This window comes from Nocardia elegans NBRC 108235 (genome assembly GCF_001612845.1).
Lineage (GTDB): Bacteria > Actinomycetota > Actinomycetes > Mycobacteriales > Mycobacteriaceae > Nocardia > Nocardia nova.
The window spans coordinates 56,830-423,806 of record NZ_BDBF01000001.1 but is presented as its reverse complement, the minus strand read 5'-3'; the positions used below and the strand labels follow the sequence as shown (position 1 = coordinate 423,806).

354 protein-coding genes, 2 tRNA genes, 6 pseudogenes and 1 riboswitch (1 of these 363 running past the window's edge) are annotated in these 366,977 nt (G+C 67.5%); of the genes and pseudogenes, 195 read left to right on the top strand and 167 right to left on the bottom strand.

What is annotated here, in order from left to right; translation table 11 throughout:
- On the top strand, positions 1-766 hold a 766-nt coding region (locus NE2_RS02045), incomplete at its 5' end, for a DUF7257 domain-containing protein (RefSeq protein ID WP_218018543.1).
- Between the two features lie 151 nt (positions 767-917).
- Here NE2_RS02045 and NE2_RS02040 read toward each other — a convergent pair.
- Positions 918-1,202: a hypothetical protein gene (locus NE2_RS02040; RefSeq protein WP_233429614.1), complete on the bottom strand. Its 285-nt coding sequence runs from the start codon at positions 1,200-1,202 to the stop codon at positions 918-920.
- A gap of 247 nt (positions 1,203-1,449) precedes the next feature.
- On the opposite strand from NE2_RS02040, the gene NE2_RS02035 reads away from it, so the two are divergent.
- Both NE2_RS02035 and NE2_RS02030 read left to right on the top strand, forming a co-directional pair.
- On the top strand, positions 1,450-2,700 hold the full coding sequence (locus tag NE2_RS02035) for an NsdA family TPR-like regulatory protein (RefSeq protein WP_146165194.1): 1,251 nt from the start codon (positions 1,450-1,452) through the stop codon (positions 2,698-2,700).
- Positions 2,697-3,035 carry a hypothetical protein gene (locus NE2_RS02030; protein ID WP_063023231.1) on the top strand — a complete coding sequence of 113 codons (339 nt, stop codon included), beginning with the start codon at positions 2,697-2,699 and terminating at the stop codon, positions 3,033-3,035. The genes NE2_RS02035 and NE2_RS02030 overlap by 4 nt, the downstream gene beginning before the upstream one ends.
- A 75-nt stretch (positions 3,036-3,110) precedes the next feature.
- On the opposite strand, the gene NE2_RS02025 is transcribed toward NE2_RS02030, so the two are convergent.
- The 6 genes from NE2_RS02025 to NE2_RS02000 form a co-directional block, all read right to left on the bottom strand.
- Positions 3,111-3,533: a hypothetical protein gene (locus NE2_RS02025; RefSeq protein ID WP_146165195.1), complete on the bottom strand. Its 423-nt coding sequence runs from the start codon at positions 3,531-3,533 to the stop codon at positions 3,111-3,113.
- Positions 3,534-3,578: 45 nt separating this feature from the next.
- Complete coding sequence (locus NE2_RS02020; protein WP_063023228.1) at positions 3,579-4,643, bottom strand: alpha/beta hydrolase family protein; 1,065 nt, start codon at positions 4,641-4,643, stop codon at positions 3,579-3,581.
- Entirely contained in the window at positions 4,637-4,888 is a 252-nt protein-coding gene (locus tag NE2_RS02015) for a hypothetical protein (protein ID WP_063023225.1), read from the bottom strand. The genes NE2_RS02020 and NE2_RS02015 overlap by 7 nt, the downstream gene beginning before the upstream one ends.
- 525 nt (positions 4,889-5,413) lie before the next feature.
- The gene (locus NE2_RS02010) at positions 5,414-5,941 is read right to left on the bottom strand and encodes a DUF5994 family protein (protein ID WP_063023223.1); all 528 of its coding nucleotides are present in this window, start codon (positions 5,939-5,941) and stop codon (positions 5,414-5,416) included.
- A 44-nt stretch (positions 5,942-5,985) separates the two neighbouring features.
- Complete coding sequence (locus NE2_RS02005) at positions 5,986-6,348, bottom strand: DUF5994 family protein (RefSeq protein WP_210749025.1); 363 nt, start codon at positions 6,346-6,348, stop codon at positions 5,986-5,988.
- A 111-nt stretch (positions 6,349-6,459) separates the two neighbouring features.
- Positions 6,460-6,963, bottom strand: a complete 504-nt coding sequence (locus tag NE2_RS02000) for a DUF5994 family protein (RefSeq protein ID WP_146165196.1) — start codon at positions 6,961-6,963, stop codon at positions 6,460-6,462.
- Positions 6,964-7,243: 280 nt separating this feature from the next.
- On the opposite strand from NE2_RS02000, the gene NE2_RS01995 reads away from it, so the two are divergent.
- Positions 7,244-7,972, top strand: coding sequence for a TetR/AcrR family transcriptional regulator C-terminal domain-containing protein (locus NE2_RS01995; protein WP_063023217.1), 729 nt, complete (start codon positions 7,244-7,246; stop codon positions 7,970-7,972).
- A 7-nt stretch (positions 7,973-7,979) separates the two neighbouring features.
- Here the strand turns inward: NE2_RS01995 and NE2_RS01990 are convergent, their stop codons facing one another.
- Complete coding sequence (locus NE2_RS01990) at positions 7,980-8,528, bottom strand: sigma-70 family RNA polymerase sigma factor (protein WP_167356689.1); 549 nt, start codon at positions 8,526-8,528, stop codon at positions 7,980-7,982.
- Positions 8,529-9,196: 668 nt separating this feature from the next.
- On the opposite strand from NE2_RS01990, the pseudogene NE2_RS36845 reads away from it, so the two are divergent.
- Positions 9,197-9,553, top strand: a pseudogene (locus NE2_RS36845) (DUF5994 family protein); the annotation flags it as partial.
- A gap of 181 nt (positions 9,554-9,734) precedes the next feature.
- Here the strand turns inward: NE2_RS36845 and NE2_RS01985 are convergent.
- Together NE2_RS01985 and NE2_RS37580 are read right to left on the bottom strand one after the other, a co-directional pair.
- Complete coding sequence (locus tag NE2_RS01985) at positions 9,735-10,214, bottom strand: DUF5994 family protein (protein ID WP_063023213.1); 480 nt, start codon at positions 10,212-10,214, stop codon at positions 9,735-9,737.
- Positions 10,211-10,618 carry a DUF5994 family protein gene (locus tag NE2_RS37580; protein ID WP_373862205.1) on the bottom strand — a complete coding sequence of 136 codons (408 nt, stop codon included), beginning with the start codon at positions 10,616-10,618 and terminating at the stop codon, positions 10,211-10,213. Before NE2_RS37580 ends, NE2_RS01985 begins: the two co-directional genes overlap by 4 nt.
- Positions 10,619-10,975: 357 nt before the next feature.
- Between NE2_RS37580 and NE2_RS01975 the strand changes: the two genes are divergently transcribed.
- Together NE2_RS01975 and NE2_RS01970 are read left to right on the top strand one after the other, a co-directional pair.
- Positions 10,976-11,866, top strand: coding sequence for a phosphatidylinositol mannoside acyltransferase (locus NE2_RS01975; RefSeq protein ID WP_036509911.1), 891 nt, complete (start codon positions 10,976-10,978; stop codon positions 11,864-11,866).
- A 466-nt stretch (positions 11,867-12,332) separates the two neighbouring features.
- Positions 12,333-12,764: a DUF5994 family protein gene (locus NE2_RS01970; protein WP_063820489.1), complete on the top strand. Its 432-nt coding sequence runs from the start codon at positions 12,333-12,335 to the stop codon at positions 12,762-12,764.
- A 572-nt stretch (positions 12,765-13,336) separates the two neighbouring features.
- On the opposite strand, the gene NE2_RS01965 is transcribed toward NE2_RS01970, so the two are convergent.
- Positions 13,337-14,041: a TetR/AcrR family transcriptional regulator gene (locus NE2_RS01965; protein ID WP_063023209.1), complete on the bottom strand. Its 705-nt coding sequence runs from the start codon at positions 14,039-14,041 to the stop codon at positions 13,337-13,339.
- 135 nt (positions 14,042-14,176) lie between these two features.
- On the opposite strand from NE2_RS01965, the gene NE2_RS01960 reads away from it, so the two are divergent.
- Genes NE2_RS01960 through NE2_RS01935 form a run of 6 tightly spaced genes read left to right on the top strand, consistent with a single transcriptional unit; the run spans position 14,177 to position 18,617 of the window.
- Positions 14,177-15,400 (top strand): oxygenase MpaB family protein, encoded by a 1,224-nt coding sequence (locus tag NE2_RS01960; RefSeq protein ID WP_063023207.1) that lies wholly within the window; start codon positions 14,177-14,179, stop codon positions 15,398-15,400.
- 52 nt (positions 15,401-15,452) lie between these two features.
- The gene (locus NE2_RS01955) at positions 15,453-15,755 is read left to right on the top strand and encodes a hypothetical protein (protein ID WP_063023205.1); all 303 of its coding nucleotides are present in this window, start codon (positions 15,453-15,455) and stop codon (positions 15,753-15,755) included.
- Positions 15,752-16,732, top strand: coding sequence for an FAD:protein FMN transferase (locus tag NE2_RS01950; RefSeq protein WP_063023203.1), 981 nt, complete (start codon positions 15,752-15,754; stop codon positions 16,730-16,732). Before NE2_RS01955 ends, NE2_RS01950 begins: the two co-directional genes overlap by 4 nt.
- On the top strand, positions 16,729-17,295 hold the full coding sequence (locus tag NE2_RS01945) for a ferric reductase-like transmembrane domain-containing protein (protein WP_063023398.1): 567 nt from the start codon (positions 16,729-16,731) through the stop codon (positions 17,293-17,295). Before NE2_RS01950 ends, NE2_RS01945 begins: the two co-directional genes overlap by 4 nt.
- Positions 17,292-18,374, top strand: coding sequence for an NADH-ubiquinone oxidoreductase-F iron-sulfur binding region domain-containing protein (locus NE2_RS01940; protein ID WP_063023201.1), 1,083 nt, complete (start codon positions 17,292-17,294; stop codon positions 18,372-18,374). The genes NE2_RS01945 and NE2_RS01940 overlap by 4 nt, the downstream gene beginning before the upstream one ends.
- A gap of 3 nt (positions 18,375-18,377) precedes the next feature.
- Positions 18,378-18,617: a ferredoxin gene (locus tag NE2_RS01935; protein ID WP_063023199.1), complete on the top strand. Its 240-nt coding sequence runs from the start codon at positions 18,378-18,380 to the stop codon at positions 18,615-18,617.
- 35 nt (positions 18,618-18,652) lie between these two features.
- Here NE2_RS01935 and NE2_RS01930 read toward each other — a convergent pair whose 3' ends face one another.
- Positions 18,653-18,901, bottom strand: coding sequence for a hypothetical protein (locus NE2_RS01930; RefSeq protein ID WP_063023197.1), 249 nt, complete (start codon positions 18,899-18,901; stop codon positions 18,653-18,655).
- Between the two features lie 469 nt (positions 18,902-19,370).
- Between NE2_RS01930 and NE2_RS01925 the strand changes: the two genes are divergently transcribed.
- The 17 genes from NE2_RS01925 to NE2_RS01850 all read left to right on the top strand — a co-directional run bounded on the left by NE2_RS01925 (position 19,371) and on the right by NE2_RS01850 (position 35,731).
- Positions 19,371-19,595 carry a hypothetical protein gene (locus tag NE2_RS01925; RefSeq protein WP_062963301.1) on the top strand — a complete coding sequence of 75 codons (225 nt, stop codon included), beginning with the start codon at positions 19,371-19,373 and terminating at the stop codon, positions 19,593-19,595.
- Positions 19,596-19,597: 2 nt separating this feature from the next.
- On the top strand, positions 19,598-19,789 hold the full coding sequence (locus NE2_RS01920; RefSeq protein ID WP_063023195.1) for a hypothetical protein: 192 nt from the start codon (positions 19,598-19,600) through the stop codon (positions 19,787-19,789).
- Positions 19,790-20,091: 302 nt separating this feature from the next.
- The gene (locus NE2_RS01915) at positions 20,092-20,910 is read left to right on the top strand and encodes an MlaE family ABC transporter permease (protein ID WP_063023396.1); all 819 of its coding nucleotides are present in this window, start codon (positions 20,092-20,094) and stop codon (positions 20,908-20,910) included.
- Between the two features lies 1 nt (position 20,911).
- Complete coding sequence (locus NE2_RS01910) at positions 20,912-21,775, top strand: ABC transporter permease (protein WP_030515596.1); 864 nt, start codon at positions 20,912-20,914, stop codon at positions 21,773-21,775.
- 9 nt (positions 21,776-21,784) lie between these two features.
- A complete protein-coding gene (locus NE2_RS01905; protein WP_063023394.1) occupies positions 21,785-23,236 on the top strand; it encodes an MlaD family protein in 1,452 nt (483 codons plus the stop codon).
- Positions 23,233-24,255 carry an MlaD family protein gene (locus tag NE2_RS01900; RefSeq protein WP_030515598.1) on the top strand — a complete coding sequence of 341 codons (1,023 nt, stop codon included), beginning with the start codon at positions 23,233-23,235 and terminating at the stop codon, positions 24,253-24,255. Before NE2_RS01905 ends, NE2_RS01900 begins: the two co-directional genes overlap by 4 nt.
- Entirely contained in the window at positions 24,252-25,286 is a 1,035-nt protein-coding gene (locus tag NE2_RS01895) for an MCE family protein (RefSeq protein ID WP_063023392.1), read from the top strand. Before NE2_RS01900 ends, NE2_RS01895 begins: the two co-directional genes overlap by 4 nt.
- Complete coding sequence (locus tag NE2_RS01890; protein ID WP_030515600.1) at positions 25,286-26,389, top strand: MCE family protein; 1,104 nt, start codon at positions 25,286-25,288, stop codon at positions 26,387-26,389. The genes NE2_RS01895 and NE2_RS01890 overlap by 1 nt, the downstream gene beginning before the upstream one ends.
- Positions 26,386-27,564, top strand: a complete 1,179-nt coding sequence (locus NE2_RS01885; RefSeq protein ID WP_084493680.1) for an MCE family protein — start codon at positions 26,386-26,388, stop codon at positions 27,562-27,564. The genes NE2_RS01890 and NE2_RS01885 overlap by 4 nt, the downstream gene beginning before the upstream one ends.
- Positions 27,561-28,754: an MCE family protein gene (locus tag NE2_RS01880; RefSeq protein WP_063023193.1), complete on the top strand. Its 1,194-nt coding sequence runs from the start codon at positions 27,561-27,563 to the stop codon at positions 28,752-28,754. The genes NE2_RS01885 and NE2_RS01880 overlap by 4 nt, the downstream gene beginning before the upstream one ends.
- Before the next feature lie 12 nt (positions 28,755-28,766).
- Positions 28,767-29,480, top strand: a complete 714-nt coding sequence (locus NE2_RS01875) for an Rv1363c family protein (RefSeq protein WP_063023191.1) — start codon at positions 28,767-28,769, stop codon at positions 29,478-29,480.
- Between the two features lie 32 nt (positions 29,481-29,512).
- Positions 29,513-30,772 (top strand): TetR/AcrR family transcriptional regulator, encoded by a 1,260-nt coding sequence (locus NE2_RS01870; protein ID WP_063023387.1) that lies wholly within the window; start codon positions 29,513-29,515, stop codon positions 30,770-30,772.
- Positions 30,773-31,127: 355 nt separating this feature from the next.
- The gene (locus NE2_RS01865; RefSeq protein WP_084493679.1) at positions 31,128-32,135 is read left to right on the top strand and encodes an oxygenase MpaB family protein; all 1,008 of its coding nucleotides are present in this window, start codon (positions 31,128-31,130) and stop codon (positions 32,133-32,135) included.
- Between the two features lie 624 nt (positions 32,136-32,759).
- Positions 32,760-33,236 (top strand): MarR family winged helix-turn-helix transcriptional regulator, encoded by a 477-nt coding sequence (locus NE2_RS01860; protein ID WP_063023187.1) that lies wholly within the window; start codon positions 32,760-32,762, stop codon positions 33,234-33,236.
- On the top strand, positions 33,229-33,606 hold the full coding sequence (locus NE2_RS01855) for a DUF5313 family protein (protein ID WP_063023185.1): 378 nt from the start codon (positions 33,229-33,231) through the stop codon (positions 33,604-33,606). Before NE2_RS01860 ends, NE2_RS01855 begins: the two co-directional genes overlap by 8 nt.
- A 210-nt stretch (positions 33,607-33,816) precedes the next feature.
- The gene (locus tag NE2_RS35410; RefSeq protein WP_156055636.1) at positions 33,817-33,972 is read left to right on the top strand and encodes a hypothetical protein; all 156 of its coding nucleotides are present in this window, start codon (positions 33,817-33,819) and stop codon (positions 33,970-33,972) included.
- 316 nt (positions 33,973-34,288) lie between these two features.
- Positions 34,289-35,731 carry a hypothetical protein gene (locus tag NE2_RS01850; RefSeq protein WP_146165198.1) on the top strand — a complete coding sequence of 481 codons (1,443 nt, stop codon included), beginning with the start codon at positions 34,289-34,291 and terminating at the stop codon, positions 35,729-35,731.
- On the opposite strand, the gene NE2_RS01845 is transcribed toward NE2_RS01850, so the two are convergent.
- Positions 35,671-36,753, bottom strand: coding sequence for a substrate-binding domain-containing protein (locus NE2_RS01845; RefSeq protein ID WP_233429613.1), 1,083 nt, complete (start codon positions 36,751-36,753; stop codon positions 35,671-35,673). The genes NE2_RS01850 and NE2_RS01845 overlap by 61 nt on opposite strands.
- Before the next feature lie 187 nt (positions 36,754-36,940).
- Here NE2_RS01845 and NE2_RS01840 point away from each other — a divergent pair, with 187 nt between their 5' ends.
- Positions 36,941-39,289 (top strand): heavy metal translocating P-type ATPase, encoded by a 2,349-nt coding sequence (locus tag NE2_RS01840; protein WP_063023179.1) that lies wholly within the window; start codon positions 36,941-36,943, stop codon positions 39,287-39,289.
- 44 nt (positions 39,290-39,333) lie between these two features.
- On the opposite strand, the gene NE2_RS01835 is transcribed toward NE2_RS01840, so the two are convergent.
- Positions 39,334-40,572, bottom strand: coding sequence for a serine hydrolase (locus tag NE2_RS01835; RefSeq protein ID WP_233429612.1), 1,239 nt, complete (start codon positions 40,570-40,572; stop codon positions 39,334-39,336).
- A gap of 47 nt (positions 40,573-40,619) precedes the next feature.
- Positions 40,620-41,330, bottom strand: a complete 711-nt coding sequence (locus NE2_RS01830) for an MgtC/SapB family protein (protein ID WP_062963286.1) — start codon at positions 41,328-41,330, stop codon at positions 40,620-40,622.
- 282 nt (positions 41,331-41,612) lie between these two features.
- A riboswitch (M-box (ykoK) riboswitch) is annotated at positions 41,613-41,784 on the top strand.
- A gap of 258 nt (positions 41,785-42,042) precedes the next feature.
- Between NE2_RS01830 and NE2_RS35405 the strand changes: the two genes are divergently transcribed.
- From NE2_RS35405 to NE2_RS01810, 5 genes are all read left to right on the top strand, one after another.
- Positions 42,043-42,189 carry a hypothetical protein gene (locus NE2_RS35405; protein WP_156055638.1) on the top strand — a complete coding sequence of 49 codons (147 nt, stop codon included), beginning with the start codon at positions 42,043-42,045 and terminating at the stop codon, positions 42,187-42,189.
- Positions 42,190-42,244: 55 nt separating this feature from the next.
- On the top strand, positions 42,245-43,951 hold the full coding sequence (locus tag NE2_RS01825; RefSeq protein WP_063023172.1) for an NRAMP family divalent metal transporter: 1,707 nt from the start codon (positions 42,245-42,247) through the stop codon (positions 43,949-43,951).
- 111 nt (positions 43,952-44,062) lie between these two features.
- Complete coding sequence (locus NE2_RS01820) at positions 44,063-44,386, top strand: hypothetical protein (RefSeq protein WP_228816339.1); 324 nt, start codon at positions 44,063-44,065, stop codon at positions 44,384-44,386.
- 73 nt (positions 44,387-44,459) lie between these two features.
- Positions 44,460-45,989, top strand: a complete 1,530-nt coding sequence (locus tag NE2_RS01815; protein ID WP_063017579.1) for a catalase — start codon at positions 44,460-44,462, stop codon at positions 45,987-45,989.
- A gap of 101 nt (positions 45,990-46,090) precedes the next feature.
- Entirely contained in the window at positions 46,091-47,893 is a 1,803-nt protein-coding gene (locus NE2_RS01810; RefSeq protein ID WP_063023170.1) for a glycoside hydrolase family 15 protein, read from the top strand.
- A gap of 7 nt (positions 47,894-47,900) precedes the next feature.
- On the opposite strand, the gene NE2_RS01805 is transcribed toward NE2_RS01810, so the two are convergent.
- Together NE2_RS01805 and NE2_RS01800 are read right to left on the bottom strand one after the other, a co-directional pair.
- Positions 47,901-49,601 (bottom strand): FAD-dependent oxidoreductase, encoded by a 1,701-nt coding sequence (locus NE2_RS01805; RefSeq protein WP_063023168.1) that lies wholly within the window; start codon positions 49,599-49,601, stop codon positions 47,901-47,903.
- 84 nt (positions 49,602-49,685) lie between these two features.
- The gene (locus tag NE2_RS01800) at positions 49,686-50,741 is read right to left on the bottom strand and encodes an AraC family transcriptional regulator (RefSeq protein WP_063023166.1); all 1,056 of its coding nucleotides are present in this window, start codon (positions 50,739-50,741) and stop codon (positions 49,686-49,688) included.
- Positions 50,742-50,803: 62 nt separating this feature from the next.
- Between NE2_RS01800 and NE2_RS01795 the strand changes: the two genes are divergently transcribed.
- Both NE2_RS01795 and mbp1 read left to right on the top strand, forming a co-directional pair.
- Complete coding sequence (locus NE2_RS01795) at positions 50,804-51,328, top strand: DUF6328 family protein (RefSeq protein ID WP_063023164.1); 525 nt, start codon at positions 50,804-50,806, stop codon at positions 51,326-51,328.
- Between the two features lie 105 nt (positions 51,329-51,433).
- Positions 51,434-51,688 (top strand): microaggregate-binding protein 1, encoded by a 255-nt coding sequence (gene mbp1 / locus NE2_RS01790; RefSeq protein WP_063023383.1) that lies wholly within the window; start codon positions 51,434-51,436, stop codon positions 51,686-51,688.
- Between the two features lie 126 nt (positions 51,689-51,814).
- On the opposite strand, the gene NE2_RS01785 is transcribed toward mbp1, so the two are convergent.
- The 5 genes from NE2_RS01785 to NE2_RS01765 form a co-directional block, all read right to left on the bottom strand.
- Positions 51,815-52,138 carry a hypothetical protein gene (locus NE2_RS01785; protein WP_030515621.1) on the bottom strand — a complete coding sequence of 108 codons (324 nt, stop codon included), beginning with the start codon at positions 52,136-52,138 and terminating at the stop codon, positions 51,815-51,817.
- 39 nt (positions 52,139-52,177) lie between these two features.
- Positions 52,178-52,990 (bottom strand): RNA polymerase sigma factor SigF, encoded by an 813-nt coding sequence (locus NE2_RS01780; RefSeq protein WP_063023162.1) that lies wholly within the window; start codon positions 52,988-52,990, stop codon positions 52,178-52,180.
- Positions 52,991-53,156: 166 nt separating this feature from the next.
- The gene (locus tag NE2_RS01775) at positions 53,157-53,990 is read right to left on the bottom strand and encodes an SDR family oxidoreductase (protein WP_063023381.1); all 834 of its coding nucleotides are present in this window, start codon (positions 53,988-53,990) and stop codon (positions 53,157-53,159) included.
- Positions 53,987-55,342, bottom strand: a complete 1,356-nt coding sequence (cyp51, locus tag NE2_RS01770; protein WP_063023160.1) for a lanosterol 14-alpha demethylase — start codon at positions 55,340-55,342, stop codon at positions 53,987-53,989. Before cyp51 ends, NE2_RS01775 begins: the two co-directional genes overlap by 4 nt.
- Before the next feature lie 140 nt (positions 55,343-55,482).
- A complete protein-coding gene (locus tag NE2_RS01765; RefSeq protein ID WP_063023158.1) occupies positions 55,483-56,145 on the bottom strand; it encodes a TetR/AcrR family transcriptional regulator in 663 nt (220 codons plus the stop codon).
- 119 nt (positions 56,146-56,264) lie between these two features.
- Here NE2_RS01765 and NE2_RS01760 point away from each other — a divergent pair, with 119 nt between their 5' ends.
- The 7 genes from NE2_RS01760 (at position 56,265) to NE2_RS01730 (ending at position 64,184) form a co-directional block, all read left to right on the top strand.
- The gene (locus NE2_RS01760; protein ID WP_063023156.1) at positions 56,265-57,140 is read left to right on the top strand and encodes a metal-dependent hydrolase; all 876 of its coding nucleotides are present in this window, start codon (positions 56,265-56,267) and stop codon (positions 57,138-57,140) included.
- Positions 57,137-58,228, top strand: coding sequence for a PDR/VanB family oxidoreductase (locus NE2_RS01755; protein WP_373862199.1), 1,092 nt, complete (start codon positions 57,137-57,139; stop codon positions 58,226-58,228). The genes NE2_RS01760 and NE2_RS01755 overlap by 4 nt, the downstream gene beginning before the upstream one ends.
- A 53-nt stretch (positions 58,229-58,281) precedes the next feature.
- Positions 58,282-59,799: a flavin-containing monooxygenase gene (locus tag NE2_RS01750; protein ID WP_063023154.1), complete on the top strand. Its 1,518-nt coding sequence runs from the start codon at positions 58,282-58,284 to the stop codon at positions 59,797-59,799.
- A complete protein-coding gene (locus tag NE2_RS01745) occupies positions 59,796-60,707 on the top strand; it encodes a short-chain dehydrogenase/reductase (RefSeq protein WP_228831509.1) in 912 nt (303 codons plus the stop codon). Before NE2_RS01750 ends, NE2_RS01745 begins: the two co-directional genes overlap by 4 nt.
- A gap of 104 nt (positions 60,708-60,811) precedes the next feature.
- Positions 60,812-61,162 carry a hypothetical protein gene (locus tag NE2_RS01740; protein WP_063015683.1) on the top strand — a complete coding sequence of 117 codons (351 nt, stop codon included), beginning with the start codon at positions 60,812-60,814 and terminating at the stop codon, positions 61,160-61,162.
- Positions 61,163-61,725: 563 nt separating this feature from the next.
- Positions 61,726-62,928, top strand: a complete 1,203-nt coding sequence (locus NE2_RS01735; protein ID WP_063023152.1) for a hypothetical protein — start codon at positions 61,726-61,728, stop codon at positions 62,926-62,928.
- 212 nt (positions 62,929-63,140) lie between these two features.
- Positions 63,141-64,184 (top strand): MCE family protein, encoded by a 1,044-nt coding sequence (locus NE2_RS01730; protein WP_063023374.1) that lies wholly within the window; start codon positions 63,141-63,143, stop codon positions 64,182-64,184.
- 56 nt (positions 64,185-64,240) lie between these two features.
- Here NE2_RS01730 and NE2_RS01725 read toward each other — a convergent pair whose 3' ends face one another.
- Together NE2_RS01725 and NE2_RS01720 are read right to left on the bottom strand one after the other, a co-directional pair.
- Positions 64,241-64,504: a GlsB/YeaQ/YmgE family stress response membrane protein gene (locus NE2_RS01725; protein WP_036505761.1), complete on the bottom strand. Its 264-nt coding sequence runs from the start codon at positions 64,502-64,504 to the stop codon at positions 64,241-64,243.
- A 207-nt stretch (positions 64,505-64,711) separates the two neighbouring features.
- On the bottom strand, positions 64,712-65,302 hold the full coding sequence (locus tag NE2_RS01720; RefSeq protein WP_030515634.1) for an HdeD family acid-resistance protein: 591 nt from the start codon (positions 65,300-65,302) through the stop codon (positions 64,712-64,714).
- Between the two features lie 208 nt (positions 65,303-65,510).
- On the opposite strand from NE2_RS01720, the gene NE2_RS01715 reads away from it, so the two are divergent.
- Positions 65,511-66,374 carry an LLM class F420-dependent oxidoreductase gene (locus NE2_RS01715; RefSeq protein ID WP_063023150.1) on the top strand — a complete coding sequence of 288 codons (864 nt, stop codon included), beginning with the start codon at positions 65,511-65,513 and terminating at the stop codon, positions 66,372-66,374.
- A gap of 5 nt (positions 66,375-66,379) precedes the next feature.
- Here the strand turns inward: NE2_RS01715 and NE2_RS01710 are convergent, their stop codons facing one another.
- On the bottom strand, positions 66,380-67,015 hold the full coding sequence (locus tag NE2_RS01710) for a TetR/AcrR family transcriptional regulator (RefSeq protein ID WP_063023149.1): 636 nt from the start codon (positions 67,013-67,015) through the stop codon (positions 66,380-66,382).
- Positions 67,016-67,191: 176 nt separating this feature from the next.
- Between NE2_RS01710 and NE2_RS01705 the strand changes: the two genes are divergently transcribed.
- The gene (locus tag NE2_RS01705) at positions 67,192-68,124 is read left to right on the top strand and encodes a quinone oxidoreductase family protein (protein WP_063023147.1); all 933 of its coding nucleotides are present in this window, start codon (positions 67,192-67,194) and stop codon (positions 68,122-68,124) included.
- A 12-nt stretch (positions 68,125-68,136) separates the two neighbouring features.
- On the opposite strand, the gene NE2_RS01700 is transcribed toward NE2_RS01705, so the two are convergent.
- From NE2_RS01700 to NE2_RS01645, 12 genes are all read right to left on the bottom strand, one after another.
- Positions 68,137-68,538: a PaaI family thioesterase gene (locus tag NE2_RS01700; RefSeq protein ID WP_030515638.1), complete on the bottom strand. Its 402-nt coding sequence runs from the start codon at positions 68,536-68,538 to the stop codon at positions 68,137-68,139.
- Positions 68,535-70,679, bottom strand: a complete 2,145-nt coding sequence (locus tag NE2_RS01695; protein WP_063909234.1) for an MMPL family transporter — start codon at positions 70,677-70,679, stop codon at positions 68,535-68,537. Before NE2_RS01695 ends, NE2_RS01700 begins: the two co-directional genes overlap by 4 nt.
- Positions 70,676-71,869: a hypothetical protein gene (locus NE2_RS01690; RefSeq protein ID WP_063023145.1), complete on the bottom strand. Its 1,194-nt coding sequence runs from the start codon at positions 71,867-71,869 to the stop codon at positions 70,676-70,678. Before NE2_RS01690 ends, NE2_RS01695 begins: the two co-directional genes overlap by 4 nt.
- A 20-nt stretch (positions 71,870-71,889) precedes the next feature.
- Entirely contained in the window at positions 71,890-72,930 is a 1,041-nt protein-coding gene (locus NE2_RS01685; protein ID WP_063023143.1) for an NAD-dependent epimerase/dehydratase family protein, read from the bottom strand.
- Positions 72,927-73,220, bottom strand: a complete 294-nt coding sequence (locus NE2_RS36540; RefSeq protein ID WP_063023141.1) for a hypothetical protein — start codon at positions 73,218-73,220, stop codon at positions 72,927-72,929. Before NE2_RS36540 ends, NE2_RS01685 begins: the two co-directional genes overlap by 4 nt.
- Positions 73,217-74,887 (bottom strand): fatty acid CoA ligase family protein, encoded by a 1,671-nt coding sequence (locus NE2_RS01675; RefSeq protein WP_063023139.1) that lies wholly within the window; start codon positions 74,885-74,887, stop codon positions 73,217-73,219. The genes NE2_RS36540 and NE2_RS01675 overlap by 4 nt, the downstream gene beginning before the upstream one ends.
- Positions 74,884-75,789 (bottom strand): beta-ketoacyl-[acyl-carrier-protein] synthase family protein, encoded by a 906-nt coding sequence (locus NE2_RS01670; protein WP_063023137.1) that lies wholly within the window; start codon positions 75,787-75,789, stop codon positions 74,884-74,886. Before NE2_RS01670 ends, NE2_RS01675 begins: the two co-directional genes overlap by 4 nt.
- 10 nt (positions 75,790-75,799) lie before the next feature.
- Positions 75,800-76,849 carry a 3-oxoacyl-ACP synthase III family protein gene (locus NE2_RS01665; protein WP_063023135.1) on the bottom strand — a complete coding sequence of 350 codons (1,050 nt, stop codon included), beginning with the start codon at positions 76,847-76,849 and terminating at the stop codon, positions 75,800-75,802.
- A gap of 328 nt (positions 76,850-77,177) precedes the next feature.
- A complete protein-coding gene (locus NE2_RS01660; protein WP_063023133.1) occupies positions 77,178-77,927 on the bottom strand; it encodes an SDR family oxidoreductase in 750 nt (249 codons plus the stop codon).
- A gap of 33 nt (positions 77,928-77,960) precedes the next feature.
- A complete protein-coding gene (gene galK / locus NE2_RS01655; protein ID WP_084493677.1) occupies positions 77,961-79,067 on the bottom strand; it encodes a galactokinase in 1,107 nt (368 codons plus the stop codon).
- On the bottom strand, positions 79,064-80,125 hold the full coding sequence (gene galT / locus NE2_RS01650; protein WP_063023370.1) for a galactose-1-phosphate uridylyltransferase: 1,062 nt from the start codon (positions 80,123-80,125) through the stop codon (positions 79,064-79,066). The genes galK and galT overlap by 4 nt, the downstream gene beginning before the upstream one ends.
- A gap of 149 nt (positions 80,126-80,274) precedes the next feature.
- Entirely contained in the window at positions 80,275-80,679 is a 405-nt protein-coding gene (locus NE2_RS01645) for an Rv1352/Rv1906c domain-containing protein (RefSeq protein WP_063015672.1), read from the bottom strand.
- 726 nt (positions 80,680-81,405) lie between these two features.
- On the opposite strand from NE2_RS01645, the gene NE2_RS01640 reads away from it, so the two are divergent.
- Together NE2_RS01640 and NE2_RS01635 are read left to right on the top strand one after the other, a co-directional pair.
- The gene (locus NE2_RS01640; protein WP_063023131.1) at positions 81,406-82,848 is read left to right on the top strand and encodes an N-acetylmuramoyl-L-alanine amidase; all 1,443 of its coding nucleotides are present in this window, start codon (positions 81,406-81,408) and stop codon (positions 82,846-82,848) included.
- 76 nt (positions 82,849-82,924) lie between these two features.
- Complete coding sequence (locus NE2_RS01635; RefSeq protein ID WP_063023129.1) at positions 82,925-83,974, top strand: CobW family GTP-binding protein; 1,050 nt, start codon at positions 82,925-82,927, stop codon at positions 83,972-83,974.
- Here NE2_RS01635 and NE2_RS01630 read toward each other — a convergent pair.
- A complete protein-coding gene (locus NE2_RS01630; protein ID WP_233429611.1) occupies positions 83,962-84,957 on the bottom strand; it encodes an LLM class F420-dependent oxidoreductase in 996 nt (331 codons plus the stop codon). The two genes, NE2_RS01635 and NE2_RS01630, sit on opposite strands and share 13 nt — an antisense overlap.
- 3 nt (positions 84,958-84,960) lie before the next feature.
- On the opposite strand from NE2_RS01630, the gene NE2_RS01625 reads away from it, so the two are divergent.
- Positions 84,961-85,422, top strand: coding sequence for a MarR family winged helix-turn-helix transcriptional regulator (locus NE2_RS01625; RefSeq protein ID WP_030515653.1), 462 nt, complete (start codon positions 84,961-84,963; stop codon positions 85,420-85,422).
- 9 nt (positions 85,423-85,431) lie between these two features.
- On the opposite strand, the gene NE2_RS01620 is transcribed toward NE2_RS01625, so the two are convergent.
- The 3 genes from NE2_RS01620 to NE2_RS01610 form a co-directional block, all read right to left on the bottom strand.
- Positions 85,432-85,857 (bottom strand): molybdenum cofactor biosynthesis protein MoaE, encoded by a 426-nt coding sequence (locus tag NE2_RS01620; RefSeq protein WP_063023125.1) that lies wholly within the window; start codon positions 85,855-85,857, stop codon positions 85,432-85,434.
- Complete coding sequence (gene moaCB / locus NE2_RS01615; protein WP_063023368.1) at positions 85,850-86,866, bottom strand: bifunctional molybdenum cofactor biosynthesis protein MoaC/MoaB; 1,017 nt, start codon at positions 86,864-86,866, stop codon at positions 85,850-85,852. The genes NE2_RS01620 and moaCB overlap by 8 nt, the downstream gene beginning before the upstream one ends.
- A gap of 86 nt (positions 86,867-86,952) precedes the next feature.
- Positions 86,953-88,155, bottom strand: coding sequence for a molybdopterin molybdotransferase MoeA (locus tag NE2_RS01610; protein WP_063023123.1), 1,203 nt, complete (start codon positions 88,153-88,155; stop codon positions 86,953-86,955).
- Positions 88,156-88,426: 271 nt separating this feature from the next.
- Between NE2_RS01610 and moaA the strand changes: the two genes are divergently transcribed.
- Together moaA and NE2_RS01600 are read left to right on the top strand one after the other, a co-directional pair.
- Positions 88,427-89,485 carry a GTP 3',8-cyclase MoaA gene (gene moaA, locus NE2_RS01605; RefSeq protein WP_063023121.1) on the top strand — a complete coding sequence of 353 codons (1,059 nt, stop codon included), beginning with the start codon at positions 88,427-88,429 and terminating at the stop codon, positions 89,483-89,485.
- Positions 89,478-89,720: a MoaD/ThiS family protein gene (locus tag NE2_RS01600; RefSeq protein WP_063015665.1), complete on the top strand. Its 243-nt coding sequence runs from the start codon at positions 89,478-89,480 to the stop codon at positions 89,718-89,720. The genes moaA and NE2_RS01600 overlap by 8 nt, the downstream gene beginning before the upstream one ends.
- Positions 89,721-89,755: 35 nt before the next feature.
- On the opposite strand, the gene nadE is transcribed toward NE2_RS01600, so the two are convergent.
- Together nadE and NE2_RS01590 are read right to left on the bottom strand one after the other, a co-directional pair.
- Entirely contained in the window at positions 89,756-90,598 is an 843-nt protein-coding gene (gene nadE, locus NE2_RS01595) for an NAD(+) synthase (protein ID WP_063023114.1), read from the bottom strand.
- A 9-nt stretch (positions 90,599-90,607) separates the two neighbouring features.
- Positions 90,608-91,225, bottom strand: a complete 618-nt coding sequence (locus NE2_RS01590) for a TetR/AcrR family transcriptional regulator (protein WP_195050421.1) — start codon at positions 91,223-91,225, stop codon at positions 90,608-90,610.
- Positions 91,226-91,443: 218 nt separating this feature from the next.
- Here NE2_RS01590 and NE2_RS01585 point away from each other — a divergent pair, with 218 nt between their 5' ends.
- From NE2_RS01585 to NE2_RS01555, 7 genes are all read left to right on the top strand, one after another.
- Entirely contained in the window at positions 91,444-92,007 is a 564-nt protein-coding gene (locus NE2_RS01585) for an NAD(P)H-dependent oxidoreductase (protein ID WP_063023364.1), read from the top strand.
- A 171-nt stretch (positions 92,008-92,178) separates the two neighbouring features.
- Positions 92,179-92,301 (top strand): type B 50S ribosomal protein L36, encoded by a 123-nt coding sequence (ykgO, locus tag NE2_RS01580; RefSeq protein ID WP_036504093.1) that lies wholly within the window; start codon positions 92,179-92,181, stop codon positions 92,299-92,301.
- A 478-nt stretch (positions 92,302-92,779) separates the two neighbouring features.
- Positions 92,780-93,013 carry a redoxin NrdH gene (locus NE2_RS01575; RefSeq protein WP_063023112.1) on the top strand — a complete coding sequence of 78 codons (234 nt, stop codon included), beginning with the start codon at positions 92,780-92,782 and terminating at the stop codon, positions 93,011-93,013.
- Between the two features lie 48 nt (positions 93,014-93,061).
- Complete coding sequence (nrdI, locus tag NE2_RS01570) at positions 93,062-93,565, top strand: class Ib ribonucleoside-diphosphate reductase assembly flavoprotein NrdI (RefSeq protein WP_051756104.1); 504 nt, start codon at positions 93,062-93,064, stop codon at positions 93,563-93,565.
- A gap of 59 nt (positions 93,566-93,624) precedes the next feature.
- A complete protein-coding gene (gene nrdE / locus NE2_RS01565) occupies positions 93,625-95,706 on the top strand; it encodes a class 1b ribonucleoside-diphosphate reductase subunit alpha (protein WP_228831517.1) in 2,082 nt (693 codons plus the stop codon).
- 362 nt (positions 95,707-96,068) lie between these two features.
- Positions 96,069-97,622 carry a magnesium transporter gene (mgtE, locus tag NE2_RS01560; RefSeq protein ID WP_233429610.1) on the top strand — a complete coding sequence of 518 codons (1,554 nt, stop codon included), beginning with the start codon at positions 96,069-96,071 and terminating at the stop codon, positions 97,620-97,622.
- Between the two features lie 303 nt (positions 97,623-97,925).
- A complete protein-coding gene (locus NE2_RS01555; RefSeq protein WP_063023108.1) occupies positions 97,926-98,594 on the top strand; it encodes an alpha/beta fold hydrolase in 669 nt (222 codons plus the stop codon).
- Positions 98,595-98,685: 91 nt separating this feature from the next.
- Here the strand turns inward: NE2_RS01555 and NE2_RS01550 are convergent, their stop codons facing one another.
- Positions 98,686-99,084 (bottom strand): GNAT family N-acetyltransferase, encoded by a 399-nt coding sequence (locus tag NE2_RS01550; protein WP_063023106.1) that lies wholly within the window; start codon positions 99,082-99,084, stop codon positions 98,686-98,688.
- Between the two features lie 288 nt (positions 99,085-99,372).
- On the opposite strand from NE2_RS01550, the gene nrdF reads away from it, so the two are divergent.
- Entirely contained in the window at positions 99,373-100,335 is a 963-nt protein-coding gene (nrdF, locus tag NE2_RS01545) for a class 1b ribonucleoside-diphosphate reductase subunit beta (RefSeq protein WP_030515669.1), read from the top strand.
- A gap of 21 nt (positions 100,336-100,356) precedes the next feature.
- Positions 100,357-100,629, top strand: a complete 273-nt coding sequence (locus tag NE2_RS01540) for a MerR family transcriptional regulator (RefSeq protein WP_084493676.1) — start codon at positions 100,357-100,359, stop codon at positions 100,627-100,629.
- On the opposite strand, the gene NE2_RS01535 is transcribed toward NE2_RS01540, so the two are convergent.
- Positions 100,623-101,189, bottom strand: coding sequence for a P-loop nucleotide/nucleoside kinase family protein (locus NE2_RS01535; protein ID WP_167356687.1), 567 nt, complete (start codon positions 101,187-101,189; stop codon positions 100,623-100,625). The two genes, NE2_RS01540 and NE2_RS01535, sit on opposite strands and share 7 nt — an antisense overlap.
- A gap of 89 nt (positions 101,190-101,278) precedes the next feature.
- Between NE2_RS01535 and NE2_RS36535 the strand changes: the two genes are divergently transcribed.
- Positions 101,279-101,785, top strand: coding sequence for a hypothetical protein (locus NE2_RS36535; RefSeq protein WP_174553895.1), 507 nt, complete (start codon positions 101,279-101,281; stop codon positions 101,783-101,785).
- A gap of 17 nt (positions 101,786-101,802) precedes the next feature.
- Here the strand turns inward: NE2_RS36535 and NE2_RS01525 are convergent, their stop codons facing one another.
- Complete coding sequence (locus NE2_RS01525) at positions 101,803-102,879, bottom strand: ABC transporter substrate-binding protein (protein ID WP_063023100.1); 1,077 nt, start codon at positions 102,877-102,879, stop codon at positions 101,803-101,805.
- Positions 102,880-103,078: 199 nt separating this feature from the next.
- Here NE2_RS01525 and ctaD point away from each other — a divergent pair, with 199 nt between their 5' ends.
- The 8 genes from ctaD to NE2_RS01485 all read left to right on the top strand — a co-directional run bounded on the left by ctaD (position 103,079) and on the right by NE2_RS01485 (position 112,363).
- The gene (gene ctaD, locus NE2_RS01520; protein ID WP_062963242.1) at positions 103,079-104,815 is read left to right on the top strand and encodes an aa3-type cytochrome oxidase subunit I; all 1,737 of its coding nucleotides are present in this window, start codon (positions 103,079-103,081) and stop codon (positions 104,813-104,815) included.
- Between the two features lie 220 nt (positions 104,816-105,035).
- The gene (serB, locus tag NE2_RS01515; protein ID WP_036524710.1) at positions 105,036-106,289 is read left to right on the top strand and encodes a phosphoserine phosphatase SerB; all 1,254 of its coding nucleotides are present in this window, start codon (positions 105,036-105,038) and stop codon (positions 106,287-106,289) included.
- The gene (locus NE2_RS01510; RefSeq protein ID WP_063023098.1) at positions 106,289-107,104 is read left to right on the top strand and encodes a peptidyl-tRNA hydrolase; all 816 of its coding nucleotides are present in this window, start codon (positions 106,289-106,291) and stop codon (positions 107,102-107,104) included. The genes serB and NE2_RS01510 overlap by 1 nt, the downstream gene beginning before the upstream one ends.
- Positions 107,105-107,296: 192 nt before the next feature.
- A complete protein-coding gene (locus NE2_RS01505) occupies positions 107,297-108,127 on the top strand; it encodes an ABC transporter ATP-binding protein (protein ID WP_063015655.1) in 831 nt (276 codons plus the stop codon).
- A gap of 94 nt (positions 108,128-108,221) precedes the next feature.
- Entirely contained in the window at positions 108,222-109,055 is an 834-nt protein-coding gene (locus NE2_RS01500) for an NUDIX hydrolase (RefSeq protein ID WP_063023096.1), read from the top strand.
- A 67-nt stretch (positions 109,056-109,122) separates the two neighbouring features.
- Complete coding sequence (locus NE2_RS01495) at positions 109,123-109,887, top strand: enoyl-CoA hydratase-related protein (RefSeq protein ID WP_063023094.1); 765 nt, start codon at positions 109,123-109,125, stop codon at positions 109,885-109,887.
- A gap of 36 nt (positions 109,888-109,923) precedes the next feature.
- Positions 109,924-110,901: a class I SAM-dependent methyltransferase gene (locus NE2_RS01490; RefSeq protein WP_030515679.1), complete on the top strand. Its 978-nt coding sequence runs from the start codon at positions 109,924-109,926 to the stop codon at positions 110,899-110,901.
- Between the two features lie 187 nt (positions 110,902-111,088).
- Positions 111,089-112,363 carry a THUMP-like domain-containing protein gene (locus NE2_RS01485; protein WP_063023092.1) on the top strand — a complete coding sequence of 425 codons (1,275 nt, stop codon included), beginning with the start codon at positions 111,089-111,091 and terminating at the stop codon, positions 112,361-112,363.
- Here NE2_RS01485 and NE2_RS01480 read toward each other — a convergent pair.
- Positions 112,347-113,792: an outer membrane protein assembly factor BamB family protein gene (locus tag NE2_RS01480; RefSeq protein ID WP_233429609.1), complete on the bottom strand. Its 1,446-nt coding sequence runs from the start codon at positions 113,790-113,792 to the stop codon at positions 112,347-112,349. The two genes, NE2_RS01485 and NE2_RS01480, sit on opposite strands and share 17 nt — an antisense overlap.
- Positions 113,793-113,870: 78 nt before the next feature.
- Between NE2_RS01480 and NE2_RS01475 the strand changes: the two genes are divergently transcribed.
- On the top strand, positions 113,871-114,614 hold the full coding sequence (locus NE2_RS01475) for an acyltransferase (protein WP_063023090.1): 744 nt from the start codon (positions 113,871-113,873) through the stop codon (positions 114,612-114,614).
- A gap of 29 nt (positions 114,615-114,643) precedes the next feature.
- On the opposite strand, the gene NE2_RS01470 is transcribed toward NE2_RS01475, so the two are convergent.
- Positions 114,644-115,657: an RNA polymerase subunit sigma-70 gene (locus NE2_RS01470; RefSeq protein WP_063023088.1), complete on the bottom strand. Its 1,014-nt coding sequence runs from the start codon at positions 115,655-115,657 to the stop codon at positions 114,644-114,646.
- Positions 115,658-115,784: 127 nt separating this feature from the next.
- Here NE2_RS01470 and NE2_RS01465 point away from each other — a divergent pair, with 127 nt between their 5' ends.
- Positions 115,785-116,438 (top strand): dihydrofolate reductase family protein, encoded by a 654-nt coding sequence (locus NE2_RS01465; protein WP_063023086.1) that lies wholly within the window; start codon positions 115,785-115,787, stop codon positions 116,436-116,438.
- Positions 116,439-116,448: 10 nt separating this feature from the next.
- A complete protein-coding gene (locus NE2_RS01460) occupies positions 116,449-116,988 on the top strand; it encodes a DUF1697 domain-containing protein (protein WP_063023084.1) in 540 nt (179 codons plus the stop codon).
- A 268-nt stretch (positions 116,989-117,256) separates the two neighbouring features.
- Here NE2_RS01460 and NE2_RS01455 read toward each other — a convergent pair whose 3' ends face one another.
- Entirely contained in the window at positions 117,257-117,922 is a 666-nt protein-coding gene (locus NE2_RS01455; protein WP_063023082.1) for a TetR/AcrR family transcriptional regulator, read from the bottom strand.
- Positions 117,923-118,017: 95 nt separating this feature from the next.
- Here NE2_RS01455 and NE2_RS01450 point away from each other — a divergent pair, with 95 nt between their 5' ends.
- On the top strand, positions 118,018-118,722 hold the full coding sequence (locus NE2_RS01450) for an SDR family NAD(P)-dependent oxidoreductase (RefSeq protein ID WP_063023080.1): 705 nt from the start codon (positions 118,018-118,020) through the stop codon (positions 118,720-118,722).
- Between the two features lie 69 nt (positions 118,723-118,791).
- Here NE2_RS01450 and NE2_RS01445 read toward each other — a convergent pair whose 3' ends face one another.
- Positions 118,792-120,087, bottom strand: coding sequence for an NAD(P)/FAD-dependent oxidoreductase (locus NE2_RS01445; RefSeq protein ID WP_063023078.1), 1,296 nt, complete (start codon positions 120,085-120,087; stop codon positions 118,792-118,794).
- A gap of 111 nt (positions 120,088-120,198) precedes the next feature.
- On the opposite strand from NE2_RS01445, the gene NE2_RS01440 reads away from it, so the two are divergent.
- Positions 120,199-121,056 carry a LysR family transcriptional regulator gene (locus NE2_RS01440; protein ID WP_063023348.1) on the top strand — a complete coding sequence of 286 codons (858 nt, stop codon included), beginning with the start codon at positions 120,199-120,201 and terminating at the stop codon, positions 121,054-121,056.
- A 70-nt stretch (positions 121,057-121,126) separates the two neighbouring features.
- Here NE2_RS01440 and NE2_RS01435 read toward each other — a convergent pair whose 3' ends face one another.
- The 5 genes from NE2_RS01435 to NE2_RS01415 all read right to left on the bottom strand — a co-directional run bounded on the left by NE2_RS01435 (position 121,127) and on the right by NE2_RS01415 (position 125,320).
- Positions 121,127-121,774, bottom strand: coding sequence for a GTP-binding protein (locus NE2_RS01435; RefSeq protein WP_084493675.1), 648 nt, complete (start codon positions 121,772-121,774; stop codon positions 121,127-121,129).
- Positions 121,749-122,099 (bottom strand): DUF742 domain-containing protein, encoded by a 351-nt coding sequence (locus NE2_RS01430; RefSeq protein WP_030515691.1) that lies wholly within the window; start codon positions 122,097-122,099, stop codon positions 121,749-121,751. Before NE2_RS01430 ends, NE2_RS01435 begins: the two co-directional genes overlap by 26 nt.
- Positions 122,096-122,524 (bottom strand): roadblock/LC7 domain-containing protein, encoded by a 429-nt coding sequence (locus NE2_RS01425; protein WP_030515692.1) that lies wholly within the window; start codon positions 122,522-122,524, stop codon positions 122,096-122,098. Before NE2_RS01425 ends, NE2_RS01430 begins: the two co-directional genes overlap by 4 nt.
- Complete coding sequence (locus NE2_RS01420; protein WP_233429608.1) at positions 122,524-123,990, bottom strand: ATP-binding protein; 1,467 nt, start codon at positions 123,988-123,990, stop codon at positions 122,524-122,526. Before NE2_RS01420 ends, NE2_RS01425 begins: the two co-directional genes overlap by 1 nt.
- 343 nt (positions 123,991-124,333) lie before the next feature.
- Complete coding sequence (locus tag NE2_RS01415) at positions 124,334-125,320, bottom strand: aminoglycoside phosphotransferase family protein (protein WP_084493692.1); 987 nt, start codon at positions 125,318-125,320, stop codon at positions 124,334-124,336.
- A 113-nt stretch (positions 125,321-125,433) separates the two neighbouring features.
- On the opposite strand from NE2_RS01415, the gene NE2_RS01410 reads away from it, so the two are divergent.
- Positions 125,434-125,841 carry a DUF1707 domain-containing protein gene (locus tag NE2_RS01410; RefSeq protein WP_063023072.1) on the top strand — a complete coding sequence of 136 codons (408 nt, stop codon included), beginning with the start codon at positions 125,434-125,436 and terminating at the stop codon, positions 125,839-125,841.
- Positions 125,842-125,941: 100 nt separating this feature from the next.
- Here the strand turns inward: NE2_RS01410 and NE2_RS01405 are convergent, their stop codons facing one another.
- Together NE2_RS01405 and NE2_RS01400 are read right to left on the bottom strand one after the other, a co-directional pair.
- Positions 125,942-126,901: an electron transfer flavoprotein subunit alpha/FixB family protein gene (locus NE2_RS01405; RefSeq protein WP_030515696.1), complete on the bottom strand. Its 960-nt coding sequence runs from the start codon at positions 126,899-126,901 to the stop codon at positions 125,942-125,944.
- Positions 126,902-126,942: 41 nt separating this feature from the next.
- Positions 126,943-127,728: an electron transfer flavoprotein subunit beta/FixA family protein gene (locus tag NE2_RS01400; protein WP_030515697.1), complete on the bottom strand. Its 786-nt coding sequence runs from the start codon at positions 127,726-127,728 to the stop codon at positions 126,943-126,945.
- Between the two features lie 210 nt (positions 127,729-127,938).
- Between NE2_RS01400 and NE2_RS01395 the strand changes: the two genes are divergently transcribed.
- From NE2_RS01395 to NE2_RS01360, 8 genes are all read left to right on the top strand, one after another.
- Positions 127,939-128,754 (top strand): class I SAM-dependent methyltransferase, encoded by an 816-nt coding sequence (locus NE2_RS01395; protein ID WP_063023070.1) that lies wholly within the window; start codon positions 127,939-127,941, stop codon positions 128,752-128,754.
- The gene (locus NE2_RS01390; protein WP_063023068.1) at positions 128,751-130,322 is read left to right on the top strand and encodes a 1,4-alpha-glucan branching protein domain-containing protein; all 1,572 of its coding nucleotides are present in this window, start codon (positions 128,751-128,753) and stop codon (positions 130,320-130,322) included. Before NE2_RS01395 ends, NE2_RS01390 begins: the two co-directional genes overlap by 4 nt.
- The gene (locus NE2_RS01385) at positions 130,319-131,581 is read left to right on the top strand and encodes a glycosyltransferase family 4 protein (protein WP_030515700.1); all 1,263 of its coding nucleotides are present in this window, start codon (positions 130,319-130,321) and stop codon (positions 131,579-131,581) included. Before NE2_RS01390 ends, NE2_RS01385 begins: the two co-directional genes overlap by 4 nt.
- A gap of 51 nt (positions 131,582-131,632) precedes the next feature.
- Positions 131,633-132,274, top strand: a complete 642-nt coding sequence (locus tag NE2_RS01380) for a PadR family transcriptional regulator (RefSeq protein WP_063014434.1) — start codon at positions 131,633-131,635, stop codon at positions 132,272-132,274.
- Positions 132,275-132,320: 46 nt separating this feature from the next.
- Positions 132,321-133,310, top strand: coding sequence for an ABC transporter ATP-binding protein (locus NE2_RS01375; protein ID WP_063023066.1), 990 nt, complete (start codon positions 132,321-132,323; stop codon positions 133,308-133,310).
- The gene (locus tag NE2_RS01370; RefSeq protein WP_063023064.1) at positions 133,307-134,068 is read left to right on the top strand and encodes an ABC transporter permease; all 762 of its coding nucleotides are present in this window, start codon (positions 133,307-133,309) and stop codon (positions 134,066-134,068) included. Before NE2_RS01375 ends, NE2_RS01370 begins: the two co-directional genes overlap by 4 nt.
- Positions 134,069-134,246: 178 nt before the next feature.
- Complete coding sequence (locus NE2_RS01365; RefSeq protein WP_084493691.1) at positions 134,247-135,143, top strand: GNAT family N-acetyltransferase; 897 nt, start codon at positions 134,247-134,249, stop codon at positions 135,141-135,143.
- Positions 135,140-136,171 (top strand): lysophospholipid acyltransferase family protein, encoded by a 1,032-nt coding sequence (locus NE2_RS01360; protein WP_233429607.1) that lies wholly within the window; start codon positions 135,140-135,142, stop codon positions 136,169-136,171. Before NE2_RS01365 ends, NE2_RS01360 begins: the two co-directional genes overlap by 4 nt.
- Positions 136,172-136,187: 16 nt before the next feature.
- Here NE2_RS01360 and NE2_RS01355 read toward each other — a convergent pair whose 3' ends face one another.
- Positions 136,188-136,871 carry a PAS and ANTAR domain-containing protein gene (locus NE2_RS01355; protein WP_233429606.1) on the bottom strand — a complete coding sequence of 228 codons (684 nt, stop codon included), beginning with the start codon at positions 136,869-136,871 and terminating at the stop codon, positions 136,188-136,190.
- 730 nt (positions 136,872-137,601) lie between these two features.
- Here NE2_RS01355 and NE2_RS01345 point away from each other — a divergent pair.
- Genes NE2_RS01345 through NE2_RS01335 form a run of 3 tightly spaced genes read left to right on the top strand, consistent with a single transcriptional unit; the run spans position 137,602 to position 140,869 of the window.
- Entirely contained in the window at positions 137,602-138,816 is a 1,215-nt protein-coding gene (locus NE2_RS01345) for a PP2C family protein-serine/threonine phosphatase (RefSeq protein WP_233429605.1), read from the top strand.
- A gap of 47 nt (positions 138,817-138,863) precedes the next feature.
- Entirely contained in the window at positions 138,864-140,426 is a 1,563-nt protein-coding gene (locus tag NE2_RS01340) for a sensor histidine kinase (protein ID WP_063023338.1), read from the top strand.
- On the top strand, positions 140,423-140,869 hold the full coding sequence (locus NE2_RS01335) for a response regulator (protein WP_036504039.1): 447 nt from the start codon (positions 140,423-140,425) through the stop codon (positions 140,867-140,869). Before NE2_RS01340 ends, NE2_RS01335 begins: the two co-directional genes overlap by 4 nt.
- A gap of 36 nt (positions 140,870-140,905) precedes the next feature.
- On the opposite strand, the gene NE2_RS01330 is transcribed toward NE2_RS01335, so the two are convergent.
- The gene (locus NE2_RS01330; RefSeq protein ID WP_062963217.1) at positions 140,906-141,274 is read right to left on the bottom strand and encodes an STAS domain-containing protein; all 369 of its coding nucleotides are present in this window, start codon (positions 141,272-141,274) and stop codon (positions 140,906-140,908) included.
- Between the two features lie 233 nt (positions 141,275-141,507).
- On the opposite strand from NE2_RS01330, the gene NE2_RS01320 reads away from it, so the two are divergent.
- The 12 genes from NE2_RS01320 (at position 141,508) to NE2_RS01265 (ending at position 151,749) form a co-directional block, all read left to right on the top strand.
- Positions 141,508-141,936, top strand: a complete 429-nt coding sequence (locus NE2_RS01320) for an ATP-binding protein (RefSeq protein WP_063909243.1) — start codon at positions 141,508-141,510, stop codon at positions 141,934-141,936.
- The gene (locus NE2_RS01315) at positions 141,926-142,723 is read left to right on the top strand and encodes an RNA polymerase sigma factor SigF (RefSeq protein ID WP_063023336.1); all 798 of its coding nucleotides are present in this window, start codon (positions 141,926-141,928) and stop codon (positions 142,721-142,723) included. Before NE2_RS01320 ends, NE2_RS01315 begins: the two co-directional genes overlap by 11 nt.
- A gap of 99 nt (positions 142,724-142,822) precedes the next feature.
- On the top strand, positions 142,823-143,320 hold the full coding sequence (locus NE2_RS01310; protein ID WP_146165199.1) for an ATP-binding protein: 498 nt from the start codon (positions 142,823-142,825) through the stop codon (positions 143,318-143,320).
- A 187-nt stretch (positions 143,321-143,507) separates the two neighbouring features.
- Positions 143,508-143,975 carry a peptide-methionine (S)-S-oxide reductase MsrA gene (gene msrA / locus NE2_RS01305; protein WP_228794851.1) on the top strand — a complete coding sequence of 156 codons (468 nt, stop codon included), beginning with the start codon at positions 143,508-143,510 and terminating at the stop codon, positions 143,973-143,975.
- 6 nt (positions 143,976-143,981) lie between these two features.
- Positions 143,982-144,485, top strand: coding sequence for a nitroreductase family deazaflavin-dependent oxidoreductase (locus tag NE2_RS01300; protein WP_063909232.1), 504 nt, complete (start codon positions 143,982-143,984; stop codon positions 144,483-144,485).
- Positions 144,486-144,632: 147 nt separating this feature from the next.
- Positions 144,633-145,925 (top strand): sigma-54-dependent transcriptional regulator family protein, encoded by a 1,293-nt coding sequence (locus tag NE2_RS01295; protein ID WP_106958451.1) that lies wholly within the window; start codon positions 144,633-144,635, stop codon positions 145,923-145,925.
- Between the two features lie 157 nt (positions 145,926-146,082).
- Entirely contained in the window at positions 146,083-147,600 is a 1,518-nt protein-coding gene (gene adh, locus NE2_RS01290; RefSeq protein WP_030515719.1) for an aldehyde dehydrogenase, read from the top strand.
- On the top strand, positions 147,600-147,995 hold the full coding sequence (locus NE2_RS01285) for a DUF779 domain-containing protein (RefSeq protein WP_063014446.1): 396 nt from the start codon (positions 147,600-147,602) through the stop codon (positions 147,993-147,995). The genes adh and NE2_RS01285 overlap by 1 nt, the downstream gene beginning before the upstream one ends.
- A 165-nt stretch (positions 147,996-148,160) precedes the next feature.
- Entirely contained in the window at positions 148,161-148,943 is a 783-nt protein-coding gene (locus NE2_RS36840) for a (Fe-S)-binding protein (protein ID WP_063023054.1), read from the top strand.
- Positions 148,940-150,424, top strand: a complete 1,485-nt coding sequence (locus NE2_RS01275) for a lactate utilization protein B (RefSeq protein WP_063023052.1) — start codon at positions 148,940-148,942, stop codon at positions 150,422-150,424. Before NE2_RS36840 ends, NE2_RS01275 begins: the two co-directional genes overlap by 4 nt.
- Complete coding sequence (locus tag NE2_RS01270) at positions 150,421-151,065, top strand: LutC/YkgG family protein (RefSeq protein WP_063023050.1); 645 nt, start codon at positions 150,421-150,423, stop codon at positions 151,063-151,065. Before NE2_RS01275 ends, NE2_RS01270 begins: the two co-directional genes overlap by 4 nt.
- Positions 151,066-151,080: 15 nt before the next feature.
- Positions 151,081-151,749: a nucleoside/nucleotide kinase family protein gene (locus tag NE2_RS01265; RefSeq protein ID WP_063023049.1), complete on the top strand. Its 669-nt coding sequence runs from the start codon at positions 151,081-151,083 to the stop codon at positions 151,747-151,749.
- Between the two features lie 92 nt (positions 151,750-151,841).
- Here NE2_RS01265 and NE2_RS01260 read toward each other — a convergent pair whose 3' ends face one another.
- Positions 151,842-152,708, bottom strand: coding sequence for a PfkB family carbohydrate kinase (locus NE2_RS01260; RefSeq protein ID WP_063023047.1), 867 nt, complete (start codon positions 152,706-152,708; stop codon positions 151,842-151,844).
- 1 nt (position 152,709) lies between these two features.
- Positions 152,710-153,282, bottom strand: a complete 573-nt coding sequence (locus NE2_RS01255; RefSeq protein ID WP_063023330.1) for a TetR/AcrR family transcriptional regulator — start codon at positions 153,280-153,282, stop codon at positions 152,710-152,712.
- 239 nt (positions 153,283-153,521) lie between these two features.
- On the opposite strand from NE2_RS01255, the gene NE2_RS01250 reads away from it, so the two are divergent.
- The 3 genes from NE2_RS01250 (at position 153,522) to NE2_RS01240 (ending at position 156,374) form a co-directional block, all read left to right on the top strand.
- Positions 153,522-154,760, top strand: a complete 1,239-nt coding sequence (locus NE2_RS01250; RefSeq protein ID WP_063023045.1) for a cytochrome P450 — start codon at positions 153,522-153,524, stop codon at positions 154,758-154,760.
- A 57-nt stretch (positions 154,761-154,817) separates the two neighbouring features.
- Positions 154,818-155,237: a pyridoxamine 5'-phosphate oxidase family protein gene (locus NE2_RS01245; RefSeq protein WP_174553894.1), complete on the top strand. Its 420-nt coding sequence runs from the start codon at positions 154,818-154,820 to the stop codon at positions 155,235-155,237.
- 96 nt (positions 155,238-155,333) lie between these two features.
- On the top strand, positions 155,334-156,374 hold the full coding sequence (locus NE2_RS01240; protein ID WP_063023041.1) for an NAD(P)-dependent alcohol dehydrogenase: 1,041 nt from the start codon (positions 155,334-155,336) through the stop codon (positions 156,372-156,374).
- A gap of 11 nt (positions 156,375-156,385) precedes the next feature.
- Here the strand turns inward: NE2_RS01240 and NE2_RS01235 are convergent, their stop codons facing one another.
- Both NE2_RS01235 and NE2_RS01230 read right to left on the bottom strand, forming a co-directional pair.
- The gene (locus NE2_RS01235; RefSeq protein WP_063023039.1) at positions 156,386-157,552 is read right to left on the bottom strand and encodes a phage tail tip lysozyme; all 1,167 of its coding nucleotides are present in this window, start codon (positions 157,550-157,552) and stop codon (positions 156,386-156,388) included.
- Between the two features lie 185 nt (positions 157,553-157,737).
- Positions 157,738-158,745 carry a DUF4189 domain-containing protein gene (locus NE2_RS01230; RefSeq protein WP_063023037.1) on the bottom strand — a complete coding sequence of 336 codons (1,008 nt, stop codon included), beginning with the start codon at positions 158,743-158,745 and terminating at the stop codon, positions 157,738-157,740.
- Positions 158,746-158,967: 222 nt separating this feature from the next.
- Here NE2_RS01230 and NE2_RS01225 point away from each other — a divergent pair, with 222 nt between their 5' ends.
- Positions 158,968-160,320 carry a cytochrome P450 gene (locus tag NE2_RS01225; protein ID WP_063023329.1) on the top strand — a complete coding sequence of 451 codons (1,353 nt, stop codon included), beginning with the start codon at positions 158,968-158,970 and terminating at the stop codon, positions 160,318-160,320.
- A gap of 95 nt (positions 160,321-160,415) precedes the next feature.
- On the opposite strand, the gene NE2_RS01220 is transcribed toward NE2_RS01225, so the two are convergent.
- On the bottom strand, positions 160,416-161,165 hold the full coding sequence (locus NE2_RS01220; protein ID WP_063023035.1) for an SDR family oxidoreductase: 750 nt from the start codon (positions 161,163-161,165) through the stop codon (positions 160,416-160,418).
- A 46-nt stretch (positions 161,166-161,211) separates the two neighbouring features.
- Positions 161,212-162,684: an aldehyde dehydrogenase gene (locus NE2_RS01215; RefSeq protein ID WP_063023033.1), complete on the bottom strand. Its 1,473-nt coding sequence runs from the start codon at positions 162,682-162,684 to the stop codon at positions 161,212-161,214.
- A 112-nt stretch (positions 162,685-162,796) separates the two neighbouring features.
- Between NE2_RS01215 and NE2_RS01210 the strand changes: the two genes are divergently transcribed.
- The 6 genes from NE2_RS01210 (at position 162,797) to NE2_RS01185 (ending at position 168,526) form a co-directional block, all read left to right on the top strand.
- Entirely contained in the window at positions 162,797-163,675 is an 879-nt protein-coding gene (locus NE2_RS01210) for an SDR family NAD(P)-dependent oxidoreductase (RefSeq protein WP_063023031.1), read from the top strand.
- Between the two features lie 144 nt (positions 163,676-163,819).
- Positions 163,820-165,025: a cytochrome P450 gene (locus NE2_RS01205; RefSeq protein WP_063023327.1), complete on the top strand. Its 1,206-nt coding sequence runs from the start codon at positions 163,820-163,822 to the stop codon at positions 165,023-165,025.
- A 1-nt stretch (position 165,026) separates the two neighbouring features.
- On the top strand, positions 165,027-165,833 hold the full coding sequence (locus NE2_RS01200; RefSeq protein WP_063023030.1) for an SDR family oxidoreductase: 807 nt from the start codon (positions 165,027-165,029) through the stop codon (positions 165,831-165,833).
- A complete protein-coding gene (locus NE2_RS01195; RefSeq protein WP_030515738.1) occupies positions 165,833-166,030 on the top strand; it encodes a ferredoxin in 198 nt (65 codons plus the stop codon). The genes NE2_RS01200 and NE2_RS01195 overlap by 1 nt, the downstream gene beginning before the upstream one ends.
- Before the next feature lie 31 nt (positions 166,031-166,061).
- On the top strand, positions 166,062-167,141 hold the full coding sequence (locus tag NE2_RS01190) for an NAD(P)H-dependent amine dehydrogenase family protein (RefSeq protein ID WP_063023028.1): 1,080 nt from the start codon (positions 166,062-166,064) through the stop codon (positions 167,139-167,141).
- A gap of 158 nt (positions 167,142-167,299) precedes the next feature.
- Positions 167,300-168,526, top strand: coding sequence for a cytochrome P450 (locus NE2_RS01185; RefSeq protein WP_063023026.1), 1,227 nt, complete (start codon positions 167,300-167,302; stop codon positions 168,524-168,526).
- Positions 168,527-168,653: 127 nt separating this feature from the next.
- Here NE2_RS01185 and NE2_RS01180 read toward each other — a convergent pair whose 3' ends face one another.
- Positions 168,654-169,253, bottom strand: a complete 600-nt coding sequence (locus NE2_RS01180; RefSeq protein WP_063023024.1) for a TetR/AcrR family transcriptional regulator — start codon at positions 169,251-169,253, stop codon at positions 168,654-168,656.
- A 130-nt stretch (positions 169,254-169,383) separates the two neighbouring features.
- On the opposite strand from NE2_RS01180, the pseudogene NE2_RS36835 reads away from it, so the two are divergent.
- Positions 169,384-170,067 (top strand): annotated as a pseudogene (locus NE2_RS36835) (NmrA/HSCARG family protein); the annotation flags it as partial.
- A gap of 41 nt (positions 170,068-170,108) precedes the next feature.
- Here the strand turns inward: NE2_RS36835 and NE2_RS36650 are convergent.
- From NE2_RS36650 to NE2_RS01145, 7 genes are all read right to left on the bottom strand, one after another.
- Complete coding sequence (locus NE2_RS36650) at positions 170,109-170,753, bottom strand: nuclear transport factor 2 family protein (RefSeq protein WP_218018541.1); 645 nt, start codon at positions 170,751-170,753, stop codon at positions 170,109-170,111.
- Positions 170,754-170,852: 99 nt separating this feature from the next.
- Positions 170,853-171,164, bottom strand: coding sequence for a pyrimidine/purine nucleoside phosphorylase (gene ppnP / locus NE2_RS01170; RefSeq protein ID WP_063023020.1), 312 nt, complete (start codon positions 171,162-171,164; stop codon positions 170,853-170,855).
- 30 nt (positions 171,165-171,194) lie between these two features.
- Complete coding sequence (locus NE2_RS01165; protein WP_063023018.1) at positions 171,195-172,241, bottom strand: alpha/beta hydrolase; 1,047 nt, start codon at positions 172,239-172,241, stop codon at positions 171,195-171,197.
- Positions 172,238-173,122, bottom strand: a complete 885-nt coding sequence (locus tag NE2_RS01160; protein ID WP_063023016.1) for a short-chain dehydrogenase/reductase — start codon at positions 173,120-173,122, stop codon at positions 172,238-172,240. Before NE2_RS01160 ends, NE2_RS01165 begins: the two co-directional genes overlap by 4 nt.
- Positions 173,119-174,582, bottom strand: a complete 1,464-nt coding sequence (locus tag NE2_RS01155; protein ID WP_063023014.1) for a flavin-containing monooxygenase — start codon at positions 174,580-174,582, stop codon at positions 173,119-173,121. The genes NE2_RS01160 and NE2_RS01155 overlap by 4 nt, the downstream gene beginning before the upstream one ends.
- A gap of 89 nt (positions 174,583-174,671) precedes the next feature.
- Positions 174,672-175,715, bottom strand: a complete 1,044-nt coding sequence (locus NE2_RS01150; protein ID WP_063023012.1) for a PDR/VanB family oxidoreductase — start codon at positions 175,713-175,715, stop codon at positions 174,672-174,674.
- Complete coding sequence (locus tag NE2_RS01145; RefSeq protein WP_063023010.1) at positions 175,715-176,605, bottom strand: metal-dependent hydrolase; 891 nt, start codon at positions 176,603-176,605, stop codon at positions 175,715-175,717. The genes NE2_RS01150 and NE2_RS01145 overlap by 1 nt, the downstream gene beginning before the upstream one ends.
- Before the next feature lie 99 nt (positions 176,606-176,704).
- On the opposite strand from NE2_RS01145, the gene NE2_RS01140 reads away from it, so the two are divergent.
- Positions 176,705-177,319: a TetR/AcrR family transcriptional regulator gene (locus NE2_RS01140; protein ID WP_063023325.1), complete on the top strand. Its 615-nt coding sequence runs from the start codon at positions 176,705-176,707 to the stop codon at positions 177,317-177,319.
- Positions 177,320-177,410: 91 nt separating this feature from the next.
- On the opposite strand, the gene NE2_RS01135 is transcribed toward NE2_RS01140, so the two are convergent.
- The 5 genes from NE2_RS01135 to NE2_RS36160 form a co-directional block, all read right to left on the bottom strand.
- Positions 177,411-178,031: an MBL fold metallo-hydrolase gene (locus NE2_RS01135; protein WP_233429603.1), complete on the bottom strand. Its 621-nt coding sequence runs from the start codon at positions 178,029-178,031 to the stop codon at positions 177,411-177,413.
- Positions 178,028-179,110, bottom strand: a complete 1,083-nt coding sequence (locus NE2_RS01130; protein ID WP_030515752.1) for an S-(hydroxymethyl)mycothiol dehydrogenase — start codon at positions 179,108-179,110, stop codon at positions 178,028-178,030. The genes NE2_RS01135 and NE2_RS01130 overlap by 4 nt, the downstream gene beginning before the upstream one ends.
- A gap of 130 nt (positions 179,111-179,240) precedes the next feature.
- Positions 179,241-179,525, bottom strand: coding sequence for a hypothetical protein (locus NE2_RS01125; RefSeq protein WP_063023006.1), 285 nt, complete (start codon positions 179,523-179,525; stop codon positions 179,241-179,243).
- Entirely contained in the window at positions 179,506-179,685 is a 180-nt protein-coding gene (locus NE2_RS01120; RefSeq protein WP_146165200.1) for a hypothetical protein, read from the bottom strand. The genes NE2_RS01125 and NE2_RS01120 overlap by 20 nt, the downstream gene beginning before the upstream one ends.
- A 5-nt stretch (positions 179,686-179,690) precedes the next feature.
- Positions 179,691-179,858 carry a hypothetical protein gene (locus tag NE2_RS36160; RefSeq protein WP_167356686.1) on the bottom strand — a complete coding sequence of 56 codons (168 nt, stop codon included), beginning with the start codon at positions 179,856-179,858 and terminating at the stop codon, positions 179,691-179,693.
- Between the two features lie 194 nt (positions 179,859-180,052).
- On the opposite strand from NE2_RS36160, the gene NE2_RS01115 reads away from it, so the two are divergent.
- Both NE2_RS01115 and NE2_RS01110 read left to right on the top strand, forming a co-directional pair.
- Entirely contained in the window at positions 180,053-180,943 is an 891-nt protein-coding gene (locus NE2_RS01115; RefSeq protein ID WP_063909231.1) for a helix-turn-helix domain-containing protein, read from the top strand.
- On the top strand, positions 180,940-181,146 hold the full coding sequence (locus NE2_RS01110) for a DUF397 domain-containing protein (protein WP_063023000.1): 207 nt from the start codon (positions 180,940-180,942) through the stop codon (positions 181,144-181,146). Before NE2_RS01115 ends, NE2_RS01110 begins: the two co-directional genes overlap by 4 nt.
- Positions 181,147-181,362: 216 nt before the next feature.
- Here NE2_RS01110 and NE2_RS01105 read toward each other — a convergent pair whose 3' ends face one another.
- The 5 genes from NE2_RS01105 to trxA all read right to left on the bottom strand — a co-directional run bounded on the left by NE2_RS01105 (position 181,363) and on the right by trxA (position 184,629).
- A complete protein-coding gene (locus NE2_RS01105; RefSeq protein WP_063022998.1) occupies positions 181,363-181,575 on the bottom strand; it encodes a hypothetical protein in 213 nt (70 codons plus the stop codon).
- Between the two features lie 218 nt (positions 181,576-181,793).
- Positions 181,794-182,231, bottom strand: coding sequence for a VOC family protein (locus tag NE2_RS01100; RefSeq protein WP_030515757.1), 438 nt, complete (start codon positions 182,229-182,231; stop codon positions 181,794-181,796).
- An 87-nt stretch (positions 182,232-182,318) separates the two neighbouring features.
- A complete protein-coding gene (locus NE2_RS01095) occupies positions 182,319-183,254 on the bottom strand; it encodes a universal stress protein (RefSeq protein WP_063022996.1) in 936 nt (311 codons plus the stop codon).
- Positions 183,255-183,284: 30 nt separating this feature from the next.
- Entirely contained in the window at positions 183,285-184,121 is an 837-nt protein-coding gene (locus tag NE2_RS01090; RefSeq protein ID WP_084493669.1) for a ribosome hibernation promotion factor, read from the bottom strand.
- Between the two features lie 139 nt (positions 184,122-184,260).
- Positions 184,261-184,629, bottom strand: coding sequence for a thioredoxin (trxA, locus tag NE2_RS01085; RefSeq protein WP_063022993.1), 369 nt, complete (start codon positions 184,627-184,629; stop codon positions 184,261-184,263).
- A gap of 304 nt (positions 184,630-184,933) precedes the next feature.
- Between trxA and car the strand changes: the two genes are divergently transcribed.
- Positions 184,934-188,416, top strand: a complete 3,483-nt coding sequence (gene car / locus NE2_RS01080; protein WP_063022991.1) for a carboxylic acid reductase — start codon at positions 184,934-184,936, stop codon at positions 188,414-188,416.
- 133 nt (positions 188,417-188,549) lie between these two features.
- Positions 188,550-188,744, top strand: coding sequence for a hypothetical protein (locus NE2_RS35400; RefSeq protein ID WP_146165201.1), 195 nt, complete (start codon positions 188,550-188,552; stop codon positions 188,742-188,744).
- Positions 188,745-188,814: 70 nt separating this feature from the next.
- Here NE2_RS35400 and NE2_RS01075 read toward each other — a convergent pair whose 3' ends face one another.
- A complete protein-coding gene (locus NE2_RS01075; protein WP_233429602.1) occupies positions 188,815-189,567 on the bottom strand; it encodes an SDR family oxidoreductase in 753 nt (250 codons plus the stop codon).
- 50 nt (positions 189,568-189,617) lie between these two features.
- On the opposite strand from NE2_RS01075, the gene NE2_RS01070 reads away from it, so the two are divergent.
- The 5 genes from NE2_RS01070 to NE2_RS01050 all read left to right on the top strand — a co-directional run bounded on the left by NE2_RS01070 (position 189,618) and on the right by NE2_RS01050 (position 194,473).
- Entirely contained in the window at positions 189,618-189,932 is a 315-nt protein-coding gene (locus tag NE2_RS01070; protein ID WP_227462808.1) for a winged helix-turn-helix transcriptional regulator, read from the top strand.
- A 149-nt stretch (positions 189,933-190,081) separates the two neighbouring features.
- Entirely contained in the window at positions 190,082-190,543 is a 462-nt protein-coding gene (locus tag NE2_RS01065; protein ID WP_106958430.1) for a hypothetical protein, read from the top strand.
- A gap of 127 nt (positions 190,544-190,670) precedes the next feature.
- Positions 190,671-191,573, top strand: coding sequence for a metal-dependent hydrolase (locus NE2_RS01060; RefSeq protein ID WP_063022988.1), 903 nt, complete (start codon positions 190,671-190,673; stop codon positions 191,571-191,573).
- Positions 191,570-192,679 (top strand): PDR/VanB family oxidoreductase, encoded by a 1,110-nt coding sequence (locus NE2_RS01055; protein WP_063022986.1) that lies wholly within the window; start codon positions 191,570-191,572, stop codon positions 192,677-192,679. Before NE2_RS01060 ends, NE2_RS01055 begins: the two co-directional genes overlap by 4 nt.
- Positions 192,680-192,703: 24 nt before the next feature.
- Positions 192,704-194,473 (top strand): SDR family oxidoreductase, encoded by a 1,770-nt coding sequence (locus NE2_RS01050; protein ID WP_063022984.1) that lies wholly within the window; start codon positions 192,704-192,706, stop codon positions 194,471-194,473.
- A gap of 102 nt (positions 194,474-194,575) precedes the next feature.
- Here the strand turns inward: NE2_RS01050 and NE2_RS01045 are convergent, their stop codons facing one another.
- The 6 genes from NE2_RS01045 to NE2_RS01020 form a co-directional block, all read right to left on the bottom strand.
- Positions 194,576-195,505 (bottom strand): slipin family protein, encoded by a 930-nt coding sequence (locus tag NE2_RS01045; protein WP_084493668.1) that lies wholly within the window; start codon positions 195,503-195,505, stop codon positions 194,576-194,578.
- 651 nt (positions 195,506-196,156) lie between these two features.
- Positions 196,157-196,675, bottom strand: a complete 519-nt coding sequence (locus tag NE2_RS01040; protein ID WP_063022982.1) for a UCP032817 domain-containing protein — start codon at positions 196,673-196,675, stop codon at positions 196,157-196,159.
- A 61-nt stretch (positions 196,676-196,736) separates the two neighbouring features.
- Positions 196,737-197,756, bottom strand: a complete 1,020-nt coding sequence (locus NE2_RS01035; protein ID WP_063022980.1) for a TerC/Alx family metal homeostasis membrane protein — start codon at positions 197,754-197,756, stop codon at positions 196,737-196,739.
- Between the two features lie 199 nt (positions 197,757-197,955).
- Positions 197,956-198,387, bottom strand: coding sequence for a nitroreductase family deazaflavin-dependent oxidoreductase (locus NE2_RS01030; RefSeq protein ID WP_063022979.1), 432 nt, complete (start codon positions 198,385-198,387; stop codon positions 197,956-197,958).
- Positions 198,388-198,525: 138 nt separating this feature from the next.
- Complete coding sequence (locus tag NE2_RS01025) at positions 198,526-199,611, bottom strand: NAD(P)H-dependent amine dehydrogenase family protein (protein ID WP_063022977.1); 1,086 nt, start codon at positions 199,609-199,611, stop codon at positions 198,526-198,528.
- Between the two features lie 39 nt (positions 199,612-199,650).
- A complete protein-coding gene (locus NE2_RS01020) occupies positions 199,651-200,703 on the bottom strand; it encodes a Rieske 2Fe-2S domain-containing protein (RefSeq protein ID WP_063022975.1) in 1,053 nt (350 codons plus the stop codon).
- A 148-nt stretch (positions 200,704-200,851) separates the two neighbouring features.
- On the opposite strand from NE2_RS01020, the gene NE2_RS01015 reads away from it, so the two are divergent.
- Positions 200,852-201,469 carry a TetR/AcrR family transcriptional regulator gene (locus NE2_RS01015; protein ID WP_063022973.1) on the top strand — a complete coding sequence of 206 codons (618 nt, stop codon included), beginning with the start codon at positions 200,852-200,854 and terminating at the stop codon, positions 201,467-201,469.
- Positions 201,470-201,486: 17 nt separating this feature from the next.
- Here NE2_RS01015 and NE2_RS01010 read toward each other — a convergent pair whose 3' ends face one another.
- Entirely contained in the window at positions 201,487-202,398 is a 912-nt protein-coding gene (locus NE2_RS01010; protein WP_063909230.1) for a MerR family transcriptional regulator, read from the bottom strand.
- Positions 202,399-202,470: 72 nt separating this feature from the next.
- On the opposite strand from NE2_RS01010, the gene NE2_RS01005 reads away from it, so the two are divergent.
- On the top strand, positions 202,471-203,109 hold the full coding sequence (locus NE2_RS01005; RefSeq protein WP_063022971.1) for a maleylpyruvate isomerase family mycothiol-dependent enzyme: 639 nt from the start codon (positions 202,471-202,473) through the stop codon (positions 203,107-203,109).
- A gap of 119 nt (positions 203,110-203,228) precedes the next feature.
- Here the strand turns inward: NE2_RS01005 and NE2_RS01000 are convergent, their stop codons facing one another.
- A complete protein-coding gene (locus NE2_RS01000; RefSeq protein WP_084493666.1) occupies positions 203,229-203,894 on the bottom strand; it encodes a TetR/AcrR family transcriptional regulator in 666 nt (221 codons plus the stop codon).
- A 228-nt stretch (positions 203,895-204,122) separates the two neighbouring features.
- On the opposite strand from NE2_RS01000, the gene NE2_RS00995 reads away from it, so the two are divergent.
- The 3 genes from NE2_RS00995 (at position 204,123) to NE2_RS00985 (ending at position 206,429) form a co-directional block, all read left to right on the top strand.
- Entirely contained in the window at positions 204,123-205,307 is a 1,185-nt protein-coding gene (locus tag NE2_RS00995; protein ID WP_063022967.1) for a cytochrome P450, read from the top strand.
- Positions 205,308-205,318: 11 nt separating this feature from the next.
- On the top strand, positions 205,319-205,513 hold the full coding sequence (locus NE2_RS00990; protein WP_063022965.1) for a ferredoxin: 195 nt from the start codon (positions 205,319-205,321) through the stop codon (positions 205,511-205,513).
- A gap of 112 nt (positions 205,514-205,625) precedes the next feature.
- Complete coding sequence (locus tag NE2_RS00985; RefSeq protein ID WP_063022963.1) at positions 205,626-206,429, top strand: LLM class flavin-dependent oxidoreductase; 804 nt, start codon at positions 205,626-205,628, stop codon at positions 206,427-206,429.
- A gap of 138 nt (positions 206,430-206,567) precedes the next feature.
- On the opposite strand, the gene NE2_RS00980 is transcribed toward NE2_RS00985, so the two are convergent.
- Together NE2_RS00980 and NE2_RS00975 are read right to left on the bottom strand one after the other, a co-directional pair.
- Positions 206,568-206,641 (bottom strand) — tRNA-Ile (locus NE2_RS00980).
- A gap of 123 nt (positions 206,642-206,764) precedes the next feature.
- The gene (locus tag NE2_RS00975; protein ID WP_063022961.1) at positions 206,765-207,532 is read right to left on the bottom strand and encodes a maleylpyruvate isomerase N-terminal domain-containing protein; all 768 of its coding nucleotides are present in this window, start codon (positions 207,530-207,532) and stop codon (positions 206,765-206,767) included.
- A gap of 125 nt (positions 207,533-207,657) precedes the next feature.
- Here NE2_RS00975 and NE2_RS00970 point away from each other — a divergent pair, with 125 nt between their 5' ends.
- The 5 genes and pseudogenes from NE2_RS00970 to NE2_RS34635 form a co-directional block, all read left to right on the top strand.
- Positions 207,658-208,110 (top strand): hypothetical protein, encoded by a 453-nt coding sequence (locus tag NE2_RS00970; protein ID WP_063022959.1) that lies wholly within the window; start codon positions 207,658-207,660, stop codon positions 208,108-208,110.
- A gap of 73 nt (positions 208,111-208,183) precedes the next feature.
- A pseudogene (locus tag NE2_RS00965) lies at positions 208,184-209,242 on the top strand (inorganic phosphate transporter); the annotation flags it as partial.
- Positions 209,243-209,247: 5 nt separating this feature from the next.
- A complete protein-coding gene (locus NE2_RS00960) occupies positions 209,248-209,547 on the top strand; it encodes a hypothetical protein (RefSeq protein WP_063022957.1) in 300 nt (99 codons plus the stop codon).
- A gap of 10 nt (positions 209,548-209,557) precedes the next feature.
- Positions 209,558-209,869 carry a DUF3349 domain-containing protein gene (locus NE2_RS00955; RefSeq protein WP_063909229.1) on the top strand — a complete coding sequence of 104 codons (312 nt, stop codon included), beginning with the start codon at positions 209,558-209,560 and terminating at the stop codon, positions 209,867-209,869.
- Positions 209,870-209,878: 9 nt separating this feature from the next.
- Positions 209,879-210,274: pseudogene (locus tag NE2_RS34635) on the top strand (polyphosphate kinase 2); the annotation flags it as partial.
- A 104-nt stretch (positions 210,275-210,378) separates the two neighbouring features.
- Here NE2_RS34635 and NE2_RS00945 read toward each other — a convergent pair.
- The 3 genes from NE2_RS00945 to NE2_RS34630 form a co-directional block, all read right to left on the bottom strand.
- A complete protein-coding gene (locus tag NE2_RS00945; RefSeq protein ID WP_063022953.1) occupies positions 210,379-211,320 on the bottom strand; it encodes a hypothetical protein in 942 nt (313 codons plus the stop codon).
- A 183-nt stretch (positions 211,321-211,503) separates the two neighbouring features.
- The gene (gene casG / locus NE2_RS00940; protein WP_063022951.1) at positions 211,504-213,159 is read right to left on the bottom strand and encodes a steroid-24-oyl-CoA synthetase; all 1,656 of its coding nucleotides are present in this window, start codon (positions 213,157-213,159) and stop codon (positions 211,504-211,506) included.
- Between the two features lie 97 nt (positions 213,160-213,256).
- The gene (locus NE2_RS34630; protein ID WP_167356683.1) at positions 213,257-214,126 is read right to left on the bottom strand and encodes an IclR family transcriptional regulator; all 870 of its coding nucleotides are present in this window, start codon (positions 214,124-214,126) and stop codon (positions 213,257-213,259) included.
- 202 nt (positions 214,127-214,328) lie between these two features.
- Between NE2_RS34630 and NE2_RS00930 the strand changes: the two genes are divergently transcribed.
- The 6 genes from NE2_RS00930 to NE2_RS00910 all read left to right on the top strand — a co-directional run bounded on the left by NE2_RS00930 (position 214,329) and on the right by NE2_RS00910 (position 217,135).
- On the top strand, positions 214,329-215,072 hold the full coding sequence (locus NE2_RS00930) for an SDR family NAD(P)-dependent oxidoreductase (RefSeq protein WP_063023317.1): 744 nt from the start codon (positions 214,329-214,331) through the stop codon (positions 215,070-215,072).
- A gap of 49 nt (positions 215,073-215,121) precedes the next feature.
- A complete protein-coding gene (locus NE2_RS36155) occupies positions 215,122-215,283 on the top strand; it encodes a hypothetical protein (RefSeq protein ID WP_167356682.1) in 162 nt (53 codons plus the stop codon).
- Between the two features lie 80 nt (positions 215,284-215,363).
- Entirely contained in the window at positions 215,364-215,531 is a 168-nt protein-coding gene (locus NE2_RS00925; RefSeq protein WP_036499828.1) for a ribbon-helix-helix domain-containing protein, read from the top strand.
- A 1-nt stretch (position 215,532) separates the two neighbouring features.
- Positions 215,533-215,874 (top strand): VOC family protein, encoded by a 342-nt coding sequence (locus NE2_RS00920; protein ID WP_063022947.1) that lies wholly within the window; start codon positions 215,533-215,535, stop codon positions 215,872-215,874.
- The gene (locus NE2_RS00915) at positions 215,871-216,743 is read left to right on the top strand and encodes a class I SAM-dependent methyltransferase (RefSeq protein ID WP_063022946.1); all 873 of its coding nucleotides are present in this window, start codon (positions 215,871-215,873) and stop codon (positions 216,741-216,743) included. Before NE2_RS00920 ends, NE2_RS00915 begins: the two co-directional genes overlap by 4 nt.
- Before the next feature lie 20 nt (positions 216,744-216,763).
- Positions 216,764-217,135 carry an ACT domain-containing protein gene (locus NE2_RS00910; protein ID WP_063022945.1) on the top strand — a complete coding sequence of 124 codons (372 nt, stop codon included), beginning with the start codon at positions 216,764-216,766 and terminating at the stop codon, positions 217,133-217,135.
- Between the two features lie 7 nt (positions 217,136-217,142).
- Here NE2_RS00910 and NE2_RS00905 read toward each other — a convergent pair whose 3' ends face one another.
- Positions 217,143-218,780, bottom strand: coding sequence for an HNH endonuclease (locus NE2_RS00905; RefSeq protein WP_233429601.1), 1,638 nt, complete (start codon positions 218,778-218,780; stop codon positions 217,143-217,145).
- Between the two features lie 89 nt (positions 218,781-218,869).
- On the opposite strand from NE2_RS00905, the gene NE2_RS00900 reads away from it, so the two are divergent.
- Complete coding sequence (locus NE2_RS00900) at positions 218,870-219,343, top strand: hypothetical protein (protein WP_063023311.1); 474 nt, start codon at positions 218,870-218,872, stop codon at positions 219,341-219,343.
- On the opposite strand, the gene pabB is transcribed toward NE2_RS00900, so the two are convergent.
- A complete protein-coding gene (pabB, locus tag NE2_RS00895) occupies positions 219,323-221,563 on the bottom strand; it encodes an aminodeoxychorismate synthase component I (RefSeq protein WP_063023313.1) in 2,241 nt (746 codons plus the stop codon). The genes NE2_RS00900 and pabB overlap by 21 nt on opposite strands.
- A gap of 146 nt (positions 221,564-221,709) precedes the next feature.
- On the opposite strand from pabB, the gene NE2_RS00890 reads away from it, so the two are divergent.
- On the top strand, positions 221,710-222,774 hold the full coding sequence (locus NE2_RS00890; RefSeq protein WP_081879880.1) for a phosphotransferase family protein: 1,065 nt from the start codon (positions 221,710-221,712) through the stop codon (positions 222,772-222,774).
- Between the two features lie 13 nt (positions 222,775-222,787).
- Here the strand turns inward: NE2_RS00890 and trpB are convergent, their stop codons facing one another.
- The 3 genes from trpB to NE2_RS00875 all read right to left on the bottom strand — a co-directional run bounded on the left by trpB (position 222,788) and on the right by NE2_RS00875 (position 226,195).
- The gene (gene trpB, locus NE2_RS00885; protein ID WP_063023309.1) at positions 222,788-224,029 is read right to left on the bottom strand and encodes a tryptophan synthase subunit beta; all 1,242 of its coding nucleotides are present in this window, start codon (positions 224,027-224,029) and stop codon (positions 222,788-222,790) included.
- Between the two features lie 136 nt (positions 224,030-224,165).
- Positions 224,166-225,356 carry a serine hydrolase domain-containing protein gene (locus NE2_RS00880; protein ID WP_063022944.1) on the bottom strand — a complete coding sequence of 397 codons (1,191 nt, stop codon included), beginning with the start codon at positions 225,354-225,356 and terminating at the stop codon, positions 224,166-224,168.
- Positions 225,357-225,421: 65 nt separating this feature from the next.
- Complete coding sequence (locus NE2_RS00875) at positions 225,422-226,195, bottom strand: alpha/beta fold hydrolase (RefSeq protein ID WP_063022943.1); 774 nt, start codon at positions 226,193-226,195, stop codon at positions 225,422-225,424.
- Between the two features lie 54 nt (positions 226,196-226,249).
- On the opposite strand from NE2_RS00875, the gene NE2_RS00870 reads away from it, so the two are divergent.
- The 3 genes from NE2_RS00870 (at position 226,250) to NE2_RS00860 (ending at position 228,129) form a co-directional block, all read left to right on the top strand.
- On the top strand, positions 226,250-226,621 hold the full coding sequence (locus NE2_RS00870) for a MerR family transcriptional regulator (RefSeq protein ID WP_063022941.1): 372 nt from the start codon (positions 226,250-226,252) through the stop codon (positions 226,619-226,621).
- 50 nt (positions 226,622-226,671) lie between these two features.
- On the top strand, positions 226,672-227,505 hold the full coding sequence (locus NE2_RS00865; RefSeq protein ID WP_063022939.1) for a serine hydrolase domain-containing protein: 834 nt from the start codon (positions 226,672-226,674) through the stop codon (positions 227,503-227,505).
- 96 nt (positions 227,506-227,601) lie between these two features.
- Complete coding sequence (locus tag NE2_RS00860) at positions 227,602-228,129, top strand: DUF3145 domain-containing protein (protein ID WP_030518482.1); 528 nt, start codon at positions 227,602-227,604, stop codon at positions 228,127-228,129.
- Between the two features lie 79 nt (positions 228,130-228,208).
- Here the strand turns inward: NE2_RS00860 and NE2_RS00855 are convergent, their stop codons facing one another.
- The 6 genes from NE2_RS00855 to aceE form a co-directional block, all read right to left on the bottom strand.
- The gene (locus tag NE2_RS00855; protein WP_063022937.1) at positions 228,209-229,654 is read right to left on the bottom strand and encodes an acyl-CoA carboxylase subunit beta; all 1,446 of its coding nucleotides are present in this window, start codon (positions 229,652-229,654) and stop codon (positions 228,209-228,211) included.
- A gap of 151 nt (positions 229,655-229,805) precedes the next feature.
- Positions 229,806-231,056, bottom strand: coding sequence for a KasA/KasB family beta-ketoacyl-ACP synthase (locus NE2_RS00850; RefSeq protein WP_063022935.1), 1,251 nt, complete (start codon positions 231,054-231,056; stop codon positions 229,806-229,808).
- A gap of 10 nt (positions 231,057-231,066) precedes the next feature.
- Positions 231,067-231,420 carry a meromycolate extension acyl carrier protein AcpM gene (acpM, locus tag NE2_RS00845; protein WP_063022933.1) on the bottom strand — a complete coding sequence of 118 codons (354 nt, stop codon included), beginning with the start codon at positions 231,418-231,420 and terminating at the stop codon, positions 231,067-231,069.
- A 76-nt stretch (positions 231,421-231,496) separates the two neighbouring features.
- The gene (locus NE2_RS00840) at positions 231,497-232,411 is read right to left on the bottom strand and encodes an ACP S-malonyltransferase (protein WP_036499807.1); all 915 of its coding nucleotides are present in this window, start codon (positions 232,409-232,411) and stop codon (positions 231,497-231,499) included.
- 128 nt (positions 232,412-232,539) lie between these two features.
- Positions 232,540-233,805 carry a PucR family transcriptional regulator gene (locus NE2_RS00835; RefSeq protein ID WP_106958455.1) on the bottom strand — a complete coding sequence of 422 codons (1,266 nt, stop codon included), beginning with the start codon at positions 233,803-233,805 and terminating at the stop codon, positions 232,540-232,542.
- Between the two features lie 141 nt (positions 233,806-233,946).
- Positions 233,947-236,871 (bottom strand): pyruvate dehydrogenase (acetyl-transferring), homodimeric type, encoded by a 2,925-nt coding sequence (gene aceE, locus NE2_RS00830; RefSeq protein WP_063022929.1) that lies wholly within the window; start codon positions 236,869-236,871, stop codon positions 233,947-233,949.
- A gap of 237 nt (positions 236,872-237,108) precedes the next feature.
- On the opposite strand from aceE, the gene NE2_RS00825 reads away from it, so the two are divergent.
- The 5 genes from NE2_RS00825 (at position 237,109) to NE2_RS00805 (ending at position 239,584) form a co-directional block, all read left to right on the top strand.
- Entirely contained in the window at positions 237,109-237,666 is a 558-nt protein-coding gene (locus tag NE2_RS00825) for an Rv2240c family protein (protein ID WP_030518489.1), read from the top strand.
- Positions 237,667-237,843: 177 nt separating this feature from the next.
- Positions 237,844-238,266 (top strand): DUF3052 domain-containing protein, encoded by a 423-nt coding sequence (locus NE2_RS00820; protein ID WP_030518770.1) that lies wholly within the window; start codon positions 237,844-237,846, stop codon positions 238,264-238,266.
- Positions 238,267-238,345: 79 nt separating this feature from the next.
- A complete protein-coding gene (locus NE2_RS00815) occupies positions 238,346-238,810 on the top strand; it encodes a peroxiredoxin (protein WP_062999484.1) in 465 nt (154 codons plus the stop codon).
- A 74-nt stretch (positions 238,811-238,884) separates the two neighbouring features.
- Positions 238,885-238,956, top strand: a tRNA-Val gene (locus NE2_RS00810).
- Positions 238,957-239,074: 118 nt separating this feature from the next.
- Positions 239,075-239,584, top strand: coding sequence for a Zn-ribbon domain-containing OB-fold protein (locus tag NE2_RS00805; RefSeq protein ID WP_307616872.1), 510 nt, complete (start codon positions 239,075-239,077; stop codon positions 239,582-239,584).
- A gap of 32 nt (positions 239,585-239,616) precedes the next feature.
- On the opposite strand, the gene NE2_RS00800 is transcribed toward NE2_RS00805, so the two are convergent.
- The 9 genes from NE2_RS00800 to NE2_RS00760 form a co-directional block, all read right to left on the bottom strand.
- Positions 239,617-240,375, bottom strand: a complete 759-nt coding sequence (locus NE2_RS00800; protein ID WP_063022927.1) for a glucose 1-dehydrogenase — start codon at positions 240,373-240,375, stop codon at positions 239,617-239,619.
- A gap of 69 nt (positions 240,376-240,444) precedes the next feature.
- A complete protein-coding gene (locus NE2_RS00795; protein WP_063023307.1) occupies positions 240,445-241,281 on the bottom strand; it encodes a helix-turn-helix transcriptional regulator in 837 nt (278 codons plus the stop codon).
- A 114-nt stretch (positions 241,282-241,395) separates the two neighbouring features.
- Positions 241,396-241,884 carry a PaaI family thioesterase gene (locus tag NE2_RS00790; protein ID WP_063022925.1) on the bottom strand — a complete coding sequence of 163 codons (489 nt, stop codon included), beginning with the start codon at positions 241,882-241,884 and terminating at the stop codon, positions 241,396-241,398.
- A gap of 172 nt (positions 241,885-242,056) precedes the next feature.
- Positions 242,057-243,385 (bottom strand): dihydrolipoamide acetyltransferase family protein, encoded by a 1,329-nt coding sequence (locus NE2_RS00785; RefSeq protein WP_174553893.1) that lies wholly within the window; start codon positions 243,383-243,385, stop codon positions 242,057-242,059.
- A 12-nt stretch (positions 243,386-243,397) separates the two neighbouring features.
- Positions 243,398-244,381: an alpha-ketoacid dehydrogenase subunit beta gene (locus tag NE2_RS00780; protein ID WP_197040003.1), complete on the bottom strand. Its 984-nt coding sequence runs from the start codon at positions 244,379-244,381 to the stop codon at positions 243,398-243,400.
- Positions 244,382-244,400: 19 nt separating this feature from the next.
- A complete protein-coding gene (pdhA, locus tag NE2_RS00775; protein WP_233429600.1) occupies positions 244,401-245,417 on the bottom strand; it encodes a pyruvate dehydrogenase (acetyl-transferring) E1 component subunit alpha in 1,017 nt (338 codons plus the stop codon).
- A 170-nt stretch (positions 245,418-245,587) separates the two neighbouring features.
- Positions 245,588-247,042 carry a dihydrolipoyl dehydrogenase gene (gene lpdA / locus NE2_RS00770; RefSeq protein ID WP_063022921.1) on the bottom strand — a complete coding sequence of 485 codons (1,455 nt, stop codon included), beginning with the start codon at positions 247,040-247,042 and terminating at the stop codon, positions 245,588-245,590.
- A gap of 174 nt (positions 247,043-247,216) precedes the next feature.
- On the bottom strand, positions 247,217-248,416 hold the full coding sequence (locus NE2_RS00765; protein ID WP_063023305.1) for a PucR family transcriptional regulator: 1,200 nt from the start codon (positions 248,414-248,416) through the stop codon (positions 247,217-247,219).
- Between the two features lie 133 nt (positions 248,417-248,549).
- Positions 248,550-249,065, bottom strand: a complete 516-nt coding sequence (locus NE2_RS00760) for a MarR family winged helix-turn-helix transcriptional regulator (protein ID WP_063022920.1) — start codon at positions 249,063-249,065, stop codon at positions 248,550-248,552.
- Positions 249,066-249,163: 98 nt separating this feature from the next.
- Between NE2_RS00760 and NE2_RS00755 the strand changes: the two genes are divergently transcribed.
- Positions 249,164-251,278, top strand: a complete 2,115-nt coding sequence (locus NE2_RS00755; RefSeq protein WP_063022918.1) for an MMPL family transporter — start codon at positions 249,164-249,166, stop codon at positions 251,276-251,278.
- Between the two features lie 51 nt (positions 251,279-251,329).
- Here NE2_RS00755 and NE2_RS00750 read toward each other — a convergent pair whose 3' ends face one another.
- From NE2_RS00750 to NE2_RS00740, 3 genes are all read right to left on the bottom strand, one after another.
- Positions 251,330-252,100: an SDR family NAD(P)-dependent oxidoreductase gene (locus tag NE2_RS00750; protein WP_063022916.1), complete on the bottom strand. Its 771-nt coding sequence runs from the start codon at positions 252,098-252,100 to the stop codon at positions 251,330-251,332.
- A 4-nt stretch (positions 252,101-252,104) separates the two neighbouring features.
- On the bottom strand, positions 252,105-253,136 hold the full coding sequence (locus NE2_RS00745; protein WP_063022914.1) for an NAD(P)H-dependent amine dehydrogenase family protein: 1,032 nt from the start codon (positions 253,134-253,136) through the stop codon (positions 252,105-252,107).
- Positions 253,137-253,315: 179 nt separating this feature from the next.
- The gene (locus NE2_RS00740) at positions 253,316-254,182 is read right to left on the bottom strand and encodes a MerR family transcriptional regulator (protein WP_063023303.1); all 867 of its coding nucleotides are present in this window, start codon (positions 254,180-254,182) and stop codon (positions 253,316-253,318) included.
- Between the two features lie 209 nt (positions 254,183-254,391).
- Here NE2_RS00740 and NE2_RS00735 point away from each other — a divergent pair, with 209 nt between their 5' ends.
- Genes NE2_RS00735 through NE2_RS00725 form a run of 3 tightly spaced genes read left to right on the top strand, consistent with a single transcriptional unit; the run spans position 254,392 to position 257,980 of the window.
- Positions 254,392-255,102 carry a lipocalin family protein gene (locus NE2_RS00735; RefSeq protein WP_373862194.1) on the top strand — a complete coding sequence of 237 codons (711 nt, stop codon included), beginning with the start codon at positions 254,392-254,394 and terminating at the stop codon, positions 255,100-255,102.
- A 58-nt stretch (positions 255,103-255,160) separates the two neighbouring features.
- Positions 255,161-256,483 carry a cryptochrome/photolyase family protein gene (locus NE2_RS00730; protein ID WP_063022912.1) on the top strand — a complete coding sequence of 441 codons (1,323 nt, stop codon included), beginning with the start codon at positions 255,161-255,163 and terminating at the stop codon, positions 256,481-256,483.
- Positions 256,484-256,507: 24 nt separating this feature from the next.
- A complete protein-coding gene (locus NE2_RS00725) occupies positions 256,508-257,980 on the top strand; it encodes an SDR family oxidoreductase (protein WP_063022910.1) in 1,473 nt (490 codons plus the stop codon).
- On the opposite strand, the gene NE2_RS00720 is transcribed toward NE2_RS00725, so the two are convergent.
- Genes NE2_RS00720 through NE2_RS00710 form a run of 3 tightly spaced genes read right to left on the bottom strand, consistent with a single transcriptional unit; the run spans position 257,975 to position 261,601 of the window.
- On the bottom strand, positions 257,975-258,907 hold the full coding sequence (locus tag NE2_RS00720; protein WP_063022908.1) for a phytoene/squalene synthase family protein: 933 nt from the start codon (positions 258,905-258,907) through the stop codon (positions 257,975-257,977). The two genes, NE2_RS00725 and NE2_RS00720, sit on opposite strands and share 6 nt — an antisense overlap.
- A 10-nt stretch (positions 258,908-258,917) precedes the next feature.
- A complete protein-coding gene (gene crtI, locus NE2_RS00715) occupies positions 258,918-260,462 on the bottom strand; it encodes a phytoene desaturase family protein (RefSeq protein ID WP_063022906.1) in 1,545 nt (514 codons plus the stop codon).
- A gap of 11 nt (positions 260,463-260,473) precedes the next feature.
- Positions 260,474-261,601, bottom strand: coding sequence for a polyprenyl synthetase family protein (locus tag NE2_RS00710; RefSeq protein WP_307616862.1), 1,128 nt, complete (start codon positions 261,599-261,601; stop codon positions 260,474-260,476).
- A 342-nt stretch (positions 261,602-261,943) separates the two neighbouring features.
- Here NE2_RS00710 and NE2_RS00705 point away from each other — a divergent pair, with 342 nt between their 5' ends.
- Positions 261,944-262,441 carry a DUF6764 family protein gene (locus tag NE2_RS00705; RefSeq protein ID WP_063022904.1) on the top strand — a complete coding sequence of 166 codons (498 nt, stop codon included), beginning with the start codon at positions 261,944-261,946 and terminating at the stop codon, positions 262,439-262,441.
- A gap of 149 nt (positions 262,442-262,590) precedes the next feature.
- Positions 262,591-264,018, top strand: a complete 1,428-nt coding sequence (locus NE2_RS00700) for a type I glutamate--ammonia ligase (protein WP_233429599.1) — start codon at positions 262,591-262,593, stop codon at positions 264,016-264,018.
- 28 nt (positions 264,019-264,046) lie between these two features.
- Here NE2_RS00700 and NE2_RS00695 read toward each other — a convergent pair whose 3' ends face one another.
- Positions 264,047-264,535 (bottom strand): hypothetical protein, encoded by a 489-nt coding sequence (locus tag NE2_RS00695; RefSeq protein ID WP_146165203.1) that lies wholly within the window; start codon positions 264,533-264,535, stop codon positions 264,047-264,049.
- Positions 264,536-264,645: 110 nt separating this feature from the next.
- Between NE2_RS00695 and NE2_RS00690 the strand changes: the two genes are divergently transcribed.
- Both NE2_RS00690 and NE2_RS00685 read left to right on the top strand, forming a co-directional pair.
- Entirely contained in the window at positions 264,646-265,194 is a 549-nt protein-coding gene (locus NE2_RS00690) for a TetR/AcrR family transcriptional regulator (RefSeq protein WP_063022900.1), read from the top strand.
- A 21-nt stretch (positions 265,195-265,215) separates the two neighbouring features.
- Complete coding sequence (locus tag NE2_RS00685) at positions 265,216-266,022, top strand: methyltransferase domain-containing protein (protein WP_063022898.1); 807 nt, start codon at positions 265,216-265,218, stop codon at positions 266,020-266,022.
- A 7-nt stretch (positions 266,023-266,029) separates the two neighbouring features.
- Here NE2_RS00685 and NE2_RS00680 read toward each other — a convergent pair whose 3' ends face one another.
- The 4 genes from NE2_RS00680 to NE2_RS37575 form a co-directional block, all read right to left on the bottom strand.
- Positions 266,030-267,178, bottom strand: coding sequence for a cation:proton antiporter (locus NE2_RS00680; protein ID WP_063022896.1), 1,149 nt, complete (start codon positions 267,176-267,178; stop codon positions 266,030-266,032).
- 149 nt (positions 267,179-267,327) lie between these two features.
- The gene (locus tag NE2_RS00675; protein ID WP_063022894.1) at positions 267,328-268,050 is read right to left on the bottom strand and encodes a hypothetical protein; all 723 of its coding nucleotides are present in this window, start codon (positions 268,048-268,050) and stop codon (positions 267,328-267,330) included.
- 35 nt (positions 268,051-268,085) lie between these two features.
- A complete protein-coding gene (locus NE2_RS00670) occupies positions 268,086-268,598 on the bottom strand; it encodes a hypothetical protein (RefSeq protein WP_063022892.1) in 513 nt (170 codons plus the stop codon).
- A 203-nt stretch (positions 268,599-268,801) separates the two neighbouring features.
- The gene (locus tag NE2_RS37575; protein WP_228816315.1) at positions 268,802-269,047 is read right to left on the bottom strand and encodes a hypothetical protein; all 246 of its coding nucleotides are present in this window, start codon (positions 269,045-269,047) and stop codon (positions 268,802-268,804) included.
- A 240-nt stretch (positions 269,048-269,287) separates the two neighbouring features.
- Between NE2_RS37575 and NE2_RS36645 the strand changes: the two genes are divergently transcribed.
- Both NE2_RS36645 and NE2_RS36640 read left to right on the top strand, forming a co-directional pair.
- Complete coding sequence (locus tag NE2_RS36645; RefSeq protein WP_063022888.1) at positions 269,288-269,704, top strand: hypothetical protein; 417 nt, start codon at positions 269,288-269,290, stop codon at positions 269,702-269,704.
- 21 nt (positions 269,705-269,725) lie between these two features.
- A complete protein-coding gene (locus NE2_RS36640) occupies positions 269,726-269,995 on the top strand; it encodes a PAS domain-containing protein (protein WP_063022886.1) in 270 nt (89 codons plus the stop codon).
- Between the two features lie 90 nt (positions 269,996-270,085).
- Here the strand turns inward: NE2_RS36640 and NE2_RS00650 are convergent, their stop codons facing one another.
- Both NE2_RS00650 and NE2_RS00645 read right to left on the bottom strand, forming a co-directional pair.
- Positions 270,086-270,862: an ATP-binding protein gene (locus NE2_RS00650; protein WP_146165204.1), complete on the bottom strand. Its 777-nt coding sequence runs from the start codon at positions 270,860-270,862 to the stop codon at positions 270,086-270,088.
- A 92-nt stretch (positions 270,863-270,954) separates the two neighbouring features.
- Entirely contained in the window at positions 270,955-272,229 is a 1,275-nt protein-coding gene (locus NE2_RS00645) for a sigma-54-dependent transcriptional regulator family protein (RefSeq protein WP_063023295.1), read from the bottom strand.
- A 97-nt stretch (positions 272,230-272,326) separates the two neighbouring features.
- On the opposite strand from NE2_RS00645, the gene NE2_RS00640 reads away from it, so the two are divergent.
- The gene (locus NE2_RS00640) at positions 272,327-274,153 is read left to right on the top strand and encodes an NAD(P)/FAD-dependent oxidoreductase (protein ID WP_063022882.1); all 1,827 of its coding nucleotides are present in this window, start codon (positions 272,327-272,329) and stop codon (positions 274,151-274,153) included.
- 160 nt (positions 274,154-274,313) lie between these two features.
- On the opposite strand, the gene acs is transcribed toward NE2_RS00640, so the two are convergent.
- The gene (gene acs, locus NE2_RS00635; protein WP_084493660.1) at positions 274,314-276,242 is read right to left on the bottom strand and encodes an acetate--CoA ligase; all 1,929 of its coding nucleotides are present in this window, start codon (positions 276,240-276,242) and stop codon (positions 274,314-274,316) included.
- 80 nt (positions 276,243-276,322) lie between these two features.
- On the opposite strand from acs, the gene NE2_RS00630 reads away from it, so the two are divergent.
- Positions 276,323-277,549, top strand: coding sequence for a helix-turn-helix domain-containing protein (locus NE2_RS00630; RefSeq protein WP_063022880.1), 1,227 nt, complete (start codon positions 276,323-276,325; stop codon positions 277,547-277,549).
- Between the two features lie 8 nt (positions 277,550-277,557).
- On the opposite strand, the gene NE2_RS00625 is transcribed toward NE2_RS00630, so the two are convergent.
- On the bottom strand, positions 277,558-278,397 hold the full coding sequence (locus tag NE2_RS00625; protein WP_063022878.1) for an SDR family NAD(P)-dependent oxidoreductase: 840 nt from the start codon (positions 278,395-278,397) through the stop codon (positions 277,558-277,560).
- Positions 278,398-278,567: 170 nt separating this feature from the next.
- On the opposite strand from NE2_RS00625, the gene NE2_RS00620 reads away from it, so the two are divergent.
- Complete coding sequence (locus NE2_RS00620) at positions 278,568-279,428, top strand: helix-turn-helix transcriptional regulator (RefSeq protein ID WP_063022876.1); 861 nt, start codon at positions 278,568-278,570, stop codon at positions 279,426-279,428.
- A gap of 39 nt (positions 279,429-279,467) precedes the next feature.
- Here the strand turns inward: NE2_RS00620 and NE2_RS36830 are convergent, their stop codons facing one another.
- Positions 279,468-280,388 (bottom strand): MSCRAMM family protein, encoded by a 921-nt coding sequence (locus NE2_RS36830; RefSeq protein ID WP_267888170.1) that lies wholly within the window; start codon positions 280,386-280,388, stop codon positions 279,468-279,470.
- Between the two features lie 18 nt (positions 280,389-280,406).
- Positions 280,407-281,813: pseudogene (locus NE2_RS36825) on the bottom strand (MFS transporter); the annotation flags it as partial.
- A 240-nt stretch (positions 281,814-282,053) separates the two neighbouring features.
- Between NE2_RS36825 and NE2_RS00610 the strand changes: the two are divergent.
- Both NE2_RS00610 and NE2_RS00605 read left to right on the top strand, forming a co-directional pair.
- Complete coding sequence (locus tag NE2_RS00610; protein WP_146165205.1) at positions 282,054-282,269, top strand: hypothetical protein; 216 nt, start codon at positions 282,054-282,056, stop codon at positions 282,267-282,269.
- A complete protein-coding gene (locus NE2_RS00605; protein ID WP_233429598.1) occupies positions 282,266-283,642 on the top strand; it encodes a lipase family protein in 1,377 nt (458 codons plus the stop codon). Before NE2_RS00610 ends, NE2_RS00605 begins: the two co-directional genes overlap by 4 nt.
- Positions 283,643-283,670: 28 nt before the next feature.
- Here the strand turns inward: NE2_RS00605 and NE2_RS00600 are convergent, their stop codons facing one another.
- On the bottom strand, positions 283,671-284,999 hold the full coding sequence (locus NE2_RS00600; RefSeq protein ID WP_063022870.1) for an LLM class flavin-dependent oxidoreductase: 1,329 nt from the start codon (positions 284,997-284,999) through the stop codon (positions 283,671-283,673).
- A 243-nt stretch (positions 285,000-285,242) separates the two neighbouring features.
- Between NE2_RS00600 and NE2_RS00595 the strand changes: the two genes are divergently transcribed.
- The 3 genes and pseudogenes from NE2_RS00595 to NE2_RS00585 all read left to right on the top strand — a co-directional run bounded on the left by NE2_RS00595 (position 285,243) and on the right by NE2_RS00585 (position 288,646).
- Positions 285,243-286,838 (top strand): FAD-dependent oxidoreductase, encoded by a 1,596-nt coding sequence (locus tag NE2_RS00595; protein WP_063022868.1) that lies wholly within the window; start codon positions 285,243-285,245, stop codon positions 286,836-286,838.
- Entirely contained in the window at positions 286,838-287,176 is a 339-nt protein-coding gene (locus NE2_RS00590; protein WP_063023289.1) for a 4Fe-4S dicluster domain-containing protein, read from the top strand. The genes NE2_RS00595 and NE2_RS00590 overlap by 1 nt, the downstream gene beginning before the upstream one ends.
- A 157-nt stretch (positions 287,177-287,333) precedes the next feature.
- Positions 287,334-288,646, top strand: a pseudogene (locus NE2_RS00585) (NtaA/DmoA family FMN-dependent monooxygenase).
- Positions 288,647-288,654: 8 nt separating this feature from the next.
- On the opposite strand, the gene NE2_RS00580 reads toward NE2_RS00585, so the two are convergent.
- Together NE2_RS00580 and NE2_RS00575 are read right to left on the bottom strand one after the other, a co-directional pair.
- Positions 288,655-289,602: a quinone oxidoreductase family protein gene (locus tag NE2_RS00580; RefSeq protein ID WP_063022866.1), complete on the bottom strand. Its 948-nt coding sequence runs from the start codon at positions 289,600-289,602 to the stop codon at positions 288,655-288,657.
- A 90-nt stretch (positions 289,603-289,692) separates the two neighbouring features.
- Positions 289,693-290,547, bottom strand: coding sequence for a class I SAM-dependent methyltransferase (locus NE2_RS00575; protein ID WP_146165206.1), 855 nt, complete (start codon positions 290,545-290,547; stop codon positions 289,693-289,695).
- 100 nt (positions 290,548-290,647) lie between these two features.
- Between NE2_RS00575 and NE2_RS00570 the strand changes: the two genes are divergently transcribed.
- On the top strand, positions 290,648-291,448 hold the full coding sequence (locus NE2_RS00570; protein ID WP_063022864.1) for a nuclear transport factor 2 family protein: 801 nt from the start codon (positions 290,648-290,650) through the stop codon (positions 291,446-291,448).
- A 133-nt stretch (positions 291,449-291,581) separates the two neighbouring features.
- Here NE2_RS00570 and NE2_RS00565 read toward each other — a convergent pair whose 3' ends face one another.
- Together NE2_RS00565 and NE2_RS00560 are read right to left on the bottom strand one after the other, a co-directional pair.
- The gene (locus NE2_RS00565) at positions 291,582-292,031 is read right to left on the bottom strand and encodes a hypothetical protein (protein ID WP_146165207.1); all 450 of its coding nucleotides are present in this window, start codon (positions 292,029-292,031) and stop codon (positions 291,582-291,584) included.
- A gap of 393 nt (positions 292,032-292,424) precedes the next feature.
- Positions 292,425-293,285 carry a haloalkane dehalogenase gene (locus tag NE2_RS00560; RefSeq protein ID WP_063022859.1) on the bottom strand — a complete coding sequence of 287 codons (861 nt, stop codon included), beginning with the start codon at positions 293,283-293,285 and terminating at the stop codon, positions 292,425-292,427.
- Between the two features lie 176 nt (positions 293,286-293,461).
- Between NE2_RS00560 and NE2_RS00555 the strand changes: the two genes are divergently transcribed.
- From NE2_RS00555 to NE2_RS00535, 5 genes are all read left to right on the top strand, one after another.
- Positions 293,462-293,656 carry a hypothetical protein gene (locus NE2_RS00555; RefSeq protein WP_063022857.1) on the top strand — a complete coding sequence of 65 codons (195 nt, stop codon included), beginning with the start codon at positions 293,462-293,464 and terminating at the stop codon, positions 293,654-293,656.
- 22 nt (positions 293,657-293,678) lie between these two features.
- Positions 293,679-295,139, top strand: coding sequence for a serine hydrolase domain-containing protein (locus tag NE2_RS00550; protein ID WP_233429597.1), 1,461 nt, complete (start codon positions 293,679-293,681; stop codon positions 295,137-295,139).
- Between the two features lie 29 nt (positions 295,140-295,168).
- Positions 295,169-295,903, top strand: a complete 735-nt coding sequence (locus NE2_RS00545; protein ID WP_063022853.1) for a MerR family transcriptional regulator — start codon at positions 295,169-295,171, stop codon at positions 295,901-295,903.
- Positions 295,904-296,074: 171 nt separating this feature from the next.
- On the top strand, positions 296,075-297,328 hold the full coding sequence (locus NE2_RS00540) for a cytochrome P450 family protein (RefSeq protein WP_063022851.1): 1,254 nt from the start codon (positions 296,075-296,077) through the stop codon (positions 297,326-297,328).
- An 11-nt stretch (positions 297,329-297,339) separates the two neighbouring features.
- On the top strand, positions 297,340-298,587 hold the full coding sequence (locus NE2_RS00535) for a cytochrome P450 family protein (protein WP_063023285.1): 1,248 nt from the start codon (positions 297,340-297,342) through the stop codon (positions 298,585-298,587).
- Positions 298,588-298,804: 217 nt separating this feature from the next.
- On the opposite strand, the gene NE2_RS00530 is transcribed toward NE2_RS00535, so the two are convergent.
- Entirely contained in the window at positions 298,805-299,800 is a 996-nt protein-coding gene (locus NE2_RS00530; protein ID WP_063022849.1) for a GlxA family transcriptional regulator, read from the bottom strand.
- A gap of 72 nt (positions 299,801-299,872) precedes the next feature.
- Here NE2_RS00530 and NE2_RS00525 point away from each other — a divergent pair, with 72 nt between their 5' ends.
- The 5 genes from NE2_RS00525 (at position 299,873) to NE2_RS00505 (ending at position 308,421) form a co-directional block, all read left to right on the top strand.
- Positions 299,873-300,208: a cupin domain-containing protein gene (locus NE2_RS00525; RefSeq protein WP_063022847.1), complete on the top strand. Its 336-nt coding sequence runs from the start codon at positions 299,873-299,875 to the stop codon at positions 300,206-300,208.
- Between the two features lie 196 nt (positions 300,209-300,404).
- A complete protein-coding gene (locus NE2_RS00520) occupies positions 300,405-301,616 on the top strand; it encodes a TIGR02679 family protein (RefSeq protein WP_063022845.1) in 1,212 nt (403 codons plus the stop codon).
- Between the two features lie 49 nt (positions 301,617-301,665).
- Positions 301,666-303,396 carry a TIGR02677 family protein gene (locus tag NE2_RS34620; protein WP_174553892.1) on the top strand — a complete coding sequence of 577 codons (1,731 nt, stop codon included), beginning with the start codon at positions 301,666-301,668 and terminating at the stop codon, positions 303,394-303,396.
- A complete protein-coding gene (locus NE2_RS00510; protein ID WP_233429618.1) occupies positions 303,296-304,432 on the top strand; it encodes a TIGR02678 family protein in 1,137 nt (378 codons plus the stop codon). Before NE2_RS34620 ends, NE2_RS00510 begins: the two co-directional genes overlap by 101 nt.
- Complete coding sequence (locus NE2_RS00505; protein WP_063022841.1) at positions 304,429-308,421, top strand: TIGR02680 family protein; 3,993 nt, start codon at positions 304,429-304,431, stop codon at positions 308,419-308,421. The genes NE2_RS00510 and NE2_RS00505 overlap by 4 nt, the downstream gene beginning before the upstream one ends.
- A gap of 274 nt (positions 308,422-308,695) precedes the next feature.
- On the opposite strand, the gene NE2_RS36820 is transcribed toward NE2_RS00505, so the two are convergent.
- From NE2_RS36820 to NE2_RS00490, 4 genes are all read right to left on the bottom strand, one after another.
- Complete coding sequence (locus NE2_RS36820) at positions 308,696-308,821, bottom strand: Fic/DOC family N-terminal domain-containing protein (protein ID WP_228816402.1); 126 nt, start codon at positions 308,819-308,821, stop codon at positions 308,696-308,698.
- Positions 308,822-308,928: 107 nt separating this feature from the next.
- Complete coding sequence (locus NE2_RS00500) at positions 308,929-309,582, bottom strand: Uma2 family endonuclease (RefSeq protein ID WP_063022839.1); 654 nt, start codon at positions 309,580-309,582, stop codon at positions 308,929-308,931.
- Between the two features lie 30 nt (positions 309,583-309,612).
- Positions 309,613-309,807 (bottom strand): hypothetical protein, encoded by a 195-nt coding sequence (locus NE2_RS36815; RefSeq protein WP_063022837.1) that lies wholly within the window; start codon positions 309,805-309,807, stop codon positions 309,613-309,615.
- 52 nt (positions 309,808-309,859) lie between these two features.
- Entirely contained in the window at positions 309,860-310,483 is a 624-nt protein-coding gene (locus NE2_RS00490) for a hypothetical protein (protein WP_146165208.1), read from the bottom strand.
- A 185-nt stretch (positions 310,484-310,668) separates the two neighbouring features.
- Here NE2_RS00490 and NE2_RS00485 point away from each other — a divergent pair, with 185 nt between their 5' ends.
- On the top strand, positions 310,669-311,574 hold the full coding sequence (locus tag NE2_RS00485) for a DNA-processing protein DprA (protein WP_063022833.1): 906 nt from the start codon (positions 310,669-310,671) through the stop codon (positions 311,572-311,574).
- 812 nt (positions 311,575-312,386) lie between these two features.
- On the opposite strand, the gene NE2_RS34610 is transcribed toward NE2_RS00485, so the two are convergent.
- The 12 genes from NE2_RS34610 to NE2_RS00425 all read right to left on the bottom strand — a co-directional run bounded on the left by NE2_RS34610 (position 312,387) and on the right by NE2_RS00425 (position 337,190).
- Complete coding sequence (locus NE2_RS34610; protein WP_084493658.1) at positions 312,387-313,400, bottom strand: GIY-YIG nuclease family protein; 1,014 nt, start codon at positions 313,398-313,400, stop codon at positions 312,387-312,389.
- A gap of 109 nt (positions 313,401-313,509) precedes the next feature.
- A complete protein-coding gene (locus tag NE2_RS00475; protein ID WP_063022829.1) occupies positions 313,510-315,594 on the bottom strand; it encodes a UvrD-helicase domain-containing protein in 2,085 nt (694 codons plus the stop codon).
- Entirely contained in the window at positions 315,594-316,790 is a 1,197-nt protein-coding gene (locus NE2_RS00470) for an McrC family protein (RefSeq protein ID WP_233429596.1), read from the bottom strand. The genes NE2_RS00475 and NE2_RS00470 overlap by 1 nt, the downstream gene beginning before the upstream one ends.
- The gene (locus NE2_RS00465; RefSeq protein ID WP_063022827.1) at positions 316,765-318,993 is read right to left on the bottom strand and encodes an McrB family protein; all 2,229 of its coding nucleotides are present in this window, start codon (positions 318,991-318,993) and stop codon (positions 316,765-316,767) included. The genes NE2_RS00470 and NE2_RS00465 overlap by 26 nt, the downstream gene beginning before the upstream one ends.
- Entirely contained in the window at positions 318,990-322,904 is a 3,915-nt protein-coding gene (locus NE2_RS00460) for an Eco57I restriction-modification methylase domain-containing protein (protein WP_084493657.1), read from the bottom strand. Before NE2_RS00460 ends, NE2_RS00465 begins: the two co-directional genes overlap by 4 nt.
- A 17-nt stretch (positions 322,905-322,921) precedes the next feature.
- Positions 322,922-325,738, bottom strand: coding sequence for a DUF8741 domain-containing protein (locus NE2_RS00455; protein WP_063022823.1), 2,817 nt, complete (start codon positions 325,736-325,738; stop codon positions 322,922-322,924).
- A 4-nt stretch (positions 325,739-325,742) separates the two neighbouring features.
- Positions 325,743-330,899, bottom strand: a complete 5,157-nt coding sequence (locus NE2_RS00450; protein ID WP_233429595.1) for a DEAD/DEAH box helicase family protein — start codon at positions 330,897-330,899, stop codon at positions 325,743-325,745.
- Positions 330,900-331,104: 205 nt separating this feature from the next.
- Positions 331,105-332,871 carry an Hsp70 family protein gene (locus tag NE2_RS00445; protein ID WP_063022821.1) on the bottom strand — a complete coding sequence of 589 codons (1,767 nt, stop codon included), beginning with the start codon at positions 332,869-332,871 and terminating at the stop codon, positions 331,105-331,107.
- The gene (locus NE2_RS00440) at positions 332,868-334,142 is read right to left on the bottom strand and encodes a hypothetical protein (RefSeq protein WP_146165209.1); all 1,275 of its coding nucleotides are present in this window, start codon (positions 334,140-334,142) and stop codon (positions 332,868-332,870) included. The genes NE2_RS00445 and NE2_RS00440 overlap by 4 nt, the downstream gene beginning before the upstream one ends.
- 137 nt (positions 334,143-334,279) lie before the next feature.
- On the bottom strand, positions 334,280-335,110 hold the full coding sequence (locus NE2_RS00435) for a hypothetical protein (protein WP_063022817.1): 831 nt from the start codon (positions 335,108-335,110) through the stop codon (positions 334,280-334,282).
- A gap of 989 nt (positions 335,111-336,099) precedes the next feature.
- Positions 336,100-336,312 carry a DUF397 domain-containing protein gene (locus NE2_RS00430; RefSeq protein ID WP_063022815.1) on the bottom strand — a complete coding sequence of 71 codons (213 nt, stop codon included), beginning with the start codon at positions 336,310-336,312 and terminating at the stop codon, positions 336,100-336,102.
- Positions 336,303-337,190 (bottom strand): helix-turn-helix domain-containing protein, encoded by an 888-nt coding sequence (locus tag NE2_RS00425; protein ID WP_063022813.1) that lies wholly within the window; start codon positions 337,188-337,190, stop codon positions 336,303-336,305. The genes NE2_RS00430 and NE2_RS00425 overlap by 10 nt, the downstream gene beginning before the upstream one ends.
- A 413-nt stretch (positions 337,191-337,603) precedes the next feature.
- Between NE2_RS00425 and NE2_RS00420 the strand changes: the two genes are divergently transcribed.
- The 9 genes from NE2_RS00420 to NE2_RS00380 all read left to right on the top strand — a co-directional run bounded on the left by NE2_RS00420 (position 337,604) and on the right by NE2_RS00380 (position 344,791).
- On the top strand, positions 337,604-338,098 hold the full coding sequence (locus NE2_RS00420; protein WP_063022811.1) for a hypothetical protein: 495 nt from the start codon (positions 337,604-337,606) through the stop codon (positions 338,096-338,098).
- On the top strand, positions 338,088-338,381 hold the full coding sequence (locus tag NE2_RS00415; RefSeq protein WP_063022809.1) for a hypothetical protein: 294 nt from the start codon (positions 338,088-338,090) through the stop codon (positions 338,379-338,381). The genes NE2_RS00420 and NE2_RS00415 overlap by 11 nt, the downstream gene beginning before the upstream one ends.
- On the top strand, positions 338,378-338,899 hold the full coding sequence (locus NE2_RS00410) for a hypothetical protein (protein ID WP_218018540.1): 522 nt from the start codon (positions 338,378-338,380) through the stop codon (positions 338,897-338,899). The genes NE2_RS00415 and NE2_RS00410 overlap by 4 nt, the downstream gene beginning before the upstream one ends.
- Positions 338,900-339,070: 171 nt before the next feature.
- Entirely contained in the window at positions 339,071-339,502 is a 432-nt protein-coding gene (locus NE2_RS00405; RefSeq protein WP_063022805.1) for a hypothetical protein, read from the top strand.
- 12 nt (positions 339,503-339,514) lie between these two features.
- Positions 339,515-341,071 (top strand): hypothetical protein, encoded by a 1,557-nt coding sequence (locus NE2_RS00400; RefSeq protein WP_063022803.1) that lies wholly within the window; start codon positions 339,515-339,517, stop codon positions 341,069-341,071.
- Positions 341,072-341,086: 15 nt separating this feature from the next.
- Entirely contained in the window at positions 341,087-341,494 is a 408-nt protein-coding gene (locus tag NE2_RS00395; RefSeq protein ID WP_063909237.1) for a hypothetical protein, read from the top strand.
- Complete coding sequence (locus tag NE2_RS00390; protein WP_146165211.1) at positions 341,491-342,171, top strand: hypothetical protein; 681 nt, start codon at positions 341,491-341,493, stop codon at positions 342,169-342,171. Before NE2_RS00395 ends, NE2_RS00390 begins: the two co-directional genes overlap by 4 nt.
- A 205-nt stretch (positions 342,172-342,376) precedes the next feature.
- A complete protein-coding gene (locus NE2_RS00385) occupies positions 342,377-343,363 on the top strand; it encodes a phospholipase D family protein (protein WP_146165212.1) in 987 nt (328 codons plus the stop codon).
- Between the two features lie 165 nt (positions 343,364-343,528).
- Positions 343,529-344,791: a cytochrome P450 family protein gene (locus NE2_RS00380; RefSeq protein WP_063023280.1), complete on the top strand. Its 1,263-nt coding sequence runs from the start codon at positions 343,529-343,531 to the stop codon at positions 344,789-344,791.
- A gap of 10 nt (positions 344,792-344,801) precedes the next feature.
- Here NE2_RS00380 and NE2_RS00375 read toward each other — a convergent pair whose 3' ends face one another.
- The 4 genes from NE2_RS00375 to NE2_RS00360 are packed head-to-tail and all read right to left on the bottom strand — an operon-like array spanning position 344,802 to position 348,641.
- Positions 344,802-345,266, bottom strand: coding sequence for a DUF3237 domain-containing protein (locus tag NE2_RS00375; RefSeq protein ID WP_063023278.1), 465 nt, complete (start codon positions 345,264-345,266; stop codon positions 344,802-344,804).
- A complete protein-coding gene (locus tag NE2_RS00370) occupies positions 345,263-346,948 on the bottom strand; it encodes a CocE/NonD family hydrolase (protein ID WP_063022795.1) in 1,686 nt (561 codons plus the stop codon). The genes NE2_RS00375 and NE2_RS00370 overlap by 4 nt, the downstream gene beginning before the upstream one ends.
- Complete coding sequence (locus NE2_RS00365; RefSeq protein ID WP_063022793.1) at positions 346,945-347,406, bottom strand: MarR family winged helix-turn-helix transcriptional regulator; 462 nt, start codon at positions 347,404-347,406, stop codon at positions 346,945-346,947. The genes NE2_RS00370 and NE2_RS00365 overlap by 4 nt, the downstream gene beginning before the upstream one ends.
- Positions 347,403-348,641, bottom strand: coding sequence for a flavin-dependent oxidoreductase (locus tag NE2_RS00360; RefSeq protein WP_063022791.1), 1,239 nt, complete (start codon positions 348,639-348,641; stop codon positions 347,403-347,405). The genes NE2_RS00365 and NE2_RS00360 overlap by 4 nt, the downstream gene beginning before the upstream one ends.
- Before the next feature lie 152 nt (positions 348,642-348,793).
- Between NE2_RS00360 and NE2_RS00355 the strand changes: the two genes are divergently transcribed.
- From NE2_RS00355 to NE2_RS00340, 4 genes are read left to right on the top strand one after another with little or no spacing between them, the layout of a single operon-like run.
- Complete coding sequence (locus tag NE2_RS00355) at positions 348,794-349,363, top strand: DUF3558 domain-containing protein (RefSeq protein ID WP_084493656.1); 570 nt, start codon at positions 348,794-348,796, stop codon at positions 349,361-349,363.
- A 39-nt stretch (positions 349,364-349,402) separates the two neighbouring features.
- Positions 349,403-349,762 (top strand): hypothetical protein, encoded by a 360-nt coding sequence (locus NE2_RS00350; protein ID WP_106958438.1) that lies wholly within the window; start codon positions 349,403-349,405, stop codon positions 349,760-349,762.
- A 12-nt stretch (positions 349,763-349,774) separates the two neighbouring features.
- Positions 349,775-351,097 (top strand): hypothetical protein, encoded by a 1,323-nt coding sequence (locus tag NE2_RS00345; protein WP_063022785.1) that lies wholly within the window; start codon positions 349,775-349,777, stop codon positions 351,095-351,097.
- Positions 351,098-351,100: 3 nt separating this feature from the next.
- Positions 351,101-351,907 carry an ESX secretion-associated protein EspG gene (locus NE2_RS00340; RefSeq protein WP_063022783.1) on the top strand — a complete coding sequence of 269 codons (807 nt, stop codon included), beginning with the start codon at positions 351,101-351,103 and terminating at the stop codon, positions 351,905-351,907.
- Between the two features lie 46 nt (positions 351,908-351,953).
- On the opposite strand, the gene NE2_RS00335 is transcribed toward NE2_RS00340, so the two are convergent.
- Positions 351,954-352,748 (bottom strand): LLM class F420-dependent oxidoreductase, encoded by a 795-nt coding sequence (locus NE2_RS00335; RefSeq protein ID WP_063022781.1) that lies wholly within the window; start codon positions 352,746-352,748, stop codon positions 351,954-351,956.
- A gap of 305 nt (positions 352,749-353,053) precedes the next feature.
- Between NE2_RS00335 and NE2_RS00330 the strand changes: the two genes are divergently transcribed.
- Entirely contained in the window at positions 353,054-354,511 is a 1,458-nt protein-coding gene (locus NE2_RS00330; protein ID WP_063023276.1) for an amidase, read from the top strand.
- A gap of 218 nt (positions 354,512-354,729) precedes the next feature.
- Here NE2_RS00330 and NE2_RS00320 read toward each other — a convergent pair whose 3' ends face one another.
- Positions 354,730-356,178, bottom strand: a complete 1,449-nt coding sequence (locus tag NE2_RS00320) for a nuclease-related domain-containing protein (RefSeq protein WP_063022778.1) — start codon at positions 356,176-356,178, stop codon at positions 354,730-354,732.
- A gap of 535 nt (positions 356,179-356,713) precedes the next feature.
- Here NE2_RS00320 and NE2_RS00315 point away from each other — a divergent pair.
- The 3 genes from NE2_RS00315 to NE2_RS00305 all read left to right on the top strand — a co-directional run bounded on the left by NE2_RS00315 (position 356,714) and on the right by NE2_RS00305 (position 361,826).
- Positions 356,714-357,955, top strand: coding sequence for a cytochrome P450 (locus tag NE2_RS00315; RefSeq protein ID WP_063023274.1), 1,242 nt, complete (start codon positions 356,714-356,716; stop codon positions 357,953-357,955).
- A gap of 101 nt (positions 357,956-358,056) precedes the next feature.
- Entirely contained in the window at positions 358,057-359,736 is a 1,680-nt protein-coding gene (locus NE2_RS00310) for a bifunctional metallophosphatase/5'-nucleotidase (RefSeq protein ID WP_233429594.1), read from the top strand.
- Positions 359,737-359,843: 107 nt separating this feature from the next.
- Positions 359,844-361,826 carry an Eco57I restriction-modification methylase domain-containing protein gene (locus tag NE2_RS00305; protein WP_233429593.1) on the top strand — a complete coding sequence of 661 codons (1,983 nt, stop codon included), beginning with the start codon at positions 359,844-359,846 and terminating at the stop codon, positions 361,824-361,826.
- Positions 361,827-361,869: 43 nt separating this feature from the next.
- Here NE2_RS00305 and NE2_RS00300 read toward each other — a convergent pair whose 3' ends face one another.
- From NE2_RS00300 to NE2_RS00285, 4 genes are all read right to left on the bottom strand, one after another.
- Complete coding sequence (locus NE2_RS00300) at positions 361,870-362,490, bottom strand: TetR/AcrR family transcriptional regulator (protein ID WP_030515379.1); 621 nt, start codon at positions 362,488-362,490, stop codon at positions 361,870-361,872.
- A 113-nt stretch (positions 362,491-362,603) separates the two neighbouring features.
- Entirely contained in the window at positions 362,604-362,783 is a 180-nt protein-coding gene (locus tag NE2_RS00295; RefSeq protein ID WP_030515378.1) for a hypothetical protein, read from the bottom strand.
- Positions 362,784-362,912: 129 nt separating this feature from the next.
- A complete protein-coding gene (locus tag NE2_RS00290) occupies positions 362,913-363,431 on the bottom strand; it encodes a gamma carbonic anhydrase family protein (protein WP_063022774.1) in 519 nt (172 codons plus the stop codon).
- A complete protein-coding gene (locus tag NE2_RS00285; protein WP_063022772.1) occupies positions 363,412-364,392 on the bottom strand; it encodes a GlxA family transcriptional regulator in 981 nt (326 codons plus the stop codon). Before NE2_RS00285 ends, NE2_RS00290 begins: the two co-directional genes overlap by 20 nt.
- A 71-nt stretch (positions 364,393-364,463) precedes the next feature.
- Here NE2_RS00285 and NE2_RS00280 point away from each other — a divergent pair, with 71 nt between their 5' ends.
- Both NE2_RS00280 and ald read left to right on the top strand, forming a co-directional pair.
- Complete coding sequence (locus tag NE2_RS00280) at positions 364,464-365,231, top strand: MBL fold metallo-hydrolase (protein ID WP_063023270.1); 768 nt, start codon at positions 364,464-364,466, stop codon at positions 365,229-365,231.
- Positions 365,232-365,340: 109 nt separating this feature from the next.
- On the top strand, positions 365,341-366,465 hold the full coding sequence (ald, locus tag NE2_RS00275; RefSeq protein WP_063023268.1) for an alanine dehydrogenase: 1,125 nt from the start codon (positions 365,341-365,343) through the stop codon (positions 366,463-366,465).
- Between the two features lie 21 nt (positions 366,466-366,486).
- Here ald and sigJ read toward each other — a convergent pair whose 3' ends face one another.
- On the bottom strand, positions 366,487-366,977 hold the 3' portion of the coding sequence (gene sigJ, locus NE2_RS00270; protein ID WP_373862190.1) for an RNA polymerase sigma factor SigJ. It continues 430 nt past the right edge of the window; only the last 491 of its 921 coding nucleotides appear in the window; the start codon falls outside the window, past its right edge; its stop codon occupies positions 366,487-366,489.

Genomic DNA, 366,977 nt, shown 5'->3' with positions numbered 1-366,977 from the left:
CGCGATCGGCGTCGGCAGTGCGCCGACGCCCGGGGTCGGTGGCGGCGTGACGGTGGCCGCGCCTGCAGCTGTAGGGCGGGGGAGCGTGCCTACGCCGTCGGTGAGCGGCGGCGCGATCATGGCGGCCCCTGCGGCGGTCGGAATCGGATCCGTCCCTGCTCCGGATTTCGCGTCGGGCATAACGGTTACCGACGATTTCAACCGGGCGGACGCGGCGAGTCTCGGCGCGAATTACACGGTGATCGGCGGCAATTCGCCGGTCATCGCGACGAACAGGGCGCAGGCCGGCACCCCGGGATTCAGCCAGACGCTCGCGTATATCGCCCGGCACAACACTGCTCTGACCACCGATACGCAAGAGGTTGTGTTCGTGCCGATCGCCGCCACGGTCGGGCCGACGCCAGCGCAGGGCGCCGGCGCTTTTCTGCGCAGTACGAGTGCGGGCAATTTCGTGTGCGTGAGCGTGACCGATACGCAGGCGTTCATCAACACCTTCATATCCGGGACCTTCACCAACCGGGCGACGAGCGGCACGATCGCGGCGCCGACGAGCGTGCGGTTCACTGCGGTCGGAAACGTGTACTCGGTCTATATCAACGGCAGCGCCGCCGCGGCGGTTACGTGGACCGACTCGGGCGCGCTGCTCGGCATCGGCTCGTCTAACCGCTACTTCGGGCTGTTCTCAAATGCGACATACAGTTTCAGCGGCGGCAACCGCGGCTACGCCATCGACAGCATCACCGCACGCGACGGCGTCTCCGCATAGCACCACCTACCGACAGAAATCGCCCCCACCGTTACCACGGTGGGGGCGATTTTCGGCGTTGGGGTCTATGACTCCCGGTCACGCTGCCGCGGCGGACGCTGCGGCCAACGCATGATCGCGAAATATATGCCTATCGAGGCGAGGGAGCAGATCACCAGAAGCCCGAACATTCGAATCCCTTCCGTTGCTTGGTGTCCGGCCATCGCGCAAACGAGAGCCGCGGCATGACGGTCTCGACGTCGGCCACGGCCATCACGGCATTGAGCGTCAATGCATCGAGGTGCTCGGTCGACGGGGTGAGGACCGCATCGACGTCGGCGTCACGCACGAGATCGGGGAGCGGCACGAGGCTCGCATCCGGCCAGACGAGGGCGTAGCCGAGGTGTCGCGCAAGACGACGCAGTTGCGCCGCATCCCAATCCGGCGAATCGCTCACCTCGTCAGATATCCACGCAAGGGCGGTCGGCTGGGCCCTCATCGCCAACCGCCAATTTCGGTTACGTTCACAGCGCCTCCCATATCGTTTGGTAGGCACCCGCCGCCGAGGTCTGCACGGCGCCCGGCGGCGGGGCTGACCTGATGTTTTCCGTTGTCCGGCGGGCGTTTCCGGACAAAGACCGGACAAAAACCGGCTAATCTGAGCTCGGCCACTTCCGCCGTAGGGGGCGTGCATGGATATCGTCGTGACATGGACAGCGTTCGAGTGCACTGCGCTACGCGACGCGTACCAGATGCAGCAGGCCACATTCGCCGCCGCGCTCGGGGCTGCGGAGCGATCGGTCCGTGGATGGGAAAAAGGACAACGGCCGGTCGGCCGCCACGCGCAGGGGCTCTACACGGGGATGCTCGCCAAAGCGCCAGCGGATGTGGCGGCCCGGTTCGCGATCCTGCGGAAACCGGAGGATGACGACGACGTGAAGCGGCGCGAGCTGTTCAAGGCTGGCGCGGCGGCGGGCGCGGGAGCCCTGGCCACGCTGGGACTCGGCGACGCAACCGAGCGCGCGAATTGGCTATTGTCCGGCGCCGGACGCCCGGACATGGCAGCCGTGCAGTTGATGCGCGGCACGCTGCACCAAGCGATGCGGCTGGACGACCTGTTGGGATCCCCGGCCGCGCAAGGCATGGTGATCGCCCAGCAGCAGGTCACCGAAGCCATGTTGCGCGACGCCCCAGCAGCGGTGCGGCCGACGCTGCTGTCGCTGTATGCGGAGTGGACGGGGCTGGCCGGTTCGCTGGCGTGGGATGTGCGCGACTACGTGACCGCCGGGCGGTTGTACGCTCAGGCCCGCGAGTTCGCGCACGAGGCCGAGGATTCCGACCTCGGCGCCTACATGTTGTGCCACCTCTCGCAGCTGGCGACCTGGCAGAAGCGCCCCCGCGTCGCGGTCGACTACGCGGTCGCGGCCCGGTCGTGGGTGGCGCAATCGTCGGACCGCCACCTGCGCGCATACGTGGCAGTCCGCAACGCCGAGGCCGCTGCCATCGCCGGTCAACCCTCCGCGTGCCTGTCTTCACTCGAGGAGGCAGATGCCGCGCTGGTCGGTCTGGACCCGGTGCATCCGGCGCAGTCGCGTGCGTATTTCATGGGCGGCGCGATCCAGGAGAGTTACCGCGGTAACTGCTTGGCCATCCTCGGGCGAGCCGAGCAGGCCGCGGAGGCATCACGGGCCGCGCTGGCGATGATGCAGCCGGAATATGTGCGCGACCGGGCGGTCACGCTGCTGGAATTGGAGCGTTCGCTGATCCAGATGGATGCGATCGACGAGGCAGCCGGAGCGGTCGCCGAGGCGGCGGAGCTGGCCGAGCAGAATCGTTCCCCGCGGCTGGCGGGCGCGATCGCCGAGGGCCGCGGGCAGCTGTCGCCGTGGTCGGGCGCCCGTGCGGTGCGGGAGCTGGACGAGCAGCTGGCTGCTCGCGATATCGTGACGGTATGAGTACCGACCGCGACCGTGTGGCAGAGGTGTTGTCGCGGATCGATGCCGCGAATGCTCGTATCGAGCGCACGGGAGAGCTGGGGGAGCAGGTCGGCGGCGGCCGTGCACCGTCGCGGTCGGCGACCTTCAAATGCGCATCCGCAGACCTGCACATCGCAACTCAAGCCCGCAACCAGCTGCTCATCGACATGGTGGGCGACGCCGAGTCAGTGCCAGCCGAGCTGGCTGCGCAGCTGAGGATGACCGGCCGTCACGCGGCATCGGTACTGCAGATCGCCCGCACCGGCACCGAACAGCTGCAGCGGCACACGTTCGGGTTCATCACCACGAAGTGACTCTCACCTCTACACGTAACGGCCCGCGCATCCGTGGGAGATGCGCGGGCCGTCTCGCGTGCCGAGGCTATCGGGTCACGGGTGGCAACCGCCTTGCTGCTGCAGAGACCAATTGGCGATTTGCCACGACAGCGCGCCCATGCCCGCGCCGATGATCGCGCCAGGGATCGCGCCGACGATGAAGATCGGCAGACCGGCGAGACCACCGATAATCGCACCGATTCCGGCGCGCAGTTCCATCGTGTCACCAGGCATCAGGCACAGGATCGGTTGCGCGGTGGTGATCGGCTGCACCTCGGGCTCGGTCGCTGCGGCGGCGACTGTGGCGGGCTCGGCCGGTGTCTCGGCGTTCGCGGTGGCGGCGAGGCCGAGGAACGCGACGGCGAGCAGCAGCGCGGCGACGATGCCGGATGCGGCTCGGCGCGCGACGCGACTGGTATTCATACAGAAGTCCTTTCGGCGTGGTTTGTCCCAATCAGAATTGCCCGGCACGTGCATTGCGTTACATCCGTCCCGGCGCGGCGCGGAAAGAATCGGGGCGCATTAGGTGCGCCCCTTGAGCTCTGGCGCTGTGAATTTCGGCGAGTCCATACCGCGCAGCCACCGATCGAGCCACGAACCGACCACGCCCCGGCTGACGATCGCGGCCCGGTCGGAGGGCACCGTGCCGCACAGATCGGCACCGCATCCGAACGCCGGCAGATCGGTCGCGGTGTAGTGCCCGGCATTCCGCATCGAGACGACCTCGAATCGGTTGCCGCGGAATTCGTTCCAGCTCGACGCCCACACGCCGGTCAGATCGAGCGACAGCACCGGCAAATCGAGCGTCGGCGCGTCGGCGACGCCATCCCAGCCAGCCGGGGCGTCAAGGGCGACGACGGCCCGCACTCGCGAATCGGCGGCCGCCAACTGCACCGCGGTGGTTCCGCCGTAGCTGTGGCCGAGCGCGGCGATCCGGCCGAGGTCGAGGTGCGCGCCGACGATCGGCAGCACGGCGAGGCGGTCGAGCATGAGGCGGAGATCGGCGGTGCGCGCGTGCAGCTGGCGGCGCATGTAGTCGGTGTCCGTGGTCGGCGGGGTGCCGAGAATGATTCGCCCATCCGGGAATTGCACAGCGGGGCTCTCGCCAGTGTGGTCGATGACGACGACCACGTAACCGCGGCTCGCGAGATCGGTGGCAAGGCCTGACAGGATCCACCGCGGTGTGCCCATGCCGGGCGAGGCCACGACGACGGGTAGGCGGTCACCGGCGACCGGTGCGCCCTGGGTGGCAGCGGCCTTCGCGCCGACCATGCGCACCGCGGCGGCCGTGGCGTGCATCCACGACGCCGACACGGCGGCAATGCGGGCCTGCGCGGCCGAACCCGCGGCGGGCACGTAGGCGGCGGGCGAGCCCACCTCGAGGGCCGGGTACCAAACGCTGACCACGATCGTGCGGTCGCGGTCCGGGTCGGTGAGCGCGGTGTCGATTCGGCCGACCGGGTGCGCGCCGGCAGGGGCTGCGATGGGCGACGGCCGGAACGCAATCGGGTTGCCGCGCGCCCATCCGGCACCGGTGCCCAGCAGGGCGACCGCCGCAACCGTGGCGGCGATAAGGCGGCTTACCACGGGCGCACCCCAGCCTCTTCGCTGATGCCGAGGCCGCCGAGCAGGGTGCCCCAAGCGGCGGCGAGCGCGAAGGAGGGATTGTCGGGGTAGTCGCGCAGCCCATCCTCGGCAGCCTGTCGGAACGCGACGACCAGTGCGTCACGGGACAGGGTGTGCGTATGGCCGAGGGCGAACTCGCGGCGCTCGCTATCGGCGATATCGAGGGGCGCTGGCGGGGTAGTCGGTACGGGTTCGACAGCAGTCATTTCGGGGCTCCCGATCGGGGCTGATGGCTGTTGATGCCATCAACACTTGGATGGAAACCCGCAGGTCGCGGAGAGCGTCCGAGAAATCGTCAGAATCGCTGAGGAGCAGGTCAGGGGCCAGAAACCAGGGAATTTGAAGGGGTTCGAGTCCCCTTAGCTCCACTTCATAGCGAATCCGCAGGTCACTGACCTGCGGATTCGCTGTTTTGGCATCGCGCGAACTCGTTGCGCTAGTTGATCGCCGAAGATGAGTACGACGAAGCCGGCGATCACTGCGGATGCTTCGCTGGGGTCGATGTGCCTGTGCGCGGGTTGCGGCAGCAGGCCCTCGACGAGCGACAGTCGGTTTGGGTCGCTTCCGTTCGGGTATGGGCTGGGCAGATCACCGCATCTTCCCGGGAATATGCAGCGATCGAGAACGCGTCGGTTCAAACGAGTAGCCGACGCGTTCGACCGGCCCAGTGTGTGTGCCGGTTGACGAGCCCGCGACGAGTCGGCGCGGCGGGCACGCGCCCGCTGCGTTTTTCATCGGTCGCGCGGATTCGGATCGCCGGTTCGCCATCGCCGCACCGCGTCCGCTTGTGCGGTGCGGTTGCGCCGTTCTCGCGGGGTGATCATCAACAGTTCGTCCACGGTTGACGCGTCGCCGGTGGTGGCGGCGGCGTTCATCGCGGCGAGGGCCCGATCGTCGTCGGTGTAGGGCGGGACGACCAGGATGACCAGTCGACGGTCGCGGGTGCCCAGCATTTCGATCGTGTTGACGGTCCCGTTGCGGTGACCTTCGAGGCGGATGGCCAGCCCTTCGACGACCAGATCGCTGGGCGCGTTCGCCCACTCACCGAGGCGATAGGTGATCCGGCGGACGGGTCCGAGCCGGCCCGACACGCTCGCCAGCAGCGCGGGCAACTCGACAGCGAGGTCGTCGCTGCGCGGCCACCACGCTCCGTCGACGTAGCCGATCTTCGCCGAGTCCGGTTTCAGCCGCAGCCGCGGTACCAATTCCCCGACCGAGCCCGAGTTCTCCCTGTTCGGGTGAACATTCTCCGGTGTCATGGTCGACGCTCCTGTCTCGAGCGGGTATCGGTCCGTTGCTGGTGTCACGGTCCGGGTGGTGGGCCGAGATGGCCGGCCGCGGCGAGCCGCATGCGTTCCCGGGCGACCTCGGGCGCCGTGGCGGCGGGGATGACGAGCAGCGCGAGTGCGGTGTTGTGCGCTCCGTAGAGATGCACGACCTCGGGCGGTTGGTCGTCGCTGCGGCCCTTTATGCGAATGTGGTCGTCGGTACCGATGCGTCGTTGGGCGAGACTTGTTGCGTTCCATTCGAATCCGACGCGCATCGTGGTCCCGAGGCGTGGGGCGACGGCGCTGATCAGGTCGTGCAGTTCCGACGTGAGATTCGGGGTCCACGGCCACCAGGCGCCGTCGACGTTTCCAGGGACGGCACCGCGTTCGCGGAGCATCAGACGGGGTGTGCGTGTGGGTGTGCGGAAGGGCTGTCGCTCGTCCGAGGCGGACGTGTCCGTCTCGAAGTGGTTGACGATCGGACGTCGTGTATGGAGGCGGGGCATGATCTATCCCTCCCGTGGAGTGCCGGCGGCCACCAATTGGGAGTGGGCGGCGCGGGCGTCGGTGGATGGAAGGATCACGCGGAGCACCATGACGGCGGTGTCGGCGCCGACGACATACATCGTGTTGCGCAAGTGGAACGGATAGGGCTCGAGGCTGATCGAACGACTTCCGACCGTCATCTGCCGGGGTGGCCGTGACCAGCCGTCCGGGTCGTAGACGATCCGATCGACCGGACCCAGCCGAATCGTCAAGACAGCCAGTAGATCCGGGAGTTCGGTAGCGAGGTCGGCGGACTCGGGCCACCACGCACCGTCGATGTAGTCCGAGTGACGATTTTTCGGCTTCAGGCTCAGTCGCGGTGGGTGGTGGGTCACCGCGGCTTCGGGCGGGCCCGTCGAGAGGGGAGCCGGGGCGGGGGAGGCGCGTTCCGGTAGGGGATCGAGGTAGCGGCGAATTGCTTCCGGAAAAGCCTTGGTCTTCGTTGCGATTGTGTGAGCGATGGTCATGATGGACCGGTCCTTACTCGTCGAGGCGGGATGTGGTGGCAATGATCGGCATGTCGACTGTTGCCTGTGCCCGAATCCGTGGCTGCCGACTCGCCGAAAGAGGGGGACGCGGGTGCCGACGCTCGAATGGGAGTGACTACTCCAGTAGACGCCCATGTCGAGACAATGTCAACGCTGTAGGTATACAGTTTATATCTACGGTTGTCGGCCTCGGAGGAAATGAGCCCGCGTCATGAACGAAACGTCATCGGAGGTCCAAGGTCCGACAGGTGGGGCCCGCATGGGTCGTGCCGCGAATGGTCGTGGCGCCGGTCGGGTCACCCGCGTGGGAGTACTCGCGGCGGCGCTGGCGATCATCGACAGTGACGGCGTCGAGGGATTGTCGATGCGCCGCTTGGCCGAGGCGGTGGGCCGGGACCCGATGGTTATCTACCGGCATGTACCGAACAAGGCGGCGGTGCTCGACGGTGTTGCCGAGATCGTCTTCGCGCAGCTGCGAGTGGACAGCGCCGACCCGGACTGGGCCGGCGGGCTACGGAAGGTCGCTCGCGATTTCCGTGCCCTGGCGCTGGCGCATCCCCGGGTGGTGCCGTTGCTGGTGACGCGGCCGCTGGCGACACCGCTCGGGCAACGTTCCCCAGCGGTGGTACGGCCGCTCGAGGACGTACTGGCATTGCTGACCCGTGCCGGTTTCTCCGGAGCCGATGCTCTGCACATCTATCGTGCATTGTTCGGCTTCCTCTACGGCCATGTGCTCAATGAGCTCCAAGAATTGGTGGAACGCCCGGAAGAGACCGACGACGTGCTGCGTCTCGGTCTGCATCGGTTGCCGGTCACAGAATTCCCGTTGCTACGCCGACTCGCCCCGCTGCTGGCCGATTACGACGGCCGCGCCGAATTGGAACGTGGACTCGACATCCTGCTGGCCGGCCTCACGGCCACACTGTCACATCCCCGCGCGGATCCCGCCACACGCGATGCCGCTGCCCGCGGGGCGGAGGAAGGATGACCGCCTTTCACGGAAGGTCGTGCGAGCTTGATGACAGGCGGCGGCCGAGGGTTTTCAGTCCGGCTCGGATCCGCGCTTTGGCGGTCGGTAGCGGGATGTCGAGGTCGATGGCGACCTGAGCGTAGGTGCGGTCACCGTAGAAGGCCAGCTCGATGGCTTCGCGCTGGCGGCTGCGAAGTTTGCACACTTCCACGGCGACAGCGCGTTCGTCGAGGCGCTGGCCGACCTCGTCGTAGACCACGTCATGGTCGGGAGGGAACTGTCTACGGCCGAAAGCGCGTTCGCGGTCGGCCAGCGCTTGCTCCGAACGCACCTGGTCGACAGCGCGACGATGCGCGAACATCATCAGCCATGCCATCGGACTTCCGCGGTCGGCATCGTAGTCCCCGGCCGCGATCCAGATGTGAAGATATATTTCCTGGCTGACTTCCTCGGCCAGAACCGGACTGTGCAGGATGAAGGTCAGCCTGGCGAGCAACCGAGGTCTGGTCGATCGATAGAACGCGGCGAAGGAATCGGTGTTGCCGTTCGCGGTCTCTTGCAGCAAGGTAGTCAAACTTGCAGCGTTGGTCGTCGAAGTACCGTTACGGGGACGTAGCTCGTCCTTCATCGCACACCGTTCGTCTCGCGAAATAGGTGATGCCGGGCGGCAAAGGTGCGTGCCACCTGGCCGAACCGCCGAGCTGATACTGGCGCCGCGCAGCGCTGAAATTCGCCCCGACGCGTATCGAGGGTCCACGTCCGGGTCGGCAGAAGCGGCCGGACTGCGTCGTCGGATCGGCGACACCTACACCATCGCTCAAGGATGCCGGGTGTTAGCAGGGTGAGGGGCGTCGTTACCGGACCGACACCGGTTCGCCGCTGATTTCGATGTCTGGCTACCGAGATCATGCGAGCGGCCGCCGGAACCGGATCGCCCGCACCATCCGGCGAATTGAGCCGATCCGCAGGCCCGCACTCGCCGAAAGGCGCTCGCTGCCACGCCCGGGGCGGATAACAGGGGGACGGGTCTGCGGGAGCGGACTTGCGCCGAGCGCTGCGTGTAGAGTCGAGGCATTCGGCGGCATCACGTGCGCTGACCAGCAGAGGTAGCGACGTCCCCGAATGCGACATCCGGTCTTCGCCGAGGCCGCGGCAGGAGCGTCCCATGACGCCACAATCGCTGAACATGCCTGTGTCGGTCGGTAGTCGAACGCTCACTGCCCCCCCCCACGATTACGTCCGCGCCCGGATTCTGATGCGAGCGGCTATATCGATGCGACTTGGTGGCCACGATCGAGCAATCTGACAGCCGAGCTGCCCGATCTGATTGCCGCACTTCGGCCGCGAGCAGGACAGATATGGCGCATCGTCTACGATCCGCGCACCTGGTCGACCACCGACCGGCATCTCATCGTCGCGGGACGCGCTATGCGACTGGACCGGTACCCGTTCGAGTTGTTCGGCCTCATGTATCTGTGCGCGACCAACGGCACCGTGATCGTGTTGCGAGCCATCCCGGAGGGCACCGATCCTGCCGTCGCGACATCGGTACTCGCGGCGGCCGGGCGAACCGCTCGGAACGACGCTGCCCGGCAGTGACGGCCGCGAACCCTGAATCGCGACCACGTTCCGTCACGAATATGCCGCGACGAGGCGCGACGACCGAGCCGTCCATGTCGGTGCCGCGGAGATACAGGGGTCCCGATCGAGCACCTCACCATCGGACAGCGGCGGGCAGCGGCATGGCACGGTGGCCGGCTATGTCGCTACCCGGGGTAGTTCATGATTCCGGCTTGTCGGCGCCGGCGCTTACGGCCCTGCGCATCTGCGCGTGTGCCTGGTCTGCGGGGGTGGCGGGATTGATCACCAGCAATCGAAGGTGCCGATCGTGTGGGCCGAAGACATACATCACTTGGGGTGGCTGGTCCGGAAGCGGGCCGGTGACCTCGATCCCGTCGGGCGCGTCGATGCGACGTTGGGACAGGCTCAGCGCATTCCAGTCGAAGCTGATCCGGGCGGTCGCGCCCAGTCGCGCGGTGAGGGCGGTGACCAGGTCGTGCAGTTCGGTGGTGAGGTTGTCGGTTCTGGGCCACCATGCGCCGTCTACGCCGCCGGATTCCTCGTCACCCTCGCGCAGCAGCAGCCGCGGTGTGCGGGTCGGTTTGTCGAATGGTTGCCCACCGTCGGCGCCGGCCCGGAATCGGCCCGGGCCGCGGTCGGCGGCGGCACCGCCGCTGTCCTGCGGTGGGTTCTGTGTCATATCAGGCCTCCCACACGGGACGCGGATCGGGCGCAGGATGGGCTGCGTGTGCCGCGGTCTGCCGGGTCCGTCGGGTCCGGTCTCAGGACACAGAGTGTGTGGGCGGGCAGGTGCCGGTATCCGTCCAGGCGAACCGAACGTCCGCCGATCATCGTGCGCCTCGGTGCCGGCTGCCAGGCGTCCATGCTGTACATGATTCGGTCGATGCTGCCTGCCCGCCGGCCCAGCGCCTCCAGATCGGACAGTTCGGCGACCAAGTCGGTCGTGCGGGGCCACCGGGCCCCATCCACCGCATCCGGGCGCGGTGCTCGCGGTGTCGGTAACCGGCGTGATACCGGCGGTCGGCTGTGGAGGGTAAAGCGTGGCGAGCGGCCCTGCGGGATCGGCTCGTGTTGTCGCGTCATCACGACGCTCCTGACCGGGGCCGCGTGGCGGGCCCTGTTCATTGGCCGGGCGACGACGAGATCACGGGTGGTTTCGTACGAAAAGCCCCCGGCATCTTCCATCCTACCCACGCCCGCGGCGCCCACCGGGCCGATAGCGCGCGTACGCACAAGCCGAGATTCGAAGCATCGCAGGTAACTTCCTCCGCGGGGTGTCGTCCCGTCGGATGGGGTATCTCCGACTCATAAGGCCCGCACCCGACCGGCGTTGGAGGCCGTCATGATCATCACTTTCGGGCTCGGCGTGCTGCCGGCTGCTGCATGCCTCCCGACGGCCGCGGCTACGAGAACTGTGACGTTATCGGCCGGTGGTGGCCGATGACCACGAAGGACCGAGCCTGGGATCTCGGGTATGCGGCCGGCTGGCGGCTGGTGCGGGCCCTGCCGCAGCAGTGGGCGATGCGATCGTTCGAGGTCGCGGCCGATCGCGCTGCTCGCGGTGGTGGTCCGATTCAGCTGCGGCGAAATCTGGCCCGGGTGCTGTCCACCACCGCGGCGCAGGTGCCCGACGATCTCGTGCGCGCGAGCCTACGCTCCTACGCTCGCTACTGGTGTGAAGCGTTCCGGCTGCCGTCGATGGATCCGGTGCGGCTCGCCGCGACCATCGACTCGGCGGCCACCGGGCTCGAACACATCCACCAGGCGGTCGGGCACGGGCGCGGGGCCGTGCTGGCGTTACCGCACAGCGGCAACTGGGACCTGGCGGGAGTGTGGCTGGTCCAGCGGGTCGGCACACCGACCGTCGTCGCCGAGCGGCTGCAACCGGAATCGCTGTTCCACCGCTTCGTCCGATTCCGGGAAAGCCTGGGATTCGAGATCGTCCCTCTCACCGGCGGCGCCGCACCGCCGTTCGCGCAGCTGACCGCGCGGCTGCGGCAGGGGCGGATCGTCGGGCTGCTCGGTGAACGCGACCTGACCGGTGCGGGTGTGCCGGTCACCTTCTTCGGTGAACCGGCCTGCATGCCGGCCGGCCCGGCTCGGCTGGCGATCGACACCGGTGCACCCTTGCTCCCGGTGCACTGCTGGTTCACCCCCGACGGCTGGGGTTTCCACGTCGGCGCGCCGATCGACACCACCGATGGTGTGCAGGCCACGACCCAAGCCCTGGCCGACCGGTTCGCCGCCGGTATCGCCGCGCACCCGGCCGACTGGCACATGCTGCAACCGGTGTGGACCACCGACCATCGTGCCCGTGAGCGCGCGCAGTAATCCGCACCACTGATCCGGCTCCGCAGCCGGGAATGCCGCAATTGATGCAGCGTGTGCCGGCCGTCGTCGAGACACTCGGTGTGGGCCTCGAACTCGCATATCTGCAGATTCGCTCCCGCACGGTATCCGGGTATATATGGCGCGAACCAGTTGTATCGACCCGAGAGGTGAGGAACGCGGTCGGCTGGTGGGTGTCCCCCCAGCGCGGTGCGGCCCGGCGGGCCGGGCGACGATCAGGGCCTTGCCAGCCGAGCCGACCCAGTTCACCGATGATGATCAACATAAGCGCGGAATCCGACAGGCGATGCGGCATGCGCCATCCCTCGATTCCATTCGCGCAGGTCGTCCGGCAGATGTCAGCGAGTAGGCTGGACCGTATCCGGAGGCATCCCGCATGTCGACCAGTCGAGGTCGCGTCGTCTCCGATTCGGATTCCGGCCCTGGCAGGCTGTGACAGGAGCGTCTCATGGCGCAGCCATCGGCAACCTTGCATCCCGCACCGCCTCGTCGCCCACCGCTCTGTACACCACGATTGCGATTGCGTCCGCGCCGCGATGGCACCGGCCACATCGACGGTGTCTGGTGGCCCCGCACACAAGACCTGGCCGCCGAACTCCCAGGACTGCTCACCGCCCTCCGGCCGCGCCTCGGACTGGTGCGACAGGTCGTCTACGACCCGACCGGATGGTCACCCTCTGCTCGGCACCTGCAGCTCGGCAGTCATCGAACCCACTTGGACCCCTATCCTTTCGAGCTTTTCAACACGATGCACGTATGCAGCGCGCACGGCATCGTCGTCATACTGCGGGTTATCCCCTCCACCACCGACGGTACCGCGGCCAACGCGGCGCTGGCAGCGGTACCGGGTGCAGGGAAGCGGGTCGATCACGATCGCTGACAGCGCACCACATCCTCTCACCGTGCCGGCCGACGAGGCGTATGCCCATCGCGCCCTGTTTCAACTTGTCGAACGCCTACTGGCCTCATCCGAATCGCCGGCCCCTCGACAGTCATAGTGTTCGGGTTGTGGAGCGTTAGGCCTACAGTCGTTTCCGAGGCTGGATCCTTCGGGGCATCGGTCGGTTCCGTTCTCGCCCTGCGATGCCCCTCTCTCTATGTGTCGTTGATGTCGCCCCTGATTCCGCGGTCGCGCATCGGTTGCTCGGCCGGTTCGCCGGGCGCGCGATGACGGCCGCTCACCTGCTGTGCCAGACCGGCTCTCGGCTGCCCACCCATGGCTTCCGCACCGCGACTAAGTTGCTCACCATTCTTCGCTGAAACTGTAGACAGTCCTGGGCTTAGTTATGTATGTTAATCAATATTCTGAGCTGCCAAGAGGCGGGCCCGACCGTTGGGTCCGCGCTGCTCGTGGCAGCCGCCCGCTCACCGTGGAGACGGAGGCTTCGACGATGAACCCCTATGTCCTGATTCAGAATCTGCTCAATCAGCTCGATCTCGGGTCCGCGGGGATCAGCGCCCAGTAGCGGGCGCATCCGCGCCGGAGTCGCGCGGCGGCTCGAGCATCGGCACGAGAAAGTGCCGGGCCAGGGCCGCCACCTGCTCGTCGTCGTCGAGATCGATGACCTGGCTGGGAAGCGCCAGATAAGAGGCGGAGATCCGGACCATCAACTCGGCCACCAGATCGACGTCGACCTCCCGCGCCACCTGGCCGGCGCGCTGCTCGCGGCGGAGCTGGTCGGCCACGAACCTGCGCACCATGGCGACGGTGTGGCCCTGATCGCCGATCATGGATCCGAGCAGCATGTCGGGTTCGGCGGCGAGCAGGCCGCCGATGATCGGGTTCTCGCGGATCGCCCGCAATGAACTGACGAAACCGAGGACGACCCGGTCGGCGGCGGTGCGCGCGTGCCGGATGTCGACCAGGAACCGGTCGAACCAGCGCCGATATTCGCGCACGATCACCTGCTCGACCAGGGCGTCCTTCGTCGCGAAACGACGGTAGACGGTGATGCGGGAAACGTTCGCCCGCCGGGCCACGTCATCCATCGTCGAGCGGCGAACGCCGAGGGCGCCGAACTGTTCGACCGCCGCGTCGAGGATGCGCGCGCGGATGTCGTCGCCCTCGTCGACCTGGTCGACCGCATCCGTATAGGCGCGTTCGAGTGGTGACGTGCCGTTTCCTGAACCCTTCGAGGGCGGTGATCCCAACTTCACGGTGTCCTCTCACGCGCTTCGTTTCGAAAATCCTGACAACTTCTTGTGATCGCGGCCACGGTGTGGTCTCATCAAGATACTCAGATACAGAGTTTGTATCTCTGTATCTGCTTCTCAATGAAGAGGGACAATAGCATGGACGGACTGGGTCTCAGCAGGCGCGACGCCCTGCGAGCAGGCGGTGGATTACTCGGTGCGGCGGGGGCGCTCGCACTCGGCGCGCGAACGGCGCGCGCGGATCCGTGGACGTGGTCGCCGAGCGGTTCCGTGGTCGGCAGCGGCGGCGGGGCGGACCCGCTGACGATGTGGGATCCGGAGGCCGATCCGGTGATCGCCGACGTCATGGACCACGAGGACATCCCGCGGATCAACAATCTGCTCCGCACCTGGGTGCGCAACGAGCAGCCCATCCCCGACGGGTTGCCGAAGAATATGCGCGACTTCATGGAGTACGCGCGGCAGCTGCCGTCGTGGGCGGACGAGGCCAAAATGGCGGCCGGCTTCGAATTCAACAAGAAACGGGGAACCTATCTGGGCGTGCTCTACGCCTTCGCCAGCGGCATGATGGCGAACGTCATTCCGCACGAGGCGCGCGCGGTGTACTACTCGCGGGGCGGCTCGCATCTGAAGGACCGGATCGCCAAGACCGCGAAATTCGGCTACGACATCGGCACGGTCAACGCCTACCAGCCGGGCGGCGAAATGATCGTGACCTGCGTCAAGACTCGTATCATTCATGCCGCGGTCCGGCATCTGCTGCCGCAGTCGCCGCATTGGCCGAAGGAACATATCCCGATCAGCCAGGACGACAAGATGGTCACCTGGCACAGCCTCGCAACGACCATCATGCGGACCTTCCGGGCCTGGAATCTGCAGATTCCGCAGGTCGAATCGGAGGGCTACCTGCATACCTGGCAGCTGGCCGGCCACTTTCTCGGCATTCGCGACGAATACATTCCCGCGACGTGGGAGCAGGCCGATGCTCAAGCCAAACAGCAGCTGGACCCGATCATCGAAGCGACGCCGGAGGGGATCGAGCTCGCGCACAACCTCATGGACCTGGGCTTCGACCTCGATCTGACGCTGCTCAGCAAGCCGATTCTGGGCGCGTTCACCCGATTCATCCTGGGCGACAAGATCGCCGACGATCTGCGGATCGCGCGGGAACCGGTGTGGGATCCGTTGCTGAAGTTCAGTTGGGGCCCGTTCGTCGCCGTGCGCGAGGGCGTGATGGGCGTGATCCCGCCGACCGCGGACGCGACCTGGCTGTTCGACGAATTCCTGCGGCAGTTCGTGCTGTGGTACATGGCCGAACTGCGGATGCCGCTCAGCATCGAGATCCCGCAGACCAACAGGTGATTCGCCGACTTCGCGGGCGACAAGCGATACCAGAAGCGAAGGTGGGACAGAGATGACAACGAATCCGAATCTCTCGCGAATCCGGCGCGGCGCAACCGGAATATTCGTCGCCGCGACGGTCGCCGTCGGTGGACTCGCCGTGGAACTGGCGGTGCAGGGCGGCACCATCGGTCATGCGGCGAAACCCTCGGGAACCGTGGAACGGGTGCCCGTGGACCTGCGGACGGCCGATCCGGTCTCGGCACCGACTTCTCCTGCGCCGCAACCGGAAAGCGGCCGGCCGGGGGAGTGGACGCCCACGCCGCCGGTGCAGAATTCCGACAGCGATCCGCACGAGCACACCGCCGGGTCATGAGCACCGGGCGAGGCGCGGTGGCGGCCTCGGAGACGTTTCCGGCGATCGGAACATCGGTCGTGGTGGTTTGCACCGATGCCCGGGAGCTGGCGCGCGCGGTCGGCCTGGTCCGCGCGCGGCTGGAAGAACTCGATCGTGCCGCCTCGCGCTTTCGCGCGGATTCCGAACTCGCCGTGATCAATTCGCGCAGCGCCGACGCGGCTCGCCGGGACCGGTCGGAGCAGCTGCGCATCCCGGTCGGCACGACCCTCGGGTCGTGCCTGCGGGCGGCGATGCGTACCCAGCGCCTGACCTCCGGGTTGGTCTCGGCCTCCCTCGGGGCCGCGCTGATCGCCTGCGGCTACGACGACGATCTGGATGTGGTGCGCGCCCGCGGTGACGTGGGCCCGGCCGCATTCGATCCGAGCTCGATTCCGTTGCGGCACATGATCTTCGACGAGCAGCGGTGGGAGGTCACGTTGCCCGCGGGAACCGCACTGGATCTGGGCGCGAGTGCGAAGGCGTGGGCAGCGGACACGATCGCCGCCGAGCTGGCCGCGACCGGACCGGGTGGATATCTGGTGAATCTGGGCGGCGACATCGCCGTCGCGGGCGCCGTCCCGCCGCACGGGTGGTCCATCGGGGTGAAGGATTGGAACGACGTCGTGGTGCAGGTCGTCACCTCGACCGGGCAGGCGTTCGCGACGTCGTCGACGCGGCTGCGCACGTGGACGCGCGGCGGCGTACGCCGCCATCACATCATCGATCCGCGCACCGGACGCTCCGCCCGGACGCGGTGGGCGCAGGTCACCTGCGCGGGACCCGATGCGGTGCAGGCCAATGCGGCGTCGACGGCCGCGATCGTTCTCGACGATCAGGCGCCGCGCTGGCTGACCGATCGCGGCGTGCCCGCCTGCCTGATGACGGTCGACCACGAGGTGGTGACGACTCCGGGGTGGCCCGCCCCGACCGCGGCGCGGAAGCGGCACGTGTCATGACCAGTCCGTGGCTGTGGTACGTCTCGCGCGCCGCCGGCGTGGTCACTCTCGTACTGCTGACTGTCGTGGCGTTGCTCGGGATGTTCACCGCCGCGCGGGTGCGGCCCCGGCTCGCGGTATCGGCGGTGGCGATGGGACTGCATCGCACCCTCGCCCTGGGCCTGATCGTCTTCCTGGCCGCGCATATCGTCACCGCGACGGTCGATACGTACGTCGATCTCGGATGGCTGTCGACGGTGGTGCCGTTCACGGCCGGTTACGAGCGGCAGTGGGTCGCGCTGGGCACCCTCGCCGTGGACATCGTCCTGGCGGTCGTCGCGACATCGCTGCTGCGCCACCGGTTGCCGACTCGGATATGGCGTGCGTTGCACCTGCTCGCGTACGCGATGGCGCCGCTGGCGGTGGTACACGGAGTGACGATGTCCTCGGCCGCGGATCCGGCGCTGCTCGCCGTCACCGTGGGCTGCGGTGCGGCGCTGGCGGTCGGCGCCGTCTGGCGGTGGGCCGTTCCCGACGCACAGCGGCATCGCCGCTCGGACATCGCTTCTCAGGAGTGGACATGACCGGGCTGCCGGACCTCCTGGCGGCCGCGGGGTTGCGCGGCCGCGGCGGCGCGAACTTTCCCACCGCCGCCAAACTCGAACTCGCGGCCCGCCACCGGGCCGAGTTGATCGTCAATGCTTGTGACGGAGAGATGGATTCGGCCAAGGACGCATGGGTCGTCGCGCACCATCTCCCCGAAGTGCTCGACGGTGCCCGGCGAATTACGGCGCAGCGGGTGCGGGTGGCCGCGCATCGCGGCTCCGAGACGCTCGCGCTCCTGGACGCGGCCGGCGTGGACACGCTCGCGGTACCGCGGCGATACGTATCGTCGGAGGAGTCGGCGCTGGTCCGGCTGGCGCACGGTGGTCCGGCGCGACCGGTGATGCGGTTCGAACCCATCACCGTCGGCGGCCGGGACCCGCGTGGGCGGCGGCTGGCGCCGACCCTGGTGCTCAACGTCGAAACCGTATGGCGGATGCAGCAGATCGCCGAATACGGTCCGGGCTGGTTCCGCTCCTACGGCACGCCCGACGAGCCCGGCCCGCGGCTGGTGACAGTTGCCGATGGCGTCCGCAATCCGGGTGTGCACGGCGCGGAGGCGGGCCTGCCCCTGTCCGAAATCTTCGATCGGGCAGGCGGTCTCACCGCCTGTCCGCAGGCCCTGTGGCTGAACGGTCTGAGCGGTGGGTTCCTGCCCGCCGAGGCGCGTCATACGCTGTGGTCACGAAATGCTCTGTCGCCGTCCGGAATCGGAACCGGCGTCGGCGTATTTCGTGTCGTCGCCGCGGGCAGCGATCCATGGCAGGTGGTGCTGTCCGCGCTGACCTACGCGGCGGGTGAATCGGCCGGCCAGTGCGGCCCGTGCAGGTTCGGATTGCCCGCGCTGCGTGACGATCTGATCGACTTACTGAACCGGCGAGCTCCGGCCGACACCGCCGAGCGGCTCCTCCGCAGGCTCACCCGTGTTCCGGGGCGAGGTGCGTGCCGTTTTCCCGACGGAGTGGCCCGGTTCCTGGCCTCCGCCTTGGACGTCTTCGGTACCTCGCTACTCGTCGAAAGTCTTGGTAGCAAACGTTTCCCGACCGCACGACAAGGATAAATCGTGTCCCTGACAGCTCGGGCCCTCGGCATCGCACGGCCCACGTCCGGCGCGCTGGCGATCGATCGCATCGCGTGCACCGGCCACGGTATCTGCGCCCACATCGTGCCGGAGCAGATCGTTCTGGACGACTGGGGCTATCCCGTGCTCGGGGACGCCGAACCGGACCCCGCGCTCGCTACCGAGGCGATCAAACTCTGCCCGGCCGCGGCCCTGCGCTGGGTGGCATCGCCGGAACACTGACGAGCGGAATAGGCAGGCGCCCACAGCATTCGACGTCATAGTTCGGTGCGCACCGTCATCACCGTGGGCGCTGCCGTGCCGGACCACCCGCATGGCGAGGCGCAGGTCGCGATGACCGCGTCGGTGATGGTGCCGTCGCTGTAGAGCGTTGTCCGCAGGACGGCCTGTGCCGGGTAGCCGCAGGCCTGGCATTTGCCGAAGTAGTTGAGAATTTCGCGCGATCGGACAGCGGCGATGCTGCGCCGTCCGGATACGCCGCCCGGCTGGGGGATTTCGCTGTGCACGGTGATCCTTCGATTTCGGCGGACGCGGCGGTGCCGGTGACCGACAATCGAGCCGGTCGTGTCCCGGTGGATCCGCTGCCGAGACCGGCGATCCCCCTGCGGTACCGCCGGGCTCATGCAACAGTCGTGCCGAGTCCGTCCTGGTCACGCCGCTTGGGGCCGTTCCACGGTCGACGACACCGTTCCATGCTAAGTCGCGAGCGCTGCAGATTGCATGAATTCATCATAACTTCTGGACGCTTTGTGACAAGTCCTAGAGTCAACCATAGTCCATATGAGCACCGAATATCCGTCGCCCGACAGCTCCGGGCTACGACTTCCAAAACTGTGAATTTCGAGTAACATATGCTCTCGCGGGCCCGCGGATGACCGGGCGCCGCGGCCGGCGGGCAAGGGTGCCCGCATCCGGTGCGTGCGGGAGGCGCGGGCACCGGATGTCCGGCCGATGGGTGAAAGGACTTGTGTCGCAATGCTGAAGCGACTCGATCGGCTTCTGAGCTACGAGATGAAGGTGTCCGAATTCCTCGGGACACTCATCATCCTCGCCGTGCCGTACGGCGTCATCGGGGTCATCTGGACCCTGACGCACACCTCGCACCTGAAGCAGATGCACGGCATCGACGTGATCATCTCGTTCCTGGGATCGATCGTGTGCTGGCCCGTGCTCACCTTCTCGAACGTCTGCATGACCTAGTCATGATGGCGCTGGTGTGGCTCATCGACATCGTGGTGATCGGAGTCAAGATCCTCGGTGGGCGAATCAAGGTCAATCCCGTTCTCCGATTCGGCCTGTGGGTCGCGGCGCTGTGTGCCGTGGGCGCCGGGATCGCACTCCTGGGGGCGTTGCTCGTGCTGCTGCAGCACTACTTGGAGAACCTCCCGGGATGATCCGGGCGACGACTGTCCGAGCGCGGAATATTCCATAACTTGCCGCGTCGGGTCCAGGGTCTTGACCGTAATCCGTCGCATCCGACTTGATTCTCCGATGCGAGAACAGTCGATAACTTACTATCTTGTGTCGCACCGAATCGGTGTGTAACACTTCACACGCTCAACGCCCGGTGGCCTGGTTGCCGCTGTCTGCGACAAGCGGTGAGCGTGAGAAAGGAACGACCGCTGTGACGTCGACCCGAGCCTCCGATCGGCCGGACCCGCCGCTTCCGCCTTGGCGGACCGCCGACGAGGGTGAGCTGCAGCGACTTGTCGATGCGGCCGGCGGCCTCTGGCGCCGGCATCCGCAACGCTCGCTGGAGACCCTCGGCCGGCAGGTCGCGCTGGGCCGGGAGGCCTTCGTTCAGCTCTTCGTCGCGATGATCAAGCGCCGGTTCCCGTACCAGGAATTCATCAAACAGTGCGCCTTCATGGCCAACGTCTCGGCCGCGCCGACGGTGTTCGTGGCCATTCCCATCGCCGTCGTGGTGTCCATCGAGGTCGGTGCCCTGGTGAACCAGGTCGGTGCGACGACGTTCATCGGTTCCGTTGCCGCACTGGGAATCATCCGGCAGGGCGCGCCGCTGGTCTCCGCGCTGATGATCGCCGGTGCGGTGGGTTCGGCGATCTGCGCCGATCTCGGCTCCCGGACGATCCGCGAGGAGATCGACGCCATGCGGGTGATGGGTGTCGATCCGGTGCGCCGGCTGGTCGCCCCCCGCCTGGCCGCGGCGGTCCTGGTGAGCATATTGCTGTGCGGCTTCATCGTTTTCGTCGGATTCGCGACGGCGTACATGTTCAATGTGTACGCGCAGTCCGGTACCCCCGGATCGTTCATCGGATCGTTCGCGTCGTTCGCCGTGGCCAGCGACCTGTTGATCGCCTTGACCAAGGCCGCGATCTTCGGCGCGCTGACGGCGATCATCGCCTGCGATGTGGGCCTGCACACCAGCGGCGGCCCGGCCGGAGTCGCGAATTCGGTGAACTCCGCGGTGGTCAGCTCCGCGTTGATGTTGTTCGCCACCAACATCATTCTGACTCAGCTGTCGAATACCTTGCTCCCGACGAAGGTCGCGTGAGATGGCCAGTTCCTACACCCCGCCCGTAGCCCGGCCGCTGCGGGCCGTCGGAAACGCCGCGCTCGCACCGGTGCACGCGAACCAGCGTCTCGGGCATCAGACCATCACCTTCTTCCAGGCGGTGGCCGCGATTCCGTTCGTGGTCAAGCACTATCGGAAGGAACTCGCCCGGCTGACCGCGGATGTGAGCTGGGGTAACGGGTCGCTGATCGTGGGTGGCGGCACCATCGGCGTGGTGTTCATCCTGTGCTCGTTCGGCGGCATCATCGTCGGAATGGAGTCGTTCACGGCGTTGAACCTCCTGACCATGAGTCCGCTGACCGGCGCCATCGCCGGATTCGCGACCACGCGCGAATTGGCGCCCATCCTGGCGACCCTGGCCTTCGCGATCCAATCCGGCTGCCGGTTCACCGCGCAGCTGGGCTCGATGCGGATCTCCGAGGAGATCGACGCGCTGGAATCGTGCGCGATCCGGCCGCTGCCGTACCTGGTCAGCACCCGGATGATCGCCGCGACGGTGACGATCGTGCCGCTCTACAGCGTGGGTCTGGCCGCCGCCTACCTGACCACGAAACTGACGGTGCTGTTCCTCGGCGGCACCACCGCGGGGACCTACGACCACTACTTCTTCCAGTTCCTGATCGGGCCGGACGTTTTCTATTCGCTGCTGAAGGTCGTGATCTTCACGCTGCTCGCGACCTTCATCCAGTGCTACTACGGCTATGTCGCCAGCGGCGGCCCGGAGGGAGTCGGGGTCGCGGCCGGGCGGGCGATCAAGATGGTGATCGTCGTGATGGTCTTCGCGAATCTCTTTCTCACCCTGGCGATTTGGGGCATCGACCCCGGATTCCGGATCTCAGGATAGGTGTCGTTCGTGATTCTCGATCCCAGTGGCCGCGGTGCGACCGCTCGCCAGCTCACGCTGGCCGGTATCGCGATGCTGCTCGTAGTGGCCGCGCTGCTGTATCTGCTGGCGCTGCGCTACACCGGTCGCTTCACCGAGAAGGTGCCCGTCCATGCCGTGCTGACCAGTACCGGAGACGGCCTGCCCAAACATGCCGACGTGAAATTCCGAGGCATGGTCGTCGGCACCGTCGATTCGGTGGAGGTGGTGGCGAAAGGGGAGCGGCAGCGCGCCGATATCGCGTTGAAACCGCATGTCGCCGAGGCGATTCCGGCCAACGTCACCGCCCGCGTCATCCCCAACAATCTGTTCGGCGTGACGGCGATCGAATTGGTCGACAACGGGCCCGACACCGCGAAACTGCATTCCGGCTCGACCATTTCCCAGGACACCGGCACGGCGACCATCCAATTGCAGACCACGCTCAACGTGCTGCGCAATGTGCTGAGCAATATCCAGCCGGAGAAGCTCGGCCGGGTGCTGGCGACGCTGTCCGCGGCGCTGGAACCCTCGGCGCGGGTGCCGGGTTCGACCGTGGAGCGGCTCGACACCTGGCTCACCCAGGTGCACGACATTCCCGATATCGGCGACCTGCTGGGTGATCTGGGCCGTGCCGCCACCGCGCTGAGCCAGTCGGCGCCGGAATTGGTGGGAGTGCTGTCGGATTCGGTGACGACGGCTCGCACCCTCACCGAGCGGCGCTCGAATCTCGTCGCGCTGCTGACGAATGCGGGCGGCGCCGTCGATTCGGTCAACCACCTGTTCGCGCGCAATCCGGATTCGGGCAAATTCCTCGTCGCCGGTCTGGACGATCTGTTCGGCGGTCTGGCCAAGGATCCCGAGGCCATTCCGTTCACCGCCGCCAACCTCAATACGGCGTTGCAGCGTTTGAAGACCACGTTCCACTGGGGCCCCAAACACCAGATGGTGTGGGCGATGGACGCCTCGCTCACGCCGTTCCAGCAGTACACCGCGCAGGACTGCCCGCACTATGGTGACGAGTACGGCCCGCGCTGCGGTGGGGCTACCGTACCGAATGTCGCTCCGCCACAGGAGTATCCACCGCAGCAGCTGCCCCGCTGGCTGGACGCGGCCGGGCCTCGGCCGACCCCGGCGGCCGTGGCACCGACCGCGCCGGCACAGCAGCCGCTGATCCCCGGTCTGCCGGTTCTGCCCGGCGTTCCGGCGCTGCCCGGTCTGCCGAGTCTGCCGCTGATCCCCGGCATCACCGCACCGGCCGCCTACCAGGCCACGCCCGCTGATCCGGCGGCCATCCGTCCCGCCGCACTGCGTGGACCCGCCGCGGTCGCCGCGGTGGTGGGGGGCCTGCCGAATCTGGCGCAGCTCCTGCTGCTGGGGCCGGTGCTCGCCGGTGGCTATCTGACCGTCGGCGAGATGCCGGAAGGCGGTGTGACGCAGTGAAATCGACGAAGGCACTGATCGGTTTCGGAATCTTCGCGGTGATCGCGATCGCGCTGACCTCCACCATCTACGGCACGTTGCAGCGCACGGTGCCGGGCTCGACCACTCGATATTCGGCTGTCTTCTCCGATGTGCTCGGACTGCGCGTCGGGGACGACGTGCGGATGGCCGGGGTGCGGGTCGGCCGGGTGGACAAGATCGACTTCGTCGGCGACTACAAGGCCGGGGTGGAGTTCAGCATCCGGAGCAATCAACATCTGACCACCACGACCAAGGCCATGGTGCGGTACCAGAATCTGATCGGTCAGCGCTACGTCGCGCTGGCGCCGGGTAAGGACGCGGGCCGACAGTTGCCGGCGGGCGGGCGAATTCCGCTCGAGCACACCGAGCCGTCGTTCGATGTGTCGGCCTTGCTGTCCGGCTTCGAACCGCTGTTCTCGGTGCTGCAGCCCGATCAGGTGAATTCGCTGTCCGAGACGCTGATTCAGGCGCTGCAGGGCAACCAGGTCTCGCTGAGCACCTTGATCACGCAGGCCGCGCAGCTGGCCGGAACCTTCGGCCAGCGCGACAAGATCCTCGGCGATGTGGTCTCCAACCTCAGCAGTGTGATGGCGGGCCTCGCGCATCGCAGCAACGAGCTGGAAACCCTGATCACCCAGACCCGTTCGCTGATGGACGGGCTCTACGCCCAGGGTGAGGCGTTGAAGTCGTCGGTCGACCAGGTCGCCACCTCGACCGATGCGCTGGTCGGGCTGGTCGCCCAGGTCAAACCCGGTATCGCGGCCGCGCAGAACAAGGCCACCACCGGCGTGGCGCTGCTGCTGCTCAACGGCGCGGCGCTGGACCGGGCGGCGGTGCAACTGCCGAACGTGCTGAACCGGGTGGCCCAGTTCTCCAGCTACGGCGCCTACGGCAACGCCTACTTCTGCGGTCTCGACGTCTCGCTGTGGGGCGTGCTGCTGCCGCCGGGCCTGTTCTCCCAGATCGGTGGCAACGCGCATTCGGAGGTGTGCCGATGATGGCGAGGTTCTCGCGACCGAGGTTGCCGAAAGTGTTCGGCTTCCTGCGCAACCGGTATCTGCGGCTCGGCCTGATCGCCTCGGCGACCGTGCTGATCCTGCTGCTCGGCTCCAGTGCGCTGACCCAGGCGCGGTTGGGGGACAAGACGATTCGCGCCGAATTCGCGCAGGCCGCGGGGCTGCGCGCCGGTGCGACCGTCGACGTCTCGGGGATCGAGGTGGGCGCGGTGCGGGCGGTGCGGCTCGACGGCGCCAAGGTGGTCGCGGACCTGAAGGTGCGCCGCGATCTGCGACTGGGCCCGGACGCGCACGCGGCGATCAAGATGTCGACCATCCTCGGGCGGTTGCATGTCGATCTCGTTCCGGGCAACGGAAAAGGGCTGCCGGACAACCGGATCAAGCTCGACCACACCAGCGTGCCCTACAACCTGAGCAAGGTGATCCAGGACCCGCAGTACAAGGCGTCGTTCGAACGGATCGAGCGGATCGACCCGCAGAAGTTGCGCCAGGCCCTCGACACCATGAATCAGCAGATGGGCGATTCGCCGCAGCTGGCGGTGCAGGCGCTCGACAGCATCGGCTCGCTGGCCAAGGTGATCAACGACCGCCGCGACGAGGTCGACACCCTGCTGAAGGGGATGGATCAGGTCTCACAGCTGGTCGCCGACAATCAGAACAGCGTGCTGATGCTGCTGACCCGCGGCGAGGCCATCGGCCAGGCGGTGCAGAAGCGCCAGCAGCTGCTGAAGAGCCTGCTCGACAATGTCGCCTCACTGTCGAAGTTGTTGCAGGACATGGGATTGGAGAACAACAACCAGTTCGGCCCGATGATCCGGGATCTGAACACCATGTCCGAGGGGCTGGAGAAGAACAAGGCCAACCTCGACCGGCTCTACGAGATCATGCCGGTGACCTTGCGGCAGTTCAACAACGTATTGGGCAACGGACCGTACGGCGATGTGTATGTGCCGTGGGGGCTGTTCCCCGACAACTGGATCTGTTTCGCACAGGTCGTTCAGGGGTGTAAGTGATGAAACTGCGCGCACTGGCCCAACTGGCCGCGGTGTGCCTGGTCGCCTCCGCCGGCTCGGGCTGTTCGCTGCTGCCGGGTTCGCTCGGCACCGCCGCCAACGAGGCGCTCGGCGACAACATGCGCATCAGCGCCGACTTCGACAATGTGGCCGGGCTCTACGCCGGCAACGAGGTCGATGTGCTGGGTGTGCCGGTCGGCACGGTCGAATCGGTGGAGGCCAAGGGCACCTACGTGCAGGTGGTCATGAAGGTCGACAAGAGCGTGAAGCTGCCCGCCGACGCCATGGCCGCACTGGTGAATCCGCAGCTGATCACCAACCGCCATGTCGAACTGGCGCCGGCCTACGACGGAACCGGGCCCACCATGGCCGACGGCGCGCATATTCCTCTGCCGCGCACCAGGACACCGGTGGAACTCGACCGCATCATGCAGACCTTCGACCAGTTGGGTGCGTCCCTGAAGGGTGACAGCGACACCGGGCCGATGGCCAGCCGGGTGTTGTTCCCGTTGCTCGACGGCAACGGCGATAAGCTGCGCGAGACGCTGGACGCGCTCTCGGGTGCGTTCGAGACGACCTTCGCCAACAAGGACCAGATCTCCAACACGATCGTCAAACTCAACGACATCACTCAGGTCATCGCCCAGAACGATCAGACTGTGCGGGATTTCAGCGGCCGGCTCACCGAACTGCTGAAGTTGATGGGCGATCAGGCGCCCGGCTTGCAGGCGGTGCTCACCCAGCTCAACGATTTCGTCGCCAATACCGCCACGGTGGTGGGGCAGAACAAGGATCAGCTCGCCGGAGCCCTGAGCCGGTTCGTCGCGATCAGCGATCAGATGCGTGCCAATGCCCGCAATCTCACCGAAATCGTGGATGTCGCGCCGCTGATGTTCGAAAACCTCGCCAACGCCACCAGTTACGAACATCAGGCGCTGCGTCTGCACGGCCTGCTCGACAAATCGGTGCTCGACGGTGAAGCGCTCTCGACCTTCTGTGAGCGGGTGATGATGCGCCTCGACGGCTGCCGGACCGGCCGGATCGCCGATATGGGGCCCGATTTCGGACTCACCGCCGCACTTCTGGGGATCAGCGGAAAATGACACGATCACAGCGCAGAACATCCCGCCGCGGCATCGTTTTCACCGCCGTCGCGACCGCCACCACACTCGGTATCAGCGGATGCGGTCCGACCCTCGAGAATGTGCCGATGCCCAAGCCGGGTATCGACGGTCCGGGCTATACCGTTCATGCCGCGTTCACCGATGTGCTGAATCTGCCCGATCACGCCCACGTGCGGATCGGCGGCACCGATATCGGCACCGTCACCGGTATCGAGACCACGAATTTCATCGCCGACGTGCGGATGCAGATCCGCTCCGACATCGTGCTGCCGCGCGGGACCACGGTGGAATTGCGTCAGGCCACGCCGCTGGGCGACATGTCGGTGGCCATGACCCTGCCGTCCGCGCAGGAGGCGGGCCCGCCGCTGCGCGACGGAGACACCATCGGCACCGATCACACCGGCACCGCGGCCTCCGTCGAGCAGTTGATGATGTCGGTGGCCATGCTGGTCAACGGCGGCGGTATCAACCAGGCCGCACAGATCACCACGCAGATGAATTCGATGTTCGCCGGGCGGGGACCGCAATTGGCGCATCTGCTGAGCGAGATGACCAGCGTGATCGCCGCGCTCAATCAGCGCACCGGCGATATCGACGCCACCCTGCAGGGATTGAATACGCTGTCCGGGGAATTGGCCAGGCGCAAAAAGGAACTCGGCGCGGCCGCCGACACCTTCCCGCAACTGCTCGGACTGGTGAACGAGAACAATCAGCGCATCGTGGATCTCACCACCAAGGTGTCGACCACCATGGCGGCGCTGGGCGATTTCACCGACACCACCAGCCCGCAGTTCCTGAGCCTGTTCGACAGCATTCAGAAATTGATGTCGGGCTTCACGGAAATGGGCGGCAATCTCACCGAGGCGCTCGACGGGCTCAACGACATCTATCCGCCGCTGATGGCCAGCCTGCGAGGTTCGGGATTGGCCGTCATGCCGGTGGTGTCGTATCTGAGCATCGGCGCCCTCAGCGATCCGCACGGCAGCCGATGGCCCGAAATCGGTGACGTTCCGGCGTTCGCCGGCAGTTTGGCGCAGGTATTCGAGAAAGTGTTCGGCCGGGTCATCAGTCCGCCGCAACCGGCGCCGGGTGCGGCGCCGCCGGAAGCGCCCGGCACGCCGGCCGAACCTTCCCAGCAGGGTGGTGAGCGATGAATACGCCGCTGTGGAATTGGGTGGTGCGCCGCCGCATCGCCCTGGCCAACCTCAGCCTGATCGTGGTGCTGGTGATCGGCTCCGGATATCTGGCCCGATATGTGCTGCGGTTCAATCCTTTTCCGCACACCTTCACCGTCACCGTGCAGCTGGCCACCTCGGGTGGCATTCTTCCGGGCAACGACGTGACCTTCCGCGGCACCCGGGTCGGCAAGGTCGCCGATGTGCGGGTTTCCGGCGACGGAATCGACGCGATCGCCGAAATCGACGACAGCGCGAAGATTCCCGTCGGGGGCGCGGTGCACGTCGGCCGATTGTCCGCGGCGGGTGAGCAGTATCTGGACTTCCGGCCCGACGCCGACACCGGGCCGTATCTGTCCGACGGCGCCGTCGTGGAGCGCGCACGCACCAGCGTGCCGATCCCGGTGCAGAATCTGCTGACCGACCTCAGCGGATTCATCGGCGGGATGAATCCGGACCGGCTCACCGTGGTCGTCGACGAGCTGGACAAGGCGCTGGGCGGCGGCCCGGATCGATTGCGCAACATGATCTCCGGGATCAGTCGTGCGATGGCGGGGCTGTCCGATCTGCTGCCGCAGACCCAGCAGCTGCTCGAGAACCTGCAGGTGATCGCGGAGACCACCTCGCACGCGCAGCCCGATTTGAGCACGCTGACCGCGGCGGGCAGCGCGCTGTTCCAGCAGGCCACCGCCGCCGACAACGAGATCCGGAAATTCCTCGACCAGGGGCCCGGCGAGCTGGCGACGCTCGGCGACGTGGTGGCGAAGAATCAGGATCCGCTGACCGATCTGGTCACCAATTTCGTCGCCATCACCAAGGCGGCGAAACTGCGGCAGCCGGCGATCGAGGCACTGTTTCCCGCACTGCGCCAAGGTATTCAAGCGCTCGGGGTGCCCGCCCACGACGGCGCCTATCACACGCTCGCCGACTTCTGGCCGCGTCCCACCTGCGACTACGACACGATTCCGGTGTCCCCGGCCAAGGTCATGACCGACACCCGGGTGCGGCTGTACAACTACTGCCTCACCGCCGATCCCGCACTGCAGGTGCGTGGTTCGGCCAACGCGCCGCGGCCGAACATCCCCGACAACGGGTCCGGGCCGCCGCCGGGCGTCACCGGCAACGAACTGTCGGCGCCCATCCCGCCCGGCCCCATACCCGACAACTAGGAAGCGAACGCGATGAGCGACAAGGAAAGCGGAGGCGCCGAGGAGCGCGAACCCACGGTCGACACCGTCGACGAAACGGAGACCGCGGCGGCCCCGGCGTCCGATACGGCCGGATCGGATGCGGCGGGGACATCCGATACCACCGAGTCGAGCCCCACCGAAACGACGGCCGCGGCCAAGATTTCGCTGCTGTCGCGACTGCGTCCGGCCGCCGGGGGACGCGGTGTGCGGATCGGTCTGCGGACGGCGGCGGCTCTGGTCCTGGGCGCCGCGATCGGCAGCAGTATCTACTTCTACCTGCAGAACAAGGATCACGAGGAGGTGCTGGAGGCGCAGGCGCAGGCCCGCCAGGCCGCCTGCGCCTACGGCCCGGTGGTCTCGACCTACGATTCCAAGCACCTCGACCAGTACGTCCGCGATGTGCTGGCCGGCGCCTCCGGTGAATGGAAGAAGCAGTTCGAGTCCAACAGCAAGGACCTCAGCGACGTCCTGGCCAAGGGTGAGGTCGTCGCCAAGTCGACGGATGTGCAGTGCGCCATCCGTTCCGGGGACAAGAATTCCGCGGAGGCGATCGTGGTGATCGGCCAGACCATCACCAGCCTGGGCACCCAGGGCAAACCGGAACCGGGCCAGTTGTCGACGGTCATGCGACTGCAGAAGCAGGGCGATCGCTGGCTGGTCGACAAGATCAGTACGCCGCTGACTCCGCTACCGCCGCAGTCGTAGCGGTTTGCCAGCGAAAAGAATTGGCGGACAATGTGAGTCGCGCACAGGACGGGCGTGCGAAGGCGACGGCGCCGGCCACGCACAATCCCGAACGTGTGATCCGCCGCCGGCCGAAGAACCGCCGCGCGCAGATCGCCTCCGCCTCGGCGGCGGCCTTCGGATCGCTGGGTTATCACGGCGTGAGCATGGAGGACATCGCCGCCCGGCTGGGGATTTCCTCGGCCGCGCTGTACCGGCACTATCCGAGCAAGTACGCGCTGTTCCGTGAGGAGCTGCTGCGCTTGTCCACGGCCGCGGTGACCGCGGTGACGCTGCCCGCGGAGGCGCACAGCCACAGCGCCGAAACGCGACTCGGACTCGTCATCGATGCCATCGTGGCCGACACCATCGCCAATCGCCCCACGGCCGCGCTGGCCCGGTGGGAGGCGCGCTACCTCGATCGCGACGATCGCCGGACCTTCGACGAACGGTTCGAGACCGCGATCTCCGCGCTGCGCGCGCTGATCGGCGAGCTGCGCCCTGAGTTGTCCCGCCGCGCGGGCCTGGTGCGTGCCGTCGCGATCTTCAGTGTGGTGAGCAGTATCGGCGACCACCACGCGCATCTGCCGGCGAAATCGCTCGCGGTGCTGCTGAGCGAGGCCGCGTGGTCGTTGATCCGCGCCGACCTGCCGGTGGCCGCCGACCCGCCGGAACCTGTGCGAGCGAACGAGATTCCGCAATCGTTCAAACATCAGGTGCTGCTCAACAAGGCGGTCGAGCTGTTCCACGAGCGCGGCTACCCCAATGTGAGCGTGGAGGAGATCGCGGCGGCGGCCGAACTGTCGGCGGCCTCGGCGGTGTACCGGTACTACCGCAGTAAGGATGCCTTGCTGGCGGCGGCATTCCGGCGGGTGGCCGACCGGATGGCCGCCGCGATCGCACCCGCGGTGGAGGCGTCACAGACCTCCGAGGAGGCGCTGGCGAGGTTGATCGACCTCTATGTCGAGGGATCGTTCGCCGAGCGCGAGCTGACGTTCGTCTACTACGCCGAATTCGGCAGTGTCGGCGCCTACGAGCGCACGGTGCTGCGCAATATCCAGCGGCTGGTGGTGGCCGAATGGGTGGAACTGCTGGTGGATGCGCGGCCCGAGCTGGCGCGGGCGCAGGCCCGCATCCTGGTCCATGCCGGATTCGGGCTCGTCGTCGGTCTGGGGCGGCTGTTCGGCAACGACCAGCAGATCTGCCCTCGAGCCCAGGTGATCGGATTGATGGAGATGACGTTGTTCGGACGGCTCGCCGCGCGACAGACGTAGCTGCCCTTGAATGTGCGACAACTTAGATAACGGAATACGGCTTCAAGTACGGGATATTTCGTTCTAGGCCCGTTGATCGAGAGAGAATTGCGGGTAACATGGTGGAGGCCGGGCCGACCCTGAGGAGTATACGAGGGGATGTCGCCGGGGCAGAGGGAGAAATCCGCGAGAGCGCCGGTAACCGCGCATCGGTGGTTGTCGCGTCGGCTCCGAGGCGAGCCGGTCTGCCGGGCGGGCCCCTCGGTCTCCCGTGTCGCATGGTGCCGCCGATCCCGGCGGCACCGCCCGCGCCCCGCAGCGCGGGGCCCGGCGCATCTCCGGTCGCGCCGGCGAAACGTTCCGAGAGAGGACTCGCATGACAACGGCAACGCAGCCTTGGGAGCCGAATTACACCGACCCGCACAGTGATTCCTACGTCCCGGAGGAATCACTGCCGGTCGGGCGAGGCCGGGCGGAGGACGAGCGAGCTGTGCAGCCCGACGTCGCGCAGACGCCGCCGCTGACTCTGGAGCAGACGCGCATTCACATCCCGGACTTCTATCGCTCACCGCGTAAGCGCCCCGCGCAACTGCCCGACGCCCTGGATTTCTGGATGTTCGCGGGCGCCGCGGCCAACGTCGCGATGCAGTTCGCGCATCCCGCGGTGGCGGCCGGTGTCATGGAGAGCACCGTGGAATCCGGTGCGCTGATGGTGCATCCGTGGAAGCGACTGCGCACCACGGCCTCGTATCTGGCGGTGGCGATTCTCGGCACGCCCGAGGAGAAGAAGGAATTCCGTGAGGCGGTGAACGTCGCGCACCGGCAGGTGCGGTCGAAACCCGGCTCGAAGGTGAAGTACAACGCCTTCGACCGCAATCTGCAGCTGTATGTCGCGGCCTGCATCTACATCGGCTTCGAGGACTCCCATCAGCTGATCAACGGCAAGATGTCACCGGAGGAACTCGAGGCGTTCTATCAGGGCGCGGACACCTTCGGCACCACGCTGCAGGTACATCCCGACATGTGGCCGAAGACGCGCGCCGAATTCGACGAGTACTGGGTCGAAGCCTGCCGTCAGGTTATCGTCGACGACGCCTTCCGAGCGTATATCGGTGACCTGCTGCATCTTCGGATGATCCACTGGTACATGCGACTGCTTTTCGGTGGGCTGCTGCGCTTCCTGACCGCCGGCTTCCTGCCTCCGCATTTCCGCGAACAGATGGGCGTGGAGTGGAGCGCGGCCGATCAGCGCCGATTCGAGCATCTGTTCCTGTTCGTGGGATTCGTGAACCGCTTCATCCCCAAGTTCATTCGGTTCTCCGGGACGAAGATGATGATGCGGGATGTGCAGCGTCGGATCCGCAAGCAGAAAGTTCTCGTCTGAATCCACCGGTGCGGCACGGTGATTGCCGACCGTGACGCGTGCGGCGGACCGGCCCGATCCGCCGCACAGTCCGGTGTGCGGCCGGGGAGTACCGCCATGCGGATTCGCGTGGCCGCAGCACAGCGGCGCAGGGCGAATCGGTCGCCTCGATGCGGGTCGAGTCCCAGGCAATTCATGCGCCGGAGCGCCGATGAGCGCGCGGACGGCGGGGGTGTCGGCCACTCGGCCGGCCTCCGCTTGCGAAAATCCGGGCTCGCTCCATGCGGACGGGAACTGGGGACCACGACGGAACGAGCCCGGATGGACGGTCCGGTCGATCACACCCACGGGCACCACGAGCTCGGCCGGTCGTCGCGAACAGTACATCACCTCATGTGAATTGACGTCAACATAATCGCGGAAATCGATGCGTCTTGCCGAGCGGCGCCGACAAAGTAACTGCATCTAGATAGCTCAATTGCCAGTGATAAGCGAAAGCGCAGATCGCTCGGCTCTTGTCCTCTGTCGAGGATTCACCGATAACTACTAGGCGTCTCGTTCGCGTCGCCGAGTGTGTGATGGCGCACTAATAGTTTGTGCACTAACTATTAGCACGCTAATCTGGCCTCGACACGAGGAGGTGGCATGACAACCGACGTCGACGATCCGCTGCGGCTGGACCGGCAGGTGTGTTTCGCCCTGGCCGTCGCGAACCGATCGGTGCTGACGGTGTATCGCCCGCTGCTGGAGCCCTTGGGGCTCACCCATCCGCAGTATCTGGTGATGCTGGCGCTGTGGGGCGAGGCTCCGATGTCGGTGAAGGCCATCGCCGAGGCGATCCAACTCGATTCCGCCACGCTGTCTCCGCTGCTCAAGCGGCTCGAGTCGGCGGGCCTCATCACCCGCCACCGTGATCCGCGCGACGAACGCACACTGCTGATCGATCTGACCGAAGCCGGGTGGGCGCTGCGCCGCCAGGCCGAGTCGATCCCCCCGGCGGTCGTGCGGCGGCTGGGCGTCAGCCTGGCCGATCTGGAGGAACTGCGCGAGGTGCTGACCCGCGTCAACGAGGCCGCCCGGCGAGCCGCGCTCGCCGATACCCAGGGAGCTACCCATGAGTGAGCAGAAGCCGAATCCGGTTCAGCGCGTGCGCTATATCTGCGGCGCCACCCTGCCGCCCTCGATGCAGCAGTGGGTCCTTCGCGATCTGACCGGGCCGGGCGCCGCCCGCCGCTACCTGCTGCGATTCCTGGTGCCGATCATCCCCGTACTGTGCCTGTTCCTGCTGGTCCCGGGCCCGCTGTGGATCGGATTGTCGATGGCGGCGCTGCTGTACGTCCCGCTGGTCTACTTCACCATCGCGCTGATGTACGTGTATCGGCGGCACCGCCTGCTCAAGCACGGGCTCGATCCCGAACTGGCCGACATCGCGGAACGGCAGCGCGCGGCGGCCGAACGCGAGCAGTACGAACTGCGCCACGGCCGCGGCTGACGCCCACGCGGTCGCGGAATGTGTGCCCGCCGAACCGATTCCGTGCCACGACGCGAACGACCGGTCTCGGCTCGTCGCGCCCGCGGTCGGTTATCGGGGGTGTACTGTAAGTGCTGTCGGTAATCGCACAGTGCGCTGTGCGCGCGAGCGGTGCGGCCGATTCGCTGGCCGGACGGGCCGTCGATGGTGAGAGTCTGAAGGACATCCGATATGAGTGAGCAGCCGAATCTGTTCAGCCACAGTCCGGTACCCATCGAGACGCCGGCGCCTGCCGGTGGGGTGGCGCATCGTCCGCTGTTTCGCAGTGCGAGTTCCTCGGCCGGACCCGAGGGCGGGGAGGCGCCCGCCGACGATATAGCCAGGTAATCCACGCGGCGCCCGTAGTCGATCAGTCCGGGATTACGGACACGATCCGGCAACGGGCGCGCCCGTACGTACCGGAGGCGATCGCGGTGAACGGGCGCGGAAACGCGGTCGCGGCGGGAATTGATACGAAAGCTATACCCGCCGCGACCGAACCGTTAGCAAATCATCATCGAATTGCCGATTTTCGCTCTTAGACGGTGATCAGATGTCGAAAGAGGGCTTTCGTGCTCCGGTAATGTCGGTCCCGCAATCATTCGGCTAACGAATCGGCGGGGAAGTCACGACCAGGCGTTACCTGCTGGGGACGGAGTCCGGCATGAGTGCTGTGACTTTCGGTTCCCCGGATATCCGGGGGCACGTACATCGGTTGTCGGCCGGAATCACCGACGCGCAATGGCTGCGAGTGGCCGTGGAAACCTCGGCCGCATGCGTCATCGCCGCGATCGCCGGGCTGGCCATGATGATGCCGATCAGCCAATCCTGGCTGTCGCCGGGATCGGCGCTGCAGGTCGACCTGCTGATCTTCAATATGCCGCTGGCCCTCACCGCCGGCGCGCTGATCGCCGTCATCGCGGTCTCGGTGTCGGCGGCGATCGGCAGCAGCCGCCTGGCCTGGTGCACTGTCTTCTGTGCGACCTCGGCGATGCTGGTGAACCACACCTTGCTGGTGAAACTGGAGACTCGGACCCTGTCGACGCTCAACTACGTCGATTCCATGCTCGCCGGAGTGATCCTGGGCTGTCTGGCCACGGCGGTGTGGCATCGGCGAGCCCCTGCCGGGGGGTATCTGTTCGGTGCGCTGGCTTCGATTCTGTTCGCCGACCTCACCCAGGCGCCGGATTTCGCCTCCACCGTCGCGGGGGAGGGCATCATGCGTGGGGCGCCTCCGGTCTGGATGATCGTCGTCGCACTCGTCCTGATGCTTTGCACGGCCGTGCTTTTTCGCCAAGAACAGCGACCGGAACCCGACGACAGTGCGGTGGTGCCGCTGAAACCGGTGGTGTCCGCGGTCGTGATCGTCTCGGCGACGCTCGGGACCTCCGTCTGGATGGCCCGCGGCGGCGCGCTCGTATCGATTCTGGTGGGCGGGGCGCTTCTGCTGCTCGCGACCGCGGTGGCGGCGCTGCTGCTTCCCGGACGCGACGGAATGCTGGTGGTGGTCATGGTGGCCTTCGCTTCGGCGGGGTCGGCCCTGCTCACCGTTCCGCGGCCGGCCTGGTCGACCGTGCTGGTGGTCGCGGCCGCGGGCGCCGGCCTCTACGCCGGATGGCGCATTCGCCTGCCGTTGCAGGCTGTCGCCGGATCCGTCGCGCTGTCCATCGCCGCTGCGGTGAGCTCGTCGGTGGTGGACGCCCCGACCGCGGCGGTAACCGTGCCGAGCTGTATCGCACTGGCGGTGGTCGCCGGATATGCGCTGGGATGTGCCATCGGCCCGCGGGCGACCAGCGCGGTCGTCGGCATCGTCATTCTGTTCGTGCCGTCCGCGGGGGTGGCTCTGCAGGGCCGCGATCTCGGCCGGATCGAATATTCGCACACCTGGTTCCGCAGTGCGGAGGCCGCGGTCACCGCGGTGCCGGGACTCGTCGCGGCCGGAATCGGCATCGGGTGCGGCGCCATCGTGCTACTCATCGGACGGCTGCGGCCGGGCGATCCCTTCGGCCGGCCCGCCGCGGACAGCGCGGAGAAGCCGAATCCGGCTCAGGCGCGGCGCAATTCGCTCACCACCGCGAAGTCGACGCCGTCGGCATCGGCGAGGTAGACCGGCTGGGTGGTGTGCGCGCCGCGCACCTTCACCTCACCGCGCGGGCCGCCGTAGCGAACCCGGGCGGCATGGCGTTCGATGGCGCGCACGTCGAGGCTGCGCGCCGCCTCCGCCAGCGAGGCGAACAGCAGCAGGCCCTCGTAACAGGATTCGCCGATATTGTTCAGCGCGGGTGCGAAGGTGCCGTACCGAGCCGTGTAGCGGCTGCCGAAATCCATCGCCTCGGGCGAAACCACACTCTCGAAATAGCCTGAGGCGGTGAACAATCCGCGGGTGCTGTCCGGGCCGCCCGCGAACAGGACGTCCTCGCCGATCATCATGCTCAGCCGCAACCGGTGCTCGTCGAGACCCGCGCGGGCGAAGGCGCGATTGAACGCCGCGCAGTCGGCGCCGACCAGCAACAGCAGCACCCCCTGCGCCGAGGAGTGGCGAATCAGGTCGAGCGCGGGACCGAAGGCGCGGCTGCCGAGCGGGACGAATGCCTCGCCGACGATGTCGATATCGCCGAACGCCGCCGCCTCGCGGGTGACCCGGGCGGTTTCGCGCGGCCACACGTAATCGTTGCCGACGATGCACCAGCGGCGGATGCCCTGCTCCGCGCGCAGCCAGCGCAGCGCGGGAAAGAGCTGATGATCGGGCGTCTCGCCCACCATGTACACGCCGTCGGAATTCTCGCCGCCCTCGTAGAACGTGGTGTAGACGTACGGGACCCGCCCTGCCGTGCGTGGCGTCAGCACCCGGCGGGCATTGGACAGGTGCCAGCCCACCACGCCGTCGACGGCGCCGGTGCCGATCATGCGATCGATATGTTCGGCCAGCAGTGGCAGCGGCGCGCCCGAATCGACCGTGTGCAATCGCACCGGCCGCTCGAGGATTCCGCCCGCGCGATTGATGTCCTCCACCGCCAGCGCGGCGCACGCCTCACAGGAGGGGCCGAACAGGCCCGCCGGTCCGCTACCGGGCACCACCAGCGCGATATCGACGGTGTCGCGCCCGCCGCGGGAGTTCGAAACCCTCACCGGAACCTCCGCCGCCCGAAACATCCATCGCCGAATAGTCGCCCCCCGAGCCGACCATGTTAACGACGGCCCGTGTGGGTGGCGAGTCGCGACCTTCCAGGGCTGGTGAAGGCGCCCCGTTTGGCATATACCCCCTGTGGGTATATGGTCTTGGTAATCACTCGACCGGTCGAGAGGAGTCGTGCACATGGACGGCAACGGCCATGAAACCGTCGTACTGGATCTGAACGGCCTGCACTGGGCGAGCCGGCGGCAGGTCGCCACCCGGGTCCTGCAACGCCGCCCCGGCGTGCTCGAAGCCACGGTCAATCCCGCCGCCCAGACCGCGACAGTCAGCTTCGACCCGAGCCGGACCTCGGTCCACGACTTGCGGGAGTGGTTGCGCGACTGCGGGATCCACTGCTCCGGCCGATCGGTTCCCCGGCACATCTGCGATCCGCTGGCCGAGCCGTCCGGTCCGTCTCGTCCCGACGGCGCGCACCGGCACGAACCGGAACCCAGGCACGATCACGACGGCACGCACGGTCACCACGGCACCCACGATCACCACGACATGTCGATGGCCGCGATGGCCGCCGACATGCGCAACCGATTCCTGGTCGCGCTGGTGTTCTCGGTGCTGGTCATGGTGTGGTCGCCGATGGCCACGGACATGTTCGGCATCGACCTGCCGGTGCCGTTCGGGCTACGCCAGGATGTGTGGGCGCTGATCCTGAGTCTGCCGGTGGTCGGGTATTCGTCGACGATCTTCTTCACCGGTGCGTGGCAGGCGCTGCGGGCGCGGACCCTCGACATGATGGTGCTGGTCGCGGTCGCCATCGGGGCGGGATGGCTGTATTCGCTCGCGATCACGCTGACCGGCGGCGGGGAGGTCTTCTACGAGGCCTCGACCATGCTCGCCACCTTCGTGCTGCTCGGGCACTGGTTCGAGATGCGCGCCCGGGGCGGCGCCACCGACGCCATCCGCACGCTGCTCGACCTCGCGCCACCGCGCGCGGTGGTGGTGCGTGACGGCGAGGAGGTGGAGATTCCCACCGCCGAGGTCGCCGTCGGTGATCTGCTGCTGGTGCGGCCGGGCGCCAAGATCCCGGTCGACGGCGTCGTGGAAGACGGCGACAGCGAGGTCGACGAGTCGATGGTGACCGGGGAGAGTCTGCCGGTGCACAAACAACCGGGTGCTCCGGTGATCGGCGCGAGCATCAACGTCGACGGCACCCTGCGCGTGCGTGCGGACAAGGTCGGTTCCGACACCGCGCTGGCGCAGATCGTGAATCTGGTTCAGCAGGCGCAGAATTCGAAGGCGCCGGGCCAGAAACTGGCCGACCGCGCGGCGTTCTGGCTGGTACTGGTCGCACTGATCGGCGGTGCGGCCACCCTGGTGGGATGGTTGCTCGCCGGTGCCACCTTCGCCACGGCCATGCTGTTCGCCATCACCGTCGTGGTGATCACCTGCCCCGACGCCCTGGGCTTGGCCACGCCGACGGCCGTCATGGTCGGCACCGGACTGGGCGCTCGTCGGGGCGTGCTGTTCAAGAACGCGCTGGCCCTGGAGACGGCGGCGCGCGTCGACGTGGTGGTGCTGGACAAGACCGGCACGCTGACGAAGGGCGAACCGGCCGTCACCGAATTCGTGACCGCGGCGGCGGAGCCCTCGCCCCGGCTGCTCGCGGCACTGGCCGCGGTCGAACGGGAATCGGAACACCCACTGGCACAGGCGATCGTCCGCTACGCGCAGGAGCGCGGCGCCGCGCCGGCGCGGGCCGAGAAGTTCGAGAACGTGCCGGGGCACGGCGCCGTCGCCACGGTCGACGGGCAGCGTGTCGTGGTCGGCAACCGGCGACTGCTGGATCGGGAGGGGATCGAACTCGGCGAATTGGCCGACGCTCGGGCCCGGATCGCGGACGGCGGCCAGACCGCCGTGCTGGTGGCGGTCGACGACAAGGCGGTCGCGGTGGTCGGGATCGCCGACGCACCCCGTGAGACCGCCGCCGCGGCGGTGCGCGAAATGCACGATCTGGGTGTGGAAGTCGTGATGCTCACCGGCGACAATCGCGCCACGGCCGATCGCATCGCGGCCGAATTGGGCATCGATACGGTCATCGCGGAGGTGCTGCCCGGCGACAAGGCCGACACCATCGCGCAATTGCATTCGGGCGGAAGGAAAGTCGCGATGGTGGGCGACGGCGTGAACGACGCGCCCGCGCTGGCACGGGCCGACCTCGGCATCGCCATCGGGGCCGGCACGGACGTGGCCATCGACACCGCGGATGTCGTGCTGATGCGATCGGACCCGCTCGATGTGCCCACCGCCTTGCGGATCGGCCGCGGCACGCTGCGCAAGATGCATCAGAACCTGGCGTGGGCGGTGGGATACAACGCGGTCGCACTCCCGATCGCCGCCGGCGTGCTCGAACCGGCCTTCGGATTCACCCTCCGCCCGGAGATCGCCGCACTGACCATGTCGGGCTCCAGTATCATCGTCGCGCTGAACGCGGTGTCGCTCAAACGACTTCGGCTTCCCGAGCCGCAGGGCTGAGACCCGGACCGGCCGGACGGCAGGGAGCCGCGAGGATGCCGCCGCTACGGCCGGGCGACGGGCGAGCGGGGAACGACCGCCGAGATCTGTGCGCACAACTGCCAGGGCCGCTCGGTGTCCACGGTCGACTTACCGCTGGTCAGAATCGCGCCGGACAGTCCGCGGTCGAGGTCGGCCCAGCCGTACTGGGTGGTCAATCCGCTACGGCCGAAATGCTTTTCGGTGTGGGCGCCGAATTTCGACCGCCGCCCGCCCAGCTCGAAGCCGGCGCGACTGACCCGGCCGGCGATGCCGGGGATCCGGGGGGCGGGTGCGATCGCGCTGTGCAGAGTGTCGGGAGACAGGATCCGCACACCGTCGAGTTCCCCACCGCGACAAAGGATTTCGTAGAAGCGCGAGAGTTCCGCGGCGGTGGTCACGAGATTGCCGGAGGGAAGCTCCGCGGTGAGGAACGCGCGCACCGAATCCGCCGAGGTCGAGGCGCTCATTCCACCGCCGAGCGCCTTGCCGGCCACCAGCGACCAGGCCCGGGAGGGTCGCGGTCCGGTGCGCACACTCGGCACCACCCGGTCGACGTCCTCCGGGCTCACCCCGAAGGTCGTCCACCGGAAACCGAGCGGATTCAGCACCTGCTCGGCGAGATGGTCGCGCATCCGTTTGCCGGTCGCGCGCTGGACCAGCAGACGCAGGATCAATCCGCTGGTCAGTGCGTGATAGACGCGAAAGCGCCGGGGCGGCCAACTCGGCCGCAACTCGGTCAGCGCCCGCACCGCGACCTCCTCGTCGACGACGGAGTCGAAGCCGCGGTAGCCCGCCGGCATGAACGGCACCCCGGCGGCGTGGGAGAGCACATCGGCGATGGTGATGCGGCCCTTGCCGTGCGCGGCGAATTCCGGGATGTAGTCGCACACCCGGTCTTCCGGCGCGAAGGCGCCCTGTTCGATCAGCATCGCCGTCACCGTCGCGGCGACGCCTTTGGCGGTGGAGAAACCGCAGAACGGGGACTCGACGGTGATCGGTATGCGTTCGACGTCGGGCCCGTCGCCGGGGGCGTTACCCCAGCCGTGGCCGATGGCCCGGTTCAGCACGATCGCGCCGTGGCGGCGCAGGCAAATCTGGATCGCCGGAGTGGTTCCCATCCGGTACCACGCGCGGACCGACTCCCACACCGCCTCGACGTCGCCGCGGCTCAGGCCCACCGCGGTGGGGTCGTCCTCGGGGCCCACCGCGGTCACGGTGTCCGGGTCGGCGGGTACGGGAACCATCGGGGCGACACTGCTCACGGCGTCAGCATAGTGATGGAGGGCATCGGTGCAGGTCAGAGCGGGCACTACAGCCCGGGCGCGACCGGTTCGACCGTGCGCCATCCGACGCTGGTCACCGACGGTTCCAGACTCAGCCGGCTGACCGCCGATTCCATCTGCCGGTCGTCGCGCTGATCGCCGACCAGATCCGCGCGCACCTCCACCCGGCCCGCATCCTCGGCGTTGGCGCTGGCGACCGACACGAGCCGGAAGTCCGTGCGCGTCAACGCCTGGACCAGCAGCGCGCGCACATGCGCTTCGTGCGCGTCGTCGGTGACGGCGGTGAACGCGTAGTGCGCTGGTTGCTCGTTACCCGATTCCGGCTGGCGGTCGACCGCTCGCCCGGCCGCCCGCAACGCGATATTGACGATGACCACCGCGACGGTTCCCGCCGCCGCGGTGCCGTACATTCCGGCGCCGGAGAGCGCGCCGACCGCCGCCGCGCACCAGAGTGTCGCGGCGGTGTTGAGCCCCCGCACGTTCAATCCGTCGCGGATGATCACACCCGCGCCGAGAAAGCCGATACCGGAAACGATTTGGGCCGCGACCCGGGTCGGATCGGCGGCGCCGCCGTGAAAGCCGTGCGCGGACAGCAGCACGAACAACGCCGCGCCCGCGGAGACCAGGGCGTTGGTCCGCAATCCGGCCATCCGGGCCCGGTACTGCCGTTCGAAACCGATCACCGCACCGAGACCGACACCGGTGGCCAGGCGCAGCAGCATCTCCCAAGTCGACATGAGACAACCCTTCGATGGAGGGCGAGAACTCGCACGCGCAGGCTACCGCGACATCGGCACGGTCGCGTCGACACGAGAATGGTCGCCGAGTGAATTCTTGGCAAAACGACGTATATGACTGTCGTCGGGCACAGCGACCACCTCCTTCCGGGACACGACCCGCGTAGAACGGCGCCGGCCGGCGGCGCCGGGAAGGAAGTAAACACCGCCGATCGGATGCTGGCAACCCCGCCGGTGGCCACCGATTTGACAATCGCGAATTCCGGGTTCACTCTTTTGCAGTCAGCACCTCGCTAGGCGAGGCTCCTGTACGAACACAGGCCACTGATCCGACGACGTCGAGAGACGCCCAGGGTTAGGACAGATCTTCCCGGATTAAGGGATGATCCGAAGTGGCTTCTCCCGCAAGGGGATACGTCGTACAGTGCCGAAGCTCTGACGAGAGGGGTGCGTCTCCGCCGTTCGGGCGGGTCTCCCTCTCGCGTGGTGCCGATCACCAGAACAACGACGTGCGCGTGCGTCCCGGCAGCGAGGAGGTGAGGGGCGATGCCATCCGGAGATAGTCCGTATCCGAGTTCGCGAACCGTATCGTCCCCGGCTCGCTGCCTGTCCGCCTGAACTCACCCCCGATCCACCGCATCGGCATCGCCGATGTGGGGTTCCGGGGTGCCGCGGGCTGCCCGCAGCCGGGTTTCACCTCTGAGGAGAACCCATGTACCGCAATGTCTTCCGTCGACTCACCGGCCGCCGCCTGACCGAATTCGAGCGCCGCAACCTGCGTTCCTGCCGTCCCTCGGCGCCCGTGCACACCGCCGCGCTCGGCGCTCACCTCGAGCGCCGCCCGGGCGCACTCCACTAGCCCCGGAACTCGAAAACAACTGGTGAGCACAGAGTTTCAGGAAGCGAGCGCGGCGATGACCACCTACTCCGACGACACCCGCACCCCGGCCGCACCCCCCGGCGCTGTCGCCGATCACGCCCACGTCGGCGATATCGTCGGCGCGCTGGGCGTGATCCGGCAGCACGACGACCTCGCCGGCCGCAGCCGGATGCAGCGATTGCGCATGCTGGCGGCGGTGATCGGGCCCGGCCTGATCGTCATGGTCGGCGACAACGACGCCGGCGGCGTGGCCACTTACGCCCAGGCCGGTCAGAACTACGGCATGGCTCTGCTCTGGACGCTCGTGCTGCTGATTCCGGTGCTGTACGTCAACCAGGAAATGGTGGTGCGGCTTGGTGCGGTGGCCGGTGTCGGCCATGCCCGGCTCATCTTCGCGCGATTCGGGAAGTTCTGGGGCGCGTTCAGCGTCGGCGATCTCTTCGTGGTCAACGCGCTGACCATCGTCACCGAATTCATCGGCGTGGCAATGGCTCTGAGCTATTTCGGATTGCCGAAGGCGGTATCGGTGCCGCTGGCGGCGGTCGCGCTGTTCGCCGTGGTCGCGGGTGGGTCGTTCCGGCGGTGGGAGAGCCTGATGATGACGCTCATCGCGGTGAACATCGTGCTGTTCCCGATGGCGTTGCTGGTCCATCCGAGCGTATCGGGCGCCGGGCACGGGCTGATCCCGTCGCTGCCGGGCGGGCTCTCGTCGACCCTGTTGCTGATCATCGTGGCGATCGTCGGCACCACCGTCGCACCGTGGCAGCTGTTCTTCCAGCAGTCCAACATCGTCGACAAGCGCATCACCCCGCGCTGGATCCGCTACGAGCGTATCGATCTGTGGCTGGGAATAGTGGTGGTGATGGCCGGCGCGATCGCGATCATGGCCGCGACCGCCTACGGACTGTCGGGAACCGGTCCGGTCGGCGGCTTCACCGATGCCGGTGCGGTCGCGGCGGGCCTGCGTGCCCACGCGGGCCCGGTGGTCGGCGCGCTGTTCGCGATCGTCCTGCTCGACGCCTCGCTGATCGGCGCCAACGCGGTCGGTCTGGCCACGACCTACACCCTCGGCGATACGCTCGGGCGGCGGCATTCGCTGCATTGGAAGGTGTCCGAGGCACCCGGTTTCTACGCCGGTTACGCGGCCCTGCTGGCTGTCGCCGCCGCGATCTCGTTCAGCCCCGACCACGTGCTGGGCCTGATCACGCAGGGTGTGCAGGCGCTGGCCGGGGTGCTGCTGCCCTCGGCGACGGTATTCCTGGTGCTGCTGTGCAACGACCGCGACGTACTCGGCCCGTGGGTGAATACGCTGCGGCAGAACATCTGCGCCGCGATCATCGTCTGGGCGCTGGTGCTGCTCTCGGCCGCGCTCACCGCCGCCACGTTCTTCCCGGGCCTGAGCACCCGGACCCTCGAGTTCGGGTTGGGTGCGGGCGTGCTCGCCGGTCTGGCCGGGGGTGCGGTCGCCCTGCTCGCCCACGGGCGAACCCGGCGCCGCTCCGCCGCGGCGACCGCGGCCCGTTTCGGCGACCTCGACCCCGGTCAGGTGCAGGAACTGGACCGCGGCTCCGAACGCGCCGAACTCGCCGGGGACCGCGACACCTTCCGCACTCCGGCGCTGCACACCCTCGAGCGTCCGTCGTTCACGCCGCTGCGCACCGCGGGCATGCTCGCCCTGCGTGGGTATCTGCTGGTGGCCGTCGTGCTGGTCGTGGTCAAGATCGTCGAATCCATCGGGTGAAGGGCGCGGGGCGGTGGGATTCGCCTGATTCGAACCGCCGAACCCGGGTAGTACGCCTGCAAGCAGGGAGGAGTGCGCCCTGTGCGGCCGCAACCGGGACACGGAGGTGCCATGATGACGGACCCGCGGATGTCGCGTGAAAGCACATCGCAGGAGCAGGCGCAGCGGCGGCGGATGCTGCGAGCACCGCGCAAACATGCCGGTGAGGGAATCGAGGACACATACAACATTCCGGGCATCATCCTGTGCGCGTTGAGCTTCGTGGCGCTGGCGCTCGCGCTGACCGCTGCCGGATACGGCTTCGGCGGGTGGGCGATCGTGGCCGGCGTGGTGTGCGCGGTGTGCCTCATCGGCGGCGTGACGTGGATCGCGCTGGAGAGCAGGCGCACCCAGGCGCGTGACCAGTGGGAGCCGCACCAGCGACAGGGGCACTGATCAGCGTGTGAACGCGGCGGGCCCGCCGCGGAGGCGAGACCGCCGCACCGATCCGATCCGGGAGAGGAGAGAGATGGTCGAGAAGACTCGCGCCGGCGGTTTCACCACCGACGACGCCGGAATTCCGGTTGCCAGCGACGAAGACTCGCTGACGATAGGCCCCGATGGCCCGATCCTGCTCAACGACGCGTATCTGATCGAGAAGATGGCCGCGTTCAACCGCGAACGCGTACCCGAACGTCAGCCGCACGCCAAGGGCGGCGGCGCGTTCGGCGTCTTCGAGGTCACGCAGGATATGAGCGCCTACACCTGCGCGAAGGTGTTCCAGCCCGGGGCGAGGACCGAGATGCTGGCCCGGTTCTCCACAGTGGCCGGTGAGCGGGGCAGCCCGGACACCTGGCGTGATCCCCGTGGATTCGCGTTGAAGTTCTATACCGAGGACGGCAATTTCGACCTGGTCGGCAACAACACCCCGATCTTCTTCGTCCGCGATCCGATGAAGTTTCAGGACTTCATCCGATCGCAGAAACGCCGGGCGGACAACAACTTACGCGACCACGATATGCAGTGGGACTTCTGGACGCTGTCGCCGGAGTCGGCGCACCAGGTCACCTGGCTGATGGGCGATCGCGGTATCCCGCGCACCTGGCGGCACATGAACGGCTACTCCAGCCACACCTACATGTGGGTCAACGCCGAGGGCGAGAAGCACTGGGTCAAGTACCACTTCATCACCGACCAGGGTGTGGAGTTCTTCACCCAGGACGAGGGCGACCAGATGGCCTCGATGGATACCGACTATCACATCCGGGATCTGTGGGAGGCGATCGAGCGCGGGGACCACCCGAGCTGGACGCTGAAGATGCAGATCATGCCGTTCGAGGCGGCCAAGACCTACCGGTTCAACCCGTTCGATCTGACCAAGGTGTGGCCGCACGGCGATTATCCGCTCTACGAGGTCGGCCGGATGACGTTGAATCGCAACCCGTCCGACTATCACACCGAGATCGAACAAGCCGCCTTCGAGCCGAGCAACGCGGTGCCGGGAACGGGACCGAGCCCGGACAAGATGCTGTTGGGCCGGTGGTTCTCGTATCCGGACGCCCACCGTTACCGGATCGGCGCGAACTACAAGGAATTGCCGGTCAACGCGCCGAAGTCGCCGTCGCACTCCTACACCAAGGACGGCCACATGCGGCACCACAATCCGGGCGACCCGGTCTACGTGCCGAATTCCAAGGGCGGACCGCACGCCGAACCCGGCCGGGCCGGTCCGACCGCCGGCTGGTACACCGACGGCGAAATGGTGCGCGAGGCCTACACGCTGCGCCGCGACGACGACGATTGGGGTCAGGCGGGCACACTGGTCCGCCAGGTGCTCGACGACGCGGCACGAGAACGGTTGGTGGACAACATCGTCGGCCATCTTCTCAACGGTGTGTCCGAGCCGGTCCTGGCGCGCGCCTTCGAATACTGGCGCAATGTGGACAAGGATCTGGGCGACCGGGTGGAATCCGGCGTCCGGGCGAAACAGGACGAGAAGGATCCGAAGGCGGCCGGTCAGGGCAATCCCGCCCGGTCGTCCGCGCAGCGGAAGGCCTGACCGGACCGCCCGTACGAACGCGAACCCCCTCGGCCGGGAGTTGCCCGGCCGAGGGGAGCGAGCGGGCGGTTAACCGGGCGCGATCGTGGTATCTCCCGACCATGATCGCGAACTCCGCTGCCGCCCCCCACGTCCTGCGGGAGTACTCGTTCATCGCCGACGGTCAGCGCGGCGCCCTGGTCGGGCCGCGCGGCGACATCTCGTGGATGTGCCTGCCCGGCTGGGACGGCGACGCGGTCTTCGCGTCGCTGCTCGGTGGTTCCGGAATGTATGCCGTCACCCCCGCGAGCCGGTTCGTGTGGGGCGGCTACTACGAGCAGGGCACGCTGATCTGGCGCTCGCGCTGGCTGTCCGGGTCGGCGGTGATCGAGTGCCGGGAGGCGCTGGCCTTTCCCGGCGACCGGCATCGCGCGATGCTGATGCGGCGGATCGTGGCGGTCCAGGAGGACGCCGAGGTCGACGTGGTGTTGCGGCCGATGGCGCGATTCGGCGCGGAATCGGTCCGCCGGCCGCACTGCGAGGACGGGGTGTGGACCGCCCGTGCGGGCGCGTTGCGGATGCGCTGGACCGGCGCGCCGAAGGCGGAACTCGATCCGAGGGGACCCGACCGCGGGTGGACCGATCACCTCGAGATTCCGGCCGGGCGCTGTCACGATCTGATTCTGGAACTGTCCGACCGGACCCTGCCCGACGAGCTGCCCGACCCCGATACCTGTTGGGAGGCAACGGAAAACGCGTGGCGGCGCGACCGCCCGGATTTCGGCGCGAGCGCCGCGCCCCGCGACAGCGCCCACGCGTTCGCGGTGCTGCGCGGGATGACCGCCGATACCGGCGGAATGGTCGCGGCCGCCACCACCAGCCTGCCCGAACGCGCCGACCAGGGCGAGAACTACGACTACCGCTACGTCTGGATCCGCGATCAATGCCTGGCAGGGCAGGCGATCGCCGTCGCCGGTCCGCATCCGCTGCTCGACGACGCGGTCGGGTTCACCGCCGCCCGGCTACTCGACGACGGTCCCGCGCTGGCCCCGGCCTATACCGTCGACGGGAAGAGCGTGCCGGCGGTGCGCGATATCGATCTCCCCGGATATCCGGGCGCCCGGCCGGTGATCGGCAACCGGGTGCGCGGGCAGTTCCAGCTCGACACCTTCGGCGAGACGCTGTTGCTGTTCGCCGCGGCCGCGCGCCACGGCCGGCTCGGCGGCGATCATCGCCGCGCGGTCGATATCGCGGTTTCCGCGATCGCGGCCAACTACCACCGCCCGGATGCCGGTATCTGGGAGATCGAGGATCGGCTGTGGACCCATTCCCGGTTGATCTGCGCGGCCGGATTGCGCGCGGTCGCGGCATGCCCGGACACCGGCGCCGATACCGCCTACTGCAGTGCGCTGGCCGATACGCTGGTGGCCGAGGCGGCCCGCACGGGTGTGCATCCGACCGGCCGCTGGCAGCGCGCCCCCGATCAGCCCGGTGTGGACGCCGCGCTGATGCTGCCGTTGATCCGCGGCGCGATCCCGGTCTCCGATCCGCGCTATGCCGCCACCTTCTTCGCGGTGCAGCGGGATCTGACCACCGACTACTGCGTCTACCGCTACCGTCACGACGATCGCCCGCTCGAGGTGAGCGAAGGCGCGTTCCTGCTGTGCGGTTTCACGATGGCGATGGCGGCCGCCCAGCTCGACCGCCCGGTGACCGCGATGCGCTTCTTCGAACGCAACCGCTCCTCGTGCGGCACCCCGGCTCTGTTCGCCGAGGAATTCGATGTCACCCAGCGGCAGTTGCGCGGCAATCTGCCCCAGGCGTTCGTGCACGCGATGCTGCTGGAATCCTCGCTGCGACTGGGACCGCTCGCACCCGAACTGCCGTCGGAGGCGGTAGTGGCGAGTACGGATCGGTCGGATTAGCTGCGGACTAGGTGATGTCGACGATCGGCAGCCGCAGCGCACCGGGGGCGTCGGCGGGAACCACGGGGGCCTTGGGGGTGACCGGGGCCAGCCGCCGATAGGGCGAACCCAGCGCCGGCCGCTGATCCGGCTCACCCTTGTTGGGCCACAGCGCCAGCGCTCGTTCGGCCTGTGCGGTGATGGTCAGCGACGGATTGACGCCGAGATTCGCCGAAATCGCCGAGCCGTCGACGATGTGCAGGCCCGGATGGCCGTACATGCGCTGATAGGCATCCACGACACCGGTCTCCGGGGAATCGCCGATCACGCAGCCGCCGATGAAATGTCCGGTCATCGGAATGCCGAACAGGCTGGTGATGCCGGCGGTCGCGATGCCGTCGATCTTGTCGGCCACGCGGCGGGCGACCTCGTGCCCGGCCGGGATCGACGTCGGATTCGGTTGTCCCTCACCCTGTTTGGTGGTCATCCGGCGGCCGAACAGACCGCGCTCGGTATAGGTGGTGAGCGAATTGTCCACCGACTGCATCACCAGCAGGCCGATCATCCGCTCCGACCAGTGGCGCGGGTTGTGCACCTTCGCCAGATCGCGGCGGCGCCGCCAGTTCTCGCGCAACCACAGCCGGGCGGGCGAGGTGCTGCCGTCCTCGTCGTACATCACCGTCGTCATCAGCGACAGCACGTTGCTGCCCTTGCCGTAGCGCACCGGTTCGATATGGGTGTCGGCGTCGGGATGGATCGAGGAGGTGATGGCCACCCCCTTGGTGAAATCGGTGTCGGATCGCCGGCTCCGGATCGACAGCAGCTCTTCGGAATTCGTGCGCGACAGATAGCCGAGCCGCGCGGAGATGTGCGGCAGCGAGCCGCGGTCGCGCAGCCGGTGCAGCAACCGCTGCGTACCCAGCGCGGCCGCGGCGAAGATCACCTGTTCGGCGGTGAAGCTGCGGCGCGCCTTGCGAACCCAGCGCCCGGTGCGAACGGTGTCGACGCGGTACCCGCCCGACGGCAGCGGCATCACATCGACCACGGTGGTGTGTGGATGCACGGTGGCCCCGGCCTTCTCGGCGAGATACAGGTAGTTCTTCACCAGCGTGTTCTTGGCGTTGTGGCGGCATCCGGTCATACATTCGCCGCAGTGGGTGCAGGTGCGCCGGGACGGGCCGACACCGCCGAAGTAGGGATCGGGCACCTCCTGTCCGGCGCGAGTGCCGTTGCCGCCGAACAGGACTCCCACCGGAGTGTGCCGGAAGGACGCGCCGACACCCAGTTCCTCGGCCACCTCGCGCAGCACCCGGTCCGAGGCCGTGGTCGCCGGATTCGTGGTGACGCCCAGCATGCGCTTGGCCTGGTCGTAGTGCGGTGCCAGTTCGGCGCCCCAGTCGGTGATATGGGCCCACTGCGAGTCGGCGAAGAATTTCGCGGGCGGTTCGTAGAGGGTGTTCGCGTACACCAGCGAGCCGCCGCCGACACCGGCGCCGCTCATGATGAAGGTGTCCTTCAACAGGGTCAGGCGCTGGATGCCGAAACATCCCAGCCGCGGCGCCCACAGGAATTGCCGCGCCCGCCAGGAGGTCTTCGCGAATTCGTCGTCGGCGAAGCGGCGGCCGGCCTCGAGGACGCCGACCCGGTAGCCCTTCTCGGTCAGGCGCAGCGCGCTCACGCTGCCGCCGAATCCCGACCCGATGACTACCACGTCGTAGTCGAACCCCATCGCCGCGCCCTTTCCTGGTCCCGATCGTCCCCTCGTACCGTATGGGCAGATCAGGGGCGGACGCAGAGATCGACGGCCAGAAAATCAATAGTTCCGGTCACGCCGGTAGGCGGCCGGAGTCGTTCCGGTCCAGCGCTTGAAGGCGTGGATGAACGGCGTCGCCTCCGCGTAACCGAGCCGGATGGCGATGTCGTCGATGGTCAGCGGCGTCCCCGAGAGCATTTCCTGCGCGAGCGCGCGGCGCACCTCGTCGAGCAGCGCCCGGTAACTGGTCCCGGCCTCGGTGAGGCGGCGGCGCAGCGTTCGCACACTCATGTTGAGCTCCCGGGCCACCGCCTCGATCGGCGGCGGCGTGGTGATACCGGTCGCGCCGCTGCCGGGCAGCAAGCGTTCCCGGACCTCGGCCGCGATACCCGTGCGCGCGCTGCGGCGCTGCACCAGATCCCGGCACTGAGCGATACAGACCGCCCACGTCTGCTGATTCGCCTGGGGTAGCGGCTGGGCGAGGATTTCCGGTGCGACGGTGAACATGGTGTGCGCGCGCCCGAAGCGCGGCCGCGCGCCGAGCACGGCCTCGAGCCGGTCGGCGTAGGGCGGTTCGTCGTAGCCGAATTCCATGCGGGCGAAGGAGAAGTCGTGGCCGAGCAGATCGGCCATTACCCGATGCATGGCGACGATGTCGCGCTCCACCAGGAAGGTCTGCACATCCGGCGGGATGAGCTCGTGATGGATCCAGGCGACCACATCGTCGCGCCGATACTCGACGATCGGTGTGCAGAAGGCGAATCCGAGCCGGTAGTACCGCATGGCCAGCGAAATCGCCTCGCGCAGCGTGGGACTGGTGACGCAGGCGAAGCCGAAGATGCCGAAGGTGCTCAGCCGGTACCGCCGCCCGACCTCGACGCCGAGCGCGGGGATGTCGCCGAGTTCGGCGACCAGATTGCGCACCACCGCCAGTTCGGCCTCGGCCGGAATCTGGGCGCCGGGGTCGGTGAGCGTGGCCGGCGCGATACCGGATCCGGCGAGCAGCCGGGCGCTGTCGACCCCGTGCTCGGTGGCGAATTCGATCATCACCGCGACGCTGGCGATCCCGCGGGGGAAATTCCAGGTGCGGACCTCGGGCGCCTCGACGGTGTGCATGGCACCATTATGGCCGAAACTATTGATCTCTCGGGACGATCCGTCGAGGATAGGGTTGTCGGATGGAGCAGGCGCAGTCCGCCGGCGGCCGGGAAGACCGCGACCGGGAATGGGACCGCGAGGTCCGTGGTGAGACGGAAACCGAACAGCTGGACCGCAATCTGACCAGTTTGATTCAGGAATTGCGGGTGGTGCAGACGGGCGTGCAGTTGCTGACGGGCTTCCTGCTGACGCTGCCGTTCCAGGCCAGGTTCACCACGGTGTCCACCCCGATGCGCGGGCTGTACCTGGCGGTTGTGACCGCCTCGATCGCGGCGACGGTCTTCCTGATCGCGCCGGTCGCCGCCCACCGCATCCTGTTCCGGCAGCATCGTCTGGGCAGCGTGGTGCGCACCGCCCACACCTTCGCGCTGGTCGGGCTGGCGCTGCTCGGCATCGCGCTCACCGGGGTCGCGGTGCTGATCTTCGACACGGTGGCCGGTGCGGTCGCCGCCACCGTCATCGGTGTGTGCTTCGCGGTGCTGTTTCTGCTGACCTGGTTCGCCCATCCGTGGCGGGAGCGCCGGCGCGGCGCCCAGACGCGGTGAGGGCGCCCACAGCGGCCCGAAATAGCGGTCGGCGGGCGTTTCGTGCCGGGGTCGCCGGGTATCGCGCCCGATGTCAGTGATTTCGACGTGTTGGAGGTGAATCCCTTGTCGGAGCACGAGAAGGGCGGAGGCCGCGAAGGTCTCGAAGGCGTCGTGGAAGGCGCGAAGGGTAAGGCCAAGGAGGCCGCCGGTCAGGTATTCGGAAAGGACGAGCTGCGTGAGGAGGGCAAGGCTCAGCAGAGCCGCGCCGAATCGCAGCGCGAGGCCGCCCAGAAGGAAGCCGAAGCCGAGAAGCACCGCGCGGAAGCCGCTGTGGAGGAAAAGCGGCAACAGGCCTTCCAGGACAACGGCGGCTCCTGACGGTCGACGTAAGTAGCGGAACCGACCGAAAGGGTGCCCGGCCGATGTGACCGGGCACCCTTTCTTCGTTCGAAATGATGTTGCGTGAGAATCGGATTCGCAACGGGAGATGTGTCGCGCCGGGTATTATCTGCCCAGCGCGCTGGCGAGCTGTTTCTTGGTCATCTTCGACCGGCCCTTGATATTGCGTTGGCGCGCTTCGTTGTACAGCTGATCGCGGGTCGGTCCCTGTGAACCTTTGCCGGACCGCTGGCCACCGCGGCGCTGCGGCGACATATCGTTGGTGGAACTGCGGCTCGCGGTACGGGTTTTGCCCGCCTGCGCACGATTCTTGTTGACCGTGCGTGCGCCGATTTCCTCTGCGCGACCTTTACTCGCACCCCGTTTCCGGGCCGAGGACTTCACATGTTCGTACTGGCGTTCTTCTTTGGCAGACCATTCCTTAGGCATGACTACACCTTTCGGTCGTGTGAGTGGATGGTTCGATCCCTAGGTCGGCTGCGGCTCGCAGAGCGCCTGCTGCCGAAGACTTTTCAGCGTGCGGGACAGAATGCGGGAGACGTGCATCTGGGAGATCTGCAGTTTCTCGGCGATCTGATTCTGCGTCTTGGATTCGAAGAAGCGCATGATCAGAATTCTGCGTTCCCGGGTGGGCAACGCATCGATGAGCGGGCGTACCGCCATCGCGTCCTCGGTCAGTTGGTAGCACTGTTCCTCGGCGCCGAGCTTGTCCATGATCGCGCCGTCGTCGGTGTCGACGACGGCGTCGATGGAGTTCGGCTGATAGGCGTTGCCGGCGATCATGGCCTGCACCACCTGCGGACCGTCGACGTCGAGAGCTTCGGACAGCTCGCGGGCCGTGGGCATGCGCCCGAGTTCGTGAACCAGATGTTCGGTCGTCGGACCGATGCGCAGCCACAATTCCTTGACGGCGCGCGGTACCCGGGTCGACCAGGTGTAATCACGGAAGTGACGGCGAACCTCGCCCATCACGGTCGGCACGGCGAAGGAGAGAAAGGAATTTCCCCGTGCCGGATCGAATCGATCGACGGCCAGGACGAGACCGAGCCTCGCCACCTGGTGCAGATCGTCGAACGTCTCGCCGCGGCCGGAGAATTTCCGAGCGATATGCTCGGCCAGCGGCAGGCAGAGTTCGATGATTTCCGCTCGGACCGACTCCCGATGCGGATCGGCATGATCCAGAGCGGCCAGTTTCTCGAACCAGGGTTCGATGTTGTCATAACTGTTGGCACCGTGGCGTGCGGCGGTTTCGGCACGACGGGCGATCGGTTCATGTGTCATTCGAGATACCTCGCTTCCAACTGAATCCGACCCAGATGGGGTACCCGTTGGTGCGGCTCTCAAAAGACGTCGAAGGGCGCACGCCGGAATATTCGCCGATTTCCGCGCGATGACCAGGGCGTACGCTGTTCCTGATAATATCCGGCAGCGGCCCGAATTTGTGGTTTCAGCCCTCCGGCGAGTTGCCGACCCGCCGGTCGTAGTCCGCGCGGGCGGCGCGATCGACCTCATCGGTGAATATTCGGTGCACGCCCATGCGGCGGGCGGTGAATTCGCCGAACGCGCGCGGGGTGAGCTTGTTGAACGCCATCGCCACCCCGGCAAGCCTGGTCACGGTGACCCGGCGCCGCGGTCGCGCGATCAGCCGTGTCACCGCCCGGGCGACATCCTCGGGTTCGGCCAGCAGACCCATCGGCGCCTTGGTTCCCGCGATCAGTTCGGTGCGGGTGAAGGTCGGCAACACCGCCGAGAAGTGCACTCCGCTGCCGCGGCATTCCAGCCGCATGGCCTCGGTGAAGCCGAGCACGGCCTGTTTACTCGCGCAGTAGGTCGCCATACCGGGCGTGGGGTTCTCCCCGGCCAGCGACGCGATATTGACGATATGGCCGCGACCGCGCGAAAGCATCTGCGGCAGTGCGGCTTTGGTACCGTTCATGACCCCGAGCACGTTGACCTCGAGGATGCGGCGGGTGATGGCGTCGGATTCGGCGGTGAAGCGGCCGACGGGCATGATGCCGGCATTGTTGATCAACACGTCGACGGGGCCGGCCCCGGTCTCGACCGCCGCGAGAAAGTCCGCGAACGAGGCCGGATCGGTCACGTCGAGCGTCAGGGCCGCCGCGGCGCCGAGCCGCGATCCGGCCGCGGCGACGGCGGCCGCGTCGATATCGCCGAGCACCACCCGCGCACCGGCGTCGCGCAGGTGCTCGGCGATCGAATAGCCGATACCCCGTGCGCCGCCGGTGACGGCGACCACCGTGCCCGGCAGCCGGGTGCTCACCCGCGCCGCCGGCGCCGGTACCGGACCGTGCACGGCTGCTGCAGCTGCACCACCATCTTGGAATGGTCGTTGCGGTAGCTGTCGGAGGGCTGCGCCATCTCGAATTCCCAGTCCCGCAACAGGATCGAGAAGATCGCCTTCAACTGCATGAGCGCGAACGCCTGGCCGACGCAGCGGTGCCGCCCGGCGCCGAACGGGATCCACGTCCAGCGGTTCACCAGATCCGCCTGATCGGGATCGATGTAGCGGCCCGGATCGAAGCGGTCGGGGTCGGGGAAGTCCTCCGCGATCCGATTGGAGACCGCGGGTGTGGCCGCGACCAGATCGCCCGGCGCGATGCTGTGCCCGCACACCTCGAATTCGCCGCGCGCCACTCGCATCAGGATGATCAGCGGCGGATGCAGCCGCAGCGTCTCCTTCAACGTCGCCTCGAGCTGCGGAATCTGGCGCAGCGCATGGAAACTCACGTCCTGGCCGTCGGCGTAGAGCTCGTCGAGTTCGCCGACGACCCGGGCCAGCACCTCGGGATTGCGCAGCAACTCGATGGTGGTCCACGCCGCGGTACCGGAGGTGGTGTGGTGTCCGGCGAACATCATCGAGATGAAGATGCCGGTGATCTCGCTGGCGGAGAAGCGCAGTTCGCCCTGTTCGTCGCGGATCGAGACCAGCACATCGAGCATGTCGCGATCCTCTTTGCCCTGCGGCGGGTTCGCGATGCGGCCGTTCATGATCTCCTGGACCAGTTCGACCAGTTTCGCCCGCGCCTCGTCGCGGCGCCGGAAGCTCTCGATGGGCGCGTAGGGGTCGACGTAACACAGCGCGTCGGTGCCGCGCTCGAGTTCGTGATACAGGTGCGCGAACCGCTCGTCGAGTTCCTCCCGGAACTTCTTGCCGATCAGGCAGGCCGAGGAGGTGTAGATCGTCAGCTCGGCGAAGAACTCGAGCAGGTCGATTTCGCCCTCGTCGCCCCAGCCTTCGAGGATCCGGTGCACCTCGTGCGCGATGGTCTCGGCGTGCCCGCGCATGAAGTCACCGCGCAGGGCCTGGTTGTGCAGCATCTCCTTGCGGCGTTCGGGGCTGGCGTCGAAGACCACACCGTCGCCGAAGATCGGCTTCATGAACGGGTAGGCGGCGCCCTGGTCGAGATCCTCGTCGGCCGCGCGGAAGAAGAATTCGTTCGCCTCGGCGCCGGAGAGCAGGATGACGTCCTTGTCGGCCAGCCGGAACGAACCCACATCGCCGCACTCCGCGCGCACCCGCTGCATCAGCGCGATCGGATCGGTGCGGAACTCTTCGAGGTGGCCGTGCTCGTGTTCGCCCCCGGAGACCTGCCGCGGCTTGACCAACGTCATGAGAAATCCTTCCGCATTCCGGATCCATCGTTGATGGACACGTGTCTGGACGCTACTACGGAAGGGTGGACGAGGCAAGGTCCGGCACCGGTTCCGGCGGCGCCGGAGTGGCGTGCGGGATGGAAGTCGGAAAGGGGCGCTCAGCGCAGGACCGGCGCCGAGCGCACGGTGCTGAGCTGCCGGATGATCGCGGCGGCGTGGTTGTCGAAGCGGTCGCGGTCGATGGTGATATCGCCGATCAGATACGGGCGGTAGCAGTAGGCGAGCGCGCCGAAGATGGCCATCGCGTTGAGCGTCGCGTCGGTCTCGTCGGGAGCCGGTGTGTCGGTGTCGTCGGCGGCGATCACCGCCGCGATCGGCCCGGTGATCACCGCGACCAGCTCGCTGCCGCGCCGGGTCAGCGCCGGGGTGGCGATCGATTCGACGAACAGGATGCGCCCACGCCGGGGATCCTCGGTGAGGAAATCTGTGAACGCGCGCACCACGTGACCGAACAGCAGGTCTCGCTCCTCGGGTGCTTCGGCCAGTGCGGCGAGCAGTCGATCCCGGCACTGTTCGACGGTGTTCTCGAGGACGGTGGTCATCAGATCGTCGAGATTGGCGAAACTCTCGTAGAAATAACGTTCGGTGAGCCCGGCCTGTCGGCATACTCCGCGCATCGAGGTCTCGGCCGCGCCGACGCCGGCCATGAGCTCGTAACCGGCCTGCAGTAGCCGTTCGCGACGTGCGGCGATGCGGTCCGCCGGTTCGCGTCCACGCCAGGGGCGGCTGCCCGTTTTCGGAGTGTGCGGCGAATCGGCCATGGCGGTGATGCTACCGGGGGGCGGCGACAAGGCGTTTTGTTGACATCGGCTGCTGTTGACATCCAGTGATGTCAACATTACCGTCGGAGCATCGCTTCGACCACCCGCAAGGACGCGACATGAACACCTCGGTCTACGACGACCAAGCCCATGCGATCAGGGCCCGCGATGTGCGATTCGATTTCGACTCCGTCCCCATGCACTACATTCCGGGCGAGGTCATGGCCACTCACATCATCAACGTGATGCACCTGGTTCTCCCGGAGGGGGAACGCGCGATGGCCGCGGCCCTGGCCGAAGCGCTGCCCTATATCGACGACGAGCGGCTGCGCGAAGAGGTGCAGGGCTTCATCGGGCAGGAGAATCAGCACGCCAGCTCGCACGCGCAGGCGCGCCGCCACCTGGAAGCGCTCGGGCTCGACGTGGCCCCGATGGTGGAGACGGTGGCCTGGCTGGTCGATCGCCTACTCGGTGATCACGGCTTGACCGGCCGCGCCAAATACGAGTGGCTGTGCGAGCGGCTGGGCCTGTTCGCCGGGATGGAGCACTACACCGCGGTCATCGGAGAGTGGCTGCTGACCAACGACGTGCTCGAGGCCAAGAACATGCATCCGGCGATGCTGGACCTGATTCGCTGGCACGGCGCGGAGGAGGTCGAACACCGCAGCGTGGTCTACGACGCGTATATGCACGTCGACGGCGGATATCTGCGCAAGGCCCGCACGGCCGTGCTGGCCAGCTCGTCGCTGATGGTTCTGTTCGTGATCGCGGGCGGCTATCTGTTCGGCAAGGATCCCGATCCGCGCAAGGGGCGGTTCTGGCCGCTGCAATTCCTCAGCGCCTCCGCCCGCGGCGTGGTGCCGCGGATGTCGACCTTCCTGACCGAGATTCCGCGGTACCTGCGGCCCGGATTCCACCCCTCCCAGCTCGGGAGTATGGACAACGCGCTGCGCTATCTCGCGCAGTCGCCGGCGGCGCGCGAGGGCCGGCGGTGACGGCAGTGGCGTACCCGGTGGCCGCCGAGCGGCCGGGGTATCGGCCGTCGCTACCGCTGCGGGCGGTCGGCGCGATCTTCGACCTGTACAAGCGCGGCGTCACCACGGAACCGCGAATCGAGGTGTTGTCGCGACCGAATCCGGTGCGGCGCAGCGGTTTCGAGCGCGAGCTGATCGTGGCCCGGCGCGAGATGCGGGCTGCGGACGTCGTCGTGCTGACGCTGGTCGCTCCCTACGGCGAACGGTTGCCGAGCTGGGTTCCGGGCGCGCACATCGATGTGCTCCTGCCCTCCGGGCGGCAGCGGCAGTATTCGCTCAACGGCGACCCGGCCGACCGCGGAACCTATCGCATCGCCGTGCGCCACCTGCCCGACGGCGGCGGCGGATCCGACGAGATCCATCGCGACGTGGCGGTGGGGGACCGGTTGCGAGTGCGTGGGCCGCGCAACGCCTTCGGATATATCGATGCCCCGCACTATGTCTTCGTGGCCGGCGGTATCGGAATCACGCCGCTGCTGCCGATGGTGGCCGACGCCGAACGGCGCGGAATCGATTGGCGGCTGGTCTATCTCGGCCGCAGCCGGGCCACGATGCCGTTCCTCGACGAGCTGTCGGCCCACCGCGGCGGACGGCTCGAGATCCGTCCCGACGACGAATTCGGTGTCGCCGATCTCGATCTGATCCTGGCCGACGTGCCGCGCGGCACCGCGATCTACGTCTGCGGTCCGCCGCCGCTGATGGCCGCCGCGCTGAACACCGACGCCGCCCACGAGCCGACCGTTTCGGTCCACACCGAACGGTTCTCCCCGCTGCCGGTCCAGCACGGCCGCCCGTTCCGAATCCGGCTGCGGCGCAGCGGTCACACCGTGGACGTGGCCGCCGACGAATCGGCACTGGCGGCCATCGGCCGGGTCCTGCCCGACGTCGCCTACTCGTGCCGCCAGGGTTTCTGCGGTACCTGCGCGGTGACCGTGCACGCGGGCGCTGTCGACCATCGAGATCGGCGGCTGAGTCCCGCCGAGCGCGAGACGACGATGCTCACCTGCGTCTCCCGCGCGGCGGGTGACTCCCTCGAACTCGACCTGTGAGTACGAGACCGGTCGTTTCGGGCAACGAGGCCCGCACCGAAAGGAATTCGACGATGGCAGTATCCGAGAGCGCCCCCGCCGAACATACGCCGATCGCGGTGATCGGCGCCGGAGTCGCCGGAATCGGCCTCGCGGTGTCGTTGCGCGCGGCCGGATTCGAAGACTTCCTGATTCTCGAACGCGCCGACGATCTGGGCGGCACCTGGCAGGCCAACACCTATCCCGGGTGCGCCTGCGATGTGCCCTCGCACCTCTACTCCTATTCTTTCGCGCCGAATCCCGACTGGTCGCGCACGTACGGACGCCAGCCCGAGATCCTCGGCTATCTGCGCGACGTCGCCGAACGCCACGATGTGGTGCGGCATATGCGCTTCGGCACCGACGTGGAGCGCGCGCAGTGGGACGAAGGGCGGCGGCGGTGGCTCGTGCGCACCGACCGGGGAGTGCTCAGCGCCGATGTGCTGATCTCGGCGGTCGGCCCGTTCAGCGAGGCGAAGATTCCGGATATGCCGGGGCGCGAGACCTTCCGCGGCGCCCAGTTCCACTCGCTGCACTGGGACCACGAGCACGACCTGACCGGCGAGCGGGTCGCCGTGATCGGCACGGGGGCCTCCGCGGTGCAGTTCATTCCGGAGATCGCGCCGAAGGTGCGGCGGCTCACGGTGTTCCAGCGCTCGGCCCCGTGGATCGTCTCCCGCCTGGATCGGTCCACCCTCGGCGTGGAGCGCGCACTGCTGCGCCGATTACCGCTGCTGGGCACCGCGCTCCGGGGCGCCTACTACGCGGGTATCGAGAGTTTCGGCCTGGTCGGATTCGTCGACCGCCGCTTCCGCCATCCGTTCCAGGCGCTCTCGCGGATGCAGCTGCGCCGCCAGGTCCACGATCCTGCCCTGCGGCGGAAACTGACTCCCGACTACATGATCGGCTGCAAGCGCGCGATCTTCTCCGATGCGTACTACCCGGCCCTCACCCGCGACAATGTGGAGGTGGTGACCGAGTCGATCGCCGAGATCCGTCCCGGATCGATCGTCACCACCGATGGTGCGGAGTATCCGGTCGACACCATCGTCTGGGGCACCGGGTTCGGTGCGATACCGAAGCTCTACGAGCGGATCGAGGGCGTCGGCGGGCTGACCGTGGCCGACCACTACCGCCGCCGGCCCAGCAGTTATCTGGGCGCGGCGATCGCGGGTTTCCCCAATATGTTCCTGACCCTCGGCCCGTTCGGCGCCGCGGGGAACCAGTCCGCGATCTTCATGATCGAATCGCAGATCGCCTATATCGTCGACGCGCTGAAAACCCTGCGCGACAACGCTGTCGATCGTGTCGAGGTCCGTGCCTCGGTGCAGGACCGGTTCCTCGACGAGATGCGGCAGCGCAGTCGCGATACCGTGTGGCTGGGCGGCGGCTGCGACAGCTACTACACCACCGACAAGGGCGAGAACGCCGGGCTGTATCCGAACTGGAGTTTCGAATACCGCCGTCGCGTAGCGAGTTTCGACGCGGACTCCTACCTGCTGTCGCAACACGTACCGGATCCGACCACCGCAGAGATGAGCAGTATCCGATGATCACAGGACCGTTCGATATGGTGCGCACGCTGCTGGCCCCGGTGCTCGGCGGGGGTGAGCGACTCGACGTGCGCGACAAGGTCGTGATAATCACCGGCGGCGCCGCCGGCATCGGCTACGAGCTGGCCCGGCTGCTCTACGACCGCGGCGCCTACGTCGCGCTGCTCGATATCGACGCCGAAGCCGTGCGCGCGAGCGCGGCCGCACTGGGCATCCGCGCGGTCGCGATCACCGTCGACGTGGCCGACCGGGAGGGGGTGCGGCTGGCCGTCGGACAGGTGCGGGAGAACTTTGGGCGCATCGATGTGGTGGTGGCCAACGCCGGCGTGGTCCCGCGCCCGGCCACCGTGCGGCTGCTCGATCCCGAGGAATTCGACCGGGTGCTGGCGATCAACCTCACCGGCGCCTTCAACACCATCCAGCCCGCGCTCGACGACGTCATCGCGGCGCACGGCCACGTCGTCGTGGTCTCCTCGTGCGCCGCGTTCGCCCCCGGAATGGGCGGTTCGCCGTACATGGTGAGCAAGGCCGGGGTGGAACAGCTGGGCCGCGCGCTGCGGGTGGAGCTCGGCGGAACGGGCGCCACGGCCGGGATCGCCTATTTCGGTGTGGTGGAGACGGCGATGACCCACGACACTCTGGACGAGGACGAACTGGGCGCCGAATTCGGCGCGCTGCTGCCCTGGCCGCTGGATCAGCGCATCACCGCCCGGCGGGCCGCCGAGGTGATCGCCGGGGCGATCGAACGCCGGTCCGCGCGCACCGTGGCGCCCGCGGGATGGGAGCCGTACGCCCTGCTGCGGGGCGTGGTGAACGTGGCCCTCGACCACAAGCTGAGCGCCGACGAGCGGGTGCGGTCGTTGACACAGCGGCTGGAACAGCGCATCCTCGCAGATCGCGGCAGGTAACCGGACTCGCAAATCTGAGAGATTTCAAAGGATCGGCACAGACTCCGATCAGGACCGCTCGGCACCATGGATCCCGAGGACCACTCGGCGAGATGAGGTGTGCGATGGTCGATATCGAGATCACGGGTACGACGGTCACGGTCCATGTCCGTGGCACCCACCGGTTGCTCTCGCTGTGCGAACGCGTGCGCTTCGATCTGTCCCACATCGCCGCCGTCGCGCCCGCCGAGGTGGATCTGCGGCCGCCGTGGATGCGCGCCCCGGGCACCTTCTTCCCGGGCGTGATCGCGGCCGGTGTCTTCCGCGGCAAAGGCCGCAAGGAGTTCTGGGATACCCGCTTCGACGGGCGTGGCGTGCGCATCGAGCTGACCGGCACCGAATTCAGCCGGATCGTCGTCGACGTGGAGGATCCGGACGAGGTGCGCCGGATGCTCGCCCGCGCCGCCGCGGCCTGAGCCCGCCGCCCGGTGCGGCGTGAGCCTGCTGTTGCGGCTGGAGCCTGAATCTGCCGTTGACGCCGCGGCGTGAGCCTGTCGCTGCGCCTGGGGCGTGAGGCTGCTGCGGTGGTTGGAGCGTCAGCTTGCCACTGTGTCCGCGCCGTGAGCTTGCTGCTGGGGCTGGGGCGTGAGCTTGCTGTTACTTCTGCGGGCGTGAGCCTGTTGGTGCTGTTACGGCTCGAGCCTGCCGCCGGGCTGGAGCCTGAGCCGGTCGCTGCGGCTGCGCCCGGTTGTCCCGCGGCGTCTTCGCCCCGAGTCTTCCGCTGCGGCTGCCCGAATCCGACGCTGCTGCCGCGAGCCGACCGCTCTGTCTGAACAGCCGGAATCGGGCGAAACTTCGTGCCTCGCAGACCCGTTGCGACACGCCGAATCGGCGTGCCGCGCGCGACACGCCGAATAAGTCTGGCATTGGGGCTAATCCGCAGTTTCGCAGATGGCGGTTCATCGACTATGAATGGCATGTGCCGTTCCCACTTCGTGAACACTTGCCGGCCACCGTATCTCACCGGGCGGTGGTCTAGTTGACCGTCGAACACCCGGGAGAAGATGAGGTCAGGCAGCTCGCGCGACGGGTCGAGAAGGCCCGCGGGCGGCTTGCGTACCAGTTCGATCCCGCGCTGACCGAGGCCCTCTCCGAGAACGAGCTGCAGGCCGAACGTGAACTCGCGGAGAAGATCCGCGAGCAGGAACGCGAACAGCGCTGGAAAAATGTCCAGGCGGCGGCATCGACGTCCGACCGCGCCAGGCAGACCTCCGAAGCGATCGCGAAGGCCGATATGCGAGATCTGTTGATGGCCCGCAAGGCAATTGCGGCGCAGAGACGAGAATCCAGCCCGCACGCGAAGGTCGCGTCGCTGTATCGGCATCGCGCCTGGTCGATGCGCGCTCTCGCGGGTGTGGTCATCGCCGGCATGTTGTGGTCGGCGGTCAACGTGCAGCACAACATCGCTCCCGGCGGCCCCACCGATCCGCTGTACTGGTTCAGCTACCTGCTCGAAGGCATGATCAGCGTCTGCCTGGTCATCATCATGATCGGCACCAACAAGGTCGCCGAATGGGGCATCCTGGAGAGCCGCCGTCAGGTCGCGCTCGCCGAACTGGCCCTGCTGGCGCTGACCGTCGGCCTCAACACCTACCCGTACCTGCGCAGCGGCGACTGGTACAACGTCGGCGTGCACGCCGTGGCGCCGGTGATGATCGGTGTGGCGCTGCTGGTGCACGACGCGGCCAGCCAGCGCTACGGCCAGGCCATCACCCAGGCCACCGATCAGATCCGCGATCTGCCCGACCCGGCCGAACAGATTCGCCGCAGCATGCCGACCTTCGTCAGCTTCATCCGGCAGGCCGCGCCCGACACCCGCCCGGCCCCGATGGCCGCGCTGCCGGGCGCCGGCGACACCACATCCGAGGCTCCGGCCCCCGAATCCGCGCGCACGGTGGAGACGGTCGATCCGATCGTCGAGCCGGACATCTGGACCCCGAAGAAGTCCTCGAGTCGCCGGTCCGACACCGATGCGGCGGATTCGGTCGCCGACGGCAAGCCGAGCAAGCCGCCGAAATCCGATGCCTCCGACGACGACTCGGATCCGCTGAGCGCCTACGACACCGGCCAGTTCCGCATCGCGGACAGCCTCGAACAGGAACTCGAACAGATCCGTGCCGAGCGGAAGGCGGCCCGCGCCGCGAAGCAGCGCGCGGCCTCCAACGGCTCGATCGTGGACTGATCCATACTCCGGTACGTCCCCTCGTACCGTCCGCACAACAGCCCGGCGCGCTGAGCGCCGGGCTGTTGTCGTCTCCGACCGGCGTGGCGTAGGTCACAACCGGGCGCCTCCGACTACAGTGCCTGCGGTCAGCGCAATCATTGCCGGCGTTTCGGGTTTCGTGTGGAAGTTCGAGGAGGCGTGGTTTTGCTCGTCCGTGGTTCCGGATGCCGATGAGTATCCGCAAGCAGGCACTCGGGTTCGGCGCATTCGCCATCGTCTCGATTCTGGTCACGGTGGTCATCTGGAATACCCTGGCGCGCACCGTGAACGGCCCGACCGACCGTTATTCGGCGATCTTCAGCGATGTGCTCGGATTGCGGCCCAACGACGACGTGCGCATCGCCGGTGTACGGGTCGGCAAGGTCGCCGAGATCGGCTTCGATGTCAATCCTCAGACCAACAAGCACCTGGCGAAGGTGACCTTCGACGTGCAGCGCGATCAGCACCTCTACACCGACACCAAGGCGCTGGTCCGCTATCAAAACCTCATCGGCCAGCGGTATCTCGCGCTGGCGCCCGGTACCGCACCGGATTCGCGCCTGCTCGCGGCCGGTGGCCGGATTCCACTCGAACGCACCGAACCGTCCTTCGATATCTCGGCGTTCCTCAACGGCTTTCAGCCGCTGTTCGAAAATCTGCTTCCGGAACAGGTGAACGACCTGTCGACGACGTTGATCCAGGCGCTGCAGGGCGACGGCGTATCACTGTCCACCTTCATCACCCAGGCCGCCGCACTGGCCTCGGACTTCGAGCGTCGCGACGCGATCCTGAAAGACATCATCACCAACCTGTCCGGAGTGATGTCGGGTCTGGCCCGGCGCAGCGACGAACTGGAAACCCTGATCACCCAGACCCGGGCGCTGATCAGCGGACTCTACGACCAGGGGCAGTCGCTGCTGGCCTCGACGACCCGGATCGCCACCGCCAGTGAGAGTTTGGTGGCGATGGTCCAGCAGGTACAGCCCAAACTGGTTCCCGCGCAGAACTCGACCCGCGACGCGCTGACGCTGCTGATCGACAACGGCGCGAAATTGGATCAGGCCGCGATCGATCTGCCCGGAATTCTGTCCGACGTCGGCAAGTTCTCCGGCGACGGCACCTACGCCACCGCGTATCTGTGCTCCCTCGATGTCTCGCTGTACGGAATCCTGTTCCCGCGCGGACTGTTTTCGCAGATCGGCGGTCATGCACAGTCGGCGGTCTGCCGGCCCTGACCCGCGACGGCAACGGGCCCGGCTCCGCGAGGAAGCCGGGCCCGTTGTTCGTGCGCTCAGGCGCGACTGCGTATCGCCTTGTAGATGACCAGAATGATCACGGCACCGACGATCGCGCCGAGGAAAGTGTGCTGGACGGGCGGGTGGACGCTGAACTTGTGCGGGGCGAAGACCAGACTGCCCAGGGTCCCGCCGACGTAACCGCCGACGATGCCTAGCACGATGGTCAGAATCCAGCCGAAGTTCTCCTTACCGGGAACCAGGAGGCGAGCGATCGCACCGGCGATGAGGCCGATGATGATCATCGTGATGATACCCATGGTGAATCTCCTTGCGGGCAACCTGTAGGGGACCCGACCGTAGCAGGGAAAGGCCCTGTCCGCAGGCGCATGTGCCTATAGTCACCGGACTGGCGCAAGAGTGTGTGACCGGCCGTTATGCGGGTATTCCCGTCCGAATCCACGGCCCCGGACACGACGTCGCCCCAGGCGGATTCGCGCCCGGGGCGAAGGGGTCGTGCCGGCCGATCACAGCTCGGCGGGAGTCTTCTTGGCCACGCTGCGGACCTCGATGGCGTAGATCATCTCCATCACGCCCATGAAGATCAGCCACCACCCGACGACCAGTGCCAGCACGGTGATCGAGTGGATGGGCCAGACCACCAGTGCGATACCGCCGATCAACAGCAGAATGCCGAAGAAGATCGCCCAGCCGCGGCCCGGGACCCCTTGCGGCGCTTCGGCTCCCGCGACCATGGCGGCGATGCCGCGGAACAGCCAGCTGATGCCGATCCACAGAGCCAGCAACACCAGGGAGTTGCCGATGCTGCGGAAGGCGAAGAAGGCGAGGATGAACGACAGGATGCCGCTGATGAGGGTCAGCACCCGGTAGCCGGTGCTGACGTGCGGGCCGAAGGCGGCGATCAACTGCAGAATTCCCGAGATCAGCAGGTAGACGCCGAACAGGATGCCGGCCACGGCGAGCGTCGGACCGGGCCAGACGAGCACGATAATCCCGACGATCACCGACAGCAGGCCGATGACCAGCAATGATTGCCATGCGCCACGGGCCAATTGGTGCAATGGCCCCACGTAAACTCCCTCTTTGCTGGTTGTCATGTGGGCAGGATAAATCCAGTGGATGCGATAGCGGGCAATTAACCAGTATCGAACGAGTTACGGTGTGCGAGCCGGCGCCGTATCCGGGTGTTTCCGCTGTCGTGCGGGCCCGATCTCGCCCGACTGGACCGCATTGTCGCGACCGCGCGATGGATAGGCTGTGTGCGGGTATCGACACCTGTCCACCGCTGCGCAGAATCGAGGCGTCATGGAACTGAGTCTGCACTACTGGAACTTCTCGACTCCCGCAGATCCGGCGCGTACCGCGGGTGCCATCGCGGAGACCGCGCGGATCGCCGAGGAGGCCGGTTTCACCGAATTCACGGTGATGGATCACTACTTCCAGATGGAACACACCGGGGTGGCCGAGGAGCCGATGCTCGAGGCCTACACGACCCTGGGGTACGTGGCCGCGCTGACCGAGCGGATGCGTCTGGCCGTGCTGGTGACCGGTGTGATGTATCGGCATCCCGGTCTGCTCGCCAAGATCGTCACCACCCTCGATGTGCTGTCCGGCGGGCGGGCGCAGCTCGGCATCGGAGCCTCCTGGTACGAGCGGGAGCAGCGCGGGCTGGGTGTGCCGCTGGTGCCGATGGGGGAGCGCTTCGAACGGCTCGAGGAGACACTGCAGATCTGCCTGCAGATGTGGAGCGACGACAACGGCCCGTATCGGGGCGCGCATTATCAGCTCGACGAAACGCTGTGCGTACCCGCGCCGTTGAGCCGTCCGCGGCCGCCGATCCTGATCGGTGGTGGTGGTGAGAAGAAGACGCTGCTGCTGGTCGCCCGCTACGCCGACGCCTGCAATCTGTTCGCCTCCTCGCCCGAGGACGTCACGCGCAAACTCGATGTGCTGCGCGTCCACTGCAAGGCGGAGGGGCGCGATTACGACGCTATCCGCAAGACCGCCACCTACATCGGCCCGGTCGTGGACGATCCGGACGCCTTCGTCGCCGACGCCGAACGCTATGCGGCGCTGGGCATTACGCAATTCGACATCATGCCGGACCGGAATCCGGTCGAATACGCCGAACGCGCCGCGGAGCTGGTGCCGCGCCTGCGCTCACTCTGAGGCATTCACTCGGAGTCATCCCTCGGAGCACGCCCGTACTCGCCGAAGGCCGGTTCCAGCAGATCGAAGATGCGCTCGGCCTCGGCGGTGACGGTGGCCGCGACCCGGCGCCGAGGCGCGCCGGACAGCTGCAGCTGCTGAATGCGCTGGAACAGCAGCCGGCAGGCCGCCGCCAATTGGGCGGCCGCCGTCCGGCGCAGCAGGTCGTCTCCGGGCAGCACCTCGGCCAGGGCCTGCTCGCGCAACTCGTGCAGCTCGCGCACCCGCGCGGTGAGTGTCGGGCTGTCGGCGAGCATGCGGCTGAACTCCGGTCCCGAGAATCCGACGTCGGCCGCGTAATCCTGTGCCGCGCAACGGAACAGGCGGCGCAGCGCGTCGAGTGCCGATTCGTCGGCGGCACGGGCGGTGACCGCGGTGGCGAGTGCGCCGACGAACTGCTCGTGATGGTCCAGCGCCAGATCCTCCTTGCGCGGGAAGTAGTTGGTGACGGTCTTCTTCGCCACCCGCGCGGCCTCCGCGATCTCCGCGATGGTGGTCGCCTCGAATCCGCGCTCGATGAACAGCCTGGTCGCGGTGTCGGAAATCTCCTGGCGGGTCTGCTGCTTCTTGGTTTCCCGCAGTCCGGGCGTCGCACTGGCCATGGCCGAAATATTACCACCGACATAAAAATCGCCTTGACCTACCGCGGCGCGGTCGCCTATCTTACGTCGGTAGTAAGAATTTCGAGGAGGTAAGGATGTTGCCCCGTAACAGCTGTTGAGTCACTTCGAGCATCAGCCCGCGGCCATCTGCCGCTCCAGGTCGAAAGGCACTGTCAGTGCGCGCAATTCAGTTCTCTCCCGCGGCGGATCGCCTCGCCCGCTCCCGGCTCGTGGAGGTCGAACGGCCCGAGCCCGGACCGGGACAAGTGCTGGTCCGCACCGAATTGACCGGTGTAGGTGTCGGCTTGGTGCGGATGCTGCGGGCCGATGCCGAGGCGAATCCGGGCGGTGAGATGGTCGGGACGGTGGTCGCGGTGGGCCCCGGCGTCGCGGAATCCTGGATCGGAGCCAGGGTGGGCGGGGTGGTGTTCGCCTCGTTGTACGCCGAATACGTCTGTGCCGTAACGGCGATGGTGACCGAGATACCGGCCGATGTGCCGGCGGCCGACGCCCTGGCCGTGGTGCGTGGCGGCCTGGTCGCGATGGGGGTGGTGCACGCGGCGAAAACCGTTGCGGGCGCCTCGGTTCTGATCACCGCCGCCGCGTCCGGAGCCGGACATCTGGCGCTCCAGCTCGCACGAGCGGCGGGAGCGTCCCGGGTGGTCGCCGCCGTCGGATCGACCGGAAAATTCGATTTCGTGCGGCAGTGCGGCGCCGATGACGTGCTGACCTACGACGATCCGTGGCCCCGTGCCGTCGACATCGTGCTCGACGGCGTCGGCGGTGACCTGGTGCAGCGCGGGGTGAACAGCCTGGGCCCGCACGGCACGCTGGTCGCCTACAGCGCCGGTGGTGGCGCGGTCGACACGTCCACGCTGCTGGGCGACCTCAAAACGGTCACGGGCTTCTCGATGGGACTGCTGTCGCGGACCGAACCCGAACTGATCGAGCAGTATCGGGCGCGGTTGTGGAAGCTGTTGGACGAGAAGGTGATACGTCCCCACGTCGAGGTGCGTGACTGGACCGAGCTGGATGCCGTCGTCGATCGGATCGCCACCCGCCGCAACCTGGGGCGGATGGCGATCAGCGCCGGACCCGGCCCTGGATGAGCGCACTCGCGCTCACAACACCGCCTGGGTCTGGGTGACCTTGCCGACGAGTTTGCCTGCGTCGTCGTGGATTTCGGTTTCCACCACGATGAAGCTGCGCCCCGCGTGCAGCGGCGTCGACGAGGCCACCGCGTAGCCGGACCGGATCGCCCGCAGGAAATTCGTCTTCGACTCCACGGTCGTGGTGCCCTGCTTGCCCTCCGGCAGATTCAGGTACGCGCACACCGCGCCGGTGGCGTCGGCCAGCGACATCAGTACTCCGCCGTGCAGGACGCCGCCGAGTGTGCACAGGCTCTCGTCCCAGGCGAGCCGGCTGCGCACCAGCTTCGGCCCGTGCTCGAGCACCTCGACGCCGAGCTTCTCGGTGAACGGCATGGTGCTGTGGAACAGCCGGGTTCCTTCGGTATCGATCATGATGTCGAGCTTGCCCGGACGCGTGCGCGAGGTCCATTACCTTCGGGGTAACGGTCCCCGGCGGGCCGCATCGGCCACCAGTTCAGCGGGCCCATCAATCGCACCAGCGCCGGCACCAGCAGCATCCGCACCAGCGTGGCGTCGATGACCAGCGCCAGGATCATGCCGAGGCCGAGGAATCGCATCGGCGTCAGCGGGGACAGCGTGAAGGCGCCGGTGATGAACACCAGAAGCGTTGCGGCGGCGGTGATCACGCGGGCGGTGCGGACCGTGCCGGTGCGGACCGCGGTCACGGTGTCGCAACCGTCGTGACGGGCCTCGACCATGCGCGAGAGCAGGAAGACCTCGTAGTCGGTCGAGAGCCCGAAGACGACGGCGATGATCAGCACCATCATCCCCGCCGAGAGCGGTCCCACGCTCACGTGCAGCAGATCGGCGAGATGGCCCCGGCAGAAGATCCAGGTCAGGATGCCGAAGGTGGCGGCCAGGCTGAGGAATGCCAGCAGTACCGCCTTCACCGGCAGCACCGCCGAGCGGAACGCCGCGCCGAGCAGGATCAGCGTGGCGAGCACCATCACCGCGATCATCAGCGGCATCCGAGAGGTGATGGCCGCGACGCTGTCCACGGTGGCCGCGGTATCGCCGCCGACTTGGATCTCGACGCCGTCCGGCGGCTCGAGATTCCTTATGCGCGTGACGGTTTCGATGGCGGCGGGGGAGCGGTCCGGGTCGTTCAAGGCCGCGTGCAGCACCACCGCGTCGTCCACCGTGGCGAGTCGCTGCACGTCGTGTACACCCGGGACCGCGCCGAGCGCCCGGATCGCGGCGGCGGTGGGGCGGGAGTCGGGTGGGGCGCCGTCACCGCGCAGCAGGACGGTCGCGCCGCTACCGGCCTGCGGGAAACGCGTGGCGAGTTCGTCGACACCGGCGCGCACGGCATTGCCCGCCGGGAGGGCCGTGTGGTCGACATCGCCCAGCCGCACGCCCAGGAGCGGCGTGGCGAGCACGAGCAGCAGCCCGCCGACGGTGACGGCCACGACGCCGGGCCGGCGCACCACCGCGTCCACCACGCGGCCCCACCATCGCTCGGCGCGGCGCCGGCCGCGTTCGAAGGCGTCGCGGCGCCAGCTCCAGGCGCCGACGCGGTGACCGAGCAGGGCGAGCGCGGCGGGCAGGACGGTCAGCGACAGTCCCGCGGCCAGCAGTACCGCCGCGATGGCCCCGAAACCCAGCGATCGCAGTACCGCCTGCGGAAAAACGAAGGTTCCGGCGAAGGCGCAGGCCAGCAGCAGTGCCGAGAATCCCACGGTCCGGCCGGCTGTGGCCAGGGTGCGGGTCACCGCCTCGGAAACCGCGGCACCCGTGGCGAGTTCCTCGCGGAATCGGGTGACCACGAACAGCCCGTAGTCGATGGCCAGGCCGAGTCCCAGCAGCGAGGCGACGTTCACGGCGAAGACACTCACCTCGGTGACGTGCGCGATCACCGCGACCGCGCCCAGTGAGCCCACGACGGCGAGCACACCCACCAGCAGCGGCAGGCCGGCGGCGACCACCCCGCCGAACACCAGCACCAGAATCACCGCTGTGACCGGCAGCGAGACGGATTCGGCGAGCACCAGATCGTGGCGGGACTGCCGGTCGATCTCGTCGGCCAGGGCGCTGTAGCCGGTGAATCGCACCGAGACGCCGGGAACGGTCAGCGCCGCGGCGATGTCGTGATAGGCGGCGATGCGCTGATTGTCGTCGCCGGCGGCGAACACCACGGCCAGCCCCTGCCGTCCGTCCGCCGACCGCAGGAAATTCTGTTGCGGTGGAGCATTGTTCCAATAGGTTTGCACCGGCTGCGCCAGCAGCGCCGAATCGATGTGGTCGACCGCCTGCTGGACGCGCGGGCCCAGTGCGGCGAGGTCCTGTCCGTCGGGCGCGGTGAAGATCGCGATCACATCGGGGTTCTGCCGGCCCAGATGTGCCGTGACCACCCGGTCGACGAGCGCGGATTCGCTTCCGGGATCGGCGAATCCGGCCGCGCTCACCCGCTGCTGGACGTCGGCGCCGAACAGTCCGCACACGATCGCGAAACCGATCGCCGCGAGCAGCACCAGTTTCGGGCGGGTGCCGACCAGCCGCGCCCAGCGCGTCATGCGAGGGCCGAATCCGGTTGCGGCAGTTCGCTTTCCAGTGTGGAGGCGATGCGGTCCAGCAGCGCTTCGAGCCGATCCTCGATGTCGCGGCCGTTGCGCGCGGAGACCGTCAGCTCGGTACGGCCGCCCGCCTCCACCATCGCGAACAGCAGCGGCATCGCGACGCTGTGCTGGGGCAGCACCCGCACCGACGTGGGCGACCAGCCGGGCACCGCCAGCGCGCCGAGATCGAAGCGGCCCATATGCGACACCGTCGCCGAGGCGAGGTTGCGTCCGAAGCGGGCGCCGAGCACGTTGGTCGTACGCAGAATGGTGCGGCCGACGGCGTGCGGTGCGTTGGCGATCGCGCCGGCGGCAAACTGATTGAGTTCGGTGCGGTCCCGCAGACCCGCACGCATGTGTTCGCGCACCTGTCGCCAATCCTGGCCGGGCCGGACGTCGAGGAACAGCGGCAACGCCAGATTCGCCGTCGACCGCAGCTGTGCGTCGTGGCGGCGCAGATCGACCGGCACCATGATCCGCTGCGTGCTGCCCGCGGCGTCGGCCAGCAGTGCCGACACTCGCGCCACCGCACCGGGGCCGGTGGCCCCGATACTGCGGTGCCGCAGCAGATGCCGGGGGCTGCCCACCTCCTGACGGCCGTGGCCGACCGCCGAGCGGAATCGGGGAATCATGGCGGTGGGACGTCCCGGTGCGCCGAGCCGCCGCACCAGTTCCCGGTCGGCGACCGGGTCGCGAAGTTCTTCCGGCTGTTCGCCGCGCAGCGCGGCGAGGACGTTGCGAGTCCACAGCACCATGCCCATCCCGTCCATGACGCCGTGGAACACCCGGAAGATCACGGTGACCGGGTCGCCGGTCAGCAGCAGCACCTCACAGGTGGTTTCCGGGGTGGGGCCGATCGCCGACGCGAGGACCGGGTCGGCCTCGAGCCGGTCGTAGTTCACGACATGTCCGGGAATATCGCGCACGGCAGGGGGCACGCCGGTGTCCACCCAGTACTTGCCCTCGCGTCGCAGCCGGGCACCCGGACAGGCGGCGGCCGCGACCGCGACCGCCCGGCGCAGCGCCTCCGCGTCCAGGGTCCCGGTTCCCGGGATCGCGAGTTGCATCAGAAACGGCGGGGCCATATCGCGCATCGGGAAGTACATGCGCTCGGTGGGGGAGATCCGCCGCCGGAAGACGGTACTCATGATCGGCTCCTGACTCTGCGTTACCGCAGCTCGCGGGTGAGTTTCTCGATGCCGCCCTCGGATTCGAGCCAGGACAGGAACCGGGCCAGGCCCTGTTCGCGGTCGATGATCGGCGCGTAACCGAAATCGCGTGCCGCCGCGCCGGTGTCGTAGGTCGCGGTGCGGGTCAGCAGCGCCACCACGTAACGTGACAGCGGTGGCGACCAGCGCCGTGCGATCGCCGGTATGCGCCAGACCGTTTCGATCACCGACACGGCGGCCGCCAGCACACGCGGATCCGGCCGGCGGCTGGGAGCCGGGTAGCCGAGCCCGCCCGCCACCTCGGCCAGGAAGGCCCAGACGTCGGTCCGCTCCGCATCGGCGACGAAATACGCTTTGCCGCCGACCCGGTCGGAGTCGGCGGCGCCCAGACAGGCGTGCACGATGTTGTCCACATGGCACAGCGAGGCCCGGACCGAGCGGCCGGACGACAGATCGGGCAGGCGCCCCTGTGCGGTCCGGCCGAGCAGGCGCACGATCGGGCCGGAGCGGTCGCCGGCTCCCCAGATCGCGCGCGGCCGTAGCGCGCAGGTGGTGAAACCCGGGGTGTCGGCGGCGAGGACGGTGCGCTCCGCGGCGGCCTTGGTCTCGGAATAGAGGTTCAGGTAGTGGCGCGGATACGGCACCGATTCGTTGATGTCGATCTGATCGCCGCCGTCGCGATCCATCAGAGCGCTGGGGCTCGAGATGAACACGAAACGCGTGGCTCCGGCGGCGCGGGCGGCGCGCAGCAGAACTTCGGTGGCGCGGACGTTCTCGGTGTGGAACTGGGCGCGGGTGCCGCGTTCGTCGACGCGGGCGGCACTGTGGAACACCACATCGACTCCGGCACACGCGCGTTCGAGGGATTCGTCGTCGGTGAGGTCGCCGTAGGCGATCCGCACACCGTGGAGTTCGGGCAGATCGCCGAGGTTGCTGGTCCGCCGCGCGAGGACGGTCACCTCGTGGCCGCCCTCGCGGACCAGGCGGCGGACCAGCGCGCCGCCGAGAAATCCGGATGCGCCCGTGACTAGTGCCTTCACCGTTCGTTCTCCTCGAAAAATGCTGTGCTGCCGACGGTTTCGGTGCGCCACCAGGTGAGTCCGAACAGCTGGGTCATGACGGCGGTGTACAGGCGCGACCGGCCGCTGCCTCGCGCGGCGCGCAGGGCGACCGGAATCTGGGCGGCGTGCACGCCGATGCTGAGCACCGCGTCGAGCCACCACAGCGCGCGCAGCCAGCGGCGGCCGGAGCTCCGGACCGCCGGACCGGCCAGCAGGAACAACCATCCCGCGATCGGAACAGCCCGCAAGGCAACAACTTTCACATTCATCGCAACGCCTTCGCGGTCTGCCGAGCCGCCCACACCGCGAGCTGTTCGCGCCCGATCTTGGCGTTGTGCCGGATATCGACCGGAAATCCCGGATGAAACAGGAACTCCGAGATCTTCGTGGTCAGCTCGAATTCCGCGCCACGCGCGCGCAGCGCGGCGGCCACGTCGTCGCGATCGGCGTCCGGGCGCAGTTCCACGCACAGCACGGGGCGCTGTGCTTCCGCCGGCCCCACCCCGACCAGTGCCGTGCGCGCCACACCCGCGACGGCGTTGAAGATCTGCTCGACCTGCACCGTGAACATCGGACCGTCGGCGGTGCGGACCCGCTGGGATTTGCGCCCGCAGAACCAGATTCGCTCCTGGTCATCGATCCACGCCAGGTCACCGGTGCGATGCCAGACGGTCTCGCCGTCGACGATCTTGCCCGTCGCGTTGGCCGCGGTGGGCCAGTAGTAGCGAGTGCTCACATTCGGCCCCGCCACCACCAGTTCGCCGATGCCGCGGGTGGCCGCCAGTTCATCCTCCCGGGCGCGGGCGTCCGCCCACGTGGGCAGCGGGTCGTCGGTGATCGCCACGATTCGCGCCCGCACCCGGTCGGCCGGACGGCCGATGCAGGTGCCCGCGCCGGCGCGGGCGCGTTCGGACGGGCCGTCGAGCAACTCGCGCGATTCGATCGTCGACATCGGCAGTGCCTCGGTGGACCCGTATCCGGCGTAGACCAGCACATCCTCCTCGAGCACCGCGCGCAGGCCGGCGATACACCAGTCCGGGACCGGCGCGCCACCGGAATAGATGCTGCGCAGTGTCGGCAGCCGGGTGCCGGTCTGTTCGAGGTGGCGCAGCAGCGGGATCAGCACGGCGGGGGAGGCGAACATGGTGCGGACGCCGAACCGGCCGATCGCGTCGGCCACGTGCGCCGGATCGGTCGCACCCACCCGGCTGGGAATCAGCGGCGGCAGCACGCACTGCGAACCGAGCAGCAGATCCAGAATGCCGACCAGCGGCAACGTGATCAGCGAGGTCTGCGGCGGCACATGCCCGCGAGCGGCGTGGACCTGCTCGACCATGGCCGACAGATTGCCGTGGGTCATCTCCACGGCCTTGGCCGGTCCGGTGCTCCCGGTGGTGAACGCGATCATCAGCAGGTCGCCCTCGGGCGCCGGAGCGCGGTCCGGCGCGGTGCCGGACGGGCGGCGACCCCAGCTGCCGAATGTCGCTCCGCCCCAGAACCACCGCCGCCCGACCGTGACCGCGACCCGCACCCCGCGGAAGTAGCGGCGGAACAGCACCCGCGCCGCATGCGCCTGCGGAATGCCGATGAACGCCTCGGCGTCGGCCGCCTGCAGGCAGCGCAGCATCCGGCGCAGCCCCATACCCGGATCGATGACCACCGGCACCGCGCCGATCTTCAACAGTCCCAGCATGATCGCGTAGAGCTCCGGCCCCGGCAGCACCAGCACGATGGTGCGGGTCCCGCTGCCGACGCCCGCGGCGGTGAGCCGCTCCCCGACAGTGTCGGACCAGCGATCCAGGTCGGCGTAGCTCAGCCGCCGATAGTGCGGGGTGCCCGCATGGTCGGCATCGGCGAAATACACCGCGGTGCGGTCGGGTTCGGCGGCGGCGACCAGGCGGAACCGGTCGACCGCGCGCCAATAGGTACCGCTCACGCCGCCGCACCGGCGGCGACCGGCAGGCGATACACCACGGCCGCCGCGGACGGTCCCGCGCCCGCCGCGACGAACAGTACGGTGTCGAAGCCGGCGAGCGAATCCTCCTCCACCGCACGGTGATAGGCCAGCGGCAACGCCGCGGTGTGTGGATCGCCGGCGGACAGGTCGGGGGTGCGGACCTCGCCGATACCGAGGGTGTCCGCGAGCAGCCGCGGGAACTTCGGCGTGGGCGTGGAGGCGATGAGAACGGTTGCGGTCGGATCGATTCCGTCGGCGTCGAGGGCGCGGCGGCCGGCGTCGGCGGCGATCTCCAGCAGTCGATCCTCGAATCCGGGTTCGCGTTCCACCGTCATCAGTCCGCGTCCGGCCGTGCCCATCGTGGTGACGTCGACATACGACTGCACCACGGGAGTACCCGAACCCGCGACGGTGTGCACGCGGCCGAAGCCGACCGGCTCGTCGGTGTGCTCGAGCAGCAGCGCGGCACCCGCGGTGGCGTAGGGGAACTCGTCGTCGGCCGCCGACCGGGCCAGCGACGGATGGGTGTCCCCGGAGACGATCAGGACGTGGCCCGATCCGGCGGTCTCGAGAATCGACTGCGCGACCTGAACCGCGTTCAGCACACCGGTGGCGCCGTTCATCAGGTCGAAGGAGAACGAGCGCGGGTCGCCGAACCGGTAGTCCAGTCCGATCCCCGCCTCCTTCTGGATCAGCGCCGACACCGCCGGTTCCACGGTGTTGGAGTCGCGGAAGATTCCCGCGTTGATCAGCACCCCGACCTGCTCCGGCGCCACCCCGGCGCGTTCGAGGCTGCGGCGCGCGGCGCGGCCACTGTGCTCGACGATGCTGAACGTGTCGCCCTCGCGACTGATTCCGGTGGATGTGATGGCAACGCCCATGACCAGTACCTCAGACCTTCAGAGACGAAATCGTGGTGGACAGGAAACCGCCGACCACCCCGGAGGCGGCCGGAACCATCAGCAGTTTCGAGCCGGCCGGGATCTCACCGCGGCTCAGATGGTCGTGCAGCACGATGAAATGCGAAGTGCTGGAGGTATTTCCGTATTCGGTCAGCACATTGAGGTCGGGCGGCATCGGTGCGCCGAATTCCCGTTCGGCGATGGCGTTCATATACGGGATCGCCGCCGCGCCGAACTGATGGTGGATGACGAAGTCGAAGTTCTCCTCGGCGAACGTGGTGCCGCGCTTCTCGTAGAACATGCGCTGGGTGTCGGTCCACAACAGGAAACGGGCCTCGTTGTGCATCTTGCGGTTGTCGGTGTAGAGCGCCACGCCCGGGGTCTTGTCACTGGGCATGCCCAGGCACAGGTGCGAGAACTCCGAGGCGGTGACCAGCTCGATGTAGTCGATGCGGTCGGCCTCGTCGACGGAACGATCGAGCACCACCGCGGCCGCGGAATCGCCCACGGTGAGCGACGCGAATTGCAGATCATATTTGTCGGAAATTTCGCGCACCGCGGTATCGGCGATCGGAGTAATTGCCTCACCGCTCACCACGATGCCGTTGCTTACCATTCCGGATCGAATCATCCGATCGAGAATGTAGGTTCCGCTGAGCATTCCCGCGCAGGCATTGGAAAGGTCGAAGGTAATGGCGTTCCGCGCACCGATGCGTTGTGCCAGAGCCGACGCGAAGGACGGCTCCATATATATTTTGTCGGCGTCTTTGCTGCGGGTGATCGAGGTGGAGATGACCACCTCGATCTCCGGTCCGGAGTACTGTGACCTGGACAGACAATCGTCCAATGCCTTGCCGGCCAGGACGAAAGAGTCCTCGTAGGACTCCGGGCGAGTGTCGTGAACGCGGCGTTCGCGCACGCCTGTGATCTTTTCGAGATCGAAGGCCGGCGGTACGGCGAGGCGCGATATCAATTCCTCCGTGGTGACCCTTTTTTCGGGTAGATATGCGCCGATCGCTTCGAAACGAGAATGCGGCACGCCGCCTCCTGAATTGGCATGACGAATGCTTGCGGAATTTGTTCGTGACGTGATGCTACCCGAGAGTAACTAGCGCATTCTTGATCCGCATCTCGACGCTTCTACCGGGTAGCGGTGAATGCGATGTATTTGTGACAGCGCGTCGCAGCAAGTAGTAACTACTCGGCAATCGATGAATATCGCCGCTACATCGAGACTTCTGTCGATTCGCGAAGTGGATCCGGGAGTCCGCTAACTTGCAGAGTGCGGGATTCGTGGTGAAACTTCACATCGATCGGGGCGGTCGATTGTGAGAGACCTCACCAAGCGCGGGGCCGTCCGAGCCGGATCAGCCCAGCCGTGCCATGACCGCCCTCGGCAGCCGTGGCAGCACGAGGTTCAGTGCGCGCCAAGGCCATTGCGGCACACAGGCACGCACCGGCTCGGACTCGATGGCGGCGACCATCGCGGCCACACCGCGTTCGAGCGGTGCGACCAGCCGGGCGTCGTCGGCGCGTGCCGACATCTCGGTGGCGATGAAGCCCGGCTGCACCGTGGTCACGGCGATCGGGCTGCGGCGCAGTTCGATCGCCAAACCCTCACCGAGCGCGGACAATCCGGCCTTGCTCGCCGCATACGCGGCCTTCTTACCGGGTAGCCCGCGCACCGCGCTCATCGACGAGATCAGCACCAGATGCCCGGCGTTCTGGTCGCGAAAGATCTCCAGTGCGGCCTCGGCCTGGGCCAGCGCACTCACGAAATTCGTTGTGGCCGTCGCGATATTCGCATCCGCACGCCCGGTGCCGAGCGCTGCGCCCTTGCCCAGGCCGGCGTTGACGATCACGCGATCCAGTCCGCCGAATTCGTCGCGGAATTCCCCGAATACGCGCGGGACCGCCTCGTGGTCGTCCACATCGAGGGTCCGCAGCGAAACCCGGATATCGGGATGGCCCGCTCGCAATTGCTCGCGCAGCGACCGCAGGTTCTCCATGCGGCGCGCGCACAGCGCGAGATCGCGCCCACGCGCCGCGAACTGCCGAGCCATCTCGGCCCCCAGGCCCGCACTCGCTCCGGTGATGAGAATTCTGCGCCTGGTCATGGCACCCCACCCTAGTGCCGCTCGGCCGCCTGATCAGGAAATCCGGCGGGCTCCGGCGGCGGGCACCGCCACGAAGAATCGCGGTGGAGAGAAACCGTCGTCGCGAAACCGCCGCCGGATCGCGGCCGCGATCGAATCGGTCCGCTCGATATCGGTCACCGCGATGATGCTGCCGCCGAATCCGCCGCCCACCATGCGCGCACCGTGGGCCCCGGCGTCGAGCGCCGCCGCCACCGCCGCATCCAGCTCCGGCGTGGAGACCTCGAAATCGTCGCGTAACGAGGTGTGTCCGCTGGTGAGCAGCGGCCCGATCGCGCGCGGATCACACCCGTCGCGCAGCAGTTCCACCACGGTCAGCACCCGCGCGTTCTCGGTGACGACGTGGCGAGCGCGCCGCCGCAGCACCGGGTCCGCCAGCCGCTGCGTTTCCGCCGGATCGGTGACGGCACGCAAGGAATGCACGCCCAGAGCGTGCGCGGCCTGCTCACATTCGCGCCGGCGCCGGCCGTAACCGCCGTCGGCCAGCCGGTGCGGGGTCTCGGTGTCGGCTACCAGCAGTTGCAGTCCGGCCGCGGCGAGATCGAAGGGAACCTGCGCGAATTCCCCGGTGGCGAAGTCCAGGAACAGGGCGTGACCCGCTGTGCAGAGCAACGAGGCGGACTGGTCCAGGGTCCCCGTCGCCGCGCCGACATAGGAGTTCTCCGCGGCCCGGCCGATGTCGATCAGCTCGGCGCTGTCGGCATCGATCTCGAACAGATCGCGAATCGCCAGTGCCGCAGCGCATTCCAGCGCAGCAGAGGACGACAGCCCGGCTCCCACCGGTACCGCCCCGTCGATCTCCAGCACCACCCCGGACAGTTCGTGCCCGCGGCGCCGATATTCGTGCACCACGCCCAGCGGATAGCGGGCCCAGCCGGTGACGGCGGAATCGGCGAGCCCGTCCAGCGATTCGCACACCTGCCCGGGGTGCTGTTTCGAACTCACCCGCACGGTGCCGTCCGTCGTGGCCTCGGCGGTGCAGGTCACGACCTGGGGCAACGCGATCGGCAGCGCGTAACCGTCGTTGTAGTCGGTGTGCTCGCCGATGATGTTGACCCGGCCGGGCGCGACCCATACGCCGCGCCGGGGTGCCGCGCTCACCGCACCTCCCGCAGTTCGGCGGCCACGGCCTCGGGTGTGGTGTCGCTGATGAAGACGTTCATCCCCGATTCCGAACCGGCCAGATACTTCAACTTGTGCGCCGTCCGCCGGATCGAGAACAGCTGCAGGTGCAGCCACCAGTCATCGCCCGGCACACCGGATTTCGGCGCTTGATTCCATGCCGCGACGTACGGCATGGGGGTGTCGAATCGGCGCGCGAAGCGTTGCTGCACATCCAGGTACAGATGCGCGAAACCGTCGCGCTGGGCACCGTCGAGATCGGGGATATCGGCCACCCGGCGGTGCGGATAGAGCTGAACTTCGTAGGGCCAGCGGGCGAACGGCGGTACGAAGGCGGTCCACTCCTCGTTCGCCGCGACCACCCGGACGCCTGCGGTCCGTTCGGCGCCGAGAAGATCACCGAATAGATTGCTGCCGTGGGCTTTTCGATGGCGGGTGGCGTTGGCCACCATCGCCGCGGTGCGCGGGGTGGGGAAGGGGTAGGCGTAGATCTGGCCGTGCGGATGCGACAGCGTGACGCCGATCTCCTCGCCGTGATTCTCGAAGCAGAACACCTGGGCCACGCCGTCGAGCGCCCCGAGTTCGGCGCTGCGCTGGGCCCACGCGTCCACCACCAGGCGCGCCCGGCCCGGATCGAGCCCGGCGAACGAACTGTCGTGGTCGCTGGTGAAGCACACGACCTCGCAGCGGCCGAAACCGTTGCGCAGCAATGTCTCCGGCGACCCTTCGACGTGGTCGGAAAGTTCGGCGCGGCCGGTCGACAGCGAAGGAAAGCGGTTCTCGAACACCACCACCTGATAGTCGGCCTCGGGGACCTCGGTGGGATGGCCGGGGCGCGACGGGCACAGCGGGCACAGATCCGCCGGGGGCAGGAAGGTCCGGCTCTGGCGGTGCGAGGCGATCACCACCCACTCGCCGAGCAGCGGATCGAAACGTGCCTGGGAATGTGTACTGGTCCGGGGCAGATCCCGGGTGTCGGCGGCGGTGCGCGGCACCGGCTCGCTGTCGAAGTAGATGATCTCGCGGCCGTCGGCCAGCGACCGACGACTCATCACCGGACTCGGCCGCGCCATCGCATCCCTCCGCTCGATCCACCGGATCTCAGCGGGACACTAACATCGCGGCCGCGACAGGCGGCGGGTGCCGGATCCGGCGCGGCGGATAGACCGCGCCGGACCGGCCTCGCTCAGTACTCGCTGCCGAACAACCCGCCCGGCCCGTAGGAGCCGGTCGGCGGCGGCGCCGGCATCATCACCCAGCCGCCGCAGTTGGCCGAGGCGAACGCGACATCGGACGATTTGATCAGCACCCGCACCGGAGTGGTGTGGGTGCGGTCGCTGGCGACGATGGCGGCGTTCGGGTCCGGCGGATCACCGGGTTCGGGAATCTTCCACAGGCGCTCCCAGGAACAGTCGTGCGCCGGGTCCGCCGGCCCCGCGGACTGATAGATGCCGGGCGCGATGTCCACGCCGACCCGGTACATCCCGTCCCCGGGAATGTTCGTCGCCGGATCGGCGGCAGCGGTGCCGGATCCGAGCATCGTCACCGTGGACGCGACGGCCCCGGCGATCACAAACGTGCGTCCACGCACGGCGGTCCTCCTCGATCTCGCAGACGGCCGTCGACTATCGGGCGGCCGGAGAAGATCCCCGCATCTTCCGGGGCCTTGGTCTATCAGAATTGCGATAGGCGCGGACCGGATCGGAGAAATATCTGGAGATTCGACAACGCCCGGTGGGCGGTGGGCAGACGGCCGCGAAATGCCGTCGCTGAACGTCCCCGCGGGATCCCCTCGCGCCCACGGGGACGGCACCGGCGTGCGATTCGACCGCCGAGGTGCGAGATGGGAACGTACTGCAGCGCCGGCGACCCGTGCAACACAGCGGTATTTCAGAATTAAATTACTCTGGCGAATCATCCGGGTTCAGCATTGCGGCATTTTCGGCCGCGGGCCTGGATATCGGCGGATCGTGCGGATTCGCCCGGCCGCAGCGACATTCGGGCAATGATGTGCATTCCCTCGGATTTCGCCCCGATGTGGTCAGCGACACAAACCTGCCGGTTGTTCCGTGTGTTCGGGGAGTGCGACCGCAATGAGATAGCTCTGCGATGTCCGTTTCTCGTGCCTACTGCCGACGAATCGGCCGTACGACCGGCGTGTCTGCGGAAATGACGTGCCACTGCGGTTCTAATGGGGGTAACGGTTCGGTAACTGAGCTTGCGTAGGTGATGCTGGCGTTGCAACAGTGAACCACTGGGTTTGATGTTACTAGTGGGAAGGGAGGGGTGTGCCCGCCTCCGGGTGCGCCGTCCGAACATGAACCATCCACACATCATCAAGACCGGAGTCAGGCTCGCCGTCGCCGCGGTCACCACGGCCGGTGTGCTGGCGCCCGCCGCCGCTCTCGCCGCGCCGGCCGCGCCCGCAGATCCCGATATGTCGACCAAATTGGTGGGTAAGACGGTATTTCTGGACCCGGGCCATCAGGGAAGCAACCACAACGAAGACCTCAATCGTCAAGTGAACAACGGCCGTGGTGGCACCAAGGAGTGCCAGACCACGGGGATGACCACCCGCAACGGCGTGCCCGAGCACACCATCAACTGGAATGTGGCACAGCTGGTCCGGCAGTCGCTCGAGGCGCTCGGCGCGCACGTCGTGATGAGCCGCCAGGACGACACCGGCTGGGGCGGATGTGTCGACGAACGCGCCGCGGCGGCCAACAGCTCCGGCGCCGCGGTGGCCGTCAGCATCCACGCCGACGGCGCACCGGAACAGGATCACGGATTCCATCTGATCGTGCCGCAGCTGCCGGTTCCCGATGCCAAGGCGAACGAAGCGCAGTCGGGTCCCGGTCAGGTCGCCACGAATGCCATGCGCGACGCGTACAAAAAGGCCGGGTTCACGCCCGCTGATTACGCGGGCGCGGTCGACGGTCTGCAAACCCGGTCCGATATCGCGGGCCCGGCGCTGACCGAGGTGCCCGACGTCTTCATCGAAATGGGCAACGGCGCGAATGTCGACGACGCGAAAAAGCTCGAATCGCCCGAGGGGCAGCTCGAGCATGCCATCGCGATCACGACCGGGCTGGTGAGTTATCTGATCGGAGTGGCTCCGGGTGGTGCCTCGCCGGCCGCGTCGCCCGCCGACAGTCCCGCGAGCGCGCCGCAGTCGGCGCCGGGGCAGGACAATTCCGCGCCGCAGACCGGTACGTCACAGAGCACCACGTCGCCGAATACCACCCCGCAAAGTCCGGCACCGCAGAATGCCACGCCGGAGAGTGCGTCCCCGCAGGGATCGGCTACACCGAATTCCGGCGCCCAGAACTCGGGGACCCAGAATTCGGGGACGCAAAATTCGGTAGCACCGCAACAGAATTCGGCAACGGACGCGTTGCGTGGCGGGCCGAACTCGACACCCGCCACCACGCAGTCCGCGCCGCCGTCCACCGCGCCGTCGGCTCCGGCCACGACGCAACCGGGCTCGAATCCGGCCGGCACCTATCGCACGGCGCCGGGAACCTATTCGAACACCGATCCGGGCACGTCCGGGGTCTCACCGCAGACCTCGACCGCACCCGGAACCAGCGGCACCCAGAAACCGCAATCCGGTTCCGGCGCCGGTAATCTCGCCACCACCGCCATGCAGCTGCTGCTGCCGCTGGCGAAATCGCTCGGCTTGGGCAACAGTGCGCTCGATTCCGAACTGGTGAATCTGGCCTACACCCTGGTCTCCACCCTCCTGGGGCAGAGTAAGTAATCGGCCCCGTTCGTGCCCGCCCCTCCGCACGAAGGGGCGGGCACGTCCTCGTCCGGGCCTGGGTAAGCTCGGCCGAATGGATCGGCGCATACCTGTTCTGGTGGTCGCGGGATTTCTGGGAGCCGGTAAGACCACGCTGCTGAACCATCTGCTGCGGCGACGCGAGGCCCGGATCGGCGTCGTGGTCAACGATTTCGGCGCGGTGAATATCGACGCCATGCTGGTCGCGGGCCAGGTGGACGCCATGGTCTCGCTGGGCAACGGCTGCGTGTGCTGTGCGGTGGACGTGACCGAACTCGACGAGATGTTCGCCCGGCTCGCGGAGCCGCGCCACGGCATCGATGTGATCGTGGTGGAGGCCAGCGGCCTCGCCGAACCTCGCAACCTGATCCGCATGGTCATCGGCAGCGACAATCCGCGCATTCGCTACGGCGGCTTGATCGAGGTCGTGGACGCCGAGCATTTCGACGACAGCCGCGCCCGCCATCCCGAACTGACCACGCATCTGCGCCTGGCCGACCTGATCGTGCTGAACAAGGCCGACCGGGTGCCGGCCGCGCGGCTGGACGACCTGCGCGCGGAGATCGAGGGAATCGCTGCGGGGGTGCCGGTCTATGCCACCGCGCACGGCCGCATCGATCCGCCGCTGCTGTTCGACGTTCCCGAACGCGGCGAATCGACGGTCGCGCGGCAGTTGTCGTTCGACGAACTGCTCGACGATCACGACCACGACGCGCCCGGACACCGCCATCTGCACGACGGCTACGACAGCGTATCGTTCACCACCGCAACCGATCTCGATCCGCGCCGCCTGGTCGGATTCCTGGAGGATCCGCCGTCGGGCCTGTTCCGCGCCAAGGGCGCCACCGCGTTCGGCGTGCGCGGTGAGAACCGGAAGTTCCTGCTGCACATGGTCGGCCGGCATGTGGTCTTCGAGCCGGCCGCGTGGTCGCGCGGTGAGACCCGCGAAACCCGGCTGGTACTCATCGGATCGGGTCTGGACGCGGACTCCGCGGCGGCACGGCTGCACGCCACCGCTCACACCGGACCCGAACCGCTGGACGAGCAGGCATTGCTGCCGGTGTGGCGGTACGTGCCGAGGGGCGACTCGGATCAGAGCGCGTGAATCTCCGGTGCCATCTCGATGAGCCGTCGCAGGCGCGGCGGCGTCCAGGGCCCGTCCGGTCCGAGAATCGCGTGGTCTATGCCCGTGGCGGCCAGGGTCTTCAAGTGGTCCAGCGCCGGTCCGGGACCGGAGTCGATATCCAGGGCGGTGGTGACGGTCTTCTCGATCGTGGAATAGTCGCGGCCGATCTCGTCGCACTGGCGTCGCAGCACCGCGAGTTTGTGCGCGAGGTTGTCGGCGTAGCCGCTACCGGGAAGGTCGAACAGATTGCAGGCGTCGGCATATCGGGCCACCAGCGGCAGGGTTTTGCGTTCGCCACTGCCGCCGATCAGGATCGGCGGATGCGGGCGCTGGATCGAATTCGGTGAATTGAGCGGCCGCGCCAACTCGTAATGCTTTCCCCGATAGGGCGTCTCGTCCTCGCTCCACATGCGGTGTGCGATCTGCAGCAATTCCTCCAGTTGTTCGAAGCGCCGGGGCAGTCGCGGGAACGGAATACCCAGGCCCTCGGCCTCGAATGTGGTTCTCGGGCCCATCGGTTCCGGATCGAAGGGCGCGCCGGCGCCGACGCCGAAGATCAGGCGGCCGCCGCTGAGGACGTCGAGGGTTGTCGCGGATTTGATCAGCACGCCGGGATGGCGATACGGCACCGCCGTGACCAGCGTGCCGAGCCGGATACGGTCGGTGATGCCGGCGAGAAATCCCAGCGCGGCGTAGGCCTCGAGCATCGGCGACTCCGGCGGATGTCCGCTGATGCCGATCTGGAAGAAGTGGTCCATCACCCAGAGGCTGTCAATACCCGATGCGTCGGCCGCTTGCGCGAGTTCCGTGACCGCCGAACCGATTTCGCCGTTCGGGACGGGCCAGGAGAAGTCGGTGAGTGCGATGCCGATTTTCACGTAGATCTCCCGTTCAAAGTTATTAGCCGGGCAATGACTATAACGTGAGTCGGCTAACGAATACAATACCTCTACGCTGAACACACCATGACCGACGACGACTTCCAGACCGCGTTCTGGTCCACCAAACACGCCCTCGCGGTGGCGGCGGCGGCCGCCTACGCCCGGCACGGCGTGTACGAGGGCCAGCAGTTCATCCTGCGCCAGCTCTGGCAGGAGGACGGTCTGACGCCCGGTCAGGTGGCCAAACGGCTCGGCCTGGCGACGCCCACCGTCACCCGGGCGACCACCCGGATGGAAGCGGCCGGACTGGTCCGGCGCGAACCGCATCCGACCGACCGCCGACTGGTCCGCCTGCACCTGACCGCACGCGGGCGGGATCTGGAGCACGAGATCGAAGCCGAGAGCGCGCGATTGACCGAACGGGCGCTGACCTCGTTCAGCGCGGCCGAACGCGCCGCACTCTTCCGGGCGCTGCGCCGCATCGAGGCGAATCTCACCGAGTCCACACCGGCGGCCGAGGCGAATCCCGGCCCCGAGCCACGCTGACGTCGTGGCCTAGCCGCAGGCGTTGACCCACTCGGACATGCCGTCGGCGAACAGTTGGCGTTTCCAGATCGGGACCTCGTGCTTGATGCGGTCCACCAATTCCGCGCAGGTCTCGAAGGCCTCGCGGCGGTGCGGAGCGGCGACGGCCACCGTGATCGCCAGATCGCCGACCGTCAGCTCGCCCACCCGGTGAACCGCGGCGACCGGTAGGCCGGCGGACTTCCCGACCTCGGCGCACACCCGGGTCAAGAACTTCTGCGCCTCGGGGTGAGCCGAATACTCCAGGGCCGAAACCGCCTGTCCGCCATCGTGATTGCGGACCTTGCCGGTGAAGACGACGACCGCGCCGTATTCGGGGCCGGTGACCGCGCGCTCGACCTCCTCGGGTTGCAGCGGCTGATCGCTGATGCGGGTGAGCGGCGTGTACTCACTCATGGCGGCCTCCTCCGGCGACCTGGGCCAGCAGATGATCCAGCAACGGTTCCAGGACCGCGATCCCGTCGCGGACCCCGCCCGGCGAACCGGGCAGATTCACGACCACCGTAGTGCCGGACAGGCCCGCGACGCCACGGCTCAAGGCCGCCAACGGAAACGCGGCCGTACCGCGCCGGCGGATCGACTCGGCGACGCCCGGCAATTCCCGATCCAGCACCGCCAGCGTCGCTTCCGGGGTGGCATCGGAGGGCGAGGCGCCGGTCCCGCCGGTGGTGATCACCAGTCCCGGCGTGCCGTCGAGCGCGTCGCGCAGACCGGCCGCGATATCGGCATCGGCGTAGACCAGCGGTCCGCGCACCGAAAAGCCCAGTCCCGCAAGCCAGTCCGCCAGCACCGGACCGGTCTTGTCGACCCGGGTGCCGGCCGCGACGCCGGTCGAGGCCACGACCACGACCGCGGTCCGGGAGCCCTCGCCGGAGTGCGTCGCGTGGTGTACCGCATCGCTGTGGCGCCGGCCGGAGGGGCAGTGCGCGGTCGCGGGTGAATCAGCCGATACCGCGGCATCGTCGGACGATGCGAGATCGGGCCGCTCCCAATGGCCGCGCTTGCCACCGTCTTTCGTCAACAGGCGCACACCGTCGAGGACGGCCGCCGGATCCACCGCCTTCACCATGTCGTGCAGCGTGAGGCCGGCGATCGCGACCGCGGTGAGTGCCTCCATCTCGACGCCGGTGGGGCCCTTCGTCTTCGCTCGCGCTTCGATGGTGATGGCGGCCTCGGCGAAACCGAAGCGCACATCCACCGAGGACAGCGCCAGCTGATGGCACAGCGGAATCAGCTCCGAGGTCTTCTTCGCCCCCGAGATACCCGCGATGCGAGCCGTCGACAGCACATCGGCCTTCGGCAGGTCGTCCGCGCGCACCAGCGCCACCACCTCGGGCGTCGTCCGCAGCAGGCCGGCCGCGACCGCCACCCGTGTTGTCTCGGCCTTCGCACTCACATCGACCATGCGCGCCCGGCCTTCGGCATCGACGTGCGACAAGGTGCCGGCGTCGTCTTTCGACACGGCGCCGGATTCGGCATGGGACAGTTCGTTCACAGTTCGCGCACCCTCACCAGCGAACCGGCCGCCACCGTCGTGACCTCGGCCGGAATTTCGATCAGAACATCGGCCTGCGCCATCGCCGCCACGAGATGCGACCCGGGGCCCGACACCGAACGGACCCCCGCACCTTCGCGCCGGCCCCGCAGGAACTGCCGCCGACCCGCCGGGGACCGCACCGGATCCAGCAGCGCCACCTCGTAATTCGGCACCGGCGCCAACCCGCTCAGCTGCCGCAGGATCGGACGGGCGAACACCTCGAACGACACCATCGTGCTCACCGGATTGCCCGGGAAGCTCAGAATCGGAACCCCGTCGACCACACTGATGCCTTGCGGGCCGCCGGGCTGCACGGCCACCGAACCGAACTCGCCGCCGACCTCGGCCAGCACCTCCTTGACCACTTCGAAATCGCCCTGCGACACCCCGCCCGAAGTGAACACCACATCCGCGGCCGTCGTCGCGATCGACAACTTGCGGCGGAACTCGCCCGGATCGTCGCGGCTGTGCGAAACATCCACCACATCGATTCCGTTGGCGCCCAAGGCAGCAGCCAGCGCGATGCCGTTCGAGTTGTAGATCTGTCCGGGGCGCAACGCGACACCGGCCGACACCAGCTCGTCGCCCGTCGTCAGAACCGCCGCCCGGATCCGCCGCGCCACCGCGACCGAGCTGATGCCCACCGCCGCGAGCGCCGCGATCCGATGCGGCGACAACAACGACCCGGCCGCCACCAGCAGCTCACCTTGCCGAATGTCGGTTCCCGCCTCGCGCACGAAATCGCCTGCGTTGCGGCCGCGTTCGATCGACACGCCGCCGTCGACGGCGCGGGTGTCCTCCACCGGCACCACACAATCGGCGCCCGGCGGAATCGGCGCGCCCGTCATCACCTTGACCGCCGCACCGTCCGGCAACCGATCCGGGCCACCCTGACCGGCGGCCACCACACCGGCGACCGGCAGCGTCACGGGCGTCACCGCGACCGACTCGGCCCGGACCGCATATCCGTCCATCCCCGAATTGCGGAACACCGGCAGATCCAGCGGCGACCGCACATCCTCCGCCAGCATCCGGCCCCGCGCCCCGTGCATCGCCAATTGCTCCACGTGCCGCACTGCCAGCGGTCGCAGCAGCTGTTCGATCCGCTCCCGATGATCCTCGACGGACCGAGCCACAGTCTTGGCAGGCTGACTCATAGACGTCAGCCTAGCTGGGTCTTTGGCCTCCGCTTCGCTCCGGCGGGTCTCGGCCCCTTGGGCCTCGATTTTCACTCCTCCGCTCAGTCGCTGCGCTCCCTCGCTCCGTCGCTGCAAAATCGAGGCGGGCCGAGACCTTTGGGGTTCACCGTTGCGAGTGGGTGCGGACCGGGTGCTTGGCCTCCGCGTTCACCTGCTCGGGAGGTGCTCGGTCACCTCACAGGTGTGGACTTGCGGGACGTGAGGTGGGGGCGGCCCCCATAATGGAGGAGTGACCGTCGTTCTCATGGGGATTCCCGCCGTCCGGGGCGGGCGGCCCTCGCTGGACGGACGGCCCGATACGGAGCTGCTCGTCGACAAATTCGGGCGCACGGCCCGGGATCTGCGAGTGTCGATCACCGAGAAGTGCTCGTTGCGGTGCACCTATTGCATGCCGGAGGAGGGGTTGCCGGCCATCCCCGCGGACGAATTGCTCTCGGCCGCGGAGATCGTGCGGTTGGTGGAACTCGCGGTGCGGCGCCTGGGCATCCGCGAGGTGCGGTTCACCGGCGGCGAGCCGCTGATGCGGCGCGATCTCGAGCAGATCGTCGCCGGATGCCATGCCGCCGTTCCCGACACGCCGCTGGCGATGACCAGCAACGGCATCGGGCTGGAACATCGTGCGCGTGGGCTGGCGGCCGCGGGGCTCGGCCGGGTGAACGTCTCCCTCGATACGGTCGACCCCGCCGGATTCGCGCGGCTCACCCGCCGGGACCGGCTCGGCTCGGTGCTGACCGGCATCCGCGCCGCCCATGCCGCCGGTCTGTACCCGGTCAAGGTGAACGCCGTGCTGATGCGCGAAACCCTTTCCGGTGCGGTCGATCTGCTGCGATGGTGCCTGAACGAGGGATGCGAACTGCGGTTCATCGAGGAGATGCCGCTCGACGCCGACCACGAATGGGCACGCACCAATATGGTCACCGCGGCCGAGCTGCTCGACGTTCTCGGCGCGGCCTTCACCCTCACCGAGACCGGGCGTGCCGACCCCTCCGCCCCGGCGGAGACCTGGCTGGTGAACGGCGGTCCCGCCACGGTCGGCATCATCGCCTCGGTCACCCGCCAATTCTGCGGCGACTGCGACCGCACCCGCCTGACCGCCGACGGCATGGTCCGGTCCTGCCTGTTCAGCGACCAGGAATACGATCTGCGCTCCCTGCTGCGCGGCGGCGCGAGCGACGACGAACTGGCACAGCTGTGGCGCGGCGCGATGTGGAACAAATGGGCCGGGCACGGCATCGACGCCGCCGATTTCGTCCCCCCGGAACGCACGATGGGAGCCATCGGTGGTTGAGGTCAGATATTTCGCCGCGATCGCCGACGCGGTCGGCAAATCCAGCGAACATCTGGACCTGCCCGATACGGCAACGGTCGGCGACCTGCGGACGGCATTGCGCGCGGCCTACGGCGCCGATCTCGATCCGATGCTGAAGGTCTGCGCCTATCTGGTGGGCGAGGAACTCACCCGCGACGACAGCACCCCCCTCACCGCCCGCGTCGACGTACTACCGCCGTTCGCGGGCGGCTGATCAGCGCCCGTTTCTCGAGCGGTGGGCTCGGCCCCTCAGTTCTTCCACCAGGAGTCGAGCGGCGACACCGGCACCGTCCGCTTGTGCCGGGTGTTGCAGTAGATCGTCTCGACGCGCTCCGCCACCTCCGGCGCCACGTCCTTGCCCTCGAGATAGTCGTCGATCTGGGCGTACTTCAGGCCGAGCGCCTCCTCGTCCGGCAGCGCCGGGCGATCGTCTTCGAGGTCGGCGGTGGGCACCTTCTCCCACAGGCTCGGCGGAGCGCCCAATTCCTGCAGCAATGCCGCACCCTGGCGCTTGGTCAGTCCGGTCAGCGGAGTGATGTCGACGCCGCCGTCGCCGTGCTTGGTGAAGAACCCGGTGACCGCCTCCGCCGCGTGGTCGGTGCCGACGACCACGAGATTCAACTGCCCCGCGATCGCGTACTGGATGATCATCCGTTCGCGCGCTTTGATGTTGCCGCGCACGAAATCACGCAGCTCGGTCTCGTGTCCGAGCAGTTCGCGCACGCCCTCGGCGGTCGCGGCCGCCACCGCGTCGGCGCCGGGCTTCACATTGACCTCGACCACATGGTCCGGGCCGATGAAATCCAGCGCCCGCCGCGCGTCGTCGGCATCGGCCTGTGTGCCGTAGGGAAGCCGGACCGCGACGAACGTCGCCTCCTGTCCCCGGGCGCGCAACTCGTCCACGGCCAGCTGGCACAGTTTGCCGGTGAGCGAACTGTCCTGACCACCGCTGATGCCGAGAACGAAACCCGTTGCCGGCGTGGAACTCAAATAGTCGGCCAGGAATTCGACGCGGCGCCGCACCTCGACCTTCGGTTCGATCTCGGCCGCGACACCCAATTCGGCGATGATCTGTTCGCGCAGGTTCCCCATGCGGTCACTCTACTGGGCGGGTGCCACCAGTGCGCGCACCACGTTTTCCCAGTGGTCGGCGATCTGTTCGGGCCGATAACCGAGGACCCGCAGCTGATGCAGCACCAGGCCGGCGTCGAGGATCGCGAGCAGTGTGTCCGCCGTCAGCGCGATATCGCCGTTCACGTCGAGCTGCCGAAGCAACAGCGACACATGGGTTTTCGAGATGTTGTACGGCGCGCTGGCGTAGCGGCCGGATTCGTCGGCGGCGCGGCGCATTTCGCCCTCCACCTCGATGCCGGCCAAACGGGCGCGACCGTAGGCGATCAGCCGCTGCAGCGGCGGGGCGCCCGGGCCCAGCGGCGGCGGCCCGAACATGAACGCCGCCTGCAGTTTCTGCTCGGACTGGTCGAGCAGCGCCAGCATGAGACCGGCCCGGTTGCCGAACCGGCGGAATACGGTGCCCTTGCCGACGCCCGCGCGCTTGGCGACCGCGTCCATCGTGACGCCGTCGGCGCCGAACTCGCGGACCAGCTCCTCGGCGGCGTCGAGCAGCAACTGCCGGTTGCGTACGGCATCGCTGCGCTCGGAGTGTTCGGCTACCGGCAGCGCGGTGGTGAGTGCGGTCGGCGGGAGGTCGACGGCCACGGCCTCGAGTGGCAGCGCGCCTGGGCGCGGCGCGGCGGCGAAGGCCGGATCCGTGGCGCACGGATCGGACGAATGGGACGAATTCGACGGCGTCGAATCGGGAGTGTCGCAGTTCACAGTTCGTTTACCCCATGACCCGGGAATGAAAGCGGACCGTAGTCCGGTTATCGTGTCGTGACAGCGGAAGCCACCGCCGCCCCACCGCACAAGGAGTGATCATGTCACAGACTCGCATCCTGGCTCTCGTCGGCAGCTTGCGCGCCGGTTCGATCAACCGGCAGCTGGCCGAGGCTGCCGCCCAGACCGCACCGGAAGGTGTCGAGGTCGATATCTACGACGGTCTCGGAAATGTTCCGTTCTACAACGAGGACATCGACGTACCGGGTCGGGTGCCGGCGCCGGCGCAGGCGCTGCGTGACGCCGTCGCCGCCGCCGACGCCCTGGCGCTGTTCGTCCCCGAATACAACGGAACGATCCCGGCCGTGCTGAAGAACGCGATCGACTGGGCCTCGCGGCCCTACGGCGCCGGTTCGATCAAGGACAAGCCGGTCGCCGTGATCAGCGCCTCGATCAGCCAGAACGCCGCGAAGTGGGCGCACGGCGACACGGTGAAGGCGGTCGGTGTGGCCGGTGGCACCGTCGTGGAGAGCGCGCACCTGCACTTCGGCACCATCGGCCAGCGCTTCGGCGAGGCGCATCCGCGCGACGACGCCGAGGCTCTGACCCAGCTCGCCGCCGCGGTCACCGAACTGGTCGCCGCGCGGGAATCGGTCAACGCCTGAGCGTGAGACGGTAACCGGCTCGAGCTGTTCCGAGGGGCCGCACCCGATGGTGCGGCCCCTCGGTGGCGTCGGGGGCCATCGGCCGAGAGGGGCGGCGACGTGACCGGCGTCCTAACACTCTCGCCGCCCACCTCTATAGGATATGAAAACCATTTCCAACAGGAGGTCGTGATGAAGGTCCGGAATTCACTGCGTTCACTCAAGGACAAGCCGGGCGCTCAGGTGGTGCGACGCCGTGGCAAGACCTATGTGATCAACAAGAAGGAGCCGCGGTTCAAGGCCCGCCAGGGCTGATCCGGCTCGGCTGCGACACACCGAAGTAGCCGCCGAATGCCGCGTTCGTTCCCCGGAACGGGCGCGGCATTCGGTCGTTTCGGATGTGCCGAAGCGGGCCTGTTGGGATCCCTGTGACCGATGTGACCAGAGGTGGTATTGGGTTTGCTGGGAGAGAGCTGCGACATGAAATCGTGATCTGCGCCACTGTCGTGTCGGGTTGCGAATCGACTGTCCTGGTACTTACGGCCGTCGAATTTCATCTTTGTGGTTCGCAACATGTCGTGTTGTATGAATCTGTCGGCCACTAGGTGTAGTGTCTACGGCACTGGAAGGGGAGACGGATTCCGAGCCGATCACGGCACTGTGATCACCGGTGGTGCCCCTACTTCCAGGGGTTTGCGCAGTACCAGATGGATCGTGCTCAGTACGGATGCTCACAGCAGATGGCGTACCGATTCAAGGCTGCATCGGATAAGGCAAGGAGAGAGGGTCACCCATGAGTATCACGGTCTACACCAAGCCCGCTTGTGTCCAGTGCAACGCCACCTACCGCGCGCTCGACAAAGCCGGTGTGGAGTACGAGGTCGTCGATATCTCCGAGAACCCCGATGCCCGCGACTATGTGATGGCGCTGGGATATCTGCAGGCCCCCGTCGTCGTCGCCGGCGACGAGCACTGGTCCGGTTTCCGTCCGGACCGCATCAAGTCCCTGGTGACCGCCGCGGCCTGATCCGCTCCGGTCACCGTTCGTCCGACGAGCAGAGTAAGGGGGAGTGGGATGGCTGGGTTGTCCGGGGAAGGAACCCAATCGACGCCCGCTCTGGTCTACTTCTCGAGCGCGTCGGAGAACACGCACCGCTTCGTCGAACGGCTGGGTTTGCCGGCCGTTCGCATTCCGCTCCACACCGCCGATTCGCTGCGCGTCGACACGCCCTATGTGCTGATCTGCCCCACCTACGGTGGCGGCCGGCACGTGTTCGACGCGCAGCGCGGCGAGGGGGCAGCCGGTCGCTCGGACAAGGAATTCGTCCCCAGGCAGGTGGCGAAATTTCTCAACGATCCGCATAATCGTGCGCTGTTGCGTGGGGTGATCGCGGCCGGCAACACGAACTTCGGCGATACGTATTGCTATGCGGGAGAGGTCATCTCGCGCAAATGCGGGGTGCCGTACCTGTATCGCTTCGAACTGATGGGAACCGCCGAGGACGTCGAGCGCGTCCGAGAGGGATTGGGATTGTTTTGGCAACGACAACAGCACCGGCCGGAAAGACGGCCCGCCTAGAGCGCCCGGTCAGCACCGAGACCTCGACCGAGGGCCTGGACTACCACGCGCTCAACGCGATGCTGAATCTGTACGGACCCAACGGTGAGATCCAGTTCGACAAGGATGTCGCCGCCGCCCGGCAGTACTTCCTGCAGCATGTCAACCAGAACACCGTCTTCTTCCACAACCTGGACGAGAAGCTCGACTACCTCGTGGAGGAGAACTACTACGAGCCCGAGGTTCTCGACCAGTACAGCCGCGCGTTCGTCAAGAAGCTGTTCCAGCAGGCCTACGCCAAGAAGTTCCGGTTCCCCACCTTCCTCGGCGCCTTCAAGTACTACACGTCCTACACGCTCAAGACCTTCGACGGGAAGCGGTATCTGGAGCGGTTCGAGGACCGGGTCTGCATGGTCGCGCTGACCCTGGCCGCCGGCGACGAGATCCTCGCCCAGCAGCTGGTCGAGGAGATCATCGACGGCCGCTTCCAGCCGGCCACCCCGACGTTCCTGAACTCGGGCAAGAAGCAGCGCGGCGAACCGGTCTCGTGCTTCCTGCTGCGCATCGAGGACAATATGGAGTCCATCGGGCGCTCCATCAACTCGGCGCTGCAGCTGTCCAAGCGCGGCGGCGGAGTCGCGTTGCTGCTCAGCAACATTCGCGAGCACGGCGCGCCGATCAAGAAGATCGAGAACCAGTCCTCCGGCGTCATCCCCATCATGAAGCTGCTCGAGGACTCCTTCTCCTACGCCAATCAGCTCGGCGCGCGTCAGGGCGCCGGCGCGGTGTACCTGCACGCGCACCACCCCGACATCTACCGCTTCCTCGACACCAAGCGGGAGAACGCGGACGAGAAGATCCGCATCAAGACGCTCTCGCTGGGTGTGGTGATCCCCGACATCACCTTCGAGCTGGCGAAGAAGAACGAGGACATGTACCTGTTCTCGCCCTACGACGTCGAGCGCATCTACGGCGTGCCGTTCGCCGACATCAACGTCACCGAGAAGTACTACGAGATGGTCGACGACAAGCGCATCCGCAAGTCGAAGATCAACGCCCGCGAGTTCTTCCAGACCATCGCCGAGCTGCAGTTCGAATCCGGTTACCCCTACATCATGTTCGAGGACACGGTGAACCGGGCCAACCCGATCAAGGGCAAGATCACCCACTCCAACCTGTGCTCGGAGATCCTGCAGGTCTCCACGCCGTCGGTGTTCAACGACGACCTGTCCTACGCGAAGGTCGGCAAGGACATCTCCTGCAACCTGGGCTCGCTCAACATCGCCAAGGCGATGGACTCACCGGATTTCGGGCAGACCATCGAGGTCGCGATCCGGGCGCTGACCGCGGTCTCGGATCAGACCCACATCTATTCGGTGCCCTCGATCGAGCAGGGCAACAACGAATCCCACGCCATCGGCCTCGGCCAGATGAACCTGCACGGGTATCTGGCGCGCGAGCGGGTCCACTACGGATCCGAAGAAGGTGTGGACTTCACCAATATCTACTTCTACACCGTCGCCTACCACGCGGTGCGGGCCTCCAACAAACTCGCCATCGAGCGCGGCACGGCCTTCGGCGGATTCCCCGAATCCAAGTACGCCAGCGGCGAATACTTCGACAAGTACACCGAACAGGCATGGGAGCCGAAGACCGATCGTGTGCGGGAGATCTTCGCCGAAGCGGGCGTGCACATCCCGACCCAGGAGGACTGGCTCGAGCTGAAGGCCTCGGTCATGGAGCACGGCATCTACAACCAGAACCTGCAGGCGGTGCCGCCGACCGGGTCGATCTCCTACATCAACCACTCCACCAGCTCGATTCATCCGGTGGCGTCGAAGATCGAGATCCGCAAGGAAGGCAAGATCGGCCGCGTCTACTACCCGGCGCCCTACCTGACCAACGACAATCTCGAATACTTCGCCGACGCCTACGACATCGGCTACGAGAAGATCATCGACACCTACGCCGCGGCCACCCAGCACGTGGACCAGGGCCTGTCGCTGACCCTGTTCTTCAAGGACAGCGCCACCACCCGCGACGTCAACAAGGCCCAGATCTACGCCTGGCGCAAGGGAATCAAGACCCTGTACTACATCCGCATCCGGCAGATGGCCTTGGAGGGGACCGAGGTGGAGGGCTGCGTCAGCTGCATGTTGTGAGGATTGCGCAACGGGCGCCCCGGTTCCGGCCGGGGCGCCCATTCGTAGTTCGACGGTGTGTCCTGGTTTTCGCGGTTCGGCGCGGCGGCGGTTGGGGGTGTACCCTGCATGCGGGCGCTGTGCGTCCGGGCGATGACCAGGCGACGATGCAGGTCATCGGGGTGCCGGGAGGGCATCCGAAATTCTCTGACGGTGTAGTGCGGGCGATGAGGAGGTGGGTGGCTGTGCGTAGCGAACCCCCGAGTCGAAGGCCGCGCGGCGCCGTCCTCCTGTTCTGCCGGTAGAGCTTTCGGTGGCGAGGTCGGTGCCTCGCGGTGTGATCCGTGATCCCGTACCCACTCGCAGTATGCCGAGGTTCTGTCATGTCGACCGATCTGTTCTTTGCCGCGCCCGCACGCCCGGATGTCCCGGATGAGGGTCGTTCGGCCACCGAGTCCGGGCTGTACACCGCCGGAGCGGAAGCTGGTCGAGCGTCTGCCGACGAGAAACACGCCACCGAAGCGGGTGTGCACGACAGGTGTGCCGCCGGCGCGAGCGGACACGACGCTGCCGGCACGGCGGAAACGGCTGTCGCCGAACAGCATTCGGATCACATCTCGCTCCGCGACCTCATCGACGACCGCCGCGTCGACGCCGCGCTGACCTGGCTGGACGACCACGCCCCGCACCGGATCGCCGACGAACTCGCGCGCATGGACGCCGTGCACGCCGGCATCGCGTTCCGGCTGCTGGACAAGGACCGCGCACTGGCGGTGTTCGAGGAGCTCGAGCCGGTGGACCAGCAGCAGATCCTGTCCGGGATGCGTGATCAGAGCTTCCGGGAACTGGTGGAGGGGATGGACCCCGACGACCGCGCACGGATGCTGCGCGAGGCCCCCGCGACGGTCGCCAAGAAGGTGCTGGCCGGGCTGAGCCCGCGCGAACGGCGGATGACCGCGGCGCTGCTCGGCTATCCCGAGGGTTCGGTCGGTCGCTACATGACCCCGGAAGTCGTTGCGCTGCACTGTGATCTGACCGTCGAACAGGCGCTGCGGGTGGTTCGGGCCAAGGGCGCGCACGCGGAGACGGTGTACACCCTGCCGGTGGTGGACGGCGGTCGTCGGCTCACCGGCGTGGTCGAGATGCGAGAACTGGTTCTCAGCGATCCGGAGACGATGCTGACCGAACTCGTCGTCACCGCACCGGTTTTCGCCCGCGCGACCGACGCCGCGGAGAAGGCCGCGCGGCTCATGCGCGCGACCAACCTGATCAACCTGCCGGTCGTCGACAGTGAGGACCGGCTGGTCGGACTGCTGACCATCGATGACGCGGTCGAGGTCATCGAGGCCGCCGACAGTGAGGATGTGGCGCGGCAGGCCGGCGCCAGCCCGTGGTCCGGGCACTACATGGCCGCCGGTGTGTTCCAGCTGGCCCGCTACCGCGCGATGTGGTTGCTGTTGCTGCTGGTCGCGGCCACCCTGACGGTCACGGTGACCGACGCGTTCGAGGCGACGCTCGCCCAGGCCGCGCATCTCGCGTTGTTCATTCCGCTCCTGATCGGCGCGGGCGGCAATGCCGGTGCGCAGGCAGCGACCTCGTGTGTGCGGGCATTGGCCGTGGGGGAGGTGCGGGTGTCGGATCTGCTGAAGGTCATCTGGCGTGAATGCCGGGTCGGTCTGGTGCTGGGGTCGATGCTCGCGGTGGTCGGCATGGTGATCGGCGCGGCATTCGTCGGCGCGCAGATCGCGCTGGTCGTCGGCATCACCCTGGTGCTCATCTGTGGCTGGGCCGCGACCATCGGCGGCACAATGCCGTTGCTGGCCAAGAAGTTGCGCATCGACCCGGCGGTGATCTCCGCGCCCATGGTGACGACGCTGGTCGATGCGACCGGGCTGGTCATCTACTTCACGACGGCGAAGCTCGTCCTCGGCATCTGAGTCGGGACCGCGGGCGACGGTGCAGTCCGCTGTCGACTGCGGCCGTCCATGATGCTCGCCGGGGGTACCCGTCGCCGGGGCGTGGTCGCACGAGTGATGCGGGGCGCTCGAGATGGGGCGAAACCGATTCGGCGGCAATGCTTTACGGTACGTCGTGAATGACCGGGCGACGTTGGCGGCGAACAGGTACTGGATGGCTTTCTCTCGGTAGCAAGCCACCCTCCCAGCCGGTGAGACTGTCTCCACGCGAAGTGATTCCGAGGTGGCGGCCTCGATGCCGCAGTGGGAGAGAAGGAAAAGCGCATGACGACATATGTTCTGGTGCCCGGCGGGTGGAAGGGTTCCTGGTCGTTCGAGACGGTGGTTCCGCTGCTGGAGCGCGCCGGTCATATCGTCCACGCCCTGACCCTGACCGGTCTGCGGCCGGACGACGATGTCGCGACGGTCGCGACCGCCAACCTCGACACCCACGCCGACGACGTCGTGCGGTTCATCGACCGCGCCCACCTGACCGATGTGACGCTGGTCGGGCACAGTTACGGCGGGATGGTGATCGCCGCTGCCGCCGACCGTGCCGGCGGCCGAATCTCCCGCCTGGTGCATCTGGACGCGTACGTCCCCCGTGACGGCGAATCGTGCTGGTCGGCGATGAACGACTATTTCCGGCATGTGATCGCCGACGGCGCCGCGACCACCGGTTATGCCGTTCGCCCACCGGGCAACGGCGATCCGCGCCGCCGCCCCCACCCCCTCGCCTCGTTCCTGCAAACAATCCGGCTCACCGGTGCATTCGCCCGAGTTCCCCGCCGGGAGTTCGTCTACTGCTCGGGCTGGGAAGACCGCACCCCGTTCGCCGAACAGCGCACCCGGCTCGAAACCGACCCCGGGTGGGTGGTCCACGACCTCCCCACCGGCCACGATGCCATGCACGAGGCTCCGGAGGCAGTCGCCGAACTGCTGCTGAGCGAGTGAAGTATGCACACATCGTGGATGCGTTCGGACACCTGGATCAACATTCCGAGCTGTAATCGCTCGTGTCCGGGATGATCGAGAGCCATCCGCGTCAGTTCAGTCGTAGGAGGCCGGCGTCGGTGGCTCCGAAACCGCATGCATCGCGGTAGAAACTGTGCAGATGTGGTTCGTAATCGACGTGGAGCCATTCGATTCCGAGTTCGCGCAGGTCGCCGAGCAGGGCGTCCACCAGGTCGGATCCGATGCGCCGCCGACGGAGATCCGGGGCGACCGCGGTGTCGAGGAGGAACGCGTGGTTGCCACCGTCCCACACCGCGTGCACGAACCCGACGAGTCGAGCACCCACGAACGCGCCGACCCATGACCGGCTGTGCCGTTCCAAGCGCGCCTTCCAGGGCACCACGGTCCGGTCACCGCCGAATGCATCCGCGTGCAGCCGCGAGAGGGCCTCGTCGTCGACGGCGAAACGTATGCGGAGATCAACGGTCATGAGGCATCCTCTCGGAGCAAGTGGCGCGATGAACCGGGGGCGTCGTCCCGGCATTGGATCGCTATAGCAAACTCCCGGCATCATTGCTGCGATCATGGCGGCGGCAGTAGCCTGTGTATCGCGCGCTCGTCATTCGCTCTCGGCCGCGGTGTGGAACTTCCCACCCCGGAACGCATTTGCCCAGGACATGGGAGACACAAGCCCTTGTGCTGTGCTGAGCGGCGGCCCACTAGGAGTAGTGTCCGAGCGTACAATGACCGGCGAAGCGGGAAGGGTGAGTGAGCGGGCGTGAAGCTGATCGATCGAGTGTCTGCGATCAACTGGAATCGGGTGCCCGACGAGAAGGATGCCGAGGTCTGGGACCGGCTCGTCGGCAACTTCTGGTTGCCGGAGAAGGTTCCGGTGTCCAACGACATTCCGTCGTGGAACACGCTGAACGCGCACGAGAAGCAGTTGACCATGCGCGTGTTCACGGGTCTGACCCTGCTGGACACCATTCAGGGCACGGTCGGCGCGGTGAGCCTGATTCCGGACGCGCGCACCCCGCACGAAGAGGCGGTGCTGACCAATATCGCGTTCATGGAGTCGGTGCACGCCAAGAGTTACAGTTCCATCTTCTCCACGCTGTGCTCCACCCGTGAGATCGACGACGCCTTCCGCTGGTCGGAGGAGAACCCGAATCTGCAGCGCAAGGCCGAGATCGTGCTCGAGTACTACCGGGGCGACGAGCCGCTCAAGCGCAAGGTGGCCTCCACGCTGCTGGAAAGCTTCCTGTTCTACTCCGGCTTCTACCTGCCGATGTACTGGTCCTCGCGCGCCAAGCTCACCAACACCGCCGACCTGATCCGGCTGATCATCCGCGACGAGGCCGTGCACGGCTACTACATCGGCTACAAGTATCAGAAGGGCCTCGAGGACCTTACTCAGCCCGAGCGCGACGAACTCAAGAACTACACCTTCGAGTTGTTGTTCGAGCTGTACGAGAACGAGGTCGAATACACCCAGGACCTCTACGACGAGGTCGGCCTCACCGAGGACGTCAAGAAGTTCCTGCGCTACAACGCCAACAAGGCGCTGATGAACCTCGGCTACGAGGGTCTGTTCCCGCGCGACGAGACCGACGTCAACCCGGCCATCCTGTCGGCGCTGTCCCCGAACGCCGACGAGAACCACGACTTCTTCTCCGGCTCCGGTTCCAGCTACGTCATCGGCAAGGCGGTCAACACCGAAGACGAGGACTGGGAGTTCTGAACTCGGCTCGCTCATGAAGGGCTGACGATCGGCGCGCCGGCCGAGCGGACGGGGCTGACGGTCAAGGCGATTCGGTTCTACGCGGATCGGGGGATCGTGGCGCCGACCGGCCGTAGTCGCGGCGGATATCGGCTCTACGATGCCGAGGCCTCCGCACGCCTGGAACTGGTGCGAACGCTACGAGAACTCGGCGTCGACCTCGCGACGATCGGGCAGGTGCCGGCCCGCGAAACCTCGATCGCGGAGGTGGCGGGCGCGCACGGCGCGCAGCCCCCCGACTCCTCCGCTCATTGATCGCGGAAAGCCGAGAAAGGGCCGCCGTGGGTTAGCGGCTCACCGGCAACCCGGTGGATCTGCGCGGCGAGCGCGGTGTAATCGACGGTCCGGGTGGTGTCGATCGTGACGGTGGGCGTCAGTCCGAGCGGTGCGGCTTCCCGGGCCCATCGGTCCCACTGCGTACCGAGGCGCTGGGCGTCGTGATAGAAGCCGGGGCGGCGCCGGCTCGCATACCGGGTCCTCGCCACCGACGGTGGTACGTCGCACCAGATTTCGACGGCCCGGTCCGCGCCCGCCTTCTCGATACCGGCGCGGGCGAATTGTGTGTCTCGTGGTGCGAACCACCAAGAATCGATGACGACCGAGGTGGGACTGGTTCGCGCCAGCGACCACACCGCGTCCATCGCGACACCGCCCAGATCCGGAAGACCGGCGGGATCCTCGACGCAGGTCGCCAACGCTTCCTTGACCGTGTCCTTCGAGAGGAATCGGGCGCGCAAGACCGGTGCCAGCGCCTGGCCTACGGTTGATTTGCCGGCGCCCGGAAGGCCGTTCACCAGCACGAGAAGTTTGCCCATCCGCCCCATCATGACGTGCCCGGACGACGCGTGGCCCCGATGTGGTGGGGTGGGTGTCGATCGGGCCGACCGCTCGGTATTATTCGAATATGTGTTCGAGTTCCGGGGGTGTGTCGTCGGAGGGGGCGGGCGATGGGTTCTCCGGCCGGGCGCCGCGACGGCTTCCGGACGGTGTTCCGCGGACCGAGGGGACCGAACCGCAGCTGCGGTATCCGAACGAGACCGGCTATTACTACCGGGTGCTCGTGCAGCCGCCGAAACCGGTGTGGGTGCGGTTGGATGCGATTCTCATCCGGGATCCGGGCGCGCCCCGGCACGTCAACGGGGCGGGGCTGGATATGACGGGGGAGCGGCCGGGGACATTGACCCACTGGGTGCCCTCGTTCAGTGGCGACTGGCTGGGCCGGGTGAATTTCTCGGTCTGTTATGCGGACGGGCGGACGCCGCTGCACCTGACCGACCAGTTGGTGCCGGCCTACGCATTGCGTCCGCGGGCGGCAACCGACGATCCGCGCCGCACCCCGGCGAGCCGGCCGGCGAAACCGTCGGATGCCGACGAGCGGATAGCCGGTGAACCGGGCCCCGAGCTGCGATGAACCGGTACGCCGCTCGCTCAGTCGGTGACGTACCCGTTCAGCGTCTTGCGCAGGTCGTCGAGGATCGCCCGCGCGGCGGTGAGCCCGGAACCGTGCCAGAGGTCGTCCTCGACGGCGAAATCGCGCTTGTCGGCGACGGCGCCGAGCTCTTTCCAGTCGTCGCCCTTCATGATTGATTCGCCGTGGCTCTGACCGTCGGGGCCGTCGAACATCAGATAGATGATGTCGCCCTCGATCTTGTTGCGGTCGCTTTCGGTGGCGAGGCTGTCCACGGTGAACGAGCGATCGCGCTGGGCGCCGGGTCGCTGCACACCGGCGTCGGCGAGCACCTGCCCCGCGAACGTGTCGGTGCCCTGAACCTGAATGTCCTTGGGGGAGAAGCGGATCACCGATGCCTGCGAGAAATTGGCCGCGATCGAGGCTCCGGTTTCGCGGGCGTACGTGCGGTAGTCCGCGAGCGCCTTCGCGCCGGCCGAACCGCGGCCCAGGGCGTCGGTGTAGGCGGTGAAATCGTCCTGCCATCCGCGGTGGTCGACCAGCACGGTCGGGGCGACCCCGCGCAACGCGGCGAGATCCCCGTCACCCGCGGCGCCCAGGATCAGATCAGGTTGCAGCGCGGAGATTTTCGCCGGGTCCACCGCCCCGGAGGTCCCCACGCTCGGGATCTTCAGCACGCCGGTGCCCAGATAGTTCGGTTGCGGCGCCGGGCCGGGTTGCGTGGTCGCGCCGACGACCCGCTCCCACAGGCCCACGGCGCAGACCGCGTCCAGCGCCGCGGTGTCCAGGACGACAATGCGTTTCGGATCCGCGGGCACCTGGGTGCCCGCCACCGTGCGGGTGCCCGACGCCTGATCGGGGGCGGTGGGCAGGGCGCAGGCGCGGGTGGTGTCGCGCTCGATGCCGACCACGCTCGCACCGGCGATATTCGTGGTGGTCCGGACGATCGAACTCGATGCGTCGTCACCCCCGGTGCCGCACCCGGTGACCAGAGCGACCACCGCGCCGACGGCCGCACCGCCGAGCGAGAGCCGGCGCGCACTGGTGCGCTTGCGGGTCTTGGGCTTTCGGGTGGAGACGCGTTCGCTCACCGGCATGCAGCGTAGGGTACATGCGCCCGTGTGCAGGGTCGTTGCGGCACCGTCCGCGCGGCGAATACGACACAGAGTAGGACCCCGTCGGACGCCTGCGACGCCACGGTTTACGATGCCTCTAGCGCAAGCCACCGTCGTTTCGTCATGCGCCGGAACGCACGAGCGTGCGAAACGAGCAGAAGGCACACCTTCAGGAGGATCAGTGACTGCTGTAGAGCCCCAGCCAGTCCCCAAGCTGGAAGCGACACGGCCGTATCCGGCACGACTGGGCCCGAAGGGTTCGTTCATCTACAAGGCCGTCACCACCACGGACCCCAAGGTCCTCGGTGTGATGTACCTGGTGACCGCGATGTCGTTCTTCATGATCGGCGGCCTGATGGCCCTGCTGATGCGTGGTGAGCTCGCTCGTCCGGGTCTGCAGTTCCTGTCGCCGGAACAGTTCAACCAGCTGTTCACCATGCACGGCACGATCATGCTGCTGTTCTATGCGACCGCGATCGTGTTCGGCTTCGCCAACATCGTGCTGCCGCTGCAGATCGGCGCGCCCGACGTCGCCTTCCCGCGTCTGAACGCGTTCAGCTACTGGCTGTACCTGTTCGGCGCGACCATGGCGACCGCGGGCTTCATCACCCCCGGTGGCGCCGCCGACTTCGGCTGGACCGCCTACACCCCGCTGTCGGACATCGTGCACTCCCCGGGTGTCGGCGGCGACCTGTGGATTCTGGGTCTGGCCGTTTCCGGTCTGGGCACCATCCTCGGTGGTGTCAACATGCTGACCACCGTCGTCTGCCTGCGCTGCCCCGGTATGACCCTGTTCCGGATGCCGATCTTCACCTGGAACATCGCCGTCACCAGCGTTCTGATCCTGCTGGCCTTCCCGCTGCTGACCGCCGCGCTGATGGCGCTGGCCTACGACCGGCACCTGGGCGGCCACATCTACGACCCGGCCACCGGCGGTTCGCTGCTCTACCAGCACCTGTTCTGGTACTTCGGCCACCCCGAGGTGTACATCATCGCGCTGCCGTTCTTCGGCATCGTGTCCGAGATCTTCCCGGTCTTCAGCCGTAAGCCGATCTTCGGTTACACCACCCTGGTCTACGCGACGCTGGGCATCGCGGCGCTGTCGATCGCGGTGTGGGCGCACCACATGTACGCCACCGGCGCGGTGCTGCTGCCGTACTTCTCGTTCATGACCTTCCTGATCGCGGTTCCGACCGGTGTGAAGTTCTTCAACTGGATCGGCACCATGTGGAAGGGGCAGCTGACCTTCGAATCACCGATGTTGTTCTCGGTCGGCTTCCTGGTCACGTTCCTCTTCGGTGGTCTGTCGGGCGTCATCCTGGCCAGCCCGCCGCTGGACTTCCACGTGTCCGACACCTACTTCGTGGTCGCGCACTTCCACTACGTGCTCTTCGGCACCATCGTGTTCGCCACCTTCGCCGGTATCTACTTCTGGTTCCCGAAGATGACCGGCCGCATGTTGGACGAGCGCCTGGCGAAGTGGCACTTCTGGGCGACCATGGTCGGCTTCCACACCACCTTCCTGGTGCAGCACTGGCTGGGTAACGAGGGCATGCCGCGTCGTTACGCGGACTACCTGCCGACCGACGGTTTCACCGCGCTGAACACCGTCTCCACGATCGGCGCCTTCATCCTCGGTGCCTCGACGCTGCCGTTCATCTGGAACGTCTTCAAGAGCTACCGCTACGGCGAGGTCGTGACCGTGGACGATCCGTGGGGCTACGGCAACTCCCTCGAATGGGCGACCACCTGCCCGCCGCCGCGGCACAACTTCTACGAACTGCCGCGGATCCGGTCCGAGCGTCCGGCATTCGAGCTGCACTACCCGCACATGGTGGAGCGCATGCGGGCCGAGGCCCATGTGGGCTGGGGCTCGAAGTCCCATCACGTGGCCGAGCTCGAGAAGGTGTCGAGCTAGTACCCCGCTTCGAAGAGAGCAGTCCCGGCGCGGCGGCCGTCCAGTGCGACGGCCGCCGCGTTCGGCGTTTCGGGGGTGCCGCGCCGGGTCGGCGGTGCGGCAGTGACCCCGGCGACCGGTGCGCGCCGGTGGCCGCACCCGACCTGAGAGAATGTCTGCTGGCCGTCGCGGACCGCGATCGCCGCGGAAGTGGAGCTGTGACGAAGAGATGGAGTTGCGCGTGGGCACGTCCGAGTCCGATCGTGGCACTGCCACCGAGACGACGGTGCTGATCACGGTCACCGGACCCGATAAACCGGGCGTGACCTCGGTGCTGCTGGCGGCGCTGTCCCGGCACGGCGTGAGCCTGCTGGATGTGGAGCAGGTCGTGATCCGGGGCCGGCTGACCCTCGGTGTGCTGGTGACGAGTCCGGGCGATCCGGAGGATCTGCAGGATCAGCTCGAGGACGCGATGGCGACCGTCGGCATGCAGGTCGACGTCGAGATCGGCGCCAATTCGGTCTCCGGGGCGCCGCTGTCCACACACGCGGTGGTGGTGCTCGGCAGCCCGGTGACCGCTCGCGCGTTCAGCACCATCGCGCGCACACTGGCCGCCCAAGAGGTCAACATCGACTCCATCCGCGGTATCGCCGACTACCCGGTGACCGGTCTCGAGCTGATGGTCACCGCACCGCCCACCGAGGACGCGCTGGCCGAAACCCGTCTGCGCACGGCGCTGGCCGAGGTCGCCGCGAAGGAGAAGGTGGACGTCGCCGTCGAGCGCGCGGGGCTGGCCCGGCGGGCGAAGCGGCTCATCGTCTTCGACGTCGACTCCACCCTCATCCAGGGCGAGGTGATCGAGATGCTGGCCGCCCACGCCGGTGTCGAGGAGGAGGTCCGCAAGGTCACCGAGGCCGCGATGCGCGGGGAGATCGACTTCGCCGAATCGCTGCGTCAGCGTGTCGCCACCCTCACCGGACTGGACGAAACGGTGATCGATCAGGTCGCCGAGCGAATTGAGCTGACCCCCGGCGCGCGGACCACCATTCGCACCCTGCGCCGCCTCGGATTCCGGTGCGGTGTGGTTTCCGGCGGATTCCGTCAGGTGATCGAACCGCTGGCGCACGAGCTGGAACTGGATTTCGTCCACGCCAATACCCTCGAGGTGGTCGACGGCAAGCTGACCGGTCAGGTCATCGGCGAGATCGTCGACCGGCCCGGAAAGGCGGTGGCGCTGCGGCGTTTCGCGGCCGAGGCGGGCGTGCCGATGGAACAGACCGTCGCGGTCGGCGACGGGGCCAACGACATCGACATGCTCAACGCCGCCGGCCTCGGTATCGCCTTCCAGGCCAAGCCCGCGCTGCGGGAGGTCGCCGACACCGCGTTGTCGCATCCGTTCCTGGACGCGGTGTTGTTCATCCTCGGGGTCACCCGCGACGAGGTCGAGGCCGCGGACGCCCGCGATGGTCTGCTGCGCCGAGTGCCGCTGAGCTGATGACCGAACCCGAGATCGACGCGTCCGAGGGCGCCGCACCGCCACTGCTCCTGGATTCGGGTTTCCGCGCCCGGCATGCGGAATTGGCGCTCGGTTACGGGGGCGGTGGCGATCCGGACGATCCAGCGCAGGTGCAGGCGATGCAGATGGTGCTGCACATACCGAAAGCCGAACCGCCGCGACGCAGTGCGGTACTGGAGGCGGCGGCCGCCGCGGCCGTGGCGCTCTGCCTGGACCCGCGGGTGGGTCCGGACGGTGAGTGGCAGGACCGCTATCTCGCGTGGAAGCGCTCGCGTATTCGGAAGGTCGCGCGCCGGGCCCGGGGCGCGCAGTGGCTCGCGGCCAACGAGGTGGACGGTGTCACGCTCGAGGTGGACGGCGCCGAGGCTCGCGCGCTGGTGCCCGGTCCGGTCGGCGACATCGACCAGCGTATTCGCAAACTGCAGATCGGCGGCACCGATCTCGAATCGGACGAGCCCGGTCCCGCGGACCCGGAACTGCCCGTGCTGTGGGTGAATTCGGCCCTGAGCATGACCGTGGGCAAGGCAGCGGCGCAGGTCGGTCACGCGAGCATGTTGCTGGCCGGTGCGCTTCCGGTGGAACAAGCCTTCGCCTGGGCGCAGCGTGGATTCCGCTGCGCCGTCCGGGATGCGGAGCCGGATCTCTGGGCCCGCCTGTGCGCCCGAGTGAACGGTGGCGACGGGCCCGAGACGATCGCCGCCGTGCGGGATGCCGGGTTCACCGAAGTCGCCCCCGGATCGATGACGGTGATCGCGGTGGCGCCGCCGATGAGCCCGCTCGACGACGCGGCATAGCGCGGCGCGACCACCCACCGCACCGAGCCGAGGCCCGGCGTGCCGTGGCGTGTCGAGCGCCGTAGGGTGCTCAAACGTGCGGAATGTCACTGCGGCAATGGCCGATTCGGATCGTGGGGGAGCGGGTGGCCGACTATGACGGATAGCGTGCACACCGACCACGTTGGCAACGGATCGAGCGCGTCGGCAAAGATGGAGCTCGTGCCGCAACCGGATCCCGATCTGCTCATCGATTTCAACGAGGTGACCGTCCGGCGTTCGGGCCATACCCTGGTGGGTCCCGTCACCTGGCAGGTGGAGCTCGACGAACGCTGGGTCGTCCTCGGCCCCAACGGCGCCGGTAAGACGTCGCTGCTGCGGATGGCCGCCGCCGAGCTGTATCCGACCTCGGGGTCGGCCACGCTGCTGGGCGAAGTGCTCGGCAAGACCGACATCAGCGAGCTGCGGCCGCGCATCGGACTGTCGTCGGCGGCGGTGGCCAGCCGGATCCCGGTGGACGAGAAGGTGTCCGATCTGGTGGTGTCGGCGGGGTACGCCGTGATGGGCCGCTGGCGCGAGCGCTACGACGATGTCGACACCGACCGCGCCGTCGATATCCTGGAAAGCCTGGGCGCCGAACACCTTTCCGACCGCGCCTACGGAACCCTGTCCGAGGGCGAACGCAAACGCGTTCTCATCGCCCGCGCTCTGATGACCGATCCCGAACTGCTGCTGCTCGACGAACCGGCCGCCGGGCTCGATCTGGGGGGCCGCGAGGAACTGGTCGAGCAACTGGGCGATCTGGCCGCCGACCCGGATGCTCCGGCGACTGTGCTGGTCACCCATCACGTCGAGGAGATTCCGCCCGGCTTCACCCACGCGCTGCTGCTCAACGAGGGCGATGTGATCGCACAGGGCCTGCTCTCGGACGTGCTGACCGCCGAGAACCTCAGCGAGGCCTTCCGCCAGTCCATCGCCCTCGATCGCATCGACGGACGGTATTTCGCGCGGCGCTCGCAGCGTTTCGGCCGCCACCGCGCCTGAGCTGGTTCCCCGGCGCCTGTTCCCGCAGTGCGCACCGGTGCCGCATTCGGGCACCTGCTGCCGATCGGAACCAAGCGCGCGTTATGGTGCGATTGTGAGTGAATCTGTTGCGGAAACCCCGGCCGAGCCACCGGCGCCGAAGGACGCTTCGACCGTAGTGCTCGTGCGTGACGGCGCATCCGGACCGGAGGTATTCCTGCAACGACGGGTCAAGGCGATGGCCTTCGCGGCGGGCATGACCGTCTTTCCCGGTGGCGGTGTCGACCGCTCCGACGCCGATGCGGAAATCGGCTGGGCGGGGCCGGACCCGACGTGGTGGGGCCGTCGTTTCGGGGTCGACCGCGCTCGCGCGCAGGCGCTGGTGTGCGCCGCGGTCCGGGAGACCTTCGAGGAATGCGGTGTGCTGCTGGCGGGACCGACCGCCGACACCGTCGTCTCCGATACCGTCGCCTACCGCAGTGCCCGGGAGAAGCTCGAGCGTCGCGAACTGTCGTTCGGCGATTTCCTGGCGAACGAGAATCTGGTGCTGCGCGCGGATCTGCTGCGCCCGTGGGACAACTGGATCACGCCGGTGGTGGAACCGCGGCGCTACGACACCTACTTCTTCGTCGCGGTCCTGCCGGAGGGGCAGCGTGCCGACGGCGCGACCACCGAGGCGCACGAGGTGGCGTGGCGGACTCCGGCGCAGGCGCTGGACCGCTGGCGGGCCGGCGAGGACGTGCTGCTGCCGCCGACCTGGACGCAGCTGAGTTCGATCGCCGAATTCGCCTCCACCACAGAAATTCTCGCGGCCGAGCGCTCGATCAGCCCGATCATGCCGGTCTTCGAGCCGGTCGACGGTCAGCCGATGCTGCAGTTCCCGAACAACCACCGGTATTTCGCCGACATGCCGGACGCGTCCCGGTTGCAGGGTTCGAAGCGAGACTGAGCCGGGAGCGCGACCGCGAACATCCCGACGTCGCAGGTATCCCGCCACGCACAGTAGGCTCGCCGCCGTGGCCGAATTCGTGACCGTGGACCGTGTCGAGGCGGGAATCGCCGTACTGCGTTTCGCCCGGCCGCCGCTGAATCTCATCGATCTGCACCTGGCGCTGGAGCTGGCCGCGGCCGCCGCGGACCTCGCGGCCGACGACGAGGTGCGGGCCGTGATCGTCTACGGCGACGAGCGAATCTTCAGCGCGGGCGACGACATGGCCGAACTCGCGCGCTGGACGCCCGCGCAGGCCGGTGCCGTCGCCGCGGATCTGCAGCAGGCACTGGGCTGCCTGGCCCGGATTCCGCAGCCGACGATCGCCGCGATCACCGGGTACGCGGTCGGCGCCGGCCTCGAGCTCGCTCTGGGCGCCGACCGCCGGCTCATCGGTGACAACGTCAAACTCGGCCTGCCGCAGATCCGGGCGGGCCTGATCCCGGTGGCGGGCATTTGCCGGCTGGGACTGCTCGTTGGCCCCGGCCCGGCCAAGGATCTGGTGTACACCGGCCGCTACGTCGATGCCGAGGAGGCGTCGGCGATCGGGCTGGTCGACGAGGTGGTCGCGCCCGACGACGTCTTCGCTGCGGCGCTGCGGTGGGCGCGGCAGTTCACCACCGGCCCGGCGCGCGCGCTGGCCGCGGCGAAACGGGTCTTCGAGGCCGGTCCACACGGCCTCGACCGCGCCCGCGGCGAGTGGGCGGAGCTGTTCGAAACCGAAGACCGCAGCGTAGGAACACGTTCTTATTCAGCGTCCGGTCCGGGCGTCGCGGAATTCCTGGGCCGCTGACCCACTCCGCGTGATCACTCGATACGCTGTGCCACCATGACCGCACGTCTTGACGACCCCGCGCCGAACCCGCACGCCACCGAGGCCGAGGTCCAGGCCGCGCTCACCGACAACAAGCTCGCGCAGGTCCTCTACCACGACTGGGAGGCCGAGACCTACGACGACAAATGGTCCATCTCCTACGACGAGCGCTGCATCGAGTACGCGCGCGGCCGCTTCGACGCCGTCGCGCCGAATGCGCCGCTGCCGTACGAGCGGGCCCTCGAACTCGGTTGCGGCACCGGTTTCTTCCTGTTGAATCTGATGCAGGCCGGAGTGGCGAAAACCGGTTCGGTGACCGACCTTTCGCCGGGCATGGTCAAGGTCGCCACCCGCAACGCGCAGAACCTGGGGCTGGATGTCGACGGCCGCGTCGCCGACGCCGAGACCATTCCCTACGAGGACAACACCTTCGACCTGGTCGTGGGACATGCTGTGCTGCACCACATTCCGGATGTCGAGCAGGCGCTGCGGGAATGCCTGCGGGTACTGAAGCCGGGCGGCCGTTTCGTGTTCGCCGGTGAGCCGACCACCATCGGCAACTTCTACGCCCGCAAACTGGGCCAGATCACCTGGAAGGTCACCACCGAGGTGACCAAGCTGCCGTTCCTGTCCGACTGGCGGCGACCGCAGGCCGAACTGGACGAGTCGTCGCGGGCCGCGGCCCTGGAGGCCGTGGTCGACCTGCACACCTTCGATCCCTCCGAGCTCGAGCGGATCGCCCGCAGCGCCGGTGCGGTGCAGGTGCACGCCGAGACCGAGGAATTCGCGGCCGCGCTGTGGGGCTGGCCGGTGCGTACCTTCGAGGCGGCGGTGCCGGAGGAGAAACTCACCTGGCGCTACCGGATGGCCCAGTACAAGGCATGGCTGGGTCTGAGCAAGCTCGACGAGAAGGTGCTGCGCCACGTGGTGCCGCGCCAGTTCTTCTACAACGCCATGATCACCGGCGTGAAGCCGGGCGCCGCCGGAAAGTAGTGGGCGGCAGGCTGTCTCGCGTGCGGACCAGCTACGCTGCCGGTCCGGCGCGGACCGTCTCGACGGGCGTGGGGTGCGTGCTCCGGCCGTCGGCGGTGCCGGTGTCCTACCGGCGGGCGGTCTCGGCTTGCTCGATACCCGTTGCGGCCCAGTCGGTCTCGCCCGTGCTGCGGCCGGAGCGGCGCTGATGGGGTACTCGTTCACAGCGGGAGACGTCGGCTTTCTGGACAGTGCGGCGGGCCGGGGCGCACTGTCCGTGGTCGGGGAACACGAGCTGACGCCCGCGACGATGCTGCGCGACCTCGAGGTCCTGCGCCGCGACTACGGCGAGCGCACAGCCGCGCTGGTGGAGACCGTGCAGCTGCGCCGGCGGGCGGCCGCCAAACTCGACGACGCGGCCGAATGGCTGTTCACCGACGACGCTCTGCAGCAGGCGACGCCGAGTCTCGTGGCGCGACACCGGGCCCGGCGGCTGGCGGGGCGTCCCGTCCACGACGTCACCTGCTCGATCGGCGCGGAACTGGCCGCGCTGCGGCGGGAATGCCCGGCGGTGCTCGGCAGTGATCTGGACCGGGTGCGGCTGGCGATGGCCGCGCACAATCTGGCGGATGCGCCGAATGTCGCACTGGCGCAGGCCGATGCGCTGCGGCCGTGCAGTGCCGGCGCCGTGGTGATCGCCGATCCGGCGCGGCGCGCCGGAGGCCGGCGCACCCACGATCCCGCTCAGCTGCAACCGCCGCTACCGGAGCTGCTGGCCGTCTACCGCGACCGTGATCTGGTCGTGAAATGCGCTCCCGGACTGGATTTCGACCGTTTCGCGCTGCGGCGCCCGGCCACCCAACCGTTGCCCGCGCGAGCCGACCGGACGGCCGCGGACGGGTACGCGGGCCTTTTGTGGGACGGTGAGGTCGAGGTGGTCTCCCTCGACGGTGCCGTGCGCGAAGCCTGCCTGTGGTCGCGCGGGCTCACCGAATCCGGGGTGACCAGGCGGGCGACGGTGCTGCGCAGCGACGGTTCCTCGTGGTCGCTGACCGATGCCGAACCCGACGACCTTCCCGACCGCGAGCCCGGAACCTGGCTCGTCGACCCGGACGGCGCGGTGGTCCGGGCCGGCCTGGTCCGCCACTACGCCGCGAGATACGGCCTGTGGCAACTGGATCCGCGCATCGCCTATCTCACCGGCGAGACGGTGCCGCCGGGTGTGCGCGGTTTCCGCATCCTGGAGCGGCTGGAATTCCGGGAGAAGCCGTTGCGCGCCGAACTGCACCGCCGCGACTGCGGTCCGCTGGAAATACTGATCCGCGGCGTCGACGTCGATCCCGATGCCCTGCGGCGCCGGATCAAACCGCGTGGCAGCACCCCGCACACCGTGGTGATCACCCGGATCGGCCGTACCGCAACGGCATTCGTCTGCGAAACGCCGCGCGTGGGGTCGGCGGCGAACTCTACCGATCCGGTGTGAAGGCGAACAGCTCGCCGATCCGGGTGCCGACCACGACCTGGCCGTCGGGTCCGATCGCGGTGGACACCGTCGTGCCCTGCGCACCCGGCAGCGGGGCGGAGGCGATCGTCTTACCCGACTTCGTCTCGAAGGTCAGCAGATGCAGCGCATCGCCCATCGGCACCACCACGTAGCCGGTATCGCCGGCCGTCTGCACCGGACGGCCGCGCAGGGTGAGATCCTTACGTTCCCAGGCGATCTCGGCGCGGTCGCCATTGTCGTGCAACGCCAGCAGATGGCCGTCGTCGCCGCCAGGAATCAGCAGCCCGTCGAGTTCGGAGATGCCGCCGCGCGGGGCGAAGCCCAGCGGCTGCGTCCATTTCGTATGACCGTCGGCGGTGTCGACGGCGAGCAGGCGACCGCTGTTGTCGCCCACGTACAGCGTCTTCCCGTCCGACGACAGCGTCGGGCTGGTCGCGCTGCCGTCGGTGAGGATGTCGACGCTCCAGTCCTGGGTGACCTTCTTGTCGGCGTAGTGCAGCGCCACCACGGACGCCGCGGGCGCGCCGGTCCGCCAGGCGGTCAGATAGAAGCGACCCGAATTCGGGTCGAGAGCCGACACATTCGCCACCGCGCACTGCGGACCGCCGACGGCGCAGTCGTCGATGCCCTGCCCGTCCGCCGGGCGCGTGACATTCGGGTGCGCGAGGAAATCGGGGTCGCCCAGCACCTGATAGGTCGACACCTCGCGGTCGCCGGTCTGCCGGTCCAGGACGTCGACCTGACCGGACTGCGAGACCGACAGCACGGTGCCGTCGTGGGTGAACTGCACCGAGACCGGAACGCCGGCAACGGGAGTGCGCCAGCGCGGCTGCCCCAGCGCGTTGAACGAGAACACCGCGCCGTCGTCACCGACGTACACATTGCTCGCCCCGTCGACCGCCGAGGCCGCGGCGACGGCATCCGGTCCCAGCGCATTGCAGAAGCGCTTGCGCCCGGTGGGCATCTGGAACGAGAAGATCATGCCGGTGGTCCCCGGCTTGCCGACACAGTCGGTGGTGGTGCGGGAGGTGACGAACAACTGGCCGTCCGGGCCGATCGTGGTCGCATTCGCCAGCGGGCCGCCGATCGGGCGCGACCAGCTCAGACTCAGATGCCGGGCGCCGGTGACGGGACTCGCGCCGCTGTTGCGGGCATCGTGGAAGGCCGACTGCCAGCCCTTGCCGGAACCGACCTTGATGTCGTCGACGGTGCTGCTGCCGCATCCGGTCAGGGCCAGGAGGCCCAGGGCGCCCACCGCCGCGATCGCGCGCCTCGGGGCGCCGCCCCGAATTACCGAGTGGCGCAACGTCGTCGGGTGGTGTCCGCCGCGGTCGTGCTCGCTGCGCTCGGGTCGCCGACTGCCGCTTCGCACCTGCTGCACTCCCATCTGTTCGTAACGGGCCTGCACGAGACTACGCTGGTACCTCGATCAGGTGACCACCGAGGTAACCGTCGCCCGAGGAGAGGGAGCTGGCCCGTGACGAGCATGTGGGGCGCACCGTTGCGTTCGCGTTGGCGGGGTTCGCGCCGCCGGGATCCGGAGCAGGCGCGCTTTCTGACGATGGCGTCGCTGCGCTGGGTGCTCGCCCATCGGGCGTACACGCCGTGGTATCTGGTGCGGTACTACCGGCTGCTCAAATTCCGGCTGGCGAACCCGCATATCGTGCTGCGCGGCATGGTCTTCCTGGGCCGCAATGTCGAGATCCACGCCACCCCCGAGCTCGGCCGCATGGAGATCGGCAAATGGGTGCATATCGGCGACGGCAACGCGCTGCGCTGCCACGAGGGCTCGCTGCGCATCGGCGACAAGGTGGTCTTCGGTAAGGACAACGTCGTCAACACCTACCTCGACATCGAGATCGGCGAGTCGACCCTGGTCGCCGACTGGTGCTACATCTGCGATTTCGACCATCGGATGGATGATGTGACGATGCCGATCAAGGATCAGGGCATCGTGAAGAGCCCGGTCCGCATCGGCCCCGACACCTGGATCGCGGCCAAGGTGACCGTGCTGCGCGAGACCCGGGTGGGCCGCGGCTGCGTGCTCGGCGCCCATGCCGTCGTGAAGGGGGAGATCCCCGACTTCAGCATCGCCGTCGGCGCCCCCGCCCGGGTGGTCAAGAACCGCAAGAAGGCCTGGGACGACGCCGCCGAGGAGCGGGCCCGGCATGCCGCCGCGCTGGCCGATATCGAACGCAAGAAGGCGGGAGTCGGCGCCGGATCGGACTGATCCGGCAGACCGGGATTCCTCGCGTACCGCTATCGGCTGGGTAGCGTGCGCGGCAGGCCGAACCACGGCAGCACCGTGCTCTCGAATCGGGCCAGGGCGCTGATGCGCTCACCGGCGAGGGACAGGACGTACAGGCCGGTGCCGTGACTGCTGCCGTCCGGGCCGCGCAGGTAGGCGCCGAACGCCGGCTGGCCGTTGGCCCGCGTCGGTACCAGGTCGAATCGCCGCCCGGCGGCGAAGATGCCGGCGCAGAAGCGGGTGGCGACCTCGCGGCCCACGTATTCGAACGGGATCGGCGGCATCGAGATGAAGACGTCGTCGGTCAGCAGTCGTACGAGCGCCTCCACATCGGCCGATTCCCACGCGTGCGCGAATCTCGCCACGATCGCCTCCTCGTCGGCCGACCCCGGTGCCGGTGACCGGCCGATCGGCCGGCGCCGCTCGAGTGCCGCCCGGGCCCGGGACAGCGCACTGTTGACCGAGTCGACGGTGGTGTCGAGCATCCGGGCGGTCTCGGTCGCGCGGAATCCGAGGACATCGCGCAGGACGAGGACGGCAACCTGGCGCGGCGGCAGCAGTTGCAGTGCGGTCACGAAGGCCAGCGAGACGGACTCGCTCAGCTCGTAGCGTGCCTCCGGGCCGGAAGGCGCCTGCTCGAGCAGGGCGTCGGGACAGGGCTGCAGCCACACCACCTCGCCGAGCCGGGAGGGCTCGGGCGGTTCCACGTTCGGCACGTCCCACTCCTTCGCCCGGCGCCGGCCCGCGGCCCGGCGCGCGTTCAGGCACCGGTTGGTGGCGATCCGGTACAGCCAGGTGCGCAGCGAGGAACGCTCCTGGAATGCGCCGATACCCTGCCACGCGGCCAGCATCGTGTCCTGCAAGGCATCCTCGGCATCCTGGAGCGAGCCGAGCATCCGATAGCAGTGCAGCTGTAACTCCGTGCGGTACGGCGCGGTCAACGCCCGAAACGCCGCACCGTCGCCCGCCCGCGCCCCGGCCATCAGGTCGCCGATCGCCACCGCGTCGTCATCTCCGTCGGTCATGACACACCTCCACCGAATATTGACACCGCGGCGACGGTGAATGTGTCGGTCCGGACGCGACCATTTCGGCCGATGCGGCGGTGTCTGTCTCTGTAGCAGTCCCGCCACCGACAAGAGGAGTACCGCCATGGGAAAGATCGTCGTCTTCGAGAATGTGTCGCTCGACGGAGTGACCCAGGATCCGACCGGTGCGGAGGGTTTCAGCGGCGCGGATTGGCGTGCGGCGATGTCACCGGACGACCGCGCGGAATGGGCACGGCTGATTCACGACGATGTGCTGGACGCACAGGCATTGCTGCTGGGCAGGCGCAGTTACGAATACTTCGCGGCCCGGTATCCGCGGCGCACCGGCGCGACGGCGGACCGCATGAACGGTCTGCCGAAATACGTTGTGTCCGCGACGCTGTCGGATCCCCAGTGGAACAACACGACCGTGCTGCGGGGCGATCTCGCCGAGCAGGTGGCGAGGTTGCGACACCTCGTCGACGGCGAGATCCGGGTCTACGCGAGTACCGAACTGGTGCACGCGCTGACCGGCCACGGCCTGGTCGACGAGGTGCGACTGGCGGTATTCCCGCTGGTGATGGGCGCGGGGAGCCGGCTCTTCGCCTGCGCCGACGGCTCGGCACCGGTCTCGCCGCGCACCTTGCGGCTCATCGGGGTTCGCGCGGTCGGCACGAGTCTTGCCCACCTGACCTACGAACGCCTGCCGGAGGCGTCCGCCGGACAGCCCGGCCGCCGGGACGGCCGAACCGGCATTCCTGTCGGTGACGCCGGGTAGCCTTCGGCTCATGAACCGGTATGCGGCCTGGTTGCGGGGGATCATGCCCAGCAACCCCAATATGCGCAACGAGAAGTTGCGGGCGGTCTTCGAGGGCCTCGGCTACGAGGGGGTGGGATCGGTGCTGGCGAGTGGGAACATCGTCTTCGGCAGCACCGAAACCGATATCGCCGCAATGGAATCGCAGATCCAGGCGGCGTTGCAGGCGGAGCTCGGCATCGGCGGCGGCACCATCATCCGCAGCCGGGAGGAGCTGCAGAAGCTGGTCGACTCCGATCCTTTTCCCGGCCTCACACATGCGCGCGGCACCTATCTCACCGCGACCTTCGTGAAGGATCGAGCCGGGTCCGCTCCGCCGGACCTGCCTGGCAACCTGGAGTCGGCCGTGCGCATCGTGCGCTTCGACGAACCGGCGCGGGCGCTGCTGGCGGTCATCGACAACTCCGTCGCGGGGACACCGAACCACATGTCGTGGCTGGAGACCGTCTACGGCAAGGACATCACCACCCGCACCTGGCTCACGGTGCAAAAGGTGCTGGCCAAGCTGTAGTTTTCCTTCCTGAAGTCTTGACTGGAGAAAAATCAGGAGGAAACTAGGTAATACACCGGAAAACCGGAAATCACCACGGAGTCGAACGAGACGTCGAACGACTCACGGAGATGGTTTCCAGGATCTGGCCAGGCCCCCGGCAAGCCAGTCGAATATCCGGAACCGTCAGCGACGACTGAGGTTCAGGTATCGATGGAGACTACCGGGGACTGCTGTGTTCGGGGGTCTTCCGAGGTGCCGGCCGAGAATGCTTCAGGCGTAGGGACCTTCAGCCGAGAGTCATTGCCGCGCGGACCTGTTCGGGGTCGAGCGCGCGTCCAGGCAGAGGATGGGCGGCCTCGGCGCGTAAGCCGTCGAGCAGGACCGTCAAATGCCGGCGCCACGCCTCGGGGGCGACCTCGCGCACGCCGTCGGTCGCGCGCACCACCGACCACAGCAGGAGGCCGAGATCGGTTTCGGTGATGTCGCTGCGCAGCTGCCCGGCCTCCTGCGCTCGCGTCACCAACCGCTGGAACATGGTGTGCCCCTGCTGTTTCGCCACCTCGATCGGACTGTCGGCGGGCAGCGAATACACGCAGATATCGGTGAAGCCGCGATCGCTCGCCTGCCACTGCGCCAGCTTCGTCAGGTGGTCGACCAGTCCCGTCCACGGGTCGGCCGCCCGCAAGGCCTCCTCCGCGCTGCGGCCCGACTCGACGACCAGGTCCAGTAACGCGTCGCCGATCAGCGCCTCGCGAGTGGGGAAGTGGTTGTAGAGCGTGCCGATACTGACCCCGGCGTCGCGTGCGATCTGATTCAGCGAAGCGTCGAGGCCCTCGGCCGTGAACCGCCGCCGGGCCGCCGCGGCGATCTTGTCCCGATTGTCCCGGGCGTCACGACGCCGCGGGCGCGCGCCGGCCGCCGTTTCCCCGGTACTCGCCACCTTCTCGACCATGACCTCACACTAACAACTTGAAAACCCACTCGACTTGGCCTTAACTTGAGTGGGCGCTCAAGTTGAACACCTTCTCGAGTTATGGAGGTTCGGTCATGCCACATCTGGCAGTGTTCGGCGCGGGTCCCGCCCTCGGATTGTCGGCGGCGCTGCGATTCGGCCGCGCGGGCTATTCGGTGACGCTGATCGCGCGCAACGCGGACACACTCGAACGGTTGCGGACGCGGCTCGCGGCCGAGGGGATCGAGGTGGACGTGCTGCTCGCAGACCTCACCGACGACGCCCGGATCGACTACGCGCTCGCCGAATTGCGGACGACGCACGGACTTCCGGACGTGGTGGTCTACAGCCCGGGTGATGTGAGCCGGCTACCCGTCGATGCCTTGTCGCTGGACGCGGACACCCTACGCAGTTGGTTACCGATCAACCTGACCACGCCGGTACGAATCATGCACACGCTACTGCCGGCGATGACGGCCCGCGGCTCGGGCGCCGTCCTCATCGCCCAAGGCGGAGCGGTGCGCGAACCGCAAGCGGCGCTGGCCAGTTCGAGCGTGCCGCAGTCGGCCTTGCTCAATTACCTGTACGCGATCGACCAGCAGGTCCGACCGAGCGGCGTGCGGGTGGGCGCTCTGCTCATCACCCGCCTCATCGAAAACAGTGCGGCGCAACAGTTGTTCGATTCCGGCCATTTCGCCTCGGTGGAACCGAACGACGTGCGGCGCGTCCATCCCGATGCTCTTGCCGAGGATCTGTTCGCCATGGCCACCATCGACACCGCCGTCGAGCGAGCGGCCTGAACCCAGGGGCCACGCATTCCGGCCCGCATCGTTGTCGCGGGCCGGAAGGGGGGATTCGGTCGGGTGACGCTACGCCGCTCGTCGATTCTCGGGAACCGGCGCCGCCTGCTGCGGCTTGTCGCTCTCGTCGAAGCCCGGGCGGCCGGTGCCGATGAACGCCACCAGCCAGGACAGGACCGCCACGAAGCGGTTACGGAAGCCGACCAGATAGAACAGGTGGACGGCGAGCCAGGTGGCCCAGGCGATGGTGCCGGTGAACTTCACGCGGTCGTTGAGTTTGGTGACCGCGCTGAACCGGCTGATCACCGCCATCGAACCCTTGTCCCAGTACACGAACGGGGTGCCGGGCTGCTTCTTGCGGCGGATGATGTCGGCGACGTGGCGACCCTCCTGCATGGCCGTCGGCGACTGGCCGGGATAGCCGTTCAGCGAGGTCATATCGCCGATGGCGTAGATATCGGCGTGTCCGCCCACCGTGCAGTCCGGGTTGATGAGAAGCCTTCCGGCACGGTCGGTTTCGCAGCCGGTGGCCTCGGCCAGCAGCGTGGCGAATCCGCCGGCCGCCACACCCGCCGACCACACCACGGTCTCGGCGCCGATACCGCGCTCGACACCGTCCTTGGTCTTGACGGTCACCTTGCCGGCTTCGATATCGGTGACGAAGGTGTCGAGCAGCACCTCGACGCCGTTGCGGCTCAACGACTTGCGCGCATACTCCGACAGGCTGCCACCGAACGGCGGCAGCACCGCGCCCGCACCCTCCACCAGGGTCACCGAAATCTCCTGGTGATAGTGGCGTTTCGCGAGCTCCTTGAGCTGACCGGCGACCTCGACGCCGGTCGGGCCCGCGCCGACGACCACAAAACTCAGCAGCCGTTCCCGGGTTTCCGGATCGGCCTTCGCCGCCTCGGCGAATACGCGCTCGATCTGCGCTCGCAGCAGTTTGGCATCGTCGATGGTCTTGAGCGAGAACGTCTTCTCCGCGAAATCGTCGCGGCCGAAATACGATTGGGTGGCCCCGGTGGCCGCGATCAGCGAGCCGTAGCGAATCTTGCGTGGCCCCTGCTCGGCTTCGTAGGTGAGGACGGCGGCAGCGGCGTCGATATCGACGACCTTGCCCAGCCGCACATCCGCGCCCTTGTGCCGGCGCAGGATCTGCGCGATCGGTGGGGCGATGTCGGTGGACGGGAGCACACCCGTCGCTACCTGATAGAGCAGCGGCTGGAACAGATGTTCCGGCGTCGCCGAGATGAGAACGTAGTCGATCCCCGATTTGCTGAGCTGCTTCGCGGCGGCGAGCCCGCCGAACCCCGAACCCACGATGACCACATCGGTGGTTTCGATTCCCGCATCCACGTCTTGCATGACAGCCTCCTTCTGTCATGAGTAAACGCGATTCATGCCCTGGATGTTTCGGGGGTCAGGGCGCATAATATTGATGACTCTTATCTAGATCATTCATGAATGGAGATCTTGATGGAACTTCGTCAACTCACCTACTTCGTCGCGGTGTGCGAGGAGTTGAGCTTCAGTCGCGCCGCTGTGCGCTGCTTCATATCGCAATCGGCTATCAGTCATCAAATCGCGCGACTCGAACATGATCTTGGTGTGCAGCTCTTCGAACGCTCGACGCGCTCCGTTGTGCCGACTGAGGCAACCGTTCGGCTACTTCCCCTTGCGAAACAAATGCTGAGCCTCGAATCCGCTATTCGCGCAGCTGTTCGCGACTCCGGGCCACGAATTCGCCTGGCAGCGAATATGTCTTTCGCAACAAGATCGCTATCCGCGATAGCCGGAGCACGCGAAGCGCATCCGGGTGCCGAAATCGAGTTCGTCATCAAGCCTTTCCGGCAGCGCATCGCCGCGGTCGCCGACGGTGACTGTGATCTTGCTCTCATCCGCGGCAGTGTCGAACAGCCCGGTCTGACGGTCGAACAACTGTGGGTGGAGGACCTGGTCATCGCCGCATCGACCGCCCACCCGCTGGCCGGCCGCGGTGATGTGACATTGGCCGAATTGGGGAAATATCCGCTGCTGCTGCCCCCGGAGACGGAACAGGTGCTTCTGCACAACGTCGTCCGGCACGCGTTCGCCGAACTGCCGACCCGCCCGAGCTACGGCCCGCCGATCCCGCCGGACCACACCGCGACGATGGAGTTGATCAATCGGCCGGACGCCTGGACGATCCTCTACGCCGACAGCGCCACCGAAGGGATCGCCACCCTGGAACTCGCCGGCCGGCCGCTGCGCATTCCGGTGTCGGCCGTACTTCGCAGCGATATCCGGCGCTCACCCATCCTGGTCACCCTGCTGGCCGCCCTGCACAGCTCCTGAAAACGGAACCCCCTGAAAACGAAACAACGCCGCACCGGAGGCCGGTACGGCGTTGCTCGTGGTGAAACGGTCAGGGACGCGGTTCGATCCGGTGGAACAGGAATTCCACCAGCGTGATCAGCGATCGCAGGCAGGTGCCGCGGTCGCGGGCGTCCAACGCGGTCAGCGGGGTGCCCGGTTCCAGGTCCAGCGCATCGCGAATCTCGCTGAGCGGGAAGCGATGCGCACCGTCGAATTCGTTGATCGCCACGGAATACGGCACGCCGCGTTCCTCGAGGATGGAGAGCACCTCGTCGGCCTTGTCGATGCGGCGGGTGTCGACCAGTACCAGCGCACCGAGCGCGCCGTTGGCCAGCTCCTCCCACAACGGCAGGAACCGGCGCTGCCCCGGCGTACCGAACAGATACAGCGCCAGTTGCGGATTGAGCGTGATGCGCCCGAAATCCATGGCCACCGTGGTGGTCTGCTTGCCCGGGAGACCGGCCATATCGTCGATCCCGACGCTGGCCTCGGTGATGGTCTCCTCGGTGCGTAGCGGACGGATCTCCGACACGCTGCTGACGAACGTGGTCTTACCGACGCCGAAATTACCTGCTACCAACAGCTTCACCGACCGCGTGACCGTTTCCGGTACATAGTCGACCGTACGATCGGTCACAGCGGCGGGTCGTTCGGACAGGGCGGTCGGGCGCTCAGACGGCGAGAGCGCGGAGCCCATTCAGTACCTCCTCGAGCAGGGCGACCTCCGGCACATGATCCGCCGGGGTCGGGTTGACCAGATGGCCGCTGTCGAGCAGGTCCGATACCACGATCTTCACTACCGAGGGCGGCAGGTCGAGATATGCGGCCACCTCGGCGAGCGACAGTGCAGCGTGCCGACTGCAGACGTTCAAAACCCGGCGCGCGTCCGGACTGGCACCGGGCGTCGGATCCTGTGCTGCCACAACCAGTGTCACCAGGTCGACCGAGCGAGTCGCACGGGTACGTCCGCCCGTGCGTACGTAGGCACGGACCAGGTCGGGATCGCGCCGGTGCTTGCTCATGCCCGATCGCTACCGGGCCTGTGGCGGGGCAGGCTGCCGAGTTCGCGGCCGACTCTCACGGCGAGTTCGTTCATCCGGTGAGCGACCATGCTGACGTCCACATCGGACATGGTCGAGACGCCGATCAGGGCGCCCTCACCGGCCGCGGTGATGAAGATCATGCCCTCGTCGTACTCGGTCATGTTCTGCCGCACCGTGTTCGCTCCGCCGCAGAATTCGCTGAGGGCCTTACCCAGGGATCTGAGGCCGGAGGCCGCGGCGGCGAAGCGCTCGGCGTCGTCGAGGGAGATGGCGCCGACGTGGGCGATGCGCAGGCCGTCTTCGGACAGTAGTACGGCGAATCGGACGCCGGGAACGGTCAGATCCTCGAGCATCCACGACAGCTTGTTATCGCCGTCGGTCACAGTGGTGCCGGGTGTGGCCATCAGGATGTCATCCCTTCGGAGTTGTCATGTGCGGCTGCACGTCCGCTGGTGGAACCGGTCTGCCAGGCTTCGGCGATGTCGACCCGGGGCAGGCCCGTATCGGTATGCGGCTGTCCGGTATCGGTGCGGGGCCCGCGGGCGGAGGCGGGCAACGCCACGCTGCGCCGCCGCCGGCGCGGCAGCCCGCCCGGCGTGATCTCGTGCACCGTGGACGACTGACCGGTCGGTGTCGGGTCCGCCGCCGGCAGCGGTTCTGCCTGGGCGACCGGGGCGGCCGGTGCCGCGGAGAGGGTCACCGGGGCGGGGGCGGCATGCGCGCTCCCGACCGCGGCGGGTGCCGCGGCGACCTCGATCGGTGTGGAAATCGGTGGGGCCGTCACGCTTTCGAGGTTGTCGGGCCGCGCGGCCAGCAGTCCCTCGGGTACGTAGACCATCGCGCGCATACCACCGTAGATATTGGGTCCGTCGATGTACACGGTGAAGCCGTAGCGGCGGGCCAGCGCGGCGATGCCGGGGAAACCCACCCGCGGGGTCGGGCCCAGTTGGTGGATGTCGACGGTGCGCTCGCCGGCGAGGACCTGGCGGGCCTCTTCCATCTGTTCGGGGTTCATCCGCACGCCGGCGTCGTCGATGATCACCGTCAGGCCGTGGTGGCCTTCCTGGAAGGTGACGTCCACGAAGGAGGTGGGTGGCGAGTAACGCAGCGCGTTGTCCAGCAGGGTTGCCATCGTGTGCACGAGCGGTTCGACCGCACGGCTGATGATCACCCGGTCGAGCTGCTGCGGCCGGATCCGGGTGAAGTCGCGGACGCGGCCGATGGCGCCGCCGACGATGTCGGTCAGCGACTGCTGCGGCCAGCGGCGGCCGGGCAGACCGCCACAGACGATCACGTACGACTGCGCCTGGCGGATCATCTGCTGGACGCTGTGGTCGATGCGGATCAGCGTCTCGTAGACGTCGTCCCCGCGGTGCTGGCGCAGTGCGGCGCTCACCACCTGGCCGACGTCGGCGCCCAGGCTGACCACGGAGGTGCCGAACGCGCGGACCGCGGCGCTGGTCGCCTCGCGGGACGCGTTCTCGACCTGTTCGCGGATGCTGGCCTCGGTGGCGGAGATCGCCTGCTGCTTCTCGTATTCCAGCTCGTGGCTGGTGCGCTCATGGGTTTCGGCGGCCACTCGGTGCAGGTCGTCGGCGTAACGCTCGGTCAGCCGCTGCAGCAGCTGGGCGAAGCGAGAACCGCCGCGGTCGATGGCGGGCAATTCGACCGTCGATTCGGCGCGGCGCACCGAGTCGGCCACCAAACCCATTGTGGTGCTCGTGAAATGTTCGAGCTCGTCCTCGTGGGCGCGCAATTCCGCCTCGGCACTGCGGGCACGGGCGCGCTGCTGCGACGCGTAATACGCGGCGTACAGAGCTCCCGCGATCGTCAGTATCAGAATGGCGGCGAGGATCCACGAAAGAGTCACGGCGGTAGCTTGATTCATCAGTTCCCTCGGTGCCGGATTTCCGGCCGCTTCGTCCTTTCCAACTCGACGACCGCGATCGGCGCGGCCGGGATAACACTCAGGTCGGACGGCGGGAACGCGGCAGGCAGGATGATACTGCACCTAACCTGGAGGAGACCTCGAAGCGCTTACCGGACAGGCGAATTCAGCATCGACCTACCGGCGGAGGATCCCGATCGGCCCCAGCACCCGACGACAGCAAAGATAGCAGCAATTCCGTGTGGCAGCGACCGATTCGTTATCTACGGCTCGGTAGGAATATCTTCATCGCCGGTGTTTCGCAATCGTCCTGATTCGGTGCGGCTCAACCCACCTCGAAAGATGGTGCAATTCCGCTCAGGGCGGTGGCGACGGCGAGGTGTAACCGCAGGTCACCGGGCGCGTGATCGTCGACGGCCCAGGATATTTCCTCCATCGTCCGCAGAAACGCCCACCGGCACGCGCGGCCGGGGTCGACGCCGGTGGCCGCGGCCGTATCGGTGACCATTCGTTTCGCGTGCTCGGCGGTCGGCAAGCGCTGAATCCGAATCATGATCAGGAAACCGATATCGAATGCGTCCTCGCCGAGATACGGCTTCGGGTCGATCAGCAGCCATGGCTCCCGTTCGGCGGCAACGATATTGCCCAGGTGGGTATCGCGATTGACGAGGACCGGCGTTCCCTGTGGCCGGGCGAGTTCGGCGCATCTAGCCACCGCGGCGTCCAGCAGGGTGGACGGAACGGCGTGGACCAGTTCGGGTTTCGGTTGCCCGAAGCGGACGGACCAGTCGGCGAGTACCGCGGAAACGGTGGGAATGTCCGGATATCCGTCCGGCAGCGTGACGGGTGGGCGGCGCAGACGCCGGTACAACCGGCAGGCCACATCGACCTTGTCCGCATGTTCCGGCAGGCCTTCCAGGCTCGGGAATCCGGGCTGCGCCAGCAGTGGCGTGCCCGGCCGGGCCCACTCGAGCAGGAGGGCGCCGCTGTCGGGGTCGTAGTCGTGGAGGCGGACCGCTCCGTCGCCGTCGTAGCAGTACAGGCCGGCCGCCTCGCCGACGTTCTCCGCGTCGACGACCGGAATCTTCAGCACCGCCACCGATCCGTCGGCGCGGCGGACGGGGGCGGCGTAGGAGTGGGTGCCACCGGCGAAGGCGGCGCCGAGCGAGGTCAGCTGCCACTGCGCGGACAGCGCCTCGACGCGCTCGGGAAGTTCGGTGAGCCAGGTCCGGCCGCGCGCGCCGAAGACCGTGCTCACGGTCTCGACGACCTCGGGCGGGAGTGCGATCGGCGGTCCGGTCGGAGTCGGCACGGCCTCAGCCTGGCCGAGGGCGGCGAGGGTGCGCAAGCGGATTATCGCCTGCCCCAGGGTGTTCCGGGTGATGTTCCCCCGCGCGTGGCGATGGTCGCCTCTAGGCTTGGGCCGTGGGAAACGAGCACGTGCGGGCCTCGGACGCGGACCGGGAGAAGATCGTCGAGCGGTTGCGCACGGCGATGAACGAGGGTCGATTGAATCTCGCCGAATTCGACGATCGGGTCCAGCAGGTCTACGCCGCGCGTACCTACGGGGAGTTGTCGCCGATCCTGTCGGATCTGCCCGCGGTGCGGGATCGGGCGGGTGCCGCGCGGCCCGGGCGGGTGCCGCCGTGGGTGCTGATCATGTGGACGCCGTGGATCTTCGTCAACATCCTGTGCGTCGTGATCTGGCTGGCCACCGGCGCCGGGTACTTCTGGCCGTTCTGGGTCGCGGTGCCGTGGGGGCTGGCGCTGTGCATACCGACCGTCATCGGCATCACCGTCGGCGGGAACCAGACGCCGCGGCCACCGGACTGAGCATCGCGGACCGAGCAGCGCGAACGGAACGCAGACGGCTCGCCGAACCGATACCGCGAGGTACCGATTCGGCGAGCCGTACTCCCTGCAGGGGTCTCGATCAGCCCTTGTGGGTCTTGACCGCCTCGGTCAGCTGCGGCGCGACGTTGAACAGGTCGCCCACGATGCCGTAGTCGCTGATCTCGAAGATCGGCGCCTCTTCGTCCTTGTTGACGGCGACGATGGTCTTCGAGGTCTGCATGCCGGCGCGGTGCTGGATCGCGCCCGAAATGCCCAGGGCCACATACAGCTGCGGCGACACGGTCTTACCGGTCTGGCCGACCTGGAACTGGCCCGGGTAGTAGCCCGAGTCGACGGCGGCACGCGAGGCGCCGACCGCGGCACCCAGCGCGTCGGCCAGCGGCTCGACGACCTTGTGGAAGTTGTCCTCGCTGCCGACGCCGCGACCACCGGAGACCACGATGGTGGCCTCGGTGAGTTCCGGACGGTCGCCACCGACGACGGGCTCGCGGGAGGTCACCTTGGTGACGCCCTCTTCCTGAGCCGGAACCTCGACGGTCACCTTCTCGCCGGCGCCGGCCTGCGGAGCCGCCTCGATCGCGCCCGGGCGCACCGAGATCACCGGCACGTCGCCGGTGGCCTTGGCGTCCACGGTGAACGCGCCACCGAAGATGGAGTGGACCGCGGTGCCGTCGGACTTGACGTCGATGACGTCGACCAGCAGGCCGGAGCCGATGCGGGCGGCCAGGCGACCCGACACCTCCTTGCCCTCGGCGGACGCGGCGACCAGCACGGCGGCCGGCGACGCCGACTCGACCAGACCGGCGAGCACGTCGACCTTCGGGGTGACCAGGAAGCCCTCGACGTCGTCGGACTCGGCGACGTAGATCTTCTCGGCACCGGCCGAGGTCAGCGCGTCGGCCAGCTTGTCGGCGGTACCGGGCGCACCCAGCACGACCGCGGCCGGGGTGCCCAGCGTGCGGGCGGCGGTGAGGAGTTCGGTGGTGACCTTCTTGGGGGCACCTTCGGCGTGCTCGACGAGCACGAGTACTTCTGCCATGTTGCTTCTCCTGAAGTCTGTGGTGATTGCGCTCGGTGGGCTCAGATGATCTTCTGGCCGATGAGGTACTGCGCGACCTGGTTGCCGCCCTCGCCCTCGTCGACGACCTTCTCGCCCGCGGTGCGCGGCGGCTTCGGGGTGACACCGGAGACTGCGGTGCCGGCATTGCCCACGCCGACGGTCGACGGGTCGATGCCCAGGTCGGCCAGGGTGAACGTCTGCACTTCCTTCTTCTTCGCGGCCATGATGCCCTTGAAGGAGGGGAAGCGGGGCTCGTTGATCTTCTCGGTGACCGAGACGATGGCGGGCAGGTTCGCCTCGAGCTTGAACACGCCCTCGTCGGTCTCGCGCTCGCCGGAGATCTTGTCGCCGTCGACGGTCAGCTTGCGCAGGTGGGTGAGCTGCGGGATGCCCAGGTACTCGGCGATGATGGCCGGCACGGCGCCGGCGCGGCCGTCGGTGGCCTCGTTACCGGCGATGACGAGCTCGATGCCTTCGATCTGGCCCAGCGCACCGGCGAGCACCCACGCGGTCTGCACGGCGTCGGAGCCGTGGATGGCGTCGTCCTTGACGTGGATGGCCTTGTCGGCACCCATGGACAGCGCCTTGCGGATGGCCTCGGTGGCGCGCTCGGGGCCCATGGCGAGCACGGTGACCTCGCCGCCCTGGGCTTCCTTGATCAGCAGAGCCTCTTCGACGGCACGCTCGTTGATCTCGTCCAGGATCGCGTCGGCGGCCTCCCGGTCGAGGGTGTAGTCACCATCGCTGAGCTTGCGCTCGGACCAGGTGTCGGGAACCTGCTTGATCAGTACGACGATGTTCGGCATTGGTCTTCGTCGACCTCCTGTTCTGGTGGCACGTGAGGTGGGGTCGCACGATCGGGTGGCCGTACGTCCACGTGAAAAGCTCCGTCACATCTAAAGCTCCGTCCGGGAGATTACCCTACATTAAGTTACTCACGGGTAACTTAGGGTGTGATGTTCTCCATGGCCGGTCCGGGCGCCGGTGTGATACAGGCAACCGCTAACGTCGATCCAATGAGTGAGGCTGTCGTCTCCCCGGTGAGCGGGGAGTCTGCCGGGGTGGAGTCGCTGCCACTGACCGGCGAACGGACCGTGCCGGGTATCGCGGAGGAGAACTACTGGTTCCGCCGACACGAGATCGTCTACGCGCGCCTGCTCGAACGATGCGCCGGGGCAACGGTTCTGGAGGCGGGCTCCGGTGAGGGCTACGGCGCGAACATGATCGCCGACGTCGCCGCCCGGGTGATCGGCCTGGACTACGACACCAGCGCGGTGGAGCATGTGCGCGCGGCCTACCCCCGGGTCGAGATGATCCAGGGCAATCTCGCCGACCTGCCGCTCGACGACGCCTCGGTCGATGTGGTGGTGAACTTCCAGGTCATCGAACATCTCTGGGACCAGGGCCAATTCCTGCGCGAATGCCTGCGGGTGCTGCGCCCCGGCGGGCAGCTGCTGATCAGCACGCCGAACCGGATCACCTTCTCGCCCGGTCGCGATACGCCCTTGAACCCCTTCCACACTCGAGAGCTGAACGCCGCCGAACTCGCGGAACTGCTGGAGCAGGCCGGATTCCGCGTCGACGTCATGGCCGGGGTCCATCACGGCCCGGCGCTGGTCGCTCTCGACGAACAGTGGGGCGGCTCGTTCATCGACGCGCAGATCGAGCGGGCGCTGGCCGGGGAACCCTGGCCCGCCGAACTGACCGCGGCGGTGGCCGGTGTGCGCACCGGCGATTTCGAACTGCGCCCGGCCCCCGGTTCGGCCGTCCCGGTGTGGGATCCGGAGATCGATGCCAGCCTCGATCTGGTCGCCATCGCGGTGAAGCCGTGAGCGATTCGCGGGCGGTGCCGGGCCGGTTCAGTCTGGTCCTGCATTCTCATCTGCCGTGGCTGGTCCATCACGGCCGCTGGCCGGTGGGTGAGGAATGGTTGTATCAATCGTGGGCGGCGTCCTATCTGCCGGTCGCCCGGGTGCTGAGAACCCTTGCCGCGGAAGGCCGTTCGCATCTGCTCAGCTTCGGCATCACGCCGGTGCTGGCCGCCCAGCTCGACGATCCGCACGCGCTGGCGGCCATGCACCACTGGCTGGGGAACTGGCAGATGCGTGCCGACGAGGCATCGATGGCCGGCAAGCGTGAGCTGGGCGGCTACGAACACGCACTGGCCGCCGAGGCCCTCGCCGATTTCGAGCAGCGGTGGCGGCACGGCGGTTCGCCGGTGTGGCGGGAGCTGATCGACGCCGAGGCGATCGAACTGCTGGGCGGTCCGCTGGCGCATCCGTTCCAGCCGCTGCTCGATGCGCGCCTGCGTGACTTCCAGTTGCGCGAAGGCCTGGCCGACGCGCGGCATCGCTGGGGGCGCACCCCGGCGGGGATCTGGGCGCCGGAATGTGGCTTCACACCGGGGATGGAAACCGGCTATGCCGCAGCGGGTGTGACGCATTTCATGGTCGACGGTCCGGCGCTGCGAGGCGACACCACCCTCGGCCGGCCCGTCTGGGACAGCGATGTGGTCGCGTTCGGGCGGGATCTGCAGGTCAGCTACCGGGTGTGGTCGCCGAAATCCGGATATCCGGGCCAAGCCCACTACCGCGACTTCCATCACTACGACCACGAGACCGGTCTCAAACCGGCCCGCGTCACCGGCAAGCAGGTCGCGGGTCCGGACAAGGCGCCCTACGATCCCGCGGCCGCCGCGGCGGCGATCGAACGCGATGTCGCCGATTTCGTGGCGACCGTGCGCGAACGGCTGATCACCGAATCCGAGCGGATCGGCCGGCCGGCGCTGGTGGTGGCGGCCTTCGACACCGAACTGTTCGGCCACTGGTGGCACGAGGGGCCGCAGTGGCTGGAACAGGTGCTGCGCGCCTTGCCCGAGGCCGGGGTCACCGTCGGCACCCTCGCCGACGCGCGGGCGGACGGATTCGTCGGCGAACCCGTCGAACTGGCCGATTCCTCGTGGGGTTCGGGTAAGGACTGGCGGGTGTGGGCCGGCGATCAGGTCCGCGACCTGGTCGAACTCAACGCCGAGATCGTGCGTGCGGCCCTGGACACCCTGGACAAGATGGCCGCGCAGTCCGACGGTCTGCGTGATCCGGTCGCCGATCAGCTGCTGCGCGAGGCGATTCTGGCCGTCTCCAGCGACTGGGCGTTCATGGTCAGCAAGGACTCCGCGGCCGGCTATGCCCGCGACCGCGCGCATCAGCACGCGCACGCCGTCCGCGAGATCGCCGGGGCCGTCACCGCGGGCCAACTCGCCAAAGCACGGCAGTTGGCGGCAGGATGGTACGCGGCCGACGGATTCTTCCCCGCTCTCGACGCGCGCCGACTCGACGCACGAGGTACGGACATCCCCGCAGTCGGTCACCGCTCGGCGGGAGCAACAGAAGGACCGGCATGAAGATCTTGATGGTGTCGTGGGAGTACCCACCGGTAGTTGTCGGTGGGCTGGGCCGGCACGTCCATCATCTGGCCGTCGAACTGGCGGCCGCCGGTCACGAGGTCGTGGTGCTGGCGCGCCGGCCGATGGGCACCGACGCCACGACGCACCCCACCCACACCTTCATCGAGGATCGGGTGCTGGTGGTCGCGGTCGCCGAGGATCCGCCCGCCTTCGACTTCGGCGAGGACATGCTCGCCTGGACCCTCGCCATGGGGCATGCGATGGTCCGCGCCGGTATCGCGTTGAGCAAACCGGGTATCGCCGAGGGCTGGACGCCGGATGTGGTGCACGCCCACGACTGGCTGGTCGCGCATTCGGCGATCGCCCTGGCCGAGTACTACGACGTGCCGCTGGTCTCGACCATTCATGCCACCGAGGCGGGCCGCCACAGCGGCTGGGTTTCGGGCCGGGTCAACAAGCAGGTCCATTCGGTCGAGTGGTGGCTGGCCCGCGAATCCGATGCCCTCATCACCTGTTCGACCTCGATGCAGGACGAGGTGGAAAAGCTCTACGGCCCCGAACTGGTGCCGGTGACGGTGATCCGCAACGGAATCGACGTGGGGGCGTGGACATTTCGCGACCGCGCGCCGCGTTCGGGTCCGCCGCGGCTGCTGTACGTGGGCCGGCTCGAATACGAGAAGGGCGTGCAGGACGCGATCGCCGCACTGCCGCGGATCCGTCGCGCCCATCCCGGCGCCACGCTGACCATCGCGGGGGTGGGCACGCAGTTCGAATGGCTGCGCGAGCGCGCGCGGGTCCATCGGGTGGCCCGCGCGGTGAATTTCGCCGGCCGCCTGGACCACGCCGAACTGCTGGGCTGGCTGCACGGCGCCGACGCGATCGTGCTGCCCAGCCGCTACGAGCCGTTCGGCATCGTCGCCCTCGAGGCCGCCGCGGCCGGAACGCCGCTGGTGACCTCCACCGCCGGTGGGCTCGGTGAGCTGGTCGTCGACGGAGTCACCGGCGCTTCGTTCGAACCAGCGGATGTGACCGGACTGGTCGAGGCGGTGACGGCCGTCCTCGACGATCCGATCGCGGCGCAGCAGCGGGCGTACGCGGCCCATGCGCGGCTGACCGCCGATTTCGCCTGGGATGTGGTGGCCGCGGAGACGATTCAGGTCTATCAGGCCGCCAAGCGCCGGGTCCGCAATCCGCTGGGCCGCCCGGTGATCACCGAACGCCCACTGCCGGAACGGGATCCGAACAACCCGCTGTGATCGGCCGGGTCGCGGCGGCGAGTACCGGGCGGCGGGGGCAGAATTTTCGGTATGGCTGTTCCGACGACTCGACTGCTGGTGCTGGCCCTGGTGCGGCTGCTGCAACCCGTGCACGGTTACGACGTGCGGCGTGAGCTGCTGTCCTGGCATGCCGACGACTGGGCCAACGTCAAACCCGGATCGGTCTACGGTGCGCTGAACACCCTGCAGCGCGACGGGCTCATCGCCGTCGAGGGCGTGGGCCAGGACGGCGCGCGCCCGGAACGGACCTCCTATCGGCTGACGTCGGAGGGGGAGAAGGTGCTCGCCGATCTGATCCGGGAGGGTCTGTGGTCGGCCGAGCAGCCGAAACATCCGTATCACGCCGCCGTGGCGCTGTTCCCGTTCGCGCCACGCGGCGATGTGATCGCGGCGTTGCGCAGCCGCATTCTGAAGTTCGAGGCCGATCTGGGCTATTTCGAGCGGGAGGAGCAGCGGATCCTGTCCGGCAGCGGCGATCCGACCGAAACCGAGCCGTATCACGTGGCCGACGCGATCGCGCTGGCCGCCGCCCATACCCGCGCCGACTTGGAGTGGTCGCGAAAAACCTTGCAGCGCATCGAGAACGGCGAGCTGGATGTCTGGTCCTCGGCGCCGTACACCCTGTTCGAGCATCCGCGGGACGATGCCGGGGCAGCAGTCGATCAAGACTGAATAGTAAAGCTTGACTATTTTAGCCGTCGTTCCTACCGTGTGCGGTATGGAAACGACGGCTACCGTTCGTGACCGCACCCGCACCTCGGCGATCCGAGTGCGGGGGCTGGCACGGACGTTCACGACGAAAACGGGACCGGTGCAGGCCGTGAACGGCTTGGACTTCGAGGTCCGCGAGGGCGAGATCGTGGGACTGCTCGGTCCCAACGGCGCCGGTAAGACCACCACCCTGCGGATGATCGCGACGCTGCTCGCGCCGACCGCGGGCCAGGCGCGGATCGCCGACGCCGATCTCCGCGAGGCGCCGCGCGAGGTGCGGGCTCGCATCGGGTACGTCGCCCAGGGCGGCATGACCAACGACGACGAGCTGGTGATCGACCAATTGGTCCTGCAGGCAAGGCTTTTCGGGCTGAGCAAGGCCGAGGCGACGGCGAGTGCCGAACACCTCCTGCGGACGCTGGAACTGGACGGACTCGGCCGTCGGCGCTGCCGCGAGCTGTCCGGCGGGCAGCGCCGCCGCGTCGATATCGCGCTCGGCCTGGTGCATCGTCCGCGACTGGTCTACCTGGACGAGCCGACCACCGGGCTGGACCCGCAGAGCCGCGCGAACCTCTGGGAACATGTGCGGCGGTTGCGGTCCGAGGGCACGACGATCGTGCTCACCACGCACTACCTGGAGGAAGCCGACGCGCTGTGCGACCGGATCCTGGTCATGGATCACGGCGGCATCGTCGCCTCCGGCACGCCGGACGAGCTGAAACAGCGGATCTCCGGCGATGTGATCAGCCTCGACATCGCCGACGCACAGGCCGATCTCGCGATCGAGATCGCCGACTCGGTGCTGGAGTTGCGCTCGAAGCTGCGCGCCGACGGACTGGTGCATCTGACGGTGGCGCGCGGCGATGCCGCCGTGGTGCCGCTGCTGCGCGCACTGGACGAGCACGGCATCGTGCCCGGTGCGCTGACCGTGAAACGACCGAGCCTCGACGACGTGTTCCTCACCGTCACCGGGCGTTCGCTGCGGGAGGGACAATGAGTTTTCTGCGGGAGACCGGGCTGGTGTTCTGGTCGCAACTGCGCACTCAGCTGCGCAACCCGGTGTGGGTGATCATCGGACTGAGTCAGCCTGTGCTGTATCTGGTGTTGTTCGGTCCGCTGGTGAAGGCGATCGCACCCGCGCTGGGCGCCGATACCGATCCCTGGAAGGTGCTGACTCCCGCCCTGGTCATCCAGGTCGGACTGTTCGGTTCCATGTTCGCGGGATTCGCGATGGTGCAGGAACTGCGGGCCGGCGTGATCGAACGCCAGCGCGTCACCCCGGCCCACCGCGGCGCACTGCTGGTGGGCCGGGTGCTCAAGGATATGGTCGTGCTGATCGTGCAGGCGCTGGTCCTGGTCGCGGTCGCGATGGCGGCATTCTCGTTGCGGCCCAGCGCTTTCGGGCTGATCGCCTCGGTGCTGCTGATTTCGGTGATGGCGGCCGGACTGGCCTCGGGGTCGTATGCGCTGGCGCTGTGGGCGCGTTCGGAGGACACCTTGGCGTCGGTGCTCAACAGCGTCTCGGTGCCGCTGATGCTGCTGTCGGGCATCCTGCTGCCGATGAGCCTGGCGCCGCACTGGCTGCGGATCATCGCCGACATCAATCCGTTCCAGCACACCGTCGAGGCCGCGCGGGCATTGTTCCGCGGTGATTTCGCGGTCACCGAGGTCTATCTCGGCGCCGGGCTGACGGTGGCGGTGGCCGTACTGCTGATGGTGGTCGGCGCCCGCAGCTTCGCCCGCGAGAACGCCTGACCGCTGCTCGTTACCGCCGCGCCGGTGCGTCCGACGTGGCGGTTTCGGGCGTGTGGGCCAACTCGGGGGAACGACGCAGTGAACGTTCGGTGTGACGGGGATCTCGTTCACCGGACTGGCATTCGCTCGACACTCGAACGTCGCCGCCTCGCCGAATCGGCCTGGCTTCATCGACACCATGACGCCATCGTCCGTGCTGAACCCGACCCGCACGACAGGCCCAGGGGTGGCGGCGCCACAGTACTCCCTGGTTGTGTCCTCCGATCTCGACCATCGCCGGGCCGCGCAGCGGCTGCGCTACCGGGTGTTCGCCGGCGAACCCGGATTCGACATTCCCTTCAGCGCCGAGGGCCTGGACGCCGACCGGTTCGACGAGCACTGCGATCATCTGCTGGTCCGCGACGAGGCCTCCGGCGAATTCGTCGGCTGCTACCGGATGCTGCCGCCGGACAAGGTGCGCGCCGCCGGCGGGTACTACACGGCCACCGAATTCGATCTGAGCGCCATGGATCCCGAAGGGCGCCGGATCGTCGAAATGGGCCGCGCCTGCGTGGTTCCGGACCATCGCAACGGCTCGGTGCTGACGCTGATGTGGGCCGGAATCCTGCACTACATCCAGCTCACCGGCTACGACTGGGTGATGGGCTGCGTCTCGGTGCCGATGCGCGACACCCCCGCCGATCCGCCCGGCGCGAACGTGGCCGCGGTCCGGGATCTGTTGCTGAGCAAGCACGCCGGTGATCCGGCCCGCCGCGTGCGCCCGTACCGCCCGGTCGTGGTCGACGGCCGCGGGCTCGACGAACTGGCCGCCCCGGCCCGGCCGAAACTTCCCCCGCTGCTGCGCGGTTATCTGCGCCTGGGCGCCGAGATCTGCGGTGAACCGGCCCACGACCCGGATTTCGGCGTCGCGGATTTCGTCGCCCTCCTCGGCCTGGAAACGATCAACACCCGCTACCTGGAACGCCTGCAGAGCGCCGCGGGAGCCATGGACGCTCGCGCGTCGGAAGGCACAGACGCTCGCGCGTCGGACGCCGATGCCGCGCGGGCCCGTGATACGGGCGGAGGAGCACGATGACCGAGACAACCGATTTCCGAAGCGGCGCGGACACTGTCGGCCGGACCGCGGCCGCGCCCGCCGGCACGGCAGCGGAGACGCCGTTCGATCCTCGGCCCGTGGCGGAACCGGCGATCCACGCATGGATGCCCGCGAGCCCGTGCGGCGCCGGCTGTGTGGCCGTGCCCGACACCGCGGGCGCGGTGCGGAGTGTGGCGCGGATCGCGGGTGTGGTGGGGTTGCTGGTGGCGTTTCCGGTGGTGAACGTGGTGACGCCGGCTGCCCGGCGGACGGCCTTGCATCGCCGGTACGCACGGGCCGTCTTGCGCTGCTGCGGAATCGCTTTGCGCGTCGTCGACGAGCGGGGCGCGGTCGACGAGGGCGCGGTGCGAGTCGAGAGTGCGGTGCGCGGCGATGGCGCCGCGGGTGATTCCGGGCGCGGCCTGCTGGTGGTGGCCGCGCACGTCGGATGGTCCGATGTGCTGGCGTTGGCGGCGGTCTCGCCGATGGGCTTCGTGGCCCGCGGCGATCTGGTGTCGTGGCCGGTGCTGGGGCAGCTGGCCCGGCTCATGCGAGTGATCCCGATCGATCGGGATCGGTTGCGGCAGCTGCCCGAGGTGATCGCGGCGATGTCGGCACGGCTGGCGGCGGGGGAGCGGGTCGGCCTGTTCCCCGAGGGCACGACCTGGTGTGGCCGGGCGCACGGCCGGATGCGACCCGCGCTGTTCCAGGCCGCGGTCGACACCGCTACGCCGGTACAGCCGATCCGGCTGCGCTATCTGAACGGCGCCGGCGAGACGTCGACGGTCCCCGGCTTCGTCGGCGTGGACACCTTCCTCGACTCGGCCCGTCGCGTCCTGCGCGCCAAGGGCATCGTCGCCGAACTCGTCCTGCTGCCGATCGAGGAACCGGGCACCGACCGCCACGACCTGGCCGAGCGCTGCGATCGCGCCATCCGCGGCCGCACCGAGGTGCGCATCGACGCCCACGCCACGGCCGTCGGCACCGGCCCGACTCGCGAGATCGTCGTCGCCGAAGCGGCCTCCTGACCGCCCCGACCGGCGCTCAGTCGTGCGGGATCAGGCGGTGGGCGGTCAGGACGATGTGGTCGACCCGGCTGCGCAGGGTGGTGTTCTCCCCGTTCAGGCGGCGGAACTCCTGCACGAACTGCGCGGCAAGATCCCGCAGCTTGGTGTTGGTCTCCTGCGAACGCCAGCTCAGCACCCGGAACGCCTGTTCGGGACTGATGCCGTAGGCCAGCGTCAGCGCGCCCTTGGCCTGTTCGATCACCGCGCGGGACTCGATCACCTCGGGCAGGACCTCCGACAGCGCGTCGTTGCGCTCCTCGGCGATCGTCTCGGTGACGTCGACGAAATATCCGCTGGCCCCGACCACCGTGCCGTCGTCGTCGGTGAGTTGTTCGCCGACGACGATGATTTCGTGGGTTGCCCCGTCGGCGTCGACGATGCGGTGCTGGCCACAGATCGGGTCGCCGGTTTTCACCGAGGTCGCGATGCTGGCCGCCAGTTCCTCGCGGTCGTCCGGATGCTTGTGCGATATGAGCAGTTCGGTGGTGGGTTCGGTATCGGCGCCCTGATACCCGTACATCTGCGCCACTTCATCCGACCATTCCCAGCGCTGATCGGCGAACCAGAATCGGAACCAGCCGACGTGATCGCAGGACTGGGCGCCGAGCACGCTCGTCAGGGGATCGAGCGGCGCGATGCGTGGCGACTGTTCCGTACTCACGTTCCACAGTATCCGCTGCATTGCGGTCGGTTGTTACACCAGGTCGGACGGGACGTGACGTGCCCCGCGCACGTTTTCTGTTTGGTATGAGGGTTTCGGGGCATCTTTCCGTCGGTACACAGGACATCCAACTCGGAGAGGACCGGGATCAGTCGTGGTTGCGTTGCTCATGGTGATCGGCTCGGTATCACTGATCGTCATTGCGGTGCACGCGGCGGTGGTCGCGGTGTGGACGGCGAAATTGCGCCTTCGGCGCACCTCGGACGCCATCCGCGCGGGGGCGCCTCTCCTAGCGAAAACCGCGGTGCACCAGCCTCTCCTCCGATCTCGGGCAGGTGCCGACGCGACGTCCTGATCGTGGCCTGCCCCATGGTGCGCGCAGCGTGGTCGGCCGGGGTCCGATAGGATCGGCAAGCCTCACGGTCGAAAAACGGGCCGCTGAGCAAGTCGGCGTGCGCTCGGGCCGCCACTTCGTTGATCGGAGGCAGCATTGTCGAAGCGTGCCGTCCCAGGCACGGTTGCTGTTCCCTCGTCGCGGTCCGATGCAGCCGGTGCGCTGCGGGCCGACATCGTGCGACCTCGTCGCATCGGCGACGCGACCCCGCGGCCCCGCCCGGCCGCGGTGATGGAACAGTCCCCGCGGTTTCGCGATGTATCCGGCCGTTCCGCGGGCCACTCGTCCGAGGGTCCCACGTCCGCATCCGTTCGAGACGACGGCCGCGGTTCCACTGTGCGCCCGCCCCTCGACGGCGTCACGCCGCTGGGCACCGCCTCCCCGCTCGGGCAGACGATCCTGCTGGTCGAGGACGACCCCGGTGATGCCCTGCTGGTCGAGGAACTCGTTGCCGACGGTGCGCCCGGTGTGCGCCTGGAACATGTGCGCTCGCTCGCCGAAGCGGGTGCGTGGCTGGCCGCGGGCCTGCCCGACTGTGTGCTGCTCGATCTGAACCTGCCCGACTCCCACGGCTTGGACGCGCTCGCGCAGTTGCGCGAGTACACCGATCAGGTCGCGGTCGTGGTGATGACCGGCCTGGACGAGGAACAGACCGGCCTGGCCGCGATGGCGGCCGGCGCGCAGGACTATCTGGTGAAGGGCCGGGTCGAGCCGGAGTGGTTCGGCCGGGCCGTGCGCTATGCGATTCAGCGCAAACAAGCCGAGCGCACCACCGCGGCGCTGCGCGCGAGCACCATGCGCGCCCAGGAGAACGCCCGCCTGGAACGTGGGCTGCTCCCCAAGCCGCTGCTGCGCGGTGCGCCGATCGTCGACGTGGTCTCGCGGTATCGGCCCGGACGCGCGCATTCGCTGCTCGGCGGCGATTTCTACGACGTCGTCCAGGAGGCCGACGGCACGGTGCATGCGCTGATCGGCGATGTGGCCGGCCACGGCCCGGACGAGGCCGCGATCGGCGTGGGTCTGCGATTGGCTTGGCGCACACTGGTATTCAGCGGCATCACCGGGCATCGGCAGTTGCAACTGCTGGAGGAGGTGCTGGTCGCCGAACGCACCGGACCACAGACCTTCGCCACCCTCACCACGCTGTACGCCCCGCCCGGTCGCGGCGCCGTCGAGGTGATCCGGGCCGGTCACCCCGGCATGCTCGTCCACTCGCCGACCGGCACCGAATGGCTGGAGGTGCCCGGCGGACCGGCCCTCGGCTTCATGCCGGGCCGGGCGGACTGGCCGGTCACCGAGGTGACCGTGCCGGCCGGTACCGGGCTGGTGCTGTTCACCGACGGCCTGTTCGAGGTGCGTACCGGTGCGGGTGACTGGCTCGGTGAGGATGGTCTGCTGGCGATGGCAAAGGGGGTGTCGGTCGAACAGCCCGCCCGTTATCTGGACGAGTTGCTGGGCCAGGTCGAATCCGCGGCCGCCCCGGCCGGCGGACTCGACGACGATCTGGCGATCGTCTATCTGCGCTGGCACGGGGGTGAGTGGGTCCGGTGAACGACGTCCGACCCCGCGCGGGGATCGTCGGCCGGCTCACCGCACAGATGTGGTTTCAGCTGGTCCTCGCCCTGATGCTCGTGGTGGTGATCGCCGGTGCGATCGCCGCCGCGCAAGTGATCGCCCATACCGACGCCATCGAAGACCGGCTGCTCGATCGCGCCCAGCCGGCCGCGACCGAGGCCTATCGGCTGCAGGCCGCCCTGGTCAACCAGGAAACCGGCCTGCGTGGCTACGCGATCTCGGCCGATGAGCAGTTCATGCAGCCCTACAACCAGGGTGTCGCCGACGAGGCCACCGCCGCGGGCCGCCTGCGTGAGCTGGCCGCCGGCCGCACCACACTGCTCGACGATCTGGACGCCGTCGAGGCCGCCGCCCAGCGCTGGCGTTCCGAATACGTGCAGCCGATGATCGCGGCGGCGGGCAATGTATCGCCGGCCGAATCCGCCGCCCTGGTCACCCGCGGCAAGGCGCTGTTCGACGAGTTGCGCAAGAAGTTCGCCGCGCAGAACGCGGATTCGGCGGCCGCGATCGCCGAGGACCGCCGCGACCTCGATCACGCGCGCACCGTGCGCGACAGCGTGCTGATCGCGGTGGTGGTCCTCATCCTGCTCACCGGCCTGGCACTGACCGTGCTGATCCGGCGGCTGGTCGCTCGCCCGCTCGACGAGCTCACCGAGGCGTCCCGGCGGGTCTCGGCCGGCGAATTCGATCATCACATCGAGGCGCACGGCCCGGCCGACCTGGCCACGGTCGCCGACGCGGTCGAGGAGATGCGCGTGCGCATCGTCTCCGAACTGGGGTCCTCGCGGGCGCAGGAGGTGCAACTCGCCCGGCAGGCCGACGATCTGGATCGCCAGACGGTCCAACTGCGCCGCTCGAACGCCGAACTCGAGCAGTTCGCCTACGTTGCCTCCCACGACCTGCAGGAGCCGCTGCGCAAGGTCGCCGCGTTCTGTCAGTTGCTGGAGAAGCGTTACGGCGATCAGCTCGACGAGCGGGCCAAACAGTACATCGACTACGCCGTCGACGGCGCCAAGCGGATGCAGCGGCTGATCAACGATCTGCTGACCTTCTCGCGCGTGGGCCGGGTGATCGAGGGCAACGAGCTCGTCGCCCTGGACTCGACGCTGAATTCGGCGCTGGACAATCTGTCCGGCGCGATCGAGGAATCCGGCGCGGTGATCGAGCGTCCGGAGCAGTTGCCGGAAGTCGCGGGCCAGCCGACGCTGCTGACGATGTTGTGGCAGAACCTCATCGGCAATGCCGTGAAATTCCACACCCCCGGTACCGCGCCGGTCGTGCGCATCGAGTGCGAGCCGGGCGATCACCTGGACGAATGGCAATTCTCGGTGTCCGACAACGGCATCGGCATCCCGCCGGAATTCGCGGACAAGATCTTCGTGATCTTCCAGCGCCTGCACAACCGGGAGGACTACAGCGGCACCGGCATCGGCCTGGCGCTGTGCAAGAAGATCGTCGAGTACCACGGTGGCAATCTGTGGATCGACACCGAATACACCGGCGGCGCCCGGTTCCGTTTCACCCTGGCGACCCAGGCCGCCACGCTCGCACCGCTCGAACCCGTATCCGAAGGAGCCGACGCATGACCGCACCGGTGAGCCAGCCCATCGACATCCTGCTCGTGGAGGACGACCCCGGCGACGAGCTGATGACCCGGGAGGCGTTCGAGGACAACAAGATCGGCAATACGCTGCACGTCGCCCGCGACGGTCAGGAAGCGCTCGACTTCCTCTACCGGCAGGGGGAATTCGCGCAGGCGCCGCGGCCCGATCTGATTCTGCTCGATCTGAACCTGCCGAAATACGACGGCCGCCAGGTTCTGGAAAAAATCAAATCCGATCCGGACCTCAGCCATATTCCGGTGGTGGTACTCACCACGTCGGCAGCCGAAGAGGACATTCTGCGCAGTTATCGGCTGCACGCGAACGCCTATGTGACCAAACCGGTCGACCTGGATCAATTCATCGCCGCGATCAAGCACATCGACGAATTCTTCGTTCAGGTCGTCCGGTTGCCACGACAGCGATGACGTCGGCGGCGAGGAACGCGCCGGGCGGGCGCCGGATCAGGCCGAGGTGGTCTGCTCCGGCGCGGCCAGCGCGTCCGCGACGGTCGGGAACAGGCGCAGCAACGCGTCCAGCGCGGTCACCTCGATCGGGCGGCGCACCGCGGGCGACGCGACCACGCGCAGACCGCCCGTCGCGGTGGACTGGGAGGTGGCCAGCAGCACGCTCAGCCCGGCCGATCCGAGGAAACCGACCTCGGTCATATCCAGCACCACGGCGGTGGGCTCGGCCTGCAGCGCCCGGTCGAGAGCCGATTGCAGCTCCGGCGCGGAATTCATGTCCACCTCACCGGCCACGGTCACGACCACGGCCGAACCTTCCGTGCGCTGCTCGGTGCGCAGCAGGGGTGACACCCGCTCGCCGCTCATCGGGCCGACCCCAGCGCGAGGCGATTCGTACCGCATTTCGCCACTTCGATACCTCCGGCGTATTCCGATCTGCGCCGCTGTCCGCGGCGTGGCGACGATTCGCCGCTGACCAACATACCCGTTTCGGCGCGATCCGAACGGGGGCCGTCACCGCGATCGGAGGGCGTCCGGCGGGCGCTCGCGTACGCTGTGAAATCGTTTCGCGGCACGATATTTGGGAGCAACGAATGGGCATGGTCGAGAAAGTGTCCCCGGACGCGGGGACCACTGCGGTCGGATTCCAGGTACCGGCCGATGCGGCGCAATTGATGATGGTCCGGGCGCTCACCGAAACCGTCGCTCTGGTCGCCGATTTCGGTATCGACGAGGCCACCGATATCCGTCTCGCCGTCGACGAGGTGGTCAGCGCGCTGATCGTGGACGCGGCCGCCGGTTCCGTGATCGATTGCACATTCACCGCGAGCGAGAACACCATGGACGTGCGCGTCGCCGCCGTCACCACGACCGCGGGTGGCCCGGACACCAACAGCTTCGGCTGGCACATCGTCTCGACTCTGACCCAGTGGGTGAAGACCGAGAGTTCGGACTACGACGCAGCCGTGGGCGGGCACCCGACCGTCGTCGAGTTCCGCTGGGCACGTGGCGGAACAGATGTCGACTGAGAACGGTACCGGCACCGCCCGCCACCCCGACGGTTACGACGACGTCGCACCGCTGTTCGTCGAGCTCGCCGCCCTGCCCGAGGGCGATCCGGAGCGCGACCGGCTGCGCGAACGGATCATCAACCGCTGCCTGCCGCTGGCCGAGCACATCGCGCGCAAGTTCAGCGGGCGCGGCGAGAACTTCGAGGATCTCCTGCAGATCGCCCGGGTCGGCCTGGTCGCGGCCGTCGACCGGTTCGATCCTTCGCAGGGGTCGCCGTTCCTGGCCTTCGCGGTGCCGACGGTGATGGGCGAGGTGCGCCGCCACTTCCGCGATCACACCTGGGCGCTGCGCGTGCCCCGGCGGATCAAGGAGATCCAGACCGCGCTGGGCCCGACCGTGGAGTCGCTGTCGCAACGGCTGGGCCGGATGCCGCGGGCGCGCGAGATCGCCGAGGAGATGGACGCCGATCTGGGTGAGGTGACGCAGGCACTGATCGCCCGCAACGCCTACCAGACCCAGTCGCTGGACACGCCGACCTCCGAGGACGACAGCCGCTCCGGGAATGCGATCCTCGACACGCTGGGCGACGTCGATCCGACCTTCGGGGCGATCGATGACACTCTGACCGTGAAGCCGCTCATCGACGCCCTGCCGGAGAAGGAGCGGTACGTGCTGACCATGCGTTTCTTCGGCGGAATGACGCAGGAACAGATCGCGCACGAACTCGGCTGTTCCCAGATGCAGGTCTCGCGGATCCTGACCAGAACGCTCAAACAGCTGCGCGAGAGGGCGCTGCGCGACTGAGGTAGGCCAACGGCGCCGCATGGCGTACGGGAAAGGGGGTATCGCGGATGCCGAGGAGATCATCGAGTGGAGATCATCGGTTGCGATCGGAATGAGGACATGAGCGGATTTCCAGATCCCCCGGGCGACCCCGCCCCAGGGCCCGCGATACGCGAGCCGCACCCGCTACAGGTGGCCCCCTTCGAGGCGAATTTCCCGTCGCAGGCCGACCGGATCGCCGAGGTGCGTCACGATCTGCGGGCCTGGCTCGAGCGCGGGGGAGTCGGCTCGGAACAGATCTACGACCTGTTGCTGGCGGTGGACGAGGCGTGCACGAATGCCGTGGAACACGGCTACCGCGACGCCACCGGCATGGTCGGGCTGCGTGCTGAGATCAGCGGCTCGGACCTGTACCTGACCATCGTGGACCACGGCAGCTGGGAACCCCGTGCCGAGGTTCCGGATCCCGTGCGCGGGCGGGGACTGGCGATCATGCGCGCCCTGGTGCGCGACGTCGAGATCACCACCGGGGCCGACGGGACCCGTGTCGCGATGCGCGCCGAAATCGCTTCGGCGCCAACGGGTTCGGAGACGACCGCGGGGTACGACCGGAGATAGTCCGTTAAGCGGCCCGGAGAGCGGGTATGCGGAATACGGAAGGCGGCCGAGGCGAGCGCCGCGGCGGGACTTTTCGGGCCCGCGCCCGGGTTGTACCGGTGCGAGACTGGGGGCGGGGACCCGATCCGAAGGAGGAAGCGTGACCGACACGCGCAAGGCGATTCTGGCAGGCGGATGCTTCTGGGGTATGCAGGAGCTGATCCGCAAGCAGCCGGGTGTGATTTCCACGCGCGTCGGATACACCGGCGGGCGCAACGATCACCCCACCTACCGCAACCATCCGGGCCACGCCGAGGCCGTGGAGATCGTCTACGACCCCGCGCGCACCGACTACCGGGCGTTGCTCGAGTTCTTCTTCCAGATCCACGATCCGTCGACGAAGGACCGCCAGGGCAACGACATCGGCAGCAGCTATCGGTCCGCGATCTTCTATCTCGACGACGAGCAGAAGGCGATCGCGCTCGACACCATCGCCGATGTGGACGCCTCCGGTCTGTGGCCGGGCAAGGTGGTCACCGAGGTGACCCCGGCGTCCGATTTCTGGGAGGCCGAACCCGAGCACCAGGACTACCTGCAGCGCTATCCGGAGGGCTACACCTGCCACTTCCCCCGGCCGGGCTGGAAGCTGCCCAAGCGCGCCGCGACCTCACAGTAGGCCGTCATGTCGGATCGCACCCGTCACTCACGTATCGGTAACCCGCTGTCCGCTCTCGGACGGGCGATCGCGCGGATCCCGTGGGTGATGCGCACCGGTCCGGTCGTCGTCGTCCTGGAACGCATCATCCGCCGGCTCACCGGCGGCCGGCACGGAGTGCTCGATCTGGCGGGTCTTCCGTCGATGGAGTTGACGGTGCGCGGACGTAAATCCGGGTTGCCGCGGACGGTGTCGCTGCTGTACGTCCCGGATGGGCCCGAGCGGTATCTGCTGATCGGGTCCAACTGGGGGCGGTCGGAGCATCCGTCCTGGTCGGCGAATCTCGCCGCGGCCTCCGACGCCGAAATCCACAGCGGCGGTAGGCGAATCAAGGTGCGGGTCCGGCAGCTGAGCGGCACCGAACGCGAGGAGGCGTGGGCCCGCGCGGTGGCCTATTGGCCCGGATACACCATGGAGCAGCGGCTGGCGGGCGCGCGCCGGTTCCGGCTGTTCGAACTGACGCCCATCTGAGCCGAGTTCGATCGTCCGCACCGGCCGGTTTCGCTCCCGCGACGAGCCGACCTGCTGGACAATGGGGCCGAGCCGACGATGTGCGGCCCGGCCCCAGGCGCCGCCGGAACGCACGGTGCGGACTGAGCGGCGACGGGTGAGATGCGGATGCGATCAGGACACGACAGTGGTCTGCTGCGGCGACGCGCGGCACTGGAACGGCAGTGGGCGCGTTGGGTTCCGAGCCCGCGCGATCTCCCGGCGACCCCGGCCGTGTGTCCTCTCGAATCCGGCCCCGCCGCCTCCGACGCACCGGATCCCGATGCCCCTGATGCCGAGGCGGCGCAGCCCCGGGCCGATGTGGCGCAGTCCTGGGTGCGGTCGCGCGCGTTCGTGGATCCGGCCACCGACTGCGCGCCCGCCGTGGTCGGCGATGTCGCGTCGAAATGGGCCGATTCGCCGCTGCGCGGCCCCATCGCCGAACTCTCCGATCAGCTGCACAGCATCACCCACGACGCCGGATTCGTCGCCGCCGTCACCGACGAAGCGGGAACCATCCTGTGGTCCGACGGCGGCCAGGTGATGCGACGGCGCGCCGAACGGGTCGGTTTCACGCCCGGCGGTCGCTGGGACGAGAACCACATGGGCACCAACGCGCTGTCCCTGGCGTTGCACACCGGCCGCCCGAGCAGCGTGTTCTCCGCCGAACATCTGGTCGAGGCGCTGCACGGCTGGGTCTGCTACTGCGCGCCGATCCGCTCCGCCGACGGCCGCCAGCTCGGTGTGCTGGATCTGTCCACCACCTGGGATCGCTCGCACCCGCTGGCCATGTCCACGGTGCTGTCGCTCACCGCGGCGGTGGAGGCGAAACTGCAAGGCGGCGTAGCGAATACGGCCCCCGGGGTGCGACTGGAATGTCTCGGCGGCGCCGCGCTGACCCGGGGCGGGCGGCCGCTGCGCCTGCGCCGCCGGCTGCTCGAGATCCTCACCCTGCTCGCCCTCGAACCCGACGGCTACACACCGGAGCGGTTGCAGCTGGCCGTCTACGGCGACCGGCCCACCGGTTCCAGCACACTCAAGGCCGACGTCTCGCATCTGCGCCGTGCCACCGGCGGCGATATCAGCAATCGGGTCTATCGGCTGACCACACCGGTGTCCTGCGATGCGACCGATATGCTCGCCGCCCTGGCCGCCGGGGACACCGCCACCGCCGTGCGGCTGTATCGCGGCCCGCTGCTGCCGGGCTCGCAGACCCCGGGCGTCGTCGAATGGCGCGAATATCTGGAGGTCGGTATCCGCACCGCGGTCCTGTCGGCCGGCGAGGCCGAATACGCGCTGGACTACGGCGCCAAAGCGCCCGGTGACATCGAGATCCACGAACACGCGCTGCGGCTGCTGCCCGCTCACGACGCGCGCCGCGCGGTGGCCGCCGCGCGCTTGCACAGCGCACTGCGAAGCTGATCGTGGCACTGCGGAGCTGATCGTGGCACGGGGAAGCTGATCGCGACGCGCCCCGCCGCATTCAACCTTGTGCCAACCCTCGGGGCTCATAGTGGTCCACATCACGACGTCCCCTGTCGTGATGCGACCCTTCGTGACTCATCGAGGAGCACCCGTCATGATCTACGCCAAGCCCGGCGCCGAAGGCAGCATCGTCTCCTACGCCGACCGCTACGACAACTTCATCGGTGGCGAATGGACGGCACCGGTCGAGGGCAGATACTTCGAGAATCCGTCGCCGGTCGACGGGGAGACCTTCTGTGAGGTGGCCCGGTCGTCGGCTGCCGATGTGGAGTTGGCGTTGGATGCCGCGCACGGTGCGGCCGACGCGTGGGGTGCGACCTCGGCCGCCGATCGCGCCAACATCTTGAACAAGATCGCCGATCGGATCGAGGCGAATCTCGACCAGCTCGCCGTCGCCGAAACCTGGGACAACGGCAAACCGGTCCGCGAAACCCTGGCCGCGGACCTGCCCTTGGCGGTCGATCACTTCCGCTACTTCGCCGGCGCCATCCGCGCCCAGGAAGGCGGTGTCAGCGAAATCGACGCCGACACCATCGCCTACCACTTCCACGAACCCCTCGGCGTGGTCGGCCAGATCATCCCGTGGAACTTCCCGATCCTGATGGCGACCTGGAAGCTGGCGCCGGCACTGGCCGCCGGAAACGCGGTCGTGCTCAAGCCCGCCGAGCAGACCCCGGCCTCGATCATGAAGGTGGTCGAGCTGATCGCCGATCTGCTCCCGCCGGGAGTTCTCAACGTGGTCAACGGTTTCGGCGTCGAAACCGGCAAGCCGCTGGCATCCAGCCCCCGCGTGGCCAAGGTCGCGTTCACCGGTGAAACCACCACCGGCCGGCTGATCATGCAGTACGCCAGCGAGAACATCATCCCCGTCACCCTCGAACTGGGCGGCAAGAGCCCCAACATCTTCCTGCCCGATGTGATGGCCGCCGACGACGCGTTCCTCGACAAAGCGGTCGAGGGCTTCGTGATGTTCGCCCTCAACCAGGGCGAGGTGTGCACCTGCCCCTCGCGCGCGCTGATCCACTCCTCCATCTACGACGAGTTCATGGCACGCTGCCTGGAACGGACCAAGGCCATCGTCAGCGGCAACCCGCTCGACAGCGACACCATGATCGGCGCCCAGGCCAGCAACGACCAGTACGAAAAGATCCTGTCCTACATCGACATCGGCCGCAAAGAGGGCGCCGAGGTCCTCACCGGCGGCAGCCAGCGCAAGGTCGACGGCCTGCCGGGCGGGTTCTACGTCGAGCCCACCATCTTGAAGGGCACCAACGACATGCGGGTCTTCCAGGAGGAGATCTTCGGCCCCGTCGTCGCGGTCACCACCTTCGACTCGACCGAGGAAGCCCTCGCGATCGCGAACGACACCCTCTATGGCCTCGGCGCCGGGGTGTGGAGCCGCGACGGCAACACCGCCTACCGGCTGGGCCGCGGCATCAAAGCCGGCCGGGTATGGACCAACTGCTACCACGCCTACCCCGCACACGCCGCCTTCGGCGGCTACAAGAAGTCCGGCATCGGCCGCGAGAACCACCGCATGATGCTCGATCACTACCAGCAGACCAAAAACCTGCTGGTCAGCTACTCACCGAACAAACTCGGCTTCTTCTGATGGGTACCCGCGTCGACCTGACCGAGGCCGCGGAGTCGTTGCTGGACAACCTGATTCGACAGCACGGCCCGGTCATGTTCCATCAGTCGGGTGGCTGTTGCGACGGTAGCGCGCCGATGTGCTTCCCGCGCGGGGAATTCCGCGTGGGCGCCTCGGATGTGCTGCTCGGCCGGGTCGGCGCCGATACTCCGTTCTGGATGAGCGCCGATCAGTACGAGTACTGGAAGCACACGTTTCTCACCGTCGACGTGGTGTCCGGGCGGGGGAGCGGATTCTCGCTCGAGGCTCCCGAGGGGGTGCGGTTCCTGATCCGGTCCCGGCTGCTCACCGATGACGAAGTGGCCGAACTCGATTCCGAGCCGCCACCGCTCACCGGGGCGGAGGCGATGAGCTGACCGATGCCGCCGGCGAGGCGGATCCGCGGGTGCACACGGCCCGCAGATCCGTCTCGCCGCGGTGCGTGCGGCGTATTCTGGCCGGGATCGTTCGCCAGTATCCGTATCGAGGTGCCGCTCCAGAAACAGTGCCCGGCCCGCGGCATCGGTGACGAGAGGGGCCGCATGTCGGCGCGTACGGCATTGTTCATCACCTGCGTCAACGACGTCATGTATCCGGGAACCGGCCGGGCGGCGGTGGCCTTGCTGCGCCGGCTCGGCGTCGAGGTCGAATTCCCGATGGCCCAGAGTTGTTGCGGCCAGATGCATGCCAACACCGGGTATCGGGCCGACACCGCGAAGATGGCCCGGCATTTCGTCTCGGTGTTCGGTGACTACGACCGGATCGTCGTGCCGTCCGCCTCGTGCGGCGCCGCGCCGCGCGAGTTCTACCGGGTGGTGGCCGAGCAGGTCGGTGACTCCGGGCTGGCTCGCGATGCCGAGGCGCTGCTCCCCAGAATCCGGGAGTTGACCGAATTCCTCACCGACGACCTGGGTGTCGTCGACGTGGGCGCCTATTTCCCGCATCGGGTGACCTACCATCCGACCTGTCATTCGCTGCGCGTGCAGCGCATCGGCGATCGGCCGTACCGATTGTTGCGGGCAGTGGCCGGATTGGAGCTGATCGGATTGCCCGCGGCCGACGAATGCTGCGGATTCGGTGGCACGTTCTCGGTGAAGAACGCCGCCGCCTCCGGCGCGATGAACGCCGACAAGGCCGCCCACGTGCGCGAGACGGGCGCGAGTGTGGTGACGGCCGTGGACAATTCGTGCCTGATGAATATCGGCGGGCGCCTGGCCGCCGACGCGACGCCGGTACGCGATCTGCATCTGGTGGAAATCCTGGCACGCACGAAGGCCGACGGGCCGATGCCCGGGCTGCCGGTGGCCGCGGGAGCCCGCTCGTGAGTAAGAGTTTCGTGGGCTGGCCCCCGTTTCCGCAGGCCGCGCGCACCGCGACCGCGGACGAACAGCTGCGTGCCACTGTGCGCCGTGCCACCCACACCATCCGCGCCAAGCGCGACGCGCTGGTGGCCGAACGCCCGGACTGGGAGGAACTGCGCACTGCCGCCGCCGCGGTCAAGGACGATGTGCTGCGCCGTCTCGACACCTATCTGGAGCGATTGGCCGATGCGGTGGAAGGCGCCGGGGGAGTGGTGCATTGGGCGACCGACGCCGCCGAGGCCAATGCCGTCGTCACCGAATTGGTCCTGGCCACCGGTGAAACCGAGATCGTCAAGGCCAAATCCATGCTGTCGGAGGAGATCGGGCTGGGCGAGGCGCTCGCCGCGGCCGGAATCGACACCCGCGAAACCGATCTCGCCGAGATCATCCTGCAACTGGGCGACGATCTGCCCTCCCATATCGTGGTGCCGTCGATGCACCTGAACCGCAGCCGGATTCGCGACATCTTCCGCCGCGAGATGGGCAAGCACGGTCGCCCCGCGCCGGACGATCTGACCGACGATCCGCAGGCGCTCGCCGATGCGTCGCGGCTGCATCTGCGGGAGAAGTTCCTGCGCGCGAAGGTCGGCATCACCGGCGCGAATTTCCTTGTCGCCGGCACCGGAACGGTGGTGATGGTGGAGTCGGAGGGCAACGGGAGGATGTGCCTGACCCTGCCGGAGACGCTGATCACGGTGGCCGGCATCGAGAAGGTGATTCCGAGCTGGCGCGACCTGGAGATCTATCTGGAGTTGCTGGCCCGCAGCGCGACCGGGGAGCGGATGTCGCCGTACGTGTCGACCTGGACCGGCGTCACCGCACAGGACGGCCCCTCGGCCTTCCATCTGGTCCTGGTCGACAACGGGCGCACCCGTGCCCTGCGCGACGAACTCGGGCGGGAAGCGTTGCGCTGCATCCGATGTGGCGCCTGCATGAATATCTGCCCGGTCTACGAACGCACCGGTGGACAGGCCTACGGGTCGGTCTATCCCGGGCCGATCGGCGCCATCCTCAACCCGTTGCTGAAGGGCGCCGACGATCCGCAGACCGCCTCGCTGCCGTATGCCTCCGCGCTGTGCGGGGCCTGCGACGACGTCTGCCCGGTCGGCATCGATATCACCGGGAATCTGCTGGCCCTGCGCCACCGGGTGGCCGAGGGTGAGGCGGCGGTGAAACATCGCGTCGAGCAGGTGGCCTTCGACGCGATGGCGGGATTCATGACCCATCCGGCGCTGTGGGGCGCGGCCGTGCGGTCGGCGGCGTGCATCGGCGTCGCGGTCCCGAAGCGGCATCTGCCGGGTCCGCTGAGCGGGTGGACCGACAGCCGGCGGGTACCCGGCATTCCGGCCGAATCGTTTCGCCGCTGGTGGGCGCGCACCGAGGGCGGCCGCCACGACGGACCCGGGCTGCACGACACCGCGAACGAGGACGGGGGCCGGGCGTGAATGCGCGCGAGACGATTCTGCGGCGCATTCGCGAGGCCATCGGCGAACCGGCGGACGCTGTCACCGTGCCGCGTGACTACCTGCGGACCGCGCCGGGCGTCGACCCCGACGATCGCGCCGCGATCCTGGACCTGTTCGAACAGCGACTGGAACGGTATGGGGCGCAGGTGCATCGGACCACGCGGGCGGGGGTCGCGGCGGCCGTGGATCGGGAACTGCGGCGCGCGTCGGCCCGTGTGGTGCTGACGCCACCCGGACTGCCGGACATGTGGACGGCTCTGTGGGCGGACCGCTCCGAGCGCCGCGTCGTGATCGACGACCCGCCCTTGACCACGCCCGAGCTGGACGAGATCGACGCGGTCGTGACCACCTGCGCCGCGGCGATCGCGCAATCGGGCACGATCGTGCTCGACGGCGACGCCGGCCAGGGCCGCCGCGCGCCCACGCTCGTGCCCGACTGTCACGTGTGCGTGGTTCACGCGGAGCAGGTGAAATCCGCGCTGCCGGAGGTTGTTCCGCGTCTCGACCCGCGCCGGCCGACAACCTGGATCAGCGGTCCGTCGGCGACCGTGGATATCGAGATGACCCGCGTGCAGGGCGTGCACGGGCCCCGTCGGTTGATCGTCGTCCTGGTCGAATGAGGGGCGGGAAACATCATGAAGGTGACGGGGCCGGGTGAGCTGGCGGCGCGGATCGTGCGCGCGGCGGATGATGCGGGCGGACGCCGGTACCTGGTCGGTGTCGCCGGACCGCCGGGAGCGGGAAAGTCCACGCTGGCACAGGGTTTGGCGGATGCGGTGCGGGCGTCGGGAGTGTCCGCCGAGGTGGCGGGGATGGACGGATTCCATCTGAGCTCGGCACTGCTCCGAGACGCCGGCGCGCTCGCCCGCAAAGGGCGGCCCGATACCTTCGATGTGGCGTCGTTCGTCGCCCGGCTGCGGCGGTTGCGCGACAGTGCGATCGGCGTGCCGGTGCCGTGGCCGGTCTACGATCGAGCCCGCCACGACCCCGTCCCGGATGCGGTGGTCTTCACCGGCGAACGGGTCGCGATCGTGGAGGGGAACTACCTTCTGCTGGATCGGCCGGGATGGCGGGAGGTGCGGGAATATCTCGACGAGGTCTGGTACCTCGATGCCGGGGAAGCGGTCATCGAACAGCGCCTGCTGCGCCGGCATCTGCGCGGCGGTAAATCGCCGGATCGGGCACAGGCCATGGTGGCCGGCAGCGACCTGCCGAATGCCCGTCTCATCGCACGGACCGCGGACCGAGCCGACCTCGTGCTGCGCGCGGTCTCGGGTGGCTACCTCATTCGCCCGGGTCGGTGAGCTGTCCCGGGGTGCGCGGGTCGCCCGAGTCCGGCTGTCTCGCCGGTGCGACTCGATGAGCGTGTCCCGTCGCGGACCGCGGCCCGCTCATCTCATTCGGCCCGCTCACCGAGCCGGTCTCCCCATGCGCGGGTGCCGAAGAACCGGCACGACAGGGTGGCGACCGCGGCGGCGCGGGTGAGCGCGTCGGCGAAGTCGTGGCCGCGCGAGTGGTAGGCGCAGAACGCGCCGTGCAGAATGTCCCCGGCGCCGAGCGTATCCGCGCCGTCCACCTCGCCCACCGCGATCTCGCTTCGAATCCCATTGGCGGAGTAGAGGATCGGTTGCTGTCCGCGAGTGACGGCCACCGCCCGGACCCCGACCCGGTGCAGGTGGTCGAAGACGTCCTCGGCGCCCGGCGGCGCGAACGAGGCCGAGCAGATCGCGATGTCGACCAGCGGCAGCAGCTGCGCATGTTCGGGCTTCCAGCGTCCCCCGTCGAGCACCACCGGAACTCCCGCGTCGCGCGCCACCCGCGCGATGCCGAGGGCCAGTTCGATGTGATGCCCGTCCACGAGCACCACCGGCGCCTCCCGGACGAGATCGGCGAATGCGTGGTCGAACGGCGCCTCGATCCCCGAACCGTCCAGCGAGACAATGGTTCTCGTCCCGGCACCGGCCGCGACCACGATGGACGAGATCGGCGGCGGATCGGTGCGCCGCGCCGTGGTGTCGACGAGCTCCACGCCGTGGGACCGCAGATCGTCGCGGATCAGCGCGGTGAGCGGATGCCGGCCGACAGCGGTGAGCAGCCGGGCCCCGCCGGTCAGTATCGCGCACGCCACCGCGGCATTGGCGGCCGGTCCGCCGGCGCCCAGAAATTGGTCGCGCGCACGGGTTTTGGTGTCCTCGGCCGGATAGGCGTCGACGGCGTAGGCGAGGTCGACGGTGGTGAGACCGACGAAGAGGGGGACGTTCATCTCATCCCTTCCGCGCCGGTCCGGCCGGACGCATCACGAGCGGGCCGACGAACCGCTCCACCGTCCGGCGTTCCGCGGCGGCGTCGGGCAGCGGCCAGGTGAGCAGCGACAACACCACCCGCACGATCCACTGTGCGGCATCGTCGTCCGCGGCGATTCCGGTGAGTGCGGTGGCGATGCCGCGCAGTTCGGGCGTGGCCACCACCTGGTCGCCGGTGGCGCCCGCACCGGCCAGGAACGCCGACAGGGTGGGTTCGGCGCGGATCGCCGCGAGCGAGGCGAGGACGGCCTCCACCACGCGCCGCGGGCCGCGCAGCGGTGCCACGGTCGCCGCCACGCGTTCGGCGATATCCCGCGCCGCCGAGGCCGTCACGATCCGGACCAGTTCCGGCTTACCGCCGACGTGCCGGTACACGGTGGCCCGGGAGCAGCCCACGCGTGCGGCCACGTCGTCGATGCTCACCCGGTCTATTCCGCGTTCCAGGAAGAGGTCGGCGGCCGCCGCCTCGATGCGCGAGCGGGCGACGGTGCGCCGGACCCCGCCCGCCAGCCAATCCACCTCGGTGGTTCGCATCGCCGGATACGATCCCTTCACTCTGCGGCGTCTCGAGACGAGACGATATGACGCCATTGTCTCACGCCTGGCTGTCCCGGTACATGCCTGTGAAGTGCGTAGATAGCCCCGGTCCATGTGTTCGGGCTTGTCGACGAACGCGCGGAGGCGGCCTTCACCGTCTCACTGTGCGACACCGATTGACACTCGTCTCCACCGCGCGCACGGTGAGCGCACTCGTTCCCGGAGGGAGTTCACCGATGACCACGACAGTGCCGGACGGATCCGAACTGTTCCTGCCCGCCCATCTCGACGATCCGTATCCGCTCTTCGACCGCCTGCGCGACGAGGCACCGGTCTACCGGGTGCCCGGCACCGGCTTTCACCTGGTGTCGTCGTGGGATCTCGTGACCGAAGCGGCCGCCCGCACCACCGAGTTCTCCTCCCACCTCACCGCGGTACTGCTGCGTCATCCGGGAGCCGCTGCGACCGCCTTCGATCTCGACGGCGGCGGTCGCGCGGTGCATGTTCTCGCCACGGCCGACGATCCGTCCCACGCCGTTCACCGCAAACTCGTCTCGAGTGTGCTGGCCGGGCGCATCCGGGAACTCGCGCCGATGGCCGAGGATCTGGTCGACCGGCTCTGGTCGGAACACGTTCGCGACGGCCGCATCGACTGGGCCGCCGAGATGGCCGACCGCCTGCCGCTCGCCCTCGTCGCGGCGGTGATCGGGCTGCCCGGCGACGATGTGCCACAACTGCTCGAATGGGCCTACGACAGCACCGAAATGCTCGGTGCCGTGGTGGACGCGCACCGCCTTCCGCGACTGGTGCAGTCGGCGGCACTGCTCGCCGGCTACCTCGCCGAACAGCTGCGGCGGACGCGGGGCGCGGCGGAACCCGACGGTCCGCCACGGACCGTGCTCGACGCGCTGGCCCGCGCGTGCCGCACCGGCACGCTCACCGAGGATGTCGCGGTGCTGATTCTCGTTCAACTGGTCGGCGCCGGCGGCGAATCCACTGCCGGCCTGATCGCCTCGGCGGCCCGAATACTGGCCACCCGCAGCGATATTCAGCACCTGCTGCGCGCCGAACCGCACCTGATTCCCGCCTTCCTCGACGAGGTGCTCCGCCTCGAATCCCCGTTTCGCGGCCACTATCGCCACGTCACCACCGATACCCGTCTCGGGAAGGTGTCCCTGCCCGCCGGAAGCCATCTCCTGCTGTTGTGGGGCGCGGCCAATCGCGATCCGGCGATCTTCCCGGAACCGGCCGCTGTCGAGTTGCATCGTCCGAATATCAAGTCGCACACCGCCTTCGGCCGCGGGCTCCACTTCTGCGTCGGCTCGGCCCTGGCGAAACTGGAAGCACGCACCGCGATCACGACCCTCCTCGACCGCAGCACCGACATCCGCCTCGCCGCGCCGCCGCAGTGGACCCCGAGCATTCTCGTGCGCCGCCACACCACCCTGCCGCTGCTCATTCGCGGTGCGGAATAGGACACCCGTCGCCACGGGTTGTCGCGAACACAGACCCGACTCGCGAAAGGACCGTCGATGCCGACCATGACCCGTACCGAGCGTGAGAAGTTCCTCGCCGAATTGCACGTGGGGGTGATCGCCGTCGAGCGGCCCGATCGGGCGCCGCTGGCGGTGCCGATCTGGTACGGGTACGAGCCCGGCGGGGAGGTCGTGCTGTGGACCGACGCCGGGACGCTGAAGGAGCGGCTCATCCGGGCCGCCGGGCGGTTCTCGATCACCGCGCAGGTGGAACAGCCGCCGTACCGGTATGTCACCGCCGAGGGCACGGTCACCGCGATCGACGCGGCGTCGTCCGAGGTGGTCCGCGCGATCGCGGTGCGCTATCTGGGACCCGAGGAGGGCGCCGCATTCGCCGAGCAGAACCTCGGCCCGGACTCGGTGGTGATCCGGATGCGGCCCGAACGGTGGCTGAGCACCGACTACTCGAAGGAGTAGCGCGCCGAACGCCGGGAGCAGCGGATACGCACTAGCCTGTGAGGTGCCAGGCCGGTGCATCGCGACCCCAGCTGCTCGACCGAGAGGAAAAGCGCTATGAAGGCTTTGCAGTACGTCACCGTCGGTGCCGAACCGGAAGTCCGCGACATTCCCACTCCCGAGCCGGGGCCGGGCGAGGTGCTGCTGAAGGTCACCGCCGCCGGGGTCTGTCATTCCGACGATTTCGTGATGTCGATGCCTCTCGAAGCGTTCGGGTTCGAACTGCCGCTCACCCTCGGGCACGAAGGGGCCGGAACGGTCGCGGCCGTCGGCGACGGCGTGCGCGGACTCGACGTGGGCACCAGCGTCGTGGTCTACGGCCCGTGGGGATGTGGCGGCTGCTGGTGCTGCGCGCAGGGCATGGAGAACTACTGCTCGCGCGCCGCCGAACTCGGTATCTTCCCGCCCGGCCTCGGCGCGCCGGGCGCGATCGCCGAGTATCTGATCGTCGACTCACCCCGCCACCTCGTCCCGATCGGCGATCTGGATCCGGTCGCGACGGTGCCGCTCACCGACGCCGGGCTCACGCCTTATCACGCGATCAAACGATCGCTCGGCAAGCTGCGGCCCGGATCGTGGGCGGTGGTGATCGGCAGTGGCGGCCTCGGTCACGTCGCTATCCAGTTGTTGCGGCACCTGTCCTCCGCACGCGTCGTCGCCCTCGATGTCAGCGACGACAAACTCGAGTTCGCGAAGTCGGTGGGTGCGCACGAGGCGGTGCTGTCGGATGCGGCGGCTGCCGACAACGTCCGCAAGATCACGGGTGCGGCGGGTGCGAGCCTGGTGCTCGACTTCGTCGGCTATCAGCCGACCGTCGACACCGCCATGGCGGTCGCCGGAGTGGACTCCGATGTCACCATCGTCGGCCTCGGCGACGGAAAGGCCGCGGCCCGGGTCGGATTCGGCATCAGCCCCTACGAGGCGGCGGTGACCTCGCCGTACTGGGGAACACGGGCCGAACTCATCGAACTCGTCGACCTGGCGCACGAGGGTGTCCTCGATATCGCTGTCGAACGTTTCACCCTCGACGACGGTCCCGAGGCATACCGCAGGCTCGCGGCGGGCACCCTGCGCGGCCGCGCCGTCATCGTGCCCTGATCGACGCGAAGTTACACTGCGAGAGGCGAATTCGACTCGTTGTACGATTTCAGGAGCCCGGCCGCGTACTCGCGCCGTTTGTCCGTAGTGTCACCGCTGCTCTTCTCGTACAGATGGTCGAAGTCCGCCGCGACCTGCCGGGCATCGTTCGGGTTCGAGTTCACGGCGGCATTGGCCGCGTTGTAGCCGCCGCTGCGCAACTCCTGAACCATGTAATCGATGTGGGTATGCCAGTCACCGATATTCCTCTGCTTGCCCGTCTGCGGGTCCTTCTTGCTCGCGAAGTCGTTGAGGCCGGACAGTCGGTCGAAACGCCACTGAAACAGGCCCTTCGCCGATCCTTTGTCGCCGGTGGCGGAAACGTTGAAATCCGACTCGAATTTCGCGTTGGCGACGATGCCGGCCGCCTGTGCCGGGGTGAAGTGGTAGGTGTCGATGAGGTACTTCATCATCGCCATCGCGGTGGGCTTCTCCGTAGTCGGAATGATCGCGGTACCCATGGAACCCGACTGGCCGCTCCAAGGAGTGCTCCCGTTGTATCCCGCCGGGGTGACTCCCGCGGAGGGGCCCGAACCGGGCGACACAGCCGGTATCGGATTGCCGGGGGAGGAGGGCGGGGCGTCGCCCTTTATCTTCAGCGCCGCGGCCGCCGCCTGATCCGAGACGCCGTGGACCTTGTCGAAGGTCGTACTCAGGGTTTCCCACATGGCCTTGAACAAGCCGTCGACGATGGCCTTCGGTAGTCTCTTGTGCTCTCTGCCGTTGTCGTCTTTCCAGGTCTCCGGCTTCACCTTCCAAGAGGCGTCGATCTTCGTATTCAGTTCCCGCACCGCGGTATCGACGCCCGAATAAGCGTCCGTTACAGCCTTGCCGATTCCGGCGGTGTGTTTCACGACGCCGTGGTCGTCTCGCTCAATATTGGATACGGCGTTGCTCAGCTGTTTCTTGTGACTGCCGTACTTATCGACCATCTCCGATTTGTCCTCGGGATTGGATATACCCTGACCACGGAGTCTGTCGCGTAAGTCGGGCGCTTCCGACGGGTGGCCCGATCCGAGCGTGCGGATCTGTTCCTGAATAACCGCCTCGGCGGCATCGAAGAACGCTATCAAACCCTCTGGTGCATAGTCGGGAAGTTTGTGCAGGTCGCCCAGTCGTATGGTGCCATCGGGGCTCATCGCTGCCTCGCTTTCACCGCGGACACGCCTGGGATGACCATGATCCGCCTTCCGCCGCACGCCGGTTCGTGTGCGTCACTGTCGCCGGACACGACTCGTGTCCGGGCCGACAGCACTGCCGGAAGCATAAGTCCGACACTGCGCGTGACTGCTCCCGTTGCTGGGAAGCGATCGTCAGGGTGCGATCACTCCGTCGCGCATTTGGACCATTTGTTGAACGGTCCCGACACCCCGTAGTTGTCCTGTGCGCTGCTGATGGCCTTGGATTCGGCCTCTTCGGCGGTGGTGCCCCAGGTGGAGGCCCAGCCGTTGTTCTGGCCGACCACCACCGCCACGCAGGCGTTGCGCGCCCACGCGGCCGGCTGTGCGCAACCGGGGCAACGGGTTTGGACCTGGTTGGTGGCGTCGTCGGAGCTGACCGTGCTGCGCGCCCAGGTCACCTTGCCGGTATCGACGTCGTAGCCCGCGGCGATCCAGACGTCGGCCGGGGTCGGCGGAGGCGGCGGGGGAGCGTAGCGGGTGGTCTCGCGGGTCGTGGGCGCGGTCGAGGTCGAATACGTCGGGGAGGGGCCGGCGCTCGTCGACCGGCCGGCGGCCGCATCGGTATCGCTGTTCTTGTTGTGGTTGTGCACCACGATCACCGCGACGACCGCGCCCAGGACCAGGACCGCCACGACCACTGCCGCGACGATCGCCAGCACCTTGCCGCCACCCGAATTCGGTTGCAGCGCACCCGGATACGGGTAGGGCTGCGCGCCCCCGTACTGCGTGTCGGGATACGGCTGCGGATACGGTTGCGCGCCCGGATATCCGCCTTCGGGATAACCGCCCGGCGGATATGCCTGCCCGTACATCGGGGGCTGATTCGGGTCCCCGGGATACGGCACGCCGGCGGGATATCCCTGTCCCGCGTGCACGGTGGGATCCTGAGAACCGGGCGGCGGCACCGGTTGCCCGCCGGGATACGCCTGGGTCGGCGGCGCCTGCTGCCCGGGGTAGGCCTGTGTCGGCGGGGCGGGCTGTCCCGGATAGGCCTGGGTCGGCGGAGCGGGTTGCTGCGGGCCGGGCCCGCCGGGCTGGGCGCCCGGATCCGGCACGCCGCCGGGGTAGGCCCGGGTCGGCGGCGCCGGGGGTGGGCCCGGCTCGCCGGACGGCGGCTGCTGCGGGGAATCCGAACGATCGTCGGTGGCCATCGCCTACCGCGCCCGGCTCGTCGAAATGCGCTGTGTCGTGGTCGGTGTCGACATCGACCGTGCCCCCGTCCGTGCTGTGAATCGTATCGGCGAGCCACTGTAGCGCATACCTATGACGTCGATATTGCCTGAAATAGCATTCTCAAAATTGGAGAGCAATATTGCCGTTCGCCGTATTCTGTGTGCTTGGAGCCTGAGACCGGGGACGCCCGAGAGGACAGCATCGTGACCGTGCACGCCGACGACCACAGACAGCCGCGCTACGACTTCGATCGGCATGCGCCGCAGTACCGCGACAATTTCGACGCGATCACCACCGAGATGCACCGGCAGTGTCCGCTCGCGTGGTCGCCGACCTACGGGGGGCACTGGGTGGCGGCCGGCAGCCGCGAGGTGTTCAGCCTCGCGCGCTCGGAACACGTGTCGAGCGACCACGATCCGAACGGGGAGCGCCGCGGCTACCGCGGCATCACCATTCCGTTTCCCGAGACCGGGAATGTCATCCGCAACGGCATCCTCGAGATGGATCCGCCCGAGCAGCGGCTGTGGCGCCAGGCGCTCAATCCGTATCTGTCGCCGGCCGCGGTACAGCGCTGGGTGCCGTTCGTCGACGAGGTGGTCCGGGCGAGTCTCGACGATCGGATCGAGAGCGGCCGTATCGATTTCGTCGACGATCTGGCCAATATCGTGCCGGCCGTCCTCACCCTGGCGATGCTGGGCATCCCGCTGCGCAAATGGCAGTTGTACTGCGAACCCGCGCACGCCTCGGTGTACACCCCACCGAATTCGCCCGATATCGAACGGGTTCGGCGCCAGCACGAGGCGATGGGCCTGGATCTGCTGATCAACCTCACGCAGCTGCGCGAGAATCCGCGTCCGGGAATCATCGAGGCGCTGACGCGTCTGGAGATCGACGGCGCCGCGCCGCCGGATATCGAAATCCTGGGCATGCTGGGCCTGCTGATCGGTGGCGGCTTCGACACCACCACCGCGCTGACGGCCCATGCGCTGGAATGGCTCTCGGAGCATCCGGATCAGCGGGAGATCCTCAGCGCCGAACGCGACCTGCTGCTGAACTCGGCGACCGAGGAATTCCTCCGGTACTTCACTCCCGCACCCGGTGACGGCCGCACCATCGCCGCGGATTGCGAATACGCGGGCATCCGGCTCGAGGAAGGGGAGCGGCTGTGGCTGTCGTGGGCGATGGCCAACCGCGACCCGGAACTGTTCCCGGACCCGAACACCGTCGACCTGGATCGGAAGGGCAACCGCCACTTCAGCTTCGGTCTGGGCGTCCACCGCTGTATCGGTTCCAATGTGGCGCGCACCGTGTTCAAGCGCATGCTGGTCGCCGTGCTCGATCGGCTGCCGGATTTCCGGTGCGATCCCGGCGGCGCGGTGCACTACGACACGATCGGCGTGATCCAGGGCATGCGCCATCTGCCGGCCACGTTCACACCCGGCCCGCGGCTGGGCCCCGGACTCGACGAAACCCTGGAGACTCTGCAGCAGGTCTGCGATGAGAAGCGCCTGGCCGAGCCGGTCACCGTCCGTCGCGGCAGCGCCGACCTCTGATCGCGAAAGGTGAAGCGGCCTATCCCGGTTCACCGCACGGACCGCTGCCACCGACCCGCTGAGACGCCCGTCGCGGGGACGGGCGTCGCGCGCTGCTACCGGATGATCTGCCCGCCGTCCACGTTGAGGATGTGCCCGGTGACCCACGCCGCGTCGTCCGACAGGAGATACAGGCATGCCCCCACCAGATCCTGCGGGGTGCCGATCCGCTTGAGCGGCAGGCGATTCACCATGTCGTTCACGATCGAGCCCGGGGTGACGGTCTGCGTCGCCTCGGTGTTGATCGGTCCCGGCGCGATGGCGTTGATGCGGATGTTGGATCCGCCGAGTTCGACCGCCAGCTGCTGGGTGAGGCTGTTGACCCCGGCCTTGGCGAGGCCGTAGAAGTTCGAATACACCCATGCGGCGGTGGAGGACTGGTTCACGATGGACCCGCCGCCGCCCTTCGACATGTGCTGCCACACCGCGCGGGTCATGTTCAGCGCGCCGTCGAGATTCACGCTCATGAACTTCTTGTAGTAGTCCCACGGCACCGTCAGTAGCAGGTCCAACTTCATCCCGCCGTAGATGGCGGCGTTGTTGACCAGATGGTTGATCGCGCCGAACTCGTTCTGCGTGTAGTCGGCCAGGGTGGTGACCGATTCGGGATCGGAGACGTCGACGGGATGGAAGACCGCGGTGGCGCCGCCGCCGCTGATCTCCTCGGCGACCTGTTTTCCCTTGTCCTCGTTGAGATCCGCGATGACGACGGTGGCGCCCTCGCCGGCCAGCGCCCTCGCGTATTCGGCGCCGATGCCCTGGGCCGCGCCGGTGACGATCGCGACGCGATCGGTGAAACGAGCCATGAGTTGTCTTCTCCTGTCGATGATTCGCGACGAGGTCGCGTGCTGTCTATTTCTGGGCGGTGGCGACGAGCTTGGTTTCGAGGTACTCCTCGAATCCGGCGACACCGAGTTCGCGGCCGATGCCGGACTGCTTGTAGCCGCCGAACGGGGCGTCGGCGCTGTACCAGATACCGCCGTTGACGCCGAGGGTTCCGGTCCGGACACCGTTGACCACGTGGTCGATTCGCGCCTGGTCGGTGCCCCACACCTCGCCCGAGAGCCCGTAGGGCGATTCGTTGGCCAGCCGGATGGCGTCGTCGTCGCCGTCGTGCGGGATCACCACCAGCACCGGGCCGAAGATCTCCTCCTGCGCCACGGTCGAGGTGTTGGACACTCCGCTGATCAGGGTCGGTTCGATGAAGAACCCGCGGTCGCGATCGGGACTGCCGCCGCCGGTGACGATGGTGCCGCCCTCGGCGCGTGCGATATCGATGTAGCGCTGCACACGGTCGCGCTGCCGCGCCGAGATGACCGGCCCGCAGACGGTGCCCGGCTCGTTCGGATCACCCGGGACGATGCCGCCCATCGACTTCGCCGCCGCGGCGACCGCCGTGTCGTACTGCTCGCGCGGAACCAGCAGGCGGGTGGTGAGCGCGCAACCCTGGCCCGCGTGGACGCAGACGGTGAACCCCGCGTAGCTCGCCGCGGCGGCCACATCGGTGTCGTCCAGGACGATGAAGGCCGACTTCCCGCCGAGTTCGAGAAAGACCTTCTTCAAACTCTGCGCCGCACCGGCCATGATGGTCCGGCCCGTCTGCGTCGATCCGGTGAACGAGATCATGTCCACCCGCGGATCGGTGACCAGCTGGGCACCGAGCTGATGGTCGTCGGAGGTGACGATATTGATCACGCCGGCCGGAATGTCGGTGTGTTCGGCGATCACCGTGCCGACCAGCGCGGCGACCCACGGGGTGTCGGGAGCCGGTTTGAGCACCACGGTGCACCCCGCCGCCAGCGCGGGGCCGAGTTTGGCGAAGTTGATCTGATGCGGGAAATTCCACGGCGTGATGGCGCCGACCACGCCGATCGCCTCGCGGCGCAGCGTGCGCGCCGTCGGGATTCCCATCGGCTTCGCGACGCCGAGATCGCTGACCCACCCGTAACTTTCGGCCAGGTCGGCGAAGTAACCGAGGTCGCCGATCGGGCCCTCCAGTTGCGGGCCGCTGGTCAGCATGCGCGGGGCGCCCACCTCGGCGATGGTGATCTCGCGCAGTTCCTCGATGTTGTCGCGCAGCGCGTCGCGCAGTTGCCGCAGGCACCGGGCGCGGAACGCGTGATCGCGCGACCACTCGGTGTTGTCGAAGGCCGCGCGGGCGGCGGCGATGGCCGCGTCCATATCGGCGGCGTCGGCATTGGCGGCCTGGCCGAGGATCTCCTCGGTCGCCGGATTGACCGTCGCGAACACCCCCGCGCCGCCGGCGACCAGTTTGCCGTCGATCAGAAGCCGGGATCCCTCGCCTGGGGGGAGCAGTTTCGTCATTCGCCTCTCCGATAGGGCTGTCTGGACACCTGTACGGAATATAGTTTGGACGGAGCTGTGAATACAAGAACGTGTTGCAGACCGATCGAATCGGTGAGAGGCGGTACCGGCGATGACCGGAGATGCGGGGGTGGCCGGTAAGGCGGCGATCGTGGTGGGTGGCGGCAGCGGCATCGGCCGGGCCGTCGCCGTCGGACTGGCGCGCCAGGGCGCGGGGGTGGTGGTCAATTCCCGGAGCGAGGCGGCGGTGGCCGCGGTGGTGGACGAAATTCGCGCGGCGGGCGGTCGTGCCGTCGCGGTCGCGGGCTCGGCCGCGGACGAAACGATCGCGGACGCGCTGGTGAGCCGGTGCGTCGAAAGTTTCGGTGCCGTCGATGTTCTCGTCAACTGTGCCGGGATCGCCGAACCCGCGCACTCCTCGATCCTCGATATCTCCACAGCGGACTGGCGAGCCCAGCTCGATTCCCACCTGACCACGGTGTTCAACACCTGCCGCGCGGTGGCGCCGCTGATGGTGGCCCGCGGCGCCGGCTCGATCGTCAACACCGGCTCGTTCGCCTATCTCGGCGACTACGGCGGCACCGGCTATCCGGCCGGAAAAGGCGCGGTCGCGAGCCTGACGCTGGCCATGGCCGCGGAGCTGAAAGAGCACGGTATCCGGGTGAACGCCATCTGCCCGGGGGCCAGGACGCGACTGTCCACCGGACCGGAATACGAGGCGAAGATCGCCGAGTTGCGCGAGCGGGGGCTGCTCGACGAGTTCACCGCGCAGTCGTCGCTGGACGCGCCGCCGCCCGATTACGCGGCCGCGCTGTATGTCTATCTCGCCTCCGATCTCGCCACCGCGACGGGCGAGATCTTCGTTGCGGCAGGCGGATTCGTCGGTCGCTTCGCCCGGCCGAAGCTCGAGTCGATCGGTTATCGCGACCATGTCGAAACTCCGCCGTGGTCGGTGGCCGAACTGCAGCCGCTGCTCGGCGAGGGATCGTGAAGGGGATGGCGGAGCTCGGGCTCGCCCATTGTCCGGATTACGGTCCGGTGGTAGCGTCCAGACACATGTCCAGTCCTGTGTCTCGGTTGGCGGTGTGCGGATGAGGCTCGATGTGAACGCGTTATATTTCGAGAGGTGGGTGTGATGACTGTGGCATCTGCGCAACCGGTCGTATTCGATCCCTACGACTACCGCTTCCACGAGGATCCGTATCCGGTGTATCGGCGGCTGCGCACGGAGGCCCCGCTGTACTACAACCCGGACCTGGACTTCTGGGCGCTGTCGCGCCACGCCGACGTGACCGCCGCATTCCGCGACGCCACCCGCCTGTCCAGTGCCAACGGCGTCTCCCTGGACCCGGCCGCGTGGGGCCCGCACGCGCACAAGACCATGTCGTTTCTCGCCATGGACGATCCGCGCCACCTGCGCATGCGCCAGCTGGTCAACAAGGGCTTCACGCCGCGCCGGATCGCCGGTATGGGCGACCGGATCCGGGAACTGACGCTGCAGCACCTGGAACCCGCGCTCGAACAGGGCAGTTTCGACTGGATCGAGGATTTCGCGGGCAAGCTGCCCATGGACGTCATCTCCGACATGATGGGCGTGCCCGAACCCGATCGCGCCGAGATCCGCCGGATGGCCGACCTGGTGGTGCACCGCGAGGAGGGTGTGCTCGACGTGCCGGAGGCCGCCATCGAGGCCTCGCTGAATCTGGTCGTCTACTACTCCGACATGGTCGCCCAGCGCCGCCGCAGCCGCACCGAGGACCTGACCTCGGCGCTGCTCGACGCGGAGATCGACGGTGACAAACTCACCGACGACGAGATCATCGGCTTCATGTTCCTCATGGTCGTGGCCGGAAACGAGACCACCACCAAACTGCTCGGCAACGCGCTGTACTGGGCCGGCCGCAACCCCGAACAGTTCGCCAAGGTCGTCGCCGACGGCGACCTGGTGCCGGACTGGGTCGAGGAGACGCTGCGCTACGACAATTCGAGTCAGATGGTGGCGCGCTCCTCGGTCGTCGATGTGCCGTTCGAACACGGGGTGATCCCTGCCGGTTCGAAGGTGGTGTTGCTCATCGGCTCCGCCAATCGCGACGACGCGGTCTTCACCGACGGCGATCGCTACGACATCGAACGCACCGACAAGAGCGCGCTGGCCAGTTTCGGCGGCGGCGTGCACTTCTGCCTGGGCGCGCATCTGGCCCGGCTGGAGACGGTTGTCGCGTTGCGCGAGTTCGCCTCCCGCGTCCGGGAGTACTCGGTCGACGAGTCCGCCATGGAGCGGGTGCATTCGACCAATGTCCGGGGGTTCGCGAAACTCCCTGTCACCGTGGAGGTTTCATAGTATGCCGCGTTTCGATCCGCACCCGGATGTGCGACCGGTTCTCATCGCCGGGGCGTCGTCGGGAATCGGCGCCGCGACCGCGATCACGCTGGCCGAGGCCGGATTCCCGGTGGCGCTCGGGGCGCGCCGGGTGGAGACCTGCCGCGAACTGGCCGACAAGATCACCGCCAACGGCGGCACCGCCTTCGCGGGTTCGCTCGACGTCACCGACGACGCCTCGGTCGACGCTTTCGTCACCGCCGCCGAGGAGGCGCTGGGGCCCATCGAGGTCGCGGTATCCGGCGCCGGGGACATCGAATTCGGTCTCGCCTACGAGATGGAACCGCAGACCTTCCTGAAGCAGGTCGACGTCCATCTGGTGGGTGCGCAACGGCTGGCCCATCGCATCCTGCCGGGCATGATCTCCCGGCGCCGCGGCGATTTCGTCTTCATCGGCTCCGACTGCGCCGACCAGGTCCGCCCCCGCAACGGCGCCTACAACGCCGCCAAGACCGGACTCGAGGCGATGGCCCGGCAGCTGCGAATGGAGTTGGAGGGCACCGGTGTTCGCGCCTCGATCGTGCGGCCGGGCGCGACCCAGACCGGAATGGGGATGAACGCCGCACCCGAGCAGGTCGGCCCACTGCTCGACGACTGGGTGAAATGGGGTTTCGCCCGCCACCCCTTCTTCCTGCGCGCCTCCGACCTCGCCGCCGCGATCGCCGCGGTGGTCAACACACCGCGCGGCGCGCATCTCGTGCTGGTCGAGGTGCAGCCGGAAGCCCCGTTGCGCGAGCCGGAGCAGGCCGATAAGGAGGCACAGAGCTGATGCGTATCGAGGTGGATCTGGACCTGTGTCAGGGCCACGCGATGTGCCAGGCCGAGGCGCCGGACTACTTCGACGTGCCCAAACACGGCAAGGTCGAAATCGTGCGGCCCGAGGTGGACGAGGCCGACCGCGCGGATGTGGAGAACGCGGTGCGGTACTGCCCGACCCAGGCACTCTCGATCGTCCGGGACCAGTGATGGGCGCGGCCGGCCGGGAAGGGGAGCGCTCGTGATCAAGGTGGTTCAGTGGGCGACCGGCGGCGTGGGTCGCGCCGCGATCGAAGGTGTCCTCGACCATCCGGAGCTGGAACTGGTGGGCGCCTGGGTGCACAGCCCCGACAAGGACGGCGTCGATCTCGGCACCCTGGTGGGGCGTGACCGCATCGGCGTCACCGCCACCACCGATGCCGGGGCCCTGCTCGCCCTCGACGCCGACTGCGTGATCTACAGCCCGGTCTTCGCCGACACCTCGGTGCTGCGCGCGATCCTGCGTTCGGGCAAGAACGTCGTGACTCCGCTGGGCTGGTTCTATCCCCGGCAGCGCGACCGCGAGAAGTTCGACGCGGTCTGCGCCGAGGGCGGAGTCACGTTGCACGGCACCGGAATTCACCCTGGCGGCCTCACCGAACGGTTGCCGCTGGTGGTCTCCGCGCTGTCGGGTTCGGTGACCGGCGTCCGAGCCGAGGAATTCTCCGATATCCGCACCTACGGCGCTCCGGATGTGGTGCGGCACTGGATGATGTTCGGCGCCGATCCGGAGAAGGCCGCGGGAAGCACCGTCGCGGCGATGCTGGCCGGCGGCTACAGCCAGTCTGTGTGGATGATCGCCGACGAACTGGGATTCGACCTGGATCCCGATATCCGCACCACCCACGACATCGCGGTCGCCACCGCGCCGATCGACTCACCGATCGGCGTCATCGAACCGGGACAGGTTGCGGCCCAGCATTTTCGGTGGGAGGGCACGGTCGACGGCGAACCGGTGATCACGGCGGCGGTCAACTGGTTCATGGGTGAGCGGAACTTCGACCCGGCGTGGACCTTCGGGCCGAACGGTCAGCGGTTCGAGGTCGAGGTGCGCGGCGACCCCGGCTGTGTCCTGACCCTGTCCGGGCTGCACGCCCACGATCCGGCCGAGGGGGCCCGGCGCAATCCCTCGATCGTCGCCACGGCGCTGAACTGTGTGAACGCGATCCCCGATGTCGTCGCGGCCGCTCCAGGAGTGCGGACATATCTCGATCTGCCGCTGCCGGCGGGGCGGGCCGCGCCGCGTCTGCATCGCGACCGGAGAACCGAGGTGAGCGGATGAACGAAACCCGCCGTTGAATTCCTTTTGTCATAACTTCTGTTTTTCCGGAATGCGCGCATCCGCAGCTCTTTTCCGCTGCAGTGCAACGTGTTCTAATCAAGGAAGAACACGTTTCGAAAAATCCATGATTCGCAGTGCAGCGGACACGAGGAGGAACTGTGGCTGCTCCGTCGATACCGGCCGGATTCGATTTCACCGACCCGGGACTGTGGGCCGAGAGAAGTCCGGTCGCCGAATTCGCGGAATTGCGGCGCACCGCGCCGGTCTGGTGGAACGCCCAGAGTGAGGAGCAGTCCTACCCGTTCGAGGATGCCGGCTACTGGGTGGTGAGCCGGCACGAGGACATCAAGGAGATCTCGCGCCGCTCGGACGTCTTCTCCTCGGAGAAGAAGGGTTCCATCATCCGGCTGCCCGGTTTCGCCACGCCCGAGCAGTTGTCGGTGACCAGTGCGCTGCTGGTGAACATGGATCCGCCCAAGCACACCAAGATCCGCCGCATCATCTCCAAGGGCTTCACCCCGCGCGCCGTGGAGAGCCTGCGGGCGGCATTGACCGAGCGGGCCGAGCGAATCGTGCGCGCCGCCAAGGAATCCGGCGGCGGCGATTTCGTCGAACAGGTGGCGTGCGAATTGCCGTTGCAGGCCATCGCCGAACTGCTGGGCGTCCCGCAGGACGATCGCCACAAGCTGTTCGACTGGTCGAATCAGATGCTCAATTACGACGATCCGGAATACGGTGATTCCGCGGTCGCCTCGGCCGAAATCCTGGGCTACGCGTGGAATATGGCCGAGGCGCGCCGGACCGATCCGTCGGGCGATATCGTCAGCCAACTGGTCAGCGCCGATATCGACGGCGAGGCATTGGGTTCGGACGAATTCGGATTCTTCGTCATTCTGCTCGCGGTCGCCGGAAACGAGACCACCCGCAATGCGATCACGCACGGGATGAAGGCTTTCGTCGACCATCCGGACCAGTGGGAGTTGTACCGGCAGCAGCGTCCGCGCACGGCGGTCGACGAAATCGTGCGCTGGGCGACTCCGGTCACCGCGTTCCAGCGCACCGCGACCGAGGATGTGGAATTGGGTGGGCAGCTGATCAAGGCCGGTGAGCGGGTCGGATTGTTCTACAGCTCGGCCAATTTCGACGAGGCGGCCTTCGACAAGCCGTTCGACTTCGACGTGCTGCGCGATCCCAACCCGCATCTGGCCTTCGGCGGCACCGGCGCCCACTTCTGCGTCGGCGCCAACCTCGCCCGCCTGGAAATCGACCTGATGTTCAACGCCATCGCCGACGTGATGCCCGACCTGCACCAGATCTCCGACCCCCAGCGCCTGCGCTCGGGCTGGATCAACGGCATCAAACACTGGCAGGTCGAATACTCCTAGACCCGGGGAAAAGGGCTGGGGGACAACCGAGGGCCGCACGAGCGATCGTGCGGCCCTCGGTCGTGTGCGCGACATGCGTTGTGGCCCAGCATCATTCCCAGCGCAGTGGTTCGGCAACCGGTGACGGTCACGCAGGCGCTCGGTGATCGGGCACGCGGAGGCCGTCGAGCACGACGGCGATCAGAGGGTTCGGCGCGTTGCGCGCTCGGGCGCGGCGTTCGACCGTCGCCGCGCCGATGACCAGGTCGAGCACGTCGGCGACATCGATGTCGGGGCGTACGGCCCCTGCCTCTTTCGCCCGGGAGAGCAGGGTGTCGAACGACCGGATGAAGTCGTGACGGAGGGGGTCGGGGATCGCTACGGCCGTGCCGCCGTCGTCGTCCAGCGCTTCGCACAGCGCTTGGTTGAGGGCGACCTCGCCGACGAGGTGGGTGAAGTAGTCGAAGAACGCGTCCGCCGGCGCGGTATCGGTGCCGGCGAGCAGGCGTGCTCGTTCGGTGAACTCCTCCACCCGGCCGACGACGACCGCCTCGAACAGTGCGGAACGCGTAGGGAAATGCCGGTACACGGTGCCGACGCCGACGCCCGCTCGGCGCGCGATCTCGTCGAAGGAGGCCGACGAGCCGTCCACCGAGAGCATCTCCCGGGCGACCGCCAGTACCTGGTCCCGGTTGCGGCGCGCGTCCGCGCGCAGTGGCTTGGCAACCTGCCCCGCGTCCCTACCCATCGCTCGATCGTAGCCGCCACGATTGCAAAACGGAGAGTCCTCTCCGTATAGTGAGCAGAAGCGGAGAACGGTCTCCGTTTACTGCGGCTCGGCGGCGCGGTAGCCCCGAAGATTCGCCTACGGAGGGCTCATGGAGCAGGTTGTTTTCGTCATCGGCGCGACCGGGCAGCAAGGCGGGGCGGTCGCCGATCGTCTCCTTGCCGACGGATGGCAGGTGCGGGTGTTGACTCGCCGCCCCGACTGCGACAGAGCGCGAAGCTTGGCGCGGGCGGGCGCGCAGGTGATAGCGGGCTCGCTGGAGGATCCCGCCACGATCGACCGCTGCGTCGACGGCGCCTACGGCGTCTACAGCGTGCATCCCGGGCCGCTGGCCCCGGAGCAGGACGAGGTGAAGGCCGGTAAGGCCGTCACCGACGCGGCGGTGAAATATGGTGTGGCGCACCTGGTTTACAGCTCGGGCCTGGGTGCCGATCGAGGCGGCCAGCCGACCAAATGGGAGATCGAGCAGTACATAGCCGCGTCGGGTGTCTCGGCCACGGTGCTGCGGCCGAGTTCCTTCATGGAGAATCTGATCACGCAGTCCGAGACGGTCGGGATAAGCGACGGCGCGCTGCGCACCGCCGCCGCCGCGCACGTGCGTCAGCAATTCATCGCGCTCGACGATATCGGCGCGTTCACCGCACTCGCCCTGCGGAATCCGGACGACTATCGCGACCGGACACTGGAACTCGTCGGCGACGTGCTCACGCCGCCGGAGGTCGCCGCCCAGGTCGGCGCCGCCCTCGGGCGGCCGGTCCCGTACATCCAGCGCCCGATCGAGGAACTGCGCCGCATCAACGAACGATTCGCCCGCGGCTACGAATTGCTCAACAGCGGCGACGGCAGCATCCCCGACGTCGACGTCGACGAACTGCGCGCACTGCACCCGGGATTGATGACCTTCCGGGACTGGCTCGACATCAAGGGCGCGAAGCTCATCCGCCCTTTGCTCGACACCCGGCCTTGATCATCACCGAGGTGCGCCCTGGCGCTTGTCGGCGTCGACGATCGCGAAAGTGACCGAAACTGCCAGCCGGTGACCGCCGGTTCACCGAAGACGTCACGGTGCCCGCGCGCGGTGTCCATGTATTCGCGAACCCGGTGAATCACTCCGTCGCGCAGTTCGAACACGAAACAGTAGTCGTTGCTGTAGCGATTCCCGTTCGCCAGCGTGGCAGTCATCGTCTCCTCGACGATCACCCGGTCGCCCTCGGCGTAGAAGCCGTGAAAATCCAGCGCGACATCGGCGAAGAACAGGCGGGGAAAACCGTTCGCGATGAACTCCGTGATGGCCTCGCGTCCGATCATGTGGCTGGGAGCGTCCAAGGCGACCGCGGTGGCATTGCCGGCCGGCGCCAGCCATTCGGCGTCCGGAGTGAAGAATGCTGCGATCTGCTCGGCGTCATGGCCGGCGAAGGCTCGCCAGGCAGCCTGAACCACGGTCCTGTTGTCCGGTGTCATGGCCCGGACCTTACCGTCGTGAACGGCGGCGATCCGGCGGGAAATGGACAAGGTCATCGGGGTGGCGGGGAGCATCGGCGGCCCCGTGTTATCGGCTGGTCAGCCGAAGTGGCAGACGTAGTGCAGGGTTTCCCGCACCTCGATGTCGAACGAGCTGTCGCCGGGCACGGAGAACGATTCGCCGCCGCGGTAGGTCGTCGGCTCGGTCGCGCCGGGCAGTGTCACGGCGCACTCGCCCTCCACCAGTTCCATGATCTCCGGAGCGCCGGTGGCGAAGGTCAATGTCGACGGCAGGATCACGCCGACCGACTTCCTGGTGCCGTCGGGCAGCGTGATGTCGTGGCTCACGCATTTGCCGTCGAAGTACACATTGGCCTTCGTGGCCACGCTGACGTTCTCGAACTGCGACATGGTCTCTTTCCCGGAGGTGATGTGGAGTAGTCAGCCTACTGACCGCGCCGATCGGCCCGGTGCGGCGGTCGCCGCCGCTGTCTCCCCGGCGGGATCGAGATGGGCGGCGACGAAGCGGGCCGCGGCGCGGTAGGCGGATCGGGATTCGGGCACGACGGCAGGTAGCGCGTGGAACACGTGCAGTTGCCCGGGCCAGGTGTGCAGCGAGCAGTGTGCGCCGGCGGCCCGCAGCGCCGTGGCGAGGGCGACGGCGTCGGCGGTGAAGAACTCGTCCCCGCCGACGTGAATCAGGGTCGGCGGCAGTGCCGTTCCCGCGACCGGCCGCAGCCGCTGCGGTCGCGCGGTGAACTGCGCGACGGCCGCGCGGGCGACGGCCGGGCCCAGCACGGTGTCCCGATGAGCGGAGCGCGCGGCGGTATCCAGGGAGAGATCGGTCATCGGCGAGAACAGCAGCAGGCAGGCAGGGCGCGAATTACTCTGCGCCGCATGCGTGATCGCGAAGTCCGCGGCCAGATAACCGCCCGCCGAATCGCCGGCCAGCACGATGCGGTCCGGACCGTAGCCCTGGGTCAGCAGCCATCGGTAGGCCGCCGCGACATCCTGTGGCGCGGCCGGATGCGGATACTCGGGAGCGAGCCGGTAGGCCGGCGTGAAGACCGGCAGCCGGGTGGCCGTGGATAGCCGCGAGGCGACGCCGCGGTAGGACCGGGGCGAGCCGGCCACGAACCCGCCGCCGTGTACGTAGAGCACAGCGGCGTCGTCGCGGGTGGCACGCGGTCCGCGCACCCATTCGCCCGGAACCGGGCCGTCGTCCACCGGGTCGATGCCGGTCCCGCCGAGCACCGGCGCGGCCGCGCGCATACCGTGCTCGAGCAGCAGGCGCGCGGCAGCGAGGGTGCGCCGGTCGACCGGGACGGCGGCGAGGACGGTGCCCACTCCGAGCAGTGCCGAGATCCGACGCAGTGCCCGGGCGGGAGGCGATGCCGGCGCCGCGGTGACGGTGTGGTCTCCCGGGAACAGGCCGGCCGTGGCGAATTCCTCGTATTCGGCACGGTTTTCGCCGATCCGGCCGGTCATGGCCGGGCCCGCTGTTCGACGCGCCGCACCAGGTCGTGCATCCGCGCGTCGTTGGCCAGTCGACTGTCGAGCACGACGTTCACCGCGCCGCGCAGCAGGGCGTAGGGCTCCCAGCCGAGCGGTGCGACGGTGCGTGGTGCGCGGCGGGCGATGCCGTCGGCGATCACGGTGGCCGCCTCGGTCGCGCTGATCCGGACGTTGAGCGGCCACGGCAGCAGGCTGTCCAGTTCGTGGCCGAGGGGATCGCGATCGAGAGTGCTGCGCGTCATCTCGGTCTCCACCACGCCGAAATACGACACGCCCGCGCTCGCGCCGAACCCGGCCAGTTCTACCCGCAGGGCGCGGCCCAACTGCTCGACGGCGGCCTTGCTGATCATGTACGGCGATCCGGCCATCCCTGGTGCGAACGCCGCGCACGAGGAGACGACCACGACGTGTCCTCGATTGGCGACGATCTGGTCCAGCGCGGGATGCACGGTGTTGTACACGCCGGTGAGGTTGATGGCCATCACCCGGTCGAACGCCGGCCCGGTCATCGTCCGCAGGGTCGCGGCCTCGGGCACGACCCCCGCGTTGGCGACCACGACGTCCAGGCGGCCGAAATGGTCGATCGCCCAGGCGATGGCGGCCTCCATACCCTCCCGGTCGGCGACGTCGGCCCCCACGCCGAGCGCGCGCGAGCCGAGATCACGCGCGGCGGTCTCGGCCGCGGCGGCATCGATGTCCACCACCGCGATCCGCGCGCCGCGCCGGTGCAGGATGGCGGCCAGTTCCCGGCCGATGCCCTGGCCGGCGCCGGTGATCAGCACCACCCGTCCGTTCACGTCGTAGCGCTCGCCGCCGAGACCGACGAGCCCGAGCAGTCTTCCGAGGCCGATCATGCGTTCACCGCGTAGGACTCGGCGTCGAAACCGGCTGTGCGGCGGCGGTATTCGAAACTCCAGTTCGGGTACAGGCCCGCGTTGCGGCCGTCGGGGGTGGTGTAGTACGTCTGGCATCCGCCGGTGAGCCAGACCGTCGAGGTGCTGCGTTCCCGCATCTCCTCGACGAAGCGCTCCTGGACCTGGGGTCGCAGTTCGACCCGGCGCGCGCCCTTGCGGCGCATCGTGCGCAGAGCGTCGACGATGTAGGTGATCTGGGATTCGATCATATAGATCGCCGACTGGTTGCCCGCCGCCCCGAACGGGCCCAGGGTGCAGAAGAAATTGGGGAATCCGGCCAGTGCGATGCCCAGGTAGCTTTGCGGCTGCTGGTGATACAGCTGCGCCATCGTCACCCCGTCGCGTCCGTGGTAGCGCTCGAAGACGGAGGGGATCGGCTTGAAACCGGTGCCGAAGATGATGGTGTCCACTTCGTGCTCGGAGCCGTCGCGTAGCACGATCGAGTGCGGCCGGACCTCCGCGATGGACTCGGTCACCACCTCCACGTTCGCCTGGTCCAGCGCCGGGAAGTACGCGTCGGAGAAGATCGCGCGTTTGCAGCCGATCACGTAGTCCGGGGTCAGTTTGGCGCGCAGCTCCGGGTCGCGCACCTGCCGCCGCAGGTGCCACTTGGAGAGGGCCTCGTAGGGATGGCGAAAGCGCTTGTCCACCAGCGAGATCAGGCCGAACGCCTCGATGGTGGCGTACCAGCCGCCGCGAATCGCCTTCTGCGCCATCGGCAGCGTGCGCAGTACCAGCCGCTCCGCGCCGAGCGTGGCGCGGTCCATGCGCGGCACGATCCACGGCGCGGAGCGCTGGAAGAGCAGCAGCTTGCCGACTTTCGGCTGGATTTCGGGCACGAATTGCACCGCGGACGCTCCCGTGCCGATCACCGCGACCCGTTCGCCGGTGAGGTCATGGTCGTGATCCCAGTGCAGCGAGTGAAAAGCGTTGCCGGCGAACGTTTCCAGGCCCGGCAGCGCCGGATACTTCGCTTCGGCGAAGACCCCGGCGGCCGACAGCAGGAAATTGGCCGTGAGCGAGCCACGGGAGGTCTCGATCCGCCAGACCGACTCGTCCTCGTCCCACCGGGCGTCCAGCACCTCGGTGCCGAAGCGGATGTGCCGGGCCACATCGAACCGTTCCGCCACCGAGCGGAGATAGTCGAGGATCTCGGGCTGCTTGCCGTAGGTGCGCGACCAGTCGGGGTTCGGGGCGAACGAATAGCTGTACAGGTGCGAGGGGACGTCGCACGCGCAGCCGGGGTAGGTGTTCGCCTGCCAGGTGCCGCCGAGGTCGTCCGCGCGTTCCAGGATCACCAGATTGTGGAAACCGGCCTCACGAAGTTTGACGGCCAGGCCGATACCGCCGAATCCGGCGCCGACGATGGCGATGCCGATGTGCTCGCGAGGTGTGTTCATCGCAGGTTCCTTCCGTGCGGTACCGCGATCGGCGTGGCATGCGCTTGTTCGGACAACGTTGTCCCTTCTCGGTGTCGGAGGTCGAGCGCTCAGAGGTCGAGCACGAGATCGTCGCCCGCCGCGCGGGAGACGCAGATCAGCATCCGGTCGCCGCGCTCGGCGTCGGACAGCAGGCGGTCGCGGTGGTCCACGGCGCCGGAGAGCACGCCGGTCTTGCAGGTTCCGCAGAATCCTTGGCGGCAGGAGAAGGTCACGTCCGGCGCCACGCGCCGAATCGCGCTCAGCGCGGTCTCGTTCGCCTCCACCCGCACCGTCCGGCGGGAGCGGGCCAGTTCGATCCGGAACGGCTTCCCGTCGGTGACGGGCAGAGCCGAGAACCGTTCGGTGTGCAGGGAGCCGGTGGGGTTCAGCTCGAACATGCAGCGCTGGGCGGCCGCGAGCATCGGCGGCGGCCCGCAGACGTAGACGGCCGCGCCGGGCTCGGCCCGCGCGATCAGGTCCGCGACCACGGGCACGCCGCACTCGTCGTCCGGCCGGATCTCCGCGTGCGCCGGCAGCTCGGCCAGGAACGGCATGGCGGAGCGGGTGCGGCCGGTGTAGATCAGCTGTCCGCGCGCGCCGGCCGCTATGGACATCGGCAGGATCGGGGTGATCCCGATGCCGCCCGCGAGGAACAGGTAGGACGGCGCCTCGAGGAAGGGGAAGGCGTTGCGCGGACCGCGAATTCGCAGTGGGTCGCCCACGCGCAGCGTCTCGTGGATCTCCCGGGAGCCGCCCTCCCCGTCCGCGATGCGGCGGACCGCGATGCGGTAGCGCTGCCGGTCGGCGGGGTCGCCGCACAGCGAATACTGCCGCTGCCGGCCGGACGGCAGGAAGACGTCCAGATGTGAGCCGGGACGCCAGCTCGGCAGATCGTCACCGCCGGGCGCGCGCAGCGTCAAGCCGGCCACGTCGTCGGCTTCCCGCTGGACGGACTCGACCACCATATTCAGGTCGAAACCGTTGCGCCGCACCGGGTTCGGCCGTGACAACACCGTGGCGGCCGGTCCCGAGACGAACACGTGTTTGTAGACGTCGATGACGCCGCCGAGCATCCGCAGCCCGGCGGGCACGCTGGTCGCCGCGCGGGTCATCACTGTGCCGCCCTGGCCGCGGGCGAGTGTGCGAGGTAGCGCAACGCCGTATCCATCGGGCCGAGCTGGGAGGGATGGAATCCCGGCCGCAGGTAGCGCGGGATCTCGGTGAAGAACGTCGTCCAGCTCGGGATCACCTTGCGACGGGTCGCGCTGACGAATTGCCATCCCCAGAACCGGCCCTTGTCGGGCGAAGGGTCCTTGCGATACATGTACGCGGCCGACAGCACGAACAGCGGCAGCAGCGTCGCGCTCGCGACCAGCGCCGTCCGCGCTTTGCGGGCGTAGCTGCCGTCGACGTGCATGAACGCGTCGTACACGACGCTGCGGTGCTCCACCTCTTCGGCGCCGTGCCAGCGCACCAGATCGAGCATGGCCGGATGCATCCCCTTCTGCTCGAGCACCTCGGCGTTGAGCAACCATTCGCCGAATACGGCGGTGTAGTGCTCCATGCCGGCGAACAGTCCGAGCCGTTCCTTGAGCCATTCCTCTTTGGCGCGACCGGTCAGTCCGTGGTCGCCGAGGATGCGATCGACGGCCCAGCCGATCGCGCCGACATAGGAGTCGACGTCCAGCCCGATCGACTGCAGGTGCGTGCGAGCGGCCTCGTGGGTAGCGGCATGCATGGTCTCCTGTCCGACGAATCCGGTCACCTCCTCGCGGAGCCGTTCGTCGTCGATGTAGGGCAACGACTCCGCGAGGGCCTGGGCCATCGCCCGCTCACCTTCCGGCAGCAGCAGGTGCATCACGTTGACGATGTGGGTGGCCAGCGCCTCACCGGGGATGTAGTGCATGGGCACGGTGGCGAAGTCGAAGTGCACGTCGCGCGCGTTGATCGCATGCGCCTCGTCGCGGTAGGGGCGCCTCGTCGCGCCAGCTGTCGAAGCCATACACGGAACGTACAGCGCAACATTTTCTATTGCAATGTTGCGCGCAACATTTTTCTCGAGAATGTTGCAAAGGGTGGTCCCTCTGTTAGCGTGGACAGTGTGATCAGCGCGTCGAAAACTGCCTCTACCCGGGACAATGCCGCCGATGGCGTGGAAGCGCGCATCCTCGACGCGGCATTGGTCCGGTTCCAGAAGGTCGGCGTCAAGAAGACCACCATCGAGGACATCGCCCGCGAAGCGGGCGTCGACCGGGTCACGGTCTACCGGCGCATGGGCTCCCGCGACGACGTGGTGCAGGCGGTGGTGAACCGCGAAGTCACCGCCGTGCTCACCGATGTCGCCGAGATTCCCGAGCGCCATGACACCGTCGAGGACCTCGTCACCGACGTCTTCGTCACCGTCCTCACCCGCTGGCGGACCAACCCGCTCGTCGAGCGCATGATGGCCCTCGAGCCGGAGCGGGTCATCATGAAGCTGACCGCCGAGGGCGCCACGACCTTCGCCATGTGCGTCTCGGCGACGGCGGCGGTCTTGCAGCGCGCGGTGGACCGTGGGCTACTGCCCGACGCCCCCGACCTGCTCACCCGCGCCGAATTGCTCTGCCGCATAGTGCATTCCCTCATCCTCGCGCCGTACTGCGCCGGAGAATTCCACAACGACGAAGAACTGGCCGCCTTCGCCCGCCTCTACCTGATCCCGCTGGTCAAGGGGTGAGCGAGGCCGCCACGGTAAGGGCGTCACGACCGAGGGCCGCACGATCGCTCGTGCGGCCCTCGTCGTGCAAATGACTGTGCGGCAGTGATTTTCAGTGACCGCGTTTGATCCATTCCGACAGGTGCGGTGCCTCCGCGCCGATGGTGGTGGAGTCACCGTGTCCGGTCAGTACCGTGGTATCCGCGGGCAGATTCAGCAGGCGGGTGCGGATGGATTCGATGATCGTGGGGAAGCTCGAGAACGAGCGACTCGTCGCGCCGGGACCGCCTTGGAACAGGGTGTCACCGGTGAAGACCGTCTTCTCCGAGGCCAGGTACAGGCTCACCGCGCCGGGGGAGTGGCCCGGTGTGTGCAGGACCTCGATCTCACTGCCCGCCACCGGAATTCGCTCCCGATCGTGCAGCGGTTCGTAGCGGGTGTCGGGGTAGAGGGCACTCCACAGCACCTCGTCGGCCGGATGCAGCCGGATCGGGGCGCGCAGCGCCTCGGCCAGCTCGGTGGCCACGTTGATGTGGTCGTTGTGGGCGTGGGTGCAGAGGATCGCGCGCACCGTGCGATCGCCGACGGCCGCGATGATCGGCTCGGCCTGGTGGGCGGCATCGATCACAACGGCCTCACGGTCGTCGCCGACGACCCAGACGTTGTTGTCGACATCCCAGCTGCCGCCGTCCAATTCGAACTTTCCGGAGGTGACGACGCGGTCGATCCTCACAGCGTCACCACCGATCGCAGCACGTCACCGTGGTGCATGGTGGTGAAGGCCTGCTCGACCTGGTCGAGGGCCACGCGCTCGCTCACGAACCGCTCCAGCGGCAGCCGTCCCTGGCGGTAGAGGTCGAGCAGCATCGGGAAGTCGCGTTCCGGCAGGCAGTCGCCGTACCAGGACGACTTCAGCGAGCCGCCGTGCGAGAAGAAGTCGATCAGCGGCATCTCCAGCTGCATATCCGGCGTCGGCACGCCGACCAGCACCACCGTGCCGGCCAGATCGCGCGCGTAGAACGCCTGCTTCCAGGTTTCCGGCCGCCCGACCGCGTCGATCACCACGTCGGCGCCGAAACCGCCGGTCAATTCCTGTACTCGCTCGACCACGTCATCACCGGCCTCGAGGGTGTGGGTGGCCCCGAGTTCCTTGGCCCACTCCAGCTTTCGCGGATCGCGGTCGATGGCGATGATGGTGGTGGCGCCCGCCAGCCGGGCCCCCGCGATCGCCGCGTCACCGACGCCGCCGCAGCCGATGACCGCGACCGAATCGCCGTAGCTCACCCCGCCGGTGTTGATCGCCGCCCCCAGTCCGGCCATCACACCGCAGCCCAGCAGTCCGGCCACGGCGGGATCGGTCTCCGGGTCGATCACGGTGCACTGTCCCTCGTGCACCAGGGTCTTGTCGGCGAAGGCGCCGATGCCCAGAGCCGGGGTCAGCTCGGTTCCGTCGGCCAGCGTCATCGGCTTGCTCGCGTTGTGGGTGTCGAAGCAGTACCACGGCTTGCCGCGTTTGCAGGCCCGGCACTGGCCGCATACCGCGCGCCAGTTCAGCAGCACGTGATCGCCGGGCTGGACGTGCGTGACGGCGTCGCCGACCGTTTCCACCACGCCGGCCGCCTCGTGGCCGAGCAGGAAGGGGAATTCGTCGTTGATGCCGCCCTCGCGGTAGGTCAGATCGGTATGGCACACCCCGCAGGCCTGCACCCGCACCACCACGTCGTGCGGGCCCGGATCGGGGATGACGATATCGACGATCTCGACCGGGGCGCCCACACTGCGGGCGATGACGCCGCGAACCTTCTGGGACATGGAATCTCCTTTACGCGTCGAGGGTGCCGGTTCACCTATGGGTCAGTGTATGCCCGCCCCAAATATCTCGGACAGGTGTCCGGACTGTAGTTCGGTTCGCGGGTCTGCGGCGGCCTGGGACACCGGGCGGTCAGGAGGCGAACCGCCGCCGGAACTCCTCGCTCACCGCGCACCAGAGCGCGTGGTATTCCGGCAGCAGGGAATGGGCCTGCGCGAGCGTCGGTGCGACGGTGAACACCACTCCGTCGCAGGAGTACCGGGTCGCGGCGTAGTCCGCGAAACGTGCGGTGTCGATGGGTATTTCGCGATCGGCGAGGTGGGTGATCTCGATTCGGCCGTGGTCGCCGACCCGCCACCACGCCGACCGTGGCCCGGCCGCCGTGCGAAAGTGTTGGTTATTCCCGGTATCGGTCACGGTATTTCGCCTTTCGCGCTCGGTCTTCGTCGGCGATGCGGTCGAGAATGGCGCGCACCGAATATCGCGTGTCCGGCTTGGAAATCTGCTCGGGCCAGAACACCGCGAGCACGATGACCGCCAGCGGAATACTGATCAGCAGAACGAATTCCCAGAACATCCGCTTCACTCCCGACCCGAATCCGGCACCAGGTGTTTTGCCTCGATGAGCCGCTGCTTCGCCTGCTTTTTGACCGGGCACACGCACAAAGCGCAGTCGATATGCAATTGCATGATGATGTGTGCGTAGGAGACGGTCATGATCGGCATTCGATCGTGGTTGAGCAGTCCCATGGTGGATACTTCCCCTGCGATGTGAAAGTGATTGTCGGCGTTGAGGTTGCATCCACTCGGCCGCGAGTTGTAGTCGAATGGTGGGGATTTCGGGTATCCGTTGCCGTACCGATTGTTTGAACTCGTCTACCAGCAACCTGTCCAGTGGGGACCTGTCCAGAAAACCGGGACACAATCGATAGGGGAGCTAACGAATGGGGTCAGGGAGCACACTCGCGCAGCGAGCATTGGGGCGTGAACTGCGGCGGCTGCGAAATGCCAAGGGAATGGGACAATCCCAGGCCGCGCGCATCGCGGAAACATCGCATCAGACCATCGGCCGCATCGAAGAGGGTCAGACGACGCGGATCACCAGTCTGCAAGTGAACGCGCTGTGCGACAGCTACGGGGCGACCGATGAGGAGCGGCGCATCTGCCTGGATCTGGTGAAGGAGATTCGCGCATCGCGAGAGGGGAAGGTGACGGCCAGCTGGTGGAGGGCGTATGCGGACGCGCAAACTACTGGATTCGACCACTATCTTGCCCTGGAGGATGCCGCCAACAAACTCACGATCTGGCAGTTGATGATCGTTCCTGGACTGCTGCAGACTCCTGAGTATCGCCGCGCTATAGCGTGGGCAGAATCGCCCGACCTGCCATCCGAGCAACTGGAACGGCGCATCGAATGGCAGACGCATCGCCAAGAGCGATTGAAGGATCCGGAACTGCACATTGCCGCATTTCTGTCGGAGGCGGTCTTGCGTGATCAGGTCGGCGGGAAGGCTGTCATCGCGGGGCAGATTCGCCAACTGATCGCGCTGTCCGAGCTCCCCAACATCGACATTCGGGTCACACCGTTCAGCGCGGGCCCGCACGTCGGGCGGTTCGCAGGATCGTTCACGATGGTGGAATTTCCAGTCCTCTCGGCCAATCTGGTGCCTCCTCCGATCGTCTACTCGGAGGGTTACGCAGGCGACCTCTATCTGGAACGAGAGACCGAGATCCGGCGATATCAACGAGTCGTGCGCGAGATCACTCGTGTAGCGTTGGACGGGGTCGAGTCGAAGAAGTTGATGTCCGAAATTTGCAAGGAGCACAGCCGGTGAGCACCAACGATCTCTCCACGGCGAAGTGGTTCAAGTCGAGTCGGTCCACTTCTACGAAGGACTGTGTCGAGGTAGCGTTCCTCGATGATGGTGTGGGCGTACGTGATTCGAAGAACCCCACCGGTCCGGCCCTGATCTTCACTCCCTCGGAGTGGTCCGCCTTCACCACCAGCGTCGAGGCCGGCAAGTTCGACCAGGCATAAGCCTCCGCTCCGCGCCCGAACCGAGAACCCTCGAAGCCGCTGCACCCCAAGGGCTTCGAGGGTTTTCCCGTATCACCCGCCGTTCATGCGCCCAGTTGGATGCCCCGTCCGCGACCGAATCTTTACATGGGAGGAGAAGGCTGCCGCGGAGGCATCGATGCACGACCGTCGTCTGCTGTTCCGACGATCCGGCACCACGCAGGATGGCCTCGAAACCTATCGGTCGAAGACGGCGGCCAGTGTGTCCGCGGTGAGGATTCGTAGCGCCCATTTCCGCACTTCTTCGGGCCGCGCCGCGTGCACGGTCCCGGTGACCGATTCCGGCAGCGGCCCGAACTTGAACGCGAGCTGCTGAAGCAACACCCGTGCCTCCCCGCGTGCCTCGCCACGCGCTTCCCCGCGGGCCTCCAGCTCTTCGGCGATGGTCATGAAGACCTCCTTCGTATGGGGATCGAGCTGGTCCAGCAGCGGCTGCAGGTCGCTACCGCTGGTTCCGCCGACGTGCGGGAGCTGCTGGCCCGCGAGTGGAGTCGCGCGCTCGAGACGAGGACATGGACGGAAAGTTACTCTGCCGCAACGACATTAACATCGCCGGGCGCGGCATGTCGTTGTGGAGGATCCGGCGGGGTAGCGGGCACGATCCGCCGTCAGTCCTTCTTCAGCTCCTCGGCGAGCATCACGAGGATTCCGCTCGGGCCGCGGAGGTAGGTGAGCTTGTAGATGTCCTGATAGGTCGCGACGCCGCGAAGCGGATGGCAGCCGTGCTTCGCGGCGATCTCGAGGGCTGTGTCGATGTCGTCGACCGAGAAGGCGACCCGGTGCATGCCGATCTCGTTGGGGCGGGTGGGTTCCGTCTCGATCGCATCCGGGTGGATGTACTCGAAGAGCTCGAGGCGACCGTGACCGTCCGGGGTCTGGAGCATGGCGATCTTGGCGTGATTGCCGTCGAGACCGACGGCGGTGTCGGTCCATTCACCACTGACCGTGTCCCGGCCGAGAACCGTGAGACCGAGGTCGGTGAAGAAGGCGATCGCTGCTTCGAGGTCGCGAACGGCGATGCCGACGTTCTCGAGTTTGATGGGCATGCGGTGGATGCTACCGAGCGGGGCTGACCAATTTCGGTAGACGAATTACCGGCCGGGGCCCCTCGTCGTCGCGGAACGAGCCGGCACTCATGCGACGCCTTCCGCCCCGGCGGTTACGTGTTCGGTGACCGCCGCGTCGGCCTCGCCGCCCCGGACGACGATCGTCGGACAGTGCGCGAGATGTAGCAGCGCGGTACTGGTCGAACCCAGCACCAGACCGGGAAACCCGCCGCGCCCGTGGGTACCGACCACCAGCAGTTGCGCGTCCTCGCAGCGGGCGAGCAGCGCCCGAACGGGGCTGTCGCACATCACGACTCGCTCGACCGATACCTCCGGGAACCGTTCCGCCCAGCCGGCCAGTCTCTCGGCCAGCACCACCCGCTCGGTCTCGCGAATCGCCTCCCAGCCGACCACGGGGAGGTCGTAACCGCTCCGATCGCTCCAGGCGTGTACCGCGACCAACCCGGCCCCGCGCCGGGACGCCTCGGCGAAGGCGAGTTCGACGGCCGGGACGCTGTTCGCGGTGCCGTCCACTCCGACCACGACCGGTTTCCGCGCCCATCCGGCGTCGGCGGCCGGATCGCCGTGCACGACCGCGACCGGGCAGTGCGCGTGCCGGCTGAGCGCGGTGCTGACCGAGCCGAGCACCATCCGCCCGATCGCCCCGCGGCCATGGCTGCCGACCACCACCATCCGCGCCCGCGCCGAATGCTCGAGCAGGGTGGGGATGATCATGTCGAAACTCAGTTCGGTGCTGATCGCCAGCGTCGCATCGGGTGTGGCGTGGCGCGCCACCGCCGCCGCTTCGGCCAGTACGCGTTCCCCGTCCGCGCGCAGCCACTGCTGTTCCGCGGCGGCCAGCACCGCGGTCAGGCCCGGATTCGGCGCTACGCCGTAGGACGTGACGATGTGCAGCGCGCAGTGCTGCAACGCGGCCTCGACGGCGGCCCACACCACGGCTTGCAGCGCGATCTCCGAGCCGTCGGCGCCGACCACGATCGCCGGTGTATCCGGTCCGGTCATAGGTGTCTCCTCTTCCCGTGTGCGCCGGGCCTATTCGGTGCGGTCCGCGGCGTCGGTGCGGTCTGCGGCGTCGGAAGGCGTGATCAGGCCGTAGTGCCCGTCGTAGCGGTGATAGAGCACGCAGCCGCGATCGAGGTCCCGGTCCCGGAAGAAGACGAACGGCCATCCGGTCAGTTCCAGCCGGGTGATCGCCTCGGGCACGCTCAGCCGTGGCGCCTGCCGGCTGCTGACGGACAATGCCGGCAAGCCGCGGGTCACCGCGTCGGGACGCGGATCCACCTGCGCCAGACGGTAACCCGTGGCGCCGTCGCGATACAGGATGCTGTCGACGCGGCTGCCGTATTCGGTGAACAGCTGGAACTCGTAGTCCATGAGCTCCATGTCGAAGGCCGCCTCGTCGACGGTCTCGTTCGTCAGCGCGTACGACTTGTGCCGCACGACTCGACGCTCCTCGGCCGGACGCGGGTGGTACGGCAATCCGTTTCGCGGAGCAGCGCCGTGCCGCCATTCGTGGACCGCCCCGGCTCCCCGTCCCCCTCGTACGGCTTCCCAGTGTCGCGAGATGCGGGCGAGGCGTGACTCGAGCCGCGCCCGGAGCAGGTCCACGGCTTCGCGCGTGCTCGTGCCGGTGACCTGCACCCGCACCGGGCGACCGGCGAGATTCACATTGGCCTGGGCGACAACCGATCCGCCGAGGGCGGGATCACCGTGACCGGTGAGCCGCACTCGCGCGGACAGGACGGGCTCCGACGCGTGGGCCAGCGCACGCCCGATCTTCTCCCGCGCGTAGTCCGCTCCCGCATCCGACACATAGCGGCCGGCGGAGACCTGGAGGATCGGCTCCGCCGGCGAAACGGTGTTCTGCATGAGGAGGACAGTCGCATCCGCGCGCCCCGGTGCGAGAGGGCACAAAGTCACCGTGCCGCTGCCGTTCGGCCGCTTCTCGGCGGCCGAACAATCGGCGAAGCCGCGGTGGTTCCGAGGGGCGATCCGGCAGCGACCCGGCTCACACTCGCGCCGCCTGCGCGGCCATCTCTCGGCGCACGTCGTCCATGTTCAACTCGCGTGCCCGTGAAATGAGTTGCTCCAGTGCGTCTTCGGGGACGACGCCCGGCCGCGCGTACAGCACGACACCGTCGCGGACGATCATCAGCGTCGGAATGGAGCTGATCCGGAACGCGCCCGCCAACTCCTGTTCCGCCTCGGTGTCGACCTTTCCGAACACGACGTCCGGATGCTTCGCGGCGACGCGCTCGAAGATCGGCGCGAACATCCGGCACGGACCGCACCAAGATGCCCAGAAGTCCAGAACCACCAGGTCCGAGCCCGCGACGACCTGGTCGAAGTTCGCCTTGGTCACTGTCGTAGTTGCCATGTCTCTCTTCTCTCTTGGGTCATATACCCCGGGGGGTATTTATGGAAGCGTGTGGGTGGCGCACTTATTCCACGCGGAGTCTCGCCCCGGTGCCGGAACGGAGACGTCTTCACGCTGGAATCGAAGAACACCCAGGGGTGGTGCAACCATCATGTGAGTAGGCATTTCCGCTGCTGCCTACCGAATTGTTGGCGCAAAGGCTTGACGAACGGGTAGTTAGCGGAGCTAAGTTAACCGTGATGCGCGCTACAGTGGCGCGTGGGGACGACTCGTCCGCCGGTAGACGACCCAGGGAGACCCACCCATGCCCGATGACGTGCAGAAGACCGAGCGTAAACGGCGCCTCGCGGCGGCGATGGCCGACGACGAGGTGCGGGCGGCATGGCCGGATGCGGACGTCAGCGCCGCACTCGCACGCCCGGGCCTGCGCCTGGCCGAACTGGTCGACACTGTCATGACCGCGTACGCCGACCGTCCGGCCGTCGGGCAGCGGGCCGGTGAGATCGTCGTCGACGCCGAGGGGCGCCGGGTGCGGCGGCTGCTGCCGCGCTTCGAAACCCTGAGCTATCGGCAGCTGTGGTCGCGCGCCGGGGCGCTGGCGAGTGCGTGGCAGGCCGCGGGGGTGCGCGCCGGTGATTTCGTGTGCACCGTCGGATTCGTCAGCAGCGATTACGTCACCGTCGACCTCGCGGGCGTGCGGCTCGGCACCGTGGCGGTGCCGCTCCAGGCCACCGCCGCTGTCGCGCAATGGAATTCGATCATCGCGGAGACCGAGGCGCGGGTACTGGCCTGCAGCGCCGAACTGCTCGACGCCGCTGTCGAGGCCGCGCTGGCGAGTGCGACGATCGGGCAACTGGTCGTCTTCGACAGCACCGGCGACGATGACGAACGCGCGGCCGTCGCGGCGGCGCGCGCCCGGCTGGCCGAATCGGGTCGCGAGATCGCGTTCGACTCGCTGCACGATCTCGTCGAGCACGGTTTCGCCCTCCCGGCCGTGCCGCTCGCGAGCGCGCCCGGCGACGATCCGTTGTCGCTGCTCATCTACACCTCCGGCAGCACCGGAACGCCCAAGGGCGCCATGTACACCGACCGCCTGGCCGCGGCGATGTGGTTGTACACCGCCAAGGCGCCGGTGCCCGCGATCACCCTCAACTATCTGCCGCTCAGCCATGTGGCGGGCCGTCTGCAACTGGGCGGCACGCTCGCTCGTGGCGGGACCGCCTACTTCACCGCGCGCAGCGATATGTCGACGCTGTTCGAGGATCTGGAGCTGACCCGGCCCACGGAACTGGTCTTCGTTCCGCGCGTCTGCGAGATGCTGCTGCAACACCACCAGGGTGAGGTCGAGACCCGGATCGCGGCCGGCGGTGAGCGCGGCGTCATCGAGGACGAGGTGAAAGCCGAACTACGCGAACGACTTCTGGGTGGCCGCTTTCTCGGCGCGATGTGTGCCAGCGCGCCGCTGGCGCCGGAGATGCGTGCCTTCATGGAATCCGTGCTGACCATCGGCCTGCACGACGGATACGGCTCCACCGAGGCCGGCGGCAGCGTCATCGTCGACAACAAGGTCCGGCGCCCGCCGGTGCTGGACTACAAGCTCGCCGACGTCCCCGAACTCGGCTACTTCGGCACCGACCAGCCCCATCCGCGCGGTGAACTGCTGCTCAAGACCACCACCATGTTCCCGGGATATTTCAAACGCCCCGAGATCACCGCGGAGATGTTCGACGAGGACGGCTTCTACCGCACCGGCGACGTGGTCGCCGAACTCGGCCCCGACCATCTGGTCTACGTCGATCGCCGCAACAACGTGCTCAAGCTGTCACAGGGCGAGTTCGTCACCGTGGCGAAGCTGGAGTCGGTGTTCTCCACCAGCGCGCTGATCCGTCAGATCTTCGTCTACGGCAGCAGCGAACGCGCCTACCTGCTCGCGGTGATCGTGCCGACCGACGAGGCGCTGGCGCTCCCGGATCCCCGTGCGGCACTGGCCGAATCGCTGCAGGAGCTGGCGAAGGAGGCCGGGCTCAACAGTTACGAGATTCCGCGCGACTTCCTGCTCGAGGCCGAACCGTTCACTCAGGACAACGGTCTGCTGTCGGGAATCGGAAAGTTGTTGCGGCCCAAGCTGAAGGAACGCTACGGCGAGCGCCTGGAGCGGCTCTACGCCGAACTGTCCCAGGAACAGGCCGACGAACTGGCGGCACTGCGCCACGGTGCGGCGGATCGTCCCGTGCTGGAGACGGTGGGCCGCGCCGCGCGGGCCCTGCTGGGCTGCGCGAGTGGCGATATCCGGCCGGAGGCGCATTTCACCGACCTCGGCGGCGATTCGCTCTCGGCGCTGTCGCTGTCGAATCTGCTGAGCGAACTGTTCGGCGTGGAGGTGCCGGTGGGCACCATCGTCCATCCGGCGAATACATTGCGGTGCTTGGCCGAACACATCGACACCGAACGCCGCGGCGGCGGCCGCCGCCCCACGCTCGCCACCGTGCACGGGCGCGGCACGCGGGTGCGGGCCGCGGATCTGACCCTCGACGCGTTCATCGACCACGAGACCCTCACTGCCGCAAAGTCTCTGCCGCCCGCACCGGCCCCGCCGCGCACGGTTCTGCTGACCGGGGCGAACGGCTACCTCGGCCGGTTCCTGTGCCTGGAATGGCTGCACCGGCTCGACGCCTGCGACGGCACCCTGATCTGTGTGATCCGCGGCCGTGACGCCGACGCCGCGCGGGCGCGTCTGGACGAGGCGTTCGACAGCGGGGATCCGGTTCTGCTGCAACGGTATCGGGAGCTCGCCGAACGCCGGCTGACCGTCGTGCCGGGTGATATCGGCGAACCGAATTTCGGGCTGGGCGAGGACCGGTGGCGCGAACTCGCCGAAACAGTCGACCTGGTGGTGCACCCGGCGGCGCTGGTCAATCACGTGCTGCCCTACGACCAGCTGTTCGGGCCGAACGTGGTGGGAACGGCCGAGGTCGTCCGCTTGGCGATCACCGCGCGCCGCAAGCCGGTGACCTATCTGTCCACGGTCGCGGTAGCCTCCCAGGTCGACCCCGCGCGCTTCACCGAGGACGGCGATATCCGCGAGATCAGCCCCGAACGGATCATCGACGGCGGCTACGCCAACGGGTACGGCAACAGTAAATGGGCCGGTGAGGTGTTGCTGCGCGAGGCGCACGACCTGTGCGGACTTCCGGTCGCGGTCTTCCGGTCCGACATGATCCTCGCGCACAGCGAATTCGCCGGGCAGTTCAATCTGCCCGACTTGTTCACCCGGTTGCTGCTCAGCGTGCTCGCCACCGGCCTCGCACCGGAATCGTTCTACCGCCCGGCCGCCGACGGGGGGCGCGCCCGCGCCCACTACGACGGCCTTCCCGCGGACTTCACCGCCGCCGCCATCACCGCGCTCGGGCCCGGCGCCGACAGCGGATTCGACACCTTCGACGTGCTCAACCCGCACGACGACGGCATCGGCCTGGACACCTTCGTCGACTGGCTCGTCGCCGACGGTCACCGCATCACTCGCATCGCCGACTACGCCGACTGGCTGGCGCGTTTCGAGACCGCACTGCGTGCCCTGCCCGAGCGGCAGCGGCGGCATTCGGTTCTGCCGCTGCTGCATGCCTTCCGTCGTCCGGCCCCGGCCGTTCCGGGATCGGCGCTGCCGGCCGAGCGGTTCCGGGCCGCCGTGCGGGCGGCGGGAACCGGCCCGGACGGCGACATTCCGCACCTGAGCCGGGAATTGATCGGCAAATACGTCCGGGATCTGACCGCCGCGGGTCTGCTGTGAAGATTGCCGAAACCGGACACAGCCGGGGCCTGCCGGGCGTACCGTTTTGCCCCACAGCGTTGGTCGGCGAAGGCGCCGAGGGTGATCGCGTCGCCCCGGGCGCTCGCCGAGTGCGACAAGGAGGTCGATTCCGGTGCACCGACTCGAGAGGTCCGCTCTGTGGCGCTGTGTGCTGAACGGATTGTCCGCGCTGGGTGCGGGTTTCGGCGCGATGGTTCCGGTCTACCTGAACGAGTGCCAGGTCGACGACTACCGCGACGCCGAAGCGGCCGCGGCCGAATGGGACTGGTCGATCCCGTATCAGTGGTTCGATCACGCCCACGGGTGATCGTGCGGGCCCGGCGGCGGTCGATGTGGACCGATCGTGGCCGTGGCGGTGCCGGCTCCGCGTCCGACGGTCAGGTAGCCGGATCGATCGCGTCGGCCAGGTAGTCGGTCCCGCCGACATAGACCGTATGGCCGGATTCGGTATCGGCCGTGGTGGTGTCGGCGATCGCGGTCGCGAACTCGTCGATCGTGGGCAGCGCACCGTGTTCGGTTCGCGCCGCCACCGCGTCCGGATCGCGGCGTTCGAGCAGGCGCACGATGATGGTGCCCTCGATCATGTCGCCCGATACGACAGTGAAACCGATTCCGCGCGAGTCGAATTCGCCGATCATGGCGCGCAGCGCGTCCTCGCCCGCCCGCTTGCTCCGTGCGATGGGCTCGTAGTCCGCCGGGGTGGGTTTGCGGCCGTGGAAGTGCGCCTGGTGGCTGGTGACGAACACGATGCGCGCACCCGGGGCCATGAGCGGTAACGCCAGCCGGACCAGCCGCACCTGGGCGTCGCGGTTGATCGCCATCGCGTAGCCGGGCTCGGCGCCGTGTTCGAGCCCGCCCGAGGCGTTGAGGATCAGCACGTCCAGCCGCCCGAATCGGGTGCGGATCTCCTCGATCATGGTCGCAGCGGCCCCGGGATCGGACAGGTCGGCGCCCACCGGCGTCGCCGATCCGCCGTCGGCGGCGATCGAATCGGCGAGAATGCTTGCCCGCCTGCGTTTCTCGCGATAGTTCAGGACGACGTGATCGCCGCGCCCCGCGAGAATCCGGGCGGTCTGCGCCCCGATGCCGCGGGAGGCGCCGGTGATCAACACGATGCGTTGTGAATCCACCCGCACTCCCACTCGTTGCTTCTATTTCAGAATCACTATGGTGGTTCGAAATGAGAAGTGCAAGAGAGCGCGAGGGCGCCCCCCGTGCGGCGATGGAACTGCTGGGGCAGCGCTGGATGCTGCGCGTCGTCTGGGAACTGACGCCGGGACCTCTCGGTTTCCTCGAGCTGCGCCGGCGCATGGACAACTGCTCCTCGAGCATGCTCTCGGTGCGCCTGCAGACCCTGCAGGGCGCCGGTGTGATCGTCAAACGCGCCGACAAAGCCTACGAGTTGACCACGGCCGGAACCGAACTCGTGCGGGCGCTGCAACCGCTGTGGGCGTGGGCGGCGAGCAATCTCGACGCCGGCGCGGTGGGGGAATAGTCGCTGTCGTCGACCGAGCGCGGCGATAGGTGCCGAGGTTGCGCGTATGCGCCGGTGTCGCGTGCCCCCGGCCGCCGAATCGATCCACTAGGTTTGGTAGACACGCCCACGGGCGGCGGGTGGAGTTCGACGAAGATCTGGGGACTGACATGAACGGTGACACGATTCGGCGCGGTAGCCGCCCGCTGTTCGGCGCGGCCGCGGCCGCCGCGTTGCTGATGCTGACCGGCTGCGGCTCGTCCGACTCGGGGAACGCTCGCCCGGCCGACTCGGTCGCGCCGAAGGCGACCACCGCCAGTACGGTCCCGGAAGTTATCGACTGTTCCTTCAGTAAGCCGGCGGTCCGGCCGGAGAATATGATCCTCGCCTGCGCCGATCTGGGTGCTCAGGTCGAACAGATCGTGTGGCAGAGCTGGGGGCCGGATCAGGCGCAGGGAGACGGTGTCGAGCGGGAGAACACCTGCGATCCCAACTGTGCCGCCGGCAAGTACGTCACCAAAAAGGTGCATCTCACGCTGACCGACGTCGCGCGGCCGGGCAATGTCTTCACCAAGGTGACCACCGTGGATGCCGACGGTCACACCTTTACCTGGCCGAGAACTCCGCGCTGATCCGCTCCGGCGGCCAAAATTATGTGGTACTCAGGGTGTCGCTTACCGCCCGATAATTGCTACGCTGCCGTAGCAACGGTGCCGGTGCGGCCGGAACCGATGGCCGAGATGACGACCAGGAGTACCGATGAAGTTACTTCCCATGCGCAACCGCGGCGTGGGCGATCCCGGTGAGGTGGCGCTGCACGCACGGAATGTGCAGTTCGATTGGCGGGCCACCCCGCTGCACTGGCTGGCCGCCGAACCCATCGCCTCGCATGTGTTCAACTCGCTCAACCTGCTGCTGCCCGAGGGCGAGCGGATGTTCATCCAGACCTTCTCCGAGGCGCTGCCGCTGATCAAGGACGAGAAGCTGCGCGAACAGGTCATCGGCTTCATGGGGCAGGAGGCCATGCACGCCGAAACCCACAACGATTCGCTGCAGCAGGTCTTCCGCGCCCACGGCGTCGACGTCGACAGCTACGCGCGGCAGATGGAGTACATCTTCCGTAAGGCGCTGGGTCCGCGAGAGGGGCAGACGCCGCGTGAGCAGTTCCACACCCTCGTCGAACGGCTGGGCTTCATCGCCACCCTCGAGCACTTCTTCGCCTTCCTCGGCGACTGGATCATCAACGCCGATCTGGAGCGGTTCGACGCCGCGCCCAATATGCTCGACCTGTACCGCTGGCACGGCGCCGAGGAGGTCGAGCACCGCTTCGTCGCCCACGATGTCGCCGGATATTTCGAGGTCGGCTACGTGCGCCGGTGCGCGCTGATGGCGATCACCTTCCCGATCTTCGTGGCGCTGCTGCTGCGCGGCACGAAGTATCTGGTGCACCAGGACGCCGAGCTGCCGAATATGGGGTATCCCCGCATCGTGGGCAAGGCGCTCGGTGCGATGTGGCGGGGTGCGCTGCCCGGAATTCCCTCGCTGCTGTGGTCGGCGCTGTCGGTGGCCAAGCCCGGATACACCCCGGCCTCGGTCGGATCGACCGCGCAGGCCGTGGCGTATCTGGCGAAATCGCCTGCGGCACAGGCACTCGCGTCGTGACGACACGCAGGCCCGTGCCCACCGAGCTGCCGCCCGACCTCTACGGTGGGCGCGGCTCGGACCGGCCGATCCGCATCATCGGCGCGGTCGCCGAGGCGCGGATGCGGTGGGCGTCGCTGATCCACCGGCGTCCGGTGACCGGCGCGGTCGACAGCGGCCGGTTGCGCGTGCGGGTGGTCGAGCGGCGGATCGAGGCGCACGACGCCGATGTGGTGAGCCTGGTGCTGCGCGCCACCGACGGCGGCGCGCTGCCGACCTGGCGACCTGGCGCCCATCTGGACCTGGAACTGCCGTCGGGCCGGCTGCGGCAGTATTCGCTGTGCGGTGACCCCGCCGATCGGTTCCACTACCGGATCGCGGTGCGCCGCATACCGGGCGGCCTCGGTGGTTCGGTCGAGGTGCACGACGATCTCCGCGTCGGCGCCGAACTCACCATCCGCGGGCCCCGCAACGCCTTCCCGTTCGTCCTGCCGGGCCACGGATCCTCCGCTGCCCGTGTGCATTTCGTCGCGGGCGGCATCGGGATCACGCCGATCCTGCCGATGGTGCGGATGGCGCATCGGCTGGGCGTGGACTGGACCATGGTCTACACCGGCCGCAGTCGCGACACCATCCCGTTCCTCGCCGAAACAGAATCCTTCGGCAGCCGGGTGACGGTGCGCACCGACGACGAGGGGGGTGTGCCGACGGCGGCGGAACTGCTGCCCGGGGTCGGCGTCGACACATCGGTCTACTGTTGCGGGCCGGTCCCGATGACCTCGGCGATCGCCGCGGCCGTTCGCGAAATGCCCGGTGTGGAACTGTATTCCGAGCGATTCTCCGCCGCGCCGGTGGTCGACGGCAAGCCGTTCCGCGTCGAGCTCGCTCGCACCGGTGAGGTGCTCGACATTCCCGCCGACCGCTCGGCGCTCGACGAAGTGCTGCGCGTCCGGCCCGATATCGCCTACTCCTGCCGGCAGGGTTTCTGCCGCACCTGCAAGGTCCGGGTGCTCGACGGGCAGCCCGATCATCGCGACACCGTCCTCAGCCCCGGCGAGCGCGCCGAGGGCGAACTGCTCATCTGCGTATCACGGTGCGCGGGTGAGCGTTTGGTACTCGACCTCTGACCTCCACTCGCCCTCTTCGAGGAGATTTTCGTGACCGACTCCGCCCCCGTTCCGGACTCCGAACACTTCGTCCGAAACGGTGACTTCGATATCGCCGTCTACGAATACGGCGATCCCGCCGCACCGACCATGCTGCTCGTGCACGGCTGGCCCGACGACCATCACCTGTGGGATCGGGTGATTCCCAAGCTGTCCGGGCGTTTCCACGTCGTCGCCTACGACACCCGCGGCCACGGCCGCTCCACTCGGACCGATCGCACCGAGGACTACGGCCTGGACCGCTTCGCCTCCGACTTCTTCGCGGTGGCCGATGCGGTGAGCCCGGACCGGTCCGTGCACGTGCTCGCCCACGACTGGGGTTCGGTGCAGGTGTGGGAGGCGGTGTGTGAGCCGCAGGCCGCCGCCCGGGTGGCCTCGTTCACCTCGGTCTCCGGCCCGAATCTCGACCACCTGGCGAAGTGGACCCGCAATCGGATGGGCCGCGGCGCGGTGTGGGGCCCGGCCACGCAGCTGCTGTCCTCGGCCTACACCTTCCTGTTCATGACCCCCGGCCTGAACAAGGCGGTGATGCGGCCGCTGTCGTCGGAGAAGGTGTGGAAGCGGTTCATCGGCCTGATGAACGAAACCTCCCCGGAGAACGTCACATTGGGTCCGGCGTTCCGGCAGGACTTCTTCGACGGCATGCGGATCTACCGCGCCAACATCCTGCCGCGCATGCTCGGCCCACGCGAGCGGCACACCGAGGTGCCGGTGCAGCTGATCATCGCGCGCCGCGATATCGCGGTGCGTCCGGCCGGGTACGACGACACACCGAAGTGGACCGATCGGCTGTTCCGGCGCGAGATCGCGGGCGGGCATTGGCTGCCGTTCTCCCATCCGGAGTTGCTGGCCACCTCGGCGACCGAACTCGCCACGGCCGTCGACACCGGTGAGTATCCGCGCACGCTGCGCCGCGCCGAGGTCGGTGTGCAGGCCGGGCCGTTCACCGAGCGGCTGGTCGTGATCACCGGCGGCGGCAGCGGCATCGGCCGCGAAACGGCGCTGGCGTTCGCCCGCCGCGGCGCCGAGGTCGTCCTGTCGGATCTGAACCTGGACGCCGCCAAGGAGACCGTGGAACTGATCACGGCGGCCGGTGGCATCGCGCACGCCTACGCCGTCGACGTCTCCGACGAAGCGGCGATGAGCGAGCACGCGAGCGCGGTGATCGCCGCTCACGGCGTGCCCGACATCCTGATCAACAACGCCGGCATCGGCCAGGCCGGAGACTTCTTCGAGACTTCCGCCGCCGAATTCGACCGGGTGCTGCGGGTGAACCTCGGCGGCGTGGTCAACGGCTGCCGCACCTTCGGCGCCGCCATGGCCGAGCGGGGGCTCGGCGGACATATCGTCAACCTGTCCAGCATGGCCGCCTACAGCCCGCAGCAGGGTTTTAGCGCCTACTCGACCAGTAAGTCCGCGGTTTTCATGTTCTCCGACTGCCTGCGCGCCGAACTGGCCGGCAAGGGTATCGAGGTGCACACCATCTGCCCCGGCATCGTGCACACGAATATCGTTGCGACAACGAAGTTCTCGGGCCTGTCCGACGATGCGGAGGCCGCGAAGCAGGCCCGCTACGACGCGCTCTACCGCAAACGCGGCTACGGCCCGGAGAAGGTCGCCGACCGGATCGTGCGCGCGGTCGAACGTCACCGCGAGATCGTCCCGGTCACGCCGGAAGCCCACCTGCAGTACCACTTCAGCCGCTTGGCCCCGGCCGTCCACCGCTTCGTCGCGGCGCGGGTGAAGCTGACGTAGGCCGCGTTTCGCGTCGTCGGCGCGGGGGACCGGTCGTACGGTCGATGCGACCGGTCCGCTTGTTCGAGCCGGGGTCGAGGGAGCCGGGGGAGCAGCCGGCCTTCACTCGGGGCGAATCGGTGCGCGCTGCGGTGATCGCGAGGCGTCGGCCCAGGGCGGTTCGGCGGAGCGGGGGTCCACGCCGGAATCCGTGTCCGGCGCATGCGCCGTCCCGGCTTCGGCGGTGGGCGTGTCCGAGCGGCTCTCGGCCGGCGCCGCACCCGATTCCGGCGGGGTCGATCGTTCCAGGAACCGCAACAGCTCCACCGGGAACGGCAGCACCAGGGTCGAATTCTTCTCTGCCGCAACCTCGACGACGGTTTGGAGCAGTCGCAGCTGCAGGGCCGCCGGGGCGGTCGCCATCCGTTCGGCGGCGTCGGTCAGCTTTCGTGAGGCCTGGAGCTCGCCCTCGGCGGTGATGACGCGGGCGCGGCGTTCGCGCTCGGCCTCCGCCTGCCGAGACATCGACCGTTTCAGCGCCTCCGGCAGCGCCACATCCTTGATCTCCACCCGGTCGATGTGGACGCCCCAGGCGAGGGCCGGACTGTCGATCATCAATTCCAGGCCCTTGTTCAACTGTTCGCGGTTGGACAGCAGATCGTCGAGTTCGCTCTTACCGATGATCGAGCGCAGCGAGGTCTGCGCCACCTGTTCGACGGCGAACAGATAGTCCTGCACCTCCACCACCGCCTGTGTCGGGTCGATCACCCGGAAGTACACCACCGCGTCGACCCGCACGGTCACGTTGTCGCGAGTGATGCCCTCCTGCCCCGGCACCGGCATCGTGACAACCTGCATCGGCACCTTGCGCATCTTGTCGACGAACGGAATGAGCACCCGCAAACCCGGCTTACGCACCGCCCGCACCCGCCCGAACCGGAACACCAGCCCGCGTTCGTACTGCTGAACCACCCGCAACCCGGTCCCGAACGCGACCCCGGCGCACACCGCCCCCGCCCCCACGATGAATGCGGCAAACGTCGCAACGTCCATAGCGTCACCACCATGCGAAACGCCCGGCACGCCCGGGACCGGGCTCCTGCCATCGATCATGGCACCGTTGCGCCGAGCGGGCCACGAACGGTTCGCGAGGGAGGTTCGCGGCCGGAGAGGTCGCGCCGGGAGCGGCACAACCGGCTCACCGGGCGAACACCGGGTTGTGCGGCTACGGTCCGCTCATGCACTTCGTCGTCATCGCGGCCGTGGTCGGCGCACTCGTCTGGATCTCGGTGGCAGCCGTTCGCCGAGAAGCATCGCCGTCGGCGCGGCGTCGGAAATGGGAGGCCGGCGATGCGGGTCGTAGTGGCCGCACATTCAGCGGAAGTGATTGCGGCGGAGGCGGTTGCAGTACGGACAGCTTCGGCGGGGAAAGCGGTTGCGGTGGCGGTAGTAGTTGCGGCGGTGGTAGCGGCTGTGGAGGTGGCAGCAGTTGCAGCGGGGGCGGTAGTTGCAGTGGCGGGAGTAGCTGTGGTGGAGGTAGCAGCTGTGGCGGCGGGAGCAGTTGCGGTGGCGGCAGCAGCAGCTAGGTCGAAAGGCCACCTCGGCCGGCATGCGCGGGCGGCCCAGGGGATCGTCGCACCCGATCGGTTCGCGCCGGTCTGTGTCTGTGCGGCAGGAGCAATCCGTGGCGACCGGCGGCCATCGTCACCGCCGAGCGCGGCGCCCTGAACCTCCGCTGATCTCACCCAGGGCGGTTTCCACCTCGGCGATCCGCTCCGGCGAGACTCCCCACGGATTCTCCACTCCCACAACGACATCCAGATCCCACAGCACGCAGACCTCGCCCGGGTCGGCTACGAGGGACCAGGCGACGACGGTGCGTCCGAGCTGAGTCGCCATCGGCACACCGCTGCCGCCGCCGTAGCCGTCTCCCTCGGGGAAATGGTGCAGGAACCGGCCGTACGCGGCCTCGCAGAAGTCCCGGTAACGCTTGGTGCACAGGATCAAACCGTGCCACGCCTCGTCCACGGCATGGGACGGCATGCCGATCACCTGGTCGTCGGCCAGCGCCGCTCCGCAGCATCGCAACCATTGCCGCAGACCGGTGTCCACCAATTCCCGCGGTTGCCAGGGACAGGTCTTGAAGACGGCCTCCGGCAATCGCAGCGCATCGACGGCGCGCCGGGTGCGGACCGGATCGATACGCCGGAAGCGGGACAGCACCGGCCCACGGTACGGCCGAGATTGCGCGGCGGACAACTCCTGCGCCCGCGGGCCGCGGTGCTCATCGAGCGGACGTGTCGACGGTAACCGAGTCGCCGTCCTTCTCGCCCCGGGTGGCCAGCAGGCTGGTCACGGTCACCACGCCGAGCACCAGCACGATCACCAGCAGGGAGGCGGCGGTGGGGATCTCCGGCAGCCAGTCCCAGTAGCCGTGGGCCCAGTGCAGCACCAGTTTGACGCCGATGAAGCCGAGGATCACGGCCAGGCCGTAGGCGAGGTGCACCAGGCGGGCCAGGACCGCCTGCAGGACGAAGTAGAGGGCGCGCAGGCCCAGCAGGGCGAAGGCGTTGGTGGCGAACACCAGATACGGGTCGCCGGTGACGCCGTAGACCGCGGGCACCGAGTCGATCGCGAACACCAGGTCGGTGGCCATGACGGCGGTGACCACCAGAGCGAGCGGGGTCAGGGCGCGGCGGCCGGCCTCCCGCACGGCCATCTTCGTGCCGCGGTAGTCGTCGGTGACGGGCATCAGCCTGCGCATCAGGCGCACCGAACGCATGCGGGAAATGTCGACTTCCTGTTCGTGCCCGGTGACCGCGTCGCGGATCAGCTTGAGCGCGGTGAGCAGCAAAACCGCGCCGAACAGCAGGAACGCCCAGTCCAGCGAGGCGAGCGCGGCCGCACCGACGGCGATGAAGATGCCGCGCAGCACCAGTGCGCCCACGATGCCGAACAACAGCACCCGTTGCGCCAGCACCGCCGGGACCGCGAAGGCCGCCAGCAGCAGCATGAAGACGAACAGGTTGTCCACCGAGAGCGACTTCTCCAACAGATAACCGGTGATGAACTCGGTGGCGGGCTTCGATCCGAATCCGGCCCACAGCATGCCGAAGAACGCGACCGGCAGCGCCAGGTAGAACACGGTCCAGCCGACCGCCTCCCGCATCGACACCTCGTGCGGTTTGCGGGTGACGACGAAGTCCAGCGCGAGCAGAACCAGCACACCGGCGATGGTGGCGGCCCACAGCCAGGGGGAGCCGATGGTGTGCAGCTGTTGGGCTGCGAGAACGGACGAGTTCACAGGTCTCCTCGGGTATGCGAAAGCACCCGAGGTCTCCTTCACCCGGAATCCGGGTGGCCATCCGGGGATCCCGACGGCGGAATCCGTACTGACCGGTGTGGCGCTTGGGAAGTACTCCCCTCGGAGGCGAGGATAGCGAAACCTTTGCCCGAAAACCAAGCGATCCGGACGAATGTGACGAGTCCGACCGCCGCCCGCGTCACTTCCGCGGGCTGAGCACCACCACCGATATGGGCCGATCGGTCATCTTCTGGTACTGCGTGTACCGGCCTTTGTTGACCTTGTCGACCAGCGACCACCGCCGCGCGTACTCGGTGTCGTCCGGATACGTCGGCCGCGCGGTCACCGGAATCCGCCGATGCCCGACCTGGATCTCGCACTCCGGCGCCGCCTTCACATTCGCCAGCCACCCCGGCGGCCGCGGCGACCCACCGTTGGACGCCGTCACCAGATAGTCGTTGCCGTCTCGCGCATAGGTCAGCGCACTGGTGCGCGGCTGCCCGGTCTTGCGCCCCACCGTTCGCAACAACAGGGTGGGGTTTCCGAACAGCAGCCGGTGCCCCACGAACCCGTCCGACTTCTCGTAGATCCACTGATGAGCCCGCAGCGCGGTGGAAAACAGATCAGCCATCACACACCTCCGATCAGGCGACTGGGCAACCCCTGCCCAACCCTAACCGGCGCGGAGCGCGAAAGCCCGCAACAAGATTCAGCCGCACCCCGTGCATGCGCGATCCACGCGACGGGCCGGGATGCGGGTGCCGAGCGTTCAGATCCTGAAGCGTCCCGCGAAGGTGCGCAGCGGCAGGTCCGCGCTGGTGATGATGCCGGGGCGCGCGGCCACCACGGATCGGATGGCATTCAGGGCCGGCAGGCCGGTGACGGTCATGCCGATCGAGGCGAAGTTCTCCGGGTTCGACAGATCGAAACCCTTGCGCGGGAAGATCATGTGCTTGCTGTAGATGTTGGGGTCGCCGGTCACCTGAGTGATGTAGCAGCCCTTGATCTCCCACGACGGGTCGGTGTGCGGCGTCATCTGCCACTCGAGATGGGTCTCCACGCGCGGGATACCGTCGACCATGCCCTGATACTTGATGTAGTTCGCGCCGAGCGAGCCCTTCGGCATGAAGTACCAGCCGAGGTCGACGTCCTTGGTGCAGGCGCCGAGTTCGTAGCCGAACGTCACCTCGTCGAGTTCGAGTCCGAAGGCGTCGGCCATGAGGTAGACCGAGTCGGCGAACACCGCGGTGTAGCGGTAGAGCGAATCCGGGATCGTGGGGTCGTCGATCGGGCGGCCGTAGCCCACGGCCTTCCAGGTGTCGACGGAGTGGTGGCAGGAGACGTCGACCGATTCGGTGACGGTGATGTTCTCGATGTCGGCGACGTCCGCGGTGTGCACGATGCCGAGTATCTGGCACAGACCCGGGTTCATGCCGGTGCCGTAGAAGGTGGCATTTCCGCGCTCACAGGCGGCCTGGATCACCTCGCTGACCTTGCGGCCCGAGGGATGGGCGTGGTTGGTATCGCGGTGGAAACCGGTGATCCAGTCCGCGGTGGTGACCACGTTGATGCCCGCTTCGAGGACCTTCTCGTAGAGATCTTCGTCGGGGAAGACGCCGTGGAAGGTGAGGACGTCGGGCCGCGCGGTGATGATCTCCTCGACAGTTCCGGTCGCGGTGACCCCGATGGGGTCGAGGCCGACGATCTCACCGGCGTCGCGGCCGATCTTCTCGGGCGTGTAGCAGTGCAACCCGACGAGCTCGAGATCGGGATGGTCGCGGATGCGCCCGATCATCTCGGTGCCGAGATTGCCGGTGGCTACCTGGAATACCCGGATCTTGTCGGAGGTGCTCATCGCGTGCCTTTCGGTGTGGTGGCTGCGGGGTGACGGTGCTCAGGCGGTCGCGTCGGCCGCGGGATGTACGGCGCCGCTGTGCGGCCGGTGCGGGTCGGTGCGCGCGGGGCCGACGTCGGGATAGAACTGCAGCGCCCACTGGCGTAGCGCGGTGAATCCCTGAAATTCCTTGCGGCTCAACGCGGGTGGATCGGAGTAGCGCTGGTGCGCCCAGATGTCGATGTCGGCCTCGAACTGTTCGATCACGAAATCGGCCATCGTCTTGCCGTATCGGCTGATCTCGGGGCTGTCGTCGCCAGGCTTGCGGCCGATCCACACGGTGAACCGGACGTCGGAGGTGTATTCGTCCACCGGCGTCACCGCGGGCATGGTGCGGTTGTCGACCATGCCCCAGCTCTTGGTGATCGAACAGCCCAGCCCGGCATTGATCGATTCCACGCCGCTGTTGACGTCCGATTCGCTGATGCCCTCGTCGAAGGCGATGGTGAAGTCCACGTAGGACACCGGGCCGGAGAAGTCGTGGCGGGTGAACTCCGGCACGAACGGCGTCTTGTGCACGACCTTGAAATGTGCGAAGTCGACGCCGTTCTCCATGATGTACTGCGGATGCAGTTCCAGGCCCGGGCGGAACAGTGTGGCCGCGGGCACCGGCGGGTAGTAGTCGGCGGCGGTCTTGTCGTCACCGAATGCCTCGAAGATGTCCGGCACCTCGAAATACGGTGCGCGGCCGTCGATGTCGAACCAGATCCACACGGCCTCGTTGCGTTCGACGACCGGATAGCTGCGGATGCGGCGGCCCTTGTTGGGATGTGCCTCGTAGGGGATGCAGACGTTGCGCCCCTGCCGATTCCACTCCCATCCGTGGAACGGGCACACCAGGTTCTCGCCGTCGACGCGCCCGCCGTAGCCCAGATGCGCACCGAGATGTTCGCAGTACGCGTCGAATACCGCGAGCTGCCCCGATGCCGAGCGCCACGCGACCATCTCGCGGCCGAAGTACTTCATCTTGTGGACGGCACCGATGGGGATCTCGGTGCACCACGCGACCTGGAACCAGCCCGTCGGCTCCATCGACAGGGGTGGTTTTGCCATCTCGATCCTCCACATTCGGCGAGGGGCTTGCGCGTCGCGGCGCAGACCGCCGCGCCCGGCGACACAAGGGTAGAACCCTCTATGAAAGAAAACAAGAGGGTTCGTTGAAACTGGATGCCGCAGTTCAGGGACGGTATTATCGACCGTCGTGACGGAGGTAGCGGTGCACGGGAGGCGTGCGAACAAGCGCGGTATCCAATCGCGGGAGGCCATGCTCGAGGCCGCGATCACCTCGCTGGCCACCGGCGACCCCGCGGCCGTATCCGGCAACCGGATCGCCCGCGACATCGGCGCCACCTGGGGAGTCGTGAAATATCAGTTCGGCGATATCGACGGACTGTGGGCGGCGGTGCTCCGCTACACCGCCGACAAACGCGGCGACCTGCCCGCCGGCGTCGCGACCGAAGGAACCCTGTCCGAACGGGTGGCCGCCCTGATCAACACCATGGCGATCGGACTGCGCCGCCCCGAATCCCTCGCCATCGAAACCCTGCGCGCCGCCCTGCCCCGCGACCACGCCGAACTCGAACGCGACTATCCGCTGACCGCTGCCGAACTCGCCTCGTGGAAACCCAACTGGGACAAGGCATGTGAACGAGCCTTCGCCGACCTGGGCGTCGACCCGGTCAAAATCCGCCGCGTCGCCGCCCTCATCCCCGCCGCCATGCGCGGCATCACCTCCGAACGCACCCTCGGCACCTACGGCAACCTCGACGACGCCATCCAGGGACTCATCGACGGAATGATCGCGTATTTGGAGAAGTAGGGCCGCGCGCGGCGTCGCTACGACCGGCTCAGCGCCCGGTACAGCCAGTCCTGCGCCGCGCCGGTGGTGGTCGTACCGGTGATTTCGGCGGTGAGCGTCCAGTACCGGCGAATGTGCGGATCGTTGTCGTCGGCGCCGTGGAGAAGCCGGCGCCGGAACTCGGCCGTGGGGCGGACGCGCCGGGCGGCGGCGTGGGCGGCGAGAAACCGGTCGAGTTCGACGCCGGGCCGTGGTTCCACGTGCATCGCGACCAGCGGGTCCACGCTCTCGCAGGCTTCGGCGACGCCGGACAGCAGTGCGCGTTTGTCGCGGATATTCGTGCGGTCGTGCCGCCAGAGCTGTTGTGTCATCGCGGCGGTCAGGCGCGGATCGGTCACCGCGGTGGCGAGTTCGGCGTAGGCGACGACTTGCCGGGGCGTCGGATCGGCGGGCGGGGCCGGAATGTTCATGGCGACGAAACCGTCGAATGTCTCCGGTGCGATCGGGGTGAGCAAACGGCGCCAGAACGCGACCAGTTCGTCGCGGGCGCGCCGGCCGTCACCAACGGCGGCCAGTAGTTCCAGCCGCGCGGCGCGCCGGCCGGGCGAGGCGTCCTCGACCGCCGCCAGCACGGCCCGGCGCCAGGTCAGTGCCTCCAATTCGGCGTCGAGCGCGGCTCTTTCGGCGGCGACGGCGTCGGTGATCGAGGTGGTGCCGGTGAGTACGGCCGTGATCGCCTGCAACCCGAGGCCGAGCGTGCGCAGCCGGCGCACGAGCTGCAGGTGATCCACCGCCGTCGCCGGATCGAACAGTCGATGCCCGACCGCGCTGCGGTGCGCGTCCAGTACCCCTTCGTCGCAATAGAAGCGGATGGTGCGGACCGGGACGCCGGTGCGTTCGGAAAGCTCTCCGATGGTGATCAGACCATCGCGACGTGTGTTGTGGGTCACAGTTGCTGGAACCTCCACCCGACTGGAACACCTACGGTACGGCAACACCGATCACCCTGAGGAGTTCCGACAATGGCTGGAAAGACATCGATCGATACCGAGCAGGTCTGGCAGGCCGTCGCCGCCGAGCGCGCGAGCCTGGTCGAACTGTTGCGGGCCCTGCCCGAGAGTGGCTGGGAGCAAACGTCGTTGTGTGCGGGCTGGCGGGTTCGCGATGTCGTCGCGCACCTGATCATGTCGGCGGATTCCGGTCTCGGGGCGATCCTGTTCAATCTGATCCGGGCACGAGGCGACTTCGATCGGATGGTCCGCGACACCGCCATCCGCTACGCCGGCCGCAGCACCACCGCACAGCTGCTCGCCGAGCTGCGCGACAGCGTCGACGCCCGGGTCACACCCGTCGGTACGACGCCCGTCGACCGCCTGATGGATCTGCTGGTGCACGGCCAGGACATCGCGATCCCACTCGGCATCCCGCGCGAAATGCCGGTAGCCGCAGCAGAATCGGCACTCGACCGCGTATGGAACGGCGGCTTCCCGTTTCACGCCCGCAAGAAGTTCGGGAATTACCGCCTCGTGGCCTCCGATGGTGAGTGGACCGCCGGCACCGGGCCGATCATCGAAGGATCGGTCACGAATCTGCTACTGCTCATCACCGGCCGCCGGCCGGCGCCGGACCAACTCACCGGGGAGGGCGCGGACAGCTGCTGACATAGCGACCACCGCGGCGAAGCCAGTAGCAAATGGTTGGGAGAAACGTCCACGTGCCCCATCCCGACCGGTGGGGTCCGCCCCGCCGGACGACTCGCTCCTCGGTCGAGAGCGATCTCTCACCGGTCCTCGAGGGCGTCGAGCAGGGCGCTCACCCCGGCGTTCACGTCGAGGGCGGGATCGAGTCTCGCGGCCGCGCGCAGCGCGGCCGCGGTCAGCTCGAGGATGCAGTCGACCATGGATTCCACCTCGAACGGCTCGCCGTTCCGCAGCCAATAGACGGTGGCCTGGTCGAGGGCGCCGATGCTCGACCGCATCATCATCCGGACGGCGGCGTTGTCGGGCTCGAGTCCGAGCGCGGTGGCCCATTGCCCGATGGTCCGCCAGCGTCCGACTTCGAACGCCTCCCACGTTTCCTGGTCCGGTTCATGGCCGCCCAGCACCAGGCGCAGCGCCAACCCGCGGTGTGCGGCGAGATAGCGAAGGTGAGCGGCCAGTCCGGCGCGGATTCGGCGCGCGAGTGGAAGACCGGGATCCGAGGTTTGCGCTCGGACGATCCTGTTGGATGCCTCGCGCATGGCCTCCAGGTAGATGCCGCGTTTGTTGCCGAAGTGATGGAAGACCAGTCCGTGGGCGACACCGGCCGCCTTGGCGATATCCCCGACGGCGACATTCTCGTAGTTCTGTTCGGAGAACAACCCGACCGCGGCATCGACGAGGCGACGGCGGCTCTCTGCGGCCCGCTCCGCGCGGGTAGCACCCCCCTTCGCTGCCGTTGCGGCCATCGGAACCCCTTCCGTCGACGGTCCTTTCACGTCGATAGTGCTGGCCGACCCGAACCGAACACAAATTGATTATGAGTCATTGACTAGAAGTCAGCAAGCCCTCTAGTCTGTGTTCATCGCTCAGGCGATTCCCCTCCACCATCGCCCGGCCACGGACGTCCACGCCGGCGTCGGGCGAAGCCACGAATGCAAACGCCGGCCGACGAGTCCGGTGTCCGAGGAGTCTCGATGCGTCACCGCGTTGCCACCCCGATCTATCAGCCAGACTTGTACTCGCGGGCGGCGGTCCTCGACCCGTACCCGCACTACACCCGGTTGCGAGAGCTGGGGCCGGTGGTGTGGCTGACCAAGCAACGCGTCTACGCGTTACCGCGCTACCGCGAATGCAAAACCGCCCTGCGCGATGACGGCACGTTCGTCTCCGGAGCGGGGGTCGCGCTGAACCCGGTGACGAACCGCCTCTCGCGCGGGACGACGCTCAGCAGCGACGGCGAGGACCACCGTCGCCGCCGGAAGCTGCTGGCCCAGCACATGACACCGAAAGCGCTGCGCACGATGAGCGAGGCGGTCCACCGGCAGGCGGTCACAGCGGTCGAGACGGCGGTATCGCGCGGTCTGATCGACGGCGTGGAACTGGCCGCTACCCTGCCGATGTCGGTGGTACCAGACCTGATCGGCTGGCCGCAGCGCGGTCGCGAGGACCTTTTACGCTGGGCCGCAGCGACATTCGACGCGCTGGGCCCGCTCAACGGGCAGACGTTGCGCACGGCGCCGGCGAGCGTCGAAATGATGCGCTTCACCCGCCGACTCGCCCGTGACAAGGACTTGGCGCCGGACAGCCTGGGCGCGGAGGTCCTGCAGGCGGCCGACGAAGGCAGTCTTTCCCGTTCGGAATGCCCGGCGCTGCTGATCGACTACCTGGCACCCTCGCTGGACACCACGATCAGCGCGATCTCCAGTGCCTTGTACCTGTTCGCGACTTATCCCGAACAGTGGCAGCTGCTGCGCTCGAACCCGACCCTGATCCCCAACGCCGTGAACGAGGTGGTGCGCCACCAATCCCCGCTCCGTGCTTTCTCCCGCAAGGCGATTCGCGAGACCGAACTGGCGGGCACCGTCATCCCGGCCGAGGCGCGGGTCCTGGTGATCTATGCCTCCGCCAACCGCGACCCAGACGAGTGGGACGATCCCGACACCTTCGATATTCGCCGCGATGCCTCTCGCCAGCTCGGATTCGGGCACGGCACCCATGGCTGCGCCGGACAGGGCCTGGCCCGGCTGGAAACGCAGGCCATGCTGCACACCCTGATCGCGCGCGTCGCCCGCATCGAGATCGCCGGCCCGACCGAACGAGCGGTCAACAACATCATCTACCGCTTCGAACGCCTTCCGCTGCAACTGATTCCCGCCTGAAGGACACCACGATGCGAATTTTTGTAGACCGCTCCCGGTGCGAGGGCCACGGCCTGTGCGCCCAGCACGCGCCCGCTGTGTTCAGCCTCGACGACGACGGGGAACTGACCCACCGATTCGGCGACGCCGACATCCCGGCCGAACACCTCGCCGCGGTTCGAGCCGCCATCGGCTCGTGTCCGATGGCCGCACTGCGGGACGGTTGATTCCGGCCTCTGCGGACCGCGGATGACCGGACGCCTTTCCGGCCGTGCCGATGAATTCGGGGAGGACCTGCCGTCGATATCTCTGAACGCACCGACCGACAGGAGTTCTGGCATGACAAGACCGTTTCGCTTCGGGGTTGTCGCCCCGCTCACGACCGGTGTGCCGACGTGGCGAGATCGCGTGCGCCGCATCGCCGACAGCGGATACTCGACGTTTCTGGTGCCCGACTTCCCGCTCACGCAACCGGCCCCCGGCCCCATGCTGGCCACCGCCGCGGCCCTGACCGACCTGCGCGTGGGCACCTGGGTGTACGCCTCTCCGCTGCGCCCGCCCTGGCAGACGGCGTGGGAAGCGCATTCGATGTCGCTGCTGACCGAGGGGCGCTTCGAGATGGGCATCGGCACCGGCAGGCCGGGCATCGAGGACGAGCTGCGCGACAAAGGGCTGCCCGTCCTCCCGCCGAGTGAGCGGCTGGCCGAGGTGCGTGAGACGGTGAAGGCGCTGCGAGATCTCGACGGCCCCGACCGTCACACCCCGGTGGCGATGGCCGTCCTCGGTCCCAAGGCCCGGGCACTGGCGGCCGAGGTCGCCGACACGGTCACCTTCGCGCTGGGGGACCAGCCTCGGAGTGAGGTCGACCGGCTGGCCCGCGACTTCCGCACCACAGCGGACCTGGAGCTCGCACTCGCCGTGCCGGTCGTCGGCGACACCGTCGCCCCACACATGGCACCCCCGGACACCGACCCCGCTGCCCTCCGCGCCGCGGACGCACTGACCGTACTCCCGGAAGATCCGGCGGCCGCCGTCGAGGAAATCCAGCGGCGACGCGAGGAGATCGGCTTCTCCTACTTCATTTTCGGCGCCGACGTCGCCGACCGGTTCGCCCCGGTCGTCGCCGAACTCGCCGGACGGTAGTCGGGAGGCGGTCTCTCGCCGGAAGCGGCGGCCCGTCGCGGCCCTCGACCGATCACGATGAAGTACACAGCTCGTCGCGCGCTGGGCGTCTCGAATCGGCTCTTCGGTTCGGGATTTCCGCTGGTGAGAGGTTGTTTGTGGGGCGGGTGGGGCTCGAACCCACGACCAGCGGATTATGAGTCCGCGGCTCTAACCGACTGAGCTACCGCCCCTCGCCGCGCTGCACGCGCGTGGGGGATGCTACCGGGTCGGAGGTGCGACGGCCTAGTTGGGCTCGGGCGGGTGGCGTCTGGTGGTGAAAGGGGATGGCGCGAGGGCGGTTTCGCCCTTTCGTGTCAGTAGCCGGCGAGCAGCGCGTGCAGCCTGGTGAGTTGGGCGGGAGCGAGGGTGCTGCGGACGCGGGTGCGGGGCTCGGGACGGCGTCCCCACAGGACGAGGAGACGGGCCGCGGCGTCCAGCTCGAGGCCGGGGGCGTCGGATGCGTCTGCGACCGAACTCAGTGCGGCGCAACCGGATTCGACCGACAGCCGGATATCGGGTGCCCCCGGTGAGCGCAGCCGCACGTCGAAATTCTGATCCGGAGACGGATCGCGGCGCGCGCCCGACGCCAGTAGCATCGGGCCGAGCGCGCGCACGGCGTGGGCGGTGAGTTCGGGCTGAGCCAGAAGTTCGTCGCCGACGCCGTCGTCGCCGGTGATGTCCCAGCGGTGGACGGCGAACTCACTGCGCAGATGCGGCTGGAACATCGCCACGGGCATGGTCCGGCCGCTCCACGGGACCACCGCGCCGGGGTCGGCGGCCAGAACATCCCCGAGCAGCCCCCGCAACCGCTGCTCCTCGAGTTCCAGCCGTCGCATCAATTCCGGGTCGCTCATCGCCCGAAACGGCGCCTCCCGCTCCTCGAACCCGCGCGTGGCGGGCACCGGCTCACCGTTCGGATACGGCTCCAGATGCCGGCTGATCTCGACGGCCCCGGCCACGAGATGCGCGGTAACCTCATGCGCCGTCCACCCCGCACAGGCGCTGACCACATCCGGAGCGATGGCTCGACGCGCCTCGAGAAATGCCTCGGCCTCACGACTCTGCTGCACAGCTGAACTCATGCCGGGACAGTAGAAGCGAAACCCTTCGGCCCCCACCGAACTATGCCGGGCGGTCCCGCTGTTCTGTAGCACGTCTGTCACTCCACCGCCACAGTCCGATAGCGAACGGGCTGGAGGATCGGCTGATGACAGCCATCTACGCGAGCGAACAGGTAACCGAACAGACCACTCCGTGCATTGCGCCCGCGCAGTCGCGATATCGAGAGATATTCGGTGACACCTGGTACGAACAACGGATCGGGGCGCTGGTCATGCGGTCGGGGCGCCTGTGTGCGGTGATGACACCCGCCGAGCGGGGCGCGTCGGTGCTCGGCATACTCGGCGATCTGGCCGTGCCGGTGATGCGGGTCGGGGTGGGGGACCGGTGCGTCTGGTCGTTTCTCGCCGAGAATCCCCGTTGTGGTGAGGATGCGGGATGGTGGTCGCTGGACCTGTTCCGCTGCTTCGTCACCCAGACCGGCCCTGGCGCGTTGATCGCGCTGCCCACACCCGGTAACCCGCGCCGGACCTGGGTGCGTGAACCGCGGGGCGCGGTGCCGGATCTCCGCCTGGTCGCCGAGGCCATCGTCGCCGCCTAGCGCCGGGATCCCCACGGCGATCAGTTCACCGGAGGCCCCGCCGATTCCGGCACGTGGCAGGCAGACGATTCCATCGGTGGAGGTCGCGTTGACGGTCACCAACGCGGTGGTCAAGATCCAGAACAAGGACGGGACACCGAAAGCCGAGTTCACCGCGGATCACGGGCGGGCCCTGCTGATCATCGTGATGGCGGGACTGATCGGCGGCATCATCTGGAATCTGCTGACCTGGCTGCTGGGCCTCCCGAGCTCGAGTTCGCATGCGCTGTTCGGCGGATTGATCGGCGCCGCAATCGCTTCCGGTGCGGGCGTGGTATGGATCGGGCACGGGAAGATCGACGGGGTGGTGGGCAAGGTGATCATGCCCGCGCTGTTCTCACCGGTGATCGCGGGCATCGTGGCCGCGGTCGGCACCTTCCTGATCTTCAAGATCGTGGTGGGTATCGGCGAACGGTTCACCGAGGCCGGGTTCCGGTGGGGGCAGATCGGCACCGCCTCCCTGGTCTCGCTCGCGCACGGGACCAACGACGCGCAGAAGACGATGGGCGTGATCACCCTGGCGCTGATCGGCTACAGTGCCTCGGATCCGCAGTCGACCGGCCCCCTCGCCTGGCACGAGACCGACAATGTGCCGCTGTGGGTGAAGTTCGCGTGCGCCGCCGCCATCGCCCCGGGCACCTATATCGGCGGCTGGCGCATCATTCGCACGCTCGGCAAGGGACTGGTCGAGATCAGTTCGCCGCAGGGGATGGCGGCCGAAGCCTCCTCGGCGACAATCATTCTCGCCTCCAGCCACCTCGGCTTCGCGCTCTCGACCACCCACGTCGCCACCGGCTCGATCCTGGGTTCCGGTGTCGGCAAGCCCGGTGCGCAGGTGCGCTGGAACATCGCGCTGCGCATGGTGGCGGCGTGGGTCATCACTCTGCCGGCCGCCGCCGTGGTGGGCGCGGTGATGTGGGTGATCGCGGCGAAGATCCCAACCCTCCTCGGCCCGCTGACCGCCTTCGCGATCCTGTGCGCGCTCTCGGTCTACATGTACCGGCGCGCCCAAGCGCAGAAGGTCGACCACACCAACGTCAACGCCGAATGGGACGAGCCGGTCGCTCCCGCGGACACGATCGCGAAGGTCTGAGAACCATGGAAACGATAAAGCTCGTTCTCGAATCGGTCTGGAAGATTCTGCTCGTCGGCATCGTGCTGGGCGCCGGTCTGCCCGCGCTGTTCGCCGTCGGCGTGCGCGGTCTCGCGGTCGCCACCGGACACGAGTCGGCCGACGGAACCGTCCACCGGCCCAATCCGTTCGGCGCCGCGGTGGCCGTCGTGGTCTTCGCCGTCGTGGTCGCCGCGATCGCCGTCGGTATCACGATCATCGTCGCGTCCGGTTTCGGCAAGGCGGTCAGCTTCGAGCACATCTATCCGACCCTGGTCGAGAAGTAGGAGTACACAGGTGAATTCGAGGACAAACGACGAGGGCTTGCTCGCGCAGATCCTGGATTGGCTGCGCGCCGGCTACCCGGACGGCGTCCCGCCGAAGGACTACTTCCCGCTGCTCGCGCTGCTGAAGAAGCAACTGAACAAGGACGAACTCGACCGGATTCTCGGCCTGCTGCTGGCCGGCCGGCCCGACGTCGTCGATCGCGAACAGGTGGAGGCGGCGATCGTGGAAGTGACCCGCTGCGAACCGAGCGAGGACGATCTGCGCCAGGTCGCGGCGAAGCTCGCCGCCGGTGGCTGGCCGCTAACCGGATTCCACGACTGAAGGGCGGACATGCAGCGCAATCTCAGTGCCGTCGCCGACCTCGAGTCCGCCGTCGACCTGACCGGCACCACCGGATTCATCGTCGACGACCTGAACGACGACGATCCCGCACTGCTCACCGCCGCAGACGGTGTGGTCGTCGACACCTGGCGTCGAGGCTATCCGTACGACGAACGCCTGAACCGCGAGGTCTACGAGGCCGACAAACGCCTGCTGCAGATCGAACTGCTCAAAGTGCAGAACTGGGTCAAGGCCACGGGCTGGCGGCTGGTCATCGAGTTCGAGGGACGTGACGCCGCCGGAAAGGGCGGCACCATCAAGCGTTTCATGGAACACCTCAACCCGCGTGGCGCCCGCGTCGAGCAACGACAAGAAACGCGCCCGCCTCAACGCGATGCGTCACGTGCCGGGCCTGTTCGACTACGAGAACAAGGAACCCGACATCGTCGCTCCCGCCGATCCGCTCCTCGTCGGCCGCGCCCGCGACGTGGTCGGCTCCTGACCCCGGGTCACGGCGTGCGGTCCAGGACGAGATCCGACAGCCGCACCGCGTACATCGAAACCAGCACGGCCTCTTCGTGACCCGGCACTCCGGGCCGCACATACGCGCGCACGGTTTCGGTTTCGCGCACCAGATCCAGCAGTGCGGCCCGCAGCAGCTCGGGGCGAGGAGAGGTGGTCAGCGTGTGAAAGCTGTAGCGCCAGCGGTAATCGTCGATCAAGCGGTGCAGTCGCTCGGCCTCGACCATATGGTGGTACCGCACCCCCTGCGAATGGGAATCCATGGCGATCAGCAGCTGCTCGACTTCGGCCAGCCGCTCCTCGGTGCCTACCGGTGGCGCGCTGTAGGCGATCTCGCCGGAATCGCGGACGGCGTGCGCGCAGGCCTGCGGCAGATTCCAGGGCAAGGACAGCTGCGCCCGCGAGCCTTCCTCCGGTCCCGGCCAATGCGGGCCCGGACCGGTGTCGACGGCGAACAGCACCGCGTAGGGATAGCCCGCGAGGTGCAGTGTCTCGTTGTCCTGCCACGCCGGTCGCTGTGCCGCGTAATCGAGCATGCGCCGTCGCAGCCGGACCATCGTGCGCAGCGCCCGGTAGCGATCGGGTTTGGCCCAGCCGAAACCGTTGCCGATCAACTCGCGACGCACCGTCGCGTTCAGCCGATCCCAGCCCGGCCCGTCGGTGCAGGCGGCGATGCGCACGGAGTAGCCGTTGCCGAACAGATGCCGCAACAACTGCCGCTCCTCGGTGGCCACCGGTTCGGGCGGGCCGGGCAGCAGGACCGCTCGCAGCGAATCCGCGCCCTCGAATCCGTCGCTACCGACATGCACATCGACATGTCCGCGGATCGTGAGTGCCGCCAGCTGCGCCGCGACAATGCGGCCGTAGCGGGCGGCACCCTGTTCGTGCATCGTCGGTGCCAGCAGCATTCCGGCCTGCAGCACCGTCATTCGGGCCGATAATCGTTCGAACGCCGCCGTCATCTGGTCGGGATCCGGAGGCATGCGCACCACTCACTCTGTGACACAGGGCAATCAGGTCCGCACCAGTGTAGAGCCCGGCGTGGCGTACATTCGGCAATATCGGCACCGGATCGAGTCGCGGGCGCCGGACGACGCCTCGAAACCCCTGCGTCAGACCGTGATCCCGGACCGGATCAGCTTGCCGGTGATGTTGCGCGGCAACGGATCCGAGGTGATCCGCCACCGTTCGGGCACTTTGAAATACGCCAGCCGTTCGCGGGCGAATTCGCGCAGATCCGCCTCCGACGCCGTGGACCCCTCGGTGAGAACGACGACGGCCGCCACCTGCTGGCCGAGATCGGGGTGCGGCTCACCGACGACGGCGCATTCCACGACATCGGGGTGTTCGTCGAGGCACTGCTCGATCTCGACCGGGTAGATGTTCTCGCCGCCGCGCAGGATCAGATCCGATCGGCGGCCGGTCAGGCGCAGGCGGCCCTGTTCCATCACGCCGAAATCGCCGGTGCGCAACCAGCGCTCGGCATCGATCGCCGCCGCGGTGGCTTCGGGATTGCGCCAGTAACCCAGCATGACGAACGGGCTGCGGACGTAAACCTCACCTTCGACGCCCTCCGGAACGGGTGTCCCGTCGGCATCGCGGATCTCGAGCGCCACGCTGATGATCGGCCGGCCCAGCGTGCCGGGGGATTCGGCGAGGTCGGCAGGGGTGGCGACGGCGACCGCGGTACTGCATTCGGTGAGTCCGTAGCTGTCCACCAAGGCGTCGGCCGCGAACGGAACCTCTTCGCGCAGACGCTGTTTGAACGCCGGCGACGACGGCGCCGACGCGAGGGCGAAGGCGGTGAGCGAGGAGGTGTCGTAGCGTCCGATATCGCCGTGTTCGAGCAGCCGGGAGGCCATGGTGGGCACAGCACCCCAGTTGGTCACCCGCTCCTTCTCGATCAGGCGCAGAATCCGGTCGGCGTCGAAACCGCCCTGCGGCATGATCACCGCACTGCCGGTGGCCAGCCGCGGCACCACCAGATTGTGCAGGCTGGCGATGTGGAACAGGGGAGAGGTCAGCAGGCAGCGCAGATCCAGCGGCGCGCCGGGTTCCAGCGTCTTTCCGCTGAACGCGGCGGCCAGTGCGTCAGTGTACTCGAAATAGCCGGTGACGGCCAGCAGATTGCGCTGGGAATGCAAGGCCGCCTTGGGTTTTCCGCTGGTGCCGCTGGTGAACAGAATGACGGCGGGATCGTCCTCCGCCACGTCGGGGACCGTGGGTTCGGCGCCGGCGTGGGCGGCGATCAGGCGCGGCAGATCCTCGTCCATGGTCACCACCGCGGCGGTGGTGTCGATATCGGCGAGCAACTTCGCCCGCTTCGCGTCCACGACCACCGCGGCCGGTTCGGTCAATGCCAGTCCGTACTCGATCTCGCGCGGCACCCACCACCCGTTGAGCCCGACGGCGATCGCGCCGAGGCTCTGCGCCGCCCAGAAGGTGATCACCCATTCGACGGTGTTCGCGGCCAGGATCGCGACCCGATCACCGCGCCTCACGCCGTACTCCTCCCGCAGCGCGGCGGCCAGCGCGGCGGCCGCGGCGGCGTGTTCGCGATAGCTCAGCCGACGATCCTCGGTGACGAGATAGTCCCGGTCACCGAAGCGCACCGAGTCGGCGAGCAGTTCGGCGACGGCGCGGCGACGGTGCCGCAGCACCGGCATGCGAGCGCCGAGAACCTCCTCCTCGACGAGCTCGAATCTGCCGCCCGGACCGGTCAGCTCGCGCATGACGGCGGCGATATCGGGCATGGACGTGGTGGTCATGGGCGGTCCTTCTGTGTGGAGCATCACAACCACCGCACTGTGTCACGCACGCCGCCGGCATATGCCGGTGTTTCCGCTCAGCGAGACCCGCGGCCGCCTAGGCGCGACTGGGCGAGGCGGCGAGCGAGCGCCCGTTCGCCCGGACCGCCTGTGCGCGCCGGCCGGCCGGGACATGACGTCGCCCGCGGGACTCGGCGGCCAGCGCGCGCGAGGTGCGCGCGGCCGCCTCCGCGACCAGCGGGGCGAGACGCTCCATCGTCGCGAAGTTCGTTTCCCCGCACAGGCAGATCGCGGCCAGCGTGCCCTGCGGACCCCGGATCGCGGCGGCCACGCTGGGAAGTACCCGGCCCACCATCGCATTGGTGTATTCGCCGCGGTCGAACGACAGTCCGCGATTGCGGCGGATCCGGTTCAATTCGCGATGCAGGCTCGGCACATCCCAGCCTCGGCCCTGGACCGGATTCGACAGCTGCTTGCTGAGCAGCGCCTCCACCTCCTCCGGCGGCAGCCAGGCCAGCATGGCGCGGCCGCCGGTGGTGAGGTGGGCGAAACTGCGGCGCCCCACATGCGATTCCAGTGTGCGCGCGAACGGACCGCCGAGTTTGTCCAGGAACACCTCGTCGGCGCCTTCGAGAGCCGCCAGGTGCACCACGAGTCCGGTCCGCAGCTGCAGTTCGTGCAGGTGCTCGGCCGCCGCCTCGCGGATCTCGCCGTGCCGGCCGTCGTAGCCACCGAGCCCGAGTGAACGGCGGCCCAGGCAGTAGCCCGAGGGGGTGTGCTCGAGCCAGTGCAGTTTCACCAGCTGGTCGAGGATGCGATGCGCGGTCGAGCGCGGGAGCCCGCTGTGTGTGCAGATCTCCACGAGGCTCAGCCGCGTCGACCGGTGCTCGAACATGTCGAGAATGAGCGTCATCCGCTCCACCATCGACGGCGGCAGGGGGCGGGGTGCCGATGTGGCCAGTGGCATCGATGCCTCCGATCGTGAGTCACTTCCATCCTGCCCGTCGAATCTGGGCGAGAACCGGAATTGAAGCCCGAGTGTAGTGACGGCAGACACACTCCGCGATGGCGGTCCATCCCGTTCGTCCGGTATCCCGCTGACCGGAACGGCGCCCGATCCGAATCCGCGGACCTGACAGCGTGGAGTTTCCGGAGCGAGAGGAGTGGGCGTGCGGCTCGAAGGAAAGGTTGCGATCGTCACCGGTGGTGCGGGCGGCATCGGCCGGGGAATCGTGCGCGCCTTCGCGAAGGAAGGCGCCGAGATCCTGTTCGTCGACATCAACGACGAGGCCGGGAGCGAGCTGGAACGGGAGCTGGCCGGTGCCGCGGCGTATCTGCACGCCGACATCACCCGCGAGGAGAGCGCCGAGTTGATCGTCGCCGCGGCGGTCGAGCGGTTCGGCTCGGTGCACGTGCTGGTCGACAACGCCCACGTCTCCAAGCAGGCGCCGCTGCTCGAGACCACCCGGGAAATGTTCGACCTGTCCTTCGGCACCGGCTTCTATCCGACCTTCCGATTGATGCGCGCCTGCTATCCGTATCTGAAGCGCAACCGCGGCTCGGTGATCAACTTCGCCTCCGGCGCGGGGCTGGAGGGGCAGGTCCGGCAGGGCTCGTACGCGGCGGCGAAGGAGGCGATCCGGGCGATCAGCCGGGTCGCCGCCAACGAATGGGCCGCCGACGACATCAATGTCAACGTGATCTCGCCGCTGGCGCTGACCGAGGGGGTCGCCGCCTATATCGAGGCAAATCCCGGCGTCGAGGAGGCCTTGCTCGCGCGCACCCCGCTGCATCGCTTCGGCGACCCGGAAAGCGATATCGGCCGGGTCGCGGTATTCCTGGCCAGCGCGGATGCGAAATACATGACCGGCCAGACCCTGATGGTCGACGGCGGGTCGATCAAACTGCGCTGAGGCCGTTTCCGTCCCCGCCCGCGGCCGCGCAGGCGGCTATCGTGGGGTTATGGGCGTGTTCGGCGAGATGTTCCCCGGCAAGAAGCTGACCGACGAGAGCGGCGGTGACAGCGACGGGCAGCAGCATCGGCCGCGGCTGGATCTCGACCTCGAGGCGGGGGTGATCCGGCTGTCGGGGACGCCGCGGTCGGACGAGGAGTCGTCCGAGTAGCCGGTTCGGAAGATCACTCCGTGACTTTCGCAGGCGGGTAGATCTAGCAATCTAGATTGCTAGCATGTTAGTGTTCTCTCGTGGGCGCCGAGGAAGTCAAGCAGTTCAACGTGTATCTCCCGGTGGAGCTGATCAAGCAGGTCAAATACCGGGCGGTCGAATCGGAGATGTCGCTGTCGGCGTTGGTGGCCGAGGCGCTGCGGGCGTATCTCGGCGCCGAACCACCGACGCGTGAGAAGGAGAAGTGAGATGGCCGCCAGAGGTGTCGAGGCGATTTTTCTGGAGACCCACAACTGGGGGAAAGCGGCGAAGTTCTTCCAGCAGCTGGGCTTCGAACTGGAATTCGCCACCGACCACAATTCCGGACAGCTCCGCAACGGGGACGGTCCGTATCTGTTCATCGCCGAGGTGCCGGCGGATCGCGAACCGGGAATGCAGGTCGTGCTGAAAGTGGAAGCGGAGCAGGACTTTCCGGCGCCGGTCGAGGTGGTCTCGCCGTTCGCCGACACCCATTACGGAACCCGCGAGATGACGGTGCGTGATCCCGACGGGCGAGTGTGGACGCTGCAGGCTCCCGGTGGTGACCGATGAGCGATACCCGGACCGGTGCGGCGCCCGAGCAGACCGCCGTGCCCGATCAGACCGCCGTGCGGGTTGCGCTGTGGCGCGCGCTGCACGTTCGGCTCGACCCGCCGCCGCATGTGCTCGACGACGAGATCGGCCTGCGTCTGGCCGATCCGCCGGAGGGCTGGCGCGAGCGCGGCGATATGGATCCCGTGGGCACCAGCCGCTTCCGGGCGAGCATCGTGGCGCGGTCGCGATTCGTGGAGGATCTGCTCACCGAACAGGCCGGGCGGGTCGGCCAATACGTACTGCTGGGCGCCGGACTGGAGACGTTCCCGCAGCGTAACCCCGAAATCGCCGCTCGTTTCCGGATTTTCGAGGTCGATCAGCCGCAGACGCAGGCCTGGAAGCGGCAGCGTCTGGCCGAGACCGGGTACAGCCTCCCGGAGTGGTTGCGTTCGGTCCCCGTGGATTTCGAGAAGGATTCGTGGTGGGAGCGACTGACCGCGGCCGGCTTCGATCCGTCCCGGCCCGCGATCGTCGCTTCGCTGGGGGTGAGCATGTATCTCACCGACGAGGCCAATCGCGAGACCCTGTCGCTGCTGGCACGATCGGCGCCCGGTTCCACGGTCGTCATGTCCTTCATGCCGCCACTGGAACTGCTCGACGAACAGGACCGAACGAGCCGGGAGTTCGCGGAATCCGGCGCGGCCGCCTCCGGCACGCCATTCCGCAGCTTCTATGCCCCGGAGCAGATCGTCGCCATGGCCCGGGAGGCCGGTTTCACGGCGGCGCATCACGTTTCGGCGGACGAACTCAACGCGCGCTACTTCGCCGGGCGGCCGGACGGGCTGCGCACCTCCAACGGCGAGGAGTTGCTGGTGGCGACGACCTGAGCCCCGCCTACGATGAGCCGATGGCGAAATCCCAGCGCTTGCACATCGTGCCGTCCCGATTCAGCGTCGACCACATCCCCTCCGCGACCTTTCCGGAGGACGACGAATGGGTGGCGCTGGTCCGGGCGCCGGAGGGGCTGACGGTCGTGCGCGAGGCCCCGCCGTGGGAGCGGGAGTCGTGCTGGCTCGGCCTGTACGCCGCCACGCCCCGCGAACTGGACACCTCCGGTGCGCTGACCGCGATTCTGGAACCCCTGGCGCAGCACGGCATTCCCGTCTTCGTTGCCTCGACCTACCATGCGGATCTGGTCCTGGTGCCCGAATCGCGCAGCGCCGCCGCTACCGATGCATTGACCGAGGCCGGATTCGAGATCGCCGGAGAGGCGGGCTGACGACGGCTCAGATGTGGTCGCCCTTGTCGCGGTTGCAGCCGCGGCAGAGGATCTGCAGATTCGCCGCACTGGTCGCGCCGCCGCGGCTGAGCGGAATGATGTGGTCGAATTCGAGGTAGTGGGTGGCGCCGCATTCCACGCACCGGCCGCCGTCGCGATGCCACACTTCCGCCTTGATATCGGGTGCGATGGACCGGCTGTCGCGTCGGCCCGGCGCGACCGTGAGCCGTTTCGCCACGCGCAGGGCGCCTTCCACGATCGCGGCCACCAATTCCGGTTCGTCGACATCGAATTCGGCCCCGCCGCGTGCCGAGGTCGCCGCCACCGTCACGCCCGTCTCGGTGGCTGCTACGGAAACCGCTCGGGCCCAGGGTATTTCGATACCCGCGTCGGGACCGATGAAGCGTAACTTCCGGTTCGAGCAGATCAACCGTCCCGGTGACGTCTGCGCGCCGCGGCCCGACCGGCGGATGCGCGTGGCGGCGGTATCGAGGTGGACGCGTTCCTGCGGATCCAGATGCAGATCGGGTACCGCGACCACCGGGAGCTCGCCCCCGCGCAGCCGGGACAGGATGCGCAGCCGCCGCAGGCTGCGGCGCAACTCGTCCACGGCCGCGTCGCGCACCCCGAGCGCGGCGACCGTCGCGTCGAATCGTTCCAGCTCGGCGCCACCGATCGTGCCGTCGGCGAGTGCGAAGGCCGCGATGCGCTCGAGATGGGCGACGGCGGGTCCGCGCAGGGCCGCGCGGGCGGTATCGGGGTCGATGCGCTCATGCCGGATCCGCGTCCACAGCTCGTCCCAGTCGGGTCCGCTCGGTCCGGTGGTGGTCAGGACGCGCAGCGCCCGGGTGCGCCAGCCGGACAGGTAGTCCTCGACCTGCGCGGCACACGCGCGGCAGGGCGCGGCGCCGAGCAGTCGCCAGCCCCGCCGCCGCCCGCACCGGGGACAGGCGCGTGGGTCGGCGGGCGGGCGTGCACCGGTCTGTTCGGTCCACCGGGAGCCGTCCCACCAGCGCAGTGACGTCGCGTCCACGGGGTCGGGATGCCAATCGGGGCGCACGTCCGGCGGCGGGGGCATGGGTGTGGAGAAAGTGGTGCGGTGCAACGATATTCGCTGCGACCGGTGCTGCGCCGACTCCGAGACGGCTGCGCCGAATGTCGTGAACAACTCCGCCGCGCCGGCGTGCTGCGGTCCGCCGCGCACGAACCACCATCGGTCCTCGGCCCGGCGGAACTCTCCGAACACCGCGGCCCACGCACCCGGCTCCGCGGCGACGTCGGCACGCGCCACCAGGCCCTCGGCGTCCTCGACCGAAACCGCGAGGCCGGGTAGGGCGGCCAGCGGCTCCTCGGCGCCGGACCCCGTGATCAGGATGCGGACGATCTCGGCCTCCGTCCGGGGCAGCGAGACCGACAGCCGCGCGGTGCCCGGCTGGGGATCCTGATCGACGGTCACCGCCTGGGAGGGGTGACGCGGCGCGTTGAAATACACCACGTCGCGGGCCGAGCGGACCCGCCCGCCGGCGGTCAGCAGGACGGCATGCGCGTCCAGCGACGCCGTCGAACGCCACGAAACCAATACCGACAGAAGCGAAGTCGGTACTGGCGTGGCGTCGCCGTCGAGGGTGGGGCGCATGGTTGTCATCGTCACGAACTATGCCAGGCCGCCCCGACACGAATCGCGCGGTCGGCGCGGAGCTTTTCGTGACTGTCCGGGTGCGGCACAGTGGAACCATGACGAACCCGAAGGGTGACTCCGGGCGTAAGCCCAGCGGCGCGCGGGTGCCGGGTGCGACGGAAATCCTCGCCGCCGCCCAGGCCGCCGCGCAGGCCGCGCAGACCGCCGCGGGCCAGGCCATCGATGCCGCGCAGGTCACCGCCGGTACCGCCTTCGGCACCGCGGTGCGGCTCCCGCCCGCTTCCGTACAGTTGGCCGCGCAACTTCCGGATCTGATCGAGAATCTGGCGATCGCCATCGACCGGCTCAATTCCACCATCGACCGCCTCGACCGGACCCTGGCGCTGGCCGATCCGGCCTTCGCGGCCTACGACCGGCTGCTGCCGCGGCTCGAGGCCGTGATCGCGCTGGGCGAGGATGTGTTCAACCGGCTGTCGAAACTGCCGGGCATCTCGATGCTGGGCCGCCTCACCGGCCGCGAGGCGGAACCACCGCAACCGGAGCCGAAGTCACGTCGACGCGGGAAATAGACCCGCCCTGCCCGCCGATCGCGGCAACTCCGCCGTCGCGATCACCGCACGGGCCGCGGCTGCGGCCTTCAGCACCATCTCGTGGAATTCCGCGTCGGCATCGGAGTCCAGCACCACCGCGCCGCCCGCGCCGACGCGCCAGCCGCGCTCGTCGCGGACGGCGGTGCGGATGACGATATTGAGATCCGCCGTTCCGCCCAGACCCAGAAACCCGATCGTGCCCGAGTAGATGCCGCGCGCCTCGGTCTCCAGCCCGTCGATGATCTCCATGGTTCGCAGCTTCGGAGCCCCGGTCATCGAGCCGCCCGGGAAGCATGCGCGCAGGCAATCGAGCACATCCACCTCGGGGCGCAGCCGCCCGCGCACGGTGCTCACCAACTGATGCATGGTCGTGTAGGTCTCCGCGACCATCAGCTCGGGCACATGCACGCTGCCCAGCTCGCACACCCGGCCCAGATCGTTGCGCAGCAGGTCGACGATCATCAGATTCTCGGCCCGCGTCTTGGGGTCCAATTCCAAGGCGCGGCAGAGGTTCTCGTCCGCCTCCGGAGTCGCGCCGCGCGGGGCGGTGCCCTTGATCGGCTTGGTCTCCACCGTGCGGGTGCGGTCGATCTTCAGGAAGCGCTCCGGTGAGGAACAGGCGATATGGAGCTCGCCGAATCGCAGGTACGCGGCGTACGGGGCGGGATTGCTGCGCCGCAGCATCCGGTAGACCTCGAGTCCCGGCGCATCGGAATCGATGTGGGCGCTGTCGGTGAGGTTCACCTCGTAGGTCTCCCCGGCGCGCAGCTCGGCATCGATCGCCGCGATATCGGCCAGATAGCGGTCCCGGCCGCGGCTCAGGCGGGAGACGACGGCCTCCTCGTCGGCGGGAAGAGTGAGCTGTTCCGGATTCCGCCGATCCGGCAGGCTCGCGACGATCGCGCGTGTATCGGCCAGCCAGCGGTGATTCTCGGCGGCCGAATCGGCATCGGTGACAGCGATCAGATGGGTGCGGCCCGCGACGTGATCGACTACGACCAGCCGATCGGCGAAGAGCCACTGCGCGTCCGGATAGGGCGATCGATGCCCGGTCCTCGCGCCGCAGTCGGCCTTCATCTCGTAGCCCAGATAGCCGACGTAGCCGCCGACGAAATCGAAGGGCACATCGGGGAATCGGATGTTCAGCGCACTCAGCCGCGCCGACAGATAGTCGAGCACCGGCCGCGGATCGGTGCGCGTCCCGGTTCGATTCTCGATCACACATCCCGCGCCCACCCGATACCGGACCACCTCCGCCAGCGGCCCGGACGCATCACCGGCGAAACTGAACCGATCCAGCCCCGGCTCCACATGCGCACTGTCGAGCCAGAACACCGTCGGCGAGTCCGGATATACCCGCAGCACAACGGATTCCGTCTCCACGGCGCGGTCGATCACCTCGTGCAGCACGGTGAGGGTCGTCGGCCGCGGGGCGCCGGCCTCTGCGGTTCCGGGCCCGCTGGAGACCGGATCGGTCGCGGCGGACGTCGCACCCATCGACGACGCGACGCCCGTCCGGCCGAGTTGCCCGCGAGCCGGGCGTTCGCCCGGCCGTGAGGTGTCCCGTGACGGTTCGTGGACGCCCGATGCCCGGCCGGTCACGGCCCGATGCGCCCACCACTCCCGGGTCAGCCGCGCGAAATTACCCAGCAGCGTGGCGCCGAATTCGCTCGACACCGATTCCGGATGGAACTGCACACCCCACTGCGGGCGGTGCCGGTGGCGAACGCCCATCACGACCCCGTCGGGGGCGGTCGCGGTGATCGCCAGCGCGTCCGGCAGGGGCTGGGCGGCGCACAGCGAGTGGTAGCGCACGGCCAGGAAGTCGGCGGGAACGCCGGCGAACAGGTCGCGGCCGTCGTGGCTGATGCGGTCCGGATAGCCGTGCCGGGGCGCGGGCGCCGGGATCACCCGCCCACCGGCCGCCAGCACGATGCCCTGGTGGCCGAGGCAGACGCCCAGCAGCGGGAGCTCCGCACGGTCGATCAGCGCCTGTGAGATCCCGAAATCCCTTGGTACATCGGGGCGTCCGGGCCCGGGGGAGACGACGATGTTGTCGAACCGGTCGAGGTCGAGCTCGGCCAGGGTGCCGACCTCGTCGTTGCGCAGCACGGTCGGCTCGGCGCCGTTCACCGTGCCGATCAACTGGAAGAGGTTGTAGGTGAACGAGTCGTAGTTGTCGATCAGCAGGGTGCGCACGGGGGTTCGGGTGCGCACCGCGTGGTCGACAGTGGTCTCGCCCGCATGCCGAGACCGGGACGTGCTCATGTGCATCACCGTATCGGGCATCTCGGACCCCGCAGTGAGGGCATATGCCTTCAGTTGACCGGTCGTGGTGGTGCACAATGTGGGGCATGTCTGTGGTGCAACCGGCCGAGGTCGAGCGCGAGGTCGTCGATTTCGCGGCCGTCGGAGAGTGGATGGATGAGCAGGGACTGCCCGGTGGCGACTTCGAGGATGTGACCTCGCTCGGCGGCGGCACCCAGAACATCATGCTGCGGTTCCGCCGGGGTGGCCGCGAATTCGTGCTGCGCCGCGGGCCGAAACATCTGCGTCCCAAGAGCAACGACGTGATCCGCCGCGAATCCCGCCTGCTCGGCGCGCTGGCGGGCACCGGCGTGCGCGCCCCGCGGGTGATCGCCGCGGGCGCCGACGAATCGGTGATCGGCGCGGTCTTCTATCTGATGGAGCCGATCACCGGCTTCAACCCACAGAACGAGTTGCCCGCCCTGCACGCCGGCGATCCCGAGGTGCGGCGGCAGATGGGACTGTCGGCGGTCGAGGCCATCGCCCGGCTCGGTTCGCTCGACTACGAGGCGCTGGGGCTGGCCGATTACGGCAAGCCGGACGGTTTCCTGGAACGCCAGGTGCCGCGCTGGCTCGGCGAACTCGAGTCCTACAGCAGCAACGACGGCTATCCCGGCCCGCAGATCCCGGGGGTGGACCGGGTCGGCGACTGGCTCGACCGCAACCGGCCCGCACAGTGGCGGCCGGGCATCCTGCACGGCGACTGCCACCTGGCCAACATGATGTTCTCCTACGACGGGCCCGAGGTCGCCGCCATGGTCGACTGGGAAATGTCGACGATCGGTGATCCGCTGCTGGATCTGGGCTGGCAGATCGCCACCCGGCCCGAGCCCGGCACCACCGGCGCCGCCCTGGTCGGCAAGCTCGGCGCCGCGGGTGGTCTGCCCACCGCCGAGGAGATGATCGCCCACTACGCGAACTTCTCCGACCGCGACCTCGGTCATGCCGGCTGGTACACGGTGCTGGCCTGCTTCAAACTCGGCATCGTCCTCGAGGGCACGCACGCGCGTGCCTGCGCCGGCAAGGCGCCCAAGCAGACCGGCGATTTCCTGCACGCCATCACACTGGAACTGTTCGAGAAGGCCAACCGGCTCTGCGAATGAGCCGGGCGCGGCGTCAGCCGGCGTCGAGCAGGTCGGCGAGGATGGCGAGATCCTTGTCGCCGCGGCCGGACAGGCACAGCAGAATCAGCGCGTCCTCGGCGATTCCGCCCTGTTCGGCCAGCTCCAGCAGATATCCCACGGCGTGCGCGGATTCGAGCGCGGTGATGATCCCCTCGGTCCGGCACAGCGTATCCAGTCCGCGCAGCGCCGCCGCATCGGTCGCGACGGCGTGGTCGATGCGGCCGATGTCTTTGAGATGGCTCAGTTCCGGGCCCACCCCCGGATAATCCAATCCGGCCGCGATGCTGTGGGTCCGCGCGATCTGTCCCTCCTGGTCCTGCAGGACGTAGCTGAACGCGCCGTCCATCTCACCGGGTGTGCCCGCGCTGAGTGTGGCCGCGTGCTCGCCGGTGTGTAAGCCGCGGCCCCCGGCCTCCACACCGATCAGCCGCACCTGCGCATCGCCGGTGAAGGGATGGAACATCCCGATCGCGTTACTGCCGCCGCCCACGCACGCGATGACGTGGTCGGGCAGCCGTCCCGTCGCCGCCAGCAGCTGTGCCCGGGACTCGATGCCGATCCGGCTCTGATGGTCACGCACCATCCGTGGATAGGGTGCGGGCCCGGTGGCGGTGCCGAACAGGAAATGCGTGGTTTCGGTGTGCGCCACCCAATCTCGCACCGCCTCGGTCACCGCGGCCTTCAATCGGCGATCACCGGAACGAACGGCGCGCACGTCCGCGCCGAGCAGCCGCATCCGCACGACGTTGCTCTGCTGGCGGGCCATATCGTCGGCGCCCATGTAGATCACGCACGTCAGCCCGAGCATGGCGCAGACGGTCGCCACCGCGACGCCGTGCTGCCCGGCCCCGGTTTCGGCGATGACGCGGGTCTTGCCCATCCGCACGGCCAGCAGCCCCTGCCCGAGGGCATTGTTGATCTTGTGGGCACCCGTGTGCGTCATATCCTCGCGCTTCAGGAATACCTGCACTCCGGGGACATTCAGCGCGCGGGCCAGTCGCGGCGCCGCGTGCAGCAGGGTCGGGCGGCCGACTCGCTCCCGCAGTAGCCGGTCGAGTTCGCCGTGGTATTCGGGATCCGCCCAGGCCGCTCGATGGGCGTTCTCGACGTCGGTGAGCGCCGCCATCAATCCTTCGGGAACGTAGCGGCCGCCGAACGCGCCGAATCTACCGGGGTCCCGGATGCCGTCCCGGGTGGTGGCGTGGGTTGGCCTGTGTCCGATCACCATTCGCATCCGCGCTTTCTCCTCGCCGTCCGGCTCGGACAGTGTGTGCGATCCGCTCGCACACCCGGTCACCTGCCGGCAAAGAGTGAGTTAACAGCACGGAAGAGGTCATCGTCAGTGGTGGTAAGTCGGCGCGGTGGCGTGATCAGCCGCAGCGGAGTAGTGCCTCCCGCACGGCGCGGGCGCGCGCATCGTCGAGGACGGCGGTGCCGAGGCGGTTCATCACGTAGCCGAAACCCAAACCCGTTGCGGGATCGGCGAATCCGAACGAGCCACCGTAACCGGTGGTGCCGTACGCGCGCCTGTCGCTGCCGAAACGGAAGCTGCCACAGGATTTGCGGAACCCCAGGTGGTAGCGGCTGCGGGTGAGCAGCACCAGATCGTCGGCGGGCACGTCGTCGACGGTGTCGGCGGTGGCCAGCCGATCCAGAATGCCCGGTGCGATGGGCAATTCACCGGTGCGTCCCGCCGCCGCGCCGTAGACCCGCGCCAAGGAACGCGCCGTGCCCACCCCACCCGCGGCCGGGCTCTCGACACCGAGGAATTCGCGGCGGGTGGCACGTTCGGGTGCGCCGGTGCGGGGGCTGCTCAAGGCGCGATAGGTGAGCCCGCGCCGCAGGAACATCTGAATCGCGATGCGCAGCGGCACGTCTCGCTCGTACCGCAGCACGTCCAGGCCGGAGGTGGACGCGAGCGTGGCGATGCGATCGAGGGATTGCTCCTCCGGCAATCCGATGAAGAAGTCCAGCTCGAGCGGGCCGGCGAAGTCCTCGGCGAAGATGCGGCCGAGGGTGCGGTGCCGCGGATCGACGCGGCGGAGCAGTTCGCCCAGGTACAGCCCGGCGGTGATCGGGTGATAACCCTGCCGGGTGCCCGGACTCCACAGTGGTTTCTGGTCGGCCAGGATCTCCGCGAGCCGATCCCGGTCGGCCATATCGGACAACCGCACCACCCGATCCAGCACCGGCAGACCGGCGCGGTGGTCGAGCAGCTGCCGCACGGTGATCGATTCCTTGCCGTGTGCGGCGAATTCCGGCCAGTACTGCGCGACCGGGGCCTGATAGTCGAGGACTCCGCGCGAGACGGCACTCGCCACGGCGAATGCCGTCATCCCCTTCGTCGAGGAGAACACCGGAACCATGGTGTCGCGCTCCCACGGCAGCTGTCTGCGGCGATCGCGGAACCCCGCCCACAGATCCACCACCGGCCGGTCCCCGTCGTAGACGGCCACGGCCGCCCCGATCTCGCCGAACCGGGCGAAGTTGCGTCGAAACGCGTCCGCGACCGGCTCGAAACCGGCCGCCACCTCACCGTGTACCTCAGCAACCTCGCCCATAGTGCAACCGATGGTAACGGTCACCGCCGCGGCGTCGTACGGTGTCCACCCCGATCGGAAACCGATCAGGCGGCGTGGATTCGGGAGCTGTCCGCGAAGTAGTCGAGGACGGCGCGATGCCACGCCTCCGGGGCCTCGTGCATCAGCACGTGTCCCGCCGCTACCTCGACGTATTCGGCGCCCGGAATGGCCGCCGCCAGCTCGCGCGAATTGGCGGGATCGACCAGCAGATCCGCGGTCGCGGCGATGACCCGGGTCGGCACCGCGACCCGAGGCAGATCGGCGCGGGTGTCCACCCGGGCGACCAGATCCGCCTGCGCCGCCGCCCCGCCCGGGACATCGGCCGCGATCTGGGCCAGGTACTGCGAATACACCTCGTCCGGTAGGGAATTGGTGAAGGCGGCGCTGTATCCGGACAACAGCACCACCCGCGCGAACGCATCGTGGTCGCGGGCGGCGAGCGCGCCGCGCCACAGATCCAGCACGAGCCGGGCCCGATGGTCGGCCCGGGCCAGTCCGGCCGCGAGCACCAAGCCGGTGACCCGATCGGGATGACGCACGGCGGCGCGCACCGCCACCGCGGTGCCGAGCGAGAATCCGATGATCGGGAATCGCTGGGCGCCCGCCGATACGGCCTCCTCGACCAGTGCGTCGGCCAGCCCGTCGAGCGTGAGTCGGGTGTCATCGGCCGGGTAGTCGGAGCCGATTACGGTATGCCCCTCGGCGAGCAGCGGGATCAAGGAGCCGAAGTTGGCCTCGATTCCGCCGCCCGCGCCGTGCGCGAGCACGACCGCTGGACCGCTGCCGGTGACCGAGGTGGACAGTGAAATGTTCGTCATGGCGGCGACGTTAAGGTTTGACATGAGTGTGAAGGTCAAGCCCGGGAGGGCGCGGTGCTGATCGGCGAGCTGGCGAACACCACCGGCGTCAGCACCCGCCTGCTGCGCTACTACGAGGAACAGGGGCTGCTCAGCGCCCGCCGCGACGGCAACGGTTACCGCGTCTACACCGACGACGCACCGCAGCGGGTGCACCGCATTCGCGAGCTGCTCGCCGCCGGACTGCCGACCAGCGCCATCCGCGAACTGCTGCCGTGTGCGACCGCCTCGGGCTTACAGCACTGCGATCACACCCGAAAGATCATGCGGGAGGGCCTGTCTCATCTCGACGCGCAGATCGCCGAGCTGACCCGGCGTCGCACGCTGCTGGCTCGTCAGGACGAGCAACTGGTGGCCGCGCCCTATCGCAGCGACGGCCCGGCGTAGCCGCCTCCCCGCGGCCGGTGGGTTCGGAGCCTTCTCGTAGGCTCGGTGCCGTGCGAGCACTGGAACAGATTCGCGACTGGCCCGTCCGGCATGCCGCCGCGGGCGTCGTCGCTGCACCCGGCGTGGTCGGCACCGAGGGAGACCTCGACCGTGTGTTCGCCCTCGCGTCGGTCACGAAACCCCTTGCCGCCTATGCGGTTCTGGTGGCGGTCGAAGAAGGTGCGATCGAACTGGACCAGCCCGCCGGCCCGCCCGGGTCCACCGTGCGCCACCTGCTGGCGCATACGGCCGGACTGGCCTTCGACACCACGGTGATCATGGCCGAGCCCGGGCAGCGCCGCATCTATTCCAGCGCCGGATTCGAGGTGCTCGCCGAGTTCCTCACGCGCGAGACCGGAATCGAATTTCCCGAATATCTGCGGCAGGCGGTATTCGAGCCACTCGGAATGAAATCCTCGGTGCTGGCCGGATCCGCCGGGCACGCCGGACGCTCCACGGTGAACGATCTCCTGCGTTTCGCCGGAGAATTGCTGAACCCGATCTTGATATCCGGTGACATGCTCACCGCGGCGACCTCCGTGCAATTCCCGGGCGTCGGCGGAGTGCTTCCCGGATACGGATCGCAGCGCCCCAATGATTGGGGTCTGGGATTCGAGATCCGCGACCACAAGACTCCGCATTGGACGGGGGGAGCCAACTCGCCGCGAACCTACGGGCATTTCGGGCAGTCCGGCACCTTCCTGTGGGTGGATCCGGAGATCGGGGTGGCGTGTGTGGCATTGAGCGACGAGAATTTCGGCGATTGGGCCCGAGCGGTGTGGCCAACGCTCAGCGACGCCGTCATCGCCGATATCCAGCAGATTCGCGACACGGCCGAAAAGTAACAGCCGTAACATCGGGCACTCCAGTAAACTCGGGCAACGCCTGCGCTCGACGGGATGTTGGGGAAGACGTCCGACGTCGAGGCTGGAGGTGTACAGGTGCGCGCATCTGATCAGTTCGCGGATGTGACGTGTGGTGTGGTGTACATCCACGCGTCACCGGCCGCGCTGTGCCCGCACATCGAATGGACGCTTTCCTCCACTCTGAAATCACCTGCGTCCCTGCGCTGGACCGCCCAGCCGGCCGCCGCGGGACAACTGCGCGCAACCACCGACTGGGTCGGCCCCGTCGGTACCGCGGGACGAATTGCCAAGGCGTTGCGGGATTGGCCCGTACTGCGCTTCGAGGTCACCGAGGACCCCTCCGAGGGGGTCGACGGCGAACGCTACAGTTTCGTACCCGGCCTAGGATTGTGGACCGGCGCGATGAGCGCCAACGGCGACGTCATGGTCGGCGAGATGCGGCTGCGCGAAATCGTCCGCGCCGCCCGGGCCCGCGGCCGCCACGGCGATATCTCCGCCGACATCGATCGCGCCCTGGGCACCGCCTGGGACGACGAACTCGAACCCTTCCGCACCGGCGGCGAGGGCGCCGAGGTCACCTGGCTCCGCCGCGACGTCGGCTGAGTTCCCGCATCGGGCCGGAAAGACATTACGGGTGGCCTCCGCAAGGGAGACCACCCGTAATGTGTTGGCGCCTAACGCTTTACAGCGGAATGTTCTTGTTGTGGCTGGGCTGGGCCGGGGCCGAGGCCAGCGCGGCGGCGATGGTGGAGCGGGTCTTGGCGGGGTCGATGACCTCGTCCACGACGCCGATGGACAGGGCCCGTCCGACACCGCCGGCGATGGTCTCGTGTTCGGCGGTGAGGCGCTCGATCAGGGCCTCACGCTCTTCTTCGGGGACCTTCGCGATGGCCTTCTTGTGCAGGATGCCGACCGCGGCCTTGGCGCCCATCACGGCGACCTCGGACTCCGGCCAGGCGTACACGGCGGTGGCGCCCAGCGAGCGGGCGTTCATCGCGATGTAGGCGCCGCCGTAGATCTTCCGGGTCACCAGCGTGACGCGCGGGACGCGGGCCTCGGCGAAGGCGTGCAGCAGCTTCGCGCCGCGACGCACCACGCCCTCCCATTCCATGCCGACACCGGGCAGGTAGCCGGGCACGTCGGTGATGACGACCAGCGGGATGCCGAAGGAGTTGCACAGTCGCACGAAACGTGCTGCCTTCTCGGCGGATTCGCTGGTGAGGCAGCCGCCCATGCGCAGCGGGTTGTTGGCGAGCACGCCGACCGTGCGCCCACCGAGGCGGCCCAGGCCGGTGACGATGCTGCGGGCGTAACCGCCCTGCATCTCCTCGAAGGAGGATTCGTCGTTGCCGTCCGGCGAGGGGATCTTGTCGAGCAACTCGCGCACGACCGGCTTGACGTCGTAGGCGCGCTTGGCCGACTCCGGCAGCATCGCCTTCAGGTCCACATCACCGTGGGCGGCGGCGTACAGGTCGAATTCGCCCTGTTCGGCGAACATCGAGACCAGGCGGCGGCCGCGGTGCATCGCGTCGTTCTCGTCGTCGGCGACGATATGGCACACACCGGACTTCTTGCCGTGGGTCTCGGGCCCACCGAGGGTGGCCATGTCGACGTTCTCGCCGGTGACCGATTTGACGACGTCCGGTCCGGTGACGAAGACGCGGCCCTCGGGCGCCATGATCACGACGTCGGTCAGGGCGGGGCCGTACGCGGCGCCGCCGGCGGCGAAGCCGACCACGACCGAAATCTGGGGGACCAGGCCCGAGGCGCGCACCATGGCCTCGAAGACGGTGCCGACCGCGTGCAGTGCCTCGACACCCTCGGCCAGGCGGGCGCCGCCCGAATGCCAGATGCCGACGACGGGGATCCGGGAATCGATGGCGGTATCGATCGCGTCCACGATGTGCTTGCACCCGTCGACACCCATGGCGCCGCCCATCACGGTGGCGTCGGAGCAGTACGCGACGGTGCGTACGCCGTCGACCTCGCCGATGGCGGCCAGCACGCCGGACTTGTCGCGGGGGTGGAGCGGAAGAACGGTTCCGGGATCGAAGAAGCGCTGCAACCGACCCAGCGGATCACGGGGATCGGTCGTGGCATCCGCCTGCGCGGGGGCCATGATGGTCATCGCGGTCTCTCCTCGATGGAATGTGGAGTCGCTGACGCGGCTGCGAAAAATGAAAATCCCGGTGGGGCTTTTCGACGAGGGGATCTGCCTTGGCCGAAAAGCCCCACCGGGTTCGCCGAAGTTGTCGACAGTACGTTGTCGACGAGTCGGATCAGTACCGTCCGAAGGCGAGCGCCACGTTGTGGCCGCCGAAACCGAACGAGTTGTTGATCGCGTACTCGATGTCCTGGCGACGGGCCTCACCGTGCACGACATCCAGGTCGATCTCCGGGTCCTGGTTCTCCAGGTTCAGCGTGGGCGGAACGATGCCGTCGCGAATGCTGAGCACTGTGAGCACCGACTCGAGGGCACCCACGGCGCCGATCGAGTGGCCCAGGGCGGACTTGGGCGCGTAGACCGAGGCGTGCTTGCCTACGGCCTTGTAGATCGCGTTCGCTTCCGCGGTGTCCCCGATCGGGGTGGCGGTCGCGTGCGCATTGATGTGCGTGATGTCGGACTTCGACAGTCCGGCGGTCTGCATGGCGCGCTCCATGGCGCGCGCCGCACCGGCACCCGTGGGATCCGGGGCGACCAGGTGGAAGCCGTCGGAAGTGATGCCGGCACCCAGCAGGCGAGCGTGGATGGTGGCCCCGCGCGCCTTGGCGTGCTCTTCGGTCTCGACGACCATCAGTGCACCGGCCTCGCCGAAGACGAAGCCGTCACGATCCTTGTCGAACGGCCGCGACGCGCCCTTGGGGTCGTCGTTGCGGGTGCTCATCGCGCGCATCATGGAGAACGCGGCGATCGGCACGTCGGAGATGTAGCCCTCGACACCGCCGGTGACGACCATGTCGGCGTCGCCCATGACGATCATCCGCCACGCGTTGGCGATGCCCTCGGATCCCGACGAACATGCCGAGACCGGGGTGACCACTCCCGCCTTGGCCCCCAGTTCGAGGCCCACGACAGCGGACGGCCCGTTCGGCATGACCATCTGAACGGCCAGCGGCGAGATCTTGCGGTAGCCGCCGTTCTTCAGCTTGTCCACCGAGTCGATGAGCGCGTCGCCGCCGCCGAGACCGGTGCCGATCGACACGGCCAGGCGCTCGGGGTCGACCTCGGGGCTGCCGGCGTTCTTCCACACCTCGCGCCCCAGCACCATCGCCAGCCGCTCGACATAGGCCATGCGGCGGATCTCGACCCGGCTGAGCAGGGTGTCCGGCGAAACCTTCAGGTGGCCGCCGATGCGAACCGGGAGGTCGTATTCCTCGATGAAGGAATCCTCGAGAACGTCGATGCCGCTCTCGCCGTTGAGGAGTCCCTTCCACGTCGCATCGACGTCACCCGCGATCGACGTGGTCGCCGCCATGCTGGTGACGACGACGTTCGGGAAGTTCCCGTTCAAAGTGGAAGGAGTGGTCACGGTGTCGGCCTTACTGGGCGTCGAACTTGGCCTTGAGCTCAGCGGCCGCGTCGGAGTTCTCGGCCTCGAGCTTCTGGATGTAGGAGACGGCGTCACCCACGGTCTTGAGGCTGGCGAGATCCTCGTCGGGGATCTTCACGCCGTACTTGTCCTCGGTCTGCACGGCGATCTCGACCATCGACAGCGAGTCGATGTCCAGGTCATCGACGAAAGACTTCTCGATCGTCACCTCGGAGGGCTCGATGCCGGTCACCTCTTCGATGATCTTGCCGAGCTCTTCGACGATCTGTTCCTGGGTCAGAGCGGCCACTTGGTGGCTCCCTTCTTGTTCCTTCGTTGGTCCGATATGAATCGGAGGTCCCATTATTTCTTCGGTACGAGCTGGACAAACGTTTCGTCCTGCTCGCTCACGGTCGCGTCACTGCGAGCCGCGAGGAAAGCTAGCCGGTTGCCGAGAGCTCGACAAACGCGGGGATGTTCTCGGGGGTCTTCAGCGCCAGATTCGGGGTGCCCTTGAGCTCCCGCTTGGCGATGCCGACCAGGGTTCCGGCCGGCGGCAACTCGGCCACCGCGGAAACCCCTGCCGCGCGAACGGTTTCGGTGCACAGATCCCACCGGACGGGCCGGGTCACCTGTGCCGCCAGCTTCTCGATGGCGTCGGAGCCCGAGTCGACCGGCTTGCCGTCGTAGTTCGACAGCAGGGTACGGGTCGGCTCACCGGGGACCATCTGGGAGATGGCTTCGGCCACGGCGTCCTGGGCGGGTGCCATGAACGCGGTGTGGAAGGCCCCGGCGACGGGCAGCGCGCGAATCCGTGCCTTTTCCGGCGGGTTCGCGGCCAGTTCCGCCAACGCATCCAGCCGGCCTGCCGCCACGATCTGACCGACCGCGTTGCGGTTGGCCGGGACCAGGTCGAGTTCGGCGAGCCGGTCGAGCACGGCGGCTTCGTCGCCGCCGAGCACGGCGGACATGCCGGTCGGAACCAGCGCACACGCCTTGGCCATCTCCGCACCGCGAATGGCGGCCAGTTTCACCGCGTCATCGGGGGAGACGACACCGGCGACGGCTGCGGCGGCGAGCTCGCCGACCGAATGTCCGGCGACGATGGTATCCGCCGGAACCGCTTCGTGCGGAATCTCGGCGAAAGCCAGCAGCGCGGCCGCGACGACCAGCGGCTGGGTCACCGCGGTATCGGTGATCTCCTCCGCGGTGGCGGTGGTGCCGAGGCGGAGCAGATCCAGGCCGGAGGCCTTGGACCACAGTTCGAGGCGGTCACGCGCGCCGGGAAGATCGAGCCATGGCGCGAGCATGCCGGGTGTCTGAGAGCCCTGTCCAGGGGCGAACAACGCGATCACGCCTCTAACAAAACACTGTGAGGAGGCTCCGTGGAGATGTCGGCGCCGATGATGTTTGAGGGGCGCTTTTGTGTGGACCCCACAAAACGCCACGTGGGTCGGGGCCATCGACAGCGCCCCGATGTCCGTTACAGGCGATCTTCGTAGAAAGTTGCCTGCGAGTCTTCTGGGGCAGGTGTCGACGATTCGTTACGCATTCGTGTCAAACGACCTACTGTTGCCGCGATTCGGAGCACATAGGCGTCACGAGGATTCATCGGATCCCGGCCGGTGACCTCGGCGATGCGCTTGAGCCGATAGCGGACCGTATTTGGATGAACGAACAGCTGCCGGGCGCAAGTCTCGACCGCTCCACCGCAATCGAGGTAGGCGTCGAGAGTGTCCGACAAGGCCGACCCGGCGGCGGCCAACGGTAGCACAAGATACTCGTTGAGAGCGTCGACCGCAGCCCGATCGCCCAGCAGGGCTCGCTCGGGCAGAAGTTCGGAGGCGTGCACCGGCCGCGGCGCCGCCCGCCAGCCCACCACGGCCTCCATTCCGGCCATCGCCTCCACCGCGCTGACGTGCGCCGCCGACAGTGTGCGCATGGTCGGGCCGATCACCACCGGCCCCTCGGAGAACGCCTCGGCGAGTAGATCCATCAGGAACGGCGAGGGGTAGCCGGTATCGCCGAGATTGCCGCTGACCACCATCACCAGCCGGGAACCCTGTACCACCGCGAGCGCGGCGCGGCCGTGCCGGGCGGCGACGACGTGCACCGAACTCGCCACGGCCACTTGATCTTTCGGTGGTGTGCCGACCAGCACCGTCGCGGCGGCGGTGGCATCCCAGTTCAATGTGGCCGCGCGCGAGAGCATTTCGGCGCCGGTGTCACCACGCACCACGGCGTCGACCACCAGCGCCTCCAGGCGGGTGTCCCAGGCACCGCGGGATTCGGCCGCGGAGGCGTAGACCGACGCCGCGGCGAAACCGAGTTCGCGGCCGTAGCGCAGCACCGCCTCGGTGAGCGCCACCAGCTGGCGGTCGTTGCGGGCCAGCGCCGGCAGCCACTGCTCGAAGAACTCCATCGCAACCCGGACCATGTCGACGGTCTGCCGCAAGGTCAGCCGGCGGGCGAGGTCCTGCGGAATCACTTGGAACGCGTCGAGGCTGAAGCGGATATCGCTTTCCGGATCCTGCAACCACTCCAGGAAATTGACCACCGCGGTCTGCACCAGCATCTGCACGCCCGCGCGCTGGGCGGCATCCAGATCGCCGAAGAACGGTAGCCGGTCCTCCATCGAGGCGATCGCCTCGGTGGACAGCCGCCCGGAGAACTGCTTCACCCGTTTCAGCAGGGTGTCCGGCAGCGGATCGCGGGTTTGCCGATTGGGGGACAGTGCCCCGGTCGGCAGATAGACCTCGTGCTCGGACGACCCCTCGGAAACCCGGCGAGGCCGCGGCGGTTTACGTTCCACTGTTCAATATTCCGTCATCGAGCTGTCGGTCTCCGCAACCCCCCGGTAGGGGCGCGATTCGCGCCCCTACCGGAACGGTCACGCGAGCTGTTCTTCGCTGCTCATCGATTTCGGCGCGGCGTCGACGTCGTCGACGCGGTAGCGGGCAGCGGCCTGCGCGACCACCGACGGATCGACCCCGCCGGTGCGTCCCAGGGCCTCCAGCGCCGCCAGGGCGATGGATTGGGCGTCGACGTTGAACACCCGCCGCGCCGCCTGCCGGGTGTCGGAGAACCCGAATCCGTCGGTGCCCAGCGTGGTGTAGTCACCGGGGACCCATTTGCGGATCTGGTCCGGCACCGCGCGCATCCAGTCCGAGGCCGCCACGAACGGCCCCTGCGCCTGCGACAGCACCCGCGTGACGTACGGCGCGTCGGTTCCGGCATCCGGATGCCGCAGCGTGTGGATCTCCTTGGCCAGCGCCTCCCGGCGCAGCTCGCTCCACGACGTCACCGACCACACGTCCGCCTGCACACCCCAGTCCTCGGCCAGCAGTTCCTGCGCGCGCAGGCCGTCGGGCAGCGTCACACCCGCGACCAGGATCTGGGCGCGCACGTCACCCTCGCCGCCCCGGCGGTACAGGTAGATGCCCTTCAGCAGCCCCTCGATGTCGAGGTCGTCCGGCTCGGCCGGCTGCTGATACGGCTCGTTGTACAGGGTGATGTAGTAGAAAACGTTTTCGCCACCGAACGTATCGTTCTGCATCACCGGATGGGTGCCGGGCACCTCCGAGGCGAGGGTGCCGCCCGGACCGAGCTGCGGCCGCCCGCCCCCGTACATGCGGCGCAGGCCGTCGCGCACGATATGGGCGATCTCGAAGGCGAACGCCGGATCGTAGGAGACCACCGCCGGGTTGGTGGAGGCCAGCAACAGCGAATGGCCGTCGTTGTGCTGCAATCCCTCACCGGTCAGCGTGGTGCGCCCGGCGGTCGCGCCGAGGACGAAGCCGCGAGCCAGCTGATCGGTCGCCGCCCACAGGCCGTCGCCGGTGCGCTGGAACCCGAACATCGAATAGAAGATGTAGAGCGGGATCATCGGCTCGCCGTGGGTGGCGTACGACGTACCGGCAGCGGTGAACGATGCGGTCGAGCCGGCCTCGTTGATGCCCTCGTGCAGAATCTGGCCCACTTGACTTTCCTTGTAGGCCAGCATCAATTCCGCGTCGACCGAGGTGTACAACTGCCCGTTGCGGTTGTAGATCTTCAACGAGGGGAACCACGAGTCCATACCGAAGGTGCGGGCCTCGTCCGGGATGATCGGCACGATGCGCTTGCCGATCTCCTTGTCGCGCAACAGTTCCTTCATCAGCCGCACGAACGCCATGGTGGTCGCCACGTTCTGCTTGCCCGAGCCCTTGCGCACCGAGGCGTAGGGCGCGTCGCCGGGCAGCTGCAAAGGCTTTGCCGTCGAGCGACGTTCGGGCACGAAGCCGCCCAGCGCACGCCGCCGGTCCAGCATGTAGCCGATCTCGTGCGAATCCATGCCCGGGTGGTAGTACGGGGGCAGATACGGATCGGCCTCGAGCTGGGCGTCGGTGATCGGAATGCGCTGCACGTCGCGGAACGCCTTCAGATCGTCGAGCGTCATCTTCTTCATCTGGTGCGTCGCGTTGCGCGCCTCGAAGTGCTTGCCCAGGCCGTAACCCTTGATGGTCTTGGCCAGGATCACCGTCGGCTTGCCCTGATGCGCCAGCGCCGCGGCGTAGGCCGCGTAGATCTTGCGGTAGTCGTGGCCACCGCGCTTGAGGTTCCAGACCTGCTGATCGGTCAGATCCTTGACCAGATCCTTGGTGCGCGGATCGCGGCCGAAGAAGTGCTCGCGCACGTAGGCGCCGTCGTTGGCCTTGTAGGTCTGGTAATCGCCGTCCGGGGTCGAGTTCATCAGGTTGACCAAGGCGCCGTCGCGGTCGGCGCCCAGCAGCGCGTCCCACTCCCGGCCCCAGATCACCTTGATGACGTTCCAGCCGGCGCCGCGGAAGAACGACTCCAGCTCCTGGATGATCTTGCCGTTACCGCGGACCGGGCCGTCGAGGCGCTGCAGGTTGCAGTTGACGACGAAGGTCAGATTGTCCAGACCCTCCAGCGCCGCCACATGGGCCAGGCCGCGCGATTCCGCCTCGTCCATCTCGCCGTCGCCGAGGAAGGCCCACACGTGCTGATCGGAGGTGTCCTTGATCCCGCGATCGTGCAGGTAGTGGTTGAAGCGCGCCTGGTAGATGGCGTTCATCGGGCCCAAGCCCATGGAGACCGTGGGGAACTCCCAGAAATCGGGCATCAGGCGCGGGTGTGGATACGACGACAGTCCGTGACCCGGACCGCCGTGGCTGTATTCCTGGCGGAACCCGTCGAGCTGATCCTCGGTCAGCCGGCCCTCGAGGAAGGCGCGGGCGTAGATGCCGGGGGAGGCGTGGCCCTGGATGAAGATCTGGTCGCCGCCGCCGGGATGGTTCTTGCCGCGGAAGAAGTGGTTGAAGCCGACCTCGTACAGCGCCGCGGACGACGCGTAGGTCGAAATATGGCCGCCCACACCGATTCCCGGCCGTTGCGCGCGATGCACCATGACCGCGGCGTTCCAGCGGATCCAGGCGCGGTAGCGGCGCTCGACCTCTTCGTCGCCGGGGAACCAGGGCTCGTTCTCGGTGGGGATGGTGTTGACGTAATCGGTGGAGGTCAACGACGGGATGGTGACGTGACGTTCACCGGCGCGCTCCAGCAGGCGCAGCATCAGATAGCGTGCGCGGCCGGGGCCCTCGCGCTCGAGCATCTCGTCGAAGGAGTCGAGCCACTCGCTCGTCTCCTCCGGGTCGATGTCCGGTAGATATGACGCCACCCCCTCGCGGATCACACGCACACGCGCACCGGCCGGGCGGGCGGGCGCCGACTGGTGGTCGGCGGAACCGTTGGCGCTCGTCGGCTCGGGGTCGGATGCAGAACTTGACGAAATCGGGTGCATCAGGTCGGTCAAAATCAATGCTCCTCGTACAGGGGGTGGACAAGCTGATGGCTCTAACCCCGGGCAGCACCGCTGGTGTGCGGGCCGTCCGTCGCTCACGGTTTGGGGCGCACCTCACATCCTTGTCGATGATGCGTCCCAGGTCATCATGTCAGCCGTAAATCCAGTACCGTTCGCTAGGCTGTGACGCTCGTTGCAGCGAACTCGCCACAGGACATTCTTTCGACTGCTCGAGAAGCGGGGAGGACGATGAAACTGCTGAACCCACGTGGGTTCGGACTGATGTGCGCGACCTTGGCGGTCGGCACCGGACTGGTGGTGGCAGGATGCTCTACCGCTGTCCACGGTACCGCGACCGTGAACCAGGCGGATGCGGCCGCGTTCCGGACCGAGATGGCAGCGTCCTCGGCCGCGGCCACCTCGTCGAAAAAGGCTGCCGCGCAGACGAAAGCCGTCGCCGACAACTGCACACCGTTCCGTGACACCACCGGTGCCGCGGTGACGAAGTACAACGACTTCGTCGACGCGCACGATGCGAACGCCCCCGACCAGGACGCCAAGCGCGATTCCGCCGCGCAGACCCTCGAGGACGCCGCGCGGACCGTGGAGGGGCGGGTCACCGCCGCCGGCGACGCGTTACCCCCGGATCTCGCGCAGAAGCTCACCGAATACGTGAACGCCGCCCGCGGCCTGGCCGGCGAATCCCGCAAGATGACCTACACCGCACCGGTCGGCACGCTCAACGATGCCAGTAAGCGAGTCAACGACGCGCTGAACGCGGTGCGGACCGCATGCCCGGCGCGATAGCCGGGAAACGGATGTCCCGGGGCCGCTCAGGGCGTTGCGAACCGCCTCTGCAGGCTTCGCCCCGGGGCATGCATCCGCGACATTTCGGAGGTTATTTGGGCGGATCGGCTTGCGTTGCGGCCGATAACCATGTTCGCTTGCAACTATCTGTTGTCGGGAGTTGAGGAGGACACCACCGTGGTCGCCGCGGCGGACGCGCAGAACTACGCTCAGAAGCTTGGCATTGCCCACGGCATGGCGGTTCAGGAGTTGGGCTGGGACGAGGACACCGCAGACGAGTTGAGGGCGTCTGTCGAGGACGCGATCGGCTCCGAGCTACTCGACGAGGACACCGACGAGGTGATCGACGTCGTACTGCTGTGGTGGCGCGACGGAGACGGGGACCTGGTCGACGAGCTGATGGATGCCATCGGTCCGCTCGCCGAGGACGGTGTCGTGTGGGTGCTCACCCCCAAGACCGGTCAGCCCGGCCATGTCGATCCCAGCGAGATCGCCGAATCCGCCCCCACCGCGGGGTTGACGTCGACCACACCGGTCAGCCTCGGCACCTGGACCGGCACCAAGCTGATGCAGCCCAAGACGCCCTCGAAGCAGCGCTGATCCACCGCGTGACTATTGTTTCGCACGGGCGGCCGCCGAGTACCGGAACAGCCCGCCGTCGAAGACAGGAGGACTGCGCATGCCGCTCGAAGTGGGAACGGCCGCACCGGATTTCACGCTGAAGGATCAGAACAACCAGGATGTGAGCCTCGCCGATTACCGGGGCCACAAGAATGTCCTGATCGTCTTCTATCCGCTGGCTTTCACCGGCATCTGCCAGGGTGAGCTGTGCAAGGTGCGCGACGAACTGCCGAAGTTCCAGAACGACAACGCCGAGATCCTCGCCATCTCCGTCGGACCCCCGCCCACCCACAAGATCTGGGCGGCCGAGCAGGGCTACACCTTCCCGCTGCTGTCGGATTTCTGGCCGCACGGCGCTGTCACCCAGGCCTACGGTGTCTTCAACGACAAAACCGGCTTCCCCAACCGCGGCACCTTCGTCGTGGACAAGGACGGAATCATCCGCTTCGCCGAGATGAACGGCCCCGGAGAGCCCCGTGACCAGGCGGCTTGGGAGAAAGCGCTCACTGCACTAGATTCATGAACCGCCGCGCACGGTTCCGGACAACCGGCCCCGCGCAGCACACCATCTTCACCGCCGCCCGGCCGGTGAAGTCCGGGCGTATAGCTCAGTGGTAGAGCACTGGTTTTACACACCAGCGGTCGGGGGTTCGAACCCCTCTGCGCCCACTCTGTTTATGCAGGTCAGAAGGCTTGCAATCTGCCCCGCGTCGAATCCGTGGGGCTCGCGGCTCGGCAAGTCGGTCTCCGAGAAATAGGTATACGGACGGGTAGTTCTACCGTCGCGATGGTGCTTGCCGGCGACGAACCTGGAGTGCGTTCTATCGGTCACGTTGCGGAGGATTCGATGTCTGCACCCGAGCTTCAGCACAGGTCCCATGCCGGCACCACGGAAGAGATCTTGATGATCCGGCGATGCGCGAAGTGTGACAAGTTGTTCGCGCCACTCACGGCGGGGTGTTCCTCGTGTGCGTCGGATGACCTGGAACGGGTGCCGTCGTCGGGTGTGGGTTCGATCGTGTCGTGGCGGGTGGTGGACCGTGGCGGTGCGAGTGGTGCGCCGGCGCCGTCGACGGTCGCGATCGTCGAACTCGACGAGGGGCCGTGGGTCTATACCTCGCTGGAGGGGGAGGTGCCGCTGCTGTCGGATCGGCCGGTGCGTGTGCATTTCCAGCCGCGTCCGCGAGACGACAGATTTCCGGTCTTCGTGGTGTGCGCCGATCGCCGGCACCGGCGGTGCCGGCGCGAATCGGTGACTTCCGCCGCCTCCGACAGACGAGCCCATGCGCCCGGGTGAACAGCGTTTTGCGCAGTGCTATCGCCGGGGGATCAGGCCGCCGCGCTCGGAACCAGGCCCACCAGCCCTCCGTCGACGAGCAGATCCTGGCCGGTGATGTACGACGCCTCGGGCGAGGCCAGGAAGGCCACGGCGGCGGCGACGTCCTCGGCGGAGCCGATCCGGCCGGCGACGATTTCGCCGGCCACCGCGCTCTGCACGGCCTCGGGAAGCTCGGCCCGCAGCGCGGGGGTGTCGATATATCCCGGGCTCACCGAGTTGACCCGAATTCCCTTGGCGCCCAATTCGGCAGCGAACGTGCGTGCCAGATTGTGCGCCGCGGCCTTGGTCGCCGAATACAGCGAGCCGAACGGCATGCCGCGGTGCAGTGCCCACGAGGCGTTGATCACGACGGCCGCGTCGGGGGCCAGCAGCGGAATCGCCTTCTGCACGGTAAAAAACACCCCTTTGACGTTGACGCCGATCACCCGGTCGAAATCGGCCTCGGTCACCGCCTCGGTCGGCGGGAAGAATCCGATGCCCGCATTCACGAAGAGCACGTCCAACCGGCCGTACCTGTTCCGGACGGTCTCGAAGACGGCGTTGATGGCGGCGAGGTCGGTCGTGTCGCCGGCGATCGCGAGCGCCTCCGGCCCGAGTTCATCGGCGGTCGCGGCCAGCCGGGCCGGGTCGCGGCCGGTGACGATCACCCGCGCGCCCTCGTCGCGCAACCGCCGCGCGGTGGCCAGTCCCATACCGCTCGTCCCGCCCGTGACCAGTGCGATCTTGCCGTCGAATCTGTTGTGTGCCATGGGAAGAAGCCTGCCGAGGACCGGCCTCGACAACCAGTGCGAGATCAACGTGGGATAACCACCACCAGGCTATGCGGGTGCGGCCGCCCGATCCCGCGTCAGCAGGCTCAGCCGCTGCTCGGTCTCGGTGCCCGGCCGGGGGTTGTACAGCACGAGGTGCCAATCGGGATGGTCCGCGACGATCAACGTGGTGGTGTCGAAGAACAGCTCGCCCGCCGCCGGATGGCGCAGCGCGTGCACCGCCTGCGTCGGGGCGCCCACCTCGTGCCGCGCCCACAGTTCGGCGAATTCCGCACTGATCGCGGAGAGTTCGGTGATCACCCTGTCGAATTCGGGATCGTTCAGGGCCGCATCCGCGCGATAGGCGGCGACGACCGCCGGTGCGGCAGCGGCCCAGTGCAGGTGCATCTCCCGGTAGCTCGCGTTGGTGAAAAACGAGACGAGACAGTTGTAGTCGTCGCAGTCGTAGCCGAAGGCCATCCGTGCCCCGTCGTTGACGGCCAGGATGTTCCAGTACCGGTCACGCAGCACCGCGGGCCGCGGTGACCACACCATGAGCAGATGCCGCAGTTCCGCGGTGACCTGTGCATCCCGATCCCGCACGGCCCGGGGCGGATTCATCCCCGCCAGCCGATACACGTGGGCCCGCTCCCACTCGGTCAATCGCAGTGCGCTCGCGATCGCGTCCAGCACTTCGGTCGACACCTTGATATCGCGCCCCTGCTCGAGCCACGTGTACCAGGACACGCCGACCCCCGCGAGCTGTGCGACCTCTTCGCGCCGCAGGCCCGGCGTGCGACGTCGTCCGGTCGCCACCAGCCCGACCTCGGCCGGATCGAGCCGTTCGCGGCGACTGCGGAGGAATTCGCGCAGCTGTTCTCTACGCCGCGCCGAGTCACTGGTCATGAAAAACAGTAGCAATGCGCGCCGATTCGGCCTCGCCATCGCGCCGATCACCGGGTTGCCGAGGATGTGTTCGCACGCCTAGGCCCGAACAGGAGAATCCGGCGAGCGGTGGAATCACGCATCTCCGCGACCGGCGGCGGAAACCGCGGGCGTACCTCCCGCGCTGCGCAGGTCGATGTTTCGCATCGTGACCAACGCTGTCGCACAGAGTGTTTCGGCACCCTGGTCGACCCCGTAGACCTCGGCCGCCGCGACGGTGAGCGCCTTGCCGGGCTTCACGACCCGCCCACGGGCCACCAGATACTCACCTCGCGCCGGAGACAGAAGTTTGACGGTGTAGTCGACCGTCATGTTCACCCAGCCGGCCGGCAGGAGCGTTCCCGCCGCGGAACCACCGGCGAAGTCTGCCAGCGACCCGATCACGCCGCCCTGAAAGTTGCCGTTGTGCTCGGTCAACTCCGTGCGATACGGCTGCACGATCTCCACCTCGCCCCGCTCGATTCGGCGGAACGAGAACCCCAGATGTCGCGCCGCGGGCATGCCGAGGACGACGGCCTCTACGATCTGCGCGAACTCCGGATTTTCCGCCTGCTGCCCGCTCATCGCCCGGCTCCTCTCGGGGTGCTCGACGCTCCACCGCCGAATCCGGGAAGCCGAGGTGCACCACAACTGGACTGATTGCCATTTAATCTGAACTTGACGTCAACTTCAAGTTGTGGCTCAACGGCGATTCGGCGTGGGTGAGCCTCCGTCGCCTGCCCACGCCGCACCGGCCTCACGTCACGATGCGCAGTGGGTGTTCGATCAGCTCTTTCAGTTGGGCGAGGAATTGGGCGGCGACGGCTCCGTCGATGGCGCGGTGGTCGGCGGACATGGTGACGCGCAGGATCTTTCGGCTCACGACTTCGTCGCCGTCGAGGCGGAGTTCGTCGGTGGCGGCGCCGATGGCGAGGATGGCGGCTTCGGGCGGGTTGATGACGGCGGTGAAGTGTTCGATGCCGTACATGCCGAGGTTGGAGATGGTGAAGGTGCCGCCGGTCATTTCCTCGGTGCGGAGTTTCCGGTCGCGTGCGCGTTCGGCTTTGTCGCGGGTTTCGGCGGCGATGGCCGAGACGGGTTTGCGGTCGGCGTCGCGGATCACGGGGACGAGCAGGCCGGCGGGGGTGGCGACGGCGACGCCGAGGTGGATGCCGTGGTGGCGGCGCAGGGTGTCGCCGGCAAAGGAGACGTTGACGGCGGGGTTGGCGCGTAGTGCGGTGGCCACGGCTTTGACCAGCAGATCGTTGACGCTGACCTTGCCGGCCCCGGTGTCGGCGAGTGACTCGTTGATCCGGGCGCGGAAGGCCAGGAGTTCGGTGACGTCGATGGCGCTGGTCAGATAGATGTGTGGCGCCTGCTGTTTGCTCTCGGTGAGGCGGGTGGCGGAGACGCGCTGGATGGTAGTCAGGGGGATCTCGTCGTAGTCGCCCGTTGCCGGGGTGACACTGGTGCCCGGTTCCGTGCGTTCCGGTGCGGCGGTCGCTTGCGCAGTGGTGGAAGCTTTTGCCGCGTGAGCGTTTTCGACGTCGATTCGGGTGATGCGTGCGCCGGGGCCGGTCCCCGTGACGGTCGTGATGTCGACACCGAGTTCCTGCGCGATCTTGCGCGCCAGGGGCGAGGATTTACGGCGGACGGCGTCGGAGGCGGAGGACGCAACAGACCCTGCCGGCGCCGCGTCGGCAGGGGCCGGGCCCGGCTGTGGCGCGGTCTGCCGTCGTTCCGATGCGATGTCGGCCGGCTCCGGCTGCTGCTCGATGCTCTGCCGTGCCGATGCGGGCTGGGTCTGCGAAACAGGCGCCGATGACGGTGCGGGTGCGGCGGCGGTCCCGCTGCCGTCGCCGAGGATGGCGATGGGTTCGCCGATCGGAACACGCGTTCCGGGGGCGGCGATGATGTTTTCGAGGATGCCGTCGTCGTAGGCCTCGAGTTCCATCAGTGCTTTGTCGGTTTCGATTTCGGCGAGCACTTCGCCGCGGGTGACGGTGTCACCGACCTGTTTGAGCCAGTTGGCGACGACGCCGTCTTCCATCGTGTCGGAGAGGCGGGGCATGGTGATTTCGGACAACGGTCTTTCCTCTCAGCGTCGCTTGCCCACGGCCGCAAGGGTTTCGACGGCGGCGGTGTAGAGCGACTCGACGGACGGCAGGGCCAGCTTCTCCAGCGGCTTGGCGTAGGGGAGCGGCACTTCGGCCATGGCGACGCGGCGCACGGGAGCGTCGAGATAGTCGAAGGCGCCGTCGGAGATCGATGCCGCGATTTCGGCGCCGATGCCGTAGGTGAGCCAGTCGTCCTCACCGATGACCGCGCAGCCGGTCTTGCGGACCGAGCGGACGAGGGTGTCGCGGTCGAGCGGGCGCAGGCTGCGCAGGTCGATCACCTCGGCGGAGATGCCCTCGGCGGCGAGCTCGTCCGCGACCTGGGTGCAGACGGTGGCCATGCGGGAGTAGCCGATGAGGGTGATGTCGGTGCCTTCGCGGGTGACGGCGGCCTTGCCGATCTGGGCGGGCGGAAGGTCCTGCGGTACTTCGCCTTTGGTGTTGTAGAGCGACAGGTTCTCGAGGAACAGCACCGGGTCGTCGTCGTCGATCGCGGCTTTGAGCAGGGCGCGGGCGTCGGCCGGGGTACTGGGTGCCACGACCTTGAGGCCGGGGACGAACGCGTAGTAGAGCTCGATATTCTGGGAGTGGGTCGCGCCGAGTTGTTGTCCGCCACCGCCGGGGGTGCGGATGACCATCGGCACGCTGGTCTGCCCGCCGAACATGCCGTAGATCTTGGCGGCGTGGTTGACGATCTGGTCGAGGGCGAGCAGGGAGAAGTTGATCGTCATGATCTCGACGATCGGGCGCAGGCCGAGCATGGCGGCGCCGATGGCCGCGCCGACGAATCCTTCCTCGGCGATCGGGGTGTCGCGAACGCGCTGCTCCCCGAATTCGTTCAGTAGTCCGGCGGTGATCTTGTAGGAGCCTTCGAAGACGCCGATCTCCTCACCGATCAGGAAGATGTCGTCGTCGCGGCGCATTTCCTCGCGCAGGGTTTCGCGCAGCGCTTCGCGGTAGGTCATGACAGGCACGGGGCGGTCCTCAGGCGGTGAAGAGCGGGTCGGCGGGCAGGCGGCGGGAATCGCCGGGCACCGGGGTGGCGTAGGTGTAGTCGAACAGGCTGGACGGCTGCGGGTGCGGGCTGGTGTCGGCGAACTCGACGGCGGCGGCGACCTCGGCGAGTACCTCCGCATCCAGCGCGGCGGCCGAATCATCGTTCAGCGCACCGGCTTTCAGTAGCGCGGTCTTCCAGATCTCGATGGGGTCGTGGGATCGTGCGGCCGTCACGGTTTCCTCGGTGCGGTATTTCGCGGGGTCGACCACCGAGTGGCCTTTCAGCCGGTGGCTGACCGCCTCCAGCAGTGCCGGCCGGCCGTCGCGGCGTGCGGTGTCGATGAGATCCCTGGCGGTGTCGCGGACGGCGAGGACGTCGGTGCCGTCGACGCGTTCACCGCGCATGCGATAGGCGGCGGCGCGTTTCCACAGATCGGGTTCGGCGGAGGACTTCTCGACGGTGGTGCCCATGCCGGTCCGGTTGTTGACCACCAGGAAGACGATCGGCAGATTCCACAGTGCGGCGAGGTTGAGCGATTCGTGGAAGGCGCCGATATTCGTTGTGCCCTCACCCATTTGGCAGACGACGACATCGTCGCCGCCGCGGTAGTCGATCGCCAGTGCGGCGCCGACGGCGAGGGGTACCTGGCCGCCGACGATGGCGTAGCCGCCGAGCAGCCGAGTCTCGGTGTCGTACATGTGCATCGATCCGCCCCACCCTTTGGAGGTACCGGTGGAGCGGCCGTACAGTTCGGCCATGACCCGGCCGGGCGCGATGCCCTTGGCGAGGGCGTAGCCGTGTTCGCGGTAGTTGGTGAACAGGTAGTCGGTGGGGCGCATCGCCGCGCCGAGGCCGACCACGGTGGCCTCCTCACCGAGGTTGAGGTGACAGTAGCCGCCGATCCTGGCCTGCTGATAGCTCTGGGCGGTGCGCTCCTCGAACCGGCGCACGAACAGCATGTCGCGATACAGCTTTCGCAGCGTATCGGGATGCTCGGCCGCCACACGGGACTCGAATGATGCTATCTGCGTGGCGGTTCGGTCGGCCGGCAGAGAATCGCTCGCTGCGGTCCGGGCTTGCTCCGTCGCGGTCGACACGGCCGGTCGCTTCGGTGCGCGTCGGGTCGACGTGCGGGTGGCCTGCTGCGGGGTCGTGGTAGTCACGGTGGTGCTCCTCAACGTGAACGCGGCGCGGTGTGGATCGGCAGTCCGAGCCCGGTCAGGGCTGTCTCCATACCGATCTCGCCGAGGGTGGGGTGGGCGTGGATGGTGTCGGCGAGTTCGTCGAGTGTCGCTTCGAGCGAGATCGCCAGTGCGCCTTCGGCGATCAGGTCGCCGGCGGAGGTCCCGATGATGTGCACGCCGAGTACTTCCCGATGGCGTGCCCCGGCCACGATCTTGCAGAAGCCCTCGGTCTCGCCGAGCGTCTTGGCTCGCCCGAGTGCGGCGAACGGGAATTTCGCGGTGATCACCTCGTGGCCGCCGGCGCGCGCCGCGTCCTCGGTCAGGCCGACGCTCGCGATCTCCGGATGGGTGAACGTCGCCGCGGGGATCACGGTGTAGTCGATGCGGGCGTCGTGTCCGGCGATCACGTCGGCGGCGGTGAGGCCCTGATGGGACGCCACGTGCGCCAGCAAGGCTTTGCCGGTGACATCGCCGATGGCGTAGACATGCTCGGCGGTGGTCCGCAGCCGGTCGTCGACGGGGATGAATCCCCGTGCGTCGGTGTCGATTCCGGCGTACTTCAGGTCGAGATCGGCGGTGTTGGGACGACGGCCCACACCGACGAGCACGACGTCGGCCTGGATCTTCCGAGGCGTCGCGCCGTCGACGTCGACCGTCAGCGCATCGCCACTCCGCTCGATGCCGGTGACGGTGCAATCGGTCAGCACGCTGACGCCGCGTTTGGTGAACGCGCGGCCCAGCGCGGCGCCGATCTCCTTGTCCTCCAACGGGACCAGGCGATCCTGCATCTCCACGATGGTCACGTCGGCGCCGAAGGTGGCGAACAGCCCCGCCCATTCGGCGCCGACAGCGCTGCCGCCGATGACGACGAGCCGCTCGGGCACCTCGGTCAATCCGAACGCGCCGTCGGAGGTGATCACGCCCGGCAGATCGGCGCCCGGAACGGGCAGCAGCGCGGGCACGGACCCGGTAGCGACGATCACGTCGGTGGCCGTGACCGTGCGGCTCGCGGTGCCGGCCGGGGCGGCGCCGTAGCGGGGCCCGTCGGCGAAGATCGGCGAGGGACCGGGCTCGAGTATCTCCACGGTGGTCGGTCCAGTGAAGCGGGCATGTCCCTCGATCACGGTGACGCCGTTGGCCTTCAGTAGCCCCGCCACGCCGCCGGTCAGCTCCGCGACGATGCCGTCCTTGCGCCGGCGGACGGCGGCGAAGTCGAAGCGAACGTTGTCGGCGTGAACTCCGAAATCGGCTGCTGTGCTGAGTGTTTCGAATACTTCCGCCGAGCGCAGCATGGCCTTGGTGGGTATGCACCCCCAGTTCAGGCACACCCCGCCGGGGCGTTCCTTTTCCACCACGGCGACGTGCAGGCCGCGCTGGGCGGCGCGGATCGCCGCGACATACCCGCCCGGCCCGCCGCCGATGATCAAGAGATCGAATTCCGGCACTTGTGGTGCTCCTCGTCCTGAATCGGTTGACCCGAATCCGGTTGCGGTGTGGGTCATCAGGTGTGGAGTCTTATCCGTGCGTGGACGCCGGACAATTCCCGGCAAGCCCAGGAATTGCGGCTCGGGATTGGGCTCTGCGCCCAATTCCGCTCGCGGCTGTTCGGCGCCGAGGGCTCAGCCGGCCGGGCGTTCGAGCAGTTCGCGGGCGGTGAGCGCGAGGGAGAGTTCGAGTTGGTGGCGGGGGCCCTCCAGCGGCCGCCCGAGCAGCGTCGCGGCGCGCTGAAGCCGGTTGATGACCGTGTTGCGGTGGCAGTGCAACAGCGGTGCGGCGTGGGCGGCCGAGCAGTTCTCGGCCAGCCAGACCGTCAGCGTGCGCAGCAGGATGTCGCGCTCCTTCGCGGGCAACGCCAGGATCGGGCCCAGTGATCGCTGCACCAATCGCTGCGCCAGATCGGGCGCGCGCACCAGCAGGGCTTCCGGGTAGTTATCGTCCAGCCGGGTGAGGGTGGCGTCGTGACCTCGCGGCGCGGTATCCAGTGCGAGCGTGGCGAGTGCGTGGGCGACGTCGATCTCGGCCAATCCCTCGACCGCCGGAGAAAGCCCCGCGCGTCCGAGAACCAGCGGTTCCAGCACCTCCGCCACCTGCTGCGGGGAATGCTGTTCCAGCGCGACGATGCCGACCGTGTGATCGCCGCGATCGTGGCGGACCGAGCGAATTCCCATGGCCGCCAACGCGCTTTCGGTCCCCGGCCGCAGCGGCTGCGGTTCACCGCGGGCCACGACCACCAGGTAGTCGCCGCCGGCGGGGATGTCGAGTTCGCGCGCCGCGTGCGCGGCGAAGACGGCATCGCGGCCGCGCCCGGAGAGGACGTCTTCGATCAGAGCGTGGCGGCGGCGCTCGTCGCGCCGAACACGATCGAGTTCGGCGCCGCGATAGGAGGTCACCAGCGCCGAGGACATCCCGTCGACCACCGCCCACATGGCAGTCCCGATTTCGCGGAAATCGGCAGGTGACATCGCTCCGGCGCGATCCATCAGGGCTTCCCACACGATGCGCCCGCCCAGGCGGAAGGTGCGCTGCATGGCCTCCAGCGGAACGCCCTGCGCGGCGCGCTGGCGGCCGATCGCGGCGGCCACATCGTCCTGTTCGGCGCCGGCCCCTTTCGCCGCGAGCAGTTCCAGCACCCGTGTCAGGAACCGGCGGCATCCGTCGCGCAGATCCGCTCGGCTCACCGCCGAATAGTCCGTCCACTCCGGATCGTCGGTGAACACGGCCGCCATGAGCCGGGCGGTGAGCTGGTCGATGTCGCTCCCGCACGCCCTCGCCAGCTCCGCGGAGTCGGGCAGGGGTTCCGGGGTTGCTACGGGCGCCACGTCGGTCACAGTACGGCCAGCGTGGGCGCGCAAACGCAACCGGCCGGTCGTGCGATGGCCTCGACCTGCGCGCTGTTATCGGTCGGCTGCCGGACGACCTACGCGACGCGGTGCTGTGACCGGGCCGGAACGCCTATCGGTTCGGCCTGTCGGATTCGGACGTGATCGCCGCGCTGTGGTCGCGGAGGGCGCCGACTATGGCGGTCAGGACGCGATGGGTGGCTTGCAGGTCCGCGTCCGGCAGGCCGGCGAGTGCGGTCCGGGTGCGCATGCCGATCGGGGTGAAGAATCCCGCGGCCACGCTCATGCCGTGATCGCTGTAGTGCAGCAGCACCCGGCGTTTGTCGGCGTCGTCGGGTTCGCGTTCGATGTGGCCCGACTCGATCATGCGCTCGATCAGGTAGGTGATCGCGCCGGGAGAGACGCCCAGCAGCGTTCCGAGCCTTCCGGCGGTGAGGGGCGTTCCTTCCGCGTCGGCGGTGGCGATATGCATGAGCGCGCGGAAGTCGTTGGGGCGCAATTCGTTCGAATGTGCGAAGAGATGCGAGATCCGATCCGAGACGGCGGTGAGCGCGCGGATGTCGCGGGCGATCGCCGTCTCGAGTTCGTCGCGATCGGGGGGTGACGCATCGATCGAACTCTCGGTCACCTCTGTCTCCCTTCTCGTTCCTGCGCGCAGTGCACACAGCGTATCGGCTCGGAGGCCGACCCTTTGCAAATTATTTCAGTTTCTGAAATAGTTTGCGCATGGGCGGATGGGATCGATATGCGCAGATCGTCTCCGGACGTAAAGGGTGGCTCGTCCTGGTAGCCATGGTGGTCGCCGCCGTCGCGGTGCTCGGCTTGTCCGGTGGGGGCGAATCGGGTGGCTCGGCGCCGAATTCGCTGCCTGACGACGCCGAATCCGCGCAGGTACAGCGGTTGTTGCGGCAGTTCCCCGGTGGGGATTCGGCGGCGGCGGTCCTGATCGTCACGCGCGCCGACGGGGCAGTCCTCACCCCGGACGATCGAGCGCAGGCCGATGCGGCCCTGACCCGGATACGTTCCGGTGCGAGCGGGCCGGGGATCGTGGTGTCGCCGGACCAGCGCGCCGCACTCGGTCAGACGCCGATCCCGGCCGAGTTGAACGGCTTCGCCTTGACCGACCGGATCGACGAATTGCGCACGGCCGCGCGTGCGGGCGCACCCGCCGACCTGCGGGTGCGCATCACCGGCGGCCCGGCCTTCGGCGCGGATATCGCCGACTCCTTCTCCGGCGCCAACACTCTGCTGCTCGCGGTCACCGCCGCCGTGGTGATGGTGCTGCTGATAGCGACCTACCGCTCGCCGGTGCTATGGCTGATTCCGCTGTCGGTGGTGGCGGTCGCCGACCGGGTCGCATCGGCGGCGGGTAATGCCCTCGCCCAGGTGAGCGGTCTGACGTTCGACGGTTCGACCGCGGGAATCACCAGCGTCCTGGTCTTCGGGGCCGGCACGAATTATGCGTTGCTGCTGGTGTCGCGCTACCGCGACGAGTTGTATCGGACCGAGGACCATCGGGCGGCGTTGCGGATCGCCGTTCGGCGAGCCGGGCCCGCGGTGCTCGCCAGCAATCTGACGGTCGTGCTGGCCTTGCTGATACTGCTGCTCGCGCTGCTGCCCAACACTCGCGGACTGGGCGCCTTCGGGGCGGTGGGACTTCTGATCGCGGCGGTCTTCGTCCTCGTCGCACTGCCTCCGGCGCTGGCGCTGTGCGGACGAAAGGTGTTCTGGCCGTTCGTTCCTCGTGTCGACGGCCATGACACCGCGACCTCCGGCGCCTGGCACACCGTCGCGGAGAAGGTGGTGCGGCGGCCCGGCGTGGTGGCCGGCGTCTTTCTGCTCGTCGCGGCCGCATGTGCTGCCGCGCTGCCGTTCGCCCATGTCGGGCTCGCACAGTCCGAGCAGTTCCGCGTGCAGGCGGAATCGGTCGACGGCCTGCGTGCGGTGAGCGAGCATTTCTCCTCCGGCGCAAGCGATCCCGCGATCGTGCTGGCGCGCACCGACGCCGCGCCGGCCGTGCAGTCGGCCCTCGACAGCACCCCCGGCGTCGTGCGCGCGATACCCGCCGGCGTCTCGGGCAACGGGTTGACGCGCTGGTCGGTGATCCTGGACGCGCCACCCGCCTCCGAGGCGGCATTCGCCGATGTCAGTCGCCTGCGCACCGCACTGTCCTCCGTGCCCGGCGCCGAGGCGCTGGTCGGCGGCTCCGATGCCGTCGCCCTGGACACCCGGGACGCGGCCCGGCGCGATCAGCTCGTGATCATGCCGCTCGTTCTGGTGGTCGTCCTGCTGGTACTTCTGGTGTTGTTGCGGGCAGTGCCGGCCGCGCTCCTGCTGGTCGCGGTCACCGTGCTCAGTGCCCTGGCCGCACTGGGCATCGGAAGCCTGCTCAGCACCTACGTGTTCGGCTTTCCGGCCTTGGACACCAACGTGCCGCTGTTCGCCTTCCTGTTCCTGGTGGCGCTGGGCGTCGACTACACGATCTTCCTGGTCACCCGAGCCCGCGAGGAGACACCGGGCCACGGCGTGACCGGCGGCATCGTCCGCGCGGTCGGCTCCACGGGCGGGGTGATCACCAGCGCCGGAATCGTGCTGGCCGCGGTGTTCGCCGTCCTCGGCGTCCTGCCACTGATCACGCTGACCCAGCTGGGCATCGTGGTCGGCGTCGGTATCCTGCTCGATACCTTCGTCATTCGAACCCTGGTGATACCCGCGCTGTTCGCGCTGATCGGTCCGAGAATCTGGTGGCCGGGGCGCTGGATCCGAGAGGCGCCGGCCGATTCCGGACCGTCGGTGCCGTCGGTCGCCGCGAGCGCGTCGACGTCGGAACAGAGCCGCTGAGCCGGTGAGATTCGCGACCGGCCAGCGAGCTGTCGGCCGCAGAGCGGGGCTCTACGGCATACCGCCGTCGGAGCGGAGGATCGATCCGGTGGTGTAACTGGAGGCGTCGGAGGCGAGAAACAGTGCGGCTCCGACGATTTCGCTGGGCCGGCCGATGCGTTGGAGGGCGTGGGCGGCGAACGGGTTGTCGCCCGGGGCGAGGTTGTCGAGGTCCCATCCGGCCGTGGCGTCGGTGCGGTAGGGCCCTGCCATCAGGGTGTTGACTCGGACGGCCGGGCCGAATGCCAGGGCCAAACCCTCGGTCATGGCGTTGAGTCCCGCCTTGGCGGCGGCATAGGGCACGATCGACGGGCGCGGCCGGATGGAACCGGTGGAGCTGACGTTGACGATGGATCCGCGGCCCGCCGCGACCATGCGCTCGCCGACGAGTGCCGACAATCGAAACGGCCCTTTGAGATTCAGGGCGATGATGGCGTCGAACAGTTTCTCGCTCACCGAGGGCAGATCGTCGTACACCGGTTGCATTCCGGCATTGTTGATGAGGACATCGATCCGGCCGAACCGGTCGTAGCAGGCGTCGACCAGCCCGTCGAGTTGATCCCAGCGACCGATGTGCACGCCGTAGGGAATGGCGGCGCGGCCGGTCTTCTCCGCGATCTCCCCGGCGGTCGCCACGCAGTTGTCGTAGTTGCGACTGGCGATGATGACATCGGCACCACAGTGCGCGGCGGCGAAGGCCATCTCTCGTCCCAGCCCGCGGCTGCCGCCGGTGACCAGAACCACCTTGCCGGTCAGATCGAACAGTTCGTCGGCATATCCCATGGCGTCACCGCGACAGCCACAGATCGGCGGGGGCGCAGGGCAATCCCACCTCTTTCAACGTCGAGATACCGGCGGGCGCTCGGGCGACGTCGAAAACGGAATTCACCGCGGGCATCGCGGTCATGGTGTCCCACTCGTGATTTCCCCAGCTGTCCGGCGGGACGAACCTGATCCGGGTCCGCACCTCGGGCTCTCCGTCGATGACGATGTGGTAGTGGTCGTCGTCGAATTCCCAGCTCTCATTGAGCTTGTCGGTGAGGTACCACGCGACGTTCGAGCGAACGACGGACTTCTCGCCGACCTTTCCGGTCCATCCGCCACGTACCGCGGCGATGGTGTCCTTCTCGATGCGGATCCATCCCAGATCGACCGTTTCGGCGGCAGTCGCGTACTCGATGGCGAAGTCCATATCGTCGAATTCGTAGCCGAGGGCTACGCCCATGCGCTGGACGGAATCGCGGAACGTACTCATCCACAGTTTCGCGATCTCGATCAGTTCCGGGGTGGCCTCGGGACGTGAAATGCCCAGGGCCTGCCACGTATCCGCGGATTCGTAGACGGAGACATCGGCCGATTCGGAGATCGAAATCGACCGGACGTCACGGCACACCGCGGTCAACGCGGTGGTCACGGCGTTGATCCAGCCCGGGTTGATGCCGGTGATGTGCAGCGAGCTGTTCCCGCGTTCGCAGGCGGCCGCAAGCTTCTGCTCCGTCTCGCCCCGAATCCCGCCGACGTTGAGAAACAAGTTGGTGCTGATGACATCGAGGCCGCTTTCGAGCAGCCGCGTCGCATGGTCGAGGTCGGCCATGAACGGCGTATAGAGGACGGTATCCGCGTCCAGCGCGAGCAGTGCATCGATATCGGCGGTTGCGACCACCCCCGTATCCGGCCGGCCGCACAGCCTGCCCGCATCCACCCCGACCTTGTCGTCGGAATAGGCGTAGACACCGGCCAACTCGAGCCGCGGATCGTCGAGAATCCCGCGCAGACTGAGCTTTCCGACCTTCCCGGTGGTCCATTGAATGACGCGCACGTGATCGACCTTTCGAGCTGCCGGTGGGGTCGGCGAGCATGAGAATGTGATTCTCTTCTACGAAAATTAGCATTACGTGTGCGGTGGGACAAGGCCTCTCGAGCTCTTGCTGAGCTGTCCGGGCGCGGAGTTCTGCCGTCGCGCCGGCCCACGGGTGACGCCGATCAGCCTTGTTGCGGCTACACCTCTGCCGGGTGGGCGCCGGTCAGCTCTTTCAGCGCGGACTGGAGGTCGGCGACGATATCGGCGGTGTCCGGGGCGGGTACGTGCTGCCAGCCGGGGCCTGCCAACAGGACGCGCGTGCCGCGGTCGGCGCAGGTGCGCACGGCCGAGAGGAGCGCGGTCGATTCCTGCTGTGACCACAGCACCGCTACCGAGCTCGACGCGCTGCGATCGAGGGCGTCGCCGAGGGCTGGAGTGGGGACATCGGGGCCGAGCATATTGGCCGGGACGTCGAGTTCGGCGAGTGCGGCGCGCAGGACCTCGAGTGGCAGGCAGTGGGCTTCGCCGCTGGTGCAGGCGAGCAGTACGGGGGCCGCGGACGCGTCGGCCGGGGGCGGGACCGCGCGGTGCAGTGCGGCCGTAATGCACCAGGACAGAAGGTGTTCGACGTCGATGCACCCGATGCCCGCTCCTTGCCGCTGGACGATCTCGGCGAAGGCCGGGCGGCACAGCCGGTCCCAGGTGTCGGCCACGCCGAACGCGCGAATGTGGGCGAAGAGCAACGCCTGCAGTGTGGTCGGGTCGGAGGCGAAGGCGGCCTCGAGAAGGGATGCGTGGTCTCCGGCGACCGGCAGTGGCGCGCGCACGGACTCGGCCGCTCGCGCCGGGCTCGATCCGCCTCGGACGAGTACGACCATGCGCTCGAGCCGGGCGATATCGGCTTCGGAGTACAGGCGGTGGCGACCGCGCCGATGCTGGGAGGGGCCGATGCCGTAGCGCTGATTCCAACTGCGCAGCGTCGCGGTGGGAATGCCGATGCGTTCCGCGACGGTACGTACCGAGAATCCGGCTGCGTCGTTGTCGGGGGGCAAGGCATCGGACATGACGATCATTCTGCCTTTCACGGGCATGGGCGCCGCAAGGTCGCAGTGCTCGAGGTCGCAGTGCTGCGGTGCCCGCGCGGTAGTGGACGGCGGTAGGGGACGAAGGAGAGACGCGGGGGTGACACTCCCATTATGCATCGATTCCGCATCGATTGCTGTAGGATCGGCAGTGTTGTCGAACCCATGCTCATCGAACAGAGGAGTCGCAGGTGCTCGAACATCGCTCGCAGGTAGACCGGCCCGGAGGCTTCGACGGGAAGGTGGTGAGAATGCTGGCCGGTGGTGCCCGTCGGCTGGTCCTCTTCGCTGCGACAGCGATGCGCCCGGCTCGGCTGGCCGGTGTCGCCGTCCTGGCGGCGGTCGTGTTCGGCGGCGTCGCGGCACCGGCGGGGGCGAGTCCGACACCCGCGGCCGGACCGGCTCCCGTTCCCTCGCTCGATCTGAACCGTTACCTCGGAACGTGGTATCAGCTCGCCGCGGTTCCTCAGTTTTTCAATCTCGTCTGTGCTCGCGATACGCGTGCCGAGTACGCCGTCCTTCCGAACGGTGATGTGTCCGTTCACAATTCGTGCACCACGTGGTCGGGTGCGCCCAACGACATTCAGGGTGCGGCGCGCGTGGTCGATCCGGTGACCGGGGCACAGTTGCGCGTCGCGTTCCCCGGGGTGCCGACACAGGAAAGCCTGGACGGCCCGCCCAACTACATCGTGACCGCGCTCGGGCCGGACTACTCCTGGGCTCTCGTCACCGACCCCTTCCGGATCTCTGGATTCGTGCTGTCTCGCACGCCCGCACTGGACGCGGACCAGTGGAACCAGATCGTCGCGGCGATCGTCTCCGCTGGTGAGCAGCCGTGCCTGTACCTGACCTCGCCGGTGACCGGCGGGCGAGACGACATCACCCCGCTGTGCCGGCTCTGAGCTCGGCTCGATGCGACGTACCAGCCATGGCGAGTTCGGTGAGTGGAGGTGAGTGGCGATGGGTGTGGCGATAGCTTTGTTCACCCGTGACCTGCGGGTGCACGACAATCCGATGCTGACCGCGGCGCAGCGTGCCGGCGATGCGGTGGTCCCGCTGTTCGTCCTCGACGAATCGTTGGTCACCGGCTCGGAGGCCGCGCCCAACCGGGTGCGATTCCTCGCCGCCGCGCTGGACGAGCTCGACGGCGAATTGCGAGCGCGCGGCGGGCATCTCGTGCTGCGACGCGGCAAGGTCGTCGACGAGGTGGAGCGGATCGTCGCCCAGTCACAGGCGGAGTCGGTGCATCTCGCCGCCGAGGTCAGCCACTACGGCAAGCGCCGCGAATCGGCCCTGCGCGACAGACTCGAATCTCACGGTTGCCGCGTGCAAACGCACCCCGCGACGGTGACCAGCGTGGATATCGATGCGATCGAGCCGAGCACCGGACGCGATCATTTCGCGGTGTTCACGCCGTACTTCCGGCGCTGGGAAACCGCTCGCCACCGCAGTCCGCTGCCACCGCCGAAAGATCTCACCGTGCCGTCGCTGGACGGGAAACAACCCGGTCTCGACAAGCTCCGCACCGCGCGGGCTTCCCCGAACCTGCGGGTCGGCGGCGAGGCGACGGGAAGAAAGATGCTGCGCCGCTGGCTGTCCGATGCGGTCACCGCGTACGCGGATACCAACGACGATCTCGCCGCCGACGCCACCTCGCACCTCTCGCCGTATCTGCACTTCGGATGCCTGTCCGCCGCGGAGGTGGTGTCGCGCCTGGACCTGTCGGATCCGGGTGCGCACAGTTTCGCCCGGCAGTTGGCCTGGCGCGATTTTCATCATCAGGTACTGGCGGCCCGGCCCGCGGCGGCATGGTCCGATTACCGCTCGGGGCCGGTCGAGGTTCGCAAGGACGAGCAGGCGTTCGAAGCGTGGACGCACGGTCGCACCGGTTTCCCGATCGTCGACGCGCCGATGCGCCAACTTCGTGACGAAGGGTGGATGCCGGGCCGCGCGCGGCTGATCACCGCATCGTTCCTGGCCAAAACGCTGCGGTTGGATTGGCGGATCGGCGCGGCCCATTTCCGGTACTGGCTGGTCGACGGTGATGTGGCGAACAACCAGATGAACTGGCAATGGGTCGCGGGCACCGGAACCGACACCCGCCCCAATCGCACACTCAATCCGCTGCGGCAAGCGAACCGCTTCGACCCCGAGGGTGCGTATGTACGGCGCTGGTTGCCCGAACTCGCCCACCTGTCCGGTGCGGCGGTGCACCGGCCGTGGCGCGAGGACGTCGATGACGCGACCTATCCGGCGCCGATCGTGGAAGTACCCGGCATGTAGTCGATTCGGTGATCAGGAGACGGTATGCGATGTGTGGTGTTCGGTGCGACCGGCTACATCGGCGGCCGCCTGGTGCCCGAGCTACTGGCCGCGGGGCACGAGGTGCGGGTGCTGGCCCGCACACCCGCCAAACTCGACGACGCCGCGTGGCGCGACAGCGTGGAAGTCCTGCGCGGTGACGTGCTCAGCGCCGAGGATGTGGCCGCGGCCTGCGCCGACGCGGATGTGCTCTACTACCTGGTGCATTCGCTGACGCGAACGGATTTCGAGGAGGTCGACCGCCGCGCGGCGACACTCGTGGCAGAGCAGGCCGCCCGAGCGGGGGTACGCCGGATCGTATATCTGGGCGGCATCGTCCCGCCCGGCCAGCGACTGTCGCGGCACCTGTCTTCCCGCGCTGAGGTCGGACGCATCCTGCTCGCGGGATCGGTTCCGGCGATTGCTATGCAGGCCGCCGTGATCATCGGATCCGGTTCGGCCAGTTTCGAAATGCTGCGCTATCTCACCGAACGGCTCCCGGTGATGGTCACGCCGCGATGGGTCCGCAACCGCATCCAGCCGATCGCGGTGCGCGATGTGCTGTACTACCTGACGCGGGCGGCCGAACTGCCGCCGGATGTGCGCGGTGCTTTCGACATCGGAGGTCCGGATGTGCTCACCTACGAACAGATGATGCGCGATTACGCGGAGGTGGCGAGGCTGCCGCGGCGCGTGATCGTCCCGGTCCCGGTTCTCACACCGTGGCTTTCGGCACAATGGGTCAATCTCGTGACCCCGGTGCCCAAGGCGATCGCGGTGCCGTTGATGGAATCGCTGGTCAACGACGTGGTCTGCGAAGATCACGCGATCGCCGAGCACATCCCCGATCCGGCGCGGGGATTGATCGACTACCGCACGGCGGTCGAATTGGCGTTGACGCGTATCCGCGACCTCGATGTCCCTACCCGCTGGTCTGATGCCGATCAGCTCGGTCGTGAACCGTCGTCCCCGCTGCCCACCGATCCCGCGTGGTCGGGCGGTTCCCTCTACGTCGATGTGCGAGAACGCCACACCCGGGCCGATCCGGCGACGCTGTGGTCGGTGATCGAATCCATCGGTGGCGAATACGGCTGGTATTCGTTTCCGCTGGCGTGGTCGTTGCGCGGCTGGATCGATCGACTGGCCGGCGGCGCCGGATTGCGGCGGGGCAGGCGGGATCCGCATCGGCTGCACGCCGGCGAGGCGCTGGACTGGTGGCGTGTGGAACGCATCGAACGACCGCACACTCTGGTGTTGCGCGCGGAGATGCGGGTGCCCGGGAGGGCGTGGCTGGAGCTGAGCGTGGACACGGACGCGCTCGGCACGGTCTACCGGCAGCGGGCCGTATTCGACCCGCACGGTCTGGCCGGTCACCTGTACTGGAAGGCCATCGCTCCCTTCCATGCGCTCATCTTCGGCGGGATGACCCGCAACATCACGGGCGCGGCCGAAGAGGCTGCGGCTCAGCCGGTTTCATAGCCCCGGCTGAGCCTGCCTGGACCGGAGCGCGCGGGCGAGACCGCGGCTGCCCACCGCGGCACGACGTGGGATACCGACGCGGGCACGATGAACGAAGATGTCGAAATCCAGACTCTCGATGCGATCCAGAATTTCCGAATACAGGGTGAGCGCGGTGGTGACGCACGGCCGCGACCGCGGCGCGAGCAAGGCGATACCGGCGCGGGCGTAATCGTAGATGTCGCGAGTGTGCGCATGCTGGGCGACCAGAGCGCGCCGGACGCGCGGGTCGGTGCGGCGGTGCGCCTGACACCACAGCAGCAGGTCACGGTCGACCCCGTATGCGGCCAGTTCGTCCGCCGGCAGATACACCCGGTCTCGGACCAGGTCCTCGTCCACGTCGCGCAGAAAGTTGGTCAGCTGGAAGGCTTTTCCGAGCGCGGCGGCGTAGGGGGCGGCCTCGTCCACCGGGCACACCGTGCCCAGCACCGGCAAGACCTGTAATCCGATGACTTCGGCGGAACCGTAGACGTAGCGGTCCAGCGCACGCCGATCCGGATAGTCGGTGACGGTGAGATCCATGCGCATCGACTCCAGGAACGAGTCGAACAGCGCCGGAGCGATGCGGTAGGAGTGTGCCGTGTGCAGTACGGCCGGGAGGACGGCGTCGGCGTCGGTGTCCTCGCTGGTGAACTGCGCGGCCAGCGCGTCCAGTCGCGCCGCTCGCTCGGTGACCGGACGGCTCGGGTCGATGTCGTCGAGGATGTCGTCGGCGCGGCGGGCGAAGCCGTAGAGCGCGTGGATCGCCGGACGCTGGTCGGGGGCGAGTAACCGGGTGGCGAGGAAGAAGGTCTTGCCGTGGCGGGCGTTGAGCGTCCGGCAGGCGCGATAGGACTGCTGCAGCTGGGTATCGGCGCGGCCGTTGTCGAGAAAAGCAATGGGGGACATGAGTTTCCGATCAGCGGATGATGGCGGCGGTCGAAGTGGACAGGGCGGACGCGCGTCGGCGTGCGGGTGCGGGCTGTGCAGAAGGCATCGGTCCGGTGACGCGGTCCGCGGCGAGCCGGCCGGAAATCAGCACGGGGGGTATGCCGACACCGGGGACGGTGCTGCCGCCCGCCAGCACCACGTTCTCGAGTCCGCGGATCATATTGGCCGGGCGGAAGGGGCCGGTTTGGGTGACGGTGTGGGCCAACGCGAAGGGGCTTCCGGCCAGCATGCCGCGCCGCGCCCAGTCGGCAGGAGTGGTGATGTGGAGCAACCGGGGATCGGTCAATGGGATCGGCAAGCGATCCTGGACGGTGGTCAGAATCTCCTCGGCGTAGGCGGGGCCGAAGCGGTCCCAATTGATCGGTCCTCGAACGAGATTCGGTACTGGAGCGAGGATGTAGAGCAGGTCGCGTCCAGCTGGGGCCAGGCTCGGGTCACCCGCGGTGGGCCTGGTGACCAGCAGTGACGGATCTGTCATGACGCTGCCGCGAGCGATGATGTCGTCGAAGGCTTCGTCCCAGGCGCGGCCGAAGAGCAGATGGTGGTGCGCCGCGTGGGGAATCGCCTCGCAGCCGACGTGCAGCACGACCGCGGACGGTGCCGCCGTGGGACGCAGCGGGCGGCGCGGGGAATGGCCCGTCAGCCGGTACGTGTCGGACAACTCGGTGGTGAGCACGACCGCATCGCAGGGGATGCGCTCGCCGGTATCGGTGACGATTGTGCGGATCCGGGATCCGGTGCGGTCCAGGCTCGCCACGGCGGTGTCGTAGCGGATCTCGACGCCGGCGTCGTGCGCCGCCGCGGCGAGCGCGTCGGGTAGCGCTCGCATCCCGCCGCGGGGGAACCAGACGCCGGCGATCGTGTCCATATAGGCGATCACCGCGTATGCCGCTATCGCCCGGCTGGGCGCGACGCCGGCATACAGGGATTGAAAGGTGAACAGCCGCCGCAGTTCCGGATCGTCGATGTGCTGTGCGACCGCACGGTCCCAGCGGCGGAATCCTCCCATCGCCGCCAGTCGGGCCAGCGAAGGACTCAGCGCCGAGAGCGGCGAGTCGAAATTCGCCCCGATGAACGAGTCGAACTCGGTCCGGTAGAGCTGGGTCAGCCACGCGCGCAGTCGCCGGTATCCCGCCGCCTGCCCGGCTCCGGCGAACTCGGTGATCGCCGCGGCCATGCGTTCGGCGTCGCTGTGGACCTCGAGCTGACGCCCGTCGGCGAAATGGGCCCGGTAGGCCGGATCCACCGGCACCAGCGACAGGCGGTCGTCCATCTGCTCGCCGACCGCGGCGAACGTCTCCTCGACCAGGTGTGGCATCGTCAGCACGGTAGGTCCGGTGTCGAGACGGTAGCCGTCCACATCGACGCGACCGGTGCGGCCGCCGGGGACCGAATCCCGTTCCAGCACGGTGACTTTGCGGCCGCGGCCGGCCAGGTGCAGCGCCGCCGACAGTCCGGCCAGTCCCGCCCCGACGACGACGATATGGTTGCTGAGACCGATGGTCGTGCGCATGGTCTTCCTCCTCAGGGGTGCCGGGTGACGCAGATGAGGCCCATACCGTCGAGTACGCGGCGCATCGGTTCGGGCAGGGTCGTGCTCTCGATGGTGCGCCGCGCCTCACCGACGCGATCGCTGATCATCGCCTCGATACGGGCGGGTGCTCCGGAATCGGTGATCAAGGCGCGCAGTCTGTCGGTGGCGCCGGCGTCGACGACCGGTGCGGACAGCAGCGTGTCCATTTCGCGGCGGGCGGCGGGTTCGGCGAGCTGGCGGGCGGCGATCACCACGGTGGTCGCCTTGTGCTGAGTCAGATCTCCGTCACCGGGTTTGCCTGTGGCATCGGGGGTTCCGAATACTCCCAGCAGGTCGTCGCGCATCTGGAATGCCTCGCCGACGGCGCGTCCGTACCGGCTCAGCGCCGACAGGGTCGACTCGTCGCATCCGGCCATCGCCGCGCCGAGTTCGAGCGGCCGGCGCACGGTGTAGTTGCCGGATTTCGCACGTGCCAGCGCCAATACCTGCCCGAAATCCGGTTCCGTGCGGACGTCGTTGAGCAGATCGCCGAACTGTCCCACCGCCAGCTCGATGCGCATCTCGTCGAAGCGCGGCCACACGCGGTACAGGCAATCGGGGCGAATCCCGCTCTCGCGCAGCATCTTGTCCGCCCAGACCAGGCAGATATCGCCGAGGAGCACGGCCGCCGACTCGCCGAAACGACCCGCGTCGCCGGGCATTCGCCGGTTCCGATGTGCGTCGGCGAAGGCGATATGCCCGGTGGGCGCGCCGCGGCGTAGCTCCGACTCGTCCATCACATCGTCCTGGATCATCGCGAAGGCATGGACCAGTTCCAGCGCGGCGGCGGCTCGCAGTGCGGCGGCGTCGGGGGCCTCGCCGCACAGCCAACCGATGTACATGAATGTCGATCGCAGGCATTTGCCGCCTGCCACGTATCGGCGGGCGATGTCGTCGACGGCGATTTCCTGTACGGCGCCTATGCGGTTCTCGCGCAGGAACGCGTCCAGTTCGGTCAGGACTCGATCCCGCACCGCGGTACGCCACCGCGCGACACCGTCCACCGTGTTCACCGGATGATCGGCCAGAATTGTTGCAGGGGAACACAATCGGTGCGAATTGTCGATAGTGACGCTCACGTCCACTCCTCGGTTCGGCGGGGCAGCGATATGGGGTGCCGGCTGGCTCTCCGAGGCGGGGATCGAGACCGCGTATTCCGGCCCGTCCGGGGATCCTCCCTCGACGTCTGAACCCAAGGCTACAGCAAACGATGCATAAATGATGCACATGAGCGGAAGTTGTCTGTCCCGGCCGGGCATGCGCCGGTGAACTCGGTGAGCGGTTCGGAACGGATTCGTGCCAGGTAGGGTCGGACGGGCGACGTCATCCTGCGGGCGATTCGCAAAAAGACGAGATGCATCGTTTATGCATCGAATTACGGGGTACCCTGGCCGAGAACCAACCAACCAGAGGAGGCCCTCATGTCTCGTTCTTCCGCGCGACGCGCGCTGTTCGCTCTCGTTTCCGGCGGAGGTATCGCCTTGACCTCGGCCGCGTTGCTGGCCGCGCCGGCCCAAGCCGACTCCACCAGCTGTCCGGCGCCGGGCGCCAGCTCGGTCGCCCAGACGGGTGCCGATGCCGCGTGTTCGGCCACCAGCGCCGGTGGGAGCGCCGCAGCCGCCTACGGCATCAACGGTACGGCCACGGCGAATGCCGGGCCGACGAGTCTGTCGCTGGCCATCGCGCAGGGCGGTGGTATCGCCCGGTCGACGTCGGGGCCGTGGTCGGGGCCCGCGGCGATCGCGGTCGGACCCGGCGCGACGGCCGACCTGAGCGGGGTCCGTCCCGGGCTGGCCATCGGCATCGCCGGGCCGGGTGCCACGGTCACGGTCTCCGGCGTCGGGACGCCGGTATGCAGCGGCGGCCCCGGTTTCGCGGGCGATTTCCAGACCTTCCAGGGCTGCCTGTCCATGCGGTGATCTCGCGTCGTCGCGGATGGTCCTCGACCGGGTACCGCGTGAACGTGGCGCCGTCGAGTGATGCGGCGTGGTAGCGGCGGAAGTGCGGGCGATCGAGACATCGGCGCGTAGTCTCGAACGCGGCAACCCGCCGGCGATTGTGTCTGGTTGTGCCGGCTTCCATCGAACTCCTGGGAGTCGACGTGGAACCACTGACCGAGCAGTTGCGCCGCGACCGTGCGGATCGGGCGAGCGCCGTCGCCGCCACACTGAGTGCCCGCGACATCGACGCCGTGGCGGTCACCTGGGTCGATACCAGCGGCATCGTCCGGATGAAAGCCGTTCCGGTGGAACGGTTCTCCCACGCTGCGGCCTGGGGGATCGGCGCCTCGCCGGTCTTCGACGCATTCCTGGTCGACGATTCCATCCTGACCGAGCATGTCGCCGGTGGCCCGACCGGTGACCTACGGCTGTACCCGGACCTCGATCGGGTCACCGCCGTGGCCGCGCTTCCGGGATGGGCATGGGCGCCCGCGGACCGCTATACGCAAAGCGGTATGCCGCATCCGCGCGATTCCCGGTTGCTGCTGCGCCGGCTCGTCGCCGAGCTGGCCGACGACGGGTACGAGTTGCGCACCGCGATCGAATTGGAATGGACGTTGTCGCGCCCCGGCCCGGCCGACCCGGACACGTTCAGCCCCGCCACCTCGGCGCCCGCTTACGGGATGGCCAGGCTGAGCGAACTGGCCCCGTATCTGCGCGATGTCGTGTCGAAGGTGCGCGACAGCGGTATCGGCGTCGAGCAGATACATCCCGAATACGAGGTGGGTCAGTTCGAACTCTCCATCGCCTCCGGTGATCCCGTCCGCACCGCCGACAACGCGGTGCTGGTGCGCGAGATCGTCCGGGCCGTCAGCGGTGCTCACGGATTGCGGGCGACGTTCAGCCCGGTGGTCGTCCCCGGTGTCGTCGGTAACGGCGGCCACGTCCATCTGAGCCTGTGGCGGGAAGGGGTGAACCGGATGTACGGCGGTCCCGGTCCTTTCGGAATCGGTGCGGAGGGGGAGCACTTCGCCGCGGGAATCCTGGACCGTCTGCCCGCCCTACTGACCGTCGGCTGCCCGGCCGTGGCAAGCTACCTGCGCTTGCAGCCCAGTCACTGGGCGGGTGTCTTCCGATGCTGGGGTTTGGAGAACCGGGAGGCCGCCCTGCGCTACATCACCGGAAGCGAAGGCGAGCGCGACCGCGCGGCCAATATCGAGATCAAGACGTTCGACGCCGCCGCCAACCCGTACCTGGCGTTGGCGGGCCTGCTGGCGGCGGGCCGGGCGGGCTTGCAGGCGGGCGCGACGCTGCCCGAGCCGGTCGCCGGCGATCCGGCCCGACTCGACTCCGCCACCCGGTCCGCGCGCGGGATCACCCCGTTGCCGACCACACTCGCGGACGCGGTGGCGGCTTTCGAAGCCGACGAGGCGCTGTGCGCGGCATTCGGCGACGACCTCGCCGACACCATCGGCAGCGTGCGGCGCGGTGAGATCGCGCTGTTCGCCGATGCCACGCCCGAGCAGATCGCCGACGCCTGCAGGTGGAGGTACTGAGCCGCGTCGCGAGGTACTGACCGCTCGGTCACCTCGCCGCCGGCTCCGCACAGCCGGCTCGTTCGAGAAGTGAGCGCACGAACGCCAGATGGCCGGGGACCACGCCGAACCACACATCCGGCGCGCGTGTCCCGCGCATGGCCACGAAGGTGGCCAGCGCGACGACGCCGTCACGGATCTCGAGCGCCAGTTCGCCGTGGAATCCGAGACCCGAATCGGCCCGCAGCAGAAGGCATTCCGGTGCGGAGAAGGTGATGCGCCAACCGGCGACGGTGTCCGGCGCGCCGGGGGTGAGGCCGAGTTCGATACCGGCCCACGCCGCCCGCAATCGCGTACGAACGTCCCCGGGAACGTCCTCCATGATCGCGCGGGCCCACTGCTCGGCGGTCCGGGCGGTGGCGGCGGGGGTTTCCAGCACGTGACTGTCGATGTAGACGACGTCGTCCAGGGTGGTGAGGGCGAGCAGGTTGGCGGTGATTCCGCATTGGCGGACGGTGGGGGAAGTGTGCACGGACATGACGAGAACCTTCTGGTTTCGGTACTGCACGATAGATACAGAACAGTACTGTATCTATCGAAGGGTGATCTAATCAAGGGCATATCGAGCCGGTCGAGAAGGAGGACGTGATGGCGCCACCGGTGCGAACTCCGCGGCAGGCGTGGATCGATGCCGGGCTCTCCGTGCTGGAGCACCTCGGCCCCGATGCGGTCCGGGTGGAGGCGCTGGCGGCGCAACTCGGCGTGACCCGCGGCGGCTTCTACCGGCAGTTCCGCTCCCGCGACGAACTACTCGAGGCGATGCTCGACGACTGGGAGCGGCGCGCCGTCGACGATGTGCGCGAACAGGTCGAGCGCGAGGGCGGCGATCCGAAGCGCAAGATCCGGCGGGCGGGGACGCTGACCTTCGCCGAGGATCTGACGCCGTTGGATCTCGCCATCCGGGCTTGGGCCCGGCGCGACCCGGCGGTGGAGGCGCGGCTGCGGAAAGTGGACAACGCCAGAATGGACTACCTGCGCACGCTGCTGCGGAACTCCGGCGTCGCACCCGAGGATGTGGAAGCCGTTGCGCTGCTGTCTTTTTCGATGGTCATCGCCAATCGCCTGATCAAGGCCGAGCATCCCGGCGAGAGCAGATCGGATGTGCTCGCCCACGCCGCACACCTGCTGTTCGACTGATCGCGCGGGCATACTGGCGGGGTGAGCGATCAACGAGGCGTTCCTTCCTTCCACATCGACCAGGTCGACCACCCGGAGCAGGAGCTGATCGTCCGGATACTCGACAATCAGGCCGCCTTACCCGGCGTGGTGCGGATGCGCGAGTGGGCGCGCGCCGCGCTGGCGCTGCGACCCGGCGAAACCGCCCTCGATGTGGGCTCCGGCACCGGCACCGAAGTGGTGGAGCTGGCCGCTCTGGTCGGTCCGGCCGGGCGGGCCATCGGTATCGATCCGAATCCGTCGATGCTCGCGGTGGCGCGCGAGCGCGCCGCGGACGTGCAGGCCGAATTCATCGAGGGATCGGCCTACGATCTGCCGCTGCCGGACGCATCCGTCGACGCGGTGCGCTGTGAGCGGGTCTATCAGCACCTCGACGACCCGGCGAAGGCCACCGCGGAGATCGCGCGGGTGCTGCGACCGGGCGGGCGGGTGGTGCTGATCGACAGCGACTGGTCGACGGCGATCTTCCATCCCGGTGATCCGGAGGTCGTCGCGGCGTTGCAGCAGCGGATGGAAACCAACAGTCCGAATCGCAACTCCGGCAGGCATTTACGGGGCCGCCTGGTCGACGCCGGCCTGATGATCGACGATATCGGTTCCGAGGCCGTGATCTGGGAACCCGAGTCGATCCTCCCGATGTTCACGGCGGTCACCGACCGAGGTGTGGCCGACGGGCTGATCACCGCTGCCCAGCGCGACTACGTTCTCGCCGAAATCCGGCGCGGTGCCGAGACCGGCGACTATCACTTCTCGGTGACCATGTTCGCGGTGGTGGCGCACAAACCCTGACCCTCGTTCACGGCGCGACGGGATCCGCCACCGGCGGCCGTCGCGCCGCGAGCGCGGCAGCCACCGCCGCCGCGACGATCGTCACCAGCGCGCCCAGCATCATCGCCGCCGCCTCGGCCGGGTGCAGCACATGCAGCTGGGTGCCGACGGTGACAGCGGCCACCGGTACACCGATCTGAGCGGCGGCCAGCGCGCCGAATGTGACCGGCTGGCCCAGCAGACGCATGAGCAGATGCACCAGCAGCGCGCCGGCTCCGAGCGCGAGCCCCAGCAGGATCAACCGCGGGCGATCGGCGAATTCCCGCAGATTCAACCGAGCGCCCAGCCAGACGAAGAACAGGGGAGCGAGGAATCCGTCGGTCGCGGCGAACAATTGCCGTGCCACCCGGCGCGGTTCGCCGACTGCCGCGACGGCCAGTCCGGCCGCGAAGCCGGCCAGCATGATCGACACGTGCGTGCGGGTGGCGATGGCGGCCATCCCGAATACGAGGGCCAAACTGACCCGCAGTTCGAGGGCGAATTTGCGGCGTTCGGAGACTCGGTGCGCACGCCGGCGCAGCCCGGAGCGTTCCAGCCACCGCAGCAGCAAGAACAGCAGCACCGCGGTGCCGATCACCGCCAGCGCACCCAGCGCGGCGCGTCCGGCGTTACCCGCGTTGATCACCAGCGGTAGCGCGACGATCGACGCGGTGTCGGCGATGGCCACCTGTGCCGTCAGTTCGAGCACCGATCTGCCCTGCAGCCCTTGGGAATCGATGATCGGCAGCACCAGCGCGGCCGAGGAGGAGGCGAGCAGCACCGCATAGATCGCGCCGTGCCCGGTATCGAAGAAGCCGGCGAGCAGATAGCCGATCACGGCCGCGGCCGACCCGACCAGCACGGCTCGGACGGCACCGATCCCCAGCGCCGAGCGGATCCGCGGATCGCGAATCGGGACATGGGTGCCGGCGACGAACATCACCAGCGCAAAACCCATATCGGCCAGGAAGGCGAATACCGGATCCGAGGCATCGAGCACCCCGAATCCGGTGACGCCGCAGACGATTCCGGCCAGCAGCTCGCCGACGATCACGGGTATGTGCCAGGCTTCGCGCCACGCCAGCAGCGGTCCCGCCAGCCCGAGCGCCAGCACCAGGGCCAGGGTGGACAAACTCATCGGTGCTTACTTCTTCCGCTCGATCTGCTGCCGCTCGACGTCGTGCACACTGTCCGCCGCACACCACTCCCGGTCACGCCGACACGCCGTCGCCTGCCGTCCGGCGCCGTGCCCGGCCGCGTGCGCGGAGGGCCGGGCACGGCGGTGGCTCAGTGCGCGTTCTGCGCGTGTTCGGCCTGCAGCTGGTTGTACTTCTGGGTGCCCGCGGCGATTCCGACCGGAAGGGCGACCGCGACGCCGCCGACGCTCGCGCCGAGGCCACCCACCGCGACCACGCCGACCAGGCAGGCCGCGGCCATCGCGGGCACGGTCATGGTGCCGGCGGTGGCGAGGGAGACGAGGGTGCCGCCGGTGGCGATACCCAGGGGGCAGCCGACGGCCGCGCCGATCACCGAACCGGCCATCCCGCCGACCGCCATCGCCAGACCCATGTGCGGTGCCGCCGCGGCGACGGCCTGGTTGAGATCCGACATTTGGGTATCGGCGACCGAGCTGGGCTGTGCCGCAGTCGATTCCACGGCGCCGGCGACGGGCTGGGACGGCAATGTCGGGTGGGCGGGATCGGCGGCCGCGGGAACCTCGATCGGAGTTCCCAGCAGTGTCCTGCCCGCACCGTCACGAATGTCGAACTGTCCGGGGCGCACCGCGACCGCGCCGAGCGGAGTCTGCAGGGCCGCGGTTCCGGTGGTCGTGTCGTCCTGGTAGCGGATGCCGGGGCCCAGGTCGGTGCTGGTCCACTTCGATTGCGGGGCAACGGGTGCGGGGGCGGCGGGTGCCGGAGCGACGACATCGGCCTGGGCGGCCCCGGCCGCCGCGACGACGGCGGTGGCGAGCAAGGTGGACACGGCGATGGTCCGGGTGGTGGTCTTCATGAATTCTTCCGCTCTGATCGGTGGGTGAGTGTCGATTACCGCGCGTTGCTCTCGGCCGGCATCGACTGTGCGATCAGGCCTTTGGAATGGAGCGAGTTGTACTGGTCACCCACCGCGTTCGCCAAGCTCGGGCCGCCGGTGGCGATGCCGCCGGCCATGCCACCGAGGAATCCGAGCGTGCCCGCGCCGAGAATGCATCCGCCCACGATGCCGATCGGAGTCAGCACCGGCATCGGAATGGTCAGTGTGCCGCCGGTGATCGCGCCGAGCGGGCAGCCGACCGCCAGGCCCGCCGCGGTGCCCACGACCTGGCCGACCGTGGAGTCGTTGGCCCACGCACCGGCGATGGTGTCGAACGCGTTCAGATATTCCGTGGTCGGGTCGACCGGTGTACCGGCGGGGGCGGCGGGATCGGCCGGAGTGCCCTGGTCGCCCGCGACCGTGGCGGTCGCGGGCGACCCAGACTCGGCGAAGGCCGGAGCGGCGACGCCGACCGTGGCGGATGTGGCGAGAACCGCGATCGCGGCTGCGCGAATGACGTGACGCATGATTCTTCTTTCTCGATGCCTGATATCGCTCGTGCCCTCTCGGTTGGTGAACCGGGGGTTCTCACGAGCTGTCCGTACATTAGCCACCCGCGCTTCGCGCCGGCGCGGGGGCAGCCGCAGACGATCAGTCCGGCAGAGCTACATCGGCACCACGGTTTTCAGCCAGCCGGTCCGCCGGAGATCGAAGGCCTCGTAGGCATCGATCATCGACTGCGGTTCGGCGTGCTGGGTGCTGAACCGGGTGGGATCGAGATCGCCCCACGGTGTCGTGCGGGCACTGCGCCTCCGGGCACCATGCCGGGCATCGTGCCGCGCACCAGATGCAGATCTGTACCGCAGATCGCGGACGAGATGATCTGCACGATGGCGTCGGTGGGCTCTTGGATCTTCGGATCGTCGACGACGTCGAGACGGATATCGCCGACACCGTGCCGGACAACTGCTTTCACGTTCACTCCTCGATAGCGGGGTCGGATGTGGTGGTCGTGGCGGGCGCTGGGCCGGTCACTGGACGCCCTACCCCGCGGGCGGCGAGGTATTCCGGCGCTGCGGGTGGGAATAGGTTCGATTCGCACTCGCCGGGTATGCGGTGAACAGGCAAACAGTCCCAGCATGATCGCGTAGAGCTCCGGCCCCCTCGAGCGACGGATATTCCGCAACTTCCGGCCGCGCGAGTCGATGTCGGCTCCGTGTTCGGGCGCACCCTGGTGCACGACCGCCGCGATACCGAGCAGATCGAATCCCTGTGCGCCCTGGCCTTTTCCACGGGACCGGTCGCGCAGGTGGTGCTCGGCCGCGACGAGGTGATCGTGTTCGCCAACGATCAGGGCAAGCATCTGTTCGGCCTGTCGGACCGGGATGGTGGGCCGGCCGCTGCGCGATCTCGAATTGTCCTATCGCCCTTTGGAATTGCGCAGCTATATCGATCGGGTGCGTGCGGATCGCCGTGCGGTGCGGGTCAAGGATGTCGAGTGGCAGCGTGGAACGAACAACGGGAATCGGCCCACGAGGAACTGCAGTCGACGAACAAGGAGCTCGAGACCACGAACGAGGAACCGCAGTCGACCAACGACGAACTGCAGACGATCAACACCGAATTGCGGTAGCGCAGTGCCGAACTCGACTATGTGAACGAATTCTTCGCCTCGATCATGCGTTCCTGGCACGCGGGTGTCGCGGTGGTCGATACGTCGATGCGCATCGTGGTCTGGAATGCGGGCGTGGAGGATCTGTGGGGCCTGCGGTCCGACGAGGCCGCGGGAGAGCATCTGCTCAATCTCGATATCGGCCTGCCGGTCGCGGAATTGCGGCCGGTGGTACGGCCCGCTCTGTCCGATCCGGCCTATGAGCGCGAGGTTCGCCTCGACAGTGTCAACCGGCGTGGCCGGGCGGTTTGATCCGGGTGGTCTGCACGTCGCTCAGCGACCGCAACGGTAAACCGTCGGGTGCGATATTGCTCATGGAGCCGGTGGAACCCGAGGCAGCGGTCAGCTGACCTGCCGGTTCCGCGCGGTCGCCAGCGTCGCCCACACCACCTTGCCGGTCGGCCACCGCGGCGCGCATCCCCAGGCCGAGGCCAGCTCCGCCACGATGTGCAGGCCGTGCAGTCGGCGCCCGACGGAGCCTGGTTCCGGTTCGCGCAGCACCGCTTCGCGGGGGTCGGGGTCGGCGACCGCGATGGTGAACAGATCTTCGCGATATTCCAGCCACACGTCGATATCGGGGACGCCGGTGAAGTGGCCGTGCAGATCGGCGTTGTCGATGAATTCGGTGGCGATGATCTGCGCGGCCTCGCTGATCTCGGCGATGTCCCATTCGGCGCAGACGTCGTCGATGAGCCGGCGCGCTCGATGCCCGGTGACCGGGGACAGCGCCATGGTCATGGCGGCCCGGCGGCGGATCGGCGGTTCACCCGACGCGGCGACGGCGGCGGCGACGCTCGGCTGCACCGCGAGGAACCGGCGGATCGCGCTGCGTCCGAGCCGGCGGCGAAGTTCGGTGTCCTCGGCGACGAGGAGAATCGGCACGCCCGGCCAGTTCGCGGTGCGCAGCCAGGCGCTGGTGAACGCGGTGAGGACGGTTTCGGTGGCGATCGTCATGCGGTCGACGCGGACGATGACCGCGCGGGGCTGTTCGACGACGAACTTCACGAGGTCGTCGGTGAATCGGCGGTACGTCACCGCGTCGAGCGTGATATCGGGGTCGAGCACTACACAGCGATCGATGTCCGTCGGCTCCCAGCAGATGGGCGGAACGGTATTCACGGCGAATCGCATTCGAGTGCTGTCACCCCGGCAGCCAGGCCCACGCGACGATCGGCAGCCGCAGACGAGTGCGTCCTGCGCATACTCCGACCCTACCCGTGGGGGCGCCCTCGAAACTCGCCATTTTCGGGCGGCGTACTCGCCTCACGGCGGGCCGCGTAATCGGCGAGGATGTCCCGATCGGCCGGTTCGAGGGTGAATTCCACCGCCGCCGAGATTCGATAGGGCCGGCTTTCGATCACCGAACCGAGAATGCGGCGCAGCCGCGAGAGTTCCGCGCGGATCGCCACCGCGTGGTCGGGGTCGCCGTGGACCGCCGTACTGAGTTCGGTGACCGACATGCCGCGTCGGCCGTGCCGGTGCAGGAGCAGCAGGATCTCCGCGTGCCGCTGGGAAAGCGGTGTGTGCCAATCGGATTCGCCGCCGGTGCTGCGGACCACCGGTGCGCCGGACAGGTCGAGGGTCATGCGGATGCGGGTGTCGCCGGTCGTGGGGCGCAGCAGCCAGCCCTCGCCCAGCGGTTCGGCGATGCACAGGCCCAGTCCCGGAACCTGCACGGCGCGTTCGGTATTCGGTATCGCGATGCGCCGCGCCGGTGCCACCCCGGTGGCGTGGGCGACCCAGCCGTGCCGGTCGATGACCAGGGCCGGGCCCGGCAGCGCCGAGAGGGTGGGCATGGCGGTATCGCGCAGCCGCTGCAATCGTTCGTATTGGCGGTGCAGCAGTTGCCCCTGCGCGATCTCCACCGCGGCGCTGACCAGCGCGGTCACGGTGGGATGCAGGGTCAGCGCCGGGCCGCTCACATCGACGACACCGAGCAGATCGCCGGTGCGCGGATCGTGCAGCGGCGCCGCGGTGCAGTACCACGGATGCTGCGACTGTTCGAAGTGCTCACCCGAGAACAGTTGCACCGGAACGGCTTCGGCGAGTGCCGTGCCGATGGCGTTGGTGCCGACCGTGGTTTCGGTCCAGGTGGCTCCTTCGCGGAAGCCGAGTTCGTCGGCGCGGCCGCGTACCCGCGCGGCGCCCGAGCGCCACAGCACGATGCCGTCGGCGTCGGCGACGACCATCATCATCTGCGAGGAGTCGGCGACGCCGGTGAGGATGCGCGACAGATCGCCGATCACCTCCTGCAGCGGTGAGGTGCGGCGGCGCTGTTCGATCTCGTCGAGCGGCAGGATCGCGCGGGTATTGGTCCGATCGGGCGCCAACCCGGCCGCGAGCACGCGCGACCAGGACCGCGCTACCACCGTGCGCGGGCGCAGCGGCGGCTGTCCGCCGCCGATGACCGCGTCGTGCATGCGCACGAGGTCGCGGGCGTAGCGCGGCAGATCCGTTCCGGGGGTGATCGCCTCGAAGCTGCCCACGTGGTCCATTCCTGAAGAGTGCAACGCCTTGCAACGATTGTGACACCGGTTCGACTCGCGTGTGCTGTAGGTCACAGATCTTGGGAAGGAGTATCCGATGACCTCGACATTGGAACCGGTGGCGGAGCGTTCCGACGGTGCGGGTCCGCAGCAGCGGGTCGAGACCTGGCTGCGCGACTTCGAATCCGCGCTGGCGGCGCGCGACATCGAGGCGGCGGCCGGCATGTTCGCACTCGACAGCTTCTGGCGGGACCTGGTCGCGTTCACCTGGAATATCAAGACCGTCGAGGGCCGCGAGGGGGTCGCCGACATGTTGCGCGCGCGGCTCGGCGACACCGATCCGCGCGGGTTCCACACCACCGAACCGGCGACCGAGGACGACGGCGTGATCACCGCCTGGATCGGATTCGAGACCGCGGTCGGGCGTGCGGTCGGCCATCTGCGCCTCACCGACGAGGGCGCGTGGACGCTGCTCACCAGCTTGCGCGAACTGAAGGGGCTGGAGGAGAACAAGGGTCCGCGCCGGCCCAAGGGGGCCGAGCACGGGGCCACCCGCGAGCGCGTCACCTGGTCCGAGCAGCGGGAGCGACAGGAACGCGAACTCGGCTATACCACCCAGCCCTACGTGCTGGTGATCGGCGGCGGACAGGGCGGTATCGCCCTCGGCGCCCGGCTGCGGCAGCTCGGCGTGCCGGCGCTGGTGGTCGACAAACACGATCGGCCTGGCGATCAGTGGCGCAAGCGCTACAAGTCGCTGTGCCTGCACGACCCGGTCTGGTACGACCACCTGCCGTATCTGCCGTTTCCGGACAACTGGCCGGTGTTCACGCCGAAGGACAAGATCGGCGACTGGCTGGAGATGTACACGCGGGTGATGGAGGTGCCGTACTGGTCGAAGACCACCTGCACCTCGGCCGCCTACGACGAAAACACCGGCGAATGGACGGTTCGGGTCGAACGCGACGGGGAGCAGGTCGTGCTGCGCCCGCGGCATCTGGTCCTCGCCACCGGGATGTCGGGTAAGCCGAACATTCCGAATTTCCCTGGTATGCAGCGGTTCAAGGGCGAACAGCAGCATTCGAGCCGGCATCCGGGGCCGGACGCCTACGCGGGGAAGCGGGTCGTGGTGATCGGCTCCAACAATTCCGCGCACGACATCTGCGCGGCGCTGTGGGAGGTCGGTGCACAGGTGACGATGGTGCAGCGCTCCTCGACCCATATCGTGCGCTCGGATTCGCTGATGGAACTCGGACTCGGCGATCTGTATTCGGAGCGGGCACTGGCGAACGGCATCACCACCGACAAGGCCGATCTGATCTTCGCCTCGCTGCCGTACCGGATCATGCACCAGTTCCAAATTCCGATCTACGACGCCATCCGGGAACGCGACGCCGACTTCTACGACCGGCTGACCGCCGCCGGATTCGAACTCGACTGGGGTGACGACGGTTCCGGACTGTTCCTGAAATATCTGCGCCGCGGCTCCGGCTACTACATCGACGTCGGCGCGAGCGAGCTGATCGCGAACGGTGATGTCGCCTTGGCGCACGGGCAGATTCGCGAGCTGACCGAGGATGCGGTGGTGCTCGACGACGGTACCGAACTGCCGGCGGATCTGGTGGTCTACGCCACCGGGTACGGCTCGATGAACGGCTGGGCGGCGGATCTGATCGGCCAGGAGGTGGCCGACAAGGTCGGCAAATGCTGGGGTTACGGCTCGGGTACCACCAAGGATCCGGGGCCGTTCGAAGGGGAGCTGCGCAATATGTGGAAGCCCACCCAGCAGGAAGGCCTCTGGTTCCACGGCGGCAATCTGCATCAGTCGCGCCACTATTCGCTGTATCTCGCACTGCAGCTGAAGGCGCGGTACGAACAGATTCCCACACCCGTGTACGGGCTGCAGGAAGTGCACCACCTGAGCTGAGTGCATGGCGGGCAGGGTCGTTCGACACGGACGACCCTGCCCGCCGACGTCGATGAAGTACGGAATTTTCGTGAGGTGACGGCCGATGATGTCCGGTGTCCCCGCGACGAGCGACCCCGCCGCGCCGGATCTGTGCGGCGGGGTCGCGTCGGCGCGCACGTCAGTTCGCCGGGCTGAACTGCCGCGAAATCTGCTCCACCACAGTGGGATCGGCCAGGGTGGTGGTCTCACCGATATCGCGTCCGTCGGCGATGTCACGCAGGATGCGGCGCATGATCTTGCCCGAGCGCGTCTTCGGAAGTTCGGGCACGAGCAGAATGTGGCGGGGCGCGGCGATCGGGCCGATCTCGGTGGCGACGTGGGCGCGCAGTTCCTCGGTGGCGGTATCGCCGCTGCCGTCACGAGTGACGACGAACGCGACGATGCGCTGCCCGGTCACCGCGTCGGCGGCCCCGACGACGGCCGCCTCGGCCACCGCGGGATGCGATACCAGCGCCGATTCGATTTCGGCGGTCGAGAGCCGATGGCCGGAGACGTTCATGACGTCGTCGGTGCGGCCGAGGATCCAGATGTCGCCGTCGGTGTCGTAGCGGGCGCCGTCGCCGGCGAAGTAGTAGCCCTGGTCGGCGAAGCGTTCCCAGTAGGTGGTGCGGAAGCGTTCCTCGTCACCCCACACGCCGCGCACCATGCCGGGCCACGGCTGATCGAGCACCAGATACCCCGATTCGCCCGGCGCGACCTCGGTGCCCCCGTCGTCGACCACCTTCGCCGAGATGCCCGGCAAGGGTTGTTGTGCCGCACCGGGTTTGGGCCGGCGGGTGCCGGGCAGCGGCGCGATCATCGCCGCGCCGGTCTCGGTCTGCCACCAGGTGTCGACGATCGGAGCCCGTCCCGCGCCGATGTGTTCGCGGTACCAGGCCCACGCCTCGGGATTGATCGGTTCGCCCACGCTGCCCAGCACCCGCAGGCTCGACAGGTTGTAGCGGGCGGGAATGTCGTTGCCCCACTTCATGAATGTGCGGATCAGCGTCGGCGCGGTGTAGTAGATGGTCACCCGGTAGCGCTGCACGATCTCCCAGTGCCGTCCCTCGTGCGGGGTGTTCGGCGTGCCCTCGTAGACCACCTGGGTGGCCCGGTTGGCCAGCGGCCCGTACACCAGATAGGTATGCCCGGTGATCCAGCCGATATCGGCGGTGCACCAGTACACGTCGCGGCCCGGATCGTGGTCGAAGACCAGGCGATGGGTGTAGGCGGCCTGGGTCAGGTAGCCGCCGGAGGTGTGCAGGATGCCCTTCGGTTTCCCGGTGGTGCCCGAGGTGTAGAGGATGAACAGCGGATGTTCGGCGTCGAACGCGGTGTACTCATGCCGATCCGGGACTCCGGCCAGCAGCTCGTCCCACCAGATGTCGCGGCCCTCGGTCCAGGGCACATCGGCGAGGTCGCCGCCGACGCGGCGGACGACGACCACCTTCTCCACGGTGGCCGCGCCGGCCAATGCCTCGTCGACCCGTTCCTTCATGGGTACGGCCGCGCCGCGCCGGTACTGACCGTCGGCGGTGACGACCACGCGTGCTCCGGCGTCGTCGACCCGGGCGCGCAGGGCGGCGGGGGAGAATCCGGCGAAGACGACGCTGTGCACCAGACCCAGCCGGGCGCAGGCCAGCATCGTCACGATGGCCTCCGGAATCATCGGCAGCTGGATCGCGACGCGGTCGCCGGCCCGCAAACCCGAGCGCGCCAAGCCATTCGCCGCGCGGTGGACGGCGCGTTGCAGGTCGGCGTAGGTGAGGTCGCGGGTGTCGCCGGGTTCACCGACCCAGTGGATGGCGACCTGGTCGCCGTAACCGGCGTCGACGTGGCGGTCCACGCAGTTGTAGGCGACGTTGAGCCGGCCGCCCGCGAACCAGCGGGCGAGATGGGGTGCGGGGCGTTCCAGCACGGTGTGCCAGTGGGTGTCCCAGTGCAGGCGCTCGGCCTGCCGCGCCCAGAAACCGTCGCGATCGGCGACGGCCAGTCCGTACAGTTCCGCGCCGGAATACTCGTTCCGGTGCGGCGAGAGATCCGGATTCCCGGTGGTCAAGTCGTCCATGGCGGCAGTGTGGTGCGACGGGGTTGGCAACAGGTTGACGCGACCGCACGGGCGGTGGCGGAAAGGCGGAGAAGAAGACGATGAACGACAGCAGCACCCTGGTTCGGCGACGAGCCGCGCTCGAATCCGAGTGGGCGCGCTGGGTTCGCGGCGAAGCGGACGCGGCGTCGGCGTCGAAGACGATGTGTGACAGCACCGTACGTGCCGAGGTGAGTCGATCGTGGCGGCGCTCGCTGGGATCGGTCGACCCGGGTCGCGACAGCGCACCCGGCAGTGACACCGATATCGCGGCGCGCTGGCTCGACTCGCCGCTGTATCGGCCGGTCACCGAAGCGGCCGAGCAACTGCGCGACATCGCCGAGGACGCGGGCTTCGTCGCCGCCGTCACCGACGACGCCGGAACGATTCTGTGGTCGTGCGGCGGACCGGTGATGCGCCGGCGCGCCGAGCGCGTGAACTTCGCACCCGGCGGTCGCTGGGACGAGACGCATATGGGCACCAACGCGCTGTCGCTGGCTCTACGCACCGGGCGGCCCCACCGCGTGTTCTCCGCCGAGCATCTGGTGGCCGCGCTGCACGGCTGGGTCTGCTACTGCGCACCCGTGCACGGCGCCGACGGCCGCCGGCTCGGTTCCCTGGATCTGTCCTCGACCTGGGATCGCACCCATCCGCTGGCGATGGCGACCGTGCAATCGCTGGTGACCGCGATCGAGAATCGTCTGCGCACCCTCGCCCTACCCGCGACCGGCCTGCGGCTGAGCTGTCTCGGCGCCGCGCGCGCCACCCGGGACGGCACTCCGATTCGCCTGCGCCCCAGGCAGATCGAGATCCTCACCCTGCTCGCCCTCGAACCCGGCGGCTTCACCCCGGAACGCCTGCACTACGCGATCTACGGTGACCGCCCGGTGGTGTCGAGCACCCTCAAGGCCGACGTCTCACATCTGCGCCGCGCCACCGACGCGGTCATCGCCAACCGCGTCTACCGGCTGACCGCGCCGATCCGCTGCGACGCGGCCGATCTGCTCACCGCACTGGACGCCGGAGATACCGATGCGGCGCTGCGGCTGTATCGCGGTCCGCTGCTTCCGGGTTCGGAGACACCCGGCATCGTGGAATGGCGGGAACATCTCGACGTGGCGGTCCGCACGGCGGTCCTGGCCGGTGGCGATGCCGGCCATGCGCTGGCGTTGGGCGAATGCATGCCGGCCGATATCGAAATCCATGAGCGCGCACTGGAATTGCTACCCATCGGCGACGGCCGCCGAGCCGTTGCCGCGGCCCGGCTGCACACCGCGCTGCGCAGCTAGGGATCCGACTATCGGGTATCGGTGCTGAGCGCCAGCTCCGCGCCTGCTTCGATGTCCGCGCGCAGCGCCTCCACCTTCGATGTCGCGTAGGTGCGGGCATCGGAGCCGAGCAGTTGCCGCAGCGGTCCGTCGCCGCGGTCGACGAGCGCGAGGATCGCGGCTGCGCCGCGCACCGGATCACCGAGCTGGGTGCCCTGCATCGCGAGGTGATCGCCGGTCATCCGCCGGATGGACTCGTAGCCGTCGGTGGTGGCAGCGGGCAGGGCCAGCGAATCGGTGGTGAGGAAGTCGGTACGGAAGTAGCCCGGCTCCACCAGAGTGACCCGGACGCCGTGCTCGGCGACCTCGCCCGCCAGTGCTTCGGTCAGCCCCTCCAGCGCGAATTTGCCGGCCGAGTAGAGGCCCCAGCCCGGCACCGTGGTGATGCCCAGCACCGAGGAGATGTTCACGATGTGTCCACGACCGCGGGTGCGCAGGTGCGGCAGCAGTGCCCGCAGCACGTTCCAGACGCCGAAGACCTGGATGTCGAACATGCGGCGGGCGTCGGCGTCGGACACCTCCTCGACTGCGGAGAGGTAGCCGTAGCCGGCGTTGTTCACCACGACCTCGACACTGCCGAAGCGGTCCAGCGCGTGCCGCACGGCGGCGCTGACCTGGCTCTCGTCGGCGAGGTCGACGGTGAGCGGGAGCAGTCGGGCGATGTCGATGCCGTCGAGTGCGGCGAGCAGCCGGTCGGCCGAGCGGCTGGTGGCGGCGACGTTCTCGCCGCGGGCGAGCAATTGCTTCACCAGTTCCAGGCCCAGGCCGCGGGAGGCGCCGGTCACGAACCAGGTTGCGGGTGCGGTCATCGTTGCGTTCCTTCGGGTTTCGCGGACCTCCCTCCGAGGTCCGGTGATCCCAGTCTGGTCGCCGTATCCGCTGGTCGAGGCGGTATAACCGGCCCGCTCCGGCCTGGGACTGCGGAACGTAGGACGCGGCGACCCAGGCAGGGCGGGCGGGTTCCGGCGACACTGGACGTATGAGCGAGCCCAATCGGGAGCTGGCCGACTTCCTGCGCCGCGCCCGCGCCCAGATCGATCCCGCCCGCGCCGGGCTCCCCGCCGACAACCGCGTGCGCCGGGTTCCCGGCCTGCGCCGCGAGGAGGTCGCGCGGCTCGCGGGCGTGTCCGCCGACTACTACACCCGGCTCGAACAGGGCCGTCGAATCACACCGTCGGTCGGCGTGGTGGACGCCATCGCCCGCGCGCTCGACCTGGACGCCGCGGGGCGCGAATACCTCGGGCAGCTGATCGGCCGTCCGAGCGGTATCGCCCGGCGCAGCGTGCCGGTGCAGCGCGTTCGCCCCGGCCTGTACCAGCTGCTCGACTCCCTCGACGCGGTGCCCGCTCTCGTCCTCGGCCGCCGCGCCGACGTGCTGGCGAGCAACTGGATGGCGCACGCCCTGTTCACCGACTTCGCCGCCCTGCCCGCCAGGGAGCGCAACTACGTGCGCTGGATGTTTCTGGGCAGCGAGCCGCGCGAGCTGTTCCTCGACTGGGAAACGCAGGCCCGTGCGGCGGTCGAGAGCCTGCGCCTCGATGTCGGCAACAACCCCGAGGATCGCGCCGGGCTCGCCCTGGTCGAGGAGCTGAGCGCCGCCGCCGGTGAATTTCGGCAGTGGTGGGCCGAGCACCGGGTGCTGCAGCGGACGCACGGGTCCAAGCGGCTGCGTCACCCGGTGGCGGGCGAGCTCACGGTGGAGTACGAAACCCTCACTCTTCCTGGCGATTCCGACCAGACGCTGTACCTGTACACGACCGAGCCGGGCAGCCCGTCGCAGCAGGCGCTGCGCATGCTGGCCAGTTGGTCGGTGCCCGGTGGAACCGCGACTCTTCGCTGACGCGCGCCCGAGGCCGTTCGACAGATCGGGAGACGGAACCTAGTTGCCCGAATACCGGCTTGCCAGCTGGTCGGCGGATCCGTGTTCGCTCGAATTACCGTGCCCTAGTTCCACGTTCAGCTCCTCGGCGTCGGCGCCGACCACCACCGGAGTGTGCACGGGTGCGTAACCGCTCGCCACCACCGTGTAGGTGCCTTCGTGCAGGTCGGCGAAGGTGTAGGCGCCGTCGGGGCCGGTGACCATGGTGTCGACCACGGTGCCGTCCCAGTCGGTGAGGGTGACCAGGGCGTCGGGCAGGGGGCGGCCGTCGCGTCCGCGCACCACGCCGTGCAGGCGGGCGCAGGGGCGCAGCGTCACGTCGAGCCGCGGCTCGCTGCCACCGGCTCGCACCGGGAGGGCGGCCGGGTGAAAGCCGTTGGCGCTCACCGCGATCGTGAAATCGCCTTCGGGCAGTTCCGCGAGGCCGAACGCGCCGTCGTCGGCGGTGGCCGCGGAGGCGAGTACCTCACCGCGCGCGTCGAGGGCCGACACCCGGGCGCCCGGAATGGCGGTGCCGTCGTCATCGCGCGAGACGGTGCCGGTCAGTCCGGCCATCGCGGTGAGCACCACATCGCACGGCACCGGATGGTGCGCGAGCTGCACGGTGGAGGCGTCCGGGCGGCGGCCGTCGATCGAGGCGATCAATACATAGGAGCCGGGTTCGGGGGCGGTGAGTTCGAAGTAGCCCGCGGCATCCGTCAGCGACCGGCCGATCTGGCGGCCGGACATGGAGATCAGGGTCAGGACCGCATTCGGCAGCGCCACACCGCGGGAGTCGTGGACGCGACCGTAGGCGACCGGTCCGGACACCGCGGGTTCGCGCAGGGTCTGCCCGATGTCGTTGCGCTGCACCGCCTTCGCGCCGAGCGCGGACGCGGGCTCGTCGTGCGCGGCCGGGTGCGAGCTGTGCTCGGCATCCATATCCACAGCGGCGGTGGCGGCGATCGCGGCCGTCCGGTGCCCCGGAATGAACGTCGCCACCAGTGCGCCGGCCACGGCCACACCGCATCCGATCAGCAGTGAGACCCGGAATCCGTTTTCGCCGGCCACGGCATGCCCGCCGAGCGAGATCGTCATCTGCGCCAGGACCGCGCCGACCACGGCCGCCGCGACCGAGGTGCCGATCGCGCGCACCAGCGTGTTGAAGCTGTTGGCGGCGGCCGTTTCCGACTGCGGCACCGCGGCCATCACCAGGGCCGGCATGGCGCCGTAGGCGAATCCCACGCCGGTGTTGATGATCAGCGTCACGATCAGCAGGCCCCAGGTGCTGCCCATCAACGCCATCGAGGACCCGTATCCGGCGGCGATGATGACGCAGCCGACGATCAGGGTGATTTTGGGCCCGCTGCGGGCGGAGAGTTTGGCGCCGATGGGGGAGACCAGCATCATCATGAGTCCGGCCGGTGCCATCCACAGGCCCATGGCCATCATCGATTGCCCGAGGCCGTATCCGGTGGCCTTGGGCAGCTGCAGCAGCTGCGGCACCACCAGCGACTGGGCGTACATCGCCATGCCGACGACCATCGAGGAGGCATTGGTCAGCAGCACCTGCGGTCGCGCGGTGACCCGGAGGTCGACGAGCGGGTTGCGCGCGGCCAGCTCCCACCAGCCCCACAGCAGCAGGACGACGACGGCGGCGACGAACAAGCCGATGGTCAGGCCGCTGCCCCAGCCCCAGCTCGACCCCTTGGACACCGCGAGCAGCAAACACACCAGGCCAATGCCGAGGCCGAGGGCGCCGAGCACGTCGAACCGTTCGGTCGTGGCGGAACTCGGTGGGGTGGCGGGGATCAGGGTGAAGATCAGGACGCCGATCACCGCCGCGAGCGTGGCCATCGTCCAGAACAGCACTCGCCAGTCGGAGTACTGGATGACCGCGGCCGCCATCGGCAGACCCAATGCGCCGCCGATACCGAGCGAGGAGCTGATGAGCGCGATACCCGATCCGAGGCGCTCGCGCGGCAGCAGATCGCGCAGCGCGGCGATGCCGACGGGCACGATGCCGGCGCTCATACCCTGCAGGCCGCGCCCGACGATCATCGGCCACAGCGACGAGGACACCGCGCAGATCACCGACCCGATCAGCAGCGGCACGGTCGAGCCCAGCAGCACCAGGCGTTTGCCGTAGAGGTCGCCCAGCCGTCCCGACACCGGTGTGGTGACCGCGGAGGCCAGCAGGCTGACGGTGACCGCCCAGGTCGCATTGGCCGGGCTGGTGTGCAGGATCTGCGGCAGCTGGCCGAGTAACGGCACGACCACCGTCTGCGTCAGCGAGACGACGATGCCGGCGAATGCCAGCACCGCCAGTATCGCGCCGGAACGCCCGGCGGTTTGTGCTTTCTCCACGCCCTACTCCTCGAATGTCACGAGCCGAAGTTTGCATCATACATATGAGGTGCATCATGCACATTTGATGAAACGCGACCTTTTCGCTCGTCGAATCGTTGTGCCGGGCACCGGTATCGGCGGCCCGGTTTCGTGAGTTCTCAACGACCGTGTCCGGAGGCGCGCTGCGCGGTCGCGGCCGACCGTATGGTGTGCGTGGGTCGGGGCGGTCGTTCACAAAGGGGCACAGTGATTTTCGGCGTGAGGCGGAGACCTTCCCGGCGGATTGTCCAGGCGGTCGTACTCGCCGCCGGCATCGCCGTGGCCGATGCGGTCGGTGGCACGTCGGTGAGTTGCGCGCAGGGGCAGTCAGCTGGGGATATCGTGGTGCCCGGCGGGTATCTCGAACCCGATCTCGGCTCCAGTCACTACCGCCCCGGAACGGGGCTGGTCGATCTGTTGTGGAGGTTGCTGTGAAACGAGCCCGGACGCTGCTGCTCGTGGTGCTCGCGGCATGTGCCCTGCTGGTGTCGATGACGGTTCGCCTGCCGCCGAGTCGCGCGGACGACGGCCCAGCGCCCACGGACTCGACCGAATGGCAGCAGTGGATCGATCGTTCGATTCCGGCGCCGAACCTCCCGCCCGCGCCGTCGCCGCCCAATGCCCAACTGCGGCCCGAACTCGCCGCGCTGTGGCGGGCGGTGTTGTCGCCGCCGGCCGGCGATCCGCTGTTCGATCAGTGGCCGGCCGGACTCGACGCCATGCGTCCCGGCGATCCGATCGAGGTGCGCGATGTGACGGCCACGGCCGCGCCGCTGGCGGTGGTGCCGATCGCCCGCGCGCTGCAGCTGAAATTCCGCTCCACCGGCGCGACCGGTGCGCCCTCGTTCGGCACGGCGACCCTGCTGATTCCCGCCGCGAACTGGACCGGTCCCGGACAGCGACCGCTGCTGGTGAATGCCATCCCGATCAATTCGCTCGGCCTGCGCTGCACCCCCGGGTATGCCCTGGCGCACGGCTTGCATCCCAAATTCAGTGCGGGTGATCTCTTCCCGCCGACCACGTGGTGGGCCCTCGCGCACGGCTACGGAGTGCTCGTTCCCGACCACGAGGGTCCGTGGATGGCCTATGCCGAACCGCATGTCGCGGGGCACGTGATCCTCGACGCGATGCGCGCGGTGCGGACGGTCGAACCGAAGACGCTGGGGGACAGCAAGTTCGCGATCGGCGGTTACTCCGGCGGCGCGATCGCGGCCTATGCGGCGGATATGCTGCTCGGCGAGTACGCACCCGAGTTGGCGGGGTCGATCGTCGGAGTGTCGGTCGGCGGCCTGGCGACCGACTACAGCGAGGTGGCCCGTCACTTCAACGGCAATATCGCGTCGGGCATTCTGATGGTCGTCGCGCTGGCCTTCGCTCGTGAGCATCCGGAACTGCTGGATCAGCTGAACCATCTGGGGGAGTGGCTGGCCACCTCCCCGGTGAAGGACACCTGCGGCGACAGCAACGGACCGCTCGGCGTGACCGGTGTGCCGATCGAGCTGGCGACCGACACCGCCCATCCGCTCGACACCGACGCGGCCCGCGCCCTGTTCGCCGCCACCGACCTGCGCGACCGGAAATCCGCTGCGCCGCTGTACATCTACCACGGCATACTCGACATCTGGATTCCCGAGGTCGAGTCGACCGATCTGTTCCGCGCGCAGTGCGCTCGTGGCGTGCCCGCCGTATTCCGCAACGTGCTGGGCGAGCATTCCATCACCCTGATGGCCGGATTCCCGGGTGCGATCGACTGGCTCGACCAGCGACTGCGCGGCGTGCCCGCGCCGAACGAATGCCCGGCACGCTGAAAAACGAAGCAGCGCAACGATTCCTGCGTCAGTTCGCCGCGGGCGATCCGGGGCGCGGCAGCCCGAAGTGGTCGCGCAGCGTGGTGCCGGTGTATTCGGTGCGGAACAGCCCGCGGCTACGCAGAATCGGCACCACCGTGCCGGTGAACACCTCGAGTCCGCCCGGATAGTAGGGCGGCATGACGTTGAATCCGTCGGCGGCGCCGTGGCGGAACCAGTCCTCGATGGTGTCGGCGACCTGTTCGGGCGTGCCCGCGAAGACGCGGTGCCCGCGTGCGCCCGCGAGTCGGTGCAACAGTCCGCGCAGTGTGGGCCGATCGCGGGTGACGATGCCCGCGATCACCTGCCGGCGGCTGGCCGCGTTGTCGGTGACATCGCCCGCGTCGGCGAACAATTCGGCGGGCACCGGTTCGTCGAGAGCCAGATTCCGCAGTGATTGCCCGGCCAGGCTTTCCAACTGTCCGAGGCCGTATTCGGGCACGGTCAGCTCGTTGAATTCGCGTTGCAGCTGTTTCGCCTGCGCCTCGGTATCGGCGATGAACGGGCTGATACCCGGCAGGATCTTCACATGCTCGGGGTCGCGGCCGAACTCGCGGGCCCGGCGTTTGATGTCGGCGTAGAACGTCTGGGCGTCCTCGAGCCGCTGGTGGGCGGTGAAAATGGCCTCGGCGTGGCGGGCCGCGAAGGCTCGTCCGTCGTTGGAGGCGCCGGCCTGCACCAGCACCGGATGGCCCTGCGGGGTGCGCGCGGCGTTGAAGGGTCCGCGCACGCGCAGATAGTCGCCGCGGAAATCGATGCGATGGATCTTGTCGGGATCGGCGTAGATGCCGGCGGCACGGTCGAGCAGCACCGCGTCGTCGTCCCAGCTGTTCCACAATCCGACGACCGCGTCGACGAATTCGCGTGCCCGCGCATAACGTTCGGTGTGATCGGGATGGCGGTCCAGGCCGAAATTGGCGGCGGCGAGATCGGTTCCGGTGGTGACGATATTCCATCCGGCGCGCCCGCCCGAGATGTGATCGAGCGAGGAGAACAGCCGCGCCAGGTTGTAGGGCTCGTAATACGTCGTCGACGCGGTCGCGATCAGGCCCAGGTGGGTGGTGGCCGAGGCGATCGCGGTGAGCAGCGTGATCGGTTCCAGGCCGGGCGCGGCGTTGTAGCGCACGTCGGTGCGCAGCGCGGGCCCGTCGGCGAAGAACACCGCATCCAGCGTGGCGGCCTCGGCCGTGCGGCCGATCTCCTGGTAGTAGGTCACGTCGTAGATGCGATCGGGCCGGCTGTCGGGATGCCGCCACGCGGCCTCGTGATGGCCCGCGGGATAGATGAAGGCGTTCAGATGCAGTTGCCGTTCACTCATACGAGCACACCCGTCCGGTAGTCGCGATAATCCCGGTCTCCGGACCGGGCGACGGCAGTCAACCAAACGGCTGCGGTCGCGTAAACGGTTTGCGCGACGCGTGATTCGAACTCGGCCGACGTCCGCGGCCGCTCCACAGAATCCTGCTGATCGTAAGGATTCTCCGTGGCCGGGGCACCGGCGAGGATTTCTGCCGGGCATGTGTCGGTAACGGTTTCGGCCCCGTTTCGAAGGAGTACGACGATGAGCGAGGCATGGCAGATCGATGCCGATGTGCTGGTGATCGGCGGGGGACCGGCCGCCTGCTGGGCCGCGATCCACGCCCGTGAGGCGGGGGCCGAGGTGGTGCTGGTCGACAAAGGGTACTGCGGCACCAGCGGTGCGACCGCACCCGCGGGGACCGGTGTCTGGTACGTGGCGCCGGATCCGGCGGCCCGGGCGGCGGCCAAGGCCGGTCGCGAGGAATTGGGCGGCTTCCTCGCCGACCACCACTGGATGGACCGCGTGCTCGATCAGACCTACGCGAATATGCATCGGTTGGGCGAGGAAGGCCGGTACCCGTTCCCGGTCGACCCGCACACCGGCAACCCGATTCGCACCGGTGTACAGGGCCCGGAATACATGCGCCGCATGCGGGCCTGGGTGCGGCGGCTGGGCGTGCGGATCGTCGACCACGCCCCGGCCCTGGAACTACTGGTCGACCGGGACGGCACGGTCCGCGGCGCGGCGGGTTACCTGCTGCGCGAGCATCGGGACTACCGCGTGCACGCCGGCGCGGTGGTCCTGGCCACCGGCGGCTGCGCCTTCCTCTCGCGCGCGCTGGGCACCAATGTCGACACCGGTGACGGCGCGCTGATGGCCGCGGAGGTGGGCGCACGCTTCTCCGGGATGGAGTTCTCCAACGCGTACGGCATCGCCGCGAAGGGCGCGACCGTCACCAAGACCGCCTATTACCGATACGCCACCTTCTTCCACGAGGACGGCAGCATTCTGGAAGGCGCCGGATCGGTCCGGGGACGGTCGGTCATCGCGCGAACTCTGCTGCAGGAGAGGGTATTCGCGCAACTGGATCGGGCGGACCGAACCACTCGGGAGCAGATGCGGCGCGGACAGCCGAACTTCTTCCTCCAATTCGACCGCCGCGGGATCGACCCGTTCACCCAGCGCTTCGAGGTGGATCTGCTGGCCGAGGGAACGGTACGGGGGACCGGCGGGATCGAGGTGGTCAGCGACGAGTGCGCGACCTCGGTCAGCGGGCTGTATGCCGCGGGCGACGCGGCCACCCGCGAACGCATCTGTGGCGGATTCACCGGCGGCGGCAGCCACAATGCGGCATGGGCGATGTCGTCGGGCAGCTGGGCCGGACGGGGTGCGGCGCGATTCGCACAGCGAGGTGGCCGCCCGGAAGGTCTGACCCGCGCAGGACGAACCGGGTTGCGGCCCACGGGATCCGGGCGTATCGGTGCGGACGAGGTGCTCGCCGCGGCACGCGCCGAACTGCTGCCGGTCGAGAAGAACTATCTGCGCCACGGCGATCGAGTCCGTCCGGCACTGGCCGCCCTGGACGCCGTGTGGGCGGAGGCGGCCGCGGGGCTGCGGGCGACCGGCGCCGAGCGGGTGCGGGCGCGCCAGGCCGCCGCGATCACCGCGGTCGGGCGGCTCATGTACCGATCGGCATTGGCGCGCACGGAATCTCGCGGCATGAGCAAGCGGGCCGACCATCCGGGGCTGGATCCCGCACAGCACCACCACATCCTCAGCGGCGGCCTCGACGAGGTGTGGACGGTGGCGGCGGCGTTGCGGTCGGCCGACGTCTCCGCGGTCGCGGCGGTGGCCTGATGATCGAACTGGTTCACGCCCCGGCCTGCATCGCCTGCGACAAATGCGTCGACGTCTGCCCGACCAACGTCTTCGATCGAGGTGGCGACGGAATCCCCGTCATCGCACGGCAATCGGACTGCCAGACGTGCTTCATGTGTGAGGCGTACTGCCCGACCGACGCACTGTACGTGGACCCGCAGTCCACGCCGCTGCCGTCGCAACACGAGCTGCCGCGGGAGCACATCGGCGCGTACCGGCGCGAGATCGGCTGGGGGAAGGGGCGCCGGCCGGGCAGTCTCACGGCGGTGGGCCCGGAACTTCCGCCCGGCCCGGCGCCGCGCCCCTCGGCAACGTGACCCGGTCTGCAATGGCCCACGTTGCTCGCCGGGTGTGAACGGCTCTTGCGCGGAGTCATGAAACAACTTGGCTCGCAACGTAATTCCCGATCGGTCCGAAATGATCCGGCTGAATGCAACCGGTGGCGACGAGAACGGCTATCGATACCGTCGGGGGATGGGTAGCAGTGCGCGACGCCGGCCGCTGAAGATCGTGACCGGGGTCAGTGGTTCACCGACAATCTACGATGCCGCGATCGATCCGCGGCGCTCGACGCTCGACGAGGCGCTGGGTGTCGCGAAACTCGCCGAGGAACACCGTTTCGACGCCCTGTTCGCCGCGGATCTGCTGAGTTTCGGCGCGCAGGGCGCCATCGGGGCGCAGGAACCGCTGATCTTCCTCTCCGCGCTGAGCGCGGTCACCCGGCATGTGGGCCTGATCGCCACGGTCACCACGACGTTCCACCACCCCTACAACCTCGCGCGACTGTTCGGGACGCTCGACCACATCAGCAACGGGCGTGCCGCGTGGAATGCGGTGACCTCGTCTCTGGGGGAGGAGAACTACGGCGCCGCAGACCTGCCGAGCCCCGAGGAACGTTACGCCCGCGCGAGCGAAGTCCTCGAAGTCACGAACGCGCTGTTCGACAGCTGGCAGCCAGGCGCGCTCACGCCGAACGGGAACGGCGGCGCGGTCCTGGATGCCGCGCGGTACGTCCGATCGACTACGCCGGACGCTATTTCACCGTTCGCGGTCCCTTGAACATTCCGCCGCTGCCGCAGCGGCGACCGGTGCAGTTCCAGGCCGGGCAGTCCGAGGGCGGCGTGGAACTGGGCGCCCGGTTCGCCGAAGTGGTGTTCACCTCACTGGCGACGCTCGACGACGCGCTCACCTACACGAAGAAGATTCGCACGCGCGCAGCGGAATTGGGCCGCGCCGACGGACTACCGTACGTTTTCAGCTCTCTGCACGCCACCTACGGCGCCACCGAGGAGGAGGCGCGGCGGCTGGTTCGGGAGCGGGCCGAGGCCACCGATTTCGAGGCGGGCCGCCATGCGCTGGCCGATATGCTCGGCGGCGCGATCGACCTGTCCGAACTGCCGCTGGACCGGCCGATCCCGGACTCGCTGCTGCCCGATGTGCACGCGGTGAAGCGGCGCCGCGGCCGCGTGGAGATCTTCACCGGCCTGGCTCGATCCGGAAAAACGCTGCGCGAGTTGATCATCGCCGCCAAGGACACCGGCCACTGGGCAGCCGCCGGCACGCCCGGCCAACTCGCCGACGCGATTCAGGAACGCTACGACGCCGGCGTTCTGGACGTGATCGGCCTCGGCGGGCTCGACGACCCGCGCAACCGCGACTTCCTGCTCGCGGGCCTGCTCCCCGAACTTCGCCGCCGCGGCATCGTCAGCTCGGACTACGTGGGCGAGACCTTCCGCGACAACCTCGAGCTGCCGCCCCTGCCGCCCCTGCCGCCCCGGAAGGGATAACGCGCCCTTCAGAATTCGAGGACGATGCGACCCCGGACGCCGCCCGCTTCGAGGAGTTCGTGAGCCTGCTCGGCTTGTTCGGCGGGAAAGGTCCGGGCCACCCGCAGGGTCAGCGCGCCCTCGGAGGCGAGGCGGCTCAATTCGCTGAGCGCATGGGGTTCGTCCAGGTGATCGCCGACCATCACGAGGTGGACCGAGATACCGCGCTCCGGTGTGGCGCCGCCTCCCAGGGCCGCGGGCCGCAGAATGACGAACGCGCCGCCGTCGCGTACCGCCGGGAGCACCGCATCGCCTTGCAGCGCGGTGTCGATCAGCGCGTCGACGCCGTTGGGAGCGTGCGCCCGGATGCGCGAGGCGAGGTCGTCGCCGCGCGGCAGGACGACGTCGGCGCCGAAGTCGCGGACCACCTGCTCATCGGCCGGTTTCGCATCGGCGATCACGGTGTAGCCACGCGTTTTCGCCAGCTGGATCACATATCCGCCGACCGCGCCCGCGGCCCCCGTCACCGCGATCGTGCGACCCGCTCGCGGGTCGAGCGCGTCCAAGGCGAACCAGGCGGTGAGACCGTTCATCGGAAGCGTTGCGGCGGAGACGAAGTCGCTTCCCTCGGGCAGGCGCGCCACCTGCGTCGCGGGTACCACGATCTTTTCGGCATAGGCGCCGCCACCGGCGAGCACCGGCAATGTGATCGCGACGACCCGGTCGCCACTGTGCCAGCCGGTCTCGGGGTCGGCCTCGTCGACGATTCCCGCGGCGTCCCATCCCGGAACATACGGCGGCGTCACCTCGCGGTAGCGATCGTGGGCCATGCCGGACCGGGTCACGGTGTCGGAGGGATTCACGGCCGCGGCGGCCACCCGGATTCGCACCTCACCCGCGCCGGCATGCGGTTCGGGCACCTCGACCGGTCGCAGTACCTCCGGACCACCCGGCTCCTCGAATCCGATCGCCAGCATCGCACCTCCCGAGTTCGCAGTCGTGTTTCTCTCGGGGCAACCGTCGTCTGCCGGTGATTGTTCCGGGGACGGCGGTGCGTGAGCTCGGGGTCAGGTTCGCGCGCGAATGAGATGCGGGCCCGGCAGTGCCGGTCCGGTGCCGGGGAGGTCGGCGTAGGACCGAACCAGTGCGATCCCCGGGTGATCCTCGATGTCGGTGAATCCGGCCGACTCCAGTTCGCTCCGCATCTGCTCTTCGGTGAAGAAGCTGATCCACGGTTCCCCCACGGCCGCAACGCGTTTCCCGCGTGCCTGCTGCCCCTCGTCGGGCGGGTAGGAGTAGTCGAACACCACGACCGCACCGTCGCCCTGGCCGGCGATATAGCGCAACGTCTCGGCGATGGCCGCGTGTTCGAGGTAGACCACCACGCCGAGCCAGACGTACACCGCGCTGCGGGCGCGATCCAGTCCGGCCTGTGCCAGCGCGTCGGCGAGGTTGTCGCGGTGGAAGTCCACCGGAGCGAACGTCATCGAGTCCGGCACCTCGATTCCCGCTTCCACCAGGCGATTTCGCTTCCACGCCTGGGTGTCGGGATGGTCGACTTCGAAGAACCGCACATCCGGATGGGTATTGCGGTAGGCGGCGGTATCCATCCCGGCACCGAGCACGACCACCTGGCGGGTCCCGTCGGCGACGGCCTCCGCGACGGTGTCGTCGGCGAAGCGACTGCGCGTGGCCAGGAACAGCCGGCGCCGCCGAGCCAGTTCGGGATCCACGCCCTTGTCGAACGGATTGTTGCGAGCCGCGTCCTCGCCCACGAGCCGCACCGCCAGTGGATCGGTGAAGATCCTCGGTTCGTCGGCGAGTTGGTGGTAGGCCCGTGCCTGCGCGGTGGCCATCGCGGTTGTGCTGGGTTGCCCGACCTGCATACCGGTCACCGTACGCCCGGGCCGGGACGTGATCATCGCGAGATCCGTCACGCGCACTTGCCGGTGGTTCGCTGGTTACTCCGTGCAAAACTGGAACAGGTTATAGATTGGAGGGAGTCGAGAGTCTGGAGGAACGATGTCCGCGAATGCGTCGGCGGCGGAGCTGCTCGCCACGGTGGAACGATCCCCGCAGGCGGTCGCGGTGCACGATCGCGCGGCCTGGGTGGATCTGTTCGCACCCGACGGCCGGGTCGAGGATCCGGTCGGCTCGCGCCCGCACACCGGCCGCGCGGCGATCGAACGGTTCTACGACACCTTCATCGGTCCCAACGATATCGTCTTCCACGTCGACCACGACGTCGTGCGCGGTGCCACGGTCTTTCGCGACCTCGCCCTCGCGACCACCATGTCCACCGGTGTGACCCTGCACGTGCCGATGCACCTGCGCTACGACCTGACCGAGGTCGGCGGCGAATGGAAGATCGCCCGCCTCTACGCCCACTGGGAGCTGCCGGTCATGGTCGGCCAACTCCTCGCCGCCGGCGGTCGCGGGCTCGGCGCGGCCGCGAAACTCGCCCCGCAGCTGCTCGGAAACCAAGGCGTCGGTGGTGCATTGGGTTTCACCCGCGGCTTCGTCCGCGTCGGCGCGGCGGGAAGGCGGGCCGCCACCGGGTTGCTGGAAGCGGCCGGTCGCGGCGATGTCGCCGGTGTGCGCGCGGTACTCAGCCCGCGCGCGGTGGTGGAATGGCCGACCGGTTCCGACGTCGGGCACGCCGAATTCGTGAAGCGGGTACGCGGGCTCGAGGTCGGCAAGACGATCGCGGCGGGCCGGTTCGTGACCGTCAGTGTGCGCACCCCGGCCGAACGGGGTATCGCGGAGCTGGACGTCGACGGCCGGCAGGTGGTCGCGTTGCGCGGCTTCGTCGCCGAGGCCTGAACCGGTTCGCTGAGGTCGCATGCGCCGGCGAGCCGTTCGGGTGCTCGCGAGCGGGGGAGGCCGCTCGATCGCCGGGTAGGGTGACTCGCCTTCCGAGCCGGGGTGGAGCGGAACGTCGCGTCCGGGCATCGCGTCAATTCATCGAGAAACCTTCGGTGGAAAAGGTGAAGCCCTTTCGGGAGGCATCGTCTGCGCACGACACACCGGAGTCTCGGGCCGTACAGGTGAAGCCATCGGCCGACAGGGATGTGTTGTAGGGCAGGACTTTTGCTTCCTGCGGCGCCAGCCGGAACACCGCTTGGCGCAGTACCGCGAAGCGTGGTTCGCTGCCCCGCTCGATCAGAATCGTGTCGGGCGGGACCTGCTTGTGCGAGTAGTGACTCTCCACCGTCGGAGCACCTTTCACCCCGATCCCCGCTCCCGTGTTCGTCGCAGGCTGACATCCGGCCATGTGCGGGTCACCGCCGACGATGATCGCACAATGCCACCGCCCGGTCGGAGTGGTGAAGTAGTAACCGTTGATCCCGCCGGAGTTGGCGAAGTACGCGCGAGCATCGGCAGGCGGTGTACCGGGCACTGCCATGTCGGGCAACGCAACAGATGTGGCTGCCGCGGCCGTCCCGACACTCCGGACATCGGATACCGCCTCGCCGTCGCCGACCGTCTCGCCGGCCGACCCACCGCACCCGACAACGCCCATCGTCAGCAAGCAGATCGACATCGTGACGAACGGTGGAAGAAGTGCACGCCTGTTCATCGCACGCTTTCCGAAACCCTCACGGTCTCATCAGGTTCGAGTGGTCGGCCGACTTGCCGCAGAACGGCTACCGATTATCGCCGGGCTGGTCGGCGTCCACAATAAGCCGTTCGACCGACAGCCACGCAGCTCTTCATGCGGTTCGGTTCGCTGTTCGGGGTGTCGGACGGCGCGTCGGCAATCCCTGGAGAACAGCGCCTTCTCCTGTGCCGCGCCCCCTCACGGGAAACGATTCGTGATGGCCGTCGCGATCGCGTCCGGCGCCTGTTCCTGGATGAAGTGCCGAGCACGTGGCAATTCGACTATCTCGAGATCTTCGAAAGCGGCTCGTATGCGAGGCAGACATGCTTTCGGCCGGAACACCATGTCGCGCATCCCCCACACCGCCAGCGCCGGCTTGTCTCCGAGGAGCGCGGGAACATCTCGGGAAAGCTGCGCCAGCAGCGGGGCCGCAGCACGAATCTCTCCGGGCATCACCGCGAGCCCACACCGCGCCTCCGGGGAGGGCTGCACCGCGCGATAGTGCTCGACTTCGGCCGCGCTGAGCGTGCGGCCCAATTCCGAGAGCAGCACGCGCTCGATGAGAAAATTCTGCTCGAGTATCCGGCGCTGCATCGGACGGCTGCTCATAATCGCGCTGAATGCCTTGTTCGCCATTGCTTCGATCGGCCAGAACACCGTGTTGCCCAACACGATTCCCCGTACCCGATCGGCACGCGCCACCGCCGCGCCCAACCCGATGGGCCCGCCCCAGTCCTGTCCCATGAGGATGAAATCGTCGAGCCGCAGATGATCGATCAACTCGCCGAGTACGGCGGTGTGCTCCGCGACCGTATAACCGAAACCGGAAGGCCGCTCGGACAATCCGAACCCTGGACAGTCCACCGCGACACACCGATACCGATCCCGCAGCCCCGTCACGATGTGGCGGTAAAGGAAGCTCCACGTCGGAGACCCGTGGCAGAACAGGATCGCCGGCCCGGAACCTTCGTCGATGTAGTGCACGCGCCCGGCCGACGAGTCGAACCAGTGCGATTCGAACGGGTACAGACTCTTGTCCGGTACGAATTCGATCATCATGCTGTCCTCCCTTCGAGGCAGGCTATCCCGGCCGCCCGGCGCGCGCTGCGACCCGAATCACCCTGATCGCGAGACCTGGAAACTCGGGGCTGTTTCGGTGTGCGAGGGCTTCCTACGCTTCGAGGTGCTACCAGGGCCGGAGTCGGCTCTAACACCTATTGAATTGGAGAAGTCCCATGAGCAGGCGATTCGCCGTCACGGTCCTGACCGCTGCCGCGCTGGCACTGCCGCTCGCAGCCACCGCACCGTCGGCATCGGCCGCGACGACCGGCACGGGTTCGTCCTCGGGTTCGGCCGATGCGCTGAGCAACCTGATCTGCCAGTTCCGTGACTATCTCGGCATGGGTGGATGCGTCTACCACATCCCCTGAAACAAAAAGTTCCGTCTTCGGCTTGACCTTGACCCTGGGGCAGGGTTCGACGATGGTCCGCATGAACAACAACGCACTGCACACCATCGCCGACCGGATCCGCCCGCAGGTGGCCGCCTTCTGTGAGTCGGACCAGGTTCCCGGCTACGTCGCCGGTGTCTATCACGCGGGCGAGCAGGTCGTCGTCTCGCACGGGACCGCGAACCTCGCCACAGGCGCTCCGATGTGTGACGACACCGGCTTCCTTTTCGGTTCCGTCACCAAGGTGCTGACCACCACGCTCGTGATGCAGCAGGTCGAACGCGGGTTGCTGAAACTCGATGCGCCGGTCGTGGACTACCTGCCCGAATTCGCGCTCGATGATCCCGGCGCCGCCGGCGAAATCCTTGTCCGGCATCTGATCTCACACACCAACGGCATCGATGCGGACCTGTTCTTCCCCGATGCGGAGGGCCGCGATGCACTGAAACACTACGTCGAGGGTCTCGCGAGCTGCGGCACCCTGTTCGAACCCGGCGAGCAGCTCAGCTACTCCAACGGCGGCATGATCGTCGCCGGGCGACTGCTCGAGGTGGTAACCGGCACGTCCTACCCGGATCTGCTTCAGCGGGAGTTGTTCGGACCGGTGGGCATGACGACGTCGAGTACCTCTGCGCGACAAGCGATTCTGCGCAGCACGGCGGTCGGGCACTTCATCGATCCCGAAACCGGGGGCGTCGAGCCGACCGGGATGTTCATGCTTCCCGACACCTGGGGACCGGCCGGCGGCACCCCGATCGGCACGGTCGCCGACCTGCTGGCGTTCGGACGCACGCACCTCGCCGGTGGCGTCGCGCCGACCGGCGCCCGGATCCTGTCCGCGGAGTCGACCGCGACGATGCAGCGAGTGGCCCACGATATGAACACCCCGAACGTCCCGCCGATGGGTCTGGGGTGGGTGCGATACCCGTTCGGCGACACCACGGTGCTGGCGATGTCGGGCGCGTCGCCGGGCGGGGTGTCCATCCTGTGCGTCGTCCCCGAACACGACCTGGTCTTCACCGCCTTCGGCAACACCTCCGGAGCGATCCTGCTGCACGACCGGCTGCTGCGGTGGCTGCTCACCGAGCATCTCGGCATCGAAATCCCCACGCTCGCCGATGCATTCGACACCGACGTCGACCTCACCCCGTATGCAGGCACCTACCGGTCCGGTCAGCTCCGCGTCGACGTCGACATCGTCGACGGGCAGCTCGAGGAGCGCGTGACCTACGAACCCGACGACGCGACGCAGGAACGCATCTTCACCGCGTTCGCCGGTGGCGCGACCTCGGCGCCGCCGCAACGCTACGTCGCGGTCCGGCCCGGTCTGTTCGCCCCCGCGGGCTATCCGCCGGAGATCTTCGACGGCTACCTGCGGTTGCTGCTCGTCTCCTACCACGACATTCGCGACGGTCGCGCCCGCTTCCGCAATGCCGGCGGCCGCCTGACCCGGCGTTCCTGATCGTCCCGGCGCGCGGAAGGATGTCTCCTATGCTCACGATCGGACAGCTCGCGGACTATGCGGGGGTGACCGTCAAGGCCGTGCGCCACTATCACCAGCGCGGCCTCCTCGCCGAACCCGACCGCGACGCCTCCGGCTACCGCCGCTACACCGCGCAGCACGCGATCGACCTGGTCAAGATCAGGACACTGGCCCATGCCGGGGTGCCGCTGGCCCGCGTCAAGGATCTGCTCGACGCCGACCCCGGCGCCCTCGCGGCGGCCCTCACCGAGATCGACCACGACCTCGAACAACGCATCGAGCAGCTGCGGCGAACCCGGGAGCAACTCACCCAGCTGCGCGGCGGGGACCGCCTTTACGTGTCCGCGGACGTCGCCGACCACCTCGACGAACTGCGCGAACTCGGCGTCAGCGAACGTCAGATCCAACTCGAACGCGACGGTTGGATCCTCATGCAGACCGCCTCTCCCACGGCGGCCGCCGCATGGATCGCCGAAAAGCGCACACTGCTCGACGATGCCGAATTCCGCGCCATCTATCTCGACTACGACGCGGTCTACGATTGTTCCCCGGACGACCCGCGCCTGTCCGAGCTGGCGGCGCGGACGCGAGAGTGGTTCGCGCGCAGAGGCAATGCAGCGACCGTCGTCCCGGACCACGATGCGACCATTGCCCAGCTGGCGGTCCAGTCGCAGCCGGGCGCGACATCCCCGGCGTGGGATCGGATCGCCGAGCTGATGCGGGAGCCGGACGAGGGGAAGTGACAGGAGCTCGCCGCAGCAACCTGCACGCAACAAACTACCGTGCTGTCTGTTTTGTCAAAAACATTGAATTACAACGGTTTCCGCTAGGGTGTCGGCCGTGCCCATACAACGAATGGCAGGCAATCTCGCAGGACATCGGACAGGACACGCAACATCTCGCGCGGGGGACGTATGCTGAACGACGCAGACGCGGTACGTAGCAGCGCCGGGCCGGCCGATCACGGTTCTCCGGCGCATTCCGCCGAACCACAGATCCGGTTGGACACCACCGACTTCGCGGCCGACCCGCACCGCGCCTACGAATCCATGCGCAGCCGTGGGCCGCTGGTGCCGATCGAGCTGGCGCCCGGCGTGCCGGCCACACTGGTGATCGGATATCAAGCGGCGCTGCAGATTTTGAACGACGAGGCTCGCTTTCCCGCCGACCCGCGCCGGTGGGAGAAGAACGCTCCGCCGGACTGCCCGGTGACCCCGATGCTCGGCTATCGGCAGAACGCCCTGCGCACCGCGGGTGCGGAACATGCCCGTTACCGGCGCACGATCACCGACGCGCTGGACACCGTCAACCTGCACAAGGTGCACGGCGCGGTCGCACGCGCCGCCGACGCTCTCGTCAACTCCTTCTGCGAGCGCGGCACCGCCGATCTGCGGATGGATTACGCCTTCCCGCTGACCTTCCGGGTTCTCAGTGAGTTGATGGGCTTCCCCGAAGACGCCGCATCCGCGGCCTACCAGGGGATGGCCGCGATGCTGGACGGGGTCGGCGCCGAAGAAGGTCAGCAGCGGTTCATCGAGGCGCTGCTCGCGGTGGTCGAGCAGAAGCGCGAGCGCCCCGGCGACGACCTGACCTCGCGACTGCTGACCCACCCGGAGGGCCTCGACCCCATGGAGATGGTGAACCAGGCCGCGTTGTTGTTCTCGGCGGGCACGGAACCGACCTGCAATCTGATCCTGAACACCCTGCTGCTGTTGATGGCCGACGAAGAGTACGGCGGTAACGTGCTCAGCGGCGCGATGGACACCCGCGATGCCATCGACGAGGTCCTGTTCGCGGATCCGCCGCTCGCCAATTTCTGCATGACGTATCCGAGACAGCCGCAACTCATCGGCGACGTGTGGTTGCCGGCCGATCAGCCGGTGGTCGTCAGCTTGGCGGCATGCAACACCGATCCGCATATCGTCGGCGGTGACCGGCGCGGAAACCGGTCGCACCTGGCGTGGGGAGTCGGCCCGCACTCGTGCCCGGCGCAGCCGCTCGCGCAGACGATCGCGCGGCAGGCCATCGATCTGCTGCTCGATGCGCTTCCGGATATTCGCCCGGAAGTTCCTGCGCAGCAACTACGTTGGAGGACCGGGCAGTTTCACCGCGCCTTGGCAGCCCTGCCGGTGGTGTTTCCCGCATGCCCGCCGATGCGTCTCACCTGATGGAGGGTCCGATGACAGATACGCAGCCGCTGGTGCTGGATCCCAGCGCCGCCGACATCCAGGGCGAGCTGGCCCGCATTCGCGCTCGCGGCCCGGTCGCCCAGGTGGTGCTCCCCGGCGGCGTGCCGGCCTGGTCGGTCACCGACGCCACCGTGCTCAGGCAACTGCTCACCGATCCGCGTGTCTCCAAGGACGCACATCAGCACTGGCCGCGGTTCATCGACGGCGAGATCGGCCCGGACTGGGTGATGTTTCCGTGGGTGGCGGCGAGAAATATGCTCACCACCTACGGCGAGCAGCATCAGCGGCTGCGCAAACTCGTGGCACCGGCGTTCACGAACAAACGGACCCAGGCACTTCGGCCGCGGATCGAAGCATTCGTCACGGAACTGCTCGACGAGTTGTCCGCTGTCACCGACGGCGAAATCGTCGATTTGCGTGCGGGTTTCGCCACCGCGTTGCCGATTCGCGTCATCGGCGAACTGATGGGCGTTCCGGCCGGGATGGATGATCAACTGCGCATCCACGCGGACGGAATTCTCGATACCAGCCTCGACCCCGCCGAGGTCGGTGCGCATTTCGGGGCACTGTTCGTCCTCATGGAGGAACTGTTGCGGCACAAGCGTGAGAACCCGGGCGACGACCTCACGACGGTTCTGATGAACGCCCACGACGACGCGGACGGATCGCGGCTCGACGAACAGGAGTTGCGTGACACGCTGCTGCTGATCATCACCGCCGGCCACGAAACCACCGCGAATCTACTGGACCACAGCATTATCGGCCTGCTGACCCAGCCGGAACAACGGAAGGCCGCTCTCGCAGAACAGATTCCGTGGGCGGAGGTCGTCGAAGAAGGGCTTCGGTGGAATGCACCGCTGGCGCATATGCCGATGCGATTCGCGGTGGAAGACATCGACATCGCCGGTGAGTCCGGCGGTGTGCGGATCAACCGCGGAGATGTGATCATCGCGTCCCTGGCCGGCGCGGGGCGGGATCGGAAACTGCACGGCGACAACGCCGATGCGTTCGATGCCGGGCGGCGATCGAAGGAACACCTCGCGTTCGGGTACGGGGTGCATCATTGTCTGGGGGCGCCGCTGGCGCGGCTCGAGGCGACGATAGCGCTCCCTGCTCTGTTCACGCGGTTCCCCGATATGGAACTCGCGGTGGATCCTGCTGAGCTGCGCCCGATTCCGAGCATCGTCACCAATGGGCATCGCGAAATCCCGGTTCACCGGACGGCCCGCAAATCCTGATCGCAGCCGATCGATGGATGGCCTCGACCCGCGCCGGGACGGGGCCATTTTCTTTGTGAGCGATCGAAGGCTGGGCCCGTGGCGATCATCGCCGCGACAACAGCCGTACCGTGTGGTGAGGAAGTACTGCTGCTGCCGTCGTTACCGGATCACTGTGCCGGCAGACTGGACCGGCCACGTTGCGTCCTGCTTCGCAGTGGACCGGTGCGGAACTCCGTCAGCGCAACGAACCGCCGGAGGCCGGCCCTGCGTGAGGCGATATCCGCGCGGTGCCGGCGGTCGGTGTGCGGAACGCGCGCCGATACGCTCCCGGCGTGGTGCCGACCTGGTCGCGGAAGCGGCGGCGCAGATTGACCGCCGAGCCCAGCCCAACCCGGACGGCGATAGCATCGACCGGTAAGTCCGTGTCCTCCAACAGAACTCGCGCCTGCGCTATCCGGCGTTCCAGCAACCACCCACCCGGACTGGTACCGAGCTGATCGGCGAACCGGCGCGCCAGCGTACGCGGGGAGACGTTGATATGCGCGGCCATATCGGCGACCGACAGCGATGTCTCGAGCCGCGCCTCCGCCCATTGCAACAGACCGTCGAATCCGTCCTCGACGGGTGACGGCGGCGCGTACTGGACCTGACCGCCATCGCGATGTGGCGGCATCACCATGTGCCGCGCGATCAGTGCGGCATGCGCGGCCCCATGATCCGTGCGAACCAGGTGCAGGCACAGGTCGATTCCCGCACCCGCTCCCGCACTCGTGGCCACATCGCCATGGTCCACATACAGCCGATCCGGCTCCACCCGAACCCGCGGAAACTCCCGCGCCAATTGCCCGGCCCGCGCCCAATGCGTCGTCGCCGAACGCCCGTCCAACAGTCCGGTCCGCGCCAACGCGAACACCCCGGAACAGATCGTCACCAGCCGCGCTCCACGGCCGTGCGCGCGAACCAGCGCCCGCCGCACCGCACCCGGCAGCGGCGTCTCCACCGGCAACCATCCCGGAATGATCACGGTATCCGCCGAGTCCAGCGCCGCCAATCCCCGAGTCACCGATATCGCATAACCCGCAGTCGTGGGCACCGCGCCCGGCGCCTCCGTGCACACCTCGAACTCGTAGTGCTGCGGCACCCCCTCTCTGGGGGTACCGAAAACCTCCACGGCACAACCGAGTTCGAACGTCGACTGCACCGGCCGCACCAACGCCACCACACGATGCATGGCAAGAATGTACCCCTCGACGTCATCTCAGACACTGTCGATGCCCCATCGGCATCCGGCACCGTGGCAGCTATGAACCCCGAGATCCTCGCCCAGGCCGGCTACACCTGGACAAACCTCGCCGACGCCCCCAGCCGCGAACTCTTCCCGGGCGTCCGGCAACGCCAACTGTGGAAAGGCGACAACGGCGCCCACGCCCACGTCCTGGAAATGGACCCCGGCACCTCGTGGCCCCGCCGCGACGTGCACGAACCCGGACCGGAGGAGGTATACGTCCTCACCGGCACCTTCAACGACGGCGCGCGGGACTACCCGGCAGGCACCTTCATCCATGCCCCGGCGGGAAGCTGGCACGTTCCGGCGAGCGAGACGGGATGCACCCTGTTCCTCTTCTATCCGGAGGGGTAGATCGGCTGCGCATGGCTGTCCAGTGCGTTCACCGACGCGGCGGCACCGCTCAGGCCGCATCAAGGGCTGGCCCTCGAAATTGTTGTGCGGCAGGGAAAAGGCAGGCGTAGCGGACGGAGTGCGGGCGTACAGTTTCGCCGGTCGTATGTGGACGGTGTGCTCGCTCAGCGGACCGCGGTCCCGGATACTGATGCCTATGACGGGCGGGACGGTGGTCGGGCTGTCGGCCGACTTGGGAATTGTGTGGCGGGCATTGCATCAGCGATTCGGCTCCGGCGCCACGGTGACATCCGTGCGGGTCGGGCCGATGAGCACCGCCGAACGCGATGCGGTGGCCGACCTGCTGGGCACGGCAACACTGCCGCCCGCGGTGTGCAAAATCCGTATCGACCAGCTCGACTCCGCACTGGCGGAGGCCGTGGGGATGACCACGCGTCAGGTGGTGGAACGGGCGGTCGGCCCGATCGAGAATCGGTCGGCAGCGCGTGCCGAGCAGGCGGTCCGGCGACGCGAGTTGTGGGACTGGCTGGACGCACATCCGGTCGTGCGGGCACAACCGGCGCTGGGGGACTGGGCCCGGGCGATGCGACGTGCCGGCATCATCGGAGGCTCGGTCGACAAGACGCGGGACCTGCTGGCCGACGCCCTGGCAGTGCTCCAGGCAATACCCGCGCCAGGGACGTCGCTACCGGTGTTCGCGGAGCAGACGGTGCGCGATCCACACGCCCTGGACAACGGAACTCGACTACATACGGCCGTCATTCGCGCCCTGGCAGCGATCCACAACTGTGATGTGCCCGGTGATGCTGTCGGATTGCGCGGTTTTTGGGAGATGGCGGGCGTAGCCGACGACGAACTCTCGTCCACCGTCCTCACCGCCGGGCTGCGCGTGGCCGCACCCGGATCGGTGCTGGACGCTGTGCTCCGAGTCTGCGCAGCGGCAGGCTCGGCCGCCTCCCTGACCCTGCAACAGGTGCGCGGCGCGGATCGGCTCACTGCCGTCTCGGAAGTGGTTCGGGTCGTGGAGAACCCGAGCGTGCTGGCGACCGCGCTGAAACGCTTCGGACGATCCTGCCCGCCGATCGTGTGCACTGCCGGTTGGCCGTCCGGCGCCGGTATTCGCCTCCTGGACCTTCTGGCTGCCGCGGGCGCCCGGCTGGAATACCACGGTGATTTCGACGGTGAGGGCCTGCGGATCGCAGCCCACGTGATCGCCCGCACCGGAGCGCATCCCTGGCGGATGAGCAGCGCGGACTACTTGGCATCGGTCGGTTCGGACGGGCAACCGGCGGGGCGGGTATCGGAGGTTCCCTGGGACAGCGATCTGGCGGCGCATATGCGGCGGACCGAAATCTCGGTTCCGCAGGAGCGGGTCGTCGAGATTCTCCTCGACGATCTGGCGTCGTAACTGTCGGTGCCGGGCGTTACCGTGGCCGCTGATCGAGGGGAGACACCGCATGGACCCGATTCGAGTCCCGCCGGAGATGTTCCGGTTCACCGGTGCCGAGCGTTCCGGGCTTTATACCGCGGTGCTGCATGCGTTCGGTGAGGCGAACGAACACCTCGAGACCGCGCTGAGTCTGGACATCTTGCGCTCCCGCCTGCCCTCGGTCGGCCGCCTCGAACCGGTGGCCGATGAGGAGCTCGCCGAGGTGCTGGATCAGTTGCGGGCGTGGAATCTCGTCGATGTCATCCAGAACCATTCGGAGAACTACCGGACCGCCGTCGACTACGAACGCCGCAATCTGCTGTATTCGCTCACCAAGATGGGGGAGGCGGCCTTCGCCGGGGTGGTGCACGCCTTGTCCGTGCTGGCCTCGAGCGGTGCCCTGCAGACCGCGGTCCTCGACGCGATCGCGGACCGGTTGGGTGACCTGGTCCGGGTGCTGGAGTCCGGAACCGACCGGCAGGTGTATGTGGTGCTGGCCGAGTTGGAGGGCCACCTCGAGGCGTTGCGTTCCGGGACAAAACAATTCAACGGCGAACTGCAGCGCCTACTGCGCGCCGACGGCGTCGACCTCACGGTGTTCCATGAAGTCAAGGCCGCCACCGTCGCCTACCTGCAGGAGTTCCTCGACGACCTCGACATCCGCGCACACACCATCGCGGTCCGGATTCAGCAGGTCGAGGATTTCGGTGTCGCCCGACTGCAGCAGCGGGCACTGGGCGGCGCCGACCTGCCCGTGCATACCGGAACCGATCCGCGACCGGCCTGGCTGGAACAACGCCGGGCCCGCTGGGCGGGGCTGCGTGCCTGGTTCCTGCCGGCGGACGGCGCCGCGCCGCGCATCGACCAGCTGCGGCAGGTGGGCCGGCGCGCTATCGTGACGCTCCTGCAGGTCCTCGACCGCCTAACCGAATCGCGCCGCCGCTCCAGCAACGCCGTCGCCGACTTCCGTGAACTCGCCCGCTGGTTCGCGGTCATCCCCGCCGAACACGATCGGCATCGTTTGTGGTCCACGGTGTTCGGGCTCAGCCCGGCGCGGCATGCTCATCTGGCGCACCCGGATCCGGAACTGGTGAGTTATACGGCCTCGTGGAGCGATGCCCCAGATGTGGCGGTGTCGCCGCTGCTGCGTAGCGCGGGCCGGACGGAACGAGTGGGCCGGACGGGTGCTGTTCCCGATGTTTCTGCCCTGCGTAAAGAGCGCGTTGCCAAGGCGATTGCCGAGCGCGCGGAAATCCAGGCGGCCTGGGACATGCTCTACACCGGCGGTACCGCCCGGCGGCTGTCGGAATTCGGGGAACTCGATCACGCGATGTTCCAGCGCCTCCTCGACCTGATCGGGCGCGCACTCGGTTCGGCACCGGGGTCCGGCGGCGCCCGGTCGGCCCGGGCACACGACGGCCGCATCCAGATCGTGCTGCGGCCCGCCGTCGACGACGCCGTCGCCGAATTGCGCTTGCCGCAGGGCGTATTTCGCGGCCCGACTACCTCGTCGAGATTCACGCCGTCGGGCGGAACCGACCATGACCGACCTCACCAATCAGCTCGCCATCGCCGAAAAGGAGGAGGTGGGTCGCGGCATTCGCTATTTGCTCGCCGAACCACTGCTCACCGCCAAGTCAGCGCCCGAGCGCTTCGACATCGTCCGCCGCCGCCGGGTACCGATCGCCGCCTGGTTCGACACCTTCTGTGGCTGGGGACTGACCGTGGAACCACGGGTGGGGTACGCGCGGTTGCGTAAGGTCCGGGCGAGCGCCGATGCGACGCGCCCGGCCCGGCGGAACCGTTCCCAGCGGGCACCGTTCGACCGCCGCCGATATGTGCTGCTCTGTGTTGCCGCCGCCGAGCTGTGCACGGTTCCGGTGACCACCATCGGCATCCTGGCCGGCAATGTGACGGCAGCCACCGCGAACGAACCGCTGCTCACCGGATTCGATCCGGTCGACAGGGCAGAACGGCGAGCCTTTGTCGACGTCCTGCGGCTACTGGAGTCGTTCGGAGTTTTGGAAACCGTCGACGGCTCGTCGGACAGCTACGTCGATTCGACACACGCGAAGGTGCTGTACCGGGTCGACAACACACTGTTGCTGCGGCTGCTGGTCACTACGTCGGGCCCCTCGCAGCTGGGCGTTCCGATCGAGGAGGTGCCGCTGCGGCTGCCCGAGATACTCGGCGAACTCACCCGTGAACGTCGTTACGGCGCCGCGGCAGTACCGCAGGGCCGCCATACCGATTCGGCCACCGTACCGGACGCGCAACGCAATCTCTGGTTGCGGCACAGCGTATTTCGTCGACTCGTCGATGACCCCGTGCTGTACTTCGACACGCTCACCGACGCCGAGCGGGGCTACCTGACGACTCCGACCGGTCGGCAGATGCTGAAGCGGGCGGCCGATATCGCCGGCTTCGTCCTCGAGGAGCGGGCCGAAGGGGTGATGTTCGTCGACCCCGAAGCGCTGTCCACCGACCAGAAATTCCCCGATGATGCCGCCACCGCCAAAGTCGCCGCTCTGCTGTTGCTCGACGAACTGACCGGCCCGTCGACCATTGAGCAGCTGCGCCGGCACGCGGCGGAACTGCTGCAACGATTCCCGCGCTGGGCGCGTACGTATCGCACCGATGACGGTCCCGGTGGCCTGGTCACCGACGCGCTGGCGGTTCTCACCCAGTTCCAGCTGGTTCGCACCACCGCCGGGCTGGTCGTTCCCCTGCCCGCTGCGGCGCGCTACCGCGTGCAGCAGCCTCGTCTCGCCGATCCCACCCAGGAGCCGTCATGACCGCTGCCATACCGGTGCGCTGGACGCCGACCCGCGCCGGAATCCTGAATATCTGGCGCTACTACCGCGAGGTGTTCGAATTTTACGAGGGCCGACTGCTGCTACGCGGTGCGAACGGCAGCGGCAAATCCAAGGCACTGGAGTTGTTACTGCCCTTCCTGTTCGACGCCAGCCTGCGGGCCAGTCGGCTCTCGACCTTCGGCACCAGTGAACGGACGATGCACTGGAATCTGATGGGGGAGGGCGCTACCGGCGTCACCCGGGTCGGCTATGTGTGGCTCGAATTCCGGCAGCGGGATCGCTGGTTCACCTGCGGTGCCCGGCTGCAGGCCACCGCCCGGACCACCAGCATGCACCCGGATTTCTTCACCACGCGCCAGCGGATCGGCGAGCCGGGTGAAGACGGGGTGCTGGTGCTCACCGATTCGGACCGGCCGATCGGGCGAACCGAACTCGACGCCCGGATCGGCGAGCACGGCGCCGTGTACGACAACGGCGCGGCCTACCGGGACGCGGTGCGCTCGAACCTGTTTCCGGAACTGTCCGAACAACGTTACGACGCCCTCATCACCGCACTACTTCAGTTGCGGATGCCGAAACTCTCTCAGCGCCTCGACCCCGGACTGTTGTCGACATTGCTGTCGAAGGCGTTGCCGCCCTTGGGAACCGACGAACTCGCCGAACTCGCCGAGGGTTTCGAACGCCTGGATGCCCAGCGGGAGCGGCTCGTCCGCCTGGACGAGGAATCGGCCGCGGTCGCGAAGCTGGCACATCATCAGCGCACCTATGCGCAGCGCGTGCTGCGCGCCCATGCCGGGGAGCTGGTTTCGGTGACCACCGAGCTAGACAACCTGTCCGAACGGGCTAAACAGGCCGCAGAGCAGCACAACACCGCAATACGACAACTCGCGGCTACCCAGCAGGAAGTGATCGACCTAGGGAGAAGGCATGACCAACTCGATTCGCGCCGCGAGGGATTGACCAAATCCCACGCCTACCGTGAGGGCGCGAAACTCGAGGATCTGCGCGCGAATGTGGCCAAGGCGCAACGACGGTACGACGAGGCGCAGGAGCGAGCCCACCGCGACCGCGACCTGGCAGCGAGGGCGGAACAACGCCACCAGCAGGCTCAGCAGCGCGTCGCATCGTGGCGGGAGACCGTAGCCCAGGCCGGCTCGCAAGCTCAGCAGGCAGCCCTTCGCTGCGGGATGGACGCCACGTTCGACGAGATCGCCGCGGCCGGTGAGCTTTCCGGCAGCTCCGGCCTGCTCCGCAATTCTGTTGCGGCGCGAGATGATCGGGTCCGACGAGTGGAACGCGGCATCGAGGAGTATGAGAAGAAGCAGGCGTTGAGCGAGGCCGCCGAACAGCGTGTCGAGCAGGAACGCCAAGGGTTGGCAGACGCCGACGAGCAGCTCGGTGCCGCCGGCGACGAGCGGGACCGGGCGCTGGAATCCCTGCGGCAAGAGATCGCGGTGTGGGCCGACGGGTGCTCCGAGTTGCGGTTGGATGCCGAGTCCCTGATAGCGGCAGCAGCTTCCGATACCGGATTTGCCGAGCAGGTGAACAGCGCGGTCGCCTACGCCCGCGAGAACATTGCCGCCGCGACCGAAGCCTGCCGCCGAGACAAGCGGGAGGCGATTGCCGGGCGGGGCCGGTTGCAGACCGAACGCGAGAAGCTGCTCGCCGAACAGGATGTGCCGCCGGCCGCACCCGAATGGCGGACGGCCGACCGGTCCGCCATATCCGGCGCACCCCTGTGGCGGCTGGTCGATTTCGCACCGGGCATCGATTTCGCCACCGCTGCGGCGGTCGAAGCCGCCCTGGAATCGGCTGGCATCCTGGACGCCTGGATCGGACCCCAGGGCGAGATAACCGGCCACGATCTCTTCGCCGCCCCCGATGCACTTCCTGCCGTCCCCGGCGAATCACTCGCCGATGTGCTGACCGTGCTCGACGGGGCCGACGTGGACACCCAATCGGTGCGAAAGATATTGGCCGCCATCTCCTTCGGACGCACCCTCGCTGACGGTCTGGCGATGGCGGTCGGTGCCGACGGCCGCTGGCGCATCGGCAACCTGCACGGCAGCTGGGCCAAACCGGCGGCGACCTATATCGGCGCCGAGGCCAGAAGGCGAAACCGGCAACATCGCATCGCCGAACTCCAGTCCGTGATCGCCGAGATCGATGGGCGCATCGACGAATACGATCTGGCGCTGCGGAAGCTGTCGAATCGGCGCGAGTCGATCGACGCCGAGCTGCGCGCACAACCGGACCGCGGCGGCTTCCGCACCGCCGAGACGGTCCTCGCTGGCGCAACCACCAGCCGGGACGCCGCGGACCGGGCGTTGCGGTCCGCGATCGACGCCCTGCACGTCACACAAACAGCGCAGGCGACCGCGCTGCAGAACCTGCATTTGCTGGGCGCCGAGAGCGGGCTGCCGATCGAAAGGCCCGCACTGGAATCGCTGCGCAGCGCCCTGAAGTCGTTCGAGGGGAAAGCGCAGACCTGGCTCGACCACCGCCGCGATCTCCAGCATGCCGAGGCCGACGAACGGGGCAGCGCCGACAATGCCACCAGCGCAGCCGATGAGGCGGACCGGTCCGCCGGCAGCGTAGCCCACGCTGAATCCGAACTCCGCGACAGCAGCGAGCAATTGCAGGCAGTCGAGGATTCGGTGGGGATGGAATACCGCGCGGTGTTGAACGAGATCGCCGCTCTGCGAACCGAACTCACCGACGCGGCCGAAGCGTTGGAAGCCGCACGCGCCCGCCAGATCACCGAGACCGGTGAGGAAGCCAAGCTAGCGACCCGGGCCGACCTCGCCGCGCAAGCCCACCGGGACAAGGCCGTGGAACGGGATCGCAGCGCGCAGCGGTTCCGCGACCTCGCCAGCAAAAACCTGTCCGCAGACGCCGAAATCCCCGAACCGGACACCTTCCGTGACCTGCTCACCGGCTCCGGCGGTGTCCGCGCCGCCCTCGACGCGGCACGAAAGGTGACTGCGGCCTGGCCGAGCATCCCGCATACCGCGAACAACATCGGCGATGCGCTGCGCCGGCTCAGCGAATCCGTGCACGAATGCCGCACCTCACTGAGCGCCCGCGCCGACCTGGACCTCGAATCCGACGGCGACGTCCAACTCCTCACCGCCGTTGTCGACGGCACTCGCGTCGGCGCGGCCGGCTTGAAGGAAATCCTGCGCCGTGAAGCCGACCAGAGCCGCAACGACATCACCCAGCACGAACACGAACTGTTCGACAAGACCCTCACCGGTGACACGCGCCGTCACCTTGCCTCCAGAATCCGGCAGGCAAGCGCACTCGTCGACGCCATGAACGAACATCTGTCCCAGGTGCGCACCGCCTCCGACGTCGGCGTGCAATTGCGGTGGCAGGTCGGCAAAGATCTGCCGCCGGGCACCGTCGCGGCCCGCGAACTGCTCCTGAAGGATCCCGCCCACCTCAGCGACGCCAATCGCGAAGCCCTGCACAGGTTCTTGCGCGCGCGCATCGAGGACGCCAAAGCCGCCGATTCCGCCACCAGCTGGGAACAACAGCTGGCCGAGGTCTTCGACTACACCCGGTGGCACCAGTTCACCGTGCGCATCGACCGCGGCCACGGCGACGGCTTCCAGGAACTCACCAAAAGACTGCACGGCGCCCTCTCCGGCGGCGAAAAGGCGATCGCTCTGCATCTGCCGCTGTTCGCAGCCGTTGCCGCGCACTACCACGCCAGCCCCACAGCACCCCGCGTGATTTTGCTCGACGAAGTCTTCGTCGGCGTCGACGCCGTCAACCGCGGCCAGATCTTCGCCCTGCTGTCCGCACTGTCACTGGACCTGATCCTCACCTCCGATCACGAATGGTGCACCTACTCGGAACTGAGCGGTATCGCCATCCATCAGATCGTCACCGGCGATGACAGCGATGCCGTGACGACTGTGCGGTTCACATGGAATGGATCGGAACTGGAACCTGCGGCGTAGCCGAGGCGTCACCGCGGCAAGATTGCCGAGCACGTCGGGAGCCGTGAAGCGTCGGCTGTAGGAACTGTCGTCGTACTGGCGAAGGGCTCCGGCGTCGCTGCCTGGCCGCGGAGTTCGCCGCCGCACCGACGCCGGCTGCGAAGTACTGAATCCATCCGTTCCAACCGCCAGTCGTGCTGACCCCGAGCAGCCGGTCGTAGTATTCGGCGCGCCTGGTCTCGAACCAAGGGGAGACGGTCAGATTCGGCTCCGCCAGCGCTCCGGACAAGTACAGTTAAGTCCCTTCCAGCGCCGAGGTGCTCTGCGCCTCCTGTCGTAGCGCCGGTTGCCTCAGCAGGGCAGGATTGGGCAACCGGTGTGCGGACGGAACAAGAGCACCAGATGGGCTGTTTGCGAACATTTCGGCATGCACAATGTGAGTGCATGTCGAGTTGTGTTTCTTTTACGGCCGATATTCGGTCAGAAAAGCAACCTTATGAGGTCCGTGATCGGCACACTGCTCGCAGCTCAGAAATCCAGCTCGGACCAGGGGATGCTGATCGGGAACGGGTGATTGATGGTGACCGCGCCTGTGTCGGTGGGGGACCAGGCTCCGGCGAGGATGTAGTTGGCGCGGTGCAGCACGGTGATGCGGGGGTCCGGGGGCTTCACTTCGGGGACGAGGGTGTAGGCGTGGATGTGCGCGATCTCGCTGCGGTGGGTGGCGAGGGTGACTTCCCAGTACCACGGGATTCCGGCGCGTGCGTAGCGGGCCTTCTTCGCTTCCATGTCGGCGTCGGAATTGGATGGTGAGAGGACTTCACCCACCAGAACCACTCGATCGGATCGGACGTACTGGTACGGCTGCGGCAGGCACTTATAGACCATGAAATCCGGGGTGACGAAATCCGACATGCCGGTGCGGCCGAAGAACACATTGGTCTCGGTACCAACTCGCCAGCACTGCTCGGGGTTCGCCGTCATGGCGGTTCTGGCGCAGGTGCGCAGTCCGTTCCAGATCAGGTTGGTGAACTCCTGGTGTTCGTGCGGGCCGCGCCGCAACCACACCACGCGTCCGTCCCAGAGCTCGATATGTTCGGCGATCTCTTCGGGAAGCGCCGACAGTTCTTCCCAGGTCATGTACTCAGGGAGTTCAGGGCGCTGTGTCTCTGGGACGGACATGAAGTCATGATAGTTTAGCCGCCGGTCGATCTAGGTCCTCACCAGCCGAAACCCGACTTTGACTGCTCTTCTGATCGCGTCCACGTCTATCGCCAATAATTCGACCGCTTGCATCAACGGAAGGTCGATATCTGCCGCTTCGGGGTCCGGCAGGCCGGCGACCTCGAGCAGTGTCGGCACACCGGTACCGACCTGCTCCCAGATGCGGGCGACCGGCGCGGCCATCCCCTCGCCGATAGCGGGCCCCCGATCACCCGGAGCCGCAACACAATTGAGCTCACCCCACTCGGGATAGAATGCCCGCCACAGATCGAGGTGCCCGTCGGCCGGTCGCCACACCGCATATCCCCGTCGGCCGCCGCGCCCACGCCTCGGCCGCCTCGGCCCCGAAAGCGACCTGCAGGAAACCCTTCAGCAGGCGAGTGGCCTGGATTCGGGACCGTACTTGTTCGTAATCCTTGGCATCACCGACGATCAGCCAGGTTCGAGTCTTTGCCGACTGCGGAAGCCACCACGACGAAATCGGGCTTGACCTCGGTGGCCTCCTCCTCCCCGAAGCAGGGGAAGGGGATTGCGAGACCGTGGATAGGGTTTCGGCGCCGTATTCGAGCGCGCGGGTGTGGGCTTGGCTGACCAGCGCGACTGTCTTGTTCAGCTGCACAAGCGCATTCGCGGTGACGACCGAGGTCGGCCGATCCAGCCCCAGCCGTCCGACCGTCGTGGTGGCGATCTCGCTCACGAACTTCTCATCACGCACCAGCCGCTCGAAGGTCATCGCACGCATCCAGCGGGCCTCGGGGATGCGGCCGGAACCGTCGGCGATGCAGACATCGGTGGCGAGTTTGCGGCGTGCGGTCGACCAGCGGCGGATCGGTGCCGCGGAATCGCGTGCATGCGGCATGCGCGGATGCCGCGACGGCACTGGACGCCGCCTGCTGATTCCCTCTCATACGAAACCCCTACCACACCACCGTCGGTGACATAGCTCGATCGTGGCGCACATGACGGCTGTTACGACGTCATGCGGCGCACCGCAGTCGCAGGGTTTCGGTTGGGTGCCGCAGCTCGAAGGTTAGGCTGTAATACATGGTGAGAGATGACCGGGTCGAGACCGCCGCGGTAGTGGCGTCGCTCCGGCGCGGCCGGGCCGAAAAGGCCGGGCGCGAACTCGTCCTCGCCACCATGCAGGGGCAATCCGCGCTGGACGTATTGCGGGACCGGCTCGGCCCGCCCAGTTTGATGGGCGACCCTCTCGACGAAGACCTCGACTCGGCCCGGCGCGAGATCGATGCATGGGAGAACGACGGGATCCAGGTCATTGCCTTGGGCGACGATCGATACCCGAATCGGCTGCGGGACGTTTTCGATCGCCCGGCTCTGCTGTTCGCACGCGGGACCGTCATCACCGATGATCTCGGCGTCGCGATCGTCGGTTCCCGCCATGTCAGCCCGACCGGCATCGAGATCGCCGAGAGGCTGGCCGAAGGCGTGGTCGGCCGCGGTCTCACCGTCGTTTCCGGCTTGGCCGCAGGTGTCGATACGGCCGCCCACCGGGCCGCGATCCAGGCCGCCGGTCGCACTGTCGCATTCATAGGAACCGGGATTCGCAAGCACTTCCCGCCGCAGAATCGTGAGTTGCATCGGCATGTCGCCGACCACGGAGCCGTCTTCTCCCAGTTCTGGCCGGATCAGCCGCACGACAAGACGACATTTCCGCAGCGCAACGGCACAATGTCCGGCTACAGCGTGGCCACGATCATTGTGGAGGCGTCCGAACGCAGCGGGACCCGGATTCAGGCCCGTAAAGCTGTCGAGCACGGCCGCCCGGTAGTGCTGATGAAGTCGGTCGCCACCGGCACCGACTGGGGCCGTGAGATGGCCACCAAGCCGGATGTGCATGTCGCGTCGAGTGTGGACGAGGCGCTGGCTGTAATCGATAGCGTGCTGGATCGGCCCCGACAGCTGGAGGATCTGCTGTCGTCCATCGGATAGCCGGGTTATGCCTCAGATACCGCCCGGCCTGGGCGAGCTCAGCCGCTCCATGCTGGGTGCCGTCATGCGCAACCCCGTACGCGAACGTGGCGTGACCTGTGAAGTGTGTACCGGGCCCGTTGTTCCGCAATACCGCTTCTGCTGGCGTTGCTACCAAGATTCGCACACGCTTGGGTTTCCGGTCGCGCGCCGTGTCATCCCCCTGACCTACGCACGTGTCGGCGGTCAGGCGGACAACGACATGTACAGGTATAAGGATCGGATGTCTCCGCAGCAGCGGCGAGCAAATCCGTCCTACCAGCGGCTGCTGATTCTGCTTGCCGGCGGCATGTCATTGTCCTCGACGACACCTGGGTGCAGGGCGGGCACGCCCAATCAGCCGCGGCCACCCTTCTCTGTGCGGGCGCGGTCGAGGTCACCGCGATTGTTCTGGCTCGTCGGATCGATCCCAGCTTCCGTGCTGACGTGATGCAGCCCTCGCTGGACCGCATGTTCGCGCCATCCGAATACAGTCTTGAGGTCTGCCCGATCACTGGCGGCGCTTGCCCCGAATGACTTGGCATGGCGCATCAATCGCTACAGGTAGCCGCTCCGCGTGTACTCGGGTGGTGGACCCTGTGCATAGTAGGCAACGGTGCTCGTTAGGCTCGAATCCTCGGAGTTCCCGGTCGACCTCCGCATGCTGAAGGAACGATCGCTGCGATAGCCTCAGCTCAACAGTGACCACTTTCGACACTATGGTCATGGTCCGGGCAAACCTATTGCCGGTATGGCGTCAGCCCAGGGGAATCCGTGGTCCAACCGGTTTCCCGCTACCACAACCCCATCTGCTCGATTTTGCCAGTACCTTTTGGCTGCGAGTTCTTCGTTTCGTTAGCGCCATTTCTTTTAGGTCCCAGCTGGCGAAGCCAACGGCTAGGATCGGCTCTTTCGTTGCCTATAAAAGGGCGATCCGCTGGTCGGGGAGCCCAGTGTCTCGGCCCTTTTAATTTGAGTGCGCCAGAAACTATGGTTGCCATGATTGGAGAGGGGGATCGCGTCGGAAATTCTAGGATATTCACACCGTCCTCGAGGGACATATTCGGATATCTAGTGCGGCTGACTATCTGGCAGTCATCCTTGGCCTCGAAAATCTTGAATATACATTTGCCTGGACTTACGTCGTCTCTCAGCCATATCAATCGTTCCCCGGTGGTTAGCCGTTCCTTTCCATTGAGGGAAATATTCGGCGCCTCGCACTTTCGGTCCAGGAATGGGACAGGATCTTCATCTCCATATAGATCTCCATCGCTCAATCCGGAAACCCATCTCGAACCGGAGTCGGCGTAGATCTCCAGTTGGTCGCCGTCGCTGTGAGATTGCCACAGGTCGATAACCTCCCATCTTGTTTTCGCAAACGGCGCGGGGTAGGCAAGCGGTACGAATAGGTCGTTAGCCTTCGTTGGGAGGATCACCCGGTCTGTTCCTCCCAGGATATGAATGGTGGTGGTTGGCCATGATCGAATACCGTTTAATGTCTCGATGCAAGTGTATATAGTTTCAATGGCCTCATGTGGAGAAATGTAAAAGAACTCTCTTCTCGACGTAACCCTTTTGCGGGCAAGCTGCTGATGTACGAGCGTTTCGACATCTTCCCATCGCATCGTAAGCGCTCGAAGATTGATTTCGAAGGGGAGTGGAACGCCCGTTGTGAATAGTTTCGATGCGCGATCATCGACAAGTTGATCTGTGAAGCCGATCTTAACCATGTCGGGCATCGCCGGGTTGCTCAGAACGTAAACGAAACCACATCGATGCGAGTCCGGTCGGAAGGTCGCCACGGTCATGCGCCGATCGTAGTGGCCCCCACCGACAGATCGCGCCGTCAGGGGCCGGCACACCGAGCTGCTCTGATTGCTATCCCACGTGGACCCGGCAACCAATCACCCTGTGGGACTACACCTTCAGAAATCTGCTGGGAGCCCCATGCCAAGAAACCAACAGCTGCTCCCGCGCCCGCGTACACGCCACGAACAGCAGGCTCCGTTCCCGTTGCAGGTCGAGCTGATGGGTGTGCGGGTCTTCTTCTTCCGGCGTCACGGCAGCGGCGGCGGGTACGGTGTCGTCGTTGACGCCTGCTACTGCGAGACAACGGAATTCGAGTCCCTTCATGCGATGCATGGATCCGATTGCGACAGCGTCGGGCGGGGGAGCGCCCTGCGCAAGTAGGTGGGTGGGGAGCTTCGCGCTGCGCAGTTTGGTCGCGATCTGCTCACCGAGCCAGTTCGTGCGGGTCGCGATACCGATTTCGTCGCCAGCGATTCCGCTGTCGAGCCACTCGCGGACGGCCACAACCAGGTGATCGAATTCGGCATCCTGCGAGTCGAATCCGATCACCTCCGGTGAGAGTCCGTGGACTTCGGAGTGACAGCCGGCGATGGAGTCGAGTCCGCCGTTCATGTCGTCGATCGGCTCGTCGTGGATGAGACCGAGACTCCAGGCCAGGATTTCGGCGGTGGTGCGGTAGTTGATGGACAGCCGTCGTGAACGGCCGGCGACGTTGATACCGACATCGCGGAGGCTGACGTGGTTGTCGTAGATTCGCTGGTGGGTATCGCCCGCGATGAACATGTCGTCAGGCTGCTCGGCAACGGCAGCGCGCAGGAGCCGCCACTGGTCGGGACTGAGGTCTTGTGCTTCGTCGACGATGATGTGCCGATAAGGCTTATCTGCGTGTTCGCTGAGGATCCGGGTCGCTTCTCGGCGGACGGTGTCGTGTGTCCAGACGCCTCGGCGGAGCAGTTCGTGTTCGAAGGCGCTGATCGTGGCCCACACTTGTTCTTTCTGCAAGGGGCCGAGTCTGCGACCACGTCCTCGCCGGCGAGCAGCGAGATATTGGCCTTCCGAGGTAATCCCCTGGGCGAGAACAACCTGCCGCCACTCCTCGGCGAGAAACGCTTCGGTGAACGGTGTCGGCAGCGCAGCGTGTACTTCGCGCCAGAGCGCAGTTTCGTCATCGGCGGTCAAGAGCCGCGGAGCGCCACGCTTGTCGCGGAACACACGATGCGCGATGCGGTCGACGTGTTGGACGACGATGCGCGAAGCAGCGGCAGGATCGTCGACCAACATCAAGATTCCCTCGTCGAGGGATTCTGCGAGGGTGGATGTGAAAGTCGTGACCAGTACTTTGCCCGCGCCGCGCTCGGCAAGGCGTCTGGCGCGGTGCAGCGCCACAACGGTTTTCCCGGTGCCTGGTCCGCCGGTTACGCGCGCGGGGCCGCTATAGGTGCCGTCGACGAGCGATTGCTGAGCCGGATGCAGGTAGATTCGCCACAGTGCGAACGGATCGGCGAACACTGCCATCAGTTCGTCGGGCCCGTCGACCAGCAGCACGCGCCCCGCGCTGCGGGTCAGGGCGGCGTCGAGGTCATCGGTGTCGATCGGTTCGGAGATCAGGTCTGCTCCGAGGTCAGACCACACCTCATCGGGTGTCATTCCGGCGGCCAGGCCATAGAGAACCTGCCACTGCGTGGTGGGCAGGAAGTCCTGAGCTGCCTCGAGCGCTTCGACGGTGGTGAGCGCACGAGCGAAGGTAGCGGTACGGTCGTCAATGCCGAGCCGCTCCAGATCACTGTCCTTGATCTGCCCGAACAGACGATGCTCGGTCTGCTCGGCTGCGGCGGTCATAGCGGGTAAAGCCTCGGTGAATGCGACCTCGTCGCGGATTTCGATGCCGCCGGTGGCCCGGTTGACCGACACGTCACGGCGTTGTGCCCAGATATAAGCGTCGTCGTGCGGGAGCACCTTCAGCAACGTATAGGTTTCGCCCGATTCGGGGGCTAGAACGATGCCGCGCCAGAACTTGTCGATACGGATGGAACGAATGCGCGGGTTGCGCGCGTTGTTGATCTTCTCGAGGTGAAGACCCGAATGGGTTGCGGTTTCGAATTTTTCGAAGACCCCGGCGACCTTGTCTTGGAGCGGGCGGTCGAGCCTGCCGAAGTCGAGCAGAAAGTCTTTGTCGATAGCGAGCGTAGCCATCAAAGCTCCTTTGCCGGGGTGGCGGCGATGCGGGCGGCCAGGTCGTCTACCGCTGCCAGCAGATCCGAGGGCGGAAGCGATAAGTCGAGTGCATGGCAGTGGATGGTGACCGGACTGCCGAGGATGCGGTGAGCCCTGATGGGGGCGTTACCTTTTGCGTAGACGAGGTGACCGTGGTCGAGTTCCGTCACCGTGCAGTACGCGAGCATTTGGTACAGGTCGGCGTCCGGGTAGCCGCTGGGTGATTCCATTTTGTACTTCGCGTCGACGATTGCGCGGGGCGTGGGACCCCGGCCGAACCACACCAGGTCCGGTCTCATGGTGACCTCACCGGCTTCGTCCATAGGCATGCGGTGCTGGGGTGCGCAGTGACCCCCATACGGGGTGAGGGACTCCGCCAAGGCCGTGCACACGAAGTCCTCGTAGATCTTCCACATGTCGAACATGTAGCCGGTGACGATGAGTGAACCGAATCGGTGCTCGAACGATTCGGCGGCGAGTGCGAGTTCGGCCAGGCGGAGGGCGGCGTGGAAGCGGGCATTGAGCCGGTTGGGTTGCCAGGATGGTATTGCCGCGCCTCGCGGCAGCAGGGTGACCTCCGAAAGCGCGGCGCGGAGCCGGTGCAAGCGTTTGCGGGCGGGTTCAGACAGGCGTGCAACAGTGAGCAGCCGGGTTGTCGCGAGTAGCAGTAAACGGTTCTCGGCTGTGTCGCTGGAGAATTCGTCGTATTCGACGGCCAATGGGACAGGCAGACCGTATCTGCGGCTCATCTGGACGCCGGCGAGTAGCCGACCGCGCAGAACCGGCGACGTGTCGCTGACGGTGTGGTAACCCATGACCAAGCCTTGTTCCGTGGCGCGAGTTGTGATGCGCGAGAACGCTTCTGCCAAGGCCGGCATCAGATCGTCCGATGGTTCCAAATGGACCGGATCGTCACGCCAGACTTCTGGCTTCAGCGCATACCCGGCCAGGAAGACCAATCGATTCAGGTCACGAATCTTGGGGCGCACCAGCAATTCTCGATCGCCCAGTGAGACGGCGCCCACTTTGCGTCCCGCGGAGATGTCGTACACGCCGGGTGTTGTGGTGGGTACCACGGTGGCGATGCCGAGCCGTTGCAGCGCCGTGTACTCCATGTCCGTGAGCGCGACCCGCTTCGCGGGTTCGCCCTCAATCAGAGTCAGCTGCGGGGCCACTGTCGTGCTCCGAGTCGGCTGCCGACTGTGCGCTGCGGCGGATGGCATCGAGGCCATAGGTGGCATCGACGTTGATGGTGCGGTCTCCGTAGTGATACTCCTCCAAGAGCGGAAGAATCGCGGTGCGCCATACTCTTTCGATGCCACCGGGCGCGAAGACGGCCGGCCGCATGAAGTATGAGGGGCCGATCTTGAAGTCCGGGTCGTCGATCCGATTGTTGAGGGCGTCGAGGAGGTCTGCGACCGCGATGTCGTAACCGTTCGCGGCCAGCCAGCTGCGCAGCACGCGGTTCGTTGGCGGTTCGCTCGGATGCAGCGGAACGAACGCGAACCGGCGGCGCATCGCGGCGTCGACAAGTGCGATCGACCGGTCGGCGGTGTTCATGGTGCCGATCATGACGAGATTCCTCGGCAGCGAGAACCCCCCATCGGAGTCCGATCGGTACAGCAGATCGATCGCCGTATTGCGGTACTCCAGAAGGAAATACAGCTCGCCGAAGATCTTGGCGAGGTTGCCGCGGTTGATCTCGTCGATGATCAGCACATAGACCGCGGTCGGGTTCTCCACCGCCTTGTCGACGATCCGGCGCAGCGGTCCCGGCTTCAGATCGAAGCCCACCTGGCCGTTGCCCAGCGGGACTGGCCGGTAGCCCTCGAAGAAGTCCTCATAGGAGTAGGCCGGGTGGAACTGTACGAGAGTGACATTACCGTCGGGAGCGATGTGTTTGGCGATCTCCTGCGCCAGATAGGTTTTCCCGGTGCCGGGTGGTCCGTAGAAGATGAGCTGAGGGCGGTCGCGGAGAAGGTCGATGCATTCCTGCAACCATGCCTGCGGAACGTGCAGCCGTTGCGCCAGCTCAGCGGTGGCATCCGGGAGGTTGGCGGACTTCGATGCCGCCGGTCCGTGACGTCGTTCGGTCAGGGAGCGCAGTGTGTCGATCTGAGCGGACAGGTCGGTCACGTCGCTGGGGCTGTCCAGCAGCGCGGTCACCTCATCGGGCACTGAATCGATGGGGAGCGAATGTGATTCCCACTTCACGGTGCGACGCAGGTTGGATAGTCCGTCTTCGCTTTTGATGTATTCGGCGTCTCCAGTGACGGTACCGAAATACAAGCGCCGCTGACTGAAGGTGACTACCAGGTCACCGTCGTGCATACGGGCGAGGAAGGCGTAGAACTCGTCGAACTTCTCCTGCCGGGCCGCGTACCCGGACGTCCGGTAGTCCTCTTCGATGAAGCTCTTGAGCTCCTCACGGGCGATGTCCGGCTCGACCGGGCGCAGCAGTCGTGCCGACAAAGATACGATGCCCTTCTGCCGCCACATCGGCACCAGGTCGTAGCCGAGAACGTTCGACCCCCGCACACGCCAGGCGTGCTGCACTTCGGCGGTCGGATCGGCGACGTCGGGCTTCGGCCGCCAACGCTCCTTCCACGGTGAATCGTAGAAGTCGAAGGGGCCGCCGTGCTCACGCATGACGGCCTCGTTGATCTCGTGGAGGTCCGAATCTACGTCATTGCTCGGCGCGTGGTCGAGGTAGTCAGTGAATGCGTCGCGGATGCTTCGTCGGTGGGCAGGACTGACGATGGGCAGGAAGAAACTCGGAAAAGCCAAGTACAGCAGAGACTGTCGCTGAGCGGCCTGCCCGGTTGCGACCGCATTCGCCGCCGCTCGGAAGGCCAGCGGATCGTCCAGCGCCTGCCGCCGCTCATCCTCAGGAAGCGCCTTGAAGTACAGGGCGAACTCGATCAGGTACTTCAGCTGTAGCCACCGATAATTGTTGAATGCCTGCCCACCGTGGTAAACCCCACCGGCACGAAGGGTCTCGGCGACGTCATCCGGAATGGCAACCGTCGTATGGGTCAGCTTCAGCACGGCCCGCAGCTGTTCGATCTTCGTCTCGCCCCTGAGATTTTGGATCGGGAGCAGATTGAGCAACAACAGCTCCGCGAAGAGCTGAACCGCCAGCGGCGAAGTGTCCGCCAATTGATCGCCGAGCTTGTCGAAGAAGCTCCTCGAGCCTTCGTCAGGACGATCGACGAAGTCGCGCCGGAGTTCTTCGAGATTCGCCCGCGTCCACACCTCCCGCTGTGGCGTGAGAACGGAACCGTCTTTCGCGAGGCACTGTTCGATCATGCGCCGGCCCAAGGTGGCGACGGCAACGCCTGCTGGGCGGCCCAACCATGCGGCAGTCGGGTCGGTCATGCTTGGACTCCCTGTGTGGTACTTACGATCTCATCGAAAGGGGACCGGTACGGCACACCGGTCCGCTCGGCTTCGGCCATGGCGTCGTAGACCTCCAGGATCAGACGCTTGGTGCGGTACTCGCCGTAGGCGGCCTCGTCCTTGCGTTTGACGATGGGGAAGGTGTCCATGATGTAGTCGACGTCGTCGCGGTCGATGCCGTAGAGGTGGAAAAACGCGGCGTCGAGTTCAGCGCGAATGAATCGGGATCGTTCCGCCTCACTCCAGTCAAATTGCAGTCGGTGCGCACGGCGCGTCGTCCACACAGCCAGATTGTCAGGCTTAGTCCAGGGCGTATTAGTTTGAAACATCTCAGGACTGAGCACGGGCGTTTGGTACACCGTGAAGAATTTCAGATGTGTTCCACCAACCTTCGTACGAGTGGCGAAGTCGTATACGAAGCTGGATAGGCAAGCGGCAAGTGGTTCAGGCTCGTGACTCGGAAGCATTAGCAGCGTGCCGTCTGGCGTAGCAGTGAGGGGGAAGATTGAGCAGATCATTGTACGCTCGTCCGTGCTACGGCAGATGTCGCGCCAGCCGAGAAGCCAGTCGTGCCGCCACCGGCCCTCTAGTTTACCTGTGACATGGGTACTGTTGACCCAATACCGCGGCATCGCAACGAAATTTGGGTCCTGCTTCTCTTGCAGGGAGACGCCGCGCACCGTTCCGTCCGGCTCGTAGGTAGCCCATCGATGGTCGTAGTGGTGGATCATCTTCGCCTCGTACAGCGGCAGCATCCGCTCGTCCTCGCGCTCGAATACATTTCCGTTCAGCGTCCACCCGTCCTTCTCGAGTTCTTCCCTGGTGTGAAACAACCCGGAGTCGTTCGACATGTGGAACATTGTCATGAACTTGATACCCCAGGGGTTTCCGTCGGGATCGCCCTCGCGGATGAGGACCGGGACACGCCGGTAGATGCCGAGGGTGATTTCGGCGTCGCGGCGCGTGCGGAATACCGGGCAGGTGCCGGTGTTGGGGTTGAGCAGGGTGATTTCCTCAGGAGTGAGGGTGAAGCGGGCGTTGTCGCGCTGTAGATCGGTGGGATCGTGGGCGAAGAATGCGAAATCAGCCTGAGGTTCCCGGATGTCGCGGCCGGCGAGGGTGAGCAGGCAGAACTTGAAGCTCCGGTGCACGCCATTGAAGATGGGCTTTGCGTTCTCGAAATCGTACAAGCTCGCGATCGATCCGTGCTCGACCAGATCCTTGAAGAAGTATTGGGTCGTCGCGTCTGTCGCAATACCGGTCGGCAGGATGACACCGAGCCGCCCACTCCCGGCGAGTAAGTTACGGTCCGTTTCCGCGAAGACGGCATAGGTGTTGATATCCCCGCGACCGGTGAGGGGGTAGCGACCGGACACGCGCAGCAGATGCGAAATACCGTCTGCCCGGCGCTTTTCGGCGATGAACGCCTGATGTAGGGCCGAGTCGGTATTCGGCAGGTCTGCGATGAGTTTCTTGCGGGCTGCTGCGTTCGGTGCGTTGGCGATGTCCGGATTACGGGCGGCGAAGAACTCCTGCTCTTGGAGCTTGACCCGCTCCCATGGCGGGTTGCCGAGCACCGCGGAGAAGCCGCCCGACCATCCGGTGGCGTGGTTGACACTTCCTGCTCCACTGGTAGGAAAGACATGGGGGAACTCCAAATGCCAATGGAAGAACCGGTATTCGGCGGCGATCCGTTGCAGTTCGGCGCGCATGGGATCGTCGAGTGCGTCCTCGCCGGCCACGAGTGCCGCGAGCGTGGCATGGGTGATCGCCTTGGGGGCGCCTGCGTGTTTCGGCCAGACGAAGGCAGCGCACCAGGCGTCGGCGGCGAGGCGCTGGCGGCGGTAGTCCTCGGATTCGGCATAGGCGCGCAGTCGCTGCTGTTGCACATGCACGTCGGCGAGCGAGAGTGGCCGGGCGGCGATGACGTGTTCGATGCGGGAGCGCAGCGGATCGTTGGAGATCCGTTCCGGCATATCGAAGAGACTTGTCTGTGAACCGAAATCGCGCTCGGCCTTGTTCTGTTTCTTGAGGGAGGCGGCGATCTTCTTGTCGTCGCCCTCGATGGGTTTGAATGCGTCGTCGGGCAGGCCGCGGTCCAGTAGCAGAGGTGTAGCTCCGGCAAGTGCGTTGCCGACCTTGATCTGAGCGTCGAGGAAGGCGAGCGGGCGGCCCGGCTCCATGGCTTCCATCCACAACGACACCTTGGCGAGTTCGGCGGCAAGCGGATTGACGTCGACGCCGTAGATGCAGTGCGAGACCACATCTCGCATGGCCGCCTGAATGGCCTTCGGAGTGGGGTCGGGGTCGCCGGTGCGCAACGCGGCGACCCGCTTGGCTATGCGGCGTGCCGCGCCGACGAGGAAATGCCCACTGCCACAAGCCGGATCGCAGACGGTCACACGCAGTAGTGCGGCTTCGGGGTCGTCACTCTTCTCGGCATCGTCGAGCACCGGGTCGAGTGCGGTGTCCAACAGGGATTCGACCAGCGGGGTCGGGGTGTAGTAGGAGCCGGTGTCCTTGCGTTCATTGCCGGCGACCACATCGAGGGAGTAGGCGTTGCGGGCCGGATCCCACTGTGGCACGTATTCGAGCAAGGATTCATAGATGCTGCCGAGTTCTTCCGCACCAAGGTTGCGATAATCCACCACCCGCAGCATCCGCGAACCCGGTTCACGGGTCGTGGACAGCTCCTTCACGGCGCCGAACAGTGCGCTGTTGCTGAGTGCGCAGTCGGTGAGCAGGTCGAGTTCACCGCGCTCGTACAGGCCGCCGAGCCCCGGCAGTCCGAGTTCCGGCAGACCGGTCTCGGTGCCCAGGCCACGCCATACCAGCGTGAGCGCCTGCCACCTGTCGCCGTGTCGGTCACCGAAACGCCGCTGGGCCGTCCTGCGCAACCGGGAGGTGGAGAAGTAATCGGTATAACGCTGTCGCACGTGCGCTGATGCCGCTGGGTCCAGCAAGACCCCGCGGTCTTCGGCCACGAAAGTGAACAGCAGCTTGTATACGACGCGCAACAGGGAATGGTGCAGGTCTTCTTTGGTGAGCGTGCCGTCGGCGAGATCCTGCCGCAGCGTCGTGTTCTCCGGGTGCGACAGGAAACCCGATCCCAGAATCCGCAGCGCTTCCACGACACCGTTGCGCAGCAAATTCAAGGCGCGGGAACCGGATTCGAGCGCCTCGGTGCGCCACTGTTCGAGCCGGCACGACGCCGGGCCCACCTCGGGATCGCGGACCTCGACTCGAGAGACATGGCACAGCGTGTACAGCAGCAGGAAGTCGGCGAACAGGTCGCCGTCGAAGATGGCCTCCAGATCGAATTCGACATACGCGGCGCCGACCAGGGATGTGGAGTCGCGCAGCAACCGCAGCAGCACACCGTTGGAGACGATCGCCCAGAGATGGTCCTCGGACCGGTTCAGCGCATCCTGCACCATCGCCTGGGGCGATGCGCCGGCCGCGCCCGGCAGTCCCTTGGTGCGGGTGTCGAGCGACACCCGCGCACCCAGTAGATGGATCGGAACGTTCTGCCAGACATGGGAAATCGGGTAGGTTTCGCCGTCGGCGACCAGCCCGCCCTTCGGAGTGCGGGGGACACGGCCGTAACCCAGCTGGTCCAACAGCACCAGGCTGAACCGCTCCCGCGTCAGCGAGGTCGCCGGATCGGACTCCGGTAGCTTGGCCAATGCCTCTCGGTACCCAGCCCACACGCCACGCAGGTAGGCCCACACGCGGTTGGCGGCGTCGCGCACCGACTCGCCGGCGGCCAGGTGGTAGTCGCCGGACTTCAACCCGCTCACATCGGTTCCGGGCTGGGTGAGCCGCTGCAGCAGATCGGCGGGCAGCAGACCGCCTTGAACCCGGACGCCGACGAACGAATCGGAACTCACCGTTGCGCTTCCGCCACTCACTGTGCCCCTCCCACCGGCGGCACGAACACGAACACACCGAGCACGTCCGCAGACGGCTCCACGGTAACCCTCAAACCGCGAACGATCTCCGCCGATGCCTGGCGAACCCTGCGATGCGATTGCAGCAGCCGCTCGGCCAGAAACTCGCCATGCTCCGCCAGATGGCTACGCACGTCGCCCAGGCCGTCGATGCTGCGCGAAATGAACTGCCGCGCTTGAGCTTCGGGAATGTTCCCGGACGGCTGAGCGCCCAACAGCGCGGCTGCTGCGGAAGTGTCGAGCCAGCGAGCCTGTCCCGGCGAACCTTCGAAGGCAAGTGTGGCCACATCTTCGGCCACCAACTCGCGGCCGCCGCCTCGGGCCGGAAGCTGGAGGTGGAACCGGTATCGCACCAGGAGCAGCGTGGTGCGGGTGCGCACCGCGTCCGTGCGCACCACCGCACAACGGTGAGCGGGGCGAGCGCCGGCCTCGGCCTTGTCGTCGAGAGCGGATTCGAGAACGTACCGGGCGACGGCCTCGACCGCTGAATCGGTGCGGCTGAGCAACGCTTCGCCGGGAGCGACGGGCAGGTCACGGACGAATCGCTGTGGATCGCGACGGTCCGGTGGTAACGCGTCACGCAGCCCGATCGGCAACGTGGCCAAGGTCGCGGTGAACCCGGACTCGTTCGGCGTCACCGTGGAGCGCAACGCCCGCAGCGCATGCTCGGTGAACTCCGCGACTTCGGCGGGCGTGCCCAGCGATTCGCGGATAGCGGCGACTTCTGCCGCTACTTCTTCGGGTTTGATCGCGTGTTGCGCGTACTTGGTTTTGGCGACCTTTTCTCGCTCGGCGGCCGAATCCCATTCGGCGTAGAGCTCACGTTGTTTGGCCTGTACCCCGAGGTCGAGACTCAACTGTTCGGAGTCACGACCACGCAGTAGCAGCCCCTCCATGAGGGCCTCCACCACCGCGTCGTTCGAGTCCGGCACCGGTACCGAGACACCGGTCGCTTTGCGAATGGCCTCGTGCTTGCGCAGCAACACCTCCAGCACGATGCCGTCGATGTGATTGTCGCGGCCGTACAGCGTGACGGCGCGTACCTGCTTGGCGCGCTGGCCGAACCGGTCGACCCGGCCTTCCCGCTGTTCGTGCCGGGTGGGATTCCAGGCCAGGTCGTAATGCACCACAGCCTGGAACGCGTCCTGAAGGTTCACACCTTCCGAGAGACAGTCGGTGGCCACGAGCACATGCCGGCCGGGTGCGGCGGTCAATTCAGCGATGCGGGCCACCCGCTCATCCGGTGGCAATGTGCCGGTCACAGACCGGACCGTGACGTTGCGGCCGAGCGCCTGACCGAGCTCCTCGGCGACGTAGTCGGCGGTATCGATGAAGCGACAGAACACGATGGGATCGCAATCCTGCGCCAGAAGATCCTTGACCACCTGGACCAGCGCGCGAATCTTGTTGTCCGGCTTGCCTTCCAATTTTCGCGCCGTGCTGAGGAAACTCTTCAACCGGCGCTCTGTGGTGGTCGCTTCGTCTTCATCGGTCTCAGCGCCGGGAGTAGCGTCCGGGGTCTCACCGGTCTCGTCCGCCGACAGGTCGAACACGACCGAGCGGCCGATCATGTCGGCGTCGGCGACGGACTCCGCCGCAGCCGCGGCTGCGCGGGTGCGCAGCGTCTGCACCGCGGCACGCGGCGAGGACGCCAGCGCGCGCAGCAGCGCCAGCGCTGACCACCAGTTGACTCGCCGGGCCAGTTCGCCGTTCTCGGAGCGCACCGTTTCCCTGGCGTAGTCGAGCACCTTCTCGAAGAGTGCCTGATATTCGGGGCTGAGGGCGTACGGGACTTCCTTCGTCAGGCGGTCTTTCGGAAACGGAGTGTCTTCGTCCAGGTATCGGCGAATATCGGCGCGACGCCGCTGCACGAAGTGACGAGCCAGCTGTTCGCGGCCCTTGACCTGATCGAGGTCGATCGTCTCGAGCGCCGGATCGAGCAGGCCGAGCAAATTCCGGAAAGCCTGTTCCTTGCCGCTGTGCGGGGTGGCGCTGGCCAGGATCAGATGCCGCTGCGGGTCTTTCGCGAGATCGCGCACCAACTCGTAGCGCTGGGTGCGGCCGGTGCCGGTACGGGTGCCGTCGGCGACGCAGGTATGCACCTCGTCCACGATCACCAGATCCTGGCAAGTGCGCAGGAATTCGTGACGGCGGCGCGAGCTCTTGATGAAATCGGTGGAGACCACCGTGACGGGGAAATGTTCGAAGATCGACTCGGTGCCCAGTCGCGCCCGCTCCAGGCGACGCACGGTGCTGGGGAGCACCAGTTCGGCTTCCAGACCGAACTTTTCACGCAGTTCGCGCTGCCATTGCTCGGCCAGTGCCGGACTGCACAGCACACTCAGGCCGCGTGCCGCTCCCACCTCGAGCAGCTCGCTTGCCACCAAGCCGGCCTCGATCGTCTTGCCGATACCGACGTCGTCGGCGATGAGCAGTCGCACCACGTCCTGGCGCAGCGCCATCATGAGCGGCACCAGCTGGTAGGCGCGCGGCTGCACCGAGATCTTGGACAGACAACGGAAAGGACCTGCGGTGGAGCGGAATCCGATACGCAGCGCGCTGCGCAGCAGGCTCGCACTGAAGTGGTCGCCGAGATCGGCAGGGTCCGGAGCAGGGAAGGTCGCCGGTGCGACACCCTCGCTCACCAGCACACCCGCGATGTCGTCATCCGCGCCGCCGAGCGGGCGCAGCACCAGGAAATCGTCCGTGCTACCGGGTAACACCACCCATTCCCTGCCACGCGCCGCCACCAGATTCCCTGCGGCGAAACCCATTCGACTACTTCCTTCCCTCACCCAGGACATAGGCGTGCTCGCGCAGCCTGGCAAGCCAATCATCGCCCGTACTCAGCCGTACCATCGACCAGCCGACGTCGATGAGACGATCCTCGAGTTCCGGATCGGCGTCGGCGGACTCGTCTACGAAAACCGCCAGCCCGGCGCCGGAGCCGATGAACCCGAGATCCGGTGTGATGTCGGCGCCGGCGATCGGTTGATGGACCATACTCGGCAACGCGAGATCGTGTTCCACGAGCAGATCCAGCAACTTGTGCTCGGCCGGGGACCGGAGCAGGGCACGTAGTGCTTCGATCTGCGCCGAGCGGTCACCCCCGTCGTTTTCGGGTTGCGCTGCGGCAGCGCACAATTCGAGCAAGAGGTCTCGCACCGCATGCCGATCGATCAGTTCGTGCTCACTCTGGTTGCCATAGGACAGCAGGCAGTCATAGCAGGCCTTCTCGCACCGTTCACGCGCTCCCGGCGCCCCGCCCAGATCGGTGCCGTCCGGGGCGAAGTGCGCGATCTCCAGCGCCCGGCGGGCGGCCCGAGCCAGCGCATCGGGTTCGGCGTGCAGGCGGCGCAGCACACCGGCACCGCCCTCGGCCGACTCGGTGAACAGCATCCGCGCCTGTCCGCTGCTGTCCGGCAGCGCCTCGCTGGACAGTTCGTTGTCCTCGAGCTGGAACTCTGCCTCGATGCCGCGTTCCAAGGCGTATCGCAAGGACGTCGCGAGCACCCTGGCTTGCTGTTCGTCGGGAACGGACTCGGTCAACCGGAACACCAGAATGTTCCGGGTGTCTTCTACATACGGAACGACTTTCTGCGGCCGGGTGGAGGACGAAACCGCGTCCAAGCCGTCGCCCGGCGCCATCGCATCTTCGGCATCACGCTCCGACAACCAGTTGCCCTTCACAGTGTCGAGCCAGTAGCCACGGTCGTCCGGATTCTGGCGGCGTCGCAAGCCCAAATTCGTCACCCGGACGGTCGCGGTATCGCCGTAGTCGAGCAATGCCGTGGTCTTTGCCGCCGGCGTGACGACGTTCGCGCGCAGGCGGCCTGGCCGGGAGCCGTGGTCATGGAAGCGGTACGAGGTGTGCAGCTCGAAACCCGCGCGCCGTCGTTCCTCCTCATCGCTGGAGATGCGTTCACGGCGACGGGTGAACACCGTCTGCATACGCATCATGTCGTGTTGCGGTGGTGCCAGTATCGCGTCGCAGTATTCACATCGGTCCAGGCCGGGTTTGGCGACGTGGTGATAGCCGCATTCATCGCAGCGCCTGGTGTCCTGCGTGTCCAGGATGCCCCCACCCTGGGAGGTGGTCGGAACTTGAATGCGCTTGACCTGATACCGCGCGCCTTCGTGGTAGATGATCGCGCCCGGCCCGAACTCTCGGATCGCCAGGAACCGTGGGCGCTGCAGGTACTGGCCATCGGCCTGCGTTCCGCCCGCTTTGACAGCCGGGATATAGGCGGCCAGCGGAAGTCTCGGGAAGCTGTAGCCGGGTAAGAAGCCCTCGGAAGCGAAATATCGATAAGTGTAGAAGTCCGAATGGGAGCGATCGGAGTCCTCGTTGCGCAGCAGCACCATCTGCCGCTCGGCGTCCAGGCGGCGAGACTCGGCCGCCTTACGCTCGCGGTGTGTCGCCGAGACATCGCGAACGATGCGGTTCTGCTCTTCCTGATCATCGAGCGCGGACTGGTACAGCTCGCGCCATCGGACACACGCGCGGTCGAAAGCCTCCGGCGCTCCGCTGATGACGTCGTTCACCCACTGCTCATACCACCACGAGGTCAGCCGTAGCTCGCCGATCAACGGTGATATGACCTCGGCCGCACGGGCTTTCGCGCGTTCGAGGGCGTCGGTGGAGGCGAGTGCCTGCTGCAGGTCGGGTTGCAGCGGCATTCCATCGGAATCGAGCTGCAGCAGTTGCGACATCCGTGTCCGCAGGTCTGCGCGGGTCTCGGCCAGCCACACCGCGTGCAGATGGGATTTCAGCAGTGCCTCGTTGGTGAGATCCAGCCGCGGCGCGGCTACGGAGCCGGCGACCATATCTGCCGAGCGGCGGAAATAGTACTGGTCGTGCGAATTGCCGGTGGCGCAGTAGGTTACGACGAGCGCCGGCTGACCGGACCGCCCGGCGCGGCCACTGCGCTGAGCGTAGTTCGCCGGTGTAGGCGGTACGTTGCGGAGCGCTACCGCGTTGAGGTCGGCGATGTCCACGCCCAGTTCCATGGTGGGCGAGCAGTACATCACGGGGAGGCGGCCCTCTCGAAAGTCCTCCTCGCGTTCCTCGCGACGATTGGAGTCGACCTGGGCGGTGTGCTCACGCGCGTACAGTCCGGACATACCGGATGCGTTGTCGCGGTAAAGGTCTCGGAAGAAGGCGTTCACCTGGGATCCGAGATCCGGGTCGACCTTTTTCCGGAGCAGGTCGACAGCGGCCTGTTCACCGCTGCCGACGCGCCAGATGATCGACGATGCCTTCAGTCGATAGGCGGGCCCGCTGAGATGCGGTACAGACACTGTCGTCAGCAGACCGGTGAACTCCAGCATCGACAGCAAATTCTCGATCACTTGCTGACTGTCGGCAGTGATCAGCTTGTCACCGTCGACCGTGCGCAAGCCACTGTGATCTCGGATGTGACGGCCGAGCAGCGAACGCCCGGTAAGACGGACGTCGGAACGCGGCCTGCCCGCGCTTCCCGGACCGGTGGAGACCGTGGCAGGTTGCGGTGCTTGCTCATGCCTCGGGATCGACCATAGGCCGGTGAGGTGTTGGTCGGACTGCCTGCGGATGCGGTCGAAGCCATCCTCGGTCAGGCAATCGACGTCCACCGCGAGCTCCCTGCGGAACTCATCGAGCACGATCCGGCACAGCTCTTCTCGCTGTGCGGAATGCGCATCGCGCAGCGGAGGACATGCCCTATCCCAGACTGTTTGGTCAGCGGCAATCTCGGACAACGACTCGTACTCGATGCGCAGCAAGCCGGTCTGCTCGAGATTCGGCATGGTGACGCGCCAGCCGCGCTGCAGGTCGCTGTAGATGCGATAGTCGACGAATGCGGTGAACGCCCGCTGCGCGGCGAGGCGGGGACCGTAGACAGCATCGGGGTTCTTGGCATAGTCCGCGAAATCGATGTCCAGCGCTCGCACCACTCGCTGGGCGACATCGTCGTGGCGAGCAGGACCCTCCGCCAGAGCGCGGTACAGAGCACCGCGCAACTGGGTGACCTGTACGAAGTCGTTGAAGTGCCCTGCCTGCAGGCTCGCGTCTTGGCGATTGTCCACGAAGGTCAGCAGCTTGCGCGCGGTCTTCGAGAGCTGTTCCGGTGGAAGCTTTTTCAGCGTGCTGACGATCGAGGAGCTCAGCACCGACACCGCCGAGCTACGGCCCTCGACATCCAGCGTCGCCAGTTTGGCGAAGTCGCGGCCACGTGATTGTTCATAGGCCACCCGGCAGCGCAGGCAGAAACGGAACGGCGTAGGTACGAATGCTGCCTCGGTCCCGTCCGCGTTCACCTCGCTGCCGGAGACATCCACCCGGACACGTCGTGGCAAATGGTTGCGGAGGCGGTCCAGAACGTCGCCGTCTTCGACCCAGCTGTCGGGTAGCCTGCCCTCCTGCAGTGGATCCGCGGGCCACGGATGCTTCGACGAGAGGTACAGGTAGCCGTCGGTGCGGGCGCCACCGCTCTCGTCTCGGTCCCGGCGGGACCGGTATCGGATTCGACCTCCCTGCTCGGTGCGGGTTACGACGTAGTACTCCTGACCGCATTCGCGGCAGAAAGCCAACGGCAGCAGCACATGGTCCGGATGTTCGGGGACGGCAATCTGATACTGGGAGGTGAGGTGTCGCTGTTCTTCGGCTTCGAGGGAGGCATAGACCGTGTCGCCCTTGGACAGGAACTGGTGCAACCGGAAGGCGAACAGCGGCCGCAGCGTGACGGGGTGCCGCGCGCTGGAGCCGTTCAAGAGTGTCCGCCGGATCGCTCGGTCGCAGTCGTCGACGGTCGCTCCGGCGAGCTCGGCCAGATGCGCGGCCGCTTGCCGTACTCGCGCCGGCTGTTGGCGCACCACCAGGCGAGTTCCGTGCTCTGTAGTCAGGCCGAAGGTCTGTTCGATCCACGACGCCAGAGGTGAACCGGCAATATCGGCATAGTCGCCATGTACACCGCCTGCGCGCACATTCGCAGCCAGTCCAGCCTGGTCTTCGGGATCTCCAGTCGTGGCGCGATCGAGGGTCTCGCCGATGACGCGATCAGCAGTCACTTCGGTGCCGAAGATGTTGCTCGCCACCTCGGCCACTACCTTCTTCTGGTCGGCTGTGGTGCCCGAGCTGGCCATGGTTGCCGATGTGCCGACACACTGAAGATTCGGCGACTCGCAGGCATTGCGCACGCGGCGCACCAGCATCGCAACGTCTGCCCCCTGCCGGCCACGGTAGGTGTGTAGCTCGTCGAGGACGAGGAACTGCAGCCCCCGCGCGGCATCGACCAGACGTCGCCGCTCCTCGGGGCGCGTGAGCACCAACTCGAGCATGACGTAGTTGGTCAGCAAGATGTCGGGCGGGTCCCGGAGAATCCGCTCCCGCTCCTCTTCCTTCTCCTGGCCCGTGTATCGGGCGAAGGTGACCGGTTCGCCGCCCTCCGGATAGCCCCATCGCAGAAACTTGGTGAGCTCACCCAACTGGCTGTTCGCGAGGGCGTTCATCGGGTACACGATGATCGCCTTGACGCCCGGCTGCCGCTGCTGCCGCAGAACCCGGTCCACGATCGGGATGATGTACGCCAGCGACTTACCCGAGCCGGTACCGGTCGTGAGGACATAGCTCGACGAGGAGCGCGCAATCTCGATCGCATCCCGCTGGTGCCGGTGAAGGGTGATCGGATGATCGGAGACGGGGCCGGATTCGGACTTGAGTCTGAAAATCCGTTTGCACTCCGGGTCCAGCAAATCCTCGGCGACCAGGTCGGTGATCGAGCCGCCGGTGGCGAACATCGGGTTGAGCGACACCCATGGTTCCGGCCACTGCTCGCCCTTTTCGATACGGTCGGCGACGTACTGGGCGATCGTCGGATCCCGGGGGTCGACGGAGGACGTGGTGAACGATTTGTAGTCTTCGATCAGGTGCTGATGCACCTCGAAAACATCCATCATCCCTCAATCTATGTTCTCTGCGGTCTCATGGTTGTGCCGGCGAACGGATGGCCGGTAGCCCGCCGCTGTCCTTACCCCCGGTAGCCGAAGTGTATCGACCTGGACCGACACTCCGTTTCAGTTTCTGTGCCGACCGTAAGGATGGGAGTGAGGGGGCGACGGGACTCGGTCGGACTTGGTGCTCAACCGACCCGCCGGGGTCACATCACCGTGAACCGCAACGACACTCGGGGTCATTCGACCGTCGGTGGCAGATGGCGCACGGTTGGTAGTAGAGCCGTTCGTCGACCTGAATCTGGGGCGGGTTCAGGGCGCGGCTGAAGTAGGTTGGTTTGTAGGTGTACAGCAGCTCGCCCGGGACGTAGGAGTCGTCGCGTGTGTCGGCAAGATTCGACCGGATGACGAGGCTTCCGGCCTCGGGCGGCTCTTGCGTCACCGGCGGACCGGGGTCGTCCGTCCGGTTCGTGGTGGCCGTCGCCGATCCGAGCGAGATTCCGAATTGCAGGTCGTGCAGGGCTTTCGTCACGCGGAACTTGAAGAGATCGGACTGTGCGCTGACCTCGACGATGCCGTCCGGGTCGAGTGCCGTGCGGAGCTGCAGACGTTCGATCAAGGGGCGCGCCTTGGTGTCCACGTCGAGACTGAAGCCATCGATGTCGTCCCGCGGGTCCGACCGCTGAACGTGGGATCCCGGCCGAGTCGGTGCGCAGATCTGGAATTTCGCGTGGCCGTCGCGCGGGTCCGCGCAGTACAACCCCAGTAGTTCACTCGCGAGCGCTTCGCCTTCGACGGGAACCTTCGTGCCTGCCCGGAGGATCCGCTGATAACCCCCGCGGGCCAGACGGACCTCGAGGTCCTTGGCCAGCTCGAGCTGCTGTCGGTCATAGGCAATCCACGCCGCGCCCTGCGCGACGAGTGTCGCGCTGTTCTGCGAAATCTCCACCCGATGCGGGCCGAAAAACTCGCGCAGCCGCGCCGCGATGGCCGGCATCCGGGACATACCGCCGGTCACCAGGCACAACGCCACCTGTGAATCACTCACGTGGGCGGCGTCGAGCAGCGCGACGATATGATCCATGGCACGGTCGATCAGCGGCTTCGCAATGCTTTCGAGCTCACCCCGCGTCATCTGCTTGGACAGTGCCGTGCCGGTCTCCGGATAGAAGTTGCGGATGTAGAGGGTCGCCGGATCCTCCTCCGACAGATGGATCTTCAGCGCTTCGCACTTGTGGCGCAGCTGACGGCGGCGGTCCGGGTTGATGTCCACCGTGCCTTCGGTCCCGTGGGTGAGCACCCAGTTGCGCAGCGCGTCGTCGAATACGTCACCGCCGAGCTCGGCGGTCCCGGCGTTCTGCAACTGGACGACGCGGCCGTCCTCCATTCGGCACAGCGTGAGGTCGAGAGTGCCCCCGCCCCAGTCCACGACCAGAATGTTCTTGCGGTCGAAACGGTGTACGAAGTCGGTGCCGATGCGGGGCCGGAAGTGCCCGTAGAGCGCGGCGAACGGCTCGTGGACGAACTGCACGATGCCGATGCCGGCTCTGCCGTAGGCCTCTCGCAACGCGCGCCGGCGCAGACCGTTCATGTCGACGGGAATGGTGGCCACTGCCGCCGTGATGTCGGCCAGCAAGCCGTCGTTCCGCGCCGAGAGTAGGGCGCGCTGCCGCACATGGTCGATAACGTCGAAGGTGATATCGACAGGACTGAGTTCGACGCCCTCGACGGTGATGGTTTCATCCCCGAGATAGGTCTTCGGAGACTTCACGAAACTCCCGTGCACGCCCAGGCCGCTGGCATCGAGCGCGTCCTTGGCGTCTTTCCCCACTACCTTCCGGACACCCTCGTATTTGACGACCGAGGGCACCGGCAGTCCATCGTCGTCGAGCAGGTCGTGCACACGGTCGTCTACGACGACCGAGACGAGGCTGTTCGTCGTTCCGAAGTCGAAGCCGACGACGGTCTTCTCTTTCATTCCTGTTCTCCCCCCGGGTCTTGTTTGGTGCGAGGCCGAAGTGCCGACAATCGTTGCTGGAGTTTCTTGATCGACCGCCGGACGAATTCTTCGGTGATCTGAGTTTGGCCATGATGCAAGGCGTCGAGGGCGTCTTCGAGCGATTCGATCTGTTGCCCGATGACCCGGACGGTGTCGATGCGCATTGTCTCGAAATCCGAGGCCGCACCCATTCGTTCGCTCAGTCGGGCATGAGCTTCCTGCTCGAGCGTCGAGCGCAGACGCTCGTACTGGGCCTCCAGTTCGGTCTCGCGCACGCGCGCAGCATCCAGCTCCTCCGACAATCGCACGAGCTGGGCTTGCGCAATATCCAGATGTGTTGCGGCACGATCACGTTCGGCCTCGGCCGCCCGCAGTCGGAGCCGAGCGGAATCGACGATGAGCGCCGCGGCCGCGCGCGCGCCTTTCGGAAGAGAGGCGAGCTTCTCCCGATCCCGTGTGGATTCGGCGCCGGAATTGCCGGCGCCCCAGATGTTGTCTGCCAGGGCATCGACGCAATGCGCAACGTCCCAGGTTGCGGCCGATGCCGCGATGAGGACGACGGTGTGAGCCGCGTTGTCCGCCAAAGCGTGCAGTGTGGGCGACTTCATCGACTTCTTGCCGTCGAAGTCCTGGCCGAGGAGATTCTGGATTCGCACCAGCGTCCGCTCGAGGGTCTCCGGGTCGGAATCTCCGTCGAGGAGGCGAAACAGCCTGTCCCGCATACCGTCGTCATCGGTGAATGCCATGTGTCGCTGCAGGATGCGCGCGGCGAGATGCGCAACGTTCTGCCGCGGCCGGCCGGTCAGTTCGGACCGGTCGGCGGTCACCATCAACGCCAAGGCGGTGGCAAGCTTCGTGTCACGCGCTGCGAGAGCGGCGATCGGTTCCTGGAACTTGTCGAAATCGACCGGTAGCGCGAGCGCTTTTCGTGGCGTCGAGTGTTTCGCGAGCGCGAATGGCTTGAGGTCACCTTCGAGATCCAGGAGGTACCGGAGGAGGTCTTCGAAGGAACCGATCTGTTCGATGGTCAAGCGGATCGGCTCATCTGTTGCGCCGGTGTCGGCCGCGACTGAGCGCCGTTCCGCTGCGGGCGTGTGGTTCCCGGCTCCCGGAGCGGGGCTTGCCGTTGCTGCGGTGGCCGGTTCGGTCTCAGCGGTCGCCGGCGTCGCGTCGAGGGAGGCAGAGGCGGTGCCCGCGGCGGGCTGGGTGGAGCCGGTCGGTGCGGGAACGTTTGCTGGAGCATCGGACATGGTAGGTGCTGCCTCCGTCGTCATTGGAGCTGTCCCGGCCAGGAATGCCTCCGTGGTTCGATCCCCATCGTGGAGTACCGCTTTCACTCGTGCTCGCCCGGTCCACACTCTTCGGCGGCTGTGCTTCGCGTTGCCATCTACCACGAGGATCCTTCGCTGGCGATGAGATCCGAGCGAGAATTCACCCAATGCTCGGGGACACCATTCTGACCGGTCTCCCGGACGAGGCGCGCAGCGCGGGGGTCACGTGTGGCGAGATGATGTTCTGTGATCAACAGCAGCGCCTTCAGACGGTCGTAGGTTTCGAGGCCACGATAATCGAAGCTCGCGACGGTCTCGCGCGAGGAGACATCGAGGGGCTGGCTGCACAATTCGACCAGGGAAGCGGTGAGCTCATCCATCAGCAGTTGCTCGAGGTGGACCAGCCGACCGGTAATGCGTTCGAAGTCTGCGGGGCCCGTCGCCGCGGCCAGCATTCGGTCGAGACGGGCTGCCACGGCGCGCAGCCGTGAACTCAGCGCCCGATTTGCCGCTTCGCCGAAATGGTTGAAGTGGAAGGAGATCAGACTCGTGATCGCCAGCGCGGCGGGACGATTGACGTCGACGAGCAAGTGCGCGGCCCGGTTCAGTTTCTCGTGATGACGGGCGGCCTGGGAATGTACTGCGGGAGTCCTGCGATACGCCAGCCAGTACAGGTACTCGGAGATGCCGCCGGCGTAGTTCCGGGCGGTGTCGAACTGCATGGTCCGCTCGTAGAAGGCACTGATCGAGCTCGAGGTGATGTCGCCGTCCGCGATCAGCGCGCCCAGCGCGCTGTCGACGCCGTGCAGGTCGTGCTCCGACGCGATCGCGAAGTCGAACTCGTGAATCCTGCTCGCTCGATCGTTGCCGACCTCAACCTCGACGATCCCCAGCGCTCGGGAGAGGCGGTCGCCGAGTTCATCCAGAGCGATTCGCCCACCGCCCACCTCTGCCCACGTGCAGTGTGTGACAACCCAATCCGCTGGCTCAGTGTGCCGTTGGACGAGGATTCTCGAGTCGCCGCACACGCGTCCGCGATACAGCAGAACCGGCCTGGCGACCGGGTGCTCCGCGAAGATGTGCTCACGCAGCGCGTCGAGCGAACCGAATTCGGCGCCGCAATCCGAGCACGGCAGGCGTGGTGGGGGCGGCGGACTCGGGGGCGGTGCGTACAGCTCCTCGTGAAAATCCGCATAACCGGAGGACCAGTGGGCCAAGTTCGTCCTATCTCCGTTCCTGCGACTCGAAGATCCCGGCGTGTGCCGAGTCGAGGATGTATCGCGACGGTGTTTGCGGCCGTTACGTCCCGGCGATTCCGACGTGCGAACATCCGAAGCAGCGCGAAAGCTTCGCTATCGACCTCGATCCTTGTGCACCCGAATCCCTTTCGCCCGTACACCCCGTCTGGCTCTGCGCCCGCGGCACCGCCGATCCCATGAGCAGTGGCTCACTTCGGTTTCGCATAAGAGCGGGCAGCTGGGGCTGAGGCCAGTCACTCAGGTTGAGTGCTTCGGTGCAGGCCATCGCCTTGGGGCCGAGGACCTGTCGGACCACGATCGGCGGAGTTTCGGACGGCTCCGACAATGAGATTCAGGGCCAAGTAACCTTGATGGCCCGAAGATCATGTGAATCGTGCTGAGCTGCTTCGTATTCGATTTCGACGGTGTCATCGAGGGCTACGTCGCCGAAATTCTTGTGCTCGCCGAGGGAGTCCAGACCGAACCAGACGTGTGAACCGTCTTCGGTCTCTATCCCGGTGGCCCGCCTTCCGTTTCAGCGCCACACTTTCCCCTTGGCGCGCTGCACCTCTCGCTCATTCGCCACCTGATCAACTAAACCCAGGGGCAGATGTCTGCATTGAGTTCGTCGCGACCACCGCTCGGCGAATCGGATTCAAGATGCTGAGCGGTAGCCGCCGACGAGCGCACCGGGGTGCCTATGCAATGGGATCGGTGAGCCTGTCGTGCTTTACGGAGGAGGTGAAGGCGTCCCAATCGGCTGGCGCGAAGATAAGCGCTGGGCCGGTCGGGTGCTTGGAGTCACGGACACCGACCGCGCCGTCGGCCAGCCACGCGACCTCCACGCACTCCGATGTCCCCTGACTGTGGCTGCTCTTGAACCATTCTGCGCCAGTGAGATTCACATCCACTGTTCGTACTCCTTCGCGATCTTCCGTAGCAGCATCCTGCTGTTCACCGGGTCGAGCGCCGCGTCGTGTAGGGCTGCTGATACCTCACAGTAGCGATCGACGTCAGCCTGCTTTTCCAGGTAGATGGCCGTCGTGAGAACGCTTTCCACGTAGACAACCGTCGGTTCTACCGGCTTGCCCTTGCCGTTCAGGCCGAAGTTCAATATGACGAATGGTCCTGGGACCAGGCCCATCGGCAAGCCTGCGCTGAACGGGAGCACCTGCAACTGCACGTTGGGGCGCGTGCTCGCATCGGCCAGATGGCGGAGTTGGGAACCCATGACCTTCGGGCCGCCGACAACTCGTCGAAGGGCGGATTCGTGCAAAACGACGTCGAGCGTAACCGGCTCCGCGCGTCTCTTGACAATGAGTTGCCGCTTCATTCGCAGGGCAACGTGTTGTTGGAGCGTCGTTTCCGACTCCTTCGGAACGAAGCTGCGCATCACGGTATGCGCGTATGCCTCGGTTTGGAGTAAGCCGGGAACAAGTTCCTGATACGAAACGAGATGTCTTGCAGCACTTTCCAGCTCGACGTAGTTGTCGAAGTTGCCCGGCAGCAGGTCGCTGTACTCGTGATACCAGTTCTTCACCGCGGCCTGTTCGGCCAAATGCTTCAACGTCGCCGTCTCGGACGACGAACGCTCGTATATCTCACACAAATGCTGCACGATCCGCACTCGAACCTTATCCGCAGTCCCCCTCTCGAGCCGATGCAACGTAGTCGTACCAACCTCCACCAGCCGGGCGGCCTGCGCCATCGTGAACCCGATCTCCTCGCGATACTGGCGCAGCAGCCGGCCCAATTGGCGGCGCGGCAGGGTGCTGTCTTCCTCGGCCATCTCTTCTGGTTACCCCTCGGTAGACGGAACAGTGGACAGCAGGGAGCGGAATCAGTTTGCCATAGCCGACGGAAATGATCCTGCGGATTCGGTGCTTCTCCAACGGATTTCCGTGGCCAGGTTGTTCCTGGTCAGGGGCGGTGCTGTCGTTGTGGATGCGCGGCACCCGGCGCGTGCAGGGAGCCCTCGCCGATCACCGAACCCGTCATCGCGGTGGTCGACGGGAAGTCGGGGGCCGGGTGCCGCGCTCCGAATGTCCGTCACTCCAGCGAGGTTTGCCAATGTCTGCGCTATCGAGGCCGCAATCGTGCCCGCCGTTCGACTGCGAGGTTTCCGGCGACGGCAGGCCGAGAGTCGTCGGATTTCTACGCAATGACGTTGCGAGACTTGAGGCTTCACGTCATATCGTTGCCATGCGTCGGCACGCCGACATGCTGGGGTACCGGTACGTGTACACGGTATGTCCGCCCGATCATCTCGACGATCCGATCGGGTATCTCCTCGATGTCGTCTGCGGGATGACCGTCGCGGCGGTGGTCGTGTTCGATCTCGAGGCGGTCGATCATTCGCCGGCGCGGGTGTGTGAGATCTGCGATCTGGAGACCGTCTGCCCGCCGCAGACGTGGGCGCGAGTGTGCATGAACGATGCACGGGCCCATGCTTTTCCCGATCACACGCTGTCGGTGGACGAGGCCGTGCGGATCATGCAGCAGCACCGGGGGTGCTCGGCGCTGGAGTGTGCGCGCAAGTCCAATGCTCTCACCCGGTTGGTGGCGGCCGGGAAGATGACCCCGCCCGCCGTCACCGCAGCAGACCGGGTGAATGAGCGCGGAATCATGCTGTCCGATAGCGGAATTGCCGCTGCGCCGTTGCACCCACGACTGCGAAGGCAGGCCCATGGGCGGTGAGCGATTCAGTGAGGTCGGCGGGCTGCGGGCCACGTGGCGGGTACGGCGCGGTCCCCGTGGATGGATCGAGGTGTCGGCGGTATACGACACGGGTGTGGTCTCGGGGCGGATCGTCGAATTCGGAGCGGGTACGGATCTGGCCGACGCACGTGAGCGCTATCCGAGGTGGTCTCGGCTGTGGGACCTCATTCAGCACGAATTCTGGGCCGACATTGCTGCATTGTCGGGCTGCCCGACGATCACCGAACGCCGCGACCGGAGCGGAAAAGAGTGCTCGCGATGAGTTGCACCAGCCCACGCGGTTCATCGATCGCCGGCCCGGTGGCGACAGTGCGACCAGCTGCGCTCGGACTGGTGCGGGTCGAGATCTCGGGCCGTGATGCCGCTGCCCATGACCTCGAGATTCAATGCCAAGCAAACTATCTCGGTTACCGCTGGCTCTTCACCATCCGGCTGCCCGGCGGCACCCACGATCCGGTCGGTTACGCCCTCGCCATCGCGGCGGGCTTGGGTGCGGAAGCGATCATCGTCACCGACCTGGCGCACGTGGACGACCAACTCGAACGCATCATCGCCGACTTCGACCTCGCGACCACCGCACCCGCTCGGCTTTGGCGTAGGGGAGTGGCCGAATCCCTCGCCGTGCATGCATTCCCGCTGAACGACTGCACCTGGGAACCCACTCAGCTCGAACCCGACTGCGCGCGGCGACTCTGGGAAGTCCATCGCGACTGCTTCCCCGACTGCCTGTCACGGCTGGCCGCGAGTGCCGCACTGTCGGCCGCCGACGAGGTGGACTGATCGTGATGCTGCGGTTCGTCGCCGACCGGCCATGCAGGTACACCGCGAGATGCCGCTCAGCCGGGCTGCCGACCAACCGACGTGCGAGCGGCAAACCTCCACCGCGGATCGCGCGAATCTTGTTCTTGCTGATAGTCTTCCGCGATGCAGGACTGAGCGGGGGGATCGGATATGGGGGATGCGAACTGGCTGACCGCTGATCTGGCGGGTATTCAGCGATTGGCCGACTTCGCCGTGCAGCGAGCGAATGATCTTCGTGCCATATCGAAGTCGCTCACCGCTCTCGGTGAGAGCGACGACAACGTCTTCGGGGATACGGGCGCCCTGGACGCCTATCGAACGTTTCTCGGTGCGTGGACCGACGAATTATCGATCAATGCCGGCGCGCTGGACGAACTCAACCGCAAGTTCAGCGACACGGCAGTCCACTACCAGCAGACCGATGTGCATTGGTCACACAATTTCCAGTCCGTCGCGCCGACAGTCCAGCCGGGTGGCACTCAGCCGGGTGTGACGACAGCAGGTCAGCCAGGCGTCTCGTCGGGGTCGGGTGACCTCCCGCCGACAGAGCTGCCCCCGCAGCCGACCCCGCACACGAATTGAGGTCGACCGCACTTGTCCGAACTCGACACCATCGGAACGGCCCTCGGCCGGCTGGAGATGAGCAATTTGAGCACGGCTCCGCTCGTGGTGCCTGCTGCCATTGCGAGCCTGGCCGGCGTGCCGGCGCCCAAAGGCGACAGCGACGCGGTCCAGTTGATTGCGGACGCCTTCGGAAAAGCATGCGGCCCCATCGATCAGGTCGCGTTCGATATGGAAAACGCGACCCAGCGAGACCTGCCGGAGGTGTGGGTCGGCCGCACCGGTGATCTCGCCGGTGATGTCATGGTCGCGGTGACCGAGGACATCAAAGAAAGCGGTCAGGTATTCGATAAGGCCAAGAAGATTCTGGCGAATCTGTCCGCAGGATTCGCCGACGCGCACCGCAAGTTCGGGGACGCGCAGGATCCACTGCGGCGTGCTGTCGACGCGTGCGATCACAAAGAGTACGAAACCGCGCGCAGTTTGGGCAGATCAGCCGGAGAGGGGCTGGCCGCGGCCTATCTCGCGGCAGCCGAGGCCTCGCGGGTGGCGGTGCGGGATCTGGAAGCACTGACCGACCAGGCCCGCGCACATGCGATGAACACCGGCAACCTGGATAATTCCGACAAACTTGTGCTGGCGGAAAGTGCCATTCCCGACGGTGCCCACAACGACAATCTGATCCTGTCCGAATCCGAGGCCCAGCGCGCGGCGCAACGTCTCGACGGGCTCAGCGACGCCGACCGCAAACGCATGGAAGATCTGCTCACGCACGCGAAGTCGCCCCAGGAGCGGGCCTACCTGATGAAAACCCTGGCCGCGGGGCACAGTGTCGACGAGGTGTCGAAGTTCGGGGAACTGATTCACGGCCACGGCGACGATCCGAAATGGCTGGAGCAGAAGCTGACACCGATCGTGACACAAACACAATCCGCGTCCGTCGAATACCAGGACGGCACATTCGACAGCAGCGGGAAGCCGAATGCCGGTTCGTGGACCCAGGGCGCATATCCGACCTGTGTCGCGTCATCGACCGTGATGGCCCGGGCGATGGTGGATCCCGCCTATGCGCTATCCCTGACCACCGGGAACAAGCCGGACGATCCCGCGTCGACAAGTAAGGACGCATTCCTGCGCCGCCTCCGTGACGAGCAGGCGACCACGTACGACCACGGTCGCGACGAAGGGAGCCTTATCGACAAGGCTCACCAACTGTTCGGAGCGGATGGCATGTATCCCGACGAGGGTCGCACTATCGCGAACGAGGATATAGGCCGCTACACCGGTCAGACCTACGACCTTCACGATCTCGGGAATGCCGGTGACAGACGCAACGTGCTGCCCGACATCGAACGTGCCGTCGATCAAGGGCAGCCGGTGCCATTCCAGGTGAACGGCAACGGGGGTCATCAAATGCTGGTCATCGGTCACAAAGGTGACCAGCTGGAAATCTACAATCCGTGGGGCAATACCGGCTGGATCAGCGAAGACGCATTCATCAACGGCCATGTGAACGACCTTCCCGGCCCGGATCAGAAGCCGCAGACCGCTCTTCCCCCGAATGTCGGCGGTGTTCTGCTACCGCACTAGCTTGTGAAGGAGTCGATGATGACGAGCGGACTGGAATCGTTTTCCGACGCCCAACTGGCGGCTTTCGATATTCCCGGAATGCTTGCTGCCGGTCTGTCAGGTGACAACGACGTCGCGCGCCGCGATCTGTTCGGCATCGGCGCCGTCGGTGCCGCGGTATCGCTGGATCATGTCGGAACACTTCCCAAGTCGGTCGCCTACTTGGCTGACTTCGTGCAGGCAGGTGGAACGCACCGCGCCCTCGAATTGGCTGAGCCGCTGCCGGCGCCGGAGCAGACCGCGCTGATCAAGCAGTGGTTGGTGGCAGCGGCGGGCGTCGGGAGGTCCGTGGAAACCGACGATCTCGTGGCTCGTTGGCTGCGCGCCGTTGCGACCGTACTTGCGGTACGTGTTTCTGATCTCCACGAGGGCGAGATCCGATGAACCAGCTGTCGGTCACCGTAACCGATCGTCCTCGCCGGGGTTACCGAGCAAAGATCATCGCATCGTTCGCGGTAATTCTGGTCGTTGCAGGGTCGGTTGCTGTGGGAATCAGATATCACAGCACCCACCAACCGAAAGGCTCCGAATCTTCCGGAGTTGTTCCGCGTCCCGAGTGTCAGCTCGATGAATCGACACTGGCGCAGACGCAGACGCACAATTTCGAGCGTGGCCGTGCCGAAGGTCGTGCCGCGGATTCCGGCGTGGAGGCGCCAGATTTCACGGCCGTGTGCGGGTGGGGACAAGTCGAAGGGGTTGATGGTGTCGATCTGCGTCGCCTTTCGTACGCCATCAGTCGCTACGATGGGGCGGACGGTATCGGTCGCGCGAAGCACACCTTCGCTTTCGACGAAGAGTTCCCCACAGTGCTCGGTCTCGGCAATGGCAGCGGTGTCGCGGGAATCGGTGACGAGGCATTTTTTTCGCCGACCGGTGCACCCGGTGCGGCGACGACGGTAGGCCTGGTTGTCCGTCGTGGGAATCTGATCCTGAACATCGGGTTGGCAGGCAAGGACCAAGGGTTTCTCTGGCTCACCGAGATGCCGCCCGCGGAGGGCAAACGCCTGACTGTCCTGGTGGCGCAAGACCTGCTGCGGCGCAATCTTCCACACGCCTCGTAACCGGTTTCTGCGCACCGGCTTGCCGGTACGTCGGCATGGTGAGCGGCGGCGGGTAGAAGCGGAAGTCGCCGGCGCTTCACGGCCGGGTGGGAGCTGACGTCCGGCCGACCAGATGGCGTGGTCGATTTCCCAGGCGGTGTAGCGCCGAGTCATGCCATGCTCGGCAGCTCGGTCGTTCAAGACAGTGATTCGGGCAATCAGCCGTGTGGCGCCTGCGTCGACCGGGGCGCCGTGGTGGTGCAGCCACCAGTTTTGGAGGACCGACCCGTGGCCGGAAATCACCCGCGCCCTACCCACACCGGGCCCACGCTCTGCAGCGATTGCCTACCTTGGAGACACCGCGAATGAACTGCTCCCGCTACGAGGTGAGGACATCCTGATTGTCAATGCCGGAAGCTCGGCGTTGCGCGCCCACGCCACGTCCCCCGAGTCGCTGCGAGATCTGCTCGGCCGCGGCGTCGAAATCTACTCGTCACCAAGACTGCACGCCAAGGTGGCGGCGACACAAACTGTGGCAGTTATCGGCTCCGCCAACGCCTCTCACCATTCCACCACTATCGACGAAGCGGTCGTCATCAGTGACTATCGCGAATTAATAAGGCAGGTACACGCATTCGTCGCGGAGCAGAGGAGCCGCGGTCTCGACCTCGTCGACGATTCGTTCATCGACTGGGCGCAGACGGAATGGGACCGGGGCAAACCATCACCCCTGATCGGGGTGGCCTCGGAGCCCGTCCCGACGCAACAGTCGCCCCTACAGTCTCTGGGCAGACTGTTCATACTGGACGTCGAATACTGGTATTCATCCGACACTGAAAGCGAATTCGAGAAGCGCAACCGTCGCAGGGTGCGCAGATCCGTTCCTGCCGCCACCTATCAGCTGGAATGGTTGCGCCTCTCGAAGCTCGACCAGCACTACCATGTAGATGACATCGTGCTGTTTCGGTACGAAGATGAAGGCGAAGAATGGATCTCGCCACCGCACGTCGTCGTCTCGGAGGGGCGCCTGATCCCTCGCAGTCGCGGCGCCGTCGGCTGCCACCTGCGATACCGCCCCGAACTGGAACCCGTGCTGGTGAGCGATGCTGCTGCGCACCTCGCCGCAGCGGGGCTCGCCCCGTCACTCAACCCGGGCTGCCTGCGCCGTCCCGAGCGACGAGACGTCCTGTTGTCGTTGTGGCGAGAATTTTGATGCGCCCCTTACCTCACCCGGCAGGCTGTCCGTTTTACGCAAACGCTAGCTGGAGGGCTGCCGTAGCACCTATTCTCACCACAAGCATGAGGTTACGTTGTTAGCTAACAACAGATGACGAATCCCCTGCCGCGCTTGTTGGTTCATTCTCTGGAGTCACTCCCTTTGTCAACCCCACCTTCTGACCTGTCCGCGGCCACCGGCCACCCTGTCCAGCAGGCCGGCACCCCGTTCGACACCGACGGCCCCCGAATCGTGCTGGACACACCGGAATTCGTCGCCGACCCCCATCGCGCCTATGAAGCGATGCGCCGTCGCTATGGCTCCATGGTGCCGATCGAGCTGGCGCCCGGTGTGCCCGCGACGCTGGTCATCGGCTATCACACCGCGTTGCAGATCCTCAACGATCCCGACCATTTCCCGGCCGACCCGCGGGCGTGGGAGCGGACCGTTCCCGCGGATTGCCCGGTGCGGCCGATCATGGAGTGGTACCCGAACGTCATCCGCAGCGCGGGCAGTGCGCATGCGCGGTATCGGCAGGCGTTCACGGCCGCCTTCGACAGGGTCGACCTGCACGAATTGCACAGCACCGTCGAGAAGATCGCTATCCCGCTGATCAACGAGTTCTGTGAGGCGGGTTCGGCGGATCTGGTGTCGCAATACGCGTTTCCGCTGGCGTTCGAGGTGCTGAACCGTATGGTCGGCTGTTCGGCGGACCTGGGCCGGCGCGTGGCCACCGGGATGGCGGCGATCTTCGACACGGTGAACGCCGCATGGGGTATGGACCATATGAGTCAGGCGCTGATGGAGCAGGTTCAGCTTCGCCGCGCCGCGCCCGCAGACGATGTCACCTCGCATCTGGCCCACCATCCGGCCAAGCTCAACGACGAGGAGATGGTTCGCAACCTGATCGTCTTCTATGGCGGGGGCATCGAACCGCAACAGAATCTGATTTCCAACACCCTGCTGCTGATGATCACCGACGAGCGTTTCGGCGGCGACATCCTCGGCGGCAGCCTGTCGACTCGCGATGCGCTCGACGAGGTGCTGTTCACCGATCCGCCGCTGGCCAACTTCTGTATGACCTACCCTCGCCAGCCGATTCTGATCGACAACACCTGGCTGCCCGCTAATCAACCGGTAATTATCAGTCTGGCTGCCTGCAATAACGATCCTGAGATCGCGGGCGGCGATCGCACCGGTAATCGCTCGCATCTGGCCTGGGGTGCGGGCCCGCATGCGTGCCCGGCCCGTTCGGTGGCGTATCTGGTGGTACAGGACGCGATCGATCAGCTGCTCGACGCACTGCCGGAAATCCGTCTCGCTGTCGACCACAGTGAGATCAGTTGGCGGCCTGGGCCGTTCCATCGTTCGATGACGGCCCTGCCGGTCACTTTCCCGCCGTCACCTCGGCTGCATCTGGTCTAGGGAGTTCCGATCAGGTGAGACGGTAGGCGGTGTAGCGGACCGTGTTTGCTTCTCGAATCGCCGATGCGACGAAGAGGGAGTGTTCCACCTCCGCGAGCCGCGGATCCGCCGTCTCCAACTGCACGACCAGACGGAAATAGTAGTTCGATGGATCGACCGGATCTCCCCGCAACAACGCCTCCAGTACTTCCGGCGCTCCGCTGCGGATGCCGGAGGTCCGGAGATAGATATGCGTGCCGTCCGCGGTGCGCGCCGAGTAGCGGGTGTCGATTTCTATGACGCCGTCGGGTCGGATCAGCTGCCAGTCCGCGCCGCCGGGCAGTATGTCGGCGTCGAACAGGCCGCTGACCCGGCCGCCGATGATCGGCACGACGCGGCGGTGTCCGGCGCGGGTCGTGCCGTGGTCTTCCGGCGGCCCGAGGCGTGCCTCCACCTGGAACGCCGCCTCCAGCCCGGGAACTGCCGGGGCGCTCACGACGACCACACCGGCAGTTCGATCCGCGACGCAGACGTCGCGGCGTGCGAAATCTCCTGCTTCGCAATGTGAACGGTTGCTGCGGTGGCGGCCGGCTCGCCGGATCCGGGATTGCGGGCGTACCGCGGGTGGGCGCCGGAGCTGATCTGCACGCTGATGCGGTGGCCGGCCGCGAACCGATGGAAGGTGGGCCACAGCCGCACCTCGATATCCCGGAAACCGTCGGCGTCCGGAGCCGGATCGGTCGCGGCCGTGGCGATACTGCCGATGCGGCGGATACCGTCGCACACCGTCATCGACCGTCCGTCGGGGTGGAGATCGCAGATCCGGACGAAGATGTCGGCGCTGGGTTGTGACGAGCGAAAGCTGATGCGCGCCACCGGTTCTCCGGCGACCGTGACCGGGCTGGCGAGCGGCTCGCCGCGGAATACGGTGACGTCGGGGCGGCGCTCGTGTGTGGCGTTGTCGACCGGGGCCGAGGTCGGACCCAGGCTGGGGCCGCCGACAGCGGGCGTGGGATCGGCGGGGTCGTAGACGTAGCTGGTGATGCCGCCCTCCGGGAGACCCGGGCCGAGCTTGCGCGGCGCGTGCAGATACAGCGTCTCGCTCGTCGTGCCGGGCGGTGGCCAGCTGTGCAGGTCGTGCCATTGTTCGGCGCCGGTGAGATACGCGCGCACGGGTGCGACCCGCATGTTCGGAGCATCGGCGAAATGCTCCTTCAGGAACTCGACGGTCTCGCGAATCGTCGGCGCGCCCATATCTCGGGTGAGATGTCCCCAGGGGCCGACGGTGAGGCGCGGGGGCCGTCCGGCTTCGGCGAGCTGCGCGTAATTGCGCAGCTGCCAGGGCAGGAAGATGTCGTACCAGCCGGTGATCATGTACACCGGCGCGGCGACATCGGGAACCGAGGCGGTATGCGACTGCTGGGTCCAATACTCGTCGGTGAGCCGTTCGTGAGCGACCCAGTCCTGGTACCAGTGCACCCGGCGACCGTTCGCGGCCACATCGCCGCCCGACAGGGGGAGTACGTCGAATGCCTTGCGCAGCTTGCGATCCGGACGCAGCTGGCCCAGCACCAGGGCGAGCAGCTGCCGGTGGATCATCCGGTCCATCATCTGCGTCCAGCCGAGTGCGTTGCGCAGCGCGAACGCCGCGTTGTCCCAGGTGATGGCGCCGAAATCGGGCATCGTCACGATCAGGCACAACGCATCGGGCGCGATGTCCGGGTCTTCTTTCTGCAGCTTGCCGGCCACCGCCCACTGCGTGAAGCCCATATAGCTGGGGCCGAAAGTGACCACCCGCCCTGTGCACCAGTCTTGTTCGCGAACCCAGCGGTGGGTGGCGATACCGTCGCGCTGCTCATCGATCTGCGGGGTGAACACACCGCGGGATCCCCAGGTTCCGCGGCAGCTCTGGAACAGCACCGGAAAACCCTCGCGGGCCAGGGCGCGAGCATGGCCCGCGACGGGGCCGCTGCGTCCGTACGGGCCGCGGATCACGATCGTGGGCAGCCGCGGATCCGTGTCGCCGATCGGTGTGATCAGGTCGGCGAGCAACTCGACACCGTCGTCCATCGGGACGCGCAGGTTCTTTCGGATGGTGATGTCGTACGGGCCGGGGACGAGTCCCTTGATGATTCGGGCTTGGATCCACCGCGAAAGGCGCTGGCGGGGCGTGCTCATTCGGTTTCCTCCGCGGTCTGGAGTCGGTGGAGAGCCTCGCGCAGGCGTTCGAGCGCGGGGAGCGCGGTGGCCAGCGCGGCCCGGTCCTCGGGAGCGAGAGTCGCCGCCGCGGCGGTGATGAGGGCGCCGCTGGCCTGGTCGAAGCGGGCGAACAGATCGTGGGCCCGCGCGGTGGTCGCGATCTCGACGTGGCGGCGGTCGCCGGGCCGGGGACGGCGTTCGATCAAGCCGCTCGCCTCCATCGCGGTGAGCAGGTTGCTGACCGTGGGGCGGCTCAGCCCTAGCCGTTCGGCCACTTCACTCGAGGTGCTGACGGTGCCCGGAGGCAGGGCGCGGACGATTTCGATCTGCGCGTCCGGAATCTCCGGAAGATGTTCGGCGGCACGGGCTGCGGAGAGCAGGCTTCGGCGCAGCGGTGAGATGACCGACGCCAGGCGTGCGGGATCGAGATCGGTCACGAGATGTTTCCCTCGCTAGACGGTGGGGTCAGTGACCGCCGGGTGTTGAGGGTGTCTGGATGGAATCCGGCGGCCTTCTTGTACCCGGTCGCGATGGCGGCGAGCTCCTCGGGAGAGATCACGTCGTGGATATGGGCGAACCCGTTCGGCGCCCGTTCGTGGGCCAGAACCATGACCTGCTCGGGGCCCTGCTTGCGGTTGCTGTGCACCAGGGCTGACGTGGCGGGGCGGCGAGCCTGCTCGTAGGCCGCGAGAGCCTCGTCCGGGGTGCGGGCGGTGGCGAGGTGGAACGCGAGGGTGCGAGCATCGAGGATGGCTTGCGATGCCCCGTTCGAACCGTTCGGATACATCGGATGCGCCGCGTCGCCGAGCAGGGTGGTCCGCCCATAGGTCCACCGGTCGAGCGGATCGCGGTCGACCATCGGATATTCGAGAATTTCGTCTGCGGCACAGAGCAATTCGGGAACATCGAGCCACGAGAAGCGCCACTCCCGGAACAGCTCCACGATCTGCGCCGGTGCGACCGCGCGGTTCCAGTCGGCGCTTTGCCCGCCGAATCCGACGGTCCGGCGCTCGGCGATGAAATTGATGGCGTCGCGGATCGGATATGCGACGAACTTCTGCTCGGCGTCACCGGCCATGATCATCGTGCGGCCGTCGAGGAAGCCGGGCAGTTCGGCCGTCCCGCGCCACAGTGTCAGCCCGTTCCACACGGGCGGGCCCTCGTCCGGTCGACGCTGGTGGCGCAGGGCCGAATGGATGCCGTCGGCGCCGATGATCAGATCGGCGTCTACGGTCAATTCTCTTGTCGCCGTGGCGAAGTGGGCGCCGCCGTCGGGGGTCGCGGCAAGGAGGCGATGTCCGGTGCGAACGGTCTGCGCGCCCAGCCTTTCGCGCACGGCGTCGAGCAACTCCATCTGCAACCTGCCGCGGTGCACCGACAGTTGCGGCCAGTGGTATCCGGCATCGAGGCCGCGCGGCTCGCACCAGATCTCCTGGCCGAACCTGTTGTAGTAGGCCAGATTTCGTGGCGCGACGCCCAATGCGGCCACCCGCTCGCCGAGCCCGAGTTCGGTCAGCTCACGCACGGCATGCGGAAGCAGATTGATCCCGACACCGAGCGGCCGCAACGCGTCGGCGCGCTCGTACACGGCGATATCCCGGAACCCGGCCGCATGCAGGCTCAGGGCCGCGGCGAGGCCGCCGATACCGGCGCCGACGATCACGATCCTCATGAGTGAGCAGTTTTGCAACAAAACTAATCGGGGTCAATGGGGGCGGTCTTCTGCTGTCCGGCTGGGCGTGCACCGGACTTCCCTGTCCCTTGTGATGATCAATAAGGGGAACCGAGTGGCCGTCGCGTGCGTCCTAGACTCCAGGAGGATGTGTGCGCGGGGATCAACGGGAGGCATCGGTGATACGTAAGGCGGCTACGGCTGTGCTGGCGGCTGCGGTGGTGTTGGCGGTGGGGACCGGGTGTTCCTCGTCGACTTCGGGGACGGCATCGCCGGAGACGAGTGATCCGAAGGGGGCGACTGCGGCGTTGTGGGACCCGTGCACGCTGGACTCATCCGCAGTGGCGCAGATGAAGGTCGACCCATCCACTCGGAAGTCCGACATCGCAGGGCAGTCGAGCGTCGAAGGCTTCAAGAAGTGCACATGGCACGACAACCCGTGGACCTACTCGGTGAACGTGTGGTCGACGGTCTACACCGTCGACGACTACCGGAAAAAGGAGGCGGGCGCCGATTTCCAGCCGGTGACCATCGGCGGGCGAAGCGGCGTGAAGTACGAACCGATGGACGATTCGTCGGGTGACCAGTGTTTCGTCCAGTTCCCGGGCGATCACGGCTCATTCATTGTGAGCGTGCTGCGGCAAGACCCCAGCAGCCGTGAGGCCCCTTGCGACCGCGCGACTGCGGCCGCGACCGCCGTCGTGGGTGCTTTGCCGCGTTGATCTGCAGAGAGGGGAACGACTATGGCTCACAGTGATGATGTGACCCTGTGGCAGCATTTGGCCGAGGAATCCAAAGCGGGGCGCTTGAATCTGGACCCATCGGTCGCTCGAGACTGCCTCGAGGCGTGCGAGGACCAACTGAATGTGTATCGCGAGTGCCGCGGCATGTTGCAGGACATGAAGACGGTTACCGGCCTGGGCGATTTCCCCGCAGCAGACCAGCTGGCAAAGATGTTGGGCGCCAAAGCTATCGGCGGTGAGGGCGACTTCGACACGGCCTTCCGCGACCACATCGAAGTGCTTCAACTCATCCGCGACACCATCAAGCACTCCGTCGACCGCCTCGTCGACCACGACCAGCAGAACGCCGGCACCATCGCCGGCTCCGAGAACCACTGACCGGGGGAGCACATGGTACTTCCACTCGTCCCGCTGGTTGCCGCCCTCTGGGAGCAGCACAAGGGCGGTCCGCCCGACTCCTTCGCGAATGCGCAGGGCGATCAGAGTCCCGACGCGACCGCCGCGCGCAACCGGATCAATCAGATCGTGGACGGCGGATTCGGAGGGCAATACCAGAACCCGCAGGTCGCCCAGGACGCGTACAAGAATCCGCAGAATATCGACAATCTGTACGACCGCATTCAGAAGATGCAGCCGAGCACCGTCGTGACGTTGCACAACTTCTGGGAGGGACTGCGGAACAAAATCGAGAACGGGCACAACACTTTCGGGCCGCAGATCCAGAAGGCCATTCAGGAGAAGTGGCAGGGGGCCGCGGCGCAGAAGACTGCCGAGGGCATCAAGAGTTTCACCGACAAAGAGAAAGATCTGGTGAGCTCCGCCCAGTTGGTCAGCGAGAAGGTGAAGTTGGTGCGGTCGGCGGTCGAGATCACCAAACCTGCCGCGCAGCCGACCCCGCACACGAGTTGGACCAGCGATCTTGCCGGTTGGGTGCCGGGGCCGACGTGGAAGCTCAACGACCACCGCAAAACTCAGGCCAACGCGGCGAACGAACATTTGATCAACAATGTGTTCTACCCGGCCGTGCGCGAGAGTGACACACAGGTGCCTCTGGCGCCTCGACCGTACAATCCCGTGAATACGCCGGACGACAACACGGAATGGAAGCCGCCGGGAGTACCGTCGGTCGGCCCACCTTCGAAAGGCCCGGACGATGGCCACGGCCCCGGCGATACCGACCAGCCCAAACCGCCGAGTCCCGATCAAGGTCCCGGCGATGGCACCACACCGAGCGCTGTCGCCCCGTCCACACTGAGCAACTCGACGCAGAATCCCGCGAACACCACTTCGGCGAGCGCTACCCCGGCTGGTTGGGATCCGTCGGCGGCGGGGGCGCAGACCACCCCTTCTTCGCTGACACCTGGCGGAATCGACCCGCGCACCGGGCTCCCGTACGGCTCGGGTGGCCCCGGCGTCACCGGAACCTATGGCGGATCCGGGAATTCGGCCGGTCGCGGGACGTCGGTGCCCGGTTCGGGTGCCCAGGGCCAGGGGACAGCTCGCGGCTTGTCCGCCGGAGGGGGCAGGGGCGCCGCCGGGATGAGCGGTATGCCCGGCATGATGCCGCCCGGCGCCAAGTCGAAGAAAGAGGACGAGAAAACCCACAAGTCCAAGATCAGCGAGGAGCTGGTGTCGCGGGACAACGGTGACGAACTAACCGGCCTCTCCGAGGAGCAGCGGCAGAAGACCGTCCCGCCGGTCCTGGGTGAATAGCCCATGGCAGGTTGGACTTTCAGCGCGCTCGGCTTCACCGTCCTGTGGCGTGCCGCCGGACACGACGTCCTGCCGTATCCCTTGCAGTTTCGCTCCACCGCCGAGACCTCGGACGAGCTGGAAGCCCAGTGGAAATCCGAGGCCGCCGACCTCGCCGGCCGCATCGACGACAACGCCGAAGCCGCGGTGCGCATTCTCCACGGCCCGGAATCGCGGATCGAGATCGCCGGATTCGCCGCCGCGTCGAACGGTTCGGGCGATCTCGAGCAGATGGGCGATCCGCGTCATCGCGTCCGCATCCACGCGGCCGTGCACTACCGGCAGGCGGTCCTGATCACTCAGCAACCCTCATCCGACCCGGAATCCGGTGGGACCGTGCGGATGTCGCTCCTGCGCGCCGAGAACCTCACCCGCCACCTGCTCGCCGCCATCCCCGGCCATCCCCGAGGCACCCGCCCTGCCCTACAGGTCAACCGCGCCGACCTCACCGACGACGACCGCCCCTACACCGCATTCCACGACGAAGCCCCCCGCTCACCACGCGACGAGGCCGCCCGCTTCTTCGAACGCCCCCGCAGCACCGTCCTCCACGTGGCCGTCTGCCCCGGCCCCGCCTGGGACCGTCGCCCCACCCCCGCCCGCGACTTCCACATCATGGACTACTCGGACGGCCGCTACCTCGTCCGCCACACCAAACACGACCTCCGCGCCGACCCTGCCGACACATCCATCATCCAGAACCACCTGCAACGCCTCATCGACGCGACGGTCCAGGGATTCCGTGAGGACAACGATCCGAGTTATGCGTGAGGGCCTGGACGTAGAGGACAACGAAGTTGTGCGTCTTATTTCGCTGTCACGGTCGAACAGTGAGATCGTCACGCCACTGGACCCAGGCGCGAACCGTCGACATGTCGAAGTCGGGGCCGTGCACTTCCAGCGTGAACGTCGTCACGCCCTGTTCCAGGAGTTCGGCTCCGACTACCTCGGGGTCGCCCTGTACTCCTGCCGACAGTTCGATTTCCCGCGGATCGCGGCCGATCTCCGCGCAGTGTTTGATCAATATCTGCTTCTTACGGGCGAATTCGGCGCCGGAGGAGAACCAGTGCCAGATGTCGGCGTGCTCGGCTACCAGGCGCAGCGTTTTCCGCTCGCCGCCTCCGCCGATCAGTACGGGGATCCTGCGGGTCGGTGGTGGGTTCAGCTTGGCGAAGCGCTGTTCGATTCGGGGGAGTGCGTCGGCGAGTGTCTGCAGGCGGCCGGCGGGGGTGCCGAAATCGTAGCCGTATTCGGCGAAGTCGCGTTCCATCGCGCCGGCGCCGATGCCGAGAAGCATTCTGCCGCCGCTGATGTGGTCGATGGTGCGGGCCATGTCGGCGACCAGGTCCGGGTTGCGGAAGCTGATGGAGGTGACCATCGGGCCCAGGTGCACACGCGATGTCTGCTCGGCCCAGGCGGCCAGCATGGTCCAGCATTCGAAGTGCTTGCCGTGCTCGTCGCCGGAGATCGGCAGGAAGTGGTCCCAGTTGAAGATGATGTCTACGCCGATGTCTTCGGCCTGGGCGGCGGCGCTGCGGATAGCCGGGTAGTCGACATGTTGCGGGGCGATCTGCACACCGATCCGGATGGAGCGCGGGTTCACAGTGGGCATGATCGGCAGCCTAGTTGAGCGCGCCTGCGGAGGAGTGGCTTCTGTTGCTCGAAATCACGGATGGTTCACCGGCTACCGTGCTCCGCCGAGCATCGGTTCGAACTGACCGTCCGCGGACATTGCCGTGGCTTCCGAGGTTGACAGAAAGTGCCTGCCCATGCCCCGCATAAGTGCGAATTGCCTTCTGTGGGAATAAGTCTCGTCTGCTCGCGGTTGTATAGGATCGCGTCTGTCACGGCGGATCCGGACCGATGCCTCGGCCACGAACACCGGGTGCCACGCACCCGGAGATGCAAGGAGAACTGATGCCCGGACCGGAGTTTGCGACGCTGCGGGAACAGGTAGCCGCGTTGCAGGCCAAGACCATCTCGGCGACCGAACTGCTTGAACTGAGCATTGCGCGGATCGAGAAGTTCGACGAGAAGGTCAATGCCGTTGTGGTGCGGGATTTCGAGCGCGCTCGCGTCGCGGCGAAACAGGCCGATGCGGCATTGGCGCGGGGCGAGGATGCGCCGCTACTCGGTGTTCCGGTCGCGGTGAAGGAATCGTTCAATATCGCCGGACTGCCGACCACGTGGGGTCTGCCCGACGCGAAGGGGTGGGAGCCGGCCGAGGACGCGGTGCTGGTCTCGCGCGTCAAGGCAGCGGGCGGCGTTGTCGTCGGCAAAACGAATGTGCCGTTCTTCCTGCGTGATTGGCAGTCCTACAACGACATCTACGGCACGACCAACAATCCTTGGGATCTGACCCGTTCGCCCGGTGGCTCGTCCGGAGGTTCGGCCGCCGCGCTCGCGGCGGGGTACGTCTCGCTCGCGCTCGGCTCCGATATCGGCGGCTCCTTGCGGGTTCCGGCACATTTCTGCGGCGTCTACTCGCACAAACCGTCCCGCACACTGTTGCCGGGGCGCGGACACGTACCGCCACGGACCCCGGCGCTGGCGGCACCGATGGACCTTCCCGTAGTCGGGCCGATGACTCGCAGTGCCGCCGACCTGACCTTGGCGACACGGCTCTTGGCAGGGCCTGACGACGTGGAAGCGGTCGCCTACAAGCTCGAGCTGTCACCGCCGCGCGGCGAGGAACTCGCACAATTCCGCGTGCTGATCATCGACAGCCATCCGCTGGTGCCGACCGCCACCGTGATTCGCGACGGTTTCGAACGGATCGCGCAGGGACTCGAGAAGGCCGGTACCTCGGTCGCGCGGCAGAGTGCGCTACTGCCCGACCTCACGCTGACGGCGAAAACCTATTTCACACTGCTGATGTCGCAATTCGGCGCCGATGCGCCGCCCGACGCCATCCGTGCGATCCAAGCTGTCGTAGCCGAGATACCGCCGGAGACCGACACCCTCGAGGCGGTCATCCAACGAGCATTCGTCGCCAGCCACGGCGATTGGATGAAGGCCGACCGCGTCCGCATCGGCCTGGCCGACAGGTGGCGACAGCTGTTCGACGAATTCGACGTGGTGCTGTGCCCGATCACGCCGACACCCGCTTTCCCCCACGACCATTCGGCAATGGACACTCGCACGCTCGAAATCGACGGCACCGCCTACCCGTACAACCACAACCTGATATGGGCGAGTATCGCCACCCTGCTCGGGCTCCCGGCCACCGCAGCTCCGATCGGACGCTCACCGGAGGGGCTGCCCTTCGGCATGCAGATCATCGGCCCCTATCTCGAAGACCCGACGACCTTGCGATTCGCCGAATTGCTCGAGCAGGAGTTCGGCGGATTCACCCCGCCGCCCGGCTTCGAGTAGGTGCTGTCGACGCGAAGTAGTCGAGCGAGGCGAGAGGTTTCAGGCGACCTTCCAGGTACGGTCGCCGAGGGTGACGACAAGGTCGACCGATCCGCCCAGAGCCGAGACATACGCTCGGATCGGGTCGATGCCGGACACCTCGCCTCGCTCGATCTTCGAGACCCTCGCCTGCGTGCCGCTGCGCGAGCCACCGTTATGACGAGTTCGCGACGGAACGGTCAGCAGCCTGCTTGGAACGGATAGCAGGTTGCCCCCTCCGTAGGCATTGCCGAATGGTGCTGTGTGCCTGGGGGTTCGGTGGGCGGCGGGGCGGGCGTCGTTGTCCTCTCGGGCGGGCGGACCTGGGATGGTGCCGGTTGGGAGTCGGATTGTGCGCGAGGGTGGTCTTTGCCGGCCATGTAGCCGATGCCGCAGATGAGGATCAGTGCGGCGGCGATGCCGAGGAGTGCGGTGCGGAGGCGGTGGCGTGCTGGGGGTTGGGTTCGGGCGGAGTCTGTGGCTGGCTCCTGCCAGTTGGGGTCCGGTGCCTTGGTTTGGTGAGAAGTGATCGGCGTGGTGTGGGCGTTGATGTCCGACCGAGAAGGGGTGCGCGTGTGCTCGTCCATTCTCCGGGGAGGTGCCGACCGGGGGATCGGAGCGGAGTTCGAGGGATGCGTCGTTGTGGCTGCTGGGGACGCCGCGGTTGGAGCGTGGGCGGCCGGGTCGGATGTGGACGCGGGAGCCGGTATCGGGTCCACTCTCGGCGCCGGTGCGGGACTGGCGTCGGTGTGCGAAGCCGGTGGGGTCGAGGGGCGGGCCGCGGCGTAGGAAACCGGTGAGGTTGGCGGGGCTTGGTCCGGCGACGCGGCCGGTGGGGCGGCGTTGTGTGGGGCGTGCTGCGATGGCGGGAGGTGTGAATCTGTCGGGGCCACCTGTGGATTCAGTCGGGCTTGGTCTGCCTTTTCCGGCTGGGCGACCGGGGCGTCAGGGGACGCCGAGGTAGTTGAGCTCCCGTCTCCTTCTCTCGGCACCGCCGACACCTCGGTCGGGAATCCCTCCGCCACCAGTTCCGCGTAGAGCCGGCGGCGGCTTTCGGCGTCGCGGGTGCGATCGACTCGCAGGGCTGTCAGCGCGGTGACGACCAGCTCCGCGGTCCACGGTGTTCGGTCGCGATGCTGGGCGGTTCGGCCGAACCACGAGTAGAGCTGGGAGGCGCTGTCGCCGAGCAGGACGGTGAACCCGGCGGGCATCGGACCCCTGTCGAGGGTGACCGTGTTGCCCGACTTGGGGATGAGCAGGATCAGGCCGTCTACGAACGGTTCCGGGCCGCGTGTCAGTTCGGCGACGAAGGTTCTCAGGGCGGAGACGGGCCTGCGCACTTGGTGCAGCGGGTTGGGGTCGTCGCCGCGGAGTTGGACCGGGTCGCCGTGGATGCCGGGTGCGGACCACCGCTCGTTCATCGAATACGACAGTGGTCCGCGGGTCTTCTTGCGCAGAGCGTCGACCTCGATGACGGCCGCCGCGTGCGGAGTGAAAACCAGAAGATCGGCTTCGGTGCTCCCGCCGTCCAGCCTCGGGATGTAGACGCCGGAGACGGCGATTCCGGGTTGGGTGACGTAGTTCGCGAGCCATTCGACGACCTGCTGTTGGGCCTTCGGTTTGGTGATGTCGCCGTTGATTATCAGCATGGCCGGTTCGACCTCCAGAAGCGTTGTAACACATCAACGTTAACCGAGTGCTTCCACCGAAAGTCGCGTGATAACACTGCGCTACAACGGCTTTCGGGCGGTAATGGCTGGTGGGCTGCTCGGCGGCCGATGGAGGGTCGAAAAGTGAGATAAGATAACAAATTCCGACCGGACGGAATGTCGACTCGGAGTCGCTGAGGGTGTACGCGGACCGGTCGGCTCGACGTTCCGCATCGTCGGCGTTGCCTGTCGAGGTGCGGGCCGTGCGGACCTCCCCGGCTGGACACCCGGTAGTGGGGTTGCGTTCCGGGCTTCGTCGGATGCCACCGAATCGGCAACAATGACAGCTCGGGGCTACCAGGAACTTCTCGCCGGAACGGCGGTGCCGTTCGGAAGGCGTCGACCGGGGTCCGGTACGGGCGGGCGCTGCCCGTCGGGCGCGCGGCGGGCCCCGCGGCGGCCCAGCGGCACCCACGAACGGTATCGATATTCTCGACTATGGAATTCTCATTCTCATTGAGAGAGAATGATCCGTATGCCTGACACGCCTCGCCCTGCCACAGCACTCGACGACGCCCCCGCGCCCGATAGCGCCGACGCGGTCTACTGGGACCCGTTCGACCGCGAGATCGCGAAGGACCCCTACCCGATCTATCGGCGGATGCGGGCGCAAGCGCCGCTCTACTACAACGACAAGCACGACTTCTACGCCCTCACCCGCGCGTCGGATATCGATCCCGCACTGCTGGACTGGGAGACGTACTCGTCGTCGCGGGGGCCGATTCTGGAGATCATCAAGGCGGGGATCGAGATTCCGCCGGGCACGTTGCTGATGGAGGATCCGCCGGCGCACGACATCCACCGCGCGCTGCTCAAGCGGGTGTTCACGCCCCGGCGGGTGATGTCGCTGGAGCCGCAGATCCGCGACCTGTGCCGGCGGTCGCTGGACCGGCTCGCCGGAAAAGACCGGTTCGATCTGATGACCGCGTTCGCGAACGAGGTGCCGATGCGCGTGATCGGCATGTTGCTCGGTATCCCGGAGGCCGATCAGCAGACCGTGCGAGACAAGGCCGACAGCGCGCTGCGCACCGAGCCCGGGCAGGGAATGCAGATCTCCGACAAGGCGATTCCGGATGCCGAACAGTTCGCCCAATACATCGACTGGCGCGCCGACAATCCCTCCGACGATCTGATGACCGAGTTGATGCGCGCCGAATTCGTCGACACCGAGGGCGTGACGCGGACGCTGACGCGCGACGAGATCCTGACCTATGTCTCCGTCGTCGCGGGGGCCGGTAACGAGACCACCGCCAGGCTGATCGGCTGGCTGGGTGCGCTGCTCGCCCGCCACCCCGAACAGCGCGCCGAACTCGTCGCCGATCCGAGCCTGATCCCGAACGCGATCGAGGAGACGCTGCGATTCGAGCCCACCGGCCACGCCATCGCCCGCTACGTCACGAAAGATGTCCAGCTCTACGGGACCACCGTGCCCGCCGGCAGCGCGATGATGCTGCTCGTCGCGTCGGCGAACCGCGACGAGGAACGCTGGGACGACCCGGAGCGGTTCGACATCCACCGCAAGATCAGCAACCTGCGCACCTTCGGCCTCGGCACCCACTTCTGCTTGGGCGCGGCGCTGGCCCGGCTCGAGGGCAGGGTGGCGCTGGAGGAGCTGCTGCGCCGCTTCCCGACGTGGGATGTCGACTGGGACGACATCACCTTGTCGTCGACCTCGACCGTGCGCGGCTGGGAGACATTGCCGATCACCGTGGGCTGACGCGCCGAGCAGCCGTCTCGGGTCGGCGATGGCGCAGGGCGACAGCAGAGTTCACCGAACCGTCGTTTCGGGGACGTTCCCGTATGTCAGAGTCTGACGGTATGGGTGTTCTGCGGCGCATGGCGGCCGGTGGTGCCGTCGCGATGAGTCTGGTCGCGCTGTCCGGATGCGGCGGAAGCAGCGAAACCACACATCAGGGCGCGATACCGCTGGTCTCCACCAGCGACCTTCCGGCGGCGCAACCCGGCGAGGTCCATCTGTTCGGGATCAACGATCTGCACGGCAATCTGGAACCGCCGGAGGCGAGCAACGGGCAGATGGGCGAGTACATCGCGGGCGGGGCGGCGTATCTGGCCACGCATCTGCAGCGGTTGCGGGCGGCGTATCCGGACAGCGCGGTGGTGTCGGCGGGGGACAATATCGGGGCGAGTCCGCTGGTGTCGTCGCTGTTCCACGACGAGCCGACGATCGGCTATCTCAACCAGATCGGGGTGGCGGCGTCGGCGGTGGGCAATCACGAGCTGGACCACGGGGTCGTGGAGCTGGGACGGTTGCGCGCGGGCGGCTGTGCGCTGGATGGGTGCTCACCGGGAGATCTGTTCACGGGAGCACACTTCGATTTCCTCGCCGCCAATCTCACCGACTCCCGCGGTGAGCCTCCGGCCGGAGTGCGGCCGTGGACGATGCTGACGATCGGCGGGCACAAGGTCGGTGTCGTCGGGGTGGTGACGCCCGATACGGTGAATCTCGTTTTCCCGGAAGGAATTCGCGGTTACACCTTCGGCGAGGAAGCCGAGGCGATCAACAGGTACGTGCCCGCCATGAAACAGGCCGGTGCGGAAACCGTTGTCGCCCTGGTGCACGACGGCGGCGCCCAGGGAACACCGGCGAAGACCACCGATTACAACGGTTGCGCCGACATCAGTCCGGATGTGCCGGCGCTCGCGGCGCACACGGATCCCGCCGTTCAGGTGCTGCTCACCGGGCACAGCCATCAGGCCTACAACTGCGAATTCGACGGCAAGGTGGTCACGCAGGCGGCGTCCTACGGGCGCCTGATCACCGATGTCACGCTGCGGTTCGACCACGGGAAGGTGTCCGCGCACGCGGTCAACCGGGTGGTGACCCGCGATGTCGCAACCGATCCGGCGGTGGACAAGTCGATCGCATTCTTCACCGGCCAGGCGGCGCCGCGCGCGCAACGGGTCGTGGGCACCGCGACGGCCCCGCTGACGCGCAGCGATCGCGGTGGCGGCGAATCGCCGCTAGGTGCGGTGATCGCCGATGCGATGCTCGATGTCACCCACGATTCGGCGCAGGCCGTGGCGGCGTTCATGAATCCGGGTGGCGTGCGGGCCGACATCGGCCCCGGGCCGATCACCTACGGCAGCATCTACGAGACGCAGCCGTTCGGCAATCAGGTCGTCACCGTCACCCTCACCGGCCGCCAGATACTGGACCTGCTGGAACAGCAGTGGGACAACAAGAGCAAACCCGCCGTGCTCTCCGTCGCGGGCATCTCCTACTCCTACGACGACAAGGCCGCCCCGGGACACAAGGTGATCGCCGATTCCGTCCGCATCGGAGGCGGGCCTGTGAATCCGGTCGCGACCTACCGGGTGACCACCAACAACTTCCTCGCCTCCGGCGGCGACGGCTTCGCGGTGTTCACGCTGGGCACGGATACGGCGGTCGGCCCGACCGATCTGGACGCCCTGGAGACCTACCTGCGTGACCGGGGAGCGGTCGGTCCGCCCGAGGAGCGCGTCCAACGCCGGTGAACGGTGGCGTGGCTGTCGACGGGGCCGCACGCGGGTAGAGGCTGACCTGGGCGGCGCGATACGTCGAGTTCGCCCACATTTGCGCTCGCAGCAGGCACAATGCGGACATGCGCGGCGGGCGAGAGCAGCCAGCAGCAGACCGCCGGGCGGGACGGGTGCCGGGCGGGGGTGGGGCGCGGAAACGGCACGGGCGGCATTACACGCCGCCGCGGTTGGCGGAGTTTCTCGCGGAGCGGATGCTCGCGCATGTGCGACCGGGGAGCGAATTGGCGGTGCTCGATCCGGCCTGCGGGGACGGTGAGTTGCTGTCTGCGGTGGCATATGTTGCGGCACAACGCTTTCCGGATACCTCCTTGCATCTGGTGGGGTACGACCTGAATGCCGCGGCGGTCCGGGAAGCTCAGGCTAGGGGGATGTCGTGGAACAGCCGATTCGGGGGCAGGTCCCAGGTCTGGCCGGAGGAGGGCACCGCCGAGTCGTGGGCGGGATCGCGGGTGGCGGACGCGGTCGGCGCATACCTCGGCGCGGCGCCTGGGGTGGATACCGCGCCGCCGTCGAATCGTGTCGTCATCGATTGGCGGGTGGGGGATTTCCTCTGCGCGGCAACCGAATTGACCGACTCGCACTTCGACGCCGTGATCACGAACCCGCCGTATGTGCGGACTCAGCAGCTGGGTGGCGCGACCGCGCAGATGCTGAGCAAGCAGTTCGGGCTGTCGGGACGTATCGATTTGACCCATCCGTTCGTCGCGACGATTCCGCGGTTGTTACGCCCCGGTGGGGTGCTGGGTCTGCTGTGCGCCAACCGATTCCTCAGCACCAAGGCGGGGGCGAATCTGCGGGCGCTGCTGCATGCGGAACTGACGCCGGTGGAGCTCTACGACCTCGGGGACACTCGGCTGTTCGAGGCGGCGGTCCTGCCCGCGGTGACAATCGCCGTGCGCGGGCACGAGCAGCGGACCTGCAGGTTCGTCACGGCCTACGAGTCCGAGCGGGAGCCGACGGCCGCTGCCGACCTGTTCGACGCTGTGGTCGCCCCGGCCGACTCCGTCGTCGACCACGGCGGTCGCCGCATCGCGGTGGAGACCGGAACGCTGTGGACCGGTGCGCACGGCGAACCGGGCGGATCGGGGAACCCGCGGCGCGGTTCGGCCGGCGGGCCCGCGCGAATTCTCGCCGATGGTGGCGACGCATGGGCCGATGTGGAGTGCGAAGTCGAATCACTCACCAGCACTTTCGATCCCGCAACTCCGTGGCGCATGTCGCGACCCGATACCGATGCCTGGTTGGCGCGGATCGCCGCCGGCACGTGGCGCACGTTCGGTGAGGTCGCGCGAATCAGGGTGGGGATCAAGACGAATGCGGATCGAGTCTTCATCTCGGACCGTTGGGAGGATCGGCCCTGCTGTCCGGAGCCCGAACTGCTCCGGGGGCTGCTGACTCATCACGATCTCGTCCCGTGGCGGATCGCACGCGCCCACGATACCCGGGTGCTGTATCCCTACGATGCTTCCTGTTCGTGCCGCACACCGATCGATCTGAACGAATACCCGCTCGCCGCAGCCTATCTCGCTCAGCACAAGGACACCCTGGCAGCTCGGGACTACCTCACCGGCACGGGACGGGAGTGGTTCGAGATCTGGGTGCCGCAGCGGCCGCATCTGTGGTGCCGACCGAAGGTGGTGTTCCCGGATATCAGTGTGGCGCCACGCTTCGCGCTCGATCGCAGCGGGGCGGTGGTGAACGGGGACTGTTACTGGATGTCGCTGGCCGATATCGGCGACGAGCGGATCGCCTATTTGCTGATGGGCGTGGCTAATTCGACGCTCGGGCTGCGGTTCTACGACGCCGTGTGCGGAAATCGGCTCTATGCCGGGCGGCGACGGTGGATCACGCAGTACGTCACCCGGCTTCCGCTGCCCGATCCGGATACCGCTGCGGGACAGCGGCTCATCGATCTGGCTCGCGAATTGGCCAACGGCGGAGCCGAACCCGATGCCGCGCTGCTCGACCGGCGAGTGGCGGCGGCGTTCGGGCTGGGCGAGACCGGAGTACGCCCGCACGACAGTGGCGTTTCGGAGTCTTCGTAGCAACCGGCGACGGCCGCGGACCGTCGGCACACCCGCGAGACGGTCAGGCGGTGTGGCCCCCGACCATCGGCAGCAACGTCCGCCGGGCGAAGGCGCGGGCAGCCTCCGCGTCCGAGAGCGGAATCAGCCCGTCGGGAGTCAACGCCAGGGACTGCGCCAGCCGGGCCATGATCTCGGCGACGAGGTCGGCATCGAAATCCAGTTCGGCGTTGGCCTTCTGCAAACCGCGCAGCTTGTCGCCCAGGTAGGCGCGGCCGACCGCGAGGATCGGACCGGCGTCGGTGGTCAAGCGCGGCAGGATCAGCTCGGGTTCGGTGCGCAGCAGTCGTTGCAGCAGCTCGTTGTGCGCCAGCGCGGTGATGAAGACGACGAAGATCTCCACCAGCTGATCCTCGTTGTCGGTGATGCTGCCGACCCGCTGTTCGATATCGGCGACGAAGCGCTGCGCCTCGCGCACGCTCACCGCCTCGACGAGATCGTTCTTCGATTCGAAGCGGCGATACAGCGTCGCGGGGCTGATGCCGGCGCGGCGCGCGATCTCACCCATGCTGGTCCGCTTGATCCCGAAGTCCAGGAAGGCCGACAGGGCACTCTCGAGCAGCTGCTCACCGTCGGAGCGGGGCTTCTCGAGGATGCGGGCCAGGATGGACGGAACAGGGGGCATGGGGTCTCCAGTCGAGTCGGCGAATGACCGCGTCGATGCGGAAGGCTGACGATCATTATCTCATCGCGCCGGACCGTCACCGACGTCCCCGACCTGGCTCACGCCGTCCGCGCTCAGCGCAGATTGAATGCGGCCATTTCCTGCTCGATCGCGTTCGCGGCGAAATCGCTTCCGTTGCACCGTAATTCGTGGACTCGGCGCTGTAGCGCCTCGATGCCACCGGGTTGGGCCGCGATATCGGCCACACTGATCCGCCCCTTGGGTCGGTGCATACCGGACTGCTCGTACGACACCGTCTAACCTCCTGCATACCCACGTCGCAGTACGCCGCCCGGGGCGATGATTCGCTGCCGCGGACCGCGAACATGCTGCGACGATGCTACCAAGAGATCAACCTGGACGCTTGACCAGTGTGGCCCGTCTCACAGCTGGGTGCCGGCGTCGCGGTGAGTGCTCATATTGTGCAGATAGACCGCGGCGTTGAGCTTGATGCGATCGCGTTCGGCATCGCCGAGTTCGCGCCGCACCTTGCCCGGTACGCCCGCGACCAGGGAGCCGGGCGGAATCTTCATGCCCTCGGGAATCAGGGCGTTGGCGGCGATGAGGCTGCCCTCGCCGATCACAGCGCCGTTGAGCACGGTCGCGCCCATGCCGACCAGCACGTCGTCGCCGACCGTGCAGCCGTGCAGAATCGCGTTGTGGCCCACCGACACTCCGCTGCCGACCTGCAGTTCGTATCCCGGATCGGCGTGCAGTACGCAGCCGTCCTGGATGTTGGTGCCGGCGCCGATGCTGATGTCCTCCAGATCGCCGCGGATCACCGCGCCGTACCAGATGCTGACCTGTTCACCGAGCCGCACCCGGCCGATCACCGTGGCCGTCGGCGCCACCCATGCGGTGTCGTCGATCTGCGGCTCGTGCTCACCCAGCTTGATCATCATGCAGGTCAACATAGCTGGCCCGGAACTGGGCGCGATGTGCGGCCGGTGGCAGCCCGAGCGCGCGATGGAAATGGTGGCGCAGATTCATCGCCGTGCCCAGGCCGGTCTCGGCGGCGATGCGGTCCATCGTGTCGTCGGTGGATTCCAGCAGCAGCCGAGCGCGGTCGATGCGCTGGTCGAGCAGCCAGCGCTGCGGGCTGGATCCGGTGCGTTCGCGGAAGCGGCGGGTGAAGGTGCGCCGCGACATCAGCGCGGTGCGGGCCCAGCGATCCAGGTCGATGGGCTGGTCCACATGTGTGCGCGCCCAGACCATCGCGTGTTCGATGGGGTCGTCGTCGGTGGCGTCGGGTACCGCGAGCGGGATGTACTGTGCCTGCGACCCGGCGCGGTAGGGGGCCAGTACGAGCGTGCGCGCGAGTTCGGTCGCGGCGCGGGCGCCGTGGTCGGCGCGCACCAGGTGCAGGCAACAGTCCAGTGCCGCAGCCACTCCCGCGGAGGTCACCACATCGCCGAGGTCGGTCCACAGCCGATCCGCGCGCACGTTCACCGCGGGAAACGCGCGGGCCAGGGCCGGGGCCAGACCCCAGTGCGTGGTGACTTCACGCCCGTCGGCCAAACCGGTGGCGGCGACCACCCAGGAGCCGCGGCACAGCCCGACGATGCGGGCGCCGCGTTCGTGTGCGCGCCATAGGGCCGACGAAATGGCCTCGGGCACGGGAAGTTCCGGGTTCCAGCTGGGAATCACCACGGTCTCCGCGCTGTCGATCGCCTCGGGGCCGTGACGTACGACGAGGTCGAAATCGCCGGGGGTGCCGAGGATTCCGGGAACTTCCGCGCAGGTGAGCACCCGGTAGGGCGCGCTGTGCTGCACGCTGGTGCCGATGCGCCCGAACACCATGCCGGGGACGGACAGGTGAAAAGGGCTGATTCCGTCGAAGGCGACCACCGCGACCACATGCATGGCCCGATATTATCGAAGCATGGCCTGCGGGCCACTGTTCGAGCGTGCCGGATCGGGACAAGCTGTTGCTCATGACGAACACGCTCTCCACCACGGTCGAACTCCTGCACATCGGCGGCCCCACCGTCCGGCTGAACTACGGCGGGCTGGTCTGGCTGACCGATCCGACCTTCGACGAACCCGGCGACTACTCCTCCGGCGTGCTCACCCTGCATAAATTGACCGGACCGGCGGTCGCCGCGGATCGCGTGGGCCCGGTGGACGTGGTGCTGCTGTCGCACGATCAGCATCCCGACAACCTCGATCCGGCGGGCCGCGACGTCATGGCCGGCGTCGAGACGGTGTTGTCCACGCCGGAAGCGGCCGGGCGCCTGGAAGGAGTTCGGGGACTGACGGTGTGGGAGTCGGTGCGCATCGGCGCCGTCACCGTCACCGCGGTGCCGGCGCTGCACGGGCCGGAGGGCGCGGAGGCGCTGAGCGGCACGGTCACCGGCTTCGTCCTGCAGGCCGAGGACCTGCCGACGGTCTACATCTCCGGTGACAACGCCTCCGTCGACTACGTCGAGCGCATCGTGGCGAAATTCGGCCGCATCGATATCGCCCTGCTCAACGTCGGCGCCGCGAACGTCGGCCGGTTCGAGGACAGCGACGTCACGCTCAATGCGCGCACGGCGCTGGCCGCGGCGCAGGTACTCGGCGAGGCGGTCGTGGTGCCGGTACACGCCGAGGGCTGGGCGCACTTCACCGAGACACTCGATCACCTGCGGCGCACCTTCGGCTACGGCGGGCGCGAGAAGCAGCTGCGGATCCCGCCGCTGGGCGAGTCGATCACCGTGTGACGCCGATGCCGGGTTGCCGGGCGCGGATCGATTGCCGATTGGTTGCGGTTCTGTGAATCGCCGCGACTTGATCATGGCACCGCGCCCGGATCAGGGCCACGATGGCGGTATGAGAATCGGGGTTCCGCGCGAGATCAAACCGCAGGAGAGCCGGGTCGCCCTCGCCCCGGCCGGCGCCGTCGAACTCACCCGGCACGGTCATCGGGTGCTGATCGAATCCGGCGCCGGACTCGGGTCCGGATTCACCGACGCCGATTACGTCGCCGCCGGGGCGGACATCGCCGCAAGCGCCGACGCGGTGTGGGACGGGGCGGAACTGGTGTTGAAGGTGAAAGAGCCGATCGCGCCCGAATATTCGCGCATGCATCCCGGGCAGGTGCTGTTCACCTTTCTGCACCTGGCGGCCTCCCGGGAGTGCACCGACGCCGTGCTGGCCTCCGGCATCACCGCGATCGCCTACGAAACCGTGCGCGGACCCGACGGATCACTGCCGCTGCTGACGCCGATGAGCGAGATCGCCGGCAAACTCGCACCCCAGGTCGGCGCCTACCACCTGATGGCGCCCGAAGGTGGCGCGGGAGTGTTGCTGGGCGGCGTGCCGGGGGTGCGGCCGGCGGAAGTGGTGGTGATCGGCGGCGGGGTAGCGGGAACGAGTGCGGCGACGGTCGCGGTGGGGATGGGTGCGCGGGTGATCGTGCTCGACACCAATCCGGTGCGATTGCGTGAACTCGACATCCGATTCGCCGGCCGGGTCACTCCTCTCGCCTCGAACGCGGCCGACATCGACCGGGCGGTCGTCGCCGCGGATCTGGTGATCGGTTCGGTGCTGGTGCCGGGAGCGCGAGCGCCGCAACTGGTCCCGGACACGCTGGTGGAGCGGATGCGGCCGGGGACGGTGCTGGTCGATATCGCCATCGATCAGGGCGGTTGTTTCCAGAGCTCCCATCCCACCACGCACGCCGAACCGACCTTCCCCGTGGCGAATTCGCTGTTCTACTGTGTCGCGAACATGCCCGGCGCGGTCCCGCACACCGCCACCGTCGCGTTGACCAACGCCACCCTGCCGTATGTGCGAACCATCGCCGATCTCGGCTGGCGGGCGGCCTGCCGTGCCGACCCGGGCCTCGAGGCCGGGCTCAATGCCGATGCGGGACAGCTGTACTCACCGGAGGTGGCCCGGGCGCACGGCCTACTCGGGGTCGGTCACGGGGCGGGGTGGCAGGCGTGCCGGTGACGGGCCGCGCCGAGCGAACTCTCACATCGTCCAATCCGGTTCGCCCTCGGGCAGATCGTGCAGCTTCTCCGGATTGCGGACGATCGCGATCGAGGTGATGCGGTCCTGTTCGACGGTGAAGGCCATGATCCCCAGATGGTTGCCGTCGAAGACCATGAGGCCCGGCAGACCGTTGACCTGAACCATGCGCGCCCAGGCCCCGGTTCCGGCGCGGTACCAGCCGAAGTACAGCTTGGCCACCAGCTCGGCGCCCTGCACCGGCTGCCGGATCGCGGGCACCCGTCCGCCACCGTCGGCGGTCAGGGTGACGTTCTCGTCGAGCACACCGAGCAGGCCGCTCAGATCGCCCGACCGCCAGGCCGCGGAGAAGGCCGAAACCACCTTCTCGTGTTCGTCGCGGGAGGCCGGGAAGCGCGGGGTGCCGTCCTCGACGTGCTTGCGGGCGCGGGAGGCGAGCTGGCGGACGGCGGCGGGGGTGCGGCCCACCACGTCGGCGACCTCGGGACCGGTCA

Coding starts and splice junctions, on each gene's coding strand:
- NE2_RS02030 (WP_063023231.1), top strand. CDS start 2,697: ATGAGTACCGACCGCGACCGTGTGGCAGAGGTGTTGTCGCGGATCGAT.
- NE2_RS02025 (WP_146165195.1), bottom strand. CDS start 3,533: ATGCACGTGCCGGGCAATTCTGATTGGGACAAACCACGCCGAAAGGAC.
- NE2_RS02015 (WP_063023225.1), bottom strand. CDS start 4,888: ATGACTGCTGTCGAACCCGTACCGACTACCCCGCCAGCGCCCCTCGAT.
- NE2_RS02010 (WP_063023223.1), bottom strand. CDS start 5,941: ATGACACCGGAGAATGTTCACCCGAACAGGGAGAACTCGGGCTCGGTC.
- NE2_RS02005 (WP_210749025.1), bottom strand. CDS start 6,348: ATGCTCCGCGAACGCGGTGCCGTCCCTGGAAACGTCGACGGCGCCTGG.
- NE2_RS02000 (WP_146165196.1), bottom strand. CDS start 6,963: ATGACCATCGCTCACACAATCGCAACGAAGACCAAGGCTTTTCCGGAA.
- NE2_RS01995 (WP_063023217.1), top strand. CDS start 7,244: ATGGGTCGTGCCGCGAATGGTCGTGGCGCCGGTCGGGTCACCCGCGTG.
- NE2_RS01985 (WP_063023213.1), bottom strand. CDS start 10,214: ATGACACAGAACCCACCGCAGGACAGCGGCGGTGCCGCCGCCGACCGC.
- NE2_RS37580 (WP_373862205.1), bottom strand. CDS start 10,618: ATGACGCGACAACACGAGCCGATCCCGCAGGGCCGCTCGCCACGCTTT.
- NE2_RS01975 (WP_036509911.1), top strand. CDS start 10,976: ATGACCACGAAGGACCGAGCCTGGGATCTCGGGTATGCGGCCGGCTGG.
- NE2_RS01970 (WP_063820489.1), top strand. CDS start 12,333: ATGGCGCAGCCATCGGCAACCTTGCATCCCGCACCGCCTCGTCGCCCA.
- NE2_RS01960 (WP_063023207.1), top strand. CDS start 14,177: ATGGACGGACTGGGTCTCAGCAGGCGCGACGCCCTGCGAGCAGGCGGT.
- NE2_RS01955 (WP_063023205.1), top strand. CDS start 15,453: ATGACAACGAATCCGAATCTCTCGCGAATCCGGCGCGGCGCAACCGGA.
- NE2_RS01950 (WP_063023203.1), top strand. CDS start 15,752: ATGAGCACCGGGCGAGGCGCGGTGGCGGCCTCGGAGACGTTTCCGGCG.
- NE2_RS01945 (WP_063023398.1), top strand. CDS start 16,729: ATGACCAGTCCGTGGCTGTGGTACGTCTCGCGCGCCGCCGGCGTGGTC.
- NE2_RS01940 (WP_063023201.1), top strand. CDS start 17,292: ATGACCGGGCTGCCGGACCTCCTGGCGGCCGCGGGGTTGCGCGGCCGC.
- NE2_RS01925 (WP_062963301.1), top strand. CDS start 19,371: ATGCTGAAGCGACTCGATCGGCTTCTGAGCTACGAGATGAAGGTGTCC.
- NE2_RS01920 (WP_063023195.1), top strand. CDS start 19,598: ATGATGGCGCTGGTGTGGCTCATCGACATCGTGGTGATCGGAGTCAAG.
- NE2_RS01910 (WP_030515596.1), top strand. CDS start 20,912: ATGGCCAGTTCCTACACCCCGCCCGTAGCCCGGCCGCTGCGGGCCGTC.
- NE2_RS01895 (WP_063023392.1), top strand. CDS start 24,252: ATGATGGCGAGGTTCTCGCGACCGAGGTTGCCGAAAGTGTTCGGCTTC.
- NE2_RS01890 (WP_030515600.1), top strand. CDS start 25,286: ATGAAACTGCGCGCACTGGCCCAACTGGCCGCGGTGTGCCTGGTCGCC.
- NE2_RS01885 (WP_084493680.1), top strand. CDS start 26,386: ATGACACGATCACAGCGCAGAACATCCCGCCGCGGCATCGTTTTCACC.
- NE2_RS01880 (WP_063023193.1), top strand. CDS start 27,561: ATGAATACGCCGCTGTGGAATTGGGTGGTGCGCCGCCGCATCGCCCTG.
- NE2_RS01875 (WP_063023191.1), top strand. CDS start 28,767: ATGAGCGACAAGGAAAGCGGAGGCGCCGAGGAGCGCGAACCCACGGTC.
- NE2_RS01865 (WP_084493679.1), top strand. CDS start 31,128: ATGACAACGGCAACGCAGCCTTGGGAGCCGAATTACACCGACCCGCAC.
- NE2_RS01860 (WP_063023187.1), top strand. CDS start 32,760: ATGACAACCGACGTCGACGATCCGCTGCGGCTGGACCGGCAGGTGTGT.
- NE2_RS01855 (WP_063023185.1), top strand. CDS start 33,229: ATGAGTGAGCAGAAGCCGAATCCGGTTCAGCGCGTGCGCTATATCTGC.
- NE2_RS35410 (WP_156055636.1), top strand. CDS start 33,817: ATGAGTGAGCAGCCGAATCTGTTCAGCCACAGTCCGGTACCCATCGAG.
- NE2_RS01850 (WP_146165198.1), top strand. CDS start 34,289: ATGAGTGCTGTGACTTTCGGTTCCCCGGATATCCGGGGGCACGTACAT.
- NE2_RS01840 (WP_063023179.1), top strand. CDS start 36,941: ATGGACGGCAACGGCCATGAAACCGTCGTACTGGATCTGAACGGCCTG.
- NE2_RS01830 (WP_062963286.1), bottom strand. CDS start 41,330: ATGTCGACTTGGGAGATGCTGCTGCGCCTGGCCACCGGTGTCGGTCTC.
- NE2_RS35405 (WP_156055638.1), top strand. CDS start 42,043: ATGTACCGCAATGTCTTCCGTCGACTCACCGGCCGCCGCCTGACCGAA.
- NE2_RS01825 (WP_063023172.1), top strand. CDS start 42,245: ATGACCACCTACTCCGACGACACCCGCACCCCGGCCGCACCCCCCGGC.
- NE2_RS01820 (WP_228816339.1), top strand. CDS start 44,063: ATGATGACGGACCCGCGGATGTCGCGTGAAAGCACATCGCAGGAGCAG.
- NE2_RS01815 (WP_063017579.1), top strand. CDS start 44,460: ATGGTCGAGAAGACTCGCGCCGGCGGTTTCACCACCGACGACGCCGGA.
- NE2_RS01810 (WP_063023170.1), top strand. CDS start 46,091: ATGATCGCGAACTCCGCTGCCGCCCCCCACGTCCTGCGGGAGTACTCG.
- NE2_RS01805 (WP_063023168.1), bottom strand. CDS start 49,601: ATGGGGTTCGACTACGACGTGGTAGTCATCGGGTCGGGATTCGGCGGC.
- NE2_RS01800 (WP_063023166.1), bottom strand. CDS start 50,741: ATGCACACCGTCGAGGCGCCCGAGGTCCGCACCTGGAATTTCCCCCGC.
- NE2_RS01795 (WP_063023164.1), top strand. CDS start 50,804: ATGGAGCAGGCGCAGTCCGCCGGCGGCCGGGAAGACCGCGACCGGGAA.
- NE2_RS01785 (WP_030515621.1), bottom strand. CDS start 52,138: ATGCCTAAGGAATGGTCTGCCAAAGAAGAACGCCAGTACGAACATGTG.
- NE2_RS01780 (WP_063023162.1), bottom strand. CDS start 52,990: ATGACACATGAACCGATCGCCCGTCGTGCCGAAACCGCCGCACGCCAC.
- cyp51 (WP_063023160.1), bottom strand. CDS start 55,342: ATGACGTTGGTCAAGCCGCGGCAGGTCTCCGGGGGCGAACACGAGCAC.
- NE2_RS01765 (WP_063023158.1), bottom strand. CDS start 56,145: ATGGCCGATTCGCCGCACACTCCGAAAACGGGCAGCCGCCCCTGGCGT.
- NE2_RS01760 (WP_063023156.1), top strand. CDS start 56,265: ATGAACACCTCGGTCTACGACGACCAAGCCCATGCGATCAGGGCCCGC.
- NE2_RS01750 (WP_063023154.1), top strand. CDS start 58,282: ATGGCAGTATCCGAGAGCGCCCCCGCCGAACATACGCCGATCGCGGTG.
- NE2_RS01745 (WP_228831509.1), top strand. CDS start 59,796: ATGATCACAGGACCGTTCGATATGGTGCGCACGCTGCTGGCCCCGGTG.
- NE2_RS01740 (WP_063015683.1), top strand. CDS start 60,812: ATGGTCGATATCGAGATCACGGGTACGACGGTCACGGTCCATGTCCGT.
- NE2_RS01730 (WP_063023374.1), top strand. CDS start 63,141: ATGAGTATCCGCAAGCAGGCACTCGGGTTCGGCGCATTCGCCATCGTC.
- NE2_RS01725 (WP_036505761.1), bottom strand. CDS start 64,504: ATGGGTATCATCACGATGATCATCATCGGCCTCATCGCCGGTGCGATC.
- NE2_RS01720 (WP_030515634.1), bottom strand. CDS start 65,302: ATGACAACCAGCAAAGAGGGAGTTTACGTGGGGCCATTGCACCAATTG.
- NE2_RS01715 (WP_063023150.1), top strand. CDS start 65,511: ATGGAACTGAGTCTGCACTACTGGAACTTCTCGACTCCCGCAGATCCG.
- NE2_RS01710 (WP_063023149.1), bottom strand. CDS start 67,015: ATGGCCAGTGCGACGCCCGGACTGCGGGAAACCAAGAAGCAGCAGACC.
- NE2_RS01700 (WP_030515638.1), bottom strand. CDS start 68,538: ATGATCGATACCGAAGGAACCCGGCTGTTCCACAGCACCATGCCGTTC.
- NE2_RS01695 (WP_063909234.1), bottom strand. CDS start 70,679: ATGACGCGCTGGGCGCGGCTGGTCGGCACCCGCCCGAAACTGGTGCTG.
- NE2_RS01690 (WP_063023145.1), bottom strand. CDS start 71,869: ATGAGTACCGTCTTCCGGCGGCGGATCTCCCCCACCGAGCGCATGTAC.
- NE2_RS36540 (WP_063023141.1), bottom strand. CDS start 73,220: ATGAATGTGAAAGTTGTTGCCTTGCGGGCTGTTCCGATCGCGGGATGG.
- NE2_RS01670 (WP_063023137.1), bottom strand. CDS start 75,789: ATGGGCGTTGCCATCACATCCACCGGAATCAGTCGCGAGGGCGACACG.
- NE2_RS01660 (WP_063023133.1), bottom strand. CDS start 77,927: ATGACCAGGCGCAGAATTCTCATCACCGGAGCGAGTGCGGGCCTGGGG.
- NE2_RS01640 (WP_063023131.1), top strand. CDS start 81,406: ATGAACCATCCACACATCATCAAGACCGGAGTCAGGCTCGCCGTCGCC.
- NE2_RS01635 (WP_063023129.1), top strand. CDS start 82,925: ATGGATCGGCGCATACCTGTTCTGGTGGTCGCGGGATTTCTGGGAGCC.
- NE2_RS01625 (WP_030515653.1), top strand. CDS start 84,961: ATGACCGACGACGACTTCCAGACCGCGTTCTGGTCCACCAAACACGCC.
- NE2_RS01620 (WP_063023125.1), bottom strand. CDS start 85,857: ATGAGTGAGTACACGCCGCTCACCCGCATCAGCGATCAGCCGCTGCAA.
- moaCB (WP_063023368.1), bottom strand. CDS start 86,866: ATGGTCGATGTGAGTGCGAAGGCCGAGACAACACGGGTGGCGGTCGCG.
- NE2_RS01610 (WP_063023123.1), bottom strand. CDS start 88,155: ATGAGTCAGCCTGCCAAGACTGTGGCTCGGTCCGTCGAGGATCATCGG.
- nadE (WP_063023114.1), bottom strand. CDS start 90,598: ATGGGGAACCTGCGCGAACAGATCATCGCCGAATTGGGTGTCGCGGCC.
- NE2_RS01585 (WP_063023364.1), top strand. CDS start 91,444: ATGTCACAGACTCGCATCCTGGCTCTCGTCGGCAGCTTGCGCGCCGGT.
- ykgO (WP_036504093.1), top strand. CDS start 92,179: ATGAAGGTCCGGAATTCACTGCGTTCACTCAAGGACAAGCCGGGCGCT.
- NE2_RS01575 (WP_063023112.1), top strand. CDS start 92,780: ATGAGTATCACGGTCTACACCAAGCCCGCTTGTGTCCAGTGCAACGCC.
- nrdI (WP_051756104.1), top strand. CDS start 93,062: ATGGCTGGGTTGTCCGGGGAAGGAACCCAATCGACGCCCGCTCTGGTC.
- nrdE (WP_228831517.1), top strand. CDS start 93,625: ATGCTGAATCTGTACGGACCCAACGGTGAGATCCAGTTCGACAAGGAT.
- mgtE (WP_233429610.1), top strand. CDS start 96,069: ATGTCGACCGATCTGTTCTTTGCCGCGCCCGCACGCCCGGATGTCCCG.
- NE2_RS01555 (WP_063023108.1), top strand. CDS start 97,926: ATGACGACATATGTTCTGGTGCCCGGCGGGTGGAAGGGTTCCTGGTCG.
- NE2_RS01550 (WP_063023106.1), bottom strand. CDS start 99,084: ATGACCGTTGATCTCCGCATACGTTTCGCCGTCGACGACGAGGCCCTC.
- NE2_RS01535 (WP_167356687.1), bottom strand. CDS start 101,189: ATGGGCAAACTTCTCGTGCTGGTGAACGGCCTTCCGGGCGCCGGCAAA.
- NE2_RS36535 (WP_174553895.1), top strand. CDS start 101,279: ATGTGTTCGAGTTCCGGGGGTGTGTCGTCGGAGGGGGCGGGCGATGGG.
- NE2_RS01525 (WP_063023100.1), bottom strand. CDS start 102,879: ATGCCGGTGAGCGAACGCGTCTCCACCCGAAAGCCCAAGACCCGCAAG.
- NE2_RS01510 (WP_063023098.1), top strand. CDS start 106,289: ATGACCGAACCCGAGATCGACGCGTCCGAGGGCGCCGCACCGCCACTG.
- NE2_RS01505 (WP_063015655.1), top strand. CDS start 107,297: ATGGAGCTCGTGCCGCAACCGGATCCCGATCTGCTCATCGATTTCAAC.
- NE2_RS01490 (WP_030515679.1), top strand. CDS start 109,924: ATGACCGCACGTCTTGACGACCCCGCGCCGAACCCGCACGCCACCGAG.
- NE2_RS01485 (WP_063023092.1), top strand. CDS start 111,089: ATGGGGTACTCGTTCACAGCGGGAGACGTCGGCTTTCTGGACAGTGCG.
- NE2_RS01475 (WP_063023090.1), top strand. CDS start 113,871: ATGTGGGGCGCACCGTTGCGTTCGCGTTGGCGGGGTTCGCGCCGCCGG.
- NE2_RS01470 (WP_063023088.1), bottom strand. CDS start 115,657: ATGACCGACGGAGATGACGACGCGGTGGCGATCGGCGACCTGATGGCC.
- NE2_RS01465 (WP_063023086.1), top strand. CDS start 115,785: ATGGGAAAGATCGTCGTCTTCGAGAATGTGTCGCTCGACGGAGTGACC.
- NE2_RS01460 (WP_063023084.1), top strand. CDS start 116,449: ATGAACCGGTATGCGGCCTGGTTGCGGGGGATCATGCCCAGCAACCCC.
- NE2_RS01455 (WP_063023082.1), bottom strand. CDS start 117,922: ATGGTCGAGAAGGTGGCGAGTACCGGGGAAACGGCGGCCGGCGCGCGC.
- NE2_RS01450 (WP_063023080.1), top strand. CDS start 118,018: ATGCCACATCTGGCAGTGTTCGGCGCGGGTCCCGCCCTCGGATTGTCG.
- NE2_RS01445 (WP_063023078.1), bottom strand. CDS start 120,087: ATGCAAGACGTGGATGCGGGAATCGAAACCACCGATGTGGTCATCGTG.
- NE2_RS01440 (WP_063023348.1), top strand. CDS start 120,199: ATGGAACTTCGTCAACTCACCTACTTCGTCGCGGTGTGCGAGGAGTTG.
- NE2_RS01435 (WP_084493675.1), bottom strand. CDS start 121,774: ATGGGCTCCGCGCTCTCGCCGTCTGAGCGCCCGACCGCCCTGTCCGAA.
- NE2_RS01430 (WP_030515691.1), bottom strand. CDS start 122,099: ATGAGCAAGCACCGGCGCGATCCCGACCTGGTCCGTGCCTACGTACGC.
- NE2_RS01425 (WP_030515692.1), bottom strand. CDS start 122,524: ATGGCCACACCCGGCACCACTGTGACCGACGGCGATAACAAGCTGTCG.
- NE2_RS01405 (WP_030515696.1), bottom strand. CDS start 126,901: ATGGCAGAAGTACTCGTGCTCGTCGAGCACGCCGAAGGTGCCCCCAAG.
- NE2_RS01400 (WP_030515697.1), bottom strand. CDS start 127,728: ATGCCGAACATCGTCGTACTGATCAAGCAGGTTCCCGACACCTGGTCC.
- NE2_RS01395 (WP_063023070.1), top strand. CDS start 127,939: ATGAGTGAGGCTGTCGTCTCCCCGGTGAGCGGGGAGTCTGCCGGGGTG.
- NE2_RS01385 (WP_030515700.1), top strand. CDS start 130,319: ATGAAGATCTTGATGGTGTCGTGGGAGTACCCACCGGTAGTTGTCGGT.
- NE2_RS01380 (WP_063014434.1), top strand. CDS start 131,633: ATGGCTGTTCCGACGACTCGACTGCTGGTGCTGGCCCTGGTGCGGCTG.
- NE2_RS01375 (WP_063023066.1), top strand. CDS start 132,321: ATGGAAACGACGGCTACCGTTCGTGACCGCACCCGCACCTCGGCGATC.
- NE2_RS01370 (WP_063023064.1), top strand. CDS start 133,307: ATGAGTTTTCTGCGGGAGACCGGGCTGGTGTTCTGGTCGCAACTGCGC.
- NE2_RS01365 (WP_084493691.1), top strand. CDS start 134,247: ATGACGCCATCGTCCGTGCTGAACCCGACCCGCACGACAGGCCCAGGG.
- NE2_RS01360 (WP_233429607.1), top strand. CDS start 135,140: ATGACCGAGACAACCGATTTCCGAAGCGGCGCGGACACTGTCGGCCGG.
- NE2_RS01340 (WP_063023338.1), top strand. CDS start 138,864: ATGTGGTTTCAGCTGGTCCTCGCCCTGATGCTCGTGGTGGTGATCGCC.
- NE2_RS01335 (WP_036504039.1), top strand. CDS start 140,423: ATGACCGCACCGGTGAGCCAGCCCATCGACATCCTGCTCGTGGAGGAC.
- NE2_RS01330 (WP_062963217.1), bottom strand. CDS start 141,274: ATGAGCGGCGAGCGGGTGTCACCCCTGCTGCGCACCGAGCAGCGCACG.
- NE2_RS01320 (WP_063909243.1), top strand. CDS start 141,508: ATGGTCGAGAAAGTGTCCCCGGACGCGGGGACCACTGCGGTCGGATTC.
- NE2_RS01315 (WP_063023336.1), top strand. CDS start 141,926: ATGTCGACTGAGAACGGTACCGGCACCGCCCGCCACCCCGACGGTTAC.
- NE2_RS01310 (WP_146165199.1), top strand. CDS start 142,823: ATGAGCGGATTTCCAGATCCCCCGGGCGACCCCGCCCCAGGGCCCGCG.
- msrA (WP_228794851.1), top strand. CDS start 143,508: ATGCAGGAGCTGATCCGCAAGCAGCCGGGTGTGATTTCCACGCGCGTC.
- NE2_RS01300 (WP_063909232.1), top strand. CDS start 143,982: ATGTCGGATCGCACCCGTCACTCACGTATCGGTAACCCGCTGTCCGCT.
- NE2_RS01295 (WP_106958451.1), top strand. CDS start 144,633: ATGCGATCAGGACACGACAGTGGTCTGCTGCGGCGACGCGCGGCACTG.
- adh (WP_030515719.1), top strand. CDS start 146,083: ATGATCTACGCCAAGCCCGGCGCCGAAGGCAGCATCGTCTCCTACGCC.
- NE2_RS01285 (WP_063014446.1), top strand. CDS start 147,600: ATGGGTACCCGCGTCGACCTGACCGAGGCCGCGGAGTCGTTGCTGGAC.
- NE2_RS36840 (WP_063023054.1), top strand. CDS start 148,161: ATGTCGGCGCGTACGGCATTGTTCATCACCTGCGTCAACGACGTCATG.
- NE2_RS01265 (WP_063023049.1), top strand. CDS start 151,081: ATGAAGGTGACGGGGCCGGGTGAGCTGGCGGCGCGGATCGTGCGCGCG.
- NE2_RS01260 (WP_063023047.1), bottom strand. CDS start 152,708: ATGAACGTCCCCCTCTTCGTCGGTCTCACCACCGTCGACCTCGCCTAC.
- NE2_RS01255 (WP_063023330.1), bottom strand. CDS start 153,282: ATGCGAACCACCGAGGTGGATTGGCTGGCGGGCGGGGTCCGGCGCACC.
- NE2_RS01250 (WP_063023045.1), top strand. CDS start 153,522: ATGACCACGACAGTGCCGGACGGATCCGAACTGTTCCTGCCCGCCCAT.
- NE2_RS01245 (WP_174553894.1), top strand. CDS start 154,818: ATGCCGACCATGACCCGTACCGAGCGTGAGAAGTTCCTCGCCGAATTG.
- NE2_RS01240 (WP_063023041.1), top strand. CDS start 155,334: ATGAAGGCTTTGCAGTACGTCACCGTCGGTGCCGAACCGGAAGTCCGC.
- NE2_RS01235 (WP_063023039.1), bottom strand. CDS start 157,552: ATGAGCCCCGATGGCACCATACGACTGGGCGACCTGCACAAACTTCCC.
- NE2_RS01230 (WP_063023037.1), bottom strand. CDS start 158,745: ATGGCCACCGACGATCGTTCGGATTCCCCGCAGCAGCCGCCGTCCGGC.
- NE2_RS01220 (WP_063023035.1), bottom strand. CDS start 161,165: ATGGCTCGTTTCACCGATCGCGTCGCGATCGTCACCGGCGCGGCCCAG.
- NE2_RS01215 (WP_063023033.1), bottom strand. CDS start 162,684: ATGACGAAACTGCTCCCCCCAGGCGAGGGATCCCGGCTTCTGATCGAC.
- NE2_RS01210 (WP_063023031.1), top strand. CDS start 162,797: ATGACCGGAGATGCGGGGGTGGCCGGTAAGGCGGCGATCGTGGTGGGT.
- NE2_RS01205 (WP_063023327.1), top strand. CDS start 163,820: ATGACTGTGGCATCTGCGCAACCGGTCGTATTCGATCCCTACGACTAC.
- NE2_RS01200 (WP_063023030.1), top strand. CDS start 165,027: ATGCCGCGTTTCGATCCGCACCCGGATGTGCGACCGGTTCTCATCGCC.
- NE2_RS01195 (WP_030515738.1), top strand. CDS start 165,833: ATGCGTATCGAGGTGGATCTGGACCTGTGTCAGGGCCACGCGATGTGC.
- NE2_RS01180 (WP_063023024.1), bottom strand. CDS start 169,253: ATGGGTAGGGACGCGGGGCAGGTTGCCAAGCCACTGCGCGCGGACGCG.
- NE2_RS36650 (WP_218018541.1), bottom strand. CDS start 170,753: ATGACACCGGACAACAGGACCGTGGTTCAGGCTGCCTGGCGAGCCTTC.
- ppnP (WP_063023020.1), bottom strand. CDS start 171,164: ATGTCGCAGTTCGAGAACGTCAGCGTGGCCACGAAGGCCAATGTGTAC.
- NE2_RS01165 (WP_063023018.1), bottom strand. CDS start 172,241: ATGACCGGCCGGATCGGCGAAAACCGTGCCGAATACGAGGAATTCGCC.
- NE2_RS01160 (WP_063023016.1), bottom strand. CDS start 173,122: ATGATCGGCCTCGGAAGACTGCTCGGGCTCGTCGGTCTCGGCGGCGAG.
- NE2_RS01155 (WP_063023014.1), bottom strand. CDS start 174,582: ATGAACACACCTCGCGAGCACATCGGCATCGCCATCGTCGGCGCCGGA.
- NE2_RS01150 (WP_063023012.1), bottom strand. CDS start 175,715: ATGACCCGCGCGGCGACCAGCGTGCCCGCCGGGCTGCGGATGCTCGGC.
- NE2_RS01145 (WP_063023010.1), bottom strand. CDS start 176,605: ATGGCTTCGACAGCTGGCGCGACGAGGCGCCCCTACCGCGACGAGGCG.
- NE2_RS01130 (WP_030515752.1), bottom strand. CDS start 179,110: ATGTCCCAGAAGGTTCGCGGCGTCATCGCCCGCAGTGTGGGCGCCCCG.
- NE2_RS01120 (WP_146165200.1), bottom strand. CDS start 179,685: ATGTTCTGGGAATTCGTTCTGCTGATCAGTATTCCGCTGGCGGTCATC.
- NE2_RS36160 (WP_167356686.1), bottom strand. CDS start 179,858: ATGGGACTGCTCAACCACGATCGAATGCCGATCATGACCGTCTCCTAC.
- NE2_RS01115 (WP_063909231.1), top strand. CDS start 180,053: ATGGGGTCAGGGAGCACACTCGCGCAGCGAGCATTGGGGCGTGAACTG.
- NE2_RS01105 (WP_063022998.1), bottom strand. CDS start 181,575: ATGACCATCGCCGAAGAGCTGGAGGCCCGCGGGGAAGCGCGTGGCGAG.
- NE2_RS01100 (WP_030515757.1), bottom strand. CDS start 182,231: ATGCCCATCAAACTCGAGAACGTCGGCATCGCCGTTCGCGACCTCGAA.
- NE2_RS01095 (WP_063022996.1), bottom strand. CDS start 183,254: ATGACCGGACCGGATACACCGGCGATCGTGGTCGGCGCCGACGGCTCG.
- NE2_RS01090 (WP_084493669.1), bottom strand. CDS start 184,121: ATGCAGAACACCGTTTCGCCGGCGGAGCCGATCCTCCAGGTCTCCGCC.
- trxA (WP_063022993.1), bottom strand. CDS start 184,629: ATGGCAACTACGACAGTGACCAAGGCGAACTTCGACCAGGTCGTCGCG.
- car (WP_063022991.1), top strand. CDS start 184,934: ATGCCCGATGACGTGCAGAAGACCGAGCGTAAACGGCGCCTCGCGGCG.
- NE2_RS01070 (WP_227462808.1), top strand. CDS start 189,618: ATGAGAAGTGCAAGAGAGCGCGAGGGCGCCCCCCGTGCGGCGATGGAA.
- NE2_RS01065 (WP_106958430.1), top strand. CDS start 190,082: ATGAACGGTGACACGATTCGGCGCGGTAGCCGCCCGCTGTTCGGCGCG.
- NE2_RS01060 (WP_063022988.1), top strand. CDS start 190,671: ATGAAGTTACTTCCCATGCGCAACCGCGGCGTGGGCGATCCCGGTGAG.
- NE2_RS01045 (WP_084493668.1), bottom strand. CDS start 195,505: ATGGACGTTGCGACGTTTGCCGCATTCATCGTGGGGGCGGGGGCGGTG.
- NE2_RS01030 (WP_063022979.1), bottom strand. CDS start 198,387: ATGGCTGATCTGTTTTCCACCGCGCTGCGGGCTCATCAGTGGATCTAC.
- NE2_RS01025 (WP_063022977.1), bottom strand. CDS start 199,611: ATGAGCACCTCCGACAAGATCCGGGTATTCCAGGTAGCCACCGGCAAT.
- NE2_RS01020 (WP_063022975.1), bottom strand. CDS start 200,703: ATGGCAAAACCACCCCTGTCGATGGAGCCGACGGGCTGGTTCCAGGTC.
- NE2_RS01005 (WP_063022971.1), top strand. CDS start 202,471: ATGGCTGGAAAGACATCGATCGATACCGAGCAGGTCTGGCAGGCCGTC.
- NE2_RS01000 (WP_084493666.1), bottom strand. CDS start 203,894: ATGGCCGCAACGGCAGCGAAGGGGGGTGCTACCCGCGCGGAGCGGGCC.
- NE2_RS00995 (WP_063022967.1), top strand. CDS start 204,123: ATGCGTCACCGCGTTGCCACCCCGATCTATCAGCCAGACTTGTACTCG.
- NE2_RS00990 (WP_063022965.1), top strand. CDS start 205,319: ATGCGAATTTTTGTAGACCGCTCCCGGTGCGAGGGCCACGGCCTGTGC.
- NE2_RS00985 (WP_063022963.1), top strand. CDS start 205,626: ATGACAAGACCGTTTCGCTTCGGGGTTGTCGCCCCGCTCACGACCGGT.
- NE2_RS00975 (WP_063022961.1), bottom strand. CDS start 207,532: ATGAGTTCAGCTGTGCAGCAGAGTCGTGAGGCCGAGGCATTTCTCGAG.
- NE2_RS00970 (WP_063022959.1), top strand. CDS start 207,658: ATGACAGCCATCTACGCGAGCGAACAGGTAACCGAACAGACCACTCCG.
- NE2_RS00960 (WP_063022957.1), top strand. CDS start 209,248: ATGGAAACGATAAAGCTCGTTCTCGAATCGGTCTGGAAGATTCTGCTC.
- NE2_RS00945 (WP_063022953.1), bottom strand. CDS start 211,320: ATGACGGTGCTGCAGGCCGGAATGCTGCTGGCACCGACGATGCACGAA.
- casG (WP_063022951.1), bottom strand. CDS start 213,159: ATGACCACCACGTCCATGCCCGATATCGCCGCCGTCATGCGCGAGCTG.
- NE2_RS34630 (WP_167356683.1), bottom strand. CDS start 214,126: ATGCCACTGGCCACATCGGCACCCCGCCCCCTGCCGCCGTCGATGGTG.
- NE2_RS36155 (WP_167356682.1), top strand. CDS start 215,122: ATGGGCGTGTTCGGCGAGATGTTCCCCGGCAAGAAGCTGACCGACGAG.
- NE2_RS00920 (WP_063022947.1), top strand. CDS start 215,533: ATGGCCGCCAGAGGTGTCGAGGCGATTTTTCTGGAGACCCACAACTGG.
- NE2_RS00915 (WP_063022946.1), top strand. CDS start 215,871: ATGAGCGATACCCGGACCGGTGCGGCGCCCGAGCAGACCGCCGTGCCC.
- NE2_RS00910 (WP_063022945.1), top strand. CDS start 216,764: ATGGCGAAATCCCAGCGCTTGCACATCGTGCCGTCCCGATTCAGCGTC.
- NE2_RS00905 (WP_233429601.1), bottom strand. CDS start 218,780: ATGACAACCATGCGCCCCACCCTCGACGGCGACGCCACGCCAGTACCG.
- NE2_RS00900 (WP_063023311.1), top strand. CDS start 218,870: ATGACGAACCCGAAGGGTGACTCCGGGCGTAAGCCCAGCGGCGCGCGG.
- NE2_RS00890 (WP_081879880.1), top strand. CDS start 221,710: ATGTGGGGCATGTCTGTGGTGCAACCGGCCGAGGTCGAGCGCGAGGTC.
- trpB (WP_063023309.1), bottom strand. CDS start 224,029: ATGCGAATGGTGATCGGACACAGGCCAACCCACGCCACCACCCGGGAC.
- NE2_RS00880 (WP_063022944.1), bottom strand. CDS start 225,356: ATGGGCGAGGTTGCTGAGGTACACGGTGAGGTGGCGGCCGGTTTCGAG.
- NE2_RS00875 (WP_063022943.1), bottom strand. CDS start 226,195: ATGACGAACATTTCACTGTCCACCTCGGTCACCGGCAGCGGTCCAGCG.
- NE2_RS00855 (WP_063022937.1), bottom strand. CDS start 229,654: ATGACCATCATGGCCCCCGCGCAGGCGGATGCCACGACCGATCCCCGT.
- acpM (WP_063022933.1), bottom strand. CDS start 231,420: ATGGGACCTCCGATTCATATCGGACCAACGAAGGAACAAGAAGGGAGC.
- NE2_RS00825 (WP_030518489.1), top strand. CDS start 237,109: ATGAAACTGCTGAACCCACGTGGGTTCGGACTGATGTGCGCGACCTTG.
- NE2_RS00815 (WP_062999484.1), top strand. CDS start 238,346: ATGCCGCTCGAAGTGGGAACGGCCGCACCGGATTTCACGCTGAAGGAT.
- NE2_RS00805 (WP_307616872.1), top strand. CDS start 239,075: ATGGTGCTTGCCGGCGACGAACCTGGAGTGCGTTCTATCGGTCACGTT.
- NE2_RS00800 (WP_063022927.1), bottom strand. CDS start 240,375: ATGGCACACAACAGATTCGACGGCAAGATCGCACTGGTCACGGGCGGG.
- NE2_RS00795 (WP_063023307.1), bottom strand. CDS start 241,281: ATGACCAGTGACTCGGCGCGGCGTAGAGAACAGCTGCGCGAATTCCTC.
- NE2_RS00790 (WP_063022925.1), bottom strand. CDS start 241,884: ATGAGCGGGCAGCAGGCGGAAAATCCGGAGTTCGCGCAGATCGTAGAG.
- NE2_RS00780 (WP_197040003.1), bottom strand. CDS start 244,381: ATGACCTACCGCGAAGCGCTGCGCGAAACCCTGCGCGAGGAAATGCGC.
- NE2_RS00755 (WP_063022918.1), top strand. CDS start 249,164: ATGGGCGGATGGGATCGATATGCGCAGATCGTCTCCGGACGTAAAGGG.
- NE2_RS00750 (WP_063022916.1), bottom strand. CDS start 252,100: ATGGGATATGCCGACGAACTGTTCGATCTGACCGGCAAGGTGGTTCTG.
- NE2_RS00740 (WP_063023303.1), bottom strand. CDS start 254,182: ATGTCCGATGCCTTGCCCCCCGACAACGACGCAGCCGGATTCTCGGTA.
- NE2_RS00730 (WP_063022912.1), top strand. CDS start 255,161: ATGGGTGTGGCGATAGCTTTGTTCACCCGTGACCTGCGGGTGCACGAC.
- NE2_RS00725 (WP_063022910.1), top strand. CDS start 256,508: ATGCGATGTGTGGTGTTCGGTGCGACCGGCTACATCGGCGGCCGCCTG.
- NE2_RS00720 (WP_063022908.1), bottom strand. CDS start 258,907: ATGTCCCCCATTGCTTTTCTCGACAACGGCCGCGCCGATACCCAGCTG.
- crtI (WP_063022906.1), bottom strand. CDS start 260,462: ATGCGCACGACCATCGGTCTCAGCAACCATATCGTCGTCGTCGGGGCG.
- NE2_RS00705 (WP_063022904.1), top strand. CDS start 261,944: ATGTCTCGTTCTTCCGCGCGACGCGCGCTGTTCGCTCTCGTTTCCGGC.
- NE2_RS00695 (WP_146165203.1), bottom strand. CDS start 264,535: ATGTCCGTGCACACTTCCCCCACCGTCCGCCAATGCGGAATCACCGCC.
- NE2_RS00690 (WP_063022900.1), top strand. CDS start 264,646: ATGGCGCCACCGGTGCGAACTCCGCGGCAGGCGTGGATCGATGCCGGG.
- NE2_RS00680 (WP_063022896.1), bottom strand. CDS start 267,178: ATGAGTTTGTCCACCCTGGCCCTGGTGCTGGCGCTCGGGCTGGCGGGA.
- NE2_RS00675 (WP_063022894.1), bottom strand. CDS start 268,050: ATGAAGACCACCACCCGGACCATCGCCGTGTCCACCTTGCTCGCCACC.
- NE2_RS00670 (WP_063022892.1), bottom strand. CDS start 268,598: ATGCGTCACGTCATTCGCGCAGCCGCGATCGCGGTTCTCGCCACATCC.
- NE2_RS00640 (WP_063022882.1), top strand. CDS start 272,327: ATGACCTCGACATTGGAACCGGTGGCGGAGCGTTCCGACGGTGCGGGT.
- acs (WP_084493660.1), bottom strand. CDS start 276,242: ATGGACGACTTGACCACCGGGAATCCGGATCTCTCGCCGCACCGGAAC.
- NE2_RS00630 (WP_063022880.1), top strand. CDS start 276,323: ATGAACGACAGCAGCACCCTGGTTCGGCGACGAGCCGCGCTCGAATCC.
- NE2_RS00625 (WP_063022878.1), bottom strand. CDS start 278,397: ATGACCGCACCCGCAACCTGGTTCGTGACCGGCGCCTCCCGCGGCCTG.
- NE2_RS00620 (WP_063022876.1), top strand. CDS start 278,568: ATGAGCGAGCCCAATCGGGAGCTGGCCGACTTCCTGCGCCGCGCCCGC.
- NE2_RS36830 (WP_267888170.1), bottom strand. CDS start 280,388: ATGGATGCCGAGCACAGCTCGCACCCGGCCGCGCACGACGAGCCCGCG.
- NE2_RS00600 (WP_063022870.1), bottom strand. CDS start 284,999: ATGAGTGAACGGCAACTGCATCTGAACGCCTTCATCTATCCCGCGGGC.
- NE2_RS00595 (WP_063022868.1), top strand. CDS start 285,243: ATGAGCGAGGCATGGCAGATCGATGCCGATGTGCTGGTGATCGGCGGG.
- NE2_RS00590 (WP_063023289.1), top strand. CDS start 286,838: ATGATCGAACTGGTTCACGCCCCGGCCTGCATCGCCTGCGACAAATGC.
- NE2_RS00580 (WP_063022866.1), bottom strand. CDS start 289,602: ATGCTGGCGATCGGATTCGAGGAGCCGGGTGGTCCGGAGGTACTGCGA.
- NE2_RS00575 (WP_146165206.1), bottom strand. CDS start 290,547: ATGATCACGTCCCGGCCCGGGCGTACGGTGACCGGTATGCAGGTCGGG.
- NE2_RS00570 (WP_063022864.1), top strand. CDS start 290,648: ATGTCCGCGAATGCGTCGGCGGCGGAGCTGCTCGCCACGGTGGAACGA.
- NE2_RS00565 (WP_146165207.1), bottom strand. CDS start 292,031: ATGGCAGTGCCCGGTACACCGCCTGCCGATGCTCGCGCGTACTTCGCC.
- NE2_RS00560 (WP_063022859.1), bottom strand. CDS start 293,285: ATGATGATCGAATTCGTACCGGACAAGAGTCTGTACCCGTTCGAATCG.
- NE2_RS00555 (WP_063022857.1), top strand. CDS start 293,462: ATGAGCAGGCGATTCGCCGTCACGGTCCTGACCGCTGCCGCGCTGGCA.
- NE2_RS00545 (WP_063022853.1), top strand. CDS start 295,169: ATGCTCACGATCGGACAGCTCGCGGACTATGCGGGGGTGACCGTCAAG.
- NE2_RS00540 (WP_063022851.1), top strand. CDS start 296,075: ATGCTGAACGACGCAGACGCGGTACGTAGCAGCGCCGGGCCGGCCGAT.
- NE2_RS00535 (WP_063023285.1), top strand. CDS start 297,340: ATGACAGATACGCAGCCGCTGGTGCTGGATCCCAGCGCCGCCGACATC.
- NE2_RS00530 (WP_063022849.1), bottom strand. CDS start 299,800: ATGCATCGTGTGGTGGCGTTGGTGCGGCCGGTGCAGTCGACGTTCGAA.
- NE2_RS00525 (WP_063022847.1), top strand. CDS start 299,873: ATGAACCCCGAGATCCTCGCCCAGGCCGGCTACACCTGGACAAACCTC.
- NE2_RS00520 (WP_063022845.1), top strand. CDS start 300,405: ATGACGGGCGGGACGGTGGTCGGGCTGTCGGCCGACTTGGGAATTGTG.
- NE2_RS34620 (WP_174553892.1), top strand. CDS start 301,666: ATGGACCCGATTCGAGTCCCGCCGGAGATGTTCCGGTTCACCGGTGCC.
- NE2_RS00505 (WP_063022841.1), top strand. CDS start 304,429: ATGACCGCTGCCATACCGGTGCGCTGGACGCCGACCCGCGCCGGAATC.
- NE2_RS36820 (WP_228816402.1), bottom strand. CDS start 308,821: ATGTTCGCAAACAGCCCATCTGGTGCTCTTGTTCCGTCCGCACACCGG.
- NE2_RS00500 (WP_063022839.1), bottom strand. CDS start 309,582: ATGTCCGTCCCAGAGACACAGCGCCCTGAACTCCCTGAGTACATGACC.
- NE2_RS36815 (WP_063022837.1), bottom strand. CDS start 309,807: ATGGCCGCGCCGGTCGCCCGCATCTGGGAGCAGGTCGGTACCGGTGTG.
- NE2_RS00490 (WP_146165208.1), bottom strand. CDS start 310,483: ATGCCGCATGCACGCGATTCCGCGGCACCGATCCGCCGCTGGTCGACC.
- NE2_RS00485 (WP_063022833.1), top strand. CDS start 310,669: ATGGTGAGAGATGACCGGGTCGAGACCGCCGCGGTAGTGGCGTCGCTC.
- NE2_RS34610 (WP_084493658.1), bottom strand. CDS start 313,400: ATGACCGTGGCGACCTTCCGACCGGACTCGCATCGATGTGGTTTCGTT.
- NE2_RS00475 (WP_063022829.1), bottom strand. CDS start 315,594: ATGGCTACGCTCGCTATCGACAAAGACTTTCTGCTCGACTTCGGCAGG.
- NE2_RS00465 (WP_063022827.1), bottom strand. CDS start 318,993: ATGACCGACCCGACTGCCGCATGGTTGGGCCGCCCAGCAGGCGTTGCC.
- NE2_RS00455 (WP_063022823.1), bottom strand. CDS start 325,738: ATGGGTTTCGCCGCAGGGAATCTGGTGGCGGCGCGTGGCAGGGAATGG.
- NE2_RS00450 (WP_233429595.1), bottom strand. CDS start 330,899: ATGATGGATGTTTTCGAGGTGCATCAGCACCTGATCGAAGACTACAAA.
- NE2_RS00445 (WP_063022821.1), bottom strand. CDS start 332,871: ATGAAAGAGAAGACCGTCGTCGGCTTCGACTTCGGAACGACGAACAGC.
- NE2_RS00440 (WP_146165209.1), bottom strand. CDS start 334,142: ATGTCCGATGCTCCAGCAAACGTTCCCGCACCGACCGGCTCCACCCAG.
- NE2_RS00425 (WP_063022813.1), bottom strand. CDS start 337,190: ATGGCCGAGGAAGACAGCACCCTGCCGCGCCGCCAATTGGGCCGGCTG.
- NE2_RS00420 (WP_063022811.1), top strand. CDS start 337,604: ATGCGTCGGCACGCCGACATGCTGGGGTACCGGTACGTGTACACGGTA.
- NE2_RS00415 (WP_063022809.1), top strand. CDS start 338,088: ATGGGCGGTGAGCGATTCAGTGAGGTCGGCGGGCTGCGGGCCACGTGG.
- NE2_RS00410 (WP_218018540.1), top strand. CDS start 338,378: ATGAGTTGCACCAGCCCACGCGGTTCATCGATCGCCGGCCCGGTGGCG.
- NE2_RS00405 (WP_063022805.1), top strand. CDS start 339,071: ATGGGGGATGCGAACTGGCTGACCGCTGATCTGGCGGGTATTCAGCGA.
- NE2_RS00395 (WP_063909237.1), top strand. CDS start 341,087: ATGATGACGAGCGGACTGGAATCGTTTTCCGACGCCCAACTGGCGGCT.
- NE2_RS00390 (WP_146165211.1), top strand. CDS start 341,491: ATGAACCAGCTGTCGGTCACCGTAACCGATCGTCCTCGCCGGGGTTAC.
- NE2_RS00370 (WP_063022795.1), bottom strand. CDS start 346,948: ATGAGCACGCCCCGCCAGCGCCTTTCGCGGTGGATCCAAGCCCGAATC.
- NE2_RS00360 (WP_063022791.1), bottom strand. CDS start 348,641: ATGAGGATCGTGATCGTCGGCGCCGGTATCGGCGGCCTCGCCGCGGCC.
- NE2_RS00345 (WP_063022785.1), top strand. CDS start 349,775: ATGGTACTTCCACTCGTCCCGCTGGTTGCCGCCCTCTGGGAGCAGCAC.
- NE2_RS00340 (WP_063022783.1), top strand. CDS start 351,101: ATGGCAGGTTGGACTTTCAGCGCGCTCGGCTTCACCGTCCTGTGGCGT.
- NE2_RS00335 (WP_063022781.1), bottom strand. CDS start 352,748: ATGCCCACTGTGAACCCGCGCTCCATCCGGATCGGTGTGCAGATCGCC.
- NE2_RS00330 (WP_063023276.1), top strand. CDS start 353,054: ATGCCCGGACCGGAGTTTGCGACGCTGCGGGAACAGGTAGCCGCGTTG.
- NE2_RS00320 (WP_063022778.1), bottom strand. CDS start 356,178: ATGCTGATAATCAACGGCGACATCACCAAACCGAAGGCCCAACAGCAG.
- NE2_RS00315 (WP_063023274.1), top strand. CDS start 356,714: ATGCCTGACACGCCTCGCCCTGCCACAGCACTCGACGACGCCCCCGCG.
- NE2_RS00310 (WP_233429594.1), top strand. CDS start 358,057: ATGGGTGTTCTGCGGCGCATGGCGGCCGGTGGTGCCGTCGCGATGAGT.
- NE2_RS00305 (WP_233429593.1), top strand. CDS start 359,844: ATGCGCGGCGGGCGAGAGCAGCCAGCAGCAGACCGCCGGGCGGGACGG.
- NE2_RS00300 (WP_030515379.1), bottom strand. CDS start 362,490: ATGCCCCCTGTTCCGTCCATCCTGGCCCGCATCCTCGAGAAGCCCCGC.
- NE2_RS00290 (WP_063022774.1), bottom strand. CDS start 363,431: ATGATGATCAAGCTGGGTGAGCACGAGCCGCAGATCGACGACACCGCA.
- NE2_RS00285 (WP_063022772.1), bottom strand. CDS start 364,392: ATGCATGTGGTCGCGGTGGTCGCCTTCGACGGAATCAGCCCTTTTCAC.
- NE2_RS00280 (WP_063023270.1), top strand. CDS start 364,464: ATGACGAACACGCTCTCCACCACGGTCGAACTCCTGCACATCGGCGGC.
- ald (WP_063023268.1), top strand. CDS start 365,341: ATGAGAATCGGGGTTCCGCGCGAGATCAAACCGCAGGAGAGCCGGGTC.